We start from the raw sequence: 461373 nt of genomic DNA on the forward strand, positions 1-461373 counted from the left end.
CAGTAAATTTGAGTTTACCATTCCTGTAGAGCTGCCGGAGGAGCAACCTGAACCGGTTCAGTGCTCGCAGTTCTCGCTGCTGGTGGCCAATGGCACCTCATATGTTGCAGCGATTCGTCGCGAGTACCAGCGCCTGGGAACCGAGTGGGCTGAAGCTCAGACAGTGGCTGACCTGACAACGATGGAATTCAGTAAACCGGTCAGTCATGTGGTCTATTGTCAAAGTCTGACTCAGCGCAGTCAGGGCGATATCGGGTTGTTACGGCAACGTTTTCCGCATGCCAGCATTATTTTCTGTCAACATCATCTGTTCACCCGTCGCGGTCAGGTCGATAACGTGGACGGCTGGGTTACGCTGCCTTTTCTCGGCGCCCGTTTTGAACGTCTTCTTGTTAATCAATCAGATGGTTCACAGGGAGCCGTGGATAGTACGCTACTTGAACAGAGTCCCGCGGCTGAGCCAAGCTCAAGTTGTATCCTGATTGTGGAAGATAATCTGATGAATCAGAAAATCGCGACTTTCTTTCTGGAGAAGGCCGGCCTGAGCTATGTGATTGTCAGCAATGGTCAGGAAGCTGTGGATGCCATTACCCAGGGGGGAAGGTTTGCCGCCATTCTGATGGATTGCATGATGCCGGTGATGGATGGATTTACTGCCACACGCCGGATTCGCCAGTGGGAAGGAGAGAAACGGTATAGCCAACATACCGATTATCGCCCTGACAGCCAGTGTCCTTGATGAAGACATTGCTCACTGTTTTGAAGCGGGCATGGATGCTTATCTGCCCAAACCTTATAAGTCCAAACAGTTGTTTGATATCTTTAACGAGCTTGAAGTGGCCTAATGGCGACTTATTGAACTAGTAGAGACTCATTGAACTAGTGGCGACCCATTGAAAGTGTTTGAGTTGCCTGCTCGCGCGTAATCAAGGTGATGAATTGTTCTGCTCTCAGAGGCGGTGAGTAGTAATAGCCCTGATAGTCGTCACACCCCTCATCAGCCAGTAGTGATAATTGTTCACGGCTGTTTACCCCTTCAGCGGTGACCACTTTTCCGAGGTTATGGCCGAGTTGGATGATGGTTCTGACCAGCATATGGTCGTGGTGATCCTCAACACAGTCATCGATGAAAGATTTGTCGATCTTAACCACATCGATCGGTAGTTGTTTTAAGTAATTAAGCGATGAGTAAGCAATACCAAAATCATCGATTGCAATGCGCACGCCAATACGACGTAATTCATCACAAGTCTGGCTGACGCTTTGTGGCTGTTGTATCAGAGTGGTTTCGGTGATTTCGAGCTGGAGCAACCGTGGATCGAGGTCCGTATCCCGCAGAGTCTGGGAGATGACCTGAAAAATATCGTCGTAAAGAAACTGGACCGCAGATACGTTAACGGCAATACAGATATCGTGGCCCTGTTGCTGCCAGGCTTTGGCCTGGCGACAGGCAGTCTCAATCACCCAGCGCCCGATGGGAATGATTTGCTGGCTTTTTTCCGCAATTGCCACGAACTGCTCCGGGTTAACCTGACCTAAATCAGGATGGTGCCAGCGTATCAGCGCTTCAGCACTTGTCACTTGTCCGCTGAAAACGTCGACTTTAGGTTGATACTCCAGATGTAACTGCTGGCGGTTAATCGCCGTGCTCAGTTCACGTTCGAGCTGATAATTACGGATGGTTTCTCCGATTAACTCTTCATCAAAATGCTGCACCAGATTCTTGCCTTTTTGTTTAGCGCGCAGCAGTGCGATATCCACATTACGGCACCAGATATCACTGTCGTACATCGCGTCCTCAAACAGAGCCACGCCGATGCTCAGTGTCATACTGTAGTAGCGCTGATTGAGAAAAAATGCCTGGCTGCAGGCAGCGAGAATACGGTGAGCGACCTGATCGGCTTTGGCCCGGATGTGTTGGTCACCTGTTATAATGAGCGCAAACTCGTCGCCACTGAGACGGTACAACTTGTCACAGTCAAGGTTCAGCTGGTTAAGACGTTCCGCCAGTCCTGCGAGTAGTATATCGCCCTGATGATGGCCCAAAGTGTCATTAATCAGTTTGAAATCATCAATATCCAGCTGCAACAAAGCATAGTGCTCTTCGGGGTGGTATTGGGATTCCAGTCGTTTGGTGTCATTTAAAAACGCGGCACGGTTGGCAAGGCGGGTAAGAAAATCGGTCAGACTGTCGCGTCGATAGCGTTCGAGCTGAGACTGCAGCTTTTGTTTATAGTACACGCCGAGCGTTGCCAGTATTGAAATCGAGACAAGCTCCATCGCATCCAATAAGTAGTCACCGAAAGTCGCCGAATGGAAAGAGTAATGAGACAAGCTGGCTATAACTAAAAGCAGCGCTGCGATGACTGGCCACAGGGTGCCCGGAAACAGAATCAAATAGGTCAGAGGGATCAGGATAAAGGTTTCCTGCAGCGCAGCAGACGATGATTGGTGGCTTGCCATGATGACACAGCCCAGAGCGGTCAGTGCTGCCAGCATCTTGAGTCTTGAGTTCGCACTGACAAAAGCCAGTAACAGGCACAGCGGGTAGGCATACAGATAAGGTGCTACCGTCTGGGGTACCACCAACAGTGAATGACTGACAATAGCGACTGCAGCAAGATAAAACAGAGGCAATAAGCCCCGCAAAAGCGATCCTGAAACGGCCTGACTGGATGCAGATAACATGCAAATTCCTGTGAGTAATTCTGCCTTGGAGCGACATCTGTCTTGATTCCGGGCGCGTTGTGACAACAAAATGACGGCGAACGCCAAAGGTGAAGCAACAATTTACGCTGAGTGTAATTCAGGAATAGCGAATGTAAGTCAATATATTGACAGCTTTGGTTGAAACCTGGGGCTAGTCTCATTTTGGAGACGGTCGAACGGCAGGTATTCAGAATAATTGGCTGAATGCGAGAGTTGTTCTTTGCAAAAAAGAATCTGCAAAAAAGAAGCCCTCCGTGTGGAGAGCTTACCTTTTGATTATCGCGCCGGACAAAACCTTAAGAGGGCAGGCGAATCTCTGTAATCGAGCTGAGTTTCTTCAATCGGCAGCCAGTTTACTTTTACGCCGGCCTGAAGAAACATGTCCTGGCTGACTTGGATCTTGTCACCCCAGCGGGACAAAAAGTCCTCTGATTGTTCCGGGCAGTGCACGGCAGCTATGCCGGTCTGGATGATTTTGGCCGCACAGTTCGGGCACGGAAAGTGAGTGACATAGATTTCACAACCGTCCAGATCCCGTTTTGCGAACAGAATTGCGTTTTCTTCTGCATGCAATGTCTTGAGATATTTCATATCTCGGTCATCGGTGTTTGCGCTGTCTGAAATACCGTGCGGGTAGCCGTTAAAGCCGACCGAAACGATGCGGTTTTGTTTCGTGATCACCGCTCCGACCTGGGTCGAAGGGTCTTTACTCCAGGAACCAACGAGTTCTGCCATTTGGTAAAAGCGTTGTGCCCATTTAGAAATCATTGCGTGGTTTCCTCACCTGAATCGTTATTGGTCGTCACCTAGGTATTTATGTGACTAATATCCTTAATTTAACTGAATGAGTCTAGAAAAAATACGTGGTCACAAGGCCAAGATGCGTAATCGCTGGCTTCTTGTACGCTTTATGATTGATATCATCGCATTAATAGTGAGATCCGCATCAACTTTTATTCGGGGGCTAGTTTGCTGCCGATTAGCCATTTTAGGATTGGCTTTGTGCGAGATCTCTTACACGTTATGTGAGACTTTAGCTGTTAAGTCGTAAGGTAAGTGAGATATTGTAATTATAACGTTTTGTTTATTATGAATTAATATTTAATTGATACCGATTCTCAGCCGGGATGGCCGTTTTTAGCGCTTGCTCAAATTGGCCGATATCGTAATCTCAAGTTGTCGGCAGGATGCAGACATGGAACAGGAAAGACCCAGGGACAGGTCATCTTCAGGACGAAGATTCGGTTATTCAGGATGAATGATCGGCATGGATAGCAAAGGACATAAGCTGGATGCTACGTAACCAGGATGGTTATGAAGGAAAGTTTATGGACGGCTTAAAGGACTAAAGCGTAAGTCTGTCAGGATGACAGAGTCAGGGACACCGCTAGGAAGGCGATGAAACGGAATGCGCTGAAGGACACAGCAAACTATCAAGGAATTGATGCAGGGAGCACCTCTAGTAGCCGGATTGCTGCGAGTAAGAACTGAACCCCACCAGGCGCGAGCTTGGTGGGGTTTTCTTTTATGGGTTGATAATAAGCTGACATTGGTGCGCTGAGTTTATGGCAAGTTACATCGCACGCAATCATCGTTATCACAACGATGCAAATTGTCTTGTTGATGGCAATAGTCTGGTCGATGACAATAGCTGGGTTGATGACAATGGCTTTGTCGATGACAACAGTATTGTCAGTTAAACAGTGTTGTCGGTTAAATAGTGTGGTGAGTGTGGAAAAAACCTCTGAGTTGTTAGTCAAGACCCTGCAACAGCATCCTGATACCTACCTTTCGATTGGAGAATTGCTGGAATCGCTCAAACGGCGTTTCTTACGGGGCGCTGTTAATCATGTTGAGTCTGGCCGGATTAATTCCCGGCATTTCATTTTTCGCCGGATTTGCCATTTTTTTGCTCGGCCTGCAAATCATTGTTGGATTCCAGTCCCCGCGTCTGCCGAAACTGATTCAGCGTCGTCGTCTTAACCGCCATAAAACTCTGCGTTTTATCGAAGAGATGCGACCGTGGCTGGAGCGGGTAGAGCAATACATCAAACCGCGTTGGGAACCTCTGTCCAACTCAATGGCGCGGCGCGTTGTCGGCGTGATCATTTGTCTGTTATCTGCTGTTGCAGTGATGCCGCTGCCTTTTGTCAACTTTCCCCCTAATATTGCGATTATCTTATTTGCGCTGGGAATCATAGAGCGTGACGGTTTGTTCATGCTGATTGGTGGCGTGCTGAGCGTCTTCGCTGTCTGGGCCGGATATCTGTTGATGCGTATAGCACTCAACTCGCTGATGTTGGTATTATAAGACGTGTTAAAGCAAAAGAAGTGATAGTAACTATGGAAGCACAAGTTAAGTGGGTTGAAGATTTTAAATTTATTGGTGAATCTCAGTCCGGTCATTGTGTGGTGATGGATGGTAACGGCGGTGCGACTGCGCCAAGCCCGATGGAGATGGTGTTGATGGCTGCGGGTGGCTGCAGCTCGGTTGATGTGGTTGATGGCCTTAAATCTGCCGAGCAACAAGTACACAGCTGCATCGCAAAGTTGACTACTGAGCGTCGTGACACGGCGCCGCGTCTGTTTACCAAAGTCAATATTCACTTTGTGATCTCCGGCCAGCAACTCGATGAGTCGGTGGTTGAAAAGGTCACCGCGGATTCGCTGCAAAAATACTGCTCGGTATGTCTGATGCTGGGGGCCGGAGTGGAAATGACCCATAGCTGGGAAATTTGCTGATCGGAAGCGTGACTTAAAAACAAGCCGTGCTTAAAAATGAGAAACCGGGTGAAAGCCCGGTTTTTTCTTTCCTCAAATTCAGTGCTTTGACTATGCTTAGCGCACGTCTGATAAATCTATCATTACTAGTATGGCAGTCAAAGGTCACATCACTGAGTGGTATGCCGCTCAGGGATACGGTTACGTTACTCCTGAACAGGATGCCCGGCGTATCAAGTTCTACCGACAGGATGTGTCCCGCTCGGTCGACAGCCTGCGTGCCGGACGTCCGGTTCGTTTTCGCATTGTAGAGGATGCGCAGGGCAACAGCCGTGCGCTGCAGCTGGATAGCCTGCGTCCCTGCCCGTGGCTGACTCTGTTGTCAGTGTGGTTTTTAGCCGCGCTGGTCGGCGGCATTCTGTTTTGGTCCTATCCCCTGCAAGTTGGGCTGTTCTATCTTATTTTGACGAGTCTGCTTTGGCTGGTTTGTGTGCTGGAGTGGCGTGCGGAAAGGCATAACAAGCCCGTGACGGGTGATGCTGCCATGCTGTTTTTGTGCGGTATCGGTGGATGGCCGGGCGCTCTGACCGGTGCTTATCTGTTTCGGTTGCAGGCTCGCTCCTTGGTGTATAGCACGCTGTTATTCATCGTTATTGTCATTCACATCGCTCTGGTAGGCTGGAGTCTGACCCCGCAGGGAATGCAGACTCTGCAACCCATAGTCGCTTCGGTGCTGGCTCACGTGAGTTTGGTGGCCCGCGAGTTTGGCTGGGTCTTTTGACTGTGCTGGTTGAGTGCTGCCGGTATCTCTAAACAGGGGCTGGTATCTCTAAACAGGGTTGGTATATCTAAACAGGGAAAGTTAACCCGCGAGTTTTTCTCTTTTTTCCGCACACAATCCGGGTACTCTTGCAGTAATAACATGAGGTGCCCGATGACAGAATTAGAAAAGATGATTGCCGGTGAGGTTTTCGATGCGAACGATCAAGCTATCGCGACTTTACGCCAGCGAGCGACCGAACTGAAAGTCGAGATCAATCAGAGTGTGTGTGATGTTGAGCGGCATAAGTTGCAAACAGAACTGTTTGCTGCATTTGGTGCCGACAGTATCGTCCAGGCACCGTTTTACTGTGAATTTGGTAAGACGATTACCATTGGCAGCCGAACGTTTATAAATATGAATGTGACCATGTTGGATAATGCACCGATTACGATTGGCAATCATGTCCTTATCGGTCCTAACAGCCAGTTTTATACCCCTTCTCATGCTCTTGATTACCGACATCGCCGTGAATGGGAGGCATTCAGTCAGCCGATTGTGATCGAAGATGATGTCTGGATTGGCGGCAACGTCGTGATCAATCAGGGCGTCACGATTGGTGCCCGTTTCTGTGGTGGCGGCCAATTCTGTGGTCAATCATGATGTGCCGCCGGATACCCTGGTTGGTGGTACACCTGCGCGTATTATTCGTTACCTTAATAATGGTAGGGATACTTCTCTGTGCTGACGATTTCAGTTAAAGTTCGTTCTCTTTTCTGATTACTTTTCCGGAGCCTGTTTTGGCACTGCACATATGTACCGTTTACGGTGTTGCAGCCATATTATTATGGAGTTGCGTTGCGGGTTTAGTTCGTATGGTCGCGGAGCAGTTCAGCCCGACCGGCGGGGCTGCCCTGATTTATACGGTTGCCAGCGTGTTTCTGGTCGGGGTGATGGGGATTCCCCGCATTAATCGCTTTTCCTTGCGCTATCTTATCATCGGCGGGGCGCTGTTTGTCAGCTACGAGATTTGCCTTGCGCTGGCTTTGGGAATGGCACACTCCCGTCACCAAGCGCTGGAAATGTCGGTGATTAACTACCTGTGGCCGGCATTGACCGTACTGTTTACCGTTATTTCCAGTCGGCAACCTGTCAGCCGCTGGGTTTATCCATGTATCCTGGTCGCTTTTCTCGGTGTTGCCTGGGCGATTTCAGGTGACAGCGGTTTATCGCTGGAGCAAATTGCCGGCAATGTGTCGGGCAATCCGATGGCGTATACCATGGCTGCATTGGGCGCCGTGATTTGGGCGGTGTATTGCAACGTCACCCGGGTGATTGCCAATGGTCAGAATGCAGTCACTCTGTTTTTTATCGCTACGGCGCTCATTCTTTGGGTGAAATATGTATCAGGAGATGAACCCGCGCTGCAGTTCACCGTTCCGTCCGCTCTGACGCTTGTGCTCACTGCTGTGGTGATGGGCAGCGGCTATGCGCTTTGGAATCAGGCGATTCTGGCCGGTAATATGCTGCTGTTGGCAACCTTGTCATATTTTACCCCGGTATTTTCGACCCTGTTTTCCTGCCTGATTCTTGGCGTGGTGCTGGGCAGCCATTTCTGGCAGGGAGTGGTGATGGTGACGCTGGCATCTTTAGTGTGCTGGTGGGTAACCCGCCATAGCTCCGCGGCGGAGCAGCCAAGCGTATCTCCAACGGAGAAAACGGTTTAGCGATCGCTGTGGTTAGCTTATCACTGCTTTGGGTCCGGACATAAAAAAGCGACGTGGTTTGGCACGTCGCTTTTTATCAGGGTGTTTGTTATCTGATTACTTGTTATCAGATTAGTTTGCTCAGTTAACCGCTTATCAACCGAACGTGGGCCTGGCTAACCTTAATTGGCGCACTTAGCTGATGATCTCTAGCCGCGATCTTGAGCAGTAATCTCAAGTAGCGATGTTACCTGTCTCAAGTCGCAATGTTAACGGTGATCTGCAGTTTCAGCGGCAGCTTGGCCAGGCGCTTTTTAATGGTTTCGCGCGTTTGTTCAATATCTTCCAGCAAAATCACTTCACTGCTGTCCGGGTAAATATCGACGTCGACCCAAAGTTCGCGACCTACTTTGGTCACACCGGCCAGTTCTATTTCCTGATCGGACTCTTTACCGGCATCAAATACACTTTGGTCAACGGTTTGACAAATCTCTTTACTCGGCGCCATCAGGAAGATTTCGCGCAGAGCTGAAGTCAGCATTTGGAACGGTACTTTGATGAAGTAAAACGACATCGCTAACATCATCATCGGGTCGGCATACACTGCGTAAGGTGCCAAAGGTGTTAGTGACATTCCCCAGGCAATCACGAAACCAGCGGTCACTGCAACGCTCAACATGGCATCCATCTGCCACTGCTTCACTTCAGCATCGATAAGACCAGAAGTACGGCGTTTGTTCAGTGATGCCATGTACCACCATGCAAAACCACAACCGATCACGTTGATGGCACCGAATGCAGTGGCAATCGACGCATCGACTTCACGTCCGCCGGTGAACATGGCACCAATTGCAGAGTAAAGCGAGTAACCCACCACCAGCAGAATCACCGCACCTTTAACCGCAATCACGGCAGGTTCGAGCACCGCGCGTCCGAACGGAAAACGTTCATCAGACGGTTTCATAATGTAACGTGATGTCGCGAGCGACAATAATGTTAACAGCAGGCTGACCAGTGAATAAACACCATCAAACATAATCACCAGTGAGCCGACGAGCAGACCGATCACTAACCCGCCGCCTGCAAAAAGTGATGCAAAAAGGGCAGAGAGGGTCAGGACACGCTTTTCGTTATACGTTGTTCGAGCACACATTTGATTTATACCTGTAAGAAACTGACGTTATTCTCGCCTAAACCTGGCCTTTTACAACGACGATTTGCATTCCCAGTTGGTTTAAATTTAACCGTTTTTGATTTTGTTTAATAAAATCATAGAGATGGGGTGTGTTTTTGCTGTCACTAATTTTGACGCTGAGTGGCATGCCGCCATGTTGAACGCAAGAGACAATGCGTCACTCAGACCGGCAATCAACAGCCCAAGGCCAATTCGGCGTTGAGCTGCAGGTTAGTAGTTGCATGAAAAAAGGGGGACTGAATCGATGGTGATTATTGGTACTGGCAGAGAGAAAATCAGCATATATTTTTTAAATAATCATATACTTAAAAACTAAGCGGATATTTAGAAATCAAACAGATAGTCACTCAGTTTATCCGAAAGCCAGGCCATCGCCGGATCTTCGGTACTGCCGGTCAGGGTAAACATGCAATAGTCTTCCTGAGTCAGACCGTAGGTATGGCGAATCACCGCCAGGCGCTGCTCACGCAGATGGTTGCGGATCAATGGTTCAGGCAGTACCCCCCAGGCGCTCTCGGTCAGTATGGTACTGAGCATGTATTCAAAACTGGAAAAACCGATATAACGGCGTGAAAACGGTCCGAGGCTGGAGTTATCCTGCTCGTTGAGATACACCATGACCGCCTGCATCGATTTACGCAGGTCTTCATCGGTTACCCGTTTGAGTTTGGTTAGTGGATGGGTGGCACTGCATACTGACATCATGCGGATTTTACCCAGTGGTTGATAGCTGATGCGCGCATCGTCCAGACGTTCATAATCAACGCCAAAAGCAAAATCGACCTGTTGGGTCGCGACCAAGCTGGCCAGGTCACCACTGGAAGCCAGCACCAGGTTAAATGAGGTATTGGGGAACAGTTTATTAAGCGAATGGGCGAGTTCCTGCCAAACCGTGTCAGGCAATGAGTCGTCACGGGCTATCCATACTTCAGCGGCAAATTCATCGGAGACCTGAGAACAGGTGCGGCGAATCCGTGTCGCGGTAATCATTATGCTTTCGCAATCTTTATAGATGGCCTTGCCCGCCTCGGAAAGGCTGACATTATTGCCGGTACGCACGAAGAGTTTCGACGCCCAGCTCACTCTCAAACGCTTTGATGGCCATGCTCAGTTTAGTGCGATTACACTCAAGTTGGCGGGCTGCCTCGGACACCGAGCCGGTGTCTGCAATAGTACAGAATGCTTCAATCTGCGACAAGTTCATAACGGTCTCTGGGAGTTAAAGTGTGTGAATCATATACAATTTTCTCGGTGCTGCCTATGTGCTGAATTTATCACCAATTGACACAAGTAGAGACACTGCAGCACAAGATTGTGTGGTAACTCTATGAACTTCTCTTTATTTTGGTTTAATCTTGGAGTGTTTGAGTCGTCTCAAACAGAGGGATTCGTTTGGTTTACCCCAATCCTGAGTCCGGCTGTTTGAGTTTACTTGGGCACAAAGCCTGAAGACAAGAAGTTACACGGAGGCCATGATGGCACAAAACTGGGACGAATATGCAGCGAGCTGGGAGCAAGATGAAGCGACCGTGGTTTTCGCCAACAACGTCTTTGAGCAACTGAATAAGCTGACTTCCCTTGAGGGCAAGCACGTGCTTGATTTTGGTTGCGGCACCGGATTATTGAGTCAGTGGATGTCGCCGTTGGCGAAAGATATCGTTTCTCTGGATTCGTCAGAGGCGATGATTGAAGAGCTGGATAAAAAAGAACTGGCGAATGTGGAGCCCGTGGTGGATCACCTGACCCGCGGTTTGGTGGCTCAGCATCCGGCATTTCGTAAACAATTTGATTTAGTGGTGGCGTCATCCGTATGCGGTTATGTCGCCAATCTCGATGAAGTGGCCGAAATTATATACTCGCTACTGGATGAAGGCGGTCTGTTCGTGCACTGGGACTGGCTGGTGGCGGAAGATGATCCTGAGTTTGGCCTGAGCGAGTCAGAGGTCAAATCAACGCTGACTAAGGCCGGCTTTACTGATGTCGAAACCGTCACCGCGTTTGAAGTGGCAACACCACAAGGCGTCATGCCAGTCATTATGGGTATCGGCCGCAAATAAAGCAGCGCGATTCCGCCCCCTCAATTCTATGAACCGCAGCCCGTTAGTGTTGCGGTTTTTTATTGCCAGTCGGTTATTTCCAGTCTGTTACCCCCCCTCCATTGCAGTTTTTACTCAAATTTATTTTATTACTTTTCAATTAATTACATGCCACCTCTGCTTTTCTTAAGAAAAGCTTGTGGTTCTTAAGTTTTCCTTAAGCTTGTGTTTTTAAGCTCTTTAGGTAAGTCACCAAAGAGGGCTTTTGAATGAAAGACTTTTTTCAGGATCATCAACTGCAACTTGCGATCGTTGATCGTAACCATCCTGACCGCGCCGATGTTGAACACTACATAGCGCAGCGTTATTCGCTCGCGTTTGATGCCCGGCTCGACACTTTTATGCCGACGTTTATGGCACTGATGGATAACAACCAGATTAAATCCTTATGCGGCTACCGCGTCGCCGGTGATGAACCGCTGTTTCTGGAGCAGTATCTGGACCAGCCAGCGGATGTTTTGCTGGCGCAGGTATTTGCTAAGCGGGTCGACCGACATCAGTTGATTGAATTTGGTCAGTTAGCCTCTTTCTCGAAAGGTTTCTCTTCGCTGCACTTTTTACTGATGACTCAGAAACTGGTCGAGCAAGGGTATGAATGGTGTGTCTTCACCGCGACCGATCCACTCTACGCCATGATGTCCAGATTGGGGCTCGACACTGTTATTTTGGCGGAGGCTGACCCGTCGCGTATCCCGAACGCAGCAACGATCTGGGGAAATTATTATCAATATCAGCCTCGTATCGTGGCGGGACATCTGAGAGGTGCGCTACAGCATCTGCAAGCGCTGTTTGCTGCGCGTCAGCATCGTTTGGGCGGTATTTTATGATGAATCAAATTATTACCACATTAATTCAGCGCGCGCAGCATACGCCGGATGACACCGCATTCAGCGGCTCTCGGCACGGATTACAGCAGCAGAGCCGTCTTAGCTACAGTCAGTTACTGACGCGGGTTCAGCAGGCAGCGGAGCTGTTGCAAGCCTGGTCTGTGAACTGTATTGCGCTGCGTGCGGACAATAGCCTCGACTGGGTGATTATCGATTTGGCCGCGATGTATGCGCGGATCCCGATTGTTCCGGTGCCGATGTTTTTCAGTCAGGCTCAGGTGGAGCATACCTTACAGCAATCCGGTGCTGATCTCCTGGTCGGAGAGTGGCTTGAGAGTCACGGTATCGCCGATGATCGGATTGAAGGGTTCGATGTCTGGCGTTTATCAAGCGGGTTACCGCAGTGGCTGCCAGACAGCAGCAAGATTACTTTTACTTCCGGTTCGACCGGGCAGCCGAAAGGGGTTTGTCTGGGGCAGAAGCAGTTGATTGAGGTTAGTTGTGCCCTCGCCGCTGCTATTCAGGCGGACGTGTGTTGCAAGACCCATTTGATCATGCTGCCGTTATCGACCCTGCTGGAAAACATCACCGGTGTCTACGTGCCGATCTTGCTTGGCGCCAATTCAGTGGTGCTGTCCGGTTTCTGAGGTTGGCTTATCCGGTTCAAGCCAGTTTGATGCCCGGCAGTTCGCCGCTGCTCTGGAGCAATATCAGCCCAACAGTCTGGTGCTGACTCCAGCGCTGCTGATGGCACTGATTCAGGTTGCGACCCTGCAACCAGCCTTGACCCGCAGCCTGACTTTTGTGGCTGTCGGTGGCGCGCGAGTGTCCGCGCCACTGCTGCAGCGGGCTCAGGCATGCGGCATTCCGGCTTTTGAGGGTTATGGCCTGTCAGAATGTGCGTCGGTGGTCAGTGTCAATACACCATCGCATTCTAAACCGGGTACAAGCGGCCGTGTACTGCCTCATATAGAGGTCAGAATTGCTGACGATGGTGAGGTGCTAGTGCGCGGTAATCTTGCTCTGGGTTATATCGGTGAGCCATTCGGTCATTCGTGGCTGGCAACCGGCGATTTAGGGGCATTAGACCAAGACGGTTTCCTCACCATCAGCGGACGTAAGAAAAATCAGATTATTACCGCTTTCGGACGCAATGTGTCGCCGGAATGGATCGAATCGGAAGCGCAGGCCATGCCCGCTTTAATGGGCATGATCGTGGTGGGTGAGGGGCAATACGGCCTGACAGCCGTTCTGGATGGCGACATCAGCGACGCCATCATGGGTAGTATGACCAGGCTTAATCAGCATCTGCCTGATTACGCACGCATTACTCGGCTGGTGACTGCACCGGGGCTGAAACACAGGGCAGGGCTGTTTACCAGTAATGGTCGTCCGGTTCGCCAGCGTTTAGAACAGTGGTTGAATCAACTGGATGAGCAGGAGTCGGGTATCGTTTTCACCGCCGTTACTCATCCAGGTTTACATGGTTCGTCCCGCTATATTAATGAATAAGGAATCCAACATGACTGCATTTTTTGACCGACTGAAACAAGAAACGTCCGCAGCGCAGCAGGCGATGCTTCAGGCGCCGATTTTTGCCGAGTGTGCACGAGGCGACATTGATCGAGCCACCTATCTCGCATTTCTGACCCAGGCTTTTCACCATGTAAAGCATACTGTACCGCTGCTGATGGCCTGTGGCGGCCGGTTGCCTGAAAAGTATGAATGGCTGCGTCAGGCGATTGGTGAATACATTGAGGAAGAAAAGGGGCACCACGAGTGGATTCTCAATGATATCAATGCTTGCGGTGGCGATGCGGCGGCGGTGCGTGCCAATCGGGATGCAGGGCGCGTGGGTGTGCTGGTTGAACTGATGGTTGCCTACCTGTATCACCAGATTGATCGCGCCAATCCGATCGCTTTCTTTGGCATGGTCTGGGTGTTGGAAGGCACCAGTGTCGGGGTCGGTGGCCAGGTTGCGGCTTTGATCAAACAAACGCTGAATCTGCCGGATCAGGCGATGACGTATCTGACTTCGCACAGCGCGCTTGATCAGGAGCATATCCAGTTGTTTGAAAGCCTGATGAACCGTATCACGGACCCGGTTGATCAACAGGCGATTATAGATTCAGCCAACATGGTGTTTGGTTTGTACGGCGGTATGCTACGTCAGCTGACCGCAGACCAGTTGCTGGATGTGGCGTAAGGAAAATAGCATGAATTTGCAGGATAAACAGGTATTACTGACCGGGGCGTCAGGTGGTATCGGAGAAAAAATTGCGCTGGCTCTGGAGGCGAAAGGTGCGTCATTGATTCTGGTTGCCCGTAATCGCAATAAACTGGAAGCGTTGAAAAACAGTCTTAATTACCCTCAACGTCACCAGGTACTGTGTGTCGATTTTAACCAACCCGATGGCATTGAAACCTTGGATGAGTTCTGTCTTGCTCAGATCAAAAAGCGCCGTATCGATGTGTTGATTAATAACGCCGGTAATAATCAGTTCAGCTTTCTGGCCCAGCGTTGTGCTAAGTCGCTGCAGCAAGAGATGCATCTTAATCTGATGACCCCGATTCTGACCAGTCAGGCGGCTCTGGGCTGGTTACAGCGTCCGGGTATTATCCTCAATATCGGTTCTACCTTCGGGTCGATCGGTTTTCCTGGCTACACCAGTTACTGCGCGGCCAAAGCCGGTGTGCAGCGCTTTAGCGAAGCACTCGATCGAGAATTGGATGGCGCGGGAATCCGGGTGCTGTATCTGGCTCCCAGGGCGACAGCCACCACCCTCAATGACGATCGTGTCACTGAGATGAACCGTCGCCTGGGCAACCACAGTGATGCTCCTGAGGTGGTCGCACAGCATGTGGTGACAATTTTAGAAAAAGAGCGGGCCGCGATGTGGATTGGCTGGCCGGAAAAACTGTTCGCGCGCATTAATCAACTGCTGCCCAAGCTGGTCAGTAATTCGATTCGCAAGCAACAGGACACGATTCACCATTACATCAACCAGGCGGCATCTAAATAACGAGGGCGCGATTATGAAATGTATCACTACCATGGCGGTGGCCACTCTGACTCTTGGCATGATAAGCAGCGCAGCTGCTGCAGGAGCGGACCCGTTACAGACCATTCAGAAAAAATGGGCGGTGTGCCAGTATCAGTCAAAAGATAATGATCATCAGGTGTATTGCCTGGAAAATCTGATTAAAAGGAACGAAGAGGCGCTGCAACAGCAGCCTGACCGGGCCGACCTGAAAGTGTGGCTGGCGATAAATAAGGCCTCCCTGGCAGGCGCTGACGGCGGCCTGGGCGCTCTGTCTTTGGTCAAAGAAGCGAAAGTGTTACTGGAACAAGTGATTGACCAGGCACCAGAAACGTTAGATGGCTCCGCGTATACCAGTTTAGGTTCGCTATACTATCAGGTACCGGGCTGGCCAATTGGCTTTGGTGATGACGATATGGCTGAGACCATGTTGCTTAAAGCGCTGCAAATCAATCCGGATGGTATCGACTCAAATTACTTTTATGGCGATTTCCTGGCGGAAGAAGGGCGTGAAGAGGAAGCGATTCAATACCTGACCAAAGCTCAGCAGGCGAAGCCGCGGCCAGAGCGTCCATTGGCGGATGAAGGTCGGCAGCAAGAGATAGCCAAGAAACTCGGAGAACTTAAACAATAATGCGTTTGTTGCTGGTTGAAGATGATGTATTGCTGGGACGTTCCATGGTGACTTCGTTGAGTCGCCATGGTTTTACAGTCGATTGGGTTGAACGAGGCGCTGGCGTTGATGTGGCGCTAAAGACCGAGCAGTTTCGCTGCGGTGGTATTGGATTTGACCCTGCCGGATATGGATGGCCTGGTGGTGTTGAAAAATATTCGTCGCGCTGGTTACACCCTGCCGGTTTTGATTCTGACCGCGCGGGATGATATCGAAGATCGCGTCAAAGGGTTGGATGGTGGCGCGGATGATTATCTGATCAAGCCGTTTGCGTTGGAAGAGCTTATGGCCCGGCTGCGGGTGCTGATTCGGCGCCAGTCAGGCTTTTGTGATACCCGGATTGATGTCGGTGAGCTGTCCTTGTCCTTGTCTGAACAAGCGGTGGATTATCAGGGAGAACGTCTCAAACTGACCAATAATGAATTTAAATTACTGGCAGCGCTGATCACTCATGCCGGGCGGGTAATGAGCAAAGAGCAATTACAGCAGTCACTGCATGGCTGGGATGAAGGCAGCAGTGATAATGCGATTGAGGTCCATATTCATAATCTGCGTAAAAAAGTCTCTAACGATGTGATAAAAAATATTCGTGGTGTGGGGTATATCATTGAAAAATAGCGGTCAGAAAGAATTTTCGATTAAACAGCGTCTGACGATCACTGTTGTCGTTTTGTCATCGGTATTGATCCTGATCTCGCTGTTTTTTAGTTTTATGGTCTCGCAACACGAAATTGAAGAAGTGTATGATGCGCGCCTCGGCCAATCTGCCAAATTGTTGTTACTTGGTATTCCTTTGGAAGAACAGGGGCTTGAGGCGACTAAGGCCAGAGAAATGCTCAATACGTGGATGGAGCGTATTTCCGCCCAGGCTAAGGATGACGATGATGCGACCGCGTTCGGTCATCCTTATGAGCGCAATATTCTGGTTCAGTTTTATCTCAACGGCCAGTTAACCTGGAGCTCAATTCCCGACATCACCACCACGCCGCATGATCCCCGCTATGCCGGTTTTGGCTATATGACGATCGATCATCAGTCCTGGCGCTATTTTCAGCTGCCGCTACCCAATGATTATCACACTCGTCCCGAATATGTGATTGTTGCTGAGAAGCAGTCAATTCGCGATGAAATGGTGCATGAGCTGGCGTTATCGACCGCTTTACCTCAGCTGATTATGATCCCTTGTCTTGCCCTGGTGATGACGTTATTGATTGGTAAACATTTTGAACCGATCACAGAGCTGAGACGGGCGATTACCCAGCGTAACGTTAATAGGCTCGACACCATTTTTGTTGCCAACCCGACTCAGGAGCTTTCCCCTCTGGTCGCGGCACTGAACGCATTACTGGAAGAGCTGGAACAGGCCTGGATGCGTGAACGCCGCTTTACCCGCATGGCTGCTCATGAACTGAAGACGCCACTGACCGTGCTAAGGCTTAACGCGGAAAATGCCCTGCTGAGCCAGAACGAAGAGCAGTTAAAATCTGATCTGAACAATATTTTACGCGGCATTGAACGGACTGACCGTTTGATCCAGCAACTGTTGCTGCTGGCGAAAGTGGAAAGCATCCATGATCTTAAGTTTGCCAGCCTCAATCTGAAACGTCTGGCACAAAACGTAACGGCGGAATTAGTGCCTCTGGCACTGCGTAACGGACAGGAATTGTCACTGGAAGGCGATGATATTTTTGTACTGGGTGATGAGCCGCTGCTGCGCATTTTGGTCACTAATCTGGTCGATAACGCGATCCGTTACTCTGGGCAGGGCAGTCAGATCTGTATCAGGGTCAATGAAGATGCCGGCAGTGCCAATCTTTGGGTCAGTGACAGCGGTCCCGCCATCAGTGATGAAACCAGAGAAAAACTGTTTGAAAATTTCTATCGTGCCAATACTGAAAAAGGTGACGGGGCCGGTTTGGGGATGTCTATTACACGTGATATTGCGCGCTTACATCGTGGTGATGTGGTTCTGCTTGAGCGAGAAAATGAACATAATACTTTCTGGGTAAATCTGCCTAAAGCCTAGTGCGCCAATCGCTTATTGATAAATTTCCAAATGGTAAATTGAGTATTTACGTAATTTCACTGTCGGAAATCGCGATCTCGCCATACACTCTAGTTATGTAATCGGTTACGCGACTCCTTCCTGCAAGATTACATAAAAGAATCTGTTTATTGACTAACAACTCATGGCTAGGGTTTTAAAAAAATATAATCAAGAACAGAACAAAAAAGGTCAGCGCAAGCTGACCTTTTTTGCTTTCTAATGCCTACTTCATTTTGTTCCTACTTCACTTTGTGACCGCTGCCTTGTTAACTGCCGGCATAACTTGCAGCCGCTTTTTTGTTGCAGCATCTGTTATTCTCGGCATCTCAACGGTTAATGACCACGCAACCATTAATGAACCAGCGACCTGTCACACCCTGTCTTGCGACGAGACCGGATGAATTTCGTCGCCCGAAATGACACAGTCACAACGGCCTTGGGTTAAGCGCTGACACAGCCATTTCATCGCCTGATCGTTCATACTTGGTTTGTTCCAAACCAGGCTGTAGGCTACGGTACCGTAATCGAACGGCAACGATTTACACACTAATCCCTTGGCCTGTTTCGCGTTTTTTGCCCAATGGCGCGAGCAGGTAAACAGCAGGTCAGTGTGGTGGCACATAATGGCTGCGGCGCCGAAGTCTGCCGTAGTCAGTTTAATCTGTCGGGAGCGGTGATTTTGCGCGAGCGCTTTTTCAAAGAATGGTTCACTGAGCTCTTTGTCCAGAATAGAAATATGCTGGCATGACAGATAATTTTCTATTGTCATTTCCTGCTCTGCGAGCGGATGAGCGGGATTCATCAGGCACACCATTTCATCACCGGTGATCACCTGCCACACTAAATCTTTTGCATGAGTCGGGGGTTGACTGATGTCATGAGGCAGAATCATAAAGTCTATTACACCACGTTGCAGCGATTCGAATCCGTGATGCTCTTTGGAGTGAATGGTCAGCGATAATTCCGGGGAACACTCATCAATAATGTTGGCGATGTCTGCGGCAAATAGTTCCAGAGTACTTTCACGCATAGCGAGGTGATAGTGACCGCTGTATTGGGTCGGTTCAAAATTGGCCTGGTGTAATATTCCGTTCATACTGGAAAGAATACTGTGAACGGCGGGGCCCATCTGGATGGCGCAGGGGGTGGGGATTAGCTGATTACCGTCGCGATAAAACAGATCATCATCGAGAAGTGCACGTAACTGAGCGAGAATTTTACTGATGCTGGACGGGCTGACGCACAGCCTGGCAGCAGTCTGGGTCACGCTGCGTGTACTGAGCATGACGTGCAGTGCCGTAAGGTGTTTTAAGCTGAATCTCGATAGGTGAATATAATCCATAACACTAAAAAGCCATTCATCAATGACGCAAGCATATCATTATTAAGGAAAAATAGTGTAGTGAATTATTTTCACGTCGCCGCGGGCGAAGTGAGATTCCTTCACTCCCTTTGTCTGCCAAGCGCTTGGCGGATTTCTTCCAGTACCTGCGGGTTGGCCAGCGCGCCGACATTTTTGACCGCTTCGCCATGCAAAGTCTGTTTTACCGCTAATTCGACCAGTTTTCCGGAGCGGGTGCGTGGTACTGCGCTGATCGCATAAATAAACGCGGGCACATGGCGGGGGGAGCAACGCTGCTTCAGGATATGACGTATTTTTTCTTGCAGGTCGTTATCAAGCTGATGGGGTGCCTGCAACTGGACAAACAGCACGATTTCTTCACGATCCCCTTGGTTGTAGCCGACGGCAACCGAGTCGACGATTTCAGGTATTTGATTGATTTGCTGATAGATTTCTGCCGTGCCAATCCTCACGCCTCCCGGATTCAGGGTCGCATCACTGCGACCGTAAAAACGGTAACCGGCTTGGGCAGTTTGTTCGATTTCATCGCCGTGGTGCCAGACGCCGGCAAATTTATCCCAGTATGCGTGGTGATAGGCTTCACCATTATCGTGCCAGAATCCGATTGGTTGATTGGGAAAACTGTTACGGCATACCAACTCGCCGCGCTGTTCTGTGATGGCTTCCCCCTGCTCGTTGAACACAGCAATGTCCATGCCTAATCCCGCGCCCTGGCACTCACCGCGGTAAACCGGTGAAATCGGATTGCCAAGTACAAAACAGCCGCAGATATCGGTTCCGCCGGAAATAGATGCCAAGTGTAAATCGGCCTTAATTTGCGAGTAGACGAAATCAAATTGTTCTGGGTAGAGCACTGAGCCGGTTGAACAGAGCGTTTTCAACGCGGTGAGGTTAACGTAGTCACAGGGCGAAAATCCGCTTTTTTCCAGTGCGGCGAGATAACTGGCAGAGGTGCCAAAGAGCGTCATGTCACTTTCTTGTGCCAGTTCCCATAATGCGCTGGGTTGCGGATAGAGCGGACTGCCATCATAGATGACCAGTGTTGCACCGCTGGCCAGTGCGGATACGTGCCAGTTCCACATCATCCAGCCGCAGGTGGTGTAGTAAAATACCCTGTCACCGGGTTGAATATCGCAATGGAGTTGGTGCTCTTTGAGGTGATTGAGCATGGTGCCGCCCACTGAATGGGTGATGCACTTCGGCTGGCCTGTGGTACCGGACGAGTAGAGCACAAACAGCGGCTCATTGAATCCGATTCGCTCGAATTCGAGCCCGCGCGGCAGATAACTGGCAAGAATCGCCTGCCAGTCGGAAAATGTGTCGTTGAAGTCCGGGGTGTAGTCGCGTTGCTGCAGATATTCTATCTGGCAGGTATTCTGGATTGAGCTGATGGTGTTGACGATCTGTGCGTTGCGTTTCTTCCATACGGTGGGTTTTACCGCCAAAAGTATAGCCGTTGCAGCAGAACAGGATCTTGGGTTGCACTTGACCAAAACGTTCAATCACGCTGTCGACACCGAAATCCGGTGAGGTTGAGGTCCATATCGCCCCCAGGCTGGTGGTTGCCAGCATGGCAATGACCGACTCCGGGATATAAGGCAGATAGCCCGCCACTACATCACCGCGGCCGACGCCATTTTGTTTCAGCCACTGCTGTACAATCGAAACCTGATCGCACAGCGTTTGCCAACTTAACTTACGACTTTGACCATTTTCATTTTTGAACCACAGTGCTATGTCGTTTGGGCTCTGGTAGGCATAAGAGAGCAGGTTTTCAGCATAGTTGAGCTGCGCCTGAGGAAACCAGATGGTATCCCGGGCGTATACCAGTTCCTTCCAGCGAGGCATTCCTTCACCATAGACACAATTGCCCCGATAGCCGATCACGTCGCAGAACTGCCATATTTCCATCCAGAACTTATTTTTACTGAACACCGACCACTTGTGCAGTTGCTGATAATCCTCAAACGCTTCTCCCTGCATATTAATGTGACGCAGGAACTGCGCCATATTGGAGTCGGCAACTCTTTGCTCGCTCGGGATCCACAATGGTGTCGGGTTCGGCATAATGTCCTCGTCTGGCGCAATAATTATTCTTTGATGCAACAAGTTTTGACCATATCTGGCTAAAGTCAAACCTGAATGACAGGATCAGATAGCTGATATTTAAGTAAAAAAACACCAATGTAAAATAAATGTTACATAGTTTGGTGGCGGGGAATAACTGGTCGTGATTGGCGCCAGTCAGTGAAGGCGATAGGCTTAATGTAACGCAATTGTTAAGGAGAGGAATGATGACACATTATCATTCCAAGCCAGTGAATACTAAAGGGTTGGTGCAATGGAGCGAGCAGGAAGATGCGATATGGCATGACCTGGTTGCTCGTCAGCAATCCGTGATTCACCCCCGCGCTTGTCAGGCTTACCTCGATGGGCTGAGTATGCTGGATCTGCCGCTCAACCGGGTTCCGCAACTGCCGGAAATTAACCGGATTCTGCAACGTGAAACTGGCTGGCAGGTCGCGCCGGTTCCTGCATTGATCCCGTTTGATCGTTTTTTTGCCCTGCTGGCGGAGAAACAATTTCCGGTTGCCACATTTTTACGCAGCCGCGAGGAGTTTGACTATCTGCAAGAGCCGGATTTTTTCCATGAAATTTTTGGTCACTGTGCGATGCTGACCCACCCAGATTTTGCTGCCTTTACCCATAAATATGGTCAGCTTGGGCGTGAGGCATCCGCCAAGCAACGTGTTTTCCTGGCGCGGCTGTACTGGTTTACGGTTGAGTTCGGGTTGGTACGGGAAGGTGATTTGACCAAGATCTACGGCGGTGGGATCCTGTCGTCTCCGGGCGAGACGCTTTATTCCCTGGGCAGTGATACCCCCGTGCGCACCGCGTTTGACTTGCACCGGGTGCTCAGAACACCGTATCGGATAGACATTATGCAGCCGATCTATTTTGTCCTGGAGGATATCCGTCAACTTTATGAACTGAGTAAGATGGATTTAATGAGCCACGTTGAACAAGCGATGCAGGCAGGTTTGCTGCCGCCGCTATTTACGCCAAAGGAAGAAAGCCATGCTTGAAGAAACTACGCTGTGAGGCGTGCGGTGCAGATGCCATCGCGTTAAGCGCTGCCGAGCAGCAAACATTGTTACGTGAGTTGGATGATTGGTCGCTGATGCTCCGGGCTGGTATTCCGCAGCTGGAAAAAATATATAGGTTTAAAAATTTTAAGCAAGCCTGGGCGTTTGCAGACCAAATTGCGCAATTGGCTGAAGAGCAGTTTCATCATCCGGCCATTTTACTGGAGTGGGGCCAAGTCACGGTGACCTGGTGGAGTCATTCGATCAAAGGACTGCACAAAAACGATTTTATCTGCGCCGCGAAATGTGATGCTTTAGTTTGAGGTGATGCTTTACTTCGAGCAAATGCTTTAGCCCGAGGGAATGCTTTAGTTCAATGCTTGAGGTTCAGGGAATGTGTTAGCCCGAGAGCAGGTTTTCGTTTGCCAAAGGCGATGAGTTCGCTTACTGACAGGCATCCGGGCGCCTGAACATTTCAGTCAGCTCTGTTTTTGACTGGGACGTCATCGTGCAGAGTGTATTGAGTTGGATGGATCGTACCGCGCAGATAAAAAAAGAGCCAATCGTAATCACCACGATTGGCTTGATATAAGTTGTGAACAAAAAGTATTCACTAACAACGTCAGTTGGCTAGGTGACCCTCGGCTTAATAAGGGTCATTTCTATTAATGCAGTATATGTGCCAAGTTTTATACCCCCGATTTTACGCGAAAGATCGCCTTTTTTCCCTTTTTATGTTCATTCCGTTGCATTATGCGAATGCAAAATGCGAAACAAAAACAATTTTGCTAGTGACGCTTATGTTATTAACGAAATTGAAATTGTATTGTTATCTCTCTGTCATTTTGTTTACACATCTAAATAATAATTCTCCTTTTATAAATTATTTAACCAAACTAATATGCTTTTAAATCAGCCGTTTAACTGTTTATTTATGACTTTGTCGTAATATTGAGGGTTGAAATAATCATTTGAGCTGTTAGTTTATAAAAAGAATTTGTTTAGAGCACTAACTGATATGTGGCAGACAATGATTACAGCAGCACCATGGGTCGCATACCCTGAAATTATGCAAAACACTCAGGATGAGTGGGCGTTTCGAACGCCGAGCCGAACTGACGGAAAACGCGTTCACGAGTTGATCGCCCAGTGTTCGCCTCTGGATGAGAACTCCGCTTACTGTAACTTCCTGCAATCGACACATTTCCGTAGTACCTGTGTGGTAGCGGAACGCAATGGGGATTTGGTTGGATTCGTCTCAGCCTATCGCAAGCCGGACAAACCAGAAGAATTATTCATCTGGCAAGTCGCAGTGCATCAGGATACGCGCGGAATGGGTCTTGCTTTCCATATGCTGAACGAATTGTTGACCCGCGATGATCTTGCTGACGTTACGGTCATCGAAACGACAATCACCCGAGATAACCAAGGCTCCTGGAGTTTGTTCAAAAAACTGGATAAAGCCAACGGCGAACGCGGTGAAGTGTCAACTTTTCTCGATCAGACTCGCCATTTCGACGGCGAGCACGATACAGAATACCTGTATCGGATTCCCCTAAATTCACGAATCAACCGATAAGGATAAATCCCATCGTTATGGATATCTTTAAAAAGAAAGAATCAAACGTTCAATCTTATGCCAACAACTTTCCTGTCGTATTTTCGACTGCGAAAGGCAGCTGGCTGTATACCAAAGATGGCGATGCTTACCTCGATTTTCTGGCGGGCGCTGGCTCGCTGAACTATGGCCACAATAACGCCATCTTTAAGCAGGCGTTGCTCGAGTACATCGACAAAGATGGTATTACTCACGGCCTGGACATGCACTCTGAAGCGAAAGCGGAATTCCTGCATGCTCTGCAAACTTACATCTTTGCCCCGCGTGAGTTGGACTACAAAGTGCAGTTTACCGGCCCGACCGGTACCAACGCGGTGGAAGCGGCGATGAAACTGGCGCGTAAAGTGACTGGTCGCTCGAATATTGTTGCATTTACTAACGGCTTCCACGGCTGTTCTTACGGCGCACTGGCGGCCACGGGTAATCAGCATCACCGTGGTGGTGCCGGTTTGGGTCTTTCGGGCGTGACCCGCCTGCCTTATGACGGTTATGCCGACATTGATGGTCTGGCTCTGTTTGAGGCCATGCTGGCTGACAACTCGTCCGGTCTGGATAAACCGGCGGCAGTGCTGGTGGAAGCGGTCCAGGGTGAGGGCGGTCTGAACGCTGCATCCAATCAGTGGCTGCAACGTCTGAGTAAGATCTGTAAATCCCATGGCGTGCTGGTGATTGTGGATGACATTCAGGCTGGCTGTGGCCGTACCGGCACATTTTTCAGCTTTGAACCGGCCGGTATTAAACCTGACATTGTAACCCTGTCAAAATCGATTGGTGGTTATGGTCTGCCACTGGCCGTGGTGCTGTTTAAGCCTGAACTGGATGAGTGGAAACCCGGAGAACATAACGGCACTTTCCGCGGTAATAACCATGCCTTTGTCACCGCCGCGAAAGCGCTGGAAACGTATTGGGCAGACGCTGAATTTGAGCAGCATATCCAGGCGCGCGCCGAGCAGGTCAAAACGACCATCGAACACGCGCTGGGTCGTTATCCTGAGCTGTTTAGCCGCCTTAAAGGCCGCGGCCTGATGCAGGGTATTGAATGTCAGGACGGTGAGATCTCAGACAAGATCGCTCGCGAGTGTTTCCGTCTCGGCATGGTGATTGAAACCGCCGGCCCGCAGGACGAAGTTGTGAAGTTTCTTCTGCCCGCTGACCATCAGTGAAGCCGAGCTGGCACAAGGCCTGAGTATTTTCGAACAGGCGGTGGCCAACGTCGCCCCGCAATTTATTAAACAAGCCTCATAAGGAAGAGTCATGATTGTAAGAACCCTGGAAGAATGTCGCCAAAGTGAACGCCGTATCGTTGCAGAGACCGGCACGTGGGATAGCGTGCGCATGCTATTGAAAGACGATCAGATGGGCTTCTCTTTTCACATCACGACCATCTATCAAGGTACCGAAACACATATTCATTACAAGAACCACCTTGAATCTGTGTACTGCATGTCCGGTGAAGGGGAAATCGAAGTGGTCGGTGGTGAAACCTATCCGATCAAACCCGGCACACTGTATGTGCTGGATAAGCATGATGAGCATTACCTGCGTGCCTATAAAGGTGCCGATATGGTTATGGCCTGTGTGTTTAATCCGCCACTGACCGGAGCAGAAGTGCATGATAAAGACGGCGTCTACCCAGTTGCGGTCTAGTGCCTGAGTGGATTAATACCCGAGTGGATTAATACTTGAGTGACGTTTGCCAGTGGCTGGTAAGGATAGCCGGCCACTGACTTTGTCAGCAAAGTCCGCTTATGCTCACTTTGAGCTATCTGTCTTTTAAAAACTCTGTCCATGTAAAAACTCTATCCATGTAAAACACAGTCCTTGTAAAAACAAACAACTAGGAGACCCCATGTCTTACACCGTAGAAAAGATCGGTGGTACTTCGATGACAGCGTTCGATGCTGTCCTTGACAATATTTTGCTTAAACCGAGTGATCCGTATAACCGGGTGTTTGTGGTATCGGCTTACTCGGGCATGACTGATGCGCTGTTGGAATGTAAGCGCAGCGGTAAACCCGGTATCTACCAGATGATCGCTAAACGCGACGAAAGTTGGCCGGATGCGATGTATGATCTCGAAAAGCGTATGCTGATGATCAATGAAAACTTGTTCGCCGATCCGATGAGCCGGATTCGTGCCGACAAGTTTATCCGTTCCCGCATTTCTGAAGCGGTAAACTGCATTAATAATATTCTTGATACATGTCAGTATGGTCAGTTTTCGCTGCGCCACTACTTGCCGCAGGTTCGTGAGTTTCCTGGCCTCGGTTGGTGAAGCACACAGTGCCTATAACACGACATTAAAACTGAAAACACTGGGTGTGAATGCGCGCTTTATTGACTTGTCCGGCTGGAATGAAGAGTCGCGTGGCAGTCTGGACGAGGTGATTCGCCAGGCATTTGAAGACGTTGATGTCACTACAGAGCTGCCAATCGTCACCGGCTATGCCTATTGCGATGAAGGTCTGATGAAGACTTACGACCGCGGTTACAGCGAAATGACTTTCAGCCGCATCGCTGCACTGACCAATGCTGATCAGGCGATTATCCATAAAGAGTATCATTTAAGTTCGGCCGATCCGCGCGTGGTAGGGCCGGATAAAGTCCGCCCGATGGGGCTGACCAACTTTGACGTCGCTGATCAGCTGGCAAACCTGGGTATGGAAGCGATCCACCCAAATGCAGCGGCCGGTCTGCGTCACCAGGAAATCGAGTTGCGGGTTAAAAATACCTTTGAACCTGAACACGCCGGAACCTTGATTTCCAGCCATCATCAGCCGCAGGACAACCGAGTTGAAATTATTGCCGGCCGTAACAAGGTGTTTGCGCTGCACGTGTTTGATCAGAACATGGTGGGTAAGATTGATAACGTTAGTTATGAACTGATGGAGATCATTGCCGATGCTAAAGTGCATTTGGTTGGAAAAGAGATGAATGCCAACTCGATGACCTATTTCCTCAGCGGCACCAGTGATAACTTGAATAAAGTACTGTATAAAGCAGAGAAACGTTATCCAAATGCGTCGATCTCCGGCAAAATGGTAGCATTAATTTCAGCTATCGGCGCCCAGATTAACACCAACCAGGCACTGGCGCGCGGTATGCATGCCCTGGCGGAAGTGGAGGTCAGCCCGATGGCGGCACACTCCTCAATGCGCAACGTCAATGTGCAATTTGTGGTTGAAGACAGCGACTATAACAGCGCAATTTGCGCCTTGCACCAGGCGCTGATTGGCGCACAGGCTGCAGCGCCTGCGGCGAAAACCGTACAAGCGGCTTAGGCTATTTTTACCTGCTTACAGTTTCGGCCAGAGGCTGCTATCTGCAGAGACTGTAAACGGCAGAGACTGTTAACGTCGGAGAGACTGTTTTCTGCCTGCTATGACGCTGTGCTGGCAATTGGCCAGCAAGATAAGTAAAGCGTTACAACAAAGCCGCCCGGGGATAACCTCGGGCGGCTTTGTTGTAGGTTTATTTGTGCGTTTATTTGCGCTTGGGTCCGGCACTGAAATGCGTTTTACCTGACGGACTTCTCTGCCCGGTTAAAATGGAAACAGACTGCTGACGTCGGAGTCGATCAGTTGCTTGAGGAGCATTAGCCCCTGTTGCAGCTTGTCTTCTCGGCTGATCGACATCAAAGAGAGACGAATATGGCTGGTGTCGTTGCCGGAAACATCAAAGTAACTGCCGCTGCTGACGATCACCTGTCTGTCTTTGGCTTCCATGACCAAGCGGTCCGCGCGCCAGTGCGGAGGCAGCGGCAGCCAGACATGGTAGCCGTTAAACTGTTCACCTACTTGCGGAAAGATCTCGCGCAACATCGCCTGGCGTTTCCAGAGCGGTATCGCGTTGCTGCGCGGCGAGACGAAACGCTTCCCCTCCGGCAATTAAGTGCGCGGCGGCAACGTAATTAATCGGTGACGAGAGCCAGGTATAGGTACGGATGTGCGCGTTGAGTGTGTGGATTAGGCTGGATGGTGCCTTGATAAAGCCACAGCGCATCGCCGGACTGATCGCTTTGGAGAGCGAGCTGATATGAACAGCGCGCTCGGGAATAAAATTGCTGATCGCCGGGATCGGTTGCGGGTTGAGAAAGGCATAGATGTCGTCTTCAACCAGCCAGATGCGCTTGTGTTCAATCACTCGTGCAACCGCACGCCGGCGCTGTTCCGGCATAGTGACGCCGGTCGGATTCTGGTGCGAAGGGACCACGATCACCAGCGCCACCTTGTGCTCGGTGATAATTTTATCCAGCTGCTGCGGAATGACACCGTGCTGATCCATCGGCAGGCTGACCACATGCCGGCCGGAGAGGTTCGCGGCGGTCATGATTCCCGGATAGGTCAGCGCCTCAACCGCTATGGTATCGCCAGGCTTGGTCAGAGTATTGATCAGCAGGTACAAAGCGTGCTGGGCGCCGTTGGTCAATACCGTGTTGTCCTGGTGACCGCCCTCGAGGCCATAATGCCTGGCCCATTCCACACCGGCCTGGCGATGTGCGGCATGACCGGAATGCTCGGTATAACCAATCAGATCGGCGGTCAGTTGGGCGGCGGCCTGCTGATAGGCCTGTTGCAAAGGTTGTACATTTTTATACAGGCAGGGCTGCAGAATGGAGAAATTATACTCACGTTCATCATCTGGTGCCTGAATGACCTGATTCAATTCCGACTGGCGGCTGACAAAGGTGCCGCGCCCGACAAACGACTCCAGCCTACCTTTATCGGCCAGTAACTTGTAGGCCTTCGCGACAGTCGCTGGTGTGGTATCCAGCTCTTCTGACAGTGCGCGGTGAGTGGGCAGCTTGGTGTTAAGCGGATAGATGCCTTGATCAATCCGCTGTTCAATAATGTGCGCTATGTTATGGAACTTTGTGTCACTCACCTGTTTCTCCTCACTCAATATCCGACCTCATTATAAACCATGACTTAGCTTAATGTGACTTTGTATTTGTCCATTGATTTAATTTTCATTATTGACATATGTTAATCTGGGGATTAAGTTAGATCAAAACGAACGCGTTACAAGATGTCACGATCATATCTTCACTTGATTATCGTCATTGATGCCGGAAGTTGTTGGGCTGACAGCGATTCGATTGAAGATCTTAACTGGCCGTCGGGCTCTGGTTGAGTAGTAGCGAGGTCACTTAGTTAAACTCATTATTGACATAGGTTAAGTCCCGGTTAATTGGGATAAGCAGTAAATTGCAAGGAGCAGAGATGAAAAAAGCAGCATTTATCGGATTGGGGGTTATGGGAGCGCCGATGGCCGGACATCTGGCGCAGGGTGGTTTTGACACCTGTGTCTATAACCGTAATGAGCACAAAGCGCTCAACTGGCTGGAGCGTTATCCGGGCCGACAGGCAAAAACGCCGGGTTTAGCGGCACAAGGTGCGGACGTGGTGCTGATGTGTGTCGGTAACGACGACGATGTGCGCAGTGTGGTGTACGGGCCAGATGGCGTACTGGCTGCCATGGCGCCGGGTGCGGTATTGGTGGATCACACCACCACGTCGGCGGAGCTGGCTGAGGAACTGGCCCGCGCGTGTCGTCAGCAAGGTGTGCACTTTATTGACGCGCCGGTTTCCGGTGGTCAGGCCGGCGCAGAGCAGGGCAGCTTGACCGTGATGTGCGGCGGTGAACCTGCGGTATTTGCAACCCTGCAGCCGGTCTTTGATTGTTACGCCCGTCAGGCCTCGTTACTGGGTGAACACGGTCAGGGCCAGCGCTGCAAGATGGTCAATCAGATTTGCATTGCCGGTGTGCTGAAGGGGCTGAGCGAGGCTCTGCTGGTTGCTGACAGTGCGGGTCTGGATATCGCGCAGGTGGTGGAGGTGCTGAAACATGGCGCCGCCGGCTCTTGGCAGATGGAAAACCGCGCTGTGACGATGAGCAAGCAACGTTTTGATTTTGGTTTCGCTATCGACTGGATGCGCAAAGATCTGGCTATTTGTCTGGCTGAAGCGGAGCGTAATCAGTTGACGCTGCCACTGACCGCCGAAGTGGATCGTCAGTATCAGGCATTGCAGCAACAGGGACTAGGCCGGATGGATACCTCGGTATTGATCAAAGCCTGTCAGTAACAAATAACAAATAACAAAAAGGACAAGAGCATGATGGATTGGCTGGGTAATGATATTACGTTATGGATGTTAGTGGCTTTGATGGTGGCCTGACGCAGGCGAAGATGTTGCTATTCATGACAGTTCAAGTACTTCGGAGCCATTTCATCACCTGCATGCCCTTACAGTTTCAGGCCAGACGTTGTACAGTACGGAGATAATCTCCGTACTGTCTCTGGGTACTCAATCACGGTATTCAGCCTAGGTTCGAACGCGCGGTGCGGATGGTGCTCGATCCATAACAGAAACAAGAGTCCTTACAACATGTCACAACCGAATATCAAATTTATTGCCACCGATATGGATGGCACCTTGCTGGATGAAAACGGCCAGCTTGATGCCGAATTTTTTGCCCTCCACCAACAACTGGCGCAGCGCGGCATCTTGTTTCGCGGCCGCTTCCGGACGTCAGTACTATAGCCTGCTGGACACCTTTGCTGATATTCAGGATCAGATCATGTTTATCGCCGAAAACGGTACGTTGGTCATGTACAAAGGTGAAGAGCTGCACAGCAGCACGATCGACAAAGCGGATATTGAGCAGATCATTCACCAGGCGCGTCAGATTGACGATGCGTACGTGGTGTTGTGTGGTAAGCGTTCAGCATACATTGAGACCACCGAGCCCCAGGCATTACAAGAAATTCAAAAATACTACCACCGCTGTGAATCGGTTACTGATTTACTGGCAGTAGATGATGATTTTATCAAGGTCGCTATTTGCCATTTCGCTGGTACCGAGCAGCATGTTTACCCGGCGATCAACCAAGCGTTTGGTGACAGTCATAAAGTGGTGGTGAGTGCGAAAATCTGGTTGGATGTGATGCATGCTTCTGCCTCAAAAGGCACCGCTATTCACCAACTGCAGCAGTCACTCGGCTTTAGCGAACAGGAAACCATGAGTTTTGGTGATTACTTTAACGACGTCGAAATGCTTGAGGCCAGCTATTACTCTTTTGCGGTTGAGAATGCCCATGAGGATATCAAAACTCTGGCCCGTTTCCGTGCCCCAAGTAACCGTGACAAAGGTGTGCTGCAGGTACTGAAAGCGCTGCTAAAGGGTGAAGAGCGTCTGTTTGAACAACATAGCTGACGTTTGACCAACAGAGCCCGGGTTTGACCAAGCCTGCTAAGGTTTAATCAACACGCTATGGTTCATGCACTTAGCGATGTGATTTATTTCGTTCTGGCAGTAAGGCGGGTGCCGCTGAAGGTATCCGCTGTTTTACATTTCTGAGCCTTCATTTCCTCGTTATTGTTGCCATTCGTGCGCTTCCCGTGCCGCACGCGCCTCAGCCAGAGTACAACCGGTCTGTTGAACCAGTTCTGCCAGGGTAATACCCGGACAGGTTTGGATTAATTCAGCCAGCCGGTTTGGTCCCGTCTGCCGTTGATAAGCCTCGACACTGCTCGTTAATTTCTGGGTCACAAACCGAACAGCCTCGGCGTCCGGACTGGCATAGATCTCGCGCAGCAGTGCCGCTAACTGTTCTCCCTGACCGCTCAGTTGCCAGTGACGTGAACGGCGGACTCGTTTGAGTTCACACTGCAGCGCCAGCGCCAGTTGTTTAAGTGTCTGGGTGTGTGCCCGGCCAATGCGATGAATCAACGACGGCAGGGCAATCGTCAACGCTTGGTTGGTATTATCTGGCAGGGGATTAGCTTGCAGTTTGGTACGGGATTCAGGCATCGGCAGTCATTGGTGCAGTGTCAGTACAAGGGAGGCTCTGATTCAAAGTCGCTATTTAAGGAGCAAGTCATGGCAACGTTCAAAGCAAGGAATCGCTCAAAAACAAGGGACCATTCATAGCCAAAGGATAACGTTACCAAGCCCGGGAGCAAAAATCTATTGTGACTAAGTGATCAGTGAGAATACACAGTGCCCGGCAGCCCGGGCACTGTGTATTCAAAGGATGGTGGTTAATGCGGCAGATTATAGTTCCTGAAAGGCTATAGCTCCTGGCAGACTATAGCTTCTGGCCCAGATCAATAGCGGCTTGCAACTCCTGACGTGCTTGCTGTTCACTGATTGGCGAAACGCGTTTTTCAACATCCATCAACAGAAACGAAGTATTGTTGTTTTTGTTGTCCTGCACGCCTTGCTCGACCACCACCAGGTTGGAATAGACTTTCTCCAGTACACAGGCGCCAATCGCTGCGGTGCCATTGGGCATATCACCGTTCGACACGCGCTGTGCTGCCACTGCAGTACCTTCCGGCACGGAGAGTTCTTTTACACCCAAACTCTGTTTCCAGCTGTTGATCTGCTTGAGCGCCGCAGGATGGGAAGCAATTAGCGTAATCGGGTGCTTGGACTCCACATCAGCACGGTTCATCAGCACGCACATTTCAATCGGTGTGGTAATGAAGGCTTTGACGTCCACCAGTTTGTATTGCTGTAACGCTTCCACCGTCGCCTGAACCAGGTGTCCATCAATGGTTGAGTTTTCAACGGCACTGAAAGCGAGAGAATTGTGCAGATCAGCCTGCATAAAAGTGTTGAGCGGTGTACCGGAAAAGTCGACATCCGCTTTTAAACTGGGTTTTTGTTCAAACAGTTTGCTGATCGCTGCATCGTTAAAGCTGCCTTTGGATGCCTGCACGTAGATATGGTCACTGCTGGCAGCAAAGGTTCCCGATGCGAATAGTGCTGTTCCTGCTAACAGCATGGTAGCCAATCGTTTCACGACAATTCTCCTTATTATGGTGTGAAACCATTAGCTTATTATTTAATCCCGGCAACGAGAAGCCTCCGGCGAAGGTTTTTTTACAAAGCCCGATCTGGCTTCACATTAGCCTGTTGCTTGGCAGACGAATGTGTTAAAAAGTGCAGGGTTTTGAATAAATATTTGGTTTGTTGGTATGGAATTGCAAAATATCGCCGTCAATCTTCGTCTTCTATGCAGTTATGTCGGTAATGTCACTGAGTGCAGTCGTAAAATCGGCATCAACCGGCAGCAGTTTTCCAAATACCTCAACGGCTACAGTCAGCCTTCTATGCAGAGTTTGCGAAAAATCTGCGATTACTTTGGTGTCGACAGTGATGAAATTTATCTTGAACCGAAGTTATTCAAAAAGCTGTTATCAACCCAGCCGATAACGCCTCAACCGCTGCGCCTGGTGGATGACTCGCCGCAGAGCCAGCGTTATAGCCGGCAACTACAAGGCATGATGGAACATTCCGCGCAGGGGCTGGAGCGTTATCTGGGCGATTATTATTACTACTATATGACCCCGTCTTATCCCGGTCATATCAGCAAAAGTTTTGCCCGCCTGACTATGAAAAATGGTATTGGCTATTCGCATTTCTACGAGCGGGTCGAATCCGGTCAGGCGATGCAGGAGCATTGTGATATCGGTAAATTTGTGGGTGTGGTTTTTCTGCTTGGCGAACGTTTGCAGATCGTGGATTACAGCGTGCATTGTCAGCGTGCGGTTTCCCAGACGATTTTGTATGGTGCAACCCGCGGCAGTGTCCATTTGCTCTCTGGCCTGACCATGGGGATTCAGGGGCGCAATTCACGTATCCCGTTTACTTCACGGGTCGTTTTTGAAAAGTTAAGCAGCGAGCAGTCGCTGAAACAAAAATTGCGCGGAGTGAGCCTGGAGCGTATTGATGATAACAACATATCACCTGCGGTTTTATCGCGCCTGACCGCCTCCGGTAGTCTCGATGATCCACATATTTTTACTGCGGCAGAAAACTGCTGAAGGGATGGGTAAGCTGCTGCATCAGCGCTGTTGATAAAATTTTCATGATCAAAAGATACTGTTTACAGCAGCTTGCTTTAACCGGTTAAGGTGCCAGCAGATAGCCGCTGCGAATCACCTTCTCTCCGGCCACATTACCAACCAGCATGCCGGCCGTCGCCATACGACGATTCGTGCGTGAGTAGACTCTTCCTGCCTGGCTGACCCGGATGGGTTCTACTTTATCGCTGACAGGGTCAATCACTTCGGCAAACAGGTCACCGGCCTGCAGCCAGTCACCCGGCTGCGCGTGCAGCACCAATAATCCGCCCATCGGGGTCGTCAGAGTCTCAACAGCAGCTAAGTCACTGCTTGGCGCCTTGCAGTCCGGCATCATGGTATCGCCGCTGATGATATCCAGGGTATGCAGATACTGGATGATAGCGTTGGCATCTTTTTCTGCATATGTGTCATTCACATCAGCCTGGCCGCGCAGCTCAATGGTGGCGCCGAGGCAGCCCTGAGGGATTTTCTCACCGAATTCAGCCTGCAGGCGTTGCCAGACCATATCCACGCTGCAATCAAACGGGCTGCCACCGGTCTCATTCGCCAGCATATTGATTTGTGAGCCCAGAGCCCGCGCCAGCGGCTCGATGCCCGGCCAAGAATAATAGGTGCTGTAGGTGTGCAGAATCGCCTCAAAATCGCAATGTAGATCGAGTATCACATCCGCATCATGGCTGAGTAGTTGCAGTGCCTGATGATGTGACTGATATTCGGTTCTGACGGTTTGAGCAAGCAGTGCTTCTCTCATCGCGGCGCGAATCAGTTGCTGGTTAAGCTGCGTATCGTCACTGAGCTGCTCTGCGACTGCGGCGCGCACTTCACTGTAGGTATCGTAGTAATTGCGATTGAAGTTATCGCCATTTTCCAGTTCATAACGGCCGAGGTGGATATCCATGATGTGCTGGTTTTGGCCAATCGGGTTGGCAACCGGCACCAATACCACTTCTCCCAACAGCAAACCATGCTGTTCGAGCTCGAGTAATTGCTGCTTCAGTTTCCAGCTGACCAGCATGCCGGGTAATTCGTCAGCGTGCAGAGAGGACTGAATATAGACTTTCTTTCCGGCATCTTGTGGCCCGAAATGAAAGCTGTCGATACAGCGCTGCGTGCCGGGAAACCGGAGCGATTAAAGGGGTCTGAATATGTTTCATAGTGAGCCTGTCGGGTAAAGCCAATGACAACAAAGGTCACGCGGTTAATAAAACAAAGACAGCCGGAGTGGCTGCCTTTTCATGATGAAATTGACACTCATGTTATCGACAGTCGCCTGATGAGTATCAGTAAACTGGGTTAGCGATGATAAAGCTGCAGATCACCAAAGTATTGGCGCTGGATACGGTCATAAGTGCCATTGGCGTGGATTTTTTCCAAACCTTCATTCAGCTGCTGAGTTAGCTTGCTGTCGTTTTTACGTACTGCAATGGCAGTATCTGCCGGCAGCAGTTCATCTTCAATCTGCAGGTTGGTGAAGCTCGCCTTGTTGCCACGATCAATAAAGTTAAACTGAGCCTGGATCATATCCTGAAAAGACGCATCGATACGGCCGCTGAGCAGATCCGCATACACCTGGTCCTGATCCTGGTAGGTTTTAACCTGAATACCGTGCTGCTCAAAACGCTGACGGACAAACTCTTCCTGCATTGAGCCCATCTGAACACCAACAACCTTGCCTTGCAGCGATTGTGGATTGGCGGCTAGTCCTTCTTCAGTGCGGCTTAGCATCGAAGAGTAACCACTCCACACGACGTTGGTAAAATTCACCTGGCGGCTGCGCTGCTCAGTAACCCCTAAAGAAGAGAATACTGCATCAATCTTGCGTGACTTCAGGCTGACGATAAGGCCATCAAAGTTAGACGGTACCCATTGGCATGTTCTGCCGATTTCGGCACAAATCGCGTTACCGAGGTCAATCTCGAAACCGGTCAGAGAGCCGTCCGGATTGGTGGACTCAAACGGAGGAAAGGTGGCATCGACGCCGATACGCAGCGGCGGCCCCCCAGCTTGTGTGGTGGCCGCAAACAGAGTCGAACAAAGCAGAATAAGTGAGCTGATGTATCGCATGATTTCTTCCGTGATAAAAAGGGTTAAAAAAAGTGTTTGATCACTGTATCGGTCACGGTACGGGAAGTCTACGTCAGGCGGACTGCAGCGCGCTGCACAACGATGCTCAGGAGCATCAACTCGCATCACCTTCAAAATAAGCCGCGGCACGGTAAACGATCTTTCTCCCGCGCGATGAATTGTCTCTGTCCGGGATGTGGTTGACACGAAATTTGTGGCAGACTAGAGGCTATTCATTGGTTATCAGTTACACGGTGCTAAGTGACGGCAATGCCAGACAGTCAAGAACGCATTCAACAGCTCGAACGCCGGGTAGAAGAGCTCACCCGGCAGAGCGAGCGTTTACAGGAAAAACTCAACGCGGCGCTGGATGGCACCGGGTTGTGTCTATGGGAACAGCAGGTTCCAACCGGTAAGCTGCGTATTTTTAATATGGAGTGGGGCCAGATGCTCGGCTTTCAGCCCAATGAGCTGGAAGCGAATGTTGAGACCTGGAAAAGCAAACTGCATCCGGATGATTATGACCTGGCGGTCGGAGCGTTTGAGGACCATCTCTACGGACGTGCGGATACCTACCAGGTGGTGCACCGTATGCTGCACAAAGACGGCAGCCACAGCTGGGTTTCCGATCGCGGCCGGATTGTCGAGTATGCGGAAGATGGTTCGCCGCTGCGAATCATGGGTACTCACATTGATATCACCAATGAAAAACGCTATGAACTGGAACTGTCGCGCTTGGCCAGTCAGGATCCGCTGACAGGGCTGTTGAACCGCAATGCACTGCAGGATGAGTTTGAACAGCTGTGCGGACCAGCTCAATCCGGACCATGGTCACTGGTGTTTATCGACCTGGATAATTTTAAGGCCGTCAATGATCATCTTGGTCATAAAGCGGGGGATAGTGTGCTGATGGTGGTGTCACAATGGCTGGCCCGCTGCGCGCCTGAACATTCTGTGGTGGCCCGTCTTGGCGGCGATGAGTTTGTGCTGCTGTGTCCGGCGCAGGATGAGGCTGCGCTTAACCAGTGTACCGATCAACTGCTGACGCTGGTCAGTCAACCGATTCGTCTGGAGAAACGGTGCAGCGCAAATTGGTTTTAGTATCGGTATTTGTGAGTTCAGCGCCGGGCAGTACAGCTTTGATCAACTGTATGAGCTGGCTGATCGTGCCATGTACGCAGTGAAAAAATCCGGTAAAAACGGAGTGCAGCGTATTTACGCTACCGAGAAAGGCAATCGCCCGTAACTATTAATAGTGAACCAGTTTAATAGTTAACCATTAACCAGTACGGGCGTTAGAGTGCTGAGGATAAAGCGATTTACTTTATCCTTGGCATCAGTGCTGTAACCATTGTGCCAGTTCTTTGGCGTAGTAAGTCACAATCACGCTGGCACCCGCACGCTTAAAACCAACCATGGTTTCCAGTACGGCGCGCTGCTCTTCAATCAAACCAGCCTGCGCGGCATTTTTCAGCATCGCGTACTCACCGCTGACCTGATACACCGCCAGCGGCAGGCGAGTGTTATCGCTCAGTGATTTCAGTACATCCAGATATGGTGTGCCTGGTTTGACCATCAGGATATCGGCACCTTCGTCTTCATCCAGCGCCGCTTCGAGCAGAGCCTGACGACCATTGTGCGGATCGGCCTGATAGGTATTGCGATCGCCTTCCAGTTCACAATCCACCGCGGAGCGGAACGGGCCGTAAAACGCCGAGGCAAATTTAATCGCGTGCGCCATGATGCTGACATTCGGATAACCGGCAGCGTCCAGGCCCTGGCGAATTGCGCCCACCTGGCCGTCCATCATCGCGGAAGGGGCCAGCATATCGGCGCCGGCTTTCGCCGCGGCAACAGACTGTTTGACCAGGTTCGTCACGGTCAGATCGTTATCGACATAGCCGTCGTGCACTACGCCGCAATGGCCGTGCGTAGTGTATTCACAAAAACAGATGTCCGGGATCACAATCATATCCGGACAGGCTTCCTTAATCGTGCGAATCATCCGGGTCAGCAGGCCATTGTTATGCCAGGTATCTGAGCCGCATTCGTCTTTATGTTTCGAGATGCCAAAGGGCATCACGTAACGAATACCCAGTTGGTATAACTCGTTCACTTCACGTGCGATGTCAGATTCCGGAATACGATTGACGCCCGGCAGTGACGGAATCGCAACCGGAGCATCGATGCCTTCTTCAATAAAAATCGGCTGGATAAAATCACTGACCGAGAGCTGAGTTTCCTGCACCATCTGGCGAATATGGGTATGCGCTCGTAAACGACGTGGGCGCTTTACGGGCGCGACAAGAGATGGGTTTTCCATTCGGGACACCTTAGTAATGAGTCTGTGCTTGCCGGTTTGGCCGGGCCGATGTCCGTATTCAGCGCCTGGGGAATGGGTCTTCATGACGCCTGAGTCTCGGCAAGCAGCTTAGATTGAGCGCTGTATCGCCATGATGGCGCGTTCGGAAATGAATTGGTAGCTTTATATCAAAATCAAATAAGTGGTTGGTTATTATCAGAACAGTTAATTAATTACCGCTCAAATAGATGTAGCCGGTATGTCGTGAACCGCTGTGCAGGCGTCGTGCCGGGAATACCGGAGCTATGACTTCCTACTTAGAGTGAAAGTTGAGGATTCATTTTGAGAAGGAAATCAACAATGTTACTTAAAAGAAACACCACATTCATGAAAAAGCTGACCTCGGTGGCCATGCTGTCCGCGTTATCAATGTCCATGCCATCACTGGCTAATGCTCAGGTTAAACTCGATTTTTCCAACGAGTACAACACGCAGTCGATTCACGCTCAGGGCGACATGTACTTCATTGAGCAGGTCAAGGAAACTGACCAAAGGTGAAGTCAACATTACCCTGCATACCGGCGGATCTCTGGGCTTTAAGTCGGTCGATCACTTCTATGCCGTTGCTGATGGCGCGGTACCGCTGGCCGATACTCTGGCAGGCAGTATGGCGGGGATTGACCCGATTTTCCTGCTGTCTTCATTGCCGTTTGTGGTTAAGAGCGAGGATGACGCAGAAAAGCTGTATCACATCGCCAAGCCATACTATGAGCAAGTGTTTGCCGACAATAATGAAATTCTGTTGTACGCCTCACCATGGCCGGCCAGTGGTATCTGGTCCAAACATGCGGTCAACAGTGACAGTAGCTTAAGCGGCCTGAAAATCCGCACTTATGATAAGAACGGCACCCTGACATTTAAAACTGCAGGCGCCGCCCCGGTTAACCTGTCATGGGCCGATGTGGTGCCACAGCTATCGACCGGCGGTATCGAAGCGGTACTGACTTCGGCAGATGCGGGCGCAAGTGGCCGTTTCTGGGAAAACCTCAACTCTTACAGTGCGATCCAGTATGCGATTCCGCTCAATATGGTGCATATGAATCGTGACGAGTTTGATGCGCTGAGCGATGAGCAGCAGCAGGCGATCATGCAGGCGGCGCGCAACACCGACCAACATAACTGGCAAACTGTCCGTACCCGCGTACAAAACAACTACGCTGAATTACGTGCCAATAATGTCACTATTCTCGAAGAGTTACCGGCTGATTTTATTCAACGGTTGCAGCAGGCGGCTCAACCGGCGTTGAAAGATTGGCTGGAAGAGACCGGTGAGCGCGGCAAAACCATCATGGACAAGTTTGCGCAGAGCAAATAGGGGCGCCGATGAAGACACTGATAAGTTTTTCCCATGCGCTGAACCGACTGTGCGGAGGATTGGCGATAGCGCTGATCCTGTACATGTTCGTGCATATTATTGTTGAGATTGGCTTGCGCTTTTTTGGTATGTCGACCTTTGTGCTGGATGAGTTCGTCGGCTATGCCGTTGCGGCTTCCACTTTCTTTGCTCTCGGCTACAGCCTGGAGCGGGATGGTCTGATCCGGGTCAATGTGTTGCTGGACAGAATTGCGGAATCGAAGCGCTGGATACTGGATTTGTTTGCCTCGCTGCTGGCCAGCGCATTCTTTCTCTGGGTCGGTTATTACTGGTGGTTAACCGTCGCGCGCAGTTTTGTGCGCGGCACCACCAGTCAGTCTCTGGCGGAGACGCCGCTGTGGATTCCACAGGGATTGGTGCTGGTCGGGATGGGTATGTTGTGCCTGACGCTGATCGTGCGGATTGTGGCCCTTGTCTGTTATCAGCAGGCGCCGAAACCTGTCACGCAAGGAGCCTGATATGGATATGTTATTTATTGCGCTCGGCGTGCTGGCGCTGCTGTTTGTGGTGTTGGGCAGCGGCATCTGGGTATTTGCCGGTCTGGCGGTGGTGTCGTTCGGCTCTCTGGTCCTGTTTGGCGATATGTCGCCGCAGCGGGTCGGCAGTATCCTGAGCCGGATTCTGTTCCGTGCCGGTAACTCCTGGGAATTAGCAGCGATCCCGCTGTTTATTCTGATGGGGGAGCTGATTTTCCGCTCAGATATTTCTGACCGCCTGTTTAAGGGCCTGGAGCCCTGGACCCGGTTGATCCCGGGCGGCATTCTGCATACCAACGTCTTTGGTTGTGCCATGTTTGCTGCAGTGAGCGGTTCCAGCTCGGCGACTACGGCTACGATTGGTAAAATCACCACCACTGAGTTGCAAAAGCGTGGCTACGATCGCCAGTTGTCGATCGGCTCACTGGCGGGGGCCGGCAGTTTGGGGTTACTGATTCCGCCATCGATTGTGATGATTGTGTACGGTATTCAGGCCGAAGTGTCGATCAGTAAGCTGTTTATGGCGGGCATTCTGCCCGGTATTCTGATTGCCATGCTCTATTCCGGTTATCTGATGCTGCGTACCTGGATGTCACCAGAAACTGGTGCCGCAGGAGCAAAGCAGTGATATTACCAAGCTGCAGAGTGTGCGTTATCTCGCTCCAGTATTTCTGCTGATCTTTGTGGTGCTGGGGGCGATTTACACCGGGATTGCGACGCCGTCAGAAGCGGCTGCGGTTGGCGTACTGGCGACCTTGATTTTGCTGGTGTTTGAGAAACAGCTGAATATCGCGATGCTGAAACAAGCGCTGATTTCGACAGTACAAAGTTCGACCATGGTGTGCAGTATCATGGTCAGTGCAGCTTTGCTTTCTACCGCGATGGGCTATCTGCATCTGCCCTCTGAACTGGCCAAATGGATTGCCTCTATCGATCTGACACCGGTTCTGCTGCTGTGCGCATTGGCGCTGTTTTACATCATCCTGGGGCTGTTTCTGGACGGTATCTCGATTACGGTGATGAGCCTGCCAATTACGCTGCCAATCATTGAACAGGCCGGCTTTGATCCACTCTGGTTCGGGGTCTTTCTGGTTATCATGGTCGAGCTGGGCCAGATCACACCACCGGTCGGCTTTAACCTGTTTGTGCTGCAAGGTCTGACCGGTGAGAAGATAGGTCGTATTGCCAGAGCTTCTCTGCCGTTTTTTGTACTGATGTGTCTGGCGGCGGCTATTCTGTGCGCCGTCCCGCAACTGGCGCTCTGGTTACCCAGCCTGGCATAGACAACAATAAAAATGCCCTGCGTTTGCAGGGCATTTGAAACTGAATGGCTGGTGATTGAGGTCTGCTTACAGCATGACCACACTGGCGGTGCCAAGGAACGCAAAAAAGCCGACTACATCGGTCACTGTGGTCAGAATCACAGAGCCTGCCAAGGCGGGATCAAGCTTCAACCTATCCAGTATGATCGGGATCAGCACACCAAACAGCGCCGCAGTGATGATGTTGACCACGATAGCCAGCGAAATGGTGTAGCCAATCAGTGGCGACTGGAACCATAGGCCAGCGACACCGCCGATGATTAGCGCCCATACAACGCCGTTAATGGCGCCAATGCCCAGTTCGTTTTTCATCAGTGCAATCCGGTTACCTGTGGTGACCTGATTAAGTGCCATGGCACGTACCATCAGAGTCAGGGTCTGACTGCCGGCGATCCCCCCCATTGAGGCGACAATCGGCATTAACACGGCCAGGGCTACGACCTGGGAAATGACATCTTCAAACAGGCCAATCGTGACCGAGGCCAGAATAGCCGTCAGCAGGTTGATGCCGAGCCAGACGCCACGGCGTTTTGAACTGCGCACGACCGGAGCAAACAGGTCATCGCCTTCATCCATACCGGTACCCGCCATCAGGCGTGCTTCGTACAATTCACGTTGCGTACTGAGGGCAAACTGCCAGTCAACCGCACCCACCAGAGTATCATCGTCACTGACCACCGGCACCATAGGCAAGTCAGCGTGCTCCAGCGCTTCGACGGCATCGGCCAGGGATTGACGAGCGTTGATCAGGACCAGTTCATCCTTTTTCAGCTCTTTAATCGGCGTGCTGCGCTCGGCTTGCAGAATATCACTGTAGGCCACCACTCCGCGGAATTTACGCGCTTTGGTAATCAGATAAATGTATTGCGGTGATTCCAGATGGTATTTATCAATCATGGCCAAAGCACGGGTCACGCTGATCCCAAACGGCAGGGTAAACAGCTTTCTGTCTGCCCAGTGGCCGATTTCGTCATCTTCAAATTCATTGGCCTGATCATACAATTCAAGCTCGTCACGGCTGATAAGACGCAGTGCTTCTGAGACGATCTCGTCCGGCAGGGAATCTTCCCATTCGATCAGTGACAAGTTGTCCAGATTGGCCAGGGTCAGTTTCAGTTCGGCTTCGGACAGAGCTTTGATAACGGAAACCCGCACATCGGCCCGCATTTCGGTCAGCACATCGATGTGCATCTCCATCGGCAGGCTGCGCCATAAACGTACCCGGTCATCGACCGGAAACGCTTCCAGAATCAGTGCCAGTGAGCCTTCATCCAGTCCGTTTTCGACCATTTCCCCAAGCAGGGCCACTTGATGCTGATCGTCGTCAGCCTGGGCCAGGGTTTGAATTTGTTGTGACAGGTCCTGGTACTCGCTCAACGTTTCACTCCATTCGGTAATTGCTTCTTGTCTGCTTTCTTGAGCGCTTTTTCCGGTGCTTTGCTTAGCACGATGACCGGACGAACAATAAACAGATTATTCGGGTAAAGGATGCGATTGCCATCGACCGTATCCAGTACCACGTTGAGGAAGGTCATATCGACAATCCGGCCCTCAACATGGTTTGCGCCATCGACCACTCGGACCCACAGGCCAATCCGGCAATGATTCTGAATAAACAGCGCCAGAAACGAGGTGACATTGCTCAGCAGTGACCAACTGGCGAACAGGCCGACCCCGAGCAGGGCAAACAGGGATGAGCCCACAACCAGTAAGCCGCGTAGCTCAATACCCCACATCATCATCAAGGTCAGCAGCAGGGTGATCAGCATGGCTGCTTTGATCAGCCAGCGCGCGCGTTTGATGCGATGAACGTCATGACGATCGCTCACGGTGCTTTCAAACAGGCGCAGCAGTACTTTGGCAATTTTAGGGTAAATCAGCAGAGCAACAATGGTGATCCACCATTGGTAATAGTCTTGTAATAAAGCGATGTAATCCATAGTGGCAACGCACACAGAAGTTTGCTTCAAAATAACTGAATTACAGGGAATTACAAATTGAATTATACCCTTAACCGGGGATGTGCTGTTTTATTGGCCGAAGTACAAATAAAACGGCGACGACACGGTACTCAGCGCGGTCAGGATGCCTGAGAAACATCAGGCAATTGTGTTGTGTATTTAGGTTTTTAAGTAAAGTGGCACTGCATCCAGATTCATATGTGACCGGTGTCACCAAACCTGAGTTAAGCGCTTCTCCTGCTTAAAGGTTAGGCTAAACATAAGCTATAGAGGCTCGATTTATACAAGGATTGTAAAATACGATGAAACTACGTACCAAGATGTTGAGTAGTTATGTGGTCATAGCCACCCTGTTTACTGTGGTGAGTTGTGTTGCCTTAGGTTGGTTTATCGAAAAGGAAGCTGAAGTAGCCCTGATGAAAGTGGCGAAAGAGCGTGTGATCTCTTCCCGCAATCAAACGGCTGCACAAATTGAGAGCTACTTTACTACCGTTGCCGCTCAGGCTGAAAGTATGGTCAGTGATCCTGGAGTGCAGCAGGCAATGACAGATTTTACCTCAGCATATCAAGAATTTCCCCTTATCTCGGATAACCTGTCGGCGCTGCAAAATTACTACACTGAGCAGTTTTCAGGTCGTTACAGAGAGATTAACGGTTCCAGTAATGTTGATAGCTTAAGTCTGTATAACGGCTTAACTGACAGAGCCAAAGTATTGCAAAACCAGTTTATTGCTCTCAACCAAAATCCGCTTGGCAGTAAGGATAAGCTGCTCAGCACGCCCTTGCAGACGGAATACGACCAAGTCCATCGGACCTATCATCCCTACTTTACTAAATTGATTGAGAAGTTTGGCTATTACGATGTGTTTCTGGTCGACGCACAGAGTGGTGATGTAGTGTACAGCGCTTACAAAGAGCTCGATTTTGCGACGTCATTAAAGACAGGGCCCTATAAAAACAGTGGATTAGCGAAGGCGTATCGCGAGGGCTTGACGCTGAAAGAGGGAACTTATTTCACGGATTTTGAATCTTATACGCCTTCTTATGATGCTCAGGCTGCGTTTGTCAGTGCGCCAATTGTGGTTGCCGGGCAAACCATTGGTGTGCTGGTGATGCAGATGCCGCTGGATGTGATTAATGAGGTGATGACACATAACCATGACTGGCAACAAGCTGGTTTTGGGGTATCGGGAGAAACGTATCTGGTCGGCGGCGATAAGCGCATGCGTTCAGACTCGCGCTTTATTGCTGAAGATAAAACGGGTTATCTCAAACTGATGCAGGAGCTCGGGGTAAGTGGTGCTACGCTGGCAAAAATGGACGCGCAGTCCACTTCAATTGGTCTGCAAACCGTCGATTCAGATTCGGTAACACGGGCATTGAAAGGCGAGCAGGGAGTCGCATTGATCACAGATTATCGCAATGTCTCCGTGCTGTCCGCTTATACACCACTTAATTTACAAGGTCTGAATTGGGTGTTAATGAGTGAGATTGATGAATCTGAAGCGTTAGGTTTCTTAACCACATTAAACACCCATATTAAGCAATCGGCTTTCTATCTGCTGGCTCCTGCGGTCATCATCGGACTGATTGTTGCTTTCGTCATGTCGCGTTCAATTCTGGCGCCGCTCAATCGGATGCAGAACACGGTTAAACAGTTGGGTTCCGGTAGCGGCGATTTACGTTACCGTCTGGAAGAGAAAGGCAATGATGAAATTACCGACCTGTCGCGTGGTTTCAATGCCTTTATTGCTCACCTGGATGACACCTTCTCGTCACTGTTGGGTTCGATTCAACGTATGGAGCCGATGTCGCAGGACGTCGATGATCTTAATGCCAAGTTGAGCGGTGCCTCGACTTCGATGCATGATCAGTCGCAACAAGTGCGTGAACAGATGAACCAGTCGGCAGAGACCAGCCAGTTGGTGACCGGGGAGCTGGAAGGGATACAGCATGCTTCTTCTAATACGGTCCAAGTGTTGGGTGAAGGCCGTGCATCGGTCGCTGAAACCGTGTCTCAGATGGATAATCTCAGCAATGATCTTTCCCTGGTGGCGCAGGCAGTGCGTGAGTTGACGGTGGATGCAGAGAAAATTCGTCAGGTTATTGTGGTTATCAATGATATTGCCGAACAGACTAACCTGCTGGCGCTTAATGCGGCGATTGAAGCCGCGCGCGCCGGAGAGCAGGGACGCGGGTTTGCCGTGGTTGCCGACGAAGTGCGTAACCTGTCAGTCAAGACCCGTTTCTTCGACGGACAGTGTCAGTGAACTGATTGGGGCGATCCGCACCAGTACGCAGAGAGTCGAACATGTGATGACCGACAGTCTGGAGTCAGCCAATACCTGCTCGGAGCGGGTCAATCAGGCGCAGGACACCTGGCATGATATTGAAAGTGCGATTGCCAATATCTCTGAACATGTTGACCGAATTGGCAGTGCGATTCAGGAGCAGGGGCAGCAACAGGCGATGGTTTCCCGCAATTTCTCGGCGATGGATAAGCAGTTTGCGCTGATTCAGGAAGCGATTGAAGACAGCTCATTGATTGGTCAGGACATCGACAAGATGGGCACCAAGTTACAATCCTTTGCCAGCTTATTCGAGGTGACTGAGGCGAATTTCTCGACCGCCAGACGAGCGAAGATGCGTCATGACGGTGAGCAAGATTAGTTGAACTTTACGGGAGTTCGAGGGGCTCGGAACCTTCATTCTCTATGGTGAGTAATAAAGCGTCGGGAGCGATTTCCGGCGCATTCATCATTCGCGCTAAACGCTGCAGCGAAGAGAGAATCAGGGTTTGCTCCCATTTGTCCAAAGCGCGAAACTGACGCACAAAGTCATCCTGCAGCATTTGCGGCGCGGCTGAAAGAATCTTTTCCCCTTCCGGTGTGAGATGGGCGTGAACCTTACGTTTATCGGTTGTATCGCGTTCCCGTTTCACCAATTCACGTTTTTCCAGTCGATCCAGAATGCTGGTGGCCGTTGCCTGGCTCATGTTGGTCGCACCGGACAACTGACGTATGGTCATGCTCGGTTCGGCCTTGATTGCTCTCATCAGCAGCAGTTGCGGGCTGGTCAGCCCAAAGTCTTTATTGAGCTTTTTGGAGTGCAGATCAATAGCGCGTATGATTTGTCGTATCGCGACTAATACTTCCTCGTGGATATCCAAGTTATCCTCCATCAAGTCTTATTGGCGTTCTCTGTCCTATTGCTCTGGGAGAAAACTGCCTGACTTGTCGTTATCATTATAATAGTTAGGTACTGAATTGTTATTTGGCACGTAATATCGGTTTGGTGCGAACTGTATGCTCAATAAAACCTGTCTGTTTAATAAAACCTGCCTGTTCAATAAAAACTGCTGTTTAGTAAGAAACTCTCTGTTTAGTAGGGAATATATGCTTGTTACTGAAATGCCCGCTCAGCACTGAACTACGTGATTAGTGATGAGCGCCTGTTATTCATCACCAGGCAGGCTAATCTCGCCCTATGGTTTTGCGCTTGATGAGCCTGCCGGTGGTTATCACTTAACCTTGGTTTGGTGGTGATTACATCGCGGCCTGTTTGGCGCTATCAATCCATGAGTTAAACAGTTTTTGGTGCGCTTTAATCCAGCCATCGGCATGCGCTTCAATGTCCTGCTCGGAATTATGGCCCTGACTCATCATCATGTTTTCAGCACTGACATCATTGATGTTGAGTTTCATCACTTCGAACAGTTTCGCTGCGGCCGGGTTATTGTCAGCAAACTGCTTGTTGGCGACGATTTTCATCGAGTTCATCTGGAAGCCGTAATTTTTGCCATTCGGCAGTGTGGTATCTACGTCACTGCGATCGCCAGGCAGAGCAGAGAAAGGTACTTCCAGCCACACCACATCTTTACCCGGAACCAGCACACCACTTACCCAATACGGAGTCCAGGTGTAGTAAAAGATTGAATCGCCTTTTTTATAGCGCGAGATGGTGTCAGCGATGATTGCGGCATAGTTACCCTGATTGTGAGTGACAGTGTCACGCAGGCCAAAGGCATCCATCTGATGTTCTATCACACCTTCACAGCCCCAGCCTGGTGTACAACCGGTCAAATCCGCTTTGCCGTCATCGTTGGCGTCAAACAGTTTGGCGATTTTCGGATCTTTGAGCTGCTCAATATTGGTGATGTTGTATTTCTCCGCGGTTTTTTTATCAATCAGATAACCCTGTGCAGCACCGGAGATATACTCGCCTTTACGATAAAATTTAGCGTCACCGCCCGCAGCCTGATATTTGTCTTTGTGCAGTGGCGCCCAGTTGACGGCCAGATAGGTGGCATCGCCTTCGCTGATCGAGGTGTAACCGACGTTGTAATCCACTTCTTTGGTTGGCAGTACGGTGTAACCTAGCGCTTCCATTGCTTTATTAACGATCAGCGTCTGGAACGTTTCTTCAGCCACTGTCGACTGAACAGGTTGCACTGTAATTCCGTCACCAGGCAGCTTGGCAAATGCCGGGGCTGCGAGTGTTGTACCGGCCACAAATCCTGTGGTGAGTATTGTCTTCCATGCTAACTTCATTTCTGTTCTCCTAGAGTGTTTTTACCTTCTGTGTGAATCAGTTTCTGTTTCAGGTGGTATACCAGTGAGGCCGGGCCTTTCTGGTACCAATGGGTTTTCTTGTCACGGCTGTTGGAGCCTATGGTTTGGGTGATCCGGTCGAGAAGAATCGCCAGTATGACGATACCCAGACCACCGACCGCGGCTAAGCCCATGTCGAGACGGCCAATACCACGCAGCACCATCTGACCTAAACCGCCAACCGCAATCATGGATGCGATAACAACCATGGACAGCGACAGCATCAGCGTCTGGTTGACGCCTGCCATGATGGTTGGCATCGCCAGCGGTAACTGGATGCGATACAACATCTGCTTCGGACTGGCACCAAAAGCGTGACCGGCCTCAATCAGTTCCTCAGGTACCTGCTGGATACCAAGGATAGTCAGACGTACGATAGGCGGCAGGGCGAAGATGATAGTCACCACGACGCCCGGCACATTACCGATACCAAACAGCATCACGATTGGCACCAGATAGACGAAGGCGGGCGTGGTCTGCATTGCGTCCAGCACCGGCCGGATAATTTTGCCTGCGGTCTCACTGCGCGCCAGCCAGATGCCGAGCGGCAGTCCGATCAGCAGGCAGAAGAACACCGACGTCATCACCAGGGCCAGCGTGACCATGGCTTCATCCCAGGCGCCGATCAGGCCGACCACCAGTAATGAGCAAAATGTTGCGATGCCCATTCTTGAACCGGCCAGTTGCCAGGTGATCAGAAACAGAATCAGCAGCATGATAGGAGCCGGGGTTGATACCAATGCGGTTTGAAATGACGTAAGTATTAAGTCGATTGGAATGCGAATAGCCTGAAATACCGGGCGTCCGTGAGTCACCAGCCAGTCAAGCGCGGTTTCAACCCAGCTGTCAAAGGGCAGAATCGCGTCTCTGAACGGATGCAGCCAGTCAAAAGGCGGGGCATCGGGCGTGGCGGTATTGAGCCAGTCGGCCCCTGAAGAAGTGGCGTTGCCTGCCCAGGGATCGCTGTTTGATGAGGCAGCCTGATTCGCGGCGCCCCAGGGATCGGCGGCTTGTGCAGCCGAAGTTGTCGTTTCCGTCGTCATGATTATTCCCTATCTAAAGTTTGCAGTAAGCGGCTTTTGGTGATCACACCGTAGTAATGCCCCTGGGCATCGACGACCGGTACCGAGTAAGGCACTTCGGCGACCTGACTAATCAGATCGCCCACAGAGACGTCCGGAGCAATAGTGACGGTGTCATCCAGCAGGGCGCTGCTGAGAGAGCGCTGCTCACGTTTGGCGGCTTTAAGTGAATCGAGGGACACGATTCCGGTGTACTTATTGCTGCGATCAACCACGATGCCGTATTCACGATCGTTGTCCATCAACAGTTGCATCGCCGCGGCGGGGCCATCGTTATCGTGTTTTTTGAACATCGCAGCCGGTTTTTTGCGCGCGATGTCTTTGGCGCAGAAGACGCTGGCGACATTGACGCCACGGAAGAAAGAAACTGACATAGTCATTGGCCGGATGATGCAGGATTTCGTCCGGTGTTCCGACCTGGACCACAACCCCATCTTGCATGATGGCGATGCGGTCACCGATGCGCATTGCTTCGTCCAGGTCGTGGGAAATAAAGACAATGGTACGTTTATCGTCGTTTTGCAGACGAATCAGTTCGTCCTGCATTTCGGTTCGAATTAACGGGTCGAGAGCGGAAAAGGCTTCGTCCATCAGCAGGATGTCCGGATCATTGGTCAGTGCTCGTGCCAGACCCACTCGTTGCTTCATCCCGCCGGAGAGTTCGTCGGGATATGAATCGCAATACGCTTCAAGCCCGACGCGTTCCAACGCAGCCCTGGCTGATTCATGACGCTGGGTTTCCTCTACGCCGGCCAGCTCCAGTCCGAAAGCGGCATTTTCAATCACTGTCATGTGTGGCATGAGCGCGAAATTCTGAAACACCATGGAAATGTTTTGACGCCGAACTTTTCTCAGTTCGTTATCTGAGATTTGGGCAATATCTTTACCCTTGAGCAATACGCTGCCACGGGTGGGTTCAATCAGGCGGTTCAGCAAGCGGACCAGGGTCGATTTACCGGATCCGGACAACCCCATAATGACAAAGATTTCCCCCTCATTGATCGAAAGAGACACGTCCTTAACCCCTACGGTAAGGCCGGTTTGCTCGAAAATATCATCTTTGTTGAGCCCCTTCTCGATCAGGGCGAATGCCTCTTGCGGTGTCTCTCCAAACACCTTATAGAGGTTGTTAACTTCTAGCATGGTTGACATCATTTACATCCTTTGTTGTCGTCAAAAGTAAGCGACGATAAATTGTAAATATGTATAGTACACTAAACATTAAATTAGCAGTTATCAAGTTGTTAAGGGGTGTGGTGTGTTGCAATCTTTACTTATAGTTATGATTTATAAGAAAAATTAAATTTTCAAAAAACTTACAGTTAATTTGAGTTAGAATGTTTTGTATTAGTAGAATAATCGGGCAACACACCGACCAATCACAGCATTCAATCTGCTTTCCTCTGACAGGAAATGCATCATTTAAGGAGCGCCACGTGCATAAAATTTGGCTAATAATCAGCTGTTTGGCTATGTTATTCACTTTCGGAGTCTCAGCGGAAGAGGCCGAGGAAGCCGCGCAGGACACTCCTGCCACAGCAGAGCAACAGGCGCCGGTTTACTCAGAATCGGCATTGCTGGATCGGCCGCTGATGGAGCGTTATATTCTTGATGAATTGAAATCTTTACGTCAGGACCAGCAGGATCTCGAGCGCAGGGTGATCACTCAAATTACCGATCGTGAGCTGACGGTGGCGGATAAATCGATGAACTACGCCAATGTTACTGTGACCTATTTCTTCTATATCATCGCCGGGGTTGCATCGCTGGTGGCGTTAGTCGGCTGGCAGTCGTTACGGGAAGTAAAGCACAACACCCGTGAGATGGCGGATAAGCGTCTTAATAAAATTGCCATGGAATATGAGAAGAAGTTCGTGGCGCTGGAGCGGGATTTAAAACGTAAAACCCGGATGCTGTCAGAAAACAACCGCGAAATCGAAATCATCAATGAAATTCATAACTTGTGGTTGCGGGCGCAGAAACGCGCAGACCGCTGACCAGCGTATCGAAGTGTACGACGAAATTCTTAAAATCCGTCCTGGTGATTTGGAAGCATTAACCTATAAAGCCGATGCAGCGATGGAGATCAAAGAGTACCACTGGGCCATGAGCTTGTGTAACCGGGTGCTTGAACTGGACGAAAACAATGGCCCGGCCCTGTACCAGCGTGCCTGTGCCTATGCGCGCCTGGGGGCAGAGGAGCAAGCGATGGAAGACATGACCCGCGCGCTGGAAACCACCCCTTCACTGCGTGAACTGATTGCCGATGAAGCAGACTTTGAGTCCCTGTATGGCAATAAAAAGTTTGATGCGTTAGTCAAAGCAACTCAAGCAGAATAAATATATACAAGTGATTGAATAATAGTCAGATTTACTTTATGCATTAACGTAGCGCGCTCTCAGGGCGCGCTTTTCTTTTCCACTCTCGTCTGACAAGGCTTCAACTTGTTCTATTCTTTGATAGGGCACCGGGCAAATTTGTTGATTACTCATTAATTTGCAAAGTTATGCGCTATAACCAAAGCTTGTCCTGACGACAAATTATTATCATTAGACACCTGGGGTGTTTTCCCTGATAAAGCGCGTGACATTTAGGGTGTCGGGTGTGGCTTTATCGCAAAGCCACAGACAAATTCTCTTGATATTGTGAGACTTGATGTGGAGCAACAATCCAAATTAGACAGCGTTCGAGCTGATTACAACGTTCATTACTGGAGCCAGGGTTTTTTTGGCATTGACGACCATGGCGAAGTGTATGTTTCACCCCGTAAAGACGGAGCTCATCCCACTCAGTTGAGTTCTATTGTAAAGCAACTAGAAGCGCGTAATTTGAATTTGCCGGTATTGGTGCGTTTTCCGCAAATCCTGCATCAGCGTGTTCACAACATTTGTGACGCGTTTAACCAGGCGATTGAAGAGTACGATTACCCGAACAAATATCTGCTGGTTTACCCGATTAAAGTGAACCAGCAAAAAGAAGTGGTTGATGAAATCCTTGCCAGCCAGGCAGAGCTGGAGACCAAGCAGCTCGGTCTGGAAGCGGGCAGTAAGCCGGAGCTTCTGGCGGTGTTGGCTATGGCACAGCAAGCCAGTTCGGTGATTGTATGTAACGGTTACAAAGACCGTGAGTACATGCGTTTGGCACTGATCGGTGAAAAACTGGGTCACAAAGTGTTCATCGTGCTGGAGAAGCTGTCTGAGCTGGATCTGGTTCTGAAAGAGGCTAAAAGTCTGGGTGTGAAACCACGCCTGGGTCTGCGTATTCGTCTCGCTTCTCAGGGCGCGGGCAAGTGGCAGTCGAGCGGTGGCGACAAATCTAAGTTTGGTCTGGCGGCGGCTCAGGTGCTGAGTGTGATTGAACGCCTGAAACAGGAACAGCAGCTGGACGCGCTACAGTTGGTGCATTTCCACCTTGGTTCGCAAATGGCGAATATTCGCGACGTGCGTAATGGTGTGAATGAATCGGCTCGCTTCTACTGCGAACTGCGTGAGCTGGGTGCACAGATCCAGTACTTCGATGTGGGTGGCGGTTTGGCGGTGGATTACGATGGTACCCGCAGTCAGTCATCGAACTCGATGAACTACGGTTTGCTGGAGTACGCCCGTAACATCGTTAACACAGTTGGTGACGTGTGTACTTTGTACAACCAGCCGATGCCGACTATTATCTCGGAATCCGGTCGTTCAGTAACGGCGCATCACGCGGTGCTGATTACTAACGTGATTGGTGCAGAGTCGTACCAGCCTGAAGCGATTGAAGCGCCGGAAGAGGACGCCCCGATTCTGCTGCAAAACATGTGGCGCAGTTGGGAAAACCTGAGCGAAGGCAGTGATGCCCGTGCTCTGATTGAGCTGTTTAACGATACACAAAGTGATTTGTCCGAAGCGCACAGCCTGTTTGCAACCGGCGTGATCAATTTGCAGCACCGGGCTTGGGTGGAGCAGCTGTCACTGCGTATCTATCATGAACTGCGTCAGAAGATGAGCACCAAAAACCGTTTCCATCGTCCAATCCTGGATGAGCTGCAGAACCGACTGGCCGATAAGTTCTTCGTCAACTTCTCGCTGTTCCAGTCGCTGCCGGATGCATGGGGTATCGACCAGGTGTTTCCGGTCCTGCCGCTGTCAGGTCTGGAAAACATGGCTGATCGCCGCGCGGTGATGCTGGATATCACCTGTGACTCGGACGGCGCTGTGGAGCAGTACGTAGAAGGTCAGGGGATTGAAACCACTCTGCCGGTACCGGCCTGGAACAAAGATCAGCCTTACCTGATGGGCTTCTTCCTGGTGGGTGCGTACCAGGAGATCCTGGGCGACATGCATAACCTGTTTGGTGATACCCACAGTGTGGTGGTGAACATTACCGACCAAGGCGAGTCAGACATTACCTTCGTCAATGAGGGGGATACGGTCGAAGACATGATGCGTTACGTACATATTGATGTGGATGCAATTCGCACCAATTATCGCCAGCTGGTAAGTCAGCGAGTGGCGGAGCAGGAACAAGAAACCGTTCTGGCCGAACTGGAACAGGGCCTGAATGGTTATACTTATCTAGAGGATTTTTAAATGAATGATTTGTTTACTAAAACTGATTATTCACTCTACTCCAACGCGATGACTTTTGTGCGTCGTCCGTACCAGCGTGATCCGCTGGAAACAGACGCCGATGTCGTCGTGCTGGGTGTACCGTTGGATATGGCAACGTCAGGCCGTCCCGGTGCGCGCATGGGGCCGGATGCGATTCGTCGCGCTTCGGTTAACCTGGCGTGGGAAGGCAAGAAGTTCCCGTGGGATTTCAACCTGTTCAAGCGCATCAACGTGGTTGATGCCGGTGATTTGGTGTTTGATTGCGGCGATGCAGAAGACTTTACTTATCGTCTGGAAGCGGCCACCAATGAGATCCTCAAGAGCGGTAAAACCATGCTGGCGCTGGGTGGTGATCACTTTATCACGCTGCCGATTCTGCGTGCCTATGCCAAGCATCATGGTGAGATGGCGCTGATTCACTTCGACGCCCATACCGACACCTATGCCAATGGCAGCGCCTATGATCACGGCACCATGTTCTACCATGCGCCGAAGGAAGGATTGATTTCTCCTCGTCATTCAGTGCAGATCGGTATTCGTACTGAGTACAAGCAGGAAGGTCATGGCTTCAACGTGATCAATGCGATGCAGGCCAACGACATGGCGGTGGATGAAATTGTCGGTCAGATCAAACACATTATCGGTGATAAGCCGGTTTATCTGACGTTTGACATCGATTGTCTTGACCCGGCGTTCGCACCGGGTACCGGTACGCCGGTATGCGGCGGACTGACTTCAGACAAAATCCTGAAAATCATCCGTGCGCTGAAAGGCATTAATCTGGTCGGTATGGATGTGGTTGAAGTGTCTCCGCCATACGATCAGAGTGACCTGACCTCACTGGCTGGCGCAACTATCGCGCTGGAACTGCTTTACGTTTGGGCATCCAATAAGTCTGACGACGAATAACGGTAATCAGCAAATCAAAACCGAGGCTTGCCCTCGGTTTTTTTACGCCTGCGTTTCGGTGGCCGTGTCGCTTCTGCAACGCGCTGAGCTTAAGCTTTGAACGTAAGCCCTGAATGTAAGCCTTGAACTTAAGCGCTGATATCCTCGTCGCAGACCGGTACGTAGAGGCTTTTTTTCGGCGTATCCAATACCACGTTGGTGGTGACTCGTTTGATCTGCGGATAAAGTTGCATCAGCTGCTCGATAAAGGCGTCATAAGCCCGGGTATCGGGCGCGGTGATCACCAGCATCAGGTCGACATGGCCGGTGACGTAGAACACTTGCTGCACAGTATTCTGTCCTTCCGCCCAGCGTTTGAAGCGGCTCAGTACAGCGTAGTTATCACGGTCAATCTCAACCCCGGCCAGGAAACGTCATGTTATGGCTGGTCACTGCCGGATCGACAATCGCCACTTCAGCCTGGATTATCCCTTCTTCACGCAGTTTTTTTATCCGACGCTGTACCGCTGAGGCGGACAGACCAACCTGCTCGGCAATCACATCTGCCGCCAGGCGGCAATTACGCTGCATCAGTTCGAGAATTTTCTGATCAAACGCATCCAGTGGGGAACTCATAGTCATCCTTGTGCGGTTTAGCCGCATCATTGACCGCAAAAATGCGGCGATTGTGCATCTTGGCGGCTAGGATAGCCGATTTTTGTTCGCCAATCGAATTGACAATGGTGACCAACCACCGATCTAAGCCCGTGTAAAAGGAAATGAGTAATTATGCACTATCATGATGCTGACCAGACTGAACCAGAGACCTATGCTCCGCAGACTCAGGCGTTGCATGCTATGTTGCAGGCCGACCCGGTTCATCAGGCGATCGCGCCGAGTATCGTCATGTCAGTCAATCACAGTTTCAGTCCGGAAAGTGGTGCATTTTCGGCCTGCGGACTGGATGACATTGCGGATGCGCCTTACCTGTATGCCGGGTGGACCAATCCTACGGTACGCCTTTTAGAACAAAGGCTGGTGGTGCTGGAACATGCAGAAGAAGCCCTGGCTACCGCTACCGGTATGGCGGCCGCTTCCGGTCTGTTCCTCTCGGTGCTCAAAGCAGGCGATCACCTGATAGTCAGTGATATGTGTTACGCCGCCGTGTATGAATTTGCTACTCAGGTGCTGCCCGGATTTGGGATTGAAGTGTCGGTCGTGAATACTGAATGCACCAATAATGTGCAACAGGCACTTAAAAAGAACACCAAATTAGTGCATATTGAGACCCCGAGTAATCCTTTGCTTCGCTTGACCGATATTGGCGCGCTGGCGCAGTGTCTGAAATCTCACGGAGTACTGCTCAGTGTCGATAGCACGTTTTCTACCCCGGTTGTGACCCGTCCACTGGATCTGGGGGCGGACTTTGTCATCCACTCGCTGACCAAATTCATCAATGGTCATGGCGATGTGCTGGGCGGCTGTATCCTGGGCAGCAAAGCGCTGTTGTCGCCAATCAGAGCGATGGCAGGCGTTTATCTGGGCGCGACACTGTCGGCGCAGAGTGCCTGGCTGATTATGCGCGGGATGGAGACGCTTTACCCGCGGATGAAAACCTTGTGTGATTCCGCGTTACAGATCGCTCAGTGGCTGGAAAGTCATCCGCGTGTAGCACGCGTTTTATACCCCGGATTGGCCTCTCACCAGCAATTTAGTCTGGCGCAACGTCAAATGGATCATTTTGGCGGCATTATTGCATTCCAGGTCGATGACATTGATTTGATCGAGCAGCGTTTTGCCCATGAATCAGCGCTTTTTTACTACGCTTATTCTATTGGTCATCAGCGCAGCCTGGCTGTGGTAATGAGAACCGACGACTTAGATGCGTCAACTTACCGGTTTACGCCGCAGCAAAAAGCCGATTTTTGTCGCGATGCCGGACAAGGCGTGGTGAGACTTTCGATTGGCCTGGAGGCCGCGGAAGATTTAATTCGGGACTTGCAGCGTTTACTCAGGTAGTGGTTGCATATTTATACCATACTGTTGGTTATAAATTCGAAAAGTTGGTGGAACTCGGCGATAAAATATCGCATTATCTGCAAGACGTTAATGTCAGTCACATTTGTGTCGTCAGACAGCGTTTTTGTCATAGGACGAACGACAAAATAACAAGATCTACATAAGGGATAATATGAAAAAGTTCATTAAATCTTCTGCAGCCGGGCTGCTTTTCGCTTGCTCTCTGTTAGGTGCCTCTCAGGCTTCTGCGGCGGAGTCTGCGCTGGAAAACATTTTAAATACAGGTGAACTTAAAGTCTGTTTCGATGCGGGTTATATGCCGTTCGAAATGAAAACCAAAGATGGTCGTTACATTGGCTTTGATATCGATATTGCCAAGTACATGGCACGTTCGATGGGCGTCAAATTTACTCCGGTTAACACAGCATGGGATGGCATCATTCCTGCGATGCAAACCGGTAAATGTGACATCATTATGGCGGGTATGACGGTAACAGCGGAACGTAACCTGAAAGTGAACTTTGCCACGCCATACATCGTTATCGGTCAGTCAGTGGTGTTATCGCCAAAACTGGAAGGTAAAGTCACCAGCTACAAAGATCTGAATGATCCGAAATACACCATCGCCACCAAGCTGGGTACGACAGGTGCTGAAGCGGCGAAGAAATACGTACCAAACGCGAAGCTTGATCTGTATGACACGGAAGTGGATGCTGTGCTGCAGGTTGTTAACGGCAAAGCGGATGCCTTCGTTTATGACTTGCCTTACAACGCGATTTACAGTGCGCAGAACAAGGGCAAAGTGGTGCACCTGGAAAAACCGTTTACCTATGAGCCACTGGGTTGGGCAATCCGTCAGGATGACCCGAACTTCCTGAACTTCCTGAACAACTACCTGCGCCAGATTCAGGGCGACGGTACCTATGATCGTATCTACGATAAGTGGTTCAAGAGTGACAGCTGGCTGAGTGACGTACAGTAAACCTAGTCACTTAAATTGCCAAAGCCGGGCAGCACGACTGCCCGGTTCATTCCAAGAATAAAGAGAATCTGAGTGATGCAGTCAAAATCCTCAAATTGGGTCGGACATCTTATTTATGGTCTGATCATGCTAATGCTGGTCAGCGCGGTGTATTTTTCCGGGCGCAGCATTAATTACAACTGGCACTGGGATCGCTTGTGGCCATACGTCATCAATACCGAAATGCAGGAGATTCGTGCAACCGGTGATGGCACCGCAAGCATCAAAGACGGCCAGTTAGTCATAGAATTCGATAACCAGGCTTCGCCACAGGTTATCACCGATTACACTCAACTGATGGTGGGTGAGGGCGACCTTATCTTCCAGGGCGATACCGTTGCCAAACTCAACGAGTGGCAATTCGGCCCGATTGCGACCGGGTTGTGGGTCACGATAGAAATTTCGTTTATTTCATTGATATTCGCCGTGATTCTCGGGCTGATATTCGGCCTGATGCGGGTGTCTAAAAACCTTACGGTGCGCAATCTTGCCATTACCTATGTGGAATTAATCCGCGGCACGCCGTTACTGGTACAAATTTTCATTGTTTACTTCTTTATCGGCACAGTGCTTGATTTCGAGCGCTTTACTGCCGGTGTGGTGGCGTTGTCGGTATTTACCGGGGCTTACGTTGCAGAGATTGTGCGTGCCGGTATTCAGGCTATCCCAAGTGGACAGATGGAAGCGGCCCGTTCACTGGGCATGACCTATCCGAAAGCGATGCGTTATGTCATTTTGCCTCAGGCATTGAAGCGCACTCTGCCGCCACTTGCTGGTCAGTTTATCAACCTGATCAAAGACTCTTCACTGGTTTCAGTGATTTCCATCACCGACCTGACCAAGGCCGGACGTGAAGTGGTCAGCGGCAGTTTTGCGCCATTTGAAGTCTGGTTTACGGTAGCGGCACTTTACCTGGTGGTCACCGGGACCCTGTCGTGGGCTATCCAACGTTTAGAGAAGAGGTTATCGGCCAGTGACTAGTGAATACAACGGCGAAGATATGGTCTACGCCAGCGAAGTCGACAAATATTATCCGAACGGATGCCACGCACTTAAGTCAGTCTCCGCCACGGTAAAACGAGGTGAAGTGGTCGCGATCATTGGTCCGTCCGGCTCTGGTAAATCGACCTTCTTACGCACACTCAATCAGCTGGAAGAGATTTCTTCCGGCACCATCATAGTGGATGGGTTTGATATGTATGCGAAGTCGACGGATATCAACGTACTGCGTCAGAAACGTCGGCATGGTGTTCCAGAGCTTCAATTTGTTTCCGCACATGACGGCATTACAAAATGTGATGCTGGCACCGCTTAAAGTGGCCAAGCGCCAGAACAGCGATGTCATGGTGGATTCCAAACATCTGCTTAAGCGGGTGGGTCTGGAAGATCGCATGAACAACTACCCGTCGCATCTGTCCGGTGGTCAGCAGCAGCGTGTGGCGATTGCCCGCGCGTTAGCGATGAAGCCTGACCTGATGTTGTTCGATGAGCCGACATCGGCACTGGACCCGGAAATGGTGGGTGAAGTGCTGGATGTGATTAAAGGCCTGGCGAAAGAAGGCATGACCATGGTGATCGTGACCCACGAAATGGGCTTTGCCCGTGAAGTGGCGGATCGTGTTCTGTTTATGGAAGAGGGTAAGCTGCTGGTGGACGACCAACCAAAAGCGGTGTTTGATGACCCTCAGCATCCGCGTCTTAAGCAGTTCCTGGCCAAGGTGCTGTGACGTTTTATTCGTCCATACCTGATACTTTTGCGGACAGATTATAGTTTGTAACCATTTGCCGGGAAATAATCGCAAACCGAGCCTCACCAGGCTCGGTTTTTTGTTATCCAAAGCACACTTTCTGTGCCATAGCCTGAATTTTAGCCCGCTTTGGCGCATGATTTCACACAGTTTCAGGTGGATTGTAACGATCATTTACAGCTGCGTAAGGCTAAGTAAAGAACACTGCCTTAGCGGGTGACTCGGGTACAATAAACACCTCAATGCCCGGCCCCGATGGACGTACGCTGTACTGATTTTACAGGCGTAGCGAGTCATCGTATTGGCGCAAACATTTCTGGTTGTGGTGCGGGTCATCATGTTGTCAGCACCACAATCAAAAGCCCGATAACCTGATTCTCAGGTGGCTGGCAGTACTACAACGTTAATCAATATTAATGGTTCTGGATGCGGGTTATGAAAACAACTGGATGGATGGTCGCCATTTCTGCGACCGGTATGAGCTTATTTTCTGCATGGGCGACGGCCGAGCCGATCGTGATTCCCAATCCGCCGCAATTGTCTGCCAAAGGGTATGTGCTGATGGATTATCACACCGGGCAAGTCCTGGTTGAGCACAATGGCAATCAAAAAATGAACCCGGCTAGTTTGACCAAGCTGATGACGTCTTATGTCGCTGGTCAGGAGATGAAAAGCGGAAAAATTTCCGCCAATGATAATGTCACCATCAGCGAACATGCCTGGGCCAAAAACTTCCCCGATTCTTCCAAAATGTTTATTGAGGTCGGGACCAGCGTCAACATGATGGATCTCTACCGCGGTTTGATTGTCCAGTCCGGCAATGATGCCAGTGTAGCGATTGCGGAACATGTGGCAGGGTCGGAAAGCGGCTTTGTTGATTTGATGAACTCATGGGCGCAGCGACTGGGCCTGAATAATACCGCCTTTACCAACCCGCACGGGCTGGACAGCGATGGTCTCTACACCACGCCGTATGATATTGCTAAGCTGGCTCAGGCGATTATCCGTGATTTGCCGGATATTTATCCGCTGTATAGCGAAACGTCTTTTACCTACAACGGTATCACGCAGTATAACCGTAATGGTCTGTTGCATGACCGTAGTATGAACGTGGATGGGATGAAAACCGGTTATACCAGTGGTGCGGGCTACAGCCTGGTGACGTCGGCCACCAACGGTAACATGCGCCTTATCTCTGCAGTCATGGGCTCGGGCAGTCAGAAAGGACGGGAGTCGGACAGCAAACAGTTGTTGAGTTATGGTTTTCGTTTTTTTGAAACCGTGGCTCCTCATCAACAAGGTGAAGCGCTTGAACAGGCGCCTATCTGGATGGGAGAGAAAAGCACTGTAGCGGTCGGTGTGCCGCAAACCACATACATTACGGTCATGAAAGGCGAGCTGGCGCAGCTCAGCGGCCTGATTGAAATGGATAACGAGTTAGAGGCTCCCATCGAACAAGGGCAGGTTGTGGGCAAAGTGGTGTATCAGGTCGATGGCCGCAGTGTGGGAGAATCACCTTTGGTTGCACTTGAAAGCGTGCAAAAAGGCAGTTGGTTCAGCCAGGCTATGGACTGGATTAAGCGTTTGTTTGCCAGTCTGTTCTCCTGATTCTCTCTGTTGAAATGACGATGTTCTCAATGCCCGCGATTTGCGGGCATTACTTTTGGGGCATAGCTTTTTGGGGTATAGCTTTTTGTGGGCGTTACGTCTGCGGGTGTTACATTTGTGAGCATGACTTTTTGTATGTTCCGGTTTCGGTGTGCGTACCGGCTTTGAACACATCGTCGCCATCAGGTTATTTTGGTGACAAAGAGCTGACAATTAGGGCGATCTGGCTCGCAAACAGAGGCTTGCGGGGCAAACTCTGGACAGAAACTCACTTTCGATTGACATTGTGATTAACTGTTTTTGTCATTTTTATCGCATTGAGTTCAAGCGAGGAAATATGATGGAATTTGGCCCAGAAGATCGTCATGCTCTGTACGATATTTGGATGTCCCAAAAAGCAAAAATGCATTTAACCCAGATGGAAATGGCAAAACGACTGGGTGTCAGTCAGGTGGAATTTTCTAACCTATTACGCGGTAACGCTCCGCTGACCATGTCTTTTGTAACCACCTTCTGCCAGCATTTGCATGTTGAGCCTTACAATGTGCTGCCGACATTAAAAAGTAAGTTTACCTCCGGTGAGCATTTAGTGCGTTTGCAAAATCGTATTACTGTCGACGGTGAAATTCAACGCGTCCAGGTCGATGGTAACCAGGTCATTATCGAATATACCCATCTGTCTCACTAGTCGCTCCGTTTCAGGCCTGTATCACGCGTGGGTCGTCACTTCACAACGGGGTTAAGCAATCCCGTATCCGCCGGGTATCAGCTCGTTGTTTAAGCGGGCGATATCCTTTCCTTACAGGCCTTATTCTGACGCTCTACACAATCATTTGTTCTTTAAAGTTAATAGTCTGCGTCCTGACAGGTGCTTGATGGCTGGCGGCTAAATATGCACAATGGTGCAATTAGTATCAATTCATTAAGAAGTAATAAGTCATAAAGAAGTAACAATTTATTAAGAATAAGCTGTCTTCGTTTGTTTATCCCATTTCGTTCTCTGTTTTTGATGCTGGCACCAAACGGTGGTTACCTGGCGGGATCGCCGATCCCGCAGCCTGTGCTGTCACTGCGTCCCTCCGGGCCGCGAAAGCGATGGTTGATTGCAACTGAGGCCGGTGTATTCAGCCGGTGTGATCTGCCTGCCGGCGGAGTGCCACCAATTCGGCATATTGTCATGACTTGGGTATATACTATTAATCTAACCTACTGAGATGATTTCGTTATGTTTGAAGAATTAGCGCTGGGAGGCTTGCTGTTCAGCCCGTTGGTGATGTTTGCACCTATGGCCTTTGCGCTCTCCTGTGTGTCCAGGCTAGTGCTGCACAAGACTGGCGTGTATCAAAAACTGTGGAAAGTAGCTTGGTTTGAAGTCGGGCTGTTTGTCTGTTATCTGGCGATTATTATTCATTTTTTCGGGAGTTAATGTTGAATATGGGAAAAGTATTGCGTATTTGTCTCACTCTGGCGGTGGTTATCATTGCCGTGATTGCCGGTCACTGGGTATGGGATCATTATCTCTACTCACCCTGGACCCGTGATGGCCGAATCCGCGCCCAAGTGATCACCATAGCTCCGGACGTGTCTGGCTGGGTTGATACCCTCAATGTGCAGGATAACCAGCAGGTATCAAAAGGGGAGCTCATCTTCAGTGTCGATCCCACCCGCTATGCCGCCAAGATCAAAGAGCTGGAAGCGGAAGTGGAAAACAAACAATACGCGCTCGATCTGGAACGTCACCGCTATGTACGTCGTCAGCAACTGACGAGTAAAAACCTGATCAGCGAAGAGACCGTCGAAAGCGCTCGTATTAATACCGAAACTGGCAAAAGCAAGCCTGGATATCGCCAAAGCACAGCTCAATACCGCGCAAATTAACCTCGATCGTACTCAGATTCATGCCCCGGCGGATGGTACGCTGATTAATCTTAATTTACGTGAAGGCAACTACGTCAGTCAGGGCAGTTCAGTCCTGTCGCTGGTGAAAAAAGACTCTTTCTACGTCACCGGGTATTTTGAAGAAACCAAGCTGCCGATGATTAAAGTCGGCCAGTCGGCCAAAATCACCCTGATGAGTGGTGGTAAGCCGTTAACCGGTAAGGTGGTTAGCATTGGTAAAGCAATCGCGGACACCAACACCAACAGTAATGGTCAGTTATTGCCTCAGGTGCAGCAAACATTTAACTGGGTTCGTTTGGCGCAGCGTATTCCGGTCGATATCAAGCTCGATCCGCTGGATGAAAACGTCAATATCAGTGCCGGTATGACAGTGTCGATCTATCTGCAAGAGGCTGAGTGATCGTCATGGGTGTGCTGCTTAACGCCTTACTGATGCCGAACAAACAGTCGGTGATATTTGCGATAAAAGGGGTGGTCGCGATGGCGCTCTCCCTCTATATCGCCATGTTTCTTAATCTGGATCGTCCTTACTGGGCACTGGTCTCGGCGGTGTTTCTGCAGATCCGTCCGGAAAGTGGCCTGGTGATTGAAAAAGGTATCTGCCAGATTGTCGGTACCCTGGTCGGGGGGATTGTCGGGATTACGATCCTGCAATGGTTTATGCCTTATCCTGAACTGGCGATCGGTTGTCTGGCGCTGTGGCTGGGGATCAACTCAGGCATGGGCGCTATGGTGCGTCGTACCAACTTTATTTATCTGTTTGCGATGGCAGGTATCACGGCTTGTCTGATCGTGTTGTTGGTGATGGTGTCTCCGGCCACCGCCAGCAGCCAGACCATCTTTGCAGTCGCCCAGGCCCGGGTCAGTGAAATTATTGTAGGTGCGATTTGTGCCGCTCTGGTCAGTAAACTGGTCTTTCCGATGCAGGTTAAAGACGGGCTGCGCACCCACGCCCGTCATGTGATTAACCAGACCCTGAGTTACCTGAATCTGGAACTGGACCCGAACGGTTCTCACGAAGGCCGTCATCAGCATGTCGATACCATTCTTGAGTCGATTGCGGCCATGAGTGATGACCAGAGTGCGGTAGTCTACGAGGGCCCGGAGGGGCCGGGTCAAAGCCGCGCCGCCAGCCAGATATCCAACAAAACCTTGTCTCTGCTGGCTATGATTCAGATTTTCGGCCGCCTGCAGCGTAACCACCCTGATTTAATCGGCGAATATCTGACAGAAATGCTTGCTGACATGCGTGACTCATTCAAACGTATGGAAGAGACCAACGACTACAACGAATGTTACAAACAAGCGCAATCTTTGCGCCGCCGCCAGTTGGTGTACAGTAATCAGGCATGTGATTTGACACCGCTGCAATCGCGGCTGATGAAAGTGTCGCTCGAACTCAGCGCCGATTTGGTGATGATTCTGAAAGGTTACAATGCGCTGATCAGCGCTGAGCCTGTGCGACTCAACGCGCCGACCCAGAAAAGCTACAAGGATCCACTGGTGGGGCTGGTGACCGGCGGGCGAACCATGCTGGTGTTTCTGGCAGGGGCTGGCTTGTGGATTGGCACGGGCTCAACAGCCGTGCTGATGATGATGATTCTGCCGGTTATTTTCTCGATTATGCTGGCACGTCTGCCAATGACGATTCTGATGATTGTTCTGCAGCGTCTGCTGGTCGGGGTCATGATTGCCGTGCCGGTTGCGGTGTTTTACGGCCTCAATCTGCTGGCTCAGAGCAGCGGAGACTACGAAATACTGGTCATGGTGCTGGCCGGCCCGTATTTCTTTGGCCTGATGGCATTGGCCAACCGGGCGACCTTGCCATATGGCCTGGGATTTTGTATCCCGTTCACGATTTTGATCAGCCCGAGTAATGATATGAGCCGGGCATTCTCAGTCGATTACACCCTGAGTAACGCGCTGTCGATTTTTGTCGGGGTGACGGTGTTGTACTGGATGTTCAAGATGATCACCGGGCCTGGTCTGCAGCTGATGCAATATCGCCTGTTGCGTGCTACCAAGCAGGATCTGAGCGAGATCATGAACCACCCGTCGCCTGAACACTGGTTTAATGCCCGCATGGGCGATCGTTTGTTGCGGATTGCGACGTACGATAAAAGCATGGCGACCCGTACTCGTGATATTACCGAAACTGGCTTTGACCGGCCTGAACCTCGGACACGTGTCGGTACGTCTGCGGCGTATGGTCGGCAGCGTGGTGGATGATGACCTGCAGCAAGGGCTGGAGAACTGGCAGAATGCGTTGGCTGAGGCCTTCATGCAGTGCTCAAGAGGGCAGTTCTCCTCGCAATTTAACAAGGCGTGTAATGACTTGTTGACGCAGTTACGTTTTTATCCGCTGTTGCCGGGCCAGTACGAAATTGTGGAAGGGATGTGCGAGCGTCTGACCATGACGTTTGAGCGCCTGACGCAAACCATTGCCGATAACCAGACTCATATCAGCGATTAAGGAAAGATCTGATTAAGTTATCACTTTCTGCTTAAGCGTTCACCTTCTGCTAACGTCATTGTCTGACTGCTTAAACCCGCTCAGTTTCGTTTACCGCAAACTGAGCGGGTTTTTCGTTAGTAGCAGCCCAGAAACTGTGTATCGCATATGACGCGATTTAGCTTCCAGTTTTACCGGCCGTACTCATATTGCCAGTAAGATGAGTGCGATGGTCCTTCCAACTCTCCGCTTCAATCTTATATTTCAGCATTCACACAGGATAAAAAGGGTTTTTACTGTCTGACGAAATTGACAACCCGTTGTTTTAAATCAAATCCGATACCGGCAGGTGTTGATAACTTACTGCGCATCGATGGATTACCAGTAGTGAATCGCTTTGACCGATAGCTCGCTGTTTATCATTGGGTTTATTGCAACGTGTTGACAACTTACAACGTATTTAACGCCTCAGGGCAACAGAAAAACCAAGGAGATACAATGAACAAGCTTTTGCTGGCAATGTCTGTGTGTGCTTTTTACAGTGCCGGAGCGGTGGCATCGGAATGGGGATATGAGGGGAGTCATGGCCCGGCTCATTGGGGCGGTGTTTCAGAAACCTGTGCGAAGGGACAAAATCAAAGTCCGGTCGATATTGAAGGAGCCGTACCCGCTAATCTTTCAGCGTTGAATGTTAGTTATCAGGGTCAGGTGACCGCTCTGACTAACAATGGCCACACCTTACAAGCGACTGTAGAAGGTAATAATCAGCTGCAAGTTGATGGTAAAACTTTCACCCTCAAGCAGTTTCATTTCCATACCCCGTCGGAAAACCTGATTAAGGCTCATCAATACCCGCTGGAAGCGCACTTTGTGAATGCGGATGAGCAGGGTAATCTGGCCGTAGTTGCAGTTATGTTCGATATGGGCTCAGAGAATACCTCTCTGAAGCAATTGACGGAATCTCTGCCAGATAAGGGTCACACGATCGGTCTGACTCATCCGTTTGCCGTTGACACGCTGTTGCCGGAGACCACTCATTACTACCGTTTCAACGGTTTTCTCTTACGACACCACCTTGCAGTGAAGGTGTACGTTGGTTTGTTATGCAGCAGCCTAAAGCATTGTCGGAGCAACAACAGGCAGTCCTGACGGGTATGATGGGTAAAAATAATCGTCCGATTCAACCGCGCAATGCGCGAATTTTCGTCAGTAACTAACGTCAAAATTTGTTATTTCGCGATATTTTTCAGGGCTGAAGGATAAATTATTCAGCCCTGATATATTTGAGTCATGTTATTTACTTATATATCCCCTGTCTGCCTGAAGCGGTAGCGGTGTTGCTGCAACTCCAACTAGCTTGGGGATACATTGAATTCAATATGGGTTTAATATTTATAATAATTTATTTTGCTATTATTTAAATATAAAGATCCACTCTGAATAAAGTCATTCAGAGTGGTGATTAATATAAATCAGAATTAGCTTTTATTTGGGTTAATAAACCAACACCCTATAAATTGAAAATCACAAATGATGCTAAGATCACCCGTGTTTGCATTAATTTATAACCTTGCGTTTACTTTATCGTTTTATTTTTGCAAAGACAAATGAATCTCTGCAGCAAAAATGAAATGATAAATTTCATATTTATCGCTATAACTGCTGTGTGAAGGTGGTTATGGTGCGGAGTCTGAATTTTTTGTCTGATAAATTAACTGATTATGGAGAGAGTTTCTTATCAGGTAGAAAGGTCTTTTTGGTTTTTATTCCTACTATATTTAATACATTTGCATCACTATTTTAGTGAGTGTTAACGATCACTCTCGGTGGTGTTTAAATTTAGGTCATAATTGATGACATCATTCAGCGCCATTGATGAAGAAACCAGGTTATTCTTTACGCAAGTTCAATTTCGAAGACACCTGTTTGATATTCAGTAACGTTAACGGTTAAGGATACAAGTGTGACTCTTTTTCACAGCGATATCTGGTGATGAAAACACCAGATATCAGAGTGAGAATGGGTTTGAAGTCAGTGCGGGTAGGGCTCATCATACTGGCATTGACAATCGATCATTCCGCTTTCACATGCCAGCAGCAGGGTCAGCTCCGCCGCAGAAATTTCAACGCAGCCGGATGGGTTTTGTCCGCACCACAGCGGAGAAAAATCATCAAGGCCCCGGCTTTCTGCCAGTTTACGCAATGCAGTGACTTCGCTGGCGGCATACGGGAAATCAGCCACCGAGTCACTGAGGTAACCTTGTTCACTCATTAACCGATTGACGATGCCGCGCGCCGGGCGACCGGAAAACAGGTTGGTCAGGGCGGTATGTTGTGAGCGCTCACTTTTAATGGCAGCGCGATGCAGCGCTGATGTTTTTGCCTCTGTGCACAGCAGGTAAGCTGTACCGAGCTGAACCGCGCTGGCACCCAGCATCATTGCTGCCCGAATGCCACGGCTGTCAGCGATGCCGCCGGCAGCAATGACGGGGACCCGTACTTGCTGGGCGATTTGTGGTACCAGTGCCGTGGTACTGATTTGGGTGCTGGTGTCCTGACTCAGGAACATACCGCGATGTCCTCCGGCTTCGACGCCCTGAGCAATAATCGCATCAACACCTCGTGCTTCAAGCCAGCGCGCCTCTTGCAATGTGGTTGCGGAGGCAAGAATTGTACAGTCCCAATTCTGGATTCGTTTGAGCAGATCCGGCTCCGGCAGGCCGAAGTGAAAACTCAGTATACCCGGGGTTGAAACGGCTCGATGGCATCGGCGATATCGTGGCTGAAGGGCATCCGGCTGGCTCCGCTTTCTTGTTTCGGTAGCGGTAAGTCCAGTTGCTGAAAATAAGGGCTCAGAGCTGTTTGCCAGCGTTGTTGCCTGCCAGCATCGAAGGCAGGCATGGAGTGGCAGAAAAAGTTGAGATTAAACGGTTTATCCGTTGAACGCTGAATGTGTTTAATTTCCTCCACCATGGTGTCGGCACTCAGCATCGCGCAGGGCAGGGAGCCCAAGCCCCCGGCCTGACACACCGCGATTGCCAGTTCGCTGTCTTGCACACCAGCCATCGGCGCCTGAATAATGGGCAGCTCGCACCCCAACAGCTCGTCAATGTTTCCTGTGTACATACGCTCTCCTGACAATAGCGGCCTGCGAAGATTTTAGATGTTGGTAGAAACAGACCTTGGTCGCCGACAGGGCTGCTCTTTAGATTAAAACTGGTAACCTACACCAATGTAGCCAGTCGACACTGTGACATCTATGTCTTCCACATCTTGTGCTTGAGCGACACGATATCCGGCATGCAGACTGATATTGTTGCGAAAAGCGACGCCGATCTCTGCACCGTACTGGAAGCCGCCCTTAGACGCTGACGCAGAAGATCCGGTTGATGTGTTTTCTAATTCAAAGTCAAGATGCCCTATGCCGCCAATCAGACTAACATAAGCATCTACTTGCTTGTAATGTTTAATGAAACGAGGCTTGATGTTCACAAAAACAGCATCGCCGTCGGCATCGACTAAATCAGCATATTGAACTGTGCCAAAATGGCGGTACTCAATTTCTACGCCCAATTTTACATCGCGATGAGTGTTAAATTCGTATCCGGCGGCGAGGTTGTATCCAAAATCGCCAAAGTCACCGCTTTCTTTGATTTTTGAATCACCGCTTTCCAATTCTGTATCGTTAAAAAATGCCAGGTCGGCGCTAAGGTAGACATTGCCGATATCCTGTTTTTTGTCAGTATTGTTATCGTCTTGTGCAAACGCCGCCGCGTTTAGGCCAAAGATTGTGACCGCAGGAAGTAACCAACTGCTAAATTTCATTAGTGCCTCTTTTTAATATTTTTAGCTCAAATTGCATGAATAGACAGACTTTCACCTTAGCACAAATGCAAATAATTGATATGCAACCATTTGTTTTAAAGATGATATTGATAACAAAAATTGTCGTCAATGGTTATGCCTGGCAGGAGAGTAAAAGAATGCGGGAGAGTGAAAGAGTGGTCAAAAAATGCGGATTAGCAGCGTCAGTGGCCGGGCTAGCCCGGCCACTTAATCGAATCAGCGCCTTCGCCAGTTCTGCTCAGCTATTTAGCCAGGCTTCAGCCTGCGCTTTTTCGCTGCGGTCAAATGCCTTGATTTCTATATGGGGCATCAGTTTGCCCTCCAGTTCACTGGCGGTTTTGATCCACTGTTTATCGGACAGAATGGCTGCCTTATTGAAGCTTCGCATCAGGGCAATTAATTCAGGCATCTGTTTCAGCTCAACCCAAATGGCATCCAGTGTGGGCAGATGATAATCGATGACATCGTACAGCATCACGCCATTTTCCATGCCTTCACCCTGGGTCAGCAACTGATCCAATGCGAAAGTCATGCCTTCTTTATCAAGAGTGCCGCTGATTTGAATATCGAGGCGGTTTTCTCCATGACGGTTAACGGAAAACATAGGTCACCCCCTTTCTGGCTAGAAACAAGCTCCATTTAAAGGATAGGGCGCAGGGTTTCACCTTGCCAATACGGGCTAGTGAACTTGTGTGACCTGTGCTGTCCGCGCCGCGTTACATGTGAGTACGGCATGCTGCCAGACTGCAGCAAAAGCAAACGGAGAACAGTGAAGGCAAGCAGAGAGCTGCGAAGGTAATAAACTTACTGCAGCAAGCTGGCGTATATTTGCTGGCCTTGCGCGGTCAGAGAGTAGACCCGCTGTTCTTCTTTAACTACCAGGCCGCTGTTGACCAGCTGGCGTAAGTGAAAGTTAAATTTGGTGTGATCTTCGACTCCCACCATGCGACACAAATCCATGAATTTGACTTTGCGGTGCAATTTGAGCTGCTTCACTACGGTGCGCCGAATCGGATTGGACAGGGCGCTGAAAATCTGGTCATGATGACGTTCTTCAATCTGGGCTTTCGGGCTGCGCTCCGCATGCACCCGCTTCAGGGTGACCGACAAGGTGGTCAGATTAAACGGCTTGGTGAGAAACTCATCCGCGCCTTTTTTCATCGCATCAACCGCCAGATCGACGGTAGCAAAAGCCGTGGTGATCACAATGCCGATGTTAGGTTGCAGGCGGCGCAGGGTTGTCAGCGCATCAATACCTGTCATGCCACCCATCACGACATCAAACAGGGCAAGATCAAACGGTTTTCTCTGGCCGCGGCATCCAGGGCATCTTCGGCATTAGTACATGCGGTCACATCAAACGATTCCAGTGCCAGCGCTTCGAGTAGGACTTCACGCAGTTGCGGATCGTCTTCTGCCAGTAACAGTTTTAACGTCATCAAATATTCCTCGGAATGCGAACTTCCACTGTCAGGCCGTTATCGTGGTTATAGAGCAGCAGTTCGCCGTTGTGTTGCATAATTATTTGTTTGCACAGTGCCAGGCCCATGCCGGTTCCTTCACCTTTGGGTTTCGTGGTAAAAAACGGTTGGGTCGCCTTGTGTAACAGGGCATCCGGCATACCGCCACCACAGTCAGTGAAGGTGATGATGGCGTATTGTTGATTCTGAATGGCGCGGATCCGCAGTACCTTGGTGTCATGACTGGCATCGACGCTGTTACCAATCAGGTTGCTGAACACTTCTTCCAGCAATCCGGCATCACCGGAAATGCCCAGCTGATGGTCAACGTCAACCAGCACATCGAACTCTTCCAACCGGTACTGATTGAGCGTTAACGCCTGCTCAATAACCTGTGACAGGTTCACAGGCTGACGCTGGATTGGTCTGTGGTGTGCATAGTTGAGTACCTCCTGGCTGATTTCCGCAGCCCGGTTCAAGCCGAAGCGGATGCGGTCAATCTGGCGCTTGTGATTGGCATTATCGTTTAGTTGGCGCTCGAGTAAATCACAGCTCATCAATGCACTGCTGAGCGGGGTTTTGATCTCGTGGGCAATCGCCGAGGTCAGTTCACCAAGTTCGCGCAGTTTGGCATCTTGCAGAGACAACTGCAGGTTTGCCTGCAACTGCTGATCGTGCTCGCGGTCAAAAACACGCAATGTATGCCAGAGGCTGAGCATCACGGCATACGCACAAACCAGACGCAGCAGATGCACCCACAAAGGTTCAGGCCCCTCACCGAGCAGGCTGGCACACAGCGCGTAGCTTATCAGCGATAACCCCAGTGCCTGAAACGGCAGTGCTGAGCCGTAGCCGTTGCTGTTAATACGACGTGCATAAGAAAAGAGCGCGCAGCCGGCCAGAATGCTGAATCCGACCCCCAAGGTCCAATACAGATAGTTACTGGCATAGTGCACAAACACCGGATAGCTGAATTGGCTGTATAACCAGTACAAGTGGCTGAGCAAAATCAATGTCAGCAGCCAGATAACACGTTTAATCCGGCGCAGCAGAGCCTCATTCCAGCTTGTCAGTGCCAGCATGCGCCAGGCGAAGTAAGCCAGAGGGATAAATGACAGCCCCAATTTTAGCACGAGGAATGTTTCCAGCTGCCGGGTCAAAGCGAATTCATGCTGATAGAGATCGAAATAGAGTTCAGACCAGAGATGCGCAGCATGAACAAGCCCGAACAGGGCGAAAACCGGCAGTACTTTGGCAATCAGAATTTGGCTGTTGTTGAGGTTACGCGAGAATATAGCGAAAGCGATGGCAAAAAAAGCCAGTCCGGAAAGAAGGTAAAGTTTGAAAATGATAAGCATGTCCATGTCGGGAGTCTAATTAACCTGGTCAACACTATCAATTGGCAAACTTGCTCAAAACCTCACAGTTAGATTGCAGTAATCGTAGGTGTGGCACGCTTTCACCCCCCCGCACAAATGAAAACTTCGACCCGCCGATCAAAGCAGACGGGCCGAATGACATCTCAAGGAGAGGTCGGGTTACTGCGGTGGCGCGTAACCGAGGCGCATTCCGCCCCAGTGACGGCCGTTCACGTAAACCGGTACCGAGATATCGTGCATCACTTCTCCGGTGTCGCGCTTATAAGTTTGCAGCAGCATGGTTTGCTGATGCTGGCCGCATCGCATGCCGACCCGGTCTGAAAAGATGCGTTTGGTGCGGTTGCCCACCATATCCTGCTGTTGGTTGCCGGTCAGTGGCTGGCAGAACTTATTATTGTGAGTCGGGACGTAACCATGGTCGTTGGTCGCAATGGCATACACCATCTCTGGCCGCCGGCTCAGAACCGGCTCCTGGAGGGCAGGCAGTACCGAATCGCAGTATTTATCAAATGCGGTCTGATATTTGGCTGGCTGGGTGTTGCCAACGGGCTGGTGCTGGCGGTCAAACAAGGCCTGCTGCGATATCACACCACTGGTGATGTCCTGCTCGAATTTTTCACCCACCGCCGTCGCCAGCGCCGAGGCCAGTTCATAGAAAGGCCGGTGCATGGATTGCGGATAGTGTTCGACCAGGACCGCGTTACTGTGTTCGGCAAGTTGCATTAAATGTTCTGCTTCGGTCTGTAGTTCGAGCAGTTCGTGATCACTGGCCGACAGTTTCCTGCTGGCTATGGGTAATGGCACGGGCGATCTGACGCAGGCTCTGTTCATTACTGGCCACGTCGTCACTGATGGCGCTCATCTGGCTCTCGACCTGTTGTGACTGGCTGGCAATGGTCTCCAGCCGTTGGCTGACACTTTCAACCCGTGCGACACCTTGTGTCACATTCGCTGCCACTTCTCCTATTGACTGGGTCACCTGCCGGGTCTGAGCCAGGATCTCTGCAACAATCTCTGACACTTCCTCGGTACTGCGCGCAGTACGCTCTGCCAGGTTACGCACTTCATCAGCGACCACGGCAAAGCCGCGTCCGCTTTCTCCGGCACGTGCTGCTTCAATCGCGGCGTTCAGAGCCAGCAGGTTGGTCTGAGCGGCAATACTTTCAATTACTTCGACCACGGTTTCGATACGCTCAACCTGAGATTCCAGGCTCTGGATCTGCGCCACTGAGTCTGCTGTCTGTGAGCTGAGTTGCTGCATACTTTGTACGGCTTGATCTAGCTCTGCCCGTCCTTCCTCACTGGTCGCCCGCATCACTTGAGTGGCCTGCAGGGCTGAGTTAGTGTGTGAGGCGCTGACGGCCAGCGTGTCAGTAATGGCTTCTGAGCTGTCAGAAATCCGTTCTATTGATGTCACCTGACGCGAGGTTTGCTGTTTAACGGTGTCAATGGCGTACGACACTTTGGCGGCGCTAACCGCATTCTGGTTCAGTTCGGTGGCTATCTGCGCGGCGACCGGATCGCTGCCGTCCATGGAATGGATGCTTTTCTGGTTGGGATGGCGCTGCTTTAGCTGCCACGGAGCAAGGCAGAGCGCGACAGCGCTGCCAAGCACGATCATTAGCGCACTGCTGAGACCGAGCCATTGTCCGGCTGCGGCCGATAGCAATGCGCACAGAGCGATCGCTAAGCCTAAACGTTGTTGAGTCGATAACATACTTCGTCCTAATCATTATTATTGTGTTTCGTTTGTTGGACTATAACGTGATTAATGTGCCGGAAGCGGTGAGCTTGTGCGGGCTTTCACTAAAGTCTGATGGTGAGCTTGGCTGAAATATGCTGAGAATGCGGCGCAGTTTGCACTCTGAACGGGGAGTTTAGGGGAGGGGCATGCGAAAATAACGCTCGCGGCGGACCTGAGCCCGCCGCGTCATGTTCATGATATGGCCTCTGTGCTCAGAGGCTCCACAAAATCAACGCCAGAATTTGCGGCGAAAGGATGCGCAGGCACATTACCAGCGGATACACCGTGGCGTAGGCCAGCGCAGAAGCACCGCTCTCTTCATGAATCGCATTGGCAAAGGCCAGGGCTGGTGGATCGGTCATCGAACCGGCCAGCATGCCGCAGATGGTCAGGTAATTCAGCTGGCCGAACAAACGCGCCAGAATGCCAACAGTCAGTAATGGGATCGCGGTGATCATCACGCCATAACCCATCCAGCTCAGGCCGTCACCATCGACCAGCGTGGTGACAAAATTGCCGCCGGATTTGAGTCCGACCACTGCCAGAAACAGCACAATACCGATTTCGCGCAGTGCCAGGTTGGCGCTCGGTGGCATAAACCAGTACAGCTTACCAATGCTGCCAATCCGGGCCAGAATCAAGGCAACGATCAGCGGGCCACCCGCCAAACCGAGTTTTATTGCGGCGGGAAAACCGGGCAGATAAAACGGAATAGAGCCAAGCAGCACGCCAAGGCCAATTCCGACAAACACCGGCAGCATCTGCACCTGTTGCAGTTTCTGGTGAGCATTACCGACAATACCGCTCACCGCTTCGATGGCTTCCTGACGACCGACCAGATTAAGAATGTCACCGAATTGCAGGGTCGACTGGCTGGTCGGGACCAGCTCAATACCGGCGCGGTTGAGACGAGAGACCACCACATCGTATTTCTGTTTCAGATCGAGATCGCGCAGTTTCTTACCCAAAACGATCTCATTGGTCACCACCAGACGTTGGACCCGCAATTCTGTGCCACGGGTCGACAGGGAGGCATCGACTTCTTCGCCGATCACCAGCCGGGCTTTATCAAGTGCCTTTTTATCGCCGACCAAATGCAGCAAATCGTCGACTTCAACTCGCGATTCCGGTTTAGGAACATGCAGAGTATCGCCCCGTTTGAGGCGAGAACACACAATGTCGCCTTCACTCAGAGCCGGAATGTCTTTGAGGAATAAGCCATTCAGGTTGGGATTACGCACCGCCACGTTCATGGTGTGCAGGCTCTCTTTTTTGTGTCCGTTGTGCGTCTCGAACTCCTGCGCTTCGTGATTGATATTGACACGAAACATCATTCTAAGCAGCCACATGGTCAGCAGAATGCCGCAGATACCGAACGGATAAGCGATAGCGTAGCCCATCCCGGTAAGGTCAAGCAGGTTACGTTGCTCACCCAGTTTCGGTCAGAATCTGTTGGCCGGCACCCAGCGAAGGGGTATTGGTGACGGCACCGGAAAAGACGCCGAGTATCACCGGCAAAGGGACATCAAACAGATAATACAGGCCAACGGTCACAGTGCAGCCGAGCAGCACAATCAGTACCGCAAAGCCATTGAGCTTAAGGCCGGAACTGCGCAGCGAGGAGAAGAAGCCCGGTCCCACCTGAATGCCTATGGTGTAAACAAATAGGATCAGACCGAATTCCTGGATAAAGTGCAGGGTTTCATAGTTGAGCGTGACGCCCCACACCCCGGTATAGTGACCAACCAGAATACCGCCAAACAGTACTCCGCCAATCCCAAGACCAACGCCGTAGATCCGCCAGTTCCCAATCCATAAGCCCTGCACCGCCACCAGCGCCAGAATGCTGATAGAAAGCGCAATATCACTCATAGTGAAGCTCCTGATTTCATTTAAAATCGGGGAGGGCAAATTACAATGAACGGCGGACAGGGGCAGGCTTTCGCACAGTGACTGTTTGCGGTGTCCGTGTAGACGGCACCATATTGACAGCGGTTACTCCGGTAACCGTTGCAACGACAACAGCGTTCAGGTCTGCGGCTGAAGGGTTCAAATGCTGCCGGCGATTTCGATCAGAAGTGTATTCTGTGTAAACCCGCAATGTGAGTATCGGTTATGTTGTCCCGGTATCAGATCATGACAGCTTTGGTATTGCCCTTAACTGATACTGAGTATGAATTTATTGCGGGGGCAAAGTTAACCGGATTGATGCAAAATTGTGCGCCTGGGCAGAAATAAATTTTGTGTGATAACTAACTGTTAAACATACGTAAATAGTGTTAATCGGCTGGCATGATTGATGTTGGTTTTACATTGTTCTCCCCAACATAACTGCAGCAAAAAGTATGTGCGCGACTGCATAAAATACTCTGTTGGTGATAAAATATGTTGCTGGCGATAAAATATGTGGAATTTGGCAGTGAAAGTAATATTGCACAGCGCCCTGCTGACGCCAACGGCAGAGTCAACAGGGCGCTTGGATAGATCTGACAGACCAGACTCAATCGGGATGGTGATGGTGTATTAGTACATCTGCCCGCTGGCATGTTGCAGCAAACGGCTGATCAGCTCGGTATGGTGAGCCGGCTCGCCGGCTTCGCGGCAGTTGGCAATCACCGGGCCGCAAATGTCCTCAATTTCCATCGGGCGGCCTTTCTCACGATCGACCAGCATGGAAGTCTTTATCGCATCAAACTGGCAGATAAGCTCAAACATTTCGGTGACATCCTGTTCGCTCATTACCACACCGTCCACGGCTGCCGCGCGTGCGGTTTCCTGCATGATGCTGCGAATCGTTGCGCGCAATACGGGATCCTGAGTGACAACGCGCGTGTCTTTCTGAGTCAGTGCCGTGATGGGATTGACCGCGTTGTTGATCATCAGCTTGCGCCACAGCGCGTAATTGACGTCAGTGTAGAGCTGATTAGGAATTCCCGCTGCTGAAAACAGCCCCTGCAAGTACCCGATCCGTGCGGCGAGCTCAGGGTTCGTTTCATTATTTGGCCACGCGCCGAAGTCTATCTGCGCGATACCGGTAGCTTGCACGACCCCCGGTGAAACGACATGTGCGCCGATTTTGACGGCCAGTCCGCCAATTGTCCTCTTCATGCCTAACGCGTTGGCAATTACTTGTTCATTGCGGACACCGTTTTGGATTGACAGCAGTGGAACGTCGCTCTGGCTGAGCCAGGAGTGCATTTCTGCCAGTATCGGCCCGGTGGTGCTGCCTTTTGATGCGATGATCAGTAGGTCAAAACTGTCCGCGCTATGCGTTTGACACAAGCCCTGCACATCGGTTGCATCGACGGCCTGCTGAAATGTGAAATCGGGATGGTGGAGTGACAGCCCCTGAGATTGCAGAGTTTGGAGATGTTCACCCCGGGCAACAAACACCACCTGATGCCCGGCCTTAATCAGACGAGCCGCGTAATAACAGCCGATGCCACCGGCACCGATCATGGCAAATTTCACCTTATTCTCTCCTTGAATCTTTGTATCCCTGAATGATGATGTTCATCAGGTTAAACTGATTTGCATATCAGAACCAGAGCTGTATGCGATCTGTTCGTCAGACCTCAGTCAGGTCACTCATCCGGCGCGGCAGGATGAGGTATGCTTATCTTGATGACTGCACGGATGATGATTCAACGGAGAACGGCGATGGCGGGTAATAAGCGATGTTTTTTTGCGCTGACTTTCAATTCACAGGCCCAGGCGGCGTTGCAACACAGCCGTGATGTAGTGAAACAATGTGCCGCACGCGGCAGTTTTACCCACGATGGCAATTTTCACCTTACGCTGGAATTTATCGGCCAGGTCAGCGATTCTGACCTCGCGCTGCTTGGGGAATTATTGACCCAGTTAGAGAGCGAGCCCCCCAATTTGCTGTACAGTCGTCAACTTGGTCATTTCGATATCAAAGGCGGGCGGCTGATCTGGCTCGGCCTCAAGCCGGACGACAGGTTAATGACGTTACAGGCAGAGCTGCGCGGATTACTCGCGTTAAATGGTTTTACACCGGAAAACCGGCATTATCGTCCTCATATCACTTTGGGACGCCGTGTCGAACTGCATCAGCCAATCAATGCGCTGGTTATACCTGACACTGATTTGGCGGTGCATTCTGTGGCTTTAATGGAAAGTACCCATGTGGACGGAAAGCTGTGCTACCAGCCACTGTATGAAAGGCTGGTGGCTCAAAGTTAACACATACGACGGTGGTAAGATGGAGGATGGACTACAATTGAGGTGATCTTGGCGGCGACTTTATTCGATCTCGATACGGGTGAGTATTCAGTTCGTCAGCAAAGCAAATCTCATAACAAGAAGCGAGAACGGCAATGAAAAATGTAACCTCAGTCATGCTACTTGGATTGGTGCTGGGATTTTCAGCCAGCGCGATGGCCAATCATCATAAGCAGGGTGAAAACATGATGTCTGACAGTGGGAAGCAGAACAGTCAGGGCATGATGATGTCTGATGAAGATATGGATGAAATGCACAAAAATATGATGGGCATGTCCGAAGAAGAGCGTGCGCAGTACAAAATGAAACTGCAGGACTGCGAAAAAGCGGGCCGCAGTGCCAAAGAGTGTGAAGCAAAACTGGAACGTCATATGGACAGCAATAAAGACCAGATGATGAAGCAGGATAAAAAGAGTAAAACCTACTAAGCCTGAGCCATCCCTCAGCGTCAGAGAGGCGAACATAGTTGTTCGCCTTTTTAATGTCCGTCCTGCCCAGATTTACGTCAAAATGACGTATCGCTTGTCTCTGACGTCCTGATATCAGTTAAACTCAGACAAAACAACAGGCTGGGAAATTCCAATCATATGCAGGGTAAAATCAGCGAGTGGTATGACGATAAAGGATATGGATTTATCGTGACGCCGGAGCGTAAGCGCAAAATATTTGTCCATATTTCTGAACTGAGAAAAAAAGGGTTACGCCCCAAACTGAATGCCAAAGTCAGCTTTGAACTTGGGCGTGATAGTCAGGGCCGGGTCAATGCGGTGAATGTCGACATGCAAGGGGGAAACAGCCTTCCTTTGGCGGTGGTATTCGGCTGTGCGTTTGTGGTGTTTGTCAGCGGCACGACGCTGCTGATGGGCGGCGCGTTGGTCTTTATCCCGCTTTATTTGCTGCTCAGCCTCTTCACCTACCTGATGTATGCCCGGGATAAAAATGCGGCGCTGCAGGGCCATTGGCGCACACCGGAAAAAACCTTGCATCTGTTAGCTTTGGCCGGCGGCTGGCCAGGAGCGCTGTGGGCACAGAATCAGTTGCGTCATAAATCGCAAAAACAACCGTTTAAGACCATTCTCTGGCTGACCATAGCCCTGAATATCGTGGCCTTCAGCTGGACGCTGTCTCAGCCGGGTCATGCCTTGATTCAGCAGTGGTTACCTTAACGCTCTCCGGTTTGCAAGGTGCGTAAATAGCGGTGCAAGAAGCGGGTATCCACGCCTTGCAGCCGCATACGCAGTTCGAGCTGGCGCAGCTTATGCTCGGCATCACAGCGCTGTTGTGATCCTTCGGTGCAGCGCGCAACTAAATCGCATAATGAGATAGCCTGATTACGTTCTGCCAGTTCCGGCGGAATATAGCCGGCATTTTTCAACACCCGATAGCCCATACGCAGTTGCTCGGGCACCATGCTGTCATCATCAAGTTGCAAGGGTTCACCTTTGCCGGGCAGGTCATCCATTTTGCCTTCATTAAATGCAGCCTGAATGCGCTGTTCTGCGATTTTGTCGACCAGTGTACTCATCACTTTCTCCTGTTTGAGTGATCAGCTTACTCGCTCATTGCCGTATATCAAGAGGGAGCTGGCGTGTCTGAGAGTGGAATACGAGCGCTGAGCAGTTTGAAATACCATGCAACATATTTGTTGTTTATTGATGATTTTAATCAGGGCACCGCTTTTGATAAGGTAAAAGGGATAAGCTAAAAGGGCCAAGGTAAAGCAGCGCTAAGATAACCAGAGCGTTCATATAATCAGGCCCTAAGATAAGCAGAGTGGTAACGAACAATAAGTGCTATACCCAAACTAACTGGAGTTGCAGCCAATACCGCTGCAGCTTCAAGCAGCAAGGGGATACAGAATAGTAAGTGATGGCAGAGGGTATGTGCATGAGAAACAAGCTGGGTTTTAACCGTATGGTGCAGATTTTGTTGGTGTCAGCCGCGGCAATGCTCAGTGGCTGTACTCAGAGTGACTGGCGTTCTGCCAGCCGTGAACCGGCAGGCATCGCCCCGGATCCGCAGAATGACAAACAGGCGGTGATTGAGTTTTACGCAGCTGATGCGTTCAGTTGGCGTGGCTGGTTTGCCGTGCATACCTGGATGGCACTCAAACCGCAGGATGCTGAAGAATATACCGTGTACGAGGTGGTTGGCTGGCGGGTTGACCGCGGACAGCCGGCACTCTATCAGTACCAGACCGCAACGCCTGACCGTTACTGGTATGGCGCAAAACCTGAAAAAGTACTGTCGATTCAGGGTGAAAAAGCCGAGCAGTTGATCCCGAAAGTACAGAACGTGGTTGGTATGTATCCTTGGGCCAATGAATACACCCTGTTTCCGGGGCCAAACAGCAATACTTTCCCGGCCTGGGTCGGTAAGCAAGTGCCGGAACTGGGGCTGGAAATGCCGTTTCGTGCCATCGGCAGTGGTTACGCGGATTAAAACGCTAACATCAGGCTTACCCAAACAAGCCAAGATTGCCCAAATAAACCAACATTGCTCAAATAAACCAACATTGTGCAAACAAAAAGCCCGCTTTCATAGCGGGCTTTTGAGTTTTCGTGGTCGGCGTATGACGGCTGTCAGGTCAGGCACTTTAAACGAACGACTGATTTAAGTGATTGACCTGTCAGGCAAACAACACACTTCCGACCTGCAATTACGCGATTTTAGTCAGCCAGTTGTGTTTATCTGGTGCTTTACCCCACTGAATATCGTTCAGTGTCTGACGCAGTTTCTGCGCGATAGGGCCGATCTCGCCACTGCCGACTTTGTAATCTTTACCGTTGTGGATCAAAGTGCCGACAGAAGTCAGAACGGCAGCCGTACCAGATAGCATGGCTTCCACACCTGGTTTAGCCGCGCGTTCCAGCAACTCTTCAACAGAAACTTCACGTTCAGTGACCGTCATGCCCAGATCTTTAGCAATGGTCAGGATGCTTGAACGGGTGACGCCGTGCAGGAAGCTTGAGTCCAGTGCTTTGGTGATGATCTCGTTACCGTCAACCAGCAGGAAGTTTGCCGCGCCAGTTTCAGTAATGTAACCGTTTGGACAGAACAGAACCTGGTCTGCCTGATATTTTTGTTTTGCTTCCAGAGTCGGAGCCAGCGCGCTGGCGTAGTTACCGCCGCTCTTAATCATACCCATGTGTGGTGCGCAGCGCTGACCTTCTTCGTCCAGCAGCAGACGCAGAGCGTGTGCGCCGCCAGCGAAGTAATCGCCGACTGGTGACAACAGGATATACATCATTGAAGAGACGGAAGCTGCCGCCGCTTTACCAATCGCAGGTTCTGTACCGATGTGTGTTGGACGAATGTACATAGAACCCGGTGGTTGTGGGACGTCAGACGCGAACTCAGCAACGATATCGGTGATCATTTGCGAGACTTGCGCTTTGTCCAGCTCAGGTAGAGATAGCAACTTGCTGCTTTGTGAGAAACGCTCAACGTTCTGATCCATACGGAAAACATGCACACTGCCGTCTTCGTGACGGAATGCTTTCAGGCCTTCAAAACAAGTACTTGAGTAGTGCAGTACGTGTGCGCCCGGGTGCAGTGAGATGCTGTCTGATGAAACGATCTGAGCGTCAGTCCATTGATTATTTTCGTATGTTGCTAAAGCCATTTTAGGCATGAACACGCTACCAAAAGCCGCCATTATTATGATTTCCTAATTACTGTATTTATTTGATGAAGTGTTAGATTAAGTTTGGGCAGGCGAGAGATTAGTCGTCCAAGACTTAATATCAAAATACTAAAACAGATTCCGTCAGTAAGAAAGTAAAAGTCACAGATTCGGGAGTTCTCTGTGCCAGTCCTTGTAATCGCGGGGCTTTGCACGCTGATCTAAGCGCTGGCAAAACGTCAATTGACAGCCTTTGACTATAGGTTGCAAGGAGAATGATTGATGACATTAATCATTATGCCTGTTTAACAGCGGCGGACACAAAAGGGCTCAGCGTTACCGCTCAGCCCTTCGCCCCTGCACGTTGATCAGAGGATATCGGTAATCGCAATCCCGAGGCCAAAACGCTGCTGCTTATGGTTGTAATCAATCAGGTTTCTCACCGTAGCCGGTGGAATATTTCGCATAGCCGCGCACTTTACCCCAGATCGGGAAGGTCATGCCCAGTTCTGCGTAGCCGTTGTGAGTCTCAAAGTTTTCCCGGCCCATGAAATTCAGAGCCACACTGTCCCACTTATACACTGCGCTGAGCTCGAAATTGCCCATGTAGTCGCGGATATCCGGGTTATCATCACCGTCCGGGTCATCGGCGTAACTCTTGCTGTCTTCCGGAATGCGCCACCAAGGGCGAAAGTTAATAGCCAGGCGATTCTTTTCATAAGTAAATGAACCGTAGATACGGTTCCAGCTGCGTGACAGATCCTGGCGCTGGCCGTTGGACTGGTGTTCAATCCCAACCCCGAGCCAGGTATTGCCGCCAAAAGGTTTCCAAACGGTCGGCGTGTAGTAGAACAGTTCCGGCTGGTAGTTGGTTTCACGGAAAGGGCGCGAAATGGAACCGGCGTAAACCTGCCAGTAAGAACGCAAAGTAAAACCAAAGAACAGGGCATCATCTTCAAACAGCAGATCGGTGTAATTGAGCGGGATTTTAAAACTGATTTGGAATTCGGCTTCCGCTTTACGCAGATCTTCAGCCCAGCCTGTGTCCTGATACGCCTCGCGGTTAACGCTGTCGGTATAGGTGAACGGCAGAATGTAGTTCATTTTGTGTGGGGTAATCACAAACGGCTGGAACTCGGTGCTTTTTTCTAATTCCCGCCGTTGAGTCAGCAGCTCCGGCTCCTCAGTCGGCTCTTCTTTCTCTGGCAGTTCACAGCGCCGACGGACTTCATCTATGGTCATTTCGCCGCTCTGTCCGCGAGTGGCGTTCAGCAGACAGCGGTCATAATCGGACAGTTTCTTCCGCTTCGATGAATGGCGACAAAAATAGTGTGGCTAGTAATGTCGTCTGCAGCGTCGTCGTCTTTAGAGTCGCTTCCATGTGGATTCCTTGGCAAAAAGTGGTAGTTAAACCTCTGAAGTATAATTGCTATTTTATTCATTGTTGTAAAAGCAGTGTTATTGCTGCGCTAAATATCCTCCCTCAGGATGATATGCATCACAGTTATCTAGTCGGATTAATCACGGATCGGTATTTCAAAACTAACGTTTCTTTATTGCACAATTGAGGTTGTAAAAACCAGAGATTGTGAAAAAAAGAGGTTGTAAAAAAATAGAGGCCGTAAAAAAGGGACATACCTGCTGGCATGCCCCTTTTTTCGTAGCGCTGAGAATCCGTTGAGACTTACAGGCCAAAATGGTTGTTCAGATTTAGCCTGGTTTACGGCGCTAAATCCACTTCCACCGGCAGGTAATGACGAGGCTCAAGCTTGAGCCACTCCGGCAACACGGTACCGATAGAAATCGAGGACCAGGTACCGGAAATAATGCCGATGAACATGGCGGTCGCAAAACCCTCCAGCGGCGCGCCGCCCATCAGCCATAATGCCGCCACGGTAATCAGCGTCGTACCGGATGTCACCATGGTGCGTGAGAATGTGGCAACAACGGCCTGATCGTTGATCTCCTCGGTCGGAGTGTGCTGTTTGGCAACCAGCAGTTCACGAATCCGGTCGGCAATGATGATCGAATCATTCAGTGAGTAGCCGAGAATCGCCAGCACGGCAGCGAACACCGTCAGGTTGAATTCCATTTGCGTCAGGGCAAAGAAGCCCAGCACCAACACCACATCGTGGATCAGCGCCAGCAAAGCGCCACTTGCCAGACGCCACTCAAAGCGGAAACAGAGGTAACCCAGGATACACAGCATGCTGATCAGCAGGGCGAGGCCGCCCTGATCAACCAGATCCTGGCCGACCTGAGATCCGACCATACTGTTGCTGATGATTTCTACGCTATCAGACACCTGGTGCAGCAGCTGATTGATATCCGCTGCGCTCTGACCTTCAGCTGCCAGCGGGTAGCGAATCACCCAGCGACCTTCTGCGCCGGATTGAGTGACCGATGTGGACTCACCCAATACCGGTTGCAGTACATTGAGCAGATCATGGTTAGTGACCGTCTGGCTGACCACGGCCTCTGTGACCATACCGCCGGTAAAATCCAGACCCATATTCAGGCCACGCATGGCAAAAGCAGCCAGAGAGATCACCATCAGCGCGATAGACACCAGGCTGGTGATGTAGCGAATACGACGAATGCGAGTTTTTAGAAATTGAAGCATGATTTATACCCTTACATCACGACGACCGTCGCGTCCCCAAATCAGATTAATCATTGCGCGTGAAGCGAACACGCCGGTAAACATACTGGTCAGCAGACCGAGTCCCAGAGTCAGAGCAAAGCCCTGAATCGGACCGTTACCGATGGAGTAGAGGATAAGTGCCGTGATCATGGTGGTGATGTTGGCATCGAGGATAGTACTGAACGCGCTGCTAAAGCCGAGATCAATCGCCTGAGCAAAGCTGCGCCCTTCAGCCAGTTTGTCTTTGATACGCTCAAAAATCAGTACGTTGGTGTCGACCGCCATACCGACCGTCAGTACCAGGCCGGCAATCCCCGGCAGGGTCAGTACCGCGCCCGGCAGCAGGCCAATCAGCCCGAGCAGAGACACCATGTTGATGACCAGCGCGGTATTGGCGATCCAGCCCAGACGGCGGTACCACAGCGCCATAAAGGTCAGCGTCATCGCAAGGCCTAATGCCAGAGCAGCAAAGCCATTGTGGATGTTCTCTGCGCCCAGTGAGGCGCCGATAGTGCGTTCTTCGACAATGGTGACCGGCGCTGTCAGCGAGCCGGCACGCAGCAGTAGAGCCAGTTGCTGGGCTTCATCGGTCGAACCGGCACCGGTAATGCGGAACTGACTGCCCAGCTGTGACTGGATGGTCGCGACACTGATCACCCGTTCGCTGCGCTCGGTTTCCCCACGCGCGTTGGTTTTGTATTCGCGATACACGGTCGCCATCGGTTTACCGATGTGCTTGCCGGAGAAATCACTCATGACCTTACCACCCGCGTGATCGAGAGAAATGTTGACTTCAGAGAAGCCCATTTTATCGACCCCGGCACGGGCATTGACAATGTGATCGCCGGTCAGAACCGGACGTTTATTGAGCACGACGGTTTTGCCGTCGTTATCCTTGAGTACCAGGTTATCGCGTGACAACGCATCGTCGCCGGTTTTGGCTTCGTAGAACGCCAGACTGGCAGTTGCCCCAATCACATTTTTTGCCTGCGACGGATCCTGGACACCCGGCAGTTCGATACGGATGCTGTGTTCACCCTGGCGTTGGACCAAAGCTTCTGTAATGCCGAGTTCTTCAATGCGGTCACGCATAATTTTCAGGTTTTGCTGAATCGTCGCAGACTGAAAATCAAGTTTATTCTGCGCGGTCGGTAGCACGCTGAGCGTATTTGACTGACGTTTGATCTGCCAACCGGCGTAGTTTCTGCTTCAGGTAAGTGGTGATTTTACCCAGCGCTTCATCAGACTGGGTATCAACCTGCAAGCCATCCACTCCCTGGGCCGCGACACGTACACCACGCAGGCGCTCGCTGCGCAGCATATCTTTGATTTCGTCGATCATGGTATCGCGCTGCTCCTGGAATGCTTTATCGACATCCACATTGAGCAGAAACTGAACCCCGCCACGTAAATCAAGCCCAAGCTTGATCGGATTAAAACCGAGGCTCTGCAGCCACTGCGGCGCAACTGAAACATAAGAGTAAGTAATACTGTCATCGGCGCTAAGCTGTGTATCCAGCACTTCCCGGGCGTGGGCCTGATCGGTTTCGTTATCAAAGACCAGAACCAGATTGTCGCCTTTCTGGGTAATTTTTTGCGCCTTGATGCCTTGTTGGCTCAGATACTGATTGACCGAAGTCACATCAGATAAAGTGTGGTTCGGTGCGGATGACTGAATCTGGATGGATGGCTGCTCGCCATACCAGGTCGGAATCGCACTCAGGGCCAGCACCACAACGGTGACCACAAGCACCACATATTTCCAGGCAGAATAGTGGTTAAGCACACGTTTCGGTGCTTTGATTGGGTTTTTCTTCATAGATATCCCCTCGGCAAACGAGCCGAGTTAAAAAGCGGTAATGTGCAGCGTTGAAGCGTGGCTTGTCACGTCAGTGCTGCGAATGTCGCATTCGGCACTGCGCTTGGTACAAGCACATCAGGCAACGCTGGAATGATCAGCGCGTGTTATCCGGCGCCGATAATGGTTTCGGGAGTATCAGCAGAAATACTGGCTGTTTAATGCCACATACATGGCATTGGTCTCTTTCCAGCCGGAAAGACGATAAGAGGAATGAAAGTCCTGATAAGGAGCAGGAGCAGTCGACTGCGCCAGATGGATTGTCTGGTGAGGATCGGTAACAGGATAGAAGGGCGCGACGGTATCCAGCAGATCCGGTTCGCCATTGTGGCCGTTATATCCTTCTCGTCCGTTAAAACCGGCTCGTTCGTTATAACCTGCGCTCCGGGTCCAGCGAACAGAATTGATCAGTGCAGCTTTGGATCCGGTGTAATGGGTTTCGCTCTGCGGTGCCTGGGGCTGGGACGGAGATTCCGGCTCGTCACTCTGATGCAGCAGCGCGCTCAGCGTCGCGGCAGCTTTGCCTGATGCTGATTTGTTATTATCCAGCGACGCCAGAGCCTGCGCAGGCAAAACCAGCGCAATCAGCGATAACCAGAAAATACGAATCATGTGCCAGGACATACAGCGCCTACTTCAATAACAAGCTCGCAGTGTAAGGCCGGGTGTGACGGGGCTCAAGTAAAATTTTGGTCATTTGCACCGGGTTTTGCATGCGGCCGCTATGATTTCGCTTTAGTTATCAACCGATCTGGCTTTAGCTATCAACCGATCTGGTTTTAGTTATCAACCAATCTGTTGGCTGCAAGATGGCACCGTCATCAAACTCACACTAACAAGAATCATGTTATTGCACGTCAAATATGTGCTTGGTTGCAAAAGTCACAACAACTTGAAGCATGCCATATTGTATCTGACCAGACGTTAATCTATGGTTTTGAATGTAATTTGCGCAATTTTACGCGCGGTGAACGACAGAGCAGCAGAAACGGCAGAGTGAACGGGAGATGATGATGAACCTCAGGGAATATGCACAAAAAAGTGTGCTGTGCTGGCTGGCGACAACCGATGCAGATGCCACACCCAATGTTTCACCCAAAGAGATTTTTACCTTTTTCGATGACGAGCTGATGCTGATCGCCAATATCGCTTCGCCGCAAAGTGAACAGAACATATTCTCTAACGCCAAAGTGTGTGTCTCGTTTATCGATATTTTTGAGCAACGCGGATTCAAAGTACAAGGCATCGCGCGGGTGGTGAAAAAGCAAGACAGCGGCTGGGAAGGGTATTTAACGCGCCTGCGTCAGTTGGCGGATGAGCGTTATCCGATCCAAAGCATTTTTGAAATTCGCGTTGAGTCTGTGGCAAAAGTGCAGGCGCCGAGTTATTTCCTTTTTGCCGATACCACGCCAGAGAGCCAGGTTGAAAACGCTCTGAAAACTTACCAGGTAGCGCGTTAAGTTTGGGGAGGTTGCTGCGTTCTGTTTCGACTTGTCTGCAGTGCAAGCGAGCTTCAGGCGGCATCCATTACCTACAATTAAGCAATAAATACAATAAGACATTAGTTGCAGCTTAGGCTGGGGTCGTTTAGATTGGTGACGAGCGTCAAAGATTGGTGGAGACAGTGGGCACATGTTGGATAAATTGAATTTAGGAAAACTGATCCTGGTTTTGTGTGTATTCAGCGTAGTGGTGACCCTGTTTAATGCTTTTTACTCCATTTATCGCGTCCAGCATGATCTGATCATCAATAATACCCTGGAATCCAATCGCGTTTATGCGGAAAAAATGGCCGAGATGACGGATGCGTTTATCGATTCGGCCATGTCGCAGCTTAAATACAGTGCCCAGTCGCTAAGCACCGAAATGCAGGACGCTAACTTCCGCAGCAAAGAAGTCAATCGGCTGAAAAACCAGACCGATTCCTTTAACTCCGCCTTTATCGTCAATGCTGACGGTGTGATCGTGTCCATTTCGCCCGAAACCATTCAGGTGAAAGGCGTACGTTTAACCAGCGACAGAGCGCTGCAATCACTGCGTTCGCAGGAACCGATTGTAACCAACCCGTTTGTCTCCCCGGCGGGGAACTACATCATCAGTATTTCTTATCCTGTTTTTGCCCAAAATGGTGACTACTTAGGCTATGTAGCCGGCAGTATCTATCTGGAGCAGAAGAACATTTTAACCACCTTACTTGGTCAACACAGTTATAAAGATGGCTCTTACCTCTATGTCGTCGACCGCGCACATACACTGATTTATCATCCCGACGATCGAAGAATCGGCCAGGTGATTGTCAACAACAAAGTCATTAATACCGTGCTTGAGGGGAACAACGGCAGCCAGGCCGTTGTAAACTCCCAGGGCAAAGAAATGCTGGCAGGTTACGCACCTGTTGCTCTCGCCGGTTGGGGCATTGTTGCCCAGAGACCAGAGAATCTCACTCTCTCTACTCTGGATCAGCAGATGTGGAATGTTGTCCTGGAAACTCTGCCAATCGGCGCGCTGACTCTGCTCATCATTTGGATCTCGGCGGTCTTCATCTCCAAACCGTTATGGCAACTGGCGAGCGCGGTGCGAAACTTCGACAGCCACTCCACGGCAATGGATGATCTGACCCAGATAAAACCCTGGTACTTTGAAGCCTCGCATCTGAAACGCACCTTCCTTAATGCGTTGAGTATTGTGTCTAACACTATCGATCAGCTGCAGAAACGATACACTGACCGACCCAATGACCGGCCTGCTCAACCGCCGCGGTTTAGATAAAGCCGTTGACCGCCTGTGCGAGCAGCAGATCCCGTTTGCAGTGCTGGCTTTGGATGTGGATTACTTTAAACGAGTCAATGACACCTTTGGTCATGATGTAGGGGACGAACTGCTCAAAAGCGTTGCCGAGATTATCAAAAAACAGGCGCGTGATAATGATGTGGTTTGCCGGGCCGGTGGTGAAGAGTTTATCGTTTTTCTGACTAAGGCCGATGTTCACCAGGCGTTTAATGCCGCTGAGCGGATTCGTAAAGGGATTGAAAACACTCAGTTTGACACCGTAGGACAGGTCACGATTTCTATCGGTGTCTCTTATTGGGAAAGCGAAGGCGAACCGATTAACGCCATCATGAAAAATGCCGATGATGCGCTCTACCAGGCGAAACATAATGGCCGCAACCGCACAGAGCTGAAACAATCATCAGCCAGAAGTGAAGCGGAATAAGCTTCACGCTGCGCTCTTGTCTTAGGGCAAACCCTTTTCATCGTAGTGAAAAACACTATTGCCACTTTAGTCATTAAAGGTGGCAATATGGCCTCGTTAAATGCAGAATTCCCGGTTGGTGTTATGAGGTAATTATGAAAATTAACGAAACCGAGAGAGATGCCCTGTATAAAGTGATTTTTTCGCGCCGTGATGTACGCCGTGACTTTATACCTGACCCGATACCGGATGAGGTTGTAGAACGCATACTCATGGCGGGTCACCACGCCCCAAGCGTCGGCTTTATGCAGCCGTGGGATTTCATCCTGGTCACGGATCCGCAAACAAAACAGGCGATCAAAGCGGGCTATGCAGCCGCCAGCGCCGAGTCCGCCGAGCAGTTCGCTGCCGATAAACAAGAGACCTACAAAAGCTTTAAGCTGGAAGGCATCATGGAAGCTCCGCTTGGCATCTGTGTGACCTGCGATCGCCAACGCAATGGCCCGGTCGTGATTGGCCGCACCATCAAACCAGAAATGGATCTCTACAGCACCGTCTGTGCGATTCAGAACATGTGGCTGGCAGCACGTGCTGAAAACTTGGGTTTTGGCTGGGTGAGCATTATTCATGATGAGGTCTTGCGCGATACGCTGGATATTCCGGAGGAAATAGAAATCATCGGTTATCTGTGCCTCGGTTATGTATCGAAATTCAATGATAAACCGGAGCTGGAACAGTTTGGCTGGTTACCGCGGGAAGACATCAACTCGCTGATCCATAAAGGTAAGTGGTCACACAAGTAACTTTAACCCTCTGACGTGATTGTCGAATCGATTCTTTCACCATTCTTTCCAGCACAGGTACCCCAACCGTCGCTGAGTTTGAAACCTACCATCTGAATTAAGTGATATACCCAAACAACTTGGAGTTGTAGGTAGGCGGCAAATGAGTGAACCCCCATGAGCATAGAGACACTATGTGATTGGGGTGAACGAATGCAGCCAACACCGCTGCAGCTTCAAGTAGGAAGGGTATAGAAAGCTGCCTAAAAAAGGGACTGATTTGCCAAGGTGAATCAGTCCCTTTTCTGTATTTGCGGAGTCAGTGTGTCCGATCAAGCAACGGCTAACTAACAGCCCTAATCGTTGCCTGCGCAGTAGTGCAGACAGATAGCGTATGCACAGGGTACTAGCGGATGACTGGAGGATAGGGGATTCAGTTTTTAGTGGCTGAAACGCTTTTGCCCCATTACGTGTTTCGGACAGTGGGCCATATACAAATAAGAGTCCAACTGTACACAAATTTAAGTCATGTTATTAAATTACTACTGACTCGGAGTCACCCTTTCTGAAAGCCGTTGAGTTATCCAGTCAACAAAAAGACGAACCCTTGCACTTAGACGTTTTGTTGGAGGGTAAAGCAGAGAAATAGGAACATCGCCATCTGTTTCACGAGCAAGAAACCTGAATTAATTCTCCTGAGAACAATAGATTACTAACAACTGAAGCATGAGTTTGTCCAATTCCATAACCACTCAAAATAAAATTTACATAGCTTGCACTATCATTTGTAGCAATATTAAACCTCGATATTCGCTTTTCAACTCCATTGTTGTTAAAGATCATAGGCCGAACTTCGCCATTGTTTGCACTAATGTAACCAACAATCTGATGCGATTTTTCTAGTTCATCACTACTTTCAGGCATGCCAAATTGTTTAATGTACTTAGCACTTGCACAGGTAACTAGTTTATCTTTATAAATCGTTTTTCCTATCATCGATGAATCTGCCAGTTTACCAGCTCGAATCACGCAATCTATGCCTTCCTCGACTAGATTTACTGGTCTATCACCACTCCCTAGGATTAACTGAATATCTGGATAACGTTGCCTAAATTCATCCAGCATGGGGAATAAAACAAAAGTAGCTAATGATGAGTACACATCTACTCTTAATCGACCTTTAGCAGTTGACTTCATACCCATTAAGGCTTCGTCAGCTTCATCAAGTGCAGACATCAACTGATTAACACGATTGTAATAATCTATCCCTTCGACAGTAAGCGTTACAGAGCGCGTTGTTCGTTGAATCAACTTTGTACCTAAGTATTCTTCCAAATCTATTAGAGCTTTACTAACGGTTGATCTAGGCATGTCGAGCTGAGCTGCTGCTTTGGTAAAAGAGCGGCATTCAGCAATCTTTTGAAACGTTCTTATCGCTAGTAGTTGATCCATAAGTCTATCTGTTCTCTTTTTATCAATTGTACATGATTATGGAATATCATGTCATGATTAGCGCGTTTATCTAACCAATAATGATAGTTATTGTAGAAGCATCTTCAATGAACTAGGGATAAAGAAAATGTCACTTTATAAAGATGAAGAACTACTACAGCAGAGATATGGCTCACAACAAAAGCCAGATAACATACAATGGACTCCTGAAGTTAAAACGATGTTGACTCACCGTTCTGTGAGAACCTTTCTGCCTGAAGGTCTACCAGAAGGTACACTTGAAACTATGGTTGCTGCTGCTCAGTCTGCATCAAATTCTTCAGCACTAAATCAATGGAGCCTTGTCGCTGTTACAAAACCAGAATTGAAACAACTGATTGCTGATACTATTGCGGCCACCGTTCCTACAGATCGAATACCTTGGATAGAAGAAGCTCCTGCTTTATTACTTTGGGTAGCTGACTTGTCTCGCTCTGAAGAGATAACCAAACAGCACGGAGGCGATCCGGTTGTACTTGATTACTTAGATTCATTTCTGATGGCTTCAATTGATTCAGCTTTAGCGGCACAAAATGCGTCTTTAGCTGCTGAATCTATGGGGTTAGGTATCGTGTTTCTTGGTGTAATGCGCAATGCAGCTAAAGAGCTGGCAGAAATGATTAATCTTCCACCTTATAGTTTTGTGACATTTGGTATGGCTGTGGGAAAACCAGATCCATCTCGAGCCAGTTCTATACGTCCACGTCCAGCACAGCCCATGGTTTTACATTATAACAAATATGAGCCGGGTGAATATGTTAAGTATCTAGATGGGTATGAAGAAGCTATACTCAATTTTCGTACCGAACAGGGTATGAAAATAAAAACTTGGCAAGAGGCTGTTTGCTTTGCTGCTACAGACATGAGCTATATGGGAGGGAGAGAAAAACTTCGTCAAACTATAGAACAGCGTGGTTTCAAATTACTTTAATACGATTAGTGCCAGATGTAGTGGCCGAAAGATCTTGGCCACTCAGATCGGGTTAAATTGCCTAGGTGCAATATTAGGAATAATCCGACTATCCTATGGTGTGTAACTCGTAATTGTCCATATCAGTCTCAGCGACAGGCTTGGAATGCCTGTGATCACGGAGCGATTCTGTCGTGCCTTAATTACCAAGCGATTTTGTCATTACCATCACCACCGAGGTAAATTGACGGGACTTATTAGCGACACCTAACTTGATTACAAAGATGACATATAGCTGCCACCATAGTCATCTTTGCTGCATTTCTTTGCCTATAGAGATCCAGTATGGTTGAAAGGATGTCTATAAATCACGCCATTTAGTTATCGTTTGGGCTTGCCCTGAAATTGCTTGATACTTTTTTTCTGATTAGTTCTGCGATTAGCTTGTTTATCCCTCGGAGCACGCTTATTTTCACCAGTAGAGGGCTTGTCGGTGACAGGGAAACCGTCCAGCTCGTTTAGCGGAAGTTTACGCTGGGTAGCTTTTCTGATTGCGTCCAGATATTCAGCCTCTCCATGGCAAACCAGAGACAGTGCGATTCCTTTCTGGCCAGCTCTCGCAGTACGACCGATTCGATGCACGTAAACTTCTGCGTTTGATGGCAGCTCAAAGTTTATCACTACCGGTAAATTTTCCACATCGATACCACGAGCCAGTAAATCAGTTGCGATAAGAACATCCACTTTTTGCTCTTTAAACAGATTGAGAGTGGCTTCTCTTTCAGCCTGATCTTTGTTTCCATGCAATGCGGCAGTGGAAAGCCCCGCCTTGTTCAGCTTCTTACATAATGCATCAGCGTTATCTTTGGTTCCGATGAATACTAATACCTGGCGCCAGTTGTTTTGCTTTATGTGGTCAATAAGCGCGTTGGTTTTACTGCCTTTATTGACTAAATACAGCTCCTCTTTGATCGCTTCTGCTTTTTCCGCATTTCCATGGGCCTGAATGAACACAGGGGAATTCAGTAAGGTTTTAGCCTTATTTTCGAGCGGCTCAGGGAAGGTGGCCGAAAACATTAGGGTCTGACGCTGTTCCGGTAGCATTTCAATAATGCGCTGAACGTCTTTCCAAAAAACCATATCCAACATTCTATCGGCTTCATCGAGAACCAACTTGCTTATATTTCTCGTATCGAACGCGCTCTCGCCTAATAGCTCAAGCAGTCGGCCGGGTGTCGCGACAATAATGTCAGGGCCCAGATCAAGTTCGGCTTTCTGCTGCTCTTTATCTACGCCACCACAAATACAAACAGACTTCACATTTATGTTTTTAGATACCAAACAAAGCGCGTCATTGACCTGTGTCGCAAGCTCGCGGGTAGGAACCAGGATAAGAGCCTGGAAATGAGATGGTTTCTCGCTGATTTGCTCTAAGAGAGGTAATCCATAAGCAAATGTTTTGCCGCTTCCTGTTTGAGCGATTGCAAGCACATCCTGTTGATTGAGTATCGCAGGAATGGCGAGTGTCTGAATTTCTGTTGGTACGTTAAACGTAGCGGGCAGGGCAGCAACTAGTTGTTGACTTAGAGGAAGCTTAGTAAATGGCATAGTTTATGTTTTAGTCTCTTTTGTTTTACCTTCAGGACATCGAGCGTCTCAATAATCCCTTTAATCAAGCGTCAAGTACCCAGTTTCGTGGCATAAATCGTTATGGCGATCAGAAGAGTCAGAATGACCGGGATCGCCAGCATCTTGGCCAGCTTTTTCTTGAAGCTCTGTGGTTCAAATACCACGCCTGCAGCTTCCTTCACTCGCCGATCTTCATCAAAATGCCACTTAATCGCAAAGTAGGCTCCAATTGCTGTAACTATAATCTTAAGAGCACCAGCAAAGTACGGAAAGAAATTACCCCAACCGTTGTCCATGATCTATCTCCATCAAAATTAAATATCGATTTACGGCAGCGTAATCAAAGGTTGATATTGACTCTGTGATATCGCTAAACCGGACGTTTCTGATTGGCTAAACACAGCACATTTTTAAGTGAGATTGACACAAAGGCAGGCGTTATAGCGAGCGTAAGTCTACTGCTCGCGCTCGCTGTTCACAACCCCAACCGCAAGCGCCAACCGATCCGCGAGGAGAGATGGGATGAAACAATCTGGTTCAGTCCGAGAAACCGCGAATTAGCCCAGGCAAGCGAACTGCGGGTACAGTGGGTTATACCTGATTTATACTAGTTCAGATCTGATTGTTGGCTCGCATCTCATCTTTGTTCTGATACATGCTTTTATCCGCCTTGGACAGAATCTCGTTAATGATCGATTTATTCGCTTTTCCTTTGAATGTATAGAAACCCGACGCTTGAAGATAACGGGATCTCTTCGTTTTGCCATTGCAGTGGTGAGGTCTTGATTGAACGTTGGATTTTATCAATCACTTGCTCGACATCATCCGGGTTGTGCATGCGTGGCAGAATGACAATGAACTCGTCTCCGCCCATTCTGGAGATAAAGTCCGCTGAACGGGTCGATTTTTGTAACAACATTGCGGTGTGTTTTAACACGGCATCACCGGCCTCATGGCCGTAGGTATCGTTGATTTTTTTGAACTTGTTGAGGTCGATATTTAATACCGTAAACGCAATGTTAGCACCGCCTTTCGACATGATGCGGTTAAGCTCGTTAAACAGATAACGGCGGTTCGGTAAATGGGTGAGGTCATCCTGCAAAGAGTGTTTCTGCGCACGGAAATAGTTGCTGATAAAAAATACGACGAGCAGATAACCGGCCGCAAAAGTAATGGTGCCGAGTGTTATAAACAGACTCTTGAAGCTGTTTATGTTCTCAATTTCATTCAGGTCTTTATATTTGGCAAACAGAGTCCAGCTACCGTTAGGCAGGCTTATAGGATAGTTGATGTCAAAATCCGACAGAGTGGCTTCATCACCTTCAATCAATCTTTTCTCGAAACCATCATGGCCGTTGGCAACTAGAGCAATGTCCGCTCCTTTCACATTGTGCAGGTTGGACAGGGCGATCAGGTTGTCGTAGCTAATTACCACGCTCAGACCGCCCCAATACTCGGTATTGTAAGGGACATCGGTAAATATCGGATAGCGGGCGATAATGGCTTTGCCGCCCTGGACCAGTTCTAACGGCCCTGCCAGGAAGACTTTCTTATTCTGTCTGGCGATTTGCACGGTTCTGTATTGGTGGGGGACGGTTCTGAAATCCAGTCCAATCGCTTTCTCATTGCCTTGCAATGGGTAAACGTAATGGATTACATCGTTCGGCGCTAAAGCTATGTTTCTGACCAGTTGCGCTTTGGCCAGGAATTGCTCACCTACTTTGTTCCAGTTGTGGGTAGCGAATTGGGGATCGAGCGCCACCACGGAAGCGAAGCTGTCTGCCAGGTAGGTGTCGCGAAAGATGTTAGCCTCGATACTGTATCTGACTAAAGCGATGTCGTGTTGGATGGCTTCTTTTTCTTGCTGGACCTGGTTGCCAATAAACCTATCAGTCGTCAGAGTGATGACTGTATAAGAAAAGAAAATGTACGCTACGGTTAATAAACCATAAGACCATCGGCTAAATTTATAGGCTTTTATAGCATTACTCTCTTAGGTGGATAAGTACGACAACGCTTGTTGCTCAATAATTATTCATTATGTCAATAAGATCAAGTGATAACCGCGTTATCTGATTTCATGACTTATCGGCAGTGGTGAGAGTCCGCCACAGTTGCAAGCGGGCTCAGCAACTGAAAATTATGATAGGTTTGAGACATTTAATCAATAAAAGCCAAAAGGGGACTGTCGTTTCGCTCTAAACGCCACTTAAGTGCGTCGAGGAAGGGATTTGCTCATGTTGACCTCCTGATCGAAGAGTATGGTCAACATTGGTAGTGAAGCGCTTTAGCGCATTTCTGCGCAAGGCTTGGCTGGGATGAATACCGGTAACAGAAATAAGCGGAGGGAGATCTTAGCCTGAATGTGGCTAAGTCGCGGTAAAAATTTAGAACTTATTGATGTATCGTTCAGCGCTTGCGAATAACTTATCACAGACTTTCTTTTGAGCGGCATGCTCAGCAGTACCTGCATCCATCGCATCCAGCACTTCTTTTGCTGCCTGGTATTCCGCGGCCATCTGCGCAAAGCGTTCTTCAAAGTTGTTTTTTTGGATTTTTTTGCCCGATTTTTTGACTGGCTTTCTCATGTCACTCTTCCTTATAAATCGCCAAGCTTGTTTTGTTTACACAAAATATGCTCAGCATTTTCTTGTCTGATCAATGCGCTCTGGCTGTTATCCAAGCTACTTGTCTTAGAACATCGCAGAGGTGTTGTCAGCTGATGGTTGCTGCAAGCTCAATACGCTTCATTCATTTGAATAGAAAATGACCGAAAATTCTTCCCCGGGAATGTCTTATTTCACCAAGATTGTTCAACTCATCAATGAAAATTTAAGTCAAAGAACTGGGCATATCTTTGGGGTCGGATGATAGGGCGTTTTGAAACATCGCTGTCTGGCCGATGTGTCACTGATGACCAAGAGGTCTGTTGTGATGAAGAAGATATTGAACAGAAAGCTCTCGCCTAGAGGCAAGAGCTTTACTGAAATCTTTATACTGGAGTAACGTTCGCCGCTTGTGGGCCTTTGTTACCTTGTTCTACGTCGAACGATACTTTTTGGCCTTCAGACAGAGTCTTGAAGCCATCGCTCACGATTGAACGGAAGTGAACAAACAGGTCAGCACCGCCATTGTCTGGAGTGATAAAGCCGAAGCCTTTTGTTTCGTTAAACCATTTTACTAGACCAGTTGTTTTATTAGACATATATATCTCGATAGATTGATTAAGTTAAAAAGAAAGCTACTAAATAAGGAATGAAGAAAAAGTTATCGCAGAGTAGATATGACGAATTGGATCGAAAAACAACTGAGAAGATCTTGAACTAAATAATTTATCAATAGCTCACTGTTAGAGCTGCCGACACTATACACGATATCAATAGAATAGATATTTATTTCGGAACTAAATTTTATTAGCTATAAAAATCAGCAAGTTAGGATGATCCTGTTCTCTTTGATGCGCTCCGTTGCTCAATCCAAACCAGCAACGGAATGAGTACAAACGACCCAAATAGTGCATTTAATATGCGTTCGTACCCGTAATCAGGCTTCGAATTGGGTAGGGCGCGGACACAAAAAAGGCGAACGGATGTTCGCCTTTTCAATTTGATGGCAAATGATCTTAGTCTTGGTACGAATCAATGCTCGGGCAAGAACAGATCAAGTTACGGTCGCCGTACACGTTATCCACGCGGTTTACCGTTGGCCAGTACTTGGCATCTTTCGCTTGCTTAGACGGGAAGCAGGCGATGTCGCGTGAGTACGGGTGAGTCCACTCGTCACTTGCCAGGTCAACCTGGGTGTGCGGAGCGTTTACCAGCGGGTTGTCTTCCAGCGGCCATTCACCGGCGTGAACTTTGCTGATCTCTTCGCGGATAGCGATCATCGCGTCACAGAAGCGATCCAGTTCTGCCAGGTCTTCTGATTCGGTTGGTTCAACCATCAGAGTGCCGGCAACCGGGAACGACATGGTTGGCGCGTGGAAACCGTAATCCATCAGACGTTTAGCAATGTCTTCTTCGCTGATGCCAGTTTCTTCTTTCAGCGGACGGATATCGATAATACATTCGTGTGCGACGCGGCCGTTAGCACCACGGTACAGAAACCGGGTAGTGCGGCAGCAGGCGTTCCATCACGTAGTTCGCGTTCAGGATAGCCACTTCGGTTGTTTTAGTCAGGCCTTCAGCGCCCATCATCGCTATGTAAGCCCACGAGATTGGCAGGATAGAGGCACTGCCCAGGTCAGCTGCTGCGACTGCAAAGTCAGAACCTTCCACACCGCCTTCAATGTGGCCCGGCAGGAATGGCGCCAGGTGTGATTTCACACCGATAGGACCCATACCCGGACCGCCGCCACCGTGCGGGATACAGAAGGTTTTGTGCAGGTTAAGGTGCGACACGTCAGAGCCGATGAAGCCCGGAGAAGTCAGACCGACCTGAGCGTTCATGTTCGCGCCGTCCAGGTAAACCTGGCCGCCCGCTGCGTGGACCATGTCACACACTTTACGTACCTGCTCTTCATACACACCGTGGGTAGAAGGGTAGGTGATCATGATGGCTGACAGGTTGTCCTGGTGTTTCTCGATCTTGGCTGCCAGATCGTCGATGTCGACGTTACCGTTCTGGTCACATTTCACCACGACCACTTTCATCGATACCATTGAGGCGGTTGCAGGGTTGGTGCCGTGCGCTGAGCTTGGGATCAGGCACACGTTACGGTGACCTTCGCCACGGCTTTCGTGGTAACGCTGAATAGCAATAAGACCAGCGTATTCACCTGACGCACCTGAGTTTGGCTGCAGTGAGAATGCATCGTAACCGGTAATTTCACACAGTTTTTGCTTCAGATCGCTGGCCAGGGCTGCGTAACCGGCTGCCTGTTCTTTTGGTGCGAACGGGTGGATAGAACCGAATTCCGGCCAGGTTACTGGAATCATCTCGGCGGCCGCGTTCAGTTTCATGGTACAGCTGCCCAGCGGGATCATGCCGTGGGTCAGTGAGAAGTCTTTGTTTTCCAGCTTTTTCAGGTAACGCATCATTTGCGTTTCGCTGTGGTGCGTGTTGAATACCGGGTGAGTCAGGTACGATGACGTACGACGACAATCTTCCGGAATTGCTGCGAATTCGTTCGACTCGATGGCTGAAGACAGCGCGGTCACGCTTTCCGTCACGCCGAAGACTGCAAACAGCGCTTCAACGTCAGCCACGCTGGTGGTTTCATCCAGGCTGATACCCAGTTGCTCTGGCAGTTTACGCAGGTTGATGTCTGCCTGCAGTGCTTTCTGGTACAGCGCTTCAGTGTTGCTGCCGCTGTTCAGAGTAATGGTATCGAAGAAGCTGTTGTGTGCCAGCTCAAAGCCCGTTTTAGTCAGGCCAGCGGCCAGAATTGCAGTCATGTGGTGAGTACGGCGAGCGATAGTGCGCAGGCCTTCAGCACCGTGGAATACCGCATAGAACGAAGCCATGTTTGCCAGCAGCGCCTGTGCAGTACAGATGTTCGACGTCGCTTTCTCGCGGCGGATGTGCTGTTCACGGGTCTGCATTGCCATACGCAGTGCCTGGTTGCCTTTCTTATCGATAGACACACCGATAACACGGCCAGGCATGGTACGTTTGTGCGCGTCACGCGTTGCCATGAACGCCGCATGCGGACCGCCGTAACCCATAGGTACGCCGAATCGCTGAGCTGAACCGATCACGACGTCTGCACCCATTTCACCGGCTGGTTTAAGCAGGGTGCTGGCCAGCAGATCAGTCGCAACCGTGACTAAGGTTTTGTTAGCGTGTGCTTTTTCGATGATGTCGGTCAGATCGCGCACTTCACCTGTGGTGCTTGGGTATTGCAGCAGAGCGCCAAACACATCTTGTTCTGCCAGGCAATCGATTGCGCCGATTTGCACTTCAAAACCCAGGAAGCCTGCGCGGGTCTTCACCACTTCGATTGTTTGCGGGTGAACATCGTCTGCCACGAAGAAGACTTTGCTCTTGCTCTTACCGGCACGGTGGCACAGAGCCATCGCTTCAGCGGCGGCAGTCGCTTCATCCAGCAGGGACGCGTTCGCGATTTCCATGCCGGTCAGGTCCATCACCATCTGCTGGTAGTTAAGCAGAGACTCCAGACGACCTTGTGAGATCTCTGGCTGGTATGGGGTGTAAGCTGTGTACCAGCCTGGGTTTTCCAGAACGTTACGCAGAATAACGTTTGGAGTGAAGGTGTTGTAGTAACCCTGACCGATGTAGGTACGCTTGATCTGGTTCTGATTTGCGAACACTTTCATTGCGTTCAGCATGTCGGCTTCGCTTTGAGCCGGGGCCAGATTCATTGGCGCTTCCAGACGGATATTGGCTGGAACGGTTTCTTTGATCAGAGCGTCAAGGCTGGCTGCCTTGATAGTGTTAAGCATTTTTTGCTGATCATCAGCATTTGGACCGTTGTGGCGAGCAACGAATTCATTTTGTGTGCTTAGGCTGTGAAGTAATTCTGTCATTGTCCTTTACCTTTTCTACCCGGAGCAACTGGCGCGAGCGCTTTACTGAGCCGGGTACAGAACCGCCGTTTCGGGCTGGGCGGTTTTGAAAAAGCCGCCCATAGGGCGACTTGATAACCAGAGACGATTAGTCTTCTTCGATAGAGCTCAGGTATTCCTCAGCGTCTTTCAGGTCGTCCAGTTCAGATGGATCAGACAGTTTTACTTTAACGATCCAACCGCCTTCGTAAGATTCTTCGTTGATTAGCTCAGGGCTGTCCTGAAGCTCTTCGTTCACTTCTACGATCACGCCGCTTACCGGTGCGTAGATGTCTGAAGCTGCTTTTACAGATTCAACCAGAGAGAAGCTTTCGCCAGCTTCGCATTCGCTGTCCACTTCTGGCAGTTCAACGAATACGACGTCACCCAGCATTTCCTGTGCATGCTCAGAAATACCGATGGTTACGGTACCGTCACCGTTATCACGTACCCATTCGTGGCTATCTGTAAACTTCAGTGTTTTGTCCATTGCATTATCTCCAAAATATATCTCTAAATTGCAGCCTTCCCAATTGTGTCGCGGGGTGGTTCTTCGGGATACGACACTCAGTTTCCGGCTAAGCTAACTGTTGTTCAGGCAGAGTGCCAACAGGCAGTCTGCTTTCAAATCTAACGACGGTTTTTTACAACTTTACTTCTTTGTTCAATGGCATGATGCAGGGACTGTGCCCGCATCATGCTTATTTATTTTGTCGCGCGCTACATTAGTCAGTAGAGCTAATAGAGCGTTAAATGACGGCTAAACGGTCATTTATTGGTAGAGCGGGAAGCGCTGGCATAGCGCCTTAACCTGTTTGCGAACACGTTGTTCCACTTCCGGGTTACCTTGCGGGCTTGCGACCAGACCATCCAGCACGTCGCCAATCCACTCACCGATTTGTTTAAACTCTTCACTGCCAAAACCACGGCTGGTGCCCGCAGGTGTACCTAAACGGATACCAGAAGTAATCATAGGCTTCTCTTCGTCAAAAGGGATGCCATTTTTGTTACATGTGATACCGGCACGTTCCAGCGCCTGCTCGACCAGGTTACCTTTCAGGCCTTTCGGACGCAGGTCAACCAACATCAGGTGGGTATCGGTCCCGCCGGTCACGATGTCACAGCCGCGAGTTTGCAATACTTCTGCTAAGGTTTTTGCGTTGTTGATCACTGAATCAATATAGGTCGAAAACTCAGGGCCCAATGCTTCACCAAATGCGACCGCTTTCGCCGCAATAACGTGCATCAGCGGACCGCCCTGCAGGCCAGGGAATACTGCTGAGTTGATCTTTTTAATGATCTCTTCGTGGTTGGTCAGAATCATGCCGCCACGCGGCCCGCGCAGTGTTTTGTGAGTTGTGGTGGTCACCACGTCGGCAAATGGCAGCGGGCTTGGATGCGCACCCGTTGCGACCAGGCCGGCAATGTGCGCCATATCGACCATCAGCAGCGCGCCGACTTCATCGGCAATTGCACGGAATTGAGCGAAATCAATGGTGCGCGGAATAGCAGAGCCACCGGCAATGATGAGTTTTGGTTGATTTTCTTGTGCCAGTTGACGCACTTGATCGTAGTCGATCTCCATGCTGTCACGGCTTACGCCGTATTGCACTGCGTTAAACCATTTACCAGACAGAGCCGGGCGGGCGCCGTGCGTCAGGTGGCCACCGGCATCAAGCGACATCCCCATGATGGTATCGCCCGGTTGCAGCAGAGCCAGCATCACTGCGCCGTTTGCCTGAGCACCAGAGTGCGGCTGAACGTTTACGTATTCGCAATTGAACAGTTTCTTGGCGCGTTTCGATGGCGATGGCTTCGACGCTGTCAACGTGCTCACAACCACCGTAGTAACGGCGGCCAGGATAACCTTCAGCGTATTTATTGGTCAGGCAGGTGCCTTGGGCTTGCATGACTGCTTTAGAAACGATGTTCTCGGAAGCAATCAGTTCAATTTGTTCGTTTTGACGGGCGAATTCATCCTGAATGCCGGCAAATACTGCGTCGTCAGTAGCAGCAAGATTGGTGGAGAAGAAGCTCTCCAGGCGATGATTTTGGTAAGCTTTATTTGCGTTGGCGTTCATAGTAGATGACCTTCCAATAATCTGACGAGCCTGGCGCGTCGTGCTGCTCGTCGGTCCTTTTAAACGGTCTGGCTCACGCCAAACCCTGCTTAAGTGGATTGTTCCCTAAATCACCTACCCATCTGACTGGCGTTCCGGCGTTGAGATTGAAAAATGGTCAAACCGAGCAACCTGCTGGTTAGCTGCTTTTATCATCCTGTCCGGCGCTATTTTGTCTGGGTAGAAGCCCCAAAAACCAGGGCAAAACCCGCTACCAAATGTTAAATCCATTCCATCCGGAGGCGGTAAGCTGCATCTCTACATCTAACATGGATGTAACATACTCTTTGCTGTGTGAACAATCAATCAAAAATTTCCTATAGGAAACACGGATGTCGTTTTTGCTATGTGAAGCACGCTTTATTTCCAATTGTGGTCTTTAATCAACCAGTCGCTTCGTGCAACAATGCGTTTCTGATACAGGAAGGATAGATAATCGAGGGAAAGCATGTCTGAAGACATTTATGATGAGTACCCATCTTTGACACTGGCCAAGGAAGTAGGCGAGCAACACATCGAACCGTTAAAGCTGGGACATCGAATTAAAGATATTCGTGCCAAGCTGGGTATAACACTGGAAGAAGCCAGTCAGCGTACTGGCCTGGCGCGCTCAACGCTAAGCAAGATCGAGAACGAGCAAATTTCACCGACGTTTCAGGCAATGCAGAAACTGGCGAATGGCTTGCAGATTGATATGCCGCAACTATTTGAACCGCCTAAGAAAATGACTGCAAGCGGTCGTCGCGATATCACCAAGAAAGATCAAGGTAAACCGCATCCGACCCAAACTTACGAGCATGAGCTGTTGGCAACCCAGTTGTCGAACAAAAGAATGATGCCGTTTAAAAGCCGTATCCGTGCCCGCAGTTTTGAAGAATACAGTGACTGGGTTCGTCACGATGGCGAGGAGTTTCTGTTAATTCTGGAAGGTAAAGTGATGTTCTACTCTGAGTTTCTACGAGCCGGTGGTTCTGGAAGAAGGAGATAGTGTTTACTACGATGCCAACATGGGACATATGCTGGTTTCACTGAGTGAAGAGGATGCACAAATCCTTTGGGTGACGGCAAAATAATCAGTTAATACAGAAGTTATAGCCACAACAAAAAGTTTCCTATAGTGAAAGCAACCGTTTGCTTTTTGCTGAGATTTAAACAAAAATACGCCGCAGTGATGATTAACCCGTCACTGCGGCGTTTTTATTGGGCTCCGATAATGTGATTGAGTTGTTAATTATGACAATTCACGCTGTTTGGAACTTGTTAATTCAGTCAAAGTGGCGCATGCTTGTTTACTATAGGAAACACGTTTTCCTGCACGGAAACTTTTAGCAATGATTGCGCAAAGCTCACCCGATGGAGTGCAATCAACGGCATATTGTTTGGCCTGCAATGATGCAGGGTTAATACAGCAATCATGTCGGGTAATTAGTGGCTACACTCAAAACGGAGTCTGGCTATATGGAGAGAAAAATGACTCAGGAACATGCGACACAAGAACTCTTGACTACACCGTTACACGCACTTCATGTCGAAGTTGGTGCCAAAATGGTGCCTTTTGCGGGTTATGATATGCCGGTGCAATACGCTTTGGGCGTGAAAAAAGAGCACCTCCATACCCGTGAAGCGGCGGGTCTGTTTGATGTTTCTCACATGGGTCAGCTTCGTTTACGTGGTGAAGGCGCGGCGGTCGCTCTGGAAACTCTGGTACCGGTTGATATCATCGACCTGCCACAAGGCAAGCAGCGTTACGCGTTTCTTTACCAATGAAAAAGGCGGTATCCTCGACGACCTTATGGTTGCTAATTTGGGCGATCATCTGTTTGTTGTCGTCAACGCAGCGTGTAAAGAGCAGGACATCGCTCACCTGAATGCTCATTTGCCGGCCGGTGTTGAGATGGAAATCATCGAAGATCGTGCTTTGCTGGCAATTCAGGGCCCGAAAGCGGCTGAGGTGATGGCTCGTCTGCAGCCTGCGCTGGCAGAGATGCGCTTTATGGATGTGCAGCAAATCAGTATCGATGGCGTCGACTGCATTATCAGCCGTAGCGGATACACAGGTGAAGATGGCTACGAAATTTCGGTGCCGTCTGACCAGGCAGAGGCATTTGCCCGTACGCTGACCGCTTTTGAAGAAGTGGAATGGATTGGTCTGGGCGCGCGTGACTCACTGCGTCTCGAATGTGGTCTGTGTTTGTACGGCCATGAACTGGATGAAACCACGACTCCGGTTGAAGCCAGCCTGCTATGGGCGATTCAGCCTGTACGCCGTCAGGGCGGAGCACGCGAAGGCGGCTTCCCGGGTGCAGAATTTATTCTGCAGCAGATCGTAACTAAAGATGTGGCGCGTAAACGTGTTGGTCTGGTTGGTCAGACTAAAGCCCCGGTACGTGAAGGTACTGAGCTGTTTGATGCAGACGGTGCGGCAATCGGCACGGTAACCAGTGGTACGGCAGGCCCGACAGCGGGCAAGCCGGTATCAATGGCGTATGTCCGCGCTGATCTGGCTGACATCGGTACTGAAGTGTTTGCTGAGGTACGTGGTAAAATGCTGCCAATGCTGGTTGAAAAACTTCCGTTTGTTCCACAGCGTTATTACCGTGGCTAACCATGATTTAGTATGATGGTGTGAGTAAAGTTGGTTATTTCACTGGAAGTTGCTGACTGATACACCTAAATCGAGGTCTTGCTCTCTTTTATAAAAATGGCCCTGCATATTGCAGGGCCGTTTGCTTTTTGCTGAATAACATTCATATTTGGGATAATAATAAAAAATGCCTTATGCTAAAGGTTCTCTTACAACGTCCTGTTTGAAAGTGGTCATTAAAGGATGAGTTATATGAAAAAATGGGCAGCCGCGACTGCACTACTGAGTTCATTGGGGTTCTGGACAAACGCGCAGGCAGAGTCGGAAGTCAGTACGTATATTGTTAATGGTGAAAACACTACCATTTCGGCTTACGCATCGTTTGCCAGTCTGTTTTACGACCGTATCGAATTTGACGGAATTTACGGTACGCGCGCTTTCTGCGGTGCAACTGTGCTTGACTCTACCCATGTGTTAACTGCAGCACACTGCTTGTACGACGATGACGGTGAGCTAAATTATGAATATATGCTGTTTGCAGTCGTGGGACAGACTGATGATGAAAGTGATTTTCCCTCCTCAGTAACGACGGTGCGCGCAGAGCAGTTTTTTATCCATCCGAATTTCCAGGACTCAGAGTCCAGTCTGTGGCCGAATGATATTGCGATCATTGAGCTGGAGTCCTCGCTGAACTCCCAGGGGACGGTGTCTCTGCCTAGTAGTGAGGCCTATCGCTTAGGTTCAGATGGCGTCGACAATGATACCAACGATGAAGAGTTCCAGATTGTCGGGCATGGCAATACCATTACAGGGGCAGATGGCACAACGCAGTTGCAATACGCGGACATGAACTATGTTTCCAATAGCACGTGTAACGATGATTTGTCTGCGTTGACCAATAAACAGATCTGTTTTAAAGGCATCAGCACTACGCCGAATACCTCCTTGACCAGTGGAACTTGTCAAGGAGACTCAGGGGGGCCGGTATACTGGAATGATAGTGGTAACTTAGTACAGGTTGGCATTACCAGTTTTGGCCCGTCAACGTGTGGTAATGGCTTTACAACATCTGATGTGACTTCGGTATTTACCGAAGTGTACGATTACAGTACCTGGATTGACAGTGTTTCTGGCTGGTAATGAGACTGCCAATTTTGTAGGCACTGATACAAAACGCCGAGCTTACTTGGACGGGACCTTTGATCCGGACGATACATCAGGTATTACTGCTTCAGCAAGCAGCGGTGGCGGGGGCTCGCTTGGCCCTTGGTTATTGGCTTTACTTGCTAGCCTTATCGTGTGGCGCAGCCGTGAGAGTGTTTCTGCCTAAGCAGGTTGGAGTGGCTATACCGAGATCAACAACCTGTCGCCCGGTCTTTGTACCGGGCGTTTTTATGTATCATTCACAGTTGATGACTGTTGTTTATGCTGCCTGACTTAGGATCAGGTTGCGACCATTCTGCTTGGCCTGATATAGCAAGAGATCTGCTTGCTTTAGTGCTTCATCAAGTGAGTCGTTCACTGGCCAGACACCACCCGAAATCGTCACGTTTGGCTGTTGGACAAAACGGGCGACATCTTCTCCGATGCGCTCAAAAATTTTGATAGCCTGCTGCGCCGATTCGGTTTTGACTACAACAACAAACTCTTCACCGCCAAAACGAAATGCATAATCACTGATTCTTATCCGGCTTTTTATCACAGCGGAAACGCGTTTGATTACCTGATCGCCGATATCGTGTCCGTATTTGTCGTTCACTGCTTTAAAGTGGTCGATATCGAGAATACAGACGTAGTGACCTTGCCCGGCACTGAACTGAGCGCTCACTTTTTTCAGATAGTGGCGGTTGTGCAAACCAGACAGTTCATCGGTATAGGTGATTTTACTCAGCTCCAGTTTGTCTTTTCGTACCCGGTACAAGTAAAGGCTTATCCCGGCGGTGATGCTGCCCAGGATTAGCAACAGATAAAAATAGGGCGGTACCAGTTCATGATTATCAACCACTTTGATCAGATAACTGGTTTGATTACTGAACAGCTCAAACTTACGGTAAATAAAACTGACATCATCATACTCCATGATGCCGGCGTTACGGTTGCTGAGTTGCAGATCACGCCAGGCCTGGGGATAGTGGTTTTCTATCAAATCCGTGGCTTTGATATCGGGCTCAGTACTTGAATAGACAGTGCCATTTTTACCCAGTAACAGGACATCCTGACGCGAGACTTCAGAAAGTTCGCTCAGTTTAACTTCGAGTACCAGGTAGCCGATAAGACGAACACCTTGATAAATGGCTTTGAACTCAGTGAGCAGTTGGGAGTGCGGCGTGATAACCCGTTGTATCTGATGCTGATTCAGGTTGCTGGAGTAATAAGGGTTGTATTGCTCAATTAATTTGGCGTAGCGTGAATCATTGGTTTGGGTGGAGATGATGTTGATCGATTTAACCAGGCTTTGCGCGCTGAGAAGTTGGGTAGACACATCAAGGAAACGGCTGCGGATCGCTGAAATAGTTGGCTGCCATTTGGGTCTCAGCCAGAGCAAGAAAGTTGTCAGCGATATTACGTTTGAGCAGTAAGGTGTCCTGCAACGTGCTGAGTTGCATGCTAAAATCTGCCTGCTTATCTGCTTTGACAAAGCGCATCGGCGTATTGACCAAAAAAATCATCACCAGCGTAAGCAGCAGGCATTTTACTTCGAGATGAAATGATGACGAAGTCGAAAGGGGAGTCTGGTTGAGGATCATACGCTGAAACAATTCCTTATGTTTCGGCGATAATATGGAGCAAAGTCACTAAAATCTACTCGAATCCGATGAACGATTTGTGACGTACCAGGTTTATCAGAGTTACCTCACAACTTAGTCCTTAGTTAGTGTAAGGTTGCTCGATAAGGTATAACGGCTGGCACTGGCGAGAGAGAGCGGTTTGGAAAACCAGTACCCTTGCAGGTAGGAGGCGCCCATTGCCTTAAATTTCTGGTACATGGCTCCTGTTTCTATTCCCTCGATGACAATATCAACCCCTTTGCTTTTCGAGAGCTGAATAATAAATTGCAGGTATTGTTCAGATGACTGATTCGTCAGAGTTTTAGTCGCCATTGAGCGGTCGATCTTGATCTGATTAAGCGGCAGATCAAAAAAGCTGTTAATCGAGCTGAAACCACTGCCAAAATCGTCGAGAGAAAGTTGGAACCCCATATTGCTAAGCGTCACTAATTGCTCCAGAGCATTCTTATTACCATCCAGAATGACGGTTTCCGTCAGCTCGAGCACAATAGACTGCGGTGAAATTCCCGCTTCCTCGGCCATCTTCTTAATCGTGGAAGGGAAGGCGGTGTTGAGTAGTTGAAGAACTGAAACGTTAATATTGACCCGAATACTCAGACCATTAATCCGGTTATAGCGCTCGATGAATTCGCACGCTTTGCCAAACACCTGATAACCGATTTCACTGATAAGGCCTTTCTTTTCTGCCACCGGAATAAACTCGTCCGGAAATATTTCTCCGAACTCTTTGGAGCGCCAGCGTACCAGAGCTTCAAAGCTGGAAACCTGGCCAGTTTGGGCGTTGAGGATTGGCTGAAATTTTACCGACAGAGAGCGTGAACTCAGTGCCTCTTTCAGACCACGTTCAATGAAGAAGTGACGATCCACCCGCTTTTGCGTTTTACCGTTATAGAGTTCTATCCGCGAGCGGTTGGTTTCGCGCGCATATTGACAAGTACGCGAGGCAATATTGACGATTTCCTCTGTTGTGTCGGTGCGGCTGAACGCCGGATAAAGCCCGATGCTAACGTGGTTGCCGAACAGGTGCCCCTGTTCCTGAACCGAAGTGGTGTAGCGCTGCAAAATATCCTGACACAAACTGCGCAGTGCGGCATCACCCTCGGTGCGGTGCAGCAGAATGGCAAAATCGTCAGAAACGTACCCGGTAAAACTCGCCGTCTTCACATCGAATGCCGTTTAATGCCTCAATAACATGTTGCAGTACATGCTCATTCACTTCACTGCCGTACTGGTTCTCGTAGGATTTAATGTCGTCGATCTGCAGATAAATCAGCGTACTTTCAGCGTCAGGATTCTGTTTTGCAACCTCAATATCCCGGAGCAGTTTGGCCATGTTGCCTAGGCCGGAAATACTGTCGTAGTAAGCGGCCTGGTTAAGGAAGGTCTCCATCAACTTCTGGTCAGAGATATCACGGTGATAACCGACCATAAAATGCTCGCCATTCAATTGTCTGTTGACGGCGATGCCTTCAATCCAGATGTATTGACCATTGGTTCGGCGTACCCGGTACTGTGTCGTGACTTGTTCGCGCATGTGGATATGTTCTACAACGCGTTTTTGCAGCATGGCGCGGTCTTGCGGGTGCACAATAGCGTACCATTCTTCCAATTGAATAGTATGAGCGCTAAAACCAAATTGGTGGTAAAAATCAGGGTTATAAAAGGTTAAATTGCCCTGATCATCCATATGAAAAATACCTTCACTGGCGATATCAAAAATATGCACCAGACGAGTTTTCTGGGTATCTGTGAGGTTAGGATTCGTGCCTTGGGACAGTCCCTGCGTCAATGGCATAACAAATGTACCTGGCTCTTTTAAGAATCGTATTGATTCGAGCTTAACGATTAAAATGGCTACTGAAGTAGCGACAAGGCAAAACTAAACGTTTTGAGGTTGTTATTAGCTTTATGCAACCATGATAACGTTTATGGAGCAATGTCTCAATTGTGAAATTGCAGTGATGTCATAAGCCTGATAAGGCGCTTAGTTTGTTATCTTACCGATTTTATTTGTATGTGTTTTTCCGGACGTTAGCCATCATAAACTAAGGTTATGATTTATATCATCTTTATCTATCACTGGATTGCTATCTTACATCAACTATTGCCAGTGAGTACCCGCTTGAGAAAACCAAATAGTACAGACTGATAATGACAGGGATAAAACAGAAAAAGCGGCCCGAGAGCCGCTTTTTCATGTACTTTTGTCATGATTTGGCACTGAAGTCGTGCCAGTTTAAGTCATGTTCAGGATATTAACGATCCCAGTACGCTTCTTCCAGGCTGTCTTCACGCTCAGGCAGAGCGCGCGACAGGCGAGGAGAGTGCTGAGTCAGTACTTCATAACTGACACGGTTGGCATACTTACACACCTGGGACAGCGATGAGTAGGTAAGATAATGGCGATCGTGCTTGGCTGAATTAGGTACATTATTCAGATGGTAGCTATTTGCTGCCATGTCGTGCAGTAATGCAGACAATGCGCCGTCACCAGCTCCGTTAGTATTTTTGATTTTCAGCGGGCCACCCAGATACGGGCCGATGTGTGAGTATATACGAACCGGATGAGTACAATCCTGCTGCCGCATCGCACGGCTGAATTCATACTGGTTAAACTCAGCAATATGGCCTGGCAGCAGAGGCAGTTCGGTGCTGCGTTTAACCTCATCCTCCACATAACCAGCCATATACAGGCCAATTGGCCCTGCCGTGCATAGCACCAAATCGACCCAGTCCAGCGCTTTGTCTGCGGCTTGCAGCGGATCGCTAAAGCCGGTCAGTGCTTCGCCTTCATCTTCGTTCATCGCCAGAAACCGTGACGTTCTCTTTCAGGTACTCTTGCCACCAGTCCTGATTACCTTCAATCACATACTTGGTGCCGAGAGTCAGCACGACAGGAACCGAGTTTTTCTTCGCCAGTTCAATCGCACGCTGTACCGCTTTTGGCATTGGATCTTCCGGTTTGCCGCGCATCAGATAAGATGAGACAACCAAAGCAGAGGCTTTCTCAAATACTTGTTCCGGAATACTTTCCGGACGCAGCTGGTTCATCTGACCTTCATTGATAGCAAAAGTACGCTCACCGTCTTCTGAGATCAGGGTGTAGCAGCGACCAATAGGACCATCGACGGTTTGCAGGTAGTTGAGGTTCATCCGGGACGATGTACTGCACAGGTAGCGGTAAGCGTAAGAGCCCACTTCGATGTTCTTTGACATCACACCAAGCAGTACGGATTTGCTGTCGGCCAGTACCGAGTAGTTGTGCAGGGTGTTCCCTATGGTATCTCCAGGATGCTGGTGGGTGATCAGATTACGTTCTGCCAGTTCCTGATAAAGAGCTTCGGCACGTGATTCTTCCAGTACCAGAGAGTGACCTTTACTCAGGTTGTATTTAGCGATGAACTCGTCATCCACTTTGGCTTCGATATCCACCATGGTCTGGCCGATACCAACAATCGTCGGGCGGTGCCTGGTTGGCGCTTCACGCAGTTGGTTGACCAAAGGATCACGGGTGCTGGTAGGGAAATAGTGTTTAGATTTGCGTTGTCCAGGAAACTTCATCGGTTAAGTGGGCAAAATGGGAAAATTTCGCGAATAATATCACAAAAAATTCTCAGAAGTTTCATTTTTACATTTCATTTCTTGGTAGGCATCACGCAAATCCAGCCGGGTTACGTGATGCTTGTGTTTTAGTGGCACAGTGCGTTACCGGTTTGTGTTGCACCTGTTGATCCCCTTCCAACTTGAAGCTGCAGCGGTTTGGCTGCAACTCCAAGTTGTTTCGGGATATTGTGTTTACAACGGTTTATTGTGTTTACATCTGATTATTGCGATGTTTCGGCCGGAAACGCGTTGTAAGCTTTTGTTCCCCACAACGGAACGGTCGACAGGCTGTGCTTAAAGCTGCCTGAGGTTTCTTTGGTTGAGTAAGACACGTACATTAATGTCTGGGTTTGCTCATCGAAAATACGACGAATTTTCATCGTTTTGAAGAAAATACTTTTCGATTTACGAAATACGACTTCGCCGGATTTGGATTTGTCGATCTGCGCAATCATCTCCGGAGTAATCTCTCCGGTCTGACGACAGGCAATCGATGAATCGGACGGGTCAGCCAGGCTTAAATCGGCCTCAATACTGGCGATGTGACAGGTAACCCCTGGCACTAAGGGGTCAGTTAAATTATTAAGCTTAATGTCTTTTGTGGTGAACAGCCCCAGACTGACATCACCGACTTCGGAAACGGTCACAACCGGCCAATACCAGAGCACACAGGGCAACCGCTGCTAATTTCTTGATCATATTATTATTCCAACTGTTTTCGCTGGAAATATGATAGCAGCATGTGTTGAGAATGACAGAGCCATGTGGTGAGAATCGGGCTGTGCTGTTATCTTTTCCACAAGACCGAGGTTTTATGAAAGACCGGTCTGAGTTGTGATAAACTGCAGCCTACGACGCTTCGCTTACTGTCCCGCCTCGTGTGAGATGATTGGCCAGCTTATGATGTATTGTCCTATAAAAAGAAGTAAGGTCTTATGATCCAGTCATCTCTTCCAATTGTTGATAGCAAAAATAAATGGCTGTGGAGCCAGGTAGACGTCGAATACCCGACAGCGGAAAGCCTGCAGGGGCGCTCGCTGTATCAGGCGCTGATTGAATCACGTCAGGTTGAAGAGCTCAGTGTTTCAGAGCCGCGGCCTGATGTGGCGCTGGATGATATCTATTTGGTCGATTTTCATCGGCTGACGATTATGTTCGCACTGCTGCAAGCAACCCAGTTTGATTCTGAACAGCAGCAAAATCTGCTGGTTGAGTTTTTTACGCAAATTATCTATTCACAACCCTGTTCGCTTTACCTTGGCTTTGCCGATGGTCAGCCAGCGGCAGCGGCCATTCTCACTGAGCAAGATAACCAGGTTCTTTTGTCCGATATCGTGGTGAAGAACTCGCAACCATTTGGTGCTGAAAAAGAATTTGCCCTAGCAGTGCTGGCAAAATGGCGTCAGGCGCATGAATTTAGCGGCCAAGTTTATTGGCAACGCTAGTCGGGTTGTATTTCAGCGCCAAGACAGAAACGATTCTTAATGGTCAAAAAGTGACCTTGGTTGCGAAATTGATCTTACAGTTGTGAGAGCGGTTTCATTTCCTTCAATCGATCATCTCTCCTTCACAGTCTGACGATACACTGCTCAAAAAAGGGAGCGTATATGTCTGACAAAAAAACTAACTGCGTTATTTTCGACTGTGAAGGTACTCTGGTCGATAGTGAACGTCTGTGCTGTGAGGCATTAGTTAACATTTTCAACGAGTTGGGAGTTGAACTCAAATTTGAAGATGTGGCCGCTCACTTCGCTGGCGGGAAAATTGCCGAGATTCTGAACTCCACCCTCGAACTGGTCGGGATGAGTGCTGATCTCACCCTGCTTGAGTCACGCTATCGCCGGGCCGTTAAACGCCTGTTGATTCGCGAAACTGCAGCCGATGGAAGGGGCTGTGCATTTGCTCGACACCCTCAAACGCCATCAGGTTGAGTTTTGCGTTGCTTCAAACGCGCCATCCAAGCGTATCGAATTTGCCCTGAGACTGGCCGGATTACTGCCTTATTTCAAAGGGCGTATTTTCTCTGCCTTCGAAGCCAACAGCTGGAAACCAGAGCCGGACCTGATTCGTTACTGCGCGATGAATATGGGTTTCAGACTCGACGAGTGTGTCTACGTCGATGATACCGCCAAAGGGGTCGAAGCGGGAGTGCTGGCTGGCGTCACTACCTATCAGTTGCAACCGTTCAACCAGCGTAACCGTACCACTTATCAGCAAGTGGTGATTCTGGACAAAATTGATAACCTGTCGCAATTTGTTGTTCCGTCGGAACGTTTATCCGGAGCTCGATAGTCACCTTTAGAGGGATCTCACTGGTAAACTTTACTGAGATCTCACAATGGAAGAATGGCAGGACAGCCGGTAACAACTCGGTATATGCTTGATAATATGTCAGTATCCGTTCGCAAGGTAACAGAGCGACAGGTAAAGGAGCGATTTATGGACAGCCAGGCATTTTGTATTGTTTTGACCACCACCAATCGTCAGGAAAACGCCCTGCAGATTACCCAGAGTCTGCTTTCCAAGCAGTTAGCCGCTTGCGTGCAGAGTATGCCGATTCAAAGTCACTATATGTGGAACGATGAGGTGTGTTGTGACGATGAAATCCTGCTGGTGATCAAAACCCGCAAAGCGTGCTATGCCGAGTTAGAGCGGGAACTGGCAACGCTGCACTCCTATGAGGTGCCGCAGATTGTTCAGGTACCGATAGTGGAAGGGTTTCACCCTTACCTGACCTGGATTGAGCAGAACACTCCCCGCTGAGCAGGTATTCAGGCCAGAGCGAGTGCCGGGATTAATCGAAACGCTTGGGCTGCCGGGCCGATTGCCAGCTTAGGATCACCAGGGCGGTCAGTGCGCCCAGGGTATCGCACAGCATGTCTTTTTGTGCATCCCAGATATCACCTTGTGAACCTAAAAACGCGATGCCGTCTTCTCCGCCGGCCAGATCCGCATACCACCATTCGATGATTTCATAACCTGCAGCGATACTCATAATACAAAACAGGGCAAACAGGCCGGCAATCCAGCGATTGGTCAGTTGTTTGCGGATCAGATATTCAGCGATCGGGTAGGCGTACAGGCCAATCGCAAAGTGAGCTACGCGATCAAAGTTGTTACGTTCTGAGCCAATCAGGTGATTAAACCAGTCAAACGGCACTTCAGCAAAGGTGTATTTCGCTCCTATGGTGTGCAAGGTCAGCCAGACAAACATCAGCAGGTAAGCGGTTTTACTGAGTCTTTGCTGAGCGGAAATCCACCAGATGGCCGCCAGAATCAGCATCACCGGTACGATTTCCGCAATCCATACTGAACGCGATGATGGCGCGATGGCAGAAAACAGGAATACCAGGGCGTAAGCCAGACTAAGGCCAATTAAGCTTTTCGGGAAAGAAGGGCTGTCACTCATCCGTTTTGTTCTTCCTTGTTGGTTGCTGACGTCAGATTCATGGTGCCATGTTAATGAACACTGTACAATTATGTGCGCTGGAATTTTGGTCAGGGTCGCGTAAACTTTTTTACGCGGAGTAAATTTGAGCCAATATTCACGGCAGAAACAAATAACCATTCTGGTTGAAAAGCGCGAAGTTCGCACAAACTTGCGCGATTTAAGACGCAAGTTCAGATTAACGTTTGCTTTACAGCATAGTGGCTCTTAAAATCGCGCGCTTATCGTTACACACAGATGCAAACAACAAAAAAGTAAAGTCATGAAACTGGAAACTATCGATTATCTGGCACCAGATGCCCCGGAGCAGTTCGTACAATCACTGCGCACCACTGGATTTGGTGTTCTGAAGAATCACCCGATTCCGAAAGAAACTGGTGGAGTCTATCTACCGTAACTGGTACCAATTTTTTACCTCACAACGCAAAAATGAGTTCCAGTTTAATGTGGAGACTCAGGACGGCTATTTTCCGCCAAGCGTATCCGAAGTGGCTAAAGGTCAAACCGTTAAGGACATCAAAGAGTATTTTCATGTTTATCCGTGGGGACAAATCCCGCAGGAACTGAAAGAAGAAATTCTTGATTACTACCAGCGTGCCAATGAGTTTGCTTCGACTCTGCTGGCTTGGGTTGAAGAGCATGCTCCGGCTGACGTTCAGCAACGTTTCTCGGTGGCTTTGTCAGAGATGATTAACGGCAGTGAAAAAACACTGCTGCGTGTGTTGCATTACCCGCCAATGAGCGGTGAAGAAGAGCCGGGTGCGATTCGCGCTGCCGCGCATGAAGACATCAACCTGCTGACTGTGCTGCCGGCTTCGAATGAACCTGGCCTGCAAGTGAAAGGCCGTGACGGTGAATGGATCGATGTGCCGTGTGATTTTGGAAACCTGATCATCAATATCGGTGACATGTTGCAGGAAGCGTCCGGCGGCTACTTTCCGTCCACGACCCACCGCGTGATTAATCCGACCGGTGAGCGCCAGACTCAGTCGCGTATTTCATTGCCGCTGTTCCTGCATCCTAAGCCGGATGTCGTGCTGTCTGAGCGTTATACGGCGCACAGCTATTTGATGGAGCGTCTGCGCGAACTGGGTGTTATCTGACCCTAATCACCATACTAAAGTCAATCTGAGGCCAGCGTTACGCTGGCTTTTTTTGTGTCAGAGATTGATCAGAAAAAGAGCTGAGTCCAAAAACTGACACACAGCCAGCAGAGGTTACTCGACAAACTGCAGTGGATGGATTTGAATTGAAGCAGAGTTTGCTGAATGAGCTAATTATGTCTGATACACAATCGCTGAGCGCGAGCTTCCAGACCTATATGGAAAACCCGCTGCTGTGGCCTATTTTGGAAGTGCTGAAACGTCAACCATCCGGTTGGAAGGTCCATACGCTGGCGGCCCATCTCAGCGAGTTGGATCTGGTTCCTGTGCTGGATGAGGCACCAGATAAAGATCTGTTTAAACGCAACTTTCTCATCATGAATGCCCTGTACCAGTTGCAGGAAATCCTCTACCCGAAGAAGTGGCTGCAAGTTGAAGCGATGGACATTGTTCTGATGGCTAATTTTCAGCATGCCAGCCATGTGATCGATGCCGAAGAGCCGCTGCGGGATTACTACACCCGTTGGGAGCATTACGAAGCGAGTGAGGGCGAGGTTAAACGCCTGCTGAACGAGTTCTGGACTCGTTACCGCCGCTTTGTTGGTGGTGATAATCTGCAGAGTCTGGAACGCAGTGACGCTCTGCGCTTGTTTGAACTGCAGGCCGATGCGAGTGCGATTGAGATTCGTAAGACCTGGCGCAAACTGGCCCTGCGCTGGCATCCGGATCGCGATAATGGTGATGCAGAGCGTTTTCGTGTCTTGTGTGCGGCGTGGAATGTGTTGCGCCAGGACGATGAATCCGCTCACAAATGAATTGAAGCACAAAGTAATAAACAGAAGCGCAAAGAAATAAAGGCCCGCGAGTTTTCACTCAGCGGGCCTTATGTTTTTAGCTCTGTAGCTTATGTTCTATGCAAACTGAACTCTATGCTGCTTAAGTTCTCTATAGCGCAAGCTCTCCGGAACTTAGGTTCTGATCGTGCTCCGATAAGCCCGGATGTCCGCAGGTTTCACAGAGCCTCAGAACTCAAAATTAGCAACTAAGAGGCTTTAAACTGGGATTTACGCATCCGGTTTAGTGCAGCCATTGCATCCACAATACGTGGCTTCGCCAGATCGCCATGATTCGGCATCGCTGCGTGCCACTGTTCACTCAGCATGGCATCCATGTCTTTGGCCGGGTTTTTCGACCAGCCTGGCAGTTGTGCCAGTTGGAACCATAACCAGCCGATAGCATGCACCTGGGCGGATGACTCAAGCTGCTCAAGTGCGGTCAGATCAGCAAATTCTTTACCAAAGCGCAGTGAATCAACCCCTTTCGCCGCCACACGGAATTTGCCATCAGCCAGAATTTTTTGCAGCGCGGCACGATTCAAACTACGTGGCGCAAAGGTTTCCAGCGGGCTTTCTGATTCATTACGACGCTCGCTCGGATGCTGAGCAATCACCTGACGGGCTTTTTCGGTCACATCCACGGCCTGGTAGTCGTGCATCTGAATCACGGTATCTGCCACGTCCAGGTAATCGCCGGAACCGCCCATGACGATCAGAGTCGAGATATCGAGGTCATTGCGCAGCTGACCGATACGGTCAACTAATGGCGTAATCGGCTCATCTCCTTTACTGACCAGCGCCTGCATACGTTCATCGCGAATCATGAAGTTGGTGGCTGAGGTGTCTTCGTCAATCAGTAAGGTGCTGGCACCAGCTTCAATTGACTCCTGTAGCCAGGCTGCTTGTGAGGTCGAACCGGACGCATCCTGAGTGCTGAAATCTGCAGTGCTTTTGCCCATCGGCAGATGATTGATGTAGTTCGCCAGATTAAGACTGTGTACGCAGCGGCCGTCTTCGGCGCGGATTTTAACCGCATTGGCATCGGTCACAATGCGCTCACGACCATCGCCGGGAATATGGTTGTAAATCGCACGTTCCAGTGCTGTCAGCAATGTCGATTTACCGTGGAAACCACCACCTACAATCAGGGTAATGCCTTTGCGGATACCTAACCCGGTTACAGGCCCCTGATTTGGTGTATCAAGCGTGATGCTTAGTGATGACGGCGCGCTAAACGCAACCGCATCTTTCATCGGCAAATCACAGTTACCGGCAACGCGGGGCAGAATGCTGCCATTGGCCACAAAGGCTACCAAGTTATGCTCGGCCAGTTGGGCGCGCAATGCATCCTGATCTTCCACGACTTCACAGTGCTGAATGAGCGCCGCTTTGTCCAGTTCACGCTCCAGTGTGGCGCGTCGAATGAACTTTGGCAGGTGGAAAGTGAGAATATTGAGCGCTTTCTTGGCGAGAATGTTGCGGCCTTCAGCTGGCATGTTCATCCGAAAACGCAGTTCGATGCCCTGATCGTTAAACAGTACGGCGGTATTATCCAGCACGGTCTGACCGGTCAGCGAGATTGACAGTGCATTCTCTTGTTTGGCCAGTTCGGCAAAAGAACGCGCGATAAAGTCACGGGCGGCAATTTGGTATGACGCCGATTTTTCACGCAGCCATTCCAGGCCGGTCAGTGACCAGGCGCGGGTGGCACGCAAACGAGACGCAGAGGCGTATGGATCAGACTGAATGTGGTCGATGTACAGGGTGAAGTCACCAAAATCATATTGGCCTTTAATTTGCTGATATGCCCGATAGTTCTGTTTTTCGAGTTTTTTCAGATTAGCAGTTAATACATCCATCTCGTTTGGTCGCTCGTTGAGAAAGAGAAAAGGGGGGCGATTATAGGAAGCTGTGCCCTGTGAGTAAAGGCATGATGATGGTTAATCACTGTCATGCCTGTAAGCTGGTTGCTACGGACAGATGTTATTTGGCAATCGACTCGCGCTGATTAAACATCACCAGTTCAAACTCCTCGGCGCTGAGTGGCTGAGCATACAAACTGCCTTGAGCGACATCACAGCCCTCCGCGCTAAAAAAGGCCTCCTGAGCTGGATGATCAATTCCTTCCAGAGCGATTTGTAGCCCGAGTTTTTTGGCGATATGAATAACGGAGCGCAGGGTGGATGGATCACCGCGGTCAGAGGCGAGCTCGCGCATAAAGTGTTTATCGAGCTTAATGCCATCAAAAGGCAGCATTTTGAGTTGATGAAAAGAGGTCGGCCCTGAACCAAACTCGCTTAAGGTGAGATGAATCCCCATATCGTGTAGGCTGCTCAGGGTATTGCGCAGGGTGACTTCATCGCCCAGCAGGGCGCGCTCCGGTATCTCCAGTTCGATATGAATGGCGGAGAGGTCATGTGCATTTAGCAACGCTTCGATTTGCCAGGCAAGCTGGCCATTTTCCATCTGTTCTGCTGACAACGGAATGGCGATGGTTAACTGGCTGAACTGACGATACCAGCGACTCGCCGTTTCTATGGCCTGACGCAAAATGAAGTTACCCAGCTCGGCACCCAGGCCGTTTTGTTTGGCGATCAGCATCAGGCTATCGTGGCGGATGTCGCCAAGCTGCGGATGTTTCCAGCACAGTTGTGGTTGGGCGCCGACCCACAGGCGCGATTTGGGTTGTACCTTAGGCGCAAACAGCATGACAATTTCGTCTCCCTGCAGCGCCTGCTGCAGGGAGCCTGAAAACGCATTGCCCGGACTGAACGTCTGTTTCTGTCGCCGATGAGTGATAATGAAAACCATAGCCGGAGTCTTTACACACCAGCATGGCGCCATGCGCATGCTCAAGCAGGGCGTGCACATCACGGCTGTCGAGGCTGGTGGCAATACCAACATAGGCGTGCAGATGAAAACGTTGTTGCTGCCACTCCCATTCCGACTGGTGCAGGTTGAGCAATTGATGGCACAAGGTGTTGAGGTGATAGCTGAGTTGTGAAGAGGAGATCAGCAATACCAAATCGGTTGCACTGGTGCGGGCAATGGTCAGGTTAAGATCCGGCTCGGACTCGATGTGTCTGGCATACAGGCGCAAAATCTGCTCCCAGGCCTGATAGCCAAAGCGCGCCTGTAAATGACGGCCATTGGCAAAACCGAGATGCAATACCGCTATTTCGGCATTTATGTCCGCCGCCAGGCGGCGTTCGAGTTGATTTTCCAGCCCCTGCTGATTAAAAAATCCGGTGCCGGCATCGTGCAAATGTTGATGTTCTAACAATTGCTCAGCGGCCTGACGCTTATCGATTTCCTGATTGAGGGAATAATTGAGTGCGGCAAGATCCTGGGTACGACTTTGTAAACGCGTCTGCAGCTCCTCATTTTCTCGCTGTAATGAGTGCTGTTGCCACAGGCTGTGCAGGTGCGTTTCAATCGTGCGTCGCAAGCCACTCAGTAGCTGCAAGTAGTGGTTGTGCGCCAGCGTGGCGTTATCAGACGATTGTTTATCATCAGGTAATAACTTTACTGCCGATAATCCGGGTTGACCGGATAATTCTGGTAGGCAGATAGTCCCGAATGTTTCTCCGTCAGGCCAGCGCAACGTCAGAGCGGCAGACGGTGCGTAATTGGTGCCCGGACGTTTTGTATCTCCGGAGGCAAACCATGCCATGTGTGACGGCTCTTCCGGTAACGATAGGCGGGCGGGCTGACGGCTTGCCGTCTTCGCTCTGCTCTCTTTGCTGGCTCTGTTATCGGCCAGGCTCCGGCTGTTACTGCAACTGCATATGTGATGACTGATCGGCGGGCCGAGCGTGATCATCGCGGGTGATACATTGGCAAAATCCGCCAACTGGCTGATGAGAGTCTGCCATCCGTTGAGAATTTGGTCTGAGACCAAAGGTTTTGGGGATGTTACTTTCGACATAAATGCCATCCTTAGCAAGTCGATAAAGAGTGAGCGCTCCGAGCTCTGTAATCATGCGGCTACTGGTTTGAGTATAAGAAGGAGTGGCGGGGATAGACAAAAAAAGTCCCGACAAAGGGTCGGGATCTTCACATATTGACGTTAATTAAAATAAATCTGGCACTGCAGACTAGCTAAATGTTTTAAACGGTTTCTAAGTCGACATCGGCACTGTAATCAATGTTGTCAAAGCCAAAACCATTCAAGCGCAGAAACTCGGCTTTGAAACCGGCATAATCGCCGATTTGTTTGAAGTTGTGGCCGTTCATTTCGCTCAGCAGGTGGCGGACTTTTTCCTGAGTATCCGGATTGAGTTCCCAGTCATCCATTCGCACCAGGCGCTCGCCATCGACCGGAACCTTGTTCTGACCATAAAGCTTGTCGCTGAACAGACGCTGCATCTGTTCGATACACCCTTCGTGGGTCTGTTTTTCTTTCATCACCTGGTACAGCGCCAGAATATAAGGGCTGAGTCCGGGGATAAACACACTGGCTTTGGTAACCAGAGCTTTACATACAGTGGCATAGGCCGCGCCGTCAAAATTAGCCAGCTTCAGGTTCAGAGAGTGGCTGGTCTGATGCAGGTCGACTTTCGCCCGGCCCAGCGTACCGTCAAGGTAAATCGGATGGGTAATTTCGGGACCGACGTAAGAGAAAGCGATGGTTTTGCAACCCGGAGCCACAGATTCGTTGTTGATCAGGGTATCAATCCAGTTTTCCCAGTCTTCGCCGCCCATCACACGCAGTGTGCTGTCGATTTCTTCCTGACTGGCCGGTTCCAGCGTGGCATCCACCCATTGATCGTTTTCCAGCAAAATAGTTGAACCGGAGACCGGTTCGCCAATCGGCTTAATCGCAGAGTGCCAGAACTGATCACTGCCTGGCTGACGACGCATACCACTGGCGATGCTGTAGATCACCAAATCCACTTCGCCTTCAAAGTAGGTTTCGATCGCTTCGATCACCTGAGCGCGCACTTCGGCCGAAAACACATCGCCGTTAATATTGACGGCGGTACGACCTTCCCGTTGTGCACATTCAGTGAAGTACAGGTTGTTATAAAAACCTGCACTGCCGACTCCTTTTTCTGAAGGCCCGCGCTCAAAAGAGACTCCGATGGTGTCTGCTTTTGCACCACCAAACGTCAACGCGATGCGTGCTGCAAGTCCAAAGCCAGAGGAAGCACCAAGAATCAGTACCCGTTTTGGTCCGCCAGTGATCGGTTTTGCGGATTTAACGTACTGAATTTGTTGTAATACGGCTTGTTCACAGCCGTAGGGATGAGCGGTGCGAGCTACCACTCCCTGGATAACAGGCTCAATGCGCATGGAGAATTACCTTTTTAATTAGAGTAGGGTAAGTCGTTACATTAACGTAAAGCTGGGTAAAGTTTATTGAGCTAGACCATTAAAAGGGGGGATTTTAACCCTGATAACGGCTCTTTAACGGCTATCGGCATTGAATGGTTTCTGAACCAGAGTGGGGCAAAACGCGCCAGGTTTTTAAAAGCGGTAGAAAAGTTTTTACAAGCGGTAGCAGGGTTGTAAAAGTAGTCGCAGGCTGAGATGTGACAGCAGGCACCGCTGATACCTGGCGGGCTATACTGAAACAGGAAGCGGATCAATAAAAGGAAACGGATGAAGTGCAGCCGCCTCCTGTTAGTTCTTAAAGACAATCTTGGTTTAATTTTGACTAAGGGCAACGGCTGTTAAGTTCAACATTTCGCCAAGGGTTCTGTCTCAATTAGCGGGGGGCCGTGAAGCAACGGGCTATCGAAAGTAACAAGCTATCGAAAGTAATAAGCGGTCTAGAGCAACGGAGACAGCTGTTCTGCCATAAAGCCGGCAATCCAGGGCTGTGCTTCAGGTTTAGGATGTAAGCCGTCGTTCATCATCCAGTCCGGCTTGACGATCACTTGTTCGAGGAAAAAAGGGATCAAAGGCACGGATTTCTCATTCGATAACGCAGGATAGAGCTGGGCGATGGCGTTACTGTAGCGCTGACCGTAGTTAGGCGGAATGCGAATCTGCATCAGAATAACCTGGCTGTCGGTGGCTTTGATTTGGTCAATCATAGCTCGCAGGTTGTTCTCCACCACATTCGGGGGAAAGCCGCGCAGGCCGTCATTCGCACCAAGCTCAATCAGCACAGTGTCGGGTTGGTGCTGCTTGAGCAGCGCTGGCAGACGGGCGAGGCCATTGCCTGTGGTATCACCGGAAATGCTGCCGTTAATGACTGAAACACTTTTGCCTTTTTCCTCAAGCGCGCCACCGAGTAGACTGGGCCAGGCTTGCTCAATCGGCATTTGATAGCCCGCGCTCAAACTGTCACCGAGAACCAGTAAGGTTTGACTGTTTGCGCCGGCCGAAAACAGTAGAATCAGAATTAAGGAAAATCGTCGAATCATGCAAACACCTGTCATTTCAGCTCAATCATTATCCAAAGTAGTCTCCACCAATCAGGAGCAATTAACAATCCTTAAAGAGGTGAATCTGCAGATTCATCAGGGAGAAAGTGTCGCCATTGTCGGTACTTCAGGGGCGGGTAAATCGACTCTGATGACTCTGCTTGCTGGTTTAGATACCCCAAGTGAAGGAGAAGTTCACTTACTCGGGCAGGCTCTTTCTGCCCTGGATGACGAAGCGCGGGCCGCGATCCGCAGCGAATCGGTCGGATTTGTTTTTCAAAGTTTTCTGCTTATTCCCAGCCTGACAGCGCTGGAAAATGTCACTTTGCCCTGTCTGCTCAAAGGCGAGGCCGAAGACAAAGAAACGTGCGACCGCATTGCTCGCGTCAGTCGGGCTGGAACATCGCATTCACCATTCGCCTGGTCAGTTATCCGGCGGTGAGCAGCAGCGGGTCGCGCTGGCACGGGCGTTTATGATTGGTCCGCAAGTGCTGTTTGCTGATGAGCCGACCGGTAACCTGGATCAGGAAACCGCTGCGAAGGTGATTGATCTGCTGTTCGATCTTAACAGTGAACATGGCACCACGCTGATCTTGGTGACTCATGACCCGAAACTGGCGGCACGTTGTCAGCGTCGTTTCCATATGCAGGCAGGCATGCTGGAGGAGCGCACATGAATCATGATTCGGCCCCGGCGCTCAATCGCCGGCTCATTCGCTGGAGCCTCAGCGAAATCCGCCATGGTCAGTTGTGGCCGATTTCAGTCGCGCTGACCCTGATCATTGCCTGTGTGTTCGCTCTGACAGCCTTGGCCGGACGAATGGAGCAGGTGGTCGTCAAACAGGGTAAAGATGCCCTCACGGCCGACAGCGTGTTTGTGTCGGCCAATCCGATACCGGACGCCTTAACCCAGCTTACCCAGCAGCAGGGCCTGGCTACTTCAGGCATGACCCGTTTTCGTACCATGGCATTCAGTGACAGCGGTATGCAGCTAATTACAGTGAAAGCGGTGGACAGCCAGTATCCGCTGCGCGGTGAAATGCAGCTGTCAGACGGTGAGCAAACTTATTCATACGTTAAGCCAGGCCAGATTTGGCTTGATGAACGTATTTTCTCTCAGCTTGGCGTTGAGATTGGCGATCAGATTACTGTTGGTGACGCGGATTTTGTTGTCAACGGACGCATTGTTGAAGAACCGGGCCTGAGCTTTAACCCGTTCCAGCAAATGCCATCTGCTTTCATTCACCAGCAGGATGTCGAGCGTACCGGTGCCTTGCAACTAGGCAGTCGGGTCCGCTTCAGCTTATTTATCAATGCGGACTCCCATCAGGTTGAGCAGCTCAAATCTGCCGTCGAGCTCTCACCCAGTGATCGCTGGCTTGATCAGAACAGCGCCAGCCGCACCAATGAGGTGTTTGAACGCACGGAGCAGTATTTGTCACTGACGGTGGCAATTGTGATCATCATGGCTGCTACGACCCTGGTACTGACTTGTCAGCACTATGTCTCAACCCGGGTTCGCACCATTGCCATGCTCAAAAGCCTGGGTGCGAGTAAACACTGGATTCGGCGCTGGTTATCACTGCAGGTGCTGATGCTGCTCGCGTTTGCTTCGGTAATGGGCATAGTGATTGGCATCGGTCTGGAATATCTGCTGCGGGTGCCGCTGGTGGATTTGTTGCCCAATCCGTTACCGGGCTATGGTATTACCCCCGCACTGGTGGCTCTGGTTTCGAGTGTGTTGATTGCGGTACCTGCGTTGGGGATCCCGCTCGGGCACTTGCTCAGTGTCAGCGCGGTCAGTGTGATGCAACCTGCCCAAAAGCAGAGTCGTAAACGCTGGAATATCGCTCTGATTCTGGTGCCCTTAGTACCGATGTTGCTGGTCTACTGGCAAAACCGCCTGGTGTGGATCGTTCTGGCCGGTATTGTGGTGTTGTTTGCCGTTCTTGCGGTGTTGAGTGTCGCGATTACCCGCCTGCTCGCCAGGCTGCCTCTCAATACGTCAATGAAGCTGGCGTTAAGCCGTATTAACCGTTCCGGCACGGCGACAGGGATCCAGTTTGGCGCACTGGCGCTGTCGCTGATGTTGTTGGCGGTAATGTGGCTGGTGCGTACCGATTTGTTGTCAGACTGGCAGCGAACTCTGCCACCGGACGCGCCAAATGCGTTTGCGCTTAACATTGCCGAGTATGAAAAGGATGCTTATCTTGCGACGCTGGATGAAGCCGGGATTGCCCGTTTCGCAGGCGTTTCCAATCATTCGCGGCCGTCTGACCGAAATCAATGGCGTCGATGCCAAATCTCAGGCTCAGGGCGAAGAAGGGTCTGATGCACTGCGTCGTGAGCTTAATTTTACCTGGGGTGACAGCCTGCCAGAGTACAATGAGGTGCTATCCGGTCAGTGGACCAAGACCAATGGCGTCTCGGTTGAAGAGGATGTGGCGCGCGATCTTGGACTTAAGATCGGAGATACCCTGACGTTTGTCATAAACAGTCAGCGGTTTGAAGCTGTGGTTAATACCATTCGCCATGTGGAGTGGCGCGATATGAAGCCCAACTTCTATTTTATCTTCACGCCGGATGTGATGCGCGATATTGCCGGCAGCTGGCTGGTCAGTTTCCGGGTAGAAGCGAAAAACGATCCATTGCTTAATCAGCTGTCGCGCAGTCATCCGACGGTCAGTCTGCTCGATATTCGCTCGATGGGGGCCAAGATCCAGGATTTGCTGACGCAGATCGTCTGGTCGATTACCGTGTTGGCGGCTTTGGGTGTTGTCGCAGGGATCTTATTGATCTTCACGCTATTGCGACTCAGTTTGAGTCAGCGCCAGCAGGAGATTCAGCTCTACCGCACTCTGGGTGCCAGTCGCAAGCGGGTCACACGTACCATTTGGGCAGAATATGGCCTGATGGCGCTGGTTGCCGGCCTGGTTGCCAGCCTCAGCGCTGACGTCGTTGTCGCCAGTGTGATGAAATTTGGCTTTGATCTGACGCCATCGGTGCATTTTATGCTTTGGCTGATGCTTCCGTTTGTCACGTTTTGCACATTGGCGTTGGTGGTCAGCAGCCTGATCAAGCGGCTGTTAATCCCTATAAATAAAGCGTTTAACTAAAACCGAAGTGGCCGAACAGGTGAGTTATCCACAAAAACAGTGGATAAAGTTTGGGATAACTCGACCTGTTAATAACTTGTCGTTTCGTGCCAGCCTTGTGGGGCCGGAGGATCCCGCCAATGCGTTATGCACAAGGGGGTAAAAATTGGTTTTTCGCAATTATCAGTCAAGCATTTTTTTTCATTTTTTTGTCTTGATTTGTTCATGAAGTGATCTAAGCGCCTAAATGCACATACAATTAGAGGTGGTTATGAAAGGCATTGTTTTTGCGAGCTAAGACCGCGTAAAAAATGTGATTTTCATAGCGTTTTACAACCATTAGAATAAGCAGTGAATGAATGACAATCGGCAGTGAAATGTTACAAGTATCCGAAAATTGTGTGTCACCCAGCGTTGCCATTATCGGTGGTGGTGTTGCGGGGGCTACCGCAGCAGTACATATGAGCGAGTTAGGGCTTGATGTATTGCTGATGGAAAAAGGTCCGGGGCTGGTCAACGGTCCGCCTATCTGTCACTTACATGCAGGTGGCAACCTGTATCGCGAGATCTCTTTGCAGCAGTGTATCGAGCTGTTGCGTCAGTCTATTGATACCGTGCGCCTTTATCCGCATACGCTCAATAAACGCCCGACAGTGATCGCCGTGCCGCACTCTGATCCAGGCGTGCCGGATGATATCCTGCCGCGCCTGGGAGTGATTCAACGCGCTTATCAACAGCTGGTGGATGAAGACGCCCGCAACCAGGTATTAGGTTCTCCTGCCGATTACTACCAGACATTTGTGCGTGAAGATCTTGAACGCCTTGCCAAGCTGACTCAACCGGAGCATCCGGGTTCAATTGAAGAGTGGCTGATCCCATTTGCTCAGCACACCGACCTGGATACGCTTAAGTATCCGGTGATCGCGGTGCAGGAGTATGGCTGGAGTGTCTTTCGTCTTGCTGCCAGTGCTGAACTGGTGCTCGAGACGCTGCCAAACTGCCGGGTACTGACCCGTTCAACTTTGGTAGCGTGCGATTTTGTCGACGATCAATGGCAGTTGACCTATCTGGATGAACAGGGGATAACCCGCTATGCGGCCTGTGATTACCTGGTTAATGCCTGTGGTTTCGAAACCGGCAAACTGGACGATATGGCGCGTCAGCAGCGTCAGCGTCTGGTTGAGTTTAAGGCTGCTTATGTCACTCAGTGGCCGCAATGTCAGCAGGCCTGGCCGGAAGTCATCTTCCATGGCCCTCGTGGTACGCCGCAGGGGATGGCCCAGTTGACTCCATACGCCGATGGTGTGTTCCAGTTGCATGGCATGACTCAGGGCATTACTTTGTTCGATGACGGCCTGGTTGCCTCAAACGGAAACTCTTCACAGCCAGAGTTACCTCAACATCTGGAAAACAAAATTACCCTTGGCTGGCAGCCGGAAGCGACTCAGGAACGTACTCAGCGTGCGATTGTGCATATGAGTCAGTTTGTCCCTGACTTCGCTCGTGCGGAAGTCGGCGGTAAGCCTCTGTTTGGCGCGCAGCAAATTCCGGGTGATGATGCCACACTGCGTGCGGCGGATGTGACTTTTGCCGGTCAGCATTATGCGCGTATCGAGGTCGTCAAAGGTTCTTCCGCGTTAGAAGCGGCAGAGAAAATTGTCGCGACCTGGAATCTAGTCAAGGCAAATCAGACCGGATCGATTGAAGATCTGCATCCGGTCAGCATGAGACTGACGGCTGAGCAGGTTGAACTCAAAGCGTTGCAACTGGCCGATGAACGCGGCTATCCGCGCGCGTTAGCCAAGGTGGTTGGCAGCGCATAATGCAGCAGCCCAGATACAATGGGCTAGCGCCACTTAATGCGAGGAAGAACTTGTTTTAAATGCGGTGAGTCTAAGAATGCTTTGAGCTTAAGAATAATACATTAGTGAGAAAGCCCTGCTGAGCAGGGCTTTTCTTTATCTGACAGCGCTTAATGATGCGCAATTAAGGTCAACGCCTTGCTCAATAACCAAAAAAGCGCGCCCACTGACACCACACTTCCTGCAAACCTTCCAAATCACCTTTGACAAAGCGTACGCTCTGGCCGGGTTTGGCCTGAGCCAGGCGCGGCAAGTCGATTTTCGCGACACAACCGATTTTGGGATAACCGCCGATGGTCTGACGATCGTTGAGTAATACTATCGGTTGTCCGTCCGGCGGGAGTTGCACCGAGCCCAGCGCGATGCCTTCCGATAAAATCGGCTCCGATGGCGGATTGACCGCAGGTCCGGTGAGACGATAACCCATACGATCGGCGTGCTGGCTGACCGTAAAGGTACGGGTGAAAAAGGTATGGCGTGCCACATCACTAAAGGCTTCATTCTGGTAGCTCTCGATCACACGCAGGCGCAGTGGCAGATTGTAATCCGGTTTGAGACGAAACGTCATCTGCAGCGGTTTGTTATCCAGCGTGTGGGAGTCGAAATGCAGTCTATCGCCTACCTGCAGTGGCTGGCCATTGTGATGCAATCCACCTAATCCCTCTTTGGCGACGGTAGCAACGCTGCCTAGGTGAGGCCGGACATTAAAACCGCCGCGTACCGCCAGGTAAGCGCGCAGGCCGTTTTTCGGTAAGGCAAACTTGATACGCTGACCTTTATGCGCGCTGAACGTACACCAGTTAGTCAGGGGTGCGCCATCCAGTGTGGCGGCCAGATCGCCGCCTGTGATGGCGAGCTGGCAATCATGCTCTACCTCAAATTCCGCCTGCCCCAAGGTAATTTCCAATACGGGCACGTTGGCCGGATTACCAAGCAGGTGATTGGCCCAGCTATAGGCATAATCATCCACCGGACCTGATTGCGTGATGCCGAGATGACTCAGACCAAAGCGACCGAAATCCTGGATCAGGCTGAGCTGGCCGGGTTTAATTGCTGTGATGAAACCGCTCATGATGTGCGTCCCCACTGAAATTGTGCCGGGCTAATTTCTCCTCCCAGATCGAGAAACTCTTCGCGGCTGATGGCGCGAAATTTGACCCGGGTTCCTATTTCCCAAAGCACCATAGGTGAGTGGTCGGGTGTAAACAGCGGTTGCGGACAGTTGCCTATGATGTTCCAGCCACCGGGGGAGGCATTAGGGTAGACCGCGGTCTGATGTTCAGCGATGGCAACACTGCCTTTGGGTAAGCTGAGACGAGGTGAGGAATGGCGCGCGCGGCGCAGAGGCGTTGCGACTTCGGTCATAAAGGCAAAACCAGGCGCAAAGCCAATCGCACCCACGGTATAAGTGGGTTCGGTATGCAGGGCAATCACTTGATCGACATCCAGCCCCTGCTGCTGATAAAGGGCAAGATCGGGGCCGACGTCCGGATGATAGTAAACGGGCAGCTCGACTATTTCTGCGGTGCTCTTCTCCTGGCTAACCGCTTTATCGATGCAGACAATTACTCTTTTTAAAAAGTGTTTGCTGGAGATACGGTAGGGCAGGTAGTCGATTAAGATGGTTGTGTAAGATGGGGTGACATTCATGATGTAATCACCCAATGCCAAACGGATTCGTCTGGCGATGTCGCCGATAATCAGCGAAAGCGCGGCAATGGATTCGTTATCAAAACGAATCAGCAGACTGCTTTCGGCGACCGGCTCGATCGAATAATTGAGTTGCAATTGAAAATCCTTTTTCGTTTGATGGCCCGGTCTATAACAGATCCCGAACCCTGGCAATCAAGGCAATGGCCTCATCGTTATCGCCATGCACACATATGGTGTCTGCTTCAATCGGAATGACAAAACCGTCCGCGCTGGTCACTTTGCCGTAATGGGCGATTTGCTGCACCTGACCGAGAATGTCATCTTCATTTTTTAGTACGGCATTAGCCATTGAGCGCGGAGTCAGGGTCCCGTTTGCTAAATAAGTCCGGTCTGCAAAGGCTTCAAACAGCAGAGGGACGTCGTAGCGGTCTGCAATATCCAGATAGTCCTGGTTATTGGATGAAGCCAAGATCATCAGCGGCAGATTGAAGCAGGACACGGCATCGACTACGGCGCGGAAAATGCTTTGGTCGCGCATCATGTCGTTGTATAGCGCGCCATGTGGTTTGACATAACCAAGCTCGGCATTTTTGCTTTCACACAGGGCTTTTAAAGCGCCGATTTGGTAGATCAGCAGTTCACAGATTTCTTCTTCATTAAAGGCCATGGAACGTCGCCCGAAGCCTTGCAAATCCGGGTAGCCGGGATGGGCCCCAATCATTACATCGTGCTGCAAGGCCAGGTCGATGGTTTTGCTCATTACATGCGGGTCTGAGGCGTGAAAACCGCAGGCAATATTGGCCATATCCACATAAGGCATTACCTGGTCATCGGCCCCCATAGTCCAGGCTCCGAAGCTCTCGCCCATATCGCAATTGAGTTTGATTGTTCGTTTAGTCACCGGCTTACTGTCCTTGAGGGTTAAAGGATGAATCTTACAGCGTAAAGCGTCATACGCTTTACTCGTTTTATGCTTGCTGTCTTTGCTTGTTCACAGTTTGTGCATACTCTTTTTTATGCGCCACATAAACAGCTTAGGCAATTTTGCCTGTAGTGATGCAGCCTTGGCGGAGTTTTTGCCTGCCGATGGCTGGCTCAGCATCTGAGGCTAAAAGAGTAATGATTCTAGTGTGCTGTTTCTTCGGGCTTTGTCTACATTTTTTTAGTCAAGAGCAGCAACATTGAATGCATATTGGATTGACGCACCGCGGGGCAGTTTCCTCCGGCGGCCAAAAAACAGTGCTGCCAAATCAGCTAAATAACATCATAGCGCTGATTGCCAGGGGTGTCAGACTTTGGCCTGACTTGCCTCGCTTTGGGTAAAAATCGAAGATTGTTGAATGATCTCAGTAATTAATGTCGCTACAATATGTGCAAACGCAAAGGAGGCTAGTCATGAAGGTTTTAGTAACAGGCGGGATGGGGTACATAGGCAGCCACACCTGTATTCAGATGATAGAAGCGGGAATGACGCCGGTTATTCTCGACAACCTGTACAACAGTAAATCGAGCGTACTGGCACGAATTGAAAAAGTGACCGGTGTGCAGCCGCAGTTTGTACAAGGCGACATTCGCGACAAAGCGTTGCTGGTCGAACTGATGCAACACCACCAGATTGAGTCAGTGATTCACTTTGCCGGATTGAAAGCGGTGGGTGAATCGGTACAAAAGCCGTTGGAATACTACGATAATAACGTTAACGGCACTCTGGTTCTGGTTGATGCAATGCGTGAAGCCGGAGTGAAATCTTTGGTCTTCAGCTCTTCTGCTACCGTGTATGGCGATCCGGCCAGTGTCCCGATCACGGAAGATTTCCCGACCAGCGCGACCAACCCTTATGGGCGCAGTAAATTGATGGTGGAAGAGTGTCTGACGGATTTCCAGGCTGCGAACCCGGACTGGAGCATTACTCTGCTGCGTTACTTTAACCCGGTCGGATCTCATCCGTCAGGTGAGCTGGGTGAAGACCCGCAAGGTATTCCCAACAATCTGATGCCATTTGTCTCCCAGGTTGCCGTCGGACGCCGTGAATTCTTGTCGGTATTCGGCAGCGATTACCCAACCAAAGACGGTACCGGTGTACGTGACTATATCCATGTGATGGATTTGGCTGACGGACATATCGCCGCGTTGCAACGGGTTGGCGCCAAAGCCGGTCTGCATATTTATAATCTGGGCACTGGTAATGGTTACAGTGTGCTGGAAATGGTGAAAGCCTTTGAACAGGCATCGCAAAAGCCGGTTCCTTATCAATTGGTTGCACGTCGCCCGGGTGATATCGCGGAGTGTTGGGCCGATTCAACCAAAGCGCAGCAGGAATTGGGCTGGCAGGCTAAACGTAGCCTGGAAGAGATGACCACTGACACCTGGCGCTGGCAGTCAGCGAACCCTCAGGGCTATCCGGACGCATAATCTGGTGCTTTTATCCGAGCGGTAATAAAAAAGCCGGTCAGTTCACTGAACTGACCGGCTTTTTGGTCAGATTGTGTCAAAGGTAAGCAGAGGTGTAGCTTATGGGTCAGCCATTACCGATTGAGCCTGTCATTAGCGATCCATTCGCAGCATGCTCATCAGTTGGTGTGATAACGCGCCAGAATTTTACTCAGGTTTTCGGTCGCCTGAGCGATGCTGGCAATACCGGCAGACGACTGTTGCGCTACGTTGCGGATCGCGTTGGACTGGCTGCGGATATCACTCAGTTTCCGCGGCGATGCCATTGGCAACCGAACTCTGCTCTTCAGCCGACGTCGAGATTTGAATACTCATATCATTAATGCGTTGGGCAGATTCCGCAATCTGGTTGATATCCTGACCGATATCTGCGACCAGATCACTGCTGCTTTGTGCTTGAGAGACGGTTTGCTGCGTCATATCAGCGATGTTTCTGCTCTCAGTTTGCAGTTTTTCTATCATCGACTGAATTTCAACCGTTGCTTTTTGCGTGCGCCCTGCCAGCGTGCGGACTTCGTCTGCAACTACGGCAAAGCCTCGTCCCTGCTCACCGGCACGAGCGGCTTCAATTGCCGCATTCAGCGCCAGCAGGTTGGTTTGTTCTGAAATCGCATTAATCGCAGTGATGACTTCGTTAATCTGAATCGCGTTTTCGTTCAGTGTGGTTACTGAAGAGGAAGTCTGCGAAATGAAACGTGATAGTTGGTTAATTTCATTAATGGCCTGCTCGATACGTTGACGGCTGTTATCCACCTGCAATGCATCTTGCTCAGCCTGTTGTGTCGCTTGCTGTGAAATTCCCGACACCTCCTGAGCAGAAGCGGTCATTTCTTCCATCGCCGTGGCAGCAGAATCGAGAGAAGCGTATTGCCGGTGGATCTGGGATTCACTCTCTTTCATTTCACGGGCAAAAGCAGTTGAGCTTTCACGCAGAGTGGCTGAGTTGCCTTTTACCGTTACCACCAGATCGGTCAGGGTATCCATCGCGTTATCGAGTGCGCAGCCGATGGTGCCGAATTCATCACGTCCCGGATGAAAGCCTAGGCGGGAAGTCAAATCACCGTCCGCAATCTTAAGCGTGGTGGTGTAGAGCACCCAAAGCGCCCCGCCGATAAACGTCGCCACCCAATAAGTAAATACCGCAAACGGGATGGCCCACAGATAAGTCAGAGTAAAAGAGGTCAGTGCAGCAGAGCGGGTTGCCGCTTCCTGAGCAGAAAAGTCTTCTGACAACGCGAAAATATGGCCATTTTGAGTTTGCGCCGTCGCGGTCACTTGGCCCTTTAAGTATGAGGTCGGGGACATTGTATTGCGGCTTTGTAAACCCGGCAGTGTGTTCAGGTCACCGTGACTCAGCATACCCTGCAATTTATATTCAACCGCCTGTTTTGATTGGATTTCGAATTGGCTGAGAGTGTCAAAATAACGCAGAGCGGCCAGGCTTGATATGGCAGCGATAAACAGGGCAAAGATGACCCACATTTTGTCGTTGATGGACATCTTGATAAACACGCGGTCAATCGTCCTGAATTGAACTTCTTTCATGGTGACTCCGATGCAGATGAAAGTACGCTTAAAGTCTGCACATCGTACCTCTTAACTTGCTCTTCATTGCATAAATTTATGCAACGTATGTTATTGAATTGTCATAATTGAGACTTTTGTCATATTTATTGGCGTATGAAAAAAGGGTGACCTATTCAGGCCACCCTTTGTGGTGTTTTGCATCGATCAAAGTGAGCGATAATCAATGTGTGAAATGGTTTAGCCGAGTGCAGGCAAGATTCCGAAGGTAACCATCAGCTGCGCACCAATGATCACGATGCCGACGATGCCTGTCAGCATCAGAGCCGGAGTGCCACCCATGACCTGGTAGTATTCTTGATCTGAGGTTTGACGGCGAACGCGAACGACCATGCTCAGTGGCAGGAAAATCGCCAGTACTGCCAGTGCGATAGCTGCGTAACCCAGAGCCATGATAAAACCCTGCGGGTAGAAACAGCGCGAACATCAGCGGTGGAATAAAGGTGATCAGAGCGGCAGTGACGCGCTTGGTCGTGCCGCTCTTGTGCGCACTTTTCTTATTGATGGTGTCGCCCATGAATTCAAACAGGCCCAGACTCACACCAAGGAAAGAAGTCAGCAGAGCCAGATCAGCAAATACCCCGATAACGTTGCTCAGATTCGATTGATGAACAGTCTGTGCCAGAGTACCAATCAGCGCTGTCAGGCCTGCGTTTTCGACCAAATCAGGCTGGCTGACCACACCCAAAGTCACGATTTGCCAGAAGACATAAATGATCAGAGGAATGGCTGAACCAATCACGATCGCTTTGCGCAGTGATGGCGTGTGACCATCAAGGTAGTTCACGATGGCGGGAATACTGCCGTGAAAACCGAATGAGGTGAAAATGACCGGAATTGACGCGATCACCAGACCTTGGCCCAGAGGCATACTCAGCAGGTAAGATTCCGAAACATTCGGAGCCAGAAAGCTCAGTACCATCACCATAGCGATCATTTTACCGGCAAACAGCAGGCGGTTCACTTTGTCGACCGTGCCTGTGCCAATAGTTACAACGGCTGCAACAATCACAGTAAACAGCAACGTACCTGTCGTGCCGTTAACCTGGATACCGGCCAGCTCTGAAATACGGCTGGTAAACTGCGCGCCGCCTCCGGCAATGTATGCTGCGCAAAGTGCGTAGAAAAGGAACAGCATAGCGAAAGTGGCGATCCATTTACCTTTGGTCCCGAGGATCTGTTTGGCCAGGGTGTGAAGCGTGGCACTTTTATCCGCATATTGGTGAATTTCCACCATCAGCAATGCGGTAAACGCCATCAGGGCCCATAGGGCGAACATGATCATCAGAGAGGTCGAAAAACCGATTCCTGCCGATGCCAGCGGCAGAGCCAGCATACCGGCGCCAATCGTGGTACCGGCGATAATCAAAGTACTGCCAAAAAGCTTTGATTTCATCATAGTGTAAATATTCTTATACAATTGTTGTGGTTGCATAGTGCATTGTGCGAATAATGAACGGTAATAACTGCCATATTCGCTGGATTTTGGCTATTTTGTAGCAGGACTAAGGTTTGGTCAATGCGTTTGTAAAAATAAAAATCCAAATCCGTAAATTATTTAGTACAGTTGATTGGGGCCAAGATAATGAGCGGTGAAAGAGTGGAGTGTGCGGGCAACCTATGATAAACATCATACTTTACTGCAAAATGACTTCCGGTTTTCATTAGGTCGTCATATAAACGGTATAACAAGGAATCTGGTCGCCCAGGGTGGGCAGGCCTGAACAAAAAGAAGGAGGTCAACAATGAGTGACCAATCAACCCAGCAAGAAGAGAGTCTGGAGCTGCTCGATGCTCTGGAGATCGGCTTTGCGCTGACAGACTATAATGACGGCGAACGTCTCGCTGAAGAGTCGCAATAGCGACTGATTTGATCGTCGTTACTGTTTTCTTAGCAGAAGTGCTTTCTCAGATGAATGGTGCTTTCTCAGATGAGTAGTGCCTTCACTGATGAACAGTGCCTGCGCAGTTAAACAGCGCTCTCTCACACCGAGTGAAATAAGCATGAACGACGACACTGTCAGCCAACCTGCTCAACGATAAGCCGGCACACGTTGCTGGCTTTATGGGATACCATGAACTACCTCGCTCACTTACATATTGCCGATCACTGTCAAAGTAGTCTGTTGGGTAACCTGCTGGGCGATTTTGTGAAAGGTGATCCCGACAGCCAATATGTGGCTCCCATCGCCAGCGGGATTCGTCTGCACCGGCTGGTGGATGCCTATACTGACAGTCATCCTGTTATACAACATGCCAAACAGTGCTTTAGTGCTGATACCCGTCGTTTCGCACCCATTGCGCTTGATATGTTCTGGGATCACTGTCTGGCTAGTCAGTGGGACCACTATCATGACCTGAGTTTATCGCGCTTTGTGCGTCAGGCGCATCAGCGTGTGACCCAAGAGCAAGTCATTACAATTGCTGAAGCCACCGAGTTTTCTGAAGACGCTCAGTTTTCTGAAGACACAAAGTTTTCTGAAGCCTGCGCGTTTTCTGAAGCCTCCACGGTTTCTGCAACCAACATGTCTCCTCAGCCTATTGCACTGCCGGAGCGTTTTAACCGCGTGTCTGGTGCGATGTGGCAGGGCGGCTGGCTTTAATCTTACGCTGAGCTCAGCAATATCGAATTTGCTCTGCAGCGTATGTCGCAACGCAGTGTGCGCATGGGCAAGCTGGCTTACTGCTTTGATGGTCTAAGCCGCCATTACTCCCGCTTAACCGAGCTGTTTGCCGTCCTGTATCCGGATGTATTAGAGAAAGCCAAACGCTCTGAGCTCTGATACAATTCGCGCCCATTCAACACATTCACATCCGTTTATGTCTCTGTGTGAGATAAGCCGGTTCATTGTTTAAGAGATTCTGACATGTCCGAAACGACTTCGACCTTTGTTTCTTTAGGTATTGCCCCACATCTGGCGCAACAGCTCGATAAGCTGGGGATAAAAACACCGACTGAAATTCAGGCCCAAGCCATACCGCCGGTATTAAATGGCCAGGATGTATTAGCCGGAGCACAAACCGGAACGGGTAAAACGGCCGCATTTGGTTTGCCTGTCATTCAGCGTTTCGCCAATCAGCCGATAGCACGCGAAGCCAACTCGAAAGACATTCGGGCATTAGTTTCTGGTTCCGACCCGTGAACTGGCGCAGCAGGTATTTGATAATCTGACGGCCTATGCCGCTGGCAGCGAGCTGAAAATTGTCACCGCGTACGGCGGAACCAGTATGAAAGTCCAGGTCCAGAACCTTAAAGGCGGGGCAGATATTCTGATTGCCACGCCGGGACGTTTACTCGACCATGCCCATGTGAAAACACTTTATCTGGGGAACACGGAAGTATTAGTGCTTGATGAAGCGGATCGTATGCTTGATATGGGCTTTATGCCCGATATTCAGCGTGTGCTGCGTAAGCTGCCACGCGAGCGTCAGACACTGTTTTTCTCGGCAACGTTCGACAGCAAGATCAAAGCAGTGGCTTATCGCATGATGCAGACACCGGCCGAATTACAGGTGACTCCGACAAACTCAACCGCTGAAACGGTGCAGCAGATTGTGTATCCGGTCGATAAAAGGCGCAAACGTGAATTGCTGGCTTACCTCATCGGCTCACGTAACTGGCAACAAGTACTGGTGTTTACCCGCACCCGGCAGGGCAGTGACGATCTGGCCAAAGAGCTTAAACTCGATGGTATCAAAGCGGCATCAATTAACGGCGATAAGAGTCAGGGCGCCCGACAGAAAGCGCTGGATGACTTTAAATCCGGCAAGGTGCGTGCGCTGATCGCGACGGATGTTGCGGCGCGCGGTATTGATATTGTCGAGCTGGAACAAGTGGTCAACTTTGATATGCCATTTAAAGCCGAAGATTATGTGCACCGTATCGGTCGCACCGGCCGGGCCGGCAAAAGTGGTTTTGCGGTTTCACTGATGAGTCCGGATGAGGAGCCATTGCTGGAAGCGATTGAACGTCTGCTTGACCAGCGTCTGCCACAAGAGTGGCTGCAAGGGTATGAACCTTCTCTGGAGGTGCCAATGGATGAAAGCCAGGCCCCGCGCCGTAAAGGCCGCTCTGCTGATAAGCGTAAGATGAAAGCCAAGCTGAAAATCCACGCCAACCGCGGTAAGAAAAAATAGTGCTGTGGTCAGGTTTAGCGGGAATCTAAATCAGGCGCTAAAAAGTTAAATAATATCAAAGAATAAGTAATTATAAGGGGCTGGATATACAGCCCCTTATTTGATCCGGATAAGTTGTTTGTTTACTGCATTATTTAGCAAGGCTTAAGTGGATAAGGCTTCGCTGACCTGATAACACTTATGTGTCTGATACCGATGCCGGACACGGCAAGCTTTCTTCTTCGTTGTTTTTGTTCTCGTCCTGACTGCACAGGCTTATACACTGTTTTTCCCAGTCATAATCATGCGGGAGAAGCAGCTCTTTGACCGACTTCGGCTTTAAAACGGCGGCTTCAGGCACATGGAATTTCTGTGCCATCATCTGGTTGAACAGTTGCCAGTGACGCAGCAGGCATTCGTCGACATCATCGGTTTCATCGGACCAGGTATCTTTGAGCAGTGGCGTCATGCTGGCTGCACTGTGGGCAAACATGATCAGATGCCATTTCGTTTCCCAGATATTAACCGGCGTTTCAGGATATTGCTCATTGTATTGATCGGCGAGCGCTTCGGTTAATGCTTCTAGTTCACCTGCATTATCAATGAAATAGTCGACCAAGGCATTTTCCTGGCGTGCGGCGTCAGCAATCAGCTGAATCGGCTGTTTGATGATCAGGGCGTGAGCCAGAATGCGAATCAGGAAACAGTAAAGCTTGATATTGGCTGGTGTATCTTCAGGGATGTGGGCAATCACCGTTCGAATATAGGACTGCATATACAGATGCAGGCCGTCACTGATGCTGTGCCAGATTTTTTCTTTACTGCCGAAATGGTGGCGAATCAGGCTATGCGATACACCCGCTTTTTCACTGATGTGACGCAGCGAAACCCGGGCATAACCCAGCTCGCAGAACATCTCTGCGGCTACTTTGAGAATATGGTATCGGGTCTTTTGTGCATCCTGGGCGCTGCGTCGCCCCTGTCTTTTTTCAGTCATTATATTCATTGTCCGTCTGGTCGGCCGATGTTGTACCAGATCTGATCCGGAGTTTCACGGAAAAAAGTACGGTCTTAGGGACTGTTTGGCTATTTATTCACCCTGTGAAGCATAATAAGCAGAAATGTCATGTAAGTCGTTATCATTTAGTCTTTGCAACTGGATTTGCATCATCTTAGCCATAGGGCCACTGCGCTCACCCTTTTGATACGCCTGCATGGCGTTGAAAAGATAAAGTTCATCCTGACCTTTCAGGTTAGGGTAGCGTTCCTGCGGCGCTATGCCATCCCTGCCGTGGCAAAATGGGCAACTGGGTATCTTTTGTTGTCCGAGAAACGGGATCGCCGTCATATGCAAATGCGGTAAAAGTGATAAGGGACATACTAATGAAAAGTAGTAAACGCATGGTTAGCTCTCAGTAAAATAGTCTCTCAAGGCTAAGCTTTGCCCTTGGGGGAAGCTCAAGATTATTTTCGAGAAATAGGGCTCTGAGAATGTTGCTATCATCTGATAGCGTAGAAGCAAAGTCGTGAGGTGCTTTTCTCAGAAGTAGAGAATAATTCAACAAAACGTTTAGACGAATTTATTTGAACGGCGCCTAATTTTCGTTACGTGAATAATTTTTTGGGTAAATAATGACTTAACCGCAGAATTACAAATAGCCGCACAGCCGGGCCTTACTCAGGCAGGCGATGGTTTTGCTGTCGGTGATGTCACCTTTGATAATCTTCTGTTCCAGCTCCTGCACCGACAGCTCGACCACTTCGATGACTTCATCCTCATCGCAGCCCAGTCGATTGGTTTTACTTAGCTGTTTCGCCACGTACAAATACTGGATTTCATCGCAAAAACCGGCCAGTGGAGTCACGGACCCAAGTTCAATCATGTCGTTTGCGCTGTAGCCGGTTTCTTCTTCTAGCTCTCGATGCGCACAGGTCAGTGAGCATTCACCGCGCTCCATGGTTCCGGCCGGCAGCTCAAGCAACCATTTTTTCAGGGACGGACGAAACTGATGTACCAGGACGACTTTGTTTTGGTCTGTGACGGGCAAAATTACCGCTGCGCCGGGATGTTCGATGGTGGTGTGGGTAATCGTGTGTCCGTTGGGTAGCTGCACCTCTTCTTCGATCAGTGCAATGGTTTTCCAGCTGTGTATGGTTTTGCTCATGCAGGGTACTTCTGTCCGGTAGTCGCGATCCAGAGGTTATCTCTGGCTTAGCATTCACCTTATCTTACTTCTTGCTATGACCTAAATACAATTATGCCAGCGACTTGCTGCTGCCCATCAGGAGTTGATAGGGTATTCGTTCAGATTATGAACGTTATATCTGCAAACAATGATTCTGCATTATGGCTGTTGGTTTGAATCTGTTATAAAGCAGTGTTGAAATAAAATTGCACTTGTAACAAAGTGATAACAAATGTATAAATTTATTAAACCTAATACCCTTTTTTCAGCCCGCTGTGGAGCAATTCAATGATCAACCCTTCTTCTGCCTCACACGCGCAACAGGCGTTGCTCTCTGAACGCATCAATAAACTGGCCAAAGCGTTGTCTGACGGTGTGTACGAACGTGAAGGTACCATTAAGCTATGTCTGCTCGCAGCACTGTCCGGCGAAAGCGTGTTTTTACTTGGCCCGCCGGGGATTGCCAAAAGTCTGATAGCAAAACGCCTCATTCAGGCCTTTGATAATAGCAGTTATTTTGAATACCTGATGACTCGTTTCTCGACCCCGGAAGAAGTTTTCGGGCCACTTAGTATTCAAGAACTGAAAGATAACGGGCGTTACGTTCGCCTGACGGACGGTTATCTGCCGACCTCTCAGGTGGTTTTTCTGGATGAGATCTGGAAAGCGGGCCCGGCGATTCTGAATACCTTGCTGACGGTCGTTAACGAGAAAACCTTCAAAAATGGTAATGAGATCGAGAAAGTACCGATGCGCCTGCTGGTGTCGGCATCAAACGAACTGCCCGATGAAGACAGCGGCCTTGAAGCTCTGTATGACCGCATGTTGGTTCGAGTATTTGTTAACCGTATTCAGAATAAACAGAATTTTAAATCCATGCTGACGGTTGGTACGCCGCAAGAAGCGAGTATCCCGCCAGGCTTGGCAATTACTGATGCAGAGTATCATCAGTGGCAGACTCAGCTTGATAAGCTCGCTCTGGGTGACGACGTATTTGAAAAACTGTATCAGCTTAAGACACTGCTCGAACTGGCGGTGGAACGCAGCAATCTGGCTGAAATGGATATGTATGTGTCCGATCGACGCTGGAAAAAAGCGGTCAAATTACTCAAAGCCAGCGCCTTTTTTAACGGTCGCAGTGCCATCAATCCGCTCGACTTACTGCTGCTGCAAGACTGCTTGTGGAATAGTCCTGAATCGCGCGATGTGGTACGTGATGTGATTCGTGAATTTGCCTTGCGTCATGCCTTTGACCAATCCAAGGTTGAGCAACAGATTTCCTTATGCCGTGAAGATTTGTCTTCTATCCAAGATGAACTGGAAGCGGACTTTGGGATGCAGTTGTCGACAGAGACCTCGACCGGCCTGATCAAAAAGCAGATCCATCAGTATGATATCCGCGGCGCTAAAACCTATCGTATCGGTGCGGCTTATGACTTGGTCAAAATGGTGCTGCTGCAGAGCAATATGTCGGTATCCGAGTCGGAGAAAGGCGACAGCCGCTGGGTTTACCTGCCAAAGAAACGAGCTGGAGCGAGTCATCAAAGATGGCCACGGCGATGTGTACGGCTATGTGAACCAGAATACCAATTTGTGCCGTCTGCGCTTTGATGTCGATGCAGGCGATCAGCTGGTAATTAAAGATATCGCTAACCGCTCTGTATTGGTTTCTCTGGTGACAGAGCAGGGGCTGGACAACGAACGTTATCAGGAGTGGCTGCGTAAAGCAGAGCAGGCGATGACCCAGCTTTCTGACGCTGAACATCGTCTGCGTAAAGTGCGTTCCACGTTCCATGGCGCCTTGCCGCACAACTTTATTGACCCTGAGCTGCCTACCGCAATGGAAGCGACCCTGCAGCAATTGCAACAACAACTGGAAACCATACAAACGGAGTGTGAAAAGAGCGTATTACGTTATCGTAATCTCGACCAGTTTTTCTCGTAGGTGACTTATGCTTGGTGTGGACGGATTGAATCTGGCCCTGATGATTGCGGATTCCGGCATTATTGATAGTGCCGTCAACGATTTAATGGGTCGTTCACAATTAATGATGATGGCCGAAAGTCGCGGGGTCAAATCCACGGTCAAAAACCATCTGCTTAAATGGCGCGGCAGTGTTAAGAAGCGCATTACACGGGTGTGTGAGACCGAGCGCTTCCAGGAGGAGCTCTCGCTTTATCAGGAAGTGATTCACTGGGATGAGGAGATGTTTTTTGAGCGCATCAATGATGTGGTCAAAAAGCTGGAATGGCACTCTGCGTTCTATTTACCGGCCCGTCGTCTGCTGGAAAAAAACAAGGGTATTCACAACCCGATGTTTCCGCACTATTTTTGCGACCAATGGTATCAGTCGTTAACGGACGCGATTAAGCAAGCTCAGGTGATGGAGCTGGAAGCGAACAAGGAAAAACTGCTGGCTGATCTTTATCAGCGCATGGAAACTCTGCGCAACATGGATAAGGTGACGGAGTCGGGCGATGCCGGCAGTGTAGGCCGTTTATGGGATATGGCGTCGGCGAAACTGAGTCGTGGTGACCTGTCTGTGATGAAGCGGCATGCGGAATTTCTCAAGAAAAACCAAGGGCTGCAGGACATTGCCGAGAAGCTGGGCCGAATGGCCAGTGATGTGGATGATCCGGATCTGAATCGGGCGCCGACAGAAGAGTTGCAGCTGGTGGAAGAGAAATCCGATGAAGCGACGGACGATATAGTCGGTATCCACGAAAGCGACGATCTCAACAAATTGCTACCCAACGAAACGCTGTTTCTGGCCTATCCTGAACTCGAAGTTGTGTTTTATAAGCACTTAATCGACAAACGTTTGATGAACTATCGCATGCAGGGCAAGTCCCGGACGTTACGTAAGGTCAAAGCGCATCGTCCGGACAATCAGCAGGCTGACATTGAGAAAGGGCCGTTTATAGTTTGTGTCGATGCATCTGGTTCCATGAACGGCTTTCCGGAGCAATGCGCTAAAGCGATGGCCTATGCTCTGATGCAGATTGCTCTGGCAGAAGACCGCGATTGTTATGTGATGCTGTTTTCGACCGAGCATATTACCTATGAACTGACGCGCCAGGATGGCTTACGTGAGGCGAGCGACTTTCTGAGCTACGCCTTTCATGGTGGCACTGACCTTGAGCCAGTAATGCTCAAATCGATTGAACTGATGAGCAGTGGCCGTTATAAAAATGCGGATATGGTGGTGATTTCCGATTTCATCGCTCCTAAACAGGATGAAGAGGTTTTGACCCAAGTTAAACGACTGAAAGCCGGAAAAAACCGTTTTCATGCCATTAGCCTGTCCAAATATGGTAACCCGGAGTTAATGAGTATGTTTGATCACTGTTGGCACTACCATCCCAACCTGGTTGGACGATTGATGAAAAAATGGTGATGCACAGTGATTGACGCCATTTTTGCCGTATAAATATTCAGTTTGGTTTATTTGTCAGCAACTAAACAAAAAAATGACTTTTTTGTTTGACTCTCCCGGCTCAATCCGTAAAGTGTGCATCGAACGCAACGGGAGAGCCCGCTGCAAGTTCAAGGTAAGGCGCGTTGGCAGAGTGGCCATGCAGCGGATTGCAAATCCGTGGACCTCGGTTCGACTCCGGGACGCGCCTCCATTCTCTCCTTGAACATCAGATGACCAGCCAAGAGCTGGTTTTTTTATGCCTGAAATTCCTGTCTGAATCTTTCCAGCTGAGTTAACCTTCGGTCCTGAGTGAACTTCGCATCTTCCGTTGTCCTGGGTGGTGTTGATCCGAACGTTGTGCTAATCAGAATAAGTCAGGTGACTACACGGCCTGATTAGCACGGTTTACAGGCATTGGTACTTGCGACCAGTCGTTTCTTATAGATTAACAGTACCTACAGATATGAAGTCTACGGATAATAGTGCTGTAAGAGCGCTTGCGTTTGCTGTACCGAAATGTCCATCTGAGGCCACAGGCGAGCCTTTTGATCAACAGCTTGTAATCGGTTACGCTCCGGCTTTAGTGAGCTGCCAAAGCGCTGATTTAAAGACCGGTAGTTTGCGCTGACGTGGTCGAGAGAAAATGTAGTCGGACTCAAGTCAAGGCGATAACCACGAAACAGCCACTGCAGTCCATGATAAACCGCCAGATGATAAACGGAGTGATGGTCTTCTTCGGCATAATAGCGGCTGGAGATCTCCCTTTCAGGTGCAGTCTGGCGTTGTTTCTGCTCAGAGGTTTTCTGGATTTGAACGGCAAATTTAAGCAGATGGTCACGATGGAATTCTGAACGGCCAAAGCCCGGCGTGTAAGGATTATTGGCGATCGCGATAAAGAGCGATGACGAAAAGCGCGGCTTCTGTTTGAGCCGTTGCGTCAGTTGCTCGCTATGACGGGGAAAATCAAACCACAAACTGGCATCAATCGAGATAATCCCCTGAAAAGCATCATTATCCCGCGCAAACGCATCCAAGGCCAGCAGGCCACCCAGAGAGTGACCGACTAACAACGCTGGGCGTGTGGTTCGAAACTGCTGTTCAATCTCTTGGCGTAACTCACGGGTGAGGTAAGTTAAAAATTTATCGCCACCACCAGTGGTAGTATAGGCTTTTCCGGCGGGCTGACCATTAGGCAGCATTTCAGTGTGGCTGGGGGTGTAATCCCTCATGCGATCGGTGTTATGGATGGCGACGATAATCATCGCGGGCAGCGCAGGCATGAGCCCTCCCCGGAAAGATTCGGTGATACCGGCAACCTCTAGCAGATGCTGCTCTCCGTCGAGCAAATAGAGCACCGGAAAGTGCTGCTCGGGCTGTGAATCATATTCTTTGGGGAGATAAACGCTGTATTGCCGGTCTTCATTTAGCACGGATGAATAGTGGGTGTAGATCAAAGCATAATTTACAGGTTGTGCCTGGGCTGTCGTGAAGCTCAACATTGCGATCAGAGTACTCAGTAGTTTTTTCATCATATAATGGTGTATCGGCGCTCGCTCATTTGGCCAGACTGATGCTAAACAGCGTGGCAGAAGATTCCCCGCCACGCCGCGTGTCTGGGTCGCTGAATAAAGGACTTTATCGGTATCAGTTAAATTTGTAGGTAAAACCAGCCATGACATTAGCGGGCTCACCATACATATTGAATGTCGTGGTAGAACCGACACGGTAGAAGTATTCGCGATCAAACAGGTTGTAAACATTGAGCGTTGCCTGCATGTTGTCGGTGATATCATAACGCAGGGCAGCATCAAAGATCGCGTAACCAGCCTGATGTGTGGTGACTCCGCTCTTGCTGAACGAGTAGTTGCTCAGCGCGGTCATACCACCACCGATGTGTAAGCCCGGGATCCAGTCAGCCAGGTGGTAGTCAGTCCACAATGACAATGAATGGTGCGGTATGGCATCAAACTTACCGTTGTGATCGCCTGACTTTTCATTAATGTCGGTATAGGTATAGCCGGTCATTGTCATCCAGTTATCGGTCAGGTAACCGGTCGCTTCAAGTTCTATGCCCTGCGTTTCGACTTTTCCGGTAGCCCAGTAGGTGTTACTGATTGCTACACCACTGTCATCATAGGCTTGCGCGGCAATATTATTGTCTTTCATCAGGAACACTGAGGCACGGGTATTCAGACGGCCGTCAAGTAAGGCCGATTTGATGCCGGTTTCCCACTGATGGCCTTCTCGCGGTTTAAGCATGTCGCCATTTTCATTTTGGCTGGTCTGAGGTTTAAAAACTTTGGAATAACTGGCGTAGACAGAATGCTGGTCGTTAAGGTCATAAACTACGCCAGCATAAGGGGTCAGCTTAGCGTTGAAATCGTCTTCCTGTTTGGTGTCAGCCCCTGTACTGATGACAGTATTCACCGTTTCCAGATCGTACCAAGATACCCGGGCGCCGGTAATGACAGCCAGAGGTTCCAGCAAACGCCAGGTCACCTTGCCATATAAACCGATCTCGGAAGACTCGGAATGGACATTTTTACTGTAGCTGTAAGTCGGTGTGCTGATACTGGTCGGGTCATAATTAAACACGTTAATTGATGCGATGCTTCGGTTAGTGTAGCTTTGCACATCAGATTCATAGCGTTTGTAGTCACTGCCTACGACCATTTCGCTCTGCAGCCCAAACAGATCAAACATCTGACTGTAGTTGATGTCGAGAGAAGTGTTCTTTTGTTGGTTAGCCTGCGCGCTGAACATCAATCCGGTGTTACCGTCTTCATCAACGGCACCGTTGGTGTAGGTTTGCTCCAGGGTCATATCATGATCCATATAGCGGGCAGAAATCTGGCCAACACCGCCATTGCTAAAAGCGTGCTGTAAAGAGAAGCCGACATCTGTGGTATCGGCATGAAAGTTGTCGTCATCAGATCCCAGGTAGGTACTACGGCTAATATCCAGCATAGAACCATCACTGTAGGCAGGCAGACCATTAGTGGGCACAATATCTTTGGTTTGATGCAGAGCGTAAACAGAAAGCAGGGTGCGATCTGTCAGGTCAAACTCCAGAGTACCGTAATAGGTGCCGTTGTCATTGTCGTTGTAGTCGACCTGGTTTTTAATATCGGCATTGGCGACAACCATGCGTCCGCGTACGCTACCGGAGTCATTCAGAGAACCCCCCATATCTGCTTCGAGATAATGACGGTCCCAGCTGCCGTAACGTGCAGTCACTGAACCACTGAATTCATCTGTCGGGCGCTTGAGTACCATGTTGATAACACCGCCCAGTTTCGCTGGTACTGTTAAATAAGCCAGAGGGGCCGCGCATGATTTCTACCCGGTCTACAGCAGCCAGAGCCGGCAGAGTGCCGTATTTACTTTGCATCGGTGCCGGTAAGCCATTTAAATTCACTTCATCATATTCGTAGCCGCGAGAGAAGATGGACGAGCGTCCGCTGTCATTCACCATGGTACGTAATCCGGGGGTATATTTGGCCAGGTCGTCGACTGCAACAAAATTACGCTCTTCAATGTAGTCATTGGTCAGCACCGTGATTGACTGAGGAATATCGCGCAGTGCCGCTGGTGTTTTGGTCCCGACTGTCGCTGAATCAACACTGTAACCGCCAGTCTCTTCTGAAGAGGCCATGCCGTAAAGGGGGTTACCGTATACCACGACTGTTTCGGCAGAGGATGATTCCGCTGCTTCGGTGTAGTTGTCCTGTCCGGTGTTGTTGTGCTGTTGGGCGAACAGGTATGGAGACGCAGTCACACCAAGTGCAAGGCTGACCGCTATGGCTAAAGGGCGTAGATGAGTAGTAGTACCGACAACCATGAATATTAACTCCTTAAAGCGATATGATAATCATTTTCATTTATTTTTGTCGGCGTTAATATACCACTCGGTATCCGGCAGGAATTTTGCGGATTGTTCATTTTATTTTTTGAAATGGTCAAAGTGATGATGGTGGGTTGGATAAAGCGATGATGGATAGTGTGGTTAAAGATACCAGTGCGCGACAACGCGGGCTGTTTACCGGCAGAGTCGAAAATCTGAAAATGCAGCAGGGAATCCTGTTTCACAACAAAGACATAGTGCATAAGGCGGACTTTTCCACGCAACGGAAGCTCACGCCGCAGCTGATTATTGCCATTCCCTTGGAAAGTAAAGCCCTGATGACATACGGCGATATTCATAGTCTTAGGAGTTGCCGCTACCACCGTTCTGATCCTATCCAGGCAACGGCCATATTTTATGCACGACCTGATTCTGTCCAGGGTGCGGCGAAAGCGCATGTGCGCAGCCGCAGCATCGTGTTGTCTCTGTCTACGGACTGGCTGGACAAGCAGCTTTCAGGTGCGAACCGACAAGGCTTTGAACGTAGTTTTTGCAAGCACCTGAGTCGTTTTGACTGGTCTTTACCACCCCATCTGGGGCAGATGGCAGAGGTGTTGAATCTGACCAATAGTCATAACCAGGCAGAGGCTTTGATGCGAGAGGCATTCACCCTCGCGGTGTGGGAAAATCTTCTGCTTAATATGAAGCATCAGCCATTCCTCAGCGAACCAAAATCTAAGCCACAATCAACCCGACTCAAGATATTCCTGCGTCATAAGCAGGTTGATGAAATGTCATTAGTTGAGATGGCATCTGAACTGGGGATGAGTGTTTCCACTTTGCAGCGTCTCGCGCGCAAAGAGCTTGGGATGAGTCTGCAGCGATACCTGCGTGAACGAAAATTGCACCAGACTAAGATTTTGCTGGAAGAAGAGGCAATTTCGATTCAGCAAGCTGCGCTAATGGCAGGCTATCAGCATACAGCCAACTTTATCACTGCCTTTGGCAAGTTATTTGGGGGACCGCCAAGTCAGGTGTGCGGAGTGATAAATAATCCGTACGATAACCGGTCGGAATAAATACCTCTTAATGGGTATGTGTATCCCGCTTTTCTGTCATATATCAAGATTTTAGTGAATATCACTTGCCTGCAACAATGGGGAATTTATAGTAACAACATTGTTTGTAGTGTTTTTCAGTTTGGGTGAGTGAGAATGCGAGAAGAGAGGGAAATCTCATTGCAACGCGATGAGATGATCATCAGCAAAACCGATTTACAGGGCCGGCTGACTTACGCCAACCGTGCCTTTATGCGAGTGGCTAATTTTTCTGAGCTGCAGCTTCTGGGACAAAACCACAATATTATCCGTCATGCTTCGATGCCGCGCGGGGTATTCCACGGATTATGGAAAACACTCAAGTCAGGTCAGGAGTTTTTTGGATTCGTAAAGAACAAAACGGCTGACGGTGATTACTACTGGGTATTTGCCAATATCACGCCCGATGTTATTGATGGAGAGGTGATTGGTTACTATTCCGTGCGTCGCACACCATCCAAACAAGCAATCCAGGTTATCGAAGGCATCTATCAGCAAATGCGTGATAAAGAAAGCAAAGCGGATCGTCAGCAAGCGCCGGAAACTGTCGTGGAACTGGATGGTCGAGACGGTAGAGCGTCAACACGAAATGAGTTACGAACAATACGTTCTGAGCTTGTACAAACAGACGCGTTAAGGAGCAGAAGATGAGAAGTCGCCATATTAGTAAAAATATTCTTCTGCTGAGACAAAAGTTTCTGCTGATGTGTTTTGTTGTGGTTGGGGTAACCGCGCTACTGTCTGGCATTAATTTGTATCTGTACGGTTTTAACCTGCTGAACCTGATTGTTCCGCTGTTCATTTTAGCGTTTTCAATCTATGCCTACCGCCAGCAGATGCGGCCGATTACCGTGCTGGAGCGTATATGTGATGCGCTGGATGAAGCTAAGCAGGGCAATATTCACGTACGTATCACTAACACCCGCGGATTGGGTGAAGTTGGTAAAGTAGCCTGGGCACTGAATGATTTTCTCGATATTGTTGAAACCAACTTCAAAGAGTTGTCGAACAGCTTTCAGCGCACGGCTAAAAATCAATATTACCGTGATGCACTGACCGACGGTATGCCCGGCGAATTTGCCGTCACGATGAAGAACATCAACGTGGCGATTAAATCGATGCATGATGCGCACGTTTTCTCGACCCAAAACCGCCTCAAGAGTGAACTGCACCATATTAATACGTCGAACCTGATCCTAAACCTGAAAAACAATCAGCAGGAGCTGGTGTCCCTGTCTGAGCGGATGGACGAAGTCATGGCGATTGCCACGCAAAACCGTGATGGAGCCGAAAACAGTCGTGAAACCGTGCAGGATCTGAATCTGGCGATCGAAGATATGAACCAGCGTATGAGCAGCATGGAAGTGACCGCCAATCGTCTCAGCACGGACAGTGTGCGTATTGCTGAAACGGTGAAAATCATCACTGAAATCGCAGAGCAAACTAACTTACTGGCGCTTAATGCCGCGATTGAGGCCGCGCGAGCTGGTGAAGTGGGGCGTGGCTTTGCTGTGGTCGCCGATGAAGTACGCCAACTGGCGGATCGCACCCGCAAATCAACGTCTGAGATCAGCAACGTAGTCAGTTCACTGACCGGCCAAATCGATGACATGGTTTCCCAGACGATGGCGGTCGGCCAACAAACCGCTAAAGTCGGCAGTGAAATGAGTCACTTCCACGCGAATTTTGATCAGGTTGCCACATCGTCACAAAATACGATTTCTTTGATTAACCAAACCAAGGATATTTCGTTCGCGACTCTGGTTAAGCTCGACCACATCATCTACATGCAAAACGGCTACATTGGCTTGGAGAAAAGTGGCCATGGCGATGAAGCTCAGGCAGTGGCGGTGGATCACTACCATTGTCGTCTGGGTAAGTGGTACTACGAAGGTGAAGGTTATCAGGCATTTAACGCGCTGCCCTCTTATCGTCGTCTGGAAGGGTATCATCAGGCGGTACACAAGAATATGCAAAAAGCGCTGGGTCTGGTTCAGCAGGACTGGCTGGGGGATGAACAGGTGCTTAACGGCCTGCTGAAAGCCGTCAGCGATGCGGAAGCGGCCAGTAACCATGTGATGTATTCTATCTCTGATATGGTCAGTGAAAAGCACGCCTTGTGATAATATCTTCGTGAGAAAAAGCGCAGCCTCGATGGCTGCGCTTTTTTGTACCGTCACCGGCCGCTGCGCATGCACCATTCGATCAGTGACTTGCTAATGTAGCGATATTTTTCAGCACCTGCTGCTTGCTGGCGTGATGCTGTTGCCGGCTGTGTTTAACAAAGGCGGCAACAGCCTGGGCCGTTTCCGCTTGTGTCTGCAGTGGCGAGAGGTGGGTCAGACAAAAATGTAACTGACTTGAAGTATCGTTAAATTTTCCCAGTTCGTTCTGCCAATGTTTTAGCTGAGCTTGTTCAATTAATGGCTGCTCTGAAGAGGTTATCCCCACAGCGCGGCAAAAATCATTCAGGTAACGTAATTTTTTACAACCAATTCGCAGTTTATGAATCTCTTCGTCGGTGCTGCCCGGTTTGATACGGCGGCTGGATTTCAGCAGTTTTCGAGCCTGTTTTTCAAGGTGATAATTAGCGACAGAACTCAGGCTTTTTAAACCGGTTTGAGTCGGATGCTGAGCACAATGGATGAAACTGGTAAAAATCTGCTGCGTGATATGCTGGTAATCGACACTCTCGAGCCAGTGTGAAAAACGCTGAAATACTCTGCTCCGTTTGGCGGCCACGACAGGCAGCAGTTCACTGAGTACGGTGCTTAATGACTCCGGATGCGAATCGGGATCCGTAAACACGTCTAAGTCTCGCAATAATCCGCTGGGTTCCATCATCACTTTAAGCTGTTGTCTGAGTTTTGTGACGGCCTGAGGCGGATAAACGACGGCGAAAATAGCCAGCAGGGAACGACAGCGGCGCAGGCTGACCCGATACTGATGCAGATACTCAGGATGACGATCTTCGAGTATGCCTGGCTCATGCAGCAAGGCATACTGAAATTCATTGAGCAGATATTGGCTCAACACCCAACATATCGGTGTATCGGCTTCACAACACAGCTGCTTGGCCGGGGCCGGGAGTGTTAACGGGGAAAAGAGAGTCATGATGCACCTCCGTTCCAATAGTGTAGTGCCCGGCTTGGAAATTGGAGGTTAACCGAGAAAAAAGTCTTTCACCCTGTGTTATTTATTCCTGGTTGTCGAAATGCTGCAGGACAAATTCAATAAACAGTCGCACCCGCAGAGGAATGTTTTGACGCTCACGATACAGCATAAACAGGGTGCGTTCTTTACTGCGCCAGTCTGGCAATACGTGCTGCATTTCACCTTGCTCTATCATTGGCAGGGCAAAATAGTCGGGAATATAGCCGATCCCCAGTCCGGTTTTGACCGCATGTGAGAGCATTTGAATTTCATCGAGTTCAAGCCGGACCCCTTTTTGCGGGTGGTAATCAAATTCCTGTTGATTGGTTTTATTCACCAGTTGCCAGGGAACCATGGGATGACAAAGCACTGTCGGGTGACCACACAAATCTTCAGGGTGCTGTATCGCGCTGAGATCATAATCCGGATGGGCGCACAGGATGAAATGAATGTGTTTGAGCGGGCGCGCGATCCAGTTATCGACCACCGGACTGCCCACTCGGAATACCACATCCATGCCTTCCGCTTCGATATCAATCAGGGAATTGGAGAAACGCAGGTCGAGCTGAATATCCGGCTGTTGCAGTAAAAAATCATAAAAAATCGGGCGCAAAAACTGGGAGCCGGCGTTAATAGGGGTGGAGATACGAATTTTCCCGCTTGGCTGGTGTTTATCGCGGTGTAAATCCTCATCAATGTCGCCGAGTTCATCAAACAGGGCCGCCGAACGCTGGAAGTACTGTTCGCCGGTATGAGTGAGAATCACCCGGTGGGCATCGCGGTTAAGGAGCCTGAGTTGCAGATCGGTTTCCAGTTGACGGATACGACGGCTCAAGGTGGAAAGGGGCATTTCGAGATAAGCCGCGGCTTCTTTAAAACTGGCAAAGCGGGCAACAGCACAAAAACAACGCAAATCGTCTAAAGAGTAGTTAGGTTTCATTTATGGCATTTACCATCTTAATTTTGCTTGTTTATTCTAATGTTGAAACCAATACACTAGGCGACCTGTTTTGACAAGTTCTTTGGAGTGACGATGAATTCCGATTCAATCCTGAAAGCCGTTGTGCTTCTTCTTATCTGTACCTTTTTCTGGGGCAGCAGCTTTCCTATCGGCAAACATGCGTTGCAGGAAGTCAATGCGCTGACCTTAGTCTTCTGGCGCTTTGTTATCGCTGCAGCCTGTCTGGCTGTGTATGTGCGTGTTGCGCGCATGCCAAAACCTGTCATCACCAACCGCCAGTGGTTGTGGGTGTTTGCGGTCAGCGCTGTGGGGGTGGGCGGACTTAATCTCGGATTGTTCACCGGTCTTGCTTACACCAGTGCAACCAATGGTTCGCTGATCATGGCTCTCAGTCCGTTAATGACTTCGCTGATCGCCAGTGTCGCTCAGCGCAGCTGGCCTTCACGGGCACAATGTTTCAGTCTGCTGGTCAGTCTGACCGGAGTACTGATGGTGATCACCAACGGTCATCTTGAAACCCTGCTTTCGTTGCAGATTAACCATGGTGACAAGCTAATTTTTTCCGGCATGCTGGCCTGGAGTCTGTACACCTATTTCAGTCAGGGGATCAGTCGTTGGATGGCCGTGATCCCTTACACTCTGGTCGGAATGCTGAGTGGCGCGGCAGTGATCGGCGTGATGTGCCTGTTCTCAGCGGACGTGCATCCGTTTGCCGAACTGTTGAATGCCAGCGCCGTCGGCATCAGCGAGGTGGTGTACATTGGTTTGTTTGCCACTGTAGCCGGTTATCTGTTGTGGCTGAATGGCGTGCGTCGCCTTGGTTCGGCCAGCGCTGCACTGTTTTTTAACTTCGTGCCGATTTTCTCAGTCCTGACCTCTTTTGTGATGGGGCATGCTGTGACTCAGTTGCAGTTAGCGGGTATTGGATTAGTGGTGGCAGGTTTGCTGCTCCCACGAATTCGTTTGCCGAAACGCAGATCAATGGTCTGTCCTCAGCAGTAATGCGGTGAACAATATTTCGTAATCAAAATGAGCTGACAGTCAGCAGGGCGGGAATATCCGGCCCTTGTTTTATCTATGGCGATATTCCCGCGGCAAAGGTGAGGATTTTAGCTAAACTCTAATTAGAGTTTTATACCGGATCTGATTATGTATCGTCTGCTGTTTGCAGCGCTTTTGTCGGTGCTGCTGAGTGTCTCAACACTGGCGACGGTTGAAACTGACAGTGGCACGCAGCCAGAACAGACAGCTCTGCCACAGTCACAGCGTTCATCTGCCGTTCCAGTGATCACCATCAGTGGTGCTATCGGCCCTGCTGTCGGCGACTATGTGATCAAAGAGATTCAACGTGCCAATTCCAGCGCTGATGCCCCGGCAATCATTATTGCGATTGACACTCCCGGCGGCCTGGTGTCCAGTCTGCGCGATATAAACCAACATATCCTCGCTTCCAACATTCCTGTGCTGTGTCTGGTGCATCCGCCTGGAGCGCGTGCAGCCAGTGCGGGTACCTATATTCTTTATGCCTGTCATATTGCAGCGATGGCGCCGGCCACCACGCTTGGGGCTGCGACGCCGGTACAAATGGGTGGCCCCAACCCGGGTGGAGAACAGCAGGACAAGCCAAGTGAACCCAGTGCGATGGAGAAAAAGATCCTCAACGACTCGATAGCCTATATTCGTTCTCTGGCACAGTTGCGTGGCCGTAATGTCGAATGGGCGGAAAAAGCGGTGCGTGAAGCCGCTACCTTATCGGCTACCGAAGCACTCGAACTGAACGTGATTAACGTTATGGCCGAGTCGCCACAAGATTTGTTATCAGCTGTGACAGGGCAAAGCCTGGAGCTGAATCATCAGCAAGTGACGCTCGATTTTAGTCGCGCTCAGGTCGAAAAACGTGACCCTGATTTGCGCAATAAGTTTTTAGCCACCATTACTGACCCTAACGTTGCTTATATCCTGATGATGATCGGGGTATATGGCCTGTTACTCGAATTCTACAGTCCGAGTTTTGGTATTGCCGGTATTACCGGCGCAATCTGCCTGCTTATTGCCTTGTATGCTTTCCAGTTGTTGCCAGTGAACTATGTGGGGCTGGGGTTGATGCTGCTCGGTATCGCTCTGTTTATTGCTGAATCCTTCCTGCCCAGTTTTGGGTTGCTCGGTTTCGGGCGGCATTGTGGCCTTTGTACTTGGCTCGGTTTTTTTGATCGACAGCGATCTGCCTGAGCTACGTGTTTCCCTGACGTTGATTTACGCGATTGCCGCTGTGTCGGCAGGGGTGATCATTTTTGTCCTCAAGCGCGTTATGGAGCTGCGTAAAAAACAAGTGGTCAGTGGCAGCGAAGCGCTTGCCGGTGAGCATGGTGTCGCGTTGGAGAGTTTTACCGGGCACGGTTTTGTGCATGTCGAAGGTGAACGTTGGGAAGCCATCAGTGACGTACCGTTAAGTAAAGGGGATCCGATACGAGTCATTGAACTGGATGGCTTGATTCTGAAAGTCACTAAAGTCTCTCAAGTCAAAAGGAGTACAGACGATGCCAGCAATTCCAGTCAACACTGAGCTGCTAACACCGATTCTGATTGTGGTGCTGGTGGTGCTGATCGCAGTGCGCTTATTCCGTATTCTGCGTGAGTACGAACGCGGGGTGATTTTTTTCCTCGGTCGATTCCAGAAGGTGAAAGGTCCGGGTTTGATCATTGTCATCCCGGTCATCCAACAAATGGTGCGGGTCGATTTACGTACAGTTGTGATGGATGTACCGAGCCAGGACGTCATCAGCCGTGACAACGTGTCGGTGCGGGTCAATGCCGTACTCTATTTTCGCGTGGTTGATTCCCAGAAAGCCATCATTAATGTCGAAAATTATCTTCAGGCCACATCGCAACTGGCTCAGACCACATTGCGTTCGGTGCTGGGGCAGCATGAGCTGGACGAAATGTTAGCCAACCGGGAAATGCTCAATGCGGATATTCAGGCCATTCTTGATGCCCGTACGGAAGGCTGGGGCATTAAAGTCTCCAATGTTGAAATAAAACACGTCGATCTGAATGAATCAATGATCCGCGCTATTGCCCGTCAGGCTGAAGCTGAGCGGACCCGACGCGCGAAAGTGATTCACGCATCCGGTGAGATGGAAGCGTCAGAGAAACTGGTGGAAGCGGCTAATCGTCTGGCGACTGAGCCGAATGCCATTTTGCTGCGTTATTTGCAGACATTAACCGAAATCGCCGGCGAAAAAAGCTCTACTATACTGTTTCCTATGCCAACCTCGATGATGGAAGGTTTGTTCCAGACCCTGACTAAAGATAAAAAAACAGATAAAGAGCCCTGATTCTGGGCGCGTGAGCACGGGGCAGAGCGGCCGGCACAGGTACACTGGAATCAGTGGTTGACGTTTGACGTGTTCACCACTCAAGTAACAGGGAAGTAAGGTGTTAACGCCAGGTCTGGCCGCTGTATCAGTGGCAAAACAGTTCTGTATCAGTGTCAAAACAGTGCTGTAGCAGTAGCAAAAAAACAAGGAAGTGCTCATGAGTCTACAACCGTTTCATTTAGCGATACCTGTCTATGATGTTCCGCTCGCCAGGCAGTTTTATCGCGAAGTTTTTGGCCTCGAAGAGGGGCGCAGCGCCGAAAGCTGGGTCGATTTTAATTTTTTCGGTCACCAGCTGGTGATCCACTTTCATCCGCGTACCGCCGATCAGGAGCGGGCGGTGACTAATCCGGTTGACGGGCATGATGTTCCGGTGCCGCATTTTGGTGTGGTTCTGACCTGGGAGCAGTGGCAAGCGCTGGCGGAACGTCTTAAGCGCTACAACATTGAGTTCGTGATTGAGCCGTATATTCGTTTTCAAGGCCAGGTCGGTGAACAGGCCACCATGTTTTTCTTCGACCCGTGTGGTAATGCGCTGGAATTTAAAGCGTTTAAAGATATGGGGCAGCTGTTCGCCAAGTAGGCAGGAACTGAGCATTAAATTGACGACAAAGCCGCGTTTTGACGCGGCTTTGTGCTGTTATTGGTGATGTCAGTAGCTGCGCTCAGACGTGGCTTAGCGTAGCTCTGACAGCAACTGATACGATTTCAGCTTTTCCTGATGATCGTAAATCATGGCGTTCACCATGATCTCATCGGCCTGAGTCCGCTCAAGCAGATTTTCTAAGCGGCGACGGACTGTCTCCTGGCTGCCGTGGATCGATTCCCGTAATTGCGTTTCAACATGGCGCTGCTCATGGGGCAGCCACAGCGGATCCATGCTCATGACCGGTGGCGGCAGTTTGTCGCGTCCGCCACGTGCCATTTTAAGGAACTTCTGCTTTTCCGTTGTGCCCAGATACTGCGCTTGACGATCGGTTTCGGCCACGATTATATTCACGCCGATCATGGCGTACGGCTTATCGAGTTGTTCGGACGGGCGGAAATTATCACGATAGATTTCCAGAGCGCGCAACATCGAATCCGGCGCGAAATGGGCGGCAAAAGCAAAAGGTAATCCCTTGATACCGGCTAAACGGGCACTGTAGGTACTTGAGCCGAGCAGCCATAAAGGCACTTTAGCGTTGTTGCCCGGATAAGAGCGTACCGGCTGGTTGTCGGATATCGGGCCCATAAAAAACTGCAGCTCTTCCAGCAGTTCATCAAAATCAGGATCCATACGTTCCGGATCGCGGCGCAGCGCGTGCATGGTCGGATAATCAGTACCAGGAGCACGGCCTAATCCCAGATCAATCCGGCCCGGATAAAGGGCTTCCAGGGTACCGAATTGTTCGGAAATCACCAGCGGAGCGTGGTTAGGCAGCATGATTCCGCCGGAGCCAAGACGAATTTTCTGAGTGTTGGCGCCGATATGGCTGAGCAGTACGGAAGTGGCGGCACTGGCAATATCGGGCATATTGTGGTGTTCCGCCATCCAGAAGCGCTTAAATCCTAACGCTTCAGCGTGCTGGGCCAGAGAAACCGAGTTGCGGAATGTGGAATGAAAATCGGAGCCTTCAGAGACCGGCGCCAGATCCAGGATTGAAAAAGGAGGTAATTGCATGAGGACTCTTTTGTCATGGACGAGTGATCACTATGCCTGTTTATCATGGCAAAATAAACCGACAGAATGTAAGGGCTGCTTTGTTCAGCAGCCCTGATGAAACCCGGCGAATCAGGCGCGAAAGATTAAGCGCTGCGTGGGCCGGGAGCCGGACTGTATAGGCGTGGCGCGCTGTGCTTTGGCAGATGAATCAGATTCAGATTGTGTTGACGCGCCCATTGCACGGTTAATGCGGTCGGGGCGGAGAGCGTGACCAGGGTGGCCACTTTAGCGCGCACGGTTTTATGAATCAGTTCCAAACTACAGCGACTGGTCATCACCACGAATCCTGTTTGCGAATCAATTTTCTGATGCAGCATCGCCCCAATCAGCTTATCCAATGCGTTGTGACGACCGATGTCTTCACGGCACAAGGTGATTTCACCTGAGCTGTTGGCGTATAGTGCTGCGTGCAGGGCACCGCTTTGGCTGGCGAGCACCTGAGCCGCGGCAATGCGTTGGCGTAAATTGAGAAACAGACGCGCGTCGGGTGCGGCCACCGGAGTCAGCACCTCAAGTTGCGGCAGTGCCTGCTCCAGCGCTTCAACCCCACAAATACCACAGCCACTGGTACCCGCCAGGGTACGGCGCTGAGTTTTCAGTGCCCAGAAGGCGCGGCTGCTCAGTTCCACTTCGGCATTGTGCGAGTCCTGCCCGGTGCGCAGTTGAATGTCGCGAATCTCGCTCATCGATTGCACGATGCCGCTGCTGAGGCTGAAGCCGCGGATAAAATCTTCGATATTACCGGGCGTGACCATCATCACCGCATGATTGAGGCCGTTATAGCTGATAGAAAGCGCGGTTTCACTGGCCAGTGGTTTGTAAGCGATATTCTGCTGCTGATCCATTTCGACGTAGCCGTACTCATCCGGATTCGGCGCGGCAACGTTGGTATCAGCCAATTCACTTAACTGGGTTAATGTACATGTCATGCTGACCTCCGCGTTAATCTGTTTGATGGCTGCCGGCAGCAAAAATTTCTTGTGCCTTGATAAAGCAGCGTTCTGCTACTGCTGAGCGCGGTTCGGTTTTTCGCATCAGCAACCCCATGCGGGCGTGGATACGGGCGTCCTCAATCGGAATGATGCGCAGCGCATCGTTCATGTGTTCCAAACCGCTGTTGAGCGGCATGATTGCGCAGCACAAACCTGCGTTGACCGATTGCAGCAGTTGGAAGGTGGAATCACTTTCCAGCAGGATTTGGGGCGTAATGCCTTTACTGCTGAAACTGATATCAATCGACTGCCGATAATGCATACCTTGAGTCAACAGCCCTAAAGGCATGGTATTTAACCTGGCCCAGGCCATCTCGGTTTCGTCGAAGTCAAAATAGCGCTGATCGTAGAGCAGCCCCATTTGGGTGGAAGGCAGCTCGATGACCTCAAAATGAGTGGTATCAATCTGATCCATATAACATAAGCCAAGATCGAGCTGGTTGCGGTTCAGGCCGTCGATCACTTGCTCTGAGGTCAGTGAAGAGAGCTGATAACGCAGCTCCGGATAGCTTTTGGACAGCGGCTCAAGCAATACCATCGGATTCAGGCTGGCCAGAGGAACCATCCCCAGACGCAGGCTGCCCACAACCTGGCCGCGACAGTTAGCGGCTTCAGTTTGCAGCGCATCGTGCGCCGCCAGTAAGGTATGTGCCCAGGCCAGGATTCGTTCACCGGCTTCGGTTAGCCCCTGATAGCGCTGACCACGATTGATCAAGGTCAGATCCAGCTCTTCTTCCAGCTGGCGAATGCGCATCGACAGCGTCGGCTGGGTGATGTTACACATTGCTGCGGCTTGCCCGAAGTGCTGGGTTTCATCCAGAGCAATGAGGTATTTGAGTTGCTTAATGTCCATACTACTTCCTTAAGCGGCCCTTTGTTTTAGCTGACAGGTCACTGCGGCTGCCATCGTGTCAATGGCAATTGTGGTGCAGGCCGCGCCATGTCCGGTGACCAGAAAGGTCCGCTTGTGTTGAGACTGACAGACTGAATAGATTCAGTTCGACATTATTATACGTTTTAATCTGTTGTTAGCCGGTTGTCGTCGTGCCGCTAACCTGGCTGTGCCGACGGTTATTTGATCCCCTGCAGGGCCAAATTCAGCTTAGTATATAGTCCACCGGCTTTTTCTCTGGCGGCAGCTCGGTCACGTTCAGAGTATCAAGAATATCACGTTCGATGATTCGTACCAGTGCATCGAGTGGCAGTGCATTCTCATCGCGGCCGAACGGGTCTTCCAGTTTCGTCACCAATTGCGTCCAAACCAAAGAAGGCATAGCTGACAATCGTGGTAAAAATCGGCGCAATCCAGCCCAGCGGTTCTGCCATCGCAAACGGCAGTAACATACAAAATATGTAAGTGGTGCGATGAAAAAGCAGCGTGTACGAGTAAGGAACCGGGGTGGTTTTTATTCTTTCACAGCTGGCCTGTGCTTCTGATAAACGTTGTAACTGCTCTTCAAGCAGTACGTAGCGCCATTCGCTGATATGGTTATTTTTTGCCAGCTGTGAATTGAGGCGACTGATAGTACGCAGTATCCCGTCACACACGTGATGACCATAAGCGGATTCTTCTTCACTCAGCCACTCTTTGGCCGCAAGATATTGATTCTCGCCGCGCAGTTTGGCGGCCATGGCATGAGTATAACCACATAATGACCTGAGCTGTTTTTCTCTCAGCGCCACGTCATCAATCACTTCACTGGCGCGAGCGAATGAGCGCACATCAGTGATCACCTTGCCCCACGCCTGACGTCCTTCCCACCAACGTGAATAGCAGGCATTGTTGCGAAAGCTCATAAAGATAGACAGTGAGATACCCAGCAGGGTGAATGGGGTGGCGCTGACCTGACTAAACAGTAACGGATACAAACTCTCGACCAGGACAATGATCGCAGCCAGAGCGGTAATCATGAAAGTGCGTTTCGCTATTTTTTTAGCGATAGACCCTTTTAATGAAAAAAGGATATCAAATAAATTTGGAGTAGAATGCACGACCATAGTATTTCCAAACGCATATTCAGTCAGGTGTTTATGTTCGGTGACGTATTAAATTAACCGAATAGAATTAATTATAACGAATCAATACGCCTTAATTATTTCATTTTTATCTGAAATAACCGCAACAAAATTAGTCACACGGATCTTCAATCCGGATAAAAATATGAGATGACCGCAGGTAGCCTTGTTGCTCGCCCGCGACCTGATGACAAAAAATCTTATCGAGATGGTAAAAAAATCGACAGCTTCATTGATCTGGGTCAATCATAATCCCACTATTGTGTTTGATCAAATCGGTTGTGTTTATCGATCCATAGAGCCTGCTGATAAATGCTGTTGCATCGCTGAATATAAAATAGGGCTTAAACCTTATTTAAATTGTGGGATAGATGCGTTTAAAATAACCGATAGATTTTATCTATCAAGTGTTAGATAACCTCAATTGGACGATGCAAAATTTTAGGATTACTCTCTGGCCAAATAAAAAGCTCGGCAATTTTTATTGCGAGAGTTTTAATTATAACTCAATGAACTTGTCCCTTTATTTCTGTCATCGCACCATGATGCACTGCTCTTTTATGGTTAATGATGCCTGTTTTCAGGGGAAGTTTGCCACATGCTCACAGGTAGATCGTAAGTTCATTGTTATTCCTAACGAGGAGTGTCGTCATGAACCAAAAGGAAAATATTACCGATTATAATGGCCCTGCCGCAGGATGGGGTGCATTAAAAGCGGTAACTACAAGCTGGTTTCGCAGTGAAAATGGCTTTCGTAACCTGCGAGCTCTGTTAAAAACCAACCAGAATAACGGTTTCGACTGTCCGGGATGTGCCTGGGGCGAATCACCGGAAAGCGGTATGGTCAATTTCTGTGAAAACGGCGCCAAAGCCGTTAACTGGGAAGCCACCAGCAGACTGGTTGATGCGGAGTTTTTTGCTCAGCACAGTGTGAGTGAACTGTTCAAACAGACCGACTACTGGCTCGAATATCAAGGCCGTCTTAGCCAGCCGATGCGTTATGACGCTGCCAGTGATCATTATGTCCCGGTTTCCTGGGAAGATGCCTATGCGCTGGTTGCCCAGCACTTGAAATCTCTGCAATCACCTGATGAGGCTGAGTTCTATACTTCCGGCCGTGCCAGTAATGAAGCGGCATTCCTTTACCAGCTTTTCGTGCGTGCTTTTGGCACCAACAACTTCCCTGACTGCTCAAACATGTGTCATGAAGCGAGTGGTCTGGCGATGTCTGACACCATTGGTGTAGGCAAAGGTACGGTTGTGTTTGATGATTTCGAGCACGCCGATGCGATTTTTGTTATCGGCCAGAACCCGGGTACCAACCACCCACGTATGCTGGAAACCGTTGCGTGAAGCGGTTAAACGCGGCGCTGAGGTTATCTGTCTCAACCCGCTCAAAGAGCGTGGACTTGAACGTTTCCAGAATCCGCAGAAACCAATCGAAATGCTCAGTAATGGTTCTAAACCGACCAGTAGTGCCTATTTCCGTCCGGCTCTGGGCGGTGATATGGCGGTGTTCCGTGGTATGGCGAAGTTCCTTCTGACCTGGGAGCAGGAAGCGCAGCGTAATGGTGATAAACCTGTTTTTGATCATGAGTTTATCCGTGAACATACTTCAGGGCTGGACGCATATCTACAAGCGGTGGAAGAGACTTCCTGGGATCATATCGTGCAGCAATCTGGCCTGCGTCTGGATGAGATCGAAACGCTGGCGCTGATGTTCCGTCGTGCTGAGCGCGTTGTGATGTGCTGGGCGATGGGTCTGACACAGCACCGTCATTCAGTGCCGACGATTCAGGAAGTTGTTAATCTACAGCTGTTACGTGGTAACGTCGGTAAGCCTGGCGCAGGTCTGTCTCCGGTACGCGGACACAGTAACGTGCAGGGCGACCGCACCATGGGCATTAACGAGAAGCCGCCACAGTTCCTGCTGGATGCGATCGAAAAACGTTTCCAGTTTAAGGTGCCGCGTCACCACGGCGATAACGCCGTGACGGCCATCCAGGCGATGGAAGAGAAACGTGCCAAAGTCTTTATTGGTCTGGGCGGTAACTTTGCCCAGGCGACACCGGATACACCACGTACTCACGATGCGATGCGTAATTGTGAGCTGACCGTTCATATTGCGACTAAGCTGAACCGTTCTCATCTGGTGACCGGTCGTGATGCCCTGATCCTGCCGTGTCTGGGTCGTACTGAAGTGGATATGCAGGCTAACGGCCCGCAGGGTGTGACGGTTGAAGATACCTTCAGCATGGTACACATCTCTTACGGTCAGTTAAAACCGCGCTCTGACCAAATGCGCTCTGAACCGGCGATCCTGGCTGGCATTGCTAAAGCCACGCTGGGCAATTTCCCGATTGACTGGGATTGGGCGGTTGAAGACTATGGCCGGATTCGCGATCTGATTGCTGACACTATTCCGGGCTTTACTGACTTCAACCAGAAAATTGCCAATCCGGGCGGGTTTTATCTGGGTAACACAGCGGCACGCCGCGAGTGGAATACGGCTGGTGGTAAGGCTCAGTTTCTCTGCATCGACGCTACCAGCGCAGCTGATCAATGAAACGGTCACTAGACTTGGTGATACGCCGGATCTGATCCTGCAGACCATGCGTTCCCACGACCAGTACAACACCACGCTGTATGGCCTGAATGACCGTTATCGCGGCGTGTTTGGTAAACGTGAAGTTGTGTTCGTCAGCGAAGACGACATCCTGCGCCTTGGTTTTGAACCGGGTGAAAAAGTGGATATGGTGACACTATGGGAAGACGGGATTGAACGCCGCGTCAGCGGATTCGAGCTGGTACCCTATGATATGCCAAATGGTCAGGCAGCGGCTTACTATCCGGAAACCAACCCGTTGGTTCCGCTGGAAAGCTACGGTGATCGTACTTTCACGCCGACCTCGAAGTTTGTCGCCATCAAGCTGGAAAAATCCAAACCGGATAATATTATTCCGATCACAGCGGCTTAACATGGCTCCGGCTTACTGCTGAAAAACGAAAGGGAAACACAGATGTGTTTCCCTTTTTTATCTTTCCAGCGGGCGAAACCCTGAGTGTTTCCCCGTTAACTGAACTTAACGAAACCGTACTTAACGAGACTAAGCTTAACGAAACTCAGCTGCGCAGCTCAAAATAGCGTTTAGCGTTATGGAAACAGATGTCTTCAACCATGGAACCGAGCAAGGAGAGGTCGTTTGGCACTTCGCCGTTTTCTGCCCAGCGGCCGAGTATGTCACACAGAATACGACGGAAATATTCGTGACGGGTGTAGGAGAGGAAGCTGCGTGAATCGGTCAGCATACCGACAAACTGGCTCAGCAGACCAAGTTGTGACAGTTGCTCGATTTGACGTTGCATACCGTCTTTTTGATCGTTAAACCACCAGCCGGATCCAAACTGAATCTTCCCGGCAATGCCGCCACCCTGGAAGTTGCCAATCATGGTTGCCATCATTTCGTTATCGCGCGGATTGAGGCAATACAGAATCGTACGCGGCAGCTCGTCGCTTTTATCCATCGCATCAAGCAGGTTAGCCAGTTCAAAAGCAAACGGACGGTCGCCAATCGAGTCAAAACCGGCATCAGCGCCGAGCAGACGGAACATACGGCTGTTGTTGTTACGCTGCGCGCCAATGTGCAGCTGCATAACCCAACCCAGCTGGGCATATCGCTGACCAAGCCACACCTGCACAGCGGTAGAGAAAACTGAGCGCATTCGGTTTCGCTGAGCACAGCGCCGTCTAAACGTTTAGCTAGCAGAGTATCGAGTATTTTCTCCTCCGGAATCGGCGCAAAGCGAACCACTTCAATGCCATGGTCCGCTGCGCGGCAGCCATGAGCGTCAAAGTGGGCCAGACGTTTATCCAGAGCGCTGAGTAAATCGCTGAAACGGCGAATCTCAATATCACTGACCTGGCCAAGCTGATGCAGGTAATCGGCAAATCCATCGAGTTCAATTTTAAACGCTTTATCCGGGCGCCAGCTTGGCAGGACATCGACATTAAAGCTGTCATCTTCTGCAATTGTGCGGTGATGTTGCAAAGAATCAATAGGATCATCCGTGGTTCCTGCCATGACCACGTTCATTTGTTGCATAATTCCGCGGGCAGAAAATTCTGGTGTTGCCAGTAATTCGTTGCAATGTTGCCAGATTGATTCGGCTGTTTTTGGCCCGAATAAGGTATTCGTGATACCGAATGGACGGCGCAGTTCAAGGTGAGTCCAGTGATACAGCGGGTTACCCAGGGTTTGCGGCACGGTATTGGCCCAGGCCAGGTACTTGTCATAATCACTCGCATCACCGGTGATTAGCTGCTCACTGACCCCGGCGGATCGCATGCCGCGCCACTTATAGTGATCGCCGGCCAGCCAGATCTGGGTCAGGTTTTCAAAGCGGCGGTTACCTGCCACTTCGGCCGGATTGAGGTGACAGTGATAGTCATAGATCGGCTGGTGGCTGGCGTGCTCATGGTACAGGCGGCGCGCTGTTTCGTTGGAAAGCAGGAAATCTTCGCACAGAAATGTTTTCATTTTGCTTCTCCTTACAGGGCGGCAACGGTGGCACGCGCACCGTTATTAAGCAGGGACTGGTAAGCGTTACTGACGGCTGCGATAACGGTCGGGTTTTGCCCCAGTTTCGGCCGGGAAAATGGCTTCCACTGCCAGCAGCGCCGGTACGACAGAAACGTTTTGACCATGTTGTTCGCAAATGTCACGCAGCACATCCGCCATAGGGTCGCGGACATCAATTGGATTGCCCTGTTCGTCAACGCCGGATACATAACGCATCCAGCCCGCGATTGCGGTCGCCAGCCAGGAGAAGTCACTGCCGTTGGCGAGATGGAATTTGAGGCTGCCGCCCAGGCGTTGCGGGATCTTCTGACTGCCGTCCATTGCGATTTGCCAGGTACGGTGTTTGAGGCTCGGATTGGTAAAGCGCTCAATCAGCAGTGTGGCATAGCTTTCCAGATCCGTTCCCTGAGGCATGTTCAGTGACGGTGACTGCGCTTTCATCATCATGTCAAAGGCGGCTTTGCGGTAGCCCGCGTCAGTCATGGTGTCGGAGATATGGTCATAGCCTCCGAGATAACCCAGATAGGCAAGGAAAGAGTGACTGCCATTTAACATACGCAGTTTCATCTCTTCATAAGGCACGACATCCTGAACAAATTCCGCACCGGCGACGTCCCAGTCTGGCCGGCCGGCCACAAAGTTGTCCTCAATCACCCATTGACGGAATGGCTCACAGGCGATACCGCACGGGTCATCACAACCCAGCAGGGAGGAAATTTCAGCCAGGGTATCCTCGGTAGCCGCAGGTACGATACGGTCAACCATGGTACAAGGGAAAGTCACGTTGGTTTCGAGCCAGTCGCGTAATTCAGGATCCAGTAACTGGGCAAACTCCAGAATCGCAGCTTTGGCGACATGACCATTTTCCTGTACGTTGTCGCAGGACATGACGGTAAATGGCGTTAACCCGCGTTCACGACGCAGCTTCAAAGCCTGCACGATGTAACCCAGGGCCGATTTAGGTGCTTGCGGGTTATTCAGGTCGGCCTGGACCAGAGGGTTATTTTTATCCAGTTTACCGGTGGCCGGATCGGCACAGTAGCCTTTTTCCGTGATGGTCATTGAAACAATGGCTACCTGAGGTTCGGCCATTTTCTCCAGTATGGCATCGATACCGTCTAAATCGGGATGCAGTGATTCGGTGACCGAACCGATGATTTTCACTTCGGTTTTCTCAGCGCCTTTTTCTGCTACTGAATATAGATGATCCTGACTGCGCAGTGATTGAATCAACGCTTCACCGCCAAACAGGTTAATTTCACAAATTCCCCAGTCACTGCCGGTTTTTTGCAGCATTTCATCGGTGAATAGCGCTTGGTGCGCGCGGTGAAAGGCGCCAAAGCCAAGGTGGACGATCCGGCTTTGTAACTGCTTGCGCGGGTAGGATGGCAGCGCAATATCTGAATGAAGCGGGGTGTTAGTTATGTTTTTCATGTGTTCTTCCTTGTGCCCCGTCAGTCACACCGACGGGGCTTTGTCTCGAATAGCAGAAGTTAGTAGCCCAGTACCATATTTGGCAGGAAACAGGCTCAGTTCAGGAATGAAGGTCACGGCCATCAGAGCAGCAACCAGCGCTGCATAGAAAGGCAGTAAGGGCTTAATGACTTTGTCGATGGAAATATTGGCGACAGAACAGCCGATAAACAGTGCGCTGCCGACCGGCGGAGTACAGATGCCAATCGCCAGGTTGAAGGTCATCATGATGCCGAAGTGCACCGGATCAACGCCCATATCCAGAACGATAGGCAGAAAAATCGGAGTGAAAATCAAAACGGCCGGCGTCATGTCCATGAAAATACCGACAATGAGAAGAATCAGGTTGATGATCAGCAGAATCATCAGTGGATTGTCGGAGATCGCCAGCAGAGCATCAGCAATCATGTACGGAATATCGGCATTAGCCATCGCCCAGGACATCCCCATGGAAGCGCCGACCAGCAGCAGCACAATCGATGTTGTTACCGCGGATTCCAGAATAATGGCCGGAATCTGTTTCCAGCTGACTTCACGGTAAATGATGACGGCGAGAACCAGGGTATAAACCACGGCAATCGCCGAAGCTTCCGTTGCGGTGAAAATGCCACCGATGATGCCACCCATGATCACAATCACCAGCATCAGAGACGGCGCAGCTTTCAAAAAGGTATCCCAGATAACCGCTAAAGAAGGCTTGGCTGCGACCGGATAACCGCGACGCTTAGCTATGATACCGGCGACCAGCATAATGCTCAGGCCCATCAGAATGCCTGGAATATAGCCCGCCAGGAACAGAGCGGCGATCGATGTACCACCTGAGACCAGAGAGAACACGATCAGTGTATTACTCGGCGGGATCAACAGCCCGGAAGGGCAGGAGGTGATATTCACTGCTGCGGAGAAATTCTCATCGTAGCCGTCTTTCTTTTGCAGCGGTGACATAGTGCCGCCAACCGCCGCTGCGGAGGCCACTGCCGAGCCGGAAATGGAACCAAACATCATGTTGGCCATCACGTTTACGTGCGCCAGCGAGCCGGGCAGGCTGCCACCCAGCACTTTGGCAAAGTTGATCAGGCGCAGCGCGATGCCGCCTTGGTTCATGACGTTACCGGCCAGAATGAAAAACGGGATCGCCAGCAGAGCAAAGTTATCCAGGCCAGCGGCCATGCGTTGAGCCACTACAGCTATCGCAGGCTCTAACGGCAGACTCATCAGAATAGTCGCCAATGAAGAGAGTCCGATAGCGAACGAGACCGGAACGCCCAGGGTAAGCAGTACGGCGAATGTGCCAAAAAGAGTAAGTATGACTTGCCAATCCATAGTGAAGTCCTCAGTTAATCAAGTTCAGATTTAGTGATAAGAGCTTTGCTGCATGTCAGTGTTTTCACACGCTCGTAAGCAAAGACAGCTGAATAAAAGATCATCAGCACTCCACTAATCGGCAGACAAAAATAGATGTAACCCATTTGCAGGCTCAGTGCGGGTGTGACCTGGCCGGTGGCCAGTGTCTTAGCCGCAAGTTGGATACCGCCATGGACCAGAACGATGTAAGCAAAAACGGCGATGGCTAACTGAATAAAAATTTCGTTAATCATTTTGCGTTTGCCGGTCAGTTTCATCGTTAGCAAATCAATGGCTAGATGGCGTTTTAAGCCTGTGGTGTAAGCCGCGCCGATCAAAGCGACCCACATAAACAGGTAGCGGGCAAGTTCATCCGTGACAGTACTGGGTTTACCTAATACGTAGCGTGAAATGACTTGCCAGACCACGCAGACGACCAGGAAGGCAGAAAGAGAGATAGTAAAGGCAGCTAACCCTCTGTTTATTAAACCGACCAGCTTATTCATGTTCGTTCCCTTCAAAATAGAGTGCCCCACATTTTTAATAATTGGTAAACCAAAGCGGGGTCGTAGTGACATTTGTTGATAACCAATAGCCATTGGAATCGTAGGGAAGTATAAATTTGTCGCCTGTTTTGTCACGTGAGCCGTCTCACAAATAGATTGGTTGACCAATTTTAGGGTGATAACTGTGATATTGGTCATTTTGTGATGCATTTTGGTTTGACACTTTCCTGTTTCGGCGAAAATAATGGCCAAGAACTACGAAGAACCCTACAAATTGGAATACCAATTAATGGAGATAAGGATAATGATGAAGCGCAAAACACTGCTGTGTGCCGTGATTGGTACAGTAATCAGCCTGGGAGCAACGGCTTCAGCCTATGCGACCACAACATTAAAACTAAGCCATAACCATCCACGTGATCATGCTGTTCATAAAGCAATGACTTTTATGGCAAATGAAGTTAAAGACCTGACTGATGGTGAAGTTCGCATCCGAATTTACCCGGACGCACAGCTAGGTACACAGCGTGAATCGATGGAATTGATGCAAAACGGTGCGCTGGATATGGTGAAAAGTAATGCGGCTGAACTGGAAGCTTTTTCGCCAGCTTACTCGGCATTCAACCTGCCTTACCTGTTCAACAGTAAAGAGCATTATTACAAGGTGACAGACGGGGCGTTGGGACGTGAAATTCTTGACTCCTCACGTGACAGCGGATTTATCGGAGTGACTTATTACGACGCAGGTGCACGCAGTTTTTATACCTCTAAACCTATTAATACACCTGACGATCTGAAAGGCCTGAAAGTTCGCGTACAGCCAAGCCCGACGGCTATTGCGATGGTCAAATCACTGGGCGGTAACCCGACACCATTAGCGTACGGCGAGCTGTATACCGCGTTGCAACAAGGTGTTGTGGATGCAGCAGAAAACAATATCCCTTCGTTCAGTCTGAGCCGTCACAGCGAAGTGTCGAAATATTTCAGTTTAGATGAGCACACCATGGTGCCGGACGTATTGGTTATCTCGACCAAAAGCTATGACAAGCTGACCGCTGAACAGCAGCAGGCATTGATGAAAGCGGCGCATGATTCTTCCGAATATATGAAACAACTCTGGGCTGAATCGTCGGCGAAAGAGCGGGCGAAAGCTGAATCGATGGGCGTGACGTTTGTCCAGCCGGATAAAGCTAAATTTGCCGCCGCCGTGCAGCCTATGTACACCGAGCTGGCGTCGAGCAATCCAGAGTTGAGTGAACTGGTGAAACGGATTAAAGACGTTAAATAAGCACCTTATCTCTCAAGTTTTAAATTAAGCGTGTTGCATATTTTTTGTGATAAATAGGTTGACCAATTTTTCTTGGTCATTATGATGGCGTGAATAGTATGGACATATTGAAAAATATCATCATGATGCCTTTTGAACCGAAAAGACCTTATCAAGAGATAGGGTTAGTGCTGAGAAAACAACTGATTGACGGCCAATATAAGGTCGGAGAGCGGTTGCCTCCTGAGCGTGATATCGCGGAACAGCTCGACGTCAGTCGTACGGTTGTGCGTGAAGCGATTATCATGCTTGAGCTGGAGAACTTAGTGGAAGTGAAAAAGGGCTCAGGTGTTTATGTCCTGAATATTCCTAATCAGTCCGGTTTCCGTGAACAAGTCATCAGCGATGATGCCGGTCCGTTCGAAATGCTGCAGGCTCGTCAGTTACTGGAAAGTAACATCGCCGAGTTTGCAGCAACCCAGGTCACTCCGGGGGATATTCTGAGAATGCGCGCCGCGCTCGACCTTGAGCGCCGTGAGCTGGATACAGGTGCCGCCGAAAGTGAAGGGGACGAGAAGTTTCATATGTGTATTGCCCAGGCCACACAGAATTCAGTGCTGGTTGATATGCTGAAACACTCGTGGGAACGACGCGAAAGCAGCCCGATGTGGCAGAAGTTACATGCCCGCATCAAGGGGATCGACTATCGCCTTGAATGGATGGATGACCACGCCAAAATACTCTCTGCACTACAGCGCAAAGACCCTATTGCCGCCAAAAATGCCATGTGGCAACACCTTGAAAACGTCAAACAACGCCTGCTGGAGTTGTCTGATGTCGATGATCCAAACTTTGATGGTTACTTATTCAGTTCTAATCCGGTAGTGATGCTGGGTTCGGGCAGAAAATAGCTCCAAATCATCAAAATAATGAACAGAACATCGAAATAATTACGGGCAGTTGTCTGAGCTGCCCTCTCTAAAGTCGTTATTGCATTTTTAGCCTGATATTTTCGGGCGGGCTAAGTGCGTCTTAAAAAAGGTGAGTGTTATGGAACAAACTTGGCGTTGGTACGGACCAAATGATCCTGTTTCATTGGATGATATTAAACAAGCCGGGGCAACCGGTATTGTGACTGCTTTACACCATATTCCGAATGGTGAAGTGTGGAGTACAGAAGAGATCCTGACCCGTAAAGAGTTATTGGAATCTAAAGGGTTTAACTGGTCTGTGGTTGAAAGCGTGCCGGTGCACGAAGAGATCAAAACCCGCACCGGCGACTATCAGTTGTGGATCGATAACTACAAACAGTCGCTGACCAATCTGGCTAAGTGCGGTATTGATACTGTGTGTTACAACTTTATGCCGGTACTCGACTGGACCCGCACCGATTTAGAATATCAGCTGGCGGATGGGTCCAAGGCACTGCGCTTTGACCAGATTGAATTTGCGGCTTTCGAACTGTTTATCCTCAAGCGCCCAGGCGCCGAAGCCGATTACACAGAGCAGGAAAAGGTGGAAGCGAAGCAGTGCTTTGAGAACATGTCTCAGGCACAAATTGATAAGCTGACCGCGAATATTATCGCTGGTCTGCCAGGCGCAGAAGAAGGTTACACCCTGGATGAGTTCCAGGCGCGTCTTGATACGTATCAGGGCATTGACAAAGATAAGTTACGTGAACACATGGTGCTGTTTCCTGCAGGAACTGATGCCGGTCTGTGAACAATATGGTCTGAAACTGGCGGTTCATCCGGATGATCCACCGCGTCCTATCCTGGGTTTACCGCGCATTGTGTCTACCATCGAAGACATTGAGGCGCTGACAACCGCCGTGCCGAGCAAGATGAACGGCATTACCATGTGTACCGGTTCTTATGGTGTGCGCGGTGATAATGACCTGGTGCGTATGATTGAAACTTACGGTGACCGTATCTACTTTACCCACCTGCGCTCTACGATGCGTGAGGAAAGCAATCCAAAAAGCTTCCATGAAGCGGCACATTTGGAGGGTGATGTGGATATGTATAACGTTATCAACGCGTTGCTTAAAGAAGAGCATCGTCGTGAACAAGACGGTGATGTCAGACGTATTCCGATGCGTCCGGATCATGGTCACCAGATGATCGATGATCTGAAAAAGCAGACCAATCCGGGTTATTCCTGTATTGGCCGCCTGAAAGGTCTGGCGGAAATCCGTGGTGTGGAACTGGCTCTGAAACGCGCCTTTTATACCCGTTAATCTGACCACCTTTGATTAACTCCGATTATTGTTGTGACATTGTGCGTGCTTTATGGCCGCACAATGGATGATGCATCCTATTTTTTCTCCTGTTTGCCTGGCGTAAGACTCATGCTGCCGCATTGAGGTTACGACAGGCTTTTTTATCTCATTGCTTTAAAAGATTTTTCTTCACCTCTACGCGTAAGCGATACGTTCCTTCTTCATATTTGTTTAATATTGGTTATCCAAATTAATTTATTTGGTTGATCAATTTCACGTAAGTTGTGTTAATTGGTTGATCAATTTTTGCGCTCTGTTAGTTTTATTGTGAACCCTACATAAGGACACAATAATGAAAAAGCCTTACTTTTATCTCACCCCCGTGGCACTTGCTGTCGCATTATCTGCCTGTAATTCCGAGCGTTATCAACAGCCTGTACTTGAGGCTCGCAGCGCCAGCGTGCTGACCGACGCTGGTTACCAGTTCAAAGATCTCAATAAAAATGGCCGGGTTGATGGCTATGAAGACTGGCGTAAGCCGGTCGCTGAGCGGGTGGCTGACCTGATTAGTCAGATGACGCTGGAAGAGAAAGTCGGCATGATGCTGATTGATACCATGAACGCTGCGGCGTATGGCGAGATCAACGCGACCCACGTCGATTACATTGAACAGCAGAAGATGAACCGTTTTATCTTCCGCAATGCGATATTAACGCCGCAAGAACTGGCTGAGATGGATGAGTCTCAGCGTGATCCGGACGATGCAACCATCGGCGGGCGAGCCAGTGCGCCTATTTCTCCCAATGAAGCCGCACGCTATATGAATGCTGTGCAGGAGTTGAGTGAGTCAACCCGGCTCGGGATCCCGGCGCTTTTCAAATCAAATGCACGTAATCATGCCGATCCGAATGCCAAGCCGGGCGTTAATGTGGCTGCGGGCGCATTTTCTGAATGGCCAAAAGAGGCAGGACTGGCCGCTGCCGCGCTCGGTGATGGGGACATGTCATTAATTGCCGAATTTGCCCGCATTATGAAAGCGGAGTGGAATGCGATAGGTCTGCGCGGTATGTATGGTTATATGGCCGATTTATCGACGGAAACCGCGCTGGTTCCGCGTGCATGAGACCTTCACTGAAGATGCGGACCTGGCCTCTGATATCATGACGGCACTGGTGAGTAACCTGCAAGGCAAGCAAGTTGATAACCAGAGCATCGTATTGACCATGAAGCATTTTCCCGGTGGTGGCCCGCAATTTCTCGGTTTAGACCCTCATTACCTGGCCGGCCAGCATCAAACCTACCCAAGCGGAAATTTTGACTACCACGTTAAGCCTTTTAAAGCGGCTATCGATGCCGGTGTCGCGGCCCTGATGCCGTATTATGGCGTGGTGGGCGGAGGAGAATGGAGTGTGAATGATCTTCAGTCCGGTGCGACCACAACGCCTGATGGTACTGATCTCTACGCTGGGACGGACAGCGGCAGCGGGGTCGATCAGTCACTGGCGGATATGGTGTCTGAAAGAGTTAAAGACACTGTTAGGGTGCCGAATAATGACTACAGTACAACGGTTGGCACACCTGCCGGTAATGTGGGCACGGCATTTTCTGTCGGTATACTGGATAACTTATTGCGTAAAGAGCTGGGCTTTACCGGGGTGATCAACTCGGATACCGGTGTGGTGAATGAACCCAACGTCGGTTTAACTGACTACGCGACGATCCAGAATAACCGTGCCTGGGGCTTACAGGATAAGTCGAAAAACGAGTTGTTCGAGATAGCGATTAAAGCGGGCACCGATGTTTTTTCCGGTTTCCACAATAACTCTGACATTCTGGCTGTGGTCAGAGACGGCCTAGTCTCCGAAGCCCGAATCGATGAGTCCCTGACCCGTTTGCTGACCGTGCAGTTCGAGCTGGGGTTATTTGAAAACCCGTATGTGGACGCAACTAAAGCCGACAGCATTGTCGGTAGCACCGAACATCAGGCGCAGGCCGACATCGCCCAGCGTAAATCAATTGTGTTGCTGGAAAACAAATCTTCTCTGCTTCCTCTGGCTTCCGGCAGCGATGCATCCGCGCTGAAGCTGTATACATTAGGGGTCAATGATGGTGTTGCGGCACAGTACGGATTCAGCCAGGTCACCGTTGGTGATGCCAGTGATGTGAGCGAGCGACCAAGTGCAGCAGGTCATGATAAGGCGATTATCCGCGTGCGCGTGACCAATAACAATACCGGCTTGCTGGTCTTTGGCGGTGCGCGATTTGATGAAGTGGATGTGCTGGATTTCTCTGGCATGGCGAATTCTTCAAGCTGGGAAATTACCCCGTCACTGCAAGACATTCAGGCCGTAATGAATGAAGTAGGAGCGCAGAATACCATTCTGTCGGTCTACTTCAGACAGCCATTTGTCCTGGATGAAGCCAGCGGTCTTAAAGATGCCGGAGCCATTGTAGCGACTTTTGGTTCCAGTGATGAAGCGCTGTTCGATATTCTTACCGGGCAGGTTTCACCGAGCGGGAAACTGCCTTTTGCTCTGGCGAATAGTGCTCAGGCGATCATTGACCAGGCTTCGGACGCACCGGGCTATGCAGACAGCGATACTCTGTATCCGTTTGGTTACGGTTTGAGTTACTAGATCCGGTATTACGCCTGTAACACCTTGGTTTAATGCTTAATTAAGCGGTCAAGGCAATTTGCTCTGACCGCTTTCTTCTCTCCTCCGACTGGCATTGGTTTCAGTACTTCAGTGACAGCTTGTCAATCCGTCGCTCAGGCAGTGGGCGTTACACTCAGCGTACGTCGCTAAACTTAACGTTAAGCCTCAGGCAGTTTGTTACCCAAGGCGGGCAACAGATTACCTGAACCGGGTAGATAGTTGCTCAATATCCACTTTCCAGAATTAAACTAAAATATATTTCAATTGGATATAGTGATTCTCTTCATGGAACAGAGCTTGCCTGTATGCGCTGTCGTTTGGATTCCTGGTCGACCGACTATGGTGCCACGATACGTCATGGCGATAAATCAAACAGAATGATTAAGAGAATACAGTATGAATATGTTAGTAAGAGTGTTAGTAGGTTTCGGCGGAATTTCATCAGTGCTGATGGGGCTGTTTTTTTGGGTGGCGGCCAGATGTTCGAAGGCGCGTTTGCTTCGGAAGGGGTCGATATCGGTTTCTCTATTTTCTCTACGATAGCCATTGCTGCTTTACTCGTGGGTGCATTGGGATGTTGGGGAGCATTTGGTGACAATAAACTGGCTGCGTGTATTTTTTGTGTGCTAAGTCTGCCCGGCTGGTATGTGGGCACGATTTATGGCGTGATTTGTTTAGGTTTGATATTTATGTCTAAACAGCAAACTGCAGAGCAGGACGCGACTGCGGCTTAAGCACAGTTACGTTTAATCACAGGTACGTTTAATCACAGTCACCTTATAATATCGTAGATAGATAACGCTAATTTTTCAGATAAGTGCTTGTCGCGGCTATTTAGTAAAGATGCATAGAGCGACCAGCGCTTATTTTGATAACGCTATGTTTTATAAAACGTTATTGACGACCAGCATGTTGAGTTTTTTCGACTCTTTCAGTTCTTCTTTGGTCAGGCGCAGCTGTTTCTTTTAGTTCATCGGAATAGGGGCGACTGTTAAGTGTGACCAGACACTTGAACGCACAGGGCCGCATATCCGCCGAGGAGATCCCGCACAACAGGCCGAAAGTGCTGTTGCGCAGCTCTAACGGGTTAAAGATATAGAGAAGGCATTCCTCTAGCGTATTGTACTGATTAATAAATGAAAAACGGATCAGGCGATCACTATAAGTGACGTTGCCTATGTAATAAATTTCACTGCTTTTTCCGTCCGGCGTTACAACGCTGATGGTCAGAGTAGCGGTCTGCTGGCTGCCTTTCTTCTCCGGCAATATATCAATCACCCCGTCTTTCATCCGGTTGTAGCGTCCATCGTAAAAATAGAAAAACAACCGCGCAGCACTGTGAAAGGTTTGAACGCCAGACGTCGGCAGCGATGGCTCAAAACTAGGGCTGACGCGATAATCAATCAGCTGGGTTGGAGTGACTTTGAGTGCTTCGGCAATGGTAAACAGGGTCACCATATCAATAGAGATCTCGCCGGTTTCGTATTTTGATACCGTGGCGCGGCTTTTAAATATAAGGTCGGCCAACTGCTGAATCGTGAGCCCAAGGTTTTTACGATGGGTGCGGATTCTGGCACCGATATGGCGGTTGATTGCCGCATGATCTGTGGGAGCTCGGTTCATGATATTCAGTTCCTTTAATCAATGACCGGATGAAATGTTCGTATAACGGTGCATTTCAGTGATTGTGCTGATGAATGGCTTCATTGTTTAGCAAAACTAGCAAATAATCGGCGTTTTTTCTATTTAAAAGAGAATTTTCAAAAATTTTGTTTCGTTAAATGAAACTTATGCGGTTTGTTGCGGCGGAATGCGTACCGATATACTCAGCATCAACCGACCAGGCAGCAAAAGGATATTTCCGTGCTGGCCACGGGCATAGGTTTAACATTACAGGAAGCAAAATATGAAAATAGCGGTGATCGGCGCCGGCGCCATGGGGTGTCTGTATGGTGCGTATTTAAGTAAGCAGCACCAGGTCTTTATGATCGACGCGCTGGAGTCCCAAGTCACGGCGATTCAGCAGTCTGGTATTACGATAGAAGAACAAAACGGTGAAAAAGTGAATTTTCCCCGCGTACAGGCTTATTTATCCGGTCAATGTGACGTCGCGATGGACCTGGTCATTGTCTTTGTTAAATCGACTTATACTCAGGTCGCACTGGAGCAGAACCAAAATCTGTTTCAAGATTCTACCCTGGTGATGACGCTGCAAAATGGCGCCGGTAATGATCGCATGATTCAGCAGTACGTTAAGCCGGAAAATATCATTATTGGTACCAGCAAGCATAATGCGGTCAATCTGGGCCTTGGCCAAATCAAACATCCGGCCTCTGGGGTCACCACCATCGGCAGTAATCATAATGCGGATAAGCAGGTTGCACTGGCGCAAGGCGCTTTACTTGAAGCGTCATTTGCGGTCGAAGCGACGGATGATATTCAGCGTATTATCTGGAGCAAGCTGCTGGTGAACTTATCGGTCAATACGTTTACCGCCATTACCCAAACTCCAATCGGTTACATGATCAAAAACGAACATGCCTGGGACTTTGCCAAGCGTTTGATTTATGAGGCGATTGAAGTTGCCGAAGCCGACGGAACCTATTTTGACCGTCGTGAAGCACTGAATATGGTCAAAAGTGTTTGCGAAACCGCAGGCGATGGTTATTCCTCCATGTATCAGGACCGCAAAAACCAGGTCAAAATGGAAATTGATGCCATCAACGGCGCGATTGTCGAACAAGCGAAACGCTATGGTGTGCCAACGCCTTACAATACCCTGATTGTCGATTTGATCCATGCGATGGAAGGTGCATACGGGTTATATGACTGATTTTATTAGGGGAAGTGTACGCAAAGCCTCGCTTCCCCTAACAGTACGTTACTGAGTCAGTAACCAGCGCGCGGTTGTCTCATCAGTGACCAGACCGTTGATCCAGCCGCCACGCAGCGCGGCCAGAATGGCAGGGCGTTTGTCTTCTCCGCAGGCTGAGCCGATTTTCGGACAACGGCTGCTGCGCATATCATAACTGGTAATGAAGCGGTTAATTGTACAGTTCACCACTTCGCCGTCCTGGTTGATGAAGCGGCCCAGAATTTCACCCACAGCACCTTGTTCGTTGAGCTCCTGCGCTTTATCTGCGCTGATAAAGCCGTCTTTGATGATCGGGCTGGCTTTACTCAGCGAACCGATACCAATAAACATCACGTTTGCGTTATCGGCCACTGCAGATACGTCGGTAAACAGGCGGGTTGTGGTCCAGATACTATGTTCCTTATCCGAAGTGGCGTAACGCGGCGCCGGCAACTGATAGTAGTTTGCCTGCACTTTGCTGGCCAGAATCAAAGGTACATCATCGTAGTAGTTACATTGTCCATCCACACCCATTGCACTGATCAGAGCAACACATTTGCTGCTCGGCGCGTCGAAATTAATTCGTTTGATCGCTTTCTTGAGTGTTAAACCCGAACCGATGCCGATGATCTGCTCCGGTTGATCCTTAATGTATTTCGACATCAACTGAAAGCAGCCGAACGAAACATTGTCCAGCGTTTCATCCGGGCTGGTGGTCGGCACTATACTGCACTCGACTAACTGATACTTTGCTTTCAGCAGCTCAGCATAATCGAGACAGGTCGCAATCGGGTGATGCAGCCCGACCGACACAATGCCTTCTTCTTTTGCCGCTGCAATAAGACGCTGCACCACGGGCCGTGACAGTCCAAGTTCAGACGCGATTTCACTCTGATTACGACCGGATACGTAGTACATCCAGGCTGCACGTACCATTTGATCGGTTTTGAAATTGTCATCTTTTGCCACGATTTTTGCCTCTTATCTCGGTTTTATTGCTCTGAAAACACTGTGTTATCTGTGCTGCCCAGCTATCTTCGCCTGTTCTTGTATTGAGTGCAAATCAAATCATTCACCCACAAATGAACAAAAAACCAATAAATGGTCTTTTGTTCATTTGTGATCTATGGCTCTTTATTTGATTATATGATCAATTAGAGTGGCCCCATCAAACAAGAACGAGGAAATAACAATGGAAAACCAATACACGTGGCTACATATCGGTCTGGGATCGTTTCACCGTGCGCATCAGGCCTGGTACCTGAATCAGTTGTTGGAGCAGGGGGATCAGTGTTGGCACATTGCTGCCGGCAATATCCGTAATGACGCCGAAGCGACGGTTTCGACTCTGCATCATCAGCAAGGAGAGTACGTGCTGGAAACGGTTACTCCGGCTGGTGAGCGTCATTACGAGGTGATCAAGTCGATTCAGACTCTGCTGCCGTGGCAGGAAGATCTTGAGCCTTTAATTGAAGAAGGTGCTAAAGCCGCGACAAAAGTGATTGCCTTTACTGTGACGGAAGGTGGCTACTACCTGAAAACAGACCACCGTCTGGATGTTGATAATGCGGGTCTGAAAGCTGATTTGAACGGCGCACATCAAACCATTTATGGCACCATCACCAAGATTCTTGAACGCCGTATGCAAACGCAGGCCGGTGCAGTGACGTTACTCAACTGCGATAACGTGCGTCACAACGGTGAACGTTTCCGCGATGGTCTGGAGGAATTTCTGACGCTGACCGGCAAAACCGAACTACTAAACTGGCTGCAACACCACACCACAAGTCCGAATACCATGGTCGATCGCATTACACCGCGCCCGGCCGCTGATTTACCAGCCCGAATTAAAGCGGCGACCGGCATAGAAGATAATGCACCTGTGATGGGTGAGCGCTTTATCCAGTGGGTGATTGAAGATGATTTTAAGGCTGGCCGTCCGGAGCTTGAAAAGGTTGGCGTCGAGATGGTCGATTCGGTTATTCCGTATGAAGAAGCCAAAATTCGTATTCTTAATTCGTCACACAGCTGCATCGCCTGGGCAGGCACGCTGGCGGGTCAGTCTTATATCCACGAGAGTACGCTGACTGATTACATCCGTCAGATTGCTTATGACTATGTTACCCAGGATGTGATTCCGTGCCTGGGCGATAACGGTATCGATTTAGCCACCTATCGTGATGTGGTATTGGAACGCTTTACCAACCCGCACATTCAGGATACAAACCAGCGCGTTGCCGCGGATGGCTTTTCTAAGATTCCTGCCATGATCACCCCGACCATGCTTGAGTGCTATCAGCGCGGCGTTGCGCCATCGGCCACGGCCGTGTTGCCGGCGCTGTTCTTTGTCTACATGCAGCAGTGGCACCTTGGCAAACTGCCATACGAGTACCAGGACGGCATTCTGGATGCCGACGCCGTACATGCCATGTTTGCATCGTCAGACCCGATTGCTGAGTTTGCCCATGATTCGGCCCTGTTTGGTGAACTGGCGCAGCGCGCCGAGTTTGAAAGCCTGCTGCGCGAGAAAATCAGCGCGGTCTACGCGATGATTCAGTAAGGAGTGGCTATGTACTTAGGTATTGATCTGGGCACCTCCGAAGTTAAAGCACTGGTCATTGATGAACGGGGTGAAACAGTGGCAGCACACAGCGCGCCGCTGACCATTCAAAGGCCTTATCCTCATTGGTCTGAGCAGGATCCGCAAGCCTGGTGGGAGGCGACAAATTATCTGATTGATGCGCTGCGGGAAAAATGTGCTGAGCACTGGGGCGCAATCAAGGCGATTGGTCTGTCGGGCCAGATGCATGGTGCGGTGTTGCTTGATGAAAGCGACAGCGTGATCCGTCCGGCCATTTTGTGGAATGACACCCGCTGTTATGCCGAGTGTCAGGAACTGGAAGAGGTAGCGCCGCAACTGCACCAGATAGCGGGTAACCTGGCGATGCCCGGTTTTACCGCACCAAAGCTGCTTTGGGTGCGTAAACACGAGCCGCAGCACTTTGCACGCATCGCCACGGTACTGCTGCCTAAAGACTATCTGCGTCTGCAAATGACCGGTCGTAAAATTTCTGATATGTCGGATTCGGCTGGCACGCTGTGGCTGGATGTCGCCAAACGCGACTGGTCAGATTTACTGCTCGACAAGTGTCAGCTCAGTCGGAGCCAGATGCCTTTGCTGGTTGAAGGCTGTGAAGTGTCAGCGACCTTGTCGGCGGAAATTGCCGAACGCTGGGGGCTGAGTCCTTCGGTGTGTGTGGCCGGCGGCGGCGGTGATAATGCGGTCAGCGCTATCGGCGTGGGCGCAGTGGAAACCGGTGATGCCTTTATTTCCCTTGGCACCTCGGGCGTCCTGTTTGTGGTCAACGATCAGTATCGTCCGGCGCCCGAAGCCGCGGTACATGCATTTTGCCATGTCCTGCCACAGCGCTGGCATCAGATGAGCGTGATGCTGAGTGCCGCCAGTTGCCTGCAATGGTTGTGTCGTATCGTCGGCGTGACAGAAGTGGAGTTGTTACAGGAAGTGGAACAGCTCACTGAAGAGGAAAAAGCCGGCGCGCCGCTGTTTTTACCCTACCTGTCCGGTGAGAGAACACCGCACAACGACCCGGATGCCAAGGGTATGTTCCATGGAATGACTCACTCCACCCGCCGGGCGACTCTCGGTTATGCGGTGCTGGAAGGGGTCAGCTTCGGCCTGGCTGATGGTCTGCGGGTGCTGAGTGACAGCGGCACACACATTGAGCAGTGTTCACTGGTCGGTGGCGGGGCGCGCAGTTTCTTACTGGGCGCAGTTACTGGCGGATACTCTGCAGCTTTCCATTGTGACCCACAAAGGAGGGGAGACCGGCGGTGCACTGGGTGCGGCAAGGCTGGCCTGCCTGGCGATGGATAAACCGCTGCTGGAAGTGTGTAAAAAACCGGAAGTCTACCGCGTCTACCAGCCGGATAGCTCACGTCAGGCGATGCTGGAATCGCGTTATCAGCGTTTTCGCGCTCTGTATCAAAACGACCTTAACCTGCGGCAGTAATCGGCTGCTCAAACCTGAATCAATATAAACACAATAACAATCAACTGTGCCCCGACGCGAAAGCAGGGGCACTCGATTCCTTTTACCCTACAAATGAGGAATATATGGACACTACAAGCAAACAGTGGCTGGGATTGCCACTCAACTTAGTCTGGGGTTACATCGCTATTGCCATCTTCATGACCGGCGACGGTTTTGAACTGGCATTTCTATCTCACTACATTACCGAACTGGGTTTTTCACCGGCGCAATCCTCTTTTGCGTTTACCCTGTATGGCTTTGCCGCTGCGATGGCGGCGTGGATTTCCGGCGTAGTCGCGGAAATCATCACTCCGCAGAAAACCATGAAAATCGGCTTCCTGATGTGGTGTGTTTTCCACGCCCTGTTTCTGACCTTTGGTCTGGGTGAGTCCAACTATGCGATGATCCTGCTGTTTTATGGTATCCGCGGTTTTGCTTATCCGCTGTTCCTCTACTCATTCATTGTGGTGATTGTGCACAATGTGCGCAGTGACGGTGTGAGCTCGGCTCTGGGCTGGTTCTGGACGGTGTATTCGATCGGTATCGGTGTCGCGGGCAGTTACATTCCAAGCTTTACCATTCCCTGGATTGGCGAGTTAGGCACCTTATGGTTATCGCTGGCGTTTCTGTGCCACCGGTGGTGTGCTTGCGATGGTGACCTTGAGAAACGTGAAAACGCCGACTCACATGCACAATCTGACCAACAAGCAGAAGCTGAAAGAACTGAGCCGCGCGGCGACCTTACTGTACAGTAACCGCAACGTGCTTTACTCGAGTTTTGTCCGTATTACCAATACCTTATCTCTGTTTGGTTTTGCGGTGATCATGCCGATGATGTTTGTCGATGATTTAGGTTTTACGACCTCTGAGTGGCTGCAGGTGTGGGCGGTGTTCTTCTTTACCACCATTTTCTCCAATGTACTGTGGGGCATTCTGGGCGAAAAACTGGGCTGGATGAAAGTGGTGCGCTGGTTTGGCTGCGTCGGTATGGCGCTGTCGAGTCTGTCTTTCTACTATATTCCCCAGCACTTTGGCCACAATTTCTACATGGCGCTGATCCCGGCGATTGCACTGGGGATTTTTGTTGCGGCGTTTGTACCGATGGCCGCGGTGTTCCCGGCACTGGAGCCGAATCATAAAGGTGCGGCGATTTCGGTCTATAACTTGTCGGCGGGCCTGTCTAACTTCGTTGCTCCTGCGATTGCAGTGGTGCTGTTGCCTTACTTCAGTACCCTGGGTGTGGTGATCGCTTATACCACGCTCTATGTGGTCGCGTTTTTTGTGACTTATTTGATCGAAGTTGAACAACCTGGCTTTGAAACACCAATTGTTGACTCAGGTAATGTCACTGTGACTTAAAAATGTTTTAAGGTATGGCAATAGCTTTTATTGCCATACCGGTTTTTTTCTTTTGAGGTAAGTATTTAGTATGAATAAACAAGCGGTAATTTTTGATATGGACGGTGTGATTATTGACTCCGAACCTTTATGGCAAACGGCGCAGATTGAATCGCTGGCGCTGTTTGGAGTCACCATCAGTCGTGAGGACTGCGAGCGACTGACCATGGGTAAACGCATCGACGATATTGCCAGAACCTGGTGCGATACACATTCGCTTGCGGTTGCGGCGACTGAGCTGGAAACCATGATCCTGACCCGCTTGTGTGATGCTATCAGCCGGCAGGGTGAGGCGATGAAAGGGGTATACCGCGCGTTAGAAACCTTTATCGCCCGGGAGCTGAAAATTGCCCTGGCGACGTCGTCCAATCATGTAGTGATCAAAGCTGTGTTTGACCGTTTAGGTTTATGGGAAAAATTCAGCGTTATTTGCAGTGCGGAAGATGAGGTGAATGGTAAACCCCATCCCGATGTCTATCTCTCAGCAGCGAAAGCACTCGGCGTCGATGTCAGCCAGTGTCTGGTTATCGAAGACAGCTTCACCGGCCTGACCGCTGCCAAACGTGCCGAAATGACCACTTATCTGGTCTCTCCTGAACACCACAATGAAAAATTTGCCATCGCCGACGCCAGATTCAGCGATCTGGACGCGGTAGTGGATTCACTGAGCTGATCGCTCACTTTGATGACAGTCTAATCAGGCGTTAACAGTTTGCCAATCGGGCATCAGTTATGCGCCTGTTCTTCTCCAACCACCCAACTGATAAAGGTTTGCGCGGCCGGATTTGAACACTGTTCTGAGATAGTCAGAAAATAGGCTTTATCCGGAAAGTCGAGAGTATCGGTGATTGCCACGAGTTGGCCGCTATCAAGCAAATCACGAACCTGCCAGTCCCAGGCGAGTGCGATACCTGCATCATTGATGGCTGCCTGAATCACGGCGACCTGATCGTCAACCATCAGTGCACTGGCCGGGACTTGATACTCCAGCCCCATTTTGTCACTCCACGACTGCCATCCTTCCCAGGAGGGCAGTTCGTCTTTCAGCATGATTAGCGGTTGATCAAACAGTGTGCGGAGATCAATTTTCCCACCTCGTTTGTGCAGGAAAGACGGGCTGCATACCAGCAGAATCCGTTCATGAAACACCAGATAATTGGTGCGGTTTATGGTATCAACTTGCGAATAAAAGAAAGCTACATCGTAGTTTTCATTGGTGCCGACATAACGCTCATTATTCACCGCCAGATTAATCAGCACATCCGGATGAGCCTGACGAAATTGATCGAGGCGTGGCAGCAGCCAGAAATGCAGAAAGCACGATCCGACTTCAATATTCAGTGCCGGAGCACTGGTTTCTTCATTAAGTAACTGAGTTTCGTCTGCCAGCATGGTCAGTGCAGTGGTTACTTTGTCAAGATAACGCCGCCCCTCTGCGGTTAATTCCACCCCTTGTTTTGAGCGGATAAATAGTTCGGTTTTTAGGAAGGTTTCCAAATTTTTCAGCTGTTTGCTTACTGCTGTTGGCGTAATGCATAACTCATTCGCTGCCTTCGTCAGGCTACCCAGTCGGGCTGCTGCTTCAAACATGATAAGGCTGTTGGTCGGCGGAATTAACTTACGGTTTATAGCCAAGGGGTCTACCTGTGTGAACTTTTAGTTCAAGATATCTTAACTAAATAGCGGTTTACTGACAACGAGGAGTCCGTAGGATAAAAATCACAATGTTGTAACAAACTAGGGAAAATTGATGAACAAAGTTCAAGAAATCCATCACGATTGGCTCACGTTACCTGACGGAACCCGCTTAGCTTATCGAGCCTGGCTGCCCGACGATGCGACTTTAAAGCCTGTTCCGGCGATTTTGGAATTTTTGCCCTATCGCAAGAATGACGGCACTGTGGTTCGTGATGAAATCACTATGTCTCAAACCGCTGCACATGGCTACGCCTGCATCCGGGTTGATTTGCGTGGTTGCGGTGAATCGGAAGGCTTGTTCGATGATGAGTATTCGGCTCAGGAATTGCAGGACGGCTGTGATGTGATTGCCTGGATTGCGGCTCAGGAGTGGTGTGACGGAAATGTCGGCATGGTGGGTATCTCATGGGGTGGTTTCAACTCACTGCAAGTGGCAGCGCTGAATCCGCCGGCGCTGAAAGCGATTATTACCCAGTGTTCGACCGACGACCGTTTCCGTGACGACATTCATTTTCTCGGCGGATGTCTGTTGAACGATAATATGGACTGGGCAGCCTTTTTCTGGGCTTACGCGCAGGCTCGTTTCTCCGGATCCGCGCCATGTCGGCGACAACTGGCGTCAGATATGGCTCGAGCGGCTGGAGAATATGCCGATGCTGGCTAAGCCTTGGATCGGCCAGCAAACTCGTAATGATTACTGGAAACACGGTTCGGTGTGTGAAGACTATTCCTCAATCAAGATCCCTGTCTATGCGATTGGTGGCTGGGCCGATAATTATCGCAATACGGTTTTTTCTTTACTGAGTAATCTGTCTGGTCCGAAAAAAGGCCTGATCGGGCCCTGGGCTCATAAATATCCGAATATTGCCTATCCGAATCCTAAGATGGATTACGTCTCTGAATCGGTACGCTGGTGGGACCGCTGGTTGAAAGGCCTTGAAAATGGTATCGATCAGGAGCCGGAGCTGAATTATTACCTTCAGGACAGTGTGCGGCCTCAAAGTGATTATGACTTTCGTCCTGGTAAGTGGGTGAGCGAACCGACCTGGCCGTCACCGAATACCGTCTATCAGACCTATTACCTCGCTGAACATGGATTGAGTGAGCAGGCGCAAAGCGGGCCGAAGTTGAGTATTCGTTCACCCCAGACTGTAGGCCTTGATGGTGGTCGTTTGTGTGTTGGTATTCGTCTTGATATGGAACAGCCTGCCGATCAGCGTCTGGACGATGCTGGTTCGCTGGTATTTGACAGTGAGGTGCTCACACAAGATATGCCGATTGCGGGCCAGGTTAAGGCCAGCCTTGCGCTCACCAGTAATACCGAGAATGGCCACGTGGTGGTGCGGGTGTGCGATGTTCACCCTGGCGGGGAAGTGACCCGGGTAACCCATGGTATTCTCAATCTTTCGCATCGTAACAGTCATGAATTTCCGCAGCCTTTGGTGCCGGGTGAAGAGTACCAGGTTGAGGTACCTCTTTATCATATGGCTTATGTGGTGCCTAAGGGGCACAAATTACGCATCTCAGTTTCGACCACTTACTGGCCGCTGACCTGGCCATCGGCGGAAGATATGACACTGAATCTGCGTCCTGAAGCTTGTTCGGTTACTCTGCCGTTGAATCGTACTCCGACGTTCAGCGAGCGGGTACCGGCTTATTCTACACCGGCCTCTTTTGACGGAGAACAGCGCCGCCCAACTGAGAGTCAGCGCGTGGTACGCCGCGATTACAAAACAGGAGTGACTACATTGGAAACCTTTGATGACTTTGGTTGCCAGTATTTCGACTCGTCACAAAGTGAAATTGATTTCGATATTCATCAGTTGTTGTCCGTTCATCCAGAAGATCCCCTCAGTGCGAAAAATGACTTACGCCTGCGGGTCGACATGGGGCGAGATGGTTGGCGCACCGGAATTGAGGCGCACTATGTCATGACTTGTGATGCGAATAATTTCTACATAAAGGCGCAATGGACAGCCAAACATGAGGATGAAGTGGTATTCGAGAAATCATTTGACGAGACGATTGAACGTTATTTCATGTAACGGATATTCAAGGATGAAACTATGTTAAAAAATATTCGACCATTGGTCTTTTTTCCGACGTTTTTAATATTGGTCAGTGCCTTGGTGCTTAGCCTGGTGGATCTGGAACGCTTTACCAAGGTCACCGCGGCGTTAAACAGCCAAGTGCTGGAAAACTTCTCCTGGCTGTTCAGCTTAGGCAGTTTTTATCTGCTGGTTCTGGTGGTGATTACTTATTTTTCTAAGCTGGGGAATATCCGTATTGGTGGTGACAACAGTACACCGAAAATCACTAAGCCACGCTGGTTTATGATCGTACTGTGTACCACGCTGGCTGTCGGGGTATTGTTCTGGACCACCGCCGAAACCGATCTATCACTTGCATGCGCCACCGGAGAGTCTGGGAATTGCAGCAGGTAGTGCCGATGCCACTTTGTTTGCCTTTTCTGCGATGTTTTTACACTGGGGCCCGACACCATACGCAATTTATTGTGTTCCGGCGCTGATTTTCGCTTTGGCGTTTTATAATCTCAAATTGCCGTTTTCGATATCCAGTTCACTACGTCCGATTTTCGGCCGCTATCTTACTCCGCGAGTGGCGGATGTTATCGATGCACTGGCATTGTATTCACTGGTAGTTGGGATGGCGTCATCATTGGGGACGGGAGCACTGACTTTACTGGGAGGCGTCAGTCAGTTTGTCGACATTGACCGTAATGCGTTTACGTTGGGGATCTTTATTACGCTGATCGTAGTAACCTTTGTTTTTTCTGCTGCCAGTGGGCTGAATAAAGGTATTGCTCGCCTGTCGAAGACCAATTTCTGGATGTTGATTGCCCTGTTTGTCTTTGTGCTGGTGGTTGGTCCGACTGTGTTTATGTTGTCACTTGGTGTAGAGGGGCTCGGCGCCTATCTGCAGAACTTTTTCCGTCTCAGTTTGTTTACCGGCCAGGCGGCTAACGACCCTTGGCCGCAATGGTGGAGTGTATTCTACTGGGCAGTCTGGTTTGCCTGGGCTCCGATCACAGCGATGTTTCTGGGTAAGATAGCCCGCGGTTACACAGTAAAAGAGTTCATTCAGATAAACCTAATTTTCCCTAGTTTGTTCGTTTTGCTGTGGATATCAGTTTTTTCCGGGATCGCGGTCTACCTCGATACTGAGGGCAACGGCGCTTTATATGAGGTGCTGAATAACGGCGGAGTAGAGCAGTTGCTATATCACATTATGGGTGAATTGCCGCTAAGTGGCATCACTTCGTTCTTCCTGATTCTGGTGGCGTTTATCTCCTACGTTACAGCAGCCGATTCCAGTACAGATGCGATTGGTGACTTGTGTACCAAAGACTTTCACTCTGATTCTGATGAAGGTACCTCACTGCCGATTAAGATTATGTGGGGCACCTTAATAGGATTGGTGGCCTGGATAATGGTCAGCACGGTCGGGATTAATGGTGTTAAGCAGCTGTCTAATCTGGGCGGCTTGCCGGCAACCCTGATTATTCTGGCTTGTAGTCTGACGCTGGTGCGCTGGCTGCGCAATCCAGAGCTACTAAGCGTGCCGCAGGCATTACCTGTGAGAGAAGACGGCAAAATGTCACAATCGGGACAGGGCCTGCAGCCTGTTGAGGCAAAATGATACCGCTAGCTGGTTAAAGGGCAGTAATAAAAAGTCCTCCCAATCGGAGGACTTGTATTTTGTGCCGGTCCGCATCTGCTGGGAGCTGGTCAGGAGTGACTTGGTTTTTGCGCTGTTATGATGGGCTTCATCGCTATTTTTAGAGGTTGGTCACTGTTTTAACGTAAGTTATACGGTGATTTGCCCGTCAGGTGACTGGTAAAAGCGGGCAAATACGTAGTAGATTCTGCAACCATGGATCATCTAAAGTCTTAGCCTGGATCTGATTTGCCTTTTAATTCATATGCATTAAGTCGTTCGTATCAATTAAAAGTGCATGTAACTCAGCCAGACATGTGGAACAGAGCGAATGCAGTGCTGAGCGGACAAGACGTATGAATTCAAAATTAAAAAAACAGCCTAAGACATTTGCCACCATTTCGGATGTTGCCAAATACGCCGAAGTAGGTAAAACCAGTGTGTCGCGCTATCTTAACGGTGAGCAGGATAAACTGTCGGAACCACTGCGCGAAAAAATTGCTCAGGCGATCGCCCATCTTGGCTATCGTCCCAGTCATTCCGCCCGCATGCTCAAAGCCGGCCATTCTAAACTGATAGGTTTACTGCTGGCCGATGTCACCAACCCGTATTCGATTGATGTCCTGCAGGGCATTGAGCATGTTTGCCGGCGGGAGGGATATATGCTGATGGTGTGCAATACCGATAATCGCCTTGATCAGCAGGAGCGTTATCTGGAGATGCTGGAAGATCACCGCGTGGATGGCATCATCGTCAATACGCTGGGGATGGAAAGCGGCCACCTTGGCATGCTGAGCCGTATTGACTGCCCGTTTGTGCTGGTGGACCGTATTGATCCGACTCTGAGTGTGGATTCGGTCGGACTGGATAACGTTCGCGCGGCCGAATTGGCCTGTCAGCATTTGGTCGAGAAATGTTACGAGTCGCTGTTAGTGATCACCCAACCATTGACCATCGCCACTCGCCGCGAAAGGGTTGAAGCACTGCAGACCTTTGTCAGCCAACATGCCGGAATGAGCTGTGAAGTGGTTGAAATGGCTGACATGAGTGATGACAAACTGACAAACCCCATCCGTGATTTCATCGCCAGTAATCGCGGGATGAAAAAAGCGCTGTTTTGCACCAATGGCGTGGCGACCATGTGTACGGCTAAGGCATTAAAACAGCTTGATATGCATCTGGGGGCTCAAGTTGGATTACTCAGTATTGATGATCCCGACTGGGCACAATTAGTCGGCGGGGGAATTACCGCGATGCGCCAGCCGACCCGCCAAATCGGTGAAACGGCGTGTGAACGCCTGATTGCACGCATTCGCGGCAGCGAACAACCACCTCAGCAAATACGCTTGCCTGCGGAGTTGATTGTCCGGGCCTCAACCTGATTACAAGCCTGTTGCAATCTGATGTAACAGGCGATAGCCCTGATTTTTAAAAGCCTGCGCGCATTTTTAATACCAGCCTTTTACTCTTTTGAGTACCTCTTTACGATTGTGTTACTGCAATCTCAAAAAATAACAACCTGCATCATATTGGTGACGTTTTGATCACAATTCCTCATTTTGGTGCTGTGTCTGGAACCGATTCCAGACTATGTTATTCAGCGTAACGTGAACATAACAACAACGCTTTTAACTGGAGCTAATTATGAAAAAGTACCTTGCGCTGCTAGTAGCCACCGCCCTGTTTGGTTGTGGTGAATCGAATGATACGGCTGGCAGCGGTGCGCTGCATCTGGTGGCCGCTCACAACCAGACCAACGTCGCCAGTCCTTACCAGGCTGGTATGCTTAAGCTGAAAGAAGTGGCTGATCAATCGGGCCTTTTTGATGTGGAAGTCCATGCGGGCACCATAGGAACCAACGAGAGTGAACTGGTTGAGAAACTGGTTCTGGGTGGCGCTGATTTGGTGCTGGTTTCGCCGGGTTTCATGACCTCTTCTGGCATTGATGAAGTCGATCTTTTCTCATTACTTTACCTTTTTGACGACTACAGCCATTGGGAAAAAGTGGTCGATGGCGACGTGGGCAAAAAAGTGGCCGATATCATTTACACCAAATCTGGTGAGAAGTACCGCGTTGCAGGTTACTGGACCGCTGGCGTGCGTCACTGGTATGGCAAACGACCAATCAACACCATCGAAGATGCTAAAGGGCTGAAGATTCGTACTCAGACCTCAGGTGTGGTTTCGCAATACTGGAAAGACATTGGTGCGATTCCTACTTCGGTTGCGTGGGCTGAACTGTATCAGGCACTGTCGAGCAACGTGGTTGATGGCGCAGAAAACGCTTATCCATACTTTATTCCGATGGAACACCATAAAACATCGAACGGTAAGTATGTGTCGGAAACTGGCCATGATTACACCACGCGTCTGCTGCTGGTACGCAACAGCGTTTGGGAAAACTTTAATGACGAACAGCGTGCAGCATTTGATAACGCGGTAAAAGCGGCGACAGCTGCTGAGCGAAAAGCGCTTTATGAGCAAGAATCTGAATTTAAACAGAAAGCGATTGATGATGGCGCGATTGTGAACTCGGTTGAACGCGGTCCGTTTATTGAAAAAGCGGTAGCGATTCAGGATGAGTGGGCAGCCAAGCATGGCATGACCGATGTGATTGAGACCATCCGTCAGGCACGTTAAGGCTCGATTAACAGGCTTTAGTCTTGCTCTTTGAGCAATGAGAGAAAGGACGAATAGTATGAAATATCTGACTTTACTCATGGCCAAACTTCAGCTGACTATCGGTGCGGTATGCCTGGTGATCTTTGTGGTAGCGACTCTGGTTCAGGTCGCTACCCGTTATCTGGGTATCTCGGTTCTGTGGACAGAAGAAGTGGCGGTCAACGCCTTTATTTGGGCAATGTTTCTCGGTGCGGCCGTGATGGTCCGGGAAAACGAACACTTTAGTTTTCGCATCCTGACCGACAAGTTTGAGGGTAACAAACGCTCCTGCCTGGTGCTGGTACAGAACCTGATTATGTTGGTGTTTCTGTATCCTCTGCTCTGTTTACAGTGTGGAAATTACCCAGACATTCTGGAATTCGCGTTGGATTACCGTGCCTGAATTTAAACAGGGCTATATCTGGCTGGTTATGCCGGTCACCTTTATCAGTTCCAGTGTCTATCTGGTCGATAACATGATCAAAGAAGTGGGGAAGTTAAGAAACGCTTCTAAGAAGGGGGTTGTATGGAACTCGCGTTAATTACAGTGCTGTTTATCGGCTTAATCATCATCGGGGTTCCGATTGCCTTTTCGATTGGTATTTCTGCTCTGACCGGCATTGCCACTATGTCTGGCACGCCAAATACCATGATTCCGATGAAAATGTTTTACGGCCTTAATTCGTACGTACTTTTGGCGGTGCCATTGTTCGTACTGACTGCTAACATCATGAATAGTGGTAGTATTTCCCGCCGTCTGATTGATTTCTCTATCGCTCTCGCCGGACGTCGTCCGGGTGGGCTTGGTCACGCTAACGTGATTGTGTCGATGCTGTTTGCCGGGGTAAGTGGCTCTTCAACAGCCGATACTGCAGGTGTCGGTAAGATCTTAATTCCGAACATGATTGATAAAGGTTACAGCCGCGAAATGTCGGTTGGGGTAACGGCGGCTTCGTCGACGATCGGCAGTATTATCCCGCCTAGTATCACCATGGTTATCTATGGCGGCCTGACCAATACATCGGTCGGACAACTGTTTATCGGCGGTATGTTGCCGGGTATCTTGATTGGTTTCGGGATGATGTTTGTGATTGGTATCATTGCCCGTCGCGACAACCTGCCAATTATGGAAAAGATTACCCGCGCTGAATTTATTGCGCTGGCTAAAGATGCTTTGCCTGCCATGATCACACCGCTGATCATTATCGGTGGTATCGTATTTGGTGTGTTTACACCAACCGAAGCGGCGGCTTTCTCGGCCATCTATGCTTACGCCATTAGTGCTTACTACTACAAAACCATCACCTGGCGCGATATGCCAAAAGTGTTTGTGGAAACGTTGAAGCTGAGCTGTCTGTCGTTATTTGCTCTTGCGGCGGCATCTGCACTGGGTGAATTCCTGGGCTACTACAAAATCAACGTGATTGTCGCGGATTTCTTTAACAGCCTGGGCGGTAATCAATATCTGTTCCTGTTTATCATCATTGCGTTCTTCCTGTTTATCGGCACCTTTATGGATGCGATTCCGGCTATGGTGCTGTTTGTACCAGTGATTTATCCGGTTGCGCTGTCGATGGGGGTGGATCCGGTACAGCTGGGCGTGGTTATCATTATTACTCTGTCGGTCGGTCTGATTACTCCGCCATACGGGTTATGCCTGCTGATATCGAGTGTGATCGGCGGATTGTCTCTCGATCAATCGTTTAAGGCGGTGATGCCTTATATCGGTGTGATTCTGGCTGTTCTGCTGGCGGTGATCTTTATGCCATTCGTGTTATTGGTGTGAGCCTTGGATATGGGTGACAGTGCAAATGAGCCAAGCGTCGTTTGCCGTCACCAGCATTTTTTTAGTTAAAATATGGAATCGGTTCCATTGTTTGCAGCTCATTACCAATGGTGATGTTCAAAAGCTGGCGTGTGACAAGCGATGGAATTGGGGGAGTACGCAATGAATACAGTACCAAGCAAGTCTTTTGTGACGCTGGGTGAAGCGATGGCGATGATGGTCGCCAACCAAACCGGCCCGCTGGCTAAAGTAGAGACATTTAACCGCCATCTGGCCGGTGCTGAACTGAATGTCGCGATTGGCATGGCCCGGCTTGGTTTTGACTCTCGTTACGTAACGAAAGTCGGCCGTGACTGCTGGGGCGAGTTCATCACTCAGGCACTGGCTGAGGAAGGAGTCAATACCGGTTGGATCTCGACCAGCGATGATCACTCGACCGGAATGGTTTTTAAAAGCCTGCAGAACGATGGCAGTGACCCTGCGGTGGAATACTTTCGCCGCCGTTTCTGCGGCCAGCACGTTGAGTGAAGATGATTTGCAGCCTGAGCTAATCAGTGACAACAGCCATTTGCACCTGACTGGAGTGGCGGCTGCGGTATCTCCGTCGTTGCTGGCATTATCCCGCTATGCATTGCAGCAAGCCAAAGCGGCCGGCGCATCGACATCATTTGATACCAATCTGCGTCCGACGTTGTGGTCGGATGAACAGACCATGCGCGACACCATCAATGAGCTGGCTAGTGGTTGCGATGTGGTGTTGCCGGGAATTAATGAAGGCAAAATTCTGACCGGTAGTAATGATCCGGAGGCAATTGCTGATTTCTATTTAGCGCGTGGGGTGCAGTTGGTGGTGGTTAAACTCGGCAGTGACGGTGCCTACTTTAAACATGCCGGTGTAGAGTCGGGCACAGTGCAGGGTGTTGCGGTCGACAAGGTCGTCGATACGGTCGGTGCCGGTGACAGTTTTGCGGTTGGCGTGGTGTCAGCGCTGCTGGATGGCCGCACACTTGAACAGGCAGTAAAAAGAGGCAACTGGTTTGGCGCTCTGGCCGTTCAGGTGCGGGGTGACAGTGAAGGGCTGCCAAGTCGCGCTCAATTAAATCAATTTGAACAAAGGGCTTAACGATGAAAAAGAAAGTTATCTTGTACAAAAGCATTCCTGAGCAGTACCAGCGTCAACTGGAGCAGCACTTTGACCTGCAGGTTTTTGATGGTGTCGATGAAAGTAATTTCAGTGCGTTTAAAGCTGCGCTTACTGATGCCGAAGGCGCGATTGGTGCCAGTGTAGAGATGCCGCCGGAACTATTGCAATCGGCGCCGAAACTACAAGCGTTGTCGACGATTTCTGTGGGTACCGATCAATTTGACCTCGATTATCTGGCCAAGCGTGGCATTCCACTGATGCATACACCAAGTGTGCTGACCGAAACCACCGCCGATACCGTGTTTATGCAGATCATGTGCGCCGCCCGTCGTGCGGTTGAGCTATCCAATATGGTGCGGGAAGGGAAGTGGACCAAAAGCATTGGCGAGGAGTTTTACGGCGTCGATGTACACGGTAAAACGCTCGGTATTATTGGCATGGGACGCATTGGTTACGCCGTGGCCCGCCGCGCCCATCTGGGTTTCAATATGAATATTCAGTATTGCAACCGCAGCGCGCATCAGGAAGCCGAACAGGTATTGAATGCCACCCGGACCGAGATGGACACCTTGCTCAAAACGTCCGATTTTGTCTGCGTTATGGTACCGCTCACCGCAGAGACCGAACGTTTGATCGGTAAAGAGCAGTTTGCACTGATGAAACCCAGTGCGATTTTTGTCAACGGCTCACGCGGTAAAGTGATCGATGAATCAGCGCTTATTGAGGCGTTAAGTCAGGGCCAGATTCGGGCTGCAGGTCTGGATGTGTTCGAAGTCGAACCGTTACCGGGTGATTCACCGTTGTGCAAACTCGATAACGCGGTGATCTTTCCGCACATTGGCTCGGCAACCGGAGAAACCCGCGAACAAATGGTGGCCTGTGCGGTCGACAATATTATTGCTGCTTTACAGGGCGATATTGCGCGTAACTGCGCCAATCGTCACTTATTGAACGGTGCGGAAACCGAGAGGAGCGCGTGATGTTTACTGGTCGCTGGGATAACCTGCAACGTTATCCGTATATCAAAAACAACCTCAAACATATTGTCCAGCAAGCGCTCAAGGTCATCGAAGAGCAGACGAAACCGGGCAATATTGTGCTGCAGCCTGATGATGTGTGGATTGAAATGAAACACGTCAACACCGATCCGGCAGACGGTCGTATGTTTGAGATCCACAAGCAGTTTATCGATGTGCATGTGCTGCTTGAAGGCGAAGAATATATGGGATTTGCCCACGATGAGCTGGTGGTGGAAGACTTATCGCTGGTGGAGCACGACGTCTATTTTGGCAGTAGCCGTGAAGGTCGCTATTTTCTGATGAAGCCGGGCGAGCTGGCGGTGTTCTTCCCGGGGGAAGTGCACAAGCCACAGTGTCATCTTGGCGATGAGTCAGTCAGCTTACGCAAGGCAGTGATCAAAATCAGACAATCCATCTTACAACAGGAGCAGTAATGATGAAGGCGGATATCGGAGTTATCGGCCTGGCAGTAATGGGCCAGAAACCTTATCCTGAACATGAATGACCACGGCTTTAAAGTGGTAGCACATAACCGTACTGCGGCGAAAGTCGACGAATTCCTGGAAGGCCCGGCGAAAGGCACTAACATTGTGGGTGCTTACACCCTGCAAGAGCTGGTCGACAAACTGGAAGCGCCACGTAAAGTGATGCTGATGGTTCGCGCGGGCGCCGTGGTTGATGCTTTCATCGACCAACTGGTTCCTCTGCTGGACAAAGGCGACATCATCATCGATGGCGGTAACACCAACTACCCTGACACCAACCGTCGCGTTGCGGCACTGCGTGAAAAAGGCATCCACTTCATCGGTACGGGTGTATCGGGTGGTGAAGAAGGCGCTCGTTTCGGACCGTCTATCATGCCTGGCGGCGCACCGGAAGCATGGGAAGCGGTTAAGCCTATCTTCCAGGGCATCTCTGCCAAAACTGACGCAGGTGAGCCTTGCTGTGACTGGGTCGGCAACGACGGTGCCGGCCACTTCGTGAAAATGGTGCACAACGGCATCGAATACGGTGACATGCAGCTGATCACTGAAGCATACCAGTTCATGAAAGACGGTCTGGGCATGTCTGCAGACGAGATGCAGGCTGTGTTTACTGACTGGAACAAAACTGAGCTGAACAGCTACCTGGTTGAGATCACTGCTGACATCCTGGGCTACAAAGACGAAGACGGCGAAGCTCTGGTTGAGAAAATCCTGGATACCGCGGGCCAGAAAGGCACCGGTAAATGGACTGGTATCAACGCACTGGACCTGGGCATTCCACTGACTCTGATCTCTGAGTCTGTGTTCTCTCGTTGTCTGTCTGCACTGAAAGACCAACGTGTTGAAGCCGAGAAACTGTTCGGCAAAACCATCACGCCGGTGGAAGGCGACAAGCAAGAGTGGGTTGATGCACTGCGTCAGGCTCTGCTGGCTTCAAAAATCATCTCTTACGCACAAGGCTTTATGCTGATGCGTGAAGCGTCAAACGAAAACGGCTGGGATCTGAACTACGGTAACGTGGCTCTGATGTGGCGCGGTGGTTGTATCATCCGCTCTGCGTTCCTGGGCAACATCCGTGACGCATACGAGAACAACGCGCAGCTGGCGTTCCTGGGCTCAGATGAGTACTTCAAAAACATCCTGACCAGCAGCTTGGCAGCATGGCGTAAAGTGGCAGCGAAATCGCTGGAAGCAGGCATCCCAATGCCATGTACCACGTCAGCGCTGACGTTCCTGGACGGCTACACCACCGCACGTCTGCCAGCGAACCTGCTGCAGGCGCAACGTGACTACTTCGGTGCGCACACTTACGAGCGTACTGACCGTGCACGCGGTGAGTTCTTCCACACAAACTGGACCGGTACCGGTGGTGACACAGCGTCAACCACATACGACGTATAACGCCAAATCGATGGGTTTGGTGATAGGTAAAAACAGCCCGCAAAGCGGGCTGTTTGCGTTCAGGACATTAAACCTTGTTTGATGTGAGCCACCAGCTCACGATGACTGAGCTGCTCGCACATCCAGGGGCTGAATGCAAAAGGCGCCGTTTGCACACTGTGCAGCAGATCGTCAAAGTCTATCCAGGCATAATCCGCCACTTCACTGGCTCTGGGCGCCAGCTCTGAGCTCAGACGAGCCTGAAATACCGGGCAAAACTCATTTTCGACCACGCCACTGTTATCCCGTGCACAGTACTGGAACTCTTCACATACACAACGGATGTCGGAGACTTTGGCTCCAAGCTCATACTCGGCGCGGCGATGGACTGCATCACTGAACACTTCTTGCGGGAGCGGATGACCGCAAAATGAATTGGTCCAGACGCCGGGCCAGGCCACTTTATCCAGTGAACGGCGAGTCAGCAGAACCTGACCCTGATCATTAAACAGATAGCAGGAAAACGCCAGATGCAGCGGCGTGTTTTCATCGTGGATGCCGGCTTTGTCGGCAGTGCCAATGGGTTGATAATTACTGTCAAGTAACACAACCTGCTCAGTCGTTGATGTCATAAGACCTCACTTTACCCATCATTTGTGTGACAGGCGAATACGATTGGAAATACAGGCAAAAGAGTCGTTAGATAAAGGGTAGTCAGATAAGCCCGGAATGCCGAATTGAAAATGCCAGCCTGTGCAGACTGGCGTAAAGGACAGTTAGGATAATCGCTCTTAATTACCGAATCAACGCTCAGATTCCGGTAACAGAGGCGGAATCGATGGCACCATAGGCGCATTATCAATATCAGCCTGAGTCATTTTAAACTCTTCCGGGTATTGATCCCGATCGGTACGACGTGCCGGCTCGGTGGAACGCCAGGTATACAGGCAATGCTGGCACTGGAACACTTCCCAAACATCAGGTACCGGTGATTTTGCAAGTATTTCAACGTGGTCTTCACCACAGCGAGGACAGATCACTATTTATTCTCCTGTTTCTGTTGTGCCAGCATTTCGGTCAGTTTATTGACCCACTCTTTGGTTTCAGGCAAATCTTTCACCGGCTGGCTGTAGTGGCCACGAGTATCCGGCGCGACAGGGGTCGTCGCATCGATGATCATTTTATCGGTGATACCGGCAGGTGATGAGCCAGGGTCCAGCTCCAGCACTGACATGTTTGGCAGCTGAACCAGGTCGCCGGCCGGGTTCACTTTGGAGGACATCGCCCACATCACTTGTTGCAGATCGAACGGATCCACATCTTCATCAACCATGATCACCATTTTCACGTAGCCCAGACCATGTGGCGTGGTCATCGCACGCAGACCGACCGCACGAGCGAAGCCGCCATAGCGTTTCTTGGTTGAGATAATCGCCAGCAGGCCGTGGGTGTACATGGCATTCACAGCTTGCACTTCAGGGAATTCGGCTTTGAGCTGCTTGTACAAAGGTACACAGGTTGCCGGCCCCATCAGGTAGTCGATTTCTGTCCATGGCATACCCAGGTACAGCGACTCGAAGATTGGCTTAGTGCGGTACGACACTTTATCGATACGTACGACCGTCATATTACGACCGCCGGAGTAGTGACCGGTAAATTCTCCAAACGGGCCTTCAATTTCACGAACACGACTTTCAATCACACCTTCCAGCACCACTTCTGAGCCCCAGGGCACATCAAAGCCGGTCAGCGGTGCGGTCGCAATCGGATAAGGCTTCTCACGCAGTGCGCCAGCCATTTCATATTCGGACTGATCGTATTGCAGCGGCGTTGCCCCCATCAGAGTGATCATCGGGTCGTTACCCAGGGTGATGGCTACGGGTAGATCCTGACCGCGCTCTTCCGCTTTATTAAGGTGAATCGCGATATCGTGCATTGGCACAGGTTGCAGGCCAAGTTTACGCTTGCCTTTCACTTCCATACGGTAGATACCGACATTCTGCTTACCGAAATTATCCGGGTCAGTCGGATCGCGGGAAACGGTACAGGCTTTATCCAGGTAAAAACCACCGTCGCCATCGTTGAGGCGGAACAGCGGCAGGATATCAAACAGGTTGATCTCATCACCGTCTACCGTGTTTTCTGCCCATGGCGGGTTGTCACGACGTTCTGGTGCGACCGGATACTTATCCCAGCGGCGCACGAATTCAGCGATCTGTTCACTAACCGGTGTTTTCGGTGGCAAATTCATCGAAATAGCGTGGTTTCTGCCAGGAGCCGATGGTATTCATCGCGACGCGGGCATCGGTAAAGCCTTCGATATTATCGAACCACAATGCCGGGGCGCCTTCACCGATACGGCCAGTGGCATTCGCTGCTGCGGCGATGTCCGGTTCGGCTTTCACCTGCTCAGAAATTCTGAGCAGTTGTCCATGTTGTTCTAATGATTGCAGAAAACTGCGTAAATCATCGTATGCCATAGTCTTTCTCCTTCGAGGTGTATTAGTCTAAATTTTGTGCGTGTGCGATGCCTTCCCAGCGTTTGGCCTGGGGATAATCGAGATCAAACTGGTCGAGCACACGGGTGACGATATGATGTTGCACATCTTCAATACTTTTCGGATGGTTGTACCAGGCAGGCATTGGCGGCACTAAAGAGACCCCTTTTTGTGCCAGAGCCAGCATGTTTTCCAGATGAATTGTGCTAAGCGGGGTTTCACGTGGCACCAGCACCAGTTTGCGGTTCTCTTTGATCACCACATCGGCCGCTCGGCCAACCAGGCCCTCGGAGTAACCGGCGCGAATACCGGCCAGGGTTTTCATACTGCAAGGAATAATGATCATGCCGTCGGTCTTAAATGATCCAGATGAAATCTTCGCTGCTTGGTCTGATGAACTGTAGGTGACGTCAGCTAACGCACTGATATCGCGGGCCGTGTATGCGGTTTCCAACTCGATCGTGGCCTTGGCCCAACGTGACATCACTAAGTGAGTTTCTACGTCCGGTATTTGTTGCAAGGCTTGTAAAAGTGTTACAGCTAAAGGAGCGCCAGTCGCGCCGGTGATTCCAACGATCAGTTTCATAATTTGTCTCTCAAATCTTTTGTTCGTGTACGAACGATATGGTTAATCTATGCCTTTGCGAGATGGAATGCAATAGCAGATCAATAAAAAGTTCGTGAACGAACTTAATGTTTTGCTATGTTGCTGAAATTGGTAAAAAAATAGTTTTTCGATAAGTTATGGTATACTTCGACGGTGATAACTGATTAAGAATTGAGAAGTTTATGCAATCCGAACTAGGCCATATCGCCTTTCACATGATGCGAAAATTGATGCAAGAACACACGGCGAGTTGGCAGCAGGCAGTCCCGGGGTTGACCAAACCGCAATACGCGGTGATGTTTGCTGTTGCAGAAAAGCCAGGTGTTGAACAGTCTGAACTGATGGGGCCATCGGTATCGACTAAGGCGACTCTGGCTGAAATTCTGGCGCGTCTTGAAAAGCGTGATCTCATCTATCGCAAGCAGGGAGAAAGCGATAAAAGACGCCGTTTTGTCTATTTGACGGAAGAGGGCATGGCGGTATTCGAGCAGGCAAAAGCAAGTGCAAGCCAAGTCGACGAGCACTTTCTGTCACGCATATCGGCAGAAGACCAACAAGAGTTTATCCGTCTGATGAAATGCATGACGGAGCAAAGCTCACCACTTAAATCGAATCAATAAAGTCATTCAGTAGTTCTTCAACCAGAGACTGGATAACGCGAATATGTTCTCTACCAGCGTTATCGATATGAATCCCGCAACTGACACTAACAACACAATTTAATCTTGAAGCCAGAGATTGAGCCACGTGATGTGCCAGCAGTTTCTTCTTTGTGCCCCAGTACACATATCACAGATGTCGATGCGCTGACTTTATCCGGATCATTCAGGCTGGCTCTGGGCTGAGCCAGCGCTGTTGCACCGATGTGCGCTTGATCACCACCGTATATCGCGACCATTAAGTCTCGACCGACGTGCAGTACGGTCATATTGACTTCAATCCCACTTCTCTGCTTGCTTAAAGAGTAAGAGACGTGTTGCTGACTCATGGATAATGACCTCCTTTAGGTATGAATTCATAAGCGCATACGTGCTCGAAATTATCTGTTTATCAATCAGATGATAATCAGTATTCGACGGTTTTACACAAAAAATAGCGTTTATTTAGACTACGGCCGTACTGGCTGAGTGTAAATAGTTAAACAAAATAATGAATTAAAGTCTTTTGATTTAAATCATGTTTTTATTATTGGTAGCTTTGTTGCTGTCAATTAAATGCATAACGAATAGTCATTTGGGTTGTGACCAGAGATAAGCGAGGCTGAGATATAACCAGTCACCATATACAAAGTCCCTCATGTTATTTTCATCGACAGTTAACCTGATAGTTAAAGGGTAAATTGACTAATCGGAGAGCCTTAACAATACTCTTGATGTTGGTTTGAAATAAGTCTCTAGCAAACAATAACTTAAAATTAAGTTAAGTTACTAAATAGCATCATAAAAGTAACGAATGCACAGAGTTTTACAGAGTATTGTTGATATGAATTATAGAAATTAAGCGCACTATTTTATTATTGATGATGCTTAATTTTCGCTGGATACAGATTCAAACGAGACAGGACTACAGGTACATCATATTCACTATGTTTAATAGTGGGGGACTGGACATGATACGGCATAGTACAAAAATTGTGGTTTCTTTATCTGTGTTACTGTTTGCCTTTGGTTGTCAGCCAAAGCAGGATGAGCAAATGAAATCAGAGATGGAGCAGTTAAAGCAGCAGATAACGCAGTTAACAGAAGATGTGAAAAAGATAAATGACAATGTAGAGAAAATAGATAAGGTGGTATTCAAGCCCAAATATAAAACTCTACCCAATCAAGATAATGTGTTTGCTGATGAGCAAACACCGAGTTTAGGTAGCAGTGACGCTAAAATTGCGATTGTTGAGTTCTCCGATTTTCAATGTCCATACTGTAAGCGTTTCTCTGACAATACTTTTGAACAGTTAAAAACAAATTATATTGATACCGGTAAAGTAAAATATATTGCCCGTGATTTTCCATTGAGTTTCCACCCTCAAGCTAAGGGAGCAGCCGTTGCTGCATTGTGTAGTTTCCAGCAGGATGCTTACTGGCCGATGCGTGCTTTGCTGTTCAACAACGTGAAGCAGTTAGGTAATGAACTGTATCAACAGTCTGCTTCTGAGTTAGAACTGGATAAAGAGAAATTTGATAATTGCCTTTCTGATCAAGACGTAATGAAAAAAGTAGAGCAGGATATGGCTCTGGGGAGTTCATTGGGGGTACGAGGAAACGCCAAGCTTTCTGGTAGGTAAAGTTGAAAACGGTCAATTGATAGAACCTCAGTTAGTTGTTGGGGCGCAGCAGTATGCAGTATTTGCTGAGTTACTCGATAGCTTGGATGATACAGACAAAAAAGAATAAATATAAGAAATAGCGTAAGGCAGCCTTTCAAGGCTGCCTTTTTTGTCTTTGTTTAATATATTAAATTGTTCATCTATTATTAAGTTTAATATGATTTTTTAATATTTTCGGGTCTATTAATTATAAAATAAATGTAATAATTATCTTAATGTTCAATTTAATTTAATATCCCCCCCCCCTCCCCCCGAATATATTAGCTTAAACAATTAATGGTATGAAATTCTGTATGAGATTAATTATATAATCCAATATGCAACTAATAACATCTTTTAAATCGGGAGTATGTTTCACTAGTGTTAATAAAATGATCTAAAGTCATAAAATTGACGAATTACCCATAGTGTCAAATTAATGTCATTATTTTTCCATCTTTATGATTATTAATATTTAGATGACAAAGAAAAGAGGTCAACACTCGAGTAGTTGTTCTAATTTCATATGATCTTATAAAGCACTTAAATTAACATTTTATTATCTGTTCTATCTTGATGATTTATGTGAGTTTTTAAATTATTGACATTTCTATGAATAAATTTGATTGAATTTTAATCGATTCGTTTGGTAGTATTCTTTTCGAATTACAACGCCGGACACAAGGTTGGAGTCAATTCAATGTCTCTGGTGAGGTTAAATGTTTAACCAGTTTTATATGAATGCCATGCTCAGAGAATCATATTAAATTGAAAGTCGGAAAATTGTTTTTGGCAGTTTTTGGTTGAATTTAATTTGATATTTTATGTGTGTCAGTAAGTTATGAAAACTTGACTGGTAGCCAGGCACAGATGGACCGGGATGATATATGTATATACGTTTATAGCGTTTGTATGCATTTAGAATAAATAAATTTCAGTGAACAGACAGGCAAGTCCGCAGCACTTTTAGAGTGCTCGTTGTGCCGCCCCTGTTTAGAAACACACGGTATCTGTTGTTATGCCCCTGTTGTGTTTCCCGAAACTAAAGCGTTTTACCTTAACTCAATGTCTGCGTGCCAGGCATGACTCATTCTGTTCGGCATAATGGTTAAGTGTTAAAAAGTATTTAAATTCAAATTATTAACTTAAATTTCGTTGCTGATATATGGATGCGTTTTAGCTTGTCCACGGGCTTGGTGTTTGTGTGAACTAAGGCTTTCATATCCGGCATTAATTATTAAATCCTGAGAAACTAAAAGTATGTTTAATCTCCATTTTAATTTCCGTGATGACGCTGTGCGCAGCAGTAAGCAAGCATCCGCACTGTTGCTCAGTGCCTTTTCTTTGTTGTTTATCGTTCCCTTCGCCAGCGCTTCTCAGGTTCATCAAGATCATGGCGCGAGCCAAAGCCATTATGAAGATTTGTCTGGTCAGAATTACGGCCAGCAGATTGCGCAACAAAATCGCCTGCAAGCCAAAGCTGAGACTCAGGAATTGCTCGATTCGCTGAACGCTTACCGTAGCGCTGACAAAGCCGATAAAAAGTCGGCGCTTAATCAGATGGTTAGCCTGGCTAAACAACGTAAAGACTATTTAAAGCAGTTGATGGAATCCGATCCAGCGGCTGTGGCCGGCGCGGTGTTGACTGCAGCCGAACGGCAGCAGATGCCAGAAGCAGTTTCGCGATATCTGGAGCAAAAAAAGACTCTGGATGGTGAGCTGGAAGTTTTCTATGAAGATTACGAAGATCACAGCAAAAGCCGTCTGCGTCATATTTTGAAAACGGCAAATGGTCGTGTTGAGTTGCACATGGCGGAAAAGTCAGCAGCGCAGTCGTTTTCTAGCGGGGAAAAAGTTCGTGCACATGGTTGGAGATTTGATAGTAGCGAGGAAAGCAGTAATTCTTTGGTGCTTGAAAATGATGCCCAAGCATTAGCTTTGTTGGCGCAGGACGGTGCGTCCGCAACAACGGGTAGTTCCGCATCCACAAACACTTTTGGTGAACAGCGTACTTTGGTGATGCTGATTAACTTCCAGGACAATATTCAGGAACCTTGGACTGCGCAAGAAACGCAAGATTTGGTTTTCGGGCCTGTCAGTGACTATTACAAAGAGAACTCTGATGGTCGTACTTGGCTAACCGGGGATGTTGTCGGGTATTATACTTTGCCGATTGATTCGACTTGTGATTCCTGGGATATCTATGTCAATACGAAACAGATGGCCGAAGATAGTGGTGTCGATGTAAGTAGTTATCAACGTTTAGTCTACATCTTCCCTAAGAACAGCAGTTGTGGCTGGACAGGCATGGGTACTCTGGGGGGAACTCAGACACGTGCTTATATCAATGGCTCTTTTACCATGAATACTATTGGTCATGAATTGGGGCATAACTTCGGTCTATATCATGCTGAATATCTTGATTGTAAAAATGAAATCATAGGAGATGGCTGTCTAGCGATTACCTACGGCGACACAATGGATATTATGGGCGCATATGGTGTTGAAGGTCATTTTAATACATTTAACAAAGAACAATTGGGATGGTTGTCTACCGATTCAGGTGACATTGTAGAAGCTGACACAGAAGCTAGCTACATTATCGACCCATTAGAGACTGCTCTAAGCGGTTCTGCTAAAGGAATTAAGATTCCGCGTGGAATTGACTCTGAAACCGGTCAGCAGCAATGGTACTACGTTGAATATCGTCAGGCGATTGGATTTGATAGTTTCCTCAGTACTAAACCTGGTGTAACTAATGGTGTGGTGATACACCGTTCACCGGAGTCAAGTACTCGCGGTAGCCAACTATTGGACATGACCCCACAAAGTAGCCTGTTTGATCTGGATGATGCCGCTCTTTTGACCGGAAATAGTTTTACTGACTCCGATGCTGGAATCACAATTACTACTGAATGGGCTGACAGCACTGGAGCCAGTGTGCATGTGAGCTTTACTCAAGCGATATGCTCATCATCGAGCCCTGGAGTCTCTGTTGTTGCAAACCAAAGCTCGGTATTGGCTGGTGATACGGCAAGTTATAGCGTAACTGTCGTGAATAACGATAGTGATAGTTGTGCAGCAACCAATTACAACGTGTCTGCGGAGGTTCCGGATGGTTGGCTAAGCACCAGTTCAGTTGTTTCTCTGGCTGCCGGAGCAACTAAGACAGTGACGCTGAATGTTACTCCATCAGACAAGGTGGCTGAAGGAAGCTATAGTCTTTCCTTTAATGCCGTCAATGGCTCTGACAGTAGTGATACGGGGAGTGCAGTATCTAATCTCACGATTGATGCTCCTGTTGAACAATGTGTACCGGGTAATCCAGTATTGTCTTTGACTACCAGTCAAACAGGAGCGGTTGCAGCTGGAACGACAGTGAGTTATACCGCAACAGTAACGAATAAAGACAGCATGAGCTGTGAGTCTTCAACGGTAGATCTAGTTGCAAATGTCCCGACTGGGTGGATCGCAGACAGTCGAAGCGTAGCACTAGCTCCGGGCCAGTCTGCTTCAGTTAATCTGAGCGTGACGTCACCGGAGACTGCATCTGAAGGTGTGTACCCATTCGATGTGTATACTTATAACACCGCAGATATTGCTTATAACAGTAGTGCTGAGAGCAGTTATACCGTCGCGGCTCCCGAAGCCCTGTGTGTAGCATCTGCACCACGTATCTCGGTTGCCTCTGTGAGTGGTGATGTACCAGCAGGTAGCACGGTGACTTATAATGTGACCGTAACTAACCAGAACAGTACTGACTGTGAAGCGACAAGCTACAATGTGTCTGCTCAGGCACCGTTAGGATGGAGTAGCACTAGTGGTACCGTTTCATTGGCTTCAGGCCAGAGTAGCACCATGCAAATCGCGCTGACATCAGCCACGACTGCACTCAATGGAACATATAATATTTCAGTGATTGCTCAAAGTACGACCGATAGCAGTGTTGTCAGCAATAGTTTGCTAAGTTATGTCGTGGCAAATCCGGTGAATAATGCGCCCCTGGCCGTAAATGACAATGTCGTATTGCCTGCCAAAGATCCGACGTTAATTAATGTACTGGCCAACGATAGTGACCCGGATGGTGACGTTTTGACTATTAGTGGAGTGACTCAAGGGGCCAAGGGAGCGGTTGAAATGACTGCCAATGGACAGCTGTTGTATACGCCTGCCAAGAACTTTAAAGGCAGCGATAGCTTTAACTATACCATTACAGACGGGGACAAAACCGCAACAGCCACGGTGTATATTGGTATGGACAGTTCTTCTGTTGATAATTCCGGACCGGGCAACAATAACGGTAAGGGAAAAAAATAACCAGTTAGCAGGTTTGAACCTGATTGATTGCTAAAGAGAACAAGAAAAGGCGATGATAGGTATCATCGCCTTTTTGTTACTTTCTCGTAGGTAAACAGTCTTAGAAGCTTGATATTGCTTTGACTTAACGTTACCCCTATGGCGCTAACGCCGGTTCGTTAGTCTGAATTTGAATACCAATGGTACTGGCTTCTACGTTTCCTTCATCATCAGAGACTTCTATATCCACGGAATTAAGCAGGCTGATGTTACCATCAGCAGGATCAAATCCTGGTAATAGTTTTATGGTAAAGGCACATTCGTAAAGACCTCCGGGAGCCAGAAACTGCACCTGTTGTGCAGAAGTCTGGTGATACGACAGTGTCATAACTGCTGAGACTTGCTTCATCAAGAATAACGAAGTTTACGTTGTCTGTTGCACCGTCTGTAATCGCCATACCAGCAAAGTTCATGGTATCGATAGTCATGTTATCGACATTACCATTTATAATACGAACAAACGCGGTCGCTTTCATGGCAAACTCCGGAGTTAACTGCAGAGGGAGATCCAAGAAAGTCACGGTAGCATCGTCAGCATCCGATACGTCCAAGCCGTCTTCGTCTGTACCGTAAATAGTCGCGACGTTGACGTGCTCATCACCTGCATTACCTTGCAGTTGCAATGTAATCGTACAGCTATCAGTTTCACCCGGTGCGAGTGTGACAGGAAGTGCAGAACATTGACTGGTCAGATCGCCGAATCTATCGTCGACTAACTGGTCGAAAGTGACGTCATCAACGGTAGGATTACCCATACTGTCTACAGTTTTGACACTGAAGGTAAAGGTATATTCTACGTCGCGATAGACAGTAGGATCGTCGCCGGTCTCATCCACTGAGGTTGGGTTTGCCTCTTTGATTAATTCAACCACAGATGGGACGTCGCGAATAGAGACTGTCCATGAGTCTGAGTGCATTGCCTCATCACTTTCATTGTCAACCGCAACGGCTTTAACGACGTTAGTGACAGATTCACCCTGATTTCCTCCCACATATTGCGTGAAAGTACAGGTATAAGCATTAGCTGCACCGTTATCAATGTAGCCACCGGTGGCACAAGTCCCCATTCCGTTGAGATCTGTAACAACAGCTCCTATGGTGTCTGTCAAAGTAGTCAGTTTCACTGGAGAGTCAAAGTCCTGAGAGGTATTGGTGACTTTCACTGTATAGGTTACGTTTGCTCCAGGTTCCAGGACTTCGTCTGTGTTAGCGGTTTTCTCGACTTCAATGGTCGGTGGAACATTGGTGACTTGTACTGTTCTTTCCACACTACAATGTTCGCCAGCAGCAGAAGTACCAACCCCTGCAGGACAGGTTTCTCCGTTGGTCACCGGATCACCGTTCTTATCTTGCATAGTGACTTTGACCACGTCTTTGTAAAGTTCCGGGCTCTGGTCATCTGGTAGATCGGTATCCACAATATGGACTGTAAATTGACAGCTGTAGGTACCACTAGGCGCTATTTCTAGCAAAGGTGAACCCACTGTACAGTTCGTCGCGGTTAGATAGACACCGTCACTGCCAGGTGAGGATGTAGCACCCCATAAATTCAGCGTTTGATCGTAGCTGCCATCACCGTTGATATCGATTTCATCAGTAACGGAGCTCAGATACAGAGATGTTTGACTATTAGGGTTAGTGAAGCTGAGGTTAAATGTGTATGTACCACCTGGCTCTGGGCGAGTCGTTGGATTACCTTCAGTTTTCACAATGACTGGTGGTGTAGGTTTGATGAATACGTCGATGTTAAACGTATCACAGTTACATTTAGATTTGGTGTTTGGAATCTGACCAGGATACGGATCTTCTTGAATGGTACAGTTATCTCGCTCTTGGTTATCCCACGCCGCACAGTAAGTAAAGTCTGCACGATTATCACCGTCAGCATCCTCACAGAGCATGGTAATGGTTTCGTTTTCCAAAACGTAAGTATCCGAACCCAATGCTTTAGTGATGTCGCCACAGACATCCCCATCCAGGTCTGCATCAGCATCATAGCCGCTATCGCCTGGTATCGGCAAAATCATACTACAGTTATCACCGCCATCCTGAACAACCTGTGGGCTGTCTTCCGTTAACGGCAGGTAAAAGGTAGTGTCATAACGTTCATTTGCGTTAGTACGTACCGTGACATCAGCATTGAATGAAAATACTTGTCCCGGAGTACACTCTGCGTTTGGATCCGTTGGAGTAACCTGAGTGATTTCCACATCATTCGCAGTACAGTTCAGCGCATCCTGAGGCAGAGAGTTGCCAGGCTTCATCAGGTATGCGTCAGCCATACAGGCTACTTGGTCCAAATTTGGATAAGCACCTGCATTCGCTGGCGAAGACTTCGTTAACCCATACAGGGCTGCCGTACTCATCAAACCAATACTGAGTATTCTGATAAGTCGGCTATGTATTAAGCGTTCCATCATTTACCTTCTTTTCTCATTTGAAAATTGATAAAAGGGCTCTTTGAATGTTCGATATCCTGTCTGACCGTTGATGTCAGCGTGGATACTGGACAAGCTAACTCCTATGCCCTTTGTCCCAAGGCAACGGCCCGGTGTGATTACTGATCACTTACGTCTATAGGGGAGTTGCCAACTGACCACTTCGGGAGCAAGAAATGAACCAAGAGTTATCTCATTGATTTTTAATAATTATTATTAATATGATGGTGTAGATAAACAGGTAGGTGAACACATTGTTAACAAATGTGTCATTATTTATTATTGAAAATACTGGAATATGACTTTTAAATCATAAGATTAAGAAAAAGCTAAACTAACTGTAAGCCCCTGACGGTTAAGTTTACAGTTGAACACTTTTGGTTTTTGGTGGAAAGCATGTTCCCAGTGCGCATGTGGATATCATCATTGATCCAGGATAATGAGTCATCTGCGCCTCAAGGTTGGTGGTGAAGAGGGGCTATTTTCTGACACTGTTTTTTATTCAGAATCCGGGCGTGGCAAAGAAAGCGATGCCTTGTTATCCACATTGTGGGCTTTGTTGCGGAATTCAACTTGAGAGCGAACACTAGCTAAATCGTTTGTATTTAAACGATATACTGGGTTTCGGGTATGCCTATCCCTGTTAGCTTGTTGAGTGCTTTGATCATGGCGTATGTTTCCCCAACCTGTGCGTTGTAATTTCGAAACGTGAGTGAAGCGCCTAGTAGCTGTTTTACGCGATACATAGCGGTCTCCGACAATGAACGCCTGTGGTAGCCATACTTTCGTTTCCACTTTTTGTTCGAACCATAGAGCTTTTGGCAACCAACCGCCAGATTACGTGGATGCCCCTTTTCCCAGAAGGCGGCTCCTTCACGTGGAGGGATTAGAGGTATCGCTTTCTTAACCCTAATCGCCCTGTGGCACTCCAAGTATCGTATGCGCCATCTCCCGAAATTTCCTTGATGGATCGGCGTGTTTGTTTGAGTAAATTTGGGAGTACTTCCGCGTCTGTCACGCCTGAAAGTGTCAGTATCAACAGCAAGATGGAGTTTACGCCAGACTCGACGCTTACCATCGGTTTCCGTGCTTTTTCACTTTCCATTCACCCTCACCGTATACCTTGAGCCCAGTAGCATCAATAGCTAGGTGTTGGATGGCGCCTCGTGATGAGGCTTTGAAATTAATCTCAACATCCTTAGCTCGGCGACTGATGCAAGTATAGTGGGGACAAACCAATGGGACGTTAGCCAATCTAAAAACAGAGTCGATAAAGCCTTGTAGCGCCCTTAATGGTAAGGAAAAAATGCGCTTTACCATGAGAGCAGTCGTGATAGCGAGATCACTAAACAATCTTGGTCTACCACGTTTATCCTGTTTAGATTGTTTCCACTCAGTTATGGCCTCTTCGTCAATCCAAAACGTGAGTGAACCTCTGTTGATCAAGGAGTTATTATACTTGCACCAGTTAGTGGTTTTGTAGCGAGGCTTCGGCATGAAATCAAAGTCAGTGAACGAATGTCCCTGATCTGATCGTAATATTCTGATTTAGTTCATTCGATTTCCGCAACAAGGCCCTCGAGCAGTCCAAAGTCATCAACTGAGTAAAGGGTTACTATGTTTTTAATTTTATGGACTAATTTACTCGATTCTTACATAGAAAATTGGAATCAGTGTAGAGTAGTCATTTTTTACAGAAGGTATACTATAAGTAGATAACATATCTGGGAGTTACAAAATGGATTGTAAACTTTATTCTGATTCAGCAGATTACCTTTCTGGTTTGGTTTGGGGATTAGAGTTTGTTGAACAAGCTGCAGTGGTCGCATCCCTTGAACGAGAGGTGCTAGGATTGAATAAAAAAGCCCGACAACTGTTTGGTTATGAATCTGATGAGATAGTAGGTTCTTCGACATCTATTCTCTACCAGAACCTTAGCGATTTCGACTCCATGGGAAAGACGCGATATTATTCAACGGGCGCCCAGGATGCCGGTGACATCATCGTCGACTACAAGAGCAAATCTGGTCGAGTATTCCTTGGTAAAACGAGTGGTGGAGTCATAAAGAATAAAAAGGGCGCTAGCATTGGTTTTATTGCATTGATTAGTGATGAATCCGCTAGATTGGCTGTTGAAGATGCGCTGAATAAATTGCACACAATTACGTCATCTCGACAACTGAGTTTTAAAGAGCGAGTTGATGAAATACTGAAGTTGGGGAATGATCTATTTAAACTGCCTATCGGTATATTTAGTAAAATTCAGGGGGATGAATATACGATAAGGCAGGCTACTCATCCAGATGACTTGCTGGATGAAGGAATGACATTCAATTTGGAGGGGACCTACTGCTCGCACGTTTATGCAGCGAATGATGTTCAAGGGTTCAATCACGTATCTCAGAGTCGAATTTCGACTCACCCGTGTTTTAAAAATTTTGGTTTGGAAGCCTATATAGGCTGTCCTATTTTCGTGGATGGTGAACGATATGGAACTCTTAATTTTTCGAGTGATAGTCCTTGTAGACCTTTTGTAAGGCAAGATTTTGAATTGGTTAAACTATTCTCCGATTGGATAGGGCATGAATTAGCGAGGCAACGTGACATCAACGCTTTGAAAGATGCTAGTAAAGAGATGGAATCAATAGCTAATACGGATAGCCTAACTGGTTTAAAAAATCGGAGGTTTATGGAGGAAGCGCTGAAACACCTGATAGTAAATGGTGTTGAACGGCAGGCTCCTCTTGCTGTAGCGATTATTGACTTTGACCATTTCAAATTACTAAATGACAAGTATGGCCACTCTGCGGGTGATGAAGCCTTAACATCATTTGGAAAACTGGCGCGTACAATTTCGAGGAAATCCGATATTTATGGCAGGTGGGGTGGGGAAGAATTTGTCGCTGTCTTTCCCGGTCTTGACCTCAAAGATGCAGAAAAGGTACTACTACGTTTGACGAAAAAGTTAAAAGCACTTTCACTGTCAGCACCGGCAGAAGATGCTGTGTTAACTGTAAGTATCGGTTTAACATCTTTAAGAATGGAAGATACTTCTGATAGCCTGATACAGAGAGCGGATAAGCTTCTCTATGAAGCAAAAGAAAATGGTCGCGATCAAATTCAAACCGGTGAATGAACTGTAATTGCTGAAACCACCGATGTTTTTTCGAGAGTAACTTTTACATTCAACACCGACTAAGCAACTAAATATCTGTCGAGATGACCTTAATGTATATTGTTTTTTCCAAGCATACAGGTGGGGTGAACAATGTCCTGAGTCGGGCCGTATTGGATGTGACGTGTGGCAAATGGACGACAATCCTAATTAAAGGTTTTTATTAAGGTTCTGTGTCCGCTTGCTGTCCACAAATTTGACACCAATCTCCGGTAGGCTTCCGGTTTCTACCACAAAGGACGCTGGATCTGTGATGCCGAATAGTGCATGACTAACCACGTGCCGGACTTCTTAGCTGACAACCTTGCGCCCAATCATTATCCACATTGTGCGTTAAATAATCCCATTGGCACGTTTGTTGTTCAGTCAGTTGATAAATATCAAATTTCTTGTTGACCTGAAAACTCAATCCGTTAAAGTACACCTCGTTCTCACGGCACAGGTCGTCAGAACAGATGGTGTGACCATCGCTTGATTGAGTTGCCCTGGTGGTGAAATTGGTAGACACAAGGGATTTAAAATCCCTCGACTTTCGAGTTGTGCCGGTTCAAGTCCGGCCCGGGGCACCATCAATCAACCTATCACCATCTACTATTGAGGCGCGTTGGCAGAGTGGCCATGCAGCGGATTGCAAATCCGTGGACCTCGGTTCGACTCCGGGACGCGCCTCCATTCTCTTCTTTATTGTGAAGAACTATATGACCAGCATAAAGCTGGTTTTTTTGTATCTGACGTTCAGAAACCGCTACGAGCTTGCATGAAAAAGGCCAGCATAAGCTGACCTTTGTCTGTTTACCTTTTTGCATTTCTATCGCGAGTTAAGATTTAACCGCGATGGCTTGGTTATCGTAGACATGGTACTCAGAGCGCAGCCCCTTCACCAAGCTTACACACATCACTAGCAGCACGATGCTGAACGGCAGAGCAGTAGCAACCACACCCGATTGCAATGCTTGCAGCGCTTCCTTGCCGCCAACCCAAAGCATCACCGCCGCGATTGCGCCTTCGACGCTCGCCCAGAAAATACGTTGTGGTACCGGGGCATCGATTTTACCGCCGGCGGTAATGCTGTCGATGACCAGTGAGCCTGAATCTGATGAGGTAATAAAGAAGATCAGGATCAATACGACAGAAATTATCGAGATTGCCGTGCCATAGGGCAGTTGCTCGTAGACCTGGAACAAGGTCAGCGAGATATCGATCAGACCATTGGCTCCCAGCTCACCCACTTTATTGGCGACCTGATCAAGCGCGATGCCACCATAAATAGCCATCCAGAGCAGTGTCAGTAGAGTAGGGACAAAAATCACCGCAAACAGGAACTCACGCACGGTACGACCACGAGATACGCGGGCGATGAACATACCGACAAATGGTGACCATGAGATCCACCACGCCCAGTAGAATACGGTCCAGCCGTGCATCCATACTTCATCATCACGGCCATACGGGTAGCTCAGTGGAAGAATATGTTCGACATAAGCTTTCAACGTGAAAGGAATGGATTCAACAGTCAGATTGAACGTGACGGCGATGATGAACACCAAGAGTGCAAAAGCGAACACCATGTTGACGTTACTCAGCACTTTAACGCCGCCATCGATACCACGAATCACCGAAATAATCGCAATCAGTGTGACGAACACGATGACCGACAACTGCATACCGATCCCGCCATCGGTGCCAAACACGTAGTTCATTCCGCTGGTGGCCTGCTGAGCCCCCAGGCCTAATGAGGTCGCAAGACCAAACAGGGTCGCCAGAACAGCCATAATATCAATCGCGTGTCCTGTCCAACCCCAGGCGCGATCGCCAAGTACCGGATAAAAAACGCTGCGCAGCGACAGAGGTAAGCCTTTGTTAAAGGCGAAGAAGGCCAGCGCCAGTGCAACAATGGCGTACATCGCCCAGCCATGGATCCCCCAGTGGAACATGGTCGCACCCATCGCGAGAGATTTTGCTTCCGGGGTGTTTCGGGGCCACATTAAACGGTGTACCCCACCAGTCGGTATAATATGCGGTTGGCTCAGCGACGCTCCAGAACAGCAAACCGATACCCATACCTGCGGCAAATAACATCGAAAACCAGGATGCACGGGAGTGATCCGGCGTTGCTTCTTTGCCGCCGATACGGATCTTACCTAAAGGAGAGATCATGATGATAAAGGTAAAGAGAACGAAAAAGTTGGCGACCCACATAAACAGCGAATCAAACTGTTCGATGATGCCATTTTTCAAAGCGTTTAATGACTCTTTAGCGGTTTCCGGTCCGACAAGTAATAGCGTGGCCAGGAAAACGAGAATGAGGCCAGCGCTGATGCCAAAAACCGGGTTATGTACATCAAAGCCCCATTTTTGAACATTGTCCTGACCGACCTGATAGTCAGTGGTTTCTATACTGTATTTTTTTAAAGCATCTTCCATAAAGGTTAACTCAAATTGTTTTGTGTTCAATGTATGGTAAGCCGGTCCATTTAGCTAAACCCTACGTGCAATTAATTAAATAATTAGTACACAAATGAAAATTCATGGCGAAAATTGTAGCCTCATTGTGCTGTGCAAGTCAAATTTGGTGATTTCATGCAGGTTTTTATCCAATTTAGATGGCTTTGAGGTTAGCCTAAAGTGTTGTATACGAAACATTAGTCTTCGTTGTACTGCATTGTATAGCCAAACTGAGTGAATTATTGAGCGGTAGCCCGGAACTCATCATTCGTGGCTGTTGCTTACCCGGATGTACCGAAAGGTTTAAGGGGTTATCGTACTGAGTAACCCGTAGTGGGTGATTGTCTGAATGCGACATTACTGCCTTCCAAATGACGCAAATGTCTTTCAGTTCAAGGAATTGGCTGTCAAATCACAAAAAACAGGTGGGTCAGTGAATGGCGTTGTCTAAAGTGCGGCCTATTTGAATAAAAAAAAAAGCAGGGCCGTGGCGGCCCTGAAAGAAGTGATGGAATACTACATATGATTACCAACCGCGGCAGATAGGCTCATCCAAGCAGGGCTCGTTACCGTCACGGCCTTGATCTGATGTGGTTATCACGACGCTATTTAGCAGTCCGGTTGATGATTCATGTGGTTGAGCGACAGCAATACTGGCTCCGAAACTAGAAATCACCAGTGCAACTGCCAGAACTAATGCTTTTAAACTTATACTTTTCATGACCTTATCTCCTAGATTCTCGCGACCTTAGCGCGTCGCGTTCTCATTACACGCCTTAATGACAGGTGATAAAAACGTCTAATTGAATCAAATACCGGTTGGTAAAAGCTTTGATACAGTCCTGCCGATAAGCCTGTTAACTCGTACGGAGCAAATGTTGATCCAGATCATAATTTATTGAAAATACTTAAAAGGGAGAGTGGTCAAAGTGTCCAGGTTACAACTAATGGTGTGACACATTGTGTACAGACCGGGAAACAATATGTAGGCGAATTTTTTGAAATAATCATATTGTACATAGAGTTAGAATAAATGCTTTTAGACTCTCAAAGGTGTAACACCTGTAACATTAGCAAGTGACAGATGTTACACCTTTGCGGTGAGTGACAATGAATGACCTGCTGATTAAATAACAGAGTGAGTATCCCCTTCCTACTTGAAGCTGCAGCGGTGTTGGCTGCATTCGTTCACCCCAATCACATAGTGTCTCTATGCTCATGGGGATTCACTCATTTTCCGCCTACCTGCAACTCCAAGTTGTTTGGTTATAGATAACTGTGTGAGTAAAGGAGGGAGCCGGAGCTGTGATAACGGGATTCATTTTTCAGTAAGCTCAGAGTCGATGTTCAGGCGGTAACCGACACCTCTGACGGTTTCTATCATGTTTGACTGATCTGCCAGTTTACGCCGCAGCGAAACGATAATGGTATCGACGACATTACTTGCGCCCTCGTAATGGATTCCCCACACCTGCTCCAGTAAAGCCTTTCTGCTGACCACATTGCCCTGATAAGTCATTAACACGTTAAGAAACGCCATTTTCTAATGGTGTTAAATCGACTTTGTTACCAGCCAACTGCAGTTGCCTCTGCGCCGGGATAAACCAGGTGAGTGGGGATGACCTATTTTGTTTCATCCAAAGCCGGGATCGATACTGCAGGCGTCTGTAGCGGTGCGGATCTCTGGCCTGCAGATGAGAGTTAACCAGTTGGGTGATAAGCGGTGAAAGAGACAGTCCCTCATGATGGTGCTCAATAGCCCAGTGCCGGCTTAACTGATGATAATCGCAGGGGCCGAGCTTATTTTCGCTGATGTATGCCAAACCAGGCTCACTCATGTGCGATACAAAGGTGAATGGCTCCAGATTCTTCAGGATGGCGATATCCTCTTGGTTAGGAAAAAAATAGTTGATGAGCAGATGAATCAGTGCAAAACAATCGGTGTACGCCGGGTTATCAGGGTTAAACACACTGGCATTAGCGCAAAGAATATTGAGCACCGCCGGATGGCCTTGTGCTAACTGCTGAATGTGTCCGGCAATGGGTTGCGATACATTAAGTGAAGTGATGTAGTGATGGGCATGCCGGCTTGCTAGTGGTTGCAGAGTGAGGCTGTGAAAATGGTGGTTGAACGGTTTGGCTGTCATCCAGTCCAAGCCTGGTTGTGCCCGGCCTGCGATGATTAGCTTACCCGGCGGTAAAGCTGCCTGATAAGCTGCTTGCCTAATCCAGGGTTCGAGTTCAGGCGTACAATCGATGTGATCAACGATCAGCACAGATTGGAGCGTGGTTTGACGGAGTAACGCCGCCAGCTTGGTTTTTAACGTCTCGGTTGTGTTATGGCTTTGCAGTTTCTTTATGGCAATCAATAACGTGGCAGGAGTCAGGGCAGTGGCGAGCAAACTCTGCCAATAAGGTTGTCTTACCGACGCCTTTCATGCCATGGACAAATATGATGTCACTTTGTATCGAATTCAGACAATTCTGAAGCGAGCGGAGCTCTTGCTGCCGGCTCGCTAAACGCTCATAAGCCATGGTTTTCCGCCCGTTGAACTGGGTTTAGCGGCATCTCATCAAAATCTCATCAAATTACCATCAATAGATTTATCAATAGTGCTTAAGTTTATTGATGTAAAGCGAGTGAGGAGGAACTCCGATGAGATTAACTCGGTTATCGGCATGTGCTCTGGCTGTGGTTGCTGCCTCTGCGTCGGCTGATATGGATGAAAAAATCCAGCGGGCAGAAAGCGCCGCACACAGTGATTTAAGCTCAATGGCAACGATTGTCGATACGGATGGCAGCGTGCTTAGAGAAGGAAACCATTGGCATTGTATGCCGGGCATTCCGGTGATGGAAGGCGACACTCATCCAATGTGTAATGATCCGGTATGGAGCGCTTTGCTGAAGGCTGCGGCTAAAGGTGAGCCGTTTGAAACTGACAAAATCGGCTTCTCTTACATGATGCAAGGCGACGCCATGGTCAGCAACGAAAGCCCGGCGGCGACCGACCCGAATGATGGTGGTGTGTGGGTTAAAGAAGGCCCCCATGTTATGATCGTAGGGCCTAAGGCGATATTAGAGGGTATCAGTGATGACCCATATAACGGCGGTCCTTATGTGATGTGGAAGGACACACCCTATGCGCACATCATGGTGCCACTGGATAACAAAACGAAACCTTAAGCAGTATAAGCAAGTCTGGTTCAGGGAGTATTGGGTTGCCGTCTGGCAACCCAATTTTTTGTATTGAACCTTTTTTTGCATTCAACCTTGGATGCGTTCAATTAATCTGGCTGGTTTGTAAAGCACAACGGCGAGTTGTTGTTATTTTCCAGCTCTGAAAGCAAAAGCGCAGAGAAATCGGCTCGCACCGGATACGGTTACCTTTACAAATCAGTTGTTGAACAGTTGTTAAATGCTTATCTACCCCTTTGGAGTAGTTTAATTCTGTAATTGATTTACATCATTAATTCATTTTCTTTCATAAATAACAATCCGGATTAACGAATTAAGACAATTATCTGGGAATCCGTATGAGCAAATTGAAGCTGGTCATCATAGGTAATGGCATGGTAGGCCATCGCTATCTTGAAGATCTTGTGGAGAAAATGGACGCCACTCAGTTAGAGGTGACCGTGTTCTGTGAAGAGCCACGCATTGCCTATGACCGAGTCCACCTATCTTCTTATTTTTCTCACCATACCGCAGAAGAGCTCTCTTTGGTCAGTACGGGCTTCTATGAGAAACATGGTATCCAAGTGCATGTTGGCGAGCGTGCCGTCAATATTAACCGTGAACAGCAGATCGTGTATTCCAGTTCGGGCCGTGAGGTTCACTATGACAAACTGGTTCTGGCGACTGGCTCGTATCCTTTTGTTCCGCCTATCAAAGGCAATGAAGGTAAAGACTGTTTTGTTTACCGCACGATTGAAGATCTCAAAGCGATTGAAGCCTGCGCCAAGAAAAGCCGCAGTGGTGTTGTGATTGGCGGCGGGCTGCTGGGACTGGAAGCGGCCGGTGCACTGAAAGCTTTGGGAATGCAAACTCATGTGGTCGAGTTTGCTCCGGTATTGATGGCAGAGCAGTTGGATTCGCAAGGTGGCTTACAACTGCGCAACAAAATCGAGCGTATGGGCGTGCAGGTTCACACCAGCAAGAACACTCTGGAAATCGTGGCGGGTGGCGAAGCGGCGCGTAATACCATGATGTTTGCAGACGGCACTCATCTTGAAGTGGATTTCATCGTATTCTCGGCCGGTATTCGTCCGCAGGACAAGTTGGCTCGTCAAATGGGGCTCGATATTGCGCCGCGAGGTGGTATTGCGATTAATGATCACTGCCAGACATCCGATCCCAGCATTTATGCCATTGGCGAATGTGCCTCCTGGAATCAGCAGTTTCTTTGGCTTGGTTGCTCCGGGCTACAAGATGGCAACCGTGGCGGTTGATCATCTGGCCGGCAATGACAGCAGCTTCAGCGGCGCGGATATGAGCGCCAAGCTGAAACTGCTGGGTGTGAAAGTCGGTTCGATTGGTGACGCTAACGGGCGTACACCGGGCTGTAAAAGTTACGTCTATCAGAATGAAGAGCAGGAAGTTTATAAACGCATTATCGTTTCTGAAGATGGTAAGAAACTGCTCGGTGCTGTTCTGGTTGGTGATACCGCAGACTATGGCGATCTGCTGCAACTTAAACTTAATGATATTGAATTACCCAAACATCCGGACACCTTGATCTTACCCGCTCATGCCGGAGCGGAAAAGCCGGCGCTGGGGGCTGATGCGCTGCCGGACAGTGCTGTGATCTGTTCCTGTTTTGATGTCACTAAAGGCAAGATTGCCCAAGCGGTAGCGCAAGGCTGCCATACGCTGGCCGCAGTCAAAGCTGAAACCGGGGCGGGGACCGGCTGTGGTGGCTGTATCCCGCTGGTGACTTCAGTGCTCAATGCTGAGCTTGCCAAGTCGGGTATCGAAGTGAAACGCGATATTTGTGAGCATTTTGCGTATTCACGTCAGGAGCTGTTTCATCTGATTCGCATTGAAGGACTGAAAAGTTTTGCCGAGGTACTGGAAAAGCACGGCCATGGATATGGGTGTGAAACCTGTAAACCCGCCATTGGTTCGATGCTTTCTTCTTGCTGGGGTGAGCACGTGCTGTCGCCGTCTCTGGTTGCTTTGCAGGATACCAATGACAACTTCCTGGGCAACATGCAAAAAGACGGCACCTATTCGGTGATACCGCGTATGGCAGGTGGTGAGGTGACACCTCAGGCTTTGGTTGTGCTGGCCAATGTCGCTGCTGAATATAATTTGTACACCAAAGTGACCGGTGCCCAGCGGATTGGTCTGTTCGGTGCGCAAAAAGATGACTTACCTGCTATCTGGCGCAAACTGCTGGAGGCCGGATTTGAAACCGGTCAGGCCTATGCCAAAGCGCTGCGCATGGCAAAAACCTGTGTGGGGTCAACCTGGTGCCGTTTCGGTGTCCAAGACAGCGTCGGTCTCGGCGTACTGATTGAAAATCGTTATAAGGGGATTCGTACGCCGCATAAAATGAAATTCGGCGTGTCTGGCTGTACCCGCGAATGTGCGGAAGCACAGGGTAAAGATCTCGGTATTATCGCGACGGATGCCGGTTGGAATATGTATGTGTGCGGAAACGGCGGGATGAAGCCGCGCCACGCCGATTTGCTGGCCAGCGACCTGGATCAGGCCACGCTGCTGCGCTATATCGACCGTTTTATGATGTTCTATATCCGCACCGCAGACAAACTGCAACGTACCTCCGTATGGCTGGAAAACATGGAAGGTGGTATCGACTATCTGCGTCAGGTGATTGTCGAGGATAAATTGGGAATCAACGAGCAGTTAGAAGCCGATGTCGCTCGTCTGGTGGATGAATATCAGTGTGAGTGGCAGGCAACCCTTGACAATCCTCAGCAGCTGAAACGTTTTTCTCACTTCATTAACAGTGAGTTACGTGATGACAATGTACTGTTTGTCGCACAGCGCGATCAGCATCGTCCGGCGACGTGGACGGAGAAACACGCCGACAGTGCAATTGCTCAGCGTGGTGACATTTTACATGTAGCTTTGGAGAATGAAGCATGAGTCAGTGGCTAAAAATTTGCGACATCAACGAGATTGTACCGGGAAACCGGAGTGTGTGCGCTGGTCAATGGCGAGCAGGTTGCCCTGTTTCGTCCCGGACAAGAAAGCAGTGTGGCGGCAATTGCTAACCTGGATCCTTTTGCTAAAGCGAACGTTTTGTCCCGTGGTCTTATCTGTGAACATCAGGGGGAACTGTGGGTCGCCAGTCCTTTGAAAAAACAGCGCTTTAATCTCACAACAGGTCTGTGTCTGGAAGACGAACGTTTCAGTGTTAAAACGTATGAGACGCGAGTCTGTGACGGCATGATAGAAGTCGCCCTGTAATATTGCCTGGCCACCTTCTCAACAAGGGGGTGGCCAAGATTGCACAGGCAAAGGATTCGTATCTCTGATCCCTTTACCTGTTCAATCTTCAACTTTTCAATTTAACTTTTCGATGGGGATACCTCTATGTCAGCACTTAAACCTGCAGAAATTGTTCAAACCATGGTTGATGTCGGCGAAGCAAAAATCAAAACCGGCACCCGGGATCTGATATTGCGCGGCATGATGGCCGGCATCATTTTGTCTCTGGCGGTCGTTGTTGCAATCACCACTATTACTCAAACCGGTCTGGGTATTGTCGGGGCATTGGTGTTCCCGGTCGGCTTTTGTATTCTGAGCCTGATGGGCTATGACCTGGTTACAGGCGTGTTTGGTCTGGCGCCTTTAGCAAAACTGGACAACCGCCCGGGTGTTACCTGGGGACGTGTACTGCGCTGCTGGGGCCTGGTCGGCTTGGGTAACCTGATTGGTTCTCTGATTGTTGCGGGCCTGATTGCACTCTCGCTGACCATGAATTTCAGTGTTGAGCCGAATGCGGTCGGTCAGAAATTTATCACGGTTGCCACCGCTCGTACCGTCGGGTTTGAAAACCTGGGTGCTGATGGCTGGATCACCTGTTTTGTGCGCGGTATTTTATGTAACCTGATGGTATGTCTGGGTGTGATTGGTAATATGACCTCTCGTTCAGTTGCGGGTAAAATTGTCGCCATGTGGCTGCCGATTTTTATCTTCTTCGCTCTGGTATTTGAACACGCCGTGGTGAATATGTTCCTGTTCCCGCTCGGTATGTTACTGGGCGCAGATTTTGGCATCGCGACCTGGCTGAACTTCAACCTGGTGCCGACTATTCTGGGTAATATTATTGGTGGTCTGCTGTTTACCTGCGTTTCCTCTTTACCTGACCCACGCCAAAACCGCACCTAAGCTGGATAATGAAACTGAACAAAGCGCGCAACCGGTATTGAGTTCGAAATAATCCGATGCAGGCTCTGCGTGAGCGGGGCCTGCTTTTCTCTGCTGGTGTTTCAGGTCATCTTTTGGCGTTGCGAGCTGGGGCGTGACGTTGCAGAGCGATGTTTTTCATGAGTTTAATTATAAAAGGTCATCAGGGTGATGCGTCGTATCAGTGACTTTTGATAATTGAATTTACTTTATAGGTTTAACGATGAGCGTGACTCAATCTTATCCGCAATCTTGTGGTTTTGTTTCTCTGGTCGGTGCCGGACCCGGTGACCCGGATTTGTTGACAGTGAAAGGACTGCGAGTTATCCAACAAGCGCAGGTTGTGGTGTATGACCGTCTGGTTTCGCAGGCCATCCTGGACTTAGCACCGGCCCAGGCAGAGCGCATTTATGTTGGTAAACAGCTTGATTTTCATTGCGTTCCCCAGCAGAAAATCAACCAGATTCTGGTGGATAAAGCGCAGCAAGGCCTGCACGTTGTACGACTGAAAGGAGGCGATTCTTTCATTTTTGGTCGCGGTGGTGAAGAGTTGGAAGTTCTGGCAGATCACCACATTGCCTATGAAGTGGTACCCGGAATTACGGCGGCAGCGGGGGCAACGGCTTATGCCGGTATTCCGCTTACTCATCGTGATCACGCGCAAAGTGTCCAGTTTATCACCGGACATCTGCAACAAGATGGTACCCCGATTAATTGGCAAGCCTTAGCGCAAAGTAACCAGACTCTGGTGTTTTATATGGGCCTCAAGCAGAGCCCGCACATCGCCGGTCAACTGATCAGCGGTGGTCTGGCTAAGGAGACTCAGTGTGCGATTATAGAGAAAGGCACCACGCCACAGCAGCGGGTATTGCGAGGTGAATTAGCTCAGTTGCCTGAATTGGCGTCACAGGCACAGAGCCCGGCATTAATTGTGGTCGGCAGCGTGACGGCTCTGCACGACAAACTGGTTTGGTTTGGCGCTTAACCGGATATGCAAGCTAAATACGATGGCTAGATCTGACAGCGACTGGATGAGCGTGCCATCTCCTGGCGCCGCATTGGCATCGCATCAATGGTTTGCTTGAGAGCGTCCCAGTCCGTGGTTTTTCCCCAGCGCATTTTTTCGCTGCCGTCTTTACCGACTAAAACTGCCGTGTGTCGGCCTGAAGGTACCCGATAAGCCAGCATTATATCCTGCAGGTCAAACTCATGTTTCAGCCAACCGGGCTGGCTGTACCCATCCTCGGTTATAATTATAGTGACAACGTCACGCTCTGTCAGTTCGCACTGGTGCATAAGGGTTTCTACTAAGAACTGGCGCACGTAGTTATCCTGAGTGGGGGCAAAATAGAGCACACTGCGATGAGACCACTGTTGTGAATAAAGTGGGTAAGCCTGAGAAACAACAGGGATGATAAGCAGAACAACAGCAAGTAGTGCAGATTTCATGGTTTACCTCCTGTGCTGCCGGGGTAGTGAATGGCTAAGGATTCCATGGGCTGAATGTGTTAAGGTCTTCCTTCCACACATAATCCAGCCCTTGCTGCACGTTTTTACGCGCAGGGCGCGGTTAAGTTCACTTTTTAAAGCAGACAGACACTATGCAAACCATCGCTATCCTGGTCGACGTTCAGAACGTTTACTACACCTGCAAGTCACGTTATCAGCAGCACTTTGACTATAATCACTTTTGGCAGAGCGTCACTCAGGGTCGTCATGTTCATCAGGCAAACGCCTATGCGATAGCCTCCACGGACAGTCGCCAGCGTCAGTTTCATCATATTTTGCGCGGTATCGGTTTTGAGGTGCAGCTTAAACCTTTCATCCAGCGTTCTGACGGTAGTGCCAAAGGCGACTGGGATGTGGGGATCACACTGGATGCGATTGAACTGGCAGCCGAAGTTGACACCATCGTGCTGGTCTCCGGTGACGGGGATTTCGATATTCTGGTGAAACGTATTCAGGACAAATACGGGAAAGACGTCGAGGTATACGGTGTGTCGGGGTTGACGGCTAAAAGTCTGATTGATGCCGCCAACCACTACGTGGCCATCGAGGGTGACTTACTGCTCTGACTGAGGCTCGGTCACTTCGCTCTCTTGGTGCTCAGGCGCTTGGGCTGCTTGCTCGGCTTGTGCCTGTTCGGCTTCAAGTTTGGCGCGCTCCGCTTTTGAAATGTAGCGCGGCTTGTTGCTGTTATGCAACTTAGCGTTCTGTTTTTTCAGTTTGGTTTTTAAAATTTGGTTAATGCGTTTTTTACGGTTCATCTCAGGCTCTGTGAGTCTAGGTTTTGAGGTGCGGAGCTTACTGGTTTTCGATGTGAAGCTCAACTATACAGAGTGGTTATTTATTGGGATCTCCTTCCCGATAAACCGCCCAGAGATCAGTCTAACCGCCGTCTCAGACAAGCGCAGAAATAACAAAGGCAAGCCGTGGCTTGCCTTTCATCTTTTTAACGCATTGCGCTTTAGCTGGCTTCATTCACCGCCAACCTGCCTTATTCTCCGGCCACCCATTGGCGCTTGGTTTTTACGCTCGACATCAGCATGTAAATGCAAGTTGCAAGCAGAATAACGAACAGGTAACCCAGCAGACCTTGTGTGTCTTGCATAAAGCTGTCTGCCAGTACCGGACCCAATACCGAGCCGATGCTGTAACTGAATAGCATCACCTGAGTTGCAGAGACAATGTAGCTTGCGTCAAGCTTGTCACAGCCAAGGTTAATCGCAATCGGGTAGATAGCAAACGTCGCCATGCCCAGCAGGAATAAACCCATCGCTAACATGTCTGCGCCCGGATTCAGCAGTGGCAATACGGTCGCACCGGCACCCAGCAGACTGAACAGAGCCATCAGCAGTTTACGACCCATAAATTTAGACATCCACGGTACCATTGGCTGGACTGCCATTGCACCCAGGATAATCAACGCCATTAATGTGCCGATATGGGTATGGCTGATGCCACGTTTTGCCAGTTCTACCGGCATCAGACCGTAAATTGCACCCAGCGTCAGGCCGGACACCAGACAACCGATAATTGCTGCGTGACTGAGTTTAAAAATTTGTTTCCATGACAGGCTGACACCATGCTGCGCCTGTGGCTGATCGGTTTTGCCGTAAATCAGTACCATCGATGCCATAACCAGCAGTGTGATGATGGCAAAGAAAGGAACACCACCGGAAACGCCCAGTACACCAATACCAAGCTGACCGATTGCAGTGCCGCCATACAAGGCAGCCATGTAAATACCCAGGCGCTTGGCACGGCCAGATTCGTTACCATGCAGTAACCAGGATTCAACCACGACGAAGACGCCCGCAACGGCAACGCCGGCGACAAAACGCGCAACAAGCCATGCTGTGGCATACGGCAGCACCGGCAGTGCAACAATCGAAATAATCAGTAATGCCAGACAACCCAGGAAACGCCAGACGGTGTCCCAGACGGTTAACAAACGGTTCCATAATCACCGCACCCAGCAGTAAACCTGAATAGAATACGCTGGCCATCCAGCTGGCCAGGGATGCTTCAAGCCCATAATCAGAAAGCATAAGAGGGATAAGACTCATCAGGTAGCCGGATGCTACCGCGTACAGTGACAGGGCGATCACTGGTACAGAAATTCGTTGGACAGAAACAGCAGAAGTACTCACGGAGTAGCCTCGAAAATAAGCAGGAACAGGGGGATTTCGCGGCGAATATGAAACTTATGATTTGAAAGGTAAAATGAAAAATTGTGATCTTTACGATTAATAAATTTTATCGAGGAGGCATTTAGCAAAAAGGGAAGTAAAGTTGGTATTCTCTAGCATAAAACACCAACTTTTAGCTAAATTTATAGGAATAAGTTATCTAACTAACGCTTGATTCAGCCATTGATCGAATTGCGATTTTGGCAACGCACCGTTGATCATATCGACCCTTTGTCCTTTCTTGAACACCATGATGGTCGGGATACTGCGGATCTGAAATTGAGCGGCTAACTGCTGCTGACTTTCGGTATCGATTTTGACAAAGCGAACTTCTCCTTTGCGCTCTTCAGCCACATCGGAAAATACCGGTGCGAAGCCGACACAAGGGTTACACCAGGGAGCCCAGAAGTCGACTACGACAGGCACATCGCTGTTAAGCAGTGCGCTGAAGTTAGCGATAGTACCTTCAAGCGGAGCGCCGTCCAGCAGCGAGGCCTGACATTTGCCGCAGCTCGGGCTTTCTGAAATACGGGTTTCCGGAACGCGGTTCATCGCATGGCATGCGGGACAGCGGGTATTAAATGTGGTCATAACTTCCTCTCAAATGTGACGCCCGGGTCACCCCTGTGATTTCGCCTTGGCAGCCAAATCGGCGTATACTTTCTTGAATTGATGCGATATTCGAATCCTATTCGATCCTGGCCTTATTGAACATTTGCCATGCTCTCACCTGTATGTATCTTTTTTTATTATCGCAGTTGATGAGTCAAATGTTGGGGCAGGTCGCATGATTACAATGATAACGACAACAAAAAAACAGGATGACCATGACGAAGTTTTATGCGGACATTACTGGCTGGGGGAAATGTCTGCCCCCGGCAACGCTCTCCAATGACGACCTTAGTACCTTTCTTGATACCAATGACGAGTGGATTCGCAGTCGCACCGGCATTGAACAGCGCCGAATCAGCCATGTGAATACGTCAGAGCTGGCCACCGTTGCTGCGCGCCACGCACTGGCTTGTGCAGGGCTCGATGCCGCTGATATCGACCTGATTATCGTCGCGACCTGTTCACCGGATTCGCTGATTCCTAATATCGCGTCCAAAGTACAACAGAATCTCGGCATTCGCAGTGCTGCTGCGTTTGATCTCAATGCCGCCTGTACCGGCTTTGTTTACGGCCTGGAAACCGCGACGCGCTTAATTCAGGCGGGTAATTATCAGCACGCATTGGTGATAGGCGCAGAAACGCCTGTCTTTTTACCTCGACTGGACTAAACGCGACACCGCGGTGTTGTTTGGCGATGGTGCCGGTGCCGTGACGCTCAGTCGTACCGAGCAAGCTGCCGGGCTACAGGATGCAAAGATTGGTTGTGATGCCGCCGGCCGCGATATTTTGGCGGTGCCGGAGTTTGGTACCGCCATGGATCGTTTTGATGAGCAGAATGGCTTCTGGGCGTTTGATTTTGTTGGTCAGGAAATTTTTAAGCGTGCAGTGAAAGGCATGGGCGCGGCAGCCAAGAGTGTGCTGGCACAAAGCGGGCTGTCGAAAGGTGATATTGATGTGGTCATCCCGCATCAGGCCAATATCCGCATTATCCAGACATTGTGCGATCTGTCGGGCATTGAACAGAGTAAAGCTTTCGTTAACATTCAGCGCTATGGTAATACGTCGGCAGCGACCGTACCGATTGCTCTGTGCGAGGCGCTGGAACAGGAGCGAGTCAATCCCGGAGATAATCTGCTGCTGGCTGCCTTTGGCGCTGGCCTGACCTGGGGGGCGGGTTATATCAAATGGGGCGAGCGCACGACACCGTTGGGGCGCAGTGATGCCGAGCTGCCGCCAGCGAAGAAAAGCGCGTTAGAATTGCTGCAGGCGGCGATTGAACATTGTCAGCGTCACGCGGCGCAGCAGTCATAAATCGCACCTCTTAACTCGCTGGCCGCCGCCAGCGAGCCTTCATTTTTATTTCATTTCATTGATTCAGCATCACGTTAACTCAGTACCGCAATCACTTTGCCTCGCCTTGATTCAGTCCAGATTGATTCATTCGCAGGACTGAAAAATGGCATATGCTCTAAAGAACCTTAGCAGCATTGTCAGAGGCGTTCATGACTAAGCGCAAATCAGCCGGACCAAATTTCATCGTCGCTCTGGATCAGGGCACAACCAGCTCCAGAGCGGTGGTACTGGATCACGACGCCAATATTGTCAGCGTTGCACAACGTGAGTTCAGCCAAATTTATCCTCATCCTGGCTGGGTTGAACATGATCCGATGGAAATCTACGCCACGCAAAGTGCGACCTTAGTTGAGGCTCTGGGTAAAGCGGGTATTCGCAGCGATGACGTCGCCGCTATTGGCATAAGTAATCAGCGTGAAACCAGCATCGTCTGGAATAAGGAGACCGGCAAGCCGGTCTACAATGCGATTGTCTGGCAGTGCCGCCGCAGTTCAGGGATGTGTGATGAGATGAAAGCCCGTGGCCTGCAAGCCGATATTCAGGCCAAAACCGGCTTAGTGCTGGATCCTTATTTCTCTGCCAGCAAAATTAAATGGATTTTGGATAATGTTCCCGGAGCGCGGCGAGATGCCGAGCAGGGCAAACTGCTGTTTGGTACCGTTGATACCTGGCTGGTGTGGAAAATGACTCAGGGCAGAGTCCATGTGACGGATTACACGAAACGCCTCCCGTACCATGCTGTTCAACATAAACCAACTGTGCTGGGACCAAACTCTGCTCGACCTGTTCACGATTCCGGCTGCTATGATGCCGCAAGTGAAAGCGTCATCTGCGATTTACGGCCAGACCAATATTGGTGGCAAAGGCGGAACCCGCATTCCGATTGCCGGTATTGCCGGTGATCAGCAAGCAGCGCTGTTTGGACACTTTTGTGTGAATCCCGGTGATGCCAAAAATACTTACGGTACCGGCTGTTTTCTGCTGATGAATACCGGCCGGCAAAAAGTTTGTTCAGATAACGGGTTGCTGACCACTCTGGCTTGCGGCCCGGATGGAAAACCCGGCTATGCGCTGGAAGGCGCCGTTTTTATGGGCGGAGCAGCAATTCAGTGGCTGCGCGATGAGCTGAAGTTATTCAGCGATGCTCGGGATTCCGAATATTTTGCCACCAAAGTAGACTCGTCTGAGGGTGTTTATGTTGTGCCTGCATTTACCGGATTGGGCGCGCCCTACTGGGACCCGTACGCACGGGGAACCATCGTCGGACTGACGCGGGGGACGAATGCGAGTCACCTGATTCGCGCCACGCTGGAAAGTATTGCCTACCAGACCCGTGACGTGCTGGATGCGATGCAGGCCGATTCCAACATTCGTCTTGCCGCGTTGCGAGTCGATGGCGGCGCGGTTGCCAACAACTTTTTAATGCAATTCCAGGCGGATGTTCTCGATACCAGGGTTGAGCGACCGGTCGAAACGGAAGTGACTGCACTGGGTGCGGCCTATCTGGCCGGATTAGCGGTCGGGTATTGGCAAAGTCTTGGAGAGTTACAGCGTAAAGCCGCAATTGAGCGCTGCTTTGAGCCGTCTCATGATGAAGCGAAGCGTCAACGGCGTTACCGTGGTTGGAAACGTGCGATCCAGTGCGCCCGCGCCTGGGCGGAATTACATCACGATGACGATGAAAACTAATGTGTCAGCCCAAATGGGCGTCTGCCAAAACTGGCCTCGGTAAAATAACAAACCCGCCGGGTGGCGGGTTTGTGCAATAGATAACTTAGCTCAGGACAGGATTATTTCTTACCCTGAGTTGCTAGTTTGTCCTGCTCGGTCAGATCGCGGATGCGACGGCTTATTTCACGACGCTCTTTGGAGATTTCCGCGCTCTTGATGATGTGGTCATCAACACGGTCTTCGTAGTCCGCTTTCATGTTTTTCACGATTTCGATGATCTCTTCCTGAGTCATGTCCGGCTTGATGTAGTCAACCAGGTTCTCTAGCAGGTCAACACGCTTACGGTTGTCACGAACTTTCTTTTCGTTATCCAACAGTTCACGCTTCAGTTTGTTTTTACGGCGAGCCAGACTCACAATTTCAAATACGCTGTTCATAGGTCCCTTTCCCTAAAATGAATTAAAGCAACTGTGGCTGATTAAAGCATAACATCCAAGCTCATAACAGCCTTTAGATCAAACATGGCAACACCTTGACTAATAAATCACCAGTCAATATGAGAGTGGATTGTACATGCCTGAAAATGCGCTATAACATGGGTTCAATAATGATGAACCTATGATCGATTATGCAGCCTTCAGAGATTATTGTTCCCCCAAGCGAAGAGTCAGCACCCAGTGCGACAGCGCTGCCCGTTCCGATAGAGCAGCGGGTAGACTCTAAACGGGCTAAACTAGGTCAAGCTTATATACGAGAACGTCAGAAACAGGAATTGACGGATGTAGAATTACATCGTTCTAAAGTGATTGTGATGGATGAAAACGGGCGTATTCTGCGTGTGTCCCTGACGTCTGAGCACTAAGAAACGTGAGTCCGGCAGTGAGCCGTAAAAATAATAATTAAGGAAAAGATCAATGAATCAAGAACTATCTCCCCTTGAAGCACGAGTTATCGGTTGCTTGATAGAAAAAGAAATTACCACGCCGGATCATTACCCGCTGACGCTCAACAGTTTAACCACGGCCTGCAATCAGAAAAGTAATCGTGAGCCTGTTTTGTCATTGTCTGATGCGGAAGTACAGGATGCGGTTGAAGGTTTGATCAGCCGCCGTCTAGTCAGCGATGAAAGTGGTTTTAACAGCCGTACGCCTAAGTATCAGCACCGTTTTTGTAACACTGAGTTTGGTGACCTGAAGCTGGGTGAACAAGAGCTTGGACTGGTATGTTGCCTGTTACTGCGCGGAGCCCAGACTCCGGGCGAATTACGTACCCGTACTAACCGTCTTTGTGCTTTTTCTGATGTAAAGCAGACCGAGGCAGTTTTGGATGCGTTGGCACAACGTGACTTGGTGGTCAAATTGCCGCGTGAACCGGGTAAACGTGAATCGCGTTACCAGCACCTGTTTTGTGGAGAAGTCGATTTAGAAGCTCTGGCAAGCGCATCTGTCGCTCCTGCGGCCAACTCACAGCTTGAAGCTCTGGAGCAGGAAGTGGCGGCACTGCGTGAAGAAGTCGCGGAATTACGTGCTCTGGTTGAACAAGCTCTGGCCTGAATACGTTGATGAGCAGTGACAATCCAAGTCCGAATTGGTGGGTGTATCTGATTCGGACTTCCTCCAACGCCCTTTACTGCGGTATCACCACCGATGTGGAGCGACGCTTCAGCCAGCATGAGAAAGGGCAGGGGGCGAAAGCGTTACGGGGCAAAGGGCCATTAACCCTCGCCTGGCAATATGAGCTTGGTCCGTTAAAGGGCGAGGCACTGCGTCTGGAATATAAAATAAAACAGCTAACTAAAGCTCAGAAAGAGCGTTTGATAGTGGATGATTCCCGTTTGTCGCTGGTTTTGTGATCCCGCTGATTTTCCTGCCTTGTTGATGTCAGACACTCTGTCTATTATTAAGTCGTGTTCATATTATTAATATAACTGTCATTTTATTTGTGGTTATTTGGGGCTGTATTGAATGACGGCTACCTGTGCCGTCGCAAGCGGTTTTGCAAACACGGCAATGTTTCAGAAATATGAAACAGTTATAACTTAGATTGTTTATTGTATATACAACTGAGAAAATGTTGTTAATTTAGTCACTTGCATAAAAAATTCATGATTTATTTGCTGTGCAAGCTGTTATTTGTACGCTGTATGCTTAATAATTCTCGGGCAATCTTGATTTGCTGACATTACGGCGCTGCTTTATAAAAAAGCACGTCTCAACAATGCGTTGATGGTGTGATTATCAACCAACAGACGGAATGTGTGGAATGAAGAAGACGCTCTTTCTCTCTCTTTTACTTGGTTTCACCCCGGTAGCTACATCCTATTCATCTCAATTGTTGAGCGGATACTGGCATTATCAGGAATTTTTAAATGCTAACCCACAGCAAAAGCAGTTGACGGATCAGCTGTCACTCGCCGTTCGCCAGGCACCCGTTGCAATGGTAGGGGAACAACAAAAACCAGTATCCATTTCCGTCGTTTTCCCCGGCCAGCAGGTTTCAGACTATTGGGTGCGCAATTTAAAAGCGTTCGAAATGCGTATGGAAGAGCTGGGGATTGAATATCAAATTAATCAGGTTTTTACCCGTCCCAATCTGGACACACGTCAGCAAAGTCTTTCCCTGATGGAAGCGTTAAAAAACAATTCTGACTATTTGATCTTTACTCTGGATACGACGCGGCACAGAAAATTTATTGAACATGTGCTGAGCTCTTCGCCAACCAAGTTGATCCTGCAAAATATTACGACGCCAGTCCGCGACTGGGATGGCAGACAGCCGATGATGTATGTTGGCTTTGATCATGAAATGGGTGCACTGCAACTGGCCTATTATTATCGTGAGCATGTTCCCAAAGGCAGTAAGTATTCTGTACTGTATTTCTCCGAAGGCTATGTGAGCGATGCGCGTGGTGATACCTTTATCCAGAATATGGAGCGCAGCGGTGACTATCACCTTGCTTCTTCCTATTACACCAAGGCAACAGAAGAGAGTGGTTATGAGGCCGCTCTGAATATTGTCAAGAATGATCCTGATATTAAATTTATCTACGCCTGTTCGACAGATGTGGCTTTGGGCGCGGTTAAGGCCCTGAAAGAACTCAACCGGAGCGACATTATGGTGAACGGCTGGGGCGGTGGTTCGGCGGAGCTGCAGGCGCTGGAGGATGGCGCGCTGGATGTCACCGTTATGCGCATGAATGATGACACGGGTATAGCGATGGCCGAAGCGATTAAACGTGATCTTGAAGGGCAGGCTGTCCCGACCGTTTTTTCCGGTGATTTTGAGATCGTCTCCCATGATGATAAGCAACAGCAGGTCAGCTTGTTCAAACAACGTGCGTTTCGGTATTCCGATCGTTAATTAGCCCAAGGAACACTGAGTGAATATCCGGTCCAGTACAGTAAAACAAAAAAGAAGAATTGCGACTTTTATCAGTCGTGCCATCGTGGCGGTGTTGGGCGCCCTCACGCTGGCTGTGCTGTTCCAAAGCTATCAAATCAGCAGCCGCTTAATCTCTCAGGAGGTGGCACGCAGTGCTACACAGACCTCGAGCTTGATCCAGAATCTGTTTAATTATCGTCTGGCTACTTTGCAGATTCATCAGGACAGTAGTGCCAAAAATACTAGTTTTATCAATGCATTAAGCAGTGACTCCGGTGCTGAGCTTGACCAGTATTTTCTCAGCGTTGATCAACTTGAGCTGAGCAATACCCCGGATATCCGCTTTATTACTGATTTGAAAGAGTTAGTCTGGGAAGATGGTAACGCCCAGTTTTACGGCATTCAAAGCCGAGAAATGAATAAAATCATCCGTCGGGTCTCGGTGAGTAACAATTGGCATTTGGTGCAGACTCCATCCTTATTGGGCATGACCTATCTGTTAGTGCGTCGCTCGCCAGTCGTCAACAGTGAGACTGGAGAAGTGATCGGCTTTCTGTTTGTCAGCGTGGTACTCAATAATAACTTTGCTCTGATTGAGACTATTCGGGACAGCAGTAATTCGCAGAATCTAATTCTGTCTGTCGGTACTGAAGTTTTAGCATCCACGCTCAACGGGGACGAGTCCTACTCTGCGTTTGATGTGATTGAAGATGGCCTGAGTGAAGGTCTGTACGACAAAAACATGGTCAGTAAAGCGGTACTGGAAGTCGAGGGTGTGCCGACCTATCTTGAGGTGTATTCGGTACAGAGTAATCAAAATGCGCTGAGCTTACGTGATAATTACTACTTCTGGATGATTTTTGCGCTGGTGGCGATGATCGCAGTGTCTATGCTGATTCGCTGGTGGTTACAACGTCGTATTGAATCTGAAATTGAAGGCTTGATGACCTACACCTACAACGTTGCTGAGCGCGGTCTGGACGGATTTTTCCCCGGTTCTAAAATTTACGAATTTGACCATTTTGGGCGCACGCTGGAACACACTTTCCAGCGTTTGTCACAGCAGGAAAAGCAATTTGAGGATCTGTTTACTTTCGCTTTGTCTCCGACCATTTTATGGACCAGCGATGGTGATATGATTCGGATGAATCCGGCGGCTGAGTCTCATTTCAGGCCTAAGGACGCCAATCAGTTGTCTCTGTTCAATGTGTTAAAGGCACAGCTGGTACCGCAGATAAAGCTGGCCGCACGAGGTGAAATTCTCAATGAGGTGAACACCGAAGTCGATGGGCGGGTTTTCTTGTGGAACCTGTCGCCGATTATTGTCGAGAATCGGGTAGAGTCGATCATTACTCAGGGCCAAGATGTGACTACGATTGCTGAGGCAGAAAAGCAGAGCCGCATTGCCCGCAATGAAGCAGAAGAGACCGCGCGGGTGCGAGCAGATTTCCTGGCTAAGATGAGCCATGAATTACGCACGCCACTGAATGGCATTCTCGGTGTATCCCAGTTACTGAAACGCACGGTGAAAACGAAAGAACAAGCTGAGCAGATCAATGTTCTGTGCAGCAGTGGTGAGCATTTGCTGGCGGTGCTGAATGACATCCTAGATTTCTCCAAGATTGAGCAAGGCAAGTTTCGTATTCAAAAAGTGGATTTCCGGCTGGTTGATGTGGTTTCAGCAATTGAAAGAATCTATGGACCGCTCTGCAGGGAGAAACAGCTGGAACTGCAACTTGAAAGTAATATTGATGAAGATATTTTCATCAATGGCGATCAGGTTTCGCTTAAATCAGGTGCTGTTTAACCTGCTCAACAATGCGGTGAAGTTCACCCATGATGGCTCTATCTCCGTTCAGCTTGAGCTGAATCGGGATGTGTCGCCGGCGAATCTGAAAATCGTCGTGCTCGATACCGGCATTGGCATCCGCGATCAGGATCTGGCTGCCATTTTCGAACCGTTTGTTCAGGCGGAGTCGACCAATACCCGCGAATATGGCGGTAGCGGTCTGGGGCTCACAATTGTTCACAGTCTGATTGAAATGCTGGGCGGCAGTATTGAGGTTTCCTCTCAGTTTGGCGTCGGCACCCGTTTTGATATCGAATTACCGGTTGAGATTGTCGCCAATGAAGTGCAGGAAGCTGACACCCAGGTTAGTAAATCCCGTTATGAACTTTTCGACGATACTGTTCAGGTCTTGCTGGTGGAAGATAACCATACCAACGCCTTCATTGCCAAAGCTTTTTGTAATAAATACGGCATGAACGTCGAGTGGGTGACCGATGGTCTCAAAGCGATAGAGAGGGTCAAACAGCAGCATTACGATATGATTCTGATGGATAACCAACTGCCTTATCTGGACGGAGTTGATGCCACCCGGATCATCAAACACGACATGGGATTGTCGATTCCGGTGTATGCCTGTACTGCGGATGGAATGCTAGAGACACAAGAGGCGTTTATGCAGGCGGGGGCCGAGTACGTGATTGTAAAACCGATCAAAGAAGATACTCTGCATCAGGCGCTGGTGAATTTCCAGCTTAATCGTTCAGGGTATAGCGCGCCGGTTAAAAAGAGTTATTCCTGAAGAACTTTTCGAACAGAGACATTTTCAGCTGGTCGGAAAGTTCGATGGCTTCCTCAAATTGTACACCGATCAAATGCCCCTGATTCTGGCGGCGGATACTGGCGATGTGGGACGTCATATCGTCTGGTAGCAAGTTATCTAAATCGCAACTAAAGCTCACGCGGTGGCGGACCTTGAGATCATTTTGTCCGCCGATATAGATGCCACAGCCACACACGGACAAGTCAACCAGCTCCCCTTCAAATTTGCGTTCGCTCTTTTCTGCGTATTCAGTCAGTGAAACAGGCAGAGAGAGTTTATAGCGTTCATGCTCACGAATGGTCTTAGTGACAAAATATTTGGGCAGGCGTAGTGAAAACATTGAACAAGGTGCAGAGATAACCTGAATAATCGAGGTTTTGAACGCGACAATGTGGCCAAGTTCGGTATCCGTAATCCCTCGCACAACCATTTGCGCATTAGTCAGTTTTCGCATGATCAACTGTTCCTGAACTTTCGGTTGAAAATCCAGCAGCAAAAATTGTTCAGCTTTGTAACCGATCAGAGTGGTCGTAAAAGTCACGCTGTCATCAGGACCGAAACTGAATGGTGGCCGAAATTTTAATGCCCGGCGTCAGGTATTTAATCAGTTCGGCAGAATGTGATGTCGCCATGTGGATGTGTCCTAATCCAGAGTCAGCATTGATGATGTTCTTTGATTATATTCCATTTTTTAGCAGTATCGAAACTGCAAATCAGTGCTTAGCGACAGTAATATGGTCTCTATGTTCCATATGTTCGATGTATTTAATAGGAGCTATGCATTTTACATGAACAATGGCTTAAAACTGAAAACGGACACCCATACTGAATTGCGGGCCCCATATACCAGCATTGCGCGCTTCAGCGTTAAGCGACATTTGCTGCGTGGAATGGAATCGCACACCGGCAACGAAAATTGAGTGATCTTCGGTGCGGCCAATACGTCCGTGTGCTTCTAACTGATTGGTCAGCCACAGGCGCGAGCCTACGTTTAACTCCATGACGACGTCAGTATCGTGGTTCTCGTCGCCATTACCGCGAATATGGTGAGCGAGCAACTGACCATAAATGTCAGCAAATGCATTGATCGGGCCGTTGAAACCAATACCACCTGCCGCATCCCAGTCTCCTTCCATGCGAGAATCAACTCGCGCGACTAAATGCGTATTTTCAGTGAAAAATGTGCTGAATTCTCCGCCAAATGATTCCGGACTCACGCCAGTGCGCAGTTCTAAAAAGTTGTAGTTAAAGTTGTTCGCCAACGCAGTCGTTGGCAGGGCAGTGGCGAATGCAACCAGACCGGCCAGACATGTTCTTTTCATCATTGCTTGAGTCCTAAAATGGAAATTAAAAAAGGCACGCAAATTACAGGCCAAATCATGCGATAAATCAATAGCGTAGCGGGTGAATATTGTACAAATTGGACCAAAGTGCACGATTTTATCCATATTGAGCGTACTTTTGTTCCGTACGCTGGGCCGGAATGAGGAAAGATTCGGCGTTGAATCAGATATGCGCCGCACACCACTTGTGCTTTGGCTGCACTCACGGAGCAGTTACGTATACAATGGTGAAAACTTCACGATAAGCAGAATTATGGAATCTACATTAAAGGCGCTGATGGTTCAGGGCACAACGTCAGATGCGGGTAAGAGTGTTTTGGTGGCTGGCCTGTGCCGAGTGCTCAAGCGTCGCAACATCAAGGTGGCCCCCTTTAAACCGCAGAATATGGCACTCAACAGTGCTGTGACACCCGATGGCGGGGAAATTGGGCGCGCGCAAGCGGTACAGGCGATCGCGTGTGGTATTGAGCCGACAGTGCATATGAATCCGGTTCTGCTCAAACCCAATTCGGATACCGGCGCACAGGTGATTTTGCAAGGGCGCGCAATGTCGAATATGGAAGCCAACAGTTATCACGATTACAAAAAGATTGCGATGAACACGGTGCTCGACTCTTTCTCCCGTTTGCAGACCGAGTATGACAGCGTGATGATTGAAGGGGCCGGGAGCCCGGCGGAAATCAACCTGCGTGCTAATGATATCGCCAACATGGGCTTTGCTGAGGCGGCCGATGTACCGGTGATTATCGTCGCGGACATTGATCGTGGCGGTGTATTCGCCCATCTGTATGGCACACTGGCATTACTGTCAGAATCTGAGCAGCAGCGCGTTAAAGGCTTTGTTATCAACCGCTTTCGTGGCGATATTGGTTTGCTGCAGTCTGGTCTCGACTGGCTGGAGGAGAAAACGGGTAAGCCGGTCATTGGCGTCTTGCCGTATTTACATGGCTTTGATCTTGAAGCGGAAGATGCTATTGCCGCCAAACAGGTACTGGGTGATAACGTTAAGCTTAATGTCGTGGTGCCAGTGTTCACCCGTATCAGTAATCACACCGATTTTGATGCCTTACGCCAAAACCCGGACATCAATCTGCGTTATGTCGGTAAAGGTGAGCGCCTCGATGGCGCAGATCTGATTATTCTGCCCGGCAGTAAATCAACCCGCGCTGATTTAAAACATCTGCGTGAGCAAGGTTGGGACAAAGACATCCTGCGCCATTTGCGTCTGGGAGGCAAAGTGATGGGGATTTGTGGTGGCTATCAGATGCTCGGACATTGGGTACATGACCCGGATGGTGTGGAAGGAGAAGCCGGCAGTACAGCAGGGTTAGGACTGCTGGATACAGAGACAACTCTGACGCAAGAGAAACAGCTCACCAATGTCTCTGGCCAGTTGTATTTAGACGGTGAATCGGTCGCTGTAACCGGTTATGAAATTCATGTCGGCCGTACTGTCTCAGTTTCAAACGAAACGAGAATTAATCCGCTGATCAAGTTGACTAATGGGACTGAAGATGGTGTTGTAAGTGAATGTAATCAGATACTTGGTACTTATCTGCACGGTATCTTCGATACATTCTCTGCCGCCCGGCTTATCTGTCAGTGGGCAGGAGCTCAGGGCATTCAAACACACGATCATCTCAAGGCCAAAGAAACAGGCGATCGATCGCATTGCCGATGCAATCGAGGCACATCTGGATCTTGCACTTTTGTGGCCGCAACTTGACGAGAATTAACATGAAAAAAATGGCTTTATTAATCAGCGCTATGTTGGCTACAACACCGGCGTGGGCTACCGATACGGTAAATATTTACGCAGCGTCGTCGATGACCAATGCGGTTGAGGATTTAATCAAAGCGTATGAGTCTGATCATGATGTCGATGTGGTGCCGGTATTTGGCGGCTCATCGTCTCTGGCTCGTCAGATTGAGCATGGTGCTCCTGCGGATGTGTTTTTGTCGGCGAATGAAAAGTGGGTGCATCACCTGGTTGATAACGACATTGTTCAGGCTGACCATGTCAAGCTGCTGGCCGGCAACCAACTGGTGCTGATTAAGCCGGTAGACTCTGATCAGGTGGCCTTTGATGTGGCGGACAAACAGCAATGGCAAACTTTGCTGAAAGACAATCGTATGGCGGTAGGTAACACCGATGCTGTGCCGGTGGGTATCTACTCGAAAGAAGCACTGACTAATCTTGATGTTTGGAAAACCGTTGAACCTAAGCTGGCGCAAACTGCCAATGTCCGTTTAGCTTTGGCACTGGTAGAACGCGGAGAGGCACCTCTGGGGATGGTTTACAAAACCGATGCGATTCTGACTGATAAAGTGGCTATTCTGTCAACGTTTAAACCCACGTTGCACAGTGCTATCCATTACCCGCTGGTACAGATTTCTGATACCCAGGCCAGCGCCGATTTCGTTCAATTCTTACAATCAGACAAAGCGAAAGCCGTGATGCAGCAATATGGTTTCCGCACTGACATGGGAAATGAAAAATTTGTTGAATAGCGACAGCTTTTTGACCCAATACGAATGGACTGCACTGCTGCTCAGCCTGAAAGTGGCCGGGTACGCAGTGTTATGGTTGCTCCCGGTTGGTCTGATCATCGGCTGGCTGCTGGCTCGTAAAGAGTTTGTAGGTAAAAGTGCGTTAGACAGCCTGGTTCATTTACCCTTGGTGCTGCCTCCGGTGGTGATCGGCTATCTGCTGTTGATCTCGATGGGCAAGAAAGGGCTAATCGGGCAGTGGTTTCATGACTGGCTTGGCATTACGTTCAGTTTCAGTTGGCGCGGTGCGGTCCTGGCGTGTGTGGTGATTGCTTTGCCACTTATGGTGCGTTCGATACGCCTCAGCCTGGAAAGTGTGGATCCTAAACTTGAGCAGGCCGCCCGTACATTAGGTGCCTCGCCACTCAAGGTGTTTGTCACCGTGACATTGCCGCTGACCTTGCCCGGTATTATCACTGGGGTGATGTTATCGTTTGCCCGTAGCCTGGGTGAATTTGGCGCGACAATCAGTTTTGTGTCTAATATCCCGGGGCAAACCCAGACGATTCCTTTGGCTATGTACAACTTTCTCGAAACACCGGGAGCAGAAATGCAGGCGGCACGCTTGTGTGTTATCTCGATTGTGATTGCGTTGTTGTCTCTGTTTATCTCTGAATTGATTAGCCGGCGAATGAAGAAAAAACTGGGGGTCAGTCAATGAGTCAGTTACAGGTGCAGTTCCAAAAGCAGTTGGGCAGCACAATGCTTGATGTCGACCTAGTTTTACCCGGCAAAGGCATCACGGCCGTGTTTGGGCGTTTCTGGTGCAGGGAAAACCTCGTTCATCAATGTCATCAGTGGCTTAATCAGACCGGATGAAGGCTTGATTACGGTTAATGACCGGGTGTTGTTTAATAGTAGGGGTAAGGTCAGCCTGCCGGTCGAGCGACGCCGCATTGGCTATGTGTTCCAGGAAGCCCGGCTGTTTCCGCACTATACGGTGCGTGGCAATCTGAATTATGGCGTGCGGGCCAAAGATGACGATTATTTCGATTCTGTCGTTTCATTACTGGCGTTGGAGCCATTGCTATCCCGTTATCCGAACGCCTTGTCCGGAGGGGAAAAACAGCGGGTGGCGATTGGCCGAGCGCTGTTGTCCAAGCCGGATTTGTTGTTGATGGATGAGCCGCTGGCCTCGTTAGATTTACCGCGTAAACGGGAAGTGATGCCGTTTCTTGAGCAGTTGTCACAACAGGTGCAGATCCCTATTCTGTATGTGACCCACAGCATGAATGAAATTCTGCGTCTGGCGCAGCATCTGGTCGTGCTGGATGGCGGCAAGGTGGTGGCATCAGGGCCGATTGAAGAGGTCTGGTCATCGCGCAGTATGCGGCCATGGCAGTCGTTTAGTGAGCAGAGCACGCTGTTTTCCGCGACTATTGGCCAGCATCAGCCTCGGTATGGTCTGACTCAGATTGAACTCGCCAAAGAGGTCGGTTTGTGGGTTCAGCAAGTCAGTGGTGAACCGGGCGCTGCGATTAGGCTGCAGATTCGCGCCAACGACGTATCGGTGACATTAAATGATCCGGGTAAAACTTCGATTCGAAACATTCTCGCTGCCACCATTGCTGATATTGAATACCATCAGCAGGGAGAGAATAAAAAGAGTATTGCTCTCAAGCTAGAATTGGCGCCAGAGTGCTATTTATGGGCGGTGATTACCGAGTGGGCGCTGGAAGATCTCCAGCTTGAGGTCGGGATGTCGGTGTACGCGCAGGTCAAAGGTGTCAGTGTTTCCCAACGCGATATGGTGTTGAGCCAGGTCTGATTGTGTTGCAATACAGAGATGCGTTTCTGGTGGCCCTCCATTGTGAGGGCCTGTTTTTATGTGGCTTGCTGCAAGAGAGATGACGAGCCGGACTGACCACGCAACTCGATAGAGTGAGTTTCGTTTCAACGCTTAGCTAAGTTGCACCTTCATTGGAAAATACAATCAACGGGCCAGTTTATGATGCGCACGGGAGAAGTGACCGGCACTGAATGCGCCGACAATGGACAGTTCTCCCGCCAGGCACAAACCAGCCACAACTTCTGCCAGTGCCCGTGCTTTTCCCTTTCCTGCCAGGCCGAGAATATCCAGACAGGCTTTCTGACTCGGTAGTCCGGTGCCACCACCAACCGTACCCACCATAATATTCGGCAGAGTGACACAAGCGTATAAGCCGCCCTGTGCATTCACTTCCATTCTGGTAATACCGACGGCTGATTCGGCAACACAGGCAGCATCCTGACCACAAGCAATATAGAGCGCTGCCAATGCGTTGGCATAATGCGCATTGACGCCGATGCCACCGCTGAGTGTCGCACCCAACGTCGTCATGTGGCCAAACTCCACCATATTCTGTGGCGTCGTGTGCAAATATTTCTTAACCAGCGAGGCTGGCAGGTGGACTTCAGCGGTCACTTTTTTACCGCGCACACTGCGCAGAACGTGACTGTTCGCTTTTTTATCGCCGGACAGATTCCCGTCCAGAAACGCCTGCTGCGGGCTGACCGGAGCATGCGCCAAAATGAATTCAAACACCGCGTTGGTAGCAATAGTGACCATATTCTGGCCGGATGCATCGCCGGTAGTGTACTCAAACACCAGATAGACGTGATTGCCTTCAATCGAAACGTTGATGTCATGCAGGCGGCCATGCTGAGTGGTGGACTGCGCAATCGACTTAAATTGGTCGTATTGAGTGGTTACCCAGGCGACAAACTGTCCGGCTTCAGCCAGGTTATAGAAGGAAAACACCGGTGTGCGGGTTACTCCTTCATTGAGCAGCATCGCGCTCACCCCGCCCGCTGCGGTAATCAGGCGGCAGCCACGGTGGTAGGAGGCAACCAAAGCGGCTTCCGTGGTGGCAAGAGGAATCGCATAATCACCATTGGCGTGTAAGCCGTTGATCCGCAGTGGCCCGGCGACACCGACCGGAACTTTTACCGTGCCGATAAAGTGTTCAATGTTCTTCTCATAACGCGCCATATTTTGCGCCGTCTGGGGATCAAGCAGGTGATCTCTGGCGTGGCGGATATCTATCTGCTGCCAACGCTTTTGTACTTGTTTGTGGTTCAGCGCTGCGCTAAGAGGTAAAGAAGTGGTGGGTGTGAGCTTGGGATCAAGGGCGGCACTAAACTGTTCGTTCGTCAGCGCAGGGTGAAGATCAAGAGGGGCATCGTGACGAAGCGAGTTTAATTTAGGCATGGTGATTAGAGAGCATCAGTCAAAATTGGACTGCATTGTACCGCTGACAGGAACAAACTCAATGTTTTGTCACAGCCGGTGACAAATTAATACCGGAGGTGAGCCGGTGCTTAAACGCTGATATCAAGCAGGCTGCCGATCATATCCTGATCGCGCTGTAAAACATTAGTCCCGACTCGGCTGTATTGTTGAGCCTGATTGAGCTGCACTAACGCATCAACATTGTCAGGAACGGGCTGGGGTTTATCCCGTTCCACCTTATTGAAGGCAAGAGAATCGTTGCTGGTATTGGCAGGGTTGACAACTTGGTTACGCTGAATGTCACGCGCAGCATCGTCAGCCATCTTTGAAGATTGCTGAATAATCGAATAGCCGGGTTGTACGGATGAAACTGACATAGGCGTTCCTCTCTGCTTATAGCTAGCTTATGGCGATAAATTAACCAATGCAAGCATTTTCAGGACATCAAGTTGACATCTGTTGCTGCCTTTAAACTGCGCAGGCTTGAAATGGGTAGTTTTCTAAAGCAACAATTAGTTTTCTAGAGAAGCAATGGGTTTTCTGAAACAACTGTGAGTTTTTTAAATTAATAGCTAACAGTATAAATCATCAGATGGCTTTCTAAAGCGTCAGAGGCGTATAAAACCTGACGCTTAGGAAAACAGACTGACGATCGCGTCCATCTCTTCATCCGTTAATATCGTCGTCGGCTCATCGCTGAGTGAATGACGGATTTCACCTTGTAAAGATTTCAGCTGCTGAGGTGTCAGGAGTTTAAGCTGTGATTTAAGTTGTTCAAACTGGGTACTGTTCATTGTCGTATTCCGAATAACGGGTCTGTTGTGGCGCAACAGTCTTTGGTGTTCTTCTCCCATAATGGTCTTACTCAGGTAAGAACGGCATGACTAAAATTTAGTGTTTGCCAGCGGGTTTTTTGTCCGAAATCTGTTAATAAAACGCAAAAAGAGGCCTAATTTGGCCTCTTTAATAACGGAACGTGTTTAATTTAAATCAGTTGCATATTGAGCGGCTGGGTCAGTTAACCCGCACCGCGAACTTGCTGGCAAGTGAATGCAGTTCAGGCAACATGCGATAAATAAGGTGCAACTGCTGCAGCACCATACGTGCTGAGCTGTCATCCTCTTCGCGCCATTCCGACAGACGTTTTTCCAGCCCTTCAGAATTGATCGCACTGATGTCACATTCTCCCTCGCGGGTAAAGAGCTGCTGATACAAGACATCCAGATGTTTATGGATGGCACGATGCGAGTCGAGTACCAGTTGATGCACCGTTTCATCATCAATCCGGGTACGGTGCGCGCCCAGTGCGGAGATGTAACTCAGCAGCGCATGACTCAGGGTCAGAAAGCGATAACTTTCATCGGTAGCCGCGCGATACTTACCCGGTTCAGCCAGCATGTTACTTACGGCTGCTGCCAGAGAGGCATCCTGATTGTGCGCGTTACGCCGGGCGATGCGATAGGTCAGGTTGTCTTTCTTACCAATACGGTACTGACCGATAATCTGGTCCAGATACGTTTTATTGGCTTGGATCGTCTCAGCCATCACCTTGTGCAGACGTTTTGAGTGCCAGTCCGGCAAGATAAAGGCCACGGCAGCGACCGCTAAGCCGCAGCCGATCAGTGTATCGGCCAGACGGGGCAGGACCACCGCAAAACCTTCACCCAGTTGGTTAAAGCAAAACAGTACCAGCAGGGTAATAAAGCCGGTCGCATAACCATAGTTGTTAAGACGAAACGCAAAGAACATGACTCCGGAGAAGACAATGAAGACCAACTGGCTCTCCTGAGACGGGAAGAAGGTAAGCAGCGGTACCCCAATCAGCAGGCCGGCCAGAGTACCAATAATACGTGAGGTCAGCTTTTTACGTGTCGCGGCGTAGTTGGGCTGGCAGACAAACAAAGTCGTCAGCAGAATCCAGTAGCCCCGTTTCCAGGCCAAGCCCCTGTAAAATGCCGTAACCGAGAGTCAATGCTATCGACATCCGTACCGCGTGGCGAAACAGCAGCGAATCTTTATTCATGTTGGCTTTGATACGCAGCCACATTGATTTGAGCGTATGTGCTTCGGTATCGTCCAGTTCATCGTCTTCCGGTTTGCTCACGTCCGGGTTGCTCACGTTACTTAGCTGACGTTCAACGGTAGCAAGGTTATTGAACAGATAACCGAGCTGTGCGAGCAGCATTTTCCATTCCGGTTGTTTTTGTTGCTGAAGATAGGTCAGCGAAAGCTGAAGTTCATCCAATGCCAGCACCGAGTCACTGGCGTGCTCATAGTGGGCACCGATACGAATGGAGTGCGCAATGTCGCGACAGGCTTTGGCCTGGGTTTCGAGAAGATGTTTGAAGCGGAACATGACGTCTGTACGGCCAAAATGGTCTGCCAGCTCCTGATAGCGATAGTGGGTGGAACTGGCCCGCTCATGAATATCTTGGGCAACAAAATAGATTTTCAGAAAGCGGTCACTGGCACCGTCAACGTGGCCTCGCTTTGAGCGGGTCAGGAAAGTCGCTTTACACTGGTTCAAGGCACTGACGGTCGATGCGTTGAGGTTGGCTTCGGTAATACGGTGCGGTTGTGGCGCCAGGTTAGACACCGGATGAAACAGTTTGGATTTGGCATCAAGGTAGTTCGCTAACTGGACAAATACGTTCGCCAGATCCTGCTGCACCGGCTGAGTTGGCCACAGTGCATGCCAGAGCATAGAAACCAGGTAATACCAGGCAGAGCCGCTCAGCAACAGCAAAGGCTGGAACCAGATGTTGGTGCTTTGGTCTGCTCCGAGCATGGCATAAATGGCGATCAGCAGAGAGCCGAAAGCAATGCTGGCGTAGCGGGCTCCCATTGCGCCGAGCATGGTAAAACCAAACGTTGAAATAAACAGGCCGAGCGCAAACAATGCTGGTGTGTCGAACAGAATTTCAATTGAGAAAGAGGCCACAGCAAAACAGATAAATGTCAGCGAAATGGCTTTCAGGCGCCCGGTAAAACTGTCATCACGTTCTGCCAATGCAGCGGCGATTACGCCAAGGATCAGCGGCGTGACCCAGGTATTGAGGTTGTAATGCCAGGCCGGGATGACAACACCGAGTAAGGTGACCAGAATCAGGACACTATAGTTGATGGTTTTGTTAGCCCAGTAAAGACGAAGTTGATTGGTTAACTGCACTGTTGATCTACACGCCAGACGGAAAAGTGAGAGTGTAGCAGAAACCGGATGCTAAGAATCTGATCAAAAATAAAAAATCATTGGTTTTGCTGATAAAGTGAGACAAAGCGTGAGTGAATTTTGTCCGCAAAGCGGTGAATTGGCCGGCATACAGGCAGTAACAGAAGCAGGCGGCGTTGCGTGTGGCAACTTTGACATTAATTTTTCATAGCGACAGTGGTTTAAGTTATTATGGCCGCAACGAAACAGGTGAGTAAATATCCATGCAGCTAAGTGCAAAAAAGTCTGCACAATTTTTTATTTCTAACGAATATCATCAGGTAAAACTGGAGGACGAACTGGTTGTTCTCTCCTCCCATCTGAGCGAAGAGCGAATCCCGTTTAATATCTGGAATGGTCAGATCAAAGTCCATCGCGGTTTGCTGTGGGGCGCTTTACAGTTTTTCGCCCATGAAGAGCAGGGCATTCAGCGCTCATGGATGGTGCAGGGGTTACCCTGGCCCGATTGTCGCCATTTTGCTCATCAGCTGGTGAATCTGTATCAGCAATGGCACAACCGTCAGTGCCAGATGCTGGGTGAATACTTACCTGACTGGCAGCAGAAGCTGACTCAGTTACAGCGTTTACCCTCATTTCTGCCGCATTCGGCAGTGGATAACTGGGTCACCAACGTATTTGACGACCTGGCTAAAATAGGGATGACGTTAGAAGAGGCGCATCAGCGCCTACCTGAACATATTGAAAAACTGGCCCCTTGGTTACTCGACACCACACAGTCGCTGACCGAGCGCAATCACGATTGGATTGAAACTGAACGTCGCAACTGGGAAGTCTTGTTTTCGACGCTGGAATCTTCTGCGCTTAACTTGTCCCAGCAACAGGCCGTGTTGCTCAATGATGATCATAATCTGGTGCTGGCCGGAGCCGGCTCCGGTAAAACCAGTGTTCTCACTGCGCGAGTCGCTTATCTGCTGCAGAGCCACCTGGCTCGTGCAGAAGAGATTTTATTGGTGGCCTTTGGCCGCGATGCCGCTAAAGAAATGGAAGCGCGCCTGAGTGATAAAATTGGTCTGGCGGCCGAGCAGGCGCGGGTTAATACTTTCCACCAGCTAGGGCTCTATATCCTTAACCGGGTTGAAACTGAAAGCGTGGTGATTTCTCCGATCGTATTGGACGACAAGCTGAAAAAGGCGTGGTGTATTGACTGGTTAAAACGCCACTGGATGACACCGACTAATTTTAAACGTTGGCAAAAACACCTCACCAATTGGCCGATTGCCTACCTGGCAGGCGACGATGAGCTGGGCAGTCATGTTGAGAATCCTAAATTGATCGCCTGGCTCGAGCGTCAGCTGGATCAACTGGCGCAATTGAGCCTGTCGAAAAAAGAGATTCAGCAACAGTTGGTCGAACATCCGGACTACACTCGACTTAACAGCGAACTGGCACTGACCTGGCCGTGTTACCAAGCCTGGCAGCAGATGCTCAAAGAGACTAATCATATCGATTTCAACCTGATGATCAGTCGCGCTACTGACTACGTAAAGAAAGGTAAGTTCGTCTGTCCGTGGAAATTTATCATGATCGATGAGTATCAGGATATTTCACCGCCCCGGCTGGCTTTGATTCAGGCATTGTGTGAACAGAATGCGGATCAAACGAATCTGTTTGCCGTCGGTGACGACTGGCAGTCGATTTATCAGTTTGCCGGTTCGGATGTGGACTTAACCACGGACTTTTCCGCTCGTTTCCCGCACTCAACGGTACATTATCTTGATACTACCTATCGTTTTAACGATCAGATAGGTTCGGTAGCGAATCAGTTTGTTCAGCAGAATCCACATCAGTTGCCGAAGACGCTTAACAGCTTTAAGACCCAGAAACAAAAGGCGGTCTACCTGGCACCGAGCAGTAACGTGGAGAAGATCCTGGATCAGCTGAATCGTCAGGCGAATGGTATTAAGAGCGTGCTGCTACTGGGACGCAATCATTACCATAAACCTGAGTTACTGCGTGACTGGCAGAATCGCTACCTGTCACTCAAAATGGAATTCATGACCTGCCATGCCAGTAAAGGTAAAGAAGCGGATTACGTTATCGTCCTGGCGGTCGATGAAGGTCAGTTCCCGGCCAGGGTTAAAGCCATACATCTTGATGGCGCGTTAACACAGTCGGCGCACGATTTTGCCTATGCAGAGGAACGACGTCTGTTCTATGTCGCCATGACCCGGGCCAAAGAAAAAGTATGGGTCACGTTTAGCGGTAATGGCTCGACATTTGCGCAGGAATTAGCAGACGGTAACTATGCCGTTGTTAAGCAAAAATAGCCCTGGTATCGCTATGAGTAATGAATGGAGCACTTTGTGAGTGAGAAACTGTTTTGTGGGTAAGGAACTACTTTGTGACGAAGGACACATTTTATGAGTAAGGCACTGATTTTAGTCGATGTTCAAAATGACTTCTCCCCTGATGGAGCATTACCGGTTTCCGCAAGGCGATCAAATCGTACCTGTCATCAACCAACTGATCCCTCATTTTGAGCATGTGATTGCAACCAAAGACTGGCATCCGGCCGGACACGCCAGTTTTGCATCGGTTCAGGGCAAGCAACCTGGAGACGTGATTGATTTAAAAGGGATCAGTCAAATTATGTGGCCCGATCACTGTGTGCAGTTTTCAGACGGCGCAGAATTTATTGCCGGTTTAAACAGTGAGGCGATTACCCATACGGTTGTGAAAGGGACCAATCCGGATATCGACAGTTATAGCGGATTTTTTGATAATCAGCGTTTGCAAAGCACAGGTTTGAATGACTACCTCGCTGAGCAGGGGATCGATGAAGTGTTTATTGCCGGTCTGGCGACCGATTATTGCGTCAAGTTCACCGCATTAGATGCAGTCTCGCTGGGTCTTCGTACCTGGGTGATCAAAGATGCGTGCCGGGGAGTCAATATTGCCCCGCAAGATAGCGACGATGCTTTTCAGGCGATGCAGGATGCCGGCTGTGAACTGATTGCTTCATCGGTGTTCTTGGCGCAGCAGGTGTAACCAGTGACGACGATGGATGAATCTCTGTTACTCGCGCCAGAATACAACAAAGCCGCCTTTGGGCGGCTTTGTTGTATTTGTAAGACGACTGTGGCATCCGCGCTCAGGCAGAGCCGTTACAGTATTCAATCATTACTGATTTGGTAGTGTCTGGCGACATTGGCGGTGATTTTTCCCCACGCTGAGGCTTTGACCCGGGCTTGATGCTGTTCAAACGCGTTACGGTCGACAAACTCCTCATACACATCAAAACGATTTGGATTACCCGGAGTGGGAGTGACATCAAACACCAGACATCCGCTTTCGGCATGAGTCAGGCGCTTATGTTCTGCTAATGCCTGTTTTACTGCGGCTAAATCTTCATTCTCAACCACAATGTAGCCGCTTAGAGTCACCTTAGCCATTTAAATTCCTTGTGGTCACGTTCAGGTACGTTCGGCCAGGTACGCTTGATAATCCGGGATCTCAATATCGACATCCTGCGCCATTAACTCAGAATTAAACAGGAACTTAGCAGTTGCACGGTTCGTCGCGACAGGAATATTCCACACGCTGGCGATGCGCAGCAGAGCTTTGACATCCGGATCATGAGGGACGGCATTGAGTGGATCCCAAAAGAAAATCAGCACATCAATTTTGCCTTCAGAAATCAGAGCACCGATCTGCTGATCACCGCCCATCGGGCCACTGATCATACTGGTAATTTCAAGGCCGGTTTCTTTGCTCAGCATATGGCCGGTTGTGCCGGTTGCGTACAAGGCATGATGCTCCAGCTTGCTCTGGTTTTCTTTCACCCAGCGCAGAAGTTCGCCTTTGTAGTTATCGTGAGCAACCAGAGCCACATGCTTGCGCTGGGACATAGTACGCGTGGTCTTTTTCATTGATGACCTTCCTAATGTTTGATAAGTCTGTTGTTAAACTCAGATGTTAATAACCAAAACCGCATGTCTATTCAATGGCTTTTATCAAAAAAGGTGCGGTCGGGGTTGTTACAGATAACGAATTCAATATTCCGCGCCCGCTCAGGGCAAGAAATGATGGCTATAGCGTAATGACTGACCACGCCAGTAGGGCATGCGCGAGATAGTAACTCACCAGGACCGCCTGACGAGTGATGAGCGTTGAAGCCAAAAAACGGTTTCTGGCCCACATTAAATCGCACAACAGCAGCATGAAAGCACCCATGATAGCGAGGCTAGCCGACGTAGACTGGCTGCTGAGCCAATACTCAGCGCTCGAAGAACCCAAAGTTGCAATCACCACCAGATAGATCAGAAACCGGTACCATCAAGCGCTCCAGATTGGGCAGCAGCAAGAGGAAAGTCAGGATACCGAGTGCAAAAATGACCACAGGAATCCACCAGGTCACCGAACCGACCATGCTGATAAATCCTATCACATAGCAGGTGTGGGCAAGTAAATAGCCGGCGGAGGAGAGTCGGCTGGTGTCACCTGTCAGGGCGATAATAGTGTCAGCCAAAGCGGAGACCAGCAGACCGCTGCTCACACATAACGCTAACGGGGTAGTGGTGTCTGAGCTGAATAAAATGGCCGTTGCCATCAGTAGCAGTGGCAGTGGTTTGGTTAGTGAACACAACCAGCGTGGCCCACGCTCGTCAGAAAACAGTTGAATACAGGATACGATCAGAATACTTGGCCACATAAATATTTCCCGGTTAAGACACGGCGCGAATAAGCACATGAATAATAACAGGAATAGAATTATCAGAGTAGAGCTATTGCGTCATGGTCGTGCAAAGGGTGACCGAACACTCAGTGAGAAAAAATGGGGAAACAAGTTTCCCCCAAAACAGTGGACTTGGATCCGGATACGGATCGTAAAACTAAGGTGTGTATAATAATGTTCACCTTCTGGTTATTGAAGGTCAATTAGTGCAATTAAATTGCCTGATTCTACATTTTGTGGCAGATTGGAGCCCGTTTATTTAGGAAGTAAGTGGTAATCTATGACTGAACTGGCCGACCTGATGCAAAGGTATGTAGAGCAGTACTCGTTGTCGGATCTGGAAGGGGCAATTCAAACCGATATTCCCGGCGTGCATTTTTACCGTAGTGAGAAGGGTAACCCACGTCAGCCTTTTGTTTATCAGTCCGGTATTATCATTCTGGGTCAGGGTCACAAAGATATTCATATCGGGAGTAATGCTGTGCATTACGGACCGAATGACTATCTGGTGGTTGGGGTGCCCATGCCGCTCGAGTGCGAGGCGATCGTTGAACCCGGCAAGCCTTTGCTGGGACTAAGTATCGATATTGAACACTCTATCTTATTGAAACAGATCGATTTACTCGAACAGGCCGAATTTACGCCGGTCCACCAATGTAAAGCCAATCCGTGTGGTATTCAGGCGGTTGCGATGAATGCTGCGATGCTGAGCAGTTGCAAGCGAATCATGCTGGCTCTGATTGATGGTCTTGAAGCTCAGGTGTTGGGTACATCTTTGTTAGAAGAGATGATTTTCAGGGCATTGACCAGTTGTGAAGGGCACGTGCTGTTTGAATTGGCTTACCATGAGGGCCACTACGCCCGGGTTGCGAAAGCATTGAGTAAGGTTCATCGGGATTATGATCAACCGCTCACAGTGCAGGCTCTGGCTGAAGAAGCCAATATGAGCATTTCAGCCTTTCATCAGGCATTTCGCCGGGTCACAATGGAATCACCGTTGCAGTATCTGAAAAAGGTTCGCCTCAATAAGGCCAAAGAGCTTATTCACATTGAAGGGAAGCGGGTTAATGATGCTGCGCATTTGGTGGGGTACACCAGTACTTCGCAGTTTTCCCGTGAGTATAAACGTCATTTCAATGAAACGCCTCGCGGCATAAAAGCAGCCTAAAAGAGGAATCAAATTGGCTCAGATTTACTCTTTTCGTGCACTCTCTAAAGCGGGATACTAAAACTCCCCCGTACAAGGCACTAGTCAGCGAAAGTCGGTAACTTTCTGTTTGATAGTAAGAGACAAGTGCCTTGGACACAAAAAGCATGGTTATGCTTCTGATGTATTTACCCGTATTATTGTTCAATACGGGTTTTTTTTATCTGTTCCTTTTTTGGGACAAGACATAAATAGTCCCTTGTGGGTGAACTTTCTTTGAGAAATAAATGATTATGTTGACTATATTATCATTATGATTCCTGCCGTACGCTGCTCCGATAACTCGAGGATGGTCAGCCCAGCAGTGAAGTATAAGCATGGTTTGTCCACACCTTCAGGGATGATGTTCCCCGATTAGGAGGGGAGATGGCTAAATACAGATATGCATTACCCCAGCTTCAAGGTGGATTTTTTATGACAGATGGCGGCCTGGAAACGACGCTGATCTATCTGGAACATTTTGATTTACCTGTTTTTGCCGCTTTTATTTTGCTGCAAAATGAACAGGGAGAGCGAGCCCTAAGACGCTATTATGCCTCTTACGCCGAGATAGCCCGACGCCATGATGTCGGTTTAATTTTGGAAACGGCGACCTGGCGGGCCAATCCAGAGTACGGTGGACGTCTGGGATATAGCCTGGCACAGCTTGAAACGGAAATGCGCAAAGCCGTCAGTTTGTTACTTGATATTCGCCAGGAGTATGAATCGCCGCACACCCCGGTGGTAATCAGTGGTTGTCTTGGTCCGCGTGGGGATGGTTACAGCGTGCAGGAAAGGATGACCGCTCAGGAAGCCGATGATTATCACGATTTTCAAATCCACAGTTTTACCACTGCAGCTGCAGATCTGGTCACCGCGCTGACACTCACTTATGCCGAGGAAGCGATTGGCATTTCTATGGCGGCCAGACGGCACGCAATGCCGGTGGTGATTTCCTTTACGGTTGAAACAGACGGCCGTCTGCCGTCGGGTCAGTCGTTAGGTGAAGCGATTTGTCAGGTTGAACTCGATACCGATGCCTATCCGTCGTATTACATGATCAACTGCGCTCACCCGAGTCATTTCAGAGCCGCGGTCAGCGGTGGTGAACCGTGGGTAAGGCGCATACATGGCCTTAGGGCAAATGCCTCCGCGCTGAGTCATGCAGAATTGGATCAATGCACCAAACTCGATGATGGTAACCCGCACGAGCTCAGCCTTGACTACACACAGCTGATCAATAAGTCACTACGTCACGTCAACATTGTCGGCGGATGCTGTGGTACCGACACCCGTCACTTAGATCGAATTGTCGCAAGCTGTTTACCCGTTTACCGGCAAGGAAAGGGGGTTAAACCGTTAAGTTAAATAGTTAAAGATAAATAGTTGAATAGTTAACGGGGGAGTCGGGGAAATGGTTTCGCAGTCATAGACAGACAGCGAGTGTTGCGAGTTATACGTGCAGGCAGAGTACGTCAGATGGGATGGCGGTGAAGAGGAATCACCATGCGTGAATCCTCTCGACTGATTGCCGGTTACCATTTTAGTAACAGCGGCGATTCGTGGGCTCAGAAACTGGTAGCTTTCCGGAACGACCACTATGCCTTTTTCGGAAATACGGAAACGTTTCGCATCTTCAATCGGATTCAGTCCGATCTGAGTATGAGGCGGAATTTTTACGTGTTTGTCGATAATACAATTGACCAGCTGGCAACCGTCACCGACTTCGACATCGTCAAACAGAATACAATCAACAATGGTTGCACTATCGTTGATACGTACGCCGGATGAAATGACCGAGTGTTGCACGGAACCACCAGAGTTTACTACTCCGTTGGCGATAATGGAGTTGATAAAAATTCCCTCATTACCTGTGGCGGAGGAGACGGTCCGGGCTGGTGGCAACTGCGGTTCATAAGTCCGAATTGCCCAGTTTTTCTGGTACAGATTCATTGGCGGAACAGGATCCAGCAGGTCCATGTTGGCTTCATAGAACGAATCGATGGTACCCACATCGCGCCAGTAGTTATCTTTGGCAACCCGACCTTTTTCGTCACCAAACTGATAGGCATAGACGTTATTGTCAGGAATCAGTTTCGGGATGATGTCTTTACCAAAATCATGACTGGAAGCCTCATTCTCAGCATCTTCTTTCAGTACTTGTTGTAACACAGCCATGTCGAAGATATAGATCCCCATGGATGCCAGACTCCGGTCAGGCCGGTTTGGCATGGATGGCGGATCGCTCGGTTTTTCAATGAATGACGTGATGCGGTGTTCGTCATCAATCGCCATTACACCAAACGCCTTTGCTTCCTCGCGTGGTACATCCATACAGGCAATGGTCAGTGCCGCGCCTTTTTCACGGTGTTCATCCAGCATCGCGGCATAGTCCATGCGATAGATATGATCGCCGGACAGAACAACGACGTGTTTGGCATCGCTGCGCGACAGTAGCCACATGTTGTGGAACAGGGCGTCGGCAGTCCCTTCGTACCATTTACCACCTTTACGCATTTGTGGGGGGACCACAGTGATGAATTCGCCCAATTCAGGATTGAATATGGACCAGCCATCGCGTAAATGCTTTTGTAACGAGTGCGATTTGTATTGTGTCAACACCAAGATGCGACGTAACCCGGAATGCAGACAGTTGGTAAGTGTAAAATCGATAATACGGTATTTACCGCCAAATGGTACGGCAGGTTTAGCGCGGTCATCGGTTAGCGGGGATAGTCGTGAGCCGACACCACCGGCAAGCACGACTGCTAAGGTATCTTGCATCTTATTTCTCCCTAAATATGTGCAATTCATAACCATCTTAGAGAGTAGTACAAGTTTCACGCCAACATTGAAATTACTGTCGAATATGGGCTTTGGATTACATAAGTTCTCACTAATGCACTGGTTTGATGCAATATCGTGATTTTATATGCATCAAATTGGTGCTCAGGCGAAGTGCACCATTTCTGTGCTGGTGAGTACCGAGACCAGATTGCGTCCCGATGCTTTTGATTCATAAAGGGCCAGATCGGCTCTTTGATATACATCAGCGGTAGATTCCGTCACATCTGTAATTCCGCTGCTGATAGAAAGCTCGCCTTTGTGCTGATCAAAAATCGCGACCCGCAGGCGGTTCAATACCTTCTCAGCCTCTTCGAGCGAAGTGTGGGGCATAATAATGGCAAATTCTTCACCACCAATGCGTGAGATAAAATCCGATTCCCGCAGTTCGGTGCGCAGGCACTCGGCAACATTACGCAGAATCTCATCACCGCGCGCATGGCCAAATCTGTCGTTGATTCGTTTAAAGTGATCAATATCAACGATAGCCAGACAAGAATGCTCCTGCTCGGGATATCGTTTGACCCGCATACATTCGGACGAGAACTCCTGATCAAATTTACGTCGGTTCCAGATGCCCGTCAGACCGTCTTTCTCACTTTGATCGCGCAGCAGGTTTTCCAGCTCTTTACGTTGACTGATATCAACGAAGGAAGCGACATAAAACTGGATGACATCGTCATCATCGAGAATGGTCTGGATACGCAGGATTTCAGTGATTTCATGGCCGTTACGATGCCGGTTAACCACTTCGCCTTCCCAGGAGCCGTCCTCTTGCAGGGCTTTCCACATATTGAGATAAAACTCGTGATTATGTTTACCCGAAGCAAAAATAGACGGTTGTTTGCCCTTAACTTCATCAAATGAGTAGCCGCTTTGGTTAGTGAATTCACTGTTCACTTTGATAATGCGGTTGTTCTTGTCGGTAATCATGACCGCAGACATACCATTCATCGCCGCACGGGCGAGCTTACTTTCGATACTGTTTTTGTGATGGTTACGATTCCAGCAGATGAAGCCTAATGCAATCAGGGTGATAACAAAGAACATGGCATACATCTGCCACAACAAGCGGTTTTTACTGCTGCGGATAAGTGGCTGTAATGCCTTATCGTCGAAGCTTTCCAGTAGAATCAGCGGCTGAACGTTGGCTAACGTCTGGCCCTGGGAAATTGTAACAAAACTGAACCATTGATCCTGAGCAAACAGTGTCCCCTGCTGCGAACTTTCGATACTTTGCCATAACTCAGGCATTGTGAGGGCCAGATTGGTTGCCGGGGAGACTTCAATGTTCTGACGGTTGTCCAACGTCATCAAAACATCACCACGACTATTGAGCAAGCTTGGCAAACTGGCTGATGGATCGCTCCCGAACATTTGCTGATAGATGTATTCCAGACTGACTTCAGCGACCAGGTAACCAGCCCGTTCACCGTTGGAGTCTATCGGTGTAACAAAATACAAAACGGGGTGTTTTGAGGTCGCCGCCGGAGCGTCAGACTGATTGCTGCCGATTACAGCGATCTGCCCGGATTTGAGATGCTGTGCGGTGAGGAAATAATCGAACTGACTACGATTAACTAAACTGGCACCCGTGATGACGACGGCTGTGCCTTGGGTGTAATCAACGCGAATCGTTTCCTGACCGCTGCGATTAATGAATCCCAGGCTTGAATATGCGCCTTGGGTACGGGTCACTAACAGCCAAAAGTCCTGCACGGCCTCAATATTGAATTCATTCGGATTATTGACAGCGCGGTGAAAAACGCTGTTGTTGGTCAGAGTGGTAAAGGTTTTGTAGGCATCATTAAGTGAAGACACCAGTTCACGCTTGCTAAAGTCGAGCTTCACTCTCTGTTTTTGTTCCACCAATGCCAAAGCCTGACCCTCAAGCTTGGTCAACTCCTGAGCGAAGTAGAGCGCTGGTACAAATCCGATCACGCACATGACGAGCGCGAATTGACCAATGTATTTGGTGAACGTTGAAGGCATAGCGACTTAGATGAAAAATGAGAGCGACAGTATAGCGTTTCATAATGAGATGTCGCTTCCAAAACCTCCGGTTCGTGCGTTAGTTCAAACTAAAGTGTGCCTGATTTTTAAGCTAGTGTATGGCCGTTGCTCTAATGGATCAGGAAGTTGCGGGAAATATGGGAAAATTCCGGGCTACAGATATGGTGTAGGGTATTGTTGTTTAAAGAGATTTTAGACATATTATCCGGGTGTAAACTATAATAAGTAACGTGTCCTCACGTTGTGGCTGAATAGGGGCTGTTTTCCTACACTTAGCTGCCGCGTGGGCGGTATTTTTCCGCCAAAATGACAACGAAAAGCAGCTTAAACCAAGGAGAGAGGAGCTCAGTATGAAAGTCCTAGTAAAAGCGCTAAGCATGTTTTCTCTTTTGTTCTCGGTCCAGGTGTTTGCCAATGGTGCAATCGATGCGCTCAACGTCGAAGTGATTAAACAGACCATGACAGCCGAACAGATTCATTCTGCATTGAATCGCTGGAAAGAGAAAGAGATGACATTGGCCAATGATCAGGTTGAAGTCTTGTCCAACTACCTGCCACTCGACATGCGCCAGGCGATGGCTCGTGAACAGGTTGAGCAGGAGTATAGTCAAGCTTTAAATCTGCTTGAGCTATAGTGTAATAATGAGTATTCAATCTTTACCAATGTTGATTTTACTCAATAACGTTCAGGCCGTTTTATGTTTGAACAATAAAGCGAAGAAAGATGAATTAAATTTGGTTAAGGATTAGACGAATTTAATTTGAGCACAGTTAAGTCGCTATTTCTTGAGTTAATAATATTATGATTGGTGTCACAAAATTTCAGCAATTACTGTATAGCGATCAGAGTATTACCGAGATTGCATACGATGTCGGTTATCAGGACAGCAACTATTTTTCCACCCGGTTCAAATCCTTGTTCAGAGTGTCGCCGCGTGATGTGCGCGCAGGATGCGCAGCGCAAAGGTACTGACAGGCGAACCAAGATGGTGAATATGCACACCCATGGTGCCAGCAATGGTTTAATTTAGTGCAATAAACCTATTTTCTTGTTGGTTATTTGTATAACTAATTGTATTCAATGGTTTTTAATTTTTGGCATCTGTCTTGCTTTACTTAGTATGTTCTCAGCAAAGAGTCATAAACCAGTGAATTGAGGATCACTGCATACAATTTGATTAATAGACATCTAGGGTTCCGGCTAATCGACTGATTGGCGACTGGTCCGAGAGTTGTCAACCTCTTATGAGGTCACACGGCGGGACAAAAGCCCGGGAGGCCAACCAATTCATTGGTTATGTCTCTGCGCGCTTGTCAAACTGTGACCCACATTGGAGGTGGTTCTATGCAACACTCACTCAAACGTTCTCTTACCGCGATCGCCCTTTCAAGCTCTCTGTTAACTGCACCTTTCCTGTCTGCGCCGGTTATGGCAGAACAAAAAACCGATTTCACTGTCGCCTGGTCCATCTACGTGGGTTGGATGCCGTGGGATTATGCCAAGTACGCCGGCGTGCTGGATAAGTGGGGCGAAAAGTACGGTATCAAGATTAATCTGGTCCAGGTTAACGACTACGTTGAGTCAATTAACCAATTTACCGCCGGCCAGTTTGACGCTACCGTGATGACTAATATGGATGCGCTGACCATTCCTGCGGCGAGTGGGATAGATTCGACAGCCCTGATTGTCGGCGACTTTTCAGACGGTAATGATGGTGTGGTCCTTAAGGGAAATGACAAGACTTTACAGGATATCAAGGGCCAGAACGTGAACCTGGTTGAACTGAGTGTCTCGCATTACCTGATGGCACGTGCACTTGAATCGGTTGGCATGACTGAACGTGATGTGCAGGTGGTCAATACCTCAGATGCGGATATGGTCGCGGCATTCTCAACGTCGGATGTCACCACCACAGTGACCTGGAACCCGCTGCTGAGCGAAATCAAATCCCAGCCAGACACTTCTTTAGTATTCGATTCGTCAAAAATCCCCGGTGAAATCTTAGACCTGATGGTTGCCAATACCGAGACGCTGCAGGACAACCCGGCGTTGGGTAAAGCCCTGACCGGCGCCTGGTATGAAATCATGGGCCTTATGTCAGCCGACAGTGTAGAGGCTGATGAAGCTAAAACGTATATGGCCAAAGCTTCAGGTACCGACCTTCCGGGTTACAACGCCCAGCTCAAAGCGACCCACATGTATTTCAATCCACAGGATGCGCTGAATTTCACCAACAGCGATACGCTTAAATCGACCATGCAAAAGGTAGCGGAATTCTCCTTTGACCACGGCTTGCTGGGCGAAGGTGCGCCGGATGCCGGTTTTATCGGTGTCGAAACACCGGCTGGTGTTTATGGTAATCCGGACAACATCAAGCTGCGTTTTACCGCTCAGTACATGCAAATGGCCGCGCAAGGCAAGTTGTAATTTTCCGGTCTCAGACACTAGCTTCAGGAGTTGTTATGACGAAACTTATCAATCGTCAACCGTCGCGCTATAGCAAACTGATGCTGGGCTTACTGCCTTTCGTGATTTTGTTGTTCGTGTATATCACTGCATCAGACGCTCGTCTTGCTGCCAATCCGGCCGACAAACTGTTGCCGGCATTCAGTAGCTTTGTTGATGCGTTTGATCGTATGGCCCTGACGCCCAGCAAGCGGACCGGCGACTATGTTTTCTGGACTGACACCCTGGCCAGTTTGCAGCGTCTGGCGATGGGCGTTGGTGCCAGTGCTTTGTTCGGTCTGGCGATTGGTGTCGCGAACGGCATGATCCCGATGGTGCGTTCATCCCTGTCACCTTTAGTCACGGCGGCATCCCTGATTCCGCCGATGGCGATTCTGCCGATTCTGTTTATTACCTTTGGTTTGGGTGAAGTATCTAAAGTGGTGCTTATTTTTATCGGCATCTGCCCGATCATTATTCGCGATATGCAGCTCAAAGCCCAGTCGTTGCCGCAGGAACAGCTTATCAAAGCGCAGACCTTAGGCGGCAGCAGCTGGCAAATTATTGTGCGGGTGGTTCTGCCGCAAATTTTCCCGCGTCTTATCGAAGCGGTGCGCCTGACGCTGGGCAGTGCCTGGTTGTTCCTGATTGCCGCGGAAGCGATTGTCGCCACCGATGGCCTGGGTTATCGCATCTTCCTGGTGCGTCGTTACCTGGCAATGGATGTGATTCTGCCTTATGTACTGTGGATTACGCTGCTGGCGTTCAGCATGGATTGGCTGCTGCGCAAACTGTCCGAGAAAACCTGTCCCTGGTATCACCAGTCACAAGGAGAATAAGCATGCAGGACAAACAACCCATTATTGAAATCAAGCAGGTGTGGAAAGAGTACGGTGACAACATCGTGCTGGAGAAGCTTAACCTGAATGTGTATCCGGGCGATTTTGTCAGCATCGTCGGCGCGTCAGGCTGTGGCAAAACCACCTTGCTTAATATGCTGCTTGGCACCGAGCGTCACACCCGTGGTGAAATCCTGCTCGATGGCAAGCCTCTGTCCTCCGAGCCGGGTGTCGAACGTGGTGTGGTGTTTCAGAAATATTCGGTCTTTCCCCATCTGACCGCACTGCAAAATGTGCTGCTGGGTAAAGAGTTCGAGTCTCGTGGTTTGCTGACCTGTCTTACCGGGCGTGGCTTTGGGGCAGAGAAGCGTGCGGCAGTGCAAGAGGCCGCAGCCATCCTCAGGCAAGTCGGGCTTGGACATGCGCTGGATAAATATCCGCATGAACTGTCCGGCGGCATGCGACAGCGCTTATCGATTGCTCAGGCACTGATCAAGAAGCCGCGCATTCTGCTGCTCGATGAGCCATTCGGCGCGCTGGATCCGGGGATTCGCAAAGACATGCATAGCCTGATTAAAACCCTGTGGCACGAGCAACAACTTACGGTGTTTATGATCACCCATGATCTGAGCGAAGGCTTCCATCTTGGTAACCGTTTGTGGGTGTTTGACCACGTACGCAAGGATGAGCAGGCGCCGGAGCGCTACGGAGCACAGGTCACGTTTGATATTGATTTGAAAAAACAAAACGAGGCAGAACAACTGCCTGAATTTATGAATAAAAAGATTGCATAGGAGGAACGCGATGTTATCTGAAACCGCTATTTTTACCGATACGATTCCTGGTGCTGCGCACTGGTCGATGGTGATTCCGAAAGGCCATGTGCTGCGTGCTACAGATCTGGAGGGCGGCGCTAACCTGAGCATGTTGTTTTACAACCCGACCAATCTGCTCGAGCGCTACAACGCTCCGGATACACTAAAAGGCCAGCATACCTTCAAACTGACTGCCGGTCATTGTCTCTATTCGGATATGGGCCGCGTGTTTCTGCTCCATCGTACGTGATGACACCCAGTGGATTGACTCGGTCTGCGGTGTGGCCAACAAGCAAAAAGTGAATGAAAAGTGGGGCCCCCGCGACTATCAGCAAGACCGCAACCAGTGGAAACAGAATGGTTACGATGCGCTGTTGGTGGAAGTGGCGAAATATGGCCTGGGTCAGCGCGATCTGGCGGCGAATCTTAACCTGTTCAGCCGGGTGAAAACGGATGCGGAAGGTAACCTGCAGTACGTTGTTGACCACAGCAAAACCGGTGACAGTATTGAACTGCGTTTTGAGATGGACACTCTGGTGGTGCTGACCACTTGTCCGCATCCGATGAATCCGGCTCAAGAGTATCCGTTTAAAGCGGTTGAACTGGCGCTGTTTGCTGCGGATCCGGTCACCAGTGAGGATGCGTGCCTGAACTCGCGTGAAGAAAACGGTCGTGGCTTTGAAAACAACCGCCGTTACCACGTGCATGCCGCGTGCAGTCATCATTAAGGAGGAATTGAGATGATCGTTGAAAGTCAATTTGAACCACAAGACGCGATTCGCCGCGACATCGTACCGGCAGGAGATTACTACATGAAAGTGGTAAAAGCCGGTCAGACGGTACGCATTCTCGATCTGGAAGGTAATCAGGCCGCTGATACCCTGTTTTACAGCGCCGAAGATCCGGCCGAGCGTTACAGTGCCATCGATACCATTCGTGAGCAGGGTAATGTCTATCTGACCGCCGGAACGCGCATTTTGTCGAATTTCGGCAATGAAATGCTGACGATCGTCGCAGATACCTGCGGCCGTCACGATACGCTGGGCGGTGCCTGTGCCACTGAGAGTAACACCGTGCGCTACGCGCTGGAGAAAAAGTGCATGCATGCGTGTCGCGACAGTTGGTTACTGGCGGTCGCTGAAAACGAAGAGTTCGGTATGAGCAAGCGCGACATTACCCATAATATTAACTTCTTTATGAATGTGCCGATCACTGAGCAGGGCGGCCTGACGTTTGAAGACGGCATCAGCGCGCCGGGCAAATATGTGGAGCTGAAAGCGGCCATGGATGTGATTGTGCTGATTTCGAACTGCCCGCAACTCAATAACCCATGTAATGCCTATAACCCGACCCCGGTCGAAGTACTGGTGTGGGAATAAACTAAGCGCATCCTGCCAAGAGTCGGGGACGACCCCAGCTAAGACTCTGAATTTTTTCCGGGACGACCCGGACGAGAATTGGAATCGTCTATGTTTAATAAGGTACTTATTGCCAACCGCGGTGCTATCGCGACACGAGTTATCCGCACTCTGAAAAAACTCGGCATCACCAGCGTGGCTGTCTACAGCGAAGCTGACGCACAAAGTCTGCATGTCACTCAAGCCGATGAAGCCTACTCACTGGGCCAAGGCGCAGCAACGGACACTTATCTAAATCAAAATAAAGTCATTGCGATTGCCAAACAAGCAGGCGCTCAAGCCATTCATCCCGGCTACGGATTTTTAAGTGAAAACCCGGATTTCGTTGAACTGTGTGAACAGAAACGGTCTGGTTTTTCTCGGCCCGACACCAGAGCAAATGAATGTGTTTGGCCTTAAACACTCGGCACGTGACATTGCCCAAAAATCGGGTGTGCCTCTGCTGCCGGGCACAGGGCTGCTGCAGGATAAACAGCAGGCACTGCAGGAGGCCGAGCGCATCGGTTATCCGGTGATGCTGAAAAGTACTGCCGGCGGCGGCGGTATCGGCATGCAATGCTGCCATGACGCACAAGCGTTGGCGGCGGCGTTTGATTCGGTCAAGCGTCTGAGTGAGAACAACTTCAGCAATGACGGCGTGTTTGTCGAAAAATTTATTGAGCGTGCCCGCCATATCGAAGTACAAATCTTCGGTGACGGTGAAGGTAACGTGGTTGCTTTAGGTGAACGGGATTGTTCGGCGCAGCGCCGCAATCAGAAAGTAATTGAAGAAACTCCGGCACCTCACTTATCCGACGCAACGCGTCAGGCGCTGCAGGACACCGCGGTGCGCCTGGCGAAAGAGGTCAGTTACCGCAATGCCGGTACGGTTGAGTTTGTCCTTGACCAGTCTGATGAAGCCTTCTATTTCCTGGAAGTCAATACCCGTCTGCAAGTGGAACACGGAGTGACCGAGCAGGTGTTTGGCGTCGATCTGGTGGAGTGGATGATTCGCCTCGGCGCGCAGGATTTGCCAACTGAAGAGCTGCTGGCACCCAGAGTGCCACACGGCCATTCAATCCAGGTGCGCCTGTATGCCGAAGATGCCAACAAGAATTTTCAGCCTTGCGCTGGTTTGCTGAGCCATGTTGAATGGCCGCAAAGTGAGGGCGTACGCATTGAACACTGGATTGAAGCCGGGGTGGAAGTGTCACCATTTTTTGATCCTATGCTGGCGAAAATCATCGTGACGGCAGAGTCGCGCCCGGCAGCGCTGGCGAAAATGAGCGCGGCGTTAGGCAAGGTTTCAGTGTACGGCATCGAACATAACCAGAGTTATCTGAGCCAGTTGATTGAATCACCTGTAGTGCAAAGTGGTGAAGTGCTGACCCGTTCCCTCAATGATTTTCACTATCAGCCAGCTTCCGTTGATGTTATCAGCGGCGGCACGCAAACCACGATTCAGGATTATCCGGGTCGTAACGGTTACTGGCATATTGGCGTTCCGCCATCCGGTCCGATGGACTCACTCAGTCTCCGTCTTGGTAACCGCCTGCTTGATAATGATGAGGCTTGTGCCGGCCTGGAAATGATCATTTCCGGCCCGACGCTGAAATTCAATCAGATGCAGGCTTTCGTACTGACCGGTGCACAGATTGATGCCAGCCTGGATGGTGAAGCGGTGGCCATGGGTTGTGTTACCTTTGTCAAGGCCGGTCAGACCTTGAAACTGGGCTACATCAAAGGCGAAGGCGCGCGCAGCTATCTGTTGCTGGCGGGTGGCGTGCAATGTCCGGATTATCTGGGCAGCAAATCGACCTTTACTCTGGGTCAGTTTGGCGGTCACGCCGGGCGCGCAATTGTTGCCGGTGATGTGTTACATCTACTTGATTCTGCCACATCGGCACAACCACAAGCCGTTTCTGCAATCCTGCCGGCGATGCAGTCCGAATGGCAGGTGCGGGTGATTTACGGCCCGCACGGCGCGCCGGACTTTTTCACCGATGAAGATATTGATGCCTTTTTCTCTGCGACCTGGAAAGTGCATTTTAACTCCAGCCGCACCGGTGTGCGCCTGATTGGCCCGAAACCGAACTGGGCACGTCAGGATGGCGGCGAAGCGGGTCTGCATCCGTCCAATATTCATGATAACGCGTATGCGGTCGGCACGATCGACTTTACTGGTGATATGCCGGTGATTCTGGGACCGGATGGTCCGAGTCTCGGCGGTTTTGTCTGTCCGGCGACCATCATCAAAGCGGACCTTTGGAAAGCAGGCCAGTTCAAGGCGGGTGACAAAATTCGCTTTATCCCGGTGACCGTGGAACAAGCCGAACAGGCAGAGCGTGCGCAACTGAGTGGCATAGAGGCTTTGACGGTTGAAGAGATGGCACTGCCTGCGGCAAAGCTCGAATCACCGGTGATCAAAAGTCTTTCCAAAGCTGTATTCGGCGAGGACGTTGTCTATCGTCCGAGTGGTGAAGACTTCCTGCTGGTGGAATATGGCCCGCAAGTGCTCGATATCCGCCTGCGTTTTCGCGTGCACGCACTGATGATGAAACTGGAGGAGATGGAGATCGACGGAGTGAATGAACTCACTCCGGGGATTCGTTTCGCTGCAGATCCATTACGATAACCTGATTCTGCCACGTGCTAAATTATTGCAATACCTTGAAAAAGTGGAAACACAGCTGACCGATATTGATGAGCTGACCGTTCCTGCACGCGTGGTGCACATCCCGCTCTCCTGGGATGATGAAGCAACCCGTCTGGCGATTCGCAAATATGATGAAGTGGTGCGTAAGAATGCACCCTGGTGCCCGGACAACATTGAATTTATCCGCCGCATCAATGGCCTCGACTCTGTCGATGAAGTAAAGCAGATTGTGTTTGACGCCAGCTACCTGGTGATGGGGCTGGGCGACGTTTACCTTGGCGCTCCGGTTGCCACACCGATGGATCCGCGTCATCGCCTGGTGACCACCAAGTACAATCCGGCCAGGACCTGGACGCCGGAAAACGCAGTCGGTATTGGCGGCGCGTATTTATGTGTCTATGGCATGGAAGGACCGGGCGGCTACCAGTTTGTCGGCCGTACCCTGCAGATGTGGAACCGTTATCGTCAGACCAAAGAGTTTTCACAGCCATGGTTACTGCGCTTTTTTGACCAGATTAAATTTTATGAAGTGAGTGCGAAAGAGCTGCTGGAGATTCGCCGTAAACATCCGCTGGGCCAATATCCGCTCAAGATAGAAGAAACCACTTTCTCACTGGCTGGCTATCAGGCGCTGATTGAAGAGCATCATGAAGAAATCGATGCCTGTAAACGTCGTCAGCAGACCGCATTTGAAGCCGAGCGTCAGCGCTGGGTTGAAAGCGGACAGGCCAACTTTGTGGTCGAAGAGGCAGAGGAAGAAGAACAGGCTCAATTGATTCTGGATGAAGGCCAGACTCTGGTTGAAAGCCATGTCGCCGGTAACATCTGGCAGTCGCTGGTAAAAACCGGTGATCAGGTCCGGGCCGGTCAGGTGATCATGATCCTCGAAGCGATGAAAATGGAGCTGGAAGTGGTGGCGTCTGAATCGGGCGTGATTGAACAATTATGTGCTGAGCAGGGGGCACAAGTCAGTGCCGGCCAGCCTTTAGTGATTATTAATACGCAAGCGGCTGAAGGAGTCCACGCATGAATACTCCGATTACGATTGACCAACTTCTGAGCGCTTACCGCAGCGGTGAGCTGACAGTACGCGATTTTTTAACCCAGCAATGGCAACTGGCGCAACAAGATACGCATAACAGCTGGATCTCATTGCTGTCGGAAGGGCAGCTGGCTACCTACATCAGTCATCTTGAAGGGCAAGACAGCCAGGCATTACCTTTGTATGGGGTTCCGTTTGCCGTTAAAGATAATATCGACCTAGCCGGTCTTGCGACCACAGCCGGTTGTGAAGCCTTTGCTTATCAACCGCAGCAGTCTGCATTTGTGGTCGACTTACTGATTAAAGCCGGAGCGGTACCGCTCGGTAAAACCAATCTGGATCAGTTTGCCACCGGTCTGGTGGGGGCGCGCAGCCCGTGGGGCGCAGGTAAAAACAGCTTTGACCCTGAGTATATCTCCGGCGGCTCCAGTGCGGGGAGTGCCACAACGGTGGCACTTAATCAGGTTTATTTCTCGCTGGGTACTGATACGGCCGGATCCGGTCGTGTTCCGGCGGCATTTAACAACATCGTCGGTCTCAAGCCGACCAAAGGCCTGCTTAGTTGCAGCGGTGTTGTACCGGCCTGCCGCACGCTCGACTGTGTGACGTTCTTTGCTCGCAGTGCAGGAGATATACAGGTACTGCTTGATATCGCAGCCGTATACGATCCGCAGGATTGCTACGCACGGCAGGATGAGCCTCAGGTATTGCCAACCCGGTATCAAGGGCTGAAAGTGGGTGTGCCACGTGACGACCAGCTGGCGTTTTTCGGTAACCAGGCCTATCAGCAACAGTTTCGCACAGGCCTTGCAACGCTTGCAATTATTGGGCGCGGAGCTGGTTGAATTTGATCTGCAGCCTTTCCTTGATGCAGCCAGGTTACTTTATCAGGGCCCTTGGGTTGCAGAGCGTTATGCGGCAATCCGAGCGTTTTTTGAACAGGACCGCTCGCGTTGTCTGCCGGTGATCGAAACTATCATTGGCGGAGCGGTTAACTATTCTGCAGCCGACACCTTCGAGTACATGTATCAGTTACAGGCTTATAAAGTGCAATGCGATCGTTTGCTGGCTGAGGTCGATGTGGTCGTTACGCCGACCGCTGGCAGTACGTATACCATCGCTGAGGTAGATGCGAATCCGATTGAGCTCAACAGTCATCTTGGTTATTACACTAACTTTATGAATTTGCTCGATTATACTGCTTTGGCTATGCCGGCAGGTCTCACAGAGACCGGTATGCCGTTTGGCATTACCTTGTTTGCCCCGGCGTTTAGTGATCGCAGCCTGCTGCAACTGGCGGAGCTGTGGCAGAGTAACACCTGTTTGCCTTTGGGGGCTACCGGGCAGTTTTTACCACAGGACGAACGGGTTGATCTGCTGGTATGCGGAGCGCATATGCAGGGCTTACCACTCAACCATCAATTGACCAACGTTGGCGCTGTGCGTAAAAGCCAGGGCCAGACAGCGGCGAAGTACCGTATGTACGCGCTGGCCGGCGGGCCTCCGTACCGACCTGGTCTGGTGCGGGACGAAGAGAATGGTGAGTCGCTCAACATTGAAGTGTGGTCTTTCCCCAAGTATGCGTTAGGTGAGCTATTGACCCAGATTCCACATCCGCTCGGACTGGGAAAAGTGGAGCTTTCGGATGGCAGCTGGGTCACCGGGTTTATCTGCGAGGCGGTGGGTATGGTCGGCGCCGATGACATTACGTCATTCGGTGGTTGGAGAGAGTATCTGGCCGAATAACGGCTGCTGATCAGATTTTGCAGCCAGATTTTGAAAAAAACTGTTAGTTAATTTTCACTATGAAGCCCGCGTTTACGCGGGCTTCATTTTTTCCATCCGCCTAAAAACTAAAACCGGACCAGCGGATAAGGGGACCTATTTGCTAGTGTAACCATCTTTGCACAGTGTAATCGAGATTCGGGATTTACAATGTAAACCTTAGTCTGGCTCTGGGCTGGAGGTGATCTCAGCCAGAGCTGATAAGGCGGAAATTTCATAGTCGTAGTAATTTTGCATCGTTTGCAAAGAGCGACGCAGCACATCGAGCGAGCCTTTCAGTTCCTGGTTCGATTTCAGATAGAGCTCCGCGGAAAAGTAATTGCTCATCAGCCCTTCATTTTTGCATTTCTCTCCCAGTTGAAACCACTGGTCGGTCTGCATGACGATATATTTTGGCGTTTCATCAAGTAAAAACAGCAAGTTGATGACATCTCTGCTTGCTTTCTGCGCGCTTTCTAACTGCATGGCGATTTTAGTACGAATGTCATGTCGATTGCTGTCCCAGAGAAATTGCAGCTCACTTTGGGTGAACTCCTGGTGGAGAAAAACCGCGTGTTGGAAGTTAGGTAGCCATAGGTTGTATTGGGAGGCGAGTAAATTGTAACGCTGGTCTAAAGTTTGTTGAGAACTGAGTGCTTTATTCCATTCTTGTTCGGTACACTGAACCGCATGACTTTGCTGCGGTAAAGTCATGTAAAAAACGGCCGTTATAATCAATAAGCATGCTCGCTTTCCGGTCATGGCGTTAGGTCGTTAGTGAGTGTTAATTTAGTATAGATTAGGATAAATGAGCTCTGTACCACATTTGTCCTGATTAAGATACGGAGCCTCTGCATCAATGAAAAAGATACTGATGATTGTGATGTTGCTGTTGGGACTGGGTGGTGCCGGCGCTGGTTATTACCTGTTCTACTATCAACCGATGCATGAGCAGGCAGAGGCGGCCAAAGCCGGACAGAAAGATACGCCAGCACCCGAGGAGGCTGAATCACAACCTGGTCAGCCTGATGTGCCTAAGCCGGAGGTGATGGATTACTACGTCGAATTGCCGAAATTAGGGATACGTGAAGCTCCGAGCGAAGACGCGTTTGTTGAACGCTGGATGTATCGGGGCGATAAAGTGCATTTGTATGAGAAGAAAGATGGCTGGGGACGGGTAAGTCAGTACTTTGTTTACCAGGAAGGTGGCCCTGAGATTGCCGAATGGATCCCTTTGTCTGGTCTCAGTGAGCAGGCGCCGGTCATTACCGCAGATGAACGTAACAAAACCCTGTCTGCTTATATCGCTAAATCAGATGACTTGCTTGAGTTTGAAAGTATCTTTTTGCAAAAGACCGATCAATTGCTGAAAGAGGGCACTTGCGACCCGGATGATTTTGCCGAACTGGGTGGCTGGGTACGCTCGGTGAAGTTTCAGAATCGCGATGTGTATTTCATATACTGCGGTGGTTTAAGTCAGGCTGATAAGATTTATCTCAATGTACAGACCGGAGAGATCTTCTATAACGCGCAATAGATTTATAGTGCCGAACAGCATTTATAGTACCAAATAGCATTGATAGCATTCAATCGACTAGTCCCAGGCAGCCGCTCAGTTGTCGATCCCTTTGTGAGCAGCCTACGATCACCAGGCAGTTGTAATCTACAGTGACAGTTTAAGTGACGCTGTAACCTTGTTCCGCACTGAAATTTAATTCCCTCATCCCTCTACGCCATGAAATACGCCTGGTTTGATGTTCTTTGCCCGATCTTAGGGTGGGGCAGACATCAATGTCTTCATCTTGGCCAGCTTGTGCGTTGAGGCTGGCCAGATTTCGAGGGGAACTGGCCGGATCGACGCATTGCACAAATTTACAGCAGATGAACAACCAAAACGTGCACCAATACCATGCGTGAACACCATATTGACGAATGTGGGTAATTATCTGTGTTTGTTTGAATCGAGCTTAGGCTGTGGTTTGAATATGTTCTTTCTGTGCTTGTTATTCATAAATTCGCCTGATACTTGCCTTACTTCAGGCAGGGAACTTCCATTTTATCATTAGCTTATACTAATTTAGTTGTTATTATACATTGAGATAGAGTGAGGTCTGACCAATAGATTGGCGGGTAATTTAAATATCATTAATGCCTAAGATATTCTCTTTATATTTAAAACATAATTTAACTTATCATTTAATAATAACTGAAAGTTTTAATATCCAATATTTAATTAATTGCTAATGTTTAAATTAATTTCTTGTATGAATCACCAAGAAAGTGCGTAAATATTATCCCTTTCACCATAAAAGTGCAATGGTCCTGTCATAAATTGGTGCGCAAAAAATCTATAAATTAATGTTCCCGGTAACTTATTGATATTTATCCAGATTGATGTAACGTAAATTCATTGCATGAAATGCTTATCAATCAATAGCTTATGCAATGACTGTAAAGGTTGTTATCTGAGTAAATTGTTTAAATTCAATGTCTTATATTATTAATAACAAATAATTAACATTTCACCGTCTGTGAGATGTCAGTCAAAAATATTACAAAAGGAACTACTTTGATTTGAATTGTCACAAAGTAGGTTTAATTTAAATAAGGAGCACACGAAAAATCCTTTGCAAAGGAATAAAAGATTAAATTATCGATAATGGTTTAGCTCTGGCTGAAATTATGGATGAAAAAGCTTAAAACCTGCTAACTCTTTTGAATGGAGTCATAAATGAAAAAAGTCGCGTTGATCACTGGGTCTAAAGGTGGAATTGGTTCCGCTATCTCTTCTGCGCTGGTAGCTGACGGTTACCGTGTCGTAGCAACTTATTACACTGGCGCACATGAGTGTGCGATGGATTGGTTTAAGGAAAAACAATTCACCGAAGAGCAGGTTCGTCTGTTTGAGCTAGATGTGACTGACACCGAGCAGTGTGCAGAGCGTCTCGAAAAACTACTTGAAGAAGAAGGCACCGTGGATGTCATCGTCAACAACGCGGGAATCACCCGTGACGGCGTGTTCAAGAAGATGACGGCCTCAGCATGGAAAGATGTGATTGAAACCAACCTAAACAGTGTATTCAACGTTACTCAGCCACTGTTCGCCGCAATGTGCGAGAAAGGTGGTGGCCGCGTTATTAATATTTCATCGGTGAACGGTCTGAAAGGCCAGTTTGGTCAGACCAACTATTCTGCCGCTAAAGCCGGCATGATTGGTTTCTCTAAAGCGCTTGCCGCTGAAGGTGCACGTAGCGGAGTGACGGTAAACGTTATCGCACCAGGCTATACCCTGACGCCAATGGTTGAGCAGATGCGTCAGGAAGTGCTGGACTCAATTGTTCAACAAGTTCCGATGCAACGTCTGGCTAAGCCGGAAGAGATTGCTGCCGCAGTGAGCTTTTTAGCCAGCGATGCCGGTGCATATATCACGGGCGAGACTCTGTCGGTCAACGGCGGCTTATACATGCAGTAAGGGAGTATGCAGGATGGAAAAAGTATTTATTGTTGCGGCTAAACGTAGCCCGATTGGCGCCTTTGGCGGCTCATTGAAAGACGTACCTGCCGGTAAGCTGGCGGCAGAAGTGGTGAAAGGTGCTTTGCTGGCAGGCAACGTGGACCCGGCTCAGGTGGACGAAGTGATTATGGGTAACGTAATCAGTGCAGGTCAGGGCATGGGCGTCGGTCGTCAGGCTGCATTATATGCGGGTATTCCCGAATCAGTACCTGCGTATGGCGTTAACATGGTGTGTGGTAGCGGCATGAAAGCGGTGATGGATGCCGTGGCTCACATTCGTGCAGGTGACGCCTCAGTGGTTGTGGCGGCCGGCGTAGAAGTGATGTCGCAAATTCCTTTTGCCTCTCCGAGTTTCGCTGCGTGACGGCAACAAGATGGGCAACTTTGAAATGAAAGATTTGCTTATCGCCGACGGCCTGACCGATGTATTCAATCAATACCACATGGGTGTCACGGCCGAGAATATTGCGGCTCAGTTTGAGTTATCACGGGAAGATCAGGACAGTTTTGCTCTGAGCAGCCAACAGAAAGCGGTTGCCGCGATTGAAGCCGGCAAGTTCAACGACGAAATCGTACCGATTGAAGTGAAGCAGCGCCGCGAAACGGTGACTTTCTCTGTGGATGAATACCCCAAATCGGGTACGACTCTGGAGCGTCTGCAGTCACTTCGTCCGGCCTTCAACAAGGAAGGTACGGTTACGGCAGGTAACGCTTCCGGTATTAATGATGGTGCCAGTGCCATCATCGTTGCTTCTCAGTCCGCCGTTGAAGCTTATGGTTTAACGCCTCTGGCGGAAATTATCGGATATGCCCAAACCGGTATTGACCCGAGTGTGATGGGTCTGGGACCGGTGAATGCGGTTACGCAAGCACTGGAAAAAGCGGAACTTGACATTGATCAGGTTGAATTGTTTGAGCTCAACGAAGCGTTCGCTGCACAAGCACTGGGCGTTGTGCACGGATTATGTGCTGAACATAACGTGACGCCGGAATCGATTCTCGATAAGGCTAACGTGAATGGCGGCGCTATCGCTCTGGGGCATCCTCTGGGCGCCTCTGGCAACCGCATTATGGTTACGTTGATTCATGAACTTAAACGTCGTGGTCAGGATTACGGCGTGGCCTCACTGTGTGTCGGTGGTGGCATGGGAACTGCAGTGGTTATTAAAGCAGCTAAGTAACTCCTAAGATAACGACTTATCTTGGATAACTCGGCGGTTTGAAAGGCAGTGCAAAAGTTTTAGAGCAAATTGAGAATTTATTTCATTCACTAGGAGATACAATATGTATACGGATTTTTTCAAAACTTTCACGGATCAAACTGAAAAAACATTAGAACCTTATGTGAAGTTCAACAAACTGGTTGCTAAAAACGTTGAAGTTCTGACTGAACTACAACTGAACTCAATTCGCACTTACAGCGAGCTGGGTCTGGCGCAAATGAAAGCAGCCAGCGATGTTAAAGACGTGGCATCTATGACAGCGTTCAGCTCTCAACAACTGGGTGTTCTGACTAAGCTGTCTCAACAAATGATGGATGACAGCACCAAGCTGCAATCAGTTGCCAAAGAATTTAAAGAAGACATCGACAAACTTGCTTCAGAAAATCTTAAGTCAGTGACTCCTGCGTAACACTGTGCTTTGCGCCGCCTACGGGCGGCGTTTTTTCTGTTTTAAGGAGTAAGTTTATGTTTCAACATGCCTTTACAGACTACCTTGTGAAACTGCAGGAGGCCAACCATCGCTGGTGGCGGGATTTCGAAGTCAACAAGGAGGTCATGAATACCCCCCTTAATAAAGCGTTGCAGGAAGTCAACTGGGATGACACGACGCAGCTGTTTGAGAAAGCAGCGCATCAACCTGCGGCGGTTTTGCAATTGCAAACTGAGTGGTGGGAGCAACAGCTGAAAATCTGGCAGAAACGTTGTTTTGGAAGGTAACCAAAAACAGGTGGTCGAAAGCGAGCAGGGTGATAAGCGTTTCGCAGACGAAACCTGGAAAACGGATCCATTTTTCAGCTTTATTAAGCAATCTTACCTGCTGTACAGCAAGAATTATCTGGACACGATCAACTCGGTGGAAGGGCTGGATGAGAAGACCAAGGAACGCATCCTGTTTTTTGCTCGCCAGTCAATTAATGCGTTGTCTCCGAGTAATTTCATCGCGACTAACCCAGAACTGCTGAAACTGACCATCGAACAGAATGGTGAGAACCTGCTGAAAGGAATGGAGCTGCTGAAGGAAGACGTTGAGTCCAGTGCCGACATTCTTAAAATTCGCATGACCAATAACAACGCGTTCCGAGTTGGTGAAGACATCGCTAATACACCGGGTGAAGTGGTATTTAAAAATGATCTGTTCGAGCTGATTCAATACAAATCGATGACAGAAACGGTCAACTCGACGCCGTTACTGATCGTACCGCCTTTCATCAACAAGTATTACATTCTTGACCTGCGTGAGAAGAACTCACTGGTGCGTTGGCTGGTGGAACAGGGACATACTGTGTTTATGATGTCCTGGCGTAACCCGGGTCAGGCTCAGGCTGATGTGAATTTCGAAAACTATGTGTTGGATGGGGTAGTGAAAGCCGTGACTGCGGTTGAATCTATCACTGGCCAGGAACAAATTAATGCAGTGGGGTACTGTATTGGTGGTACGGTTCTGGCGACAACGATTGCGTACTATGCAGCGAAGCGAATGAAAAAGCGCATCAAATCAGCGAGCTTTTTCACGACCTTGCTTGATTTCTCGCAACCTGGCGAAGTGGGCGCATACATCAATGACACCATCATCAGTGCCATTGAAATGCAAAACAACGCTAAAGGTTATATGGACGGTCGTTCACTCAGTGTGACCTTCAGCCTGTTGCGTGAGAAACAGCCTGTACTGGAACTACTATGTCGACAATTACCTGAAAGGCAGCAGTCCGGTCGATTTCGACTTACTGTACTGGAACAGCGACAGCACCAACGTTGCAGCTTCAACTCACAACTTTATGCTGCGTGAACTGTATCTGGAGAACAAACTGGTACAGGACAAAGGCGTGAAAGTCGGTGGCGTGTGGATTGATTTAGATAAAATCAAGATCCCGAGCTACTTTATCTCGGCAAAAGAGGACCACATTGCTCTTTGGCAGGGAACTTATCGCGGCGCGTTAAAAACGGGTGGCAATAAGGTGTTTGTACTGGGTGAGTCAGGTCATATTGCCGGTATTGTTAACCATCCGGACAAAAACAAATATGGCTTCTGGACTAACGATACACTGGAAGAAACCGCTGAAGAGTGGCTGGAAAGTGCACAGCGTACCGAAGGTTCATGGTGGAAACACTGGGATGCGTGGCTGCAAACGTTCAGCAACAAAGAGAAAGTAGCGCCGTATGCAATTGGTAACGATGAGTATCCGGTTATCGACGTGGCGCCTGGACAGTATGTTAAACAGGTACTGCCGGTTGTTGATGCTGAATAAATTTTCTTATCTGTTAAGCGCCATGACTCACCATCATGGCGCTTTTTTTGACTGGCGGGTGAATCTGGCTGAGACGGCAATCGCTGAGTTTTCCTGCATGATTGCCCGAGTGCAAAAAAACCGGCGCATTGCGCCGGTTTTGTATCTCCGAGGGAGAGCAAAGTCACCGGTTTTTGCTCTTCGGATCTCTTGATTACACGGTTCTGTTGATTACGCGGTTCTCTTGATTAAGAAGTTCTTCTGCTTTGGCAGTGCTGCTGCAAAGTCAGGAATGCGTGTTGTTACGCGTCTTTGTCTTTGGTTACTGACAGTAACCACACACATACCACTGCGACGGCCGCGAAGCCACCCAGAATAATGACCGGCATGGCGCTATAGCCCAGGACATGCCAGATAACAGATTCTAATGTACTCATGGGTTGTACTCCTTACTGCCAACCTTCAACGCCGTGCATATCCGGCAGGTTATGGGCTATGCCTTTGTGGCAATCGACACAGGTTTTTTCTCCTGAAGCCAGTGCGGTTGAGTGCTGCAGAGCACTGCGTTCGCTTTGCTCAGAAAAATCCATATATTCAAACTGATGGCAGTTACGACATTCCAGTGAATCGTTCTTTTTCAGCCGCGCCCATTCCCGTTCCGCCAGGTGAGCCCGCCGGGCCTGGAATTTTTCCGGTGTATCTATGGTGCCGATAAAGTGGGAAAACAGTTCTTTTGATGCCTGGACTTTACGCACTATCTTATCTGTCCATTCATGCGGTACGTGACAGTCCGAACAGATAGCCCGTACACCGGAACGGTTAGAATAGTGTATGGTTTCCTGGATTTCAGCCACGATAGGAGCATGACATCCGGAGCAGAAAGCTTCTGAGTTCGTCGCTTCCATCCCGGTATTGAATGCCCCCCAGAACAGAAGACCACCGGCAAAGCCCATAAACAGCACTACGCCAACCGCGGCTTTACTCGGACTTTTTAACCGCTGCCAAAACGCTTTGAGTAATTTCATACATTGCCTCTCAAATTAATACCAGGTTTGGTTAGCGGAGTGAGTCGACGCTTTCAAACTCGTTTTCTACCAAAGGTTGTGCATCAGCCTGAGGAAACATGGCATTGCAGGCAGAAGTAACGTCGTGGCGATACATCTGCCAGGACAGCATCTTCACGGTTAACAAAGTGAGTCACACTGATTTTGGTTGCGCCCATTTCTTTGGCGTTTTTCCAGCTATGACATGCCAGACATTTATTGGCATTGAGTGAAACTTCATAGTTACGAATGTTATGTGGGATCAGCGGCGGCTGATAGACATAATTACTCTCCAGAGTATGTTCACGCGGGTACTTCTTCATGTTGTCCGCAGCACGGGTATCTTCCAGTAGCGTGCTGCCACGTAATGATTCCAGTCCGCCAACTCCACCCGGATTATCCAGTTCTGCCTGCGCTATACCTGCAATCAGCGTACAGAGTGTCATGAGTACCATGAGTAGTTTTTTCATTTTACATTCTCCGCCCAATGGCTTGATTCTTTGAGCGGGCTGCGAGAGTGCAGCCCGCCACATTCTGTTGATGGCTTACGCCTGTCTTAATGGGTTCAGGCCACTTTGGTGATCTTAACCGGACATTTTTTAAAGTCTGTCTGTTTGGACAGCGGGTCCGTTGCATCCAGAATCAGTTTGTTGATCAGAATGCGTGCATCGAAGAAAGGTACGAATACCAAACCTTGCGGCGGTTTATTACGGCCACGAGTTTCAACTCTGGCACGTACTTCACCGCGTTTATTGCTGATCACAACTTCGTCACCACGGCGCAGACCACGTGATTTGGCATCTTCATGGTGCATAAAACAGACGGCATCCGGAAAAGCTTTGTACAGCTCGGGTACCCTGCGGGTCATGGTGCCGGTGTGCCAGTGCTCCAGCACACGGCCGGTGCACAGCCATAAGTCAAACTCCGCATCCGGCACTTCAGGCGGCGCTTCGTACGGGGCAGAAATGATCAGCGCTTTACCATCCGGTTTACCGTAGAAATCCCAGCCGCTGCCTGGTTTGGCATAAGGGTCAGAACCTTCTTTGAAGCGCCATAGTGTTTCTTTCCCATCAACAACCGGCCAACGCAGACCACGTACCTGATGATAGATATCATACGGTGCTAAATCATGGCCGTGGCCGCGGCCAAACGTGGCATACTCTTCAAACAGGCCTTTCTGGACATAAAAGCCGAAATGGTGCGCGTCGTCATTGAGTTCGCGGGCTTCTTCGATCGCGAATTTGTCGACCTGACCATTGCGGAACAACATGTCATACATGGTTTTACCACGGTATTCGGGTGCTTGAGCCAGTAACTCTTCCGGCCAGATATCTTCCATCTTGAAGCGTTTGGAAAATTCCATTACCTGCCACAGATCTGACTTGGCTTCACCGACGGTAGACACCTGTTGGTACCAAGCCTGAGTACGGCGTTCTGCGTTGCCGTATGCCCCTTCTTTCTCTACCCACATCGCTGTTGGCAAAATCAAATCAGCGGCCTGAGCAGTGACTGTCGGATAAGGGTCTGAAACCACGATAAAGTTATCCGGATTACGGTAGCCGGGCAGACGTTCGCTATTGATATTAGGACCAGCTTGCATGTTGTTATTGCACTGTACCCAATAACAGTTAAGTACCCCGTCATTGAGCATGCGATCCTGCAGCACGGCATGAAAACCGGGTTTGGGCGGTATGGTTCCTTGCGGCAGTTTCCAGATTTTTTCCGCGATGGCACGGTGTTGCGGATTCGCAACCACCATGTCCGCCGGCAGGCGGTGGGCAAACGTGCCTACTTCACGAGCGGTACCACAGGCTGAAGGTTGTCCGGTCAGCGAAAACGGGCTGTTGCCCGGAGTTGAAATTTTACCGGTCAGCAAGTGCAGGTTGTAGACCAGACTTTGCATCCAAACACCCCGGGTATGCTGGTTCATGCCCATGGTCCAGAGTGACATTACTTTGGTATTCGGGTCTGCATATTGTTTCGCCAGCGTGATCAGTTTTTCAACGCTGACGCCAGACATCTCAGATGCTTTCTCGGCGGTGTACTCGGCCACGGACTGTTTGTATTGCTCAAAACTGATATCACTCATCGCGCCTGAGTTAGCGTTCTTCGCCTTTTGTTGTAACGGGTGATTATCACGCAAGCCATAGCCGATGTCCGTGGTGGCTTGTTTGAAGTGAGTGTGTTTGTTGACGAAATCCCAGTTCACCGCATCATTTTGAATGATGTAGTTGGCAATGAAGTTAGCAATGGCGAGATCAGACTGCGGATGGAATATATAGCCGTGATCGGCCAGTTCAAACGAACGATGGTAGTAAGTCGATAGTACGTTCACTTTCACATGCGGATGACTGAGGCGACGATCAGTAATGCGGGTCCACAGAACCGGGTGCATCTCGGCCATGTTAGAACCCCACAGCACAAACACGTCTGCATTTTCAAAGTCATCGTAGCAGCCCATAGGCTCATCGATGCCGAAAGTACGCATAAAGCCGCCTACAGCTGAAGCCATACAGTGGCGGGCGTTCGGGTCGATGTTATTCGAACGGAAGCCGGCTTTCATCATTTTGGCCGCAGCGTAGCCTTCCATCACGGTCCATTGGCCGGAGCCAAACATGCCGACGCTGGTTGGTCCTTTCGCTTTCAGTGAGGCTTTCCATTTTTCAGCCATAACATCAAATGCCTGATCCCAGGACACTGGCGTAAAGTCACCGTCTTTACTGTATGCGCCGTCTTTCATTCGTAGTAACGGTTGTGTCAGACGATCTTTGCCATACATGATTTTCGACAGAAAATAGCCTTTGATACAGTTAAGCCCTTTATTGACCGGTGCTTCCGGGTCTCCCTGAGTAGCCACGATACGGCCATTCTGAGTCCCGACCAGGACCGAACAACCGGTTCCGCAAAAACGACAAGGCGCTTTGTCCCAGGTGATCTTAGTTTGGTCTGAACTGGCGATCAGATTGGTGGCAGTAGCTGGCAGTGTAATACCTGCCACTGCAGCAGCAGAAGCAGCTGCGTTTGCTTTTACAAACGCACGTCTTGTCATTTTCATACGTCACCCTTAAATTGGGATTGTGGTTGTTCTGATTCGGTTGTGAATGAACTCTGATCCAGTGCGTCCAGATCCGTTTCGATCTGGTGGTAGACCAGTACTGCGCTGAGTACATTCGGTAAATTGTTAATGGCATCAATGGTATCGGTCACGAAACCCTGATTTTCGGTCTCGAGAACCACTACAATTTTGCCTTCCGGGCTGTCCCCGTATATTTCGGCGTTATCGAAACTGCTCGATCGCAGTCTTGACGCTCGCGAGATGTTGCGGGTGGGTATGTACCACCAAACTTGAAATATGCACTTCATTCAGCGACATAATGATCTCTTATCGTTATTCAATACGGGTAACTTTGATAGCGTCGGTCGGGCAAACTGACACACAAGCACCACAGCCATTACACTCATCAGTGTTGATTGCCGGCTGAGCCACTTTTCCTGCTGCCAGATGAAAATGAATCGCCATCACATCGCAACTGTCACCGCAACTGCGGCACTCGACGTTTTGGGTTGCCAGGCAGTGTTGGCTTATCGATGCTGTGGCCTGCCAAGGCGATTCAGACTGGGACAGAAAAATGGGTTCAGGGCAGACTTCTGCACATTGATAGCAAAAGGTGCACTCATCCAGAGCAAAATCGACGCTCGGAAATCCGCCGTCACCATGAACGATGATGTTCATTTCACAGGCTTTAAGACACTGACCGCAGCGAGTACAAAGATCGATGAAGACTTCTGCACTTATGATCCATGGCAGGCGAATTGCATCACTATCGACTGATTGACGAGCAAAGAGTCTTCGTTTAGATAAGTCCACCACGCGAATTACCCACTGTTCTAAAGGTTATCAATTGAGTATGGCTCACAATTTCAGTTGATAAACTTCAATTATCCATACGCAAATTGTAGTTTTTGGCATAGTGGTATAAATACCCCTAAGGGGGTAAAGCGGAGTAGGGTTGTTTTAGATCAATAAATTCAGGCGCGTATCATCACATATTTGCAGCGCATTCTATCTTTTGTCCAAGATTTGCCGAGCAACGGCAGAGTAAAAACAGCACGTCAGGGAGATATTTTTGGCAATACAAGTTGAGAAATCGGTTACCAGCACGATTGCGAAATCGATGTTGCTGATCGTATTGCTTTCAGTTCTGACCACCGGGTTTGCGATTATTACCCTGGCTTCATCGCTGAATGACGCCGAAGCGGTGAATGTCGCAGGCTCAATGCGAATGCAGAGTTATCGTCTTGCTTACGATATTCAGAGTGAGTCAGCCAATTACGCGCAACATCTCGATGCGTTTGAGCAGTCGCTGAATGCACCGTCGATGCAGGCGGTACGTAACTGGAATGTTCCGGACAATATCACCCAGGATTATGAAGCATTGATCGCGCGCTGGCAGGTGCTTAAAGCACTGCTAACCGGTGATAATAAGCAGCAATATCTCCACCAGGTCGAAGATTTTGTCCGTCGTATCGACGGGTTTGTCCTCAAATTGCAGCGATTTTCTGAACAGAAGCTGATTAATCTGGCGTGGGTTGGTGGGCTGGGTTTGGGCGGCGTATTGCTGATTTCACTGTTTGTTGTACGTTATATCCGCAAAGAAGTCGTGCGCCCGTTGCGCGCTCTGGTTATCGCCAGTGAACAGGTGCAGAACCGCGCTTTTGAGGTACAGCTCAATACCAACAGTCCTAACGAGCTGGGTATTCTTTCAGCCACATTCAATGTGATGGCGGGGGAACTGGGTAAGTTATATCGTGGTCTGGAACAGGCCGTGAATGAGAAAACCCACAAGCTGCAACGCGCGAACCAGTCGTTGGAGGTCCTGTACAACTCGGCCCAGCAGTTGACGGCAGCGCGAATCACCCAGGACAACTACCAGGCGATTCTGCGCCATATCGTCAGCATCCAGGGGGTGAATGGCGTTAAGATCGAGATTGAGCAGGAGGCAAGCAAGCCTTTGATGCTGCAGGAAGGGCAAATCTGTGGTGAAAATGCCAATAGTCGTGAGTTGATTTTAGCGGGGCAGTCGTTAGGGCATCTGTACTGGGAAGCAGGATTACCTTGCCCGGATCAGGCATTGATCGAAAACTTCGCTTTGATGCTGGCCCGCGCCGTGTATTACAACCGGGCTCAGAAAAAGGCCGAGCAGTTGCTGCTGATGGAAGAGCGGGCGACGATCGCGCGTGAGCTGCATGATTCTCTGGCGCAGTCATTGTCTTATCTGAAAATTCAGGTCTCGCTGCTGAAACGGGTGATGGCAAAACTGGAGCAGAATCCCTACAGCTCACAGACTAACGATATCATCGGCGATATCGACCAGGGATTATCAAGCGCATATACCCAGCTACGCGAAACTGCTGACCACTTTCCGCTTAACGATTAAGGAAGCCAACTTTGGACAGGCGTTGGTGGATATGCTGGAACAACTGGCGGATCAGACACCGGCGCGGATAACGCTTAATAACAATTTGTCATCCATGGGGCTGGAGGCCCATCAGCAGGTTCACCTGATGCAGCTCATCCGGGAAGCCACCATGAATGCGATAAAACATGCGGACGCGACACAAATCACCATCGATTGTAACGAACAGGACGATGAAGTGGTGGTTACCATCGAAGATGACGGCGTAGGGTTTGATCAGCAACAAGCTAAACTCAACCATTACGGGATGAGTATTATGCAGGAAAGAGCTGGTCGTCTGAATGGCGAATTGCGCGTGGAAGCTTCGCCGGAACGCGGATGCAAAGTAACACTGACATATACGAGATCAAGGGATACACATGATGACGAAATGTAGAATAATGCTGGTGGATGATCATCCTTTGATGCGTCGCGGGATCAATCAGTTATTGAGCCTGGAAGATGAATTCGAAGTCGTGGCGGAAGCCAGCAATGGGAACGAAGCGATTGCACTGGCTCATGAGTTTGAGCCGGACATGATTCTGCTCGATCTGAATATGAAGGGCTTATCCGGTCTGGATACCCTCAAAGCACTGCGAGCTGATGGCTCGGGCGCCACGATTGTGATACTCACTGTGTCCGACAGCGCTGCGGATATTGAAGCCATAGTGCGCGCTGGTGCCGATGGTTATTTGCTTAAAGATACTGAACCTGACGAGTTAATCGCGCTGTTAAAAGAAGCGATTGGTGGCAATAAAGCTTACAGTCAGGTGGTGGCCAAATATCTGCTCGAGCGTAAAGACCAGCAAGACGTGTTTGATTCGCTGACTGAACGCGAAGCGCAGATCCTGGGTGAAGTCGCGAAAGGTTACCGTAACAAGCAGATTGCCGATCGTCTGTTTATTTCGGAATCAACGGTAAAAGTACACATGAAGAGTCTGCTCAAAAAACTGCATGTACCGTCCCGTACCGCGGCGACAGTGCTCTATTTGGAGCGCTTTGGCGATATTGGTTGACATCAGGACGGAAATGACACCACATCACAGGGTGACCGGTGGAAGGGCGCCCTGTGATGTGGTTTACGTAGCAATGCTGACTCAGGCATGCATCGAGAATAGATAGTATTCAGCAGCGATTATGACTAAACAGTGAGTCACTGCTCAGAAATCGTTACTCAGCGGGTGATGCCTGTTTTACTTCGAGACGATTTTTGTTATCGCGATTGGCCAGTACCTGCTGCGCGTGATCAATCGCCAGGCTGGACTTAGCCAGACGGTCATAAAGCAGCACGTTGACCGTTGCCGCCAGATTCATACAACCAACGGTCGGAACATAGACCACATGGTCGGCTTTATCGACCAGTTTCCTGTGGCAGCGAACCGTCTTCCGGGCCAAACAGATAGATGGCTTTTTCCGGATGGACAAAGTTCGGTAATGCAGTTGCGCCCAAAGCCAGTTCGACACAGACAATTTTGACATCATCAGCCAGGTTGGCAGTGAGATCTTGCATCTCTGTCAGTTCAATATGCTGGCGTGCATTGTGAGTATCGGTCTGAAATTTGGCTGCACGGCTGTAACGGGTGCCGTTAAAACGTACCTGGGAAGCCTGGTAACAGCCGGCTGCACGCATCACGGCGCCTACGTTAGTCGGACTTTTCGGATTATTCAGGCCAATAATGACGGTGGATTGGGTGGTCATGACTTCTCTCAGTAACAAGCGAGGCGCAAGTATATGACCACAGGCCAAAGAGCTCAAGATGGTTAAGCTATGCTGGTGCGACGCGGACTTGTCGGCAAGGTGATGGGGGAGTCTGGCGGAGGGGATAACAAAGGGCGGACTGCATGGTCAATGTCCGCCCGAAGATGATACTCAGCTGCTTAATTACGCCATGATGTGCGTTGCACACAGCTTGTTACCTGACGGATCACGTAGGTAAGCCAGATACAGTTTCAACTCGCCCATGACACGCACACCCGGTGCGTCTTCACAAGCGGTACCGCCATTGGCTACACCGGCAGCGTGCCAGGCTTCCACCAACTCAGGGCTGCTGACCTTAAATCCAATGGTCATACCGTTACCCGCTGTTGCTGCTTCACCGTTGATTGGTTTAGTGATGGCAAAAACGCCTTCCGGACTGCGATAAAAACAGCGGCGATCACCGTCCAGTGTGCCGTCGGCATAACCCAATACGTTCATGATCGCATCGTAAAAGGCTTTGGACTGATGAACATCATTTGCACCAACCATAACGTGATTAAACATATTTTATCCTCATTATATGTGTAAAAAACTCAGCTACTCTGCTACAGCGACCCGGGTTTGTCGAGTGAGAAGTTTTTAACAATATTGACGATAGCCCTACGTTTTAATCCCATCTTAGTCTGATGCTAAGTGCATCGTATGACGTTTGTGTCAGCTGATGTCGAGCCGGGCAAAGCGTCTCCCTGCTGAGGTCTGTTAATCACCAAACAATCGGTTGTTGAAACAACAAAGGGCGCATTGCAGCGCCCTTTGTCTTAACTATGTAAATACCGATGGTTATGCGTATTGAGCAACCACCTGATGCCAGCGGTTACGTTTTTCCAGCAATTCTGCTTTGACTTGCTGGTAGCGAGCTTTCAGCACAGAGAGCTCGTAGCGTTGCGCTGCTGAATTCTTCTTGCTTTCCAGTAATTGCTTTTTGACATCGTAGTAGTTATGTAACTCGGTCATAAAAGCGTCGAACTCACGCTGGATCATCTCCAGAATCACATGCTGGTTGGGTAGCTGAGTTACTTTATTGGTCGCATATTTCAGGCTCATCTGGGCACGCGCCTTCTCTATTTTTATCGTCGGTGCGGTGCGCAGTTTAGTGGCCAGACCCAGCCAGGCACATAAGCGAATAATCCACTTGGTCGGATCGTATTGCCACCAGTAAATACCGTTACGGTAGTCATTTTCAAAAATATGGTGATAGTTATGATAGCCCTCACCAAAGGTAAAGAAGGCAAGAATACCGTTATCACGCGCCGTATTGCGGTCAGTAAACGGCTGTTTACCCCAGATATGCGCCAGTGAATTAATAAAAAAGGTGGTGTGATGGTTGAGTACTAAACGTACCGCGCCAATCATCAGCAACATGCCCCACACATCGTTATAGATAAGACCAAGCAGAATCGGCACACCAAGGTTCATGAGAATGGCGAGCGGAACGTAGTATTTGTGTTGCCAAATCAAGATACCATCTTTCTGCAGATCACGGCAGTTGCTGTAATCGTCATAGTTGGCGGTATTGTAGCTGCGCAGCATCCAGCCGATATGTGAAAACCAGAATCCGCGTTTAGCGGAATAGGGGTCTTTGTCGTTTCTGATCGACAAACTTATGGTGTACCCGGTGGTCGGATGCCCAGTGCAGAGCACTGTTTTGCAGCGCGAATGCACCGCCCAGCGCACAAATCAGGCGCACCAGCCAGTGAGCTTCAAATGCTTTGTGAGACCACAGGCGATGATAGCCAGTCGTGATCGACAGGTTGCAGAACGAAAAACAGACCACCAGCCAAATCCAGTGTTCCGCGCCGTAACCAAATTGCCAGCCATACCAGGGCGCAACGACAGTCGCCAGAATAAAGCTCACTGAAAATATTGTTATATTTAGCCAAATCAGAGGCGGTTTATTAGTCATTTACAGACCCTTAAGCTTACAAGTGTGCGCTAGAATATCAGCGAACTCTGTTATGTCAAATGGCATTAAATGAAATGTGACCAGAATGTTTTGCTTTTCTGCGCTAAATGCATAGTATGAAGGGGGTGAAAACCCATTACAGGAAGTAATAAGGACTAGTAAATGGAAATTAAAGTAGCAGAATATAGCGATTTTGAGCGAATTGCAGTTTTGCATGCTCGTAGTTGGCAAATTAACTATGCAGGTATTCTGGAACAAGAATACCTGGATAATGAAGTGTTAGATGACCGCCGCCTTATATGGCAGGCTCGATTGACTAATCCGCCGTTTAATCAGCATATTTTGTTGATTGAAGAGAATGGATTACTGTGCGGATTTATCTGTGCATTTGGTAATCACGATTTTGAAAAAGGCACCAATATCGAATCTTTGCATGTTGACCCGGATTACAAAGGTCGCGGCTTGGGTTCCGTGCTGATTAAAGAGATGGCACGATGGCTGGAGAAATATTTCCCTGAGCAGGGGGTATATCTGGAAGTGGCGGAGCAAAATCAACCTGCGATTGATTTCTATGACCATATTGGTGGTGAGCGTCTGGCCGAAAAAATGTGGCATGCACCGGGGGGGAGTGACCTGCCCGAGTGGATCTACAGCTGGAAAACGCCGCAGGCGCTGATGCAGGCGGTTAACTAACCGCGTTTGTTCGGCATCAGGTCAAAGTGTACAGATCGTCAAAGCTAAAAAATGAAAAGGGCCGATTGGCCCTTTTTTGTTGCGCTTAGCGAGTCTGAAATTCAGACACCGCGTCGTCCATCTGTTTGGCCTGCTGCGATACGCTGTCCACTTCACTCAGTACTTGCTGCGCTGAGTGCATGTTATTGTCTGATATGGTGTTGAGCTCGGTAATCGAGTCACTGACCTGATTCATTACGATGCCTTGTTCTTCTATCGCAGAAGCAATACGTTCCGAATTGGCCTGAATGGCAGACATGTCATCAATGATTTGGCGCAGGCTTTCATCCAGAAGGTGGGATGCCTGCAGAGTATCCTGCCCCTGGCTGTTACAATGCGTAATATCATCCATAACCCGATTCATTTGTGCCTGAATCGCTGAAACCACTTTGGTGATCTCTTCCGTTGAACGATGGGTCCGGTTGGCGAGAGAGCGAACTTCATCCGCAACCACAGCGAAGCCGCGTCCTTGCTCACCGGCACGGGCCGCTTCGATCGCGGCGTTCAGCGCGAGCAGGTTAGTTTGTTCAGCGATTGCCTGAATAATGGTCACGGCTCCTCCGATTTGCTCAACATGGCCGTTAAGCGAAGCGATGGATTGCTGGCTCGACTGCAGAGTACGTGATAACTGATCGATATTCTTTAATGTCGATTCTACGACTTCCCGGCCGTGCAAAGCGTTGTTCGCAGCCTGATGTACGCCCTCGACCGCGACATTAGTACTTTCGGAAATTTCACCAATTGTTGCGACCATTTGCTGTACTGACGTGGCCATCATGGTGGTGTGATCGGCCTGAACATGGAACTGATTAATCACATCTTCCAGCTCGTTGTGCATTCGGGTCGTGCTTTGAGTCAGTAACGAAGATTTGGTCTGTGACCCGGAAATCAGATTTTCAAACTTATCCAGCAACTGGTTAAAGTAGCTGCCGATGGTTGTTAGTTCATCGTGCCCTTTGAGATCGGTCCGCAGACCCATATTGTTGGTTTTGGCTATGGCGTTCATTATGTTGAGTAAACGCTGAACCTGTAAGTTAATGGAACGGGAAATCTGCCAGATGAAGGCAAGAATAGCGATGATCACCAATACGGTTACCGCTTGTTTGATCCAGTCCAGTTTAGTACGCAGCTTGCTGACTTCAGCTTGCAATGTCTGCGAGAAGGACGCGAACTGTTGTTCCACCGCATGAGACTGTCCCCGCGTGTCACCCAGCAGTCCCTGGTTATAAGCCAGGCCGATACGGGTTTGTTGTGCAATCACAGCATTTGCGGCACTCGCCAGTTGCGGGAACTGCTCCGTTATTTGGCTGGAGATCGGCTGCCCGGCTTTCACCGCATCATCGAGCTTTTCCAACTGCAATATCGTGTCAGTGTCGGCACCGGACAAAAGCCGGGAGCGCAATTTGTGATAGTTACCTAACAGTCCGCTATCCTGGTTCAGGCCTAAAACCTGATAAGCGTTAACCAGTTGGATAAAGCCGTTTCTGATAGCTCACCAAATCCGCCTTTAACGCCGCGGAGGACGCTAACTGGTGTTTTTCCAGAATGGTCGCCAGTTCAGTTTCTAAAGCGATAAACTGCTCGGCATTTTGTTTGAATGTCTGCAGATATTTTTCATCACTGCGCAGCAAAAAGTCTTTTTCATTGCGTCTCAGGTTCAGCAATCTTATTTCCAGTTTATCGACCAGACCGATAGCGCCGGACAGCTCACCGGTCTGGCGTGCAAAATGGCCGGTAGTCAGCACCAGCACGATAATGCCGGTAATAGCAACGCCACCGAGCAGGTAGAGTTTATTCTTTATATTCATAGAGCAACCAGTGAATGGATTTTAATGATAATAATATTAGTAGCGCGCGAGTGTAGATGCCATTTGCATCACCTGCAATAAGCAATAGAATGGCTAAATGTAACAATTGAACCAACCACACACGAATCACTGTCATGTGAGATGGAGTTTTCATGAATTTAGAACGCTATAAAGGGCTGATCTTTGATATGGATGGCACTTTGATTGATACCATGCCAGCCCATATCGAAGCTTGGCGCACCACCGCTGAATTTTTTGACTTTCCTTTTGACGGGGATTGGTTGCACAGCATGGGCGGGATGCCAAGTTACAAAATCGTGGGTGAAATCAACCGAAAATTTGGTCTTGCGCTGGAGCCGATGGCGGTTGCTGAACATAAGATGCAGGCGTTTTCTGACATAGATGATAGCGGCGCATTAATCGCAGACACTTACGCAGTATTTCAAGATTATCTGGGCAGTAAAAAAATTGCGATTGGTACCGGCAGCCAGCGCATCAGTGCAGAGAAGCTGCTCAGTCGTGTCGGGGTGCTGGATAAACTCGATGCCGTGGTGACCGCCACTGAAGTTGAAAATCATAAACCGCATCCGGAAACCTTTTTGCGCGCCTGTGAACTGATTGGCCTGCAGCCGAGTGAATGCGTGGTGTTTGAAGATACCCATCTAGGTAAGCAAGCAGCCCATGCCGGCGGTATGGACTGTATTATGGTGACCGAGCAGGGCCTGAAATTTTATCCGTTACCGCAGTAACTCGTGCACGGTGATTGATCGCCGCGACTTGTTTTGACTGTGTCTTGTCGTTAACGGTTGTTACGGGTAGGTGCGATAAACAGAAAGAGCGGCCATTTGGCCGCTCTTGCGATTTTACTTTCCCACAGCAAGGGGATTGAGCCGCGATTACTGAATTGCCAGCAGTTCGACTTCAAAAATTAAGGTTGCAGACGGTGGAATCGGGCCTGCGCCATTCTTGCCGTAACCTAGGTTGGCCGGGACATACAGACGGACTTTCTCGCCTTCAGTCATCAGCTGAACGCCTTCCTGCCAGCCTTTGATGACCTGATTAAGGCCAAATACAATCGGCTCGTTGCGTTGGTAAGAGCTGTCAAACACTGTGCCGTCAAGCAGGCGTCCTTCGTAGTGCACTTTTACCCGGCTGTTAGCTTTTGGATGCTCAGTGCCTGTGCCTGGCTTTAAGATTTCGTATTGCAGGCCGCTATGGGTGGTAATCACGCCTGGTTTGTTGGCATTTTCAGTCATAAATGCCTGACCTTGTTCGATGTTTTGTTCTGCCGCTTTGTGGTTATTCCAGGTGCGATAGATGAACAAGCCTGCCAAAACGAAAACAACGACAGGCAAAATAATTTTATACATAGTCTCAATACTCAATAAACGTCCGGTTTTAGTATCAACTCTGGTCTGCCTTGCGTTTGCAGAGTGGTCACTCCGACATTTGCGATGCAAAACCAAGACTTGATAAAGATAGGCTGATTCTAGCGGGTTCACCGCATGAGGCAAACCGACAAATCAGGATTTGTTACCAATTTTGCATAAAGTTTTTGGGTGGCTGCCGATAATAAAAGAGTCGTTTCAACAATGGATGAGAGATTCATGAGGGTTATTGCGCTATCTGTATTATTGCTACTGACTGGATGTAGCTCCTTGTCTTTCAAAGATCCAATGGGGTTTATGCAGAATAACATGCTGGACACGGCGCCGAAGAAACGACCGGGAAGTACTCTATCCTGAGTGGGGACAAGCGCCTCAGTCTGCTCCGGTGTCTGTGCCGGTTCAGGCGGTTGCGACACCGGCACAGAGGCCGCAGAGGCAGGCACCTGTCTCCGGCTACAGCTCACTTGAGCAGTTTTTAATGCAAAATGGTATCGATTATGAAGTGATGCCGGGCAACCATATTATGGTGAAGCTTAAACATACCATGCAGTTTGCCACCGGTTCGGCGCAGCTTTCTTCAGACTCCGCATACTGGCTCAATATTATGAGCCAGTTTTTGTCTCGTGAACGTGGTATCGATATCGTTATTGAGGGGCATACCGATAATACCGGCGCAACTACGCTGAATGATGGCTTATCGGTCAGACGCGCTCAATCGGTCAAGGATACTCTGGTCAGAAATAATGTCGCACGCAATGCGATTTTTACCCGGGGTTATGGTGAGTCTATCCCGGCCTGCAGCAATAACACCATACAGGGCCGGGCTTGTAATCGCCGGGTTGAGTTACTTCTTATCGTCTCAAATAATTGATTTAGTTTGCGTACAAGTGGCAGACGAGTTGGCTGTGATGCGGTTTAGACTTTAACCACATGTTTTGTTACTACTTGTGTGGGGTTGTTGATTATACTCACGCAACTGAGGTTTATTGAGTACGATGTTTTGAAAACCGCCTTAAAATTGTGTATATAAGGCGTCTACAATGTATAAGAATTATTAACGCCATGTCAGCTATTCAATCGTCTCAAAATGAAGTTCCGGTAGGGGAACATGATCAGTTGGTCTCAACAACCGATCTCAAAGGTGTCATAACATACTGCAATGATACTTTTTGTCGTATCGCCGGGTTCGAGGAGCATGAGCTCCTGGGACAAAACCACAATATTGTGCGCCATAACGATATGCCGAAAGCGGCGTTTGCCGATATGTGGCGGCATCTTAAGCAGGGCAATGCCTGGCGCGGTATAGTTAAAAACCGCACCAAGACGAACGGGCATTACTGGGTTGACGCTTATGTCACCCCCATTTACGAAGATGGCAAAGTGTGTGGCTTTCAGTCGGTGCGTGTTCAGGCGCAGCGACAATGGGTGGATATTGCGGCGAAAGCGTATAAAGCACTGCGCAGCGCTGAACAGTCCGGTCGTAGTTTCTCCCTCAAGATTTCCGCTTCGGTGCGTTATGCCATCCTGCTCGGATCGCTGGCGGCGCCTGCTGCGGCTTATTTCCTGGCTCAGGGTAGCAATATGCAGCTGTTGGCTAGTTTATTGCCGGCCGCGGCCTTAGGTCTCTTGTTCCGTCAGGAGCTGATTGATACACCTAAGCAGATCCATCGTTTACAATCACAGTATGACAGCATCAGTCGGCTGATTTACTCGGGTAACAGTGCGTTTTCGGTGGTGGATTATCATCTGAAGATGGCTTCAGCCAGAATTCGTACTGTGCTGGGGCGTATGGTTGATTCTGCGCACCCGCTGCGCGATCTGTCTGAAAACTTAAGTGCCAACACAGCGGAAGTGGTGCAGGCGCTGAAACAGCAGAATGCCGATATTCGCAGTGTGGTGCAGGCTACAGATGCCGTTGAAGCCGCTGCGGATGCGGTCTCCGGAAATACGCAAACCGCCCATGAATTAATTGAAAAGGCATCGGCCAGTTGTTTGCACACCAAGCAAAGTATTGAACAGACTCATAATAATCTGGTCGTACTCAGCGATCAGGCTGAACGAGCAACCGGCACGACCTACGAGCTTAATGATCAGGCGCAGAAAGTGGGTCAGCTGATGGAAGAAATTGGCGGCATCGCTGAACAGACCAACTTGTTGGCGTTGAATGCGGCGATTGAGGCGGCGCGTGCCGGCGAAACAGGGCCGTGGCTTTGCTGTTGTTGCCGATGAAGTGCGTGCGTTGTCTGGTCGTACTCAAAAGGCGACTCAGCATATTCAGACCAGCATTGATACTATGCTGAGTACGATTGAGTCATGGCAAAAAGAGATTGTCGAAAGCCAGAAACAGACTCAGGCCTGTGGCGCAGTGGCTGAGGAGAGTGGTCAGCGTCTGCAGGAGGTCGAACAGCAACTGGCCGATATGCAGAGCATCATCAGCGATATGGCACACTCGGCGACGGCGCAGCGTGAACTGACCAGTGAGGTCAACCAGCATATTCACTCAATTGCCTCAATGGCGACGCAAAATCTGGCCGCAACTAATACGGTTGAAGAGTTCAGCCAGCAGATGAATGAGCGAGTGGATGATTTTGGCCATCTCGCCAAGCGATTCGAAGAGAAATAACTCAATCAGAAAATGGCCGCATGATGCGGTCATTTTTGTCTTTTATTCCCGCAATATCCCCTCTTTTTTTCTTATTTTCTAAAATTTTCATGATCAATACGTCACAAGTCTGATGTGACTCAAAATGTAAAAAACTGTTTCTAAGTGATAATTTGTTATGTTATAACATTTTAAGTTGTTAGGGTTGTTACGGAATTATTATTATGAAGTCTGTGGTTGGAGAGATAGCGCGAACTCCTGTCAAAGCGCTCTTGTCGGACTCACAAATTCAGCCTGCGCTGCAAGGAAGGCGTTTGTTGTTGCTGTCGGCCCAAGTGCGCATCGGTTTGGCAGGCATGGTGCTGACGGCACTCTGGTTATCGATTTACTGGGCGGTACTGCTGCCATGATGACACTGGATCAGTTGGTGGTTGGTTATCGCGGGCAAGCCGTGGCGCTGCCGGTCAGTGGCCGGTTTAAGTCGGGATCCCTGACCGCCATTATGGGGCCGAACGGGGCCGGTAAGTCGACGCTGGTCAAAACCTTATGTGGTTTGCAATCGCCGGTTTCCGGCCGGTTGGATGTCTGTGCTGCGATTTCGCAAGTGGCCTGGCTGCCTCAGCGCGCTGAAATGGATAGTGATTTCCCCATCAGTGTGTATGAGGTAGTCGCCATGGGATGCTGGCCCAAGCAAGGCATAAGGCAAGCTCTGGGGCAAGACAACCATATCCGGATTGAACGGGCTTTGGCCCAGGTTGGTATTGGTGACCTGGCAGCACGGACCATAGGTGAATTGTCCGGTGGTCAGTTTCAGCGCATGTTGTTTGCACGCATGTTGGTTCAGGAGGCGGATGTGATGGTGATGGATGAACCTTTTGCCGGTATCGATCAGGCTACACAACAGATATTGCTGCAGCTTATGCTAGCGTTAAACCAACAGGGCAAAACACTGATAGCGGTGCTGCATGATGTCACTCTGGTGCGACGCTATTTCCCTCAACTGCTGCTGATGATGCCGGATCAGATCAGATGGGGAGCGACTGGTGAATTACTGACAGAGCAAAGATACGGCTCTGACGGTGTGGTCATTCCTCTGTTTCATCAGGAGAGCTTGTATGAGCACACACATCATTGATGCCTTCATCCAGTACGGATTTATGCGCCGCTCTCTGGTGGCCTGTCTGGCGTTATCACTCAGCCTGGCTCCGCTCGGCGTGTTTTTACTGTTGCGCCGCATGAGTCTGGTCGGCGATGCCTTGTCTCATGCGGTATTACCTGGTGTCGCTGTCGGTTACCTGCTGTCGGGAATGTCGCTGCTTGCCATGGGGCTGGGCGGATTTATTGCCGGTTTGGTGGTGGCGATGGCATCAGGCTGGATCAGCAAAATGACCCGCTTACAGGAAGACTCTGCTTTTGCCGGCCTCTATCTGGGTTCACTGGCACTGGGCGTTACCCTGGTGTCACTGCGCAGTAATGGCGTGGACTTACTCCACTTACTGTTTGGTTCACTGCTTGCCGTTGACGCAGATTCTTTGATGTTTATTGGCGCAATCAGCAGTTTTACTCTGCTGGTTATTGCCTTGTTGTATCGCGGCATCGTGTTTGAATCGTTCAATGCGAGTTTTTTTACCCTGCATTCGCGCTCCTTCTCGTTGCTGATGCATGGTCTGTTTATGGCGCTGGTGGTGCTCAATCTGGTCGCTGGTTTTCAGGTGTTGGGCACCCTGATGACGGTGGGTCTGATGATGCTGCCGGCCATCGCCGCTCGCTGTTGGAGCAACAGACTGAGCGTGATGCTGTTAGTCGCGGTACTGCTCGGCATGCTCAGTTCAGTCATCGGACTGGCCTGGTCCTGGTACCAGTCGATTCCGGCCGGACCGGCCATTGTGCTGACGGCGACCGCCGTGTTTCTTTTTTCCGTTCTTTTTGGCTCTCAGAAAGGCATTTTTACCCGATCAAAATCGATGGTGTATTCAAATTAAGGAGTAATAGATGAAAGTTTGGCAAACAGCCGGTTGTTCTCTGCTATTGGCACTGAGCAGTTTCCGCAATGGCAAAAACGGTGGATACCGTGGCAAGTTTTTCTGTGCTGGCTGATATTGTAAAACAAGTGGGCGGCGATCATGTCACCGTTACAACTCTGGTGGGGCCGGATGGTGATCCGCATACCTTTGTCCCGAGTCCGCAAGACAGCGTGAAACTTAATCAGGCTGACGTGGTGTTTATGAGCGGACTGGGTCTGGAAGGCTGGATGGATCGTCTGGTGACTGCGTCGGGATACAAGGGGCCGGTCATTGTGGCATCTGATGGGGTTCAGAGCCGGACCATGCAGGAAGACGGCGAGGTGGTCACAGACCCACATGCCTGGAACAGTGCGGCAAACGGTGCTATCTACGCGCGTAATGTTACTGATGCGCTTAAAGCGGCTGATCCGCAGGATGCCGACTATTTTGAACAGCGTGGCAGTGACTATATCGAACAACTGACCAAGCTGGATCATTGGGCTAAAGCCCGTTTTGCATCCGTATCTGAGGCAGGACGTAAAGTGCTGACCAGTCATGATGCATTCGGCTATTTTGGTGCCGAGTATGGTGTGACCTTCCTGTCACCGCAGGGCTTTTCTACTGAATCGGAAGCCAGTGCGAAGCAAGTGGCTGAACTGATTAGTCAGATTAAATCACAGCACATTCACGCTTACTTTATTGAAAATCAAACGGATCCACGTCTGGTTAAACAGATTGCGGCTGCAACCGGAGCGAAAGCGGGCGGCGAACTCTATCCGGAAGCGTTAACGGCTAAAGGCGGTGAAGCCGATACTTATCTGCAGGCATTCAAACATAACGTGACAGTGATGGCCGACAGCATGCAGTAAGCTCGAACGCTTGTTTCCGACTGTATTCGCATAAATATCATTACCGGGCAGAGATCCGATAAGGTCTCTGCCTGATATGTTCCATGTCTGGTATGTTTAGTGATACTGCCAGCTCTCTGATGACGGGCTAAGCTATGTATTTTCTGTCTGTGTGCAAAACGTTATCCGGCGCCGTTAGCAATAAGTGGCTGTGGGTGTTCGGTTTGTTGACCTTGCTGATTGCACTCCCTTGCCGTGCGCATCCGCATTCATGGATTGATATAAAAACCCGGATATTGGGCAGTGACCAGGCGATTACCGGGCTGAAAATGGAATGGACCTTTGATGCCATGACCACCGCCTACTTGTTTGACGGCGAGGATATGTCTCCGGCGCAGCGGGAAAAAACGCTGCATAAACTGGCGGCATCTGTGATGACGAACATGTTATCGCAGCACTACTTTACCTATTTCTACGATAATCAGACGCCGATTCGTTATCAATCGATCGATACCGGCCAACTGAGCACCGCGAAAGGTAAAGCCACGTTGAGTTTTAGCTTGCCACTGGCCAAGCCTTATCCTCTTAACGGGCATACACTCACCCTGAAAATTTTTGACCCGACTTACTACGTTGATATGTCCTGGAAAGACAGCCATGAGATCAGCTTCGCCCCGAGCTTACAGGATCATTGTCAGCAGAAGCTGATCGAGCCGAATCCGACTTCAGCTCAAATAAGCTACGCCATGTCGCTACCGATGGATGCTGATCCTGACAATAAACTCGGCCAACTTTTTACCCAGACACTCGAACTGAGCTGTAAGGCTCAGAGTTAATAAAAGCAAGAGCTAACCATCACAACGTTAGCCAACAAAACTAGCCGGTACCTTTTTGGTAAGGAGAGCTTATCGTTAGGAAAGCTTTTGGTCAGGCAAGCTGATGGTTAGTAAAGCTTTAGATTAGAACAGTAGGGAAGGAATATCTCATGTCGTTTGAACAAACCAAGCGAACGTCCGCAGCGCAGGGGGCTGAGAAAGCAAACGCCAGACTCAATCCATGGCTGAGCGGTGCGCTGGTCTTGGGTGTGTTGCTAGCCCTGGGCGTATTACTGTGGCATTTTTGGCCACAAATCCTGGTACAGAGCCTGCATTGGCAAAAGGCGTCCCTCGACTATCTGAGTGAGCAGTTCTATTTGCCGGGTCTGCACGCCAAGGCGATGATTCTCGCCGTCTGCTTATTGTACGGCGTGTTACATGCGCTTGGCCCCGGACACGGTAAAGTGGTGGTCAGCACCTATCTGGCGACTCATGCCACTAAGCTGCGTACCGGAATCTACATCACGATTGCCGCGGCGCTGTTACAGGGCTTGGTTGCAGTACTATTGGTCAGTGTGTTTTTGTTTGTGCTGCATCAGACCATGCATCAGCTGAATGCGAGTGTATCCGATTTTATCGAGCTGAGTGGCGTGTTTGTGGTGGCGCTTGGCGTCTATCTGTTGCTGGCAGCATTGACATCGTTGCTCGGCTCTCGGTCGCCGCGCGTTCGTCAGGAGAGTCATTACCACGATCACCATCATAACGACGATCATCATCATAATGACCACCATCACGACTGTGGTTGCGGACACAAACATGGTGCGGATGCAGAGGAGCTCAACCGGGCAAATGGCTGGCGTGAATACGCAGCAATTATCATCAGTATCGGATTACGTCCGTGCTCTGGTGCGATTCTGGTTCTGTTTTTTGCTCATCTCGCCAATCTGTATTGGGTTGGTGTCGCGGGCAGTTTTGTGATGTCTTTGGGAACGGCGCTGACCACCTCAGTGATCGCGTTTTTAACGGTAACAGGACGCAGTGTGGTGCAATTTTACAGTCGGATAGACCCGGGAAAGAGCAGGGTAGTGATGACGATGCTGAAAAGTATCGCGGGCTTATTGCTGCTGGCAATGGGACTACTGCTAATCGAAATGCCGGGGTACGGTGTGTCGCCACTTTTTTCGTAACAAGTGACCTTGCGTAAACGTGATTTGGCGTAAAAGTAACGTTGAGCAAAGAGTGAGCGTCATAAACAAAAAAGGCCCTGCTCACTGAGCAGGGCCTTGGTTTTCATTTGCTTGTCCCATCCTAAGACAGGGATCAAACCAGGCTTACGCCAGCAGTTCGTTCGCAGTGTTAACTACGTTTTCAGCAGTGAAGCCGAACATCTTGAACAGTTCACCCGCCGGTGCAGATTCACCGAAGGTGGTCATACCGATGATACGACCGCCAAAGCCGACGTACTTATACCAGAAGTCAGCGATGCCTGCTTCAACAGCGATACGTGCAGTCACATCAGCTGGCAGTACCGCTTCACGGTAAGCCGCATCCTGCTTGTCGAAGGTGTCAGTCGATGGCATCGATACCACACGCACCTGTTTACCGGCCGCCGTCAGTTGCGCTGCGGCTTCTACGGTCAGTTCTACTTCAGAACCGGTCGCGATCAGGATCAGCTCAGGTTTACCGGCACAATCTTTCAGGATGTAACCACCTTTCGCGATGTCCGCCACTTGCTGTGCACTGCGCTCTTGCTGAGCCAGGTTCTGACGCGAGAAGATCAGCGCCGATGGCGCGTCTTTACGCTCGATAGCCAGTTTCCAAGCAACCGCAGATTCAACCTGGTCACATGGGCGCCAGGTGCTCATGTTTGGTGTCATACGCAGTGACGCCACTTGCTCTACCGGTTGGTGAGTCGGGCCGTCTTCACCCAGACCGATGGAGTCGTGAGTGTAAACCTGGATGTTCTGAATCTTCATCAGCGCCGCCATACGCATTGCGTTACGCGCGTATTCCATGAACATCAGGAAGGTTGCGCCGTAAGGCACGAAACCGCCGTGCAGGGCAATACCGTTGATGATGGCGGTCATACCGAATTCACGCACACCGTAGTGGATGTAGTTACCGGCGAAATCTTCGCTAGTCAGTGACTTAGAGCCAGACCACATGGTCAGGTTAGACGGAGCCAGGTCGGCTGAGCCGCCCATGAATTCAGGCAGGATCTTACCGAACGCTTCCAGCGCGTTTTGTGACGCTTTACGTGACGCGATGTTGGCCGGGTTGGCTTGCAGCTCAGCAATCACTGCGCTGGTCGCTTGTTCCCAGTCAGCCGGCAGTTCACCAGCCATACGGCGCTGGTATTCCGCCGCTTCTGCCGGGTAAGCTGCAGCATAGGCTGCGAATTTTTCATTCCAGGCTGCTTCTTTGGCAGCACCGGCTTCTTTGGCATCCCACTGCGCGTAGATATCCGCCGGGATTTCAAACGCACCGTATTCCCAACCCAGGAATTCACGTGCGGCTTTGATTTCGTCTGCGCCCAGAGGAGCACCGTGACAGTCGTGTGAGCCCGCTTTGTTTGGTGAACCAAAGCCGATGATGGTCTTAGTACAGATCAGGGTCGGACGACCGGTTTCCGCTTGTGCGGCTTCAATAGCAGCATTAATCGCTTCCGGATCGTGACCGTCTACCGCCGGGATTACGTGCCAGCCGTAAGACTCGAAACGTTTTGGCGTATCGTCAGAGAACCAGCCTTCCACATGACCGTCGATAGAGATGCCGTTGTCATCCCAGAATGCGATCAACTTGCCCAGACCCAGTGTACCGGCCAGAGAGCATGCTTCGTGCGAGATGCCTTCCATCAGACAGCCGTCGCCCATGAACGCGTAAGTAAAGTGGTCAACGATGTCGTGACCTTCTTTATTGAACTGCGCTGCCAGCGCTTTCTCAGCAATCGCCATACCTACGGCGTTAGTGATACCCTGACCGAGCGGACCTGTGGTGGTCTCGATGCCAGGTGCGTAACCGTATTCAGGGTGACCCGGGGTTTTCGAGTGCAGCTGACGGAAGTTTTTCAGGTCGTCGATTGACAGCTCGTAGCCGCTCAGGTGCAGCAGTGAGTAGATCAGCATAGAGCCGTGGCCGTTGGACAGCACGAAGCGGTCACGGTCAGCCCAGTTCGGGTTTTGCGGGTTGTGGTTGAGGTGACTGCGCCACAGCACTTCAGCGATGTCAGCCATCCCCATCGGGGCGCCTGGGTGACCAGAGTTAGCCTGTTGTACACCATCCATGCTCAGCGCGCGGATTGCGTTAGCCAGTTGTTTGCGGTTCATAATAGATTCCGTAATCGTTAGAATTTCAAAGTCAGAAATGATTAGGGGAAGCGGGCGCTTCCCCTAATGGGATTCAGTTTGGCTGATTAAAGCTTCGCTTCGATCATTGCTTCCAGTTTGCCCTGGTCTACTGCGAAGTTACGGATACCTTCAGCCAGTTTCTCAACAGCCATTGGGTCCAGGTTGTGCTCCCACAGGAAACTCAGAGTGGTTCATTACCGCTGGACGCTCTTGCAGCTCAGTTGTCGCAACCAGTTTCTCTTCAACCACACCTTCAGCGGCTTCCAGATCAGCCAGCAGTTGTGGAGAGATAGTCAGGCGGTCACAGCCGGCCAGTTCCAGGATTTCGCCGATGTTACGGAAGCTTGCGCCCATAACAACCGTGTTGTAACCGTGCTGTTTGTAGTAGTTGTAGATGTTAGATACAGACAGTACGCCCGGATCTTCCTGAGCTTCGAAATCACGACCTTCTTTCGCTTTGTACCAGTCCATGATACGGCCTACGAATGGAGAAATCAGGAATACGCCAGCTTCTGCACAAGCACGAGCCTGAGCAAATGAGAACAGCAGAGTCAGGTTACAGTTGATGCCTTCTTTTTCCAGTACTTCAGCAGCACGGATACCTTCCCAGGTAGAAGCCAGTTTGATCAGGATGCGGTCGTTGCTGATGCCTGCATCGTTGTACATTTTGATCAGTTTACGTGCTTTCTCGATGCTGCCTTCAGTGTCGTAAGACAGACGTGCGTCAACTTCTGTAGAGATACGGCCAGGGATAGTTTTCAGGATCTCTTTACCGATGTTCACTGCCAGCATGTCACAAGCTTCTTGTACTTGCTCTACTTTGTCGCTGGTTTGTGATTTCGCGTATTCGATCGCTTGATCAATCAGAGGTGCATATTCTGCAATTTGAGCGGCTTTAAGAATTAGAGAAGGGTTGGTTGTTGCATCTTCAGGTTGGTACTTTTTGATTGCGTCAATTTCACCTGTGTCCGCTACAACAGTCGTTAGTTTACGTAGTTGCTCTAATTTGTTGCTCATTTCGATCATCCTATTTCTTTTCGGCTAGCCAGCAAAACTGGCATGTGCAAGCGGGTTAGCTAAGCGCACCGCCACGTTCTGACGTTACTTCTTATGACTAACTCAATGTTTTCCAGCGACCGAGCAACTGCAATGAACATTTGCTCGTTCGTTGAGTAAATGATGTACCCATATTTAACGTATCCGGCCTAAATAATCAATCGGGATTTGGCTATTATGAGGGGTTTTGACGAGTTATTTTACACAGCGCTGGATCAAGCTAGAAAAGAAACGTTTGCCTAATCGGCAGCGGCCTTGGAGTGGCGAAAAAGAGTGCACGCTTTGGGGTGAGAAAATGTAACCATAGTGAGCAAATGTTGCGTGCCTATTGTATCCTGACATATGCTATACCCATGAGCAGATGCTGCCTCACCGCAGCATCATGACCACATCGATCATCAGGTTATACAAATAGGGTAAGCGGGTATGAGCAGTTCCAGCCAGGATATTTCCTCTGAAAGCAGTGATCTATTGACGGAAGTCGCCGTCGCGTATTATCAGGACGGTGCGACTCAGGAAGAGATTTCCAGAAAATTCTCGATTTCACGTGCCAAGGTAGGGCGGATGCTGAAACAGGCGCGCGATGAGGGCATTGTTGAGATCACTGTGAAGTATCACCCGGTATTCAGCGCCAAAATTGAGCAGCGTCTGATAGAACGCTTTGGCGTCAAACGTGCCTTGGTCGCGCTGGATCAGCCTACAGAAGAGTTACAGCGCCAGCAGGTATCTGGCCTGGTATCCAGTTATCTCAATAGTACGTTGAAAAACGGCATGGTGGTCAGTATCGGGCAGGGGCGTAATGTGTCGGCGGTCGCCCATCATATCGGCGTGATCACGCCGCGCGATTGTAAGTTTGTCTGCAGTATTGGTGGTATTCACCCGCGCGGCGGTATGTTCAATGCCGACCATATTTGTCGCCAGATGGCGAAGAAATATGGGGGGACCTCAGAAACCCTCTATGCTCCGGCTTATGCGGAAAACCGCGCCCAGAAACTGGCGTTTATGCAAAATGAAACGGTTAAGCAGACGCTCGATCTGGCGCGTAAGGCGGACATTGCACTGGTCGGTATTGGTGATATGAGTGAAAACAGCTATATGGTCGATTTAGGTTGGTTCACGCCAGATGAAGTAGTGCAATCCCGTTTGCAGCAGGGCGTCGTCGGCGACTTTGCCGGCTATGATTTTTTTAACGTGCATGGCCAAATCGCCGACACCGTGATGAGTGACCGGATTATCGGTCTGGGGATTGAAGAGTTTCGGCGTATCGCTGAAGTGATTGCGATTGCTGCGGAGAACAGTAAGCCGCTTGCTCTTTTGGGTGCGCTGCGCACCGGAGCGGTGGATGTGGTGGCCACCAGTGTCAGTAACGCACTGACCGTATTGAACCTTGATGAGCAAATGTTCGGTCTGGATACAAAGTAGCAGCTTTGAATGGCAGAAACGGGTTAAGAGACAGCCGTTCTGCCAGTATTTTAGCGGCGAAAATGGAACACCATTTATTGATATATAGAACAGTATTCTACCTTCTAATTGTTTGATTTTATGGGTGTAAACCTGAGTGTGCCCTTTATTGTTGCGACCTGAATGGTGCAGGGGTAGGTCGCAAACATGCGCTTAAAAGATTGAAAATTCGGTCATTTTGTATAAATATGAGCGCGAAATTGCAGTTCTCCAGGAAAGGGAGACTGAAAAATCTCATCTTTATTTGGTGTAAATTCAGTCTGGGATCTTCGTGCTTAGCATGACGTTTCTGCCACAGATTAGTGACTGAGTGAAGTTAAGGAAAACGAATCAACCAAGATTAAGAGTTTGCGTAAATTACGTATCCAACTCTCATTTCACCTAACTCACATTTGCTATTTCACACCATACATTTCATAACATAATGGAATAATAATACCGTTAATATAATAAGGAGCTTTTATGTACCAGGCACTAAGGAATGGTCTACTGGCGTTGGCTGTTGTTTTTTCTGCTTCAAGCATGGCTGAAAACTACACCATCGGCACCGGTAGTCAGAGTGGTACTTATTACCCGCTGGGCGGCATGCTGGCTAAAATCTGGAGTGAAAACCTGCCTGATTTCAACATGCGTGCGGAAGTGACAGCGGCTTCTGTCGAAAACACGATTAAGGTTTCAACCAACAAGCAGTTAGCCGGTATTGCACAGGGTAACGTTGTACTGCAAGCCTTTGAAGGAACAAAACCTTTCCCTCGTAAGATGGATGTAGCAGTTTCTGTTTGCGCTTTACCCTAATGCGGTACAGTTTATTGTACCGGCCAAATCGGACATTCACTCGGTTGCTGACCTGAAAGGCAAACGTGTTTCTCTGGGTGCGCCTGGTTCAGGTACCCGTGTCAGTGCGGTCAATATTCTTAACACCCTGGGCGTGTCAGAAGATGACATCAAACCGCAGTCTCTTAACTACACAGCGACCACCAGTGCGATTGCTAACAACCAGATTGATGCCGGCGTGATCGTTGGCAGCGTGGGTGTTGGTGCGATCACTGAACTGGCGCTGACGCGTGATATTCGTGTCCTGAGCTTCAGTGCCGAAGAGTTGGCCAAGATTGCCGCTGCATATCCTTCTTACCTGGAACTGGATGTGCCAGCCGATGCTTACAACAAGGTTCCGGCGTTTAAAGTACCCGCGGTATGGAACGTGTTGGTTGTGAACAAAAACCTCAGTGAAGACATGGCTTATCAGATGACCAAGGCAGCATTTGACCACATCGATGAGATTCGTCAGGTGCTGGGTGTGACTAAGTTCACCACCATTGAAAACATGACGAAGCTGGACGGTGTTCCTCTGCACCCTGGCGCAATGAAGTTTCTTCAGGAACAACAGAAGTAAATTATCAGTCATCCACGAGTGATTACTGATAACAAAGTAACGTTACACGGAGTAAGTGATGAGTCAAATTCATCCTGGTAACCAGAAAATTACTGACGTGATACTTTCGATAGCCGCTGTAGCGGCTATCGCTTTATCGGTCTTTCAGATTTGGCAAGGTATTGTTGCCACGCTTTCCGCACCGGTGTTTCGTCCGGTCCATGTCAGTTGGGTTATCGCGATAGCCTTTATGGTTTATCCCACATTTAATGCCAGACACTCACTGCCGGTTTACCTGCTGGGTCGGGTGATTGACCTTGGCCTGGTGATCGCAACCTGCTGGGCATCCACTCAGATTGCCCTGTTTGATTATGATGATATTAGCTTTCTGCTCGACGGGTTAGGCAGCGTTGATCAGGCCGCTGGTGTGGTGCTGATTGTGATGCTGCTCGAAGCCACCCGCCGTACCGTCGGTTTGGTCATGGTCGTGATTGCGGCGCTGTTTCTGGTGTACGCCATGTTTGGTGATGTCCTGCCGGATAACGTCGCCAGCAAAGGCTTCAGTATCGAAGAGATTGTGCGTTTCCACATTTACTCCACCAATGGGGTATATGGCGCGCCACTGGCAATTGCAGCCGGTGTGGTATTTATCTTTGTCCTGTTTGGCGCCTTCCTGCAGGTGACCGGTGCGGGCCAGTTCTTTATCGATATGGCGTTTGCCGTGGCAGGTAAATACCGCGGCGGCCCGGCGAAAGCGAGCGTGGTAGCATCGGCGGCATTGGGCTCGATTTCCGGTTCTGCAATCGCTAACACGGTAACCACCGGCTCATTAACCATACCGATGATGAAAAAGCTTGGCTACAAGCCGGAGCAGGCTGCAGGAATTGAAGCGGCGGCGTCGACAGGTGGGCAGATCATGCCGCCGGTTATGGGCGCCGGAGCGTTTGTTATGGCGCAGTTTACCGGTATTCCGTACAGCGATATCTTGCTGGTATCGATTGCACCGGCAATCCTTTATTTCGCTTGTACCTTGCTTTACGTCCACCTGATGGCCTGTAAACTTGGTTTGCAGGGCATGACCGTCACCGAGCAAATTTCTAAAGTGCTCAAGGATGGCTGGCACTATCTGTTGCCGCTGATTCTGATCACGGCGCTGCTGATGATGAGCTATTCACCGGTGCTGGTGGGTGTGATCGGCTGTGTGGCAATCTTGCTTGCTGCGATGACCCGTAAACACAGCCGCATCAGTTTTAAGCTGTTTGTCGAAGGGCTGAAAGAGGGGGCGCTGATGGCGATTCCGATTTCGGTAGCCTGTGCGACCGCGGGTATCGTGGTGGGTGTGGTCGGTCAAACCGGTATCGGTCTGCAATTTACTCAATTCCTGATTGCGTTGTCGGGCGGGCATTTATGGTCGGCGCTGGCATTGATTGCGGTGGCTGCGGTCATTCTTGGTATGGGGCTGCCGGTAACGGCTGCTTATATCGTCTTGTCGATCATGGCCGTTTCCTGCACTGATGGATTTTGGCCTGGGTATGCTGACCGCACACATGATTGTGTTCTGGTTATCGCAGACATCTAACGTAACGCCACCGATTGCACTGGCTGCCTTTGCCGGCGCGGGGATAGCTAACGCATCACCGATGAAGTCGGCAGTGCAGGCGTTCAAACTGGCACAGGGCTTCTTCTTGATCCCGGCCATGATGGCATTTTCCGGCCTGATCTGGATTGATGGTGAACCGGTGCATTTTGCTATCGGGGTCATTTCAACCATCAGCCTGTTTGTTGCCTTTGCCGGTGGTATTGAAGGTCGCCTGTTCTCGCCGCTGCAAAGCTGGCAACGTATCGTGCTGTTGGTCATGGCATTGTGCGTGCTGTTCTTGTCGGATATTTACCGTCTTGCTGCTCTGGTGGTGATTGTTGCGGTATGTCTGCTTAACTACCGTCAGCCTGAACAACCGGCTTCTCACGCTTCGTGATAACGGGGTGAGCGCAGTCGTTGAACGTTGTTAATGGCGTTCTACGAACTGAATAAAGATAAATGCCGTTCACTCAGTGAACGGCATTTTTTATCGTTTGTACCGCCGGTGATAAAACGATGGCTACAGCATTTATTGCTATTGCTATTGCTACTGCAGAGCTATGCTGATTTCAGAACTCTTCTTATTTCAACGTACTAATCGGCAGGTCATAATTTGAACCCCATTCAGTCCACGAACCGTCGTAGACGGCCAGATTGTGATAACCACACAGGGTGGCAGCCAGGAGCACAATACAGGCGGTGACCCCTGAGCCGCAGCTGAACAGGTATTCGTCGGCTGACTGCGGCAGCGCTTGCTGCAGAATCGGCTCGAGCTCGGTGACCGGTTTGAACTTATGACCGTTCATCAGTTCGGCAAATGGCAGACAGCATGAATTCGGGATATGGCCGCTGCGCACTCCCGCGCGCGGCTCTGCCACCTGGGCGGAAAAACGGGCATGGGAGCGAGCATCGACCGTCTGGCTGGCAGGATCATCGAGTTTGCTTAGTACGTAACCGGCATCAACAAAGTAAGCCGGGTCGAGCGGGCGATTAAAATCACCGCTTACTGCTGGCTGAGTATAACTTTGCGTGACAGCGTAACCCTGCATTTTCCACTCAGTCAGACCGCCATCGAGTATGTAGACCTCATTATGGCCGAATGCTTTAAACATCCACCACGCCCTTGGCGAGGCAAACGTGCCGCTGTTGTCATATACGACCAGAACCGAATCCTGATTAATTCCCAGCTCTCGCGCTAAGTGGTTGAAACGCGCTTCACTGGGCATCATGTGCGGTAAACTCGCATCAGGATCGCAGAACACGCTATCGTAATCGAAACGGCGTGCACCGGGAATTTTGTTTATTTTGTCTTTTTCCGGTTCAGCAGGAATCTGAAAATCGATACTGGTATCGAGCACGACAATGCGTTTGTCGTTAAGGCGTTCGGCCAGCCAGGCCGGAGTGACAAGAGGAGACATGCGACGGTTTCCTTATTGAGCGCGGGCCGGTTGCCCGCAATGAGTTAACTTTTAGAGAGTACTCAATTCAACGCTGGAAATAAATGAAAACAGGCGCTTAATGGCGCGCCTGTTTAGAATGGAGAGTAGGTCAGGGCTTTCAGCCTGACTGGCTGCCGCACACCGGGCAGGTAGGCAGCTTCATCAGCTTCATTTCGCGCCATGACATGGTCATAGCGTCGAGCAGCAAAATTTTGCCCTGCACCGAACGGCCATATCCGGCGATGACTTTGATGGCCTCAAGAGCCTGCACTGCGCCAATAATACCGACCACCGGCGCCATTACTCCTGCTTCGACGCAGCTCAAAGCAGCATCGCCGAACAAAGCACTCAGGCACTGATAACAGGGTTCATTGTCCTGCTGGTAGGTAAAGACGCTGACCTGACCTTCCATACGAATCGCGGCCCCGGAGACGAGCGGGGTTTTGCTCTGATAACAAAGGCGGTTAAGTTGGTTGCGGGTGGCGACGTTATCTGAGGCATCCAGCACTATTGTGTGACGGGTGATGAGCGTTTGCAGTGCTTCATCACTGAGTCGTTCGGCCAGGGTATTCACCACCAGGTGCGGATTGAGTTCGCGCAATGACTGCGCGGCCGAATCCACTTTAAGCCGGCCGATATCCGCATCATGATGCAGCACCTGACGCTGCAGGTTCGAGAGCTCCACCTTATCATCGTCAATCAGGGTCAGTTTACCGATGCCGGCCGTCGCCAGATACTGGCCGGCGGCACAGCCGAGGCCTCCGGCACCGAGGATCAGCACTGAACTCTGTTTGAGCGCCTCCTGACCGTCAAAATCAAACTGCTTGAGGATGATCTGTCGGTTGTAGCGCAGCATCTCTGCATCGCTGAGAATGTCCACCATCGCTCCTAGTAAAGGGTTGCGTTAAACAGCTGGATATTGACGGTTTCACCGGCTTCGACCCGGCCGCGTTCACGTTCCAGCACCACAAAACAGTTAGCAAGGCTCATTGAGCGGAAGGCTCCCGAGCTTTGGTTACCCGTGGTCTCAACGAAAAACTGACCGTTTTCGATGCTGTAGATCCCGCGCTGGTAATCGGTGCGCCCCGGAACCTTCTTAAAGGTGGTGCGCGTTGTGGCCGGAATCGATTCCGGTGCTTGCCACTCGGTATGACCCGCCAGCTTAGCCAGCATTGGCTGTACCAGCACGTACATGGTTAACACAGCGGACACCGGGTTACCAGGCAGACCACAGAAACCAGGCGTTTTGCAGTGAACCGAAAGCGAATGGTTTACCCGGCTTGATCGCCAGCTTCCAGAAGCCGATTTCACCCAGCTGCTCAAGAATATCTTTGGTGTAGTCGGCTTCACCGACACTGACACCGCCGGAAGTAACGACCACATCGGCCAGACTTTGCGCTTTTTCAAACGTCGCTTTGAGTGTTTGCGGGCAGTCAGGAATCACACCGAGATCAATCGCTTCGCAGCCGAAGTTTTCAATCAAGGGTTTGATACCGTAACGGTTGCTGTCGTAGATCTGACCGGCTTGCAGCGGCTCACCCAGAGGTTTTAGCTCGTCACCGGTTGAGAAAAAGGCCACTTTAGGTTTGTGGTACACCGTGACATGGCTAACGCCGAGCGTGGCAATCATCGGAATATCGCGTGGTGTCAGACGGGCACCACGGCTCAGCACGACGTCATTATGATGAATGTCATCACCGGTCGGGCGGATATTATCGTTATGAGCGACGTTACTTACGCTGAAGGTAACACCGGCATCGCTGATGGTGGCCTGTTCCTGCATCACAACCGCATCACAACCTGCCGGGATCTGCGCGCCGGTCATGATTCGAACGCAGCTCATTGGCGGCCATTCGCCGTCGAAAGGCTGGCCTGCGAATGATTTTCCGGCCACAGTCAGTGGCTGACCCAGCGCCAGTTCTGAGCGACGCACGGCATATCCGTCCATGGCTGAGTTATCAAAAGGGGGAACATTAATCGGCGAGAGAATATCTTCAGCCAGTACATAGCCCAGAGCATCCGGCAGAGGAAGTATCTGCGTGGTCTGAATCGGTTGGATACGCGACAGCATTTTCTCCATCGCATCTTCGATTGGCATTAAGCCGGGTGCGTCACAACAGCCCATGTTCTAATCCTATCATCTTGTATTTTTTGCCTACTTTAGCACACAACTGACGCCAGGTGAGAAACTGTCTTTTAGCACTCGTTGATAAACATGATGCATCATTCATACGGTTTAAATTGGTGGTGACGGTTAAAGTCTGAATCATCATCATGACTGTAACTATCACTCGGATTTGTCTATTTCCGATCTGAGCTGCAGTGCTGATGGCAGCTGGCCTGGCGTGATCTAAACCCATCGTTAAATTAAGGATGTAATTATTAAAAAATCCGAGTATCCTTGTCTGCCATCCGGAAGGGGTAATTAAGAGGTAAGGTAATGTCAGGTCTTAGCGAATCCGCGAAGTTAGTTAAAGATGCATTGGAGCGTCGTGGTTTGGAAACGCCAATGCAGCCAAATACGATGGGTCGTGAAGAGAAAAAAGAGCGAATCGAACACCATATGCGTGAGATTCTTAACCTGCTGGGGCTCGATTTGACTGACGACAGCCTGGAAGAAACACCGCATCGTATCGCCAAAATGTACGTTGACGAGATCTTCTCTGGCCTTGATTACCAGAATTTTCCCAAGATCACGGTTATCGAAAATAAGATGAACGTAAGCGAAATGGTGCGGGTTAAAGACATCACGGTGACCAGTACCTGTGAGCACCATTTAGTGACCATCGACGGCAAAGCAGCAGTGGCTTACATCCCACGCGGCAAAATTATCGGTCTGTCGAAGATCAATCGAATTGTCCGTTTCTTTGCCCAGCGTCCGCAAGTACAAGAACGTATGACCCAGCAAATTCTGGTGGCGCTGCAGGCTCTGCTGCAATCGGATGACGTGGCAGTCACCATTGATGCGACCCATTACTGCGTGAAATCACGCGGTGTGATGGATGCAACCAGCGAGACGACCACCACAGCATTGGGTGGTATTTTCAAGTCCAATCCGGCAACCCGTGCCGAGTTTTTGCATGGCCTGCGTTAAGCGTCCATGATTGAATTGAAGGAAAAGCGTCTCTGAGCAGGCGCTTTTTTTGTGCCTGTTTTTCACTCTTTGGCAGGACACACGCCGTCAATGAACAGTGCTGAGCGAATATAAAAAATCGCCATCCCGGTCAGGAATGGCGATTGTTGATAGTTGATAATTGATGTTACCCGATTTGCTATCAGGCAGCTTCCAGTTCACCTTGCGCCTGATCGAGCAGAGCGAACTCCTCCTCGGCACTTTTCGCGATCAGATTGTGCTGACCGACCACGAAGTAGTAGAGCATACCGACGGCGAACAGGACCAGAGTGAACAGGAAGGCACGTACATCGTAAGCGTACACACCAGTCAGGGCGACAATCGACAGCACAAAAGCCACACCCGAAGTCACTACGCCACCCGGAGTTTTGTATGGGCGAGGAATATCAGGACGTTTGATGCGCAGCATAATGTGGCTGGCTGACATCATGGCATAAGAGATGGTTGCGCCGACGACGGCCATAGACAGAATCAGGTCACCTTCACCGCTTAGTGAGATAATAAAGCCCAGAATCGCAGGGTAAATCAGCGCACGAACCGGCGCTTTGCGTTTGCTGGTCAGTGACAGGTTTCTTCGGCAGATAACCGGCACGTGACAGCGCAAATACCAGGCGGCTGTAGCCGTATATGATGGAGAAGAACGAAGCAATCAGACCAGCCAGACCCAGCACGTTGACGAAGGTCGCCAATTGCGAATGGCCGGCAATATTGAGCGCATCAACCAGAGGAACAGCACTGTCACCAATCACTTTAGCACCGGCAGCACCACTTAGCAGCACCACAACCAAAACGGCAGTGAACAGCAGGAACACCATTGCAGCGATAATACCTTTAGGTACATCTTTCTTCGGATCTTTGGCTTCTTCCGCTGCCAGTGGCACACCTTCTACCGCCAGAAACAGCCACATCGCAAACGGCAGTGCAGCCCAGACACCGTACAGACCCATCGGCATCATCAGATCGCTGCCGACAGTCGGTTCGATATCAAACAGATTGGCGCTGTTAAATTCAGGCACCAGAGCGACACCAGTCGCCAGGATGGCCAATACCGCCAGGCCGCTGATGACCATCATTACTTTCAATGCTTCGCCTACGCCAAAAATGTGGATACCAACAAAAGCCAGGTAGAAGAGGGCATAGACCACGGGGCCGTCAAAGCCAGTCAGCTCATTCACTGCAGAGCCAATGAAGATAACAATCGCAGCCGGAGCCAGCGAGTATTCAATCAGAACCGCCAGGCCGGTCAGGAAGCCACCCATCGGGCCCATGGCCTGACGGGCAAAGCTGTAACCACCGCCTGCAGCCGGGATTGCCGCTGACATTTCGGCCAGAGACAGCACCAGTGCCAGATACATGATTCCCATCAGCACGGCGGCAATCACAAAGCCCCCCCAGCCAGCCTGAGCGATACCGAAGTTCCAACCGGCGAAATCACCGGAGATTACATACGAGATACCCAATCCGGCCAGCAGGATCCAACCTGCTGCACCACGTTTGAGCTGGCGTTGAGCCAGATAATCGTTTGATGTTGTCATACTACTATCCTTACATTATGACTTTGAAGTTAAAGAGAAAAATTGTGTCTGTTTATGCTCGAGGATGGTGTCATCCGAGCGGTCTTTGAGGCCGACGCCGGTCAGTTTGAGACGGCGTGATTCAGCCAACAGATAAAAACATTTCATCGCAGCTGCCTGATAAGGCAGGCCTTGCGGGCGTACATTGGAAATACAGTTGCGCAGCGAATCTTCCGTGCCGCGATGCGGGTGCCAGGTCAGATACAGTCCCAGGCTGTCCGGAGAGCTCAGTCCCGGACGTTCACCGACCAGCACCAGCACTTCTTTGGCGTTAATGGCTTCACCGACATCATCGCCGACCGCGACACGGCCCTGATGGACGATGCACAGCGGTGCAATCTGCCAGCTGTTTTTGCTGTCGTTTTGCAACTGTTCAATCAGCGCTTCAATAAAGGGTGTGGCGTGATTACTGATGGCGTAAGAGGAAAGGCCATCAGCGATGACAATCGCCAGATCGTAAGGTTTGGCGTGTTCATCCGCGTGATTTTTGAGGCGCTCAATAGACGACTCGCTCAGCTTACGACCCAGATCCGGCCGCTGCAGATAAGTCAGACGGTCATCCGCCTGACTGTGCAGTGACAAGGCGGGCAGATAAGGCGTCAGCGCAGACCTGGTGGCCATCGTCTCGACCAGTTGTTGCTCGTCGAGCGGCACGTGCACGGCGTCCATTGCCTGAGCGTGAGAGAGCTGAAAACGCAGCAGCTCCTCAGTCGGGATACTGGTGCCGACCCGGCCGATACCGATGCGGGCCTGAGTAAACTGGCGTAATTTGTGCCACGGATCCTCGTGGATCAAATGATTGATAGGGACAACGCTCATACAGCCTCCTTGATTAAACCCAGCGGCTGGATGAAGTGCGGGGAGAGCTCGTCTGACAGCTGTTTACCCTGCTGTTGATTGAAGATTTGCATTTTTTGCAGCCAGGCTTCGAATTCCGGGGCCGGGCGCGAGCCGAGTACCTGACGCGCGTAGAGGGCATCATGGAAAGAGGTGGTCTGATAATTGAGCATGATGTCGTCAGAGCCGGGAATCCCCATGATAAAAGAGCATTCCGCCACACCAAGCAGGGTCAGCAGGTTATCCATATCATTCTGATCGGCGTAAGCGTGGTTGGTGTAGCAAATATCACAGCCCATTGGCAGGCCCAGCAGTTTGGCGCAAAAGTGGTCTTCCAGACCGGCGCGGATGATCTGCTTACCGTCAAACAGATACTCGGGGCCGATAAAGCCGACTACGGTATTGACCAGCAGCGGTTTGAACTTACGTGCCAGGGCGTAGGCGCGCACTTCACAAGTTTGCTGGTCGACGTCGTGATGGCCGTTGGCAGACAGTGCGCTGCCCTGACCGGTTTCAAAATACATCACGTTGTCGCCGACCGTGCCGCGTTTCAGGCTCAGCGCTGCATCGTACGCTTCCGCCAGTACGTTGATGTTGACGCCAAAGCCCTGGTTGGTCGCTTCTGTACCGCCAATCGACTGGAACACCAGATCAACCGGAGCGCCTTGTTCAATCGCTTCCACGGTATTGGTGACGTGGGTCAGCACGCAGGACTGGGTCGGGATTTCATAGTGCTGAATCACTTCGTCCATCAGCTTCATCAGTTTGACCGCCTGGCTGACACTGTCGGTCGCCGGGTTGATACCAATTACAGCATCGCCGTTGCCGTACATCAGGCCATCAAAGATAGAGGCCGCAATGCCGCTCATATCATCGGTCGGATGATTCGGCTGTAAGCGGGTGGATAAGCGGCCCGGCAGACCAATCGTGTTGCGAAACGCGGTCGTGACGCGACATTTTTTAGCCACCAGAATCAGATCCTGGTTACGCATGATTTTGCTCACCGCAGCCGCCATTTCCGGTGTAATACCAGGGCTGACGCGAGCCAGTTCGATATGGGTCGTGGTTTCCAGCAGCAGCCAGTTACGAAAATCGCCCACCGTCAGGTGAGCGATTTCCAGAAACGCCTGTGCATCATGCTCATCAATAATCAGACGGGTAATTTCATCGCTTTCATACGGGATGAGCGTTTCATTTAAAAAGGTTTTCAGTGGCAGGTCAGCCAGCACCATTTGCGCCACGACGCGCTCTTCGGCGGATGTCGCTGCCACGCCGGCCAGCTGATCGCCGGAAACGAAGCGGTGACGCTTTGGCCATCACCTCTTTCAGAGAAGCAAACTGATAGGTCTGGGTGCCTATCTGGTAACGGTAGCGTGAACTCATAAAACCTCTCAGCTTTCGGTTTCGGGGCACTTTATCGGATGGATGGCAGCCGGGGGATCTCCCTTGTTGCTGCGATCTGTTTCGGTGCGGTCCGAACATTGCAAATTGAACTGAGAGAAATATTGCGAATTGTGTTCCGACTACATGACGTCAATGCGCAAAGTTAAATTTATCAATAAAAACAATAATATATATTTTTATGTGCCTGAAACTGGTGCAAGAGAGTGAAAATGAATTTGATTCAATTGCCACATGAAGGGAATTCATGTGCACCAATAAGGTGCAAGCAGTACAGCTTTGATGTGAACCAACAAGCGCAAAGCCTCAACGCCTGGGAACAAAAGTATAATCAACATGGTGCAGGGCAATTTCATGGTTATCTGGATGAGATTAAGCTGCCTGGCCTGCACTTATTTGAGGAATTCACCAGTCATACCGTGCACCAGGAGTGCAGTGTCAATCCGAATGCCATCTGGATTGGTTTTTCAATGGACACGCAACGTCCGAAAGTGAATGGTTTGCAGGCCGCGCCGCATCAATTGATGATACGTCCGGCTCAGCAACATTTTGAACTGGCGACCCCGGATGATTTTCATATTTTTGGGGTAGTGATTGATCGTGACCTGTTGCTGGAAAATATCCAATGTGATGACAAGCAGCAGTGGGAGTCGACATCTCTACTGAAAAACCTGAATCCGCAACACGGCTGCTGGTCGCTGGTGGAGCTGATCCGGCAAGTGCTGGATACGGAGTCGGTATTAGGGAAACGGTTGCTGGACCTCTCTTCTGGTCAATTGCCGTCTGGACCATCGCCATCTGGTCAATCGTCGCAAGGTCAGTCGTCACACGGTCAGGCAGCACTGCAGCAAATGCTGGCCAGTGCAGTGATTGACAGGTTAGGGCAGTTTGCGGTCAGTGAACACAATGAGGCACGCAGTTACACCACCCGTCGCCAGGCATTACTGCGTTTGTACCGGCATCTGGACAATAATGGTGATTACCCGATGAGTGTGGCAGAAATGGCCTCGATAGCGTGTGTCAGCCAGCGGACTCTGCAATACTGCTTTGAGCAGGAGCTTGGGGTCAGTCCGATCGCCTTTTTACGGGAATGCAGGCTCAATGCAGTACGCCGGGCGTTGATTGTCACTGAGCAGGAAAAAACTATCGGTGAACTGGCGTTGCAGCATGGTTTTTATCACCTCGGGACCTTCAACCAATATTACAAGTTACTGTTTGGCGAAACCCCGAGCCAGACTCGTGACCGTGCCGATCGCTATGAGCGTGCCGCGTTGGTGAAACGTTTTACGCCGCAACGATAGGCTGCGGCGTCATTGAGGAAACCCGGATTACCGGAATAGTTTCAGGTAGGCGCCATAGCCTTGCGCCTGCATATTCTCTTTCGGTACAAAGCGCATCGCAGCAGAATTCATGCAGTAGCGTAAACCGGTCGGCGCCGGGCCATCTTCAAATACGTGGCCTAAATGCGAACGGCCAAAACGACTGCGTACCTCGGTTCGGGTGTAAAACAGAGTGTTGTCAGACTTGGTGACGATATAAGCCGGATCAATTGGCTGGGTAAAACTCGGCCAGCCTGTGCCGGATTTATATTTATCCGTCGAGGAAAACAGTGGTTCACCGGAAACAATATCGACATAGATCCCCTCTGCTTTATTGTCCCAGTACTCGTTATTGAACGCCCGTTCGGTGGCATCTTCCTGAGTCACCCGGTATTGCAAATCAGTCAGTTTCGCGCGGATTTGTTCATCAGACGGCCGCGTATACACCCTAACTTCGCTGATGGCCCGTTTTTCATCAATCAGCTGACGTAGTGTTTTAGGGTTATCTTCACGGTCATCGCCGAAGATCTGGTCTAAATATTGGTCCCGGCCTGAAGCATAGCGATAGTATTTGTAACGTAGCGAACTCTTTTTATAGAAATCTTGATGATACTCTTCTGCCGGCCAGAATTTTTTGAATGCAATTAATTCGGTTTTCAGCGGCTTGTGGAAAATACCAGCCTGGTCAATCTCTTGCATAAAGCGCTCGGCAATCTGCTTTTGCTGCGCATCGTGATAGAAAATAGCCGGACGGTACTGATTACCACGGTCAACGAAAGAACCGCCGTCATCGGTCGGATCAATATGACGAAAGAAGTGATCCAGTATCTGCTCATAGCTCAGTTTGTCACTGTCGTAGGTGACCTGAATCGATTCGATATGGCCGGTGGTACCGGATGAAACCTGTTTGTAAGTCGGATTATCTACATTGCCACCGGAATAGCCGGAGACGACGTCAATCACACCGTCCAGTTTCTCCATATCCGACTCGGTACACCAGAAGCAGCCTCCGGCGAGCGTCGCAACCTGCTCATGTTCAGCATGCGAGGCAGTCGGGTGAGAGGTTGCCTGGCTGAAAAAAGACAGGCCGACGGGAATGGCGATCAGTAATGTCAGTAAGCTTATCGTAATGCGTTTCATAACAGTTCTTACTCATTGTATTGAACGGATACATAATAAGAACAGTTGAAGGCGGGAAAAATTTCAACCCGGCGCTATCCTGACATCGAATATGTCAGAAGACACGGCCGGGCTGGGGCGATCAGGCCAGTTTAATCAGTTCTTCCACTAAGCGGTCGATGCCGGAAGCGGCTTGAGAAATGTTTTCGGCCAACATATAAGCCGGAGTCGACAGCACGTTGTGTTTCTGGTCGAAAACAAAGTCATCGACCGGGCAGGCGACATGTTCGCCGCCCATCTTACGAAACGCAACCGCGGTATCCGGGTCGTTACCTATGGTGCCTTCAACGCCGTGTTCGTAAATCATCGGAATGATGGTTGGTGCAATACACAGATAGGCCGCCGGTTTGCCTGCCTGAGCAAAAGCGCGACAGGCGGTGGCGACATGGGTGTTGATACTGCATTCTGAGCCATGCACCGCAAAGTCGGTCAGGTTTCTTGGCCGCGCCGAACCCTCCGGGTATTAACAGTGCATCGAAGTCATCGACTTTAAGTTTGGCCACATCCTCGATTTTTCCGCGCGCGATACGCGCTGATTCAACCAGTACGTTGCGTGTCTCTGCCATCTCTTCACCCGTCAGATGGTTGATGACATGCATTTGCTCAATATTGGGCGCAAAACAGTGCCAACTGGCACCGTGGCGTTCAATGGCATGCAGTGCCAGCACGGATTCATGAATCTCGGCTCCATCAAACACACCACATCCACTTAATATCACGGCTACTTTTTTCATCGATCCATTCCTTTATCTGTTCGGGCAAAACATGCTTGCACTAAGCTGGGACACCACTATTTTTCGGTCCGCTGTTAAGTTTAGTTTAAGCCTTTCATCATGTTGTAACTGATAGCGGGTGATTTTTGTTCACGCTTGCTTAAAACTATTCAACATTGTGCACCAATAATCATTGTGGCGAATTTTATCTTCGATGTGAAGCGTGCTGAAACCGTGACCGCTACGGCGCTAGTTGTTGTCATATATGAAGCTACTTGTTGTTTTATAAGACGCTAATGGCTTTTTATCAACGATAGATATCGTATCAGAGACTCGTTGTCGTCTCAGAAAATACCCTGATCCCAGTAAGGGACATCAGCACCGAGTTTATCACTGACGAAATCCATGAAAGCGCGTACCTTGAGCGGCAGGTGTTTACGCTCAGGAAAAACCGCGTAGATGGCATGTTCAGGCAAGCTGAATTCTTGCATCACAGGCTTCAGGCGACCGGCGATAATATCTTTGCTGACCAGAAAAGTCGGCAATTGTCCGATGCCTAAACCGTCAAGCAGGGCGCGGCGTATGGCTTCACTGTTATTGACGGTCAGGTTACCCTTGGGGATGACTTTAAAATCCGCACCGTTCTGGCTGAACGTCCACTCACTGCCACCGCGGAAATAGGAGTACACCAGGCAATTATGATGGATGAGATCCTGAGGTTTTTGTGGCGGCTGATGGCGCTGCAGATAATCCGGTGAGCTGCACAGTATGCTGCGACAACGCACCAGTCGTTTAGCGATTAAATTTGAGGTGGGCAGGTGGCCAATACGAATCGCAAGGTCAAAGCCGCCCTGAATAAGATCGACCATCTGATCTTCCAGCTGTAAATCGACTTCCACATAAGGGTAGCGCTCAAGAAATTCACTGATAATCGGGGCGATGTGCAGAACACCAAACGACATCGGCGCAGTAATTTTTAACTTGCCGCGCGGCTCGCCCTGCAGTTCACTGACTGCATCACTGCCCTGGCGGGCGTGTGTCATCGCCTGAGATACGTGATAATAATAACGTTCGCCCGCCTCGGTCAGGCTGAGCTTACGTGTGGTGCGGTTGAGCAGGCGCAGCCCCAGTTCATCTTCAAGTTGGGTGATGCGTTTGCTGACGGCAGACTTAGTGATGCCCAGCCTGTCTGCGGCCAGCGAAAAGTTACCGCATTCAATCACAGCCACGAAGACCGGGATTGCAGAAAAGGTATTATCCATAATTGTTGAGATATTCTTAACAAAAAGTTTCCTTCCTACTAGATTAACATCTCATGGAAAACAATCTAGACTGTTCGCGCGATTTGAGGAGATGAAAATGAAATACGATTGGATCTTATTCGACGCTGACGACACCCTGTTTCATTTCGATGCTTTTAAAGGGATGCAGCTGATGTTCTCGCGTAAAGGATTAGACTTTAGCGAGCAGGACTACCAGCATTATCAGCAAGTGAATAAGCCACTGTGGGTGGATTATCAAAATGGTGTGATCACCGCAGCTGAGCTGAAACACATTCGCTTTCAATCCTGGGCGGAAAAAATTGGCACCACAACGGCCGAGCTCAACAGCGCTTTTCTTGAGGCGATGGCAGACATCTGTACTTTGTTACCCGGGGCTCGCGAGTTGATGCAGGCACTGCAGGGCAAAGCAAAACTCGGCATCATTACCAATGGCTTTACTGAGCTGCAGGATGTGCGTCTGACCAGAACGGGCATGAAGGATTTCTTCGAGCATGTGGTGATTTCGGAGCAGGTCGGTGTGGCGAAACCGGATGCGGGGATTTTTAATCACGCTTTAACCGTCATGGGGCATCCGGATAAAACACGGGTACTTATGGTCGGGGATAATCCCCACTCAGATATTTTGGGTGGTCTGAATGCCGGTCTGGAAACTTGTTGGCTCAATATCCATCAAGCTGAAAAACCACACGGCATTGATGCGCATTACGAAGTGAGTTCGTTAGCTGAGCTGCAAAGCATTTTGCTGGCCTGATACGCTCTTCTGGTGCAAAGGAGTGTTCATTTAGAACGGCTTTTGCACCAGAATTCAGGTATCACAGATACCTGAATTTAGACATCACAGATCATAGCGACCTTCACGTTCCGGTTGATAGGTCACTTCAATAATCTCAATCACTTTCTCACTGCCACCAGGCATAGGCCAGCTTAGTGTCTGTCCGGCCGATAACCCCAGCAAAGCACTGCCTACCGGTGCAAAGATGGAAATATCATCATTGCTTTTTACTTCATGGGGATAAACCAGATGTTTCTCCATGATCTCGTCTTTCCCCTGGAATTTAAAGCGCACGGTTGAATTCATACTGACCACACCATGCGGGATTTCCTGAGGTTCTTTGATCGTTGCCCGATCCAGTTCATCTTCCAGTCTTAACAGTTCCGGTGACAGTTTGGGCATTTTGTCCATCAGTGAGCTGATGCGGTCCATGTCCAGTGTGGAAACGACGATTGAATGAGTGTGTAACATTTATTTTCTCCACAAACAAACACCGCCCTGAACAGTCAGGGCGGTATACAGGCCGAATTCATTTCGACTGAATCAAGTTAGTGGCTACGTAACAAAAACGCAATCAAAGTGCTCACAATTTCATACTTATAAATTGTGTGTATTTGTAAGTTATGTCGGGCTGGTCACGCGAAACGTATCGATGATGCGTAGCGTCCGGCTGTTTATGAGAGGGAACGGCAGCCAAAAAGTGCTAATGAATGATTTCGCCTTTTCAGTTGTTCAACACTACGCTTTACCGGATGCCTTTTAACCTAGGTGGTGCTTGATATGCGAAGCTGCCGCACGAACGTATCGGATCCTGTTATTTGCACGCATTGGGTTATTTGAGTAGGGCACGACTATTTGCATAGCAAAAGAATAATAAAACAACGTCACTGTATCAAAACGTCTTAATTTAAAAGAACGTTATAACTTATATGAGCGTACTAAGTATATGAAATTACTAATTATATTAACTTGCTCAGTACGCACGAATCAGGCTAGGTACTGGCTCTGCTCAAAAGGATAGCTCTGCTGAGAAAGCTTTGTTATCAAAAGATAGTGGAACAGGCAGGAAAAATCATGGCGATATCAGGAAAAATTTCAGAATGGAATGATGCCAAGGGCTTTGGGTACATTACCGTCGACAAGTTTCAAGGCAAAATATTTTTCCATCTGTCTGATGTACAAGGATATTCACAGCGGCCCAAAGTGAATGAGGCAGTCAGCTTCACTCTGACCAAAGAGCGGGACGGTTCGTTTCATGCCATAAATATTGAGCGACCGATGGCGCATGGATTGTTGTTTGCGCTGGCTGTGTGGTTTATCACTGTATTATTTGCCAGCGTGTATCTGGTTAACTATCCTGCCATCGTTGTGCTGTTTTACATCCTGATCAGCGCCATCACTTACGCTGTGTACGCCTTTGACAAAAGTGCGATGCTCAATAATGAGTGGCGGGTTTCGGAATGGTTACTGCATGCCTTGTCTTTGCTCGGCGGGTGGCCCGGTGCCCTCATTGCTCAGTCACTACTTAGATTTAAGATGACAGAACAGCCGTTCCGATTGATATTTTGGTTAACACTGTTGCTGAATTTTTCCGTGTTTCTTTTCACCCTGAGTGCACCTGGCGCTAAATGGATGTCACAGCTGATATACAATCTGCAACTGTTCTGATTTTCTTGTCGGTGCTGTCTGTTTGAATCTCAATCTCTTTGAATCTTAATCTGTTTGAATGTGAGTGATACGCGGGTGCAAAGCGGGTGAGTTGTGGGTACTATCTGGATATCATTTCCGCCCCAACGCCGGATGCTAAGGACAAGAGTGCAATACGTTAGAATCAAAGAGGCTATCGCAGAACAGATTGACGCCGGGAGTTTATTGCCAAGGCAGAAACTTCCTCCCGAACGCCAGTTGGCCGAATCCTTCAATACCACCCGCGTAACCTTGCGCGAGGCACTTTCCTTACTTGAAGCTGACGGCCAAATCTACCGTGAAGATCGCCGCGGCTGGTTTATCTCTCCGCCTCCGCTGCGATACAACCCGTCGCAGGACGTTGATTTCATCGCGGCTGCGCGAGCGCAAAATCGTCAGCCCGATATGACCGTTGTTAACGCGAAAGCAATGTTAGCGGATAAGGTGGCGACACGTTTGCTGGCTCTGGCGCCTTTCGCTGATGTCTATCGTATTGATCGTCTTCTTCATCTGGAGCAGCGTCCGGTCGCGTATGTGACCAGCTACGCTCGTCCTCAACTGTGCCCCAATTTACTTAGTTACGATCTCGCTCAATCCATGAGCCTGGTTTTGCGCGAGCACTTTGCCCTTGAGTACCACTCAATCAGTTACCGCGTCACTACCAGTGCGTTGTTTGGTGATGTGGCGCTGGCATTACGCGCCACCGCCGGCACACCGGCCTTGGTTATTGAACGTAAGCATTATGATCACAATGGTGAATTGCTGAATGCAGAAACCGAGTTGTGGCGCCATGATGCGATTTGCCTTGAATCTGAGGCGATTCTGACTCCGGTCAGCGCGTAAACCGGCGCAGTGACGGTGAAATTGTGTTAGCCTGCTATTTCATACTCAGAAGAATAAGGTGAGTAAATCATGAAAATATTCAGTAACTTTGATAGTGGTAGCATTGACGTAGTCAAAGCAGACGACAGGCAGGATATTCAGCTGAAAATTCCGAATGACAATATGTCGGAATTTTATCAGTGGTTCCATTTTCGTCTTGAAAGCGAGGCGGAGCAGTCGCACACCATTAAGCTGCTGGATTTGGCAAAGTCCGCTTATCCGGAGGGATGGCAGGGTTACGATGTAGTGGCTTCCTATAATCGCGAAGAGTGGTTTCGTGTTCCGGCCGAATTTGATGGTAATACACTGACGTTCAGCTTAATTCCGGAGCGTTTCTTCGGTCTATTTTGCCTACTTTGCGCCTTACTCTTACGATCGTCATCTCGACTTGCTGCACATGGCACAAAGCGCCCATCACTGCCAGCTGGAAACCTTAGGCCAAACTTTAGACGGCCATGATATGAGCCTTTTAACCTTCGGTGAAGCGGAGCCGGAGAAAAAGGCAATTTGGCTGATCGCGCGCCAGCATCCGGGGGAAACCATGGCCGAGTGGTTTATGGAAGGCTTGATCAACCGTCTGCTGGATGAAAATGATACCGTTGCGCGTGCACTGCTGGAAAAAGCGGTGTTGTATGTGGTACCCAATATGAACCCGGATGGCGCAGTTCGTGGTCACCTGCGTACCAATGCGGTTGGCGTCAACCTCAACCGTGAATGGCAGTCACCTTCAATGGAGAAGAGCCCGGAAGTCTATCTGGTGCGTGAACGTATGCTGCAAACAGGTGTGGACATGTTCCTCGATATCCATGGTGATGAAGCCTTGCCTTATAACTTTGTCGCCGGCTCGGAGGGGATTCCTTCCTACAGCCCGGAACTGGCAGCCAAGGAAGCGGCATTTAAGCAGGCTTTATTGACCATTACGCCTGAGTTTCAGGACGAAGTCGGTTACGACAAAGACGAACCAGGCAAAGCGAATCTGACCGTCGGCTCCAACTGGGTGGCTGAGCAGTTTGGTTGTCTGTCTTACACCATCGAAATGCCATTTAAGGATAACAGTAATCATCCGGATCCACTGTATGGCTGGTCACCGGAGCGCAGTATTCTGTTTGGACAGGATGTACTGGCGGCGACACTGGCGGTGACAGACAAAATCTGACCCCTTGATTGCGACGATACGTTCGCCAGATAAACTAAAGCCAGCGGTGACACGCTGGCTTTTTTGACTTCAGATATCGGCGTTATTTATGTAGGTCGCAGCCTTATCAGCTGGCCGCTTCTGCGTCCGCGTCCGTGCGCTTAAGAACCTTGTGACCATCTTCGCTGACGCCGTTTTTCCAGTAGCTGCTGATGTAGATGTGCTCGCGGTCGATCTCTTTCTCATTACGGAAATACTGACGCAATGTGCGCATCGATTCAAATTCACACGCACACCACACCGAACACTGGCCGGCCAACCAGGTCTGTGCCTGTACTGCATCGGCAAGAGTTTCTCCCTGGTCGCTGCATGCCCAGATAAACTCGATGCCGGCCGGTGCCTGCAGCTCTGGTTTATCTGCGATGGAAGCCAGTTCAACCACTGCATAACCACGAGCATCAGAATTGAGCTGTGACAAAGTTACAGACAGCGCAGGGATAGCGGTCATGTCTGCGGCAAGAAATACCCAATCTGCGTCCTGGTTCAGAGACTGACTTTTACCCGGTCCTGCAATCGAGATGGTATCGCCGACTTGCACGCTTTCCGCCCAGCGGGCAGCAAAGCCACAAGACAGGTCGGTGGTAATGTGACGAACAAAATCGACCACAATCTGGTTGCTGGCCGGATCAAATTCTCGAATGGTGTAAGTGCGCATCAATGGACGCTCTTCTTCACCCAGGCTACCGATATCAGTCCCGCCCTGAGGCGTAAATAATAACTTAATGTATCCGCCTTCGCTCTCTTTACCGAAATGGGCAATCTCATCGCCCTGCAGCGTAATACGCTGGAAATTTGGCGAAATTTGTTGGGTCTCAGTAACAGTCAGCACGAAATTGCGACGGGATTTTTGTTTGTTTTGCATAGTAACCTGATGTCTGGCAGCCGATAAGTGTGCTCACCTTAACGCTAATTTTGTCATTCGGCAATGATAATTGTTGTCATTTACTAAAATTTACGAACCACACCAAATGAACCATTTTAAATGGACTGCTGTACGGTGTAATAAAAGGCGTGATCATACTGACAGTTTGTGGCTGTGATGCATCGAAAACAGCAGCTTAGATTTGTCAAACCCCTGATGAGGTCTAGAATTATTTCATAGGGTACTTTGATCCTGGTGCCAAAATTTTTGCAAAATTTACAGTGGGTGCCTGAATTGTTCAGGCGGCAGTGGAGTGTCCGAAAGCGGGGGGATTATCCCATGACAGAACAACAGTATCGATTGGTGACTCGCAGCGATTTTGATGGCCTGGTGTGCGCTGTACTACTCAAAAAACTCGACTTGATTAACGACATCAAGTTTGTCCATCCCAAAGACATGCAAGACGGAAAAATCGACATTACCGACCACGATATTGTCACCAATTTGCCTTACGTCGGGGATGCTTATCTGGTTTTCGACCACCATCATTCTGAGACGGTGCGTAATGCCGCCAATCATTTTAATCATATTATTGATCCCAAGGCGCCGTCTGCCGCGCGTGTGGTATGGGAATATTACGGTGGGCTGGATGTTTTCCCCGAGCAGTGGCTGGAAATGATGACCGCAGTGGACAAAGGTGATTCAGCTCAATTCTCGCGTGATGAAGTGCTCGACTCAACCGGCTGGAATCTGCTGAACTTCTTGATGGATGCGCGAACCGGATTAGGGCGCTTCCGTGATTTTCGCATTTCCAATTACAGTCTGATGATGGACCTGATTGATTACTGCAGTGACCACAGTATTGAGGAGATACTGGCACTACCGGATGTGCGCGAGCGTATCGCTTTGTATCGTGAGCATGAAAATATGTTTAAGGACCAGCTGCAACGCTGTGCGGCAGTTTATGGCAATGTGGTGGTCTTGGATTTAACCACGGAAGAGGTGATCTACGCCGGTAACCGATTCATCGTTTATGCGTTATTTCCGCAGTGTAATGTCTCCATCCATAAAATGTGGGGCGTACAAAAGCAGAACATCGTATTTGCGACCGGCAAATCCATTTTTGATCGCAGTCTGCGTACCAACATTGGTGAGCTGATGTTACGTTATGGCGGTGGCGGGCATACGGCGGCCGGCACCTGTCAAATTCCAATCGAACGAGCCTCAGAGGTGGAACAGGCGCTGATTGAGCATCTGACGCGCACGGTTTAAACAGACAGAACAGTACACTGGCGAAATCCCTGCTTTGACCTGTCTCTTGATCACATCTCATAGGTCAAGAGACTTGGCTAACAGATAACCTTCAAGGATGGTTTGTAATAAGAACCATCCTTCCCATAACCGCTCCCAACCCACACGACCATTACGTTTCGAGTCATACCATCCCGCGAGCTTGCCGAGATTGATGTATGCCCAGTACACACTTGGTGCTCTTTTAGGGGGGCGCGTCTTTTCCTGTTTTGACCAAAGTAGCTTCCAAGCAACCGGACTCAAGAGCGTTTCACAACTCTGTTTTTCCGCTTCTTTTTTGTTCAGACCAAGATAACGCAGTTGATGAACACGAACGGCTATGAACGCTAGGATGACGACCATCTTTTCTAAATTCTCTTTATTTTGCATACGGAGCTCCTCAACCTGTGTTTCCTCCGCTTTTCCAGGCTTTGTGGAACTCCTCAATCAACCAGCGTTTTTCATAGTAATCCAAGATACGCTTAGCATCCTCTTTACTCAACACTGGCTCTGACGTGAGAATATGCCAGCAAAGGGCCTGCTCGTGATTCGTTTCCTGACAGCCCACATAGTACAATGAGACGGGTTCACCTCGTTTGTTTGCTGGCATTTTGATGGTGATTGGGGCATATCGAACTTCGCAGATAGCCTCTCGAGCTTTACGTCCTCCTCGTTGCTTAACCTGAACTTTTCTTTCATCTGCGGGCTGTAAGGCATCACTAAATGAGTACAGCTTGTCTGTACTCTCTTCGATGCACCGGCTTTGCATCGATCGGACGACAAAGCGTTGTCGGTTGGTCATTTTATAGGTCAGGTATTCAATGATGTCGGCTTCTCTGTCACAGACGGAGATAACCTTGTCTATCACTGAGCCGAGACGTTTTTCCATGGCTCTCGACGCACGTTCCCATTTAAAGCTTTCCTTCTCTTCATAGGCTCGGTTACCTCGCTGAGCTTTCTTTCCATATAAGCTCATGTCCCTTATCCAGCGCTCCTGCTCAATCAACCCCACAACCTGCTTCTCCTCGGGAGCAAACAGCAACACGGAGTGAGCATGCATGCCTTTGGCGCTTTTCCTAGAGGTGGTATATCCCATTTCATCCCTGACGGTTCGATGGGTAAAGTCCAGTGAGGTTGTATCTTCCAAAGCCAGTAGACAGTCATAAGATTGAGCCAGTTCGGCCGTTGCGGCAAAGCCTGCTTCTGCAATCGATTGAGAGTCAATAGCGTGATTGCGGGTAAAACGGTAAGCGGCTTCAATGTCAGAAGGAGATTTTAAAGATTGCACAATAGACTGCCCTACGTGATTAGCAAGAGATGCGGTGAGTTTAACTAAACGTTTGGTTCGTCTAAGATCTCCGAGATTAGCTTGTGAAAAAGTCTCAGTCGCCCATTGCTCTGCATCTGTTAAAAACACCATACTTTACCTCAACACTTTGTTTTTTGTTGAGATCATAAAAATCGACAAAAATTCAAAAAAAAATCCCTCAACTTTCATCGAGGGATTTGTGTAGGAAAGACAGGCTTTGACAGGGATTTTTGATATAAAGTGGGCGGCAAAACTGGTGAGGAATTTGAATGAGACATATACACACAGCCACCCATCCCGAACTCGGACCGTTAAGCGAGTATCGCATCATTCAGCGTCAGGCGGCGCGCGCGATTGTGGTGGATGGTGAAGATATTCTGATGCTATATACCGCGCGCTATCACGATTACACCCTGCCGGGCGGCGGGGTCGATGCGCATGAGGATATTCTGCAGGGGATGGTGCGAGAGCTGGAAGAAGAAACCGGTGCGAAAAATATTCATCATATTCAACCCTATGGCATCTATGAGGAGTTTCGTCCCTGGTATCGTGACGACGCCGAAGTAATGCATATGATCTCACACTGTTTTACCTGCAAAATTGACCGGGAACTGGGCGAAACCCGCTTTGAGGATTACGAAGTGAAAAACGGTATGAAGCCGGTGTGGATTAACATTTATGATGCGATACGTCACAATGAAAAGACGATGGCCGAGAGCGATAAAAAGGGCATGAGTGTGGAGCGGGAGACTTTCCTGTTACGCCTGATCGCCAGAGAAACTGCTGTAAAGCTTGGTCTGTGTAGCCTGTGTAGCGTTTTCAAATCGGTTAGTTCGGTGCATCCATATCCCATATCACAGGTAGCTGAATTGTTTGAACTTTGCTGATACGGGTGCTGTCTATAACGTCAGTACCTGTAAGAAATTGATGTACAGCTGCCTGAATTTTATTGATTTGCGAAGGCGCACTGTTTTGTTGCCAGGGGCTTGGTCGCCTGTAGACGACCGGCTTGTCTGTCCGGGTGCATAGTTGGTTTGCCAAGGTGAACAGTTTTGCAGCCAGGCCCCGCAGCCAAGGATGGAATACTGCATCTCGGATCTAAAGGGTATATACTCATAACTAGCTGAATTATTGATAAGAAATGATCGCGTCCTCGGACTGACGCAATGTCGGCGCCAGACGCAAAATTAAGCAGAAGGATTTTTGAATGGGTAAAGTAAGACCAATGGCGTTAGGGATGATTTTAGCTCTGACCAGCCATTTCTCTCTCGCTGATGTGATCGAAAGTACCAGCCTGGTGGGTTTCGGCACAGCAAAGTATCCGCAAAACTTCGCTCACTTTGATTATGTTAATCCCGATGCGCCAAAATACGGCAAAGTGACTTATGGCCAGGTCGGCACCTACGATAACTTCAACCGCTACGCCTCGCGTGGCGTCGCTGCCGCAGCCAGTGGTGAGCTCTACGATCCGCTGATGTTTTCACCGGCTGACGAAATTGACTCCTACTATCCTTTGATTGCAGAGAAAGTGCGTTATTCCGACGATTACTCCTGGCTGGAGCTGGACATCAATCCCAAAGCGCGTTTTCAGGACGGCGTGCCGATCACCGCGCACGACGTGGAATTTACCTTTAATAAGTTTATGACTGAAGGCGTGCCTCAGTACCGGGTGTACTACAAAGAGATCAAGTCGGTTAAAGCGTTGAATGACAAAACTGTGCGGATTGAAATGGCACAGCCCAACCGGGAAAAACTGTTTAGTTTTGCCCAGACGACACGGGTACTGCCAGAGCATTTCTGGAAAGATAAAAATTTGTCAGAGCCGCTTAATCAGCCGCCGGTTGGCAGCAGCGCTTATAAAGTTGAAGAGTTCAAACCCGGTCAGAGTGTGACATATCAGCTGGACGACAATTACTGGGCGAAAGATTTGCCGGTCAATGTCGGTCGTAACAACTTCCAAGAGGTGCAGTACGATTATTACCGGGATGACACCGTCATGCTGGAAGCGTTCAAAGCTGGTGAGTTTGATTTGCGTCAGGAGAGTCAGGCCAAGTTCTGGGCGACCTCCTACACAGGCGTTAACTTTGATAATGGTTTCATTAAAAAAGAAGAAATTCCGCACGATGCACCGGCGGCAACACAAGGTTTTGTGTTTAACACCCAGCGTCCGGTGTTCAGTGACGTGCGCGTTCGCGAAGCGTTGAACTATGCGATGGACTTTGAGTGGATGAACAAAAACATGTTCTACAGTCAGTACACCCGCACGCGCAGTTACTTTCAGAATACCGAATACGAGGCGAAAGGGTTACCGGATGAAGCTGAACTGGCCGTGTTGAATCCGGTCAAAGACAAGATCCCGTCGCGGGTATTTAGCGAAGAATATCAACCGCCGGTTACCGATGGCAGCGGCCGTATTCGTCCGCAGATGCGTCAGGTGTTCAAACTGCTGAAAGAGGCAGGGTGGGAGTTGAAAGATAAGGTGATGACCAACGTTAAAACCGGTCAGCCAATGTCTTTCGAGCTGCTGATTTACAGTCCGACTGCAGAGCGCATAGCGATTCCGTTGCAAAAGAAACCTCAAGCTGATGGGTATCGATATGAAGATTCGCACCATTGATACCACTCAGTACATCAAGCGGCTGCGTGACAGAGACTTCGATATGGTCTCATCTTCCTATGCTGCCAATCCGTTCCCGAATCCGAACCTGATGATAGTGTGGAACTCGCATTACATCGATTCGACCTACAACACCGCAGGTGTTATGGATCCTGTGATTGACCAGCTGACGCTGGATATCGCCAAGAACCAGGAGCATCCGGAAAAGCTGAAATCATTGGGTAAAGCGCTCGATCGTATCCTGCAGTGGAACTTCTATATCATTCCGCAGTGGCACACCAGTATGTACCGGGTCGCGAGCTGGGATAAATTTGAGCGTCCGGCTGTGATGCCTAAGTACGATCTTGGTTTGGATACCTGGTGGATCTCCAAACAAAAGGCTGAAAAATTACCTGAGAAGCGTCGCTAAGAGGAAGTTATGGCTGCGTACATAATTCGCCGTTTGCTGTTGGTGATACCAACGCTGTGGGCCATCATTACCATTAACTTCTTCATCATCCAGATAGCGCCCGGCGGGCCGGTTGAGCAGGCGATTGCCAACCTGCAGGGTCATACCTCCGGTATTATGGAGCGCTTTTCCGGTGGGGGGCAGGAAGTCGACATGTCGAAAGTCGATAATGGTGACCCGACCGGCTACAAGGGCTCTCGTGGTCTGGATCCTGAGGTGGTGGAAGCAATTAAGCGTCAGTTTGGTTTTGATAAGCCACTGCACGAACGCTATTTCGACATGCTGAAAAACTACGTCACGTTTAACTTCGGCGAGAGCTTGTTTCGTGGCGGCAATGTGATTGATTTGATTGTTGATCGCCTGCCGGTGTCGATATCACTTGGCTTGTGGAGCACGTTGATCATCTATCTGATCTCGATTCCGCTTGGCATCATGAAGGCCATCCATCACGGCTCACGCTTTGATGTCTGGTCAAGTGCGGTGGTGATCGTCGGTTATGCGATACCGGGCTTTTTGTTTGCGATTATTTTGATCATTCTGTTTGCCAGCGGCAACTACTTCAGCTGGTTCCCGCTGCGGGGTCTGGTGTCGGATAATTTTGACCAGCTCAACTGGTATCAGCAGATCATCGATTACTTCTGGCATCTGGCTCTGCCGATTTGTGCCATGGTGATCAGTGGCTTTGCGACCCTCAGCATGCTGACCAAAAACTCATTCCTGGATGAGATCAACAAGCAGTATGTGGTCACCGCACGTGCTAAAGGGCTGGATGAAGGCAGTATTCTGTACAAGCACGTGTTTCGTAACGCGATGCTGATCATCATCGCCGGTTTCCCGAGTGCGTTTATCAGTATCTTTTTCACCGGCTCGATGCTGATTGAGGTGATGTTCTCGCTGGAGGGCATCGGCCTGTTGGGCTTTGAGTCCACAATTCAGCGCGATTATCCGGTGGTATTCAGTTCATTGTACATCATGACATTACTTGGTCTGATACTCGGCATTATTTCGGATTTGACCTACACCTGGGTCGATCCGCGCATTGATTTTGAGGCCCGCTAAATGGTGTTGAGAAGTAAAAAAGTGAATCCGCTCAACGCGGCGCGCTGGCAGCGGTTTAAATCCAACCGGCGCGGTTTCTATTCGTTGTGGCTATTTTCGTTGCTGTTTTTTGTCAGCTTGTTTGCTGAGGTTATTGCCAACGATAAGCCGCTGTTTATCTCTTACGATCATCAGTGGTTTTTTCCGATAGCCGAGCAATACGCCGAAACCCGCTTTGGCGGTGAATTCGAGACCGAAGCGGATTATACCGACCCATATGTGGTTGATCTGATTGAAGAGAAGGGGTTTATTGTCTGGCCGCTGATCCATTTCAGTTATGACACCATCAATTACGATATCGTCGGCTCCGTGCCGTCTGCGCCGGACAGTGTCAACTGGCTGGGTACCGACGATAAGGGGCGTGATGTCCTGGCACGGATCATCTATGGCTTTCGTATTTCAGTGCTGTTCGGGTTTGTTCTCACCATCATATCTTCGCTGATTGGCGTGGTGGTTGGTGCCACTCAGGGTTATTACGGCGGCTGGCTGGATTTGCTCGGCCAGCGCTTTATCGAAGTGTGGTCCGGCATGCCGACTCTGTTCCTGCTGATTATTCTGTCGAGTTTTGTCGAACCGAATTTTTGGTGGCTGCTCGGCATTATGGTGCTGTTCAGCTGGATGAGTCTGGTGGGCGTCGTGCGGGCAGAATTCTTACGCTGCCGCAATTTTGATTACGTGCGCGCGGCGCAGGCGATGGGGGTGAATGATACCCGCATCATTTTGCGTCACATGCTGCCGAACGCTATGGTTGCGTCATTAACCATGATGCCGTTTATTTTATCAGGCTCGGTCACCACTTTAACCTCTCTCGATTTTCTGGGTTTTGGTCTGCCGGTGGGGTCGCCATCGCTGGGTGAACTGCTGGCGCAAGGTAAAACCAATTTGCAGGCTCCGTGGTTGGGTATTTCGGCGTTTGTTGTGTTGTCGCTGATGCTGACTTTGCTGGTATTTGTCGGTGAAGCGGTGCGGGATGCGTTTGACCCCCATTTACAACGGAGAGGCTGATGAGCGAAGCATTACTCACAATAGAAAACTTGTCGGTCGGCTTTGGCCGCAGTGATGCGGTGCAGACGGTAACTCATCAGGTATCGCTGTCGATCAACAAAGGTGAAACTCTGGCGCTGGTGGGCGAAAGCGGATCGGGTAAATCGGTGACCGCGAATGCGATTTTGAAGCTGCTGCCCAAAGGTTCGGCTCATTACCTTGAAGGTCAGATTAACTTTGCCGGGGTGAATACGCTGCAATGTTCTGAGCGTCAGTTGCGCGGTATTCGCGGCGGCCGGATTGGTATGATTTTCCAGGAGCCGATGGTGTCACTCAATCCGCTGCACAAAATTGGTAAGCAGCTGGTGGAAACCCTGGCGATCCATCGCGGCATGCGGCAGAAAAAAGCGGAGAATCTCGCGGTCAGCTGGCTTGAAAAAGTCGGTATCCGGAATCCGGCCAGTAAGATCAACGCTTATCCGCATGAATTGTCCGGTGGTGAACGCCAGCGGGTGATGATCGCAATGGCACTGATTAATGAGCCGGAGCTGCTGATTGCCGACGAGCCGACCACGGCTCTGGATGTGTCAGTGCAGGCGCAAATTCTTGATCTGCTCAAATTGCTGCAACAAGAGCTCGGTATGGCGATGCTGTTCATCACTCATGATCTGAGCATTGTGCGCCGCATTGCCGATCGGGTAGCCGTGATGCAGGAAGGTAAACTGGTTGAGGTTAATCAGTGTAAGGCGCTGTTTGCGGCGCCGCAGCATCCTTATACCCAATTGCTGATCCAGTCCGATCCACGCGGTTTACCGGTACCGGTGGACAGAAACAGTCCGGTCCTGCTCAAAGCGCAGGATCTCAAAGTGTGGTTCCCCATCACAGGCGGCCTGCTTAAACGCACCGTAGACTACGTGAAAGCGGTGACAGACATGCAGTTTGAACTAAGAAAAGGCCATTCGATTGGTCTGGTCGGCGAAAGTGGTTCAGGCAAATCGACCACTGGTATGGCAATCCTGAAACTGGTGAATTCGCAGGGTGTGATTGAGTACGACGGCCACAACCTGCAAGGTTTGGATCGTAAAGGTATGTTGCCGTACCGCAGTAAAATGCAGGTGGTGTTCCAGGACCCGTTTTCGGCGCTCAATCCGCGCATGTCAGTGGCACAGGTGATTGGTGAAGGTCTGTATGTGCATACCGATTTCACTGATGAACAGATTGATGCGGCTATATGTGATGCGATGCGCGAAGTGGATCTCGATCCGCAAACCCGTCATCGTTATCCGAATGAGTTTTCCGGCGGTCAGCGCCAACGGATTGCGATTGCCCGGGCGCTGGTGTTGAAACCGGAATTTATTCTGCTCGATGAGCCGACATCGTCTCTGGATCGCACTGTGCAGGCTCAGGTGCTGGACCTGCTTAAATCGCTGCAGGAAAAATACGGCTTAACCTATCTGTTTATCAGCCATGATCTCAACGTGGTGAAATCATTGTGTCATTACACCATAGTGATGAAGCAGGGCGAAATTGTAGAGCAGGGTCCGACGCTGGATCTGTTTCAGAACCCCGGCCAGCCTTATACCCGTCAGCTGGTCAGCCTGTCGTCGTTTTAGTTTTGCTTGCAATGTTTGAGTGATAGGCAAAGACCCGGCAATGCCGGGTCTTTGTTTTAAATATGAATAGGTTTGAGCCGATTGGGTTTTAAGGCGATTCGGTTTGAGACGATTCACGGACGGTCAGCTCACTGTAGCCGGTATCGCTGTCAAACTGGCGCTCAAACTGCAGGGTCGGGTAGTGATGGATAATCAGTTCTGCCGTGGTGTTGACGATATTGCCATCCAGCAGGTGCCCGCCCCAGACTTTGCCCTCTGCATCAGCAACCGCAATATGCAGATGAAGGTGCGAGTGGGTCAGGGTGCCCATTAGCGAGACAATTTCAAACGGTGCTTCAATGCTTAGTGTGCTGTGACAGTCCGCAAGACGAATATTGAGTGTTGATAAGCATCCGGCGCAGGACGCGACAGATCCTGCCTGCAACTGGTTCTGCCTGACCAGTGCCAGGATTGATTGTTTCAGATCGGCGCCCCGGGTCAGACGGGTTGCGATGACATTGATCATCTTGCTTCTCCTTTAATCAACTGCAGCAGGGTGTCCAGTGCCTGCTCAAGGTCCTGATAACGCTTGGCTTTGCCCAGTACGCGCATGCCCTGCATCTGAGTCAGGATCAGGCTCGCCAGCGACGCAGGGGCAAGATTGACGGGCAGGGCACCGTTTCGCGGCCGCGTTGCTTAACGCTCGTGTCAGCAACTCGGTTAAGTGATCAAACAGTTGGTTACCTCGTTCCAGTACCCGCTCATCCTCTCCGGCATGTTCCACTAACGCATTCTGCATAAAACAGCCACAGCTGCGTTGGCGCTGGAGTTCAGCGAACTGGTGCAGAAAGTGTTCTATTTCCCCCAGCGATGCCTGCGGCTTTTGCAGCTCAGTCAGTGCCGGAAAAGAGACCGACTGCAGGTATTTATCCAACGCCTGATAATAGAGCTGCTGTTTGTCACCAAAGGTGTTGTACAGGCTGAAGCGGTTGATTTGCAGTGCATCGATCAGATCAGAAATCGCAGTATTGGCATAGCCTCGTTGCCAGAACAGTTCCATTGCCTGGGTCAGCTTCTGGTCGGGATCAAAATTACATTTTCTGGCCATGGTTATCTGCCTCATTGGTGCGCCTGAGGTTGTCAGGCTGGCTAAAATGATTCTTGACTGATCGTTTAGTTTACCGCTAAAGTCTATCCTAAACGATCGTTCAGTTAAAGATGGAAGGGATGTAAAATGAAGTTATACGAAACCGCCATGACGCCAAGCTGCCGCCGGGTCAGCATTTTTCTCAAAGAGCTGGGAGTCGATGTCGAGCGTGTTGCGCTTAATGTGCGCGAAGGCGATAACCTGACCGACACCTTCAAGCATAAGAGTGTTAACGGTAAGGTGCCGATGCTCGAGCTTGATGATGGTACGACCTTGTGTGAAAGTGTCGCGATCTGCCGTTATTTTGATGAAACGACAGCTAACGACAAAAATCTGTTTGGCCATGACGCGCTGAGCAAAGCGCAGGTTGAAATGTGGCACCGCGTGGTCGAGTTTCAGGGCCTGTATGCCGGATTCCAGGCATTTCGTAACCTGAGCGGGATCTATCAGGATCGTGAAACCTGTGTCGCTGCCTGGGGTGAAGAGAGCAAATCACGCGTGGTGGAATTTCTGCCCCAGCTGGATGCACGTCTGGCGCAAAGTGATTATGTTGCCGGTTCTGCGTTTACCATCGTTGATATCACCGCGTTTATCTTTGTGGGTTTTGCGCAAAAAGCACTGGAAATCGACGTGACCGGTCAGTTTCGCCAATATTGCCCGCTGGCAGCAAGTGATCGCTCAGCGTCCGTCATTTCAGTAAACGCGGGTCTGCTCTCGGCACAGAGTCAGCATAGAGTACGCTTCTTGTCCGTTAATCCATGACTATTTGTCTGTTAGTCAGTGACGATGCAGTATTTGATTTATTAATGCGGGTGGCTTCGGTACACTAGCGCCAAATGTTGTAGAGACAATGATCATGAATGAATTTGAAGCAGCTCAGTGGGATGAAGAAGAAGTCGAAATCGAGGCAATTGGTGTCGAAGTCGATGAACAACCTATTGAACTCTATAAAGTATTGAAGATTGCCAACGTCGTCAGCGGCGGTGGTGAAGCGAAATACGCGATAGCGGAAGGTTATGTAGCGGTTAACGGTGAAATCGAAACCCGCAAGCGCCGTAAGCTGTACGATGGCGACCTGGTGGAGTTTGATCAGGAATACTACCTGGTCATCTGTGATGCACCCGTCACCGAAGCTGAGCCGAAACCGGTGAAACAGGCAGAGAAGAAAGCGGCACCGGCGGCGAAGAAGAAAGGCAATAACAGCCAGACATCTGCTGACAAGAAAAAGTCGGCAGACAAAAACAAAGCAGCCAGTAAAAAGGGTGCTCATGCTGGTAAAAAAGGCCAGAACAAAGCCCATCCTTTGTCTCAGTCCGCCAAGCCAAGCAAAGCGAAAGCGACGCCAGACAAAGCGGCTGCAGACAATAACGCTGACAACACGCCGTCTCAATCAGAAGGCGGTCGCAACGCGATTCGTTTCTTCTGATCTCTGGTCTATCGACCGCAGTGCCAGTGAAAGGAGCCTTAACGGCTCCTTTTTTGTCTCTTACTCCGATGAGCGCCTGAGCCTAAAAGATCTCTGCTCCCAGCCCTACCGCAGGGCAACTGACCTCAACCTCTTCATCTACAGTCTGCATTACACAGCTTTGATCGTCGAGGCGTGAAAAACTGAATGTTGCCCCAAACGTATTGTATTCTCGCTGCTCCTGCTCTGATGGAATTGAACCGGTGACGCCTGCTACGGTTGTCGTGGTGGATGTGATTTGATAGTCCGACTTGAAGATGTTCTCTTTTACCACTGCAGGACCTTGCTGCGGTATTCCACGAATAACCACAGAAGAGCGGTTTGAGGTGCCATAGTCGCCATAGTTGAACCAGTTATGCACCACATGCACATAGTTGCCGCCGTATCCTTCGCTGCCTTTGTGCATGTCGAAACTGATGATAGGCACCGCGGGCGCCGTCCTGCATCACCAGATTATACTGGGCCAGGTAGCTCTCACCGAGCTTACCTGAACCCGCAATGGCGTGACGGTTGGCGGCGAAAATGTTGCACTGGATAGTGGCGCTGGTGTCGCCGTTTTGTACCACCACACCGTAGCCAAGTTCGCTTTTGATATTGTGATGAATATAGTTGTTGTTAACAAAAGCCCGGTTACTCTGTTTCAGCGATACGCCCGCCCAGGGCCAGCCGTATATTTCATTGTTATCCACCATCACATCGGTCGAATAAGACTCAGCCTGCATCCCGATGGTCTGCTTATCACTGTTACTGACTTGTACCGGGCCTTCAATGAGCAGCCCTGATACTCGACTGTGACTGGCCAGAGTGATCACCGGGTATTTGTCATCTGAATCTGTTTCGAGCGGCAAAACCACCAGCTTACCCGGATTGTCGACCTGGCCGCGTTCACCAAACAGCGTCTGGCCGAGACCAAGTGATAAAGCCCCGGATTGGTTCGGAAGATCTATGGTGACTCCGGCAGGGATCTTGATGTAGCGATAGCCGGCACTAATCGCTGTTAGCAGATCCGCATAATTGGTGACTGAAATCAGGCTGGAACTGTCTAGCAAGTTCAACGGCTGAAAGCGGATGCCCAGGGTGCCGCAGGTTTCCCTTGGGGTTGGGGTGGACGCGGTGTTAGTCGATTCTGCCGCAGTGGTCGTGTCATCGGAACAGGCAGTCAGCAAGGCAAAAAGTAGTGTGTATGCCAGGGTAAAGTGACGTTGCAAAAGTGAACCTCTTTAATGTGGAACTCTATGGTGAAAGCTATTTGGTAATTTAAATGACAATATCGATTTTATGATGTGGGGGCGCTGACTGTCTCAGCGCTGTGCGAAACCTTTTTGATCTCGGTTAGTCTCTGATCGCTAGCTATAGTGGTTCTTTAGAAAAGCAAAGGCGGGAGCATACCATGTTTTATGAAATGACGTTCTGTTAATTGGTGTGAATGTAGGGTAGGCGCTTGAGCAGACGGGGATTGCTCTCTATCATGCAATAACCCGGCTAAACAGACTGAGCCGGGGTATTGGTGAGTAAAGGGAGATATGCAGGTTAGATGGTTACACTCAGGCAACCGTAGGCAGAGTTAACAGCGTACCGGCCAGTTCATCGCTGAACGGAGACTTGAGCAGTTCGCTCAGGTCATCAACGGGTGCCGGTAATGATTGCGCCCATACATCCAGAGCTTGTAACACCTGATCCCCACATACGGTCACCCAGCGCTGCTGTGAGCCTGCCGGCCCGCTGTCAAAACTCAGCAGTTGATCGTAGCCGCAGCTAAGCTGATCCTTCAGAACCCGGCTTAGTTGATGGGCAGGTAAGTCTGATTCGATATGGTAAACATAACCGTGTTCGATTTTCTGCTTCGCCCAGTACTCCACGCCATCTAACGTGACCATAGTCCGTGAAACAAAGCGTGCTGCGCTTTGTAATGCGTATGGAGTAATGCTGACTGCGGTATGTTTAAATTCCGGCTGGCCGGAAACCTTATCGGTAAAAGGCGCGATCAGTGCGCACGGCTTACTCTGTTTCGCTGTGGCATTATTCCAGTGAATCGGCATGAATAACTGACCTGGAAGCACTTGTTCACAAATCTCTGCCCGCGCCAGAGATTGCCCTTGTGCGTTATGAATCTTGACCAGTTGATTGGAGGTAATGCCATAGTAAGCTGCTGTGTACGGATGGATCTGCACATAAGGCTGCGTGCGGTGCTCGCCAAGACGAGCCGATAAACCGGTCCTGGACATGGTGTGCCAGTGATCGCGGGTACGGCCGCTGTTGAGCAATAACGGAAATTGGCTGCTGGTCGCATCATGCGGCGCTTTGTGACGGGTCGCGATAAAGTTGGCTTTACCATCAGGGGTATAAAAGCGGCCCTCGGTCAGCAGACGCTGGTTAACTACCTCAGTTTGAAGTTCAGTCACCGGCCATTGCTGAGGCGTCAGGCGGCTGTAGCCCTGGTCATCGAGTTGAGTCAGGCCAATCAGAGTGAAATCACGCTCGCCGCTGAGATTGCCAAGCGTAGACAACCTGGCGTATTCGGCAAACACTTCGCCCTCGTGACGGTAATTGAATTGCTGCGCGTAGCCCATTTTGCTCGCGACCTGGCTGATGATCCACCAATCCGGCTTAGCCATACCGGGGCTTGGCATAACACGGCGCTGGCGTGAGATCCTGCGCTCTGAATTGGTCACCGTGCCGGATTTTTCGCTCCAGCCCTGAGCCGGTAGAACTAAATCTGCCATGCGTGTTGTTTCGGTATCGGCGATACAATCAGACACCACCACAAACGGACAGGTTTGCAGTGCCTGGCGGATCTTATCGCTGTCCGGCAGGCTGACCATAGGGTTGGTCGCCATAATCCACACCGCTTTAATTTTGCCCTCAGCCATCGCATCAAACAGCTCCACCGCTTTCAGGCCGGGTTTTGTTGCCAGGTTGTCGGTGTGCCAGAAATCGCTGATTAACTGATGGTGCTGCGGGTTATCAAATTCCATGTGAGAGGCCAGGGTATTGGCCAGTGCGCCGACTTCACGCCCGCCCATGGCATTGGGTTGTCCGGTCACGGAAAAAGGACCACAGCCCGGATAGCCGATCTTACCACTCGCCAGATGACAGTTAATGATGCTGTTGACTTTGTCTGAACCGATACTCGACTGATTGACGCCCTGAGAATAGATGGTGACTACTTTCTGCTGAGTAGCAAAGGCGCGATAGAACTCGTCGAGCTGCTGATGCGAAAGCCCGGTAATCTCTGCGACATCCGCTTGTGCACGGGCCACTTGCAGCGCTTGCCCAAAACCTTGGGTGTGCGCCTTGATATAAGCCTCATCGAGATGCTGGTGCTGGTCGAGATAAGTCAGCAAGCCATTAAACAGCGCCACGTCTGAACCGGAATGTAATCCCAGATGCTGATCGGCAATGTCACAGCTGTCTGTTTTACGCGGATCGATCACGACAACTTTAAGTTCGGGATTGCTCTGTTTGGCAGCACGTAAACGCTGGAACAGCACCGGGTGACACCAGGCCAGATTAGAACCGACCAAGACCACCATCTCGGCCAGTTCAAGATCTTCATAACAGACGGGGACGGTATCTGAGCCGAACGCACGTTTGTGGCCAACCACGGAGGAGGCCATACAGAGGCGTGAGTTACTGTCGATGTTAGCGCTGCCAATGAATCCCTTCATCAGTTTGTTGGCGACGTAATAATCTTCGGTCAGCAACTGACCGGAGACGTAAAAAGCGACAGAGTCCGCTCCGTATTCACGGATAGCCTGGCTGAACTTATCGGCGATTAAATCAGTGGCGCCGTTCCAGTCGAGGGCTTGTGGCTGGTCATTGGGATTAAGGGTCGGTGTCAGCAGACGTCCGTCAGTAATAATCGTATCGCCCAGGGCTATGCCTTTAGTACACAACTTACCGTAATTGGACGGGTGGCTTTTATCACCTCTGATCTCCAATTCACCGCTGAGCTTGGGTCTCGCTTCGACACCACAGCCCACACCACAATACGCACACGTTGTCTTAATCCATCCATCATTCTCACGTGACATGCAGATGCTCCCTATTCTAATTTATTTCCTTTATTTGTATTGGGTGCAATAAATAAACCAGAATCTATAAAATCAATATAAATAAATTTAAATAAAATAAAAACAGTAAGTTATATGTTGGTATACCACCAAAGTGGTAGGTGTGATTTTTAGGTATTACCCTTTGGAGGTATAGGTATTGCACCACTCAAGAATTAAATGCACCGTGAGTGCTCATAAAATAACAATATTACTTTTGTTGCTGGGTGTTTTTAGTCCGAGATTCTGACTTGTTGTTTAAATTATATATTTGAAAAATATATTAAAAATAAAATATTTTCAGACGTCTTTTAAAGTTTGGCACTCAACTTGCCTTGTTCGATTTAGCAAAAATCATTTTCAGTGCAGGGAGCCAACCATGAAGTCAGACATGAAAACAATGCTCAGCAGTACAGCTCTTAACGCTACAGGCGTCGTCACCTTAGTTGGTGCGGGACCGGGTGACCCGGATCTGCTGACGGTCAAAGCGCTACGAGCGATTCAAAATGCGCGCTTTATTGTGTTTGATAATCTGGTCAGTGCCGACATCCGTGCGCTGTTTCCGGCTGAGGCGAAAATGCTTTATGTCGGTAAAGCCAAAGGCCATCACAGTGCCACTCAGGATGAAATCAACCAGATTCTGGCTAAATACGCTCAGTCCGGAGTCGACATTGTGCGGGTGAAAGGTGGTGACGGATTTGTATTTGGTCGTGGTGGTGAGGAGATGCTCTACCTGACTAAGAAGGGCATTAAAGTTGACGTGATTCCCGGTATTACTGCCGCATCAGGCTGCACGACTTACGCCAATATTCCTCTGACCCATCGCGGACTGGCGCAGGGCTGCACTTTTATTACCGCTCACGCTGACAAACAGTTATCGGTTAACTGGTCTGCGCTGGCGCAGCTTAATCAGACGTTAGTGATTTATATGGGATTGAGTAAAACCGATCTTATCAGTGCGGAACTGATGGCTCATGGCATGAGCAGTGATACCCCGGTGGCCATGATTGAGAACGGTTGTACCGCGCAGCAGCGCGTATTTACCGGTGTTCTGAGCGAGCTTAGCCAGATCAAGACTCAGCATGAGATTCAGTCTCCGGCACTGATTGTGATTGGCGAGGTGGTAAGTGTTGCCAACCAAATGGAATGGTTACAGCAACTTTCTCAGCGCGCACAGGCGAGCGAGCATCAAGCGTTCAGATTAACCGCTTAATTCAATTTTACTGCGTGCCAGCAAGTGGCGCAGGACAGGAAAACAGGCTCAACAGACCAAACAAGAGTCGTAGAGACAAATTTACATTAGGGAAGATTACTATGAGTAAGCAAAGAATCGTGGTGGTAGGCAACGGTATGGTCGGCCACAAATTTATCGACACTTTGATCCAGAGTCAGCGTGATGATGTGGAGATCATTACTTTTTCCGAAGAGTCTCGTCTCGCGTATGACCGCGTACAATTGACCTCTTATTTTACCGGTAAAACGGCACAGGATCTGGCGCTGACCGATGAGGCTTACTACCAGAGCAACGGCGTGAAATACGTGGTCAACGAGAAAGTGGTGCAGGTCAATACCGCTGACAAGCAGGTGGTTACCGCCAGCGGCCGCGTTGAAGCGTACGACAAACTTGTGTTGGCGACTGGTTCTTATCCTTTTGTGCCGCCGATCCCGGGCAATGATCACGAACACTGCTTTGTTTACCGCACCCTGGAAGATCTGGATGCGATTGAGCTGTCGAGCAAGCAGAGCAAAACCGGTGTGGTGATTGGCGGCGGTTTGCTGGGTCTGGAAGCGGCTAACGCGATCAAAAACCTTGGTCTGGAAACGCATGTGGTTGAGTTTGCCCCGCGTCTGATGGCAGTGCAGCTGGAAGAGGGGGGCGGTGCGCTGCTGCGCCGTAAAATAGAAGCCATGGGTGTATTCGTACACACGGAAAAAGCGACCAGTGAAATCGTGGCCGGTGAAGAGGCTCGCTACCGGATGAACTTTGCAGACGGCAGTCATCTGGAAACCGACATGATTGTATTTTCTGCCGGTATTCGTCCGCAGGATGAGCTGGCACGCAGCTCCGATATCACGCTGGGTGAACGCGGCGGGATTGTTATCAACAGCTACTGCCAGACCAACCATAAAGATGTGTATGCGATTGGTGAATGTGCACTGTGGCAAAACCAGATTTTTGGTCTGGTTGCGCCTGGTTATCAAATGGCGAAAGTGGCCGCCAAACACATTCTGGACAAGGACTCTGAGCTGGCATTCACCGGCGCGGATATGAGCACCAAACTCAAACTACTCGGTGTAGACGTGGCCAGCATCGGTGAAGTGCATGGTCGCACCGAAGGCGCTCAGTCTTATACCTACAGTGATGAAATTGACCAGGTTTATAAGCGTTTGATCGTTTCTGCTGACGGCAAACGTATCGTCGGCGCTGTGCTGGTCGGCGATGCCGAGGCCTACGGCACCTTACTGCAACTTAAACAAAACGACATGCCGTTGCCTGCCAATCCGTCGGTACTGATTCTGCCAAATGCGGTCGAGGATGACACGGCGGCAACCGGAATTGATGCGCTGCCTGATACCGCTGTGATCTGTTCGTGCTTTGATGTGACCAAAGGCGACATTAAACAAGCGGTTGCCAGTGGCTGCACCACCATGGCCGCGTTAAAAGAAAGCACCAATGCTTCAACCGGCTGTGGTGGTTGTTCTGCCCTGGCAAAACAAGTGCTGGACAGCGAACTGCTCAGCCTGGGCGTGGAAGTTAATAATGACTTGTGTGAGCACTTTGCTTATTCCCGTCAGGAGCTGAGCGATTTGGTGCGGGTGAATCAGATTAAGACCTTTGATGAACTGTTGAGCCAATACGGCACTGGTCATGGTTGTGAAATCTGTAAACCGGCCGCGGGCTCGATTCTGGCCTCGTTCTGGAATGACTACATTCTGGAAAACCAGCACATGGAGCTGCAGGACACCAATGATATCTATCTCGGCAACATGCAAAAAGATGGTACCTATTCAGTGGTTCCGCGTATCGCCGGCGGTGAGATCACTCCGGACAAACTGATTGTGCTGGGTGAAGTGGCTAAACAGTATGACCTGTATACCAAGATCACTGGTGGTCAGCGTATTGACCTGTTCGGTGCGCAGCTGAACGATCTGCCGCAGATCTGGAAACAGCTGGTGGACGCGGGATTTGAGACCGGTCATGCCTACGGGAAATCGGTACGTACAGTGAAATCCTGTGTCGGCAGCACCTGGTGTCGCTATGGCGTCGGTAACAGTGTCGGTTTCGCGATTGATATTGAAAACCGCTACAAAGGCCTGCGCTCACCACACAAACTCAAGTTTGCGGTGTCCGGCTGTACCCGTGAGTGTGCGGAAGCGCAGTCGAAAGATATCGGTGTGATCGCAACCGAGAACGGCTGGAACCTGTATGTGTGCGGTAACGGCGGTATGCGCCCGCGTCACGCTGACCTGTTCGCGACCGACCTTGATGATCAGACCCTGATCCAGTACGTCGACCGTATTCTGATGTTCTACATTCGTACCGCCGACCGCCTGCAACGCACCTCAGTGTGGATGGAAAATCTCGATGGTGGTCTGGAGTACCTCAAGCAGGTAGTGATTGAAGACAAGCTGGGCATCTGTGACGAACTGGAACAGGCCATGGCCGCAAACATCGCTAAATATCAGTGTGAGTGGAAAACCACACTGGAGTCGCCAGAGAAACTGAAGCGTTTCAATCACTTCATCAACAGCGATCAGCGTGATGAGCGTCTGCAGTTTGTCTCGGTGCGTGAGCAGCGATTCCCCAAAGCGGTAAAGGCGGACAAGCGCCAGCAGCAGATTGATATCGTGGAAGTGGAATAGTTACAACTTGAAAGTGAAATAACCCACAACGTGGAAGTGGAATAACCCACAACGGCCACGGACTTATTCAACAGTTATAAATTGAGCAATTAACAGGAGAAGGGCAATGGAAAACTGGATAACCATTTGTCAGGCAGAAGACTTGGTACCTAACGTCGGCGTATGTGCACTGGTGGGCGGGGAGCAGGTGGCGATCTTCAGTTGTCAGCGCAGCGGTCAGTTGTACGCCGTATCCAACTTTGATCCGATTGGCCAGGCGAATGTGATGTCGCGCGGCATGATGGGGTCGCTTGGCGGTGAACCTTATGTGGCGTCACCCCTGTACAAGCAACATTTTCATCTGCTGAGCGGTGAGTGCCTGGAAGATGGCCAATACCGCCTGAAAACCTATCCGGTTCGTCAGCAGGATGGCGTCGTTCAAGTGCTCGCATCACTGGCCAATGCGGCCTGATCGTAAAGCTTCCACACCGCTGCAGTGACGCGGCGGTTGGAATCTCTTTGAATTGATTAAAAGGATTGAATCATGGAAAACAGCAAATTTTCACTTTTTTCATTCAGCGGCAAGATGAAAATCTTACACCTGAGCTGGATTGCGTTCTTCATCACTTTTGTGGTGTGGTTTAACTTTGCGCCGCTGCTGCAGATGGTGAAAGAGACGTTGAGGCTGAGCACTCAGGAGATCAAAACCCTGCTGATCCTCAACGTAGCGCTGACCATTCCGGCGCGCGTCGTGATTGGTATGCTGACCGATAAATATGGTCCGCGTCTGGTATATTCGGCTTTGCTGGCAGTCTGTTCGATTCCCTGTTTTATGTTCGCCTTTGCAGATAGCTTTATCCAGGCTGCGATTGCGCGCTTCCTGCTGGGCTTTATCGGTGCCGGTTTTGTGATTGGGATTCGCTTGGTGTCGGAGTGGTTCCCGCACAATGAGCTGGGTACAGCGGAAGGTATCTACGGCGGCTGGGGTAACTTCGGTTCTGCGGCGGCGGCGTTTACCCTGCCGACAGCGGCTGTGCTATTCGGCGGTGAAGACGGCTGGCGCTATGCGATTGCTATTACCGGGCTGATGAGCCTGCTGTTTCTCTGTTGTATTTTACCGCAGCGTGACAGACACCCCGAAAGGCTCAACTTACTTCAAACCTAAGCATCTGACTGCAATGGAAGTGACCTCAAAAGGCGATTTCTTCTTCCTGCTGCTGATGAAAATCCCGATGTATGCGGTACTGGCTCTGCTGGCCTGGAAACTGTCTTCAGCGGGTATCGGTATGCTGCCGGATGTCGCGGTCAACTCTATCTATGCTGGTTTGGTTGCGCTGTACCTGGTTGAACTGACTCAGGTATGGAAAGTCAACAAAACTGTATTTGAAAAACCGGTCGAGCCTGTTCATCAGTACAAATTTAAACAGGTTGCGGTGCTGAATGTACTTTATTTTGCGACCTTCGGCTCAGAGCTGGCGGTGGTCTCTATGCTGCCGCTGTTCTTCTCGGAAACCTTTGAACTGACACCGGTTGTCGCAGGTATGGTTGCGTCGGCTTATGCCTTCATGAACCTGATGTCCCGTCCGGGTGGCGGTTGGATTTCAGACCGTTTCGGCCGTAAACCAACCCTGCTTATCCTGACTGCAGGTCTGGCGGTAGGTTATTTCCTGATGGGACAAGTCGGCAGTGAATGGCCAATCTGGCTGGCGGTAGCTGCGGCGATGATGTGTTCGTTCTTTGTTCAGGCCGGTGAAGGCGCCGTGTTTGCGACTGTTCCACTGATCAAGCGTCGTATGACAGGTCAAATCGCTGGTATGACAGGGGCGTACGGCAACGTCGGCGCGGTGACTTACCTGACTATCCTATCATTTGTCGACTATCAAACCTTCTTCTATGTGATTGCCGCGACCGCAGTGGTTGGCTTTGCCGCCCTGATGTTTATGGAAGAGCCAAGTGGCAAGATTGCAGAAGTGAATGAAGATGGCAGCGTGACTCTGATTGATGTTTCACACTAAAGGCAGCATGAGTGGCGGTGCAGATTGCCACTCTCCTTTAGCGGATTTATCGGGAGACTTAATGAGACGTTTCGCCTGCACAGCGAAGCTCGTATGATTAAGTCGTTCAAAAGCTCAATGTTGCTCAGGTTCTGTTTTCCCTGGCTGCGTTGAGCTTTTGTTCTGTCAGACTGGTAAAGTCACTATCAGGCTGACTAAGCAGAGCAAGTAAAGAGGATCTCTATGCATGCAAGGCAGATGAAAGAGGGACAGGCACTGATGATTGATCATGCCGGCACCTCGCTGACCGGAACCCGGCAGCAGAATCAGGACGCGTTGTTGGTGAAGCAACCACAGGCGGCCGATGTTGTGGCGCATAAAGGCATTGTGGCCTGTATTGCTGACGGGGTGAGTTGCAGCGACCAGAGTCAGAAAGCCAGCCACACCGCAGTGGTGCAGTTTATTAATGACTATTACGCCACGCCGGACAGCTGGAGCATTCGTCATAGCGCCGGCCAGATCTTAACCGCGCTCAATAGCTCACTCTATGAAGAGGGCAGCCAACAGAATCTGACCCACAACGGTTTGGTGACGACCTTCAGTGCCGTGATCTTTAAATCCAACACAGCGCATCTTTTTCACGTTGGTGATACCCGTATCTATCGGGTGCGGGATGGCAAATTGCGTTTGCTGACCCGGGATCATCAGCGTACCCAGTTTGGTCAGCAAGCTTATCTGACCCGCGCGCTGGGCATGGATAACCGGCTTGATGTCGACTATCAGACCGTGACACTTAAACTTGGCGACTATTTTATTCTGACCAGTGATGGCGTGCATGATTTCGTCGATGAAACCAGCATGCTGGATGCTCTGAAGCAGCAATCAGGGCAGGATCTGCAAGCGCTTAGTCAGGCGTTATGTCAGCAGGCGCTGGACAACGGCAGCCAGGATAACGTCAGTTGTCTGCTGCTCAAGGTCAGTCAGTTACCGCAACGTACTTTGCTGGAGCACCAGGTGATGACCCTGACACGGGTGATTCCGCCCGCGCTGGAAGTCGGGCAAAGTCTGGATGGTTATCGGGTCGATCAGGTGATGTACGCCGGCTCACGCAGCCATGTTTACCGGGTGACGGAGCTTGCCAGCGGCAGAATCCGGGTACTGAAAATCCCGTCACGGCAATACGGTGATGATCAGGATTATCTGGTTCACTTTGCCAATGAATTTTGGGTCGGCTCGCAAATCAACAGTGAACGGGTCATGAAAGTGTATCCGACGGCGGCTGATTCTAAGTTTATCTACCAGTTATGCGAATGGGTGCAGGGGATTACCCTGCGGCAGTGGATGTTTGATAATCCCACACCATCACTGGCCCAGGTGCGTACCATTCTGAGCGAAGTGGTGAAAGCGGTACGGGTGTTTCAGCGTGCTGATATGGTGCACCGCGATCTGAAGCCGGAAAACATCATGTTAACCACAGATGGTAAGATAAAAATCATCGACTTTGGCGCGGTTAAAGTGATGGGACTGGAAGAGATGCAAGCCGTTCCTGAGCCACAGGCCCCGCTTGGTGCAGTTAACTATATCGCGCCGGAGTACATCAATGGCGGCGATGCGACGGTGCAGGCAGATCTGTTTTCGATCGCCGTTATTGGCTACGAGATGCTGAGCGGCGAACTGCCCTATAAAGCGAGTCAGACCACCAATTTGCAGTCCGCCCGGCACATCAAATGGGACTACCGGCCTATCGGGCAATTTCGCGCTGATATTCCGTTATGGACAGACCTGGCTTTGCGCAAAGCCACTCATCCATCATCTGCACAGCGTTATCAGGCGCTGGGGGATTTTATTCTCGATCTGTTTACGCCTAACACCCGGTTGCAGAAAGAGTTCAAGCAGAAACCTGTATTACAGCGTAATCCGCTGCTGTTCTGGAAAGCCACCGCACTGCTGGCTATCGCCGTCGCGATTCTGGAAGGGGTGATGTTGCTGTGAGCGGGATAACTCGTGCGAAGAACTAATATAAGTAATATGAGTGAAATTCAGACCTCTGACAAACGATATAAATATGGCAACAATTTGCTCGCGATAGGTAAAAAGTTGCTCGAATGAAGTAAATCCTTACCCTAATAACAATGTTGTCGACATAACTTGTTGAGTAAAATGGAGCATGGTGGTGGCACAAAAATTGTGTGAGTGAAACAGCATTTTATGATGCTTTGTTCTCACACTGTTTAAGGAAAAAGTGATGCCAACTCCATGTTATATCTCTATTGAAGGCCAGACTCAGGGCCTGATCACCGCTGGTGCATGTACTGCTGATTCAATTGGCGATTCTTTTGTCGAAGGTCATGAAGACGAAATGCTGGTGCAGTATTTTGACCATAACGTCACTGTACCAACCGATCCTCAGTCTGGTCAGCCATCAGGCCAGCGTGTACACAAACCATTCACTTTTACGGTCTCGCTGAACAAAGCCGTCCCTCTGCTATATAACGCACTGGCGTCTGGTGAAAAAATGACCAATGTTGAATTAAAATGGTACCGTACTTCAATTGAAGGTAAGCAAGAAAACTTCTTCACGACCAAGCTGGAGAATGCCTCTATCGTCGATATTCACTGTGAAATGCCACATTGCCAGGATCCGGCCAAATCGGATTTCACCCAAAACCTGACTGTTGCCATGTCTTACCGCAAAATCACCTGGGATCACGTTAATGCTGGTACGTCAGGTTCAGACGACTGGCGCAAACCAATCGAAGCGTAAATCACGCGGAAATAAGCCTGTAGACGACGCTATGCGTGCTCGTCTATGGGCTTTGTTTCAAATTCAGTGGGTTGAAAATTCGTTTAGTTAGACTTTGACGTAGTCGCAAACTCATTTGTTAGAAGCTCAGTCGGTTAAAACTACTTGGCTGGTTCAGGTTAACTGCTTGCTTCGAAGCTAACGGCTTGGTTCAGGGCTAACAGGTAATAAGGTTTAAAATGGCAAAGTTACAATTTGTTCTCTCCGTGGACGGAATGCCCGAAGATACGTTTGTGGTGACAGAGTACCGCGGCAAAGAATCGGTCTCTGACAGTGTGATGAGCGGTTCTGTCGCCTGTTATGGGTTCCGTTATGAGATAGATTTGGCAAGCCGACAATCTGGCATTCAAGCAAGCCAGGTGGTGGATAAATCGGCGCAACTGACCGTGTTAAGAAATGGCCAGCCGGTTCAGTTTGTTCATGGCATCGTGCGTCAGTTTCGGACAGGCGGATATTGGTCATCACCATACCTTTTACAACCTGACATTAGTACCTGCTCTGGAACGTTTGTCACTCAGACAAAACAGCCGGATTTTCCAACTGAAAACTGTTGAACAAATCATCACCACTATTTTGCAGGAAATGGGGATTGATAACTTTTCTTTCTCACTGAAGAGAACGCTCTCGCAAAGAGAGTTTTGTGTTCAGTATCGGGAGACGGATTTGGCGTTTGTGCATCGTCTTGCTGCTGAAGAAGGTCTGGTTTATCACATTCAGCAAAGTGATGGTAAACACACGGTATTTTTCAGCGATGACAGTGCCTTGATTGCTAAGTTCGCTCAACCTGTACCATACAACGGTTTGTCCGGCGGGCAGGTTGATGACAGTTATGTGTCTTCATTCACTTTGGTCAATCAAAGTGAGCCCAGTCATCTGACGATGCAGGATTACAGCTTTAAAAAGCCGGACTATGGTTTTCTGCAGCAACAATCAGGGACGGATCTGAGTTTCCAGCAATCGACCTATGAGCATTTTGATTATCCTGGTCGCTATAAAGACGATACCAGCGGTGCCGCTTTCAGTCGTATTCGGTTGGAATATCTGCGACGAGATGCTGTGCATGCTGTGGGTAAAAGTAATCATGCCGGTATTCAGGCCGGGATAAAGTTCGATCTAACCGATAATCTTGAGCCGAGCGCGAACCGAGACTGGCTGGTTGTCGAAGTCTCTCATCAGGGCACTCAGCCTCAGGCCCTTGAAGAAGAAGGGGGCTCCGGTCAGACATCTTATTCAAACCAGTTTAAGGTGATCCCGGCGAATCTGACCTGGCGAGCCACACCTGTCGCCAAACCTCATGTCGATGGCCCGATGATTGGTGAGGTGGTCGGCCCGGCTGGCGAAGAGATTTTTTGTGATGAACATGGCCGGGTGAAAGTACATTTTCCCTGGGACCGTGAAAGTCAACAAGATGAGCACAGCTCCTGCTGGGTGCGTGTATCCCAGGGATGGGCAGGTGCTCAGTATGGCTTTGTTGCCATTCCCCGCATCGGGCATGAGGTCATTGTTTCGTTTTTGCATGGCGATCCGGATCAGCCGATTATCACCGGCCGGACTTATCACGCTACCAACGTTGCACCATATCTGCTGCCGAATCATAAAACCCGTACGGTGTTAAAAACCCAGACCCATCAGGGGGAAGGTTCAAACGAAATTCGCTTCGAAGATCAGGCGTCCATAGAGCAGATTTATATCCACGCGCAGAAAGATCAGGATGTGGTGATTAACAATATTCATCGTGAATCTGTCGGGCTGGATTTTCACTCTCATATTGGTCGGCACCAGTACGAACTGGTGACAGAGAATGTCCACCGCTCGATTGGTAAAAATGTCACCGAAGAGTTGGGACAAGATCACCATATCAAAGTGGGCCGCAACCTGGTGCAACGAGTTTTAGGTAAGATAAACCGTTGGGTAACTGGCGGAGTTATTTCCAAAATTGATGGCGGTGTCAGTACCCAGATCGCAGCATCCGAAGAGAAACAAATCGGCGCAAACCAACGTGTTGCAGTCAGTAATGAAAGCTATCTGAAAGCGGCGGACATTGTTTTAGATGCCGGAAATTCCCTGACTATTAAAGGGCCGGGAGGCTTTATTAAATTAGACAGTGCAGGCGTCACTATCTCAGGGTCTAAAGTCAAAATTAATGATGGAGGCTCTCCGGGGAGCGGGACAGCGCCTGCCGTCAGCCAGCCAGATGAGCCGGACAAACCTCAGCAACCTGATGCGCCGGATAGGAGAGGGTAAATGCCAGGAGCGGCGAGATTAGGCGATACAGCAGGTGGGCACGGATGTTTTCCACCTACTGCTATCATTGCTGGTAGCCCGGATGTCTCAATTAATGGCAAACCGGCTGCCAGAAAGGGTGATGCTGCCTTATTGCACGCTTGCCCTTGTCCCTATAAACCGCACGGGCTGCATGGCCGGGCGATTAATGCCGGTTCCGGCTCCGTGTCTATTAACGGTCAGCCGGCGGCACGTATCGGTGATGCAATAGACTGTGGTGGTTCGGTGGCTTCCGGGTCGGGCGATGTCATTATCGGTGATACGCCGTATCAATCCAATACTCACGCTTGCGGTGAAGGTGCGGTTTCTTGGGCAGTCGCCATTTTTGAAAATCACGCCGTTGGCGAAAAATGTCGAAGCCTTATGGAACAGCCCGACATTTACTCCGCAGGCACTGGCAGCGTTGGCGGGCTCTCAGGCAGTGAGCACCGCCGCCGATATCGCAGCGGAGAAAGCTGTGTCCACACTGCCGCCATTAGCGCAGTCACTGGTTAAGGTTGTCCAGTCCGGTGCCTCTAAACTGCAGATGCTGGATGTACTTGAAACAGGTACCACCAAAGCACAGCGCCGAGAGGCGAGAAAAGCGATTACTCAGGCTGCTTCTGGCAATGACCCGCAGACAGCACAGCGCTTTAGTATGGATATGGACGCAGCAGAAAAAGCCATGTTGGCCGACCACGTTTACACGCTGGATAAAGACCGGAATACTTTGGACCCGCACCGCAAGCAAGTCGCGGAGGAGTTTGATAATGATTCGGGCTGGAGTGTAGCGACAGAAGATGATCTGGCTGAGTTAGGTATACAGCAAAAAGAATTGAAGGTGAAAGGTACAAACTTCAGGTCACAGGTCTATATTCCTGACCCCGAAGTATTTGGTGAGAACGCCAAACCGACATTAGTGTTTCGAGGTACTGAAATGGACAGTGGCAGTGACTGGGTCAAAGGGAATTTAAGTCAGGGTGCATTGGGGCGTTCATCTTATTATGAGCAAGCTATAAAGGTTGTGAGGCGGATGAAGAAAAAGCAAGTTCCATTAGATATTGCAGGGCATTCACTGGGAGGAGGATTAGCCTCCGCTGCGTCAAAAGCCTCGGGATACCCTGCGACAACGTTTAATGCAGCCGGCTTGCACCGTAATACGGTGGCTAATTATGGCGTTGCAGTGAACAATCAAAGCGCAGACAACTTAGTCACCGGGTATCGAGTTGATGGTGAGGTTTTGACCAGAGTGCAAGAAACGACACCTGTGCTGCGTCGCCTGGCTCCCTCGGCAGTGCGAAACGGTGCGCTGGAAACCACCTTACCCAAGTCGACCTTTATGCCGGACGTTGAGGCAGGAACAACAGAAGATAAGCGCGGTTCGGTCGCACTGCATGGCATGGATCAAATGCGTGAATCGATAGAAGAGCGTAAAGTGGGCGATTTACACAAATTGGCAAGTGAGGCTTAAGTATTGATTAAATGGATAATAGTCGCCGTCGTTGTGATTGTATTCGCACTGGTAGCAAAAGGAGCTCTGACTAAAGTGAGTAATAAAATTAACCCGCAAGACCTGTTTTCCGGCCCGATGCTCGAGGTCGCCAAATCGGTTGACCGCGATGATATTGCCCGGGTAAAGCAACTGGCTGCTGAGTTGGATGATATTAATGCATTGGGTGAGCACGGAGTGACTTTGCTGGTTTATGCGGTGATCGCCGATAAACCCGAGTCTATTCAGGTGTTGATGGAACTGGGTAGTGATCCCGCTATTGATGTGCCGGATCAAGGCAACGCAGGTTATATCGCAATGTGGCACCCGGATGCAAAAAGTTTAGAGGCGCTGTTGCAGGCAGGAATGGATCCAAACTTGAAGGAAGAAGGTGATGCGCTGATATTCCACTCTCACGATATTGACGAATCTAATTCATTACCTGTGTTGGTGAAATACGGTGCCGATGTTAATGCGCTTAATGAAAAACAAGAGCCACCTATTTTCGACATGTTAATGGTTCAGTTTAAAAATGCGCTGTATTTACTTGACCATGGTGCTGATGGGCATTTTGTTAGCCCTTCAGGTGAATCGGTTGCATATAATGTCGAGTTCCAACTGCGTGAATTGGATCCTAAGTCAGAAGGCTATCAGACGATGTTAACCATTAAGGAAAAACTCTCAGCCCAAGGCGTTAAGTTTCCCGCGTTGTCACCTTGGGGCGAGCGCTTTGTGCGTGACATTGTCTTTTGTAAAGAGCCGTTGGGTTATCGCCCGCGCAGTGAATGCAAAATTGAAGGCGTAAACCGATTTGTCAAAGAGCCTTCGCAAGAAATTAAACGCCAGGATGAGATGATTCTGAAAGAGCGTTACGGAATCGAGCACCAGTTTTAATGGAACAAACGTCAGTGAGCTTATTTTCACCTATTCCCAGACATCCTAACTCGCTGTTTCCCTTGTTGTCTGAGGCGCAAGGCAAGCAAGTGTATTTACTGTTTGATCAAGTCCAGTTTGCGCAGGGCAAGGAATTCTGGGACACGATGAAAAACCGACGTGACGTAGAATGGTATTACTTACTTTCAGGTACTCCACTTGCGTACCTGGAAGAGGGGTCACCTTTGCTGATCTCGGTCAGTGATGGTAATCCCGGAGAGACGCTTTATTACTGGCTATGTGAGCATCTGGAAACCCCGGAGCGATTCGGTTTTGTCGGGGTATATGATGGTTCACTGGCGGAGGTGCAGCGTCACTGGCAGGAGTGGGTTTACTTTTGGGACAAAAATCAACGCTCAATGATGTTGCGGTTTTACGATATTGCGGCTTTTCCCCTTTGGTACGACATTCTGACGCCAGCGCAAAAACAAAAGTTTAAAGGCAAACATGAATCCATCGCTTTCTGCCAGCGCAGTGATGCGATTGATTTGTCATTATTTCAGTGGCCAGAAACTGCCATATGAAGACGACCCTCAAGCCGCTTCGGTTTATCCGGTGCAACTGACTGCGGCGCAACATGAACAGTTTTTCTATCCGCAACGCATTGAAAGCCTGGTGGATGAACTATTCCGCCGCTTAGCGCCAGACTACGCGTGGCTGCTGCCACAAAGTATGGTTCGCCTGCGATTTCATGAAGGATTGGCGTTAGCCCGACAGCGCTACAACTTAGCAACGTCATTGGATCGAGAAACCTATGCCCTGTATCGGTTTTACATTGCCGATCGCTTTGATGAACATCCGGAATTCATTCGCCTGATGAGTTTTTATTCTCTACGTGATGCCATTGGTCACTTTTACGATTTCTACATTACGCATCAGGAAGACATGAGCGCCTATCGAACAGCGGGCTGGTTAGGGATTGAAGGGAAGGCGAGATTGATACCATGAACGAGCACCTGAAAGGGACGCAAACCATTACCAAACAAGAGTTACATAATCTGCTGGCACAGCCGGGCTGGTATTTAATGGCGGAAGCGGCGGTGAACGAATCGCTGTTAAGCGCTGTCCCTGAAGACAAGTTTGCCCAGCATCGCCTCTACTGGGATGAAATGGGTAAAGAAAATTCGTCTATTTCTCCATTTTTGCTACCGCTTGATTGCTTTTCCCGGGCCGAGCAAAACATTACGCATGTTGCTCACTGGGGGATCGCTGTGCAGCTGCATGATGATTTTCAGTCGCTGACTACTGACCATCAGGTCGATTTGATTCAAAAACATTTCCGCGCCTGGACATTAGTGGTGTTACCTGACGATCAGCAAGTATTGATGCGCCTGACGGACTGGGACATTTTTAATGTGTTGTGGCGCTCAACAGACCCGGCGCAGTTATCCGATTTACAGGGGCCTTTGAAACGAGTGGCTTACTGGCAGGCGGATCATGATGTGGCCACGATCCGGGAAATGAGTGCACCGCGCCAAACGACACCCATGGTAATGCCGAATCGTTTATCCGAACGACAATATCAGGCACTGAGCGCGTGGGGAGAACGTCATGTGTATCAGCAATATCGCGCCCACCTTTATCAGCATCATCCGCAAACTCAGCACTGGGATGACGAAACGTTCAACCAGTACCTGCTACGTAATGTGAACAGCGCTCATCAGCTCGGCTTCTATCAACAAGCCGACGTGGTGGTGTATTTGAGTATTTCGTTGCTGCTGGGTGAGCAGTTTCATCAGTCAGATTGGGCACAGTCCATTCTTCAATCTCCACAGGTCATCGGCGATCAGAGTCGTATGGACCGATTATTGGCCGAAGCGGTGAATGCTTTAGGCGAGGACGCGACAGAATCATGAGTCAGGGTAAGCAAACTGAATTATTATCGAGCGCTCAAGCGGCTAAACAAAACTTTCAAACGGACAACGTTATCGACGGAGGCTGCGTCGAGTGTGGTTGTGAAGTGTTTGTGCATTACCATTACGATGACGGCCAGCCGATCAGCGACGCCTCGTTTGTACTGACAGACAGTAATCAGGCAGAGATTACGGGGAAAACTGACGCCAACGGCATGTTTAAAGTGCAGAACATGGGATGTGGAGCCTACGACCTGATGTTGGGTGAAGGCAGCGATGAATTTGAGCCGCAACCCAAATTGCAAAATAACCCCGTCTTGCAGGACAACCCGGAATACGCGGTATTGGCCGGGGAATATTTTGCGTTGTTTACCCTGCTCAGAAAAGAAGGCTGCCTGGTATACGATGCGGATGACAGCAGTGATGAACATGTGGATGTGGATCGTGATACCTGGTTTGTACCGGATGAATACGAAAGTGCATATGACCGCTTCTGGGAGCTTTCAGAGCAAATAAATAATGGCCCGATATCGCTGCGCCAGGCCGTCAATAAAATGCACAGCAGCCTGGCGGGAGAGATCGCCGGCCGGGCTCAGGATAACAGCGCCATTCTGTTGTTTTGCCAAATTGCGTTGGGCTTTGTTCCTGTGGTAGGGCAGGCTTTGGACCTCTATGATCTGGGCGATTGGGGCTGGCGCACTTATGAAGGTGATAACCTCGACAACTGGCACTGGGGCGAAGGTGCGCTGGTGGCGATTGGTTTTGTTCCGGGCTTGGGTGATGCGGCCAAGAAAACCGGTATGGCGATCATTGATGCGTTAAAGAAATCGGAGTCACGAGCGATTCAACTGGCGATCAAGATGATTCGCAGCCTGTCCAACGGCAATATCGTGCAGTACCTTTCAGGGATAGCCAGCACGCTGAAAGAGTGCGGTTCAAAAGCGATACAATTGCTCGAAGACATCATTGCCGGCTTAGAAACGCCTGGTAAGCCAGAGCAACAGCTGGATCATCCGGTTAGCTAAAGATGCCTTCCTTGGCTTGATTAACGCCATGGATACGCTGGCTAAGAAAGTGGATGCCATGGTTGACTGGCTGATTACTCAGGTGAATGAATTTATCAGCAAAGTCGTCACCCGGGTTTCCGGCACTCCGGCGCGCAAAAATACACTTCAGGACGCTCAGCCGATGAACGCCGGGACGGCAAAACCTGCGCAGCGCCTGGAACATGAGCAAAAGTCGGGCACTCATGAGCAAAGTGCGAACGATACCCAGAGCCGGGATGCGCAACAGAACACCAACTGCACCAACGAGTGTGGTACCGAACCTATCGATCTGAACACCGGTAAAATGTTTGAGCAGCGCACAGAATTTAGTGTCGACGGTCTGCTGGCGCTTGAACTGACCCGCTATTATCAGTCAACCGGTGAACGAACCTCCGGCATTCTTGGCTCACTATGGCGTACCAACTGGGATATCGCGCTTGAGATCCAGGATGAACAAGTGGAGTTTGTGGATTACGACCATTCCAGAGCCTTGTTTGTATTGCCTGCGGATCAGCAGGAGCGTACCCGCTCGATTAGGAAACCTGGCTGGACATTGCAACGTGACGGGTTTGACCTGACTCTGACTCATGTGTCAGGTATGCAATATCGTTTTGGCCATGCTGAGGGGAACGCCTTAAAACTCAGTGCTATAGGGGATGCGTTTGGTCATCAGATCGAGTTTCTCTACGACAGAGACCTACTGAAAGCCGTTGTGCTGCCTGACGGACGTTACATTAAAGTCAAATCACAACAGCGCCGGGTTGATTCTCTGGTGTTGTTCAGTTCGCAAGATTACATGCTGGAAACCCTGGCCACTTACCAATATGACCGCAAGGGTTGGCTGACGGCAGTGAGAGCGGCTCCGGGGCGTAACTTTGACTATCAATATGATGGTAAAGGTTACTTAACTCGCTGGAATGATTTAGCTCATACCTGGGTTGAGCATGATTTTGACGAGCAGGGGCGAGCAATTGCTACCCGCTGTTCGGGCGATTTCTGGTGGGATAAAGTGCGTTACGACGATGAGCGGCACATTACTTACCACCGCGATGCCTTTGGTGGTGTGATTCAGTACCATCTGGATGAACGTAACCGTGCAGTTAAGATCGTTGCGGCAGACGGCGCAGAGACATTACAAGAATGGCAAGGTGAGCTGCTGTCGGCGATTGTAAATCCGAACGGTGAACGCACTGAATACACGCACGATGAACTCGGTAATATCACGTTGGTGACATTGCCATCCGGTATTGCGCATCAATATCAGTATAACGAAAGCGGGCAACTGACGGCTTATATTAACCCTCTCGGGGCGATCTGGCTGCTGGATTACCATTCTGCCGGTACACTGCAGTCAGTTACTGACCCGGATGGTCACCAATGGGAGTATGAGTACAATGAGCATGGCTTACGTACACTAAGTCGTGGGCCTGATGGTCTTGCTGTACATTATGATTATGATGATATTGGGCGCCTGATTGGCCTGCGCCCCGAGATGGGCGAGGCGGTTACCTTCACTTATGACGCTTTAGGGCGTTTATCAGCGCGGACCATAGGCGGCCAAACCCGCCGCTGGCGTTATGAAGACACGAAGCGTATGCCTGCGCAAGTGGTGTACGAGGATGGCACGCACGCCAGTTTCCAGTATGACATTGAAGGCAACCTGACTAAGGTCACGGATGCGATGGGTAACGCTTCCGCGTTTAGCTATGGCGCATTTGATAAATTGCTGACCGCGACGGACCCGATGGGCGCCGTTACCCAATATCATTACAACCCGATGGCTGAATTTGCCGGTGTGACCAACAGCCAGGGGCATCAATGGCGTTATGAGTTTGATGAATGTGGCCGAATTCATACCGAACGTCATTACGACGGCCGTGCTGAATCGTACCGTTATGACTCAGCCGGAAGGCTGGTTGAACACATTAAACCCGACCAGCATGCCTTAGCGTACCGCTACAATGCCGATGGTCAGCTGGTCGAAAATCACAGCTTGAATCCGCTTGGCGAGCAGACCGGACGTATCTGGTATGAATACGACGAAGCAGGGCGTTTAATCAGCGCGGAAAATGGCGACATTGATGTCGTGATGGAGTACAGCCCCGGCGGGCAACTGCTTCAGGAATGCCTGGGTGGGGTCGCGCTGACACACCAATACGATAAAGCGGGATATCGCCAGCAACTCAGCGGGACACACACACTGCGCCAATACCAATGGCAGCAGGGCCAACTGGCCGGGTTACAGGTTGGTGACCACCAAGCGCTTAACTTTGCGTACAATCCGATGGGGCTGGAGCAACAGCGTCTTAATGGGCAGGGGTTCCACCTGCATCATGACTGGGATGACAGAGGACGTCTGCAGGCCCAGCGTCTGGGCAGCAAAACCCTGACGGGTATGCCGGATGCGCTCAGAGAATATCACTATGACAAGCTTGATCGTTTAGTCGGTATTGATGACAGCCACTGGGGCAGTGAGCGGTTTGAGTTGAACCGCAACGGTCAGATAACCCGCCGTACCCATACGCCGCAAAAAGGCAGCCAGCATCAGTTTGTCACCTTGTTTGGCTATGACAGCGAACTGAACTTAAATGAAACGGCCAGCACTACATACTATACCGATAACGTGGTGCCCATCAGCCAGGCTGCGTTAAACAAAGCCGCCCGTCAGTATGATAACGCGGGACGTGTGGTTCAGGTCGGGCGTTTTACTTACCATTACGATGAATGTGGCCGTGCGATTCAGAAAGTGGAACGTAAAGATGGCTTCCGTCCGCAGGCAACGAACTTCAGTTGGGATGAGCACGACCGGCTAATCCGGATTGAACTGCCCAATGGTGAACGCTGGCGTTACCGCTACGATGCTTTCGGGCGTCGGGTTGCCAAAGAGTGTGAGCGCGGCGCACAAGCCAGTCAGCAGGTGCATTATCTGTATGACGGCGCGCAGGTCATCCAGCAAACGCTGAAAACCGCCAATGGCGAGGCGCTGCAAAGTACCGAATACATTTATGAGCCCGGGTCATTCCGGCCGGTGGCACAGGTCAACACTCACCATCAATTACAGACGGAAAAGCTGCACTATGTGGTGACCGACCACGCAGGCACACCCAGAGAGCTGTGTTCAGAAAATGGTGAAATTGTCTGGCGTGGTGAGCAAGGTTTATGGCAAGGTCACCATCAGACATTGCAAAGTAATATCAAGCAGTTATTTGAGGATGTGGCCAACGACCCGGTGCAGTGTGATCTGCGCTACCAAGGTCAGTTAGAAGATAAAGAGTCCGGCCTTTACTATAACCTCAACCGTTACTATGATGCAGACAGCGGTCAATACCTCAGCTCAGACCCGATAGGGATACTAGGCGGGCTGCGCCCTCAGGCGTACGTCCACAACCCGATGGAGTGGGTGGACCCGCTGGGGTTGGCGGGGCATAATCAAAAGAAACCTTTGGAAGTTGGTATAGTTGATGAATATGCTGTTGCGAAAAACAAAACTGGAGATGGTACTATACACCGAGATCATCAACCATCTAAGGCAGCTCTAATCCATAGAGCTGAAACCTTAAAAGGCTCCGCTTTAACACCAACGGAGAGAAATCAAATTATTAATAAAGCGGTTTCAGTAAATGTGCCTGCGACAGTCCACAAGGCAGGACCTACATATGGCTCTAAAAACACAAAAGCTTTAATAACCTCAGATAGTAATGACTTAGCTGCAGCGGCCGTAAGAGATGCTAATGCCATGGTTAGTAATGCTAAGACTTTGGCGCCACAACATGTTAGTGTTTTGACTGAGTCCGCAAGTGCTATTAAAACAAAATCAAACAATGATTATGATGCTTGGTTACTAAGTATAATTGATGAGTGATACTGAATTATGAACATAAAATTAAACGAATTAATGTCCTTCTTGGGGAAAACTAGTAAAGATGAACCTTTGATTAGATACTTTTCAAGTATTAGCGTTGATATTTCGGATAAACTATCCTTGCCTGATGGAGAATATAGAGTATATATAGATAAACCAGAACTTGGTATATCTATAGCTTTTACTGATGAAGCCATATACCTAGATAAAGAGAATCAACCAATTGGAATGGGCTTACTTTACTTTAGTGATATATTTTTGTATTCGGAAGGTAAAGATGGACACTCTCAATTTAAAGGAATATTACCCGTCGATATTTCATTCAACTCTGACTATAACGACATATCCAGTAGTTTGGGTTCACCATCTTGGTCCCGAAATCGAAGTGATGGTTCATTAGCAGCAGCGAGATGGGATTCACTTGATAAATTTCGACTTCATATAACTTTCTCAAAGGATACTAAAATGCCTACAGTTATTAATATAAATTCTAAGTAGAGTAAGGTCATTAAATTGACTGTTAGGTGAGTTTTGTTTTTCATAGAAAACGAACAATGGGGCAGTTTTTACATCTTGTTGTTTGTGGATTAGCTATTTTGAGTTAAATGGTTAATTAATTCATCCTTTCCCTTAAATGGTAGACTTTTTCTTTATGAAAGTATCTGCCATTTCTATTTTCTCTATGAGCACGACGACGACAGTGCTGGTTACGATACATAACTTACCGGAAAACACGCTGCACCAATACCGATACCGATACCAATGGCAGCAGGGCCAGTTGGCCGGGTTACAGATTGGTAACCACCAAGCGCTTAACTTTGCGTATAACCCGATGGGGCTGGAGCAACAGCGCCTTAATGGGCTGGGGTGATGTTGCTGTGAGCGGGTAGGTGAGGCAGTTGATGGATCTAAAATGGGGCTGTAAAGCCCCATTTAACAACTCGATATTACAGGCCTTTTTCAAAGCACATGGTCAGTTCAGTCGTCGATTTATTGTCTGTGGTGTATTCAGATGCGTAAACCATAGTCCAGCCGTCATAAGCAGCCAGTTTCTTCGTTAGTGTTTGAAGAGCCGGTACCGACGGTTGTACAACGCAACATTTTATTTGGATGGTTGGTATCGAAATCGCGTACTTGGCTGGTTACGTTGGCACCAGAACATGCGGTCAACATTACAGCTAAAATGGAAGTGAATAGACATTTATACATAGAAATCATCCTGTTATTTTTATTTCGCGTAAGAAATTAAAGGAATGTAGTTCTATATGCAACAAAAAATAAAACAAAGCTTTCTGATTAAAATGTATCTGGGCTGAAAAAGGAGCCCGAAGGCTCCTTATCAATAATTGGTGATGTTGTTTCCAGCCAAAACGCAATTAACTCTCAGTCACCACACGGGCATTGACTGTGCGGCCTTTGCTTAGTGCGGTTGCTGCAATCAGTACCAGCAAGGTTGGTACAATCCAGCCGGCGTAGTAGCTGTATAGTGGCAGCCATTCAGTCAACGTGGTGTCTGCTTTTGCAGGCATGCTGCCCAGGATATGCAGAGCGTCCAGGCCGCCGAATACCAGCGCAGTGGCAACCGTTGCCAGCACGCCGCTGGTAGAGATAGAGCGTTTCAGTGGCGCAATCAGCAGCAGCGCAATCGCAATTGGGTGCAGTGCCACAACCGCTGGCAGGGTGATTTTCAGAAGCTGTTCCAGGCCAACGTTAGCCACCAGAGCCGCGATCACCATGCTGACAATCACGCTGTTACGGTAAGAGACTGACGGGAACGTTTTGCTGTAGAACTCACTACCGGCTGTGGTTACACCAATGATGGTGGTCAGACAGGCCAGAACCATCACTGCGCCCAGCAGAATCGTACCGAATACACCAAAGTGCATGGTTGTGAAGGCTGTCAGAATATCGCCGCCGTTGGTGAACGTTGTTGCGCCGCCAGCGCTGGTGGCACCGATGTAGGCCAGCGCGATGTAGACTAAGGCCATCGCAACAGCGTACATACCCGCTGCAATCAGGGTGTATTTGGCGATCGCTTTCGGCTGGCTGACGCCCATGCTTTGAATCGCGCGGAAGATAACCCAGCCAAAGCCAATCGAACCCAGTGCATCCATGGTCATGTAACCCTGCGTGATACCTTCTGAGAACGCGTTATTGACGTAGGCGCCGGTTGCCGTGCCAATTTCATGGGCAGGGAACAGCAGAGCGACCACAGACATCACAACCAGAATCGCCAGCAGAGCTGGCGTCAGCCATTTGCCTAGTGTGTCAATCAGTTTGCCCGGATAGAGCGAGAACAAAATCGCGGCGATACAGAACAGAACCGAGAACGGGATCAGGGCGCTGTCACCAAAGAAACGGGCTGATGCCGAACTGGTACGCGACGGTAATGGCGCGAGGCACGACGAATGCCGGGCCAATCACGATAAATACCAGAATCCAGAAAGTGGTCGCAATCGGGCGTGGCAGAACAGAAGTCAGGTTATCAGAGCCGCCGACCAGAGCGACGATGACCAGTGCAAAGGCAGGTAAACCTACGCCAGCCAGCAAAAAGCCAGCCATGCCCTGAAACAGATGTTCACCGGCCTGATAGCCCAAAAATGGCGGGAAAATAAGGTTGCCCGCGCCTAAATACATGGCGAAGGTCATAAAGCCCAAAGCGGCAATGTTGCGTGCACTTAACATACTCTTCCTCAATATGTCGGATGGGAAGCGGCTGCTGAGTGAGCGTGGAGGCGTCTCTGCCAGCAACTTCGACCGACAGAAAAATAAAATAGCCTGTCAGCCCCGGTGTAATAGACCCAGTGAGAGCAGGAGGAGCCGATCAGACGCAATCGCTTGCTTGCAACGGTGCAACAGACAAATTGTGGTAGCGGCGAATGACATACTGAGTCCTGGCTGACAGTAAGTTCCGGAGAGTTAATCTCTCCTGTGTGGCGCCGTTATAAACGTTTACCCTATAACGTGGCAACCCTTTAACCAGTAAATGGTGGAAATTTCTAATTATTTGATTTTGGTTAGAATAATTAACTGAATATCAACTGATTAACCAAAACGAACAACTTAACACTTTTGCAATATTAACTACTTTCTATTCACGCTAGCGCGCAGCAAAAGCAACAGATATTGCTAAGCTTGTGTGATTACATCGGATTTTATTCTTGAAATGATGAAATCAGGTGCATGTTTTATCGTATTGATTGTAGTCTGTTTTTTGGGCAAAAGGACGTTACCATGACAGAAAAGGTATTCTGGACAAATCCCTATTTAACCGAACTCACCTCGCATGTGTCGCGGGTGGACGGCAGTGAAGTGGAGCTGTCGCACACCATTTTTTATGCAGAGTCCGGTGGGCAGGAGAGCGATCAAGGCACCATCGGCGGTATCGATGTGGTCAAGGCAAGTAAATCCGGGCCCCGGATTATTTATCAGCTAGCGTCGCAGCCAACCTTTACTGTCGGTGACAAGGTTGTGACTGTGATTGACTGGCCAAGACGTTATGCGTTGATGAAATTACATTTTGCGGCTGAAGTAGTACTTGAAATCTTCACCCAGCGTTTTGCTGATTTCGATAAAATTGGCGCTCATATCTCAGCCCAAAAAAGCCGGATTGATTTTGCCTGCCCGCATAGTATTACGCCGCTGCTGAGTGAAATTGAAGTCGAGGCACAGCAGTTGATCGATGCTGATCTGGCGATCGAGAGCCAGTTTTCCGATCCTCTGGTTGAACGTCGGTTCTGGAAAGTTGCGGGATTCGCGCAGGTTCCGTGTGGCGGAACCCATCTGCGCCGCACATCAGAAGTGGGTAGGATTGCCCTTAAACGCAAGAACGTCGGTAAAGGCAAGGAGCGGGTAGAGATCCTGCTGGCTGATTGATTTCGACCTAGATAAAACAAAGCCAGCGTAGTTGCGCTGGCTGTGTTTTTTATAGAGATGAGTTTCGTAGAGATGAATGTATGGTGATGCACTCTCGACTTTAGGTCGTGCGATTAGCGAATGCGGAAATGTTTGCGAATCGCCAGCATAGTCACGGCGCTGACACAACAGGTGAACAGCAGGTAATAACTCGGTGCCTGCAGATCGCCGGTCGCACTGATCGACCACACCAACAGGGCCGGAGTAAAGCTGCCAAATACCGTAGTCGCTATGTTGTAGCTCAGCGCCATACCGGTCGCCCGCACCTGGGTCGGGAACATTTCAGACATCAGAGCCGGCAGGCCGCCGAAGTACACCGATTTAAGAATGCTGAGCCAGAAACAGCACCGCAGCCAGTGCCATCAGAGTGGCATTGCCGGATAGGAACACAAACGCCGGATAGACACTGATAAAGAACAGACCGGCTGCAATCATCATCAGGCGGGTACGGCCAATGCGATCCGACAGATTACCGATAAACGGAGTCAGCACCGTTAATACCGCGTAGCTGATCAGGGTGCCGCCATAACCAATTGAACCGCTCAGACCCAAAAACTTGGTCGCATAAGTCGGCATAAAGATGATTGAGTAGGTGACGGAAGTCGACAGCATCATCGCGCCGATATTATAAACAATGCCGCGTTTGTGGGTTTTGAACAGCTCTGCTACCGGCACTTTAACGTGCTCTTTCTCGGTGAATTCACCCGCTTCTTCAATATGACGACGGATATACAAACCGACCGGGCCAATCAGCAGTCCGAAAAAGAACGGAATACGCCAGCCCCAGTCTTCAAGCTGTTGAGTGGTCAGCAAGGCGGTTAACACCAGGCCAAAGCCTGCGCCCAGCAGTCCGCTCAGACCCTGGCTGGCAAACATAAAGCTGGAAATAAACCCTTTGCGCTGCGGGTACTGCTCAACCAGCATCGCTGTGGCGCTGCCAAATTCGCCGCCGGCGGAAAAGCCTTGCAGCAGACGGGCCAGCAAAATGCCGCACGGCGCCCAAAGGCCGATGCTGTCGTAGGTTGGCATCACGGCAATCAAAAATGTGCCGGCCATCATCAGCCAGATGGTCAGCAGCATGGCTGACTTACGTCCGGCTCTGTCGGCGTAGCTGCCTATTACCAGCGCACCAATCGGCCGGATCAGATACGACATCGCAAACGTGAACATCGCCAGCATCAGCGACAGCGTTGGATCGTCGGTCGGAAAGAACAGTTTGGAAATGGTCGCGGCAAAAAAGGCGTATGCAATAAGGTCAAACCATTCCAGCGCATTACCAATCGATGATGCGATGATCAGTTTATACAATTTCTTATCGGATGGTTTGCGCTGCGCAGCAGGCGCTCCATCAAAGGTGAGTTCGCTGTCTGACACTGAGTCTCCCTGACATTAAATGAATCATTCCGTTAATGGGATAGTAGGGATCGATAACCTTTTACACAATTATTCATTTTTTAATGCATTGTTGCTTTTATTAGAAAGCTTGCGCCCTGTATCAGCGCACAAGCCAACAGGTCGATCATCAACGTTACTGATTGACGACTATCCGTGAGCGGTCGATTGCTGCTGCAACATCCGGGTCAGAAACTCAATAAACTGAGTCACCAGCGCCGGTTGCTTGCGGTGTGACATCACCTGGAGCTGAATACTGCGCTGGGTGAGCGAGGGTTCGCGCATCGGCAGCAGCACCAGGCCGTCATGCTGCGCGCGGCGTTTGACCGCCATATCACTGCACAGCGCAATCGCGTGCGGGTTTTCCTTGGTATAGGTGTAAATAGCGCCCATCGCATTGGTGGTCATCGCAGGCACGATTTTGACCGCTTCGATATGACAAGCGAGTTCGAACAGATAATTGAGTGTGGTGCCGGAGTCAGAAAAAGCTAACGGAAAACCAGTCAGATCGTGCACGCTGAGCTGGTTGCGCAGCGCCAGCGGGTGACGCGCGGATAACAGGGCGCACACCGGCGAGGGAACCTGCAGCGCCACTTCCAACCCTTGCTCGGGCTGCAGACTGAATGTCAGTGCCGCATCGGCCATGCCTTCTTTGACCAGTTGAGAGGCTTTACCTGAGTCCACGACGCGCAGTGAGAAAATCATCTGCGGATGCTGCTGGTGAAACAGCGCGGTCACGTAAGGGACAAAATCCCAGGCTAATCCTTCCGGGCAGGCCAGCGTGATGGTCTGCTGCTGAACGCTGTTAAGCCCTTTCATTTCGGTCACGACGTTACTGAGCTCAAGTGCTGAGCGCAGCGAATAAGTATAAAGAATGTCACCGGCCGGTGTCAGTGCCATGCCGCGCGGCTTACGCTCGAACAGGCTGACCTGCAACTGCTCTTCCAGCTGGGTGATCTGGCGGCTGATGGCCGAAACGGCGACATGCAGTTCGTCCGATGCCGCGGAGAGTGAGCCTGTCTTGGCGACAGCGTGGAAGTATTTAAGAGTGATGTCGTGCATGTTTGCTTTCTATTTTTTATAACGTTTAATTGCATTATTAATAATTGTTGCAACGGTAAGCTCATCTTAAGCTAATCCGAGATAAGAAATCGAGTGTTAACACATAGGTAAAGCAGATGAGCAAGACTTCAGGACGCGAGCAGGCGATTCACGCGGCAACACAAACCATTCATAACGGACAGTTCTTTGACATACTGGCGCGTCGCGTTGCGATGCAGACCGAGAGTCAGAACCCGGAGGCCGCTGCGCAGTTATCGGCTTATCTGACTGATGAAATGGCGCCGCTGTTTGCCTCACTGGATTTTGCTACTGAGTTTTTTCCTAATCCGGTAGACGGCAAGCCGCCGCTGATGATTGCCGAGCGAATCGAAGCTGAGGCTTTACCGACTTTACTGCTGTACGGTCACGGCGATGTCACCAACGGTCAGGCTGAGCTGTGGCAGGCGGGTACGCATCCGTGGCAGCTAACCCAATCCGGCAACCAGCTGTTTGGCCGTGGCACCGCGGATAACAAAGGCCAGCACACCATTAACCTGATGGCGTTGCAAGCGGTGCTTGACGCACGCGGCGGCAAGCTGGGTTATAACGTCAAAATCCTGTTTGAGATGAGTGAAGAAGTGGGTTCCACCGGCCTTGAGCAGTTCTGCCGTGAGCAAAAAGACAAACTGGCGGCTGATCTGTTTCTCGCTTCGGATGGCCCGCGCCTTAACGCCGGTACGCCGACGCTGTTTTTAGGCTCGCGCGGCGTGTGTCAGTTCCGTCTGCGTTGTCATACCGGGAACGGTGACCGCCATTCCGGTAACTGGGGCGGCATCATTACCAACTCGGCGATCCGCCTGCAGCATGCGCTGGCGACTCTGGTTTCGGCCAACGGCCGGATCCTGGCTGAGCCGCTGAAAGCGCCGCAGTCGGAAGGTCTCACCGCCAGCATGATGCAGCAACTGCCGGTCGGCGGACAGGCGGGCGATCCTGAGCTCAACCCGCACTGGGGCGAGAGCCATTTAACCGATGGTGAGCGCCTGTTTGGCAGCAATACCCTGGAAGTGATTGCACTCGGCGCGGGTAATATTGCCCAGCCAATCGGTGCGATTCCGCAAACCGCCGAAGCGGTGTGCCATTTACGCATGGTGCCGGGGACGGACTGGCAAAACCTGATCCCGAATCTGAGCGCTTATCTGGCGGCAGCCGGCTTTGAAGACATTGAAGTGATCCTGGAAGGTGGCTACAACGCCACCCGACTGGATCCTAACCATCCTTGGGTTGGATTTGCCCGTGAGTCAATGCAGCGTTCACTGCAGCAAGAGATCACCGTTTTGCCCAACCTGGGTGGCACCATTCCGAACCACTGTTTTGCTGAAGTGCTGGAGCTGCCGACGGTATGGATGCCGCATTCGTATCCGTCCTGTAAGCAACATGCCCCGGATGAACACCTGCTGGTGGATGTGGCAGAGCAGGGCCTGGCGGCGGCGGCGGGTCTGTTGTGGGATTTAGGTGATAAGTGGCCTGCGTAACTGGCGGGTGTCATTGAGCACGGCAACGCCTGAAGACAGCGGCTAACCACGCGGCGGTGTTCATTTGTCGCGGCGAAGGGTAGTCTTTGATATGCATAGTATTTTACTGTGCATATTTTTTTCGCTGTTGGAGGAAAGCCAGGATGAACATGAAACAGTTCTCGCATCAGGTCGGGCTGTCACCGCATACCCTGCGTTACTATGAAAAAATCGGTTTGCTGAAAAACATCCGGCGCGACGCAAGCGGACATCGGGTCTACAGCCCCAAAGATATCGACTGGATAACCTTTATCATCCGCCTGAAAGAGACCGGCATGCCGCTGGAAGGCATCCTTGAGTATGCCAATTATCGTGATCAGGGCGCAGCCACAGTCGGTGAGCGGCAGCACCTTTTGGAGCAGCACCGCACAGTGCTGCAACAGCATATCGAGCAGCAGACTCAGCATCTGTTAGCGCTGGAAGCCAAAATCGAATTGTACAAAAACGGAAAAGTGTCTTGACTTAGAGTTCACTCTAACTTGTAAGGTGCCTGTGTCGTTAACAACAGGAGAAGACCTTAATGGACACAACACGATTTGAGCGCGGACTGCAACAACTGACCAAGATCGACGGAGAAGCCGGACAGAAGGTGATTGAAAGCCTGCAGGACATTTGTCCGGATCTTGCCCGCTACACCATCGAGTATCCGTTCGGTGATATCTACTCACGCCCGGGCCTGGATCTCAAAACTCGTGAAATCGCTACTGTGGCTGCGTTAACCGCGATGGGCAACTGCGCGCCGCAGTTGAAGGTTCACTTACACGCGGCACTGAATGTCGGGTGCAGTGAAGAAGAATTGAAAGAGGTAATCTTGCAGATGTCGGTTTACGCAGGTTTTCCGGCGGCGCTGAATGGGATGTTTGCTTTGAAAGAGATTTTAAATTCCTGAGCGTTAGACGTTCTGTTTCTTGGGAAGTGGGGCACATGTCCCGCTTTGGATCTCTGTTTTTGGTGAAGTGGGATAGTATGTCCCGCTTTTACTTTTGATGTTCTTTCTAGCTTGGTGCAAGCGGGCCGGTCCCTCTTTGCTGGCATTTTCATGAACAAAGAGCGAGGAACCAGAAAGTGCCTGTGTTTTTTTATTTCTTTGGTGTGGTCCGGCCGGTTTTAGGCGTTTCCCGACGCCGAAAACCTAAAAAATCGTCCTGATTTTTTGCCTTCGGGTTTGGTTATCTGAAAATGGTGCGCTCGCTTTGGTCTTGATTAGAAGGAACTGAGCATTTGATGTACTTCAGGACAGACCCCGTTAGTGGTTGAGTCTTAGCGTGTGTCACTATTTCTGCCTTATACTTGTGGTAGCATTCAGGCTTAAATTGCAATTAGAGATGTAACCATGTCATCAGATTACTACGGCAGCAGTGCCAGTTATGCTCGCAAAGAGGCGGGCTATCGTGAGAAAGCGCTCAAGCTCTATCCTTGGGTGTGCGGCCGCTGCGCCCGTGAGTTTGTCTATTCCAACCTGCGTGAATTAACTGTTCACCACAAAGATCATGACCACACCAATAACCCGGAAGATGGCAGCAACTGGGAGTTATTGTGTCTTTACTGCCACGATCATGAGCACAGTAAATACCTGGAACACGAACGTTACGGCAGCGAAATCAAACCGGGTGAGGATGAGCACCAGGGCGCAACCTACAATCCGTTTGCTGATTTAGCCAAGATGATGAAGAAGTGAGTTTCGCTGGTGGCGGGTTTCGGCTCGCCGCTAATCTTTGATCCGTATGTCCCGCTGTACTGTTGCTGGTTTATTTGAGCTTGCTTTCTTTGGTGTGGTTCAGGCCGGTTTTAGGCGTTCCCGACGCCGAAAACCTAAAAAATCGTCGTGGTTTTTGCGCCGTTTGCTGGGACTAATGGTTTCGTGGCGTTGTATGTCACGCTTTTGCTTTCTCGGTTTCTTTGGACTTAGTGTCAGCGTGCCAGTCACTCTTTGCTTGCGCCAAAGAGTAACCAGAAAGGCGCTTGGATTCTTGGGAGTGGTTCAGGCCGGTTTTAGGCGTTTCCCGACGCCGAAAACCTAAAAAATCGTCCTGATTTTTTGCCTTAGCGAAGTGGTTTCAGGGAAAGTGCTGGAACTCTTTTTGCCCCGAAATCAGTTGGAGTTGGCCATATAGGATTGGTTGGATGAGTCTTTCCCCTAATAAAACTCATTTCTTCTTATAGCACTGTAAGCTGTGAACACACTGTTATGTCTAATAGATAACTTCCAAAAGTATTCGCAAGAATAGAATGCTATTCTTTGAGCGCTAGCTAGTCTTACGAAAAGGTAGTTAAACACTTCTCCTGTTTCCAGGATCATGATTTTATTTGTTTTTTCTATTGTTCAGTTCGATTTTTTATGCAAGCTATGTAATAATGGATTAAACTTAAATCCCATTAATATTTAGTAATTAATTTCATTATTTTAAAGGAAATAATATTGATGAACCCTATTGTCAAAGCTCAGCTCAAGAATTTTAAAGAAATGCACCCAAATGAGGATATGGATGACTCTTCACTATTTGAAGTAATGTCAATATTTTCATTAGAAAATGGGATTCTTGGAGAAAATATTGATCCTTTTAGAGCTCACCTTCGAGGAGATGAGTTTGGTATTGATGGCCTAGCTATCACAATCCAGGGAGCATTATGTACTGATAGTGATGAAGCAGCATCGATTCTTTCTGCCGGAAAAAACCATTCATCAGAATTCCACTTCTTTCAAGCAAAAACGTCGGATAAGTTTGATTATGGAAATATAAGTAAGTTTTTAGATGCCGTATTTGATTTTTTTACTGATGAAGTTCATGTTAAAGGTGAACAATTAGAAAATCTTGCAGCAGTAAAAAATGCGATTTATTTATCAGCTGCTAAAACTAGTCCTGTACTAAAGTGTTATTACTGTACAACAGGGACAGGTCAAGTTTCTGATTTAATAAAGAAGTTAATAGATAATAATATCTCAAGATTACAAGAATTAAATATTTTTGATTCGATCATTATTGAATGTGTTGGTGCGAAGGTTATCCAAAATGGTTTCCGATCCGCTACGAAACTCATCTTCTGCGAAGCTAAAGTTTCAGAAAGCTGTAACAATGCCAGATCATGCTGAAGTTGATGAGGCTTATATTGGATATATTCCTGCATCAGAGATACTGGAAATTGCTTTAGGAGAAGAGGATCAAGAAGGTTTTCGTCATATAAATAGATCATTGTTCTACGATAATGTTCGTGACTTTAACCCTGATTCAGAAATAAATAAATCAATAATTTCAGAAATAAAATCTGGAGATGCAACATCATTTGTATTTAAAAATAATGGTATTACTGTCGTTTCTAATAGCATCGATAGGAAAGGGGATATCTTTAATCTAGAAGATTACCAAATAGTGAATGGTTGTCAAACTACAAATATTCTGGCCTATGCTCGAGATCATATTGATAATATTCATGTACCATTGCGTTTAATCGGATGTAGCAATCCCGAATTCATATCTAGTGTAATTATTGGTACAAATAAGCAGAATGAGGTAAAAGAAGATCAATTTTGGGCATTACGCCCTTTTATGAAAGATTTAGAGGAATATTGTGCATCACAGAGTTTCTGACTTTCGCATTTATTTAGAAAGAAGAGATAACCAATATCGAGATGTATCTATTGAAAGAACAAGGATAATGCGGCCATCTGATCTCATGAAAGTAGCGGCTGCAATGTTTTTCTTTCAACCCAACAGAGCTGCTAGAGATCATAGAGGGATTCGAAAAGAATTTTCTGAAAGAATTTTCTCGGAAGACCATAATGTTGAACTTTATCATCTGGCAGCCTTGGCCTTATATAAATTTGATTATTTGGTACGCTCTGGAAAAATTGATAGGTCTAGAGCGGTCTTCCGATTCTATGCTTTATATGCTTTAGTTCGAAGTCATTGGGATAGACCGACAATATTAGACGCACCACCTAAATCACAGAAAAGTGTATCTAAATCTGTTTTAGATATCCTTAAGGATAATGATAAATTTTCTAATTTAATTGAGGATGTCGCTCAGCATTTAGAAAGTATTATTAGTGAAAATGAAATAGTAGGAAGAGAAAAGATTCGTGACTTTATAAGAACTGAAACGGTTGCGAAACAATTTACTGATAAAATGTTTGTTAAATAAAATTTTAAGATATCTATTAAATTAGACTGTTTTTAAAACTGCGATATCTCGCAGTTTTTTCATTCCAATAAAAATTAAAAATAAAGTGATGGCGATGTTTATAAAAATATATGAAAAATTGAGTTTATTTATACATGTTCATTTCTATTTGGTTCTAACCATTATAAATCCTAAAGGAAAATAAGCTCATTTCTAAGGGGGATTAAATTTAATTCTCTAGCAAAATTCGATTCTGGATAATAGATTATTATTCACCCAGTACACTAATTTTCATTAAAATTAACGGAAATATATATTGGATGATTTTGTGATGCTTAAATAATTTTTAATATAGAGAGATCTAGTAAAGTTTTACCCAAAAACGCTCTAGACCATCAACCTTGAACTCAAACATAGGGCAAAAATTCAGGACGAATTTTTAGGTTTTTGGCGTAGGGAACGCCTAAAACCGGCCCGGCCAACGGCAAAGAAACAAAGGCACTTTCTGGTTCCTCTTTGTGCCAGCAAAGAGGGACTGGCCCGCTTGCACCAAGCTCAAGATAGTTATCAGAGTAAAAGCGGGACATGCAAACCTACTCTGAATAACCCGAAAAAAACAAAAAAAAGAAACCAACCCATTACAGGTTGGCTTCTTCACTTAACAACAACTCACCATTCAATTAAGAAATAATCAGTTCATTTCCTGCAGTGCCGTTTGCCCTGCAATACGGCCAAAGGTAAAGATATCGGCCAGCGCGTTACCGCCGAGGCGGTTACCGGCGTGGATACCACCGGCCACTTCACCAGCGGCGTACAGGTGTTTGATTGGCTGGTTGTTGTCATCCAGAAACGCGAGTCGCGGTATCAATCTTGAGGCCGCCCATGGTGTGGTGAACCGCAGGTTGCCTTGGGGTCGCGTAGAACGGCGCTTTTTCCACTTTTAAACTGAACGTATCTTTGTGGAATTCAGGATCGAAACCGGCTTCAACATAGCTGTTGTATTTGTTGACGGTATCGACCAGCAGGGAAGGCTCCATGCCCACTTTCAGCGCCAGTTCTTCCAGCGTGTCGGCTCTGAACAGAGTCCCTTCGGCGACCTGACGATCAATTTTCTCCTGGCTGGTGTTGGCCGCGGTTTTCTTGATTTCGTCATCAGCAATCAGATAGAACAGGCCGCCTTCAGCCAGCGCAGCTTTGGTCAGCACGTCGCGTCCGGCGAATTCATTGACGAACCGTTGGCCTTGTTTGTTCACAATCACGAAGTTTTCCGGCGGCACTTGCAGGCCACTGAACAGTTCACCGGTGATCGGGTCGGCGACCGGCATCATCTGCGTGAAGCCCATTCCGGTTAAGCCGGCGCCGACAGACTGACCAAGCACAATGCCGTCGCCTGTCATGGCGTAGGAGTTGGTGGTTTTGATATCGTCCGCGATGTTGCTCCAGTAAGTGTTGTATTGTTGCAGCATCTTGGTGTTGGCACCAAAGCCGCCGCTGGCCAGCACCACGGCCTTGGCGTGCACGGTAATTTTCTGTCCGTTGACGCCGGTGGCGATGATGCCTTTGATTTCCCCATCTTCAATCAGGAATTCTTTGGCCGGACTGTCGGTCAGAATAGTGCCGGACATCTCCTCGATATATTTGCTTAACGCGAGGATAAACGCTGTACCGTATTTTTTGACCGGCTTATGGCCGCGACGCCATAAGGCACCGACCGGAGCGAATACGATGTCTTTGTTGTATTCCACGCCGATCTCTTCCAGCCATTGGACACTTTCCAGCGCGCGGTCGGTGAGGATCTTAACCAGATCGTACTGGCCGTAGATATCGTTGCCCTGAAGGTCTGTACGTTTACCGCCGAAATAGGTCTGCATTCTGTGCAGCAGTGGTGAATCGAACAGATAGCCTTTACCTTCACCAAAGTTTGCCTGGTAGGTGGCAAACTCATCTTTCAGCGCGCGGAAGTCGGCCAGATATTCCGGATGAATGTCGCTTTCATTGGTGTTCAACAGCGCTTCAATGGTATGGCGTTTCGCCCGGGTTTTCGTCAAACGAGCGTTGCCAGTCCGGGTCAGCCGCATTAATCGGACCACCAGTACGAATGGTGTTGCCGCCGACGGCCGGGAATTTTTCCAGGACGATGGCGCTCTTGCCTTGTTGCAGAACGGTGGCTGCTGCGCTTAAGCCGGCACCGCCGCCGCCAATCACAACGACATCACAGCTGTATTCTTCATCGCCGCGATTGAGGCTGCTGGCCGGTTTTGGACGGCGTCTTAAAATGTCCGGATTGACACCGGCCAGTTTGACGGCTTTAGCAACGCCATCCAGCACCGCATTACTGGTTTCTGATGCGCCGGACAGGGCATCGACATTGAGAGTCTGACCTTCAATGATTTTGTCCGGGATACGGACAAAGACGACGTCAGCCAGGCCTTCGGTTTCGCCAGCGGTGTCAATATCGATGCTCTCGATTTTCTTCTCGCTGAACGCGACTTTCATTGGCAGCGCGCCGCCATGGCCAAGTGCATGCACTTCATAGGTGCCCGGTGCGAAAGAAAACTCTTCTTCTTCATTGAGCTGGTTGGAAATTTTGGCAAAACGCATGAAGCGCAGGAAGCAGATTTCGAGAAAGTCGATGGTGCCTTCGCTGTTGATCTGACCATTGTCATCAAACGCCAGGTGCGCATTGCCGAGCAGGAATTCGTAGCCTGGCATCACGTTGGCGTTAACGCCAGGGGCGTCGAGAACCTGACGCAGGTGCAGCTGCGCGCGGGATGAGCCTTGTGAGTCAATCGATGCGCCCAGAATCATGACCGGTTTGCCATCCAGTGGATGCAGCTCGTAGCTCAGCCATTCCAGCACACTTTTCAGGCTGGACGGAATGGAGTGGTTGTATTCCGGTGTGGCAATAATGACCCCGTCACTGGCGGTGATTTTTTCATTGATTTCCACCAACTGGGGATGAGTGGACGGCAAATCCTGATTGAACATAGGAACCTGGTCGATTTCCAGCAGTTCAATCTCTGCTTTGTCTTTAAAATGCGTCTGCATGAACTGCAGCAGGGTCCGGTTGTAGGACTTCGGAGACGTAGTGCCGACGATCGCTGTAAATTTCATATCTGTTATGCCTCCTGAGTTTGCCAAGCGAATTTTTTGCCTTTTTTGGTGACCGATCTGTCTGATAACAATTTTGTAATAAGGTCGGTAAACAGCAGGAATTCGCGGAAAATTTCCTCGAGTTCAACCACCTTGTCTGCATAGACTAAATTGCCTGAGGCATTAAACGCGGCCTGAGATTTACCAAGCAGGAATTCACTGCTCGGCATAAGACGTGCAGCAAGCTCTGGTGAATCAAGGATTTGACGCAGATGCCCTTGCGCACGTGATGAACCCAGAGAGCCGTGAGAAGCGCCGACAATCAGGACCGGCTTATCGGTGAGCGCCTGGCTGGTGTAGCTGATCCATTCCAGAGCACTTTTCAGCGCAGCGGTAATGGTGTGGTCATATTCAGGTGTGGCGATGATGACACCGTCTGCCTGACGGATTTTAGCGGACAGATCCTCGACTTCAGCCGGCACCTGGCCGTTTTTTGCCTCATAAAACGCGGGCAGGTGTTTAATTTCGTACAGTTCCAGTTCGGCCTCTTGTTTAAAATGCGCTTGCATGAACTGCAGTAACATGCGGTTGGTGGACACATTGGAATTGGTGCCAACAATTGCTAAGTATTTCATACTAGGGGGTTTCCTGTATTCTTATAGCCATATTTATTTTCTGGTTATTGTTGTATCACAGGATGCAATCGCTGGCTAATAGCTATATATTTGGCTTCAATAAGTAATTTATTATAACCTCGCAGCTTGAAGCTGCAGCGGTGTTGGCTGCAACTCCAAATCGTTTGAGTACAGCGCCAGGAAAGGGTGAGGATTAAGGAACAATTATGTCTAAATATAAGAGCCAGAGCACCTTATGCTATCTGGATGCGTTGCTTAAATTCAGTAATTACAGCAAGGCGGCCGATTCCTTGTATATCTCTCAGCCTTATCTGACCCAGGTGATTAAACGCATCGAGACCGAACTGAATTGTCAGATCATCAACCGCAGTGAGCTGCCGTACCGGTTAACCGAGCCCGGTAAAATTTATTACGATTATCTCGGCTCACTGGAAACGGTGTATTCCAACATGCGCAGGGAGATCAACGCGCTCACGGAGTCGGGCAAGACGACAATCAGAATTGGTATCTTACCCAGTATCGGGACTTATCTTATCCCGCTGTTTGTGCCGAAATTCCTCGCGCAGTATCCCGATTGCCAGATCGAGTTGGTGGAAGATATCCCGGAAAACAACGAGAAAAGGTTGTTAAAAAGTGAAGTGGATTTTTGGGTCGGGCAGAATTCCAGCAGTATTGCGCCGACATTGCGCGCTGTTTCCTGGGGCAACCACAGATATTTTGCTTTAATCCCGAATTCGAGTGAGCTGTATCAGCCGGGGATCAGCAAATTAGCCGAAGGCAGTATCGAGATGGAACGCTTATTGCGCCAAAAGCTGGTGTTAACCTCGAAAGGGTCCGCTATCCGAATGCAGGTCGATCATTTATTGGGGATTTATAAAATCACGCCGCGCATTGTGTTAGAAAGCAGTGAAATCGCCACGGTGAAAAATCTCGCGATGGCCGGCACCGGGGTCACCTTTGTACCGGAAAGTCTGGCGGTGGAGCCTTGTGCCGAAAAATACAACATTTATCCACTGCCGGTTGATCAGGTGAATCTCGATTATTTTATCGCCCATAACCGCGCCCGGGTATTGTCTGCGATTGATGAAGGCCTGCTGGATGCCTTTGTTTCGTGACAAAAATTCTGCCCGCAATACAAGCGCTGATGAGGAGTTCGCATGACCGAAGCTAATACCGTGCTGGAAATGATGGGCACGAAGATTCGTCTTTATTTTAAAGGCCATCACGCGCAGCAACGGCTCAGTGAGGCGGAAGCGATGTTAAGGCGCTACGAGCAAGTGTTCAGCGCCAATAGGGGTTCTTCTCCCTTGTCAGCCCTGAAAACTACAGCAACCCGGCACCCCGTGGTGGTCGATACGGATTTGTACGAGTTAATCAAAATCGGTAAAGAGCACAGCCTTGAACCGGGCAGTTTTCTCAATATTGCTATCGGCCCTTTGATTAAGTTGTGGCGGGTCGGGTTTAAGGAAGCGAGAGTGCCTGGCGATGAGGAAATCAGCCAGGTATTACCGCGCTTAAATCCTGCCGAGATCATTCTCGATGATGAGCAACATACGGTGTTTTTTGCCCGAGACGGGCTCGAAATCGATTTAGGCGCCATCGCCAAAGGCTATTTCAGCGACAAGATCATGGAGTTTTTCCGGCAGTACAACCCGGTTGCGGCGATGATCGATATCGGTGGTAATCTTCTGGTGTATGGCGAATCGCCGCAGCAAAAACCGGATTGGGAGGTCGGGATACAGAATCCGTTTCTGCCCCGGGGACACAGTGTGGCTAAGCTGAAGATCAGAAATCAGTCAGTGGTGACCTCTGGTATCTATGAAAGAAACCTTTGCGCACAACGGCAAACAGTATCACCACATTTTCGACAGCCACAGCGGTTATCCGGTTGAGAATAGCGTAGCATCGCTGACCATCATCGCGGATCAATCATTGGATTGTGATTTATACACCACCAAGCTGTTTGGCCTCGATGCGAGAGCGATTCTGCAAACCGTCAATCGTATCGAGGGGATGGAAGCCATCGTCATAACCCAGGACGGGCAATTTGCCACCACGCCCAATCTGAGAGACAGGATCACGATGGCTTAGCTTTCAGGCGTTGCAACTATGACCCGAGTAACTGCTGCGAGTTATAGATCACGCCTCCGCCTGCTACCACCAATAAGAACCCCGCGCATACCCCTTCAATCCAGCGTGAGCTGAAGGCTTGCGTCCACCATTTCGCGCCGAGGATATACAGCGACAGAATGGTCAGATCAAACAGCACCCAGATTGCTGACAGCGTCATCACGCTGGTGGAGAAATTGTGCGTTACGGCAATGAACTGCGGAAAAAACGAGACAAAAAACAGGATATCTTTCGGGTTCGCAATGCCAATCACAAAGCCTTTGACCAAGCCGCTACGCTGAGCGTTTTGCCTGTCCGGATCCGTGGCTGCTGCGCTCTGGATGCCTGAACTGTCTATCATCGCCAGCAGATCACTGATGGCGGTATAGCCAATGTACAGCGAGCCGAGAATACCCAGTAAGTAAAGATAAGCGGGAGACAGATGAACCACGCCGGCCAGCATTAACACCGCGGTGGTCAGCAACAGCAGTGACGCGCCATTGGTGCCAAGCATGGTCATAAATGCTTTACGCTGACCATGACGCGCTGCGGTGGAGGTGAGTAAAGCCACTACCGGGCCGGGGCTGAGAATTAAAAGCAACACGGCCAGGCTGTAACTGGCGAGCAGAGAAAGGTTCATCGGGCGCTGTTTCCTGTAACTGAATTGGGCCGGGCGTATTTTTATGAGCACATTTGTATGAGCACAACTCACGTTAGTTGAGTGTGAGTACGAATCGGCTTGGGAATGAATCCGCTGATTATCCTTAATCGATGCATTGGTGAAAAACGGAAAAATCTGTATATTATTGTGAGTTAAACTCACAATGGATAATATCAGTGACCTTACCTCCACTCTACGCGCTGCGCGCATTTGAGGCGGCAGCCCGTTTAGGCTCGTTTTCTAAAGCCGCACAATTGCTCAACGTAACGCCGGGTGCGGTCAGCCGTCACGTGCGGACTCTGGAAGAGTGGTTTGAATGCGAGCTGTTTCACCGCCACGGACCCAAAGTTACTATCACACCGGCCGGCAATACGCTGGCAACTCAACTGGCAGAAGGGTTCCAGAGCCTGGAAAATGCCTGTTATCACTTTGGCAATAACAACCGCAAGCTGCGTTTAAAAGCGCCGTCCACACTGACCATGAGCTGGCTGCTGGATGTGCTGAGTCGTTTTCGTGCGCAGCACTCAGCACCACTGATTGAAACCGCCAGTGTGTGGATGGATGTCGACACGGTCGATTTTGTCCGTGAACCTTATGATTGCGCGATTTTGCTCGGTCAGGGCAGTTTCGGCGCCAATACCGAATGTCTGCCACTGTTCGCTGAATGGCTGATCCCGGTTTGCGCGCCGGATTTACTCACTGCAGCGCAGCAGGATCTGACCAGTTGCGAACTGATTCACCCGACCACAGACCGCCGTGACTGGCGGCGCTGGATTGCTCGTACCGGTCACGTTAAATCACTCAATCTCAATCAGGGCAAGGTATTTGACACACTCGAGCAAGGCAACCTGGCCGCAATCAGTGGCCACGGTATCTCCGTCGGCGATTTGTTACTCAGCCTGAAAGCGATTGAAGCCGGGCTGCTGACATTACCATTCAAGGAAGCAGTATCCACCGGAGAAAGTTATTACCTGGTGTGGCCGAAAGGCAGCGCCAAACGGCAAAACATCGATCTGCTGTACCAGTGGCTCAAGCTGGCAGTGCCGACAGATAGAGGTGTACCGGTCACTTATTTGCGCTGACTAAGCTGACTTGGGCAGGTCATCGGCAGGATTGAATCCCCAACCAGGAATGGATGCCTGATTCAGAGCAAATTCTTGGTCGGGGAGGGAATTGAGGCCGTTTAGTCACCTAAAGGCTGACGTTTCTAAGCCACCCCGATAGGAGTCTAACGCTATTTTTAACCGGCGCAATTTATCTCGCGAGCGGCGTTTATGGTTGACCGCCAAAGCCATGGAAAGCACATCAACCAACGCCAACATCGCATAGCGCGAAGCCGACGGTTTATAGATAAAGTCAGTTTCCTGATGTTCAATGGGCAGTAATAAATCAGCATAGGAGGATAATGGTGTGTTTTTCGGCGTAATCGCGATTACTTTAACACCATACTCCTTGGCTAACTGAGCCGTGTCGACAATGGCAGGGGTAAAGCCTGTAGCGGACAGTGTGACCAGGACGTCATTGGTATCAGCGGTAGCTGCGATCATGCGCGTAAGTAACCCGTCATTATATGCTGTGACAGGGTAACCCAAACGGAACAGCCGATGCTGAATTTCCTGTGCGGCAATGGTCGAACCGCCGCCCATACCGACTGCAATGACTTGTCTTGCCTCATGTAACCACTTAGCTGCTGTTTCAATATCCTCTTCCACAATCAGGTTACGGTTGATGTCGAGCGCTTGTTTTATCGATTCATAAATACCCTGAAATCCGCTTTGATCCGGAGGATCGAGAATAAAGCGTTGGCCGAGCGTTAACGTCTGAGCTAATTTAATTTTCATATCACGTACGTTTTTGCAGCCAATGGCTTTGGCAAAACGAGTGATGGTTGCTTCACTGACTTCGGCACTCTCTGCCAATTCAGTAATACTGGCATTGGCAGCGCCTTGAATATCATCCATGATCAACTTGGCGACTTTTTTCTCCGCTTCACGAAGTGCACCGAAGCGTTCAGTGATCTGAGATATGATATCAATTTCTAAACTCAAACTATGTCCTTATCTTTATGGAGGCTGTTGTCAGCCTCCATTTTTACTTATAGGCAGTATAACGAAAAGCTGCGCCATGCTCATGTTTAAAAATGAGTTTTTACCCAGTGAGTCACTTGGTCATTGTCGTCACTGACTGCAATTGAGCGCCACTTATCAAAGGTTAAGCATGGATGAGAGGTGGAAAACACGACGATATCGCCCACTTGCAACTCACACTCTGCGGTGACTTCAATAAACGCATGCTGATCCATCACCGCAGTGGTTACGGCATGTTCAAGGTCCAGCGACTGACCATTTCGGTATGCACGTTCCGGTATAGGCAAACCTGCATCAAAGGCGACGTCACGTTTGCCAAATCCTGCCACTAACTTTGTTGGTTCCGGGCGCGAGATGATATGAGCCCAAAGTTCAAGCGCGGATTCAAGGTCACCACCTATATCACAGGCTAAACCGCTGTTTTGATTGGCTCGATCCATGACTTTACTTTGTGCGTCGAGATAGATGCCCGTATCGTGAATTGCGTAGCAACCTGGACGAATGACTGCGCAACAAGTGGCGTTGTGAGCGAAGCATTCCGCAACAACATCGTACCAGGCCGAACCTGCACCGCTGATAATTGGTTTGTCAGTGATCAAGCCTTCACGCAGTAAATCACTGGCGAGTTTCTAGCGTTGAGCCCAAAAATTGTCTTATTTGCTCTTCCGCATTCTCACCGTGAATGACACCTTCATATACTTCAATACCTGTTAGCTTTAGATGCGGATGCTGGTCAATAAATGCAGCCAGTTCGAGCACTTCTGTCTCTGAACGACATCCGCAACGGCCACCCGGAATACCAAATTCAATCATCACATTCAGCGACAGATCCTGAGCAGAGAAAGCTTGCTCCAGAGCTGAAACGTTTAATTTTGAGTCAACGCAGCAGTAAAAATTCACATCGTGAGTCTGAATTAAATCAGCCACTAACAGCATGTTGGTCTGGCCGACTAATTGGTTGGCCATAATGATATTTTTGGCTCCGGCCAGAGCGGCAACTTGTGCTTGTGCCACTGTCGCAACCGTGATTCCCCACGCGCCGTGTTGCAGTTGTTGCTGGAAAAATGCTGGTGTCATGGTCGTTTTACCGTGCGGGCAGAGTTTTACGTCATGACGATCAGCAAAGGTCTGCATCCAGTTCAGGTTGTTAGCGAGTGCTGATGATCGAACGACAGCGGCAGGCAATGCGACTTCATCATATGCCAAACGAAATGGAGGCTGACCGATTTTAGGTGATGGCTGTGATTTTTCACCGTAATTCGGCACTTCAATTGTGGTTTTATGATAGTTTTTATCATTGTTTTGTTCTGGGTTATTCATGTTTCCTTACTCCTAACATTATTTAAGTTACTGATATAATGGTATTAAGTCCTTTATTTGTGGTTTTAGTGTAAGAAAGTATCACACAAAAGTAAACCTTTTGTGTGTTTCCTCACTGTTAAAACGGATGAATTTATCAATAATCCGTTCATCAACGATGGATAAGGGAAGGATGTATGAGGTTCGACGTGATCATAAAGAACGTTTCAATATTGGACGGTTCAGGCTCACAACCATTTATTTCGGATGTAGCGATTCGTCAGGAACGTATCGAGGTGGTTGGTCAATTAACCTCTTATGAAGCATTGCATGTGATTGATGGCACCGGATTGGCGTTAGCTCCGGGCTTTATTGATGTTCACACACATGACGATACCAATGTGATTCGTGCTCCTGAATGTTTGTCGAAAATCAGTCAGGGAGTGACAACGGTTATCGTGGGAAATTGTGGTATCAGCGCCAGTCCAGTGGTGCTGGCCGGCGATCCGCCCGATCCAATGAACCTGCTGGGTAAGAAAGAAGATTTTGTTTATCCGACGTTTGCTTCCTACGTGGCGGCAGTTGAAAAAGCGAAACCTGCAGTCAACGTTGCTGCATTAGTGGGTCATACAGCTTTACGCAATAATGTTATGAACGACCTATTGCGTACCGCTTCCGATGATGAAATTGAGCAGATGAGAAGCGCTTTGAATCAGGCAATGGAAGAGGGGGCTCTTGGATTAAGTTCCGGTCTCGCTTATGCCAGTGCTAAGCAGGCTACAGCAGATGAAGTTATGCGCTTAGCCGAAGTTTCTGGGACGTCATGGCGGTATTTATACCACCCACATGCGTACAGAGTTCGAAGAAATCATTAGCGCGATGGAAGAAGCTTTTGAAACGGGCCTCTATGCCAAAGTGCCGGTTGTGATCTCTCATCTCAAGTGTGCGGGCGCCGGCAATTGGGGGCGTTCGAAAGAAGTCTTAGGACTGATGGATAAGGTGAAACCGCATCAGGATATAAGTTGCGATTGTTATCCCTACTCAGCGAGCTCATCTACGCTCGATTTGAATCAGGTAACCGACGAGATTGATATTTTCATTACCTGGTCTGAAGCGATGCCACAACATGCTGGCAAGATGCTGAAAGATATTGCGCTTGAGATGGCAATTCCTCTGATGGAGGCGGCGAAGAAACTTCAGCCTGCAGGTGCTGTGTATCACTGCATGGATGAAAACGATGTTAAACGAGTATTGAAATATGAACTGACTATGGTCGGCTCGGATGGTTTACCTAATGACCCGCATCCTCATCCGAGGTTATGGGGAACATTTCCTCGAGTATTAGGACATTATGCACGAGACGAAGGATTATTTTCCTTGTCTGAAGCTGTTCATAAAATGACGGCTATGTCTGCAAAAAGATATAACCTCACCGACAGAGGAAAAATTAGCGCCGGATATTATGCGGATCTGGTGTTATTTAATCCAAGTACGATTAAAGATACAGCGACATTTGAAAATCCTATTTCATTATCTGCTGGTATCGAAAGTGTTTTTGTTAACGGAAAATTATCCTTTGCCAACGGCAAGGTTACTAATAATAGAAGTGGGGTTTTTATTCCCAGGAATAAATCTCATTAAGTTTATTTTATTTAAAGCAATGGAGAATATTTATGTCGATTAAGCGTTATGGTGTAGAAGGCGGAGTAGGAAACAGGCGGTCAGCATTTGCCTTTTGCACGAGCGACAGAAGCGGGTGGCTTTCTTTATGTTTCAGGCCAAACGCCAATGACTGACGGTGAAGTGGTTGAAGGTGGAATCGTTGACCAATCTCGCCTCGCAATCCAAAACTGTGTCGATATCATGCAAGAAGCAGGGTATGGCCTGGAAGACGTCGTGCATGTAAAAGTTGTTTTGACAGACTCTCGCTACTTCCAGTCTTTCAATAAAGTGTTTAAAGAATTCTTCGGTGCAAACCCACCGGCTCGTATTTGCATGGTTTGTGATTTAGTTGTTGACGTTAAAGTTGAAGTTGATGTGACCTGTTATCGCGAGGACCGTCGATAAAATTAATAAAACGCCATATTGATAGCAATTATTTATTTGGCGTTTTATTTCATACCGCTTAGTTTCATATGGCAACATTAAGCATAACTGTGATTTAATACTTGTTTATAATTTAGATAATTATCGGAAATAATATCTAATACATTGCTAATGGAATTATAGCATTCTCAAAAAAGGATTTGACATGAGAGGTGTCCAATGAATAGTACACTATTCCTCACCGGTTTTGGTGTGTATGTATTATTTCTTATTTGGTTAGGATGGTTTGTTTCCCGTAATCAAAAATCTGGTGAAGATTTTTTGCTTGGTGGCCGTGGACTACCACTATTTTTAGTATTAGGTACGACAGTCGCGACAATGGTCGGAACCGGATCCAGCATGGGCGCTGTAGGATTCGGTTACAATAACGGTTGGGCTGGTGCGCTTTATGGCATTGGCGGTGCGATAGGTATTCTGCTGTTGGCTGTATGGTTCGCACCTGTCAGACGATTGAACTTTATGACGATGAGTGAAGAGCTATCTTACTATGTCGGCGCGAATAAAATCGTGAAAAACGTGGTTGGTATGCTTATTTTTATCGCATCAATTGGCTGGCTCGGCGCACATATTCTGGGCGGTGGGATGTACCTGGCATGGATAGCCGATATTGACCTTACCTCAGCCAAATTGATTATCGCAGCAGCATTTGCGATTTATGTCGTGATTGGTGGTTATACTGCTGTTGTTTGGACTGACACCATTCAGGCTGTTATTTTGTTCGTTGGGTTTATCTTAATGGCGGTATTATCAGTCAATTATATCGGTGGGCTGGATAACTTGTATTCGGCGATGGATTCCGCAAGTGTCAGCTTTTTAGCGATTGATAAACTGGGTTGGTTACCTGCGCTTTCGTTAGCCGTTGTTATCGGAGTCGGAGTTTTGGCGACACCGTCATTCCGTCAGCGTATCTACTCTGGTAAGGATGTGTCGACCATTCGCCGTTCGTTTTTCGCTTCTGGTGGGTTATACCTGATTTTCTCAATCATTCCTGCGATTATTGGTATGGCTGCTCATGCGATTAACCCCGCTTTGGATAACCCGAACTATGCGTTCCCGTATCTTGCGTCTGCTGTTTCTTCCGGCAGGGATTGGTCTGGTAGTTCTGATTGCCGGTTTATCAGCGACAATGTCCAGCGCCAGCTCTGATGCTATTGCCGGGGTTTCTATCCTGCTGCGTGATGTGTATGTGATGTTTACTGGTCGCGTGCCGAATAAAGCCGTGATGCTGAATTACTCTCGATTGGCATTAATCGTGGTGATTGGCTTGGCATTATTGTTTGCTCTAACGTCAAACGACATCATTAGCTACATCACCAAAATGATCTCTACGGTTATGTCCGGTATGTTTGTGTGTGGCATGCTGGGACGCTTTTGGCCCCGATATAATTGGCAAGGTGCATTAGCTACGCTGATTGGTGCATCTGTCGCTTCATTTTCAGTCATGTTGAGCTCTGATTTAACCGCGTTTTGGGGTAACCCTGTGATCCCTTCATGTCTGTCAGCTCTGGCTGCGGGGGTAGTGGTTAGCCTTTTGACGCCGCAGAGCCGAGTGTCCGCCGAACAAGCGTTGGCAATACTCGATCAAGAAAGAGCTATGATGGAAATGGATGAGGCGCAAACGGATAACGCTTCTGATAAACCTCTTGCAAATGCTTAATGTTATTTAGTCCAATTTAGATATGGCTAAATGTAGGTAAATTAATTAAAAATGCCAGCGCGAACGCTGGCATTTTTGTATTTGGAGTACTGCGGATCAGGCAGTAGCAAACTTATAGGTGCGGTAACCACCAATCAGGTTACGCGCCTGGTAGCCGTTATTGACCAGTTGGCGGTAAGCGACGTTGCCGCGCAGGCCGACCTGACAATAGATGATGATCTCTTTGTCTTTGGGTAGTTCGTGCATGCGCTGGCGTAGCTGGTCGACCGGGATATTGACCGCGCCCGGCAGGTAGCCGACGTTGCTCAGTTTCGCCCGGATTGCGCACATCCAGCAGCAGTTGATCTTCCGTCAGGTTGTCGATTTCATCAAAATGAATCGCTTTGCCGTCACCTTTGATCAGGTTGGTGGCAACAAAGGCGGCCTGGTTGATTACATCTTTGGCGCTGCCGTAAGGTGGCGCGTAGGTCAGTTCCAGATGCTGCAGTTGTTCAACTGTCATCCCGGCGCGCTGAGCGACCGCGAGAATATCAATGCGTTTATCCACGCCATCTTTACCGACCGCCTGAGCGCCGAAAATCTTGCCGTTTTGCGGATCAAACAGCAGCTTGAGTGACACGGTTTCTGCGCCAGGGTAGTAGCTGGCGTGGCTCGCGGTGTGGACATACACTTTTTCATAAGTGATACCGTCACGTTTAAGCTGCTTCTCATTTTTGCCGGTAGAAGCTACCGCCAGGTCGAACACTTTACAAATCGCGGTGCCTTGTGTGCCCTGATAGCTTTCGCTGCGTCCCAACATGTTGTCGGCGGCCATACGGCCCTGACGGTTAGCCGGGCCAGCGAGGGGAACCAGAGTCGACTGACCGGTCACGAAATCTGTTTCTTCGACTGCATCGCCGACGGCGTAGATGCTCGGATCGCTGGTCTGCATCATGGCATTGGTTTTGATGCCGCCCAACTGACCGATTTCCAGCCCTGCTTGCTGCGCCAGGCGTGTTTCCGGTTTGACACCGATGGCCATGATCAGAATGTCTGTAGTCAGGGTTTCACCATTGCTGAGAGACAGTTTCAGCTCACCTTCAAGGTGTTGGTGTTCATCGCTTTCGCCCGCACCAATGCTGGCGATGTGGTCATTCGGCACGTACTCGACCGCACTGAGTGCGGTGCCCAGTTTGAGGTCGATGCCTTTGTCACGGATTTCGGCATGGACAAAACCAGCCATCTCGCGGTCGACCGGTGTCATCACCTGGTCAGCCATCTCAAGCAGGGTCGTTTTAATGCCCAGTTGCTGGAATGCTTCCATCATCTCCAGGCCAATGAAGCCGCCGCCGACCACGGTCGCGTGCTCTGGCTTGTTCATTTGCAGGGTTTTAATGATGCGATCCATATCCGGAATGTTGCGCAGTGAATGAGTCAGCGGGTTTTCGATGCCCGGAATCGGTGGCACCACCGGAGCTGCGCCCGGGCTGAGCAGCAGAAAGTCGTAGCTCTCTGAGTATTCACTGCCGTCGAGCAGATTTTTTACTGTGACGGTTTTGTCCTGGCGGTTGATGGCGATGACTTCGTTCATCACCCGCACATCGACATTAAAGCGTGCCAGGAAACTTTCAGGGGTTTGCAGCAGCAGTTTGCTTCTGTCCTGAATATCGCCACCGATATGGTAAGGCAAGCCACAGTTGGCGAATGAAACAAATTCGCCCCGTTCAAACATGATGATCTGTGCTTCTTCACTCAAACGACGCGCACGGGCTGCTGCCGATGCACCGCCCGCGACGCCGCCGATAATCACAATTTTAGTCATCATTTCACTCCAATTTTTAGCCCAACTGACAGTTTACACTGGGCGTACTATTTAAAACCAAGCTTTTTCAGCACGTAAGCTGCCGGACAGATGCCTGTGTAAGCACTTTGTATAAGGTTTGCACCGATGAACACGGTTAACCAGATAAAATTCGGATGCACCAGTGTGGTCAATACCACAGAGAGTAACACCATTGCCCCTGCCACTACTCGAACGCCATTGTCGACTGTCATGACCGTTTCCTCCGCCGATGAACTGGTTTTACTATAGAACTGTAAATTAGGCAAGTCTAATGTTATTTCATCTAAATCAGAAAAAACTAAGTTAGATTACACTAAATAAGTTTTGACTAATTATTGTTTATTAGTATTATCTTATTTAGTTGGTTTTAAGATGTGTCTCTTTGAGGGGGAGTGATGGCAATGGTTGATATAGAGCAGATGAAAGCCAGTGCGCCGGAAGTCTCTGAGCTGCTGCGCATTATGGCGCACCCGGAGCGTTTAATGGTGTTGTGTCAACTGACGCAAGGTGAGGTGGGTGTCGGGCAACTTCAGAAAAACTCATCACTCAGTCAGTCGGCATTCTCACAGCATTTAACGGTGCTGAGAAACGCATCAGCTGATCAAAGCCCGTAAAGAATCACAACAAGTGTTTTACTCCCTGACTGATGGCCGGGTTGCACAGTTGATCGGCAGCCTGCAGCACATTTTTTGCAGCGCGTGAGCAACTTATTGGAATAAGAGGACTATATGACATTTTCCATACCCTGGCCGTCTCTGTTTGGAGGCATGTTACTCGGTATTTCTGCCACTTTACTGCTATTGATGAACGGTAAGATCGCCGGTATCAGCGGCATTCTCTCCGGGCTGCTCAAGCCTGAGCGGGGCGATTTTTCCTGGCGGATGCTGTTTGTGGCGGGTGTTGTCGTTGGGGGCGTGTTCGGTGCTCTGATTTTGACGCATCACCTGACTCAGACGGATAGCCTGGCTTTGTCGAACAGTCTGGCTCTGTCGAACAGTCTGGTTGGGGACTATCCGTCCAACGCAGGAGTACTGGCCGCGGCCGGTTTGTTGGTCGGGCTGGGTACCCGCTTGGGTAATGGCTGTACCAGCGGCCATGGTATTTGCGGCATCGGCCGTTTGTCGCGTCGCTCCCTGGTTGCAACGGCGGTCTTTATGCTGGTTGCGGCGCTTACCGTATTTGTGCGTTTGCATCTGATTTAGCGGGCTGAGCAGGATAGAAAAATGAATAACGTATTGTTTCGGTTAACGTCTCTGGTTTGTGGCCTGCTGTTTGGCCTCGGCATGGTGATCTCCGGCATGGCTGACCCGGCTAAGGTCGTCGGATTTCTTAATGTGGCGGCGCTTTTTGATGCTCAGACGTCGTGGGACCCAAGTCTGCTGTTTGTGATGGGCGGCGCCTTGCTGGTGTTTATGCCGGCGTATTTCTTGGTGATCAGGCCCCGCCGCCGGCCGGTGAATGCGCCGCAGTTTAGTCTGGCAAGTTCGAATCAGCTCGATGGCCGTTTGATCGGCGGCGCCGCACTGTTTGGTCTCGGCTGGGGCTTGGCGGGAGTCTGCCCGGGCCCTGCACTGGCGAGCCTGGCGCTCGGTAACGCTGCCGTGTGGGGATTTTTTATCGCCATGCTGGCCGGACTCGGTGCCGGTAATGTATTGATCTGCGCTAAAAATGCGCGCCAGAGCCAAACGCAGACCCGTTAATCTCACTATATTTGTCCTAACATTATCAGGCTTTTCTAAAGCGAATGGTCGCGGGAGGCGGACATGAAGATAAGGTTGACGCTTACACCTGGGTTTACAACTAGCTTTACATCGGCGCTTATGTTGATGCTTGCCCAATCCGGTATGGTTTGGGCCGCCGTTGACAATCATCTTATGTCTGAACCAATAACGCCTAATCAGTTCGTTACAGTTGAGACGACGGCGATGCCGCAAGTTATCCAGCTTGATGGTGTGGTAGAGCCGGTTAATCAGGGCACGGTCGCGGCTCAGACCTCAGGACGGGTGATTGGCGTTTATGTCGATGTGAATGATCATGTCAGTCAGGGGCAGGTGTTGCTGGAAATCACTGCGGTCCAGCAATCTGCATCGCTGGACGCCGCTCAGGCGCAATTAGCCAGTGCGCTGGCGCAAAATCGTGAAGCGCAGGCTCAGGTCAATCGCTATCGTCAGCTGTTTCCAAAAGGGGCGATTTCCCGTGACCAAATGGACTCTGCTGAAGCGCGCGCCAAAAGCTCGGCTGCTGCAGTGCAATCGGCTCAGGCACAGGTGGCTCAGGCCAAGGAATCCCTGGGTTACACCAGCATCAGGGCGCCTTATGCCGGTGTTGTTACCGAGCGCCATGTGGAGCTGGGAGAAACCGTGGCGCCGGGAACACCGCTGGTCAGTGGCTTCTCGCTGCAGAAACTGCGCATTGAAACCAGTATCCCGCAGCGCTATCACACTAAGGTGCAGACCGCATCCCAGTTTCCGGGTCATGGCTCCTTCTCATGAAGCGGTAACACCAACCGACTACAGTCTGTTCAGCTACGCCGATCCGCAGTCGCACCATTTTAAATTACGTTTAAGTCTGCCGGATAATACCGCGTCTTTGGTTCCTGGTATGTGGGTGAAAACAGAGTTTGTTTATGCCAGTCGTAACGTGCTGATGATCCCGCAGACGGCGGTGATAAGGCGCGCCGAGCTCAGCGCGGTGTACCGTTTAGTATCTGAAGATTTAGTGCCCGACGATTTAGTAACCGAAGATAGAGTACCCGATGCGCGTGTGCTCAATCCGGTCCGACTCGGCCAGACCTATGGTGATTATGTTGAAGTGCTCTCCGGTCTCGAACCCGGTGATCGCATCGCCAATCCCGCCATACCTGCACAAACGGTTTCAGTGACAGAAGGGCAATGATATGGACAACCGGCTCGGTATCTCGGGTCGCATTGCTGCGGCCTTTCAAAATTCGGCCATGACGCCGCTGTTGGCGTTAGTGGGACTGTTAATGGGGCTGTTTGCGCTGGTGATCACCCCCAAAGAAGAAGAACCGCAAATTGATGTCACCTTCGCGGATGTCTATATTCCGTTTCCCGGAGCAACGCCCGCTGAGGTGGAAAGCCTGGTGACGACGCCGGCCGAACAGGTGGTGTCGGAAATTCAGGGTATCGACAAAATCTACTCCTTTTCCCAGCCTGATGGCGCGATGATCGTGGCTATTTTCAAAGTCGGCGTAGCACGCAACGATGCAGTAGTGCGGATCTACAACAAACTCTACTCCAATAAAGACTGGATGCCGGCCGGCGTTGGCGTCGGTGAACCCATTATTAAGCCTAAAGGCATCGAAGATGTGCCGATCGTCAATATTACCCTGTCTGATCGCAGCGGACGCATTGACCAGCAGCAGCTGACTCAGGTGGCACACGGGCTGGAAACTGAGCTGAAACGCATCGCGGGGACGCGCGATATCTACACGGTAGGCGGCCATAATACCATCGTCGATGTGCGTCTCGATCCGGTCAAAATGAACAGTTTCGGCATCACGATTGATCAACTCAATCAGAGCATTCCTGGTGCGAATACCCGTTCGCCTTTGTTGCAGCTCACCCACGATAACCAGACGATTCCGCTGCGTATTGGCCAGTTTCTTACTCATGTTGAGGATGTGAAACAGTTGGTGGTGGGCGTGCACAATGGTCTGCCGGTCTACCTTGCTGATGTGGCCGAAGTGCAACTGGCGGCCAATACGCCGACTCACAATGTCTGGACCAGTAATAAAGGGGGCATTTATCCGGCGGTGACTTTAGCGATTGCCAAGAAAAGCGGCGAGAACGCGGTGGAGGTTGCCAAGGCGGTTGAGCAGCGGATCAGTGAGTTGCAGAACCAGCTAATTCCACAGGGTATCAGTGTCGAAATTACCCGTGATTATGGCAAAACGGCGGCAGATAAAAGCAATACCCTGATTGGTAAACTGGCCTTTGCCACGACGGCCGTGGTGATCCTGGTGCTGCTGACCATGGGCTGGCGTGAAGCGATAGTGGTTGGCCTTGCGGTGGTGATCACCCTGATGATCACTTTGTTTGCGTCCTGGGCGTGGGGCTTTACCCTCAACCGGGTATCGCTGTTTGCACTGATATTTTCCATCGGCATTCTGGTTGATGACGCGATTGTGGTGGTGGAAAACATTCACCGTCATATGGCGATGGGCAAGCAGAAACTGGCTGAGCTGATTCCCGCAGCGGTGGACGAAGTCGGCGGACCGACCATTCTGGCGACGCTGACCGTGATTGCTGCCTTGCTGCCTATGGCCTTTGTCACTGGCTTGATGGGGCCTTATATGAGTCCGATTCCGATCAATGCTTCAATGGGGATGCTGATTTCGCTAGTGGTCGCTTTCGTGGTTTCTCCCTGGCTGGCCGGACATCTGCTCGCGCATCATAAGCCCGGTGCCGGGCAGAAAACGGACCAAGAGCCCGGCCGTCAAGGGTCGGTGACACAGCGTCTGTTTCACCGCGTGATGACGCCGTTTGTTGCCGGTAAACGCCAGGGACGTCACCGGATATTGTTATTGCTCGCCGTACTGGCGATGATCATCGGCTCAGTGTTGCTGCCGGTGTTTGAGGCTGTGGTATTGAAAATGCTGCCGTTTGATAATAAATCGGAATTTCAGGTCGTGCTGGATATGCCGGAAGGAACGGCGTTGGAGCGTACCCAGCGGGTTCTGTTTGATATGGGACGCGCGCTGAATCAGGTCGACGAAGTCACCGGTTATCAGATCTATGCCGGTACGGCGGCACCAATCAATTTTAATGGTCTGGTGCGTCACTATTTTATGCGCACTCAGGCTCATCAGGGGGATATCCAGGTCAATCTGGTCGGACGTAAACAGCGCGAACGTGACAGTCACACCATTGCCAGTGCGATACGGCCCACTCTGAATGCGATTGCCGGCCAATACGGCGGCAAAGTGAAAGTGGTCGAAGTCCCGCCCGGGCCTCCGGTCTGGTCGCCTATTGTGGCGGAAGTGTATGCGCCGACACCGGAACTGCGTCATCAGGCTGCATTACAAGTACGGGAAATCTTCCGCGCCAGTGCTGACATTGTCGACGTGGATATGTATCTGCCGGAAAACCACAACAAGTGGCAGCTGGTGATTGATCGCAGTAAAGCGGCACGTTTGCAAGTCGGTTATGCCTCGATTGTCGATGCACTGGCGACAGCGGTAGGTGGTAAGCCGGTCAGCTATCTGCATAGTGAACACAATAAATATCCGCTGCCGATTCAAATTCAGGCGGCAGAAGAGGCTAAAGTCCGGCTTGAGCAGGTGCTTAATCTGCGCGTTACCAGCGCGAGCGGAACCCCGATCGCGTTGTCAGAACTGGTTACGGTGCGAGAGAGCGGAGCAGAGCAGTATATCGTGCACAAAAACATGGTACCCATGGTGATGGTGGTCGGTGACATGACGGGCGCGATCGACAGTCCGCTGTATGGTATGTTTGCCATCGGGGCTGAGCTGGATAAGCAGCTGGTCCTGCAGCAATACTATATTGGCCAACCGGACGGGCTGAAAGGCATCGCGCTGCGCTGGGACGGCGAATGGACCATTACCTATGAAACGTTTCGCGACATGGGCATTGCGTATGCGGTCGGTATGGTACTGATTTACCTGCTGGTGGTAGCGCAGTTTAAATCCTATCTGGTGCCGCTGGTGATCATGGCGCCGATTCCGCTCACCATTATCGGTGTAATGCCGGGACACGCGCTGCTGGGAGCGCAGTTTACGGCGACCTCGATGATCGGCATGATTGCGCTGGCGGGGATCATCGTACGTAACTCGATTCTGCTGGTGGACTTTATTAATCAGCAGCTGGAAGAGGGAATGGAATTTAGTCAGGCGGTCATTGAGTCTGCCGCCGTAAGGGCTAAGCCCATCATGCTCACCGCGCTGGCTGCGATGATCGGCGCGATGTTCATCCTCGACGATCCCATCTTTAATGGCTTGGCTATCAGTCTGATTTTCGGAATTTTTATTTCGACAATATTAACCTTGTTGGTTATTCCGGTTCTATACTATGTAGTGATGAGAAAGCGCTTGGTACCCGCCGTTAACGGTCAGACCGAATGACGCAAGCGTTGGCACAATAAATCAGAAAAACAGAGTACACTTCTTATACTTGTGTCTGCCCCGCCGTTCTGGCGGGGCTTTTTTTCACTTCAGTATCTTGTCACTTCAGTAGCTCGCCGCTGTATCTGTTTCGATGTTGAGGGCCAGGTCATCGCGATTTAACGGGTTAATACCGCTCGCACCGGACAGTGATCACTGAGCTTGTATGTCAGTACCTGCTGCGGGTCAAACGTGACCTGATATGGCGGCTGCAGCGCAAGATCCGGGCTGGCGATGACGTGATCGATCAGTGAGCGGAACTGATGCAGCTTGTTGGTCTGGTTGCGTGAGCGCACTTTGCACTCTGCGCGCGTTTGCCTGGTGGTCAGTTGTGGTGCTTGTGGTAGCCCGGCTCCGATTTCCTGCCAAAGCCAGTCACCCTGATAGGCCAGGTTGTGGTTGAAATCACCGACGATCAGATAACTTTGTTTGAGCCTGACGCGTGAACGCAGCCATTGATTGAGAGCTTCTCCCTGTTCACGTACTGTGCGGCAACTGCGGTTCGAGGCGGAAAACTTGCCACTGCAACCGGCTTTGAGATGCACATTGAGGATATGCAGCGGCTGAGCGCTGTCGGGGTAAAGTACGATATAGGCGCCAAAGCGCAATTTGTCGTGTTGTTGTCGCATCAGGTCGATATCGGCCGGATCGGCAAACGGCACACCACGGCGTATTGCAAAACCGGTGTATTGATTACTATCTGAAAACTGACGCTTCTGATTGCGCGCCAGACTGCGATCCGACATGACTATTTGGTAATGATTACCGGCGATGCGCTGCATCGCTTGCGCACTGTCGACTTCCTGAAAGGCAACCACGTCACTGTCGAGTTGTGAAAAATGGCTGGCCAAAGCGTCGAGATCCTGCGCGGTTCGTTTACCACGATCGACAGAAGCGGCCGGGTTAAGCGTCAGCCATTCCAGGTTCCAGCTGCTGATGACGGCATTTTCGGCCTGAGCGGTGGCTGAGGCTCCCAACAATATCAGCGCCAGCAGGCGTGATGTGACAAGTTTCAGTCTCATAGCGGTCGGTTATTGAAAGAATCATACGCTGAGTGTTTCACATAAAAGTCACGCAAGGGGGCACAAATTTGCTTTCTTACCGGTTTTTTTTTCCGCTTTGCGATCGGCACGACAGATCGATTCGTTTCTGTTCATAGACGGTTTTTGCTTGATCCAAATCAATACGGATATTTAGGGCATCTCGTTTAATACGGCACTATATATAGTGTTGTTGGTAGCTAGGTTGACCCAATATGGTGTATTTGTGGATAACTCTGTGAGTATGCTGGGTAAGGAGAAAAAGTGAAACCTGTCGTAATCAAGCGTGACGGCTCCAAAGCCCCGTTTAGCCGTGATCGTATCCAGTCTGCGGTAGAAAGCGCTGCACAAGAAGTCAGCAGTGAAATTGCTATATACGCGCTTAATGTGGCGCTGGCCGTCGAACTTAAGCTGAAAGAGTACCAAGAAGTTCACATTGCCGAGATCCAGACTCTGGTAGAGAACGAGCTAATGCAAGGTCCTTACAAAGCATTAGCTCGTTCATACATTGAATACCGCCATGACCGCGATATTGCACGTGAAAAGCAAAGTAAGCTGACGCACGAAATTGAAGGTTTGATTCAGGAGAGCAACGCCGATTTGCTCAATGAAAACGCCAACAAAGATGGCAAAGTGATCCCGACTCAGCGCGATCTGCTGGCCGGTATTGTCGCCAAGCATTACGCCAAGACCCGTATTCTGCCACGCGATGTGGTGCAGGCACATGAAGAGGGCGACCTGCATTATCACGATCTGGACTACGCGCCGTTCTTTCCGATGTTTAACTGCATGCTGATTGATCTGCAGGGTATGCTGACCCATGGCTTTAAGATGGGGAATGCGGAGATTGATACGCCGAAGTCGATTTCAACCGCAACCGCAGTTACCGCACAAATCATAGCCCAGGTGGCGAGCCATATTTACGGCGGCACCACCATCAACCGCATTGATGAAGTGCTGGCGCCTTATGTCACGGCCAGTTACCTCAAACACCTTAATGTCGCACGTGAGTGGGATATTCACGATCCGCGCGCGTTTGCCAAAGCGCGCACCGAGAAAGAGTGTTTTGATGCCTTTCAATCGCTTGAATATGAAGTGAATACTCTGCATACCGCCAACGGACAAACGCCGTTTGTGACACTGGGCTTTGGCCTTGGCACCAGCTGGGAATCACGTCTGATCCAGACTTCGATTCTGAAAAACCGGATTGCCGGTTTGGGCAAGAACCACAAAACCGCGGTATTCCCGAAACTGGTGTTCGCGATTAAAGACGGCCTCAATCATCGCGTCGGCGATCCGAACTACGACATCAAACAACTGGCGCTGGAATGTGCATCGAAACGCATGTATCCGGACATCCTTAACTACGACAAAGTGGTCGAGGTGACCGGCTCATTCAAAACGCCGATGGGCTGTCGCAGCTTCCTCAATACTTATGAAGAAAACGGCGAGTTAATTCACGAAGGGCGCAACAACCTCGGGGTTGTCAGTCTTAACCTGCCGCGCATTGCGCTCAAGGCTGAAGGCAATATCGAGCGCTTTTATCAGTTGCTGGATGAAAAGCTCAAGCTGGCGCGCCGCGCTCTGGAGACCCGGATCAGCCGATTGGAAAACGTTAAAGCCCGTGTGGCGCCGATCTTATACATGGAAGGCGCTTGTGGTGTAAGGCTGAAAGCCAATGATTCAATTGCCGACATCTTCAAAAACGGCCGCGCGTCGATCTCGCTTGGTTACATCGGCGTGCATGAAACCATTAACGCGTTGTTTGGCGCGCAGCAGCATGTTTATGACAGCAGTGAACTGCGTGATCAGGCGGTTAAAATCATTACTAAGCTGCGTGAAGCGGTCGACAGCTGGAAAGCGGAAACCGGTTATGCGTTCAGCCTGTATGGTACGCCGAGCGAAAACTTGTGTAACCGTTTCTGCCGGATCGACGCTACGGAATTTGGCGTGATTGAGGGTGTCACCGATAAAGGTTATTACACCAACAGTTTCCATCTCGATGTCGAGAAGAAGGTCAATCCGTACGATAAGATTGATTTTGAGTTACCGTACCCGGACCTGTCGAACGGCGGCTTCATCTGTTACGGCGAGTTTCCCAACATGCAGCGGAATGTGGAAGCGCTGGAAAATGTCTGGGATTACAGTTACAGCCGGGTGCCGTATTACGGGACTAATACGCCGATTGATGAGTGCTACGAATGTGGTTTCAGCGGTGAGTTTGACTGTACCAGTAAAGGATTTACCTGCCCGAAATGCGGCAATCACGACTCCAGTAAAGTGTCGGTCACACGCCGTGTGTGCGGTTATCTGGGCAGTCCGGATGCGCGCCCGTTTAACTTCGGTAAACAGGAAGAGGTTAAACGCCGGGTGAAGCACTTATGATGCACACGAGCCAACGATGAATTATCACCACTATTACCCGGTCGATGTGGTTAACGGACCGGGAACCCGCTGCACACTGTTTGTTTCCGGCTGCGAACATCAGTGTCGCGGCTGTTACAATCAGAGCACCTGGCGTCTGGACTCTGGCCATCTGTTCACGTCACAACTCGAAGATCAAATCATTGCTGATTTGAATGACAGCCGTATCTATCGGCGCGGCTTGTCTTTATCGGGTGGCGATCCGCTGCACCCGGCGAATCTGAGCGGGGTGCTCAAACTGGTAAAACGGGTGCGTGCCGAGTGCCCGGATAAAGACATCTGGCTATGGAGTGGCTATCAACTGAGTGAACTGACGGACGCTCAGAGTGACATCGTCAGGCTGGTGGATGTGCTGATCGACGGTAAGTTTGAACAAGCACTGGCTGATCCGGGGCTGGAGTGGCGTGGCAGCAGCAATCAGATAATTCATCGCTTCGCACTCTAAGCCGTTATTTGGCAGGTTCAAAGTATGCGACAGGCTAAACAGGGTCTATGAGCCGATTAGCCGACAGCTAACAGTGCCTGGCAGCAGAGAATGTTGTCATGACTGCTGTAAAACCCGGCGCCAGGCGGCCAGCACAGCAAAAATCCCTTTCTGTTTCCGACTGATTGGTGTTTACTGAAAGCCACATATGAATTTCAAAGGGTTGTGGCTTTCATGTTATCCCAATTACCAACACCAGTTTTAGATCCCATTCTTTCTCTCTCCGCTGCTTATCGTAACGATCCTCGTCCGGAAAAAGTCGATCTGGGTATCGGCGTCTACAAAAACAGTGCAGGCGTCACACCAATTATGCAGGCCGTTAAACAGGCGCAGGATATTGTGGTTGCAACTCAGACCAGCAAGTCTTATGTCGGCCTTGCCGGATGTGAAGAGTTCAACCGTGGCATGCTGAATCTGGTGATGGGGGAGGCAGCACAATCTGAGCGCACTATCGCGATTCAGACGCCTGGCGCCAGCGGCGCGCTGCGTATGCTGGGCGATCTGATTCAGGTTGCCCAACCGGGTAGTACGATTTGGTTGACGAACCCGAGCTATGTTAACCACAAGCCGGTCATGGAAGCGGCGGGTCTGAAGGTAAAATTCTACTCTTACTTCAGTCGCGACAGCAAAATGGTCGATACCGGGCGGATGCTGGCCGATTTATCCCAGGCAGGGCCAAAAGATGTGGTCTTATTGCATGGCTGCTGTCATAACCCGACCGGGGCTGATATCGATTTCGCAGCCTGGCAGGCGATCACCGAACTGGCACTGAAAAATGGCTTCACGCCTTTTGTCGATATTGCTTATCAGGGCTTTGGTGACGGACTGGAACAAGATGCTCAGGGCCTGCGCTATATGGCCGGTCAGGTAGAAGAGATGCTCGTTACGGCATCATGTTCGAAGAACTTTGGCCTGTACCGTGAGCGCACCGGTGTGGCGATTGTGATGGGCAAAAATGCCCGTGAAGCGGCGAATGCAAAAGGTAAGTTACTGACTCTGGCCCGTTCTACTTACACCATGCCACCAGACCACGGCGCAGCTCTGGTGAAGACTGTACTGCAGGACCAAACGTTGACCGCTTTGTGGAAACAAGAACTGTCCGAGATGCAACAGCGTTTGTTAAACCTTCGTCAAACCTTATGCAATGAGTTGAGAAATCAACACAATACGGCACAATTTGAGTTCATCAAAAGTCACAAAGGGATGTTTACTGTGTTAGGCTTTGCTCCGGAGCAAATGGCACGTTTACGTGAAGAGTATGGAATTTATGGAGTTGGCGATGGTCGTATCAATATCGCCGGTCTGACAGAGAAAGATATTCCTTACGTGGCAGATGCGATCGTTAAAGTCTCATAAAGTTAGAGCACACGTTTTTAAACAGAGATCCAGCAAGTTGATTAGGTGAATGCATGAAACAACAATGGAAAATCCTGATTCCTTTAATGCTTAGTGGCGGTATCGTGGCTTGTGCCTCGTCTCCGGCAGATAAGGAAGCCGCGACTAAAGTTGAACAACCTACAAACTCGCAGGAAGCGAATGACAGTGCAAAGGATAGCAACACCGCAAAACAAGACACAGTTGTGCTTAAAGCCACCAAAACATCGGATGGTAAACTGATTCTTGGCTCTCAGGAGTGGGTTTATGTCCCGGGTGTGAAAGAGAACTTCCGTGCCCGGGTTGATACCGGCGCGACCACCTCGTCGATTAGTGCGGTTGATATTGAACCGTTTGAACGCGACGGCAAAGACTGGGTTAAGTTTCGTATCGAGCACGATGGTATCAAGAGTGAAGAGTTGAGTGTTCCTGTCGAGCGTTGGGTTCATATTCGTCAGGCTACCTCAGAAAAGACTCACCGCCGTCCGGTCATTGTGTCCTGGATTCAAATCGGTGACGTAAAAGAGCAGACCGAGTTTACTCTGGCAGACCGTACTCACCTGAGTTACCCGCTGCTGCTGGGACGCAGTTTCTTCAAAGATGTTGCTGTGGTCGATGTTGGTCGTAAATACGTGCAGGAAAAGCACAAAAAGGACTGATATTTTTCCGGGATTAAGCGTCTTCCTGAGATAATGCTTTTCCAGGTGAGTTCGCACCTCCCAGGTACGATCTTCCTCCAGGTGCGATCTTCTTCTAGGTAACAATTAACAGATAAGCCAGCTGATGCTGGCTTTTTCTTTGGCTGCGATTCAACAGCCGGAAGCAGAAGTGACACAAATAAAAAAAGCCAGTGAGAATACACTCACTGGCAATAGTCACGGGGGACTTTACGAGGGGAGCCAAGATCGGTAGTTAGCTCCAATTTGCTTTCGCAACTTATTACTTTCGTAACTGATTGCTTTCCTAACTTATGCGGTCACAGCTTGTTTGCTCTGTGCACGTGATTTCAGGAATGCGTAGCTTACACCTGTCACGACAGTACCGACCGCGATAGCTACCAGGTACATCAGTACCGGAGTGATAGCGTTAGGAATCAGCAGTACAAACAGACCGCCGTGTGGCGCCATCAGTTTTGCACCGAACAGCATCGACAGGGCACCAGTCAGCGCACCACCAATCATACAAGACGGGATAACACGCATCGGGTCTTTAGCTGCGAATGGAATCGCACCTTCAGAGATGAAGCACAGGCCTAGTACGAATGATGCTTTACCTGCTTCACGCTCGCCTTGTTCAAACTTGTCTTTTGCCAGGAATGTTGCCAGACCCATACCCAGAGCCGGTACCATACCTGCTGCCATGATAGCGGCCATTGGCGCATAAGTTTGTGATGCCAGCAGACCCACACCGAAGGTGTATGCAGCTTTGTTAATCGGACCACCCAGGTCGAAACACATCATAGCGCCGAGGATAACACCCAGCAGAAACCGCGTTAGCAGAACCCATGTTGTTCAGGAATTCAGTCATTGCTGACATGATGCCGGCAACCGGGCCACCCACGATGTAAATCATCACCAGACCAGTGATTAAGCTGGCAACGAATGGAATGATCAGAATCGGTTTTAGTGCTGCCATTGAAGCAGGCAGGGCGACTTTATCGGCAATGAATTTTGCTGAGTAACCGGCAATGAAACCCGCTGCGATACCACCCAGGAAGCCTGAGCCGATAGAGCTTGCCAGCATACCACCGATAAGACCAGGGGCCAGACCCGGACGGTCAGCAATCGAGAAAGCGATGTAGCCGGCCAGCACCGGAATCATCAGAGCGAATGCAGAGCCGCCACCGATAGACATCAGAGCCGCCGCCAGAGTGCCTTCTTCTTTAAATGCCTCAATACCGAATACAAACGACAGCGCGATGATCAGACCACCGGCTACCACGACTGGCAGCATGTGAGATACACCGGTCATCAGGTGTTTGTAGACGCCTTTCTTCTCTTCCGTTTCTGCACCAGATTTCTGCGCAGCACCTGAATGTTGGTACACTGAACCCTGAGCGATCGCTTTATCCATCTCTTCTGATGTTTTCTTCAGAGCAGGGCCGGTTTTGGTACGGTACATTTTTTTACCGTTGAAACGCTCAAGCGGTACTTCAATGTCAGCTGCAATGATAACCAGATCCGCATCGGCGATGTCTTGTTCAGTCAGAGCGTTACCTGCACCAACTGAGCCACGGGTTTCCACTTTGATCTGGTAACCGCGACGTTTGCCTTCTTCTTCCAGTGCTTCAGCTGCCATAAAGGTGTGTGCAACACCAGTCGGACACGCAGTCACAGCAACGACTTTCTTCACGCCGTCTGTGGCTGCGGCTACAGGCGCAGTAAAAGTGGTTGCAGCAGCGGCTGACAGTTCGGTCGCTTGTTCGGTTGCCGCTTTCAGGTAAGCAACCGGATCAGCGGTAAGGGCGGAGATATCGCTTTGGTAAACTTTTTTACCCACGAAACGTGTGGTATCAACCGGAGTGTTTGTGGCAACAATCACCACCTCGGCTGCGCTGATTTCAGCATCAGTCAGGTTTTTACCCGCCAGAAACGGATGAGTGGCACTCAACACTGGCAGTCCAGTTTAGTGATTTCGCCGCTTGTTCAAGTAGACCAGCAGCGATAATGCTATTTGCAACGCCGCTAGGGCATGCAGTAATAATGGCAATATTCATAGATGCGACCTTCTGTCCTTATTGGTTAGTTTCTGCGCTAACCGGTTGTAATTGGATTTGTTGTTGTAGGGTGTTTAATTGCTCAATGTCTGGTACGCCGACACCAACCTGCGTGACCGCAAGGGCTGAAAGGGCAGTAGCAAACGTAATCAGTGGTTGTTTGTCCATCTCTTGCATGTGGCCCCAGCAAAGTCCGGCCACCAGCGTATCACCGGCACCCACTGTGCTGACGACACTCATACGTGGCGGCTGTGCGTGAAGCCACTCACCGTTATTCAGCCACATGGTGCCTTCAGCACCCATGGATACAACGATGTTCTCGATGCCTTTGTCAGCCAGTTGTTCGGCGGCCTCGCGGCATTGTGCCGGTGAGGTTAATTCGCGTCCGACAAACTGAGACAGTTCTTCATCATTGGGTTTGATCAGCCAAGGCTGCGCGTTCAGACCTGCGGCCAGTGCGTCACGGCTGCTGTCGAACAGCACTTTTTTACCCAGGCTGTGCAGTTTTTCGATCCAGGAAGCACACAGTTCTGGTGACACGCCCGTTGGCAGGCTGCCGGCCAGCACGAAAAATTCATGATCTTCAGCCAGTGCCAGCAGTGTGGCTTCAAACTCGGCGATGTCTGCCGGCGAAACCTGAATGCCAGGGAAGTTCACATCGCTGACTTCGCCGTTGGCCTCAACCAGTTTAACGTTGATGCGGGTTGCGCCGTCGATGCGGACAAACTTGTCTGTCGCGCCCATTTCAGCAAACAACTGGCAGAACATTTCCTGATTATCACGGCCCAGAAAGCCGGTAACAGTTACGTCGGCACCTAAGTCACTCAGTACTTTCGCCACGTTGACGCCTTTACCAGCAGCATGCAGGTTGCCTTCTTTTACCAGGCTGACTGAGCCAACATTCAGCGTGCTCAGGCTGCCGGTCAGATCGAGTGCCGGGTTAAGCGTAATGGTGACAACTTTATTGGTCATATTGCGCTCCTTAACCTTCACCCAGGCCAGCGTTGATCGCTGCACCGATAGATTCCAGAGCTTTCGATGCGTCAGGACCTTCGGCAGTAAACTGCAGTTGGTGACCGTGTTTTACGCCCAGCGCGATAACTTTCATCAAGCTCTTCGCGTTGACGACTTTGCCGTCACCATCCAGGTTGGATACCTTGATGCTGGATTCAAATTTCTTCGCTTCAGCAACCAGCATTGCGCCAGGACGTGCGTGCAGGCCGTGTGAGTTTCTGATTTTGAATACCGCTACGTTACCTTCAGCTGCAGGAGCCTGGGCTTCTTCTTCACCCTGAGTAAACAAGTTGACTAACGCTTGTGCATCGGCATTAAGCAGTTTGTCTTGCTGCTGGGCAAATACCAGCTCAGAGATCTTACCGAGGAACGCCTCGTGCGCGCTGTTGCAAGCGGCAAATGCGATCAGCGCTTTGACCTTAACGCCGTTGTGCTCACAGTCATTGGCAGTAGAAACAAAAGACATACCGGTGCGTTTGACGTTTTTATCGCTGCTGATTAACCACAGGCCTTTACCCAAGTGAGTCGGCTCTTTGGTGACCAGGTCTGCGACAAATTCAGCTTCTGCACAGCCGGTGTTCTTCAGCAGGCCGCCGGCGACAGCACTCATCTGAATCATGTCGCTGGCCGGGAATTGCAGTTGAATCAGTGACGCATCGAAATCGGCTTCAAACTGAACTTCGCCGTTCAGCAGGGCGATAATGTCTTTCTCTGCTTTGGCTTCTTTCAGCTTTTGTTCAACACCATCGGCCGACAGAACTTTGGTGAGTTGCTTGAGGATACCCAGGTGCTCGTCTGATTTAGCCGCGATACCGATAGCAACGTAAACCGTGTTACCGTCGCCCCAGTCAACACCGGCAGGGAAGTGGTGAACAGCAACACCGGTTTGTTTAACCAGGTCGCGTGTATCTGTGGTTCCGTGAGGAATCGCGATGCCGTTACCCAAAAAGGTTGAGTTTTGCGCTTCGCGGTTCAGCATACCTTCAACATAGCCTTCATCGACCAGACCTTTGGCAGTCAGGTCGGCAGCAATAGAACGAATCGCATCCAGCTTATTTGCCTGTGCTTGTTCCAGTTGAATGTCTTGAGTTGTCAGTTGCAGCATGTTTGGCCCCTTTCCAGCCAGCGAGTGGCTTTTTTGTTGTCACCGCACCACCGTGCGGCGCAAGGATTTACCCTGCTTTATTGTTGAGCTGAATCGTTTCAGCTTTAAGTTTTAAAAAATTCAGCAAAATCTTCGATTGGCAACATCATCGTTTGCTTGTTTTAAGGTTTAGTCCAAAAAACACGAGTTGGCTATCAATTTTAGACTTTGCTGAATCCTTTCAGCTTCAATACTGAATCGATTCAGCGTATAATTCAACATCATCAAGGATCGGAAAGTTATTTCTATGATCATACGCACATTACAGAGTAGTTGATATGACACTAGATGAAGTTGCCAAGTTGGCGGGCGTCTCCAAAACAACCGCAAGTTATGTGATCAACGGTAAAGCACATAAGTATCGAATCAGTGAGAAGACGCAGCAGAAAGTGATGGCCGTGGTAGAAGAGCATAACTACCGCCCGGATCATGCCGCCTCGGCCTTGCGTGCCGGGAGTAGTCGCTCCTTTGGCCTGATTATTCCTGATCTGGAGAACACCAGTTACGCCCGTCTGGCTAAACTGCTGGAGCAAAACTCCCGCAAGGCCGGTTATCAAATTCTGATCGCCTGTTCGGATGATAATCCACAAACTGAAATGAGCGTGGCGGATGCGTTAGTATCGCGCCGGATTGAAGCCTTGTTCGTTGCCAGTACCATGCGGGACGCCAACAGCTTTTATCTTAACATTCAGAAAAGCGGTACTCCGGTCATTGCCATAGACCGTCCGTTGGACGACGAATACTTTGCCTGCGTGATCAGCGAAGATTTCGGCGCAGCTTTCGAGCTGACCGAATCCTTGTTAGATAAATCGGTGAAATCGGTTGGCCTTATTGGTGCTTTGCCGGAGCTGAACATTTCTCAGGAACGTCAGTTAGGTTTTGAGTCGGCGCTAAAAGAGAAGGGTATCGAGGCTAAAGTGGATTATGGTCAGCACTTCCATCGTGATGACGGCCGGGCGGTGTTTGAGCGCTGGGTTGCCGAGAACTGTGTTCCGGATGCGGTGGTGACCACATCTTATACCTTGTTAGAAGGGATTCTCGACGTGTTGTTAATGCATCCCGATCTGATGAAAACGATCCGTCTGGCTACCTTTGGTGACAACCGTTTGCTTGATTTTATTCCGACTAAAGTGAACTCGTTGCCTCAGCAGTTTGAACTGATTGCCGACAGTGCTCTCGCTCTGGCGCTTAACGCGTCTGCCAAACGTTATCAGTCAGGTGTTGAGCTGATACCACGCCGTTTAAAAGTACGTTCCTGAGCTTTTTGGTAAGCCAGATCCGTAAGCCATATACGTGGGCAAGTAAATTAGCCGTTAATGCCATAATGGGTACGACCGGCTAATTGTTAACTGATTGGTTGCAATCAGTGCAATCTGGCTCGATCTTTTTCCTTCTCACATCGCAATTCCTGGCAAAACGAGTATCATGGTTTCAAAACACTCATAACTATTCGTTCGACAGGCTGGGAATGAAGTTTCTGCATACCTCTGATTGGCACCTGGGACGCCAGTTCCATAACGTGTCTCTTCTCGAAGACCAACGCGCTGTACTTGATCATCTTATTCAATACCTGACCGAAAACCCGGTGGATGCGGTAGTGGTTGCCGGTGATATCTACGATCGTTCAGTACCGCCGACGATGGCGATTGAGCTACTGGACCAGGTCGTATCGCGTATTTGTCACGAACTCGACACACCGGTGATTATGATTCCCGGTAACCATGACGGCGCCAAACGCCTCGGGTTTGCTGCGCGGCAGATGAAAGGTTCCGGCCTGCATATCATCAGTGATTTTGACCAGATGCTCGAACCGGTCGTACTGCGCTCTGATGAAGCCGGTGAGGTGGCGTTTTACGGCATGCCTTATAACGACCCTGAACTGGTACGTTATCACTATCAGCAGCCGGTCGCGACCCATGATGAAGCACACCAGTTATTGTCTCAGCGCATCACAGAACAATTTAATGCGTCACAACGTCACGTTTTAATCAGCCACTGTTTCGTTGACGGTGCGATGGAATCTGAATCGGAACGTCCGCTGTCAATCGGCGGTTCTGACCGGGTCGATCATCAGCACTTCTTGCCGTTTGACTATGTGGCACTGGGGCATTTGCATCAGCCGCAAATGAAAGGTGAAGAGTTCATCCGTTATTCCGGCTCGCTGATGAAATACAGTTTCTCCGAGCAACATCAGAAGAAGGGCGTCACGCTCGTTGAATTGAATCAGGATGGATTTGTCAGCGCGCAACATATCGATTTACCGTGCCCGCATGGCATGCGTATCGTTGAGGGTGAGCTTGAACAGCTGATCGAGCAGGGCAAAACCGATCCGAATAATCACGACTATCTGCTGGTGCGACTGCAGGATAAACACGCCATTCTCGATCCGATGGAGAAATTGCGCAAAGTGTATCCCAATGTACTGCATCTGGAGAAACCGGGCATGCTGATCGGGGTTGACCAGGAAATGGGCCGTGCCCGTCTGGCGAGAGGCGAAATGGATATGTTCCGCGATTTCTTCTTAGAAGCGAAACAGTCCCCGCTCAGCAGTGAACAAGAGCAAGTCATGTCTGACGTGATTCAATCGATTAAACAGGCGGAGCAACACTAAATCATGCGCCCGATTCAATTAACAATTCAAGGTTTTGGCCCGTTTGCAACCCGCCAGGTGGTTGATTTTACCGAGCTTGGCCATGCGCCGCTGTTTCTGATTAATGGTCCGACCGGGGCCGGTAAAAGTTCGATTCTGGATGCCATCTGTTACGCCCTGTACGGTGAGACGACGGGCAGTGAGCGGACCGGGGACCAGATGCGTTGTGACTATGCAGATCCCGAACTGTTAACCGAAATCGAATTCCGCTTTGAACTGAACGGCCGTCAGTTTGTGGTGACTCGCAGTCCGGATCAGGACGTGCCGAAAAAACGCGGTGAGGGCACCACCAAAAAAGCCCATTCCGCCACATTGTGTGAGTGGATTGACGGTGAAGAAAAGCTAATCGCCAACCGGCCGAATCCGGTTGCTAAAGCCATGGTTGAACTGATTGGTCTGGATGTAAAACAGTTCCGTCAGGTGATGGTGATCCCGCAGGGCAAGTTCCGTGAATTGTTGATTGCCAACTCCAAAGATCGCGAGCAGATCTTCGGTCAGCTGTTTCAAACTCATATTTATACCCAGATTGAAAAAGCCCTGTTTGAACGGGCGGCAGGCATTCGCAAAGAAAAAGATGAGTTTGATAACCAGATAAAAGGTGCCTTGGATGTGGTCTCTGTCAGCAGTGAAGAGGAGCTACAGGCAGAAAAGAACACGCTGTCACCGCTGCTGAGTGAAGCTGAACGCCATTATCAGGCTCAGCTCAAACTGCGTGACGATTTGAAGCAGCAACACAGTGCGGCGCTGGAGCTGCAAAACAAGTTTGCAGAGAAAAGCCAGCTTGATGCACAGTTACAGGTGCAGGTTGCCAAGCAAACGGAAATCGACCTGCTGCGTCAGCAACGCCAGCAGGCACAACAGGCGTCTCGCCTGGATTTACCTTACAACGAGTGGATCACGGCACAAAAGCAGAGCGCTGAAGCCCAGACTGCATTGACAGCAAAAACTGAACAGCTGAGCCAGGCGCAATCCAAGCTTAGCCAGGCTCAGGAGCAGCATCAGCTCAGCGTCAGCGGTTATGCGCAGACGGAAGCTTTGTCGGCCCAATTACATCAGCTGGAGATTACCGGCAAAAAATTTGCGGCGCTCGACGAGCAGGCGAAACAGCTCAAATCAGCGGGTGACACGCTCAAGAAGACGACTTTGGCTTTGCAACAGGCCGAGCAGCAGACGCAGCAACTGGAGAGTCAGATTCAGCTTAAACGAACTGAACGCGAGACGGCACTGCAGCAGGTCGCGACGCTGGACGGTAAACGCCAATCGCTGCTTAGCGTTAATGACCAGATTGAGTGCCGCTTGCGTCAGCAGAAGCTGACAGAGCAACTTAACGTTAAAACACAGCAGCTTAAGCAAGCCAGTGACATTTATCAGCAGGCGCAGCAGCAGACACTGGCGGCGAAGCAGCAGGCGGATAAGCTGGAATATGTCTGGCATACCAATCAGGCCGCTGAACTGGCACGCCTGCTGCAGCCGGGCGATGCCTGTCCTGTGTGCGGCAGTGACGCTCACCCGCAATTAGCACAGTTTTTAGGTGACGTTGTCACTAAGGAGGAAGTGCAATCGGCACGCGAGCAGCAGCAACTGGCCGGTCACGCTGAAATCGAGCGTTATAAAGCGCAGCAGGTACTTGAGAGTGACTGCCAGCATTTGCAGCAGGACTTACAACAACTGACCGCTGAGATTGAGCAAAAATCGTTGCCGCAGTTGGACGAATTGCAGCGTCAGCAACACACACTAAACGATGAAATCACCCGCTTATCGGCCATTAATCCGGCGCAGATTGAGCAGCAGCTTAGCGTGCTGGAAGCTCAATCTCAGCAAGCGAAGCTGGAACTTGAATCCAGACTGGCTGCCAAGCAGGCGTGTGATAAGGCGGTGACAGAGGCTCAGACCCGGGTGGATGATTTGCAGCAGGACATTACCTCTGAATTCAGTCATGTTGATCAGGTCAGACAAAAGTACAGTGAAGTGCAAAAGCAGATTAAAGTGCTGACGGATGCTGAATTGCAGGCACGTGCTGCGTTAACTGAGGCGCAAAACCAACTCTCATCGGCACAGGCTTCACTGACCAGTGCCAAAGAGTTACTCGACTCCTGGTACAAAGAGCAGGCACGTACCGAGCAGCAGTGGCAACATGCTTTGGCTGAGACTCATTTTGCCGACAGTGCCGCTTACCTGGCTGCCCGCCTGGATGATAAGGCGTTATCCGTCATTGATGAGCAGATTCGCCGCTATGACGAAGAGCTGGCGACATTGCGCGGCAAGCTGGAGAGTGTGATTCAGATTCTGGCCGATAAACAGCAGCCACAACCAGAGCTGAGCGAAAAAGCGCTTGCCGAACAGCAACAAGTGGTGACTGACAGCTTTAACCGTCTGGCCGAATTACGTTCACGCATGGACAGCCTCAAGCAAGTGGAACAAAAACTGGCTAAGCTGTATGAGAAAAATGCTCAGCTGGAAAAAGAGTATCAGGTTTACGGCACCTTAAGCGACATCGCCAACGGACGTACCGGCGCCAAAGTCAGTCTGCACCGTTTCGTGCTCGGGGTGCTGCTGGATGATGTATTGATCCAGGCGTCACAACGTTTGCAAAAAATGAGTAAAGGCCGCTATCTGTTAAAGCGCAAAGAAGAGCGCGCCAAAGGTAACGCCGGTTTCCGGCCTTGATTTGATGGTTGAAGATGGCTATACCTCAAAAGCACGCGATGTGGCGACCTTGTCGGGTGGTGAATCTTTTATGGCAGCACTCTCGCTGGCACTTGGTTTATCTGATGTGGTGCAGTCTTACAGCGGTGGTATCCGTCTCGACACGTTATTTATCGATGAAGGTTTTGGCAGCCTGGATCCGGAATCACTCGATCTGGCGATACAGACCTTAATTGACTTGCAACAGGGTGGGCGCACAATCGGAATCATTTCTCATGTGACTGAGCTCAAAGAGCAGATTGCTTTGCGTCTTGATGTCGAAACCGAAGGGCGTGGCAGTAAAATTCGCCTGGTTGCCTGACCTGCGCTAACGTTTTATGCGCAGCCCGTTTTTGTCTCACGGTAAAGTTTGATCTCAAGGTAAAGTTTTATCTCAGGGTAAAGTTTGATGTCACCGCAAACTTTACCCTGACAGTAAGATCTGGTGTCACAAAAATGTGTGACGAGCGATAAAGGCTTTTCGTAACGCTAACCAGTGACGTGGGCAGATTGATGCCATTGTGCTACCTATTTAGTAATCAAGTTTATATAAACAGGTGGTAAAAAGTGATTCAAAGAATGAATGTCTGTGTATAAATTATTCAATTGTACGTATAATCCTCGGGTCTTTCTTTGGTAAGAGCGCATGGAAGTAGTCAAGAAAATATACCAGTATGCTGAGCCAAACCTGACTCTGGTCGGTTGGATGGGGCTTGTCGGCTTTCCGGTGTACTACTACATCTGGGCGTTTTTATTCCCGCAGCCGTATGAAAGCATCTGGCTGCGGTTGTTCTGTTCCTGTCTGTTTGCCGGTATCGCATTTCGCAACAGTTTGCCCAAACTGATGCAGCGTTACATGCCTTGTTATTATCTGCTCAGCATCAGCTTCTGCTTACCGTTTTTCTTTGCTTACATGTTACTGATGAACGACTGGTCTACGGTATGGGCGATGTCGTTTATGGCGTCTATTTTTCTGCACATTCTTCTGGTCCATGAGACCAAGGTGATGTTGCTGCAGGCGCTGTTGTCTGTCCTCGCAGCCTATCTGGTGACGTATTGGGTACGCGATGAGCCTTTGACGGACTGGATCTTATGGCCTTACGTACCGATTTTTCTGTTTACCTATGTGTTTGGTAACCTGTTCTACTTCCGCAATCAGAGTTCGCATGAATCCAAGGTGTCGATAGCGAAGTCATTTGGGGCCGGGATCGCGCACGAGATGCGTAATCCGCTCAGTGCCTTAAAATCTTCTGTGGACGTTTTGCGAACTATCTTGCCGGCGCAACCCACGGACCAACGACATGGCGCTCATATTGATGGTCAGGATCTCAGTTTGTTGTACGAGATTCTTAAAAATGCCGACGATGTGATTCATTCGGGTAATGAAACCATCGATTTGCTGCTGACATCGATTGATGAAAACCGGGTTTCAACTTCGACGTTTAAAAAGCAGCGCGCAGAGCAGGTGGTCAGCCATGCGCTCAAATCGTTTTCCTATAAGCGATCACTGGATCGTCAGGCGGTGAGCCTGAGCGTTGAGGCGGATTTTGACTTTTTCGGCAGCGATACATTATTGAAATTCGCGTTGTATAACTTACTCAAAAATGCATTTTATTATCAGAACGGAGAACAGTTTGCGATTGATGTGACTCTGACCCGCGATGCGCAACACAACATGATCAAGGTGCGTGACAACGGAGTGGGTATCGCTCCGGACAGGCTGGAAGAGATTTTTAAGGACTTCTATACCTTTGGCAAAAACGGCAGCTATGGTCTCGGATTACCGTTTTGCCGCAAGGTCATGAGATCGTTTGGTGGTAATATCAGCTGTGAATCTGTGTTGGGCGAGTGGACCGAATTTACCTTGAGTTTTCCTGTCTATCACTCTGAAGTCGTCGGTCATATTAAGCTGGACCTGATGAAAACTAAGACGGTGCTCTACGTAGGTGATGATGGTTTGCTCAGCCGTCATTTAAGTGAACAGTCTTTTTATCAGGGTTTTCGTCTGCACCTGTTGACGCTGCCCGAGGCGTTACAACGTGAAGAGTATGAGCTGGAATATGATTTGATTCTGATCGACCTGGAACAGGTCAACGATCAGTGGCAGTCGATGGTGGAACTGGAAACGAAGTTACACGCGACTGAAGCCAAAATCGCCTATCTGTACGATAAGCAGAATCGCTATCCAATCAATATCGAACGTCATCTCAAAGTCTTTCCGCTTGAGATACGTCAGTTGTTGATGGATACCAATCAGCAGCTTGACCATCTGTTTTTTGAGGCTGAACCGCTGTTGCCGGATCACAATGTGGTGCCGCTGAAAAAAACCAGGTACGAACGTCGTATTCTGGTGGTGGACGATAACCAGTCGCTGCGTACTTTCACCGCTTTGCTGCTGGAAAAGCAGGGCTATGAAGTGATTCAGGCCAATGACGGCCAGCAGGCGCTGGATGCGATGGAACACAATACTTTCGATTTGGTGTTGATGGATATCGAGATGCCGGTCATTGATGGCCTCGCTGCGACCAAAGCGATCCGAGAATCCGAGAAACCCTACCGTCATGTGCCGATTGTTGGTCACACCGGCGATAACAGCCCGCTGACAATTGAGAAGATTCAGCAATCCGGTATGAACGATTACATTGTTAAACCCGCTGATAAAGACAAGCTATTGGGTAAACTGGCCAATTGGATCTAGCTCCTTTATCAGGAGCCGGATCCTGTTTTATACCAGTTTGATTAATCTGCATCAGGTTAATCAAAACAGACCTGAATAGTGAAACTATCGTTTCTTAATGAAATTGTTGCAGGTTAATGAAAATAAACGTCCCCGCTTTGTTGCGCCTGATGACAGACAGATACGATTTTGTCGATTTGCTGCTCAGTGACCGAACTGGTGACAGACAAACGGATAATGTTTCTGTTTTTGGCCGTTGCCGGCCGGCAAAATACCGCGCCAAAGATGCCGTGTTGCTCCAGATAGTCACGCGCTTTTTCCGTATTGCGTTCATCTCCTGTTTCCAGCGCAATAATTTGCGACTGGCTGCGTGTCGTTATGCCGATATTATTCAGCGCCTGGTTTAGCTTGCGGGCATTATTAAATAAGTGCTCACGCTTTTTGTCGGCACTTTTTATCACTTCCAATGTGGCCTCAAGCGCGGCGATTTCATACGGCAGAATGGTGGAACTGAATATGGCCGGATAACCGACAAAAGGAATACACTGGTTCGCGCAATTGTTGGTCCAGATCACTCCTGCGCGGTAGGCAAATGTTTTTGCCAGACTGGCCGTCATAAAATCGACCTGGGAAGAAAGGCCGAGCTCGGCAACTAATCCCGCTCCCTGAATACCGTGTGTGCCAATGGAATGCGATTCGTCGACCAGAATGGCGCACCCGGTTTCTTGCGCGATGGCTACGATATCCGCCAAAGGCGCAACAGTGCCCACAGTGCTGTAAACGGAGTCGACAGCGATCAGCCCCGGCCCGTTGCGCTGTATTAGCTTACGCAGATGATCGCAGTTGTTATGCATAAACGGATGCAGGTTAGCACTGGCGTAACGGGCACCTTCCCACAGTGACATATGAGCAAAAAAATCGATGTAAACGTGGCTGTCCGGCGGGCAAATGGTTTGCAATAGCGCTGTGTTTGCGTTCCAGCCTGATTGCGACAACAGACACGAATCAAAATGGACATAATCTGCCAGCTGCTGTTCAAGGCTGGGTTTGGACGCCTGGTCCTGGAGAAAAATGGCTGACATAAAAACACTGTCCTGTGTTTCATCGATAGCCTTTTTCAGTCGCGCTTTAATCAGAGGATGGTTGGCCAGACTGAGATAATCATTGCTTTGCAATACAATATCTCCGTCGTGCGGCCTTGTTCCCAATACCAGATGTTTACCGTTCTGGTTGGGATGAATTAAATCTTCAATAAAGAACTCTAACCGACGCTGAATAAAATCAGGCAGGTAATGGATTTTGGCATTGGTGTTCATCATCAATATCCTTGTTATGTGAAAATAATGCCAGCTGACAAGAGATATATGGATGATATTTGCAGCGACGTCACCTGCGTAAATTGATTATTTTGGAAGCAATGGCAAACTGAGTTATATTGAGTTGTCTATTAAGAAAGAATCCTTACACTCGGAGAGTGTAAGGTTATTATTTGCCATTTTGAACTCAGTTATTTTCCCGGCCAGACTGAATGGTCGCGGTCATTTTTTACTTCGGCAGTCCGTTGTTCGATGTGTTGTTCTTGGGCGGGAATAATTCAGGCCAATACATTCGTACATAGCCGATAGAAACCCATAAGACTAATCCGCTCGCTACAGTCAGTTCAAATAATCCGAATTTATGCAGCCAGTGCCAGTGTGGGAATTCGTGCTGAAAAAAAGTGGTCAGGCGATGCATTGCAATAGCACTGATTACGGAAGGGAAGGTGACCGCTGCGATGGACGGCTGAAATTTCAGTTTCATCAGGCGGAAATAACATAAATAGATCAGCAGAGTCATCGTAATTGCGATGCCCGCCAGTGCGCCGGTCAGAATAGGATCCGGATGAGGAAAGTTTACCAGGTAACTCGCCAGAGTCAGGTTGATCGGCGCTGCCATGATGGCCAGTGTTGGCCGGGCACGCCGCGGCAGCATGCCTTCAAACACCAATCGGTACAGTACCAATGGCAACATGAAGAAATAGATCCCAATACAGACCGATACCAGAGTTTCAGAGAAACAGCGTGTGACCGAACTGGGTTCCGGCCAGGGAACTGCTTATCAGACCAACCGGGTAGAGAAACCAGCTCGGCACAATGTGCGACATTCTGAAATTGAGCAGCTGGAAGCTGAAAAACAGCACCATCATAGTCAGGTGCAGTAGTAGCGCCATCGCCCAGATAGGATAGGCGATCAGCGGTGAAATCAATGCCAGATAATCGCACAGAATCAACAGCGCCATACTCATCGGCGCCATCAGGCTGCCGGAAAGCGGATCGCGGATATCGCGCATGAATGTCGAATAACTGGTCAGGTAACGCGCCAGAACCGGTAGCAACAGAATGGCACCAGCAACCACCATGTAAGGGCGCAGCATTGAGCCGATGTGTGGCAGATACAAAGCCCATGCCTGGCCAAGCCCGATCAGCCCTAATGCCAGGGCAGCCTGGGAAGGGGGAACACTTTGTACCTGAATCAGCCTTTTCCAGTTCAACGCCAAACTCCGTTTAATTAAGGTCAAATTGCGGCGAACGTGGAAGGAATGAAGAAAAAATCGCCGCACAGCAAAGATTTAATGCGCGGCGATTCTATCAATTTTTAGCAATCAGTGTGTAACAATAGATGTATAACCGTCACAAAACCGTGAACAAGTAGTAATTAGTGGCATGATTACCTGAAGCAACTTTTGTCTGAACTAACGTTGATCTGCACTATTTGGTCATAGTCGTGCATCATGCTGATTCTGTGGCGGCTTCTTTTACCGGCGTCGCTTGTTGTGGCGGTAAGTCTTGCTGACGCAGTTTGTCGTTTTTCAGTGTGCGGTGCAGCAGCTGGCTGTAAATCGGCTGGCCGCCAAATAGCTGTGCAAAGGTACCTGCACCCAGACAAGTAATGATCAGTGGCAAAATCAGGTAGTAGTTATTGGTCATTTCAATCACCAGCAGAATACCGGTGATCGGAGCGCGCACTGTTGCTGCGAACAGCGCACCCATGCCAGCAATCGCAAACATGCCAGGTTCAATCTCAAGTTCCGGCAGCATACTTTGCACGATAAGGCCGAATGCATAACCAAATAGTGTACCTAGTGCCAGCATAGGCGCGAAGATGCCACCCGGTGCGCCGGAGCCGAAACAGATCAGTGTGGTCAGAATACGGCCAAGGAACAACAATAACAGCAGTCCTGCACCGTAACCGCCGTTGGTTATGGTCGGGATCAGTGCAATACCGCCGCCGGTCAGTTCCGGAATATACAGCAGAGTTAACCCAAAACATCCGCCCAGCAGTGAGCCGGTAATCAGATAGCGGCTACGGGTATTTTTATGAATCTTAACGAAAATATCCTGGGCTGTGGTGATGAGCTTATTGAACAGCACGCCAAAAATACCGAACAGCACACCGAGTAATAAAAACAGACCTAACAAAGGTAAGTCCGGGGCGTGGTATTGCGGCATGGTGATCACCGCATCCTGGCTGTTGACGCTGCGAAAGACGATGTTGGCTGCGACCGAAGAAATAATAACTGCACGTACGGATATCAGGGTATAGCGAAATTGCGGCCGCATCTCTTCCATCACAAACATGATGCCGGCCAAAGGTGCGTTAAACGCCGCGGACAGACCACCGGCTGCGCCGGAAGCCAGCAGAGAATGACGCGTATCGTCATTTTTAATGCGGAAAATATCCGACACCATACGACCAATACAACCGCCCATCTGCACAGTTGGCCCTTCACGGCCGAGAACCATACCTGAACCCAGTGCGCCCATACCACCAAAGAAACTTGACCGGCAGCACTCGCCACCAGCGCACCGGACGCATGCCATCCATAGCACCTTCGATTTCCGGAATACCAGAGCCGGCTGCTTCCGGAGCAAAGCGGTGCACGAGAAAATAGCCGATAAAGGCCAGGGCAGCACTGATCAGAAACGCGGCGAGCCACAAAGGCAACATGTTGCCAATTTCACTGCGCAGCCAGTCGGTACGTGTTTCCGAGACAAAATGAACCGCTTGTTCGAAATAAGTACCGACGATGCCTGAAAGAATACCAACGATAAGGGAGAGGAACAGGACGGAAGCGGGGGTTTTTTCTTTAGAGAGAAATTGATTAATCGCATCTTTTGGAACTTTGGAAAGTAAACTGTACTTCAACTTCTCACTCTTCGTCATGAAAATAGGGCCTCAGGGATTGGAATTCAGGGGGTGGCCTCGAATTATACTCTCCACATCATCCAACTATAGCGACAAGAATGCAATATTGATTTTCATATATGATTGATTTCGCTAAAATTCTGAAAACCGTGTAATTATCATCAAAAATATGCGAGAAAAACTTGTATTTTCAGCGTAATGAACCATATTTAAAGGGTAAGGCAGATTTGATTATTTCGAAATGGAGGAATTGAAAGGCCTTACCTACAATTTGGATGGATTCAAAAAGTACTTCAAATCAAATGTCCTCGCAAATGGTCAGTTTGGTACACAAAACAGACTGACTCGCAGACTCACGATTGAGTTCCGGGGAAAAGAGGCGCGCTATAGTCAGTGCGCCTTTTGCTATTTATCGTATCTGTTTCTTTCTGTTACGGAGCCTGTTTTTATCTGACTCATCTGTTTCTGTGATGTTTTCTGGTTATTTCGTCAGCACCTGAATTTTCTGCCGCTTTCTATTCACTCAGTTTTTCTGTTTATCTTTGTACAGTCGCCAGCCTGACTGAGAAATATTGATAAGCTGTATCAATGTTTTGTTTTCATGTCGAAAGCCGAGTGGATATAAAAAGCACGGCTAACTCGTTTATCTCGCAATAGTTTTTATATCGTAATAGTTTTTTACTCGCAGCTGGTTTGAACGTTATACTATTACAAAAGGGAGTATAACCATGACTGAAAAAGTTCCGACCAACATAATTACCGGGTTTCTCGGTGTAGGTAAAACCACCAGCATACTTAACCTGCTTCGTACTAAACCCAGCGATGAAAAGTGGGCGGTACTGGTGAATGAATTTGGTGAAATTGGTATTGACGGTGCCATGATGTCCGAGCAAGGGGCGCTGATAAAAGAAGTGCCGGGCGGCTGCATGTGTTGCACTGCTGGTGTGCCAATGTCAGTGGGTATCAACGCACTGCTGCGTCAAAAGCCGGACCGTTTGCTGATTGAACCGACCGGGCTCGGCCACCCGAAACAAGTGATTGCCACTCTGACCTCCGAGCAGTATCTGCCATACGTGGATTTGAAAGCGACGATTGCACTGGTTGATCCACGTAATCTGCGTAACGAAAAATACACCAGTAACCAGAACTTTAATGATCAGCTTGGCTGTGCCGAGGTGATCATTGGTAATAAAGTCGATGAATGCGACGTGGATGATATCGATGCGTTTAACGATTGGGTTACCGACCAGTCTCCGTCCAAAATCTTTCATAAGTTGGTATCGCGCGGGCAACTGCCGCTGGAAGTACTGGATATTGAACGTTTGGTGCCGGAGCAAGTGGACGCGCGTGATGCCCATCATCACCATCACTCAGAGATGGAGCCCCAGTTTGAACTGGATCCAAAGCAACCTTATGTACGCCGTGAAAATCAGGGGCAGGGCTATTTCAGTTGTGGCTGGCTGTTTGGCGCTGAATTTGCGTTTGGCTTTGATGACCTGTTCTCTCTGTTCAGCGATCTTAAAGCGGAACGGATTAAGGCTGTGGTGAACACTGACCGTGGCTGCTATGCGTTCAACGTGTCTCAGGGAGTGGTTTCCGTCAATGAAATGAGCCTGGAAGGTTTTGAGTCGCGCATAGAACTGATTGACTCACAGCTGATGCCCTGGCAACAACTGGAAGATATTTTGGTTAAGTTGGCGGGAATTAATCGCTAATGGGGTTGCTCTTCAGGAGTGAATGAGTGCCATCGCCAGGAGTGAATGAGTTTTTAGCTCTTGGCTGTAAACTGAATCAGTTAGTCAATCTCATTGATACTAATATGAAAAGGGCGCTTAGATAGCGCCCTTTTCATACATAGGTCATACAGAGTCAGTCACAATACTGGATAGAGCCATCTCTGCGTGTTGGCTTAACGCTTGTTACGCAGGTAACGCTTGCGACGCTCTTCTTTGCGCTTCGCTTTTTCTTCTGTTTTACGAGCTTCTTCGATTTCAACTTCAATCAGCTCTTGCGTGATCATTTCCGGTAATTCGAGTGTGATTTGGCCAATCACACCCTGGCGAAGTTCATGCAGCAGAATTTCTGACGCCTTATGCAGATCAACGCGGCCACCGGCACGTAATGCGCCACGCTTGCGGCCAATCGCTTCCATCCACTCCACATCTGACTCAGGCGATTCATCGATTTGGTAACGCTCTTTGAGCTTTTCCGGGTAATGAGCAGCGAGATATTCCACTGTATAGAACGCTACTTCGTCATATTCCATCGCGGTGTCTTTGACTGCGCCTGTTGCGGCAAGGCGGAAACCGCTGTGCGGGTTTTCAACTTTTGGCCACAGGATTCCCGGTGTATCAGACAGTACGACACCGTTTTGCAGGTTGATACGCTGCTGACGGCGGGTTACCGCAGGCTGGTTACCGGTTTGCGCAATCACACGTCCGGCCAGGGTATTGATAATGGTGGACTTACCCACGTTCGGAATACCCATGATCATGGTACGAATGTTCTTGCCGATCTCTTCACGGTGCGGTGCCAGTTTACGGCACAACTCAAGAATTTTATGCACTTCCTGCACGTTAGACGTGGTGACAGCCATGGCTTTCACGCCTTGCTCTTTTTCAAGATGTTCAATCCAAAGTTGCGTCATTTCCGGGTCGGCCAGGTCGCGTTTGTTTAGTACTTTAACGACTGGTTTATCACCACGCAGACGTGAAATCACCGGGTTCTCACTACTGAACGGAATACGTGCGTCCAGTACCTCGATGATAACGTCTACCTGAGGGATCGCTTCTTCGATTTCCTTGCTTGCTTTATGCATGTGGCCCGGAAACCATTGGATATTGTTGTTAACCATTTGAAGATATTGCCTTTTAATTTAATGGTTTTGTCTGTGGTAAAAAGCTGGAAATAACAGACGATTGGATGAGAATCGCAGGTTTGTCTAAAAGAACAACCTGTGCTTATCCGCCGCCACAGCACGGTTTAATCTGCCAATATTACCACTTAATTGACCCTGCTGGAATCCGCTCTCCGTTTATCGGCGAGACTGTGAGGACATTTGGCTGGTGTAGCATAGATTGACAGTGTTTAAGCATCGACTTCGCCTAGTTTTGAGATACATTGAGCAGAGTGAAATTCAAATACGCCTTTGCCCGCCGGAATCCGCTAGGGCAAAAATAAAAACGCCGCGTGAGGAAACGCGGCGTTGCAGCGGTTTTGGTTAATCACTAAATTCTTCTTATCACCTAGCTTTTCCAAATAACCCGATGGACACTGGATCAGCGGCGCGGAAAAATCAGCATTGCTTTAAAACGGCGGCTTGCAGACGGTTGCCCAGTACGCCACCGATCAATAGTACAATCAGGAAAACCCAGCCTGAAAGAGAGAAGTTGACGATAGGAGTAAACAACGCGCCTACGTTACAGCCATTGGCAAAACGGGTACCAAAGCCCATCAGCAGGCCACCCAGTGCAAACAACGCGTAATGGCGAACGGAGTAGTTGGTTTTCAGTGACAGGGAAAATTTACCCAGAAACAGCACTGCAACTAAAGTACCGATCATGATCGCCAGGTTCTGCACGCTGACGCCGTGCTCGAAAAACGGCAGGTTAAACAGCGCTTCCGGACGGTGAGTAAACGCAGCAATATCCGCAGAACTGACACCAAACGCCATCAGCAGTTTACCAAACCAGATACCGAATGGCGTCGACGCCCCCCAGCCAGATCCTGTTGAGACCATCATGACACCAAAAACCAATGCGATGACCAGAGCCGAAGTATTCATTTGCCAAACATTACCTAACCAGCGCTGGTAGTTTTCTTTGCTGAAAAGCTTCGCGTTAGTGCTTGGTTTTGGTTGTTGCGCGCTCTGTTCACGCAGCATTTCACCGTCTACACCATAGAAGGTACCGGCTTGCTCACGGCGTGCCTGATATTTACGCGCAGCCAGAACCACGATTGAAGCAAAGACAATAGTCACTACCACAGACATAAAGTAGCCATTCAGGGGACCCCAGCTGAACAGATCTGGCAGGAATACCCCTTTACCGGCGTAGCTCGGGCTCGATATTACGGTTTGCGTAATCCATTCCTGAGTGGATTGCAGCGGGAATCCGAAGAAAACACCAGCGCCGAAAAACAGCAGAGTAATCAGTGCGCGAGGGATATCGCCGACCATCTCGACCATAACCCCTGTGGCGCAGCAGCTTGATAAGCTCATGCCAGCGCCGAACATGACGCCGCCAACCAGCAGACCGATGTTGATTGGGTTAACCCAAAGGCGGTAGTCGCCGGCATCGGCATTAAACAGAATGCCCGCGTTGACCACAGCGGTAACCACAAACATAAACATCAGCGTTTGCAGAAGCTGGGTTGAGCCGCGGCGATAAGCACGATTGACACTGCCCGCAAAACCCAGCGAACCTTTGGTCAGGGCGAAGCCCAGCGCCAGACCCATTAGCAGGCGCATAAACAGTGATGCGTCTTTAAGAAGAGTTGCGCCAAGAAGCAGAGCCACGAGGGCAATAGCTGCTCCCCACCATGCTTGTACTTTATTCATATGTAAAACCTTACTTACCAACAAGTTGGAAATTGGAACAGAAAAGGCGCGTAGACTAACATGGCGTAGCTTTGTGACGCAGGTCAAAAATTAGAATGAATCGTTATAAGATAAACGATTATTAATAAGATTGTTTTTAACAATTAATCAATAAGTTGTCGGTGTCAGACGCTGCTCTCAAGCGCCGACCGGTTTTATAAGGTGCTGGTTTTATCTCCGGCTTGTCATTGTTACTCTGCAAAAACTTCACCCATACTTCACTGATGCGTCACGTTGATTAACGACAATTCTGGCTTTACTAATCTGAGCATAAAAGGAAGAGCGATGAGTGATACGTTTACCCGGCGTCGTTTTCTCGAATTATCTGCCAAAGGTGTTGGAGCGGCAGTTATTTCATCCGGACTGATGGGCTGTAATCTTAATCTGAGTAACAGTGTACCGGCGACTTTTGAACACGGCGTAGCGAGCGGTGATCCGCTCAGTGATGCGGTGATACTGTGGACTCGTGTCACTCCCGTCGGGAAAGGCAACGTTCGTGTTGCATGGGAAGTGGCAACGGATGCTGACTTTACCCAGTTGATTACCAACGGCACGACCATTACCACATCGGAGCGTGATTACACCGTGAAAGTCGATGCCATCGGCCTCGAAGCTGGGACACAATATTACTACCGCTTTTGGGTCGCCAATCGCCAGTCAGAGACCGGCGTTACTAAAACTCTGCCCGAGGGGGACGTCAGCTCGGTCAAACTTGCTGTGGTTTCCTGTTCAAATTATCCCGCCGGCTACTTTAACGTGTATGAATTGGTGGCGCAGCGAGACGATCTGGATGCATTGTTGCATCTTGGGGATTACATTTATGAGCATCCCCGCGGTGGTTATGCCAGTGAAAATGCCGCAGAGCTGGGCAGGGAAGTGCTGCCGGATACCGAATTGCTGTTACTCAGCGACTACCGAACCCGTTATGCCCAGTACCGCACTGATGCCAGCTTACAAAAACTGCATGCCAAAGTGCCGTTTATTACCGTATGGGATGACCATGAGGTTGCCAACGATGCCTGGCGTGACGGGGCGGAAAACCATAATGATGGTGAAGGTGATTACACGGCGCGCAAACTGGCCGCAACTCAGGCTTATTTCGAATGGCTGCCGATCCGCCCCTGGAGTGAAGGCGATCATCAGGATATTTATCGTAGTTTTAGTTTCGGCAATCTTGCCGATCTGCATATGCTGGATACCCGTTTGCTGGCTCGTGACCAGCAACTCAGTTACAGCGATTATATTGACGGCAGTGGTAACTTCGATCAGGCCGGTCTGACCGCCGCACTGACGGACTCAACCCGCACTATGCTGGGAGCGACACAACTGGCCTGGTTACAGCAGCAGCTGCAGGTCTCTACCGGCACCTGGCAGATTCTGGGTCAGCAAGTACTGATGGGCAGAATGGTACTGCCTGCTGCTATTGCGACGCAGCAGATGTCGATCAGCGATTATGTGACGTTAGGCTCTTTAGCGCAGCTCGCTGCCCGGGCTGAGGCGGGGGATCCGACGCTGACCCAGCAGGAAATCGATTACCTGACCGCAAATCAAAGTTTGCTGACTGCGCAGGTTCTGGCGTTGCTGCAGTTACCCAATATTCCTTATAACCTCGATGCCTGGGACGGCTATGGCTATGAGCGTGAAGTCGTGCTGCAAACCATCAAACAACTGGGTAAAAACGCCGTCGTTCTGGCAGGCGATACCCATAATGCCTGGGCGAATAATCTGATTGATGCCGACGGGGATACGGTCGCGGTTGAGTTTGCCACCAGTTCGGTGACCTCACCCGGTATTGAGGAATATTTGTCGATTGCAGCGGATGATGTTGAAACCTATGAACAGTATATTGTTGGCCTGGTTGAGGGCTTGCAATACACCAATCTGTATCAGCGTGGCTATCTGTTACTGGAGCTGACCCCACAGCAAGCTAATGCGAGCTGGCAGTTTGTCGATACTATCTTGTCGCAGCAATTTACCCAACTGACCGGGCGCAGTCGTCAGGCCTACATGGTCAACGGACAGCCGCAAGTGGTGATGGCAGACACTTTATCCTGATAGCAAAACAGAGAGCAGAAGCTAGTGTTCTGCTCTCTGTCTGCTTTTGTTCCTGACTCGCTTACTGTTAGGTAACCTATGCGTGAGTTCAGGCCTGTTCGCGGTTGATCTCCGGCGTTAAAATCCACTCAGCACTGTCATTAAGCACATCCATTTTGGTGATTTTGCCATCCCGCACTTCAAAGCGATCAGTATAGCGGTTGCCATTAAAGTGGCGGCCATCCGGCCACTGTCCGTACAGATAACCAATCGAATAGACAACGCAGTGATCCTCTTTCTGCACCGCGTCATACTGCACAATATCTTTCTTTATCCACTGATAGCGCTGTTGATTGAAGGCGGTGATGGCCTGCGCGTTGGCCATTTCTCTGCGCCCGGTAAAAGTGATTTTGACCTGTTCATCCATAAAAGTAGCGGCAGTTTCCGGATCCGGCTTCATTGAGGCCTCTAAAAACTGGCTGACGATTTCTACTGCTTTGTCTGTTTCTGACATTGAGTCTCTCCTTAGTTGGTTATTAATGGTGCAAACGAATCTGATTTGGATCTTTTTTGTGCAGATTTCTTGGCAAATTCCACCAAATTCGGTACTTTTCGTCTGGCACTCAAATTGCTAGCAATAATCATGCAATGGCTAGCAATTAATGAAAAGAGGGATCTTATGAAACGTTCAACAATCAACAAACTGGTTAAACACGGACTTTCGGTGGGTGTCACGGCAGCACTGTCCATGAGTGCCTTGGCTGCATATGCAGCTGAACCGATCAAGGTCGGATTGGTCGCGGCGCTGTCAGGCCAGTCTGCCAAATCGGGTGAGGCGATTACCCGTGGTTTGGTGATCGCGATTGATGAAATCAATCAGGCAGGCGGAGTGTTGGGCCGTCCGCTGGAACTGGTGCGGCGTGATGATGAAAGTAATCCTTCGAAAGGGTTGCTGGCAGCCCGCGAGCTGATTCAAAAAGAAGATGTGGCTGTGCTGTTTGGCGGTTTGGATACTCCGGTTTCCCTTGCCATCGTGCCCGTTGCCAACCGAATGAAAATGCCGTTTATGGGGGTTTGGGCGGCGGGTACGCCAATCACCCAGAATGGCGCTAAAGAGAATTATGTATTCCGTGTTTCGGCGGTGGATGAAGTGGTTGATGAAGCGCTGGTGCAATATGGCATTGATAACTATGCCATGAAAAAACCGGGTATGTTGCTGATTAATAACCCTTGGGGAGAGTCAAACGAGAAGGGGTTTCGCAAGGCATTGCAGGCGCGTGGTCTGGAATACAGCGGGATAGAACGTATTGAGTCTGGTGATGTTGACTTAGTGCCACAACTCACCCGGTTGAAAGAAAAAGGCACCGATACTTTGCTGATGGTGGCTAACGTGGCACCTTCAGCCCAAGTGGTGAAATCATTGGAGCGTATGGGTTGGGACGTACCTGTTGTTTCTCACTGGGGCCCGGCAGGCGGGCGCTTTGGTGAGCTAGCCGGACCGACGGCGGATCGGGTGCATTTTATTCAGACCTTTACGTTTACCGATACCCAGTCGGGGAAAGGCGGTGAAGTGTTTGGCAAATTGCAGGCGAAATTCCCGGAAATCAAAAGTGTGGCTGATGTGACACCGGCTGTTGGCATAGCCAATGCGTACGATGCGATGCATCTCACTGCGCTGGCAATACAAAATGCCGGTTCAACTCAGGGCAGTGCCATTCGTGACGGTTACTACCGTATTGATGACTATCAGGGGTTGATCAAGGACTTTAAACGGCCGTTTCACCGAAACCCAACATGATGCGATTGGCGCCAAAGATTACGTTTTCACCCATTTCGTCAACGACCAAATCGTACCGGTTCAGTAACTCGCACTGAACGGTGGTGAGTCAATACAAATATTTGGTCAGTCAATACGGATAGGAGAGCGTTACGTCATGTTAACCGCTGCCATTATTACCGGGCTGGGTCTGGGGAGCATGTATGCTCTCCTTGCCCTCGGGTTTCATATTACTTATATCGTCAGTAAAACCGTCAATTTCTCCCAGGGCAGCGCCATGATGCTCGGCGCGGTGCTGGCTTACTCTTTTTGCATCACCTGGGGTATGCCTTACTGGGTTGCTTTCTGTGTGACTTTGCTGCTCAGTGCGTTATATGGTTTGGCCATTGAGCGCTTTCTGGTGCGCCCGTTTGCCAATAAAGGCTCTGATGCCTGGCTGATGGCGACGGTCGCCGGAGGCATTTTAATCGATAATGCGGTGTTGTTTACCTTCGGTAAAGAGCCGCGTCAGTTTACTAACGAATTTGCTACCACCAGTGTCGACTTGTTCGGCAGCGGAGTGTATGCACTACAGGTCTTGATCCCTGTGGTCGGTGTGATTATCGCGCTGTTACTGGCTGTGCTGGTGCGCCGTACCCGTTTAGGAAAAGTGCTGCTCGCTTGTGTACAGAATCCGGATTCTGCCCGCCTGATGGGGATCAATGTCAGTCGCGTTGTGGCGGTCAGTTTTGCCATGTCGACGGTACTCGCCGCGATCGCCGGTATTCTCATCGCGCCACTGTTTGCGGTGCATTCTGATATGGGCACGCTGTTCGGACTCAAAGCCTTCGTAGTCGCCATTCTGGGTGGTATCACCAGTGCGTCCGGTGTGTTTAGTGCCGGGCTTATTTTTGGTTTAGTGGAGGCGATAGTTACGGTTTATTTTGGCTCAGCGTTCACTCAGATCATTACCTTCTCGCTGGTGATATTCGCATTAGCGGTCAAACCCAATGGCCTGTTTGTTAAAGGACAGGAGGTGAAAGTATGAGTATCACTCAGTCAAAATCCTGGTTGTGGATTGCGCTGTTTACCCTGGCGGGTTCCGTGCTTTGTTTTCTGCTCGACAGCTATTCGTTACTGGTATTCACTCTCTGTGCAATCACGGCATTGGTTGGCGTTGGTCTCAACATCCTGATGGGGATGAGCGGCCAGATCAGTTTTGGTCATATCGCTTTTTATGCGATCGGCGCTTATGTCAGTGCGCTGTTGCTGTTGAACGGAGTTCCTTTCGGGCTGGCTGTTGTGGCTGCCGCTCTGGTGTGCGGCGCTGTGGGTGGTTTGTTGGCGATCCCGGCCATGCGGGTCAGCGGGCCTTACCTGGCAATGGTGACCATCGCGTTTTCTTTTGTCGTGCATCACGGCCTGATGGAATGGCGTGACGTGACCGGTGGTGCCAATGGGTTAATGGGGATCCCGATGCCGGAATTGGGCGAACTGGAACCGGACCGTCTGCTTGCGCTTATCGGCATGATGAGCCTCGGCGCTGCACTGATTATGTATCAACAGGTTTATTACAGTGGGTGGGGCAAAGCAATGCGTGCGGTTAAATCGAGTCCGATTGCAGCGCGTTCACTCGGATTCAATCCACTGCATACACAAACCCTGGCGTTTGCTTTATCGGCGGCGTTTGCGGGGCTTGCCGGTGCGATGATCCCGCCACTGATGATGTACATCAGCCCGAGTACATTTCCGTTTACTCAGTCGATTTTATTTGTGCTGGTGGTGATTCTGGGCGGAACTGGCACATTATGGGGGCCGGTTTCTGGGTGCCACTGTGGTGATTTTATTGCCTGAGTTGCTGGCGCCGCTGGCGGAGTATCGTCTGTTGATTTTTGCTCTATTGCTGCTTGCCGTGTTGTGGGGCGCTCCGCGTGGTCTGATCGGTGAAATCACCACACGACTGCGTAAAATCAGCATTGAGTTACCACCAAAATCGGTCAACCGGCATCAGATTGCGACGTTTTACGATCGTGCTGATAACGGCCTTAGCGGGCTAAACGTTGCCGATATCGGTATTACTTTTGGGGGTGTAGTCGCGGCGCAAGGGGTCAGTTTTGAAGCGCCGCTTGGCAAAGTGACCAGTATCATCGGCCCTAACGGGGCGGGTAAAACTACGGTCCTGAATATGATTAGTGGTTTTTATACCCCGGATCAGGGCAGTGTCAGCCTGAATGAAGAACTTGTTGGCCTGAATGCTCATAGTATCGCCCGCTGCGGCATTTCACGCACCTATCAGACCAGCCAGTTGTTTGATGACATGTCAGTACTGGAAAATCTGTTGGCGGCGATGCAGCAAGGCAGTATCGGCCATCCGTTTTACGCCCGGCAGCCAGGGCAGCGCGAACTGGCGCTGAATCTGCTGGCACTGGTCGGTTATCAGGGATCCATCAATACTCCCGCACAGGACTTACCCCATGTTGACCGCCGTCTGATCGAGATAGCACGTTCGCTGGCCACCTGTCCGTGGGTTTTGTTGCTGGATGAGCCGGCGGCAGGTCTGAGCCGTGAGGATACCGATCAATTAGCCGGTTTAATCAAGACCATCGCCGGATTTGGTATCGCGGTCATTCTGGTTGAGCATGACATGAAACTGGTGATGGGCGTCAGTGACCAGATTCTGGTGCTGGATGCCGGTAAACCGATCGCTCTGGGTCAACCACAACAGATTCAACAGGATCCGGCGGTCATTGCTGCCTATCTGGGAGCGACCAGTTATAACGCCCCGCCACGGGTTAAGCAGTGGGCTGCTGCCAAACAGTCAGTCCTTTTTACCAAACAACTGACCATAGACTACGGGGCGTCCCCTGTAGTGCATGAGGTTGATATTGAGGTCAATCCTGGCGAATGTGTCGCCATTTTAGGGGCCAATGGTGCCGGAAAAAGCAGTATTCTGCGCAGCCTGGCGGGGCTTAAGAAGCCGGCCAGCGGGACGATTGGCCTTGATGACAGCTACATCCATCACATGAATGCTGATCAGATCGCCGAACGTGGCCTGGCTTTGGTTCCCGAAGGACGCCAGCTGTTCGGTGACCTGTCAGTCAGAGACAATCTGCTGCTCGGCGCGTATTCAAGGCAGGACCATGTGGATGAGGCAAACGAAATTGAAGCGATTTTACAGCGCTTTCCGCGCCTGCGCGATCGGATAGAGAGCCAAGCCGGGCTGTTGTCCGGAGGAGAGCAGCAAATGGTTGCGGTCGGACGGGCATTGATGGCCAAACCACGCATCCTGTTACTCGATGAACCGTCTCTGGGTTTAGCGCCGTCGATGATCGCCGAGCTATACGATGCCTTGGCGCAGCTCAGAGACGACGGCGTGACCATACTGCTCGTCGACCAGATGGCCAACCTAGCGTTGCAGGTTGCTGATCGGGCTTACGTACTCGAAACCGGCAAGATAGTGCAGGCCGGTACGGCACAACAATTATTATCCGATTCGGAGTTAGAAAAAGCCTATATGGGAGCAAGTTAATGCAAGCAGATACCGTAGTGATAAATTGTCGTTTAGAAGGGCAGTCAACGCTCAGCTGCGCGTTTATCCAAGAGGGATATTTTACCGCTTTGCAGCCGCAAAATGAGACAGATACGAGCGCCTTCGGTGCAGCACATGTGATTGATGCCAAAGGGCAACTCATGCTGCCAGGCCTGGTCGAAACTCATGTTCATCTCGATAAAGCTTGTACAGTGTCACGTTGCCGGCTGCAGCACGGCACACTGCAAGAAGCGATTGAACAGACATCACAGCTGAAAAAAGGCTTTACCTACCAGGATGTGTACCAGCGAGGGAAACGGGTACTGGAAAAAGCCATCACCCAGGGCACCAGCTATATGCGCACCCATGTCGAGATAGACCCTGTCGTCGGCCTGACCGGGTTCGAGGCTATACAGCAGCTCAAGCAGGATTATGCCTGGGCGCTGAGCCTTGAGCTGTGTGTATTTCCTCAGGAGGGGCTGCACAATAATCCGGGAAACTTACGAGTTGCTGGTGCAAGCTCTGGAGCAGGGCGCCGATTTGCTCGGCGGTTGTCCGTATACCGACAGTGATCCTGAGCAGCAAGTCAGAACGCTGTTTAGCCTGGCCACTCAGTACGATGTCGATCTCGATTTTCATCTCGATTTCGACCTCGACAGTTCAACCATGACACTGCCATACGTGGTGGAAATGACGCGTGAATTTGGTTACCAGGGCCGGGTAACGGTGGGCCATGTGACCAAGCTGTCAGCAGTCAAACCGGCTAAGTTACAACAACTGGCGCAGGAAATGGCACAGGCAGGCGTCCGGTTAACGGCGCTGCCGAGCACTGATTTATTTCTCAACGGACGCGAGTTTGACCATTTGGTGCCGCGCGGCGTCGCACCGCTGCTGCCGCTGAGTAAACAGGGTGTGTGCTGTTCAATTTCGACCAATAATGTTGAGAACCCGTTTACACCATACGGGGATGCTTCTCAGGTCAGGCAGGCGAATCTGTATGCCAATGTCGCTCAACTGGCGACACCCGCGGAGCTGAGTCAGTGTTTTGAGTGGATTTCAGGTGACTCGGCAAAGCTGATGAAACTGCAACACTACGGGATCGGGATTGGTAAGGTGGCCGATGCGGTCTTCTTTAACGCGCTCAGTCAAGCGGATGTGGTCGCAACTGTACAAGCACCCGTTATGGCGATCAAACGTGGCCGGATAACCTTTACCCGGCCGCAGGTGAGCTTACATCATCCGCTTTAAACCGGTAGAGAGAATAAACAGCGGGGAATAGCATTTAATAGCATTTCTCCGCTGTTTCACTTTGTCGGCTGCTTAATCTGGCGTTACAGGCGTTTGACTGAGTGCGTCACCAAGGTCAAGTTCTTGGTCATTGCCCGGGCTCAACACCAATTCCGCTTCCAGATGATCAAGGTGCGCCAGCATAACAGCGACAGCCTGTGATTGATTGCCGGCTTTTAATGCATCAATAAGCTGCTGATGTTCATTGTGCTGACAAGCCGGAACATCGTTACGCTGATAAAGCGCTACAATCAGTGAACTGCGTACCATCAGATTATCAAACATCTCCATCAGGACCCGATTACCGCACAGGTTAGCCAGCAGGCGGTGAAAATCGCACAAGGCACCGACAATGGCGCGGCGGTCATTGGTCTGCACCGCGGCTTGTTCAGCTTGCATGTGTGCCTCAATTTTCGGCCAGTGTTCGGCCAGTTTCTGCATTGTAATACCTTCGACAATCCCGCGTTCGATTACCCGTCTGGCGGCAAAGACTTCGCGCGCTTCTTCTGCCGTCGGCTGCGAAACCATCGCGCCGCGATTGGGTTCGATGGTGACAATATGCTGCAGCGCAAGACGCTGCAGAGCTGTCTGCACATGGTTACGGTTGGCTTGCAGCGCAGCAACAATCTGCGCTTCGACCAGACGCTGACCTGGTTTAAGCTTGTGCTGGGCTATTGCGGTCGAAAGGGCGGCCATAATGCGTTGTACTTCTTGTTGTTTATGCGTCGATGCGGTGGGGCGCGGCGTAACCATTGCTGTGAAAACCTTATATTTCTCATTGCTAGCACTCAGTTTACCCTTGATAGACGGAGTGAGACAACAAGAAAGGACAACTGACAGCGTGGCAATATGGCACCTGGTCTGGTGCATGAGGTGTTGGTCAAAGTTCGACCATAAAAAAGCGACCATGAGTTGGTCGCTTTGAAAGTGGTACTGGTGTGATTTACACCCGGTACAGCGAGAGCTGATGGTGCAGATTATCGGCCAGTTGTTTAAGCGTCTGACAGGCTTGTTGAGTTTCGCTGTTCAGGTTTAGATTCTGATCGCTGGCTTCACGGATCTGATTGATGTTCTTGCTCACATCTTCCGCGACATAACGCTGTTGTTGCACAGCACTGGCGATTTCGGCGTTAAGCTGCGAAATGTTTGCTACTGAGGCAAGAACCGTTTTCAGGACATCATCAGCAATCTGTGCCTGCTGGACATTATCCGCGGCGATCCGGCTGCTCAACGTCATCTGCTCTGAGGCTTCTTCACCGCTGGTCTGCAAACGCTCGACCATCGCCCGGATCTCTTCTGTTGATTTCTGGGTTTCTGCTGGCCAGTAATCGGACTTCATCAGCGACAACGGCAAAGCCGCGCCCCTGCTCGCCGGCCCGAGCTGCTTCAATAGCAGCATTCAGCGCCAGCAGGTTAGTTTGGTCAGCGATGTCATTAATCACACCCAGCACGTTGCCAATGCTGTGGCTCGCATTAACCAGTTCTCCTACCACAGCAGTGGATTTTTGAATGGTATCGGCCTGATGCTGGATGCTATTTATGGTCTGAGTCAGAGTCTCACCGACGCGACTCACATCTTGATTCGCCTGGTTGGCGTTGTGTTCAGCATTGGTAGTATTTTTAGCGATATCTTGCGCTGAAAGGCTCATTTCATGGGATGCTGCAGCAACTTGTTCTGTGTCCTTATTCTGCGCTTCTGAAGCCGCATAAGATTGCGTTGCGATAGCCATCAGCTGAGCGGCAGACTGATTGACAGCTTCTGCGGCACTTTTCGACTGTTTGATTGTTGTATGGATGCGATCCAACAACTTATTGAACCCTTTAGCCATAGTCGCGAGTTCATCATTGCCACGTTGGTCGAAGCGTTGTGTGAGATCACCCTCACCATCCGCCAGGTTATGAATCGCATCGACATAAACGGCTAAAGGTTTACCGATGATACGTCGTACCAGCAGAGTAATAAAACCTATCATGACTAAACTGATCACCAATACCGTCGCGGCACCCTGGATTGAAATCTTCCAGATCATGGCTGAAATTTCAGCTTTCGGGTAAGCCGTTACGATCTGATAGTGCCATGGCGTATAGTCTGAACGCGTGATCAACCAATCATCAGGCTGGTCGAGCGCCGCTTTGATTTGGGCGTCACTGAGATTGTCAGAGTGCATACGCAACTGACCAGTACCATCGTATAAAGCCACGAATCCCTGATTCAGGATGCGCGACTGTGCAATGGAGTCAGTGACAATACTCATATTAGCCGGATATCCCACATACCAGATGCCAAGGGTCTGGTTGTTCTCAATGATTGGCTCGTAGGCGGAAATATACGGGTGCCCGAGGATATCGACCATACCGTAATAGCTTTGACCGCTGCTGATCGCCGCCATTGCTTTACCGTTGCGTGACAGTAAAGTACCTACCGCGCGTTGATTGTCTTTTTTGACGTTGGTGGACACACGAATAAAGTCGTTACCACTACGCGCAAACAGCGTTGCTGTCCCGCCCATAATGTCAGTAAGACTGTCGACAAGGCCATAATTGTTCGACTGTTTAGTGTCACCAAAGTAGAGCACCGGTGCACTTTGTCCTGCGACGGCCTCTTGTCCTTGCAATTGTGCCGGACCCAACAGTTCGCTGCGCTGTTTGAGTAGCTTCATGCTGCTTTCGACTCGCTGCATCATGATGTCATTGGTGGTATTCAGCAGGCGAGTCGTTTCCTGAATGGCTTGCTCTTTTTGTCGATTGGCCTGTTCGTTAACCTGGTTAATGCTGGTTTGGATTTCATAACCAACCAAAACCAAAGCAATCAAGCATATTAAAACGGTAATGCTCAAAATGAATTTGCGGTTAATGCTCATATAAATACCTTAAAAAGTGAGGTTTCTGGCATCCGTCGATGATTAAAAGTGTGGTAAACGGATTGGCTCAGAAAAACAGGCAGCGCTATTGTTATCGTCTGTTTGCACGGCCTCTTAGTTGTACATCATGTGGTATAAATTGATCTAAATCAAATTAACTTCAATAAATAATGATTTATGTGTCATTAGTGTTAGGATCGTTATCGAATATGCATCTTGGTTGTTATTGAGTTGCCGTCTTTCTGTTATAGCTCATGTTGAAATTTTTAGCAGGCAGTGATTGTTGTGTTGTTGAACTGGAAGAGTCATCGCTGACTGCGTTGTGTGAAAAAAATCCATAAAAAGAGAAAAAGTTTCTTATATGTCGCAAATCGACCCCGCTGAGGCGTTAGCAAACAGCATGCACTAACCGACGCTGGCTAACATCTTCTCCAGCCAAAGGAATGAATCTGAATACTCAGTTCAGCATGGAGAAATGAAGATGTTTAGCAAGAACGACTCAATTGCCGGTTTTGATGATCCCGTGTGGGCCGCAATGCAACTGGAAGCGAAACGTCAGGAAGAGCATATCGAACTGATCGCATCCGAAAACTACACCAGTCCACGTGTAATGGAAGCGCAAGGCTCCGTGCTGACCAACAAATATGCCGAAGGCTATCCGGCCAAACGCTATTACGGTGGCTGTCAGTTTGTCGACCAAATCGAAAGTTTAGCAATCGGCGCGCGTGTAAACTGTTTTGCGCTGATTATGCGAACGTGCAGCCGCACTCGGGTTCTCAGGCAAACTCAGCCGTCTACATGGCGTTGTGTGAACCGGGTGACACCATTTTAGGGATGAGCCTTGATCACGGTGGTCACCTCACTCACGGCGCCAAGGTGAGTTTCTCGGGTAAATTGTACAACGCAGTGCAATATGGCCTGAATCCGCAAAGCGGTGAAATCGATTATGACCAGGTTGAACGCCTCGCAAAAGAGCATAAACCGAAAATGATCGTGGCAGGGTTTTCTGCTTATTCACGCAAGGTCGACTGGTCGCGTTTTCGCGATATTGCCGACAAAGTTGATGCCTATCTTTTTGTCGATATGGCACATGTTGCAGGCCTGGTAGCGGCAGGATTGTATCCAAACCCGGTACCATGGGCAGATGTGGTGACCACGACCACTCACAAAACGTTACGCGGTCCGCGTGGTGGCCTGATTTTGGCGCAAAGTAACCCTGAACTGGAGAAGAAACTGAATTCTGCGGTTTTCCCTGGCGGGCAGGGTGGTCCTCTGATGCATGTGATCGCCGCTAAAGCAGTTGCATTCCAGGAAGCACTGCAACCGGAATTCAAAGCGTATCAGCAACAAGTCATCGCTAACGCCCGGGTTATGGCGGAAGTGCTGGCTGGCCGCGGGTACGACATCGTTTCTGACGGTACCGATAATCACTTGTTCCTGCTGAGTCTGATTAAGCAGGGTCTGACCGGTAAAGCCGCGGACGCTGCTCTGGGACGTGCCAACATTACCGTCAACAAGAATACGGTTCCCAATGACCCACAATCACCTTTTGTGACATCAGGCCTGCGAATCGGCTCTCCGGTGATTACCACCCGTGGTTTTAAAGAAGAGCAGTGCACTCTGCTGGCCGCCTGGATAGCCGATATTCTTGATGTTCTGGATGATGAAGCGCAGTTGCAGCAGCAAATAGAACAGGTGAAATCTCAGGTTATCGCGCTCTGTGCAGAGTTTCCCGGTTTACCGTTGAGATGTTCAGTGAGTAAGACAAAAATGCGCCGGACGATATTGGCCTGCGGATTTTAGCCAAGCAACATTTTTCCAAGTTGCTTAAACCAAGCAACTTTAACCAAGCAACAAGGTATGTGGCAGCCCGCTGAGCCTGTCATATGCCTCTCACCAGCGGAAACGCTCAGCACCCTCTCAATTTGTCCTTAACGGTGCAAGCGGTACAGATTAACGGGCTTTCTGTATTGTCGAAGCACCACTTGTGAAGTGATCCACTCACTCTTTCTTCACTCAATTCGGGAACCATCTGGTTCCCTTTTTTTTGCATCATTTGTATACAATATTTGCGCTAACTCACAATCACAAAAATAGCTAAAAACGACGCTTTTTTAATCTTGCGATCGCAGTACAAAGTGTTAACATCTTTTCAACAATCACCAGTTTGGTTTCCCTCTCTTAGTGCTTGTGAACCAATGCAGTGCAGGGTGCCAGCACCGTTTTAAACGTGGGTTATTTATCATCGTATAAGAAAAATAAATTTTTAAAGGCAAAGTCACAAAAATAGGCGGCATTTTTCGCATAAAACTTAGCAGTTTGCGACATGGTCGGTTGTTTAGATCATAGAAGATTTATTTTTGGGTACGGTTGTTGCTACTTTGTTACTGCTAAATAGGACAGTTAGCAAAGTGTTAAAATCTCCACAACGATGATTAGATATAATTGGAGTGCGCAATGTCGGTTTTACAAAACTCGCTCAGACAAGGATACGCGCAGAAAGAAGTCGGCCGAATCGGTTTTTTACTGCTGAATAACTTCACTATGCTCGCGCTGGCTTCAGCGGTCGAACCACTGAGAATGGCTAACCAACTGAGTGGCAAAGAGCTGTACGATTGGTACACCATCACGGAAGACGGCGAGCCGGTTTCTGCCAGTGACGGTATCAAGATTACTCCCGATGCATCAATGAGTTCAGTGCCTAAGCTGGATACTTTGATCGTAGTAGGGGGGGTAAACATTACCCGTAGTTTCACACGACGTCAGGTGAACTGGGTGCAATCTCTGGCACGTAAGCAATTGCGTCTGGGTGGCCTGTGTACAGGTCCTTACCTGTTGGCGGAAGCGGGCGTGTTAGATGGATACGAGTGTGCGGCACACTGGGAGTGTATTGCGGCTTTACAGGAAGCCTACCCACGAGTTGTATGCTCAAACCATCTGTTCGTGATTGACCGTGATCGTATGACCTGTACCGGTGGTTCTGTACCGCTGGACATGATGATCAACATGATCAAACGCGACTACGGCCATGAGTTAGCGGCGAGCATTTCTGAAATGTTCATTTGCGACAGAATCCGCGGCGAAAATGACTTCCAGCGTGTACCGCTGCGTCACGTGCTGGGCACGGCTCAGCCAAAGCTGGTCGAAGCGATTACTCTGATGGAAGCGAACATTGAAGAAACCATCGAACTGGATGAACTGGCCATGTACGTCGGTTTGTCGCGTCGTCAGCTGGAGCGCCTGTTCCAGAAATATCTGCAATGCCCGCCTTCAAAATATTACCTGAAGTTGCGCTTGTTCCGAGCGCGTCAGCTACTACGTCAGACCTCGATGTCAATTATCGACATCGCGACCGCATGTGGCTTTGTTTCTTCGCCGCATTTCAGTAAGTGTTATCGTATTCACATCGGCATCTCTCCGCGTGCAGAGCGCTTAGGCCACTACGATAATGAGCTGAATACAACCCTGTTGAGTGCCGAGTTGGAAGACGATCCAACCCAGGCAGATCTAGCCGCTTTGGCAGCGTCAGATCTGCAGTCGTCACGCTCGCTTTATGAGGCACAATATGAACCTACGTACGGGTCTGTAATGGTCTAATAAACCTCCAAATTCTTCTAAGCCGCTGCTTCTCTCGCAGCGGCTTTTTTTTTATCAAAAAACGACGTGCACAGTTACGCAAAAGGTGTTTGGAGTGACGTTTTCAGAACACTACTAAATGACCGGAATACCTATTCTGAGCATAAGCCCATAGAACAAATAACCAGGTGAGAAGATGAACGCAAAGGAACTGCATGATGACGCTATCGTCATTGACGGACTCGTGATTGCTAAATGGGATCGCGAGCTTTTTGAAGATATGCGCAAAGGCGGACTGACCGCTGCTAACTGCACGGTCTCAGTGTGGGAAGGTTTCCAGAACACTGTAAATAACATCGTTGAAATGAACAATCTGATCGAAGCGAACAGTGACATCGTGACGAAAGTGAAAACGACCAGCGATATCCGCCGTGCAAAGCAGGAAGGTAAAACCGGCATCATGATGGGGTTCCAGAACGCACATGCGTTCGAAGACCAATTAGGCTATGTACAAGTATTTAAAGACCTTGGCGTCGGTGTGGTACAGATGTGTTACAACACCCAGAACCTGGTCGGTACCGGTTGTTACGAGCGCGATGGCGGTCTGTCTGGCTTTGGCCATGAGATCGTAGCAGAGATGAACCGCGTCGGCATCATGTGTGACCTGTCACACGTCGGTGAAAAAACGTCACGTGAAGTGATTGAAGCGTCGAAAAAACCAGTTTGTTACTCACACTGTCTGCCAAGCGGACTGAAAGATCACCCACGCAACAAATCCGATGAAGAGCTGAAATTCATTGCCGATCACGGCGGTTTTGTCGGTGTCACTATGTTTGCACCGTTCCTGAAGAACGGCATCAACTCAACGATCGAAGATTACGTCGAAGCAATCGACTACATATTTAATTTGGTTGGCGAAGACCAAATCGGTATCGGGACCGATTTTACTCAAGGTCATGGCCAGCCGTTTTTTGAATGGCTTACTCACGATAAAGGCTATGCACGCCGGTTGACGAACTTTGGCAAGATCATCAACCCGGAAGGCATCCGTACGTTGGGTGAGTTCCCTAACCTGACAGATGCGCTGTTACGACACGGCTTCTCTGAAACTCAGGTTCGTAAAATCATGGGCGAGAACTGGCTTCGCGTCTTAGGTGACGTGTGGGGCGAATAAGCTCACACACTACAATCGATAACTAATCAAATTTTAAAATAACGGAGTATTTGAAATGAGTGTACATGCACCTGAAATGCCAATCCTGGTAGACGCCGAAACCGGCGTTTGGACCACCGACGCGCTGCCGATGCTATATGTTCCTCGCCACTTCTTTGTCAACAACCACATGGCGATTGAAGAAGAGCTGGGTCCGGACCGCTACGCAGAGATTCTGTATAAAGCAGGTTACAAATCAGCTTACTACTGGTGTGAAAAAGAAGCTGAAGAGCATGGCCTGGTTGGCGAAGAGATCTTCGCTCACTACATGAAACGTTTGTCTCAGCGCGGTTGGGGTATCTTCACTACTGAAGAGCTGGATATCGCCGCAGGTGTTGCAAAAGTTCGTCTCGACAACTCAGCATTCGTATATCAGTACGGCAAAGTGAACCGCAAGGTTGACTACATGTTCACCGGTTGGTTCGCTGGCGCAATGGATCAAATTGCGCAAAGTCTTGGCTACGACGTTAAGACCAAAGCAGTTCAAACTCAGAGTGCAGCGGAAGAAGGCTGTGACTTCGGCATGTTTGAAACAACGCCAATCGCGTAACACATTACAATTACAACGATCAGTAAAAGCACAGTCAAGGAAGACAGCCATACTCCCTAAGGGTGTATGGCTGGTACAGAGGTGAAGCATGTCCCAGTTCGATATTCTGTTCCAACCATTAAAAATCAATAAGCTGACGATCCGTAACCGTATCGTTAGTACCGCTCACGCAGAAGTTTATGCCACTGATGGTGGTATGACGACCGACCGTTACGTCAAATACTACGAAGAAAAAGCCAAAGGTGGCTGTGGTCTTTGTATTTGTGGCGGCTCAAGTGTGGTCTCAATCGACAGCCCGCAAAGCTGGTGGAGTTCGGTTAACCTTTCTACCGACCGTATTATCCCGCACTTCCAGAATCTTGCTGATGCTGTGCATAAGCACGGCGGTAAGATCATGATTCAGATTACCCACATGGGACGTCGTTCTCGTTGGGATGGTGAAAACTGGCCAAGCCTGATGTCCCCGTCTGGCATTCGTGAGCCTGTTCACCGCGCAACTTGTAAAACCATTGAAGAAGAAGAAATCTGGCGCGTTATCGGCGACTTCGCGAAAGCAGCCGTACGTGCAAAAGAAGGTGGCCTGGACGGTGTTGAACTGTCAGCAGTACACCAGCACATGATTGACCAGTTCTGGTCTCCGCGTGTAAACAAACGTACTGACCAATGGGGTGGCACGTTTGAAAACCGCATGCGTTTCGGTATGGAAGTACTGAAAGCAGTACGTGAAGCTGTTGGTCCTGACTTTGTTGTTGGTATGCGTATTACCGGTGACGAATTCCACCCGGACGGTCTGGCTCACGAAGACATGAAACAAATCGCGGCTTACTATGACGCAACGGGTCTTATCGACTACTTCGGCGTAGTAGGTTCAGGTTGTGATACTCACAATACACTGGCGAACGTTATTCCGAACATGAGCTACCCGCCAGAACCATTCCTGCACCTGGCTGCAGGCATCAAAGAAGTGGTTTCTGTGCCGGTTATCCACGCTCAGAACATTAAGGATCCAAACCAGGCGAAACGTATCCTGGAGAACGGTTATGTCGATTTCGTCGGTATGACTCGTGCACACATCGCCGATCCTCACATCATCGCTAAGATCAAACTGAACCAGACTGATCAAATTCGTCAGTGTGTTGGTGCGAACTACTGTATCGACCGTCAGTACATGGGTCTTGATGTTCTGTGTATCCAGAATGCGGCGACTTCACGTGAATACATGGGTCTGCCACACATCATTGAAAAGACAACCGGCCCGGTACGTAAAGTTGTGATTGTCGGCGGTGGCCCTGGTGGTCTGGAAGCCGCACGTGTTGCAGCAGAACGTGGCCATAAAGTAACGCTGATTGAAAAAGCCGGTGAGCTGGGTGGTCAGGTAAGCATTGCAGCCAAAGCACCACAACGTGACCAGATGGCGGGTATTACTCGTTGGCTGGCGATGGAGCTGGATCGTCTGGGTGTTGAAGTGATTCTGAACACCGCAGCAACTGCAGATATGGTTCGCGAGCTGAAACCGGATGTATGTATCCTGGCAACAGGTGGTACACCGTTCATCGAGCAAAACCCAGAGTGGGGCGCGGATGAAGGTCTGGTTGTTTCTTCTTGGGACGTGCTGAACGGCACTGTTGAACCAGGTAAGAACGTACTGATCTACGACACTATTTGTGAATTCTCAGGCATGTCTGCTGCAGATTACCTTACCTCAAAAGGCGCAATGGTTGAAATCGTGACTGACGATATCAAACCTGGTGTCGGTATCGGTGGTACAACATTCCCGACTTACTACCGCAGCCTGTACGAGAAAGAAGTCATCATGACCTCTGACTTACTACTGGAAAAAGTTTACCGTGAAGGCGACAACCTGGTTGCTGTTCTGGAAAATGAATATACCGGTCAGAAAGAAGAGCGCGTAGTGGATCAGATCGTGGTCGAGAAACGGTGTTCGTCCTAACGAAGCACTGTACTACGAACTGAAAGCAGAATCTGTCAACAAAGGTCAGATCGACAATGAAACGCTGTTTGCTGCTAAAGCTCAGCCAGTTTTGTCTGAATCGAACGATGGCATGATCCTGTGGCGTCTGGGCGATTGCGTATCTCAGCGCAACGTACACGCAGCTATCTACGACGCATTGCGTTTGTGCAAAGATCTCTGATCTGAGGAGGTGCCCATGAACCTGGAGTTCCTTAATCTGGAGTTGTTACTTCCGGTTTTAGTCTCAGCCGCCAGTGTCCTGGCGGTTATCGGGATGCTACGTCGGGTGCAGCTATGGCGTCAGGGACAGAAAGAGCCAGTGGCGATCATCGCTGGCTTAAAAGCGATGCCAAAACGCTACCTGGTGGATCTGCACCACGTTGTTGCCCGTGATAAAACTATGTCTAACACGCACGTTGCCACCGCTGGCGGCTTCGTGCTCTCCGTTCTTTTAATCTTTGCTGTTCACGTCTTCGGCCTGGCTCCTCAGATTCTGTCTTGGGTGTTGCTGGGTTCGCTGGCGCTGATGCTGACCGGTGCGGCGTTTGTATGGCGTCGTCGCCTGAATCCGCCTTCGCGTCTGTCGAAAGGTCCTTGGATGCGTCTGCCAAAAAGCCTGTTTGCGTTTGCGATCAGCTTTTTCTTGGTGACTCTGCCGGTTTCTGGCGTTCTGCCTAAAGCGTTTGGTGGTGTGGCACTGGCGGTCATTCTGATTGCCGGCATCATCTGGGGTCTGGGTGAAATGTTCTTTGGTATGGGCTGGGGTGGTCCGATGAAGCACGCTTTTGCTGGTGCGCTTCACCTGGCATTCCACCGTCGTCCGGAACGTTTTGGCGGCGGCCGTTCAACCGGTCTTAAGCTGGTTGACCTAGATGCTGATAAATTGGGTGTCGAGAAGCCATCTGACTTTAAATGGAATCAGCTGCTTGGCTTTGATGCCTGTGTTCAGTGCGGTAAATGTGAAGCTATGTGTCCTGCGTTCGCTGCAGGCCAGCCGCTGAACCCGAAGAAACTGATCCAGGATATGGTGGTGGGCCTGGCTGGTGGTACTGATAAAAAGTACGCCGGTAGTCCATACCCGGGTAAAGAAGTTGGCTGTGCTCAGGGTGGCGCGCATAACCCGATCGTTAACGGTCTGGTGAATTCCGAAACACTGTGGTCATGTACAACTTGTCGTGCCTGTGTGGAAGAGTGTCCGATGATGATCGAACACGTTGATGCCATCGTTGATATGCGTCGCTTCCTGACACTGGAAAAAGGTCAAACTCCAGAGAAGGGTGTTGAGGTACTAGAAAACCTTATCTATACCGATAACCCGAATGGTTATGCGCCGCAGCGCCGTTCACACTGGGCTGCTGACCAAGAGCTTAACCTGATGTCCGAAGTGAAACGCGCTGATGTGCTGTTCTGGGTCTCTGATGGTGCGTTTGATATGCGTAGCCAACGCATTCTGAAAGCGTTCGTCAAAGTTCTGAAAGCAGCCAACATCGATGTCGCGATTCTGGGTGACGAAGAAACTTGACTGTGGTGATGTGGCGCGCCGTCTTGGTGATGATGCGACCTTCCAGCGTCTTGCTCGCCGTAACATTGAAACGTTAAGCAAGTACGAGTTCAACTGCATTGTGACCACAGACCCGCACGCGTTCCATGTACTGAAGAACGAGTATCCGGATCTGTACCCTGAAGGCGAGAAGCCTCAGTACCAGGTTTGGCACCATACAACGTTCATCAACCAGTTAGCTGAGAAAGGACTGATCCAATTGCGCGCTCATCAGGGTGGCAAAGTGACGTACCACGATCCTTGTTATCTGGGCCGTTACAATGGCGAATACGATTCTCCTCGTTCACTGCTGAAGCAGTTGGGCATCGAACTGGCTGAAATGGAACGTTCCGGATTCCGCTCACGTTGTTGTGGCGGCGGTGGTGCGGCTCCAATCACCGATATTCCGGGCGAACGCCGTATCGCAGATATGCGTATGGATGACATCCGTGAAACCGGTGCTGAATTGGTGGCTGTGGGTTGTCAGCAATGTACAGCGATGCTGGAAGGTGTGGTTGAACCACGTCCTGAAGTGAAAGATATCGCCGAGATTGTTGCCGAAGCATTGCTTGAAGGTGGAGCTGGATCCAGCGATAACGCTGCCCAGGTCTGGACACCTGACGCTGTTGCAGAAACCGTGTAGGAGATCAGCATGAGTGAATTTATTGTCCGACGTGACCGTCGTGCAGAATGGATTATGCGCAACCGACTGCATCCCCAGCACGACAGTTACATTACTTTACCGACCGAAGAACGCGGACCTAGCGGCCTTATTCGCCGCTACCCGCACCGGGTAGGATTTATCGGCCCGAATGGCATCAAACGTATTGACCGCCTGAACGGCACTAATGTGTCAGCTATGGGGGCACGCAGCAAAGGCGCTGCTCAAGAAGTTGAGCTGCCACTGCATCAGGTGGCTAACCCGGACTTTTACGTTCTGGTGGTGCCGGATATGGCTGGTGGTCGTCTCTCGAGTCATGACCGTGACGTTCTGGGACAAGCGCACCAGTTGGTGAAACAACATGGTGGCAACGGCGCAGTGATGGCCGTTGTTCTGGGCTCACATCGTGAAACTCAGTTCGATACGGCAGGTGCTGACCGTCTTCTGCATTTGGAAGATGAACGCTTCGATGGTTACTGTCCTGAGCTGAAAGCCGATGTGCTGGCTCAGATTGATGGTCAGTTCGCGCCAAAGCATTGGTTGTTCCCGGACAGCATTGCCGGCGGCTTTGAACTGGGTGCGCGTCTGTCTGCACTGATTCACGAACGTCCCGCTACCCAGGCGTGGCAGGTCAACAGTGAAGAAAGTGTTTGCCGTGCAGCCGGTGGTCGTCACGATATCAAACGTAAAACACCACGCCTTCTGCTCCTGGCTGAAGAGTGTGCGGCTCAAATCGACGAAACGCGTCACGAAGCTCAGGCTGTGGAATTCAGTGCAGATCTTAAGCTCAAGGCGCAAATCGAAGACCTTGGTCCGATCGCGGTCGATCCGCAGGCGGTTCCTCTGGGTGAAGCGGAGTTCATTCTGTCGGCGGGTAACGGTATCCACGATTGGGAGCAGTTCCATAAAGCAGCCGAAGTACTCGGTGCCACTGAAGGTGCCAGCCGTGTGGCGGTCGATGATGGCTTTATGCCACGTAGCCGTCAGGTTGGTGCTACCGGTAGCTGGGTGACTGCACGCGTGTATGTCGCGGTAGGTATCAGCGGTGCGGTACAGCACCTGCAGGGTATCGGTGGCTGTGAAAAGGTGATTGCGGTCAACACAGACTCTGGTTGTGACATGGTCAAACGCGCTGATTTGAGCGTGATTGTCGACAGTAACGAACTGCTGGCAGAACTGATCACGCTGATGGAGAACTACCAAAAGGAGGAGCTGAAGGATGCAGCTTAGAACTTCTGAATCATTAAATATCAGCACTCTGGTTTCGATTGGTGCGCATCCTGATTCCGGACGCGCACGTCGGGCGATGACTGACTCGAGAGCTGTTGAGCTGGCGATGAATCTGGCGAACAGCAAACTGGAAGTAATCCATGCTGGTGACCCGCGCGATCCCGCGCTGGGTTACTACAGCGGCATGGGCCTAAGCCAAATCCGCGTACTTGCTCAGGAATCTAACGCTGATGCTATTGATACTCTGACCGAATATTTTACCGACAACATGCCCGACATCCTGTTGACAGGCACTCGCGCTGAAAGCGGTGAATCTTCTGGTTTGTTGCCTTTCATTCTGGCTCAGCGTCTGCAATGTCCGGTCGTGACCGGCATTGCGGAAATCATCAAAGTTGAAGACGGAATCGCGGAAGTGCTGCAGGCACTGCCGCGAGGTCAGCGCCGCGCGCTTAAAGTGACGTTACCTTTTGTTGCAACAGTGGATGTTGCAGCCAAAGCGCCACGACAAAGTGCATTTGGTATTGCCCGTCGTGCAGAAATCGATGTCAGCAACAGCACTGTAAACACGATTGATGAAGAGCGAATCAGTTGGGAGGAAACTCCCGCTAAACCTAAAGCTAAACGAATGAAAGTCGTAAAAGCAAAAACAGCAGCGGACCGTTTTAAAGCGGCGACTGCAAAAGCTGCCTCTTCAGGCGGTCAGGTTATGAAAGATCAGCCTGTCAGTGAAATGGCGAAAGCGGTCTTCGACCTACTGTTAGAAGAAGGCGTTATACGCCAAAAATAACCGTTCATTCGCGGTCACAGGAAGTACCGAATGAATTGGCCTTTAGGCGTGTTTAGAAGATTGATTAAATTCAAAGAGGGATCGAATGAAAACAATAGCAGGCTCTGCACCTAAGGGCCGCGCTAGTGTGTCGCGTGTCAAATATGACACCGACTACTGCGCGGGCCAGGACAATGTGAAAATCTGGGGAATGGATATTCACAACCCGGTGTTTGGTATTAGTGTCGGATTAATTTTGTTGTTCATTATTCTGACACTTGCTTTCCCGGAAGGCGCAAAAGAGGTGCTGACTGTGGCACGGAAACTGGTCAATCGAGAACTTTGACTGGTTGTTCATGGTTGGCTGTAACCTGTTTGTCGTGTTTTGTCTGGCACTACTTGTTTTACCTGTTGGAAAAATCCGTATCGGTGGTGTGGATGCTCGTCCGGAGTTCTCGACACTTTCTTGGTTCAGCATGCTGTTTGCTGCCGGTATGGGTATTGGCCTGATGTTCTGGAGTGTGGCGGAACCGGTTGCTTACTACACCGATTGGTATGGTACGCCACTGAATGCCGCACCACTGACAGAGCAGGGTAAAGAGCTGGCTCTGAGTGCAACTATGTACCACTGGGGTCTGCATCCTTGGGCTATTTACGCCGTAGTCGGTCTGGCTTTGGCGTTTTTTGCTTATAACAAGGGGCTGCCTTTAACCATTCGCTCGGTATTTTACCCAATCCTGGGCGAGCGTTGCTGGGGACCTATCGGTAACTTTATCGATATCCTGGCGGTTCTGGCGACTATTTTCGGTCTGGCAACATCATTGGGCCTGGGTGCGCAGCAAGCCGCTGGCGGCCTGAGTTACCTGATGGGGACCGAAAACAGTATTGAACTGCAGATCGGCTTCATCGTTGTGGTTACCTTGATTGCTATCATTTCGGTATCACGCGGATTGGACGGTGGCATCAAAATCCTGAGTAACATGAATATGTTACTTGCGGTTGCTTTGATTGCTCTGTTGATCGCGATCGGCCCGACACTGGCTATCGGTGACACTATCGGCACTATCGTCACCGGTTACGCAGATAACTTCCTGCCGCTGTCGAACTGGATTGGTCGTGAAGATGATACCTGGTTCCATGGCTGGACGGTGTTCTACTGGGCTTGGTGGGTTTCATGGTCACCATTTGTGGGTATGTTCATTGCCCGCGTGTCGAAAGGTCGTACTGTGCGGGAGTTCATTACCGCGGTATTGCTGGTTCCAACTTTGTTGACCGTTGTCTGGATGGGCGTGATGGGCGGAACTGCACTCGACCAGGTGACTCACGGTGTGGGTGAACTATCGAATGGTATATCGGATGTGTCACAAGCTATGTTTCAGATGTTTGATAACTTAACGTTAACAAAGTTATTATCAGTAATGGCGATTGTACTGGTTCTGTTGTTCTTCGTGACCTCATCTGACTCAGGTTCATTAGTCATCGACAGTATTACCGCTGGCGGTAAAACCGATGTACCGGTTGCGCAGCGAGTGTTGTGGGCATCTCTGGAAGGGGTGATTGCAATAGCACTGTTGCTGGGTGGCGGTTCTGAGGCGTTAACTGCATTGCAGGCCGGCGCTATCACAACAGGGTTACCGTTTACTGTAGTACTGATCATTATGTGCTGGAGCTTGTACCGTGGCCTGTGTACAGAAAAACATCTGTACTAAACTGCTATAACTTAATTAAGCTGGCCGTGAGGCCAGCTTTTGATTCACCAGGGAGAGAAAAATCAATGATGTATGCAGAACTGATCGATATGGATGATTTTATGTTGGTGATGAAAAGACTAGGAATTACCACCGATGAACGACGTGACTTTGAGTACGTTACTTCCCGTATTGAGCAATGGCTGAATGAAGCAAGTGAAAAAGACTCACGCGAATTTTGGCACACGATCGACGACATTGAAGAAGATGGCATTCTGTTGCCTGACGTCGAGAATATTATCCTTTGGAGTCGCAAACTGCCGATGGCCAGCTAATATACGTTGTACGGAAAGTTGAGCCACGTTCTTGTCTGAGAGCGTGGCTTTTTAGTGACTGCCGCCAATATTTACTTCTGTCTGCTGTTTACTGTCGTATGACGGTTTTCGGTACTTTGCACTTACACCTTGTTTCTGTCACATTCGTTGAATGTTGTTCTTTCAACTCATCCTGTTTCCTTATCAGCCGCCACATTGCTAATACGCCACCATTATTTTTAATCAGTTATCCCCTTCGTACTTGAAGCTGCAGCGGTGTTGGCTGCAACTCCAAGTTGTTTTGGGATATCACATAACCTTTGTATCCAGTTATATATAACTTTGAGTGACGTTGTCACTAATTAAGGTTAAAAATTGGCTGTTCCAGAACGGTGAGCAAGTCAACCCATGCGTATCTGGTTACGCCCGGCAAGTGGTTCCGTGAAGCTGTGCAGATCGATGCGCAGGCTGCTTTTCCGAGCTAACGTGGCGCATACGATCCTGATGATGCGATTTGACCGCGCTTGGCGTCGTTTTTGCGTCCGCAGGACTGTGCCCAAGTTCAGGCCATTATGAGATGAATGTGAGCGGGCCAATGCACCTGTTACTATCGCTTTGTTCATAATAGCTATTACATCGTTCATGATAATTATGACTTCGCTCAGATAGTTTACAGAGCATAGAAGGATGAATAGTGCTTAGGGAACAGAACAGGAGCATGTAGTTTGGCTTTGTTTGATATCTGTGCGGCTGATTTTGTCGTGCAGGTTAATCTTGTGATTAAAAGGTCTCCTTGGAAAAACCTGCGGATAAAACAAGGCCCCGCATAGCGAGGCCTCAATATTTATCCTGACAGGTCGGCTTATTTGCCATCCAGGTTGGTCAGGATACGGTCTGAATACCAGTTCAGGAAGTCGATAACACCGAACTCGTAAGTTTTCGAGTAAGGGCCTGGCTGGTAGCTCAGAGAGTTGATACCGCGTTGGTTTTCTTCGCCCAGAATACGGTCCTGGTCATTGGTTGCATCCCAAACCTGACGCAGACGCTCTGGATCGTAATCCACGCCTTCTACTGCATCTTTATGGACGAACCATTTGGTAGTAACCATAGATTCCTGAGCAGAGATAGGCAGCACGCGGAATACGATGAAGTGGTCGCTCTGCATGTGGTTCCATGAGTTAGGAAGGTGCAGAATACGCAGTGAACCAAGGTGACGGTTTCTGGATGCGGCCCAGAGTCTTAGCGCTACCCTGAGAGCCGTCGATGGTCATTACTTCTGTGCCTTCTTTCAGTGGCATACGAACCAGACGGTTACGTTTACCAAAGTTTTTGTGCTCGTGCGGAATGTTTTCGTCATCCCACTCTTTAGCCATGCGGGCACAGTAATCGAGGAATTCCTGAGAAGCACGCGGGTCAGTGGTGTCATCCCATTCCAGCAGTGTGTTCAGAAGCTCAGGGTGGCTACCGGCACAGTGGTAACACTCGCGGTTGTTTTCGATAACCAGCTTCCAGTTCGCCTTTTCATACATGTTAGACTCAACAGCCAGTTTGGTGTTTTCAACGTCGTAAGGAGCCATGTATTCGTCAAGCGTTGCCAGGAATTCATCGAAGTCTGAATCTGGTGCGTTTTCGCCCAGACAAACGAAGATGAAGCCGCCTGCGGTTTTACAATGTACGGAACGCAGTTTGTGGTCGCCGATGTTAAAGTCGTCACCCATTTCTGTACCTGCGTACAGAAGGTTACCTTTCGTGTTGTAAGTCCACTGGTGGTAAGGGCATACCAGGTTGGCAACTTTACCGCGGTGTTCTGTACAGATACGAGAACCACGGTGACGACATGAGTTGTGGAAGGCGTTTACTGAACCATCAGCATCACGCACAATCAGTACTGGGCTTTGAGCAATTTCAACGGTGAAGTAATCGCCTTTTCCTGGAATTTCGCTTGTCATACCGACAAACAGCCACTCTTTTTGGAAGATTTCTTCAACATCAATACGGAACAAGAACGGGTCGTTATATAACGGACGTGGGAGTGAGTAATCCGGTTTACGGTCACTCAGTAGCTTGGTCATTTCAGTGCGAGCCATGTCCAGGTTCGCGTAGCTGATATTTAATAAGTCGTTTTGTGTCATTGCTACTATCTTCTTCTCGGAATTGTGGGTAATACGCCCGAGTAGGGCTTCCTTGCTAATGACCCAACCCCAGCCCAAAACAACAGGGAGCGAGTATGTGTCTGACCGTATCCTGCATCAATGTAAAAACCAGCAATAGTCTATTCACGACATTAAATGATGCTGTTTGAGACAAGCCCGAAAAAAAGCCGAAATTGGTGACTTTTTTAGACAACCCAATGTCGTAAACGGATAACTGCCTATTGCGTTATGGCTAAACAATACAGCCAACCCCAAGGAGGGATAATAACTATTCAAACCGTTGCGGAGATGCCGGACATGACTACTACGAATAATGCACTCGCCACTAGTGGCGCTTTTGTACCCGTTACGACACAGACTTGGAGCAACGGCCGACACGTCGTCAGGTGTGTAAAGACGATTCAGGAGACGTGGGATACTAAAACCTTCTGTTTCATGGCTGAACAGCCAATAATGTTCTTCTTCAAGCCAGGTCAGTTTCGTGACGCTGGAATTAGAGATTGGCGGAGAGCAAATCTTCCGCTCTTATACGATCTCAAGTTCGCCATCCGTACCTTACAGCTTCTCAATCACGGTAAAACGTGTTCCGGGTGGTTTCGTTTCAAACTGGATTCATGACAACATGGATGTGGGCACTGAGCTTGCAGTGCATGGTCCGGTTGGTGCGTTTAACAGTATTGATTTCCCGTCAGAAAAAGTTCTGCTTCTGTCTGGTGGTGTAGGTATTACTCCTTTGATGTCGATGGCTCGCTGGGCTTACGATACCAATACCGATGTTGATGTCGCTTTCGTACACAGTGCACGTACACCGCGTGACCTGATCTTCCATCGTGAACTTGAGTTCATGTCATCCCGTATCTCTAACTTCCATTTGCATTTGATTTGTGAGCGTCTGGAATCCGGCCAAAACTGGTCTGGTTACCGCGGTTATCTTGATGAAGCAAAACTGAAGATGATGGCGCCGGACTTTATGGAGCGAGAAGTGTTCTGTTGTGGTCCGACACCGTACATGAGAGCGGTTAAGAGCATGCTGGAAAACCTTGGCTTTGACATGGATCGTTACCATGAAGAAGCGTTCGGTCCGACTCCTGAGGCAGTCGAGGAGCAGGTTGTTCACGATGCAGAAGTTGCTGCTGAAGAAGCAGATGCCATTCTGCCAAGTGACATGATTGAAGTTGTGTTTACCAACAGCGACAAGTGTGTACAAATTGCCCCGGGTGAAACTGTTCACGCAGCTGCCGCTAAAGCGGGTCTTACTATTCCTAAAGCGTGTGGTATGGGTATCTGTGGTACCTGTAAAGTTAAGAAAGTCAGCGGTAGCGTCGAAATGGCCCACAACGGTGGTATCACCGATGAGGATGTCGAAGACGGATACATCCTGTCTTGCTGTAGTATTCCGAACGACAACGTCGTTGTTGAATACTAAGGAAAGTCACAGACACTGAGTCATAATAAACACCCGGTTGCAGCAATGTAGCTGGGTGTTTCAATAATGGAATGTTAATTTATAAATATGATTACCATTGCATATTTGGTGCTAATGTGACGCAATCTGCACCGATATAGCAAAAATAACGTGAAATATTAATATAAAACAACATGATCGCAGAATATGGGTGACTTGACCCGATTTAGGGTGAGGAGTAATTTGCCGCTATCTGTGTCATATACAGTTCTCGCTCTTAACCATTAGTCTACTGGTATGAATACCGGATTGTTTTGTCCCGGGATTCAAGTTTAGAGTTTATCGATACCAGCCTGCGGACTATGGTTAAAGGACGTTGACCAGTAATTAGAATCATGCCGGAAAAAACTGCCAATTCATCTCGTCGCACACCGTCTGAGGGAATAGGTCGTGTTTATCGCCAGAGTTTCGATCATGAAACCGGAATGCACATCGAACACGATCCACTTGCCATCGAAGAACCATTGCAGATCAGTTTGCAGTGGCAGGATCCTGACTCGAAAAAACTGCATAGTGAAGAGTGGAGTGTCACTATGCGCACGCCGGGTGATGACGCTCATTTAATCCGTGGTCTGCTGTACTCACAGCAGGTGATTACGCATTTCGATCAGATTTTGGCGCTCGAGCTGGCCGATGATGAGGCGTGTAATGCTGAAAATCACTGGTTAGTGACGTTGGATCATGCTCAGGCTCACGCGATGGATAGTCAGACCCGGCGTTATGTCAGCCAGTCGAGTTGTGGAGTTTGCGGTGTCACTTCAATGCGGGCGCTCAGTCTGCAAAGAGAAATCAGCGTAGACAACAGCATTGAATGGCTTGATGTTGCCACGGTGAGCGCCATGCCGGAAACTACTGTCTGCTCAGCAACCTTTGTTTGCAACAACAGGCGCGGTGCATGGTGCCGGCTACTTCGCTGACGGTAAGCTGATTGCTGTCGCTGAAGATGTCGGCAGACATAACGCGGTCGATAAACTGATCGGCAGACTGATGCATCAACAGCTGTTGCATCCGCAGGGGATTCTGGTTTTGAGTGGTCGGGTCAGCTTTGAACTTATGCAGAAAGCTGCCATAGCGGGCATCGCTGTGGTAGTGGCAGTTGGTGCACCGTCACGTTTAGCGGTTGATATGGCGCGCCAATTTGATATGACACTTATCGGCTTTACCAAACGCCACCGGTTTAATATTTACTACGGGCATACCCGGTTGCGGTCAGTGAAATAGTGAGAAGAATAATATGAGCATTAAACAATACACAGGATCAGCCGGCGGGTGGGGCGCTTTGAAAAGTACTGCGCAACATCTGTTCAAAAGCAATAACGTCGCAAAAAACATCTCTAACCTGCTAAAGACCAACCAGGATCACGGATTTGACTGTCCAGGATGTGCCTGGGGCGAAAAACATGAACCGGGCCGCTTTCGTTTCTGTGAAAACGGCGCTAAAGCAGTCAATTGGGAAGCGACTTCACGCCGTGTCGGCGCTGATTTCTTCCAGCAATATTCGGTGAGTTGGCTTAATAAACAGAGTGATTATTTCCTCGAGTATCAGGGGCGTCTGGCAGAGCCGATGCGCTACAATGCAGAGACTGACCACTATGAACCTGTCAGCTGGGATGAAGCGTTTGCGTTAATTGCCCGTCATCTCAATGCCCTGGACAACCCAAATCAGGCTGAATTCTACACTTCAGGCCGTGCCAGTAACGAAGCCGCCTTCTTATACCAGTTATTTGCCCGTCGTTTCGGTACCAATAATTTCCCGGACTGTTCCAACATGTGCCATGAAGCGACCGGTGTCGCTTTGTCTCGTACCATAGGTATTGGTAAAGGGACCGTAACTATTGATGACTTTGAAAAAGCGGATGCTATTTTCCTGTTTGGTCAAAACCCGGGCACTAACCATCCGCGTATGCTGGAAACGCTGGCCGCGGCCTATAAGCGCGGCGCTCGTGTGGTCGCATTCAATAACCTCAAAGAGCGTGGCCTGGAGCGTTTTACCAATCCGCAAAGCCCGTTTGAAATGCTGAGTAACGGTTCAACGCCGACCACCAGCCACTATTTTATGCCTAAATTAGGCGGTGATATGGCCGTGGTTCGCGGTTTGGTTAAGATCCTGCTGGCCCGTCATGAACAGGCCCAGAGCCGTGGCGAATCCTTGTTTGATCTTGAATTCATCGCTCAGCATACCGAAGGGATGGATGCCTACCTTGAACTGGTAAAAGCGACTTCATGGGAGACGATTCTGGAGCAATCCGGCCTGACTCAGAACGATCTCGAAGCGGCGGCTGATATTTATCAGGGGGCCAAGCGCGTTATTGTGACCTGGGCCATGGGAGTTACCCAGCACAAGCATTCAGTTGCGACTATTCAGGAACTGGTGAATCTGCAACTGCTGTTTGGTCATCTGGGTGAGAACGGGGCAGGTTTGTGTCCGGTACGCGGTCACTCAAATGTTCAGGGTGACCGTACTGTAGGTATCAATGAGAAACCACCTGCGTTGCTGCTGGAGAATATCGAAAAAGTGTTCGGCTTTGTTCCGCCGAAAGAGCATGGTCACAACGTTGTTAATGCTTTGCAAGCATTATATCGCGGTGACAGTAAAGTCTTTATCGGACTGGGTGGTAACCTGGTTGCAGCGGCCCCCGACACCGACCGTGTGGCCGAAGCGATGCGTAACAGCAATCTGACGGTAAATATTGCTACCAAACTTAACCGCAGCCACGTTAACCCGGGTAAAGACTCGCTGATTCTGCCTTGTCTTGGCCGTACAGATATCGACATGCAAGCCGCAGGACCGCAGAAAGTGACCGTTGAGGACTCGTTCTCTATGGTGCATGCATCATCAGGTCGTGTCGATATGGCCGGCGAGCAGATGCGTTCTGAGCCCGCGATCATCGCTGGTATCGCTAAAGCCACGCTGGGTGAAAACAATCCGGTAAACTGGCAGTCAATGGCGGACAATTACGACAACATTCGTGATCTGATTGAGCGTGTTATTCCAGGCTTCCAGGACTTCAACCAGCGTATTGAAGGTCCGGGTGGCTTCTATCTCGGTAACTCGGCACGTGACCATAACTGGAAAACGCCGAGTGGCAAAGCCCAAATCAGTACCAATGCGTTGCCGCAGTCGATTGTTCCGGTAAACACGGCGGCAATGACTAAGAAGCCGGTTTTCGTATTGCAGACTATGCGTTTCACACGATCAATACAACACGACAGTGTATGGTATGAATGACCGTTACCGTGGTGTTTATGGTGAACGTAATATTATCTTTATGAATGAGAAAGACATTGAACAACAGGGCTTTAAAGCTGGTGACCTGGTTGATGTCGAAACGCTGTGGACTGACAACACCAAACGGGAAATTTTTGGCTTCAAGATCGTTGCTTACAACATTCCGAAAGGAAACGTCGCAGCTTATTTCCCTGAAGCGAATGCGTTGATTCCGCTCGACAGTAAAGGCGATTTCAGTGATACCCCGACCTCAAAATCGATCGCAGTGCTGATAACACCGACCAAAGTCGCGCCGTTACTGGCCAGCGCACAGTAAATGGTCAGATGATAAAACCCACTTCACAGTGGGTTTTATTTTTCCGACTAACCGCTTTCTACTTGAAGCTGCAGCGGTGTTGGCTGAATTCGTTCAGCCCCAATCACATTGTGCCTCTCAGCTCATGGGGAATTTACTCATTTTCCGCCTGCCTGTAACTCTAAGTAGTTTGGATATATGCTGAGTAATAAATGCCTGCCTTTCGGTAAGGTTGCCACCTGAAGTCTGCAACTGGAGATCTTGATGAACATTTTTGAAGATATTCCCGATAAACTACCTGAAGAGCAATTTACCAATTTATGCCGCGGACAAACTATGCGTATCGAGCGTATTGTTTCTCACGGTCATACTTCCCCCCCGCAAGGTTGGTACGATCAAGATGCAGATGAATGGGTGATCGTCTTGTCCGGGCACGCCAGGCTCGAATTTGAAAATGGTGGTCTTCAGGAGTTGAATCCAGGCGATTACATCAATATTCCGGCACATGTTCGTCATCGGGTTGCCTATACTGACCCCGATGACGTGACAGTATGGCTGGCGGTATTCTATCTGGCCGTCTAGTTGTGAATCCTTTTATGGTATGTTGTGCGACTAAAGTTCACTAATTGGCGGTGAAAGTGAGCCTAAAAGATGCGAAATAGCGAAGATAACAAATAAAACCATTCCGGTTTTATCGTATGAGCCGATATAATGTGCCTCATAACTCATATAACTCGTTAGATCTGGACTATAACCAGTGATCGCTTTTTTATCGCATCAACATTTTTACAGAGCATTATCAACCTTTGGGTATCCGGACTCTGTCCGTCGCCCGCAGACCTTTTACCCTTATTTACAGTCTGGCAAGTCACTGGTCAGATTAATGACATGCCTGCTGTTTCTCGTCTGCACACCTTTGTTTGCTCATTCTCATTTAGTTTTACAGGACAGCAGTGCCCGATCGATAGACCTAAGTGGTAAAGCGCAATATTTCTACGACGCCTCAGGGCAGCTTTCTGTTGAGCAAATCCGTCAGATACCGCAAAAGTTCATCAATACCAGGGACACCCAGGAAATGAATTTTGGTTATCTCACCGGAGCGGTCTGGCTTAAGCTAGAGATTCAATCGGAGTTAAGCCGACAAGAGAACTGGGTGTTTGAGTTTCAGCATGCCTATTTAAACAATGTCGATGCTTATTACGTGACGGACGGTAAAGTACAGTCTTTCCATGCCGGACGTTATGTGCCAATCGACCAATGGCCGTTGGCGGATCGCAAACCAGCTTTTCCGATTATCTTTAGTCCGCAACAAAACGTCACTATCTATATACGGGGTAAGGGCAATGCGGCGCTGGCGATGGGGGTTGATCTGGTGGATCAGCAGGCTTACGCCCGATCCAGTAATCTTAATCTGATATTGTTGTCGCTCTACTACGGAGCACTGATTGCGCTTGGTTGTTATAACCTGCTGTTATTTTTCGGGATGCGACAGCGTATTTTCTTGCTTTACGCCAGTTTTGTCCTCACCTTTGCACTGGCCGCTGCGAGCATGAATGGCATTGCGAACTTGTTGCTGTGGCCGCAAGCAGCGGAAGCGGCAGATAAAGTGCTGCCGACTGGTTTCAGTATTTCCGCGACGCTTGCTGTCATGTTTGCACGTCGTTTTCTCAGCCTGGACAGCTATGCTCCGCGTTGGGATAAGCTATTGCAAGTGGTGACCGTTTTGTGGGGCGGATGTGTGTGTGCCACCATGTTGGTTAACAGCCAGACTGCGATTGAAATCATGTCTGTACAGGCGGTACTGACGACAATCACGCTATTGTCTGCCGGTATTGCTGCGGTGCGTCTGAATGTTCCGGCGGCCCGGTTATTTGTTCTGGCCTGGAGTCTGCTGCTGGTGGGAACGTCCTTACTTTCTATTCGTAATACCGGTTTGATCCCATCTAACTTTTTTACCGTGTTTAGTATGCAGATTGGTTCGGTGGTTGAGATGCTGTTGCTATCTTTTGCTCTGGCGGCAAAATTCAACGATATGAAACGGCAAAAAGAGCGCGCGCAGGCTGAACTGTTGAAAACCCTCACTGAGCAGGAAAAAGTGCTGGAGACCCGGGTGGTGGAACGCACTACTGAGCTGGAGCAGGCGAAACGGCAACTGGAAGTATTTGTCACCCGGGACAGCCTGACCGGTGTGCTCAACCGGCGTGGCCTGGATCGCTGTTTTGACCAGATGAAACTGCGCTTTACCCGCCCCGGTCATACGATTGCCGTTATGCTGATTGATTTGGATGAATTCAAGCCGGTCAATGACCAGCACGGACACCAGGCTGGCGATATACTGCTACGCCAAATAGCGCAGCGGATGCAAAGTACGCTAGGGAACACGGCGTGTCTGGGCCGTCTTGGCGGCGATGAGTTTGTGGTTATCATTGACGGGGATGAGATTGAATCGCTTACTGAACTGCAGGCTAAAGGCCGGCAGCTACTGGAAGCGATGGCCCAGCCGGTTTTTGTGGCGCCTGATGTCGTCGTTCAGGTTAAGGCCAGTATTGGTATTTATTACTGTCAAATCGCTAATCATCAGTTTTCCTCTGCACTACGTAATGCCGATATGGCCATGTATCAGGTTAAACATCGCAGCAAAAATGATATTCAGCTAATCAGCGATGCTGACGGGGAAGGAATGGCTTTGCCTGAGCAACACGCCTGATTTCTGCTCAGGTGCTTTTGTGTTTCAGCTGGCTGTGTTAATTCGTGAGATTGTTCATTCGCTCAGACAGCTGAGTTAGCTAACCGTAGTGAATAACAAATTAAGGATTGGCGGTTACTGGCCAACGGCGAGTGCAAAACGCTGATTGACTGCCTCGGGCTGGCCAAGGTAATAGCCCTGATAGCCAAAGAGACCAAGTGCAGTCATTGCCTGAAATTGTTGCTCTGTTTCAATGCCTTCCGCTATGACGACGGCATGATTGTCACGAGCGGTTTGTACGGCACTCAGCAGCGGCGCCTGCATTCCAGCCATGTAATCGGCCAGCAGCTGCCTGTCCAGTTTTATGATGTCCGGGTTGAGCAGCGTCACGCGTTCGGCTGTTGATGCGTGACAACCAAAGTCATCGATCGCTATCTGATAGCCAAGATTCGACAGCCACTGGGCGGTCATCTGTAAACGCTGATCGCTGTCCGAATCGACTTCAATGAATTCCATCACGATCTGCGAAGGGCTCAGTCCTAACCCTCTTACCTTGTGCGTCAAATCTTTGTGATGCTGCTCTTGCTCAATGGACGATCCGCAGAGCGGCAAGGTATTCAAAAATAATTTACCCGTACGGTGTGGCGATATAGCGAAGTTGTGCAGATGCAACATGCGGCTCAGATATTCGATGTTCATCTTATCAGCCAGCGAAACGCCTTCAGAGTGGAAAAATAGCTCCGGTCTGAGAGCTGAGCCATCGGGCAGATAGATTCGCAGCAGAGCTTCGACCCCGATGACCCGGTGATGACGGGTGACAATCGGCTGAAAGACACTGTGTAAAGTGAAGTGACGATAATGCGCAACGTAGCGGCCGTCGTCGCAGTAAAACAAGCGTTGTTTAAGTGGCACGGAATTAGGGCTAAGCATACTGCTGTTTTGAATCCTGTCTTACTCACGAAACGCTTAATGTTGTCCGGCATAGAGGGTGTTTACTCAGCGTCTTTTAGGCTGTTTGTGAGTTTAGTTCACTGTTTTTGAACAGTTAATATTTAATAACTCAACATTAAACAGTCGCTTAATTGCACTTTTATGAAAATGAAACAGTAAATCGATGAAACGACAGCAATGCAAAATAGCTATCGTTCGTCGAAGAAATCTTTATTGCGGATATAACGGCTCATTAAATGGTATGAGAACGGGCGGATTAACCAAGACACCAGTGAACGGCCGAGACGGATAAAGGTTGGGGTGTTTTCGTAAATTTTGCCGTTATGCAGCCACAACATCTTGCCGACGTGCCAGTAGTACAAAGGAATGGGCGGTAAAAAAGTGACAATATCGAGGTCGCAGCAAACCCGGTAGGTTCGATTGGCCAGTTGATAGCGTTGATAGAAACGGTAGCCGCCGATAGCGGGCTGACCAAAGGTGACGACGCGTTTGATCGAAAGCGGATAGCGGGTTTCAAGCATATCCGCCAGAACGCATCCGATGGCGCCGCCGGAAGAGTGGCCGGTTATGGTTATCCGTTTACCTTGTTCAATCAGCGGGATCACATAGCTGAGCAGACGTTCAAATACCGATAAACCGAGTTTGTCCTTGTTATAGCCAGGCTGGCTTTCCTGGCACATCAGATAGTGAAAACCGGCATGAACCGGATAGTTGAGTCCTAAATTGCGGGTGTGCTTTTTCCACATGGCCAGGTTAAGTAACCAGTCTGCGACGGAATGGGAACCTTTGATGACGACAATCGCTTCTTCATCGCGCTTACTCCACAGCACTCGCATCATGATTTTACCGTGCCGGTTGTAAATGATCCTTTGTCCGTTCGGATCAAACCCATAATTGGTCTGTTTGAACACCCTTGGATAGGCAAGGTTACACAGAAACGGCGTAGCGTTCATATTGATAGCGCTTAAGGCTTCTCACTTTGCTTCGGCGATAATGACAGTTCGACTCACTATGCGTGACAAGTGTGAAACTTGTGTGAACGATGCCACCTCCGGGGTGGCAATCCCATGGGCACACCTGATTTAACAGGAAACAGGTGTTAACAGAAAATCAGAACTTAATAGAAAAACAGGGACTAATAGAAAAAGAGACTAATAGCAGCACCTGAGGACGTAACGCACGGTTACGCCCATTGCAGTACTGCATACAGCTGGATGTATTTTCTCACCAGTTGCTGGTTATTGGAGCGCTTGAGAGGATGACCAAACTTTACGTAACAGGGGCTGATATTGAAATGGTGATCTAAAGCCTGGGTCAGTTGTGATTCGCTCTCATATAAAGTAATGCCCTGAGCACTGTACTCATCGATTTCGTCGGGCAGTTGACCTGTCCACCAGTGCAGCAGCTCCCGGCTACGATGGCTGCGGCTTATCCAATGGTCGGTCAACAGCAACAGCAGATCATTCGGCTGAATGGCGAAGGCATACTCCTGCTTCCACTGAATGATGTCATGCATGAGTTTGTCACGGCAGGTTTTGCCTGCGCTGACCATGTGATGAGTCAGAACCCAGACCGTGCCTGCGTCGCTGCTGATGCGGTAGTGATGTGGCTGGTCAGTCTGAAGTACAGACTCAATCGGCGCATAATCACACTGATGACCGAATTCGGTCAGTGTGCGTGCCAGCCTTCGCGCGAAGGCCAGTCCCAGATGATGTTCACTCATTCCCTGATTGTGAATCGTCGGGTAGTGCTTTTCACACAGCTTTAAACAGTCTGTCTGGAACTCATTGACACTTTGGGTAAGAATGTCCAGTAACAAGTAGTTGTTCTCCTTTACGAAAGCACAGCTAGACTACCACAGTTCCTCATTGCCAATAGTGACAATCCATCACTTCTTGATCTTTTGCAGCTTTATCCGTTGTGCGGCAAAGCGTTTGATTAATAATTAGCCGCTCTGCGTTATTTCCGAATAGTTATGTGCCATAAGTGAGCCATCCAAGAGCCAGCAGAGGCGCAGTGAGGACTGCCCCCTTAAATCATACTGAAGCCTGATAAATTCGCGCGAGTTATCACGAAAAATGTGCAGCCAGCGCTTCACATTATCATTGTTTGTCAGAGTTTGTTACAAATAACCAACCCGGTTTCATCAAAGTAAACGCACATCATACGCATGATGGAGATGCGATGAAAAAAACAGCGACGATGAATTAAGTCTATCATTTTGAAATAAAAAGTGATTTCATTGTGTTACGCGATGAATGTTTTACTTCAAAAAAATTGAACGACTTCATCAAAGTACCTGTCTATTCGTGACCCTAATATTCAGAAATACTCTGTTGCGAATATGTTGTAGTTCACTGATTGGACTAATTTATTCTGATTACCAGTAAAGAGAGAAGAAATGAGTACTGAAGTAACCCATTACAACCGAACCTTACAGATGATTCACTGGCTATCTGCTATCGTGGTGATAGGGATGTTTGCAGTTGGTATCTGGATGGTGGACCTGTCTTACTACAGTACGTGGTATCAGGAAGCGCCACATCTGCACAAATCGGTCGGTATCTTACTGGCGGCCCTGACCATCTTCCGTATTGTCTGGAAAGCAGTGACGTTGTCACCAAAAATAGACGGTGCGGCCTGGGAAAAAGTGTCAGCAAAACTGGCGCACGGCTTTATTTATCTGGATTTAATCGTTCTCTTCGTCTCCGGGTATCTTATTTCAACCGAAGACGGACGCGGTATTGACGTATTCAACTGGTTCTCGGTTTCCTGGTGCTGGTGCTCTGTTCGACGGACAGTCAGATTTGGCCGGGTTAATCCATGTTTATGCAGCTTGGACGCTGATCGGGGTAGCGGTACTACACGCACTGGCAGCATTGAAGCACCATTTTATCAATAAAGATAATACGCTACGCAAAATGATAGGAGCATCAAAATGAAAAAGACGTTATTGGCATCTGGCCTGGCACTGGCTATGGCACTACCATTCGGTGCAAGCGCAGCGGACTACGTGATTGACACGAAGGGAGCTCACGCGTCAATCAACTTCAAAGTCAGCCACCTGGGTTACAGCTTTACTATGGGGCGTTTCAATACGTTCAGTGGTGACTTCTCTTACGATCCAGCCAACGTTGAAGCATCAAAAGTTTCGGTAACTGTTGATACGACCAGTCTGGATTCTAACCACGCAGAGCGTGATAAACACATTCGCAGCGCAGATTTTATTGATGCAGCGAAATACTCAACCGCAACTTTCACCAGCACTAAAGTGGTTGATAAAGGTGACGGCAAACTGGCTGTAACCGGTGACCTGACACTGCATGGTCAAACTAAACCAATCACTATCGATGCTGAATTCATCGGTGCGGGTCAAGACCCTTGGGGTGGTGAGCGCGCTGGTTTTGTCGGTACGACTCGCCTTGAGTTGAAAGACTTCAACATCGCCGAGATGGGACCGACAACTTACGCGGACATGGAACTTTACATCGAAGGTGTGAAGCAATAAGTGTCTGACAGATCAGAGCCGCTATGAAGCTGATTTACGCGCATGCGAGTGATGCTAAAAGCCGACGGATGTAAATAGTAGATAAAGCCCCTGACGGGGCTTTATCTTTTTGTGCAATTTCACGCTCATCAATAAAACTTAAGCTGGCTATCAGCTATCAACTATCAGTTATCAGCTAAGTACCGATGCGCAGTCATATCACGCACGTGCTAACGTTTGTTGCTCGTTAAGATCATTTTTGCGGGACTGATTGTGTCTGTCTTCAAGTGCAAAGGTTTCACTGTAGACCGGACGCAGCGCTGCAAGCACATCGTTGCGCTCCAGAATACCGACAAACTGACCGTTTTCCAGTACAGGCAACATGTGAGGTTTGCTGACTTTCATGCTTTTGGCGCGCTCTTCAACAGACAGTGAATTAAACTGGGTCGCGATGCCCATATTGGTTGTCGGGAAACAGCTGCTGTTTATCGATACAGAAGAACTCAACCACATCAACCAGCTTGTCGTTCACATCAATAGCAATCACATCGCGAGTCATCAAATCCACCACGGTTTGCTCTGCCGTTGGCAGGTAATCCTGACACCAAAGATCGACCATGATGTCATGGGCGGAAATCACGCCAACCAAGCGGTCATGTTTATCCAGTACCGGTGCGCTGTTCAAATTGTGTCTGACTAACGTTTCAATCGCAGCAGGCGTTGTCGCGTCAGTTGTCAGTGTGACTGGGTTGACGTTCATCATCTCTTTAATGGTGGTTTTGTGTTTCATAGTAATATCCTTAGCAGACGCGAGTGTGGTGGTTTTCGTGATGGTAGCGATAGGAGTAGGTGCAGGATGAGGGCGGCGATAGATAAACCAGTTCGATAAACCGACTAACACTGCACCGCCGACAATATTGCCCAGAGTGACCGGGATCAGGTTAGCGGTGATGAAATTGCTAATATTCAGGTCCGCATATTGCGCTGAGTCGACGCCGAGATGCTGCCAGAAACTGTCTGGTGCAAAAGCATGGATGGTGATGCCCAGTGGGATCATAAACATGTTAGCTACACAGTGTTCAAAGCCGCTGGAGACAAACATGGCAACCGGCATGATGGTCATGACGGCTTTGGTCATCGCATTCGCGGAGCTGAATGTCAGCCAGATAGCGAGACATACTAATAAGTTACAAAGTACACCAAGAGCAAAGGCTTCCAACAGGGTATGGTGCAATTTGTGCTGAGCGATATTGAGCGCATTCAGCCCCCATTGGCCATGGTCCATCTGATAAAGTCCGGCAGCACTGACCAGCAGCAGCAGGAATGAAGCACCGATAAAGTTACCGATATAAACCTTGCCCCAGATCGACAGCATTTTGCTAAAGCTTATCTGCTTGTTGGCCCAGGAGATGCTGGACAGCACAGAACTGGTAAATAATTCACCTCCGCAAATCACAATAAGAATCAGGCCCATACTGAAAGCCACCCCGCCGGCCAGCCGGCTCAGTCCCCAACCGGCACCCTCGCTGCCGGTGGTGACGGTAATGTAAAACAGAAAAGCCAGGCCGATGAAAGCGCCAGCCATCATCGCCAGACTCAACGTCATACCACTGGTCTTTTTGGCCTTACTTAGCGCGAATTTTTCTGCCTCCGCCATCATCTCGTATGGCGAAAAATAGTTTTGGTTGTCGGAATATGCAGTCGACATCTTAGCTCCCTAATACAATCAATATTCAGCAGTAACCGAAGTTACCGTACCAATAAACCACACACAGAGTGTGTAATAGTGAGGAGAGTAAGGCTGAGGTTAGGTCAGGTAAAATTGATAATTCTCAATGCCCTTATAAATTGCGCTGATATAGTCATCACACCAGTGAAGTGAAACTGTTTGCTCATGGCTGGGAAGCAATTTAGAGAGATAGGAATATCAATGCGGTACTCATTAAAACAATTAGCAGTATTTGATGCGGTGGCAGACTTCGGCAGTGTCAGCATGGCGGCGGATAAGCTTGCGCTGACGCAATCTGCAACCAGCATGTCGTTGGCGCAGTTGGAAAAAATGCTCGGGCGTCCGCTCTTTGAGCGACAGGGTAAGCAGATGGCACTGACCCACTGGGGAATGTGGCTCAGACCCAAAGCCAAGGCGCTGCTGCAAGACGCGCAGCGAATTGAGATGGGGTTTTATGATCAGCATTTGTTGAGTGGCGTGATCCGCCTCGGAGCCAGTCAGACTCCGGCTGAACATTTAGTTCCTGACCTCATCAGTATTATTGATAGCGACTTTCCTGAGATTCGGATCGAACTCGGGGTACGAAGAACTCAGGCAGTGATCAGTGGTGTTCTCGATTATCAGTACGACCTGGGCATCATCGAGGGACGCTGTGATGACAATCGTATCCAACAGGAAGTGTGGTGCCGGGACCATCTTATCGTCGTTGCGGCTGCCCATCACCCTTATGCCAAACACGCTGAAGTGAGTCTGGCGCAGCTTGAGCAGGCGAAATGGGTATTAAGGGAAACCCGGTTCCGGCACCCGGCGAACGTTTGACAGTTGTGTGCATAATCTGATGACGGAGCTCAATGTATGGCGTGAGTATGAACACGTGCCAGTACTGAGATCTTTGGTGGCTCAGGGATCGTATCTCAGTTGTTTGCCATATCTGGACGTTGAAAAGTACATTGAGAGCGGCCTCCTGGTCGCATTGAATGTACCTGAGCTGAAAATGGAGAGAACCTTGTCCTTTGTGTGGCGGGCGGATATGGCGGAGAACCCTCTGGCTGATTGCATCAGACGAGAAGGGTTACGAATGATGAAAGGGCGTCCGTTGGTGATGTAGGCGATGAGATGGTCTGACAGTGACACCGGATGTTTACTTTTTCTGATGGTATATCGATTTCGTCACATAAAAATAATGAAATAATTTATTGTTGCAGTATAAATGTGACAAATATCTCTTTTGTCCGGAGCGTTTAGCTCTTAGTATTCTGGCTTGATTAACGATGTCACACCCAGCGTGATGTGATTTCTCAGAGGATACTATGAGTACTTTATTCGCCATTTCACTGACCACAGGAATCTTATCGGGCATTTGGGGCTGGATCGCTGTGTCACTTGGGCTGTTGTCGTGGGCAGGATTTCTGGGCTGTACCAGTTACTTTGCTTCCCCAAAGGAAGGTCTGCGTGGTTTGGCTGAGAGCCTGGTAACCAATCTTAGTGGTGTGTTCTGGGCGATGGTGATCATCTATGCCTCGGATTTTCTCAGTCTTGATGTTTTAGGTTACGCTGCCACTGCACTCATCGCATTCTTGATGTGTATTCAGGCCAAAAAGCAGTGGCTGGCGTACATTCCCGGAACGTTTATTGGTTCGGCAGCGACATTCGCCGCTCA

At 49.7% G+C, this 461373-nt stretch carries 318 protein-coding genes, 3 tRNA genes, 106 pseudogenes and 1 riboswitch (2 of these 428 running past the window's edge); of the genes and pseudogenes, 255 read left to right on the forward strand and 172 right to left on the reverse strand.

Translation table 11 applies throughout. From position 1 onward, the window contains the following. Window positions 1-739 carry the 3' portion of an ATP-binding protein gene (locus tag ABDK09_00310; protein XAW87947.1) on the forward strand. The gene continues 554 nt to the left of window position 1, outside the view, so the window shows 739 of its 1293 coding nt (coding positions 555-1293); the start codon falls outside the window, past its left edge; its stop codon occupies window positions 737-739. A gap of 140 nt (window positions 740-879) precedes the next feature. Here ABDK09_00310 and ABDK09_00315 read toward each other — a convergent pair whose 3' ends face one another. Further along, on the reverse strand, window positions 880-2688 hold the full coding sequence (locus ABDK09_00315; GenBank protein XAW87948.1) for an EAL domain-containing protein: 1809 nt from the start codon (window positions 2686-2688) through the stop codon (window positions 880-882). 297 nt (window positions 2689-2985) lie between these two features. After that, complete coding sequence (locus ABDK09_00320) at window positions 2986-3477, reverse strand: cytidine/deoxycytidylate deaminase family protein (protein ID XAW87949.1); 492 nt, start codon at window positions 3475-3477, stop codon at window positions 2986-2988. Between the two features lie 797 nt (window positions 3478-4274). On the opposite strand from ABDK09_00320, the gene ABDK09_00325 reads away from it, so the two are divergent. From ABDK09_00325 to yddG, 6 genes and pseudogenes are all read left to right on the forward strand, one after another. Further along, on the forward strand, window positions 4275-4409 hold the full coding sequence (locus ABDK09_00325; protein ID XAW87950.1) for a hypothetical protein: 135 nt from the start codon (window positions 4275-4277) through the stop codon (window positions 4407-4409). Window positions 4410-4558: 149 nt separating this feature from the next. Further along, the gene (locus ABDK09_00330; GenBank protein ID XAW87951.1) at window positions 4559-5020 is read left to right on the forward strand and encodes an exopolysaccharide biosynthesis protein; all 462 of its coding nucleotides are present in this window, start codon (window positions 4559-4561) and stop codon (window positions 5018-5020) included. 32 nt (window positions 5021-5052) lie between these two features. Continuing rightward, the gene (locus ABDK09_00335) at window positions 5053-5451 is read left to right on the forward strand and encodes an OsmC family protein (GenBank protein XAW87952.1); all 399 of its coding nucleotides are present in this window, start codon (window positions 5053-5055) and stop codon (window positions 5449-5451) included. Window positions 5452-5581: 130 nt separating this feature from the next. Continuing rightward, window positions 5582-6211: a DUF1294 domain-containing protein gene (locus ABDK09_00340; GenBank protein ID XAW87953.1), complete on the forward strand. Its 630-nt coding sequence runs from the start codon at window positions 5582-5584 to the stop codon at window positions 6209-6211. A gap of 153 nt (window positions 6212-6364) precedes the next feature. After that, a pseudogene (locus tag ABDK09_00345) lies at window positions 6365-6938 on the forward strand (sugar O-acetyltransferase). A gap of 52 nt (window positions 6939-6990) precedes the next feature. Next, window positions 6991-7917 (forward strand): aromatic amino acid DMT transporter YddG, encoded by a 927-nt coding sequence (yddG, locus tag ABDK09_00350; GenBank protein ID XAW87954.1) that lies wholly within the window; start codon window positions 6991-6993, stop codon window positions 7915-7917. Between the two features lie 235 nt (window positions 7918-8152). Here yddG and ABDK09_00355 read toward each other — a convergent pair whose 3' ends face one another. Both ABDK09_00355 and ABDK09_00360 read right to left on the reverse strand, forming a co-directional pair. Next, window positions 8153-9049, reverse strand: a complete 897-nt coding sequence (locus ABDK09_00355; protein ID XAW87955.1) for a cation diffusion facilitator family transporter — start codon at window positions 9047-9049, stop codon at window positions 8153-8155. Window positions 9050-9415: 366 nt separating this feature from the next. Continuing rightward, window positions 9416-10295 (reverse strand): annotated as a pseudogene (locus ABDK09_00360) (LysR family transcriptional regulator). 271 nt (window positions 10296-10566) lie between these two features. Between ABDK09_00360 and ABDK09_00365 the strand changes: the two are divergent. The 9 genes and pseudogenes from ABDK09_00365 (at window position 10567) to ABDK09_00405 (ending at window position 17754) form a co-directional block, all read left to right on the forward strand. Beyond that, the gene (locus ABDK09_00365; GenBank protein ID XAW88488.1) at window positions 10567-11148 is read left to right on the forward strand and encodes a methyltransferase domain-containing protein; all 582 of its coding nucleotides are present in this window, start codon (window positions 10567-10569) and stop codon (window positions 11146-11148) included. Window positions 11149-11396: 248 nt separating this feature from the next. Beyond that, window positions 11397-12014 carry a thermostable hemolysin gene (locus ABDK09_00370; GenBank protein ID XAW87956.1) on the forward strand — a complete coding sequence of 206 codons (618 nt, stop codon included), beginning with the start codon at window positions 11397-11399 and terminating at the stop codon, window positions 12012-12014. After that, window positions 12011-12661, forward strand: coding sequence for an AMP-binding protein (locus ABDK09_00375; GenBank protein ID XAW87957.1), 651 nt, complete (start codon window positions 12011-12013; stop codon window positions 12659-12661). The genes ABDK09_00370 and ABDK09_00375 overlap by 4 nt, the downstream gene beginning before the upstream one ends. After that, window positions 12627-13526: an AMP-binding protein gene (locus ABDK09_00380; GenBank protein XAW87958.1), complete on the forward strand. Its 900-nt coding sequence runs from the start codon at window positions 12627-12629 to the stop codon at window positions 13524-13526. The genes ABDK09_00375 and ABDK09_00380 overlap by 35 nt, the downstream gene beginning before the upstream one ends. Before the next feature lie 10 nt (window positions 13527-13536). Continuing rightward, entirely contained in the window at window positions 13537-14220 is a 684-nt protein-coding gene (locus ABDK09_00385; GenBank protein XAW87959.1) for an iron-containing redox enzyme family protein, read from the forward strand. Between the two features lie 10 nt (window positions 14221-14230). Then, window positions 14231-15037 carry an SDR family oxidoreductase gene (locus ABDK09_00390; GenBank protein ID XAW87960.1) on the forward strand — a complete coding sequence of 269 codons (807 nt, stop codon included), beginning with the start codon at window positions 14231-14233 and terminating at the stop codon, window positions 15035-15037. 13 nt (window positions 15038-15050) lie between these two features. Beyond that, window positions 15051-15689 carry a hypothetical protein gene (locus ABDK09_00395; GenBank protein XAW87961.1) on the forward strand — a complete coding sequence of 213 codons (639 nt, stop codon included), beginning with the start codon at window positions 15051-15053 and terminating at the stop codon, window positions 15687-15689. Then, a pseudogene (locus tag ABDK09_00400) lies at window positions 15689-16346 on the forward strand (response regulator). Before ABDK09_00395 ends, ABDK09_00400 begins: the two are co-directional and overlap by 1 nt. After that, window positions 16336-17754, forward strand: a complete 1419-nt coding sequence (locus tag ABDK09_00405) for an ATP-binding protein (GenBank protein XAW87962.1) — start codon at window positions 16336-16338, stop codon at window positions 17752-17754. The pseudogene ABDK09_00400 and the gene ABDK09_00405 overlap by 11 nt, the downstream one beginning before the upstream one ends. A gap of 391 nt (window positions 17755-18145) precedes the next feature. On the opposite strand, the gene ABDK09_00410 is transcribed toward ABDK09_00405, so the two are convergent. Both ABDK09_00410 and ABDK09_00415 read right to left on the reverse strand, forming a co-directional pair. Continuing rightward, on the reverse strand, window positions 18146-19117 hold the full coding sequence (locus tag ABDK09_00410; GenBank protein XAW87963.1) for a LysR family transcriptional regulator: 972 nt from the start codon (window positions 19115-19117) through the stop codon (window positions 18146-18148). 101 nt (window positions 19118-19218) lie between these two features. Continuing rightward, window positions 19219-21205, reverse strand: a pseudogene (locus ABDK09_00415) (acetoacetate--CoA ligase). Window positions 21206-21432: 227 nt separating this feature from the next. On the opposite strand from ABDK09_00415, the gene phhA reads away from it, so the two are divergent. The 6 genes and pseudogenes from phhA to ABDK09_00445 all read left to right on the forward strand — a co-directional run bounded on the left by phhA (window position 21433) and on the right by ABDK09_00445 (window position 27123). Next, window positions 21433-22224: a phenylalanine 4-monooxygenase gene (gene phhA, locus ABDK09_00420; protein XAW88489.1), complete on the forward strand. Its 792-nt coding sequence runs from the start codon at window positions 21433-21435 to the stop codon at window positions 22222-22224. Beyond that, the gene (locus ABDK09_00425) at window positions 22221-22547 is read left to right on the forward strand and encodes a 4a-hydroxytetrahydrobiopterin dehydratase (GenBank protein ID XAW87964.1); all 327 of its coding nucleotides are present in this window, start codon (window positions 22221-22223) and stop codon (window positions 22545-22547) included. The genes phhA and ABDK09_00425 overlap by 4 nt, the downstream gene beginning before the upstream one ends. Before the next feature lie 707 nt (window positions 22548-23254). Next, a complete protein-coding gene (ectA, locus tag ABDK09_00430) occupies window positions 23255-23803 on the forward strand; it encodes a diaminobutyrate acetyltransferase (GenBank protein XAW87965.1) in 549 nt (182 codons plus the stop codon). Between the two features lie 17 nt (window positions 23804-23820). After that, window positions 23821-25087 (forward strand): annotated as a pseudogene (gene ectB / locus ABDK09_00435) (diaminobutyrate--2-oxoglutarate transaminase). Between the two features lie 9 nt (window positions 25088-25096). Further along, complete coding sequence (locus ABDK09_00440) at window positions 25097-25489, forward strand: ectoine synthase (protein ID XAW87966.1); 393 nt, start codon at window positions 25097-25099, stop codon at window positions 25487-25489. A 202-nt stretch (window positions 25490-25691) separates the two neighbouring features. Beyond that, a pseudogene (locus ABDK09_00445) lies at window positions 25692-27123 on the forward strand (aspartate kinase). A gap of 261 nt (window positions 27124-27384) precedes the next feature. On the opposite strand, the pseudogene ABDK09_00450 reads toward ABDK09_00445, so the two are convergent. Next, a pseudogene (locus ABDK09_00450) lies at window positions 27385-28726 on the reverse strand (PLP-dependent aminotransferase family protein). Between the two features lie 338 nt (window positions 28727-29064). Here ABDK09_00450 and ABDK09_00455 point away from each other — a divergent pair. Beyond that, window positions 29065-29928: an NAD(P)-dependent oxidoreductase gene (locus ABDK09_00455; protein ID XAW87967.1), complete on the forward strand. Its 864-nt coding sequence runs from the start codon at window positions 29065-29067 to the stop codon at window positions 29926-29928. Between the two features lie 303 nt (window positions 29929-30231). Further along, window positions 30232-31060 (forward strand): annotated as a pseudogene (locus ABDK09_00460) (Cof-type HAD-IIB family hydrolase). 159 nt (window positions 31061-31219) lie between these two features. On the opposite strand, the gene ABDK09_00465 reads toward ABDK09_00460, so the two are convergent. After that, window positions 31220-31657, reverse strand: a complete 438-nt coding sequence (locus ABDK09_00465; GenBank protein XAW87968.1) for a ribosome recycling factor family protein — start codon at window positions 31655-31657, stop codon at window positions 31220-31222. A gap of 277 nt (window positions 31658-31934) precedes the next feature. Further along, a complete protein-coding gene (locus tag ABDK09_00470) occupies window positions 31935-32660 on the reverse strand; it encodes a prephenate dehydratase domain-containing protein (protein ID XAW88490.1) in 726 nt (241 codons plus the stop codon). Between the two features lie 169 nt (window positions 32661-32829). Between ABDK09_00470 and ABDK09_00475 the strand changes: the two genes are divergently transcribed. After that, the gene (locus ABDK09_00475) at window positions 32830-33678 is read left to right on the forward strand and encodes a helix-turn-helix transcriptional regulator (GenBank protein ID XAW87969.1); all 849 of its coding nucleotides are present in this window, start codon (window positions 32830-32832) and stop codon (window positions 33676-33678) included. A gap of 85 nt (window positions 33679-33763) precedes the next feature. Here ABDK09_00475 and ABDK09_00480 read toward each other — a convergent pair whose 3' ends face one another. Both ABDK09_00480 and ABDK09_00485 read right to left on the reverse strand, forming a co-directional pair. Further along, window positions 33764-34819: a succinylglutamate desuccinylase/aspartoacylase family protein gene (locus ABDK09_00480; protein XAW88491.1), complete on the reverse strand. Its 1056-nt coding sequence runs from the start codon at window positions 34817-34819 to the stop codon at window positions 33764-33766. A 194-nt stretch (window positions 34820-35013) separates the two neighbouring features. Beyond that, window positions 35014-35784 (reverse strand): transporter substrate-binding domain-containing protein, encoded by a 771-nt coding sequence (locus ABDK09_00485; GenBank protein XAW87970.1) that lies wholly within the window; start codon window positions 35782-35784, stop codon window positions 35014-35016. Between the two features lie 270 nt (window positions 35785-36054). On the opposite strand from ABDK09_00485, the pseudogene ABDK09_00490 reads away from it, so the two are divergent. After that, a pseudogene (locus ABDK09_00490) lies at window positions 36055-37030 on the forward strand (sensor domain-containing diguanylate cyclase). A gap of 90 nt (window positions 37031-37120) precedes the next feature. Here ABDK09_00490 and hemB read toward each other — a convergent pair. Then, window positions 37121-38107: a porphobilinogen synthase gene (gene hemB / locus ABDK09_00495; protein ID XAW87971.1), complete on the reverse strand. Its 987-nt coding sequence runs from the start codon at window positions 38105-38107 to the stop codon at window positions 37121-37123. 339 nt (window positions 38108-38446) lie between these two features. Between hemB and ABDK09_00500 the strand changes: the two genes are divergently transcribed. Genes ABDK09_00500 through ABDK09_00520 form a run of 5 tightly spaced genes read left to right on the forward strand, consistent with a single transcriptional unit; the run spans window position 38447 to window position 41280 of the window. Continuing rightward, window positions 38447-38644 carry a hypothetical protein gene (locus ABDK09_00500; protein XAW87972.1) on the forward strand — a complete coding sequence of 66 codons (198 nt, stop codon included), beginning with the start codon at window positions 38447-38449 and terminating at the stop codon, window positions 38642-38644. Further along, on the forward strand, window positions 38613-39461 hold the full coding sequence (locus tag ABDK09_00505; protein ID XAW87973.1) for a TRAP transporter substrate-binding protein: 849 nt from the start codon (window positions 38613-38615) through the stop codon (window positions 39459-39461). Before ABDK09_00500 ends, ABDK09_00505 begins: the two co-directional genes overlap by 32 nt. A gap of 8 nt (window positions 39462-39469) precedes the next feature. After that, a complete protein-coding gene (locus tag ABDK09_00510; GenBank protein XAW87974.1) occupies window positions 39470-39979 on the forward strand; it encodes a TRAP transporter small permease in 510 nt (169 codons plus the stop codon). A 1-nt stretch (window position 39980) separates the two neighbouring features. Then, window positions 39981-40625 (forward strand): TRAP transporter large permease subunit, encoded by a 645-nt coding sequence (locus tag ABDK09_00515; protein ID XAW87975.1) that lies wholly within the window; start codon window positions 39981-39983, stop codon window positions 40623-40625. After that, window positions 40603-41280, forward strand: coding sequence for a TRAP transporter large permease subunit (locus ABDK09_00520; protein XAW87976.1), 678 nt, complete (start codon window positions 40603-40605; stop codon window positions 41278-41280). The genes ABDK09_00515 and ABDK09_00520 overlap by 23 nt, the downstream gene beginning before the upstream one ends. A 66-nt stretch (window positions 41281-41346) precedes the next feature. Here the strand turns inward: ABDK09_00520 and ABDK09_00525 are convergent, their stop codons facing one another. Together ABDK09_00525 and ABDK09_00530 are read right to left on the reverse strand one after the other, a co-directional pair. Next, window positions 41347-42696: a magnesium transporter gene (locus ABDK09_00525; GenBank protein XAW87977.1), complete on the reverse strand. Its 1350-nt coding sequence runs from the start codon at window positions 42694-42696 to the stop codon at window positions 41347-41349. Then, the gene (locus ABDK09_00530; GenBank protein ID XAW88492.1) at window positions 42693-43259 is read right to left on the reverse strand and encodes a mechanosensitive ion channel family protein; all 567 of its coding nucleotides are present in this window, start codon (window positions 43257-43259) and stop codon (window positions 42693-42695) included. Before ABDK09_00530 ends, ABDK09_00525 begins: the two co-directional genes overlap by 4 nt. 323 nt (window positions 43260-43582) lie before the next feature. Between ABDK09_00530 and ABDK09_00535 the strand changes: the two genes are divergently transcribed. Next, window positions 43583-45550 carry a methyl-accepting chemotaxis protein gene (locus ABDK09_00535; protein XAW87978.1) on the forward strand — a complete coding sequence of 656 codons (1968 nt, stop codon included), beginning with the start codon at window positions 43583-43585 and terminating at the stop codon, window positions 45548-45550. A gap of 46 nt (window positions 45551-45596) precedes the next feature. Continuing rightward, window positions 45597-45950, forward strand: a complete 354-nt coding sequence (locus ABDK09_00540; protein ID XAW87979.1) for a hypothetical protein — start codon at window positions 45597-45599, stop codon at window positions 45948-45950. Between the two features lie 7 nt (window positions 45951-45957). Here the strand turns inward: ABDK09_00540 and ABDK09_00545 are convergent, their stop codons facing one another. The 4 genes and pseudogenes from ABDK09_00545 to proV form a co-directional block, all read right to left on the reverse strand. After that, window positions 45958-46449 (reverse strand): MarR family transcriptional regulator, encoded by a 492-nt coding sequence (locus ABDK09_00545; GenBank protein XAW87980.1) that lies wholly within the window; start codon window positions 46447-46449, stop codon window positions 45958-45960. A gap of 376 nt (window positions 46450-46825) precedes the next feature. Then, window positions 46826-47830 (reverse strand): glycine betaine/L-proline ABC transporter substrate-binding protein ProX, encoded by a 1005-nt coding sequence (gene proX, locus ABDK09_00550; GenBank protein XAW87981.1) that lies wholly within the window; start codon window positions 47828-47830, stop codon window positions 46826-46828. Then, a complete protein-coding gene (gene proW, locus ABDK09_00555) occupies window positions 47827-48933 on the reverse strand; it encodes a glycine betaine/L-proline ABC transporter permease ProW (protein XAW87982.1) in 1107 nt (368 codons plus the stop codon). Before proW ends, proX begins: the two co-directional genes overlap by 4 nt. A gap of 2 nt (window positions 48934-48935) precedes the next feature. Next, a pseudogene (gene proV / locus ABDK09_00560) lies at window positions 48936-50124 on the reverse strand (glycine betaine/L-proline ABC transporter ATP-binding protein ProV). A 425-nt stretch (window positions 50125-50549) separates the two neighbouring features. Between proV and ABDK09_00565 the strand changes: the two are divergent. The 3 genes and pseudogenes from ABDK09_00565 (at window position 50550) to speB (ending at window position 54471) form a co-directional block, all read left to right on the forward strand. Beyond that, a pseudogene (locus ABDK09_00565) lies at window positions 50550-51312 on the forward strand (hypothetical protein). 318 nt (window positions 51313-51630) lie between these two features. Further along, window positions 51631-53541: an arginine decarboxylase gene (gene speA, locus ABDK09_00570; GenBank protein ID XAW87983.1), complete on the forward strand. Its 1911-nt coding sequence runs from the start codon at window positions 51631-51633 to the stop codon at window positions 53539-53541. Then, a complete protein-coding gene (speB, locus tag ABDK09_00575) occupies window positions 53542-54471 on the forward strand; it encodes an agmatinase (GenBank protein ID XAW87984.1) in 930 nt (309 codons plus the stop codon). A 128-nt stretch (window positions 54472-54599) separates the two neighbouring features. Here speB and ABDK09_00580 read toward each other — a convergent pair whose 3' ends face one another. Then, window positions 54600-54878, reverse strand: coding sequence for an Lrp/AsnC ligand binding domain-containing protein (locus tag ABDK09_00580; GenBank protein ID XAW88493.1), 279 nt, complete (start codon window positions 54876-54878; stop codon window positions 54600-54602). Further along, window positions 54865-55086 carry an AsnC family transcriptional regulator gene (locus tag ABDK09_00585; protein ID XAW87985.1) on the reverse strand — a complete coding sequence of 74 codons (222 nt, stop codon included), beginning with the start codon at window positions 55084-55086 and terminating at the stop codon, window positions 54865-54867. Before ABDK09_00585 ends, ABDK09_00580 begins: the two co-directional genes overlap by 14 nt. 153 nt (window positions 55087-55239) lie before the next feature. Between ABDK09_00585 and ABDK09_00590 the strand changes: the two genes are divergently transcribed. From ABDK09_00590 to ABDK09_00645, 12 genes and pseudogenes are all read left to right on the forward strand, one after another. Continuing rightward, window positions 55240-56469: an aminotransferase class V-fold PLP-dependent enzyme gene (locus ABDK09_00590; GenBank protein ID XAW87986.1), complete on the forward strand. Its 1230-nt coding sequence runs from the start codon at window positions 55240-55242 to the stop codon at window positions 56467-56469. Window positions 56470-56641: 172 nt separating this feature from the next. Then, window positions 56642-57451: a transporter substrate-binding domain-containing protein gene (locus ABDK09_00595; protein ID XAW87987.1), complete on the forward strand. Its 810-nt coding sequence runs from the start codon at window positions 56642-56644 to the stop codon at window positions 57449-57451. Window positions 57452-57526: 75 nt separating this feature from the next. Further along, entirely contained in the window at window positions 57527-58471 is a 945-nt protein-coding gene (locus ABDK09_00600) for an amino acid ABC transporter permease (protein ID XAW88494.1), read from the forward strand. After that, a pseudogene (locus ABDK09_00605) lies at window positions 58464-59217 on the forward strand (amino acid ABC transporter ATP-binding protein). Before ABDK09_00600 ends, ABDK09_00605 begins: the two are co-directional and overlap by 8 nt. A 456-nt stretch (window positions 59218-59673) precedes the next feature. Further along, window positions 59674-60846, forward strand: a complete 1173-nt coding sequence (locus ABDK09_00610) for a D-alanyl-D-alanine carboxypeptidase family protein (GenBank protein ID XAW87988.1) — start codon at window positions 59674-59676, stop codon at window positions 60844-60846. A gap of 340 nt (window positions 60847-61186) precedes the next feature. Next, the gene (locus ABDK09_00615; protein ID XAW88495.1) at window positions 61187-61534 is read left to right on the forward strand and encodes a helix-turn-helix transcriptional regulator; all 348 of its coding nucleotides are present in this window, start codon (window positions 61187-61189) and stop codon (window positions 61532-61534) included. 537 nt (window positions 61535-62071) lie between these two features. Further along, window positions 62072-62272 (forward strand): DUF1656 domain-containing protein, encoded by a 201-nt coding sequence (locus ABDK09_00620; GenBank protein ID XAW87989.1) that lies wholly within the window; start codon window positions 62072-62074, stop codon window positions 62270-62272. Window positions 62273-62280: 8 nt separating this feature from the next. Further along, window positions 62281-62724: a biotin/lipoyl-binding protein gene (locus ABDK09_00625; protein XAW87990.1), complete on the forward strand. Its 444-nt coding sequence runs from the start codon at window positions 62281-62283 to the stop codon at window positions 62722-62724. A 16-nt stretch (window positions 62725-62740) separates the two neighbouring features. Beyond that, the gene (locus ABDK09_00630; GenBank protein XAW88496.1) at window positions 62741-63145 is read left to right on the forward strand and encodes an HlyD family efflux transporter periplasmic adaptor subunit; all 405 of its coding nucleotides are present in this window, start codon (window positions 62741-62743) and stop codon (window positions 63143-63145) included. Window positions 63146-63150: 5 nt separating this feature from the next. Beyond that, entirely contained in the window at window positions 63151-64974 is a 1824-nt protein-coding gene (locus ABDK09_00635; GenBank protein XAW88497.1) for an FUSC family protein, read from the forward strand. After that, window positions 64931-65218, forward strand: a complete 288-nt coding sequence (locus ABDK09_00640; protein XAW87991.1) for a hypothetical protein — start codon at window positions 64931-64933, stop codon at window positions 65216-65218. Before ABDK09_00635 ends, ABDK09_00640 begins: the two co-directional genes overlap by 44 nt. 477 nt (window positions 65219-65695) lie before the next feature. Beyond that, window positions 65696-66414, forward strand: a pseudogene (locus ABDK09_00645) (carbonic anhydrase family protein). Window positions 66415-67228: 814 nt separating this feature from the next. Here ABDK09_00645 and ABDK09_00650 read toward each other — a convergent pair. From ABDK09_00650 to ABDK09_00690, 9 genes and pseudogenes are all read right to left on the reverse strand, one after another. Continuing rightward, window positions 67229-68322, reverse strand: a pseudogene (locus tag ABDK09_00650) (nitronate monooxygenase). Between the two features lie 84 nt (window positions 68323-68406). Continuing rightward, on the reverse strand, window positions 68407-69021 hold the full coding sequence (locus tag ABDK09_00655; GenBank protein ID XAW87992.1) for an outer membrane beta-barrel protein: 615 nt from the start codon (window positions 69019-69021) through the stop codon (window positions 68407-68409). 259 nt (window positions 69022-69280) lie between these two features. Further along, window positions 69281-69646 (reverse strand): STAS/SEC14 domain-containing protein, encoded by a 366-nt coding sequence (locus ABDK09_00660; protein ID XAW87993.1) that lies wholly within the window; start codon window positions 69644-69646, stop codon window positions 69281-69283. Window positions 69647-69846: 200 nt separating this feature from the next. Then, window positions 69847-70481 (reverse strand): annotated as a pseudogene (locus tag ABDK09_00665) (response regulator). After that, entirely contained in the window at window positions 70481-71866 is a 1386-nt protein-coding gene (locus tag ABDK09_00670) for a HAMP domain-containing sensor histidine kinase (GenBank protein ID XAW87994.1), read from the reverse strand. Before ABDK09_00670 ends, ABDK09_00665 begins: the two are co-directional and overlap by 1 nt. Window positions 71867-72040: 174 nt before the next feature. Next, window positions 72041-72685, reverse strand: coding sequence for a hypothetical protein (locus ABDK09_00675; protein ID XAW87995.1), 645 nt, complete (start codon window positions 72683-72685; stop codon window positions 72041-72043). Beyond that, the gene (locus ABDK09_00680; GenBank protein ID XAW87996.1) at window positions 72645-73598 is read right to left on the reverse strand and encodes a methyl-accepting chemotaxis protein; all 954 of its coding nucleotides are present in this window, start codon (window positions 73596-73598) and stop codon (window positions 72645-72647) included. The genes ABDK09_00675 and ABDK09_00680 overlap by 41 nt, the downstream gene beginning before the upstream one ends. A gap of 239 nt (window positions 73599-73837) precedes the next feature. After that, a pseudogene (locus ABDK09_00685) lies at window positions 73838-75497 on the reverse strand (putative transporter). A gap of 651 nt (window positions 75498-76148) precedes the next feature. After that, on the reverse strand, window positions 76149-77096 hold the full coding sequence (locus ABDK09_00690) for a 2-dehydropantoate 2-reductase (protein XAW87997.1): 948 nt from the start codon (window positions 77094-77096) through the stop codon (window positions 76149-76151). A gap of 189 nt (window positions 77097-77285) precedes the next feature. Here ABDK09_00690 and thpR point away from each other — a divergent pair, with 189 nt between their 5' ends. The 3 genes from thpR to ABDK09_00705 all read left to right on the forward strand — a co-directional run bounded on the left by thpR (window position 77286) and on the right by ABDK09_00705 (window position 79036). Continuing rightward, the gene (thpR, locus tag ABDK09_00695; protein XAW87998.1) at window positions 77286-77831 is read left to right on the forward strand and encodes an RNA 2',3'-cyclic phosphodiesterase; all 546 of its coding nucleotides are present in this window, start codon (window positions 77286-77288) and stop codon (window positions 77829-77831) included. 134 nt (window positions 77832-77965) lie between these two features. Next, window positions 77966-78298, forward strand: a complete 333-nt coding sequence (locus tag ABDK09_00700) for a hypothetical protein (GenBank protein XAW87999.1) — start codon at window positions 77966-77968, stop codon at window positions 78296-78298. Between the two features lie 159 nt (window positions 78299-78457). Continuing rightward, complete coding sequence (locus ABDK09_00705; GenBank protein XAW88000.1) at window positions 78458-79036, forward strand: cold shock and DUF1294 domain-containing protein; 579 nt, start codon at window positions 78458-78460, stop codon at window positions 79034-79036. Here ABDK09_00705 and ABDK09_00710 read toward each other — a convergent pair. Then, window positions 79033-79395 (reverse strand): DnaJ family domain-containing protein, encoded by a 363-nt coding sequence (locus ABDK09_00710; GenBank protein XAW88001.1) that lies wholly within the window; start codon window positions 79393-79395, stop codon window positions 79033-79035. The genes ABDK09_00705 and ABDK09_00710 overlap by 4 nt on opposite strands. A 362-nt stretch (window positions 79396-79757) precedes the next feature. Here ABDK09_00710 and ABDK09_00715 point away from each other — a divergent pair, with 362 nt between their 5' ends. Then, a complete protein-coding gene (locus ABDK09_00715; protein ID XAW88002.1) occupies window positions 79758-80312 on the forward strand; it encodes a DUF3750 domain-containing protein in 555 nt (184 codons plus the stop codon). 217 nt (window positions 80313-80529) lie between these two features. Here the strand turns inward: ABDK09_00715 and ABDK09_00720 are convergent, their stop codons facing one another. The 5 genes and pseudogenes from ABDK09_00720 to ABDK09_00740 form a co-directional block, all read right to left on the reverse strand. Continuing rightward, entirely contained in the window at window positions 80530-81528 is a 999-nt protein-coding gene (locus ABDK09_00720; protein ID XAW88003.1) for a branched-chain amino acid aminotransferase, read from the reverse strand. Window positions 81529-81863: 335 nt separating this feature from the next. Beyond that, window positions 81864-82876 (reverse strand): annotated as a pseudogene (locus tag ABDK09_00725) (phospholipase A). A gap of 339 nt (window positions 82877-83215) precedes the next feature. Then, window positions 83216-84118, reverse strand: a complete 903-nt coding sequence (gene secF, locus ABDK09_00730; protein XAW88004.1) for a protein translocase subunit SecF — start codon at window positions 84116-84118, stop codon at window positions 83216-83218. A gap of 3 nt (window positions 84119-84121) precedes the next feature. After that, window positions 84122-85958, reverse strand: a pseudogene (secD, locus tag ABDK09_00735) (protein translocase subunit SecD). A 177-nt stretch (window positions 85959-86135) separates the two neighbouring features. After that, a complete protein-coding gene (locus ABDK09_00740) occupies window positions 86136-86621 on the reverse strand; it encodes a hypothetical protein (GenBank protein XAW88005.1) in 486 nt (161 codons plus the stop codon). Window positions 86622-87004: 383 nt separating this feature from the next. Between ABDK09_00740 and ABDK09_00745 the strand changes: the two genes are divergently transcribed. The 3 genes and pseudogenes from ABDK09_00745 (at window position 87005) to bluB (ending at window position 89993) form a co-directional block, all read left to right on the forward strand. Further along, window positions 87005-87457: a pyridoxamine 5'-phosphate oxidase family protein gene (locus tag ABDK09_00745; GenBank protein ID XAW88006.1), complete on the forward strand. Its 453-nt coding sequence runs from the start codon at window positions 87005-87007 to the stop codon at window positions 87455-87457. A gap of 172 nt (window positions 87458-87629) precedes the next feature. Beyond that, window positions 87630-89211: pseudogene (locus tag ABDK09_00750) on the forward strand (sensor domain-containing diguanylate cyclase). Window positions 89212-89345: 134 nt separating this feature from the next. Beyond that, window positions 89346-89993 carry a 5,6-dimethylbenzimidazole synthase gene (bluB, locus tag ABDK09_00755; GenBank protein ID XAW88007.1) on the forward strand — a complete coding sequence of 216 codons (648 nt, stop codon included), beginning with the start codon at window positions 89346-89348 and terminating at the stop codon, window positions 89991-89993. Between the two features lie 645 nt (window positions 89994-90638). On the opposite strand, the gene ABDK09_00760 is transcribed toward bluB, so the two are convergent. Beyond that, window positions 90639-91424: a LysR substrate-binding domain-containing protein gene (locus ABDK09_00760; GenBank protein ID XAW88008.1), complete on the reverse strand. Its 786-nt coding sequence runs from the start codon at window positions 91422-91424 to the stop codon at window positions 90639-90641. A gap of 127 nt (window positions 91425-91551) precedes the next feature. Here ABDK09_00760 and ABDK09_00765 point away from each other — a divergent pair, with 127 nt between their 5' ends. Further along, entirely contained in the window at window positions 91552-92394 is an 843-nt protein-coding gene (locus ABDK09_00765) for a nitroreductase family protein (protein ID XAW88009.1), read from the forward strand. A 360-nt stretch (window positions 92395-92754) separates the two neighbouring features. Here ABDK09_00765 and ABDK09_00770 read toward each other — a convergent pair whose 3' ends face one another. From ABDK09_00770 to ABDK09_00805, 8 genes and pseudogenes are all read right to left on the reverse strand, one after another. Then, complete coding sequence (locus tag ABDK09_00770; protein XAW88010.1) at window positions 92755-93981, reverse strand: DEAD/DEAH box helicase; 1227 nt, start codon at window positions 93979-93981, stop codon at window positions 92755-92757. A 71-nt stretch (window positions 93982-94052) separates the two neighbouring features. Further along, a complete protein-coding gene (locus ABDK09_00775) occupies window positions 94053-94298 on the reverse strand; it encodes a hypothetical protein (GenBank protein ID XAW88011.1) in 246 nt (81 codons plus the stop codon). Window positions 94299-94699: 401 nt separating this feature from the next. Further along, a complete protein-coding gene (locus ABDK09_00780) occupies window positions 94700-95767 on the reverse strand; it encodes a diguanylate cyclase (GenBank protein ID XAW88012.1) in 1068 nt (355 codons plus the stop codon). Between the two features lie 622 nt (window positions 95768-96389). Continuing rightward, window positions 96390-96590 carry a hypothetical protein gene (locus tag ABDK09_00785; protein XAW88013.1) on the reverse strand — a complete coding sequence of 67 codons (201 nt, stop codon included), beginning with the start codon at window positions 96588-96590 and terminating at the stop codon, window positions 96390-96392. A gap of 404 nt (window positions 96591-96994) precedes the next feature. Next, the gene (locus tag ABDK09_00790) at window positions 96995-97207 is read right to left on the reverse strand and encodes a cold-shock protein (GenBank protein ID XAW88014.1); all 213 of its coding nucleotides are present in this window, start codon (window positions 97205-97207) and stop codon (window positions 96995-96997) included. Window positions 97208-97624: 417 nt separating this feature from the next. Then, window positions 97625-100490 (reverse strand): annotated as a pseudogene (gcvP, locus tag ABDK09_00795) (aminomethyl-transferring glycine dehydrogenase). Window positions 100491-100617: 127 nt separating this feature from the next. Then, window positions 100618-100998: a glycine cleavage system protein GcvH gene (gene gcvH, locus ABDK09_00800; GenBank protein ID XAW88015.1), complete on the reverse strand. Its 381-nt coding sequence runs from the start codon at window positions 100996-100998 to the stop codon at window positions 100618-100620. 282 nt (window positions 100999-101280) lie between these two features. Next, window positions 101281-102589 (reverse strand): annotated as a pseudogene (locus ABDK09_00805) (serine hydroxymethyltransferase). A 487-nt stretch (window positions 102590-103076) separates the two neighbouring features. On the opposite strand from ABDK09_00805, the pseudogene ABDK09_00810 reads away from it, so the two are divergent. The 3 genes and pseudogenes from ABDK09_00810 to ABDK09_00820 all read left to right on the forward strand — a co-directional run bounded on the left by ABDK09_00810 (window position 103077) and on the right by ABDK09_00820 (window position 106352). Continuing rightward, window positions 103077-103701: pseudogene (locus tag ABDK09_00810) on the forward strand (XRE family transcriptional regulator). 385 nt (window positions 103702-104086) lie between these two features. Then, window positions 104087-105233, forward strand: a pseudogene (gene gcvT, locus ABDK09_00815) (glycine cleavage system aminomethyltransferase GcvT). A gap of 231 nt (window positions 105234-105464) precedes the next feature. Continuing rightward, a complete protein-coding gene (locus tag ABDK09_00820) occupies window positions 105465-106352 on the forward strand; it encodes a serine protease (protein XAW88016.1) in 888 nt (295 codons plus the stop codon). A 283-nt stretch (window positions 106353-106635) separates the two neighbouring features. On the opposite strand, the gene ABDK09_00825 is transcribed toward ABDK09_00820, so the two are convergent. The 5 genes and pseudogenes from ABDK09_00825 to ABDK09_00845 form a co-directional block, all read right to left on the reverse strand. Then, complete coding sequence (locus ABDK09_00825; GenBank protein ID XAW88017.1) at window positions 106636-107694, reverse strand: diguanylate cyclase; 1059 nt, start codon at window positions 107692-107694, stop codon at window positions 106636-106638. A gap of 1 nt (window position 107695) precedes the next feature. Continuing rightward, entirely contained in the window at window positions 107696-107959 is a 264-nt protein-coding gene (locus ABDK09_00830; GenBank protein ID XAW88018.1) for a hypothetical protein, read from the reverse strand. A gap of 114 nt (window positions 107960-108073) precedes the next feature. Beyond that, a pseudogene (locus tag ABDK09_00835) lies at window positions 108074-109796 on the reverse strand (EAL domain-containing protein). Window positions 109797-110256: 460 nt separating this feature from the next. Continuing rightward, a pseudogene (locus ABDK09_00840) lies at window positions 110257-111562 on the reverse strand (inosine/guanosine kinase). Between the two features lie 263 nt (window positions 111563-111825). Further along, window positions 111826-112303: pseudogene (locus ABDK09_00845) on the reverse strand (CreA family protein). Between the two features lie 236 nt (window positions 112304-112539). Here ABDK09_00845 and ABDK09_00850 point away from each other — a divergent pair. The 3 genes and pseudogenes from ABDK09_00850 to cutA all read left to right on the forward strand — a co-directional run bounded on the left by ABDK09_00850 (window position 112540) and on the right by cutA (window position 114367). Beyond that, window positions 112540-113049 (forward strand): hypothetical protein, encoded by a 510-nt coding sequence (locus tag ABDK09_00850; protein ID XAW88019.1) that lies wholly within the window; start codon window positions 112540-112542, stop codon window positions 113047-113049. A 162-nt stretch (window positions 113050-113211) separates the two neighbouring features. After that, window positions 113212-113896 (forward strand): annotated as a pseudogene (locus ABDK09_00855) (HAD-IA family hydrolase). A 147-nt stretch (window positions 113897-114043) separates the two neighbouring features. Continuing rightward, window positions 114044-114367 carry a divalent-cation tolerance protein CutA gene (gene cutA / locus ABDK09_00860; GenBank protein XAW88020.1) on the forward strand — a complete coding sequence of 108 codons (324 nt, stop codon included), beginning with the start codon at window positions 114044-114046 and terminating at the stop codon, window positions 114365-114367. Window positions 114368-114398: 31 nt separating this feature from the next. Here cutA and ABDK09_00865 read toward each other — a convergent pair whose 3' ends face one another. Then, window positions 114399-115013 carry a DUF2238 domain-containing protein gene (locus ABDK09_00865; protein XAW88021.1) on the reverse strand — a complete coding sequence of 205 codons (615 nt, stop codon included), beginning with the start codon at window positions 115011-115013 and terminating at the stop codon, window positions 114399-114401. Between the two features lie 301 nt (window positions 115014-115314). Between ABDK09_00865 and ABDK09_00870 the strand changes: the two are divergent. Together ABDK09_00870 and ABDK09_00875 are read left to right on the forward strand one after the other, a co-directional pair. Further along, window positions 115315-116155: pseudogene (locus ABDK09_00870) on the forward strand (2OG-Fe(II) oxygenase family protein). Window positions 116156-116331: 176 nt separating this feature from the next. Next, window positions 116332-116970, forward strand: coding sequence for a DNA-J related domain-containing protein (locus ABDK09_00875; GenBank protein ID XAW88022.1), 639 nt, complete (start codon window positions 116332-116334; stop codon window positions 116968-116970). Between the two features lie 227 nt (window positions 116971-117197). Here ABDK09_00875 and ABDK09_00880 read toward each other — a convergent pair whose 3' ends face one another. The 5 genes from ABDK09_00880 to tesA all read right to left on the reverse strand — a co-directional run bounded on the left by ABDK09_00880 (window position 117198) and on the right by tesA (window position 123365). Continuing rightward, window positions 117198-118850 (reverse strand): ABC-ATPase domain-containing protein, encoded by a 1653-nt coding sequence (locus ABDK09_00880; protein ID XAW88023.1) that lies wholly within the window; start codon window positions 118848-118850, stop codon window positions 117198-117200. A 124-nt stretch (window positions 118851-118974) separates the two neighbouring features. Beyond that, window positions 118975-119700, reverse strand: a complete 726-nt coding sequence (locus tag ABDK09_00885; protein XAW88024.1) for an EAL domain-containing protein — start codon at window positions 119698-119700, stop codon at window positions 118975-118977. Continuing rightward, window positions 119684-120919 (reverse strand): diguanylate cyclase, encoded by a 1236-nt coding sequence (locus tag ABDK09_00890; protein XAW88025.1) that lies wholly within the window; start codon window positions 120917-120919, stop codon window positions 119684-119686. Before ABDK09_00890 ends, ABDK09_00885 begins: the two co-directional genes overlap by 17 nt. A gap of 182 nt (window positions 120920-121101) precedes the next feature. Continuing rightward, window positions 121102-122286, reverse strand: a complete 1185-nt coding sequence (gene fabV, locus ABDK09_00895) for an enoyl-ACP reductase FabV (protein XAW88026.1) — start codon at window positions 122284-122286, stop codon at window positions 121102-121104. Window positions 122287-122765: 479 nt separating this feature from the next. Then, entirely contained in the window at window positions 122766-123365 is a 600-nt protein-coding gene (gene tesA, locus ABDK09_00900) for a multifunctional acyl-CoA thioesterase I/protease I/lysophospholipase L1 (protein ID XAW88027.1), read from the reverse strand. Here tesA and ABDK09_00905 point away from each other — a divergent pair. The 3 genes and pseudogenes from ABDK09_00905 to ABDK09_00915 all read left to right on the forward strand — a co-directional run bounded on the left by ABDK09_00905 (window position 123364) and on the right by ABDK09_00915 (window position 128283). Continuing rightward, window positions 123364-124042 (forward strand): annotated as a pseudogene (locus ABDK09_00905) (ABC transporter ATP-binding protein). The gene tesA and the pseudogene ABDK09_00905 overlap by 2 nt on opposite strands. Then, window positions 124039-126481 (forward strand): annotated as a pseudogene (locus ABDK09_00910) (ABC transporter permease). Before ABDK09_00905 ends, ABDK09_00910 begins: the two co-directional pseudogenes overlap by 4 nt. 338 nt (window positions 126482-126819) lie before the next feature. Next, window positions 126820-128283 (forward strand): FAD-dependent oxidoreductase, encoded by a 1464-nt coding sequence (locus ABDK09_00915; protein XAW88028.1) that lies wholly within the window; start codon window positions 126820-126822, stop codon window positions 128281-128283. 181 nt (window positions 128284-128464) lie between these two features. Here ABDK09_00915 and ABDK09_00920 read toward each other — a convergent pair whose 3' ends face one another. From ABDK09_00920 to ABDK09_00930, 3 genes are read right to left on the reverse strand one after another with little or no spacing between them, the layout of a single operon-like run. Further along, window positions 128465-129394 carry a biotin-dependent carboxyltransferase family protein gene (locus tag ABDK09_00920; protein ID XAW88029.1) on the reverse strand — a complete coding sequence of 310 codons (930 nt, stop codon included), beginning with the start codon at window positions 129392-129394 and terminating at the stop codon, window positions 128465-128467. Next, window positions 129391-130110 (reverse strand): allophanate hydrolase subunit 1, encoded by a 720-nt coding sequence (locus tag ABDK09_00925; protein XAW88030.1) that lies wholly within the window; start codon window positions 130108-130110, stop codon window positions 129391-129393. The genes ABDK09_00920 and ABDK09_00925 overlap by 4 nt, the downstream gene beginning before the upstream one ends. A gap of 31 nt (window positions 130111-130141) precedes the next feature. Continuing rightward, entirely contained in the window at window positions 130142-130876 is a 735-nt protein-coding gene (locus tag ABDK09_00930; protein ID XAW88031.1) for a 5-oxoprolinase subunit PxpA, read from the reverse strand. A 494-nt stretch (window positions 130877-131370) separates the two neighbouring features. Here ABDK09_00930 and galE point away from each other — a divergent pair, with 494 nt between their 5' ends. Beyond that, the gene (galE, locus tag ABDK09_00935) at window positions 131371-132387 is read left to right on the forward strand and encodes a UDP-glucose 4-epimerase GalE (GenBank protein XAW88032.1); all 1017 of its coding nucleotides are present in this window, start codon (window positions 131371-131373) and stop codon (window positions 132385-132387) included. 158 nt (window positions 132388-132545) lie between these two features. On the opposite strand, the pseudogene ABDK09_00940 reads toward galE, so the two are convergent. Both ABDK09_00940 and ABDK09_00945 read right to left on the reverse strand, forming a co-directional pair. Continuing rightward, a pseudogene (locus tag ABDK09_00940) lies at window positions 132546-133971 on the reverse strand (methyl-accepting chemotaxis protein). Window positions 133972-134190: 219 nt separating this feature from the next. After that, a pseudogene (locus ABDK09_00945) lies at window positions 134191-135409 on the reverse strand (aromatic amino acid transport family protein). Window positions 135410-136085: 676 nt separating this feature from the next. Between ABDK09_00945 and ABDK09_00950 the strand changes: the two are divergent. The 3 genes and pseudogenes from ABDK09_00950 to ABDK09_00960 all read left to right on the forward strand — a co-directional run bounded on the left by ABDK09_00950 (window position 136086) and on the right by ABDK09_00960 (window position 138147). Further along, window positions 136086-136613 carry an ACP phosphodiesterase gene (locus tag ABDK09_00950; protein XAW88498.1) on the forward strand — a complete coding sequence of 176 codons (528 nt, stop codon included), beginning with the start codon at window positions 136086-136088 and terminating at the stop codon, window positions 136611-136613. 12 nt (window positions 136614-136625) lie between these two features. Continuing rightward, window positions 136626-136793 (forward strand): annotated as a pseudogene (locus ABDK09_00955) (ACP phosphodiesterase). Window positions 136794-136877: 84 nt separating this feature from the next. Next, window positions 136878-138147, forward strand: a pseudogene (locus ABDK09_00960) (DEAD/DEAH box helicase). Between the two features lie 178 nt (window positions 138148-138325). On the opposite strand, the gene ABDK09_00965 reads toward ABDK09_00960, so the two are convergent. From ABDK09_00965 to ABDK09_00975, 3 genes are all read right to left on the reverse strand, one after another. Beyond that, the gene (locus ABDK09_00965) at window positions 138326-139123 is read right to left on the reverse strand and encodes a TetR/AcrR family transcriptional regulator (GenBank protein XAW88033.1); all 798 of its coding nucleotides are present in this window, start codon (window positions 139121-139123) and stop codon (window positions 138326-138328) included. Window positions 139124-139216: 93 nt separating this feature from the next. Further along, window positions 139217-139474: a cytochrome c gene (locus ABDK09_00970; GenBank protein ID XAW88034.1), complete on the reverse strand. Its 258-nt coding sequence runs from the start codon at window positions 139472-139474 to the stop codon at window positions 139217-139219. Window positions 139475-139775: 301 nt separating this feature from the next. Further along, window positions 139776-140291, reverse strand: coding sequence for an NUDIX hydrolase (locus ABDK09_00975; protein XAW88035.1), 516 nt, complete (start codon window positions 140289-140291; stop codon window positions 139776-139778). A 309-nt stretch (window positions 140292-140600) separates the two neighbouring features. Here ABDK09_00975 and ABDK09_00980 point away from each other — a divergent pair. From ABDK09_00980 to ABDK09_00990, 3 genes and pseudogenes are all read left to right on the forward strand, one after another. Further along, window positions 140601-142257: pseudogene (locus ABDK09_00980) on the forward strand (ATPase RavA domain-containing protein). A 7-nt stretch (window positions 142258-142264) separates the two neighbouring features. After that, complete coding sequence (viaA, locus tag ABDK09_00985; GenBank protein XAW88036.1) at window positions 142265-143710, forward strand: ATPase RavA stimulator ViaA; 1446 nt, start codon at window positions 142265-142267, stop codon at window positions 143708-143710. Between the two features lie 158 nt (window positions 143711-143868). Next, window positions 143869-143942 (forward strand) — tRNA-Cys (locus ABDK09_00990). Window positions 143943-144201: 259 nt separating this feature from the next. Here the strand turns inward: ABDK09_00990 and ABDK09_00995 are convergent. From ABDK09_00995 to ABDK09_01005, 3 genes are read right to left on the reverse strand one after another with little or no spacing between them, the layout of a single operon-like run. Beyond that, a complete protein-coding gene (locus ABDK09_00995; GenBank protein ID XAW88037.1) occupies window positions 144202-145410 on the reverse strand; it encodes an alpha/beta hydrolase-fold protein in 1209 nt (402 codons plus the stop codon). After that, window positions 145376-147007 carry a TonB-dependent siderophore receptor gene (locus ABDK09_01000; GenBank protein XAW88038.1) on the reverse strand — a complete coding sequence of 544 codons (1632 nt, stop codon included), beginning with the start codon at window positions 147005-147007 and terminating at the stop codon, window positions 145376-145378. The genes ABDK09_00995 and ABDK09_01000 overlap by 35 nt, the downstream gene beginning before the upstream one ends. Beyond that, a complete protein-coding gene (locus tag ABDK09_01005) occupies window positions 146982-147572 on the reverse strand; it encodes a TonB-dependent receptor plug domain-containing protein (GenBank protein ID XAW88039.1) in 591 nt (196 codons plus the stop codon). The genes ABDK09_01000 and ABDK09_01005 overlap by 26 nt, the downstream gene beginning before the upstream one ends. 137 nt (window positions 147573-147709) lie before the next feature. Here ABDK09_01005 and ABDK09_01010 point away from each other — a divergent pair, with 137 nt between their 5' ends. From ABDK09_01010 to ABDK09_01020, 3 genes are all read left to right on the forward strand, one after another. Continuing rightward, window positions 147710-148654, forward strand: coding sequence for a helix-turn-helix transcriptional regulator (locus ABDK09_01010; GenBank protein XAW88040.1), 945 nt, complete (start codon window positions 147710-147712; stop codon window positions 148652-148654). 135 nt (window positions 148655-148789) lie between these two features. Next, window positions 148790-149323: a PAS domain-containing protein gene (locus ABDK09_01015; protein XAW88041.1), complete on the forward strand. Its 534-nt coding sequence runs from the start codon at window positions 148790-148792 to the stop codon at window positions 149321-149323. After that, window positions 149320-150795, forward strand: a complete 1476-nt coding sequence (locus tag ABDK09_01020; GenBank protein XAW88042.1) for a methyl-accepting chemotaxis protein — start codon at window positions 149320-149322, stop codon at window positions 150793-150795. The genes ABDK09_01015 and ABDK09_01020 overlap by 4 nt, the downstream gene beginning before the upstream one ends. Before the next feature lie 82 nt (window positions 150796-150877). Here the strand turns inward: ABDK09_01020 and ABDK09_01025 are convergent, their stop codons facing one another. Both ABDK09_01025 and ABDK09_01030 read right to left on the reverse strand, forming a co-directional pair. Beyond that, window positions 150878-151786, reverse strand: a complete 909-nt coding sequence (locus ABDK09_01025; GenBank protein ID XAW88043.1) for a CHAD domain-containing protein — start codon at window positions 151784-151786, stop codon at window positions 150878-150880. 82 nt (window positions 151787-151868) lie between these two features. Continuing rightward, window positions 151869-152765 (reverse strand): LysR substrate-binding domain-containing protein, encoded by an 897-nt coding sequence (locus tag ABDK09_01030; GenBank protein ID XAW88044.1) that lies wholly within the window; start codon window positions 152763-152765, stop codon window positions 151869-151871. Between the two features lie 93 nt (window positions 152766-152858). On the opposite strand from ABDK09_01030, the gene ABDK09_01035 reads away from it, so the two are divergent. The 4 genes and pseudogenes from ABDK09_01035 to ABDK09_01050 all read left to right on the forward strand — a co-directional run bounded on the left by ABDK09_01035 (window position 152859) and on the right by ABDK09_01050 (window position 156746). Further along, window positions 152859-153788, forward strand: a complete 930-nt coding sequence (locus ABDK09_01035; protein XAW88045.1) for a DMT family transporter — start codon at window positions 152859-152861, stop codon at window positions 153786-153788. Between the two features lie 147 nt (window positions 153789-153935). Beyond that, window positions 153936-155349 (forward strand): annotated as a pseudogene (locus ABDK09_01040) (nodulation protein NfeD). Continuing rightward, window positions 155324-156121, forward strand: a complete 798-nt coding sequence (locus ABDK09_01045) for a slipin family protein (protein XAW88046.1) — start codon at window positions 155324-155326, stop codon at window positions 156119-156121. Before ABDK09_01040 ends, ABDK09_01045 begins: the two are co-directional and overlap by 26 nt. Before the next feature lie 199 nt (window positions 156122-156320). Continuing rightward, on the forward strand, window positions 156321-156746 hold the full coding sequence (locus ABDK09_01050; GenBank protein XAW88047.1) for a VOC family protein: 426 nt from the start codon (window positions 156321-156323) through the stop codon (window positions 156744-156746). A gap of 93 nt (window positions 156747-156839) precedes the next feature. Here ABDK09_01050 and ABDK09_01055 read toward each other — a convergent pair whose 3' ends face one another. From ABDK09_01055 to ABDK09_01075, 5 genes are all read right to left on the reverse strand, one after another. Then, window positions 156840-157826 (reverse strand): LLM class flavin-dependent oxidoreductase, encoded by a 987-nt coding sequence (locus ABDK09_01055; GenBank protein XAW88048.1) that lies wholly within the window; start codon window positions 157824-157826, stop codon window positions 156840-156842. Between the two features lie 125 nt (window positions 157827-157951). After that, entirely contained in the window at window positions 157952-158797 is an 846-nt protein-coding gene (gene fdhD, locus ABDK09_01060; GenBank protein ID XAW88049.1) for a formate dehydrogenase accessory sulfurtransferase FdhD, read from the reverse strand. Between the two features lie 13 nt (window positions 158798-158810). After that, window positions 158811-159713: a LysR family transcriptional regulator gene (locus ABDK09_01065; protein ID XAW88050.1), complete on the reverse strand. Its 903-nt coding sequence runs from the start codon at window positions 159711-159713 to the stop codon at window positions 158811-158813. A 244-nt stretch (window positions 159714-159957) separates the two neighbouring features. Continuing rightward, complete coding sequence (locus ABDK09_01070; GenBank protein XAW88051.1) at window positions 159958-160107, reverse strand: bestrophin family ion channel; 150 nt, start codon at window positions 160105-160107, stop codon at window positions 159958-159960. Beyond that, window positions 160073-160858 carry a bestrophin family protein gene (locus ABDK09_01075; GenBank protein ID XAW88052.1) on the reverse strand — a complete coding sequence of 262 codons (786 nt, stop codon included), beginning with the start codon at window positions 160856-160858 and terminating at the stop codon, window positions 160073-160075. Before ABDK09_01075 ends, ABDK09_01070 begins: the two co-directional genes overlap by 35 nt. Window positions 160859-161527: 669 nt before the next feature. Here ABDK09_01075 and ABDK09_01080 point away from each other — a divergent pair. Further along, window positions 161528-163854 (forward strand): annotated as a pseudogene (locus ABDK09_01080) (FdhF/YdeP family oxidoreductase). Between the two features lie 145 nt (window positions 163855-163999). Here ABDK09_01080 and uxaC read toward each other — a convergent pair. The 4 genes and pseudogenes from uxaC to ABDK09_01100 form a co-directional block, all read right to left on the reverse strand. After that, window positions 164000-165414, reverse strand: a pseudogene (gene uxaC, locus ABDK09_01085) (glucuronate isomerase). An 11-nt stretch (window positions 165415-165425) separates the two neighbouring features. Further along, a pseudogene (locus tag ABDK09_01090) lies at window positions 165426-166890 on the reverse strand (fructuronate reductase). A 59-nt stretch (window positions 166891-166949) separates the two neighbouring features. Further along, window positions 166950-168252, reverse strand: a pseudogene (locus ABDK09_01095) (TRAP transporter large permease subunit). A 14-nt stretch (window positions 168253-168266) separates the two neighbouring features. Continuing rightward, window positions 168267-168779, reverse strand: a complete 513-nt coding sequence (locus tag ABDK09_01100; GenBank protein ID XAW88499.1) for a TRAP transporter small permease — start codon at window positions 168777-168779, stop codon at window positions 168267-168269. Window positions 168780-169083: 304 nt separating this feature from the next. Here ABDK09_01100 and ABDK09_01105 point away from each other — a divergent pair, with 304 nt between their 5' ends. The 6 genes and pseudogenes from ABDK09_01105 (at window position 169084) to ABDK09_01130 (ending at window position 175658) form a co-directional block, all read left to right on the forward strand. Then, complete coding sequence (locus ABDK09_01105) at window positions 169084-170067, forward strand: TRAP transporter substrate-binding protein (GenBank protein ID XAW88053.1); 984 nt, start codon at window positions 169084-169086, stop codon at window positions 170065-170067. Window positions 170068-170165: 98 nt separating this feature from the next. Continuing rightward, window positions 170166-170957: an FCD domain-containing protein gene (locus ABDK09_01110; protein XAW88054.1), complete on the forward strand. Its 792-nt coding sequence runs from the start codon at window positions 170166-170168 to the stop codon at window positions 170955-170957. Between the two features lie 139 nt (window positions 170958-171096). Next, window positions 171097-172285: pseudogene (gene uxuA / locus ABDK09_01115) on the forward strand (mannonate dehydratase). Between the two features lie 334 nt (window positions 172286-172619). Continuing rightward, entirely contained in the window at window positions 172620-173390 is a 771-nt protein-coding gene (locus ABDK09_01120; GenBank protein XAW88055.1) for a hypothetical protein, read from the forward strand. Next, window positions 173383-174903, forward strand: coding sequence for a glycoside hydrolase family 3 N-terminal domain-containing protein (locus ABDK09_01125; GenBank protein XAW88056.1), 1521 nt, complete (start codon window positions 173383-173385; stop codon window positions 174901-174903). Before ABDK09_01120 ends, ABDK09_01125 begins: the two co-directional genes overlap by 8 nt. A gap of 500 nt (window positions 174904-175403) precedes the next feature. Then, window positions 175404-175658 (forward strand): hypothetical protein, encoded by a 255-nt coding sequence (locus ABDK09_01130; protein ID XAW88057.1) that lies wholly within the window; start codon window positions 175404-175406, stop codon window positions 175656-175658. A 160-nt stretch (window positions 175659-175818) separates the two neighbouring features. Here the strand turns inward: ABDK09_01130 and ABDK09_01135 are convergent, their stop codons facing one another. Continuing rightward, window positions 175819-176547, reverse strand: coding sequence for a helix-turn-helix transcriptional regulator (locus ABDK09_01135; GenBank protein ID XAW88058.1), 729 nt, complete (start codon window positions 176545-176547; stop codon window positions 175819-175821). Between the two features lie 283 nt (window positions 176548-176830). On the opposite strand from ABDK09_01135, the gene ABDK09_01140 reads away from it, so the two are divergent. Next, complete coding sequence (locus ABDK09_01140) at window positions 176831-177757, forward strand: 2-dehydropantoate 2-reductase (protein XAW88059.1); 927 nt, start codon at window positions 176831-176833, stop codon at window positions 177755-177757. Between the two features lie 48 nt (window positions 177758-177805). On the opposite strand, the gene ABDK09_01145 is transcribed toward ABDK09_01140, so the two are convergent. Next, window positions 177806-178747 (reverse strand): sugar-binding transcriptional regulator, encoded by a 942-nt coding sequence (locus tag ABDK09_01145; protein XAW88060.1) that lies wholly within the window; start codon window positions 178745-178747, stop codon window positions 177806-177808. A gap of 223 nt (window positions 178748-178970) precedes the next feature. Between ABDK09_01145 and dalD the strand changes: the two genes are divergently transcribed. From dalD to hxpB, 5 genes and pseudogenes are all read left to right on the forward strand, one after another. Beyond that, window positions 178971-180338 carry a D-arabinitol 4-dehydrogenase gene (dalD, locus tag ABDK09_01150; protein ID XAW88061.1) on the forward strand — a complete coding sequence of 456 codons (1368 nt, stop codon included), beginning with the start codon at window positions 178971-178973 and terminating at the stop codon, window positions 180336-180338. 9 nt (window positions 180339-180347) lie between these two features. Then, window positions 180348-181809, forward strand: a pseudogene (xylB, locus tag ABDK09_01155) (xylulokinase). Window positions 181810-181913: 104 nt separating this feature from the next. Continuing rightward, window positions 181914-182585 (forward strand): MFS transporter, encoded by a 672-nt coding sequence (locus ABDK09_01160; GenBank protein XAW88062.1) that lies wholly within the window; start codon window positions 181914-181916, stop codon window positions 182583-182585. Continuing rightward, window positions 182500-183189, forward strand: a complete 690-nt coding sequence (locus tag ABDK09_01165) for an MFS transporter (GenBank protein XAW88063.1) — start codon at window positions 182500-182502, stop codon at window positions 183187-183189. Before ABDK09_01160 ends, ABDK09_01165 begins: the two co-directional genes overlap by 86 nt. A 70-nt stretch (window positions 183190-183259) precedes the next feature. Then, the gene (gene hxpB / locus ABDK09_01170; GenBank protein ID XAW88064.1) at window positions 183260-183901 is read left to right on the forward strand and encodes a hexitol phosphatase HxpB; all 642 of its coding nucleotides are present in this window, start codon (window positions 183260-183262) and stop codon (window positions 183899-183901) included. A gap of 53 nt (window positions 183902-183954) precedes the next feature. On the opposite strand, the gene ABDK09_01175 is transcribed toward hxpB, so the two are convergent. Beyond that, window positions 183955-184863 (reverse strand): LysR substrate-binding domain-containing protein, encoded by a 909-nt coding sequence (locus ABDK09_01175; GenBank protein ID XAW88065.1) that lies wholly within the window; start codon window positions 184861-184863, stop codon window positions 183955-183957. A 115-nt stretch (window positions 184864-184978) separates the two neighbouring features. On the opposite strand from ABDK09_01175, the gene ABDK09_01180 reads away from it, so the two are divergent. The 14 genes and pseudogenes from ABDK09_01180 to gnd all read left to right on the forward strand — a co-directional run bounded on the left by ABDK09_01180 (window position 184979) and on the right by gnd (window position 197100). Next, entirely contained in the window at window positions 184979-185590 is a 612-nt protein-coding gene (locus ABDK09_01180; GenBank protein XAW88066.1) for a CocE/NonD family hydrolase, read from the forward strand. Next, on the forward strand, window positions 185580-186971 hold the full coding sequence (locus ABDK09_01185) for a CocE/NonD family hydrolase (protein ID XAW88067.1): 1392 nt from the start codon (window positions 185580-185582) through the stop codon (window positions 186969-186971). The genes ABDK09_01180 and ABDK09_01185 overlap by 11 nt, the downstream gene beginning before the upstream one ends. Before the next feature lie 21 nt (window positions 186972-186992). Beyond that, on the forward strand, window positions 186993-187370 hold the full coding sequence (locus ABDK09_01190; protein ID XAW88068.1) for a BCCT family transporter: 378 nt from the start codon (window positions 186993-186995) through the stop codon (window positions 187368-187370). Then, complete coding sequence (locus ABDK09_01195; GenBank protein ID XAW88069.1) at window positions 187330-188586, forward strand: BCCT family transporter; 1257 nt, start codon at window positions 187330-187332, stop codon at window positions 188584-188586. Before ABDK09_01190 ends, ABDK09_01195 begins: the two co-directional genes overlap by 41 nt. A 374-nt stretch (window positions 188587-188960) precedes the next feature. Then, window positions 188961-189986: a LacI family DNA-binding transcriptional regulator gene (locus ABDK09_01200; protein XAW88070.1), complete on the forward strand. Its 1026-nt coding sequence runs from the start codon at window positions 188961-188963 to the stop codon at window positions 189984-189986. 262 nt (window positions 189987-190248) lie between these two features. Further along, a complete protein-coding gene (locus tag ABDK09_01205) occupies window positions 190249-191244 on the forward strand; it encodes a TRAP transporter substrate-binding protein (protein XAW88071.1) in 996 nt (331 codons plus the stop codon). Window positions 191245-191302: 58 nt separating this feature from the next. Then, window positions 191303-191668, forward strand: coding sequence for a TRAP transporter small permease subunit (locus ABDK09_01210; GenBank protein ID XAW88072.1), 366 nt, complete (start codon window positions 191303-191305; stop codon window positions 191666-191668). Next, a complete protein-coding gene (locus ABDK09_01215; GenBank protein XAW88073.1) occupies window positions 191661-191807 on the forward strand; it encodes a hypothetical protein in 147 nt (48 codons plus the stop codon). The genes ABDK09_01210 and ABDK09_01215 overlap by 8 nt, the downstream gene beginning before the upstream one ends. Beyond that, a complete protein-coding gene (locus ABDK09_01220; GenBank protein XAW88074.1) occupies window positions 191792-193051 on the forward strand; it encodes a TRAP transporter large permease in 1260 nt (419 codons plus the stop codon). The genes ABDK09_01215 and ABDK09_01220 overlap by 16 nt, the downstream gene beginning before the upstream one ends. Before the next feature lie 162 nt (window positions 193052-193213). After that, entirely contained in the window at window positions 193214-193579 is a 366-nt protein-coding gene (locus ABDK09_01225) for a PfkB family carbohydrate kinase (GenBank protein XAW88075.1), read from the forward strand. Continuing rightward, window positions 193518-194174 (forward strand): sugar kinase, encoded by a 657-nt coding sequence (locus ABDK09_01230; GenBank protein ID XAW88076.1) that lies wholly within the window; start codon window positions 193518-193520, stop codon window positions 194172-194174. The genes ABDK09_01225 and ABDK09_01230 overlap by 62 nt, the downstream gene beginning before the upstream one ends. A gap of 2 nt (window positions 194175-194176) precedes the next feature. Then, entirely contained in the window at window positions 194177-195175 is a 999-nt protein-coding gene (locus ABDK09_01235) for an NAD(P)-dependent oxidoreductase (protein ID XAW88077.1), read from the forward strand. After that, entirely contained in the window at window positions 195175-195648 is a 474-nt protein-coding gene (locus ABDK09_01240; protein XAW88078.1) for a YhcH/YjgK/YiaL family protein, read from the forward strand. The genes ABDK09_01235 and ABDK09_01240 overlap by 1 nt, the downstream gene beginning before the upstream one ends. 2 nt (window positions 195649-195650) lie before the next feature. After that, window positions 195651-197100, forward strand: a pseudogene (gene gnd / locus ABDK09_01245) (decarboxylating NADP(+)-dependent phosphogluconate dehydrogenase). Window positions 197101-197159: 59 nt separating this feature from the next. Here the strand turns inward: gnd and idi are convergent. From idi to ABDK09_01270, 5 genes are all read right to left on the reverse strand, one after another. Then, window positions 197160-197711 (reverse strand): isopentenyl-diphosphate Delta-isomerase, encoded by a 552-nt coding sequence (gene idi / locus ABDK09_01250; GenBank protein ID XAW88079.1) that lies wholly within the window; start codon window positions 197709-197711, stop codon window positions 197160-197162. 171 nt (window positions 197712-197882) lie between these two features. Continuing rightward, window positions 197883-198119: a non-oxidative hydroxyarylic acid decarboxylases subunit D gene (locus ABDK09_01255; protein ID XAW88080.1), complete on the reverse strand. Its 237-nt coding sequence runs from the start codon at window positions 198117-198119 to the stop codon at window positions 197883-197885. Further along, window positions 198119-199330 carry a non-oxidative hydroxyarylic acid decarboxylases subunit C gene (locus tag ABDK09_01260; GenBank protein XAW88081.1) on the reverse strand — a complete coding sequence of 404 codons (1212 nt, stop codon included), beginning with the start codon at window positions 199328-199330 and terminating at the stop codon, window positions 198119-198121. Before ABDK09_01260 ends, ABDK09_01255 begins: the two co-directional genes overlap by 1 nt. Next, entirely contained in the window at window positions 199302-199559 is a 258-nt protein-coding gene (locus ABDK09_01265; GenBank protein XAW88082.1) for a hypothetical protein, read from the reverse strand. The genes ABDK09_01260 and ABDK09_01265 overlap by 29 nt, the downstream gene beginning before the upstream one ends. Before the next feature lie 22 nt (window positions 199560-199581). Next, window positions 199582-200163, reverse strand: coding sequence for a non-oxidative hydroxyarylic acid decarboxylases subunit B (locus ABDK09_01270; protein ID XAW88083.1), 582 nt, complete (start codon window positions 200161-200163; stop codon window positions 199582-199584). A gap of 203 nt (window positions 200164-200366) precedes the next feature. On the opposite strand from ABDK09_01270, the gene ABDK09_01275 reads away from it, so the two are divergent. Beyond that, entirely contained in the window at window positions 200367-200804 is a 438-nt protein-coding gene (locus ABDK09_01275; protein XAW88084.1) for a MarR family transcriptional regulator, read from the forward strand. Between the two features lie 86 nt (window positions 200805-200890). Here ABDK09_01275 and ABDK09_01280 read toward each other — a convergent pair whose 3' ends face one another. Further along, window positions 200891-201172: a hypothetical protein gene (locus ABDK09_01280; protein XAW88085.1), complete on the reverse strand. Its 282-nt coding sequence runs from the start codon at window positions 201170-201172 to the stop codon at window positions 200891-200893. A gap of 621 nt (window positions 201173-201793) precedes the next feature. Here ABDK09_01280 and ABDK09_01285 point away from each other — a divergent pair. Together ABDK09_01285 and ABDK09_01290 are read left to right on the forward strand one after the other, a co-directional pair. Continuing rightward, window positions 201794-202465 (forward strand): thioredoxin domain-containing protein, encoded by a 672-nt coding sequence (locus ABDK09_01285; GenBank protein ID XAW88086.1) that lies wholly within the window; start codon window positions 201794-201796, stop codon window positions 202463-202465. A gap of 1281 nt (window positions 202466-203746) precedes the next feature. Beyond that, window positions 203747-206803, forward strand: coding sequence for an NEW3 domain-containing protein (locus tag ABDK09_01290; protein ID XAW88087.1), 3057 nt, complete (start codon window positions 203747-203749; stop codon window positions 206801-206803). 263 nt (window positions 206804-207066) lie between these two features. On the opposite strand, the gene ABDK09_01295 is transcribed toward ABDK09_01290, so the two are convergent. Next, a complete protein-coding gene (locus ABDK09_01295; GenBank protein XAW88088.1) occupies window positions 207067-209124 on the reverse strand; it encodes a hypothetical protein in 2058 nt (685 codons plus the stop codon). A 761-nt stretch (window positions 209125-209885) separates the two neighbouring features. Further along, a pseudogene (locus ABDK09_01300) lies at window positions 209886-210777 on the reverse strand (IS5 family transposase). Window positions 210778-211018: 241 nt separating this feature from the next. Here ABDK09_01300 and ABDK09_01305 point away from each other — a divergent pair. The 3 genes from ABDK09_01305 to ABDK09_01315 all read left to right on the forward strand — a co-directional run bounded on the left by ABDK09_01305 (window position 211019) and on the right by ABDK09_01315 (window position 213127). Then, a complete protein-coding gene (locus tag ABDK09_01305) occupies window positions 211019-212416 on the forward strand; it encodes a diguanylate cyclase (protein XAW88089.1) in 1398 nt (465 codons plus the stop codon). Between the two features lie 521 nt (window positions 212417-212937). Beyond that, window positions 212938-213024 (forward strand) — tRNA-Leu (locus tag ABDK09_01310). Window positions 213025-213053: 29 nt separating this feature from the next. After that, a tRNA-Cys gene (locus tag ABDK09_01315) sits at window positions 213054-213127 on the forward strand. A 146-nt stretch (window positions 213128-213273) separates the two neighbouring features. Here the strand turns inward: ABDK09_01315 and ABDK09_01320 are convergent. The 3 genes and pseudogenes from ABDK09_01320 to ABDK09_01330 all read right to left on the reverse strand — a co-directional run bounded on the left by ABDK09_01320 (window position 213274) and on the right by ABDK09_01330 (window position 217302). Next, window positions 213274-214879 (reverse strand): annotated as a pseudogene (locus ABDK09_01320) (BCCT family transporter). Window positions 214880-216218: 1339 nt separating this feature from the next. Next, window positions 216219-216419, reverse strand: coding sequence for a helix-turn-helix domain-containing protein (locus ABDK09_01325; GenBank protein ID XAW88500.1), 201 nt, complete (start codon window positions 216417-216419; stop codon window positions 216219-216221). A 7-nt stretch (window positions 216420-216426) separates the two neighbouring features. Then, window positions 216427-217302 (reverse strand): hypothetical protein, encoded by an 876-nt coding sequence (locus ABDK09_01330; protein ID XAW88090.1) that lies wholly within the window; start codon window positions 217300-217302, stop codon window positions 216427-216429. Between the two features lie 254 nt (window positions 217303-217556). Here ABDK09_01330 and ABDK09_01335 point away from each other — a divergent pair, with 254 nt between their 5' ends. The 5 genes and pseudogenes from ABDK09_01335 (at window position 217557) to cobA (ABDK09_01355) (ending at window position 223263) form a co-directional block, all read left to right on the forward strand. Further along, window positions 217557-218084 carry a hypothetical protein gene (locus ABDK09_01335; GenBank protein ID XAW88091.1) on the forward strand — a complete coding sequence of 176 codons (528 nt, stop codon included), beginning with the start codon at window positions 217557-217559 and terminating at the stop codon, window positions 218082-218084. Window positions 218085-218434: 350 nt separating this feature from the next. Next, window positions 218435-221012 (forward strand): annotated as a pseudogene (nirB, locus tag ABDK09_01340) (nitrite reductase large subunit NirB). Next, window positions 221009-221336: pseudogene (gene nirD / locus ABDK09_01345) on the forward strand (nitrite reductase small subunit NirD). The pseudogenes nirB (ABDK09_01340) and nirD (ABDK09_01345) overlap by 4 nt, the downstream one beginning before the upstream one ends. 126 nt (window positions 221337-221462) lie before the next feature. Continuing rightward, window positions 221463-222312 (forward strand): annotated as a pseudogene (locus ABDK09_01350) (formate/nitrite transporter family protein). A gap of 189 nt (window positions 222313-222501) precedes the next feature. Continuing rightward, the gene (cobA, locus tag ABDK09_01355) at window positions 222502-223263 is read left to right on the forward strand and encodes a uroporphyrinogen-III C-methyltransferase (protein ID XAW88092.1); all 762 of its coding nucleotides are present in this window, start codon (window positions 222502-222504) and stop codon (window positions 223261-223263) included. Window positions 223264-223289: 26 nt separating this feature from the next. Here cobA (ABDK09_01355) and ABDK09_01360 read toward each other — a convergent pair whose 3' ends face one another. Next, window positions 223290-223727 (reverse strand): DUF4174 domain-containing protein, encoded by a 438-nt coding sequence (locus tag ABDK09_01360; GenBank protein XAW88093.1) that lies wholly within the window; start codon window positions 223725-223727, stop codon window positions 223290-223292. A gap of 152 nt (window positions 223728-223879) precedes the next feature. On the opposite strand from ABDK09_01360, the gene ABDK09_01365 reads away from it, so the two are divergent. Next, a complete protein-coding gene (locus ABDK09_01365; GenBank protein ID XAW88094.1) occupies window positions 223880-224353 on the forward strand; it encodes an NYN domain-containing protein in 474 nt (157 codons plus the stop codon). Here ABDK09_01365 and ABDK09_01370 read toward each other — a convergent pair. The 3 genes and pseudogenes from ABDK09_01370 to trxC all read right to left on the reverse strand — a co-directional run bounded on the left by ABDK09_01370 (window position 224342) and on the right by trxC (window position 226561). After that, complete coding sequence (locus ABDK09_01370; protein ID XAW88095.1) at window positions 224342-224545, reverse strand: DUF2986 domain-containing protein; 204 nt, start codon at window positions 224543-224545, stop codon at window positions 224342-224344. The genes ABDK09_01365 and ABDK09_01370 overlap by 12 nt on opposite strands. Window positions 224546-224775: 230 nt before the next feature. Then, window positions 224776-225847: pseudogene (locus ABDK09_01375) on the reverse strand (MFS transporter). A 279-nt stretch (window positions 225848-226126) separates the two neighbouring features. Then, on the reverse strand, window positions 226127-226561 hold the full coding sequence (gene trxC, locus ABDK09_01380) for a thioredoxin TrxC (protein ID XAW88096.1): 435 nt from the start codon (window positions 226559-226561) through the stop codon (window positions 226127-226129). Between the two features lie 236 nt (window positions 226562-226797). On the opposite strand from trxC, the pseudogene ABDK09_01385 reads away from it, so the two are divergent. Continuing rightward, window positions 226798-227893: pseudogene (locus ABDK09_01385) on the forward strand (ketoacyl-ACP synthase III). A 191-nt stretch (window positions 227894-228084) separates the two neighbouring features. Beyond that, window positions 228085-229624 (forward strand): annotated as a pseudogene (gene glpK / locus ABDK09_01390) (glycerol kinase GlpK). A gap of 101 nt (window positions 229625-229725) precedes the next feature. On the opposite strand, the gene ABDK09_01395 reads toward glpK, so the two are convergent. Then, a complete protein-coding gene (locus tag ABDK09_01395; protein XAW88097.1) occupies window positions 229726-230043 on the reverse strand; it encodes a DUF496 family protein in 318 nt (105 codons plus the stop codon). Window positions 230044-230234: 191 nt separating this feature from the next. On the opposite strand from ABDK09_01395, the gene ABDK09_01400 reads away from it, so the two are divergent. The 5 genes and pseudogenes from ABDK09_01400 to luxQ all read left to right on the forward strand — a co-directional run bounded on the left by ABDK09_01400 (window position 230235) and on the right by luxQ (window position 235575). Further along, entirely contained in the window at window positions 230235-230468 is a 234-nt protein-coding gene (locus ABDK09_01400) for a hypothetical protein (GenBank protein ID XAW88098.1), read from the forward strand. Between the two features lie 52 nt (window positions 230469-230520). Continuing rightward, complete coding sequence (locus ABDK09_01405) at window positions 230521-231159, forward strand: YceH family protein (GenBank protein XAW88099.1); 639 nt, start codon at window positions 230521-230523, stop codon at window positions 231157-231159. A gap of 8 nt (window positions 231160-231167) precedes the next feature. Further along, complete coding sequence (locus ABDK09_01410) at window positions 231168-231458, forward strand: GIY-YIG nuclease family protein (protein ID XAW88100.1); 291 nt, start codon at window positions 231168-231170, stop codon at window positions 231456-231458. A 410-nt stretch (window positions 231459-231868) separates the two neighbouring features. Continuing rightward, on the forward strand, window positions 231869-232966 hold the full coding sequence (locus ABDK09_01415) for an autoinducer 2-binding periplasmic protein LuxP (protein ID XAW88101.1): 1098 nt from the start codon (window positions 231869-231871) through the stop codon (window positions 232964-232966). A 19-nt stretch (window positions 232967-232985) separates the two neighbouring features. Further along, a pseudogene (gene luxQ, locus ABDK09_01420) lies at window positions 232986-235575 on the forward strand (quorum-sensing autoinducer 2 sensor kinase/phosphatase LuxQ). Here the strand turns inward: luxQ and ABDK09_01425 are convergent. Beyond that, on the reverse strand, window positions 235556-236137 hold the full coding sequence (locus ABDK09_01425) for a PilZ domain-containing protein (GenBank protein ID XAW88102.1): 582 nt from the start codon (window positions 236135-236137) through the stop codon (window positions 235556-235558). The pseudogene luxQ and the gene ABDK09_01425 sit on opposite strands and share 20 nt — an antisense overlap. A 259-nt stretch (window positions 236138-236396) precedes the next feature. Then, complete coding sequence (locus tag ABDK09_01430; protein XAW88103.1) at window positions 236397-236921, reverse strand: hypothetical protein; 525 nt, start codon at window positions 236919-236921, stop codon at window positions 236397-236399. Window positions 236922-237192: 271 nt separating this feature from the next. Here ABDK09_01430 and ABDK09_01435 point away from each other — a divergent pair. The 4 genes and pseudogenes from ABDK09_01435 to modC all read left to right on the forward strand — a co-directional run bounded on the left by ABDK09_01435 (window position 237193) and on the right by modC (window position 241257). Next, window positions 237193-238675 (forward strand): annotated as a pseudogene (locus tag ABDK09_01435) (cobyric acid synthase). 1 nt (window position 238676) lies between these two features. Then, a complete protein-coding gene (modA, locus tag ABDK09_01440) occupies window positions 238677-239450 on the forward strand; it encodes a molybdate ABC transporter substrate-binding protein (GenBank protein XAW88104.1) in 774 nt (257 codons plus the stop codon). After that, window positions 239431-240150, forward strand: coding sequence for a molybdate ABC transporter permease subunit (modB, locus tag ABDK09_01445; GenBank protein ID XAW88105.1), 720 nt, complete (start codon window positions 239431-239433; stop codon window positions 240148-240150). The genes modA and modB overlap by 20 nt, the downstream gene beginning before the upstream one ends. Beyond that, window positions 240147-241257, forward strand: a pseudogene (gene modC / locus ABDK09_01450) (molybdenum ABC transporter ATP-binding protein ModC). Before modB ends, modC begins: the two are co-directional and overlap by 4 nt. Before the next feature lie 165 nt (window positions 241258-241422). On the opposite strand, the pseudogene ABDK09_01455 reads toward modC, so the two are convergent. The 4 genes and pseudogenes from ABDK09_01455 to yccS form a co-directional block, all read right to left on the reverse strand. After that, a pseudogene (locus tag ABDK09_01455) lies at window positions 241423-242559 on the reverse strand (hydroxymethylglutaryl-CoA reductase). A 230-nt stretch (window positions 242560-242789) separates the two neighbouring features. After that, a complete protein-coding gene (locus ABDK09_01460) occupies window positions 242790-243077 on the reverse strand; it encodes a hypothetical protein (GenBank protein ID XAW88106.1) in 288 nt (95 codons plus the stop codon). 255 nt (window positions 243078-243332) lie between these two features. Next, window positions 243333-243494: a hypothetical protein gene (locus ABDK09_01465; GenBank protein ID XAW88107.1), complete on the reverse strand. Its 162-nt coding sequence runs from the start codon at window positions 243492-243494 to the stop codon at window positions 243333-243335. Between the two features lie 220 nt (window positions 243495-243714). Then, a pseudogene (gene yccS, locus ABDK09_01470) lies at window positions 243715-245869 on the reverse strand (YccS family putative transporter). A gap of 263 nt (window positions 245870-246132) precedes the next feature. Between yccS and helD the strand changes: the two are divergent. Continuing rightward, window positions 246133-248196 (forward strand): DNA helicase IV, encoded by a 2064-nt coding sequence (gene helD, locus ABDK09_01475; protein XAW88108.1) that lies wholly within the window; start codon window positions 246133-246135, stop codon window positions 248194-248196. A gap of 93 nt (window positions 248197-248289) precedes the next feature. Further along, a pseudogene (gene pncA / locus ABDK09_01480) lies at window positions 248290-248917 on the forward strand (bifunctional nicotinamidase/pyrazinamidase). Window positions 248918-249042: 125 nt separating this feature from the next. Here pncA and ABDK09_01485 read toward each other — a convergent pair. The 4 genes from ABDK09_01485 to ABDK09_01500 form a co-directional block, all read right to left on the reverse strand. Beyond that, window positions 249043-249321, reverse strand: a complete 279-nt coding sequence (locus tag ABDK09_01485; GenBank protein ID XAW88109.1) for an antibiotic biosynthesis monooxygenase — start codon at window positions 249319-249321, stop codon at window positions 249043-249045. 21 nt (window positions 249322-249342) lie between these two features. Then, entirely contained in the window at window positions 249343-249798 is a 456-nt protein-coding gene (locus ABDK09_01490; protein ID XAW88110.1) for a methylglyoxal synthase, read from the reverse strand. A 160-nt stretch (window positions 249799-249958) separates the two neighbouring features. Beyond that, window positions 249959-250180 (reverse strand): lysoplasmalogenase family protein, encoded by a 222-nt coding sequence (locus ABDK09_01495; protein ID XAW88111.1) that lies wholly within the window; start codon window positions 250178-250180, stop codon window positions 249959-249961. Next, window positions 250146-250580: a lysoplasmalogenase family protein gene (locus ABDK09_01500; protein XAW88112.1), complete on the reverse strand. Its 435-nt coding sequence runs from the start codon at window positions 250578-250580 to the stop codon at window positions 250146-250148. Before ABDK09_01500 ends, ABDK09_01495 begins: the two co-directional genes overlap by 35 nt. A gap of 304 nt (window positions 250581-250884) precedes the next feature. Here ABDK09_01500 and ABDK09_01505 point away from each other — a divergent pair, with 304 nt between their 5' ends. Further along, window positions 250885-251772, forward strand: a complete 888-nt coding sequence (locus tag ABDK09_01505) for an AraC family transcriptional regulator (protein ID XAW88113.1) — start codon at window positions 250885-250887, stop codon at window positions 251770-251772. 453 nt (window positions 251773-252225) lie between these two features. After that, window positions 252226-253158: a homocysteine S-methyltransferase family protein gene (locus tag ABDK09_01510; protein ID XAW88114.1), complete on the forward strand. Its 933-nt coding sequence runs from the start codon at window positions 252226-252228 to the stop codon at window positions 253156-253158. A gap of 204 nt (window positions 253159-253362) precedes the next feature. Here ABDK09_01510 and glgC read toward each other — a convergent pair. Both glgC and ABDK09_01520 read right to left on the reverse strand, forming a co-directional pair. Next, a pseudogene (gene glgC, locus ABDK09_01515) lies at window positions 253363-254604 on the reverse strand (glucose-1-phosphate adenylyltransferase). Between the two features lie 135 nt (window positions 254605-254739). Then, window positions 254740-256581 (reverse strand): diguanylate cyclase, encoded by a 1842-nt coding sequence (locus ABDK09_01520; GenBank protein XAW88115.1) that lies wholly within the window; start codon window positions 256579-256581, stop codon window positions 254740-254742. Window positions 256582-256997: 416 nt separating this feature from the next. On the opposite strand from ABDK09_01520, the gene ABDK09_01525 reads away from it, so the two are divergent. The 13 genes from ABDK09_01525 (at window position 256998) to ABDK09_01585 (ending at window position 267588) form a co-directional block, all read left to right on the forward strand. Continuing rightward, entirely contained in the window at window positions 256998-257282 is a 285-nt protein-coding gene (locus ABDK09_01525; protein ID XAW88116.1) for a hypothetical protein, read from the forward strand. 167 nt (window positions 257283-257449) lie between these two features. Continuing rightward, window positions 257450-257620: a helix-turn-helix domain-containing protein gene (locus tag ABDK09_01530; protein XAW88117.1), complete on the forward strand. Its 171-nt coding sequence runs from the start codon at window positions 257450-257452 to the stop codon at window positions 257618-257620. Window positions 257621-257825: 205 nt separating this feature from the next. Next, a riboswitch (guanidine-I (ykkC/yxkD leader) is annotated at window positions 257826-257927 on the forward strand. A gap of 65 nt (window positions 257928-257992) precedes the next feature. Next, entirely contained in the window at window positions 257993-259075 is a 1083-nt protein-coding gene (locus ABDK09_01535; GenBank protein ID XAW88118.1) for a putative urea ABC transporter substrate-binding protein, read from the forward strand. Between the two features lie 35 nt (window positions 259076-259110). Further along, on the forward strand, window positions 259111-259932 hold the full coding sequence (locus tag ABDK09_01540; GenBank protein XAW88119.1) for an ABC transporter permease subunit: 822 nt from the start codon (window positions 259111-259113) through the stop codon (window positions 259930-259932). A 2-nt stretch (window positions 259933-259934) separates the two neighbouring features. Next, entirely contained in the window at window positions 259935-260726 is a 792-nt protein-coding gene (locus ABDK09_01545; protein XAW88120.1) for an ABC transporter ATP-binding protein, read from the forward strand. A 10-nt stretch (window positions 260727-260736) separates the two neighbouring features. Beyond that, the gene (locus ABDK09_01550) at window positions 260737-260997 is read left to right on the forward strand and encodes a DUF1989 domain-containing protein (GenBank protein XAW88121.1); all 261 of its coding nucleotides are present in this window, start codon (window positions 260737-260739) and stop codon (window positions 260995-260997) included. 31 nt (window positions 260998-261028) lie between these two features. Beyond that, complete coding sequence (locus ABDK09_01555) at window positions 261029-261475, forward strand: DUF1989 domain-containing protein (GenBank protein XAW88122.1); 447 nt, start codon at window positions 261029-261031, stop codon at window positions 261473-261475. 12 nt (window positions 261476-261487) lie between these two features. Continuing rightward, the gene (locus tag ABDK09_01560; protein XAW88123.1) at window positions 261488-262126 is read left to right on the forward strand and encodes an urea amidolyase associated protein UAAP2; all 639 of its coding nucleotides are present in this window, start codon (window positions 261488-261490) and stop codon (window positions 262124-262126) included. A gap of 90 nt (window positions 262127-262216) precedes the next feature. After that, complete coding sequence (locus ABDK09_01565; protein XAW88124.1) at window positions 262217-262564, forward strand: biotin carboxylase N-terminal domain-containing protein; 348 nt, start codon at window positions 262217-262219, stop codon at window positions 262562-262564. After that, on the forward strand, window positions 262500-264779 hold the full coding sequence (locus tag ABDK09_01570; protein ID XAW88125.1) for a 5-oxoprolinase/urea amidolyase family protein: 2280 nt from the start codon (window positions 262500-262502) through the stop codon (window positions 264777-264779). The genes ABDK09_01565 and ABDK09_01570 overlap by 65 nt, the downstream gene beginning before the upstream one ends. Next, the gene (locus tag ABDK09_01575) at window positions 264733-265830 is read left to right on the forward strand and encodes a carboxyltransferase domain-containing protein (protein ID XAW88126.1); all 1098 of its coding nucleotides are present in this window, start codon (window positions 264733-264735) and stop codon (window positions 265828-265830) included. The genes ABDK09_01570 and ABDK09_01575 overlap by 47 nt, the downstream gene beginning before the upstream one ends. Further along, the gene (locus ABDK09_01580) at window positions 265827-266687 is read left to right on the forward strand and encodes an amidase family protein (GenBank protein XAW88127.1); all 861 of its coding nucleotides are present in this window, start codon (window positions 265827-265829) and stop codon (window positions 266685-266687) included. The genes ABDK09_01575 and ABDK09_01580 overlap by 4 nt, the downstream gene beginning before the upstream one ends. Then, window positions 266659-267588, forward strand: coding sequence for an amidase family protein (locus tag ABDK09_01585; GenBank protein XAW88128.1), 930 nt, complete (start codon window positions 266659-266661; stop codon window positions 267586-267588). Before ABDK09_01580 ends, ABDK09_01585 begins: the two co-directional genes overlap by 29 nt. Before the next feature lie 198 nt (window positions 267589-267786). Here the strand turns inward: ABDK09_01585 and ABDK09_01590 are convergent, their stop codons facing one another. Continuing rightward, the gene (locus ABDK09_01590; protein XAW88129.1) at window positions 267787-268320 is read right to left on the reverse strand and encodes a hypothetical protein; all 534 of its coding nucleotides are present in this window, start codon (window positions 268318-268320) and stop codon (window positions 267787-267789) included. A gap of 145 nt (window positions 268321-268465) precedes the next feature. Between ABDK09_01590 and ABDK09_01595 the strand changes: the two genes are divergently transcribed. The 5 genes and pseudogenes from ABDK09_01595 to ABDK09_01615 all read left to right on the forward strand — a co-directional run bounded on the left by ABDK09_01595 (window position 268466) and on the right by ABDK09_01615 (window position 274589). Next, the gene (locus ABDK09_01595; GenBank protein ID XAW88130.1) at window positions 268466-269143 is read left to right on the forward strand and encodes a hypothetical protein; all 678 of its coding nucleotides are present in this window, start codon (window positions 268466-268468) and stop codon (window positions 269141-269143) included. 1194 nt (window positions 269144-270337) lie between these two features. Then, complete coding sequence (locus tag ABDK09_01600) at window positions 270338-271078, forward strand: SDR family oxidoreductase (protein XAW88131.1); 741 nt, start codon at window positions 270338-270340, stop codon at window positions 271076-271078. Between the two features lie 13 nt (window positions 271079-271091). After that, window positions 271092-272301 (forward strand): annotated as a pseudogene (locus tag ABDK09_01605) (acetyl-CoA C-acetyltransferase). A gap of 103 nt (window positions 272302-272404) precedes the next feature. Beyond that, window positions 272405-272752, forward strand: coding sequence for a phasin family protein (locus ABDK09_01610; protein ID XAW88132.1), 348 nt, complete (start codon window positions 272405-272407; stop codon window positions 272750-272752). A 56-nt stretch (window positions 272753-272808) separates the two neighbouring features. Then, window positions 272809-274589: pseudogene (locus tag ABDK09_01615) on the forward strand (class I poly(R)-hydroxyalkanoic acid synthase). A gap of 281 nt (window positions 274590-274870) precedes the next feature. Here ABDK09_01615 and ABDK09_01620 read toward each other — a convergent pair. The 6 genes and pseudogenes from ABDK09_01620 to napF all read right to left on the reverse strand — a co-directional run bounded on the left by ABDK09_01620 (window position 274871) and on the right by napF (window position 279482). Further along, the gene (locus ABDK09_01620) at window positions 274871-275005 is read right to left on the reverse strand and encodes a TIGR02808 family protein (protein ID XAW88133.1); all 135 of its coding nucleotides are present in this window, start codon (window positions 275003-275005) and stop codon (window positions 274871-274873) included. A gap of 12 nt (window positions 275006-275017) precedes the next feature. Then, window positions 275018-275593, reverse strand: coding sequence for a NapC/NirT family cytochrome c (locus ABDK09_01625; GenBank protein ID XAW88134.1), 576 nt, complete (start codon window positions 275591-275593; stop codon window positions 275018-275020). Between the two features lie 31 nt (window positions 275594-275624). Beyond that, window positions 275625-276081: pseudogene (locus ABDK09_01630) on the reverse strand (nitrate reductase cytochrome c-type subunit). Window positions 276082-276176: 95 nt separating this feature from the next. After that, a complete protein-coding gene (gene napA / locus ABDK09_01635) occupies window positions 276177-278666 on the reverse strand; it encodes a periplasmic nitrate reductase subunit alpha (GenBank protein ID XAW88135.1) in 2490 nt (829 codons plus the stop codon). Then, window positions 278663-278984 (reverse strand): annotated as a pseudogene (locus ABDK09_01640) (chaperone NapD). Before ABDK09_01640 ends, napA begins: the two are co-directional and overlap by 4 nt. A gap of 15 nt (window positions 278985-278999) precedes the next feature. Then, the gene (gene napF / locus ABDK09_01645; GenBank protein ID XAW88136.1) at window positions 279000-279482 is read right to left on the reverse strand and encodes a ferredoxin-type protein NapF; all 483 of its coding nucleotides are present in this window, start codon (window positions 279480-279482) and stop codon (window positions 279000-279002) included. 292 nt (window positions 279483-279774) lie between these two features. On the opposite strand from napF, the pseudogene narQ reads away from it, so the two are divergent. Together narQ and ABDK09_01655 are read left to right on the forward strand one after the other, a co-directional pair. Further along, window positions 279775-281464, forward strand: a pseudogene (gene narQ / locus ABDK09_01650) (nitrate/nitrite two-component system sensor histidine kinase NarQ). Next, window positions 281451-282083 carry a response regulator gene (locus tag ABDK09_01655; GenBank protein XAW88436.1) on the forward strand — a complete coding sequence of 211 codons (633 nt, stop codon included), beginning with the start codon at window positions 281451-281453 and terminating at the stop codon, window positions 282081-282083. The pseudogene narQ and the gene ABDK09_01655 overlap by 14 nt, the downstream one beginning before the upstream one ends. Window positions 282084-282237: 154 nt before the next feature. Here the strand turns inward: ABDK09_01655 and ABDK09_01660 are convergent. The 3 genes and pseudogenes from ABDK09_01660 to ABDK09_01670 all read right to left on the reverse strand — a co-directional run bounded on the left by ABDK09_01660 (window position 282238) and on the right by ABDK09_01670 (window position 284729). Then, window positions 282238-282766 (reverse strand): annotated as a pseudogene (locus tag ABDK09_01660) (RNA methyltransferase). A 183-nt stretch (window positions 282767-282949) separates the two neighbouring features. Continuing rightward, on the reverse strand, window positions 282950-283330 hold the full coding sequence (locus ABDK09_01665; protein XAW88137.1) for a VOC family protein: 381 nt from the start codon (window positions 283328-283330) through the stop codon (window positions 282950-282952). A 276-nt stretch (window positions 283331-283606) separates the two neighbouring features. Next, window positions 283607-284729: pseudogene (locus ABDK09_01670) on the reverse strand (fatty acid desaturase). A 162-nt stretch (window positions 284730-284891) separates the two neighbouring features. On the opposite strand from ABDK09_01670, the gene ABDK09_01675 reads away from it, so the two are divergent. Continuing rightward, window positions 284892-285422 carry a GNAT family N-acetyltransferase gene (locus tag ABDK09_01675; GenBank protein XAW88138.1) on the forward strand — a complete coding sequence of 177 codons (531 nt, stop codon included), beginning with the start codon at window positions 284892-284894 and terminating at the stop codon, window positions 285420-285422. 85 nt (window positions 285423-285507) lie between these two features. On the opposite strand, the pseudogene ABDK09_01680 reads toward ABDK09_01675, so the two are convergent. After that, a pseudogene (locus tag ABDK09_01680) lies at window positions 285508-287269 on the reverse strand (methyl-accepting chemotaxis protein). Between the two features lie 152 nt (window positions 287270-287421). On the opposite strand from ABDK09_01680, the gene ABDK09_01685 reads away from it, so the two are divergent. Next, window positions 287422-288018 carry a beta-phosphoglucomutase family hydrolase gene (locus tag ABDK09_01685; protein XAW88139.1) on the forward strand — a complete coding sequence of 199 codons (597 nt, stop codon included), beginning with the start codon at window positions 287422-287424 and terminating at the stop codon, window positions 288016-288018. A 147-nt stretch (window positions 288019-288165) separates the two neighbouring features. Here ABDK09_01685 and ABDK09_01690 read toward each other — a convergent pair whose 3' ends face one another. Next, a complete protein-coding gene (locus tag ABDK09_01690) occupies window positions 288166-288639 on the reverse strand; it encodes an FKBP-type peptidyl-prolyl cis-trans isomerase (protein XAW88140.1) in 474 nt (157 codons plus the stop codon). Window positions 288640-288861: 222 nt separating this feature from the next. On the opposite strand from ABDK09_01690, the pseudogene ABDK09_01695 reads away from it, so the two are divergent. The 8 genes and pseudogenes from ABDK09_01695 to ABDK09_01730 all read left to right on the forward strand — a co-directional run bounded on the left by ABDK09_01695 (window position 288862) and on the right by ABDK09_01730 (window position 296112). After that, window positions 288862-289528: pseudogene (locus ABDK09_01695) on the forward strand (OmpA family protein). Between the two features lie 191 nt (window positions 289529-289719). After that, window positions 289720-291280 (forward strand): annotated as a pseudogene (locus tag ABDK09_01700) (PAS domain-containing methyl-accepting chemotaxis protein). Between the two features lie 203 nt (window positions 291281-291483). Then, on the forward strand, window positions 291484-291669 hold the full coding sequence (locus tag ABDK09_01705; GenBank protein XAW88141.1) for a hypothetical protein: 186 nt from the start codon (window positions 291484-291486) through the stop codon (window positions 291667-291669). Then, window positions 291666-292394: a metal ABC transporter ATP-binding protein gene (locus tag ABDK09_01710; protein XAW88142.1), complete on the forward strand. Its 729-nt coding sequence runs from the start codon at window positions 291666-291668 to the stop codon at window positions 292392-292394. The genes ABDK09_01705 and ABDK09_01710 overlap by 4 nt, the downstream gene beginning before the upstream one ends. Next, window positions 292375-293241 (forward strand): metal ABC transporter permease, encoded by an 867-nt coding sequence (locus tag ABDK09_01715; GenBank protein ID XAW88143.1) that lies wholly within the window; start codon window positions 292375-292377, stop codon window positions 293239-293241. The genes ABDK09_01710 and ABDK09_01715 overlap by 20 nt, the downstream gene beginning before the upstream one ends. Window positions 293242-293309: 68 nt before the next feature. Then, window positions 293310-294131 (forward strand): zinc ABC transporter substrate-binding protein, encoded by an 822-nt coding sequence (locus ABDK09_01720; GenBank protein ID XAW88144.1) that lies wholly within the window; start codon window positions 293310-293312, stop codon window positions 294129-294131. Between the two features lie 134 nt (window positions 294132-294265). Beyond that, on the forward strand, window positions 294266-294946 hold the full coding sequence (locus ABDK09_01725) for a DUF1007 family protein (GenBank protein ID XAW88145.1): 681 nt from the start codon (window positions 294266-294268) through the stop codon (window positions 294944-294946). Window positions 294947-295095: 149 nt separating this feature from the next. Then, window positions 295096-296112 (forward strand): hypothetical protein, encoded by a 1017-nt coding sequence (locus tag ABDK09_01730; protein XAW88146.1) that lies wholly within the window; start codon window positions 295096-295098, stop codon window positions 296110-296112. Window positions 296113-296256: 144 nt separating this feature from the next. Here ABDK09_01730 and tkt read toward each other — a convergent pair whose 3' ends face one another. Together tkt and tal are read right to left on the reverse strand one after the other, a co-directional pair. Next, a complete protein-coding gene (tkt, locus tag ABDK09_01735; GenBank protein ID XAW88147.1) occupies window positions 296257-298251 on the reverse strand; it encodes a transketolase in 1995 nt (664 codons plus the stop codon). An 86-nt stretch (window positions 298252-298337) separates the two neighbouring features. Then, window positions 298338-299289: pseudogene (gene tal, locus ABDK09_01740) on the reverse strand (transaldolase). Between the two features lie 465 nt (window positions 299290-299754). Between tal and ABDK09_01745 the strand changes: the two are divergent. The 3 genes and pseudogenes from ABDK09_01745 to ABDK09_01755 all read left to right on the forward strand — a co-directional run bounded on the left by ABDK09_01745 (window position 299755) and on the right by ABDK09_01755 (window position 304137). Beyond that, a complete protein-coding gene (locus ABDK09_01745) occupies window positions 299755-300750 on the forward strand; it encodes a sugar-binding transcriptional regulator (GenBank protein ID XAW88148.1) in 996 nt (331 codons plus the stop codon). A 501-nt stretch (window positions 300751-301251) separates the two neighbouring features. Then, window positions 301252-302182, forward strand: a pseudogene (locus ABDK09_01750) (TAXI family TRAP transporter solute-binding subunit). Window positions 302183-302240: 58 nt separating this feature from the next. After that, a pseudogene (locus ABDK09_01755) lies at window positions 302241-304137 on the forward strand (TRAP transporter fused permease subunit). Between the two features lie 184 nt (window positions 304138-304321). Here ABDK09_01755 and ABDK09_01760 read toward each other — a convergent pair. The 3 genes and pseudogenes from ABDK09_01760 to moeA form a co-directional block, all read right to left on the reverse strand. After that, window positions 304322-305158, reverse strand: a complete 837-nt coding sequence (locus ABDK09_01760; GenBank protein XAW88149.1) for a sulfurtransferase — start codon at window positions 305156-305158, stop codon at window positions 304322-304324. A 139-nt stretch (window positions 305159-305297) separates the two neighbouring features. Then, on the reverse strand, window positions 305298-306059 hold the full coding sequence (gene moeB / locus ABDK09_01765; GenBank protein ID XAW88437.1) for a molybdopterin-synthase adenylyltransferase MoeB: 762 nt from the start codon (window positions 306057-306059) through the stop codon (window positions 305298-305300). A gap of 8 nt (window positions 306060-306067) precedes the next feature. After that, window positions 306068-307304, reverse strand: a pseudogene (gene moeA, locus ABDK09_01770) (molybdopterin molybdotransferase MoeA). 315 nt (window positions 307305-307619) lie between these two features. On the opposite strand from moeA, the gene folE reads away from it, so the two are divergent. Beyond that, complete coding sequence (folE, locus tag ABDK09_01775; protein ID XAW88150.1) at window positions 307620-308273, forward strand: GTP cyclohydrolase I FolE; 654 nt, start codon at window positions 307620-307622, stop codon at window positions 308271-308273. A gap of 181 nt (window positions 308274-308454) precedes the next feature. Here folE and eat read toward each other — a convergent pair. The 3 genes and pseudogenes from eat to ABDK09_01790 all read right to left on the reverse strand — a co-directional run bounded on the left by eat (window position 308455) and on the right by ABDK09_01790 (window position 312106). Continuing rightward, window positions 308455-309847 (reverse strand): annotated as a pseudogene (gene eat, locus ABDK09_01780) (ethanolamine permease). A gap of 15 nt (window positions 309848-309862) precedes the next feature. Next, complete coding sequence (gene eutC, locus ABDK09_01785) at window positions 309863-310705, reverse strand: ethanolamine ammonia-lyase subunit EutC (protein XAW88151.1); 843 nt, start codon at window positions 310703-310705, stop codon at window positions 309863-309865. Continuing rightward, window positions 310702-312106, reverse strand: a pseudogene (locus ABDK09_01790) (ethanolamine ammonia-lyase subunit EutB). The gene eutC and the pseudogene ABDK09_01790 overlap by 4 nt, the downstream one beginning before the upstream one ends. A gap of 230 nt (window positions 312107-312336) precedes the next feature. Here ABDK09_01790 and ABDK09_01795 point away from each other — a divergent pair. Next, window positions 312337-313425: a helix-turn-helix domain-containing protein gene (locus tag ABDK09_01795; GenBank protein XAW88152.1), complete on the forward strand. Its 1089-nt coding sequence runs from the start codon at window positions 312337-312339 to the stop codon at window positions 313423-313425. Window positions 313426-313452: 27 nt separating this feature from the next. On the opposite strand, the gene msrB is transcribed toward ABDK09_01795, so the two are convergent. The 3 genes and pseudogenes from msrB to ABDK09_01810 all read right to left on the reverse strand — a co-directional run bounded on the left by msrB (window position 313453) and on the right by ABDK09_01810 (window position 316597). Next, on the reverse strand, window positions 313453-314583 hold the full coding sequence (msrB, locus tag ABDK09_01800; protein XAW88153.1) for a peptide-methionine (R)-S-oxide reductase MsrB: 1131 nt from the start codon (window positions 314581-314583) through the stop codon (window positions 313453-313455). A gap of 121 nt (window positions 314584-314704) precedes the next feature. After that, a pseudogene (elbB, locus tag ABDK09_01805) lies at window positions 314705-315356 on the reverse strand (isoprenoid biosynthesis glyoxalase ElbB). Window positions 315357-315679: 323 nt separating this feature from the next. Continuing rightward, a complete protein-coding gene (locus ABDK09_01810) occupies window positions 315680-316597 on the reverse strand; it encodes a LysR family transcriptional regulator (GenBank protein XAW88154.1) in 918 nt (305 codons plus the stop codon). Between the two features lie 97 nt (window positions 316598-316694). Here ABDK09_01810 and yjjG point away from each other — a divergent pair, with 97 nt between their 5' ends. Next, complete coding sequence (yjjG, locus tag ABDK09_01815) at window positions 316695-317369, forward strand: pyrimidine 5'-nucleotidase (protein ID XAW88155.1); 675 nt, start codon at window positions 316695-316697, stop codon at window positions 317367-317369. Window positions 317370-317453: 84 nt separating this feature from the next. Here yjjG and rnk read toward each other — a convergent pair whose 3' ends face one another. After that, window positions 317454-317861: a nucleoside diphosphate kinase regulator gene (rnk, locus tag ABDK09_01820; protein ID XAW88156.1), complete on the reverse strand. Its 408-nt coding sequence runs from the start codon at window positions 317859-317861 to the stop codon at window positions 317454-317456. A gap of 603 nt (window positions 317862-318464) precedes the next feature. On the opposite strand from rnk, the gene ABDK09_01825 reads away from it, so the two are divergent. The 3 genes and pseudogenes from ABDK09_01825 to ABDK09_01835 all read left to right on the forward strand — a co-directional run bounded on the left by ABDK09_01825 (window position 318465) and on the right by ABDK09_01835 (window position 321114). Continuing rightward, entirely contained in the window at window positions 318465-319058 is a 594-nt protein-coding gene (locus tag ABDK09_01825; protein ID XAW88157.1) for a cold shock and DUF1294 domain-containing protein, read from the forward strand. Window positions 319059-319205: 147 nt separating this feature from the next. Next, window positions 319206-319919 (forward strand): UTRA domain-containing protein, encoded by a 714-nt coding sequence (locus ABDK09_01830; protein XAW88158.1) that lies wholly within the window; start codon window positions 319206-319208, stop codon window positions 319917-319919. A 69-nt stretch (window positions 319920-319988) separates the two neighbouring features. Continuing rightward, window positions 319989-321114, forward strand: a pseudogene (locus ABDK09_01835) (M14-type cytosolic carboxypeptidase). Window positions 321115-321220: 106 nt separating this feature from the next. Here ABDK09_01835 and ABDK09_01840 read toward each other — a convergent pair. Beyond that, a complete protein-coding gene (locus ABDK09_01840) occupies window positions 321221-322015 on the reverse strand; it encodes a siderophore-interacting protein (protein ID XAW88159.1) in 795 nt (264 codons plus the stop codon). 339 nt (window positions 322016-322354) lie between these two features. Here ABDK09_01840 and ABDK09_01845 point away from each other — a divergent pair, with 339 nt between their 5' ends. Then, window positions 322355-323287: an exopolyphosphatase gene (locus ABDK09_01845; GenBank protein ID XAW88160.1), complete on the forward strand. Its 933-nt coding sequence runs from the start codon at window positions 322355-322357 to the stop codon at window positions 323285-323287. Window positions 323288-323344: 57 nt separating this feature from the next. Here ABDK09_01845 and ABDK09_01850 read toward each other — a convergent pair. Then, a pseudogene (locus tag ABDK09_01850) lies at window positions 323345-324725 on the reverse strand (IS4 family transposase). Window positions 324726-324883: 158 nt separating this feature from the next. On the opposite strand from ABDK09_01850, the pseudogene ABDK09_01855 reads away from it, so the two are divergent. The 5 genes and pseudogenes from ABDK09_01855 to ABDK09_01875 all read left to right on the forward strand — a co-directional run bounded on the left by ABDK09_01855 (window position 324884) and on the right by ABDK09_01875 (window position 331374). Continuing rightward, a pseudogene (locus ABDK09_01855) lies at window positions 324884-325393 on the forward strand (NUDIX hydrolase). Window positions 325394-325839: 446 nt separating this feature from the next. Next, a pseudogene (locus tag ABDK09_01860) lies at window positions 325840-327640 on the forward strand (extracellular solute-binding protein). A gap of 9 nt (window positions 327641-327649) precedes the next feature. After that, window positions 327650-328738, forward strand: coding sequence for a microcin C ABC transporter permease YejB (locus ABDK09_01865; protein ID XAW88161.1), 1089 nt, complete (start codon window positions 327650-327652; stop codon window positions 328736-328738). Next, window positions 328739-329782, forward strand: coding sequence for an ABC transporter permease (locus ABDK09_01870; protein XAW88162.1), 1044 nt, complete (start codon window positions 328739-328741; stop codon window positions 329780-329782). It begins immediately after the preceding gene. Next, a complete protein-coding gene (locus ABDK09_01875; protein XAW88163.1) occupies window positions 329782-331374 on the forward strand; it encodes an ABC transporter ATP-binding protein in 1593 nt (530 codons plus the stop codon). Before ABDK09_01870 ends, ABDK09_01875 begins: the two co-directional genes overlap by 1 nt. A gap of 88 nt (window positions 331375-331462) precedes the next feature. Here the strand turns inward: ABDK09_01875 and ABDK09_01880 are convergent, their stop codons facing one another. Further along, window positions 331463-331879: a DUF296 domain-containing protein gene (locus ABDK09_01880; protein ID XAW88164.1), complete on the reverse strand. Its 417-nt coding sequence runs from the start codon at window positions 331877-331879 to the stop codon at window positions 331463-331465. After that, window positions 331876-332461, reverse strand: a pseudogene (locus ABDK09_01885) (TetR/AcrR family transcriptional regulator). Before ABDK09_01885 ends, ABDK09_01880 begins: the two are co-directional and overlap by 4 nt. Before the next feature lie 126 nt (window positions 332462-332587). Here ABDK09_01885 and ABDK09_01890 point away from each other — a divergent pair. Next, window positions 332588-333200: pseudogene (locus tag ABDK09_01890) on the forward strand (glutathione S-transferase). 156 nt (window positions 333201-333356) lie between these two features. After that, a complete protein-coding gene (locus ABDK09_01895; GenBank protein XAW88165.1) occupies window positions 333357-333926 on the forward strand; it encodes an RNA-binding S4 domain-containing protein in 570 nt (189 codons plus the stop codon). A gap of 82 nt (window positions 333927-334008) precedes the next feature. On the opposite strand, the gene ABDK09_01900 is transcribed toward ABDK09_01895, so the two are convergent. From ABDK09_01900 to ABDK09_01910, 3 genes are all read right to left on the reverse strand, one after another. Then, window positions 334009-334326, reverse strand: a complete 318-nt coding sequence (locus ABDK09_01900) for a hypothetical protein (GenBank protein ID XAW88166.1) — start codon at window positions 334324-334326, stop codon at window positions 334009-334011. Further along, window positions 334319-335173, reverse strand: a complete 855-nt coding sequence (locus ABDK09_01905) for a right-handed parallel beta-helix repeat-containing protein (GenBank protein ID XAW88167.1) — start codon at window positions 335171-335173, stop codon at window positions 334319-334321. The genes ABDK09_01900 and ABDK09_01905 overlap by 8 nt, the downstream gene beginning before the upstream one ends. Window positions 335174-335509: 336 nt before the next feature. Then, window positions 335510-337999: a nitrate reductase gene (locus ABDK09_01910; GenBank protein ID XAW88168.1), complete on the reverse strand. Its 2490-nt coding sequence runs from the start codon at window positions 337997-337999 to the stop codon at window positions 335510-335512. 397 nt (window positions 338000-338396) lie between these two features. Here ABDK09_01910 and cobA (ABDK09_01915) point away from each other — a divergent pair, with 397 nt between their 5' ends. The 17 genes and pseudogenes from cobA (ABDK09_01915) (at window position 338397) to ABDK09_01995 (ending at window position 358973) form a co-directional block, all read left to right on the forward strand. Further along, window positions 338397-339230 (forward strand): uroporphyrinogen-III C-methyltransferase, encoded by an 834-nt coding sequence (cobA, locus tag ABDK09_01915; protein XAW88169.1) that lies wholly within the window; start codon window positions 338397-338399, stop codon window positions 339228-339230. A 101-nt stretch (window positions 339231-339331) separates the two neighbouring features. Beyond that, entirely contained in the window at window positions 339332-341881 is a 2550-nt protein-coding gene (nirB, locus tag ABDK09_01920; GenBank protein XAW88170.1) for a nitrite reductase large subunit NirB, read from the forward strand. A 106-nt stretch (window positions 341882-341987) separates the two neighbouring features. Continuing rightward, window positions 341988-342332, forward strand: coding sequence for a nitrite reductase small subunit NirD (nirD, locus tag ABDK09_01925; protein ID XAW88171.1), 345 nt, complete (start codon window positions 341988-341990; stop codon window positions 342330-342332). A gap of 72 nt (window positions 342333-342404) precedes the next feature. Next, window positions 342405-343875, forward strand: a pseudogene (locus ABDK09_01930) (NarK family nitrate/nitrite MFS transporter). 222 nt (window positions 343876-344097) lie between these two features. After that, window positions 344098-345846: a bifunctional protein-serine/threonine kinase/phosphatase gene (locus ABDK09_01935; protein ID XAW88172.1), complete on the forward strand. Its 1749-nt coding sequence runs from the start codon at window positions 344098-344100 to the stop codon at window positions 345844-345846. A 253-nt stretch (window positions 345847-346099) separates the two neighbouring features. Beyond that, entirely contained in the window at window positions 346100-346618 is a 519-nt protein-coding gene (locus ABDK09_01940; GenBank protein ID XAW88173.1) for an Hcp family type VI secretion system effector, read from the forward strand. 218 nt (window positions 346619-346836) lie between these two features. Then, window positions 346837-348901 (forward strand): annotated as a pseudogene (gene tssI, locus ABDK09_01945) (type VI secretion system tip protein TssI/VgrG). Beyond that, a pseudogene (locus ABDK09_01950) lies at window positions 348902-349198 on the forward strand (PAAR domain-containing protein). After that, entirely contained in the window at window positions 349185-350390 is a 1206-nt protein-coding gene (locus tag ABDK09_01955) for a phospholipase (protein ID XAW88502.1), read from the forward strand. Before ABDK09_01950 ends, ABDK09_01955 begins: the two are co-directional and overlap by 14 nt. A gap of 117 nt (window positions 350391-350507) precedes the next feature. Beyond that, window positions 350508-351302, forward strand: coding sequence for an ankyrin repeat domain-containing protein (locus ABDK09_01960; GenBank protein ID XAW88174.1), 795 nt, complete (start codon window positions 350508-350510; stop codon window positions 351300-351302). Between the two features lie 14 nt (window positions 351303-351316). Further along, window positions 351317-351865 (forward strand): DUF4123 domain-containing protein, encoded by a 549-nt coding sequence (locus tag ABDK09_01965; GenBank protein XAW88175.1) that lies wholly within the window; start codon window positions 351317-351319, stop codon window positions 351863-351865. Next, window positions 351819-352289: a hypothetical protein gene (locus ABDK09_01970; GenBank protein XAW88176.1), complete on the forward strand. Its 471-nt coding sequence runs from the start codon at window positions 351819-351821 to the stop codon at window positions 352287-352289. Before ABDK09_01965 ends, ABDK09_01970 begins: the two co-directional genes overlap by 47 nt. Then, the gene (locus ABDK09_01975; protein ID XAW88177.1) at window positions 352286-353197 is read left to right on the forward strand and encodes a DUF4123 domain-containing protein; all 912 of its coding nucleotides are present in this window, start codon (window positions 352286-352288) and stop codon (window positions 353195-353197) included. The genes ABDK09_01970 and ABDK09_01975 overlap by 4 nt, the downstream gene beginning before the upstream one ends. Further along, window positions 353194-354219 (forward strand): SpaA isopeptide-forming pilin-related protein, encoded by a 1026-nt coding sequence (locus tag ABDK09_01980; protein XAW88178.1) that lies wholly within the window; start codon window positions 353194-353196, stop codon window positions 354217-354219. Before ABDK09_01975 ends, ABDK09_01980 begins: the two co-directional genes overlap by 4 nt. A gap of 16 nt (window positions 354220-354235) precedes the next feature. Beyond that, window positions 354236-358102: an RHS repeat-associated core domain-containing protein gene (locus ABDK09_01985; GenBank protein XAW88179.1), complete on the forward strand. Its 3867-nt coding sequence runs from the start codon at window positions 354236-354238 to the stop codon at window positions 358100-358102. A gap of 9 nt (window positions 358103-358111) precedes the next feature. Beyond that, a complete protein-coding gene (locus ABDK09_01990) occupies window positions 358112-358600 on the forward strand; it encodes a hypothetical protein (protein ID XAW88180.1) in 489 nt (162 codons plus the stop codon). A gap of 154 nt (window positions 358601-358754) precedes the next feature. Continuing rightward, window positions 358755-358973: a hypothetical protein gene (locus ABDK09_01995; GenBank protein ID XAW88181.1), complete on the forward strand. Its 219-nt coding sequence runs from the start codon at window positions 358755-358757 to the stop codon at window positions 358971-358973. Between the two features lie 505 nt (window positions 358974-359478). Here the strand turns inward: ABDK09_01995 and brnQ are convergent. Beyond that, window positions 359479-360787: pseudogene (gene brnQ, locus ABDK09_02000) on the reverse strand (branched-chain amino acid transport system II carrier protein). 498 nt (window positions 360788-361285) lie between these two features. Between brnQ and ABDK09_02005 the strand changes: the two are divergent. Then, complete coding sequence (locus ABDK09_02005) at window positions 361286-361978, forward strand: alanyl-tRNA editing protein (GenBank protein ID XAW88182.1); 693 nt, start codon at window positions 361286-361288, stop codon at window positions 361976-361978. A 113-nt stretch (window positions 361979-362091) separates the two neighbouring features. On the opposite strand, the gene ABDK09_02010 is transcribed toward ABDK09_02005, so the two are convergent. From ABDK09_02010 to ABDK09_02020, 3 genes are all read right to left on the reverse strand, one after another. Then, complete coding sequence (locus ABDK09_02010) at window positions 362092-362334, reverse strand: hypothetical protein (protein ID XAW88183.1); 243 nt, start codon at window positions 362332-362334, stop codon at window positions 362092-362094. A 4-nt stretch (window positions 362335-362338) separates the two neighbouring features. After that, entirely contained in the window at window positions 362339-363391 is a 1053-nt protein-coding gene (locus ABDK09_02015; protein XAW88184.1) for an MFS transporter, read from the reverse strand. 168 nt (window positions 363392-363559) lie between these two features. Continuing rightward, window positions 363560-364471, reverse strand: a complete 912-nt coding sequence (locus tag ABDK09_02020; protein XAW88185.1) for a LysR family transcriptional regulator — start codon at window positions 364469-364471, stop codon at window positions 363560-363562. Between the two features lie 116 nt (window positions 364472-364587). Here ABDK09_02020 and ABDK09_02025 point away from each other — a divergent pair, with 116 nt between their 5' ends. The 7 genes from ABDK09_02025 (at window position 364588) to ABDK09_02055 (ending at window position 370161) form a co-directional block, all read left to right on the forward strand. After that, the gene (locus ABDK09_02025; GenBank protein ID XAW88186.1) at window positions 364588-365982 is read left to right on the forward strand and encodes a M20 family metallopeptidase; all 1395 of its coding nucleotides are present in this window, start codon (window positions 364588-364590) and stop codon (window positions 365980-365982) included. Window positions 365983-366125: 143 nt separating this feature from the next. Then, complete coding sequence (locus tag ABDK09_02030; GenBank protein XAW88187.1) at window positions 366126-366482, forward strand: MerR family transcriptional regulator; 357 nt, start codon at window positions 366126-366128, stop codon at window positions 366480-366482. Window positions 366483-366541: 59 nt separating this feature from the next. Continuing rightward, window positions 366542-366910: a carboxymuconolactone decarboxylase family protein gene (locus ABDK09_02035; GenBank protein ID XAW88188.1), complete on the forward strand. Its 369-nt coding sequence runs from the start codon at window positions 366542-366544 to the stop codon at window positions 366908-366910. A gap of 444 nt (window positions 366911-367354) precedes the next feature. After that, window positions 367355-367699, forward strand: coding sequence for a YajD family HNH nuclease (locus ABDK09_02040; GenBank protein ID XAW88189.1), 345 nt, complete (start codon window positions 367355-367357; stop codon window positions 367697-367699). A gap of 741 nt (window positions 367700-368440) precedes the next feature. After that, entirely contained in the window at window positions 368441-369112 is a 672-nt protein-coding gene (locus ABDK09_02045) for a hypothetical protein (GenBank protein XAW88190.1), read from the forward strand. Further along, window positions 369096-369608 carry an AIPR family protein gene (locus ABDK09_02050; GenBank protein ID XAW88191.1) on the forward strand — a complete coding sequence of 171 codons (513 nt, stop codon included), beginning with the start codon at window positions 369096-369098 and terminating at the stop codon, window positions 369606-369608. The genes ABDK09_02045 and ABDK09_02050 overlap by 17 nt, the downstream gene beginning before the upstream one ends. After that, entirely contained in the window at window positions 369589-370161 is a 573-nt protein-coding gene (locus ABDK09_02055; GenBank protein XAW88192.1) for a hypothetical protein, read from the forward strand. The genes ABDK09_02050 and ABDK09_02055 overlap by 20 nt, the downstream gene beginning before the upstream one ends. Before the next feature lie 386 nt (window positions 370162-370547). Here the strand turns inward: ABDK09_02055 and ABDK09_02060 are convergent, their stop codons facing one another. The 5 genes from ABDK09_02060 to ABDK09_02080 form a co-directional block, all read right to left on the reverse strand. Then, window positions 370548-370727: a hypothetical protein gene (locus tag ABDK09_02060; GenBank protein ID XAW88193.1), complete on the reverse strand. Its 180-nt coding sequence runs from the start codon at window positions 370725-370727 to the stop codon at window positions 370548-370550. Window positions 370728-370831: 104 nt separating this feature from the next. After that, the gene (locus tag ABDK09_02065) at window positions 370832-371008 is read right to left on the reverse strand and encodes an FAD-binding protein (GenBank protein ID XAW88194.1); all 177 of its coding nucleotides are present in this window, start codon (window positions 371006-371008) and stop codon (window positions 370832-370834) included. Then, window positions 370980-372188, reverse strand: a complete 1209-nt coding sequence (locus ABDK09_02070) for an FAD-binding protein (protein ID XAW88195.1) — start codon at window positions 372186-372188, stop codon at window positions 370980-370982. Before ABDK09_02070 ends, ABDK09_02065 begins: the two co-directional genes overlap by 29 nt. Further along, window positions 372154-373254, reverse strand: a complete 1101-nt coding sequence (locus ABDK09_02075; GenBank protein ID XAW88196.1) for an FAD-dependent oxidoreductase — start codon at window positions 373252-373254, stop codon at window positions 372154-372156. The genes ABDK09_02070 and ABDK09_02075 overlap by 35 nt, the downstream gene beginning before the upstream one ends. Window positions 373255-373259: 5 nt before the next feature. After that, entirely contained in the window at window positions 373260-373868 is a 609-nt protein-coding gene (locus ABDK09_02080; GenBank protein ID XAW88197.1) for an NADPH-dependent FMN reductase, read from the reverse strand. 206 nt (window positions 373869-374074) lie between these two features. On the opposite strand from ABDK09_02080, the gene ABDK09_02085 reads away from it, so the two are divergent. From ABDK09_02085 to ABDK09_02095, 3 genes are read left to right on the forward strand one after another with little or no spacing between them, the layout of a single operon-like run. After that, a complete protein-coding gene (locus ABDK09_02085) occupies window positions 374075-374983 on the forward strand; it encodes a LysR family transcriptional regulator (GenBank protein XAW88198.1) in 909 nt (302 codons plus the stop codon). Window positions 374984-375025: 42 nt separating this feature from the next. Beyond that, the gene (locus tag ABDK09_02090) at window positions 375026-375760 is read left to right on the forward strand and encodes an FAD:protein FMN transferase (protein ID XAW88199.1); all 735 of its coding nucleotides are present in this window, start codon (window positions 375026-375028) and stop codon (window positions 375758-375760) included. Then, complete coding sequence (locus tag ABDK09_02095) at window positions 375687-375959, forward strand: FAD:protein FMN transferase (GenBank protein XAW88200.1); 273 nt, start codon at window positions 375687-375689, stop codon at window positions 375957-375959. Before ABDK09_02090 ends, ABDK09_02095 begins: the two co-directional genes overlap by 74 nt. Before the next feature lie 16 nt (window positions 375960-375975). On the opposite strand, the gene ABDK09_02100 is transcribed toward ABDK09_02095, so the two are convergent. Then, complete coding sequence (locus tag ABDK09_02100; protein ID XAW88201.1) at window positions 375976-376617, reverse strand: LysE family translocator; 642 nt, start codon at window positions 376615-376617, stop codon at window positions 375976-375978. A gap of 197 nt (window positions 376618-376814) precedes the next feature. Here ABDK09_02100 and ABDK09_02105 point away from each other — a divergent pair, with 197 nt between their 5' ends. Continuing rightward, window positions 376815-377720: a LysR substrate-binding domain-containing protein gene (locus ABDK09_02105; protein XAW88202.1), complete on the forward strand. Its 906-nt coding sequence runs from the start codon at window positions 376815-376817 to the stop codon at window positions 377718-377720. A gap of 101 nt (window positions 377721-377821) precedes the next feature. On the opposite strand, the pseudogene ABDK09_02110 reads toward ABDK09_02105, so the two are convergent. Together ABDK09_02110 and ABDK09_02115 are read right to left on the reverse strand one after the other, a co-directional pair. After that, window positions 377822-378686 (reverse strand): annotated as a pseudogene (locus ABDK09_02110) (MurR/RpiR family transcriptional regulator). 86 nt (window positions 378687-378772) lie between these two features. Beyond that, window positions 378773-380045 (reverse strand): annotated as a pseudogene (locus tag ABDK09_02115) (amino acid deaminase). 176 nt (window positions 380046-380221) lie between these two features. Here ABDK09_02115 and ABDK09_02120 point away from each other — a divergent pair. From ABDK09_02120 to ABDK09_02130, 3 pseudogenes are all read left to right on the forward strand, one after another. Then, a pseudogene (locus tag ABDK09_02120) lies at window positions 380222-381665 on the forward strand (D-aminoacylase). Window positions 381666-381697: 32 nt separating this feature from the next. Further along, window positions 381698-382091 (forward strand): annotated as a pseudogene (locus ABDK09_02125) (RidA family protein). Window positions 382092-382289: 198 nt separating this feature from the next. Further along, window positions 382290-383787 (forward strand): annotated as a pseudogene (locus ABDK09_02130) (sodium:solute symporter family protein). Between the two features lie 96 nt (window positions 383788-383883). Here the strand turns inward: ABDK09_02130 and ABDK09_02135 are convergent. Together ABDK09_02135 and ABDK09_02140 are read right to left on the reverse strand one after the other, a co-directional pair. Further along, window positions 383884-385588 (reverse strand): annotated as a pseudogene (locus ABDK09_02135) (FAD-dependent oxidoreductase). A gap of 47 nt (window positions 385589-385635) precedes the next feature. After that, the gene (locus tag ABDK09_02140) at window positions 385636-385821 is read right to left on the reverse strand and encodes a DUF2892 domain-containing protein (GenBank protein ID XAW88203.1); all 186 of its coding nucleotides are present in this window, start codon (window positions 385819-385821) and stop codon (window positions 385636-385638) included. 183 nt (window positions 385822-386004) lie between these two features. On the opposite strand from ABDK09_02140, the pseudogene ABDK09_02145 reads away from it, so the two are divergent. The 5 genes and pseudogenes from ABDK09_02145 (at window position 386005) to ABDK09_02165 (ending at window position 391712) form a co-directional block, all read left to right on the forward strand. Then, a pseudogene (locus ABDK09_02145) lies at window positions 386005-386311 on the forward strand (metalloregulator ArsR/SmtB family transcription factor). Between the two features lie 26 nt (window positions 386312-386337). Beyond that, a complete protein-coding gene (locus ABDK09_02150; GenBank protein ID XAW88204.1) occupies window positions 386338-386811 on the forward strand; it encodes a YeeE/YedE family protein in 474 nt (157 codons plus the stop codon). A 21-nt stretch (window positions 386812-386832) separates the two neighbouring features. Next, complete coding sequence (locus tag ABDK09_02155) at window positions 386833-387309, forward strand: YeeE/YedE family protein (GenBank protein XAW88205.1); 477 nt, start codon at window positions 386833-386835, stop codon at window positions 387307-387309. A gap of 174 nt (window positions 387310-387483) precedes the next feature. After that, window positions 387484-388504: pseudogene (locus ABDK09_02160) on the forward strand (efflux RND transporter periplasmic adaptor subunit). Window position 388505: 1 nt separating this feature from the next. After that, on the forward strand, window positions 388506-391712 hold the full coding sequence (locus ABDK09_02165; protein XAW88206.1) for an efflux RND transporter permease subunit: 3207 nt from the start codon (window positions 388506-388508) through the stop codon (window positions 391710-391712). Window positions 391713-391870: 158 nt separating this feature from the next. Here the strand turns inward: ABDK09_02165 and ABDK09_02170 are convergent, their stop codons facing one another. Then, window positions 391871-392773 carry an endonuclease/exonuclease/phosphatase family protein gene (locus ABDK09_02170; GenBank protein XAW88207.1) on the reverse strand — a complete coding sequence of 301 codons (903 nt, stop codon included), beginning with the start codon at window positions 392771-392773 and terminating at the stop codon, window positions 391871-391873. Between the two features lie 282 nt (window positions 392774-393055). Here ABDK09_02170 and nrdD point away from each other — a divergent pair, with 282 nt between their 5' ends. The 4 genes from nrdD to ABDK09_02190 all read left to right on the forward strand — a co-directional run bounded on the left by nrdD (window position 393056) and on the right by ABDK09_02190 (window position 397732). After that, window positions 393056-395176, forward strand: coding sequence for an anaerobic ribonucleoside-triphosphate reductase (gene nrdD, locus ABDK09_02175; protein ID XAW88208.1), 2121 nt, complete (start codon window positions 393056-393058; stop codon window positions 395174-395176). A gap of 16 nt (window positions 395177-395192) precedes the next feature. Next, window positions 395193-395660 carry an anaerobic ribonucleoside-triphosphate reductase-activating protein gene (nrdG, locus tag ABDK09_02180; GenBank protein XAW88209.1) on the forward strand — a complete coding sequence of 156 codons (468 nt, stop codon included), beginning with the start codon at window positions 395193-395195 and terminating at the stop codon, window positions 395658-395660. 213 nt (window positions 395661-395873) lie between these two features. Further along, window positions 395874-397055 (forward strand): amino acid aminotransferase, encoded by a 1182-nt coding sequence (locus tag ABDK09_02185; GenBank protein XAW88210.1) that lies wholly within the window; start codon window positions 395874-395876, stop codon window positions 397053-397055. Between the two features lie 53 nt (window positions 397056-397108). Further along, window positions 397109-397732, forward strand: coding sequence for an ATP-dependent zinc protease (locus ABDK09_02190; GenBank protein ID XAW88211.1), 624 nt, complete (start codon window positions 397109-397111; stop codon window positions 397730-397732). A 309-nt stretch (window positions 397733-398041) separates the two neighbouring features. Here ABDK09_02190 and fruA read toward each other — a convergent pair. The 3 genes and pseudogenes from fruA to fruB all read right to left on the reverse strand — a co-directional run bounded on the left by fruA (window position 398042) and on the right by fruB (window position 401908). Continuing rightward, window positions 398042-399789: pseudogene (gene fruA, locus ABDK09_02195) on the reverse strand (PTS fructose transporter subunit IIBC). A gap of 18 nt (window positions 399790-399807) precedes the next feature. Beyond that, a complete protein-coding gene (gene pfkB / locus ABDK09_02200; GenBank protein XAW88212.1) occupies window positions 399808-400761 on the reverse strand; it encodes a 1-phosphofructokinase in 954 nt (317 codons plus the stop codon). A gap of 10 nt (window positions 400762-400771) precedes the next feature. Beyond that, window positions 400772-401908: a fused PTS fructose transporter subunit IIA/HPr protein gene (gene fruB / locus ABDK09_02205; GenBank protein ID XAW88213.1), complete on the reverse strand. Its 1137-nt coding sequence runs from the start codon at window positions 401906-401908 to the stop codon at window positions 400772-400774. A gap of 317 nt (window positions 401909-402225) precedes the next feature. On the opposite strand from fruB, the gene cra reads away from it, so the two are divergent. The 4 genes and pseudogenes from cra to ABDK09_02225 all read left to right on the forward strand — a co-directional run bounded on the left by cra (window position 402226) and on the right by ABDK09_02225 (window position 409980). Beyond that, window positions 402226-403206 (forward strand): catabolite repressor/activator, encoded by a 981-nt coding sequence (cra, locus tag ABDK09_02210; GenBank protein XAW88214.1) that lies wholly within the window; start codon window positions 402226-402228, stop codon window positions 403204-403206. Window positions 403207-403415: 209 nt separating this feature from the next. Next, window positions 403416-404558 carry an exonuclease SbcCD subunit D gene (locus ABDK09_02215; GenBank protein XAW88215.1) on the forward strand — a complete coding sequence of 381 codons (1143 nt, stop codon included), beginning with the start codon at window positions 403416-403418 and terminating at the stop codon, window positions 404556-404558. A gap of 3 nt (window positions 404559-404561) precedes the next feature. Continuing rightward, window positions 404562-407604: pseudogene (locus ABDK09_02220) on the forward strand (SMC family ATPase). Between the two features lie 324 nt (window positions 407605-407928). Beyond that, a complete protein-coding gene (locus ABDK09_02225) occupies window positions 407929-409980 on the forward strand; it encodes a response regulator (GenBank protein XAW88216.1) in 2052 nt (683 codons plus the stop codon). 113 nt (window positions 409981-410093) lie between these two features. On the opposite strand, the gene cqsA is transcribed toward ABDK09_02225, so the two are convergent. The 3 genes and pseudogenes from cqsA to clcA form a co-directional block, all read right to left on the reverse strand. After that, the gene (gene cqsA / locus ABDK09_02230) at window positions 410094-411275 is read right to left on the reverse strand and encodes an alpha-hydroxyketone-type quorum-sensing autoinducer synthase (GenBank protein ID XAW88438.1); all 1182 of its coding nucleotides are present in this window, start codon (window positions 411273-411275) and stop codon (window positions 410094-410096) included. Window positions 411276-411504: 229 nt separating this feature from the next. Continuing rightward, window positions 411505-412489: pseudogene (locus tag ABDK09_02235) on the reverse strand (TDT family transporter). 238 nt (window positions 412490-412727) lie between these two features. Further along, window positions 412728-414162: pseudogene (gene clcA, locus ABDK09_02240) on the reverse strand (H(+)/Cl(-) exchange transporter ClcA). 710 nt (window positions 414163-414872) lie between these two features. Here clcA and ABDK09_02245 point away from each other — a divergent pair. Next, window positions 414873-415859 (forward strand): GTP-binding protein, encoded by a 987-nt coding sequence (locus ABDK09_02245; GenBank protein ID XAW88217.1) that lies wholly within the window; start codon window positions 414873-414875, stop codon window positions 415857-415859. A gap of 194 nt (window positions 415860-416053) precedes the next feature. Here ABDK09_02245 and ylqF read toward each other — a convergent pair whose 3' ends face one another. Both ylqF and ABDK09_02255 read right to left on the reverse strand, forming a co-directional pair. Next, window positions 416054-416998, reverse strand: a complete 945-nt coding sequence (ylqF, locus tag ABDK09_02250) for a ribosome biogenesis GTPase YlqF (GenBank protein ID XAW88218.1) — start codon at window positions 416996-416998, stop codon at window positions 416054-416056. 441 nt (window positions 416999-417439) lie between these two features. Then, window positions 417440-418702 (reverse strand): YeeE/YedE family protein, encoded by a 1263-nt coding sequence (locus ABDK09_02255; protein ID XAW88219.1) that lies wholly within the window; start codon window positions 418700-418702, stop codon window positions 417440-417442. 324 nt (window positions 418703-419026) lie between these two features. On the opposite strand from ABDK09_02255, the gene ABDK09_02260 reads away from it, so the two are divergent. Beyond that, window positions 419027-420796, forward strand: coding sequence for an alkaline phosphatase D family protein (locus ABDK09_02260; protein XAW88220.1), 1770 nt, complete (start codon window positions 419027-419029; stop codon window positions 420794-420796). An 88-nt stretch (window positions 420797-420884) separates the two neighbouring features. Here the strand turns inward: ABDK09_02260 and ABDK09_02265 are convergent, their stop codons facing one another. Continuing rightward, window positions 420885-421289 carry a nuclear transport factor 2 family protein gene (locus ABDK09_02265; protein ID XAW88221.1) on the reverse strand — a complete coding sequence of 135 codons (405 nt, stop codon included), beginning with the start codon at window positions 421287-421289 and terminating at the stop codon, window positions 420885-420887. A 165-nt stretch (window positions 421290-421454) separates the two neighbouring features. On the opposite strand from ABDK09_02265, the gene ABDK09_02270 reads away from it, so the two are divergent. The 6 genes from ABDK09_02270 to ABDK09_02295 all read left to right on the forward strand — a co-directional run bounded on the left by ABDK09_02270 (window position 421455) and on the right by ABDK09_02295 (window position 427308). Continuing rightward, window positions 421455-422573: an ABC transporter substrate-binding protein gene (locus ABDK09_02270; GenBank protein ID XAW88222.1), complete on the forward strand. Its 1119-nt coding sequence runs from the start codon at window positions 421455-421457 to the stop codon at window positions 422571-422573. 136 nt (window positions 422574-422709) lie between these two features. Further along, window positions 422710-423579 (forward strand): branched-chain amino acid ABC transporter permease, encoded by an 870-nt coding sequence (locus ABDK09_02275; GenBank protein XAW88223.1) that lies wholly within the window; start codon window positions 422710-422712, stop codon window positions 423577-423579. Next, on the forward strand, window positions 423576-424385 hold the full coding sequence (locus ABDK09_02280) for a branched-chain amino acid ABC transporter permease (protein XAW88224.1): 810 nt from the start codon (window positions 423576-423578) through the stop codon (window positions 424383-424385). Before ABDK09_02275 ends, ABDK09_02280 begins: the two co-directional genes overlap by 4 nt. Then, complete coding sequence (locus ABDK09_02285) at window positions 424366-426060, forward strand: ATP-binding cassette domain-containing protein (GenBank protein XAW88225.1); 1695 nt, start codon at window positions 424366-424368, stop codon at window positions 426058-426060. Before ABDK09_02280 ends, ABDK09_02285 begins: the two co-directional genes overlap by 20 nt. Next, on the forward strand, window positions 426060-426632 hold the full coding sequence (locus ABDK09_02290; protein ID XAW88226.1) for an amidohydrolase family protein: 573 nt from the start codon (window positions 426060-426062) through the stop codon (window positions 426630-426632). Before ABDK09_02285 ends, ABDK09_02290 begins: the two co-directional genes overlap by 1 nt. Beyond that, window positions 426574-427308: an amidohydrolase family protein gene (locus tag ABDK09_02295; protein ID XAW88227.1), complete on the forward strand. Its 735-nt coding sequence runs from the start codon at window positions 426574-426576 to the stop codon at window positions 427306-427308. The genes ABDK09_02290 and ABDK09_02295 overlap by 59 nt, the downstream gene beginning before the upstream one ends. A gap of 72 nt (window positions 427309-427380) precedes the next feature. Here ABDK09_02295 and ABDK09_02300 read toward each other — a convergent pair whose 3' ends face one another. The 3 genes from ABDK09_02300 to ABDK09_02310 all read right to left on the reverse strand — a co-directional run bounded on the left by ABDK09_02300 (window position 427381) and on the right by ABDK09_02310 (window position 430208). Next, window positions 427381-428100, reverse strand: coding sequence for a GntR family transcriptional regulator (locus ABDK09_02300; protein ID XAW88228.1), 720 nt, complete (start codon window positions 428098-428100; stop codon window positions 427381-427383). Window positions 428101-428290: 190 nt separating this feature from the next. Then, window positions 428291-428629, reverse strand: coding sequence for a hypothetical protein (locus ABDK09_02305; protein ID XAW88229.1), 339 nt, complete (start codon window positions 428627-428629; stop codon window positions 428291-428293). Further along, the gene (locus tag ABDK09_02310) at window positions 428601-430208 is read right to left on the reverse strand and encodes a Cache 3/Cache 2 fusion domain-containing protein (GenBank protein XAW88230.1); all 1608 of its coding nucleotides are present in this window, start codon (window positions 430206-430208) and stop codon (window positions 428601-428603) included. Before ABDK09_02310 ends, ABDK09_02305 begins: the two co-directional genes overlap by 29 nt. Window positions 430209-430689: 481 nt before the next feature. Between ABDK09_02310 and glyA the strand changes: the two are divergent. The 10 genes and pseudogenes from glyA to ABDK09_02360 all read left to right on the forward strand — a co-directional run bounded on the left by glyA (window position 430690) and on the right by ABDK09_02360 (window position 443739). Further along, window positions 430690-431930: pseudogene (glyA, locus tag ABDK09_02315) on the forward strand (serine hydroxymethyltransferase). 735 nt (window positions 431931-432665) lie between these two features. Then, window positions 432666-433805, forward strand: a complete 1140-nt coding sequence (locus ABDK09_02320; protein XAW88231.1) for a GlxA family transcriptional regulator — start codon at window positions 432666-432668, stop codon at window positions 433803-433805. Between the two features lie 175 nt (window positions 433806-433980). Continuing rightward, a complete protein-coding gene (locus ABDK09_02325; GenBank protein XAW88232.1) occupies window positions 433981-434958 on the forward strand; it encodes a dipeptidase in 978 nt (325 codons plus the stop codon). Between the two features lie 55 nt (window positions 434959-435013). Then, the gene (locus ABDK09_02330) at window positions 435014-435547 is read left to right on the forward strand and encodes a DUF5943 domain-containing protein (protein ID XAW88233.1); all 534 of its coding nucleotides are present in this window, start codon (window positions 435014-435016) and stop codon (window positions 435545-435547) included. 88 nt (window positions 435548-435635) lie between these two features. After that, window positions 435636-437700, forward strand: a pseudogene (dgcA, locus tag ABDK09_02335) (dimethylglycine demethylation protein DgcA). A gap of 15 nt (window positions 437701-437715) precedes the next feature. Beyond that, a pseudogene (locus ABDK09_02340) lies at window positions 437716-439702 on the forward strand ((Fe-S)-binding protein). Window positions 439703-439711: 9 nt separating this feature from the next. Continuing rightward, on the forward strand, window positions 439712-440950 hold the full coding sequence (locus ABDK09_02345) for an electron transfer flavoprotein subunit alpha/FixB family protein (GenBank protein ID XAW88234.1): 1239 nt from the start codon (window positions 439712-439714) through the stop codon (window positions 440948-440950). Continuing rightward, window positions 440940-441737: an electron transfer flavoprotein subunit beta gene (locus ABDK09_02350; GenBank protein XAW88235.1), complete on the forward strand. Its 798-nt coding sequence runs from the start codon at window positions 440940-440942 to the stop codon at window positions 441735-441737. The genes ABDK09_02345 and ABDK09_02350 overlap by 11 nt, the downstream gene beginning before the upstream one ends. A gap of 85 nt (window positions 441738-441822) precedes the next feature. After that, a pseudogene (locus ABDK09_02355) lies at window positions 441823-443425 on the forward strand (BCCT family transporter). Between the two features lie 65 nt (window positions 443426-443490). Next, entirely contained in the window at window positions 443491-443739 is a 249-nt protein-coding gene (locus tag ABDK09_02360; protein XAW88236.1) for a hypothetical protein, read from the forward strand. A gap of 841 nt (window positions 443740-444580) precedes the next feature. Here the strand turns inward: ABDK09_02360 and ABDK09_02365 are convergent. Next, window positions 444581-444883, reverse strand: coding sequence for an SRPBCC family protein (locus ABDK09_02365; protein XAW88237.1), 303 nt, complete (start codon window positions 444881-444883; stop codon window positions 444581-444583). Window positions 444884-444896: 13 nt separating this feature from the next. Further along, a complete protein-coding gene (locus ABDK09_02370) occupies window positions 444897-445850 on the reverse strand; it encodes an aromatic ring-hydroxylating dioxygenase subunit alpha (protein XAW88238.1) in 954 nt (317 codons plus the stop codon). 502 nt (window positions 445851-446352) lie between these two features. Between ABDK09_02370 and ABDK09_02375 the strand changes: the two genes are divergently transcribed. The 6 genes and pseudogenes from ABDK09_02375 (at window position 446353) to ABDK09_02400 (ending at window position 453567) form a co-directional block, all read left to right on the forward strand. Then, complete coding sequence (locus ABDK09_02375) at window positions 446353-447297, forward strand: hybrid-cluster NAD(P)-dependent oxidoreductase (protein ID XAW88239.1); 945 nt, start codon at window positions 446353-446355, stop codon at window positions 447295-447297. 374 nt (window positions 447298-447671) lie between these two features. After that, the gene (locus ABDK09_02380; protein XAW88240.1) at window positions 447672-448253 is read left to right on the forward strand and encodes a formate dehydrogenase accessory sulfurtransferase FdhD; all 582 of its coding nucleotides are present in this window, start codon (window positions 447672-447674) and stop codon (window positions 448251-448253) included. Then, complete coding sequence (locus ABDK09_02385) at window positions 448207-448557, forward strand: formate dehydrogenase accessory sulfurtransferase FdhD (GenBank protein XAW88241.1); 351 nt, start codon at window positions 448207-448209, stop codon at window positions 448555-448557. Before ABDK09_02380 ends, ABDK09_02385 begins: the two co-directional genes overlap by 47 nt. Window positions 448558-448570: 13 nt before the next feature. After that, window positions 448571-450881: pseudogene (locus tag ABDK09_02390) on the forward strand (FdhF/YdeP family oxidoreductase). Window positions 450882-451124: 243 nt separating this feature from the next. Further along, window positions 451125-451442, forward strand: a complete 318-nt coding sequence (locus ABDK09_02395) for a cupin domain-containing protein (protein ID XAW88242.1) — start codon at window positions 451125-451127, stop codon at window positions 451440-451442. A gap of 301 nt (window positions 451443-451743) precedes the next feature. Continuing rightward, window positions 451744-453567, forward strand: a complete 1824-nt coding sequence (locus ABDK09_02400) for a 7TM diverse intracellular signaling domain-containing protein (protein ID XAW88243.1) — start codon at window positions 451744-451746, stop codon at window positions 453565-453567. A 114-nt stretch (window positions 453568-453681) separates the two neighbouring features. Here the strand turns inward: ABDK09_02400 and ABDK09_02405 are convergent, their stop codons facing one another. The 3 genes and pseudogenes from ABDK09_02405 to ABDK09_02415 all read right to left on the reverse strand — a co-directional run bounded on the left by ABDK09_02405 (window position 453682) and on the right by ABDK09_02415 (window position 456316). After that, window positions 453682-454476 carry an EAL domain-containing protein gene (locus ABDK09_02405; protein XAW88244.1) on the reverse strand — a complete coding sequence of 265 codons (795 nt, stop codon included), beginning with the start codon at window positions 454474-454476 and terminating at the stop codon, window positions 453682-453684. A gap of 209 nt (window positions 454477-454685) precedes the next feature. Continuing rightward, window positions 454686-455475, reverse strand: a pseudogene (locus ABDK09_02410) (lipase). A 205-nt stretch (window positions 455476-455680) separates the two neighbouring features. Continuing rightward, window positions 455681-456316, reverse strand: a complete 636-nt coding sequence (locus tag ABDK09_02415; protein XAW88245.1) for a hypothetical protein — start codon at window positions 456314-456316, stop codon at window positions 455681-455683. A gap of 582 nt (window positions 456317-456898) precedes the next feature. Here ABDK09_02415 and ABDK09_02420 point away from each other — a divergent pair. Both ABDK09_02420 and ABDK09_02425 read left to right on the forward strand, forming a co-directional pair. Next, window positions 456899-457439, forward strand: a pseudogene (locus ABDK09_02420) (cytochrome b). Next, window positions 457436-458005 carry a YceI family protein gene (locus ABDK09_02425; GenBank protein XAW88246.1) on the forward strand — a complete coding sequence of 190 codons (570 nt, stop codon included), beginning with the start codon at window positions 457436-457438 and terminating at the stop codon, window positions 458003-458005. The pseudogene ABDK09_02420 and the gene ABDK09_02425 overlap by 4 nt, the downstream one beginning before the upstream one ends. Before the next feature lie 198 nt (window positions 458006-458203). On the opposite strand, the pseudogene focA reads toward ABDK09_02425, so the two are convergent. Beyond that, a pseudogene (gene focA, locus ABDK09_02430) lies at window positions 458204-459692 on the reverse strand (formate transporter FocA). Window positions 459693-459914: 222 nt separating this feature from the next. Here focA and ABDK09_02435 point away from each other — a divergent pair. Together ABDK09_02435 and ABDK09_02440 are read left to right on the forward strand one after the other, a co-directional pair. Beyond that, window positions 459915-460821, forward strand: a pseudogene (locus ABDK09_02435) (LysR substrate-binding domain-containing protein). 202 nt (window positions 460822-461023) lie between these two features. Then, window positions 461024-461373 carry the 5' portion of a DUF1097 domain-containing protein gene (locus ABDK09_02440; GenBank protein ID XAW88247.1) on the forward strand. Its footprint extends 133 nt past the window's final position, so only the first 350 of its 483 coding nucleotides appear in the window; it begins with the start codon at window positions 461024-461026; its stop codon lies off the right edge, out of view.

It is taken from the genome of Vibrio sp. CDRSL-10 TSBA (assembly GCA_039696685.1).
Lineage (GTDB): Bacteria > Pseudomonadota > Gammaproteobacteria > Enterobacterales > Vibrionaceae > Vibrio.

What these genes read in the sequence shown, in the direction of transcription:
- ABDK09_02370 (XAW88238.1), bottom strand. Translation starts at nt 445,850, where the DNA reads ATGACACAAAACGACTTATTAAATATCAGCTACGCGAACCTGGACATG.
- ABDK09_00330 (XAW87951.1), top strand. Translation starts at nt 4,559, where the DNA reads ATGTTGAGTCTGGCCGGATTAATTCCCGGCATTTCATTTTTCGCCGGA.
- ABDK09_02360 (XAW88236.1), top strand. Translation starts at nt 443,491, where the DNA reads ATGATGTATGCAGAACTGATCGATATGGATGATTTTATGTTGGTGATG.
- ABDK09_01280 (XAW88085.1), bottom strand. Translation starts at nt 201,172, where the DNA reads ATGAGTCAGCAACACGTCTCTTACTCTTTAAGCAAGCAGAGAAGTGGG.
- ABDK09_00395 (XAW87961.1), top strand. Translation starts at nt 15,051, where the DNA reads ATGAAATGTATCACTACCATGGCGGTGGCCACTCTGACTCTTGGCATG.
- ABDK09_01525 (XAW88116.1), top strand. Translation starts at nt 256,998, where the DNA reads ATGAAAGTCCTAGTAAAAGCGCTAAGCATGTTTTCTCTTTTGTTCTCG.
- ABDK09_01530 (XAW88117.1), top strand. Translation starts at nt 257,450, where the DNA reads ATGATTGGTGTCACAAAATTTCAGCAATTACTGTATAGCGATCAGAGT.
- ABDK09_01000 (XAW88038.1), bottom strand. Translation starts at nt 147,007, where the DNA reads ATGGTACTCAAGCGCCCGACAGATGAATTCAGTGGTTCAGTGACTGCA.
- ABDK09_00915 (XAW88028.1), top strand. Translation starts at nt 126,820, where the DNA reads ATGACAATCGGCAGTGAAATGTTACAAGTATCCGAAAATTGTGTGTCA.
- ABDK09_01655 (XAW88436.1), top strand. Translation starts at nt 281,451, where the DNA reads ATGACGAAATGTAGAATAATGCTGGTGGATGATCATCCTTTGATGCGT.
- ABDK09_01100 (XAW88499.1), bottom strand. Translation starts at nt 168,779, where the DNA reads ATGAATAAGCTGGTCGGTTTAATAAACAGAGGGTTAGCTGCCTTTACT.
- ABDK09_02215 (XAW88215.1), top strand. Translation starts at nt 403,416, where the DNA reads ATGAAGTTTCTGCATACCTCTGATTGGCACCTGGGACGCCAGTTCCAT.
- ABDK09_01335 (XAW88091.1), top strand. Translation starts at nt 217,557, where the DNA reads ATGAGATTAACTCGGTTATCGGCATGTGCTCTGGCTGTGGTTGCTGCC.
- ABDK09_00355 (XAW87955.1), bottom strand. Translation starts at nt 9,049, where the DNA reads ATGTGTGCTCGAACAACGTATAACGAAAAGCGTGTCCTGACCCTCTCT.
- ABDK09_00455 (XAW87967.1), top strand. Translation starts at nt 29,065, where the DNA reads ATGAAAAAAGCAGCATTTATCGGATTGGGGGTTATGGGAGCGCCGATG.
- ABDK09_01725 (XAW88145.1), top strand. Translation starts at nt 294,266, where the DNA reads ATGTATTTTCTGTCTGTGTGCAAAACGTTATCCGGCGCCGTTAGCAAT.
- ABDK09_00475 (XAW87969.1), top strand. Translation starts at nt 32,830, where the DNA reads ATGGAATTGCAAAATATCGCCGTCAATCTTCGTCTTCTATGCAGTTAT.
- tesA (XAW88027.1), bottom strand. Translation starts at nt 123,365, where the DNA reads ATGATTCGACGATTTTCCTTAATTCTGATTCTACTGTTTTCGGCCGGC.
- ABDK09_01160 (XAW88062.1), top strand. Translation starts at nt 181,914, where the DNA reads ATGGACACTACAAGCAAACAGTGGCTGGGATTGCCACTCAACTTAGTC.
- ABDK09_00660 (XAW87993.1), bottom strand. Translation starts at nt 69,646, where the DNA reads ATGTTTTCCGTTAACCGTCATGGAGAAAACCGCCTCGATATTCAAATC.
- ABDK09_01580 (XAW88127.1), top strand. Translation starts at nt 265,827, where the DNA reads ATGAATACTCCGATTACGATTGACCAACTTCTGAGCGCTTACCGCAGC.
- ABDK09_00670 (XAW87994.1), bottom strand. Translation starts at nt 71,866, where the DNA reads ATGGACATGCTTATCATTTTCAAACTTTACCTTCTTTCCGGACTGGCT.
- ABDK09_01295 (XAW88088.1), bottom strand. Translation starts at nt 209,124, where the DNA reads ATGGCTGACGCATACCTGATGAAGCCTGGCAACTCTCTGCCTCAGGAT.
- ABDK09_02405 (XAW88244.1), bottom strand. Translation starts at nt 454,476, where the DNA reads ATGCTTAGCCCTAATTCCGTGCCACTTAAACAACGCTTGTTTTACTGC.
- phhA (XAW88489.1), top strand. Translation starts at nt 21,433, where the DNA reads ATGACACATTATCATTCCAAGCCAGTGAATACTAAAGGGTTGGTGCAA.
- ABDK09_00320 (XAW87949.1), bottom strand. Translation starts at nt 3,477, where the DNA reads ATGATTTCTAAATGGGCACAACGCTTTTACCAAATGGCAGAACTCGTT.
- ABDK09_01500 (XAW88112.1), bottom strand. Translation starts at nt 250,580, where the DNA reads ATGTGGCCAAGTATTCTGATCGTATCCTGTATTCAACTGTTTTCTGAC.
- ABDK09_01370 (XAW88095.1), bottom strand. Translation starts at nt 224,545, where the DNA reads ATGAACCGTAAAAAACGCATTAACCAAATTTTAAAAACCAAACTGAAA.
- helD (XAW88108.1), top strand. Translation starts at nt 246,133, where the DNA reads ATGCAGCTAAGTGCAAAAAAGTCTGCACAATTTTTTATTTCTAACGAA.
- ABDK09_00465 (XAW87968.1), bottom strand. Translation starts at nt 31,657, where the DNA reads ATGCCTGAATCCCGTACCAAACTGCAAGCTAATCCCCTGCCAGATAAT.
- ABDK09_01675 (XAW88138.1), top strand. Translation starts at nt 284,892, where the DNA reads ATGGAAATTAAAGTAGCAGAATATAGCGATTTTGAGCGAATTGCAGTT.
- ABDK09_00485 (XAW87970.1), bottom strand. Translation starts at nt 35,784, where the DNA reads ATGCGATACATCAGCTCACTTATTCTGCTTTGTTCGACTCTGTTTGCG.
- ABDK09_00820 (XAW88016.1), top strand. Translation starts at nt 105,465, where the DNA reads ATGAAAAAATGGGCAGCCGCGACTGCACTACTGAGTTCATTGGGGTTC.
- ABDK09_01595 (XAW88130.1), top strand. Translation starts at nt 268,466, where the DNA reads ATGAAAAAGATACTGATGATTGTGATGTTGCTGTTGGGACTGGGTGGT.
- ABDK09_01055 (XAW88048.1), bottom strand. Translation starts at nt 157,826, where the DNA reads ATGCAATTACCTCCTTTTTCAATCCTGGATCTGGCGCCGGTCTCTGAA.
- ABDK09_02345 (XAW88234.1), top strand. Translation starts at nt 439,712, where the DNA reads ATGAGTGAATTTATTGTCCGACGTGACCGTCGTGCAGAATGGATTATG.
- ABDK09_00740 (XAW88005.1), bottom strand. Translation starts at nt 86,621, where the DNA reads ATGTCCTGGCACATGATTCGTATTTTCTGGTTATCGCTGATTGCGCTG.
- ABDK09_00635 (XAW88497.1), top strand. Translation starts at nt 63,151, where the DNA reads ATGGGTGTGCTGCTTAACGCCTTACTGATGCCGAACAAACAGTCGGTG.
- ABDK09_00920 (XAW88029.1), bottom strand. Translation starts at nt 129,394, where the DNA reads ATGAGCGGTTTCATCACAGCAATTAAACCCGGCCAGCTCAGCCTGATC.
- ABDK09_00340 (XAW87953.1), top strand. Translation starts at nt 5,582, where the DNA reads ATGGCAGTCAAAGGTCACATCACTGAGTGGTATGCCGCTCAGGGATAC.
- ABDK09_00390 (XAW87960.1), top strand. Translation starts at nt 14,231, where the DNA reads ATGAATTTGCAGGATAAACAGGTATTACTGACCGGGGCGTCAGGTGGT.
- ABDK09_02170 (XAW88207.1), bottom strand. Translation starts at nt 392,773, where the DNA reads ATGAGACTGAAACTTGTCACATCACGCCTGCTGGCGCTGATATTGTTG.
- ABDK09_00715 (XAW88002.1), top strand. Translation starts at nt 79,758, where the DNA reads ATGAGAAACAAGCTGGGTTTTAACCGTATGGTGCAGATTTTGTTGGTG.
- ABDK09_00745 (XAW88006.1), top strand. Translation starts at nt 87,005, where the DNA reads ATGATGATGAACCTCAGGGAATATGCACAAAAAAGTGTGCTGTGCTGG.
- ABDK09_01610 (XAW88132.1), top strand. Translation starts at nt 272,405, where the DNA reads ATGTATACGGATTTTTTCAAAACTTTCACGGATCAAACTGAAAAAACA.
- ABDK09_00865 (XAW88021.1), bottom strand. Translation starts at nt 115,013, where the DNA reads ATGAGTGACAGCCCTTCTTTCCCGAAAAGCTTAATTGGCCTTAGTCTG.
- ABDK09_01895 (XAW88165.1), top strand. Translation starts at nt 333,357, where the DNA reads ATGAATGAATTTGAAGCAGCTCAGTGGGATGAAGAAGAAGTCGAAATC.
- ABDK09_02035 (XAW88188.1), top strand. Translation starts at nt 366,542, where the DNA reads ATGGACACAACACGATTTGAGCGCGGACTGCAACAACTGACCAAGATC.
- ABDK09_01710 (XAW88142.1), top strand. Translation starts at nt 291,666, where the DNA reads ATGATGACACTGGATCAGTTGGTGGTTGGTTATCGCGGGCAAGCCGTG.
- ABDK09_01395 (XAW88097.1), bottom strand. Translation starts at nt 230,043, where the DNA reads ATGAACAGCGTATTTGAAATTGTGAGTCTGGCTCGCCGTAAAAACAAA.
- ABDK09_00700 (XAW87999.1), top strand. Translation starts at nt 77,966, where the DNA reads ATGAAAAATGTAACCTCAGTCATGCTACTTGGATTGGTGCTGGGATTT.
- ABDK09_01705 (XAW88141.1), top strand. Translation starts at nt 291,484, where the DNA reads ATGAAGTCTGTGGTTGGAGAGATAGCGCGAACTCCTGTCAAAGCGCTC.
- ABDK09_02275 (XAW88223.1), top strand. Translation starts at nt 422,710, where the DNA reads ATGTTAACCGCTGCCATTATTACCGGGCTGGGTCTGGGGAGCATGTAT.
- ABDK09_01955 (XAW88502.1), top strand. Translation starts at nt 349,185, where the DNA reads ATGTCATTATCGGTGATACGCCGTATCAATCCAATACTCACGCTTGCG.
- ABDK09_02245 (XAW88217.1), top strand. Translation starts at nt 414,873, where the DNA reads ATGACTGAAAAAGTTCCGACCAACATAATTACCGGGTTTCTCGGTGTA.
- ABDK09_02260 (XAW88220.1), top strand. Translation starts at nt 419,027, where the DNA reads ATGAGTGATACGTTTACCCGGCGTCGTTTTCTCGAATTATCTGCCAAA.
- ABDK09_02140 (XAW88203.1), bottom strand. Translation starts at nt 385,821, where the DNA reads ATGACAGTCGACAATGGCGTTCGAGTAGTGGCAGGGGCAATGGTGTTA.
- ABDK09_01870 (XAW88162.1), top strand. Translation starts at nt 328,739, where the DNA reads ATGGTGTTGAGAAGTAAAAAAGTGAATCCGCTCAACGCGGCGCGCTGG.
- ABDK09_01620 (XAW88133.1), bottom strand. Translation starts at nt 275,005, where the DNA reads ATGAGTACATTAGAATCTGTTATCTGGCATGTCCTGGGCTATAGCGCC.
- ABDK09_01960 (XAW88174.1), top strand. Translation starts at nt 350,508, where the DNA reads ATGCTCGAGGTCGCCAAATCGGTTGACCGCGATGATATTGCCCGGGTA.
- ABDK09_00515 (XAW87975.1), top strand. Translation starts at nt 39,981, where the DNA reads ATGGATATGTTATTTATTGCGCTCGGCGTGCTGGCGCTGCTGTTTGTG.
- ABDK09_01535 (XAW88118.1), top strand. Translation starts at nt 257,993, where the DNA reads ATGCAACACTCACTCAAACGTTCTCTTACCGCGATCGCCCTTTCAAGC.
- ABDK09_02325 (XAW88232.1), top strand. Translation starts at nt 433,981, where the DNA reads ATGAACGCAAAGGAACTGCATGATGACGCTATCGTCATTGACGGACTC.
- ABDK09_01240 (XAW88078.1), top strand. Translation starts at nt 195,175, where the DNA reads ATGTTTACTGGTCGCTGGGATAACCTGCAACGTTATCCGTATATCAAA.
- ABDK09_00995 (XAW88037.1), bottom strand. Translation starts at nt 145,410, where the DNA reads ATGTCATGGCTGGTTTTACCTACAAATTTAACTGATACCGATAAAGTC.
- rnk (XAW88156.1), bottom strand. Translation starts at nt 317,861, where the DNA reads ATGTTACACACTCATTCAATCGTCGTTTCCACACTGGACATGGACCGC.
- ABDK09_01205 (XAW88071.1), top strand. Translation starts at nt 190,249, where the DNA reads ATGAAAAAGTACCTTGCGCTGCTAGTAGCCACCGCCCTGTTTGGTTGT.
- ABDK09_02320 (XAW88231.1), top strand. Translation starts at nt 432,666, where the DNA reads ATGTCGGTTTTACAAAACTCGCTCAGACAAGGATACGCGCAGAAAGAA.
- ABDK09_02305 (XAW88229.1), bottom strand. Translation starts at nt 428,629, where the DNA reads ATGGTCGAGCGTTTGCAGACCAGCGGTGAAGAAGCCTCAGAGCAGATG.
- thpR (XAW87998.1), top strand. Translation starts at nt 77,286, where the DNA reads ATGGCGGGTAATAAGCGATGTTTTTTTGCGCTGACTTTCAATTCACAG.
- ABDK09_01510 (XAW88114.1), top strand. Translation starts at nt 252,226, where the DNA reads ATGACAGATGGCGGCCTGGAAACGACGCTGATCTATCTGGAACATTTT.
- ABDK09_01745 (XAW88148.1), top strand. Translation starts at nt 299,755, where the DNA reads ATGAGCAGTTCCAGCCAGGATATTTCCTCTGAAAGCAGTGATCTATTG.
- ABDK09_01715 (XAW88143.1), top strand. Translation starts at nt 292,375, where the DNA reads ATGAGCACACACATCATTGATGCCTTCATCCAGTACGGATTTATGCGC.
- ABDK09_00500 (XAW87972.1), top strand. Translation starts at nt 38,447, where the DNA reads ATGTTACTTAAAAGAAACACCACATTCATGAAAAAGCTGACCTCGGTG.
- ABDK09_01045 (XAW88046.1), top strand. Translation starts at nt 155,324, where the DNA reads ATGCCAGCAATTCCAGTCAACACTGAGCTGCTAACACCGATTCTGATT.
- ylqF (XAW88218.1), bottom strand. Translation starts at nt 416,998, where the DNA reads ATGGTTAACAACAATATCCAATGGTTTCCGGGCCACATGCATAAAGCA.
- ABDK09_00615 (XAW88495.1), top strand. Translation starts at nt 61,187, where the DNA reads ATGGAATTTGGCCCAGAAGATCGTCATGCTCTGTACGATATTTGGATG.
- ABDK09_01030 (XAW88044.1), bottom strand. Translation starts at nt 152,765, where the DNA reads ATGAAACCTAACTACTCTTTAGACGATTTGCGTTGTTTTTGTGCTGTT.
- ABDK09_01935 (XAW88172.1), top strand. Translation starts at nt 344,098, where the DNA reads ATGCATGCAAGGCAGATGAAAGAGGGACAGGCACTGATGATTGATCAT.
- ABDK09_01810 (XAW88154.1), bottom strand. Translation starts at nt 316,597, where the DNA reads ATGGATAATACCTTTTCTGCAATCCCGGTCTTCGTGGCTGTGATTGAA.
- ABDK09_02005 (XAW88182.1), top strand. Translation starts at nt 361,286, where the DNA reads ATGTTTTATCGTATTGATTGTAGTCTGTTTTTTGGGCAAAAGGACGTT.
- ABDK09_00440 (XAW87966.1), top strand. Translation starts at nt 25,097, where the DNA reads ATGATTGTAAGAACCCTGGAAGAATGTCGCCAAAGTGAACGCCGTATC.
- ABDK09_01430 (XAW88103.1), bottom strand. Translation starts at nt 236,921, where the DNA reads ATGATGAAAAGAACATGTCTGGCCGGTCTGGTTGCATTCGCCACTGCC.
- ABDK09_01730 (XAW88146.1), top strand. Translation starts at nt 295,096, where the DNA reads ATGTCGTTTGAACAAACCAAGCGAACGTCCGCAGCGCAGGGGGCTGAG.
- dalD (XAW88061.1), top strand. Translation starts at nt 178,971, where the DNA reads ATGGAAAACCAATACACGTGGCTACATATCGGTCTGGGATCGTTTCAC.
- ABDK09_02095 (XAW88200.1), top strand. Translation starts at nt 375,687, where the DNA reads ATGAAAGAAACCTTTGCGCACAACGGCAAACAGTATCACCACATTTTC.
- fruB (XAW88213.1), bottom strand. Translation starts at nt 401,908, where the DNA reads ATGCTGCAACTGACAACTCAAGACATTCAACTGGAACAAGCACAGGCA.
- ABDK09_01490 (XAW88110.1), bottom strand. Translation starts at nt 249,798, where the DNA reads ATGAAAAAGACCACGCGTACTATGTCCCAGCGCAAGCATGTGGCTCTG.
- viaA (XAW88036.1), top strand. Translation starts at nt 142,265, where the DNA reads ATGCTTGGTGTGGACGGATTGAATCTGGCCCTGATGATTGCGGATTCC.
- ABDK09_02030 (XAW88187.1), top strand. Translation starts at nt 366,126, where the DNA reads ATGAACATGAAACAGTTCTCGCATCAGGTCGGGCTGTCACCGCATACC.
- ABDK09_01845 (XAW88160.1), top strand. Translation starts at nt 322,355, where the DNA reads ATGACAGAACAACAGTATCGATTGGTGACTCGCAGCGATTTTGATGGC.
- cra (XAW88214.1), top strand. Translation starts at nt 402,226, where the DNA reads ATGACACTAGATGAAGTTGCCAAGTTGGCGGGCGTCTCCAAAACAACC.
- ABDK09_01260 (XAW88081.1), bottom strand. Translation starts at nt 199,330, where the DNA reads ATGAATTTGCCACCGAAAACACCGGTTAGTGAACAGATCGCTGAATTC.
- ABDK09_00710 (XAW88001.1), bottom strand. Translation starts at nt 79,395, where the DNA reads ATGAGTACACTGGTCGACAAAATCGCAGAACAGCGCATTCAGGCTGCA.
- speB (XAW87984.1), top strand. Translation starts at nt 53,542, where the DNA reads ATGAATGATTTGTTTACTAAAACTGATTATTCACTCTACTCCAACGCG.
- ABDK09_01220 (XAW88074.1), top strand. Translation starts at nt 191,792, where the DNA reads ATGGAACTCGCGTTAATTACAGTGCTGTTTATCGGCTTAATCATCATC.
- ABDK09_01275 (XAW88084.1), top strand. Translation starts at nt 200,367, where the DNA reads ATGCAATCCGAACTAGGCCATATCGCCTTTCACATGATGCGAAAATTG.
- ABDK09_00950 (XAW88498.1), top strand. Translation starts at nt 136,086, where the DNA reads ATGAACTACCTCGCTCACTTACATATTGCCGATCACTGTCAAAGTAGT.
- ABDK09_01940 (XAW88173.1), top strand. Translation starts at nt 346,100, where the DNA reads ATGCCAACTCCATGTTATATCTCTATTGAAGGCCAGACTCAGGGCCTG.
- ABDK09_01910 (XAW88168.1), bottom strand. Translation starts at nt 337,999, where the DNA reads ATGTCACGTGAGAATGATGGATGGATTAAGACAACGTGTGCGTATTGT.
- fdhD (XAW88049.1), bottom strand. Translation starts at nt 158,797, where the DNA reads ATGACATGTACATTAACCCAGTTAAGTGAATTGGCTGATACCAACGTT.
- msrB (XAW88153.1), bottom strand. Translation starts at nt 314,583, where the DNA reads ATGAAACGCATTACGATAAGCTTACTGACATTACTGATCGCCATTCCC.
- secF (XAW88004.1), bottom strand. Translation starts at nt 84,118, where the DNA reads ATGCTTCAATTTCTAAAAACTCGCATTCGTCGTATTCGCTACATCACC.
- nirD (XAW88171.1), top strand. Translation starts at nt 341,988, where the DNA reads ATGGAAAACTGGATAACCATTTGTCAGGCAGAAGACTTGGTACCTAAC.
- ABDK09_01590 (XAW88129.1), bottom strand. Translation starts at nt 268,320, where the DNA reads ATGACTTTACCGCAGCAAAGTCATGCGGTTCAGTGTACCGAACAAGAA.
- nrdG (XAW88209.1), top strand. Translation starts at nt 395,193, where the DNA reads ATGAATTATCACCACTATTACCCGGTCGATGTGGTTAACGGACCGGGA.
- ABDK09_01865 (XAW88161.1), top strand. Translation starts at nt 327,650, where the DNA reads ATGGCTGCGTACATAATTCGCCGTTTGCTGTTGGTGATACCAACGCTG.
- ABDK09_01110 (XAW88054.1), top strand. Translation starts at nt 170,166, where the DNA reads ATGGACATATTGAAAAATATCATCATGATGCCTTTTGAACCGAAAAGA.
- ABDK09_00410 (XAW87963.1), bottom strand. Translation starts at nt 19,117, where the DNA reads ATGGATTATATTCACCTATCGAGATTCAGCTTAAAACACCTTACGGCA.
- pfkB (XAW88212.1), bottom strand. Translation starts at nt 400,761, where the DNA reads ATGACCAATAAAGTTGTCACCATTACGCTTAACCCGGCACTCGATCTG.
- ABDK09_01600 (XAW88131.1), top strand. Translation starts at nt 270,338, where the DNA reads ATGAAAAAAGTCGCGTTGATCACTGGGTCTAAAGGTGGAATTGGTTCC.
- ABDK09_02300 (XAW88228.1), bottom strand. Translation starts at nt 428,100, where the DNA reads ATGGTTACGCCGCGCCCCACCGCATCGACGCATAAACAACAAGAAGTA.
- modB (XAW88105.1), top strand. Translation starts at nt 239,431, where the DNA reads ATGAAAAATTTGTTGAATAGCGACAGCTTTTTGACCCAATACGAATGG.
- ABDK09_01970 (XAW88176.1), top strand. Translation starts at nt 351,819, where the DNA reads ATGCGATTGATTTGTCATTATTTCAGTGGCCAGAAACTGCCATATGAA.
- ABDK09_00720 (XAW88003.1), bottom strand. Translation starts at nt 81,528, where the DNA reads ATGGCGGCTTTTGGTAGCGTGTTCATGCCTAAAATGGCTTTAGCAACA.
- ABDK09_01105 (XAW88053.1), top strand. Translation starts at nt 169,084, where the DNA reads ATGATGAAGCGCAAAACACTGCTGTGTGCCGTGATTGGTACAGTAATC.
- proW (XAW87982.1), bottom strand. Translation starts at nt 48,933, where the DNA reads ATGACGACGGAAACGACAACTTCGGCTGCACAAGCCGCCGATCCCTGG.
- ABDK09_01190 (XAW88068.1), top strand. Translation starts at nt 186,993, where the DNA reads ATGTTAAAAAATATTCGACCATTGGTCTTTTTTCCGACGTTTTTAATA.
- ABDK09_00785 (XAW88013.1), bottom strand. Translation starts at nt 96,590, where the DNA reads ATGAGAAAGCCAGTCAAAAAATCGGGCAAAAAAATCCAAAAAAACAAC.
- ABDK09_01360 (XAW88093.1), bottom strand. Translation starts at nt 223,727, where the DNA reads ATGAAATCTGCACTACTTGCTGTTGTTCTGCTTATCATCCCTGTTGTT.
- fabV (XAW88026.1), bottom strand. Translation starts at nt 122,286, where the DNA reads ATGCGCATTGAGCCTGTTATCCAGGGAGTGGTAGCTCGCACCGCTCAT.
- ABDK09_02080 (XAW88197.1), bottom strand. Translation starts at nt 373,868, where the DNA reads ATGAAATACTTAGCAATTGTTGGCACCAATTCCAATGTGTCCACCAAC.
- ABDK09_01795 (XAW88152.1), top strand. Translation starts at nt 312,337, where the DNA reads ATGAATTTGATTCAATTGCCACATGAAGGGAATTCATGTGCACCAATA.
- folE (XAW88150.1), top strand. Translation starts at nt 307,620, where the DNA reads ATGTCAGGTCTTAGCGAATCCGCGAAGTTAGTTAAAGATGCATTGGAG.
- ABDK09_02265 (XAW88221.1), bottom strand. Translation starts at nt 421,289, where the DNA reads ATGTCAGAAACAGACAAAGCAGTAGAAATCGTCAGCCAGTTTTTAGAG.
- ABDK09_01185 (XAW88067.1), top strand. Translation starts at nt 185,580, where the DNA reads ATGCTGGCTAAGCCTTGGATCGGCCAGCAAACTCGTAATGATTACTGG.
- ABDK09_02425 (XAW88246.1), top strand. Translation starts at nt 457,436, where the DNA reads ATGAAAAAGACGTTATTGGCATCTGGCCTGGCACTGGCTATGGCACTA.
- ABDK09_02075 (XAW88196.1), bottom strand. Translation starts at nt 373,254, where the DNA reads ATGAAATTTACAGCGATCGTCGGCACTACGTCTCCGAAGTCCTACAAC.
- ABDK09_01290 (XAW88087.1), top strand. Translation starts at nt 203,747, where the DNA reads ATGTTTAATCTCCATTTTAATTTCCGTGATGACGCTGTGCGCAGCAGT.
- ABDK09_00620 (XAW87989.1), top strand. Translation starts at nt 62,072, where the DNA reads ATGTTTGAAGAATTAGCGCTGGGAGGCTTGCTGTTCAGCCCGTTGGTG.
- ABDK09_02060 (XAW88193.1), bottom strand. Translation starts at nt 370,727, where the DNA reads ATGTCCCGCTTTTACTCTGATAACTATCTTGAGCTTGGTGCAAGCGGG.
- ABDK09_01760 (XAW88149.1), bottom strand. Translation starts at nt 305,158, where the DNA reads ATGTCTCCTCTTGTCACTCCGGCCTGGCTGGCCGAACGCCTTAACGAC.
- modA (XAW88104.1), top strand. Translation starts at nt 238,677, where the DNA reads ATGAAAAAAATGGCTTTATTAATCAGCGCTATGTTGGCTACAACACCG.
- ABDK09_01625 (XAW88134.1), bottom strand. Translation starts at nt 275,593, where the DNA reads ATGAAATTACTCAAAGCGTTTTGGCAGCGGTTAAAAAGTCCGAGTAAA.
- ABDK09_00595 (XAW87987.1), top strand. Translation starts at nt 56,642, where the DNA reads ATGAAAAAGTTCATTAAATCTTCTGCAGCCGGGCTGCTTTTCGCTTGC.
- ABDK09_00535 (XAW87978.1), top strand. Translation starts at nt 43,583, where the DNA reads ATGAAACTACGTACCAAGATGTTGAGTAGTTATGTGGTCATAGCCACC.
- ABDK09_00850 (XAW88019.1), top strand. Translation starts at nt 112,540, where the DNA reads ATGATCCAGTCATCTCTTCCAATTGTTGATAGCAAAAATAAATGGCTG.
- ABDK09_01415 (XAW88101.1), top strand. Translation starts at nt 231,869, where the DNA reads ATGAAGAAGACGCTCTTTCTCTCTCTTTTACTTGGTTTCACCCCGGTA.
- ABDK09_00610 (XAW87988.1), top strand. Translation starts at nt 59,674, where the DNA reads ATGAAAACAACTGGATGGATGGTCGCCATTTCTGCGACCGGTATGAGC.
- ABDK09_00335 (XAW87952.1), top strand. Translation starts at nt 5,053, where the DNA reads ATGGAAGCACAAGTTAAGTGGGTTGAAGATTTTAAATTTATTGGTGAA.
- ABDK09_02365 (XAW88237.1), bottom strand. Translation starts at nt 444,883, where the DNA reads ATGCAGAGCGACCACTTCATCGTATTCCGCGTGCTGCCTATCTCTGCT.
- ABDK09_01690 (XAW88140.1), bottom strand. Translation starts at nt 288,639, where the DNA reads ATGTATAAAATTATTTTGCCTGTCGTTGTTTTCGTTTTGGCAGGCTTG.
- ABDK09_00890 (XAW88025.1), bottom strand. Translation starts at nt 120,919, where the DNA reads ATGTCGAAAGTAACATCCCCAAAACCTTTGGTCTCAGACCAAATTCTC.
- ABDK09_01075 (XAW88052.1), bottom strand. Translation starts at nt 160,858, where the DNA reads ATGGTCGTGCATTCTACTCCAAATTTATTTGATATCCTTTTTTCATTA.
- ABDK09_01265 (XAW88082.1), bottom strand. Translation starts at nt 199,559, where the DNA reads ATGGCATACGATGATTTACGCAGTTTTCTGCAATCATTAGAACAACAT.
- ABDK09_00315 (XAW87948.1), bottom strand. Translation starts at nt 2,688, where the DNA reads ATGTTATCTGCATCCAGTCAGGCCGTTTCAGGATCGCTTTTGCGGGGC.
- idi (XAW88079.1), bottom strand. Translation starts at nt 197,711, where the DNA reads ATGACATCAACGACTGAGCAGGTTGTGTTACTTGACAGTAATTATCAA.
- ABDK09_00705 (XAW88000.1), top strand. Translation starts at nt 78,458, where the DNA reads ATGCAGGGTAAAATCAGCGAGTGGTATGACGATAAAGGATATGGATTT.
- ABDK09_01485 (XAW88109.1), bottom strand. Translation starts at nt 249,321, where the DNA reads ATGGCTAAGGTGACTCTAAGCGGCTACATTGTGGTTGAGAATGAAGAT.
- gcvH (XAW88015.1), bottom strand. Translation starts at nt 100,998, where the DNA reads ATGGACAAAACACTGAAGTTTACAGATAGCCACGAATGGGTACGTGAT.
- ABDK09_01365 (XAW88094.1), top strand. Translation starts at nt 223,880, where the DNA reads ATGCAAACCATCGCTATCCTGGTCGACGTTCAGAACGTTTACTACACC.
- ABDK09_02025 (XAW88186.1), top strand. Translation starts at nt 364,588, where the DNA reads ATGAGCAAGACTTCAGGACGCGAGCAGGCGATTCACGCGGCAACACAA.
- ABDK09_00530 (XAW88492.1), bottom strand. Translation starts at nt 43,259, where the DNA reads ATGGATTACATCGCTTTATTACAAGACTATTACCAATGGTGGATCACC.
- ABDK09_01975 (XAW88177.1), top strand. Translation starts at nt 352,286, where the DNA reads ATGAACGAGCACCTGAAAGGGACGCAAACCATTACCAAACAAGAGTTA.
- hemB (XAW87971.1), bottom strand. Translation starts at nt 38,107, where the DNA reads ATGGAAAACCCATCTCTTGTCGCGCCCGTAAAGCGCCCACGTCGTTTA.
- trxC (XAW88096.1), bottom strand. Translation starts at nt 226,561, where the DNA reads ATGACCACATTTAATACCCGCTGTCCCGCATGCCATGCGATGAACCGC.
- ABDK09_00540 (XAW87979.1), top strand. Translation starts at nt 45,597, where the DNA reads ATGACCGACAGTCTGGAGTCAGCCAATACCTGCTCGGAGCGGGTCAAT.
- ABDK09_01990 (XAW88180.1), top strand. Translation starts at nt 358,112, where the DNA reads ATGAACATAAAATTAAACGAATTAATGTCCTTCTTGGGGAAAACTAGT.
- ABDK09_00585 (XAW87985.1), bottom strand. Translation starts at nt 55,086, where the DNA reads ATGAGTTCCCCACTGGATGCGTTTGATCAGAAAATTCTCGAACTGATG.
- ABDK09_02150 (XAW88204.1), top strand. Translation starts at nt 386,338, where the DNA reads ATGACATTTTCCATACCCTGGCCGTCTCTGTTTGGAGGCATGTTACTC.
- ABDK09_01540 (XAW88119.1), top strand. Translation starts at nt 259,111, where the DNA reads ATGACGAAACTTATCAATCGTCAACCGTCGCGCTATAGCAAACTGATG.
- ABDK09_01460 (XAW88106.1), bottom strand. Translation starts at nt 243,077, where the DNA reads ATGTCAGTTTCATCCGTACAACCCGGCTATTCGATTATTCAGCAATCT.
- ABDK09_02395 (XAW88242.1), top strand. Translation starts at nt 451,125, where the DNA reads ATGAACATTTTTGAAGATATTCCCGATAAACTACCTGAAGAGCAATTT.
- ABDK09_02270 (XAW88222.1), top strand. Translation starts at nt 421,455, where the DNA reads ATGAAACGTTCAACAATCAACAAACTGGTTAAACACGGACTTTCGGTG.
- ABDK09_01015 (XAW88041.1), top strand. Translation starts at nt 148,790, where the DNA reads ATGCGAGAAGAGAGGGAAATCTCATTGCAACGCGATGAGATGATCATC.
- ABDK09_01120 (XAW88055.1), top strand. Translation starts at nt 172,620, where the DNA reads ATGAAAAAGCCTTACTTTTATCTCACCCCCGTGGCACTTGCTGTCGCA.
- ABDK09_02225 (XAW88216.1), top strand. Translation starts at nt 407,929, where the DNA reads ATGGAAGTAGTCAAGAAAATATACCAGTATGCTGAGCCAAACCTGACT.
- ABDK09_01840 (XAW88159.1), bottom strand. Translation starts at nt 322,015, where the DNA reads ATGCAAAACAAACAAAAATCCCGTCGCAATTTCGTGCTGACTGTTACT.
- ABDK09_02020 (XAW88185.1), bottom strand. Translation starts at nt 364,471, where the DNA reads ATGCACGACATCACTCTTAAATACTTCCACGCTGTCGCCAAGACAGGC.
- ABDK09_02155 (XAW88205.1), top strand. Translation starts at nt 386,833, where the DNA reads ATGAATAACGTATTGTTTCGGTTAACGTCTCTGGTTTGTGGCCTGCTG.
- ABDK09_01005 (XAW88039.1), bottom strand. Translation starts at nt 147,572, where the DNA reads ATGGTTGTCGGTACTACTACTCATCTACGCCCTTTAGCCATAGCGGTC.
- ABDK09_01230 (XAW88076.1), top strand. Translation starts at nt 193,518, where the DNA reads ATGGCAGTGACCCTGCGGTGGAATACTTTCGCCGCCGTTTCTGCGGCC.
- ABDK09_01235 (XAW88077.1), top strand. Translation starts at nt 194,177, where the DNA reads ATGAAAAAGAAAGTTATCTTGTACAAAAGCATTCCTGAGCAGTACCAG.
- nirB (XAW88170.1), top strand. Translation starts at nt 339,332, where the DNA reads ATGAGTAAGCAAAGAATCGTGGTGGTAGGCAACGGTATGGTCGGCCAC.
- ABDK09_02165 (XAW88206.1), top strand. Translation starts at nt 388,506, where the DNA reads ATGGACAACCGGCTCGGTATCTCGGGTCGCATTGCTGCGGCCTTTCAA.
- ectA (XAW87965.1), top strand. Translation starts at nt 23,255, where the DNA reads ATGATTACAGCAGCACCATGGGTCGCATACCCTGAAATTATGCAAAAC.
- ABDK09_01520 (XAW88115.1), bottom strand. Translation starts at nt 256,581, where the DNA reads ATGTGCGTGATCGGATTTGTACCAGCGCTCTACTTCGCTCAGGAGTTG.
- ABDK09_01130 (XAW88057.1), top strand. Translation starts at nt 175,404, where the DNA reads ATGTTCGAAGGCGCGTTTGCTTCGGAAGGGGTCGATATCGGTTTCTCT.
- ABDK09_00370 (XAW87956.1), top strand. Translation starts at nt 11,397, where the DNA reads ATGAAAGACTTTTTTCAGGATCATCAACTGCAACTTGCGATCGTTGAT.
- ABDK09_00830 (XAW88018.1), bottom strand. Translation starts at nt 107,959, where the DNA reads ATGATCCTCAACCAGACTCCCCTTTCGACTTCGTCATCATTTCATCTC.
- ABDK09_01325 (XAW88500.1), bottom strand. Translation starts at nt 216,419, where the DNA reads ATGACTTATCAGGGCAATGTGGTCAGCAGAAAGGCTTTACTGGAGCAG.
- ABDK09_02280 (XAW88224.1), top strand. Translation starts at nt 423,576, where the DNA reads ATGAGTATCACTCAGTCAAAATCCTGGTTGTGGATTGCGCTGTTTACC.
- ABDK09_01720 (XAW88144.1), top strand. Translation starts at nt 293,310, where the DNA reads ATGGCAAAAACGGTGGATACCGTGGCAAGTTTTTCTGTGCTGGCTGAT.
- ABDK09_00375 (XAW87957.1), top strand. Translation starts at nt 12,011, where the DNA reads ATGATGAATCAAATTATTACCACATTAATTCAGCGCGCGCAGCATACG.
- ABDK09_01550 (XAW88121.1), top strand. Translation starts at nt 260,737, where the DNA reads ATGTTATCTGAAACCGCTATTTTTACCGATACGATTCCTGGTGCTGCG.
- ABDK09_01980 (XAW88178.1), top strand. Translation starts at nt 353,194, where the DNA reads ATGAGTCAGGGTAAGCAAACTGAATTATTATCGAGCGCTCAAGCGGCT.
- hxpB (XAW88064.1), top strand. Translation starts at nt 183,260, where the DNA reads ATGAATAAACAAGCGGTAATTTTTGATATGGACGGTGTGATTATTGAC.
- ABDK09_01400 (XAW88098.1), top strand. Translation starts at nt 230,235, where the DNA reads ATGCAGCCTTCAGAGATTATTGTTCCCCCAAGCGAAGAGTCAGCACCC.
- ABDK09_00775 (XAW88011.1), bottom strand. Translation starts at nt 94,298, where the DNA reads ATGGACAACGGTTGGGGTAATTTCTTTCCGTACTTTGCTGGTGCTCTT.
- ABDK09_01545 (XAW88120.1), top strand. Translation starts at nt 259,935, where the DNA reads ATGCAGGACAAACAACCCATTATTGAAATCAAGCAGGTGTGGAAAGAG.
- ABDK09_01285 (XAW88086.1), top strand. Translation starts at nt 201,794, where the DNA reads ATGATACGGCATAGTACAAAAATTGTGGTTTCTTTATCTGTGTTACTG.
- ABDK09_02255 (XAW88219.1), bottom strand. Translation starts at nt 418,702, where the DNA reads ATGAATAAAGTACAAGCATGGTGGGGAGCAGCTATTGCCCTCGTGGCT.
- ABDK09_00885 (XAW88024.1), bottom strand. Translation starts at nt 119,700, where the DNA reads ATGCTGTTTGCGCCTAAGGTACAACCCAAATCGCGCCTGTGGGTCGGC.
- ABDK09_01210 (XAW88072.1), top strand. Translation starts at nt 191,303, where the DNA reads ATGAAATATCTGACTTTACTCATGGCCAAACTTCAGCTGACTATCGGT.
- ABDK09_01200 (XAW88070.1), top strand. Translation starts at nt 188,961, where the DNA reads ATGAATTCAAAATTAAAAAAACAGCCTAAGACATTTGCCACCATTTCG.
- ABDK09_02090 (XAW88199.1), top strand. Translation starts at nt 375,026, where the DNA reads ATGACCGAAGCTAATACCGTGCTGGAAATGATGGGCACGAAGATTCGT.
- cutA (XAW88020.1), top strand. Translation starts at nt 114,044, where the DNA reads ATGGACAGCCAGGCATTTTGTATTGTTTTGACCACCACCAATCGTCAG.
- ABDK09_00880 (XAW88023.1), bottom strand. Translation starts at nt 118,850, where the DNA reads ATGGATGTATTAACTGCTAATCTGAAAAAACTCGAAAAACAGAACTAT.
- ABDK09_01065 (XAW88050.1), bottom strand. Translation starts at nt 159,713, where the DNA reads ATGGACATTAAGCAACTCAAATACCTCATTGCTCTGGATGAAACCCAG.
- bluB (XAW88007.1), top strand. Translation starts at nt 89,346, where the DNA reads ATGAAAATTAACGAAACCGAGAGAGATGCCCTGTATAAAGTGATTTTT.
- ABDK09_01270 (XAW88083.1), bottom strand. Translation starts at nt 200,163, where the DNA reads ATGAAACTGATCGTTGGAATCACCGGCGCGACTGGCGCTCCTTTAGCT.
- ABDK09_01560 (XAW88123.1), top strand. Translation starts at nt 261,488, where the DNA reads ATGATCGTTGAAAGTCAATTTGAACCACAAGACGCGATTCGCCGCGAC.
- ABDK09_02100 (XAW88201.1), bottom strand. Translation starts at nt 376,617, where the DNA reads ATGAACCTTTCTCTGCTCGCCAGTTACAGCCTGGCCGTGTTGCTTTTA.
- ABDK09_01465 (XAW88107.1), bottom strand. Translation starts at nt 243,494, where the DNA reads ATGAACAGTACCCAGTTTGAACAACTTAAATCACAGCTTAAACTCCTG.
- ABDK09_01880 (XAW88164.1), bottom strand. Translation starts at nt 331,879, where the DNA reads ATGATCAATGTCATCGCAACCCGTCTGACCCGGGGCGCCGATCTGAAA.
- ABDK09_00765 (XAW88009.1), top strand. Translation starts at nt 91,552, where the DNA reads ATGTCACTTTATAAAGATGAAGAACTACTACAGCAGAGATATGGCTCA.
- ABDK09_01505 (XAW88113.1), top strand. Translation starts at nt 250,885, where the DNA reads ATGACTGAACTGGCCGACCTGATGCAAAGGTATGTAGAGCAGTACTCG.
- ABDK09_01995 (XAW88181.1), top strand. Translation starts at nt 358,755, where the DNA reads ATGAAAGTATCTGCCATTTCTATTTTCTCTATGAGCACGACGACGACA.
- ABDK09_00385 (XAW87959.1), top strand. Translation starts at nt 13,537, where the DNA reads ATGACTGCATTTTTTGACCGACTGAAACAAGAAACGTCCGCAGCGCAG.
- ABDK09_01035 (XAW88045.1), top strand. Translation starts at nt 152,859, where the DNA reads ATGAATTCCGATTCAATCCTGAAAGCCGTTGTGCTTCTTCTTATCTGT.
- cobA (XAW88169.1), top strand. Translation starts at nt 338,397, where the DNA reads ATGAAGTCAGACATGAAAACAATGCTCAGCAGTACAGCTCTTAACGCT.
- ABDK09_01140 (XAW88059.1), top strand. Translation starts at nt 176,831, where the DNA reads ATGAAAATAGCGGTGATCGGCGCCGGCGCCATGGGGTGTCTGTATGGT.
- ABDK09_01305 (XAW88089.1), top strand. Translation starts at nt 211,019, where the DNA reads ATGGATTGTAAACTTTATTCTGATTCAGCAGATTACCTTTCTGGTTTG.
- napA (XAW88135.1), bottom strand. Translation starts at nt 278,666, where the DNA reads ATGAAAATGACAAGACGTGCGTTTGTAAAAGCAAACGCAGCTGCTTCT.
- ABDK09_00875 (XAW88022.1), top strand. Translation starts at nt 116,332, where the DNA reads ATGTCTGATACACAATCGCTGAGCGCGAGCTTCCAGACCTATATGGAA.
- ABDK09_02185 (XAW88210.1), top strand. Translation starts at nt 395,874, where the DNA reads ATGTTATCCCAATTACCAACACCAGTTTTAGATCCCATTCTTTCTCTC.
- ABDK09_00600 (XAW88494.1), top strand. Translation starts at nt 57,527, where the DNA reads ATGCAGTCAAAATCCTCAAATTGGGTCGGACATCTTATTTATGGTCTG.
- ABDK09_01825 (XAW88157.1), top strand. Translation starts at nt 318,465, where the DNA reads ATGGCGATATCAGGAAAAATTTCAGAATGGAATGATGCCAAGGGCTTT.
- cobA (XAW88092.1), top strand. Translation starts at nt 222,502, where the DNA reads ATGAGCGTGACTCAATCTTATCCGCAATCTTGTGGTTTTGTTTCTCTG.
- ABDK09_01565 (XAW88124.1), top strand. Translation starts at nt 262,217, where the DNA reads ATGTTTAATAAGGTACTTATTGCCAACCGCGGTGCTATCGCGACACGA.
- ABDK09_01025 (XAW88043.1), bottom strand. Translation starts at nt 151,786, where the DNA reads ATGACTCTCTTTTCCCCGTTAACACTCCCGGCCCCGGCCAAGCAGCTG.
- yjjG (XAW88155.1), top strand. Translation starts at nt 316,695, where the DNA reads ATGAAATACGATTGGATCTTATTCGACGCTGACGACACCCTGTTTCAT.
- proX (XAW87981.1), bottom strand. Translation starts at nt 47,830, where the DNA reads ATGAAGTTAGCATGGAAGACAATACTCACCACAGGATTTGTGGCCGGT.
- ABDK09_01405 (XAW88099.1), top strand. Translation starts at nt 230,521, where the DNA reads ATGAATCAAGAACTATCTCCCCTTGAAGCACGAGTTATCGGTTGCTTG.
- ABDK09_01225 (XAW88075.1), top strand. Translation starts at nt 193,214, where the DNA reads ATGAATACAGTACCAAGCAAGTCTTTTGTGACGCTGGGTGAAGCGATG.
- ABDK09_01685 (XAW88139.1), top strand. Translation starts at nt 287,422, where the DNA reads ATGAATTTAGAACGCTATAAAGGGCTGATCTTTGATATGGATGGCACT.
- ABDK09_00965 (XAW88033.1), bottom strand. Translation starts at nt 139,123, where the DNA reads ATGACTGAAAAAAGACAGGGGCGACGCAGCGCCCAGGATGCACAAAAG.
- ABDK09_01135 (XAW88058.1), bottom strand. Translation starts at nt 176,547, where the DNA reads ATGAACCGAGCTCCCACAGATCATGCGGCAATCAACCGCCATATCGGT.
- ABDK09_02330 (XAW88233.1), top strand. Translation starts at nt 435,014, where the DNA reads ATGAGTGTACATGCACCTGAAATGCCAATCCTGGTAGACGCCGAAACC.
- ABDK09_00325 (XAW87950.1), top strand. Translation starts at nt 4,275, where the DNA reads ATGGCAAGTTACATCGCACGCAATCATCGTTATCACAACGATGCAAAT.
- ABDK09_01875 (XAW88163.1), top strand. Translation starts at nt 329,782, where the DNA reads ATGAGCGAAGCATTACTCACAATAGAAAACTTGTCGGTCGGCTTTGGC.
- ABDK09_01050 (XAW88047.1), top strand. Translation starts at nt 156,321, where the DNA reads ATGAGTCTACAACCGTTTCATTTAGCGATACCTGTCTATGATGTTCCG.
- ABDK09_00680 (XAW87996.1), bottom strand. Translation starts at nt 73,598, where the DNA reads ATGTTATCGACTCAACAACGTTTAGGCTTAGCGATCGCTCTGTGCGCA.
- ABDK09_02310 (XAW88230.1), bottom strand. Translation starts at nt 430,208, where the DNA reads ATGAGCATTAACCGCAAATTCATTTTGAGCATTACCGTTTTAATATGC.
- cqsA (XAW88438.1), bottom strand. Translation starts at nt 411,275, where the DNA reads ATGAACACCAATGCCAAAATCCATTACCTGCCTGATTTTATTCAGCGT.
- ABDK09_00510 (XAW87974.1), top strand. Translation starts at nt 39,470, where the DNA reads ATGAAGACACTGATAAGTTTTTCCCATGCGCTGAACCGACTGTGCGGA.
- ABDK09_00790 (XAW88014.1), bottom strand. Translation starts at nt 97,207, where the DNA reads ATGTCTAATAAAACAACTGGTCTAGTAAAATGGTTTAACGAAACAAAA.
- ABDK09_00655 (XAW87992.1), bottom strand. Translation starts at nt 69,021, where the DNA reads ATGAAATTTAGCAGTTGGTTACTTCCTGCGGTCACAATCTTTGGCCTA.
- ABDK09_00365 (XAW88488.1), top strand. Translation starts at nt 10,567, where the DNA reads ATGGCACAAAACTGGGACGAATATGCAGCGAGCTGGGAGCAAGATGAA.
- ABDK09_02400 (XAW88243.1), top strand. Translation starts at nt 451,744, where the DNA reads ATGACATGCCTGCTGTTTCTCGTCTGCACACCTTTGTTTGCTCATTCT.
- ABDK09_00760 (XAW88008.1), bottom strand. Translation starts at nt 91,424, where the DNA reads ATGGATCAACTACTAGCGATAAGAACGTTTCAAAAGATTGCTGAATGC.
- ABDK09_01020 (XAW88042.1), top strand. Translation starts at nt 149,320, where the DNA reads ATGAGAAGTCGCCATATTAGTAAAAATATTCTTCTGCTGAGACAAAAG.
- ABDK09_01575 (XAW88126.1), top strand. Translation starts at nt 264,733, where the DNA reads ATGAACTCACTCCGGGGATTCGTTTCGCTGCAGATCCATTACGATAAC.
- ABDK09_02085 (XAW88198.1), top strand. Translation starts at nt 374,075, where the DNA reads ATGTCTAAATATAAGAGCCAGAGCACCTTATGCTATCTGGATGCGTTG.
- ABDK09_00975 (XAW88035.1), bottom strand. Translation starts at nt 140,291, where the DNA reads ATGAGCAAAACCATACACAGCTGGAAAACCATTGCACTGATCGAAGAA.
- eutC (XAW88151.1), bottom strand. Translation starts at nt 310,705, where the DNA reads ATGAGCGTTGTCCCTATCAATCATTTGATCCACGAGGATCCGTGGCAC.
- ABDK09_00590 (XAW87986.1), top strand. Translation starts at nt 55,240, where the DNA reads ATGCACTATCATGATGCTGACCAGACTGAACCAGAGACCTATGCTCCG.
- ABDK09_00625 (XAW87990.1), top strand. Translation starts at nt 62,281, where the DNA reads ATGGGAAAAGTATTGCGTATTTGTCTCACTCTGGCGGTGGTTATCATT.
- ABDK09_01665 (XAW88137.1), bottom strand. Translation starts at nt 283,330, where the DNA reads ATGTTTAATCACGTTATGGTTGGTGCAAATGATGTTCATCAGTCCAAA.
- ABDK09_02350 (XAW88235.1), top strand. Translation starts at nt 440,940, where the DNA reads ATGCAGCTTAGAACTTCTGAATCATTAAATATCAGCACTCTGGTTTCG.
- tkt (XAW88147.1), bottom strand. Translation starts at nt 298,251, where the DNA reads ATGAACCGCAAACAACTGGCTAACGCAATCCGCGCGCTGAGCATGGAT.
- ABDK09_02380 (XAW88240.1), top strand. Translation starts at nt 447,672, where the DNA reads ATGCCGGAAAAAACTGCCAATTCATCTCGTCGCACACCGTCTGAGGGA.
- ABDK09_02190 (XAW88211.1), top strand. Translation starts at nt 397,109, where the DNA reads ATGAAACAACAATGGAAAATCCTGATTCCTTTAATGCTTAGTGGCGGT.
- ABDK09_01180 (XAW88066.1), top strand. Translation starts at nt 184,979, where the DNA reads ATGAACAAAGTTCAAGAAATCCATCACGATTGGCTCACGTTACCTGAC.
- galE (XAW88032.1), top strand. Translation starts at nt 131,371, where the DNA reads ATGAAGGTTTTAGTAACAGGCGGGATGGGGTACATAGGCAGCCACACC.
- ABDK09_02290 (XAW88226.1), top strand. Translation starts at nt 426,060, where the DNA reads ATGCAAGCAGATACCGTAGTGATAAATTGTCGTTTAGAAGGGCAGTCA.
- ABDK09_02040 (XAW88189.1), top strand. Translation starts at nt 367,355, where the DNA reads ATGTCATCAGATTACTACGGCAGCAGTGCCAGTTATGCTCGCAAAGAG.
- ABDK09_02050 (XAW88191.1), top strand. Translation starts at nt 369,096, where the DNA reads ATGCCAGATCATGCTGAAGTTGATGAGGCTTATATTGGATATATTCCT.
- ABDK09_00770 (XAW88010.1), bottom strand. Translation starts at nt 93,981, where the DNA reads ATGCCATTTACTAAGCTTCCTCTAAGTCAACAACTAGTTGCTGCCCTG.
- ABDK09_01410 (XAW88100.1), top strand. Translation starts at nt 231,168, where the DNA reads ATGAGCAGTGACAATCCAAGTCCGAATTGGTGGGTGTATCTGATTCGG.
- ABDK09_00970 (XAW88034.1), bottom strand. Translation starts at nt 139,474, where the DNA reads ATGACGGCGATCCCGTTTCTCGGACAACAAAAGATACCCAGTTGCCCA.